This is a genomic window from Lactococcus protaetiae (genome assembly GCF_006965445.1).
In the GTDB taxonomy this organism is placed as follows: domain Bacteria; phylum Bacillota; class Bacilli; order Lactobacillales; family Streptococcaceae; genus Lactococcus; species Lactococcus protaetiae.
In genome coordinates, this window is the sequence record NZ_CP041356.1 from 1,671,029 (window position 1) to 2,132,401 (window position 461,373).

General features: G+C 37.3%; 387 protein-coding genes, 35 pseudogenes, 1 CRISPR repeat array, 3 riboswitches and 2 other annotated features (2 of these 428 only partly in view). Of the genes and pseudogenes, 140 read left to right on the forward strand and 282 right to left on the reverse strand.

Annotated features, from left to right (window positions below; all coding sequences use genetic code 11):
- Both FLP15_RS08125 and FLP15_RS08130 read left to right on the forward strand, forming a co-directional pair.
- A protein-coding gene (locus FLP15_RS08125; RefSeq protein WP_142766687.1) for a 3-phosphoglycerate dehydrogenase family protein crosses the window boundary here: on the forward strand, positions 1 to 447 show its end. Its footprint begins 747 nt before the window's first position; the window shows 447 of its 1,194 coding nt (coding positions 748-1,194); its start codon lies off the left edge, out of view; its stop codon occupies positions 445 to 447.
- Positions 435 to 1,658, forward strand: coding sequence for a DUF1015 domain-containing protein (locus tag FLP15_RS08130; RefSeq protein WP_142766688.1), 1,224 nt, complete (start codon positions 435 to 437; stop codon positions 1,656 to 1,658). The genes FLP15_RS08125 and FLP15_RS08130 overlap by 13 nt, the downstream gene beginning before the upstream one ends.
- A gap of 554 nt (positions 1,659 to 2,212) precedes the next feature.
- Here FLP15_RS08130 and rsmG read toward each other — a convergent pair.
- From rsmG to FLP15_RS08160, 6 genes are all read right to left on the reverse strand, one after another.
- Entirely contained in the window at positions 2,213 to 2,926 is a 714-nt protein-coding gene (gene rsmG / locus FLP15_RS08135; protein ID WP_142766689.1) for a 16S rRNA (guanine(527)-N(7))-methyltransferase RsmG, read from the reverse strand.
- Positions 2,923 to 3,882: a polyprenyl synthetase family protein gene (locus FLP15_RS08140; RefSeq protein ID WP_142766690.1), complete on the reverse strand. Its 960-nt coding sequence runs from the start codon at positions 3,880 to 3,882 to the stop codon at positions 2,923 to 2,925. The genes rsmG and FLP15_RS08140 overlap by 4 nt, the downstream gene beginning before the upstream one ends.
- Positions 3,873 to 4,403 carry a Gx transporter family protein gene (locus FLP15_RS08145; RefSeq protein ID WP_120771556.1) on the reverse strand — a complete coding sequence of 177 codons (531 nt, stop codon included), beginning with the start codon at positions 4,401 to 4,403 and terminating at the stop codon, positions 3,873 to 3,875. The genes FLP15_RS08140 and FLP15_RS08145 overlap by 10 nt, the downstream gene beginning before the upstream one ends.
- The gene (locus FLP15_RS08150; protein WP_142766691.1) at positions 4,400 to 4,807 is read right to left on the reverse strand and encodes a NusG domain II-containing protein; all 408 of its coding nucleotides are present in this window, start codon (positions 4,805 to 4,807) and stop codon (positions 4,400 to 4,402) included. The genes FLP15_RS08145 and FLP15_RS08150 overlap by 4 nt, the downstream gene beginning before the upstream one ends.
- Positions 4,808 to 4,883: 76 nt before the next feature.
- Entirely contained in the window at positions 4,884 to 5,822 is a 939-nt protein-coding gene (gene galU / locus FLP15_RS08155; RefSeq protein ID WP_142766692.1) for a UTP--glucose-1-phosphate uridylyltransferase GalU, read from the reverse strand.
- Between the two features lie 70 nt (positions 5,823 to 5,892).
- Positions 5,893 to 6,912: an NAD(P)H-dependent glycerol-3-phosphate dehydrogenase gene (locus FLP15_RS08160; RefSeq protein WP_142766693.1), complete on the reverse strand. Its 1,020-nt coding sequence runs from the start codon at positions 6,910 to 6,912 to the stop codon at positions 5,893 to 5,895.
- A gap of 609 nt (positions 6,913 to 7,521) precedes the next feature.
- Here FLP15_RS08160 and FLP15_RS08165 point away from each other — a divergent pair.
- From FLP15_RS08165 to FLP15_RS08250, 18 genes and pseudogenes are all read left to right on the forward strand, one after another.
- Entirely contained in the window at positions 7,522 to 8,145 is a 624-nt protein-coding gene (locus FLP15_RS08165; protein ID WP_142767472.1) for a 5-bromo-4-chloroindolyl phosphate hydrolysis family protein, read from the forward strand.
- 438 nt (positions 8,146 to 8,583) lie between these two features.
- Positions 8,584 to 9,753, forward strand: coding sequence for a toxic anion resistance protein (locus FLP15_RS08170; RefSeq protein WP_142766694.1), 1,170 nt, complete (start codon positions 8,584 to 8,586; stop codon positions 9,751 to 9,753).
- Positions 9,754 to 9,998: 245 nt separating this feature from the next.
- Complete coding sequence (gene nagA / locus FLP15_RS08175; protein ID WP_142766695.1) at positions 9,999 to 11,144, forward strand: N-acetylglucosamine-6-phosphate deacetylase; 1,146 nt, start codon at positions 9,999 to 10,001, stop codon at positions 11,142 to 11,144.
- A 467-nt stretch (positions 11,145 to 11,611) separates the two neighbouring features.
- Entirely contained in the window at positions 11,612 to 12,634 is a 1,023-nt protein-coding gene (pfkA, locus tag FLP15_RS08180) for a 6-phosphofructokinase (protein WP_120771563.1), read from the forward strand.
- 86 nt (positions 12,635 to 12,720) lie between these two features.
- Positions 12,721 to 14,223, forward strand: coding sequence for a pyruvate kinase (pyk, locus tag FLP15_RS08185; RefSeq protein ID WP_142766696.1), 1,503 nt, complete (start codon positions 12,721 to 12,723; stop codon positions 14,221 to 14,223).
- A gap of 186 nt (positions 14,224 to 14,409) precedes the next feature.
- A complete protein-coding gene (locus FLP15_RS08190; RefSeq protein ID WP_142766697.1) occupies positions 14,410 to 15,387 on the forward strand; it encodes an L-lactate dehydrogenase in 978 nt (325 codons plus the stop codon).
- A 254-nt stretch (positions 15,388 to 15,641) separates the two neighbouring features.
- Positions 15,642 to 16,388: a gamma-glutamyl-gamma-aminobutyrate hydrolase family protein gene (locus tag FLP15_RS08195; RefSeq protein WP_190288383.1), complete on the forward strand. Its 747-nt coding sequence runs from the start codon at positions 15,642 to 15,644 to the stop codon at positions 16,386 to 16,388.
- A gap of 685 nt (positions 16,389 to 17,073) precedes the next feature.
- Positions 17,074 to 18,361: pseudogene (locus FLP15_RS08200) on the forward strand (APC family permease).
- 481 nt (positions 18,362 to 18,842) lie between these two features.
- Complete coding sequence (locus tag FLP15_RS08205; protein WP_223804591.1) at positions 18,843 to 19,790, forward strand: pyridoxal phosphate-dependent aminotransferase; 948 nt, start codon at positions 18,843 to 18,845, stop codon at positions 19,788 to 19,790.
- A gap of 118 nt (positions 19,791 to 19,908) precedes the next feature.
- Entirely contained in the window at positions 19,909 to 20,877 is a 969-nt protein-coding gene (locus FLP15_RS08210; protein ID WP_142766699.1) for an ATP phosphoribosyltransferase regulatory subunit, read from the forward strand.
- Complete coding sequence (gene hisG / locus FLP15_RS08215; protein ID WP_142766700.1) at positions 20,870 to 21,499, forward strand: ATP phosphoribosyltransferase; 630 nt, start codon at positions 20,870 to 20,872, stop codon at positions 21,497 to 21,499. Before FLP15_RS08210 ends, hisG begins: the two co-directional genes overlap by 8 nt.
- On the forward strand, positions 21,496 to 22,797 hold the full coding sequence (hisD, locus tag FLP15_RS08220; RefSeq protein ID WP_142766701.1) for a histidinol dehydrogenase: 1,302 nt from the start codon (positions 21,496 to 21,498) through the stop codon (positions 22,795 to 22,797). Before hisG ends, hisD begins: the two co-directional genes overlap by 4 nt.
- A 146-nt stretch (positions 22,798 to 22,943) precedes the next feature.
- The gene (gene hisB, locus FLP15_RS08225; protein WP_142766702.1) at positions 22,944 to 23,543 is read left to right on the forward strand and encodes an imidazoleglycerol-phosphate dehydratase HisB; all 600 of its coding nucleotides are present in this window, start codon (positions 22,944 to 22,946) and stop codon (positions 23,541 to 23,543) included.
- A 34-nt stretch (positions 23,544 to 23,577) separates the two neighbouring features.
- A complete protein-coding gene (hisH, locus tag FLP15_RS08230) occupies positions 23,578 to 24,186 on the forward strand; it encodes an imidazole glycerol phosphate synthase subunit HisH (protein WP_142766703.1) in 609 nt (202 codons plus the stop codon).
- On the forward strand, positions 24,180 to 24,899 hold the full coding sequence (hisA, locus tag FLP15_RS08235; RefSeq protein WP_142766704.1) for a 1-(5-phosphoribosyl)-5-[(5-phosphoribosylamino)methylideneamino]imidazole-4-carboxamide isomerase: 720 nt from the start codon (positions 24,180 to 24,182) through the stop codon (positions 24,897 to 24,899). The genes hisH and hisA overlap by 7 nt, the downstream gene beginning before the upstream one ends.
- Positions 24,889 to 25,662 carry an imidazole glycerol phosphate synthase subunit HisF gene (hisF, locus tag FLP15_RS08240; RefSeq protein ID WP_142766705.1) on the forward strand — a complete coding sequence of 258 codons (774 nt, stop codon included), beginning with the start codon at positions 24,889 to 24,891 and terminating at the stop codon, positions 25,660 to 25,662. The genes hisA and hisF overlap by 11 nt, the downstream gene beginning before the upstream one ends.
- A 22-nt stretch (positions 25,663 to 25,684) precedes the next feature.
- Positions 25,685 to 26,323 (forward strand): bifunctional phosphoribosyl-AMP cyclohydrolase/phosphoribosyl-ATP diphosphatase HisIE, encoded by a 639-nt coding sequence (gene hisIE, locus FLP15_RS08245; RefSeq protein WP_142766706.1) that lies wholly within the window; start codon positions 25,685 to 25,687, stop codon positions 26,321 to 26,323.
- Complete coding sequence (locus tag FLP15_RS08250; protein ID WP_142766707.1) at positions 26,323 to 27,111, forward strand: histidinol-phosphatase HisJ family protein; 789 nt, start codon at positions 26,323 to 26,325, stop codon at positions 27,109 to 27,111. Before hisIE ends, FLP15_RS08250 begins: the two co-directional genes overlap by 1 nt.
- Positions 27,112 to 27,151: 40 nt before the next feature.
- On the opposite strand, the gene FLP15_RS08255 is transcribed toward FLP15_RS08250, so the two are convergent.
- From FLP15_RS08255 to FLP15_RS08275, 5 genes are all read right to left on the reverse strand, one after another.
- A complete protein-coding gene (locus FLP15_RS08255) occupies positions 27,152 to 28,105 on the reverse strand; it encodes an ABC transporter permease (protein ID WP_142766709.1) in 954 nt (317 codons plus the stop codon).
- A complete protein-coding gene (locus tag FLP15_RS08260; RefSeq protein WP_142766710.1) occupies positions 28,105 to 29,199 on the reverse strand; it encodes an ABC transporter permease in 1,095 nt (364 codons plus the stop codon). The genes FLP15_RS08255 and FLP15_RS08260 overlap by 1 nt, the downstream gene beginning before the upstream one ends.
- The gene (locus tag FLP15_RS08265; protein WP_142766711.1) at positions 29,192 to 30,712 is read right to left on the reverse strand and encodes an ABC transporter ATP-binding protein; all 1,521 of its coding nucleotides are present in this window, start codon (positions 30,710 to 30,712) and stop codon (positions 29,192 to 29,194) included. The genes FLP15_RS08260 and FLP15_RS08265 overlap by 8 nt, the downstream gene beginning before the upstream one ends.
- A gap of 679 nt (positions 30,713 to 31,391) precedes the next feature.
- Positions 31,392 to 32,210, reverse strand: a complete 819-nt coding sequence (locus tag FLP15_RS08270) for a putative RNA methyltransferase (protein ID WP_142766712.1) — start codon at positions 32,208 to 32,210, stop codon at positions 31,392 to 31,394.
- A gap of 558 nt (positions 32,211 to 32,768) precedes the next feature.
- Positions 32,769 to 34,391 (reverse strand): Rqc2 family fibronectin-binding protein, encoded by a 1,623-nt coding sequence (locus FLP15_RS08275; RefSeq protein ID WP_142766713.1) that lies wholly within the window; start codon positions 34,389 to 34,391, stop codon positions 32,769 to 32,771.
- A gap of 987 nt (positions 34,392 to 35,378) precedes the next feature.
- Here FLP15_RS08275 and FLP15_RS08280 point away from each other — a divergent pair.
- The 12 genes and pseudogenes from FLP15_RS08280 (at position 35,379) to FLP15_RS08325 (ending at position 50,485) form a co-directional block, all read left to right on the forward strand.
- Complete coding sequence (locus FLP15_RS08280) at positions 35,379 to 35,822, forward strand: DUF3592 domain-containing protein (RefSeq protein ID WP_120771582.1); 444 nt, start codon at positions 35,379 to 35,381, stop codon at positions 35,820 to 35,822.
- A gap of 438 nt (positions 35,823 to 36,260) precedes the next feature.
- Positions 36,261 to 36,410 (forward strand): hypothetical protein, encoded by a 150-nt coding sequence (locus FLP15_RS12755; protein ID WP_162930824.1) that lies wholly within the window; start codon positions 36,261 to 36,263, stop codon positions 36,408 to 36,410.
- Positions 36,411 to 36,561: 151 nt separating this feature from the next.
- Positions 36,562 to 36,675: riboswitch (THF riboswitch) on the forward strand.
- Positions 36,676 to 36,877: 202 nt separating this feature from the next.
- The gene (locus FLP15_RS08285) at positions 36,878 to 37,438 is read left to right on the forward strand and encodes a folate family ECF transporter S component (protein WP_142766714.1); all 561 of its coding nucleotides are present in this window, start codon (positions 36,878 to 36,880) and stop codon (positions 37,436 to 37,438) included.
- A gap of 148 nt (positions 37,439 to 37,586) precedes the next feature.
- The gene (locus tag FLP15_RS08290) at positions 37,587 to 37,955 is read left to right on the forward strand and encodes a hypothetical protein (RefSeq protein WP_142766715.1); all 369 of its coding nucleotides are present in this window, start codon (positions 37,587 to 37,589) and stop codon (positions 37,953 to 37,955) included.
- A 164-nt stretch (positions 37,956 to 38,119) separates the two neighbouring features.
- Positions 38,120 to 38,545 (forward strand): Spx/MgsR family RNA polymerase-binding regulatory protein, encoded by a 426-nt coding sequence (locus tag FLP15_RS08295; protein WP_142766716.1) that lies wholly within the window; start codon positions 38,120 to 38,122, stop codon positions 38,543 to 38,545.
- Between the two features lie 186 nt (positions 38,546 to 38,731).
- Positions 38,732 to 40,525: a pyruvate oxidase gene (gene spxB / locus FLP15_RS08300; RefSeq protein ID WP_142766717.1), complete on the forward strand. Its 1,794-nt coding sequence runs from the start codon at positions 38,732 to 38,734 to the stop codon at positions 40,523 to 40,525.
- A gap of 110 nt (positions 40,526 to 40,635) precedes the next feature.
- Entirely contained in the window at positions 40,636 to 41,574 is a 939-nt protein-coding gene (locus FLP15_RS08305; RefSeq protein WP_142766718.1) for a 2-dehydropantoate 2-reductase, read from the forward strand.
- 396 nt (positions 41,575 to 41,970) lie between these two features.
- A complete protein-coding gene (locus FLP15_RS08310) occupies positions 41,971 to 42,711 on the forward strand; it encodes an epoxyqueuosine reductase QueH (RefSeq protein ID WP_142766719.1) in 741 nt (246 codons plus the stop codon).
- Between the two features lie 244 nt (positions 42,712 to 42,955).
- Positions 42,956 to 46,975: a vWA domain-containing protein gene (locus FLP15_RS08315; protein WP_142766721.1), complete on the forward strand. Its 4,020-nt coding sequence runs from the start codon at positions 42,956 to 42,958 to the stop codon at positions 46,973 to 46,975.
- Positions 46,976 to 47,206: 231 nt separating this feature from the next.
- Positions 47,207 to 48,051, forward strand: a pseudogene (locus tag FLP15_RS13740) (universal stress protein); the annotation flags it as partial.
- A gap of 237 nt (positions 48,052 to 48,288) precedes the next feature.
- Entirely contained in the window at positions 48,289 to 49,779 is a 1,491-nt protein-coding gene (locus FLP15_RS13745; protein ID WP_342588755.1) for a DUF4118 domain-containing protein, read from the forward strand.
- On the forward strand, positions 49,769 to 50,485 hold the full coding sequence (locus tag FLP15_RS08325) for a response regulator (protein WP_142766723.1): 717 nt from the start codon (positions 49,769 to 49,771) through the stop codon (positions 50,483 to 50,485). Before FLP15_RS13745 ends, FLP15_RS08325 begins: the two co-directional genes overlap by 11 nt.
- 148 nt (positions 50,486 to 50,633) lie before the next feature.
- Here the strand turns inward: FLP15_RS08325 and FLP15_RS12760 are convergent, their stop codons facing one another.
- A complete protein-coding gene (locus tag FLP15_RS12760; RefSeq protein ID WP_190288273.1) occupies positions 50,634 to 50,783 on the reverse strand; it encodes a hypothetical protein in 150 nt (49 codons plus the stop codon).
- Between the two features lie 402 nt (positions 50,784 to 51,185).
- Here FLP15_RS12760 and kdpF point away from each other — a divergent pair, with 402 nt between their 5' ends.
- Genes kdpF through FLP15_RS08345 form a run of 4 tightly spaced genes read left to right on the forward strand, consistent with a single transcriptional unit; the run spans position 51,186 to position 55,766 of the window.
- The gene (gene kdpF / locus FLP15_RS13855; protein ID WP_205570831.1) at positions 51,186 to 51,266 is read left to right on the forward strand and encodes a K(+)-transporting ATPase subunit F; all 81 of its coding nucleotides are present in this window, start codon (positions 51,186 to 51,188) and stop codon (positions 51,264 to 51,266) included.
- A gap of 12 nt (positions 51,267 to 51,278) precedes the next feature.
- Positions 51,279 to 53,024, forward strand: a complete 1,746-nt coding sequence (locus FLP15_RS08335) for a potassium-transporting ATPase subunit KdpA (protein ID WP_142766725.1) — start codon at positions 51,279 to 51,281, stop codon at positions 53,022 to 53,024.
- 9 nt (positions 53,025 to 53,033) lie between these two features.
- Complete coding sequence (gene kdpB, locus FLP15_RS08340; protein ID WP_142767473.1) at positions 53,034 to 55,100, forward strand: potassium-transporting ATPase subunit KdpB; 2,067 nt, start codon at positions 53,034 to 53,036, stop codon at positions 55,098 to 55,100.
- Between the two features lie 39 nt (positions 55,101 to 55,139).
- Positions 55,140 to 55,766 carry a K(+)-transporting ATPase subunit C gene (locus FLP15_RS08345; RefSeq protein WP_142766727.1) on the forward strand — a complete coding sequence of 209 codons (627 nt, stop codon included), beginning with the start codon at positions 55,140 to 55,142 and terminating at the stop codon, positions 55,764 to 55,766.
- A 101-nt stretch (positions 55,767 to 55,867) separates the two neighbouring features.
- Here the strand turns inward: FLP15_RS08345 and FLP15_RS13860 are convergent, their stop codons facing one another.
- Complete coding sequence (locus FLP15_RS13860) at positions 55,868 to 56,077, reverse strand: LPXTG cell wall anchor domain-containing protein (RefSeq protein WP_142767474.1); 210 nt, start codon at positions 56,075 to 56,077, stop codon at positions 55,868 to 55,870.
- On the reverse strand, positions 56,011 to 57,426 hold the full coding sequence (locus tag FLP15_RS08355; RefSeq protein ID WP_223804592.1) for a MucBP domain-containing protein: 1,416 nt from the start codon (positions 57,424 to 57,426) through the stop codon (positions 56,011 to 56,013). Before FLP15_RS08355 ends, FLP15_RS13860 begins: the two co-directional genes overlap by 67 nt.
- A gap of 564 nt (positions 57,427 to 57,990) precedes the next feature.
- Between FLP15_RS08355 and FLP15_RS08360 the strand changes: the two genes are divergently transcribed.
- The 8 genes from FLP15_RS08360 (at position 57,991) to FLP15_RS08395 (ending at position 67,992) form a co-directional block, all read left to right on the forward strand.
- Positions 57,991 to 58,311: an ArsC/Spx/MgsR family protein gene (locus FLP15_RS08360; protein WP_190288274.1), complete on the forward strand. Its 321-nt coding sequence runs from the start codon at positions 57,991 to 57,993 to the stop codon at positions 58,309 to 58,311.
- A gap of 54 nt (positions 58,312 to 58,365) precedes the next feature.
- Complete coding sequence (locus FLP15_RS08365) at positions 58,366 to 58,824, forward strand: hypothetical protein (protein WP_142766731.1); 459 nt, start codon at positions 58,366 to 58,368, stop codon at positions 58,822 to 58,824.
- Positions 58,825 to 59,402: 578 nt separating this feature from the next.
- Positions 59,403 to 60,695 (forward strand): SpaH/EbpB family LPXTG-anchored major pilin, encoded by a 1,293-nt coding sequence (locus FLP15_RS08370; protein WP_142766732.1) that lies wholly within the window; start codon positions 59,403 to 59,405, stop codon positions 60,693 to 60,695.
- A 28-nt stretch (positions 60,696 to 60,723) separates the two neighbouring features.
- Positions 60,724 to 61,344, forward strand: coding sequence for a SpaH/EbpB family LPXTG-anchored major pilin (locus FLP15_RS08375; protein WP_150136627.1), 621 nt, complete (start codon positions 60,724 to 60,726; stop codon positions 61,342 to 61,344).
- A 25-nt stretch (positions 61,345 to 61,369) separates the two neighbouring features.
- Positions 61,370 to 64,753 carry a SpaA isopeptide-forming pilin-related protein gene (locus tag FLP15_RS08380; RefSeq protein ID WP_142766736.1) on the forward strand — a complete coding sequence of 1,128 codons (3,384 nt, stop codon included), beginning with the start codon at positions 61,370 to 61,372 and terminating at the stop codon, positions 64,751 to 64,753.
- Positions 64,737 to 65,432, forward strand: a complete 696-nt coding sequence (locus FLP15_RS08385; protein ID WP_142766738.1) for a pilin N-terminal domain-containing protein — start codon at positions 64,737 to 64,739, stop codon at positions 65,430 to 65,432. The genes FLP15_RS08380 and FLP15_RS08385 overlap by 17 nt, the downstream gene beginning before the upstream one ends.
- Positions 65,433 to 65,662: 230 nt before the next feature.
- Positions 65,663 to 67,435, forward strand: a complete 1,773-nt coding sequence (locus tag FLP15_RS08390) for a sortase family protein (RefSeq protein ID WP_223804593.1) — start codon at positions 65,663 to 65,665, stop codon at positions 67,433 to 67,435.
- 50 nt (positions 67,436 to 67,485) lie between these two features.
- The gene (locus FLP15_RS08395) at positions 67,486 to 67,992 is read left to right on the forward strand and encodes a helix-turn-helix domain-containing protein (RefSeq protein ID WP_142766741.1); all 507 of its coding nucleotides are present in this window, start codon (positions 67,486 to 67,488) and stop codon (positions 67,990 to 67,992) included.
- Between the two features lie 192 nt (positions 67,993 to 68,184).
- On the opposite strand, the gene FLP15_RS08400 is transcribed toward FLP15_RS08395, so the two are convergent.
- The 4 genes from FLP15_RS08400 to FLP15_RS08415 all read right to left on the reverse strand — a co-directional run bounded on the left by FLP15_RS08400 (position 68,185) and on the right by FLP15_RS08415 (position 70,870).
- Positions 68,185 to 68,832: a redox-sensing transcriptional repressor Rex gene (locus tag FLP15_RS08400; RefSeq protein ID WP_142766742.1), complete on the reverse strand. Its 648-nt coding sequence runs from the start codon at positions 68,830 to 68,832 to the stop codon at positions 68,185 to 68,187.
- A gap of 238 nt (positions 68,833 to 69,070) precedes the next feature.
- Positions 69,071 to 69,946 carry a DUF4097 family beta strand repeat-containing protein gene (locus tag FLP15_RS08405; protein WP_142766743.1) on the reverse strand — a complete coding sequence of 292 codons (876 nt, stop codon included), beginning with the start codon at positions 69,944 to 69,946 and terminating at the stop codon, positions 69,071 to 69,073.
- Positions 69,946 to 70,563: a DUF1700 domain-containing protein gene (locus FLP15_RS08410; protein WP_142766744.1), complete on the reverse strand. Its 618-nt coding sequence runs from the start codon at positions 70,561 to 70,563 to the stop codon at positions 69,946 to 69,948. The genes FLP15_RS08405 and FLP15_RS08410 overlap by 1 nt, the downstream gene beginning before the upstream one ends.
- Entirely contained in the window at positions 70,556 to 70,870 is a 315-nt protein-coding gene (locus FLP15_RS08415) for a PadR family transcriptional regulator (protein WP_142766745.1), read from the reverse strand. The genes FLP15_RS08410 and FLP15_RS08415 overlap by 8 nt, the downstream gene beginning before the upstream one ends.
- A 172-nt stretch (positions 70,871 to 71,042) precedes the next feature.
- Here FLP15_RS08415 and FLP15_RS08420 point away from each other — a divergent pair, with 172 nt between their 5' ends.
- The 8 genes from FLP15_RS08420 to FLP15_RS08455 all read left to right on the forward strand — a co-directional run bounded on the left by FLP15_RS08420 (position 71,043) and on the right by FLP15_RS08455 (position 80,271).
- On the forward strand, positions 71,043 to 71,435 hold the full coding sequence (locus tag FLP15_RS08420) for a Spx/MgsR family RNA polymerase-binding regulatory protein (protein ID WP_142766746.1): 393 nt from the start codon (positions 71,043 to 71,045) through the stop codon (positions 71,433 to 71,435).
- Between the two features lie 907 nt (positions 71,436 to 72,342).
- Positions 72,343 to 74,253 carry an ABC-F family ATP-binding cassette domain-containing protein gene (locus tag FLP15_RS08425; RefSeq protein WP_142766747.1) on the forward strand — a complete coding sequence of 637 codons (1,911 nt, stop codon included), beginning with the start codon at positions 72,343 to 72,345 and terminating at the stop codon, positions 74,251 to 74,253.
- A gap of 466 nt (positions 74,254 to 74,719) precedes the next feature.
- On the forward strand, positions 74,720 to 75,358 hold the full coding sequence (pyrE, locus tag FLP15_RS08430; protein ID WP_142766748.1) for an orotate phosphoribosyltransferase: 639 nt from the start codon (positions 74,720 to 74,722) through the stop codon (positions 75,356 to 75,358).
- A 584-nt stretch (positions 75,359 to 75,942) separates the two neighbouring features.
- A complete protein-coding gene (locus FLP15_RS08435; protein WP_142766749.1) occupies positions 75,943 to 77,223 on the forward strand; it encodes a dihydroorotase in 1,281 nt (426 codons plus the stop codon).
- Positions 77,224 to 77,462: 239 nt separating this feature from the next.
- Positions 77,463 to 78,125, forward strand: a complete 663-nt coding sequence (locus FLP15_RS08440; RefSeq protein WP_142766750.1) for a DnaD domain-containing protein — start codon at positions 77,463 to 77,465, stop codon at positions 78,123 to 78,125.
- A gap of 16 nt (positions 78,126 to 78,141) precedes the next feature.
- Entirely contained in the window at positions 78,142 to 78,798 is a 657-nt protein-coding gene (gene nth, locus FLP15_RS08445; RefSeq protein WP_142766751.1) for an endonuclease III, read from the forward strand.
- Entirely contained in the window at positions 78,791 to 79,501 is a 711-nt protein-coding gene (locus FLP15_RS08450) for a tRNA (adenine(22)-N(1))-methyltransferase (RefSeq protein ID WP_142766752.1), read from the forward strand. Before nth ends, FLP15_RS08450 begins: the two co-directional genes overlap by 8 nt.
- The gene (locus FLP15_RS08455; protein WP_142766753.1) at positions 79,498 to 80,271 is read left to right on the forward strand and encodes a Nif3-like dinuclear metal center hexameric protein; all 774 of its coding nucleotides are present in this window, start codon (positions 79,498 to 79,500) and stop codon (positions 80,269 to 80,271) included. The genes FLP15_RS08450 and FLP15_RS08455 overlap by 4 nt, the downstream gene beginning before the upstream one ends.
- A 23-nt stretch (positions 80,272 to 80,294) precedes the next feature.
- On the opposite strand, the gene FLP15_RS08460 is transcribed toward FLP15_RS08455, so the two are convergent.
- From FLP15_RS08460 to FLP15_RS08470, 3 genes are all read right to left on the reverse strand, one after another.
- A complete protein-coding gene (locus tag FLP15_RS08460; protein WP_142766754.1) occupies positions 80,295 to 80,663 on the reverse strand; it encodes an iron-sulfur cluster biosynthesis family protein in 369 nt (122 codons plus the stop codon).
- Positions 80,664 to 80,753: 90 nt separating this feature from the next.
- Positions 80,754 to 81,566, reverse strand: a complete 813-nt coding sequence (yidA, locus tag FLP15_RS08465) for a sugar-phosphatase (RefSeq protein WP_142766755.1) — start codon at positions 81,564 to 81,566, stop codon at positions 80,754 to 80,756.
- A 44-nt stretch (positions 81,567 to 81,610) separates the two neighbouring features.
- Entirely contained in the window at positions 81,611 to 82,915 is a 1,305-nt protein-coding gene (locus FLP15_RS08470; protein ID WP_142766756.1) for an HD domain-containing protein, read from the reverse strand.
- A gap of 260 nt (positions 82,916 to 83,175) precedes the next feature.
- Here FLP15_RS08470 and FLP15_RS08475 point away from each other — a divergent pair, with 260 nt between their 5' ends.
- From FLP15_RS08475 to FLP15_RS08545, 15 genes are all read left to right on the forward strand, one after another.
- Positions 83,176 to 83,580, forward strand: coding sequence for a YwiB family protein (locus FLP15_RS08475; RefSeq protein WP_142766757.1), 405 nt, complete (start codon positions 83,176 to 83,178; stop codon positions 83,578 to 83,580).
- A 4-nt stretch (positions 83,581 to 83,584) separates the two neighbouring features.
- Complete coding sequence (locus FLP15_RS08480; protein WP_142766758.1) at positions 83,585 to 84,751, forward strand: DUF998 domain-containing protein; 1,167 nt, start codon at positions 83,585 to 83,587, stop codon at positions 84,749 to 84,751.
- 604 nt (positions 84,752 to 85,355) lie between these two features.
- Positions 85,356 to 85,430: a sequence feature (ribosomal protein L21 leader region), on the forward strand.
- 40 nt (positions 85,431 to 85,470) lie between these two features.
- Positions 85,471 to 85,785 (forward strand): 50S ribosomal protein L21, encoded by a 315-nt coding sequence (rplU, locus tag FLP15_RS08485; protein ID WP_142766759.1) that lies wholly within the window; start codon positions 85,471 to 85,473, stop codon positions 85,783 to 85,785.
- Positions 85,786 to 85,787: 2 nt separating this feature from the next.
- Positions 85,788 to 86,120, forward strand: a complete 333-nt coding sequence (locus FLP15_RS08490) for a ribosomal-processing cysteine protease Prp (RefSeq protein WP_142766760.1) — start codon at positions 85,788 to 85,790, stop codon at positions 86,118 to 86,120.
- Positions 86,121 to 86,132: 12 nt separating this feature from the next.
- The gene (gene rpmA, locus FLP15_RS08495; RefSeq protein ID WP_142766761.1) at positions 86,133 to 86,417 is read left to right on the forward strand and encodes a 50S ribosomal protein L27; all 285 of its coding nucleotides are present in this window, start codon (positions 86,133 to 86,135) and stop codon (positions 86,415 to 86,417) included.
- A 367-nt stretch (positions 86,418 to 86,784) separates the two neighbouring features.
- Positions 86,785 to 87,627 (forward strand): hypothetical protein, encoded by an 843-nt coding sequence (locus FLP15_RS08500; protein ID WP_142766762.1) that lies wholly within the window; start codon positions 86,785 to 86,787, stop codon positions 87,625 to 87,627.
- 272 nt (positions 87,628 to 87,899) lie between these two features.
- Complete coding sequence (locus tag FLP15_RS08505) at positions 87,900 to 91,658, forward strand: beta strand repeat-containing protein (RefSeq protein WP_142766763.1); 3,759 nt, start codon at positions 87,900 to 87,902, stop codon at positions 91,656 to 91,658.
- Positions 91,655 to 92,056, forward strand: coding sequence for an LPXTG cell wall anchor domain-containing protein (locus FLP15_RS08510; RefSeq protein ID WP_190288275.1), 402 nt, complete (start codon positions 91,655 to 91,657; stop codon positions 92,054 to 92,056). Before FLP15_RS08505 ends, FLP15_RS08510 begins: the two co-directional genes overlap by 4 nt.
- 113 nt (positions 92,057 to 92,169) lie before the next feature.
- On the forward strand, positions 92,170 to 93,123 hold the full coding sequence (locus tag FLP15_RS08515; RefSeq protein ID WP_142766765.1) for a PhoH family protein: 954 nt from the start codon (positions 92,170 to 92,172) through the stop codon (positions 93,121 to 93,123).
- A complete protein-coding gene (locus FLP15_RS08520; RefSeq protein WP_142766766.1) occupies positions 93,116 to 93,877 on the forward strand; it encodes an alpha/beta fold hydrolase in 762 nt (253 codons plus the stop codon). The genes FLP15_RS08515 and FLP15_RS08520 overlap by 8 nt, the downstream gene beginning before the upstream one ends.
- 1 nt (position 93,878) lies before the next feature.
- Positions 93,879 to 94,349, forward strand: a complete 471-nt coding sequence (locus FLP15_RS08525) for an NUDIX hydrolase (RefSeq protein ID WP_142766767.1) — start codon at positions 93,879 to 93,881, stop codon at positions 94,347 to 94,349.
- A gap of 50 nt (positions 94,350 to 94,399) precedes the next feature.
- Positions 94,400 to 95,137: an alpha/beta fold hydrolase gene (locus FLP15_RS08530; protein ID WP_142766768.1), complete on the forward strand. Its 738-nt coding sequence runs from the start codon at positions 94,400 to 94,402 to the stop codon at positions 95,135 to 95,137.
- A gap of 45 nt (positions 95,138 to 95,182) precedes the next feature.
- The gene (ybeY, locus tag FLP15_RS08535; protein ID WP_142766769.1) at positions 95,183 to 95,671 is read left to right on the forward strand and encodes an rRNA maturation RNase YbeY; all 489 of its coding nucleotides are present in this window, start codon (positions 95,183 to 95,185) and stop codon (positions 95,669 to 95,671) included.
- Complete coding sequence (locus FLP15_RS08540; protein ID WP_142766770.1) at positions 95,655 to 96,113, forward strand: diacylglycerol kinase family protein; 459 nt, start codon at positions 95,655 to 95,657, stop codon at positions 96,111 to 96,113. Before ybeY ends, FLP15_RS08540 begins: the two co-directional genes overlap by 17 nt.
- Complete coding sequence (locus FLP15_RS08545; protein ID WP_223804594.1) at positions 96,110 to 96,685, forward strand: nucleotidyltransferase family protein; 576 nt, start codon at positions 96,110 to 96,112, stop codon at positions 96,683 to 96,685. Before FLP15_RS08540 ends, FLP15_RS08545 begins: the two co-directional genes overlap by 4 nt.
- A gap of 105 nt (positions 96,686 to 96,790) precedes the next feature.
- Here FLP15_RS08545 and FLP15_RS08550 read toward each other — a convergent pair whose 3' ends face one another.
- Positions 96,791 to 97,669 carry an Rgg family transcriptional regulator gene (locus FLP15_RS08550; protein ID WP_142766771.1) on the reverse strand — a complete coding sequence of 293 codons (879 nt, stop codon included), beginning with the start codon at positions 97,667 to 97,669 and terminating at the stop codon, positions 96,791 to 96,793.
- Positions 97,670 to 97,893: 224 nt separating this feature from the next.
- On the opposite strand from FLP15_RS08550, the gene FLP15_RS08555 reads away from it, so the two are divergent.
- The 3 genes from FLP15_RS08555 (at position 97,894) to FLP15_RS08565 (ending at position 100,540) form a co-directional block, all read left to right on the forward strand.
- Positions 97,894 to 98,880, forward strand: coding sequence for an ABC transporter ATP-binding protein (locus tag FLP15_RS08555; protein ID WP_142767477.1), 987 nt, complete (start codon positions 97,894 to 97,896; stop codon positions 98,878 to 98,880).
- Between the two features lie 67 nt (positions 98,881 to 98,947).
- Positions 98,948 to 99,730, forward strand: coding sequence for an ABC transporter permease (locus FLP15_RS08560; RefSeq protein WP_425351494.1), 783 nt, complete (start codon positions 98,948 to 98,950; stop codon positions 99,728 to 99,730).
- Between the two features lie 24 nt (positions 99,731 to 99,754).
- Complete coding sequence (locus FLP15_RS08565) at positions 99,755 to 100,540, forward strand: ABC transporter permease (protein WP_142766772.1); 786 nt, start codon at positions 99,755 to 99,757, stop codon at positions 100,538 to 100,540.
- Between the two features lie 161 nt (positions 100,541 to 100,701).
- On the opposite strand, the gene FLP15_RS13165 is transcribed toward FLP15_RS08565, so the two are convergent.
- From FLP15_RS13165 to FLP15_RS08575, 3 genes are read right to left on the reverse strand one after another with little or no spacing between them, the layout of a single operon-like run.
- Positions 100,702 to 100,794 carry a hypothetical protein gene (locus tag FLP15_RS13165; protein WP_223804765.1) on the reverse strand — a complete coding sequence of 31 codons (93 nt, stop codon included), beginning with the start codon at positions 100,792 to 100,794 and terminating at the stop codon, positions 100,702 to 100,704.
- An 8-nt stretch (positions 100,795 to 100,802) separates the two neighbouring features.
- A complete protein-coding gene (locus tag FLP15_RS08570; protein ID WP_223804596.1) occupies positions 100,803 to 101,348 on the reverse strand; it encodes a ComF family protein in 546 nt (181 codons plus the stop codon).
- Entirely contained in the window at positions 101,345 to 102,616 is a 1,272-nt protein-coding gene (locus tag FLP15_RS08575; protein WP_142766773.1) for an ATP-dependent helicase ComFA, read from the reverse strand. Before FLP15_RS08575 ends, FLP15_RS08570 begins: the two co-directional genes overlap by 4 nt.
- A 132-nt stretch (positions 102,617 to 102,748) precedes the next feature.
- Between FLP15_RS08575 and FLP15_RS12765 the strand changes: the two genes are divergently transcribed.
- The 16 genes from FLP15_RS12765 to FLP15_RS08655 all read left to right on the forward strand — a co-directional run bounded on the left by FLP15_RS12765 (position 102,749) and on the right by FLP15_RS08655 (position 124,752).
- Positions 102,749 to 104,485 (forward strand): hypothetical protein, encoded by a 1,737-nt coding sequence (locus tag FLP15_RS12765; RefSeq protein ID WP_190288277.1) that lies wholly within the window; start codon positions 102,749 to 102,751, stop codon positions 104,483 to 104,485.
- 358 nt (positions 104,486 to 104,843) lie between these two features.
- Positions 104,844 to 105,479 carry a YigZ family protein gene (locus FLP15_RS08585; RefSeq protein WP_142766774.1) on the forward strand — a complete coding sequence of 212 codons (636 nt, stop codon included), beginning with the start codon at positions 104,844 to 104,846 and terminating at the stop codon, positions 105,477 to 105,479.
- 26 nt (positions 105,480 to 105,505) lie between these two features.
- Positions 105,506 to 105,997, forward strand: coding sequence for a VanZ family protein (locus FLP15_RS08590; protein ID WP_142766775.1), 492 nt, complete (start codon positions 105,506 to 105,508; stop codon positions 105,995 to 105,997).
- A gap of 77 nt (positions 105,998 to 106,074) precedes the next feature.
- Positions 106,075 to 107,100, forward strand: coding sequence for a DUF475 domain-containing protein (locus tag FLP15_RS08595; protein WP_142766776.1), 1,026 nt, complete (start codon positions 106,075 to 106,077; stop codon positions 107,098 to 107,100).
- Between the two features lie 130 nt (positions 107,101 to 107,230).
- Positions 107,231 to 110,746: a type II CRISPR RNA-guided endonuclease Cas9 gene (gene cas9, locus FLP15_RS08600; RefSeq protein ID WP_142766777.1), complete on the forward strand. Its 3,516-nt coding sequence runs from the start codon at positions 107,231 to 107,233 to the stop codon at positions 110,744 to 110,746.
- Positions 110,747 to 111,081: 335 nt separating this feature from the next.
- The gene (gene cas1, locus FLP15_RS08605) at positions 111,082 to 111,870 is read left to right on the forward strand and encodes a type II CRISPR-associated endonuclease Cas1 (protein ID WP_223804597.1); all 789 of its coding nucleotides are present in this window, start codon (positions 111,082 to 111,084) and stop codon (positions 111,868 to 111,870) included.
- Positions 111,871 to 111,981: 111 nt separating this feature from the next.
- Positions 111,982 to 112,281, forward strand: a complete 300-nt coding sequence (gene cas2, locus FLP15_RS08610) for a CRISPR-associated endonuclease Cas2 (RefSeq protein ID WP_190288384.1) — start codon at positions 111,982 to 111,984, stop codon at positions 112,279 to 112,281.
- Positions 112,278 to 113,309, forward strand: coding sequence for a P-loop NTPase family protein (locus FLP15_RS08615; RefSeq protein WP_142766778.1), 1,032 nt, complete (start codon positions 112,278 to 112,280; stop codon positions 113,307 to 113,309). Before cas2 ends, FLP15_RS08615 begins: the two co-directional genes overlap by 4 nt.
- 66 nt (positions 113,310 to 113,375) lie before the next feature.
- Positions 113,376 to 116,054: direct repeats of the CRISPR family, unit length 36 nt; unit sequence GTTTTTGTACTCTCAACATTTTCCTATCAATAAAAC.
- 100 nt (positions 116,055 to 116,154) lie between these two features.
- Positions 116,155 to 117,135: a GIY-YIG nuclease family protein gene (locus FLP15_RS08620; protein WP_142766779.1), complete on the forward strand. Its 981-nt coding sequence runs from the start codon at positions 116,155 to 116,157 to the stop codon at positions 117,133 to 117,135.
- Between the two features lies 1 nt (position 117,136).
- Positions 117,137 to 118,090, forward strand: coding sequence for a glycine--tRNA ligase subunit alpha (glyQ, locus tag FLP15_RS08625; protein ID WP_142766780.1), 954 nt, complete (start codon positions 117,137 to 117,139; stop codon positions 118,088 to 118,090).
- A 1-nt stretch (position 118,091) separates the two neighbouring features.
- On the forward strand, positions 118,092 to 120,113 hold the full coding sequence (gene glyS / locus FLP15_RS08630; RefSeq protein ID WP_142766781.1) for a glycine--tRNA ligase subunit beta: 2,022 nt from the start codon (positions 118,092 to 118,094) through the stop codon (positions 120,111 to 120,113).
- Positions 120,114 to 120,857: 744 nt separating this feature from the next.
- Positions 120,858 to 121,100, forward strand: a complete 243-nt coding sequence (locus tag FLP15_RS08635) for a DUF896 domain-containing protein (RefSeq protein ID WP_142766782.1) — start codon at positions 120,858 to 120,860, stop codon at positions 121,098 to 121,100.
- Positions 121,101 to 121,665: 565 nt separating this feature from the next.
- Entirely contained in the window at positions 121,666 to 122,937 is a 1,272-nt protein-coding gene (eno, locus tag FLP15_RS08640; RefSeq protein WP_142766783.1) for a phosphopyruvate hydratase, read from the forward strand.
- Positions 122,938 to 123,072: 135 nt separating this feature from the next.
- Positions 123,073 to 123,486 carry an EamA family transporter gene (locus FLP15_RS08645; RefSeq protein WP_142766784.1) on the forward strand — a complete coding sequence of 138 codons (414 nt, stop codon included), beginning with the start codon at positions 123,073 to 123,075 and terminating at the stop codon, positions 123,484 to 123,486.
- A gap of 481 nt (positions 123,487 to 123,967) precedes the next feature.
- A complete protein-coding gene (locus tag FLP15_RS08650) occupies positions 123,968 to 124,396 on the forward strand; it encodes a fluoride efflux transporter FluC (RefSeq protein ID WP_142766785.1) in 429 nt (142 codons plus the stop codon).
- Positions 124,396 to 124,752 (forward strand): fluoride efflux transporter FluC, encoded by a 357-nt coding sequence (locus FLP15_RS08655; RefSeq protein ID WP_142766786.1) that lies wholly within the window; start codon positions 124,396 to 124,398, stop codon positions 124,750 to 124,752. Before FLP15_RS08650 ends, FLP15_RS08655 begins: the two co-directional genes overlap by 1 nt.
- Positions 124,753 to 124,795: 43 nt before the next feature.
- Here FLP15_RS08655 and FLP15_RS08660 read toward each other — a convergent pair.
- A pseudogene (locus tag FLP15_RS08660) lies at positions 124,796 to 125,382 on the reverse strand (nicotinate-nucleotide adenylyltransferase).
- 1,048 nt (positions 125,383 to 126,430) lie between these two features.
- Between FLP15_RS08660 and FLP15_RS08665 the strand changes: the two are divergent.
- From FLP15_RS08665 to FLP15_RS08685, 5 genes are all read left to right on the forward strand, one after another.
- The gene (locus FLP15_RS08665; protein WP_190288279.1) at positions 126,431 to 127,903 is read left to right on the forward strand and encodes a nicotinate phosphoribosyltransferase; all 1,473 of its coding nucleotides are present in this window, start codon (positions 126,431 to 126,433) and stop codon (positions 127,901 to 127,903) included.
- The gene (locus tag FLP15_RS08670) at positions 127,900 to 128,385 is read left to right on the forward strand and encodes a GNAT family N-acetyltransferase (RefSeq protein ID WP_142766788.1); all 486 of its coding nucleotides are present in this window, start codon (positions 127,900 to 127,902) and stop codon (positions 128,383 to 128,385) included. The genes FLP15_RS08665 and FLP15_RS08670 overlap by 4 nt, the downstream gene beginning before the upstream one ends.
- A gap of 421 nt (positions 128,386 to 128,806) precedes the next feature.
- On the forward strand, positions 128,807 to 129,631 hold the full coding sequence (gene nadE, locus FLP15_RS08675; RefSeq protein WP_142766789.1) for an ammonia-dependent NAD(+) synthetase: 825 nt from the start codon (positions 128,807 to 128,809) through the stop codon (positions 129,629 to 129,631).
- A 175-nt stretch (positions 129,632 to 129,806) separates the two neighbouring features.
- Positions 129,807 to 130,508: an ABC transporter ATP-binding protein gene (locus FLP15_RS08680; protein WP_142766790.1), complete on the forward strand. Its 702-nt coding sequence runs from the start codon at positions 129,807 to 129,809 to the stop codon at positions 130,506 to 130,508.
- A 3-nt stretch (positions 130,509 to 130,511) separates the two neighbouring features.
- The gene (locus FLP15_RS08685) at positions 130,512 to 133,208 is read left to right on the forward strand and encodes an ABC transporter permease (protein WP_142766791.1); all 2,697 of its coding nucleotides are present in this window, start codon (positions 130,512 to 130,514) and stop codon (positions 133,206 to 133,208) included.
- 90 nt (positions 133,209 to 133,298) lie between these two features.
- Here the strand turns inward: FLP15_RS08685 and gatD are convergent, their stop codons facing one another.
- Genes gatD through murT form a run of 3 tightly spaced genes read right to left on the reverse strand, consistent with a single transcriptional unit; the run spans position 133,299 to position 135,900 of the window.
- On the reverse strand, positions 133,299 to 134,084 hold the full coding sequence (gene gatD / locus FLP15_RS08690; RefSeq protein ID WP_142766792.1) for a lipid II isoglutaminyl synthase subunit GatD: 786 nt from the start codon (positions 134,082 to 134,084) through the stop codon (positions 133,299 to 133,301).
- Positions 134,081 to 134,551 carry a DivIVA domain-containing protein gene (locus tag FLP15_RS08695; protein ID WP_142767480.1) on the reverse strand — a complete coding sequence of 157 codons (471 nt, stop codon included), beginning with the start codon at positions 134,549 to 134,551 and terminating at the stop codon, positions 134,081 to 134,083. Before FLP15_RS08695 ends, gatD begins: the two co-directional genes overlap by 4 nt.
- Positions 134,551 to 135,900 carry a lipid II isoglutaminyl synthase subunit MurT gene (murT, locus tag FLP15_RS08700; RefSeq protein ID WP_142766793.1) on the reverse strand — a complete coding sequence of 450 codons (1,350 nt, stop codon included), beginning with the start codon at positions 135,898 to 135,900 and terminating at the stop codon, positions 134,551 to 134,553. The genes FLP15_RS08695 and murT overlap by 1 nt, the downstream gene beginning before the upstream one ends.
- Before the next feature lie 349 nt (positions 135,901 to 136,249).
- Between murT and mgtA (FLP15_RS08705) the strand changes: the two are divergent.
- The 20 genes and pseudogenes from mgtA (FLP15_RS08705) (at position 136,250) to xerS (ending at position 162,630) form a co-directional block, all read left to right on the forward strand.
- Positions 136,250 to 138,849, forward strand: a pseudogene (mgtA, locus tag FLP15_RS08705) (magnesium-translocating P-type ATPase).
- A 71-nt stretch (positions 138,850 to 138,920) separates the two neighbouring features.
- On the forward strand, positions 138,921 to 139,586 hold the full coding sequence (locus tag FLP15_RS08710) for an acetolactate decarboxylase (RefSeq protein WP_142766794.1): 666 nt from the start codon (positions 138,921 to 138,923) through the stop codon (positions 139,584 to 139,586).
- Between the two features lie 269 nt (positions 139,587 to 139,855).
- Positions 139,856 to 141,679, forward strand: a complete 1,824-nt coding sequence (gene lepA, locus FLP15_RS08715) for a translation elongation factor 4 (RefSeq protein ID WP_142766795.1) — start codon at positions 139,856 to 139,858, stop codon at positions 141,677 to 141,679.
- 406 nt (positions 141,680 to 142,085) lie between these two features.
- Entirely contained in the window at positions 142,086 to 142,721 is a 636-nt protein-coding gene (locus FLP15_RS08720) for an SDR family oxidoreductase (protein ID WP_142766796.1), read from the forward strand.
- A 146-nt stretch (positions 142,722 to 142,867) separates the two neighbouring features.
- Entirely contained in the window at positions 142,868 to 143,890 is a 1,023-nt protein-coding gene (gene argC, locus FLP15_RS08725) for an N-acetyl-gamma-glutamyl-phosphate reductase (RefSeq protein WP_142766797.1), read from the forward strand.
- Positions 143,891 to 143,904: 14 nt separating this feature from the next.
- On the forward strand, positions 143,905 to 145,092 hold the full coding sequence (gene argJ, locus FLP15_RS08730) for a bifunctional glutamate N-acetyltransferase/amino-acid acetyltransferase ArgJ (RefSeq protein ID WP_142767481.1): 1,188 nt from the start codon (positions 143,905 to 143,907) through the stop codon (positions 145,090 to 145,092).
- Between the two features lie 33 nt (positions 145,093 to 145,125).
- Positions 145,126 to 146,258 (forward strand): annotated as a pseudogene (locus FLP15_RS08735) (acetylornithine transaminase).
- Positions 146,255 to 147,106 carry an acetylglutamate kinase gene (argB, locus tag FLP15_RS08740; RefSeq protein ID WP_142766798.1) on the forward strand — a complete coding sequence of 284 codons (852 nt, stop codon included), beginning with the start codon at positions 146,255 to 146,257 and terminating at the stop codon, positions 147,104 to 147,106. The pseudogene FLP15_RS08735 and the gene argB overlap by 4 nt, the downstream one beginning before the upstream one ends.
- A gap of 150 nt (positions 147,107 to 147,256) precedes the next feature.
- A complete protein-coding gene (gene argF, locus FLP15_RS08745; RefSeq protein WP_142766799.1) occupies positions 147,257 to 148,258 on the forward strand; it encodes an ornithine carbamoyltransferase in 1,002 nt (333 codons plus the stop codon).
- A gap of 165 nt (positions 148,259 to 148,423) precedes the next feature.
- Positions 148,424 to 150,952 (forward strand): DNA gyrase subunit A, encoded by a 2,529-nt coding sequence (gene gyrA / locus FLP15_RS08750; RefSeq protein WP_142766800.1) that lies wholly within the window; start codon positions 148,424 to 148,426, stop codon positions 150,950 to 150,952.
- Between the two features lie 761 nt (positions 150,953 to 151,713).
- The gene (locus FLP15_RS08755) at positions 151,714 to 152,796 is read left to right on the forward strand and encodes an FAD:protein FMN transferase (RefSeq protein ID WP_142766801.1); all 1,083 of its coding nucleotides are present in this window, start codon (positions 151,714 to 151,716) and stop codon (positions 152,794 to 152,796) included.
- A 142-nt stretch (positions 152,797 to 152,938) separates the two neighbouring features.
- Entirely contained in the window at positions 152,939 to 153,685 is a 747-nt protein-coding gene (locus FLP15_RS08760) for a class A sortase (RefSeq protein WP_142766802.1), read from the forward strand.
- A gap of 391 nt (positions 153,686 to 154,076) precedes the next feature.
- Positions 154,077 to 156,362, forward strand: a complete 2,286-nt coding sequence (gene pcrA, locus FLP15_RS08765; RefSeq protein ID WP_142766803.1) for a DNA helicase PcrA — start codon at positions 154,077 to 154,079, stop codon at positions 156,360 to 156,362.
- A 5-nt stretch (positions 156,363 to 156,367) separates the two neighbouring features.
- The gene (locus FLP15_RS08770) at positions 156,368 to 156,835 is read left to right on the forward strand and encodes an 8-oxo-dGTP diphosphatase (protein WP_142767482.1); all 468 of its coding nucleotides are present in this window, start codon (positions 156,368 to 156,370) and stop codon (positions 156,833 to 156,835) included.
- A 52-nt stretch (positions 156,836 to 156,887) separates the two neighbouring features.
- Positions 156,888 to 157,460, forward strand: a complete 573-nt coding sequence (locus FLP15_RS08775) for a DNA-3-methyladenine glycosylase I (protein ID WP_142766804.1) — start codon at positions 156,888 to 156,890, stop codon at positions 157,458 to 157,460.
- Between the two features lie 90 nt (positions 157,461 to 157,550).
- On the forward strand, positions 157,551 to 158,024 hold the full coding sequence (locus FLP15_RS08780) for a VOC family protein (protein WP_142766805.1): 474 nt from the start codon (positions 157,551 to 157,553) through the stop codon (positions 158,022 to 158,024).
- 801 nt (positions 158,025 to 158,825) lie between these two features.
- Positions 158,826 to 158,981: a hypothetical protein gene (locus FLP15_RS13170; RefSeq protein WP_223804599.1), complete on the forward strand. Its 156-nt coding sequence runs from the start codon at positions 158,826 to 158,828 to the stop codon at positions 158,979 to 158,981.
- Positions 158,982 to 159,133: 152 nt separating this feature from the next.
- Positions 159,134 to 160,066, forward strand: coding sequence for a tRNA pseudouridine(55) synthase TruB (truB, locus tag FLP15_RS08790; RefSeq protein ID WP_142766806.1), 933 nt, complete (start codon positions 159,134 to 159,136; stop codon positions 160,064 to 160,066).
- Between the two features lie 203 nt (positions 160,067 to 160,269).
- Positions 160,270 to 161,178 (forward strand): bifunctional riboflavin kinase/FAD synthetase, encoded by a 909-nt coding sequence (locus FLP15_RS08795; RefSeq protein ID WP_142767483.1) that lies wholly within the window; start codon positions 160,270 to 160,272, stop codon positions 161,176 to 161,178.
- 381 nt (positions 161,179 to 161,559) lie between these two features.
- The gene (gene xerS / locus FLP15_RS08800; RefSeq protein WP_142766807.1) at positions 161,560 to 162,630 is read left to right on the forward strand and encodes a tyrosine recombinase XerS; all 1,071 of its coding nucleotides are present in this window, start codon (positions 161,560 to 161,562) and stop codon (positions 162,628 to 162,630) included.
- 39 nt (positions 162,631 to 162,669) lie between these two features.
- Here the strand turns inward: xerS and FLP15_RS08805 are convergent, their stop codons facing one another.
- The 16 genes and pseudogenes from FLP15_RS08805 to dprA all read right to left on the reverse strand — a co-directional run bounded on the left by FLP15_RS08805 (position 162,670) and on the right by dprA (position 183,118).
- A complete protein-coding gene (locus tag FLP15_RS08805) occupies positions 162,670 to 163,344 on the reverse strand; it encodes a TMEM175 family protein (RefSeq protein ID WP_142766808.1) in 675 nt (224 codons plus the stop codon).
- A complete protein-coding gene (locus FLP15_RS08810) occupies positions 163,328 to 163,705 on the reverse strand; it encodes a RidA family protein (protein WP_142766809.1) in 378 nt (125 codons plus the stop codon). The genes FLP15_RS08805 and FLP15_RS08810 overlap by 17 nt, the downstream gene beginning before the upstream one ends.
- Before the next feature lie 36 nt (positions 163,706 to 163,741).
- Complete coding sequence (gene budA, locus FLP15_RS08815) at positions 163,742 to 164,455, reverse strand: acetolactate decarboxylase (RefSeq protein WP_142766810.1); 714 nt, start codon at positions 164,453 to 164,455, stop codon at positions 163,742 to 163,744.
- 422 nt (positions 164,456 to 164,877) lie between these two features.
- A complete protein-coding gene (ilvA, locus tag FLP15_RS08820; protein ID WP_142767484.1) occupies positions 164,878 to 166,128 on the reverse strand; it encodes a threonine ammonia-lyase IlvA in 1,251 nt (416 codons plus the stop codon).
- Positions 166,129 to 166,229: 101 nt separating this feature from the next.
- Positions 166,230 to 167,252, reverse strand: coding sequence for a ketol-acid reductoisomerase (gene ilvC, locus FLP15_RS08825; protein ID WP_142766811.1), 1,023 nt, complete (start codon positions 167,250 to 167,252; stop codon positions 166,230 to 166,232).
- 238 nt (positions 167,253 to 167,490) lie between these two features.
- Positions 167,491 to 167,967 carry an acetolactate synthase small subunit gene (gene ilvN / locus FLP15_RS08830; RefSeq protein ID WP_142766812.1) on the reverse strand — a complete coding sequence of 159 codons (477 nt, stop codon included), beginning with the start codon at positions 167,965 to 167,967 and terminating at the stop codon, positions 167,491 to 167,493.
- Entirely contained in the window at positions 167,960 to 169,708 is a 1,749-nt protein-coding gene (locus FLP15_RS08835; protein WP_142766813.1) for an acetolactate synthase large subunit, read from the reverse strand. Before FLP15_RS08835 ends, ilvN begins: the two co-directional genes overlap by 8 nt.
- A gap of 240 nt (positions 169,709 to 169,948) precedes the next feature.
- Positions 169,949 to 171,661: a dihydroxy-acid dehydratase gene (gene ilvD, locus FLP15_RS08840; protein WP_142766814.1), complete on the reverse strand. Its 1,713-nt coding sequence runs from the start codon at positions 171,659 to 171,661 to the stop codon at positions 169,949 to 169,951.
- Between the two features lie 481 nt (positions 171,662 to 172,142).
- Complete coding sequence (locus tag FLP15_RS08845; RefSeq protein WP_142766815.1) at positions 172,143 to 172,952, reverse strand: ABC transporter ATP-binding protein; 810 nt, start codon at positions 172,950 to 172,952, stop codon at positions 172,143 to 172,145.
- Positions 172,953 to 173,091: 139 nt separating this feature from the next.
- The gene (gene leuD / locus FLP15_RS08850) at positions 173,092 to 173,667 is read right to left on the reverse strand and encodes a 3-isopropylmalate dehydratase small subunit (RefSeq protein ID WP_142766816.1); all 576 of its coding nucleotides are present in this window, start codon (positions 173,665 to 173,667) and stop codon (positions 173,092 to 173,094) included.
- Between the two features lie 249 nt (positions 173,668 to 173,916).
- On the reverse strand, positions 173,917 to 175,299 hold the full coding sequence (gene leuC, locus FLP15_RS08855) for a 3-isopropylmalate dehydratase large subunit (RefSeq protein WP_142766817.1): 1,383 nt from the start codon (positions 175,297 to 175,299) through the stop codon (positions 173,917 to 173,919).
- Between the two features lie 201 nt (positions 175,300 to 175,500).
- Positions 175,501 to 176,531: pseudogene (gene leuB, locus FLP15_RS08860) on the reverse strand (3-isopropylmalate dehydrogenase).
- 22 nt (positions 176,532 to 176,553) lie between these two features.
- Positions 176,554 to 178,074 carry a 2-isopropylmalate synthase gene (locus tag FLP15_RS08865; RefSeq protein WP_142766818.1) on the reverse strand — a complete coding sequence of 507 codons (1,521 nt, stop codon included), beginning with the start codon at positions 178,072 to 178,074 and terminating at the stop codon, positions 176,554 to 176,556.
- A gap of 478 nt (positions 178,075 to 178,552) precedes the next feature.
- Positions 178,553 to 179,893: a methylenetetrahydrofolate--tRNA-(uracil(54)-C(5))-methyltransferase (FADH(2)-oxidizing) TrmFO gene (gene trmFO, locus FLP15_RS08870; RefSeq protein WP_142766819.1), complete on the reverse strand. Its 1,341-nt coding sequence runs from the start codon at positions 179,891 to 179,893 to the stop codon at positions 178,553 to 178,555.
- Between the two features lie 92 nt (positions 179,894 to 179,985).
- Positions 179,986 to 182,118 (reverse strand): type I DNA topoisomerase, encoded by a 2,133-nt coding sequence (topA, locus tag FLP15_RS08875; RefSeq protein WP_142766820.1) that lies wholly within the window; start codon positions 182,116 to 182,118, stop codon positions 179,986 to 179,988.
- A 157-nt stretch (positions 182,119 to 182,275) separates the two neighbouring features.
- A complete protein-coding gene (gene dprA / locus FLP15_RS08880) occupies positions 182,276 to 183,118 on the reverse strand; it encodes a DNA-processing protein DprA (protein WP_190288385.1) in 843 nt (280 codons plus the stop codon).
- Between the two features lie 299 nt (positions 183,119 to 183,417).
- Between dprA and trhO the strand changes: the two genes are divergently transcribed.
- Positions 183,418 to 184,371, forward strand: coding sequence for an oxygen-dependent tRNA uridine(34) hydroxylase TrhO (gene trhO / locus FLP15_RS08885; protein ID WP_142766822.1), 954 nt, complete (start codon positions 183,418 to 183,420; stop codon positions 184,369 to 184,371).
- Positions 184,372 to 184,479: 108 nt separating this feature from the next.
- Here the strand turns inward: trhO and alsS are convergent, their stop codons facing one another.
- The 27 genes and pseudogenes from alsS to FLP15_RS09025 all read right to left on the reverse strand — a co-directional run bounded on the left by alsS (position 184,480) and on the right by FLP15_RS09025 (position 215,852).
- Positions 184,480 to 186,144: an acetolactate synthase AlsS gene (alsS, locus tag FLP15_RS08890; RefSeq protein WP_142766823.1), complete on the reverse strand. Its 1,665-nt coding sequence runs from the start codon at positions 186,142 to 186,144 to the stop codon at positions 184,480 to 184,482.
- A 156-nt stretch (positions 186,145 to 186,300) separates the two neighbouring features.
- Positions 186,301 to 187,551, reverse strand: a complete 1,251-nt coding sequence (locus FLP15_RS08895; protein ID WP_142766824.1) for a tetratricopeptide repeat protein — start codon at positions 187,549 to 187,551, stop codon at positions 186,301 to 186,303.
- A 516-nt stretch (positions 187,552 to 188,067) separates the two neighbouring features.
- Entirely contained in the window at positions 188,068 to 189,240 is a 1,173-nt protein-coding gene (locus FLP15_RS08900) for an AI-2E family transporter (protein WP_142766825.1), read from the reverse strand.
- Between the two features lie 331 nt (positions 189,241 to 189,571).
- Positions 189,572 to 190,192 carry a class I SAM-dependent methyltransferase gene (locus FLP15_RS08905; RefSeq protein WP_142766826.1) on the reverse strand — a complete coding sequence of 207 codons (621 nt, stop codon included), beginning with the start codon at positions 190,190 to 190,192 and terminating at the stop codon, positions 189,572 to 189,574.
- A 189-nt stretch (positions 190,193 to 190,381) separates the two neighbouring features.
- Positions 190,382 to 191,982 (reverse strand): annotated as a pseudogene (locus FLP15_RS08910) (NAD(P)/FAD-dependent oxidoreductase).
- Between the two features lie 293 nt (positions 191,983 to 192,275).
- A complete protein-coding gene (gene rlmD / locus FLP15_RS08915) occupies positions 192,276 to 193,655 on the reverse strand; it encodes a 23S rRNA (uracil(1939)-C(5))-methyltransferase RlmD (protein ID WP_142766827.1) in 1,380 nt (459 codons plus the stop codon).
- A gap of 202 nt (positions 193,656 to 193,857) precedes the next feature.
- Positions 193,858 to 194,190, reverse strand: coding sequence for an arsenic metallochaperone ArsD family protein (locus FLP15_RS08920; protein WP_142766828.1), 333 nt, complete (start codon positions 194,188 to 194,190; stop codon positions 193,858 to 193,860).
- A 196-nt stretch (positions 194,191 to 194,386) separates the two neighbouring features.
- Positions 194,387 to 195,157 carry a nicotinamide riboside transporter PnuC gene (gene pnuC / locus FLP15_RS08925; protein ID WP_142766829.1) on the reverse strand — a complete coding sequence of 257 codons (771 nt, stop codon included), beginning with the start codon at positions 195,155 to 195,157 and terminating at the stop codon, positions 194,387 to 194,389.
- 18 nt (positions 195,158 to 195,175) lie between these two features.
- Positions 195,176 to 196,306 (reverse strand): nicotinamide-nucleotide adenylyltransferase, encoded by a 1,131-nt coding sequence (locus tag FLP15_RS08930; protein ID WP_142766830.1) that lies wholly within the window; start codon positions 196,304 to 196,306, stop codon positions 195,176 to 195,178.
- Positions 196,307 to 196,381: 75 nt separating this feature from the next.
- Positions 196,382 to 196,951, reverse strand: coding sequence for an NUDIX domain-containing protein (locus FLP15_RS08935; RefSeq protein ID WP_142766831.1), 570 nt, complete (start codon positions 196,949 to 196,951; stop codon positions 196,382 to 196,384).
- Positions 196,952 to 197,309: 358 nt separating this feature from the next.
- A complete protein-coding gene (locus FLP15_RS08940; RefSeq protein ID WP_142766832.1) occupies positions 197,310 to 198,377 on the reverse strand; it encodes an ABC transporter substrate-binding protein in 1,068 nt (355 codons plus the stop codon).
- 20 nt (positions 198,378 to 198,397) lie between these two features.
- Positions 198,398 to 199,197: pseudogene (locus tag FLP15_RS08945) on the reverse strand (ABC transporter permease).
- A gap of 67 nt (positions 199,198 to 199,264) precedes the next feature.
- A pseudogene (locus FLP15_RS08950) lies at positions 199,265 to 200,047 on the reverse strand (ABC transporter permease); the annotation flags it as partial.
- Entirely contained in the window at positions 200,044 to 201,378 is a 1,335-nt protein-coding gene (locus tag FLP15_RS08955) for an ABC transporter ATP-binding protein (protein WP_142766834.1), read from the reverse strand. The gene FLP15_RS08955 and the pseudogene FLP15_RS08950, both read right to left, overlap by 4 nt.
- A 630-nt stretch (positions 201,379 to 202,008) precedes the next feature.
- Positions 202,009 to 202,908: a UDP-N-acetylmuramate dehydrogenase gene (gene murB / locus FLP15_RS08960; RefSeq protein ID WP_142766835.1), complete on the reverse strand. Its 900-nt coding sequence runs from the start codon at positions 202,906 to 202,908 to the stop codon at positions 202,009 to 202,011.
- Positions 202,909 to 202,980: 72 nt separating this feature from the next.
- A complete protein-coding gene (locus tag FLP15_RS08965; RefSeq protein WP_142766836.1) occupies positions 202,981 to 203,580 on the reverse strand; it encodes a hypothetical protein in 600 nt (199 codons plus the stop codon).
- Positions 203,581 to 204,347: 767 nt separating this feature from the next.
- The gene (gene thrB, locus FLP15_RS08970) at positions 204,348 to 205,232 is read right to left on the reverse strand and encodes a homoserine kinase (protein WP_142766837.1); all 885 of its coding nucleotides are present in this window, start codon (positions 205,230 to 205,232) and stop codon (positions 204,348 to 204,350) included.
- Positions 205,233 to 205,761: 529 nt separating this feature from the next.
- The gene (locus FLP15_RS08975; protein WP_142766838.1) at positions 205,762 to 207,045 is read right to left on the reverse strand and encodes a homoserine dehydrogenase; all 1,284 of its coding nucleotides are present in this window, start codon (positions 207,043 to 207,045) and stop codon (positions 205,762 to 205,764) included.
- A 307-nt stretch (positions 207,046 to 207,352) separates the two neighbouring features.
- The gene (locus tag FLP15_RS08980; protein ID WP_142766839.1) at positions 207,353 to 207,994 is read right to left on the reverse strand and encodes a deoxynucleoside kinase; all 642 of its coding nucleotides are present in this window, start codon (positions 207,992 to 207,994) and stop codon (positions 207,353 to 207,355) included.
- Positions 207,995 to 208,490: 496 nt separating this feature from the next.
- Positions 208,491 to 209,771, reverse strand: a complete 1,281-nt coding sequence (locus FLP15_RS08985; protein WP_142766840.1) for a bifunctional folylpolyglutamate synthase/dihydrofolate synthase — start codon at positions 209,769 to 209,771, stop codon at positions 208,491 to 208,493.
- Between the two features lie 239 nt (positions 209,772 to 210,010).
- On the reverse strand, positions 210,011 to 210,523 hold the full coding sequence (locus FLP15_RS08990) for an NUDIX domain-containing protein (RefSeq protein WP_142766841.1): 513 nt from the start codon (positions 210,521 to 210,523) through the stop codon (positions 210,011 to 210,013).
- On the reverse strand, positions 210,523 to 211,596 hold the full coding sequence (folP, locus tag FLP15_RS08995; RefSeq protein WP_142766842.1) for a dihydropteroate synthase: 1,074 nt from the start codon (positions 211,594 to 211,596) through the stop codon (positions 210,523 to 210,525). The genes FLP15_RS08990 and folP overlap by 1 nt, the downstream gene beginning before the upstream one ends.
- Positions 211,597 to 211,602: 6 nt before the next feature.
- Positions 211,603 to 212,652, reverse strand: coding sequence for a GTP cyclohydrolase I FolE (gene folE, locus FLP15_RS09000; protein WP_142766843.1), 1,050 nt, complete (start codon positions 212,650 to 212,652; stop codon positions 211,603 to 211,605).
- A 19-nt stretch (positions 212,653 to 212,671) separates the two neighbouring features.
- Entirely contained in the window at positions 212,672 to 213,022 is a 351-nt protein-coding gene (gene folB, locus FLP15_RS09005; RefSeq protein ID WP_142766844.1) for a dihydroneopterin aldolase, read from the reverse strand.
- Between the two features lie 118 nt (positions 213,023 to 213,140).
- Positions 213,141 to 213,728, reverse strand: a complete 588-nt coding sequence (yihA, locus tag FLP15_RS09010; protein ID WP_142766845.1) for a ribosome biogenesis GTP-binding protein YihA/YsxC — start codon at positions 213,726 to 213,728, stop codon at positions 213,141 to 213,143.
- A pseudogene (clpX, locus tag FLP15_RS09015) lies at positions 213,728 to 214,959 on the reverse strand (ATP-dependent Clp protease ATP-binding subunit ClpX). Before clpX ends, yihA begins: the two are co-directional and overlap by 1 nt.
- Before the next feature lie 392 nt (positions 214,960 to 215,351).
- A complete protein-coding gene (locus tag FLP15_RS09025) occupies positions 215,352 to 215,852 on the reverse strand; it encodes a dihydrofolate reductase (RefSeq protein ID WP_142766846.1) in 501 nt (166 codons plus the stop codon).
- 359 nt (positions 215,853 to 216,211) lie between these two features.
- On the opposite strand from FLP15_RS09025, the gene FLP15_RS09030 reads away from it, so the two are divergent.
- On the forward strand, positions 216,212 to 216,721 hold the full coding sequence (locus FLP15_RS09030; protein WP_142767485.1) for a tRNA (cytidine(34)-2'-O)-methyltransferase: 510 nt from the start codon (positions 216,212 to 216,214) through the stop codon (positions 216,719 to 216,721).
- A gap of 51 nt (positions 216,722 to 216,772) precedes the next feature.
- On the opposite strand, the gene FLP15_RS09035 is transcribed toward FLP15_RS09030, so the two are convergent.
- From FLP15_RS09035 to FLP15_RS09360, 70 genes and pseudogenes are all read right to left on the reverse strand, one after another.
- The gene (locus tag FLP15_RS09035) at positions 216,773 to 218,083 is read right to left on the reverse strand and encodes a nucleobase:cation symporter-2 family protein (RefSeq protein WP_142766847.1); all 1,311 of its coding nucleotides are present in this window, start codon (positions 218,081 to 218,083) and stop codon (positions 216,773 to 216,775) included.
- Between the two features lie 71 nt (positions 218,084 to 218,154).
- Entirely contained in the window at positions 218,155 to 218,751 is a 597-nt protein-coding gene (locus FLP15_RS09040) for a xanthine phosphoribosyltransferase (protein WP_142766848.1), read from the reverse strand.
- A 261-nt stretch (positions 218,752 to 219,012) separates the two neighbouring features.
- Positions 219,013 to 219,110: riboswitch (purine riboswitch) on the reverse strand.
- Positions 219,111 to 219,599: 489 nt separating this feature from the next.
- Positions 219,600 to 220,465: pseudogene (locus FLP15_RS13865) on the reverse strand (Rgg/GadR/MutR family transcriptional regulator).
- A gap of 311 nt (positions 220,466 to 220,776) precedes the next feature.
- The gene (locus FLP15_RS09055; RefSeq protein ID WP_190288282.1) at positions 220,777 to 221,298 is read right to left on the reverse strand and encodes a helix-turn-helix domain-containing protein; all 522 of its coding nucleotides are present in this window, start codon (positions 221,296 to 221,298) and stop codon (positions 220,777 to 220,779) included.
- 51 nt (positions 221,299 to 221,349) lie between these two features.
- Positions 221,350 to 222,339 carry a hypothetical protein gene (locus FLP15_RS09060; protein WP_142766851.1) on the reverse strand — a complete coding sequence of 330 codons (990 nt, stop codon included), beginning with the start codon at positions 222,337 to 222,339 and terminating at the stop codon, positions 221,350 to 221,352.
- A gap of 44 nt (positions 222,340 to 222,383) precedes the next feature.
- Positions 222,384 to 223,022: a hypothetical protein gene (locus FLP15_RS09065; RefSeq protein ID WP_142766852.1), complete on the reverse strand. Its 639-nt coding sequence runs from the start codon at positions 223,020 to 223,022 to the stop codon at positions 222,384 to 222,386.
- Positions 223,023 to 223,027: 5 nt separating this feature from the next.
- Positions 223,028 to 223,603, reverse strand: a complete 576-nt coding sequence (locus tag FLP15_RS13180) for an Alp7A family actin-like protein (RefSeq protein ID WP_223804600.1) — start codon at positions 223,601 to 223,603, stop codon at positions 223,028 to 223,030.
- A 32-nt stretch (positions 223,604 to 223,635) separates the two neighbouring features.
- Entirely contained in the window at positions 223,636 to 224,247 is a 612-nt protein-coding gene (locus tag FLP15_RS13185) for a ParM/StbA family protein (RefSeq protein WP_223804601.1), read from the reverse strand.
- 65 nt (positions 224,248 to 224,312) lie between these two features.
- Positions 224,313 to 225,128, reverse strand: coding sequence for a coiled-coil domain-containing protein (locus FLP15_RS09075; RefSeq protein ID WP_142766853.1), 816 nt, complete (start codon positions 225,126 to 225,128; stop codon positions 224,313 to 224,315).
- 80 nt (positions 225,129 to 225,208) lie between these two features.
- The gene (locus tag FLP15_RS09080; protein ID WP_142766854.1) at positions 225,209 to 226,390 is read right to left on the reverse strand and encodes a WxLIP family cell surface protein; all 1,182 of its coding nucleotides are present in this window, start codon (positions 226,388 to 226,390) and stop codon (positions 225,209 to 225,211) included.
- A gap of 138 nt (positions 226,391 to 226,528) precedes the next feature.
- Entirely contained in the window at positions 226,529 to 231,484 is a 4,956-nt protein-coding gene (locus tag FLP15_RS09085) for a beta strand repeat-containing protein (RefSeq protein WP_142766855.1), read from the reverse strand.
- 47 nt (positions 231,485 to 231,531) lie between these two features.
- Entirely contained in the window at positions 231,532 to 232,287 is a 756-nt protein-coding gene (locus tag FLP15_RS09090) for a WxL domain-containing protein (RefSeq protein WP_142766856.1), read from the reverse strand.
- Positions 232,288 to 232,344: 57 nt separating this feature from the next.
- Positions 232,345 to 233,103: a WxL domain-containing protein gene (locus tag FLP15_RS09095; protein WP_142766857.1), complete on the reverse strand. Its 759-nt coding sequence runs from the start codon at positions 233,101 to 233,103 to the stop codon at positions 232,345 to 232,347.
- 40 nt (positions 233,104 to 233,143) lie between these two features.
- On the reverse strand, positions 233,144 to 233,935 hold the full coding sequence (locus FLP15_RS09100) for a WxL domain-containing protein (protein WP_142766858.1): 792 nt from the start codon (positions 233,933 to 233,935) through the stop codon (positions 233,144 to 233,146).
- A gap of 45 nt (positions 233,936 to 233,980) precedes the next feature.
- Positions 233,981 to 234,823, reverse strand: a complete 843-nt coding sequence (locus FLP15_RS09105; protein ID WP_142766859.1) for a WxL domain-containing protein — start codon at positions 234,821 to 234,823, stop codon at positions 233,981 to 233,983.
- A gap of 85 nt (positions 234,824 to 234,908) precedes the next feature.
- Positions 234,909 to 235,220: an EF2685/EF0750 family sortase-dependent surface protein gene (locus FLP15_RS09110; protein WP_142766860.1), complete on the reverse strand. Its 312-nt coding sequence runs from the start codon at positions 235,218 to 235,220 to the stop codon at positions 234,909 to 234,911.
- Positions 235,221 to 236,360: 1,140 nt separating this feature from the next.
- Positions 236,361 to 237,653: a hypothetical protein gene (locus FLP15_RS09115; protein ID WP_142766861.1), complete on the reverse strand. Its 1,293-nt coding sequence runs from the start codon at positions 237,651 to 237,653 to the stop codon at positions 236,361 to 236,363.
- Positions 237,650 to 239,173: a hypothetical protein gene (locus FLP15_RS09120; RefSeq protein WP_142766862.1), complete on the reverse strand. Its 1,524-nt coding sequence runs from the start codon at positions 239,171 to 239,173 to the stop codon at positions 237,650 to 237,652. The genes FLP15_RS09115 and FLP15_RS09120 overlap by 4 nt, the downstream gene beginning before the upstream one ends.
- Before the next feature lie 212 nt (positions 239,174 to 239,385).
- Entirely contained in the window at positions 239,386 to 240,102 is a 717-nt protein-coding gene (locus FLP15_RS09125) for a MurR/RpiR family transcriptional regulator (RefSeq protein WP_142766863.1), read from the reverse strand.
- A 216-nt stretch (positions 240,103 to 240,318) separates the two neighbouring features.
- Complete coding sequence (locus FLP15_RS12770) at positions 240,319 to 240,456, reverse strand: hypothetical protein (RefSeq protein ID WP_190288283.1); 138 nt, start codon at positions 240,454 to 240,456, stop codon at positions 240,319 to 240,321.
- Positions 240,453 to 240,662: a hypothetical protein gene (locus tag FLP15_RS09130; RefSeq protein ID WP_142766864.1), complete on the reverse strand. Its 210-nt coding sequence runs from the start codon at positions 240,660 to 240,662 to the stop codon at positions 240,453 to 240,455. The genes FLP15_RS12770 and FLP15_RS09130 overlap by 4 nt, the downstream gene beginning before the upstream one ends.
- A gap of 174 nt (positions 240,663 to 240,836) precedes the next feature.
- On the reverse strand, positions 240,837 to 240,965 hold the full coding sequence (locus FLP15_RS13620) for a hypothetical protein (RefSeq protein ID WP_280954066.1): 129 nt from the start codon (positions 240,963 to 240,965) through the stop codon (positions 240,837 to 240,839).
- A gap of 358 nt (positions 240,966 to 241,323) precedes the next feature.
- Positions 241,324 to 242,313 (reverse strand): GMP reductase, encoded by a 990-nt coding sequence (locus FLP15_RS09135; RefSeq protein WP_142766865.1) that lies wholly within the window; start codon positions 242,311 to 242,313, stop codon positions 241,324 to 241,326.
- Positions 242,314 to 242,828: 515 nt separating this feature from the next.
- The gene (locus FLP15_RS09140) at positions 242,829 to 243,440 is read right to left on the reverse strand and encodes a TIGR01906 family membrane protein (RefSeq protein ID WP_142766866.1); all 612 of its coding nucleotides are present in this window, start codon (positions 243,438 to 243,440) and stop codon (positions 242,829 to 242,831) included.
- Positions 243,441 to 243,570: 130 nt separating this feature from the next.
- Positions 243,571 to 244,344 (reverse strand): TIGR01457 family HAD-type hydrolase, encoded by a 774-nt coding sequence (locus FLP15_RS09145; RefSeq protein WP_142766867.1) that lies wholly within the window; start codon positions 244,342 to 244,344, stop codon positions 243,571 to 243,573.
- Positions 244,345 to 244,404: 60 nt separating this feature from the next.
- The gene (locus tag FLP15_RS09150; protein WP_142766868.1) at positions 244,405 to 245,163 is read right to left on the reverse strand and encodes an acyl-ACP thioesterase domain-containing protein; all 759 of its coding nucleotides are present in this window, start codon (positions 245,161 to 245,163) and stop codon (positions 244,405 to 244,407) included.
- 295 nt (positions 245,164 to 245,458) lie between these two features.
- Complete coding sequence (locus FLP15_RS09155) at positions 245,459 to 245,899, reverse strand: deoxycytidylate deaminase (RefSeq protein ID WP_162930829.1); 441 nt, start codon at positions 245,897 to 245,899, stop codon at positions 245,459 to 245,461.
- Positions 245,900 to 246,501: 602 nt separating this feature from the next.
- The gene (locus FLP15_RS09160; protein ID WP_142766869.1) at positions 246,502 to 247,452 is read right to left on the reverse strand and encodes an ABC transporter ATP-binding protein; all 951 of its coding nucleotides are present in this window, start codon (positions 247,450 to 247,452) and stop codon (positions 246,502 to 246,504) included.
- Entirely contained in the window at positions 247,452 to 248,996 is a 1,545-nt protein-coding gene (locus FLP15_RS09165) for an ABC transporter permease/substrate-binding protein (RefSeq protein WP_142766870.1), read from the reverse strand. The genes FLP15_RS09160 and FLP15_RS09165 overlap by 1 nt, the downstream gene beginning before the upstream one ends.
- Before the next feature lie 237 nt (positions 248,997 to 249,233).
- The gene (locus FLP15_RS09170) at positions 249,234 to 250,754 is read right to left on the reverse strand and encodes an HAL/PAL/TAL family ammonia-lyase (protein ID WP_142766871.1); all 1,521 of its coding nucleotides are present in this window, start codon (positions 250,752 to 250,754) and stop codon (positions 249,234 to 249,236) included.
- A gap of 11 nt (positions 250,755 to 250,765) precedes the next feature.
- Positions 250,766 to 251,869: a thiohydantoin desulfurase gene (locus FLP15_RS09175; RefSeq protein WP_142766872.1), complete on the reverse strand. Its 1,104-nt coding sequence runs from the start codon at positions 251,867 to 251,869 to the stop codon at positions 250,766 to 250,768.
- Complete coding sequence (locus FLP15_RS09180; protein WP_142766873.1) at positions 251,869 to 253,503, reverse strand: thiourocanate hydratase; 1,635 nt, start codon at positions 253,501 to 253,503, stop codon at positions 251,869 to 251,871. Before FLP15_RS09180 ends, FLP15_RS09175 begins: the two co-directional genes overlap by 1 nt.
- A 194-nt stretch (positions 253,504 to 253,697) precedes the next feature.
- Positions 253,698 to 254,498 carry a glycoside hydrolase family 25 protein gene (locus FLP15_RS09185; protein ID WP_280954067.1) on the reverse strand — a complete coding sequence of 267 codons (801 nt, stop codon included), beginning with the start codon at positions 254,496 to 254,498 and terminating at the stop codon, positions 253,698 to 253,700.
- 47 nt (positions 254,499 to 254,545) lie between these two features.
- A pseudogene (gene hemW / locus FLP15_RS09190) lies at positions 254,546 to 255,678 on the reverse strand (radical SAM family heme chaperone HemW).
- Positions 255,671 to 256,096, reverse strand: a complete 426-nt coding sequence (locus tag FLP15_RS09195; RefSeq protein WP_223804602.1) for a hypothetical protein — start codon at positions 256,094 to 256,096, stop codon at positions 255,671 to 255,673. Before FLP15_RS09195 ends, hemW begins: the two are co-directional and overlap by 8 nt.
- Complete coding sequence (locus FLP15_RS13190; RefSeq protein WP_223804603.1) at positions 256,069 to 256,254, reverse strand: hypothetical protein; 186 nt, start codon at positions 256,252 to 256,254, stop codon at positions 256,069 to 256,071. Before FLP15_RS13190 ends, FLP15_RS09195 begins: the two co-directional genes overlap by 28 nt.
- A gap of 531 nt (positions 256,255 to 256,785) precedes the next feature.
- Positions 256,786 to 258,174: an APC family permease gene (locus FLP15_RS09200; RefSeq protein WP_142766875.1), complete on the reverse strand. Its 1,389-nt coding sequence runs from the start codon at positions 258,172 to 258,174 to the stop codon at positions 256,786 to 256,788.
- A gap of 86 nt (positions 258,175 to 258,260) precedes the next feature.
- Positions 258,261 to 258,851 carry a hypothetical protein gene (locus FLP15_RS09205; RefSeq protein ID WP_142766876.1) on the reverse strand — a complete coding sequence of 197 codons (591 nt, stop codon included), beginning with the start codon at positions 258,849 to 258,851 and terminating at the stop codon, positions 258,261 to 258,263.
- Between the two features lie 698 nt (positions 258,852 to 259,549).
- On the reverse strand, positions 259,550 to 260,443 hold the full coding sequence (locus FLP15_RS09210) for a choloylglycine hydrolase family protein (RefSeq protein ID WP_142766877.1): 894 nt from the start codon (positions 260,441 to 260,443) through the stop codon (positions 259,550 to 259,552).
- A 245-nt stretch (positions 260,444 to 260,688) separates the two neighbouring features.
- A complete protein-coding gene (gene tpiA / locus FLP15_RS09215; protein ID WP_142766878.1) occupies positions 260,689 to 261,447 on the reverse strand; it encodes a triose-phosphate isomerase in 759 nt (252 codons plus the stop codon).
- A gap of 190 nt (positions 261,448 to 261,637) precedes the next feature.
- Positions 261,638 to 264,274, reverse strand: coding sequence for an HAD-IC family P-type ATPase (locus FLP15_RS09220; RefSeq protein ID WP_142766879.1), 2,637 nt, complete (start codon positions 264,272 to 264,274; stop codon positions 261,638 to 261,640).
- Positions 264,275 to 264,621: 347 nt separating this feature from the next.
- Positions 264,622 to 265,485: a methylenetetrahydrofolate reductase [NAD(P)H] gene (gene metF / locus FLP15_RS09225; protein WP_142766880.1), complete on the reverse strand. Its 864-nt coding sequence runs from the start codon at positions 265,483 to 265,485 to the stop codon at positions 264,622 to 264,624.
- Positions 265,451 to 267,748 carry a 5-methyltetrahydropteroyltriglutamate--homocysteine S-methyltransferase gene (metE, locus tag FLP15_RS09230; RefSeq protein WP_142766881.1) on the reverse strand — a complete coding sequence of 766 codons (2,298 nt, stop codon included), beginning with the start codon at positions 267,746 to 267,748 and terminating at the stop codon, positions 265,451 to 265,453. Before metE ends, metF begins: the two co-directional genes overlap by 35 nt.
- Before the next feature lie 174 nt (positions 267,749 to 267,922).
- Positions 267,923 to 269,194: a D-alanyl-lipoteichoic acid biosynthesis protein DltD gene (dltD, locus tag FLP15_RS09235; RefSeq protein WP_142766882.1), complete on the reverse strand. Its 1,272-nt coding sequence runs from the start codon at positions 269,192 to 269,194 to the stop codon at positions 267,923 to 267,925.
- A complete protein-coding gene (dltC, locus tag FLP15_RS09240) occupies positions 269,184 to 269,423 on the reverse strand; it encodes a D-alanine--poly(phosphoribitol) ligase subunit DltC (protein ID WP_142766883.1) in 240 nt (79 codons plus the stop codon). Before dltC ends, dltD begins: the two co-directional genes overlap by 11 nt.
- 403 nt (positions 269,424 to 269,826) lie before the next feature.
- A complete protein-coding gene (dltB, locus tag FLP15_RS09245) occupies positions 269,827 to 271,044 on the reverse strand; it encodes a D-alanyl-lipoteichoic acid biosynthesis protein DltB (protein ID WP_142766884.1) in 1,218 nt (405 codons plus the stop codon).
- A 2-nt stretch (positions 271,045 to 271,046) separates the two neighbouring features.
- Positions 271,047 to 272,576, reverse strand: a complete 1,530-nt coding sequence (gene dltA / locus FLP15_RS09250) for a D-alanine--poly(phosphoribitol) ligase subunit DltA (RefSeq protein ID WP_142766885.1) — start codon at positions 272,574 to 272,576, stop codon at positions 271,047 to 271,049.
- A gap of 11 nt (positions 272,577 to 272,587) precedes the next feature.
- Positions 272,588 to 272,716, reverse strand: coding sequence for a teichoic acid D-Ala incorporation-associated protein DltX (dltX, locus tag FLP15_RS09255; RefSeq protein ID WP_142766886.1), 129 nt, complete (start codon positions 272,714 to 272,716; stop codon positions 272,588 to 272,590).
- A 243-nt stretch (positions 272,717 to 272,959) separates the two neighbouring features.
- A complete protein-coding gene (gene rplL / locus FLP15_RS09260; RefSeq protein ID WP_120771758.1) occupies positions 272,960 to 273,325 on the reverse strand; it encodes a 50S ribosomal protein L7/L12 in 366 nt (121 codons plus the stop codon).
- Between the two features lie 81 nt (positions 273,326 to 273,406).
- Complete coding sequence (gene rplJ, locus FLP15_RS09265) at positions 273,407 to 273,922, reverse strand: 50S ribosomal protein L10 (RefSeq protein ID WP_120771759.1); 516 nt, start codon at positions 273,920 to 273,922, stop codon at positions 273,407 to 273,409.
- A 23-nt stretch (positions 273,923 to 273,945) separates the two neighbouring features.
- Positions 273,946 to 274,076 (reverse strand) — a sequence feature (ribosomal protein L10 leader region).
- A 69-nt stretch (positions 274,077 to 274,145) separates the two neighbouring features.
- Complete coding sequence (locus FLP15_RS09270) at positions 274,146 to 274,337, reverse strand: hypothetical protein (protein WP_223804605.1); 192 nt, start codon at positions 274,335 to 274,337, stop codon at positions 274,146 to 274,148.
- Between the two features lie 6 nt (positions 274,338 to 274,343).
- Positions 274,344 to 274,618, reverse strand: a pseudogene (locus FLP15_RS13195) (S24 family peptidase).
- Positions 274,501 to 275,097: a helix-turn-helix domain-containing protein gene (locus FLP15_RS13870; RefSeq protein WP_223804606.1), complete on the reverse strand. Its 597-nt coding sequence runs from the start codon at positions 275,095 to 275,097 to the stop codon at positions 274,501 to 274,503. The pseudogene FLP15_RS13195 and the gene FLP15_RS13870 overlap by 118 nt, the downstream one beginning before the upstream one ends.
- Positions 275,098 to 275,211: 114 nt before the next feature.
- A complete protein-coding gene (locus tag FLP15_RS09280; RefSeq protein WP_142766887.1) occupies positions 275,212 to 276,999 on the reverse strand; it encodes an ABC transporter ATP-binding protein in 1,788 nt (595 codons plus the stop codon).
- Positions 276,983 to 278,826: pseudogene (locus FLP15_RS09285) on the reverse strand (ABC transporter ATP-binding protein). Before FLP15_RS09285 ends, FLP15_RS09280 begins: the two are co-directional and overlap by 17 nt.
- Before the next feature lie 96 nt (positions 278,827 to 278,922).
- Positions 278,923 to 279,543 carry an ECF transporter S component gene (locus FLP15_RS09290; protein WP_142766888.1) on the reverse strand — a complete coding sequence of 207 codons (621 nt, stop codon included), beginning with the start codon at positions 279,541 to 279,543 and terminating at the stop codon, positions 278,923 to 278,925.
- 623 nt (positions 279,544 to 280,166) lie between these two features.
- Positions 280,167 to 280,883 (reverse strand): pseudouridine synthase, encoded by a 717-nt coding sequence (locus tag FLP15_RS09295; RefSeq protein WP_142766889.1) that lies wholly within the window; start codon positions 280,881 to 280,883, stop codon positions 280,167 to 280,169.
- Positions 280,873 to 281,436, reverse strand: a complete 564-nt coding sequence (scpB, locus tag FLP15_RS09300) for an SMC-Scp complex subunit ScpB (protein WP_142766890.1) — start codon at positions 281,434 to 281,436, stop codon at positions 280,873 to 280,875. The genes FLP15_RS09295 and scpB overlap by 11 nt, the downstream gene beginning before the upstream one ends.
- A complete protein-coding gene (locus FLP15_RS09305; RefSeq protein WP_142766891.1) occupies positions 281,433 to 282,164 on the reverse strand; it encodes a segregation/condensation protein A in 732 nt (243 codons plus the stop codon). Before FLP15_RS09305 ends, scpB begins: the two co-directional genes overlap by 4 nt.
- A gap of 29 nt (positions 282,165 to 282,193) precedes the next feature.
- Positions 282,194 to 282,910: a site-specific tyrosine recombinase XerD gene (gene xerD, locus FLP15_RS09310; RefSeq protein ID WP_142766892.1), complete on the reverse strand. Its 717-nt coding sequence runs from the start codon at positions 282,908 to 282,910 to the stop codon at positions 282,194 to 282,196.
- Positions 282,888 to 283,349, reverse strand: coding sequence for a cyclic-di-AMP-binding protein CbpB (cbpB, locus tag FLP15_RS09315; protein ID WP_142766893.1), 462 nt, complete (start codon positions 283,347 to 283,349; stop codon positions 282,888 to 282,890). Before cbpB ends, xerD begins: the two co-directional genes overlap by 23 nt.
- Positions 283,350 to 283,370: 21 nt before the next feature.
- Positions 283,371 to 283,874, reverse strand: coding sequence for a metallophosphoesterase (locus FLP15_RS09320; protein ID WP_142766894.1), 504 nt, complete (start codon positions 283,872 to 283,874; stop codon positions 283,371 to 283,373).
- A gap of 225 nt (positions 283,875 to 284,099) precedes the next feature.
- Positions 284,100 to 284,693, reverse strand: a pseudogene (locus FLP15_RS09325) (nucleoside-triphosphate diphosphatase); the annotation flags it as partial.
- 12 nt (positions 284,694 to 284,705) lie between these two features.
- The gene (racE, locus tag FLP15_RS09330) at positions 284,706 to 285,518 is read right to left on the reverse strand and encodes a glutamate racemase (protein ID WP_142766896.1); all 813 of its coding nucleotides are present in this window, start codon (positions 285,516 to 285,518) and stop codon (positions 284,706 to 284,708) included.
- Between the two features lie 131 nt (positions 285,519 to 285,649).
- Positions 285,650 to 285,888 (reverse strand): annotated as a pseudogene (locus FLP15_RS09335) (YneF family protein).
- 116 nt (positions 285,889 to 286,004) lie between these two features.
- The gene (locus FLP15_RS09340) at positions 286,005 to 286,517 is read right to left on the reverse strand and encodes a helix-turn-helix domain-containing protein (protein WP_142766897.1); all 513 of its coding nucleotides are present in this window, start codon (positions 286,515 to 286,517) and stop codon (positions 286,005 to 286,007) included.
- 493 nt (positions 286,518 to 287,010) lie between these two features.
- Positions 287,011 to 288,263: pseudogene (locus FLP15_RS13625) on the reverse strand (diaminopimelate decarboxylase).
- Positions 288,264 to 288,541: 278 nt separating this feature from the next.
- Positions 288,542 to 289,984: a glutamate synthase subunit beta gene (locus tag FLP15_RS09350; protein ID WP_142766898.1), complete on the reverse strand. Its 1,443-nt coding sequence runs from the start codon at positions 289,982 to 289,984 to the stop codon at positions 288,542 to 288,544.
- Positions 289,984 to 294,437 (reverse strand): annotated as a pseudogene (gltB, locus tag FLP15_RS09355) (glutamate synthase large subunit). Before gltB ends, FLP15_RS09350 begins: the two are co-directional and overlap by 1 nt.
- 112 nt (positions 294,438 to 294,549) lie before the next feature.
- Positions 294,550 to 295,572 (reverse strand): branched-chain amino acid aminotransferase, encoded by a 1,023-nt coding sequence (locus FLP15_RS09360; protein WP_120771774.1) that lies wholly within the window; start codon positions 295,570 to 295,572, stop codon positions 294,550 to 294,552.
- Positions 295,573 to 295,747: 175 nt separating this feature from the next.
- Here FLP15_RS09360 and FLP15_RS09365 point away from each other — a divergent pair, with 175 nt between their 5' ends.
- A complete protein-coding gene (locus FLP15_RS09365) occupies positions 295,748 to 296,500 on the forward strand; it encodes a mechanosensitive ion channel family protein (RefSeq protein WP_142766899.1) in 753 nt (250 codons plus the stop codon).
- A 526-nt stretch (positions 296,501 to 297,026) separates the two neighbouring features.
- On the opposite strand, the gene FLP15_RS09370 is transcribed toward FLP15_RS09365, so the two are convergent.
- From FLP15_RS09370 to ylqF, 3 genes are all read right to left on the reverse strand, one after another.
- Positions 297,027 to 297,269, reverse strand: a complete 243-nt coding sequence (locus FLP15_RS09370) for a hypothetical protein (protein ID WP_142766900.1) — start codon at positions 297,267 to 297,269, stop codon at positions 297,027 to 297,029.
- 369 nt (positions 297,270 to 297,638) lie between these two features.
- Entirely contained in the window at positions 297,639 to 298,415 is a 777-nt protein-coding gene (locus FLP15_RS09375) for a ribonuclease HII (protein WP_142766901.1), read from the reverse strand.
- 308 nt (positions 298,416 to 298,723) lie between these two features.
- Positions 298,724 to 299,575: a ribosome biogenesis GTPase YlqF gene (gene ylqF / locus FLP15_RS09380; protein WP_142766902.1), complete on the reverse strand. Its 852-nt coding sequence runs from the start codon at positions 299,573 to 299,575 to the stop codon at positions 298,724 to 298,726.
- A 322-nt stretch (positions 299,576 to 299,897) separates the two neighbouring features.
- On the opposite strand from ylqF, the gene FLP15_RS09385 reads away from it, so the two are divergent.
- The 3 genes and pseudogenes from FLP15_RS09385 to FLP15_RS09400 all read left to right on the forward strand — a co-directional run bounded on the left by FLP15_RS09385 (position 299,898) and on the right by FLP15_RS09400 (position 302,181).
- Positions 299,898 to 300,713 carry an Rgg/GadR/MutR family transcriptional regulator gene (locus FLP15_RS09385; RefSeq protein WP_142766903.1) on the forward strand — a complete coding sequence of 272 codons (816 nt, stop codon included), beginning with the start codon at positions 299,898 to 299,900 and terminating at the stop codon, positions 300,711 to 300,713.
- Positions 300,714 to 301,209: 496 nt separating this feature from the next.
- Positions 301,210 to 301,817: pseudogene (locus FLP15_RS13875) on the forward strand (YitT family protein).
- A gap of 25 nt (positions 301,818 to 301,842) precedes the next feature.
- Positions 301,843 to 302,181, forward strand: coding sequence for a hypothetical protein (locus FLP15_RS09400; protein WP_142766905.1), 339 nt, complete (start codon positions 301,843 to 301,845; stop codon positions 302,179 to 302,181).
- Between the two features lie 89 nt (positions 302,182 to 302,270).
- On the opposite strand, the gene FLP15_RS09405 is transcribed toward FLP15_RS09400, so the two are convergent.
- The 8 genes and pseudogenes from FLP15_RS09405 to FLP15_RS09440 all read right to left on the reverse strand — a co-directional run bounded on the left by FLP15_RS09405 (position 302,271) and on the right by FLP15_RS09440 (position 308,520).
- Complete coding sequence (locus tag FLP15_RS09405) at positions 302,271 to 302,786, reverse strand: D-lyxose/D-mannose family sugar isomerase (protein WP_142766906.1); 516 nt, start codon at positions 302,784 to 302,786, stop codon at positions 302,271 to 302,273.
- A gap of 13 nt (positions 302,787 to 302,799) precedes the next feature.
- Positions 302,800 to 303,902, reverse strand: a pseudogene (locus FLP15_RS09410) (PTS fructose transporter subunit IIC).
- 2 nt (positions 303,903 to 303,904) lie between these two features.
- On the reverse strand, positions 303,905 to 304,219 hold the full coding sequence (locus FLP15_RS09415; protein WP_142766907.1) for a PTS fructose transporter subunit IIB: 315 nt from the start codon (positions 304,217 to 304,219) through the stop codon (positions 303,905 to 303,907).
- A 101-nt stretch (positions 304,220 to 304,320) separates the two neighbouring features.
- A complete protein-coding gene (locus tag FLP15_RS09420) occupies positions 304,321 to 305,196 on the reverse strand; it encodes a ketose-bisphosphate aldolase (RefSeq protein WP_142766908.1) in 876 nt (291 codons plus the stop codon).
- A gap of 54 nt (positions 305,197 to 305,250) precedes the next feature.
- The gene (locus FLP15_RS09425; RefSeq protein WP_142766909.1) at positions 305,251 to 305,715 is read right to left on the reverse strand and encodes a PTS sugar transporter subunit IIA; all 465 of its coding nucleotides are present in this window, start codon (positions 305,713 to 305,715) and stop codon (positions 305,251 to 305,253) included.
- Positions 305,702 to 307,195: a BglG family transcription antiterminator gene (locus FLP15_RS09430; protein ID WP_142766910.1), complete on the reverse strand. Its 1,494-nt coding sequence runs from the start codon at positions 307,193 to 307,195 to the stop codon at positions 305,702 to 305,704. The genes FLP15_RS09425 and FLP15_RS09430 overlap by 14 nt, the downstream gene beginning before the upstream one ends.
- Before the next feature lie 595 nt (positions 307,196 to 307,790).
- Positions 307,791 to 308,215: pseudogene (locus tag FLP15_RS09435) on the reverse strand (universal stress protein).
- A gap of 107 nt (positions 308,216 to 308,322) precedes the next feature.
- Positions 308,323 to 308,520: a hypothetical protein gene (locus tag FLP15_RS09440; protein WP_142766911.1), complete on the reverse strand. Its 198-nt coding sequence runs from the start codon at positions 308,518 to 308,520 to the stop codon at positions 308,323 to 308,325.
- A 111-nt stretch (positions 308,521 to 308,631) separates the two neighbouring features.
- Here FLP15_RS09440 and FLP15_RS09445 point away from each other — a divergent pair, with 111 nt between their 5' ends.
- Positions 308,632 to 309,171, forward strand: a complete 540-nt coding sequence (locus FLP15_RS09445; RefSeq protein WP_142766912.1) for a GNAT family N-acetyltransferase — start codon at positions 308,632 to 308,634, stop codon at positions 309,169 to 309,171.
- A gap of 177 nt (positions 309,172 to 309,348) precedes the next feature.
- Here the strand turns inward: FLP15_RS09445 and radC are convergent, their stop codons facing one another.
- Positions 309,349 to 310,023 (reverse strand): RadC family protein, encoded by a 675-nt coding sequence (radC, locus tag FLP15_RS09450; protein ID WP_142766913.1) that lies wholly within the window; start codon positions 310,021 to 310,023, stop codon positions 309,349 to 309,351.
- 20 nt (positions 310,024 to 310,043) lie between these two features.
- Between radC and FLP15_RS12775 the strand changes: the two genes are divergently transcribed.
- On the forward strand, positions 310,044 to 310,205 hold the full coding sequence (locus FLP15_RS12775) for a hypothetical protein (RefSeq protein WP_190288284.1): 162 nt from the start codon (positions 310,044 to 310,046) through the stop codon (positions 310,203 to 310,205).
- A 57-nt stretch (positions 310,206 to 310,262) separates the two neighbouring features.
- Here FLP15_RS12775 and glmS read toward each other — a convergent pair whose 3' ends face one another.
- The 13 genes from glmS to lspA all read right to left on the reverse strand — a co-directional run bounded on the left by glmS (position 310,263) and on the right by lspA (position 325,177).
- Entirely contained in the window at positions 310,263 to 312,077 is a 1,815-nt protein-coding gene (gene glmS, locus FLP15_RS09455) for a glutamine--fructose-6-phosphate transaminase (isomerizing) (protein WP_142766914.1), read from the reverse strand.
- A 291-nt stretch (positions 312,078 to 312,368) separates the two neighbouring features.
- On the reverse strand, positions 312,369 to 312,959 hold the full coding sequence (locus FLP15_RS09460; protein ID WP_223804607.1) for a phosphatase PAP2 family protein: 591 nt from the start codon (positions 312,957 to 312,959) through the stop codon (positions 312,369 to 312,371).
- Positions 312,960 to 313,224: 265 nt separating this feature from the next.
- A complete protein-coding gene (locus tag FLP15_RS09465) occupies positions 313,225 to 314,679 on the reverse strand; it encodes a glycosyltransferase family protein (protein WP_223804609.1) in 1,455 nt (484 codons plus the stop codon).
- 159 nt (positions 314,680 to 314,838) lie between these two features.
- Positions 314,839 to 316,170 (reverse strand): sensor histidine kinase, encoded by a 1,332-nt coding sequence (locus FLP15_RS09470; RefSeq protein WP_223804610.1) that lies wholly within the window; start codon positions 316,168 to 316,170, stop codon positions 314,839 to 314,841.
- Between the two features lie 10 nt (positions 316,171 to 316,180).
- Entirely contained in the window at positions 316,181 to 316,780 is a 600-nt protein-coding gene (locus FLP15_RS09475; RefSeq protein ID WP_142766915.1) for a DUF2127 domain-containing protein, read from the reverse strand.
- 581 nt (positions 316,781 to 317,361) lie between these two features.
- On the reverse strand, positions 317,362 to 318,057 hold the full coding sequence (locus tag FLP15_RS09480) for a response regulator transcription factor (RefSeq protein WP_142766916.1): 696 nt from the start codon (positions 318,055 to 318,057) through the stop codon (positions 317,362 to 317,364).
- A 217-nt stretch (positions 318,058 to 318,274) separates the two neighbouring features.
- Positions 318,275 to 319,099, reverse strand: a complete 825-nt coding sequence (locus tag FLP15_RS09485; protein WP_142766917.1) for a COG4705 family protein — start codon at positions 319,097 to 319,099, stop codon at positions 318,275 to 318,277.
- A gap of 230 nt (positions 319,100 to 319,329) precedes the next feature.
- Positions 319,330 to 319,665, reverse strand: a complete 336-nt coding sequence (locus FLP15_RS13205; RefSeq protein ID WP_223804611.1) for a COG4705 family protein — start codon at positions 319,663 to 319,665, stop codon at positions 319,330 to 319,332.
- Positions 319,638 to 319,940, reverse strand: coding sequence for a COG4705 family protein (locus tag FLP15_RS13210; protein WP_223804612.1), 303 nt, complete (start codon positions 319,938 to 319,940; stop codon positions 319,638 to 319,640). Before FLP15_RS13210 ends, FLP15_RS13205 begins: the two co-directional genes overlap by 28 nt.
- Positions 319,941 to 320,297: 357 nt before the next feature.
- The gene (locus FLP15_RS09495; protein WP_142766918.1) at positions 320,298 to 321,269 is read right to left on the reverse strand and encodes a glycosyltransferase family 2 protein; all 972 of its coding nucleotides are present in this window, start codon (positions 321,267 to 321,269) and stop codon (positions 320,298 to 320,300) included.
- 43 nt (positions 321,270 to 321,312) lie between these two features.
- Positions 321,313 to 323,109, reverse strand: a complete 1,797-nt coding sequence (locus tag FLP15_RS09500; RefSeq protein ID WP_223804613.1) for a glycosyltransferase family 39 protein — start codon at positions 323,107 to 323,109, stop codon at positions 321,313 to 321,315.
- A 569-nt stretch (positions 323,110 to 323,678) separates the two neighbouring features.
- Complete coding sequence (locus FLP15_RS09505) at positions 323,679 to 324,584, reverse strand: RluA family pseudouridine synthase (RefSeq protein WP_142767492.1); 906 nt, start codon at positions 324,582 to 324,584, stop codon at positions 323,679 to 323,681.
- A 131-nt stretch (positions 324,585 to 324,715) separates the two neighbouring features.
- Positions 324,716 to 325,177 carry a signal peptidase II gene (gene lspA / locus FLP15_RS09510; protein WP_142766919.1) on the reverse strand — a complete coding sequence of 154 codons (462 nt, stop codon included), beginning with the start codon at positions 325,175 to 325,177 and terminating at the stop codon, positions 324,716 to 324,718.
- An 8-nt stretch (positions 325,178 to 325,185) separates the two neighbouring features.
- On the opposite strand from lspA, the gene FLP15_RS12780 reads away from it, so the two are divergent.
- Positions 325,186 to 325,341 carry a hypothetical protein gene (locus FLP15_RS12780; RefSeq protein WP_190288285.1) on the forward strand — a complete coding sequence of 52 codons (156 nt, stop codon included), beginning with the start codon at positions 325,186 to 325,188 and terminating at the stop codon, positions 325,339 to 325,341.
- Here the strand turns inward: FLP15_RS12780 and FLP15_RS09515 are convergent.
- The 12 genes and pseudogenes from FLP15_RS09515 to parE form a co-directional block, all read right to left on the reverse strand.
- Complete coding sequence (locus FLP15_RS09515) at positions 325,333 to 325,785, reverse strand: methylated-DNA--[protein]-cysteine S-methyltransferase (RefSeq protein ID WP_142766920.1); 453 nt, start codon at positions 325,783 to 325,785, stop codon at positions 325,333 to 325,335. The two genes, FLP15_RS12780 and FLP15_RS09515, sit on opposite strands and share 9 nt — an antisense overlap.
- Positions 325,769 to 326,296: a methylated-DNA--[protein]-cysteine S-methyltransferase gene (locus tag FLP15_RS09520; RefSeq protein WP_190288286.1), complete on the reverse strand. Its 528-nt coding sequence runs from the start codon at positions 326,294 to 326,296 to the stop codon at positions 325,769 to 325,771. Before FLP15_RS09520 ends, FLP15_RS09515 begins: the two co-directional genes overlap by 17 nt.
- Positions 326,297 to 326,439: 143 nt before the next feature.
- The gene (locus FLP15_RS09525) at positions 326,440 to 327,309 is read right to left on the reverse strand and encodes a C40 family peptidase (RefSeq protein ID WP_142766922.1); all 870 of its coding nucleotides are present in this window, start codon (positions 327,307 to 327,309) and stop codon (positions 326,440 to 326,442) included.
- Positions 327,310 to 327,592: 283 nt separating this feature from the next.
- The gene (locus tag FLP15_RS09530) at positions 327,593 to 327,898 is read right to left on the reverse strand and encodes a CHY zinc finger protein (RefSeq protein ID WP_142766923.1); all 306 of its coding nucleotides are present in this window, start codon (positions 327,896 to 327,898) and stop codon (positions 327,593 to 327,595) included.
- A 174-nt stretch (positions 327,899 to 328,072) separates the two neighbouring features.
- Positions 328,073 to 329,046 (reverse strand): annotated as a pseudogene (locus tag FLP15_RS09535) (biotin--[acetyl-CoA-carboxylase] ligase).
- A 233-nt stretch (positions 329,047 to 329,279) separates the two neighbouring features.
- Positions 329,280 to 329,857, reverse strand: a pseudogene (locus FLP15_RS09540) (biotin transporter BioY).
- Between the two features lie 608 nt (positions 329,858 to 330,465).
- A complete protein-coding gene (parC, locus tag FLP15_RS09545; RefSeq protein WP_142766924.1) occupies positions 330,466 to 332,934 on the reverse strand; it encodes a DNA topoisomerase IV subunit A in 2,469 nt (822 codons plus the stop codon).
- Positions 332,935 to 334,023: 1,089 nt separating this feature from the next.
- Entirely contained in the window at positions 334,024 to 334,467 is a 444-nt protein-coding gene (locus tag FLP15_RS09550) for a GNAT family N-acetyltransferase (protein WP_142767493.1), read from the reverse strand.
- Between the two features lie 624 nt (positions 334,468 to 335,091).
- A complete protein-coding gene (locus tag FLP15_RS09555) occupies positions 335,092 to 335,937 on the reverse strand; it encodes a 3'-5' exonuclease (protein ID WP_142766925.1) in 846 nt (281 codons plus the stop codon).
- A 131-nt stretch (positions 335,938 to 336,068) separates the two neighbouring features.
- The gene (locus tag FLP15_RS09560; protein ID WP_223804614.1) at positions 336,069 to 336,353 is read right to left on the reverse strand and encodes a hypothetical protein; all 285 of its coding nucleotides are present in this window, start codon (positions 336,351 to 336,353) and stop codon (positions 336,069 to 336,071) included.
- Between the two features lie 98 nt (positions 336,354 to 336,451).
- Positions 336,452 to 336,691, reverse strand: coding sequence for a hypothetical protein (locus FLP15_RS09565; protein WP_142766927.1), 240 nt, complete (start codon positions 336,689 to 336,691; stop codon positions 336,452 to 336,454).
- A gap of 108 nt (positions 336,692 to 336,799) precedes the next feature.
- Positions 336,800 to 338,732 (reverse strand): annotated as a pseudogene (gene parE, locus FLP15_RS13215) (DNA topoisomerase IV subunit B).
- A 511-nt stretch (positions 338,733 to 339,243) separates the two neighbouring features.
- Here parE and plsY point away from each other — a divergent pair.
- The 4 genes from plsY to nrdE all read left to right on the forward strand — a co-directional run bounded on the left by plsY (position 339,244) and on the right by nrdE (position 343,254).
- Complete coding sequence (gene plsY / locus FLP15_RS09585; RefSeq protein WP_142766929.1) at positions 339,244 to 339,882, forward strand: glycerol-3-phosphate 1-O-acyltransferase PlsY; 639 nt, start codon at positions 339,244 to 339,246, stop codon at positions 339,880 to 339,882.
- A gap of 155 nt (positions 339,883 to 340,037) precedes the next feature.
- Positions 340,038 to 340,256 carry a redoxin NrdH gene (locus FLP15_RS09590; RefSeq protein WP_142766930.1) on the forward strand — a complete coding sequence of 73 codons (219 nt, stop codon included), beginning with the start codon at positions 340,038 to 340,040 and terminating at the stop codon, positions 340,254 to 340,256.
- A gap of 1 nt (position 340,257) precedes the next feature.
- The gene (gene nrdI, locus FLP15_RS09595; RefSeq protein WP_142766931.1) at positions 340,258 to 340,680 is read left to right on the forward strand and encodes a class Ib ribonucleoside-diphosphate reductase assembly flavoprotein NrdI; all 423 of its coding nucleotides are present in this window, start codon (positions 340,258 to 340,260) and stop codon (positions 340,678 to 340,680) included.
- Between the two features lie 405 nt (positions 340,681 to 341,085).
- Positions 341,086 to 343,254: a class 1b ribonucleoside-diphosphate reductase subunit alpha gene (nrdE, locus tag FLP15_RS09600; RefSeq protein WP_142766932.1), complete on the forward strand. Its 2,169-nt coding sequence runs from the start codon at positions 341,086 to 341,088 to the stop codon at positions 343,252 to 343,254.
- 214 nt (positions 343,255 to 343,468) lie between these two features.
- On the opposite strand, the gene FLP15_RS13220 is transcribed toward nrdE, so the two are convergent.
- On the reverse strand, positions 343,469 to 343,609 hold the full coding sequence (locus tag FLP15_RS13220; RefSeq protein WP_223804615.1) for a hypothetical protein: 141 nt from the start codon (positions 343,607 to 343,609) through the stop codon (positions 343,469 to 343,471).
- 179 nt (positions 343,610 to 343,788) lie between these two features.
- Between FLP15_RS13220 and nrdF the strand changes: the two genes are divergently transcribed.
- Positions 343,789 to 344,766 (forward strand): class 1b ribonucleoside-diphosphate reductase subunit beta, encoded by a 978-nt coding sequence (nrdF, locus tag FLP15_RS09605; RefSeq protein ID WP_142766933.1) that lies wholly within the window; start codon positions 343,789 to 343,791, stop codon positions 344,764 to 344,766.
- A gap of 63 nt (positions 344,767 to 344,829) precedes the next feature.
- Here nrdF and FLP15_RS09610 read toward each other — a convergent pair whose 3' ends face one another.
- From FLP15_RS09610 to FLP15_RS09770, 34 genes and pseudogenes are all read right to left on the reverse strand, one after another.
- Positions 344,830 to 346,065 (reverse strand): glycosyltransferase family 2 protein, encoded by a 1,236-nt coding sequence (locus FLP15_RS09610; protein ID WP_142767494.1) that lies wholly within the window; start codon positions 346,063 to 346,065, stop codon positions 344,830 to 344,832.
- 54 nt (positions 346,066 to 346,119) lie between these two features.
- On the reverse strand, positions 346,120 to 346,641 hold the full coding sequence (locus tag FLP15_RS09615; protein ID WP_142766934.1) for a hypothetical protein: 522 nt from the start codon (positions 346,639 to 346,641) through the stop codon (positions 346,120 to 346,122).
- 189 nt (positions 346,642 to 346,830) lie between these two features.
- A pseudogene (gene ftsX / locus FLP15_RS09620) lies at positions 346,831 to 347,765 on the reverse strand (permease-like cell division protein FtsX).
- On the reverse strand, positions 347,758 to 348,450 hold the full coding sequence (gene ftsE, locus FLP15_RS09625; RefSeq protein ID WP_120771838.1) for a cell division ATP-binding protein FtsE: 693 nt from the start codon (positions 348,448 to 348,450) through the stop codon (positions 347,758 to 347,760). Before ftsE ends, ftsX begins: the two are co-directional and overlap by 8 nt.
- A gap of 233 nt (positions 348,451 to 348,683) precedes the next feature.
- Positions 348,684 to 349,781, reverse strand: coding sequence for a peptide chain release factor 2 (gene prfB, locus FLP15_RS09630; RefSeq protein ID WP_142766935.1), 1,098 nt, complete (start codon positions 349,779 to 349,781; stop codon positions 348,684 to 348,686).
- A 54-nt stretch (positions 349,782 to 349,835) separates the two neighbouring features.
- Positions 349,836 to 351,956 carry a polyphosphate kinase 1 gene (gene ppk1 / locus FLP15_RS09635; RefSeq protein ID WP_142766936.1) on the reverse strand — a complete coding sequence of 707 codons (2,121 nt, stop codon included), beginning with the start codon at positions 351,954 to 351,956 and terminating at the stop codon, positions 349,836 to 349,838.
- A 12-nt stretch (positions 351,957 to 351,968) separates the two neighbouring features.
- Entirely contained in the window at positions 351,969 to 353,501 is a 1,533-nt protein-coding gene (locus tag FLP15_RS09640; protein ID WP_142766937.1) for a Ppx/GppA family phosphatase, read from the reverse strand.
- Between the two features lie 162 nt (positions 353,502 to 353,663).
- Positions 353,664 to 354,670 (reverse strand): annotated as a pseudogene (gene queG / locus FLP15_RS09645) (tRNA epoxyqueuosine(34) reductase QueG); the annotation flags it as partial.
- A gap of 128 nt (positions 354,671 to 354,798) precedes the next feature.
- Positions 354,799 to 356,931 carry a hypothetical protein gene (locus tag FLP15_RS09650; protein ID WP_142766938.1) on the reverse strand — a complete coding sequence of 711 codons (2,133 nt, stop codon included), beginning with the start codon at positions 356,929 to 356,931 and terminating at the stop codon, positions 354,799 to 354,801.
- A complete protein-coding gene (gene esaA / locus FLP15_RS09655) occupies positions 356,904 to 357,617 on the reverse strand; it encodes a type VII secretion protein EsaA (RefSeq protein WP_142766939.1) in 714 nt (237 codons plus the stop codon). The genes FLP15_RS09650 and esaA overlap by 28 nt, the downstream gene beginning before the upstream one ends.
- 23 nt (positions 357,618 to 357,640) lie before the next feature.
- Complete coding sequence (locus FLP15_RS09660; protein ID WP_142766940.1) at positions 357,641 to 357,976, reverse strand: hypothetical protein; 336 nt, start codon at positions 357,974 to 357,976, stop codon at positions 357,641 to 357,643.
- 27 nt (positions 357,977 to 358,003) lie between these two features.
- The gene (locus tag FLP15_RS09665) at positions 358,004 to 358,285 is read right to left on the reverse strand and encodes a hypothetical protein (protein WP_142766941.1); all 282 of its coding nucleotides are present in this window, start codon (positions 358,283 to 358,285) and stop codon (positions 358,004 to 358,006) included.
- A 7-nt stretch (positions 358,286 to 358,292) separates the two neighbouring features.
- Positions 358,293 to 358,445: a hypothetical protein gene (locus tag FLP15_RS12785; protein ID WP_190288287.1), complete on the reverse strand. Its 153-nt coding sequence runs from the start codon at positions 358,443 to 358,445 to the stop codon at positions 358,293 to 358,295.
- The gene (locus FLP15_RS09670) at positions 358,442 to 358,630 is read right to left on the reverse strand and encodes a hypothetical protein (RefSeq protein ID WP_142766942.1); all 189 of its coding nucleotides are present in this window, start codon (positions 358,628 to 358,630) and stop codon (positions 358,442 to 358,444) included. Before FLP15_RS09670 ends, FLP15_RS12785 begins: the two co-directional genes overlap by 4 nt.
- 82 nt (positions 358,631 to 358,712) lie before the next feature.
- Positions 358,713 to 359,099 (reverse strand): glycosyltransferase, encoded by a 387-nt coding sequence (locus tag FLP15_RS09675; protein WP_342588721.1) that lies wholly within the window; start codon positions 359,097 to 359,099, stop codon positions 358,713 to 358,715.
- 30 nt (positions 359,100 to 359,129) lie between these two features.
- On the reverse strand, positions 359,130 to 359,585 hold the full coding sequence (locus tag FLP15_RS09680; RefSeq protein WP_142766944.1) for a hypothetical protein: 456 nt from the start codon (positions 359,583 to 359,585) through the stop codon (positions 359,130 to 359,132).
- Complete coding sequence (locus FLP15_RS09685; protein ID WP_142766945.1) at positions 359,582 to 360,136, reverse strand: hypothetical protein; 555 nt, start codon at positions 360,134 to 360,136, stop codon at positions 359,582 to 359,584. The genes FLP15_RS09680 and FLP15_RS09685 overlap by 4 nt, the downstream gene beginning before the upstream one ends.
- Positions 360,137 to 360,151: 15 nt before the next feature.
- Entirely contained in the window at positions 360,152 to 360,451 is a 300-nt protein-coding gene (locus tag FLP15_RS09690) for a hypothetical protein (RefSeq protein WP_142766946.1), read from the reverse strand.
- 341 nt (positions 360,452 to 360,792) lie between these two features.
- Positions 360,793 to 361,677 (reverse strand): T7SS effector LXG polymorphic toxin, encoded by an 885-nt coding sequence (locus FLP15_RS09695; protein ID WP_190288288.1) that lies wholly within the window; start codon positions 361,675 to 361,677, stop codon positions 360,793 to 360,795.
- Between the two features lie 317 nt (positions 361,678 to 361,994).
- Positions 361,995 to 362,290: pseudogene (locus tag FLP15_RS09700) on the reverse strand (DUF4176 domain-containing protein).
- Positions 362,290 to 362,952 carry a hypothetical protein gene (locus FLP15_RS09705; protein ID WP_142766948.1) on the reverse strand — a complete coding sequence of 221 codons (663 nt, stop codon included), beginning with the start codon at positions 362,950 to 362,952 and terminating at the stop codon, positions 362,290 to 362,292. Before FLP15_RS09705 ends, FLP15_RS09700 begins: the two are co-directional and overlap by 1 nt.
- Positions 362,946 to 363,398, reverse strand: coding sequence for a hypothetical protein (locus FLP15_RS09710; protein WP_142766949.1), 453 nt, complete (start codon positions 363,396 to 363,398; stop codon positions 362,946 to 362,948). Before FLP15_RS09710 ends, FLP15_RS09705 begins: the two co-directional genes overlap by 7 nt.
- Positions 363,350 to 364,294: a T7SS effector LXG polymorphic toxin gene (locus FLP15_RS09715; RefSeq protein ID WP_142766950.1), complete on the reverse strand. Its 945-nt coding sequence runs from the start codon at positions 364,292 to 364,294 to the stop codon at positions 363,350 to 363,352. The genes FLP15_RS09710 and FLP15_RS09715 overlap by 49 nt, the downstream gene beginning before the upstream one ends.
- A gap of 144 nt (positions 364,295 to 364,438) precedes the next feature.
- Positions 364,439 to 364,783, reverse strand: a complete 345-nt coding sequence (locus tag FLP15_RS09720) for a DUF4176 domain-containing protein (protein ID WP_142766951.1) — start codon at positions 364,781 to 364,783, stop codon at positions 364,439 to 364,441.
- Positions 364,780 to 365,499, reverse strand: coding sequence for a hypothetical protein (locus FLP15_RS09725; RefSeq protein WP_142766952.1), 720 nt, complete (start codon positions 365,497 to 365,499; stop codon positions 364,780 to 364,782). The genes FLP15_RS09720 and FLP15_RS09725 overlap by 4 nt, the downstream gene beginning before the upstream one ends.
- Positions 365,492 to 366,760, reverse strand: coding sequence for a T7SS effector LXG polymorphic toxin (locus FLP15_RS09730; RefSeq protein ID WP_142766953.1), 1,269 nt, complete (start codon positions 366,758 to 366,760; stop codon positions 365,492 to 365,494). The genes FLP15_RS09725 and FLP15_RS09730 overlap by 8 nt, the downstream gene beginning before the upstream one ends.
- Positions 366,751 to 367,113 (reverse strand): hypothetical protein, encoded by a 363-nt coding sequence (locus FLP15_RS09735; protein WP_142766954.1) that lies wholly within the window; start codon positions 367,111 to 367,113, stop codon positions 366,751 to 366,753. Before FLP15_RS09735 ends, FLP15_RS09730 begins: the two co-directional genes overlap by 10 nt.
- Before the next feature lie 7 nt (positions 367,114 to 367,120).
- Complete coding sequence (locus tag FLP15_RS09740) at positions 367,121 to 367,387, reverse strand: hypothetical protein (RefSeq protein ID WP_142766955.1); 267 nt, start codon at positions 367,385 to 367,387, stop codon at positions 367,121 to 367,123.
- A gap of 11 nt (positions 367,388 to 367,398) precedes the next feature.
- The gene (locus FLP15_RS09745; protein ID WP_142766956.1) at positions 367,399 to 367,800 is read right to left on the reverse strand and encodes a DUF4176 domain-containing protein; all 402 of its coding nucleotides are present in this window, start codon (positions 367,798 to 367,800) and stop codon (positions 367,399 to 367,401) included.
- Entirely contained in the window at positions 367,800 to 372,272 is a 4,473-nt protein-coding gene (gene essC, locus FLP15_RS09750; RefSeq protein ID WP_142766957.1) for a type VII secretion protein EssC, read from the reverse strand. The genes FLP15_RS09745 and essC overlap by 1 nt, the downstream gene beginning before the upstream one ends.
- A 9-nt stretch (positions 372,273 to 372,281) precedes the next feature.
- Positions 372,282 to 373,397 (reverse strand): type VII secretion protein EssB, encoded by a 1,116-nt coding sequence (gene essB, locus FLP15_RS09755; RefSeq protein WP_142766958.1) that lies wholly within the window; start codon positions 373,395 to 373,397, stop codon positions 372,282 to 372,284.
- Positions 373,384 to 373,656, reverse strand: a complete 273-nt coding sequence (locus FLP15_RS09760) for an EsaB/YukD family protein (RefSeq protein ID WP_142766959.1) — start codon at positions 373,654 to 373,656, stop codon at positions 373,384 to 373,386. The genes essB and FLP15_RS09760 overlap by 14 nt, the downstream gene beginning before the upstream one ends.
- Positions 373,653 to 374,123 (reverse strand): type VII secretion protein EssA, encoded by a 471-nt coding sequence (gene essA, locus FLP15_RS09765; protein WP_142766960.1) that lies wholly within the window; start codon positions 374,121 to 374,123, stop codon positions 373,653 to 373,655. The genes FLP15_RS09760 and essA overlap by 4 nt, the downstream gene beginning before the upstream one ends.
- A gap of 51 nt (positions 374,124 to 374,174) precedes the next feature.
- Complete coding sequence (locus FLP15_RS09770) at positions 374,175 to 374,465, reverse strand: WXG100 family type VII secretion target (RefSeq protein WP_120771862.1); 291 nt, start codon at positions 374,463 to 374,465, stop codon at positions 374,175 to 374,177.
- A 483-nt stretch (positions 374,466 to 374,948) separates the two neighbouring features.
- Here FLP15_RS09770 and FLP15_RS09775 point away from each other — a divergent pair, with 483 nt between their 5' ends.
- From FLP15_RS09775 to ntdP, 3 genes are all read left to right on the forward strand, one after another.
- On the forward strand, positions 374,949 to 375,848 hold the full coding sequence (locus tag FLP15_RS09775; protein WP_142766961.1) for a metallophosphoesterase: 900 nt from the start codon (positions 374,949 to 374,951) through the stop codon (positions 375,846 to 375,848).
- 397 nt (positions 375,849 to 376,245) lie between these two features.
- Entirely contained in the window at positions 376,246 to 376,494 is a 249-nt protein-coding gene (locus FLP15_RS09780; protein WP_142766962.1) for a hypothetical protein, read from the forward strand.
- Positions 376,495 to 376,608: 114 nt separating this feature from the next.
- Positions 376,609 to 377,139: a nucleoside tri-diphosphate phosphatase gene (gene ntdP / locus FLP15_RS09785; RefSeq protein WP_120771865.1), complete on the forward strand. Its 531-nt coding sequence runs from the start codon at positions 376,609 to 376,611 to the stop codon at positions 377,137 to 377,139.
- A gap of 145 nt (positions 377,140 to 377,284) precedes the next feature.
- On the opposite strand, the gene FLP15_RS09790 is transcribed toward ntdP, so the two are convergent.
- The 3 genes from FLP15_RS09790 to FLP15_RS09800 form a co-directional block, all read right to left on the reverse strand.
- Complete coding sequence (locus tag FLP15_RS09790) at positions 377,285 to 378,073, reverse strand: formate/nitrite transporter family protein (protein ID WP_142766963.1); 789 nt, start codon at positions 378,071 to 378,073, stop codon at positions 377,285 to 377,287.
- A gap of 231 nt (positions 378,074 to 378,304) precedes the next feature.
- Positions 378,305 to 379,840, reverse strand: coding sequence for an ABC transporter permease (locus FLP15_RS09795; RefSeq protein ID WP_223804617.1), 1,536 nt, complete (start codon positions 379,838 to 379,840; stop codon positions 378,305 to 378,307).
- Between the two features lie 106 nt (positions 379,841 to 379,946).
- On the reverse strand, positions 379,947 to 380,825 hold the full coding sequence (locus FLP15_RS09800; protein ID WP_142766964.1) for an ABC transporter ATP-binding protein: 879 nt from the start codon (positions 380,823 to 380,825) through the stop codon (positions 379,947 to 379,949).
- A 185-nt stretch (positions 380,826 to 381,010) separates the two neighbouring features.
- Here FLP15_RS09800 and FLP15_RS09805 point away from each other — a divergent pair, with 185 nt between their 5' ends.
- Positions 381,011 to 381,568 carry a TetR/AcrR family transcriptional regulator gene (locus FLP15_RS09805; protein ID WP_142766965.1) on the forward strand — a complete coding sequence of 186 codons (558 nt, stop codon included), beginning with the start codon at positions 381,011 to 381,013 and terminating at the stop codon, positions 381,566 to 381,568.
- A 317-nt stretch (positions 381,569 to 381,885) separates the two neighbouring features.
- On the opposite strand, the gene whiA is transcribed toward FLP15_RS09805, so the two are convergent.
- The 5 genes and pseudogenes from whiA to cls all read right to left on the reverse strand — a co-directional run bounded on the left by whiA (position 381,886) and on the right by cls (position 387,952).
- Entirely contained in the window at positions 381,886 to 382,812 is a 927-nt protein-coding gene (whiA, locus tag FLP15_RS09810) for a DNA-binding protein WhiA (RefSeq protein WP_142766966.1), read from the reverse strand.
- Positions 382,813 to 383,065: 253 nt separating this feature from the next.
- Positions 383,066 to 384,046 (reverse strand): gluconeogenesis factor YvcK family protein, encoded by a 981-nt coding sequence (locus FLP15_RS09815; RefSeq protein ID WP_142766967.1) that lies wholly within the window; start codon positions 384,044 to 384,046, stop codon positions 383,066 to 383,068.
- Entirely contained in the window at positions 384,043 to 384,930 is an 888-nt protein-coding gene (gene rapZ, locus FLP15_RS09820) for an RNase adapter RapZ (protein ID WP_142766968.1), read from the reverse strand. The genes FLP15_RS09815 and rapZ overlap by 4 nt, the downstream gene beginning before the upstream one ends.
- 143 nt (positions 384,931 to 385,073) lie before the next feature.
- A pseudogene (locus FLP15_RS09825) lies at positions 385,074 to 386,401 on the reverse strand (RsmF rRNA methyltransferase first C-terminal domain-containing protein).
- A gap of 105 nt (positions 386,402 to 386,506) precedes the next feature.
- Positions 386,507 to 387,952: a cardiolipin synthase gene (gene cls, locus FLP15_RS09830; RefSeq protein WP_142766969.1), complete on the reverse strand. Its 1,446-nt coding sequence runs from the start codon at positions 387,950 to 387,952 to the stop codon at positions 386,507 to 386,509.
- 273 nt (positions 387,953 to 388,225) lie between these two features.
- Between cls and FLP15_RS09835 the strand changes: the two genes are divergently transcribed.
- Positions 388,226 to 388,579, forward strand: a complete 354-nt coding sequence (locus FLP15_RS09835; RefSeq protein ID WP_142766970.1) for a YxeA family protein — start codon at positions 388,226 to 388,228, stop codon at positions 388,577 to 388,579.
- A gap of 249 nt (positions 388,580 to 388,828) precedes the next feature.
- A complete protein-coding gene (locus FLP15_RS09840) occupies positions 388,829 to 391,363 on the forward strand; it encodes an HAD-IC family P-type ATPase (protein WP_142766971.1) in 2,535 nt (844 codons plus the stop codon).
- 70 nt (positions 391,364 to 391,433) lie between these two features.
- Here FLP15_RS09840 and mgtA (FLP15_RS09845) read toward each other — a convergent pair whose 3' ends face one another.
- The 19 genes and pseudogenes from mgtA (FLP15_RS09845) to FLP15_RS09930 all read right to left on the reverse strand — a co-directional run bounded on the left by mgtA (FLP15_RS09845) (position 391,434) and on the right by FLP15_RS09930 (position 414,325).
- The gene (gene mgtA, locus FLP15_RS09845) at positions 391,434 to 394,118 is read right to left on the reverse strand and encodes a magnesium-translocating P-type ATPase (RefSeq protein ID WP_245392074.1); all 2,685 of its coding nucleotides are present in this window, start codon (positions 394,116 to 394,118) and stop codon (positions 391,434 to 391,436) included.
- Between the two features lie 321 nt (positions 394,119 to 394,439).
- A riboswitch (M-box (ykoK) riboswitch) is annotated at positions 394,440 to 394,599 on the reverse strand.
- A gap of 166 nt (positions 394,600 to 394,765) precedes the next feature.
- A pseudogene (locus tag FLP15_RS09850) lies at positions 394,766 to 396,671 on the reverse strand (PTS fructose transporter subunit IIABC).
- On the reverse strand, positions 396,661 to 396,900 hold the full coding sequence (locus FLP15_RS13225) for a PfkB family carbohydrate kinase (RefSeq protein ID WP_245392054.1): 240 nt from the start codon (positions 396,898 to 396,900) through the stop codon (positions 396,661 to 396,663). Before FLP15_RS13225 ends, FLP15_RS09850 begins: the two are co-directional and overlap by 11 nt.
- A 180-nt stretch (positions 396,901 to 397,080) precedes the next feature.
- A complete protein-coding gene (locus FLP15_RS13230; RefSeq protein ID WP_223804619.1) occupies positions 397,081 to 397,587 on the reverse strand; it encodes a PfkB family carbohydrate kinase in 507 nt (168 codons plus the stop codon).
- Between the two features lie 103 nt (positions 397,588 to 397,690).
- Positions 397,691 to 398,386, reverse strand: a complete 696-nt coding sequence (locus FLP15_RS09860) for a DeoR/GlpR family DNA-binding transcription regulator (protein WP_142766973.1) — start codon at positions 398,384 to 398,386, stop codon at positions 397,691 to 397,693.
- A gap of 794 nt (positions 398,387 to 399,180) precedes the next feature.
- Positions 399,181 to 400,334: pseudogene (locus FLP15_RS09865) on the reverse strand (amidohydrolase).
- Between the two features lie 66 nt (positions 400,335 to 400,400).
- Positions 400,401 to 402,164 carry an oleate hydratase gene (locus FLP15_RS09870; RefSeq protein ID WP_142766974.1) on the reverse strand — a complete coding sequence of 588 codons (1,764 nt, stop codon included), beginning with the start codon at positions 402,162 to 402,164 and terminating at the stop codon, positions 400,401 to 400,403.
- A 240-nt stretch (positions 402,165 to 402,404) separates the two neighbouring features.
- On the reverse strand, positions 402,405 to 402,746 hold the full coding sequence (locus FLP15_RS09875; protein ID WP_142766975.1) for a hypothetical protein: 342 nt from the start codon (positions 402,744 to 402,746) through the stop codon (positions 402,405 to 402,407).
- A complete protein-coding gene (dnaK, locus tag FLP15_RS09880; RefSeq protein WP_142766976.1) occupies positions 402,746 to 404,569 on the reverse strand; it encodes a molecular chaperone DnaK in 1,824 nt (607 codons plus the stop codon). The genes FLP15_RS09875 and dnaK overlap by 1 nt, the downstream gene beginning before the upstream one ends.
- 81 nt (positions 404,570 to 404,650) lie before the next feature.
- Positions 404,651 to 405,196 carry a nucleotide exchange factor GrpE gene (grpE, locus tag FLP15_RS09885; RefSeq protein ID WP_142766977.1) on the reverse strand — a complete coding sequence of 182 codons (546 nt, stop codon included), beginning with the start codon at positions 405,194 to 405,196 and terminating at the stop codon, positions 404,651 to 404,653.
- A gap of 138 nt (positions 405,197 to 405,334) precedes the next feature.
- On the reverse strand, positions 405,335 to 406,378 hold the full coding sequence (hrcA, locus tag FLP15_RS09890) for a heat-inducible transcriptional repressor HrcA (RefSeq protein ID WP_142766978.1): 1,044 nt from the start codon (positions 406,376 to 406,378) through the stop codon (positions 405,335 to 405,337).
- A gap of 216 nt (positions 406,379 to 406,594) precedes the next feature.
- Entirely contained in the window at positions 406,595 to 406,999 is a 405-nt protein-coding gene (locus tag FLP15_RS09895) for a hypothetical protein (protein WP_142766979.1), read from the reverse strand.
- Between the two features lie 458 nt (positions 407,000 to 407,457).
- Complete coding sequence (locus tag FLP15_RS09900) at positions 407,458 to 408,267, reverse strand: M15 family metallopeptidase (RefSeq protein WP_142766980.1); 810 nt, start codon at positions 408,265 to 408,267, stop codon at positions 407,458 to 407,460.
- Entirely contained in the window at positions 408,251 to 408,949 is a 699-nt protein-coding gene (locus FLP15_RS09905) for a histidine phosphatase family protein (RefSeq protein ID WP_142766981.1), read from the reverse strand. The genes FLP15_RS09900 and FLP15_RS09905 overlap by 17 nt, the downstream gene beginning before the upstream one ends.
- Before the next feature lie 514 nt (positions 408,950 to 409,463).
- A complete protein-coding gene (locus FLP15_RS09910; protein ID WP_142766982.1) occupies positions 409,464 to 410,006 on the reverse strand; it encodes an IbrB-like domain-containing protein in 543 nt (180 codons plus the stop codon).
- A complete protein-coding gene (locus tag FLP15_RS09915) occupies positions 409,988 to 411,331 on the reverse strand; it encodes a DUF3440 domain-containing protein (RefSeq protein WP_280954068.1) in 1,344 nt (447 codons plus the stop codon). Before FLP15_RS09915 ends, FLP15_RS09910 begins: the two co-directional genes overlap by 19 nt.
- Positions 411,332 to 411,644: 313 nt before the next feature.
- Positions 411,645 to 411,923, reverse strand: a complete 279-nt coding sequence (locus tag FLP15_RS09920) for a hypothetical protein (RefSeq protein ID WP_142766983.1) — start codon at positions 411,921 to 411,923, stop codon at positions 411,645 to 411,647.
- 691 nt (positions 411,924 to 412,614) lie between these two features.
- Positions 412,615 to 413,952 carry a PFL family protein gene (locus FLP15_RS09925; protein ID WP_142766984.1) on the reverse strand — a complete coding sequence of 446 codons (1,338 nt, stop codon included), beginning with the start codon at positions 413,950 to 413,952 and terminating at the stop codon, positions 412,615 to 412,617.
- A gap of 109 nt (positions 413,953 to 414,061) precedes the next feature.
- On the reverse strand, positions 414,062 to 414,325 hold the full coding sequence (locus FLP15_RS09930; RefSeq protein ID WP_142767496.1) for an ACT domain-containing protein: 264 nt from the start codon (positions 414,323 to 414,325) through the stop codon (positions 414,062 to 414,064).
- A 422-nt stretch (positions 414,326 to 414,747) separates the two neighbouring features.
- Here FLP15_RS09930 and FLP15_RS09935 point away from each other — a divergent pair, with 422 nt between their 5' ends.
- Positions 414,748 to 415,686 carry a UbiA family prenyltransferase gene (locus FLP15_RS09935; protein ID WP_142766985.1) on the forward strand — a complete coding sequence of 313 codons (939 nt, stop codon included), beginning with the start codon at positions 414,748 to 414,750 and terminating at the stop codon, positions 415,684 to 415,686.
- A 464-nt stretch (positions 415,687 to 416,150) separates the two neighbouring features.
- Here FLP15_RS09935 and FLP15_RS09940 read toward each other — a convergent pair whose 3' ends face one another.
- From FLP15_RS09940 to rnr, 4 genes and pseudogenes are all read right to left on the reverse strand, one after another.
- Positions 416,151 to 416,345 carry a hypothetical protein gene (locus tag FLP15_RS09940; RefSeq protein ID WP_223804620.1) on the reverse strand — a complete coding sequence of 65 codons (195 nt, stop codon included), beginning with the start codon at positions 416,343 to 416,345 and terminating at the stop codon, positions 416,151 to 416,153.
- Between the two features lie 88 nt (positions 416,346 to 416,433).
- Complete coding sequence (locus tag FLP15_RS09945) at positions 416,434 to 417,492, reverse strand: exonuclease/endonuclease/phosphatase family protein (protein WP_142766987.1); 1,059 nt, start codon at positions 417,490 to 417,492, stop codon at positions 416,434 to 416,436.
- 162 nt (positions 417,493 to 417,654) lie between these two features.
- On the reverse strand, positions 417,655 to 418,242 hold the full coding sequence (locus FLP15_RS09950; protein ID WP_142766988.1) for an isochorismatase family protein: 588 nt from the start codon (positions 418,240 to 418,242) through the stop codon (positions 417,655 to 417,657).
- A 902-nt stretch (positions 418,243 to 419,144) separates the two neighbouring features.
- Positions 419,145 to 421,576 (reverse strand): annotated as a pseudogene (rnr, locus tag FLP15_RS09955) (ribonuclease R).
- 562 nt (positions 421,577 to 422,138) lie between these two features.
- Between rnr and FLP15_RS13235 the strand changes: the two are divergent.
- Positions 422,139 to 422,276, forward strand: a complete 138-nt coding sequence (locus tag FLP15_RS13235; RefSeq protein WP_223804621.1) for a hypothetical protein — start codon at positions 422,139 to 422,141, stop codon at positions 422,274 to 422,276.
- Between the two features lie 134 nt (positions 422,277 to 422,410).
- Here the strand turns inward: FLP15_RS13235 and secG are convergent, their stop codons facing one another.
- The 18 genes and pseudogenes from secG to FLP15_RS10050 all read right to left on the reverse strand — a co-directional run bounded on the left by secG (position 422,411) and on the right by FLP15_RS10050 (position 440,025).
- Complete coding sequence (secG, locus tag FLP15_RS09965) at positions 422,411 to 422,659, reverse strand: preprotein translocase subunit SecG (protein WP_120771898.1); 249 nt, start codon at positions 422,657 to 422,659, stop codon at positions 422,411 to 422,413.
- 249 nt (positions 422,660 to 422,908) lie between these two features.
- Positions 422,909 to 423,838 carry a thioredoxin-disulfide reductase gene (gene trxB / locus FLP15_RS09970; protein WP_142766990.1) on the reverse strand — a complete coding sequence of 310 codons (930 nt, stop codon included), beginning with the start codon at positions 423,836 to 423,838 and terminating at the stop codon, positions 422,909 to 422,911.
- A gap of 204 nt (positions 423,839 to 424,042) precedes the next feature.
- Positions 424,043 to 424,270, reverse strand: a complete 228-nt coding sequence (locus FLP15_RS09975) for a DUF4059 family protein (RefSeq protein ID WP_190288290.1) — start codon at positions 424,268 to 424,270, stop codon at positions 424,043 to 424,045.
- A 1-nt stretch (position 424,271) separates the two neighbouring features.
- Positions 424,272 to 425,024, reverse strand: coding sequence for an amino acid ABC transporter ATP-binding protein (locus FLP15_RS09980; protein ID WP_142766991.1), 753 nt, complete (start codon positions 425,022 to 425,024; stop codon positions 424,272 to 424,274).
- Entirely contained in the window at positions 425,024 to 425,947 is a 924-nt protein-coding gene (locus tag FLP15_RS09985; RefSeq protein WP_142766992.1) for an amino acid ABC transporter permease, read from the reverse strand. The genes FLP15_RS09980 and FLP15_RS09985 overlap by 1 nt, the downstream gene beginning before the upstream one ends.
- A 270-nt stretch (positions 425,948 to 426,217) precedes the next feature.
- Positions 426,218 to 427,063, reverse strand: a complete 846-nt coding sequence (locus tag FLP15_RS09990) for an amino acid ABC transporter substrate-binding protein (protein WP_142766993.1) — start codon at positions 427,061 to 427,063, stop codon at positions 426,218 to 426,220.
- A 1,282-nt stretch (positions 427,064 to 428,345) separates the two neighbouring features.
- Positions 428,346 to 428,924, reverse strand: a complete 579-nt coding sequence (locus FLP15_RS09995) for a C40 family peptidase (protein ID WP_142766994.1) — start codon at positions 428,922 to 428,924, stop codon at positions 428,346 to 428,348.
- A 126-nt stretch (positions 428,925 to 429,050) separates the two neighbouring features.
- Positions 429,051 to 430,718 (reverse strand): formate--tetrahydrofolate ligase, encoded by a 1,668-nt coding sequence (locus FLP15_RS10000; RefSeq protein ID WP_142766995.1) that lies wholly within the window; start codon positions 430,716 to 430,718, stop codon positions 429,051 to 429,053.
- A gap of 260 nt (positions 430,719 to 430,978) precedes the next feature.
- Positions 430,979 to 431,419, reverse strand: coding sequence for an ASCH domain-containing protein (locus FLP15_RS10005; protein ID WP_142766996.1), 441 nt, complete (start codon positions 431,417 to 431,419; stop codon positions 430,979 to 430,981).
- An 18-nt stretch (positions 431,420 to 431,437) separates the two neighbouring features.
- A complete protein-coding gene (locus tag FLP15_RS10010; protein ID WP_142766997.1) occupies positions 431,438 to 431,884 on the reverse strand; it encodes an ASCH domain-containing protein in 447 nt (148 codons plus the stop codon).
- Positions 431,885 to 432,006: 122 nt separating this feature from the next.
- Positions 432,007 to 432,711 (reverse strand): purine-nucleoside phosphorylase, encoded by a 705-nt coding sequence (deoD, locus tag FLP15_RS10015; protein ID WP_142766998.1) that lies wholly within the window; start codon positions 432,709 to 432,711, stop codon positions 432,007 to 432,009.
- A gap of 264 nt (positions 432,712 to 432,975) precedes the next feature.
- Positions 432,976 to 433,212, reverse strand: a complete 237-nt coding sequence (locus tag FLP15_RS10020) for a zinc ribbon domain-containing protein (protein WP_142766999.1) — start codon at positions 433,210 to 433,212, stop codon at positions 432,976 to 432,978.
- A 26-nt stretch (positions 433,213 to 433,238) separates the two neighbouring features.
- Positions 433,239 to 433,643, reverse strand: coding sequence for an arsenate reductase (thioredoxin) (gene arsC / locus FLP15_RS10025; protein WP_142767000.1), 405 nt, complete (start codon positions 433,641 to 433,643; stop codon positions 433,239 to 433,241).
- A gap of 54 nt (positions 433,644 to 433,697) precedes the next feature.
- Complete coding sequence (locus tag FLP15_RS10030; RefSeq protein ID WP_142767001.1) at positions 433,698 to 434,906, reverse strand: phosphopentomutase; 1,209 nt, start codon at positions 434,904 to 434,906, stop codon at positions 433,698 to 433,700.
- An 815-nt stretch (positions 434,907 to 435,721) separates the two neighbouring features.
- Positions 435,722 to 436,477, reverse strand: coding sequence for a MurR/RpiR family transcriptional regulator (locus FLP15_RS10035; protein ID WP_142767002.1), 756 nt, complete (start codon positions 436,475 to 436,477; stop codon positions 435,722 to 435,724).
- A gap of 825 nt (positions 436,478 to 437,302) precedes the next feature.
- Positions 437,303 to 438,022 carry a DUF4811 domain-containing protein gene (locus tag FLP15_RS10040; RefSeq protein WP_142767003.1) on the reverse strand — a complete coding sequence of 240 codons (720 nt, stop codon included), beginning with the start codon at positions 438,020 to 438,022 and terminating at the stop codon, positions 437,303 to 437,305.
- Positions 438,022 to 439,576 (reverse strand): annotated as a pseudogene (locus FLP15_RS10045) (MDR family MFS transporter). Before FLP15_RS10045 ends, FLP15_RS10040 begins: the two are co-directional and overlap by 1 nt.
- Complete coding sequence (locus tag FLP15_RS10050; protein WP_142767004.1) at positions 439,573 to 440,025, reverse strand: MarR family winged helix-turn-helix transcriptional regulator; 453 nt, start codon at positions 440,023 to 440,025, stop codon at positions 439,573 to 439,575. The pseudogene FLP15_RS10045 and the gene FLP15_RS10050 overlap by 4 nt, the downstream one beginning before the upstream one ends.
- A gap of 995 nt (positions 440,026 to 441,020) precedes the next feature.
- On the opposite strand from FLP15_RS10050, the gene FLP15_RS10055 reads away from it, so the two are divergent.
- From FLP15_RS10055 to FLP15_RS10075, 7 genes and pseudogenes are all read left to right on the forward strand, one after another.
- Positions 441,021 to 443,021: a KxYKxGKxW signal peptide domain-containing protein gene (locus FLP15_RS10055; RefSeq protein ID WP_142767005.1), complete on the forward strand. Its 2,001-nt coding sequence runs from the start codon at positions 441,021 to 441,023 to the stop codon at positions 443,019 to 443,021.
- 317 nt (positions 443,022 to 443,338) lie between these two features.
- Complete coding sequence (locus FLP15_RS10060; RefSeq protein ID WP_142767006.1) at positions 443,339 to 444,280, forward strand: hypothetical protein; 942 nt, start codon at positions 443,339 to 443,341, stop codon at positions 444,278 to 444,280.
- Between the two features lie 63 nt (positions 444,281 to 444,343).
- Positions 444,344 to 445,317, forward strand: a pseudogene (locus FLP15_RS10065) (FAD:protein FMN transferase).
- A complete protein-coding gene (locus tag FLP15_RS13630) occupies positions 445,274 to 445,405 on the forward strand; it encodes a hypothetical protein (RefSeq protein ID WP_280954069.1) in 132 nt (43 codons plus the stop codon). The pseudogene FLP15_RS10065 and the gene FLP15_RS13630 overlap by 44 nt, the downstream one beginning before the upstream one ends.
- Positions 445,402 to 446,472 carry a glycosyltransferase family protein gene (locus FLP15_RS10070; protein WP_223804623.1) on the forward strand — a complete coding sequence of 357 codons (1,071 nt, stop codon included), beginning with the start codon at positions 445,402 to 445,404 and terminating at the stop codon, positions 446,470 to 446,472. The genes FLP15_RS13630 and FLP15_RS10070 overlap by 4 nt, the downstream gene beginning before the upstream one ends.
- Positions 446,426 to 446,956 (forward strand): glycosyltransferase, encoded by a 531-nt coding sequence (locus tag FLP15_RS13240; RefSeq protein WP_223804624.1) that lies wholly within the window; start codon positions 446,426 to 446,428, stop codon positions 446,954 to 446,956. Before FLP15_RS10070 ends, FLP15_RS13240 begins: the two co-directional genes overlap by 47 nt.
- Positions 446,953 to 448,560 (forward strand): accessory Sec system glycosyltransferase Asp1, encoded by a 1,608-nt coding sequence (locus FLP15_RS10075; protein WP_142767007.1) that lies wholly within the window; start codon positions 446,953 to 446,955, stop codon positions 448,558 to 448,560. Before FLP15_RS13240 ends, FLP15_RS10075 begins: the two co-directional genes overlap by 4 nt.
- A gap of 314 nt (positions 448,561 to 448,874) precedes the next feature.
- Here the strand turns inward: FLP15_RS10075 and FLP15_RS10080 are convergent, their stop codons facing one another.
- The 19 genes and pseudogenes from FLP15_RS10080 to FLP15_RS10170 all read right to left on the reverse strand — a co-directional run.
- Entirely contained in the window at positions 448,875 to 449,054 is a 180-nt protein-coding gene (locus tag FLP15_RS10080) for a helix-turn-helix domain-containing protein (RefSeq protein WP_142767008.1), read from the reverse strand.
- Positions 449,055 to 449,321: 267 nt separating this feature from the next.
- A complete protein-coding gene (gene arr / locus FLP15_RS10085) occupies positions 449,322 to 449,720 on the reverse strand; it encodes an NAD(+)--rifampin ADP-ribosyltransferase (protein WP_142767009.1) in 399 nt (132 codons plus the stop codon).
- Positions 449,721 to 450,030: 310 nt separating this feature from the next.
- Positions 450,031 to 450,363 carry a hypothetical protein gene (locus FLP15_RS10090; RefSeq protein ID WP_142767010.1) on the reverse strand — a complete coding sequence of 111 codons (333 nt, stop codon included), beginning with the start codon at positions 450,361 to 450,363 and terminating at the stop codon, positions 450,031 to 450,033.
- Positions 450,360 to 450,548 carry a hypothetical protein gene (locus tag FLP15_RS10095; RefSeq protein WP_142767011.1) on the reverse strand — a complete coding sequence of 63 codons (189 nt, stop codon included), beginning with the start codon at positions 450,546 to 450,548 and terminating at the stop codon, positions 450,360 to 450,362. The genes FLP15_RS10090 and FLP15_RS10095 overlap by 4 nt, the downstream gene beginning before the upstream one ends.
- A gap of 62 nt (positions 450,549 to 450,610) precedes the next feature.
- On the reverse strand, positions 450,611 to 450,790 hold the full coding sequence (locus tag FLP15_RS10100) for a hypothetical protein (protein ID WP_142767012.1): 180 nt from the start codon (positions 450,788 to 450,790) through the stop codon (positions 450,611 to 450,613).
- 16 nt (positions 450,791 to 450,806) lie between these two features.
- Positions 450,807 to 451,145, reverse strand: coding sequence for a hypothetical protein (locus FLP15_RS10105; protein WP_142767013.1), 339 nt, complete (start codon positions 451,143 to 451,145; stop codon positions 450,807 to 450,809).
- 239 nt (positions 451,146 to 451,384) lie between these two features.
- Complete coding sequence (locus FLP15_RS10110) at positions 451,385 to 451,903, reverse strand: hypothetical protein (protein WP_142767014.1); 519 nt, start codon at positions 451,901 to 451,903, stop codon at positions 451,385 to 451,387.
- 137 nt (positions 451,904 to 452,040) lie between these two features.
- The gene (locus FLP15_RS10115) at positions 452,041 to 452,535 is read right to left on the reverse strand and encodes a hypothetical protein (RefSeq protein ID WP_142767015.1); all 495 of its coding nucleotides are present in this window, start codon (positions 452,533 to 452,535) and stop codon (positions 452,041 to 452,043) included.
- A 101-nt stretch (positions 452,536 to 452,636) separates the two neighbouring features.
- A pseudogene (locus FLP15_RS10120) lies at positions 452,637 to 453,418 on the reverse strand (peptidoglycan amidohydrolase family protein).
- A gap of 1 nt (position 453,419) precedes the next feature.
- Positions 453,420 to 453,650: a holin gene (locus FLP15_RS10125; protein WP_142765971.1), complete on the reverse strand. Its 231-nt coding sequence runs from the start codon at positions 453,648 to 453,650 to the stop codon at positions 453,420 to 453,422.
- Between the two features lies 1 nt (position 453,651).
- Positions 453,652 to 454,011 (reverse strand): hypothetical protein, encoded by a 360-nt coding sequence (locus FLP15_RS10130; RefSeq protein WP_142765970.1) that lies wholly within the window; start codon positions 454,009 to 454,011, stop codon positions 453,652 to 453,654.
- 77 nt (positions 454,012 to 454,088) lie between these two features.
- Entirely contained in the window at positions 454,089 to 455,153 is a 1,065-nt protein-coding gene (locus tag FLP15_RS10135) for a hypothetical protein (RefSeq protein ID WP_142767016.1), read from the reverse strand.
- Positions 455,150 to 456,322: a siphovirus ReqiPepy6 Gp37-like family protein gene (locus FLP15_RS10140; RefSeq protein WP_142767017.1), complete on the reverse strand. Its 1,173-nt coding sequence runs from the start codon at positions 456,320 to 456,322 to the stop codon at positions 455,150 to 455,152. The genes FLP15_RS10135 and FLP15_RS10140 overlap by 4 nt, the downstream gene beginning before the upstream one ends.
- Positions 456,323 to 456,326: 4 nt before the next feature.
- The gene (locus FLP15_RS10145) at positions 456,327 to 457,223 is read right to left on the reverse strand and encodes a phage tail domain-containing protein (protein WP_142767018.1); all 897 of its coding nucleotides are present in this window, start codon (positions 457,221 to 457,223) and stop codon (positions 456,327 to 456,329) included.
- Between the two features lie 21 nt (positions 457,224 to 457,244).
- Positions 457,245 to 459,935, reverse strand: a complete 2,691-nt coding sequence (locus tag FLP15_RS10150) for a phage tail protein (protein ID WP_142767019.1) — start codon at positions 459,933 to 459,935, stop codon at positions 457,245 to 457,247.
- Positions 459,935 to 460,311 (reverse strand): annotated as a pseudogene (locus FLP15_RS10155) (DUF5361 domain-containing protein). The gene FLP15_RS10150 and the pseudogene FLP15_RS10155 overlap by 1 nt, the downstream one beginning before the upstream one ends.
- An 11-nt stretch (positions 460,312 to 460,322) precedes the next feature.
- Positions 460,323 to 460,586, reverse strand: coding sequence for a hypothetical protein (locus tag FLP15_RS10160; RefSeq protein WP_142767020.1), 264 nt, complete (start codon positions 460,584 to 460,586; stop codon positions 460,323 to 460,325).
- Positions 460,586 to 461,173 (reverse strand): phage tail tube protein, encoded by a 588-nt coding sequence (locus FLP15_RS10165; protein ID WP_142767021.1) that lies wholly within the window; start codon positions 461,171 to 461,173, stop codon positions 460,586 to 460,588. The genes FLP15_RS10160 and FLP15_RS10165 overlap by 1 nt, the downstream gene beginning before the upstream one ends.
- A gap of 12 nt (positions 461,174 to 461,185) precedes the next feature.
- Positions 461,186 to 461,373: the 3' portion of a hypothetical protein gene (locus tag FLP15_RS10170; protein WP_142767022.1), read on the reverse strand. 148 nt of this gene lie beyond the right edge of the window; only the last 188 of its 336 coding nucleotides appear in the window; its start codon lies beyond the right edge, outside the window; the stop codon is at positions 461,186 to 461,188.

Genomic DNA, 461,373 nt, shown 5'->3' on the forward strand with positions numbered 1-461,373 from the left:
ACGATTCAATTTTTTGCAACGGATTTTGGCTCAGAGCAATTTTATCATCAAGAACACATTTTTGTGAGCCCACATTTGGGAGGTTCAACTCAGGAAGCGAGTTTGAATTGCACAAGAATGGCCGCGAGGTCAATTCAGGCTTATCTTCAGACAGGTGAAATCATTAATTCTGTGAATTTTCCAAATGTACGGCAAGAGCTAAAAGTTCCTTATCGAATTACATTGATTAATAAAAATGTCCCAAATGTAGTGGCGCAAATTTCGGTGGCTGTTTCGGATAAAAATATTAATATCAGCAATATTATTAATCGTTCAAAAGGTGATTTTGCTTATACTTTGATTGATTTGGATGAACAAAATGAATCTAAAATTCAAGCTTTAGTTGAGCATTTTGAAAATAGCGAAAATATTGTGAGGGTAAGAGTGATTAAAAAATGGTCGTTGTGAAGGCTTTTAAAGCGATTAGGCCACGAGAGGATTTGGTTGAAAAAGTAGCGACTTTGCCTTATGATGTCCTATCTAGCAGTGAAGCGAGGGTGCTTTCGGCTGATAATCCTTACTCCTATTTGCATATTGATAAAGCTGAGGTTGATTTGCCGGTGGATATTGATTCGCACAGTGAAGCGGTTTATCAGCAGGCTGCGACTGCCTTAAAAGATTTTTTAGAGGCAGGCTGGTTGAAAAAAGAAGATGAAAATAGACTTTATTTGTATGAGTTGACGATGAATGGACGGACTCAAACGGGAATCGTTGGCTGTACTTCAATTTCAGATTATGAAAATGGCAAAATTAAACGTCATGAGTTGACTTTACCTGAAAAAGAGCAAGATAGAATTAATCATTTCGAGGCAACAAACTGCAATACTAGTCCTATTTTCCTTGCTTACCATGAAAAACACGAAATTCAAGCTTTGGTTTCAGGATGGAAACAGAGTCATGAGCCGATTTATGATTTTACGAGTTTTTATGGTGTTGCACATCGTGTTTATCTTGTTGATGATAACGATGTTGTGGAGCAGCTTGAGCATTATTTTTCTCAAGTTTCTGCGCTATATATTGCAGACGGCCACCATCGGAGTGCGAGTGCATTCAAAGTAGGAGCAAAGCGTAGAGCTGCTGAAAATGATGATGAAAATGCGGAATATAACTACTTTTTATCTGTTATTTTCCCGGATAATGAATTAAAAATTTTGGATTATAATCGAGTGATTAAAACAGCTCTACCGCAAGATTTCTGGGAGAAGGTTGCTGAAAAATTTGATGTTGAAAAAATTGAACCTTCAAGTCCGCAGAAAACACGTGAAATTCATGCATTTTCGAATCATCAATGGTTTAGGTTAACACCTAAAAATGAAATCATTCCAACGGATGAAGTAGAGGCTTTGGATGTAGCAATTTTACAAAATGAAATCTTGGCACCATTGCTAGAGATAGACAATCCAAAGACAAATCCTAATATTAAATTTGTCGGTGGTATTCGTGGACTTTCAGCACTTGAAGACGAAGTGAATGCTGGTTACGGAATTGCTTTTGCGCTCTATCCTCCGACAATGGCAGAACTTCTCGCCGTTGCAGATGCAGGAAAAATTATGCCTCCAAAATCAACATGGTTTGAGCCAAAGCTTTTATCAGGGCTATTTTTGCATGAATTAAGCTGATGAATTCTCTGTTAGTGCTGATGGAAAGCCAAAATTGATTTGAAGTGATAACTTCATTTGTAGGGGATTTTCCCCCCTTTACTTATAATGTTAGGGGAGGAACAACTAAGACCTGTGCGCAGTTAAAGATTGCATCAATGATATGAAATCCGCTTCATTATCCATTCGCTCTATCTCTGCAACTTCGTTGCTCCGCTGTCGATTAAAGCAAAGCAAGCTCGAAATGAAAGCGTCATCTATCTTGTCCACACTACAGTATCCATGCTCGCTACGGAGTCGTAAAGTGTTAAGAGCCTAGGGCAGTAAAACGAAAGTAGCACTTGCTAAGTTAAAGTAGTTACTTCATTGGTGGGAGATTCTTTCCCCCACCAATGTTAGGTCACAACCTCTAGGTGTAACAACTAAGCGACCTGTACGCAGCTAAAGCTGCAACAGTCTGCTTAACATCAAAGATATGAGGTTACCCTTGATACAAAAAACTCTGTCAGCACGCTGACAGAGTTTTTTGTAGATCATCATTACTTAAATTAACCATTATTATAAACTAACAGTAATTAAAGTGGTTTTTTAGCTGGCAACCCAGCTTTTCTAGGATATTTTTTCGGTGTTTCTTTTTTCTTTTCAATGATAGCAATATGCCGTTCATCACCATTTGGCAATTCATAAGCGATTTCATTGATGAATTTACTTCCGAGGATGGCTATGGCATTTTTTGCTTCTGATAACTCTTCTGTAAATTGGCTTGCTTTCAGCGATAGAAGACGACCACCTTTCTTTAAAAATGGAATGGTAAATTCTGATAAGACCGAAAGTCTTGCCACAGCGCGAGCTGTAACTAAGTCAAACTGTCCACGATAGTGCGGATTTTGACCAAAATCTTCCGCCCGTCCATGAAGTAGAGTCACATCGACAAGTCCTAGCTCATCTGTCAGTACTGACAGAAAATTGATACGCTTTTGTAAGCTATCAATGATTGTTACTTTTAATGACGGAAAAATAATTTTCATCGGTAAGCTAGGGAAACCAGCTCCAGCGCCAATATCAAGAAGAGTAATCGCATCGTCAGCAATGACACCATATAAAATTGGCGCAATAGAATCATAAAAATGTTTTAAATAAACATCTGATTGCTCAGTAATTGCAGTCAGATTGATTTTCTCATTCCACTCAACAAGTAACTCAAAATAGCGTTGGAACTGCTCTTTTTGGTGTTCAGAAAGTTTAATATTAAATTCTGTAAGTAGCGACAAAAATTCATCAGGGGTCATAGAGTCCGCTCCAAAAGTTTTCTAGTAATTTCTTTAATCATTTCTCTATTCTCGCTTTTTGGTAACTTTTCAATAAGCTCCAGAGCAGCGGTAGTGTAAGATTTTGCAAGATTTTTTGTTTCGATTAATGCTTGTGAATTTTTGATAAATTTATCCACAGCTTCAAAATTTTCATCTTTAATCCAGACGGATACCTGATTAAAATCTTCACGCAAAGCAAAAAGAACAGGTGCAGAATAAATGCCTTGTCTAATGTCCTCAAGCACAGGTTTACCCAAAACACCACTTGTAGAAGCATAATCAAGGTAATCATCCATAATCTGAAAGGCAATGCCGATGTTCATCCCAATCTTATAAGACAAATTAGAAAGACGATTTTTTTTGGCAATTAAAGGTGCGATAGAAGCAGACATCGCAAAGAGTTCACCTGTTTTCCCAGAAATATTTTCGATGTAATCTTCAAGCGATTGTTCAAGGTCAAAATGTTTGTTTAACTGACCTAACTCACCACCTAGTAATCGCTCAATTGAACCAAGATTTTTTGTCAAATTTGTTAATTCTAAAGAATACTCAGACATCAATTTAAAAACAGCAACAAAAAGATAGTCACCTGCATAAACGGCAACTTCAGAGCCATATTTTGCGGAAATTGTTGCAACTCCTCGTCTAGTCGTTGCTTTATCAACAACATCATCATGAACCAAAGTTGCAGTGTGCAACATCTCCACGCTTGCTGCTAAAGCTAATTTCTCCTTTTCATCTAACTCTGTAAAGTCAGCAAAAAGCAGCAAATAAGCGGGACGAAGCATTTTACCTCCCGCATCAAAAATATCAAAAATCGCCGACTTAATCGACTCATTTTTGATTGAAATCTGACTTTTCATCAATTTCTGCACTTTTGAAAGTTGCTTTCCAAGTACTGGATAATCTTTCCAAATTGTGTTTTTTACGTCCATTGTTTACTTTCTTTGATAAATAATTCCTGTATTGGCTTGACTCGTGTAATTAATTGATTACCGCCAATTCCTATTGCAAAACCAGCTAACATCCCAAAAAAAGCCAGCCAAGGTAAATATAGCATGACAGAAGCAGCCTTTGCTAGAAAAGCCGCAACGACAAGTTGACCAAAATTATGAAAAAAGCCGCCAACAACTGATATTCCAATTAATGAAACCAACTTGGGTCCAAATTGTTTCATGAGGTACATTGCAAGAAGAGATAATATTCCTCCAGCAAAAGAATAAAGAAACACAGAAAATCCTGTGAACAGCGCAGTAATAAGTAAACGAAGAATTTCCATTACCCAAACTTTACGCCAATTCAAAGTGAAAATAGCAATAATCATCACTAAATTGGCAAGACCAATTTTGGCTCCAGGAGCAAATGCAAAAAAAGGCGGAAACATATTTTCGATGATTCCCATGACAACAGCGACAGCTGTCAATAGGGAAACGTAGACATATTCTTTAATATTCATGCTGTGTAATCCACCTGATTATCTTTTTTACCACTCATCACTTCAATGACAAGGTTATGAGGAAGACAAACAGCAGTTTCTCCCACATTTGAAATCCAACCTCGATGAACAGCAATTTGGTCAGGAGAATTATCGGCCTTATCTCGAATTTTTCCATCAAGGACTTGGATTGTATTCCAATTACCATTTTTTGCCCGATAAGTCCAAGTTTGATTTTTTGTTAAATCAAAAGTTTTGATTACCTTTCCATTCACACGTACCTGTGCTTCAGCTCCAGCTTGATGACTGGTTAGGAAAAAAAGAGTAGAAAAAGAAGCGATAAACAATACGAAAATAATGACAAAATCCAGAGGTTTAATCTTTATATTTTTAAAAAACAGTATCGTATTTTTAAGGAATTTCATTATTGGACTATTATAGCAAAATTGATGAAATTTTTCACGAAATCTGCAAAAAGAAAGCGCCTTGACGGCAACTTTCTTATTTTTTATTGGTCAATGGAGCCTTAGCATTTGATTGTTTAGTGAGTTCTTGAGCTTTAGCAATAATATAAGCTTTCAAATCTTCGCTAATTTGAGGGTGTTCAAGTCCATATTCAATAGTTGTTTCAACAAAACCAAACTTGTCTCCAACATCATAACGTTTTCCAGTAAATTCATGTGCAAAAACACGTTGAGTTTTATTCAGGCGCTCAATGGCATCAGTTAATTGAATTTCGTTACCTGCACCTGGAGCTTGTGACTCTAAGACATCAAAAATCTCAGGTGTTAAGAGATAGCGACCAATGATTGCTAAGTCAGAAGGCGCTTCTTCAACTTTTGGCTTTTCAACGAAATGATTGACATTATAAAGTCCTTTAGATACTTCCCCATCAGGTGCAATAACACCATATTTATCAACATCTTCATGAGGGACTTTCATTACAGCAATAGTGGAAGCATGAGTTTTTTCGTAATCGGAGATAAGCTCTTTAGTAAGTGGAGTACCTTCACCATTAATATTCATCAAATCATCTCCAAGCATGACGACAAAAGGTTCATTTCCGACAAAAGCCTTAGCCTGAAGTACAGCATGTCCTAAACCTTTTGGATGAGATTGACGAATAAAGTGAAGATTAATGTCTGTGGTTTCTTCAACAAGTTTTAATAATTCAGTTTTACCTTTTTCCAGTAAATTTTGCTCAAGTTCAAGATTAGAGTCAAAATGGTCTTCAATAGGACGTTTTGCTTTACCTGTAACAATCAAAATATCTTCTATGCCTGATTTTAAGGCTTCTTCAACAATAAATTGGATTGTGGGTTTGTCAACGATTGGAAGCATTTCTTTTGCCATTGCTTTTGTTGCAGGCAAGAAACGAGTACCCAAACCTGCCGCAGGAATAACAGCCTTACGGACTTTTCTAGCTTTAGTTTGATTCATAAGATATCGAAGCTCCTTTTTTGTAAACAGTTACAAATATAACATATTTCTTTTGTATTCACAAGGTATGTCAGTTGGTGAATTCATTTTCTGCTCGTGTTTCTCGGCGCATAATATCAAGAATACCAACTTTAGCATCAAGTCCTTCGTATAGGACCTTATAAATAGTTTCAGTGATTGGCATATCAATATTAAGTTGTTGTGCTAATTCATAAGCGGCTTTTGTTGTTGAAACACCTTCAATAATCATGCCCATATTACGCTCAACATCTTCAAGTTTTTCTCCACGACCAAGTGCATCTCCGGCACGCCAATTTCGCGAGTGAACGGAAGTTCCTGTGACAATGAGGTCACCAACCCCAGAAAGTCCACTATAAGTTAGAGGTTCAGCACCCATTGCTACACCGAGACGTGTAATCTCGGTAAGACCACGTGTGATGATTGCGGCTTTTGCATTATCTCCAAATCCAAGACCGTGAAGTGCACCAGCACCAACGGCAATGATATTTTTAAGCGCACCCGCTGTTTCCACTCCGACTACATCGGTATTGGTATAAAGACGGAAGTAGTCATTACTAAAAATATTTTGTGCATATTTTGCTTCGTCATGATTTTTAGAAGCAGCAGAGATTAAAGTAATATCTCGAACGATTGTTTCTTCGGCATGGGAAGGACCAGATACAACTACAATTTCTCCACGGTACTCAGAAGGAATTTCTTCTTCGAGAATACTTGAGATGCGGGCGTGTGTCCCTTGCTCAAGTCCTTTTGAGGCATGAAGGATATGGACTTTATGCCTCAAAACTTCGGCAAGTTGTTTTGCAACAAGACGAGTAACTTTTGTAGGAACAACAAAGAGAACAGCATCAACTCCCTCAATAGCTTCACTTAAATCTGTAAATGCCTTAATTTTTTTATCTAAAATGATGTCTTTAAAATAACGTTGATTCGTATGTTGTTCATTAATTTCCGTAATTTGCTCTGGATTATTTCCCCAGATACGTACTTCATGACCATTATCATTTAGGACTTGTGAAAGGGCAGTACCCCATGACCCTGGGCCTAGGACCGCGATTTTTTGTGGTTTCATATGAATGAGCCTCTCTCATAAGATATGAAATAGCCGGTTTTATTTACTATTACTTATTTATACTCGTTCACATCTAAATCTGTATGAGCAGATTCAGTAGTTGAGCTACAGTTATACTGCCTTTGCTCTTACCATTTCGTCTTGCTGCTTTAGCAGATTGCGATTTGAACTTGCCACTTTAGTGGCTTAGTGAAATCGACAGCGGAGGGAAGCGGAGGTAGAGCGAATGGATACCCGTGGTGTATCAACAATGTAGCGGAGTAATTTCTAAAAAGAACTTTTAGAAATTAAACAGTATTAGTGAAAAAACAGACGCTTTCATGTATTTCTATTTCTCTTTCATTTTATCATAAGCAAGATTAAAAATCAGCCCTAAGTATGATTTCACTATTCAAAAATGTGATAAAATATAGATATAGCCTGATAGGGCTAGTTTTCGTTGCTACTTCATCTTTTTGAAAAGATGATTAGTAGTAACGAAAGCAGAGCTTAGTGCTGTTTGTTTTGCCACCATAGATAGATGGAAAAATTAGCAGGTGTTTGCTAAACTAAAAATGAATTTGAAATTAGAAACTTGTGATAACAGGACGCAAGCAGGAGGAAAAAAATATGCCAGTCAGTTTGTTTATGAATCATCAGGGAATGATGGCAGGTAGTGGACATTGGGGAATTGTGAACATGATTTTTGGTTTGATTCTCTTTTTCTTGATTGTAAAAATGATTATTGGTATTGGCTTTATGCGCAAGAATCGTCGTGAGGAACGTGGAGGTTATAAGGATAAATCAATGAGTTTGAAAGAAAATATGGAACGTTACCATGAAGCAGGACTTTCTGACAGTGACATCAAGATTTTACGTGAAAATCTGGCTGAAGCAAAAGCAAATATTGAAACTTGGGAAGCCCATCAAAAGAAAGATGATGATTTACAAGTTGTTGAGTCTGTAACAGGTGGACTTGACTCAAGTAAACAAACTTTCAGATATATTGTGCAAAATCCTCAAGAGCTGACGAAGCAAAATGAGTTTCTATACAAAAACTTACCAAATATGGTCAAACTGACAGAAAAGTTCATTGAGATGAAAAAGCAGTCTGTAAGAACTGATGATATTAAACGTGATTTGGATGAAACATTATTACTGATTAAAACTTTGTCAGGAGCAATTTCAAAAAATTATCATGAAATTCTTATGGACGATGTCAATGTGATTAAGCATCAAGTGAATTTTGACTGATAGCACAACCGATGAGCGTGTACCATAAGTATTTGTCAGCGAATTCAGTCGGACGAAATTCGAAACATAGTGCTGCTTTATCCCCTACCTAAGAGGTGGGGGATTGCGACTAGGTGCTTTGCCTTTTGCTCTTGCTTTTAGCAGCTAAGCAAACGGATAGCGTAGCAGACCGTTCGTAGAACGGCATGCGAAACACGTAGCGCCTTAGCGAGCATTGACAGCCTTTTTATCAGACGCTTTAACGGCTAGATAAAACGGACAAATGTTTATCGCGTAGCCGCAAGGCGGAGATCGCACGCATTTGCTTTGATAAAAGAGTTGTCAGTACAGCTAAAAAGTCTGTCATTATACTGACAGAAATAAATAATTAAAAAATTCCTGTCATTTTTGGCAGGAATCGTTTATAATTAAGAAAAACAGATAAAGGACAAAAAATTCATGGAGAATCCGATTTTAGATGATTTACTAAATAATGATAAGGTCATCAAAGATGCCGAACAACTTGATGAACAGCAAAAGTCAGAGATTGTAGAAATGCATAAAAATGCTGCTTTAGCAGCCGTTGACGCACTCTCGCCTGAGGAGTTGGAAAAAGCAAAAGAACTTTCAAAGCAGCTTGATGAAAACAGCGCACAGTCTGTCATTGCTTATGGAGCAAATGCGCAAGATAAAATTTCGGCTTTTTCGCAAAGTGTTTTAAATAAAGTACAGGCTCAGGACTTAGGAGAAGTAGGGACATCGCTGACAGACCTGATGTTTAACTTACAGCAAGCTAATCCTAATGAGTTGGTTGCGGAGAACAAGGGTTTGTTCACTAAGATGTTTGGAAAAGTTAAAAAATCAATTTTTGAAGTGACTCAAAAGTATCAAAAAATTGGGGCGGGAATTGATAAAATTTCAGCAAAGCTGAACAATGAGCAACAAGGATTGCTACAAGATAATGAAACTTTGGACAAACTTTACGATGAAAATTTGAATTATTTTAAAGCGCTCAATGTTTTTATCGCAGGAGCGGAATTAAAAGTTCAGGAATTGGATAATGAAACGTTGCCTAAGGCTCGCCTTGAAGCACAGCAATCAACAGATAATGCTCTTGTTGTCCAAAAAGTGAACGATTTGGAATCTTACAAAAATCGTTTGGAAAAACGTGCTCACGATTTACGTCTCGCGCGTCAGCTGACAATTCAACAAGCGCCTCAGATTAGACTTATTCAAAATACCAATCAAGAATTAGCAGAAAAGATTCAGACGTCAATTAATACAGCAATTCCGCTTTGGAAAAATCAAGTTGCTATTGCATTGACATTGTTGAAACAAAAAGATGCATTGACGAGTCAACGAATTGTTTCTGAAACAACAAATGATTTATTGAAGAAAAATTCGGAAATGCTTAAAAACTCAACTATTGAAGCAGCTATTGAGAATGAACGTGGACTGGTTGATATTGAAACGTTGAAATTAACTCAACAAAATTTGGTAGATACGATTCAAGAAACTATGCGTATCCAAGCTGACGGTCGTCAAAAACGTCAACAAGGTGAGATTGAAATGGCAAAAATGGAAGAAGAAATCAAAACAAAGCTTCTACAACTTTCTAATAAGCAATGACAAAAAGTCTGTCAGTATACTGACAGACTTTTCAGTACAACAGGTGACTTCTGATAGTTCAATTGGTATATACTTCTTGTTGACAGAAAGTATGAATCGTGATAAAATGAAGCAAAGGCTTATTCAGTAGGAACCGAATTTAGTCGGGCGAAATTCAATGCTTAGAGTTGCTTCATCTCTGAACAGCAGAGGTGGAGAATCACTTCAATCATGCATTGTTTACGTTTTAAATTTAGGAGGATTTTATGACTTACTACATCAGAGCTGACCAATTTTTCTATCCTTATGAAATTAAAAAAGGTGGTTTTCTTGAGATTGTTGATGGAAAATTTGGTGAGTGGACAGAGGAAATACCAACTTCCGCTGAAGTTTTGGATTATTCTGGAAAATCTATTGCACCAGGACTTGTGGAAACACATATTCACGGATTTGGTGGGGCTGATGCACAAGATGCCGAAATTGAGGGAATCATGGGCACCATGTCTGAAGGACTATTATCGGCTGGAGTTACTTCATTTCTACCCAGTCCATTGACAGATGACCATGAGGGATTAAAAGCAGTCTGTAGCGTTGTTGGTGAGCACTATCAAGAAGCGCGTGGAGCCAAGATACGCGGGATTTTCTTTGAAGGACCATTTTTCACAGAAGAACACAAAGGAGCGCAAAATCCTAAATATATGCGTGATGCGAAAATGTGGGAACTTGAAGATTGGCAAAATGCAGCACATGGGATGTTAAAAAAAGTCGGACTGGCACCTGAACGTGAAGGTTCAGAGGAGTTCATCAGAAAAGCTACTGAATCAGGTGTAATCATTGCTCTCGGTCACTCTAATGCGACTTATAAACAAGCTGTAGCAGGAGTTCAAGCAGGTGCAACGATGTGGATTCATACATTCAATGGGATGTCAGGAATGACTCATCAAGAACCAGGGATGGTAGGCGCGATTTTAAACACGCCAAATACTTATGCTGAACTCATTTGTGATGGTCATCATGTTCGCCCTGAAGCAGCAGAAATTGTGATGAAGATGAGGGGTGCTGATCATGTTGTTTTAATTACAGACTCGATGCGTGCAGCAGGACTGCCAGATGGCCCATATATGCTTGGTGAGTACGAAGTTGAAGTGCGTGATGGTGCAGCATGGCTTCCAACAGGTCGCCCTGCAGCTTCTATTTTGACACTGAAAACAGCTGTAAAAAATGTTGTTGATTGGGGAATCGCAACTCCTGCCCAAGCGATTATGATGGCATCTTTAACACCAGCTAAGTCAGTTAATATTGACGATGTCTGTGGTCAGATTAAAACAGGATTGGATGCAGATTTCATTGTCCTTGATAGCGAAATGAACCTTGTTGCAACTTATCTCGATGGCAAAAAGCGATTTGGTTAAGAGCAAGTAATACTAATTAAAAGTCGAATATCATAACGATATTCGGCTTTTGAATTTAGCTTATCAAAATAAAGTCAATATTTAAAACTATAGACAAAATGGAAGCAGTTGATAAGTTAAAAAAATGATTTATACTCGTGTATTTAAGACATAAAATTGTAAAAAATATTTTACTTTTTTATGCTATACTGTCGTAGATGAGAACAAAAAACTTGTGGTAATAATAAGCCTGAAAAGTTTGAATTGACAGAAAAATTTCATTAAAAAATACGAGAAAACCTTTGCAAATTAAGGGTTCAAAAATTTTTTGTAATGTAAACGGTTTACACAGTTTATTAGAAGATTTTTTTGAAAATACGTGATATAATGAACTAGATAATAAATGAGCATGATTTATAAAGTCACTGATAAATCCTTGTCAGTGCTGATGGAATTATGTATCTTATAATTCGGAGGACAAATCTCTAATGAAACGCATTGCAGTTTTGACTTCTGGTGGTGATGCACCAGGAATGAACGCGGCTATTCGTGCCGTTGTTCGTAAAGCGATTTCTGAAGGTATCGAAGTTTACGGTATTAATCACGGATATGCTGGTATGGTTGCAGGAGATATTTTCCCGCTCACTTCAGCATCAGTTGGTGATAAAATTGGACGTGGTGGGACTTTCTTGTATTCAGCACGCTATCCAGAATTTGCTCAAATTGAAGGGCAACTTGCTGGGATTGAGCAACTTAAAAAACACGGCATTGAAGGTGTAGTAGTTATCGGTGGTGATGGTTCTTACCATGGTGCAATGCGCCTAACTGAACATGGTTTCCCAGCAGTCGGTCTTCCAGGTACTATTGACAATGACATCGTGGGAACTGACTTCACGATTGGTTTTGACACTGCTGTTTCAACGGTTGTTGATGCTCTTGACAAAATTCGCGATACATCATCATCACACAACCGCACATTTGTTGTTGAAGTAATGGGACGTAATGCTGGAGATATCGCTCTTTGGTCAGGTATTGCGGCTGGAGCAGATGATATCTGCATTCCAGAAAAGAGTTTCAAATTTGAAAACGTTGTTAATAATATCAACAAAGGCTATGAAAAAGGTAAAAACCACCACATCATCGTTCTCGCTGAAGGCGTAATGTCAGGTGAAGAATTTGCCTCAAAACTCAAAGAAGCTGGCTATAAAGGTGACTTGCGTGTATCTGTTCTTGGACACATCCAACGTGGTGGTTCTCCAACAGCGCGTGACCGCGTTCTTGCATCACGTATGGGGGCTCGTGCCGTTGAATTACTCCGTGATGGTATCGGAGGTGTAGCAGTTGGTATTCATAATGAAGAACTTGTGGAAAGTCCAATCTTAGGTAGCGCTGAAGAACATGCTTTATTCAGTTTGACTGAAGACGGTGGTATCAAAGTGAATAACCCACACAAAGCTGGTCTTGAACTCTACCGTCTGAATTCAGACCTGAACAATCTCAACCTTAATTAAGTTACTGCATTCTAGTTTCTAGTTAAGTGTTGAAGTACGCACAGCTAGAGACAGATAATAAAATCTTTTATAGGAGAAAACACATAATGAATAAACGTGTAAAAATCGTCTCAACTCTTGGCCCTGCCGTTGAAACTCGCGGTGGTAAAAAATTTGGTGAAAAAGGTTATTGGGGAGAAGAACTTGATGTTGAAACTTCAGCAAAAACAATTGCATCTCTAATTCAGGAAGGTGCTGACGTTTTCCGTTTCAACTTCTCACACGGTGATCACCCAGAACAAGGCGCACGTATGGCAACTGTACGTCGTGCTGAAGAAATCGCTGGACGTAAAGTTGGTTTCTTGCTTGACACTAAAGGTCCTGAAATGCGTACTGAAGTCTATGAAGATGGCGCAGACGAATATAAATTCCTTACAGGCGATAAATTCCGCGTGGCAACTAAGCAAGGTTTGACTTCAACTGTTGAAAAAATTGCTTTGAATGTCGCTGGTGGACTTGATATTTTTGACGATGTTGAAATCGGTCAGACTATCTTGATTGATGATGGGAAATTGGGCTTAACTGTTCTTGAAAAAGACGCTGCAACTCGTGAATTTGTTGTTGAAGCTCAAAACGATGGCTATGTGGGCAAACAAAAAGGTGTCAATATCCCTAACACCAAAATCCCTTTCCCAGCACTTGCTGAGCGTGATAATGCGGACATCCGTTTTGGTCTTGAACAAGGTTTGAACTTTATTGCTATCTCATTTGTACGTTCTGCTAAAGATGTTAATGAAGTACGTGCAATTTGTGAAGAAACTGGTAATGCACATGTTCAACTTCTTGCGAAAATCGAAAACCAACAAGGGATTGATAACCTTGATGAAATCATTGAAGCAGCAGATGGTATCATGATTGCTCGTGGGGACATGGGGATTGAAGTACCTTTTGAAATGGTACCAGTTTACCAAAAATTGATTATTCGTAAAGTTAATAAAGCTGGTAAGATGGTTGTTACCGCAACAAATATGCTTGAATCAATGACTGAAAAACCACGTGCAACTCGTTCAGAAATTTCTGACGTGTTCAACGCAGTTATTGATGGCACTGATGCTACAATGCTTTCAGGTGAGTCTGCTAATGGTAAATACCCACGCGAATCAGTTCGTACAATGGCTACTGTTAACAAAAATGCTCAAACAATGTTGAAAGAATATGGTCGTCTTCATCCAGAAAAATATGATAAAGCAACTGTAACAGAAGTTGTTGCATCATCAGTTAAAAATGCTGCTGAAGCAATGGATATCAAGTTGATTGTTGCTTTGACTGAGTCAGGTAACACAGCACGTTTGATTTCTAAACATCGTCCAGATGCTGATATTTTGGCTGTTACATTTGACGAAAAAGTTGAACGTGGCTTGATGATTAACTGGGGAGTTATTCCATTGTTGACTGAAAAACCTGCTTCAACTGATGATATGTTTGAAGTAGCTGAAAAAGCAGCTTTGGCTTCTGGTTTAGTTGAATCTGGTGATAATATTATCATCGTTGCTGGTGTACCAGTTGGTTCAGGACGCACAAATACAATGCGTATTCGTACAGTTAAATAAACCTAAAGAAAAAAGAATATGACAAATGAGTCTGTCAATATTGGCAGACTTTATTTCCTGATACTATGTCAAATATTTTTGACAAAAATAACTCAATCTGTTCTTTAAGCAACGCTAAATAAGAGTAGATATTCACTAAATTAAAAACATAAACTCATTCGTAATTTGAAAGGAATCAAAGAAATCATGGCTGAAAAACAACGTAAAAAAGTAATCCTCGTTGGTGATGGTGCAGTAGGTTCATCATACGCTTTTGCGCTCGTAAACCAAGGAATTGCCCAAGAATTGGGAATCGTTGATATTTTTAAAGAAAAAACCCAAGGAGATGCAGAGGATCTTTCTCATGCATTGGCATTTACTTCGCCTAAAAAAATCTATTCTGCAGATTACTCTGATGCTCATGATGCTGACCTTGTTGTCTTGACTTCTGGAGCACCACAAAAACCAGGTGAAACTCGTCTTGATTTAGTTGAAAAAAATCTCCGTATTACTAAAGATGTTGTTACTAAAATTGTTGAATCAGGATTTAAAGGAATTTTTCTCGTTGCTGCTAATCCAGTAGATATTTTGACTTATGCAACATGGAAATTCTCTGGTTTCCCTAAAAACCGCGTTGTAGGTTCAGGAACTTCACTTGATACTGCTCGTTTCCGTCAAGCTTTGGGAGAAAAAGTTGGTGTTGATGCTCGTTCAATTCATGCTTATATCATGGGTGAACACGGAGATTCAGAATTTGCTGTTTGGTCGCACGCGAATGTTGCAGGTGTTAAATTGGAACAATGGTTCCAAGAAAACAAATATCTCAATGAAGAAGAAATTGTTGAATTGTTTGAATCTGTTCGTGATGCTGCTTATTCAATTATTGCTAAGAAAGGTGCAACTTTCTATGGTGTAGCAGTGGCTCTTGCTCGTATTACTAAAGCAATTCTTGATGATGAACATGCTGTTCTTCCAGTGTCTGTTTTCCAAGATGGTCAATATGGTATTAGCGATTGCTACTTGGGTCAGCCAGCAGTTGTCGGAGCTGAAGGAGTTGTTAATCCAATCCATATTCCATTGAATGATGCTGAAATGCAAAAAATGCAAGCTTCTGGTACACAATTAAAATCAATTATTGAAGAAGCTTTCCAAAAAGAAGAGTTTGCTTCAGCAATAAAAAACTAATTTTTGATAACTATTAACTTTACAAGAGTTTGTGGCGGAATTATTTTCTGCCATGAACTTTTTTTATTTACAAAAATATATTCTGATTAATATCATTGATAAATTATTGCAATTGTATATAAAAAGGAATATAATTATGAATGCTTTGATATATACTTTATAATAGTGATTTCAGAGTAAAGAAACTGGATGATTGACTGAAAATAAATATATCAGGCTTTTGTTAAGTTAAATTTTTAGTGGGGAAAAATATGATGAAAGTAATTATTGCTATAACAGCGGATAGTATGGTCGAGCCTTCTAGAGTTATCAATCAAAATTCCGCTGATTTTGCTCCAAGAGACTTGAAAGAAGCGATTATTGAAGCAGGAGGGATTCCAATTATATTACCGTTTCCTGATAACGTGAGTCTTGCTGATGAGTTCGCCAGGGAAGCTGTGAGATTATTTGATGGGGTGATTATTCCAGGCGGTCCAGATATTGATCCAACTTTTTTTGGTGAGGAGCCAATTCGTGAAATAGGTCGCACAGCCTATCAACGTGATTGTTACGAAATTGCTCTAGTGAAAGCTGCAAGGGAAGCAAATAAACCAATATTTGGAATTTGTCGTGGTTTACAACTTATTAATGTGGCATTTGGAGGGACACTCTATCAAGATTTGGTCGCACAAAATCCGAGGAGCAATCTCAAACACAGTCAATCTGCACCAGGTGGTTTCCCAACACATCATGTAAAAATTAGTGAGTTAAGTTATTTGTATGAAATATTTAGGGCTGAGGCTTATGTTAACTCGCGTCATCATCAAGCTGTTAAAGATTTAGCGAAAGGTTTTAACGTGACTGCAACAGCTTATGATGGAGTTGTTGAGGCGATTGAGTCAAAGGAAGAAGAGATTTTAGCGGTTCAGTGGCATCCAGAGAATATGTGGCGTTCAGATAAGTTGCAACTAGAGATTTTTGAGCATTTTATAGAGCGTTGTGAGAAATCAAAAATAAACTAGAATAAGCAGGAACAAGGAATTTAGATTGTAATCTGATTGCATGAAGTAACTGGGTATTATGATACATCAATTGTAATCATTACTATTCTTACCAGTTTTAAAGTTCTATTGTTGGCTTTAGAGTTTAAATAGATTGCACCGTGTGTATCTACAATTTGAAGATAAGTTAGAAGCATGTGATAAGGAGATGGCGTGGATAGCGTAGCGATAAATTTGCTGAGATAGAACGAAGGGACAGTTATAGTATGAAAGTTCTGCGAGATTTTAACCAAGCAAGTGTCTGCTAAATCCCCCACGGAGGGATAAGCAGCACTATCTCCGCTTCGCTACGCTGTCCATTCGCTCTAAATCGCTACGTGCTTCGCCTGCCGTTCTACGAACGGTCTACGCAACTTCGTTGCTCCGCTGTCCGTTTGCTTAACTGCTAAAGCAGTAAGAGCAAAAGGCAAAGCGATAAGGCGAAATGGCAAGCTTTGCTTTCGTTCTACTAACATCAGTGGGAGAGAAAGAATCTCCCACTGATGAAGTAATCACTTCAAAGTGAAACTAATAACGGTTAATCTAAAAATGACTTGGATTGTTTGTCTAGATTAACTGTTCTATACTTTGATGAGTGTATCAGGTATAAGAAAATTGTTTATGTGAAATAATATTAAATCATTAATTTAAGAATTCAGGTAAAAAAATGGATAAAAAAGTAGTAAAGCCAATGGGATTTTGGAGTATGATATTGCTTGGAATCACTGGTATTATAGGTTCAGGAATATTTTTACTTCCGAGTGCAGGAACACAATTAATCGGTGTGGCATCAATTTTTGTTCTTGTTTTTGATGCCCTTCTTGTGATTAGTATTGCGCTTTGCTTTGCGCAGGCAGCAAATTATTTTGATACAGATGGTGGACCTTATTTATACGCTAAGGAAGCTTTTGGTGGTTTTGTTGGATTTGAAGTCGGCTTTGTAACTTGGGCAATTCGTATTATTGCTGAGGCTACGATGGCGGTTGCCTTTACAACCTTCTATTTTTCCTTATTTTGCTACAGAAGCTGGAAAAATGCTTGCGGTTACTTCAGTTGTTGTTATTCTTGCTATTATTAATATTGCTGGAGTTAGGCTTTCTAAGGTGATTATTAACACGGTTACGATATCAAAACTTATCCCACTTATTTTGTTTGTGGCAATTGGCATTTTCTTTATTCATGGCACACATTTTACGCCACTTTTTCCTGAAGGTCATTATGTTGCTGGCTCATTCGGGAAAGCTACGGTTACTCTATTTTATGCTTTTACAGGCTTTGAGGGGCTAGTTGTCGCAGCTGGTGATATGGAAAATCCAAAGAAAAATTTGCCTCGTGCTCTCATATTGACAACACTTGCTGTCGCGGTATTCTATGTTTTAATACAGGTAGTGGCAATTGGTATTCTGGGAAGTCATTCGTTATCAGCAAGTTCAGTGCCTATTCAAGATGCTTTTGAAAAAGTTGCTGGAGCTTTTGGTAGGGATTTAATTGCAGCTGGAACATTGCTTTCAACAGGAGGATTACTTATTGCCTCAACGTATTTGACTCCGCGTTCAGGCGTTGCTTTAGCCGAAAATAAAATGCTACCTAAGGTGGTTGCGAGAAGAAATAGATTTAATGCACCTTATATTTCTATTGTTATTTCTGGTATTGTTGTTCTCGTAATCGCGTGGTCAGGTACCTTTTCTCAGCTTGCTCTTATTTCAGCAATTTCGCGCTTTGCTCAATATATCCCGACTTGTCTCGCTGTTTTAGTCTTTGCAAAAACTAAGAAAGAGGTTAAACAGTCCTTTAGATTGCCGTTTGGTTGGGTTATTCCTAGCGTGGCTATTTTAGTCAGTGTCTGGTTACTCACGCAGGTTGAAGTCGAACAATTGCTTTGGGGGCTTGGAGCATTGGTTGTTGCTATTCCTTTTTATTTTATCACTGGGTCATATAAACTAAAAAAAGAATAAATTTATTCTTGACATAAAATAATGTTTGTGCTAAAATTCAGATAATTTAAAATAATTTAAAAATAGAGATGAAAGAGTAATTTGTTTGTAGCAGAAAAGAGAGCCTCGTTGCTGAGAAAGAGGTCTGTTATGACAAATGAACCACACTCATCGCAATCTTTTTTCTGTCAGTACTGACAGAAGACGTTTGTCTCGTTATAGCTTGAGTTTATACTTACTGAGGTACTTTTTGTGAAAAGAGTACGAAAAAAGGTGGAACCACGATTGATATGCCGTCCTTTAAGCCTCGCGCTTTTAGGCGGTTTTTTTATATCAATTTCTGTCAGCATACTGACAGAAAAAAGGAACTTATGAAAGGAATTTTTATGTCTTGGAAAGATAATCTACGCAAAGTTCACCCTTATGTTGCGGGTGAGCAACCTGATTTTATGGATATGATAAAGCTTAATACGAATGAGAACCCTATCCTCCTAGTCCATTAGTGACGAAGCAGCTTCGTCAGTTTGACAGTAAACATTTGCGACTTTATCCGCAAGCTGATGTCGATCGGCTTCGTGCAGAATTGGCTCAATATTACAGGTTATCTGAGCAACAAATATTCATTGGCAATGGTTCTGACGAGGTGCTTGCTCTTTCGTTTTTGACTTTTTTTAATAGTGATAAGCCATTGTTAATGCCGGATATTAGTTATTCCTTTTATCCTGTTTACTGTGATTTGTACGATATTGAGTATAAAAATGTAGCTCTTGCTGAGGATTTTCGTTTAGTTGTTGCAGATTATTGTCAGCCAAATGGTGGAATTGTCTTTGCTAATCCTAATGCTCCGACTGGTTTGGCGATAAATCTACGCGAAATTGAGTATATTTTGCACAAAAATCCAGATTCTCTTGTTTTAATTGATGAGGCGTACGTTGATTTTGGTGGACAATCGGCGATCTCTCTTTTGGATAAGTATGAAAATTTATTGATTACACGAACTTTTTCAAAATCACGGGCTCTTGCTGGTATTCGTTTAGGCGTAGCTTTGGGCAATGAGTTTGCGATTAGTAAACTATATGATGTGAAAAATTCGTTTAATTCGTATCCTGTGGATAGTTTGGCACAAGAAATCGGGATTGCTAGTGTTTTAGACCAGAAATATTTTGATCATACTGTTCAAAAAATTATTTCTACGCGGGAATGGTTCAAATCATCACTGACAACGCTTGGTTTTGAACTGACAGACTCCAAAGCCAATTTTGTATTTGTTAAACATCCTAAAATTTCGGGGAAAGAGTTATTTAATGCACTTTATGATGAAAAAATTATTGTGCGACATTGGCAAAAACCGCGTCTTAACGATTGGTTGCGCATCACAATCGGCACTGATGACCAAATGAAAAGAGTTGCACACTTTTTAAAACAATATCTTGAAGAAAGAAAAAAATAAAGGTGTTCTAATAAAAAATTTATATTTTTATTTTGTACATTTCATTGAGGGACTTCAACAGCATTCAAATAAAATAAATCAAAAGCTTTCAGAACACTCTAACTATAAGGAATTATAAATGAACAACTATCACTATCTGCTTCCAGAAGAGTCGGCAGAAATGTCGCTTATACAAGTTGCTAATCTGAGAAAAATCGAAAAAAACTTGCGTGAGATTTTTATCAACGAGAACTATCAAGAAGTAATGCCACCTAACTTTGAATACGTTGAACTTTACACCCAGCTTGGTTCAGATTTTAAACCAGAGAAACTTTTTCAGATGATTAATCACGAAGGAAAACCGATCGCTTTGCGTTACGATTTCACCATTCCCTTAGCGCGAACTTACGCCTATACAAGAAATTCAGAAATTGAGCGCTATGTCTATTTTGGCAAGGTTTTTAGAAAAGAAAAACGACACAAAGGTCGCCGCACAGAGTCTTATCAGATTGGCATTGAATTATTGGGAGCGCAAGAACAACTTGCAGATAAGGAAATTATTACATTGAGTCTTGCGGCACTAGAACAAATCCCTCTCAAACACTCCCTCCTTGAAATTGGCTCAGCAAAATTTTACAAACGTCTTTGCGAATTAGTTGGGCAAGAAAAATCAAAAGAGCTGACAGAGCATCTCAAAAAAAGAAATATCAGCGGTATTGAGCAATTTGTAAGTAGTCATCAATTTCCGTCAGTATTCAAAAATTTACTGACAGAGTTGTTAGTGCTGACAGACCCGCTGTCATTACTGAGATTAGTTACAGCTACCCAAGATGAAATACTGATTGAAGCTGTCAGTACACTTACTCAACTCTGTCAGCAATTTTCTGGCAACCATCAGATTGTCATTGATTTGGCAATGGTTCCAGCCATGAGTTATTACACGGGATTGATGCTGACAGCTTACAGCGATGTTGTCAGTCAACCCATTATCTCAGGTGGACGCTATGACGAACTTTTATCAAGGTTTGAACTCAAAACCACTGCTATTGGTTTTTGTTGTCATATGGACAATATCCTAAAAGCAATAGAGGAGGAAACAAATGCTTAAAATCGCCGTTACAAAAGGCCGTATTCAAGAACAACTTATCCTTTTACTTCAAAAATCAGGCTATGATACAAGACCAATCATCAATATGGGACGAAGTTTGGAAGTGACCACAACAGATGATTTACAGTTTATTTTTGGCAAGGCAAATGACGTTGTCACCTTTCTTGAACATGGTGTTGTTGACATTGGCTTTGTTGGTAAAGACACCTTGCAGGAGAGTGATTTTGATGATTACTATGAGTTGTTCGATTTGCGAGTTGGTCAATGTTACTTTGCATTAGCTGCCTACCCAGATTTTAAAAACAAAGCATTCCACCGCCGAAAAAGGATTGCCTCCAAATATCCCAAAGTAGCAAAAGCATACTTTTCCAACCAAAAAGAAGATGTTGAAATCATCAAACTAGAAGGCTCTGTTGAATTAGGACCCGTCGTAGGACTATCAGATGCCATCATTGATATCGTGGAAACAGGAAATACTTTGGCGGCAAACGGTCTTGAAATTATTGAAAAAATCAGTGATATCTCGACACGAATGATTGTAAACAAAGCCAGCTTTAAATTTAAACAGCAAAATATTTTACAAATGGTAACGAAATTTGAGAAAGTAGGAAAAATAAAATGACGCTCTTAGAAATCATAGAAAACACAGAAAATCTAGCAGATTTAACTACGAAATTTCAAGGAAGAAAATCCCAAGTTTCTAAAGAAATCACCGACATTGTTGAAAAAATTATTGAAAATATTAAAACAAAAGGAGATGAAGCACTCTTTAATTATGCGAAACAATTCGATGGAGCAACACTCACACCGAAAAATCTGATAGTCACATCAGAAGAATTTGAAGAAGGACTTTCGCAAATAGACGAAGATTATATCCGTATTTTAGAACGTACAAAAACTCAAATTGAGGAATTCCACAAACATCAGTTAAGCAACTCATGGTCTATCTACAAAGATGAAGGAATCATCATGGGGCAAATCGTTCGTCCACTTGAGCGGGTGGCGCTCTACGTTCCAGGAGGAACAGCGGCTTATCCCTCTACTGTCATGATGAATGCTGTGCCAGCCAAACTTGCTGGGGTTAAAGAGCTTGTAATCATTACTCCAACCAAAGCAGGAGGTAAGGTCAGCCCTGTGATTCTTGCAGCAGCCAAAGTTGTAGGAGTAGACAGAATTTATAAAGTAGGTGGTGCTCAAGGGATTGCAGCCCTTGCCTACGGCACAAACTCTATACCAAAAGTTGACAAGATTGTAGGACCAGGAAACATCTTCGTTGCGACTGCAAAAAAACTTTGCTACGGTAGCGTTGATATTGATATGATTGCAGGCCCATCCGAAGTGCTTATTATTGCCGATGAAAATGCTAATCCTAAATATGTTGCAGCAGACCTGATGGCACAAGCAGAGCATGACAAACTTGCTTCAGCGATACTCGTCACCACTTCAGCACCACTTATAGCAGCAGTCAATCAGGAACTTGAACGACAGATTCAACAACTTGAACGACGTGAAATTATCGAAAGTTCGCTCAAAAATTATGGTGGAGCAATTCTTGTTCGGACGATTGAGGAAGCTTTTGAGGTTTCCAATCAACTCGCGCCAGAGCATCTAGAGGTTCTAACTTTAGAACCGCTCAATAAACTTCCTTTGATAAAAAACGCTGGTAGTATATTTCTTGGAGAGCATACTCCAGAACCATTAGGTGATTACATGAGTGGTACCAATCACGTCCTTCCAACAGGAGGTACAGCAAAATTTTATTCTGCGTTGGGAGTATATGATTTTGTAAAATACAGTTCATACAGCTACTATCCACGGGAAAGTCTAGCAAAGTTTAAAGAGGATGTAGAAAAGTTCGCAAAATCAGAAGGTCTGAGTGCTCATGCGAATTCCATAACAGTAAGATTTGACAAAGAGTAAATTATACTAAAATTTACGCTTGACACACCGTGTTGAGCCTATGGCTATTTTACCGATCATCGCAAGAGTTCGTCTAATCATTTTTCTTAGAAAAACGAAAGATGAACTCGTGTAAAATCCCATATCTAAACCTCAAAGGAGAAAAAATGCGAGCAGCACAAATTACGCGTAATACAAAAGAAACTCAAATTACAATCACCATTGACCTTGATGGAACAGGGCAAAGTAACATAACTACAGGAGTTGGATTTTTTGACCATATGCTCACACTTTTAGCTTATCACGGAGATTTTGACCTAACCCTAAAAGCTCACGGCGATAATGAAAATCTAGGAATGGATGCTCACCACCTGATTGAGGATGTTGCGATTGTTCTTGGGAAGTGTATCAACCAAGCATTAGATGATAAACGAGGGATTCAACGTTATGGGAGCTTCACGATACCAATGGATGAATCACTTATTACTTGTGACCTCGATATTAGTGGTCGGCCTTATCTCGTCTTTAATGCTGATTTATCAGCTAATAACAAACTTGGTGATTATGATACTGAGATGACAGAAGAATTTTTCCGAGCTTTATCCTTTAATGCAGGAATTACTCTACATATCAATGAACATTACGGAAAAAATACACATCATATTATCGAGGCAATATTTAAGGCTACCGCACGTGCACTTAAACAAGCAGTTGCTATAGACAGTAAAAAAATAGATGAAATTCCATCTTCAAAAGGTATTTTATAAACTCAGTATCCATAAGAAAGATAATAGGCGGAAAATGATTGTTATTATTGACTACAATGTGGGGAATCTTCAAAGTGTCCAAGGAGCAATAGAGCGACTAGGAATGGAGTGTATTATTTCAAGAGATTCCGAACAAATTAATAAAGCCCAAGCTCTGATTTTACCAGGAGTAGGAGCTTTCCCAACAGCAATGAAACAGCTTACGCAGTACAATCTAGTTGAACTAATAAAAACACGTGCAGCAGCAGGAGTTCCAATCTTAGGAATTTGTCTTGGAATGCAAATACTTTTTGAAAAAGGTACAGAAAAAGAAAAAACAAATGGGCTTGGCTTATTGAAAGGAAGTGTCAACTTGATACAAACGACGCAGAAACTCCCACACATGGGCTGGAATCAACTTCATTTTACACAAAATCATCCACTACTTAGATATTTGAAAGAAAATGATGAAACTTATTTTGTGCATAGCTACGCAGTGAAATGTCCAAAAGACGAACTTATTGCTTACACAGAATATGGCGATGTCAAAATCCCAGCTATCGTAGCTTCTGGTAATGTGATGGGCTGCCAATTTCATCCTGAAAAATCAGCTCAAATAGGTCAACTAATACTTAAAGCTTTTAAGGAGATGATACTATGTTAATAATTCCAGCGATTGATTTAAAAGACGGAAAGGTGGTTCGCCTTTATCATGGCGATTATTCAAATCAAACGACCTACAGTGAATTTCCTGAACAAATTGCTCAGAATTTTGAGAAAATGGGAGCAAAATATCTCCATATTGTAGATCTTGACGGTGCAAAAGAAGGTAAAACGACTAACATAGAAATAATCCAAAAAATAAAAGCAACAACTCAACTTCAACTTCAAGTTGGAGGGGGGATAAGAACTCCTGAAGTTCTCGCTCTCTATCTAGAAAAACTAGGAATAAATCGTGTTATTTTGGGAACTGCAGCGTTAGAACATCCTGATTTTCTCAAAACAGCTTTAAAAAACTATGGAGCAGAGAAAATAGTGGTGGGTGTAGATATAAAAGAGGGATACGTATCAACAAGTGGCTGGTTAAAGACAAGCGATGTTCCTTATCTCATATTTCTAAAAAAACTAGAAAAAATGGGTGTTGGCTATGTTGTAATTACAGATATTTCTAGAGATGGGACATTGGCAGGACCTAATTTTTCATTATATGAAGAAATAGCTCAAAAAACGAGCCTTAAATTTGTAGTTTCGGGTGGCGTGAAAGATAGAGAAGATATTATACAAGCCAGGCAAAAGGATTATTATGCGATTATCATTGGTAAAGCCTACTACGAAGGAAAGATAAATCTTGCGGAGGTACTGAGAAATGCTGAGTAAACGTATTATTCCTTGTCTAGATATTAAAGACGGTAAAGTAGTAAAAGGAACAAATTTTATTGGCTTAAAAGAACTGGGTGAACCTGTAGAATTTGCCAAAGAATATGAAAAACAGTGTGCAGACGAGATTGTTTTTCTTGATATCACAGCGACTTATGAAAATCGTGAAATTATTGGAGATATTATTTCACGTGCGGCGCGTGTTTTATCAATTCCACTCACAGTAGGTGGTGGAATCCATACGATTGATGATTTTCAGAAAATATTAGCGAAAGGAGCAGATAAAGTATCTATTAATTCTGCAGCAGTTAAAAATCCACAACTTATTGCGCAAGCAGCAGAAAAATTCGGCAATCAATGTGTTGTGGTTGCTATTGATGCCAAAATAAACTCTACAGGTTCTTACGACGTTTATATCAAGGGTGGACGAGAAAATACAGGCTTAGACCTTGTCCAGTGGGTTAAACAGTGTGAACAGCTTGGAGCGGGTGAGATATTATTGACATCTATGGATAAGGATGGGACTAAATCAGGTTATGATATTAATATGCTCAATAAAGTTTGCGAATCAGTAAATATCCCTGTGATTGCAAGTGGAGGTTGTGGAGGTGTCGAAGATATTGTCAATGTTTTCAAAGAAACTCGCTCAGACGCGGCGCTTGTAGCTAGTTTATTTCATTATAAAGAAATAACTATTGATGAGGTAAAAGAAACTTTAATCAAAAATAACGTTCCAGCTCGCCGTTTGAGCATGAGAACTTGAAATAATAGGAGAAAAAAGGAAAATGAAACCAGACTTTAAAAAACAAAGTTTGATACCAGTAATTGTCCAAGATTATCAAAGTAAGCAAATTTTGATGCTCGCTTATACAAATGAAGAAGCCTATGAAAAAATGCTTGATACGGGAGAAACGTGGTTTTATTCACGTTCACGACAGAAGCTTTGGCATAAAGGTGAAGAATCTGGACATATCCAAAAAATTAAAGGGATAATGCTTGATTGTGATGAAGATACGTTGTTAGTCTATGTCGAGCAAGTTGGAGCAGCTTGTCATACAGGAAATTATTCTTGCTTTTTCAATGAAGTTAAAGCTTTTGATGATAGAAATATTTTTTTAGAACTTGAACGTTTGATTGAAGAACGTAAATCAAGTCCAATTGAGCAGTCATATACCAATTATCTTCTTGAACAAGGAATAGATAAAGTGTTAAAAAAAGTTGGTGAGGAAGCAAGTGAAGTCATTATCGCCAGTAAAAATCCAGATAAAGCAGAATTAGTTGGAGAAATCTGTGACTTATTCTACCATCTTTTTGTATTGATGAATCAGAGAGAAGTTACTTTTTCTGATGTAGAGGATAAACTAAAAGTACGTCATCAAAAAGAGCAAAACAAAAAAATATTTCATCAGAAAGGAAGTTATTGATGCGAAAAGTTGACTATCATCTCCATTCTTACTTCTCTGCAGATAGTGAAGAAAATCCAAGAAATCAAGTTTTAGAGGCGATAAAATACGGACTAGAGGAGATATGTTTTACTGAACATCATGAATTTCATTTCCCAGGCCTAAGTTTTGATTTGGATGTTTCTTCTTATTTTGATGAGATACAAAGTCTCCAAAAAGAATTTAAAGGAAAAATCAAAATAAAAAAAGGACTGGAAATAGGCTTAGACAGCCGATTTAAAGAAGAAATAGATTTATTTGTCAAGGAACATGATTTTGACTTTATTATTGGTTCAATTCATGAAATTGATGATGTTGAAGTTTATGAAGATACAAGTTATTATAAGAACAAATCCAAAATAACTGCACATAGAGAGTATTTTGAACATTTATTAGAGTGCATTGACACATTTACATGCTTTGATAGTTTAGGGCATTTGGATTATGTAGCGCGTTACGGACCGTATCGAGATAAACTGATTGATTATGATAAGTTTGAAGTGATTATTCATCAGATTATCAAAAAATTAGTTGAAAGGGGTAAGGGGATTGAAGTAAATACTCGGTTATTCCAGTTTCCAAAAGCAAAAATATTTTATCAATATTTGCTTACGGAGTATGCGAAGACAGGTGGCAAAATTGTAACTTTGGGTACAGATAATCATAAAGCTAATAGAACTTTTGATAGGATTGCAGAAGCTCAACATTTGATTCAGAATGCGGGATTTTCAGATATATCAACATTTAGTCAAAGGATGCTAGATAAATAAATGTATAGAAAAAAGTCAGCTGTTAAACTGACTTTTTTTGCTATTTAGACTTGATGTAGTTGACACCGTCTGCTTTTGGAGCAACTGCTTTTCCTAAGAAGAGTGCAAGGACGATAATCGTAAAGACGTAAGGAGCCATTTGCAAGAAAGCAGATGGAATTTCTTTAATTCCTGGAATTTGGCCACCAACAACAGCAAGTGAAGTAGAAAGTCCAAAGAGGAGTGAAGCAAGCATAGCTCCGATTGGATTCCATTTACCAAAAATCATTGCTGCAAGTGAGATAAACCCTTGACCAACGATGGTTGACACGGCGAAGTTACCAGAAATCGCTTGGGCATAGATTGCACCACCGATACCACCAAGTACACCAGAGAGAAGAACACCGGCCCAACGATAAGCATAAACGTTGATACCAAGTGTATCTGCTGCTTGAGGGTTTTCGCCAACAGAACGAAGACGTAGGCCAAAGCGAGTTTTAAAGAGGACATACCAAGCAATAAATGCAACAACAATTGCGAGAAAGCCAGGTAGCGAAGTTTGGCTAAAGAATATTTGACCAATTACAGGAATTTTTGAGAGAAGTGGAAAATCCCAATAACCAATTTGTTCGTTGATGTTGATTTGACCTTGGTTGTAGAGAACTTGGAGGAGAAAAACGCCAAGTGCTGGTGCCATCAAGTTGAGTACAGTACCAGATACAATGTGGTCTGCGCGGAAATTAACTGTTGCAACTGCATGGAGCGAAGCGAACACTGCCCCAACTAAAGCACCAAATAGGATGGAAATCCAAGGAGTCATGCTTCCAAAGATACTTGCTGTTGTCAGGTTAAATACAACAGAGCTGAAAGCTCCCATAGTCATGATTCCTTCAAGACCAACGTTTACGATACCGCCTCGTTCTGAGAATACACCACCAATACTTGTGAAGATTAGAGGTGTTGAGTAAATAAGCATATTTGCAACGATAATTTGCAAAGTGTTAACGAGATTCATTAGGCCTTTTCTCCTTTCTTCTTAGCATTTTCAGCAGCTTTTATTTCCTTTGCTTTTGGCAGCATTACTTCAATGATGAATTTCACTGCAATAAAGAAGATGATTGAAGCTGTAACGACCTGTACGATTTGTGGTGGGATAGCATCGTTCATCATACCAGGAGCGCCTGTCTGAAGGATAGAGAAGAGTAGACCGGCAAAGAGGATACCGACTGGACTATTGCCTCCTAATAAAGCTACCGCCATGCCGTTAAATCCAATGTCAAGAGAAGCAGATTGTGAAACAAAGTTTTGCATATAACCAAAGCCATAAACGACACCACCAAGACCTGCAAGAGCACCTGCAACAAGCATTGACATAATGATTGTACGTTTTGCAGAAATCCCTGCATATTCAGAAGCATCTGGATTTAATCCTACGGCTTTGATTTCAAAGCCAAGCGTTGTTTTTGAAAATACGATAGCCATAATTACCAAGGCGATTAAAGCAATAATTAACCCAATATTTAGTGTGGAATTATCTGTAAGAGAAGACATCCAACCTGTTCTGAAAGAAGCGTTTGCACTGATAAGTTTTGTTTGGTCTGTTGTATTGTCCATCAAAATATTCTTTTGGAACATATCATGAATCATGTAGGTCGAGAAGAATAAAATAATATAGTTGAGCATGATGGTGGTAATGACTTCCGAGGTTCCAAGTAATGCTCGAAGTATCCCAGGAATGAAGCCCATCAAAGCTCCGAAAATCATCCCAATAATCACAACAAGTGGAATCATAAGTACACGAGGGATATCTGGAAAACTGAGTGCAAACCACATAGAAGTAATCCAACCTGCCAGTGCTTGACCAGACATCCCAATATTGAATAGACCTGCTTTCATTGCTACTGCAAAGGAAAGGGCAGTTAGGATAAGCGGACCAGTAGTTTGTAGTGTTTCGCCAATTGAGCGGGCACTACCTAATGCGGAGATGAAGAGGTCTTCATAGCCCCAAAGCGGGTTGTACCCGAAAATGAGCATGATAATCGCACCTAGTACAAAGCCAGCAAGAACGGCGATGATTGGTACGAGAATTTTTTTCGTTTTACTATTCATTGATATTACCTCCGACCATCAAAATACCGAGTTCTTGTTTTGTGGTTGTTTCAGGAGAAACGATACCCTGAATATGACCATCATGGATAACAGCGATTCGGTCAGAGACATTGAGAATTTCATCAAGTTCGAAAGAAACAACTAGTACAGCTTTACCTTCATCTCGTGCTTGAATTAAACGTTTGTGGATGTATTCAATTGCCCCGACATCAAGTCCACGTGTCGGCTGTGAAACAATGAGGAGGTCTGGGTTACGGTCAACTTCGCGTGCGATGATTGCTTTTTGTTGATTACCACCAGAGAGAGAACCAGCTGGAACCCATTCCCCAGCACCACGAACATCAAATTCATGCATTAAATCACGAGCGTAGCTATTGATTTTGTTGTAGTCAAGGAATCCATATTTGCTCATTGGAGCTTTGTAGTAGGTTTGAAGAGCAATGTTTTCAGCAACGGTCATTTGGAGAACTAAGCCATCACGATGGCGGTCTTCTGGAACATGCCCGACAGATTGTTCGGTAATTTTACGAGGGCGTTGATTTGTAATGTCTTTACCGTGTAATTTTACTGTACCTGAATCAACTTTCATCAATCCAGTAATCGCTTTGATCAGCTCAGTTTGACCATTTCCATCAATCCCTGCGAGTCCAACGATTTCACCTGCATGAACGTCAAGTGAAAGTCCTTTAACTGCAAGAGAACCACGATTTTCTCTGACTTGTAGATTCTCTACTTGGAGAACGACATCAGTAGGATGTGCGGGGCCTTTTTCTGTAACGAAAGAAACGGCGTGTCCAACCATCATTTCCGCGAGTTCTTGGTTTGTTTTGTCTCCAAGCTCAACGGTTTCAATAGACTTACCACGACGGATAACGGTAATACGGTCAGCAACTGCACGAATTTCATCAAGTTTGTGTGTGATGAGGATGATAGATTTACCTTCTTTAATGAGATTTTTTAATATCTGCATTAATTCAGTAATTTCGGCAGGAGTCAGAACGGCTGTTGGTTCATCAAAGATTAAAATATCTGCTCCACGATAGAGTGTTTTTAGTATCTCAACACGTTGCTGTTGTCCGACAGAGATATCTCGCACAAGGGCGTCAGGTTCTACGGTGAGACCATAACGATTAGAAAGTTCAAGGATTTTCTTTTTCGCTGTTTTAAGGTCGAGATTTAGTCCTTTTGTGATTTCATTACCGAGAATGATATTTTCCGCGACTGTAAAAGCGTCAACTAGCATGAAATGCTGGTGAACCATACCAATTCCGAGGTTGGCTGCTTTAGATGGAGAATCGATATTTTCGAGTTTTCCGTTGACGTGAACTTCGCCAGAAGTGGGTTCAAGGAGTCCTGAAAGGATATTCATTAGTGTTGATTTACCGGCACCATTTTCACCGAGCAACGCATGAATTTCCCCTTTCTTCAACTCAAGATTGATTTTGTCGTTAGCGACAAATTCACCAAATCGTTTGGTCACATCAATCATTTGAATGACATTTTCGTTGGCCATAGTGGCTCCTTCTATAAAATAATTACAGCTAATTATAGCAAATTTTGAACATTTATGAAAGTGTTTTTCCAGGCAGAAAGGAGGCGCTTACACGAAAGAAAAAATTTTCAAGACCTTTTGTTCATTTTGAAAAAAATAACGCTTTCAGAATTTAGTGGAAAAAAACTTATATTGAAGTGATTACTTCATTGGTGGGGGAAAAAGAATCCCCACTAATGTTAGGGCATAACCTCATATCAAAGATATGAGGTCACACCTCCGCTTCGCTTCGTTATCCATTCGCTCTATCTCCGTTTCGCTGCGCTGTCGATTCTCGCTACGTGCTTCGCACGCCGTTCTATGAACGGTCTACGCAACTTCGTTACTACGCTATCCGTTTGATTGCTATTTGGTGTTGCCTCTATTCTTGTCACTTTAGTGCCTTACAGCCAATGCCTTTTGCCCCTAACGGACAAATGTCCTATGGTCAGCGAAGCTAACTGTTAAGCAGTAAGAGCAAAAGGCAAAGCGATAAGGTAAAATGGACAGCGTAGCGAAGCGGAGATAGTGCTGCTTATCTCGCCACCTTATAGAGGTGGGGAGTTGCCATTCCGACTAGGTGCTTCAGCACCGTAGCGAGGATGGACAGGTAGACCAAAGGCGGAGATAGCACGCATTTGCTAAGTTAAATTTCACGAAGCTAATGAGATTGACGTGTCAAACGGTCAATTTCGATGCTGACAGTAATTTCTAATTCTGTATATGTTTTGAGTTTGTCAATACCGTCAGGTTTGATTTTCCAGTAGTGAGGTGTCATTAAAAGTAAGCTGAGTAAGTCTTCAGTGGATTTAATCGTTGTTTTGTAGTGATAATTTTCACGTTCAACGTGAAAGTCTGGAAAGTTTTTGATGCTAGCTGCCTTAACTTTTTCGTGAATTTCAGGGTAAATAATATTTTTTAATTCTAAGAGATGATCATTTGCAGCTCTGACAATAATGACAGTGCCTTTGTCAGTAAGGACACGATTGATTTCTTTGACAGAGTATTCGGCGAACATGGACAAAACGGTGCTGACAGAATGGTCAGTAAAGGGAAGCTTAGCAAAGTTGGCCACAAGCCAATGAATGTCAGGAGTTTTCTTTGCCGCCATGCGAATACCAAGCTTTGAAATATCAAGACCATAGAATTGGTCTGCATGAGGAGCTATTTGGCGTTGAAAGCGTGAGAGGTAGTAACCTTCGCCGCAGCCGATATCAATGACAGGACTTTTGTCAGTACTTACAGCTTGTAAGTGAGTGTTGATACGGTCTGACAATTTCTCATAGTAGCCTTTAGCGAGAAAGTTTCGTCTGGCAGCCATCATTTCTTTGGAATCACCTGCCGTCTTTTTGGCATTAAGTAAAAGGTTGAGATAGCCTTCTTTAGCACAATCGAAACTGTGATGATTGCTACATTCATAAGTTTTTTCGTGTGGAGTTAATACTTGGTCGCAAACAGGACATTTTAGTATTTCGTTCATTATCGTTCTTTCTAGTGCTGTTTAATCTCTAAAAGTGTTTTAACCAAGCAAGTGCATGCTATCTTCGCCCTTTGGGCTACGCTGTCCATCCTCGCTACGGTGCTACGTGCTTCGCACGCCGTTCTGCGAACGGTCTACGCAACTTCGTTGCTCCGCTGTCCGTTTGCTTAGCTGCTAAAGCAGCAAGAGCAAAAGGCAAAGCACCTAGTCGGAATGGCAACTCCCCCACTTCTTTAGGCGGAGGGATAAGCAGCACTATCTCCGCTTCGCTCCGCTGTCCATTCGCTCTAAATCGCTAAAGCGATAAGGCGAAATGGCAAGCTTTGCTTTCGTTCTACTAACATCAGTGGGAGAGAAAGAATCTCCCACTGATGAAGTAATCACTTCAAAAGTCACTCCGTTGCGTTACGTTGTCGATTTGTTCTAAATTATCAAGACTATCAAGACGAAAGAAGAGGAACAAAAAGCAGGTGCAAGGTAGTAGAGTTGTAGAGTTGTAGAGTTCGTCTGATTAAACAACTAAAGTCATTTAGAAATGAGCTAGTATGAGAAATCAGCCTATCTCGAAATCTTTCTAGCCTTAATGATTTCTTCATCTGGTGTGACGCGAATCGTTTTTTCACGATCATAAGTAACAAATCCAGGCGCTGTGCCAGTAGGTTTGTGTAATTTTTTAGCTTCTAAAACGTCGACTTGAACAAGGTTGGAGTGACGTGCTTTGCTGAAATAAGCAGCGAGTTCTCCAGCAAATGTAATCGTTTCATCAGAAGGAGTAGGATTTCCTGTAATAAGTACGTGACTTCCAGGAATGTCTTTGACATGAAACCACAAATCTCCACGTCTTGAGAGTTTGAAGGTGACTTGTTCATTTTGTAGATTATTTTTGCCGACGAGAATAATTGTGCCATCAGGTGCCTGATATTTTTCGGGTGGTAGCATTTTTTGTTTCTTGTTACGATATTTTTGCTTGATATATCCGGTCTGAATAAGTTCTTCACGAATATCTGCAATTTCGGGAACATCAGCATTTGAAAGATTTGATTCAACAGATTCAAGATAAGCGATGGCTTGTTTGGTTTGTTCAATTTGTTCGCCCAAGAATTTGACCGCTTGTTTTAATTTTTGATAGCGATGGAAGTAGCGTTGAGCATTTTGCGCAGGCGTTCTGGATAAATCTAAAGCGATTTCAATCGGTTTGTCAGTATAATAATTTTCTAATGTTACTGACGGTTTATCATTTGGCACTTGCTGGAGGAAGGTGTTGAGGAGTTCGCCCTTTTGACGAAAAATTTCAGCTTTGTCAGTTGCTGACAACTCTGTTTCTTGTTTTTTAAGTTTGTCACGATTCTTTTTAAGCTCATTTTGAACTTTTTTGATGACGCTACTTGCAACTTGTTTGACACGGTCTCGCTCCGCCTTATCGGCATAATAGATATCCAGCATTTCTGATAAATTATCAAATTTGACAAAATCATCTATCAGTTGAATACTTGAAAAACGGTCATCAGGATAAATTGATGGTACAACGTTAGTCAACTTTTGCTTAAAATCATTGACTGACAGACCTGAAAGCGCATCTCGACTATCACGTCCGATACCTTGAAAAACTTTTGAGAGGCTGTCAGTTTGAAGCGCATCAAAAATTTTTTCGTTAGTAGCGACAAAAGGGTCGCAAGCAGCTGTCAGTGGTGGTGCGATGTAAGTCGAACCTGGTAAAATCGTTCGATATTGATTTTGTGAAAATCCAATGTGTTTGATGCTCTCAATAATTTTACCAGAAGTTCTTTCAAGTAAGATAATGTTGCTGTGTTTGCCCATGATTTCTGCAATTAGCGCAATTTTCATCATGTCACCAATTTCATCTTTGGTGGAAATATAGAAAATAATTTGTCGGTCATTGCCGACTTGTTCAATTTTTTCAATGAAACTGCCAGCCAAATACTTGCGCAGAATCATGACAAAATTAGTTGGATTTTGTGGATTTTGAAAGTCTGTTTTCGTTAATTGAACACGCCCAAATACAGGATGAGCGGATAGCAAAAGTTTATGTGATTTACCATTTGCACGCACGGTCAATACAAGTTCCTGCTCGAAAGGTTGATTGATTTTTTGAATACGGCCGCCGACAAGGAGCTGCAATTCAGTGGTCATGTGGTGTAGAAAAATACCATCAAAAGACATTTTTCACCTCTTTTCATTTCTATAAGTGCTGACAGAAAATTGTCAGTGATTTGTTTAATGAAGTCAAGACTTATTCAGTGGGAGTTTCGACTCACCACTGAATTTAAGGTACAACCTCACATCTTCGATATGAGGTCACACCTCCGCTTCACTTCGTTATCCATTCGCTCTATCTACGCTTTGCTACGTTGTCGATTTCACTAACCGACTAAAGTCGGAAGTTCAAATCGCAATCGACTAAAGTCGCAAGGCGAAGTGGTCTTTTCCAAGAAGCCTAGGCGCTAAAAGCGCCAACGCCCTATGGCAGTCGGACGAAATTCAAGGCTTGCCATTACGACTAGGTGCTTTGCCTTTTGCTCTTGCTGCTTTAGCAGCTAAGCAAACGGACAGCGGAGCAACGAAGTTGCGTAGACCGTTCGCAGAACGGCGTGCGAAGCACGTAGCACCGTAGCGAGCATCGACAGCCTTTTTATCAGATGCTTCAGCGGCTAGATAAAACGGACAAATGTTTATCGCGTAGCCGTAAGGTGGAGATAGCACGCACTTGTTTTGATAAAGATGTGAAAGCAATTTGTTTTACTTATGAACCAAGAGCAATCATGGTGTTGCGAAATGACGTTTGTATCATGCAAAAGGACCGTTTGACAAAAAGCGGAGTTGCTTTCACACATCTAGTGAAATTTAAAAATTCTTAGACCATTTTATCAAAAAAAAGCGTTTTTTTCTTGTCTTTCCAAATGTGTCAATGAAATTTTGCTAGTTTATACAAATCCATCCTTATTAGATTTTTATAAAACAATAAACATATCAAGGATTCGACTTTTATTAACAAAAAATGGTAGAATAATAAGAGGCTACTCTCTGAATAAATGATTTGTAATTACATTTGTATGTAATATAAAACGCTATCGGATTTTGGAGCAAAACCAGTTAAAATATTGTATTTTTAGTAAATTCGACATAGAAGATGTTTAATAGGAATAATTAATGAGTAAAACGATTACAATTATCCAGCGAATTCTGCGCATTATTACGTTAATAGTCGCAATAGCAATGCTTGGTGGCGCATCATTTTTGATAGGAGTTCATCAGGCAAACAAAAATTTAGAAAAAACGCCCGTTTCAGGAAAAATTGTCTATGGTGATGATGTCAAGGCGATTCATGAGGTTTCTTACGAGTTTGAAGGTAAACACTTCGTTCGTCGCCCATTAGATGTATACTTTAGAAAACTTGGCGATGAAGGAGATAAAATCACGGTTTACGTTGTTAATGACCATCCTTCAAGAGTGTTTACAAGTCAACGCGGCGACGATTTACAGGATTCAGCAGCTTTATTGGGCGGTTGGAGTTTAGTGCTATTTCTTATTTTGTTTGGAGAGCATCAGCTCATTAAACGAATGAAAATTCTTGAAGAAAAAACGAAAAAATAAATTTTCTTCAATTCATCTTGCCCCAAAAATCTTCTGTCAGTGCTGACAGAAACAAAAATCATTACCAAATAAATTTGTAAGCAAATTTTTAGTAAATATCAAAAGAATACGATAGAATAATAAAGTCAAAGCCTATCCAACTTTGGCATCTCTGAAATTCTTTTCAAATTACAAACATTGAGCAAGCTCCTTTTATATGAGGAGCTTGCTTTTTTGCATTCTGTCAGTACTGACAGAGCTGAATTAACAAGGAATAATAAAGAAGAAGTGCTTTAATTTTAATAAATCGTAATTTTTTGATATAATTTATTGCAGAGGTATCAAAAGATATCTCCAGAGTGTTATGTTTAGATTTTGAAGAGCCGCAAAGGGGTGGCTTCTTGAGAAAACCAGTTTAAGAGGGTCAGCTATTACTGACCACTGACAGGAGGAAATCAAATGTCTAAAAAAGCTTCAATAAAAGTCGTAAAAAATAGCAAGAATCATAATGATAGAAATGCAATCCTTGCTGATACTTTTGAAAACCGATGGTTCCAAAATGAATGGAAGCATAAACTGGAGATACTTACCGCAGAAAATAGAAAATAAAAGGATATCGTCAGTGATTGCTGGCGATTTTTTATATAAAATATACCAATCAAATTATAATGTGATATCCGAACTTTCAGAGTTATTTTTGATGAATCAACACCTTTACTGAAAGTCGAAGAAAACAAATATGTTATAATGAAAAATGTCACACAGAGTAGGGGAAGTGCGTTAAGTACTGCAAGACGGGATGTTGCTTGCAGGCGAAGTACAGATTTGTTGAAATTACAAATACTGTACGCGGTACAACTCCGCATCCGCTGGTTTTTTTGTGTCTTGCACAATAATCAGTGTTACTCTACCTTAAATTTATGGGAACTTTACCCAACGGAATTTGGCGTGATTGAAGTTGTGAAACTAACTAACTATTCATTTATTTGCGTAAGCAAACAAATTTATAAGCAAGGTAGGTGATAGATTTATGACTCTAAAATAGCCAAATTCATATCTTATTCAAGGAGAATAACATGAAAAACTTTACAACAAAAAATGAGCTGCAACGCTTAGTCCTTTTGGCCTTTCTATTGGCATTACAGTTAGTACTATCAAGACTAGCTATTGGCAATAGTTTTTTTAGACTTAGTCCAGTCTTTATTGCTAATGCACTAATTGGAATGATTGCAGGGCCATTATGGGGAGGCGTTCTCCTAATGATAGGTGATATTCTAGGAGCTATCTTATCAGGAGTTACATATTTCCCAGGATTTACGATTTCTGCATTTTTTGTAGGGATACTTTATGGCGTGTTTTTCTATAAAAAGCGTTTAGATATAAAAAATAAAAAACATTGGTTCTTCGTATTCATGGCGATTGCGACAATCATGCTCATAGATTCAACTTTTTTTAATACATTATGGATAACGTTGATGATACCAAATTCGAATTTTTCAACTTTTATGACCTTACTTAGCGGTCGAGTCCTATTGTTACTCCAAGTTCCACTTGAAACTTGTATTCTAATGTTTATTATCCCAACCCTTCAATCAATAAAACCTATTGGAACATTCATAACAGAACATTCAAAATGAAGTCAAGACTTAGCACGCACTGGTTTTGATAAAAAAAACAAAGTGATTATCGAAACTTTAGATAATCACTTTTTTAAATATATCTCATTTTGTTCTAATGAAAGCGTTTGTTATAATAGAAGTATAAAAAATATAGGAGATTGCCGATATGGAGCAAAACAAAGTAGGAGCAGCAAAGATAAAAAGAGCAACAATCAAACAGTTTGTTGACATTGACACAGTCATCGAAAGCGAAATGATGAAACTTGTGATTGATAGTTACCTTCAAGGAAATCAAAGTAGAATATTTTCTAATGGCACAGAAGTAGAGGTAAGTATTCATCAAGGAAATAAGGAGCATGTGCATCTTTTTATTGAAGAAAGTCATAAAAGTACGGTAGAGATTTATCGAGGAAAAGGAAAAATCACAATTCTCAAAAATATTGAGCGTGAAGATATCGGCTATCTACTCCCCTTTATTAAATGTTTGGGAATATCAGATACCAGCCCTCTCCAAGAATACTTACAAGAAATCTAAGAATAAAAAAACCAGCAAATTAGTGTTGGTTTTTCTTATGAAGAAAAATAATAAGAAAAAAATTAAAAAAATATGATAAAAGTATTGACATAAACTTTTAATTTTATTATAATATAATTATATAAATGAGAAAAACATTATAATAATAAAAGGATATGAAATCAATGATAAAACTATTTTACTTCCCAGGATGCTCATCAAGCCAAAAAGCTAAACAATGGTTGATTAAAAATGAATTAAACTTTGAAGAAGTTAATTTGATAGAAGATGAGTTAGAAAAAAGTGATATTTTAAGAATACTCTCATTAACAGAATTGGGTGCAGAAGAAATTCTTTCAAAGAGAAGTCATATTTATAAGGCATTGGATTTGGACTTTGATACGCTCAGTCTGAGTGAACTGGTAAAATTAATTAGCAAAAATAGAGGACTTCTAAGACGTCCACTGCTTGTAGATGAATACAGATTGCAAGTGGGTTATAATGAAGATGATATTCGGCAATTTCTCCCTCGTTCCGTACGAAAAATAGAAATCGCGTGTGCGATTGACAATGTTAGAATGTGGGATAAAGAAAGAGCTACTTACAATTGAGGGGTATAAAACCTACAAATATTTATGAAAATCAAGAGAAATATTATTTTTCTTGATTTTTTTAAATTACGGAGTTGTTTTTTATAGGAAATAGGCATATAATATAAATGTGGTTTACAATTGTAAACGAAAGGAAAAACCAAGCAATACTACTTGGCTGTATGATTAAACACTGGAGGGATTATTATGAAAAACACCGTAAAAGCAGGCGTTGCTGCAGTTAAAGTTCTTGAAAATTGGGGAGTAAAAAACATCTATGGTCTTCCCGGAGGCTCTATTAACTCTTTGATGGATGCACTTTTAGAAGAAAAAGAAAACATTCATTATGTTCAAGTTCGTCACGAAGAAGTAGGGGCAATGGCAGCAAGTATGCACGCTAAATTCACAGGACATATTGGTGTAGCTTTTGGTTCTGCCGGGCCTGGTGGGACTCACTTGCTCAATGGACTCTATGATGCTAGAGAAGACCATGTCCCAGTCTTAGCTATCATTGGCCAGTTTGGAACAAGTGGGATGAATATGGATACTTTTCAAGAAATGAATGAAGACCCAATTTATGCTGATGTTGCTGTTTATCATCGAGTGGTCATGACTGCTCAATCTTTACCTCATGTGATAGATGAAGCGATTAGACAAGCTTATAGTCAAAGAGGAGTCGCAGTCGTCCAACTTCCAGTTAATCTTGGCTGGGAGGAAATTCCTTCAGACAGTTGGTTTGACGCAAGTCAAGTTTATGCCCAACCAAAACTAGCTAATCCAGACGCAAAACAAATAGAAAAAGCAGCTGAAATTCTAGAAAATGCTGAACGTCCTTTAATCTTTGCAGGGATTGGAATGCGTGGAGCAGGCGATGAATTAATTACTCTATCGAAAAAACTTAAAGCCCCTATCATGATTTCAGCCTTAGCAATAGATATTGTTGACCATGATTACGAAGCATTTTTAGGTTCAGCTATTCGTGTATCAAGAAAGCCAGCAAATGAAGCTGTCGCAAATGCAGATGCTGTTTTAATGCTTGGTACCAACCAACCTTTTATTGATGTGACCAATATGTTTGAACATGTGAATCATGTCATACAAGTTGATATTGACCCAGCAAAACTTGGAAAAAGACAAAAAACAGAATTAGCAATCTTAGCCGATGCCAAAAAGGTTGTTCATTCGCTCAATGAAAATATTAACGAAAAATCAGAAACAGCGTGGTGGCGTGCTAACATAAAAAATGTTGCTAACTGGAAGGCATATACAGATTCTCTTGAGCAAGATACTCATTCTCCGTTAAATATGTATCAAGTTTATCACGCAATTAATAAAGTAACGACTCCCAATGCTTTATTTTCAACTGATGTAGGTGATGTTACAATGACCTCAGTGCGTCACTTGAAGATGAGTAAAGGACAAATGTGGCGTACATCAGGACTTTTTGCAACAATGGGTGTTGGACTTCCGGGAGCTATTACGGCAAAACTAGATTATCCTGAACGACAAGTTTGGTCATTGTCAGGTGATGGTGCATTCTCCATGGTGATGCAAGACCTAGTTACCCAAGTACAAGAAAAGCTAGGAATACTTAATGTTGTCTTTTCAAATGAACAATTTGGTTTTATAAAAGATGAACAAGAAGCTACAAACAAAGGGTATCTTGGTGTTGAATTTACAGGGATCGATTTTGCAAAAATAGCAGAAGCTATGGGAGCTAAAGGATATACTGCTCGAAAAGTTGAAGAGTTAGATCATATTTTTGAACAAGCTTTGGATGATATCGAAAAAAATATTCCTGTATTGATTGATGCGAAAATAACTGGAGAAAGTCCTATTCCTGCTGAAGCTTTAAAATTAGATTCAGAACATTTCTCAAAAGAAGAAATCAATAAATTTAAAACTAGATTTCATGCTGAAACTCTTGAACCGTTTTCTAAATATATGAAAGAAGAAGGAATAAGTGAAGCTGGGAAAGCGACAGCTCAAGGTGGTTTCTAATCATAAAAATAGAGCAAGAATTTGATTTTTCTGTCATAAAAAGATACAATTTTTCTCGTATGCTTTAATTTTATATCAAGCAGAAAAACAATCTTGGAGGCTATAGATAAATGAAAATTACAATCGCAGGAGCTGGTGCAATGGGGAGTCGCTTCGGTTTAATGCTACATCAAGGCGGCAATGATGTTACTCTAGTTGATGGCTGGGCTGACCATGTGAATGCAATTAAAGAAAATGGCTTACAAGCTAATTTTAATGGGGAAGAGATTGTAGCTCATTTGCCAATAGAACTTCAATCAAATATTTCTTCTGAAGAGAAAACAGACTTAATTGTTTTATTTACTAAAGCGATGCAATTAGATAAAATGCTTCAAGATATCAAACCACTAATTGATAAACACACGAAAGTTTTGTGTTTACTTAATGGGATTGGACATGAAGATATTGTGGAGAAATATGTTCCAGTAGAGAATATTTTCATTGGAAATACAATATGGACTGCAGGATTAGAAGCGCCTGGTAGAGTAAAGTTATTTGGAGATGGCTCAGTCGAGTTACAGAACTTGGCAGTGGGGCAAGAAATTGCTGCTAGAGAACTTGCCAAAGTTTTGTTTGAATCTGGTTTAAATGCTAAATATTCAGAGAATATTCGTTATTCAATTTATCGTAAAGCTTGTGTAAATGGCACAGTGAATGGTCTGTGTACGATTTTAGACACTAATATGTATGGGCTTGGAATTACACAATTTGCTCATGATATGGTTGTTACTATTGTCAATGAATTCGCTGCTGTAGCCAAGTATGAAGGGGTAGATTTAGATATATCTGAGGTTGTTGAGCATGTCGAAACTTGTTTTAATCTCGATACTATCGGCATGCATTATCCCTCAATGTATCAAGATTTAATAAAAAATAATCGTTTAACAGAAATCGATTATATCAATGGTGCAGTATCAAGAAAAGGGATAAAATATCATGTGGCAACACCCTATTGTGATTTTTTGACACAACTGATTCACAGTAAAGAAGAAATCTTAAAAGCAAAATAGTGGTTTAACCAAGCAAGTGCGCTCTATCTTCGCCCTTTGGGCCCCGCTGTCCATCTTCGCTACGGCTCTACGTGCTTTGCACGCCGTTCTGCGAACGGTCTACGCAACTTCGTTGCTCTCCGCTGTCCATTCGCTCTATCTCCGTTTCACTGCGCTGTCGATTCTCGCTACGGCACGGACGTGCCTAGTCGAAGTCGCAACTCGCTAAAGCGATAAGGCGAAATGGCAAGCTTTGCTTTCGTTCTACTAACATCAGTAGGAGAGAAAGAATCTCCCACTGATGAAGTAAGCACTTCAACTTATGGTGAACTAATCATATAAAAAATACCTTGATAAGATTATTAGGGTGTTTTTTTATGATATAATTATTTTCTAAGACTGAGGGAAGAATAAAATATGAAAAATGCATCAGAAATTTTAGAAAAAATGAATAAAAATCAAAAAGTTAATTATGATAGAGTTTTTCAAAAAGTACAAGAGGATTGGATTGAGCAAGGGATTCGTCCTCAAATTTTGCTGCATAGTTGTTGCGCACCATGTAGCACTTATTCACTTGAATATCTTACTCGTACAGCTGATGTAACGATTTATTTTGCAAATTCAAACATTCATCCCGCTAGTGAATATGAAAGACGAAAAATTGTTCAACAGCAGTTTATTGAAGAGTTCAATCAACGAACAGGTAATGAAGTTAAATTTATTGCCGCTGCTTATGAACCCAATCTTTTCATAAAAATGATACAAGAAAATCATCTTGCTGGTGAACCTGAGGGTGGAAAAAGATGTACGGCTTGTTTTCAAATGAGATTGGATCTTGTGGCTGAGAAAGCTAAGGAACTAGGATTTGACTATTTTGGTAGCGCTCTGACGCTTTCTCCAAAGAAAAATAGCCAACTTATCAATGAGATTGGTCTTGATATTCAGAAAATATATAGTGTAAATTATCTTCCAAGTGATTTTAAGAAAAATAATGGCTATAAACGTTCTATTGAGCTTTGTAAAGAATATGATGTTTATCGTCAATGTTATTGTGGATGTGTTTATGCTGCTAAAGCGCAAGGTGTGGACTTGAAGAGTCAGAATAGGGAAGCTATTGCTTTTATAAATAATCAAAAAAGGTTTGATAGTCATATTTAATGTAGATTTTATAAAAAGAGAGCATCTGGCTCTCTTTTTTTTTGACTAAAATAGATAAAATCTTTAAAAAGTCAGTAAAATTAAGCTTTTATCCATTATCGATATTTGCATATCATTAGGTAAATTAAATTTTATATGAGATAATTCTAATTATAAGTTAATAAAATGTATTCATTAGATGACGAAAATATTAGAGAAAGGAAGAATTAGTGTTTAATTTAAACATTAATTCAAGTAAAAATCTATGAGTAAAAAAAGATTCAAAAAGTTGATAAAGCTTTTTGCGATTCTGGCTCTTGTTCTCCCCTTATTTAGCGGATTTGGTGCAATCAGAACATCAGGAGAAACATCTGGTGTGATTAATCCGAATTATCAAGAACAAGATTCTGATATTGGAGGAAGTGGACGTCCTCTGGCAGCTAACACTTGGAAAGTTGCTGGTCATGAACGGGTTCTGAATCATACAGGAAATACTGTAAGAGGAATAAATAATTTTATAACAGATGCACCTGAAGCTTCAGAAAGTGATTTTCCAGACATAGGCTCAAGTAATACATTAGATAATACATGGATTCAATATGGCACAATGTCACAACCAGAATTTGATATTACTCAATTTGCTAAAGAAACTAAAACTCCTGGTCTATATGATGTCTTCACTCATGTAAAAGGTTATCGGCATGTTTTAACCAAACCGCTTGATGTTATTTTAGTATCAGATTTTTCAGCGTCTATGGATAGTCAATCGCGTATGAATTATTGGCGAGGTGCTGTCAACGAATTTTCGAATTTACTAACCAATTATGAGGGAGTAAGAGCAGATGATGTTCGAGTGGGACACGTTGCTTTCGGGTCAAAAGTATATAATACAGGAAACGATGCAAATACTGCGACCTACTTTAGTTTGAAAAATTATGGTCAGGCTGCGGAAGATTTGAAAAGAATTGCTAATCCTCAGCAAACACCGATTTCGCTCTCCTCTAATTATACATTCACTCAAGCTGGACTTCGTGCAGCTCAAAATATGTTTGACGTGAATGATGGAAGTCGCGAAAGGATTGTTATCTTACTGACAGATGGAATTCCGACTTTTTCTAATTCAATAACAGGGTTTGATAATAAAAATTCTAATAATACTATAGATATTGGTGAAGTTACAGAAACGACTGGTGAGGGGAACTCACCAATACGTGATGGCGTTCCAGCGGCACAGACTCCATCTGGTGCTAATACTACTGTTGCAGGTAATGGTAATGGATATAACGGTTCTGCACGTATTATTGATTGGTCTCAAGGAGTTAATGGTGGTCTTCGTCCCAGAAATGCTGTAGGTTCTAGTTCAAGTAACCCTCAGTATGATAATGTTTTTCCAGCGACAATCTTTCAGGCAGATAAGATGCAGCAAGATGGAATACAACTTTATGGTATTGGGATGAACATTGCTGCAACGAATACTAGTGGAACAGAACGTGGTTTTAATATTGAAGAGGTAAAAAAGAATTTTGAACGTCTAGTTGACGGAGAAAATTATGATTACGAAAGCAGTGAATCAAAATTTACCAATTTTCCTGGTGGAGATTTTCATCTTATTTCTCAAAAATTGTCAGGTATACTTCAAGATCATTTGAATACTGTTAACAACGGACAAATTAATATTAAAATTGGCGAACAATTTAATCTTGAATCCAGCAGTGTTAAGGCCAACTTAGTGGGAACAGGAGGAAATATTGGTGCTATAGATAGCTCTGCTAATGATTCTATAGTATTATCTGATATTAGCTTAGGGGCTAATCAGGAAGTTCAAATTTATCATCAGGTACGAATTAAGACTGAGGATACAAACTTTGTTCCAGAGCAATGGTATCATATCTCTGATCCTGTAGCTACTCAATTTGTAAACAATACCGGCTCTGTGAATAGTAGGACTGAAGCGCTATTTGCAGTACCATCAGGTAATGCTCCTGGTGTGGATTTGGATTTTGCTAAACATTGGGTTGCTAATCTTGAAAGTATTCCTAAACAATTAGAACTAGTGCTTGGTCGTTCTACAGAAAATGGAATTTCTGACTGGGAGAAATCAGTTCTATTAAGTAGTGAGGGAGATTGGAAAGCTTCACTTTCTAAACTTCCGAAATTTAGTAATCTTGGACTAGATTTTAATTACAAAGTTAATAATGAAATATTTTCTGATGAAGATAAGAACCTGTCTAAGGTTTACCAGTGGGATGTAACTGGTACTACAGATATGACCGTTGTCAATACAGAACGTTTCCGCTTACAATTGATTAAAACTTCTAATCATACTAATAAGCCATTAGCAGGGGTAGAGTTTATCCTGAAAAATAGTGAAGGGAAAGAGGTTGCACGTGATAGGACGGGTGAATCTGGAGAGATTATTTTTGAAGATTTCCGTTTGAACTATGGAGAAGAATATAGCTTATCTGAAACAACACCAGCGGGTCATAAACCAACAGAACCGTGGACAATAAAAGCAGAGATTAAGGAAGGAAAACCTGTAGTATTTGTTGAGGGTGAAAAGGTAGAGTTGGATGCCGAGAATAATCGATTTGTTCTTACACTTAATATCACAAATGAGATTAATGTTGAAGCATTTAAAAATTCTGTAAAAGTTGATAAACGGGATGCAGTAACTGGGCAATCAATCTCAGGAGCACACTTTAACCTATATCATCTAAATGCGCTTAGTGATGATTTAGCGGATTTGACAGCTTTGGAGAGTTTTGATAACTTGTTACCTGGATTGTATGCTTTGCAAGAAGTTGCAGCACCAAATGGATATTTCCGTAATGATGAGGTTCAATATTTCAGAATTGATTTTGAGGGTGGATTTACCGCAATAAATGCTGAAGGTGAAGAAATACCATTTTTAGAAGAAGCAGAAATTGGACAAAATGGTTTTATCTTTGAAAAAGATGAAGAAAATAATCCTAGGCTTACTCTCATCTTCCATAATAGAGCTGCTCCTCCACTCTATCTTGACGTAACAAAAAGGGATGCTGACTTTACTTCTCCATTGGCAGGGGTGACTTTTGAACTGACAAAAGTTGGAAGAATTAATGGAGAGGATGGAAATGCAGGTGAAGCTACTTCTCCTTTGAGACTTTTCAGACTTTTTGATAGTGTAGCTTTGGATAGTACTGTTTTATTAAAATCAAATGATTCTGGACGTTTATCTCCTCTGGATGATGATGGAAATCTGATAGAAAATGCAGACCCTATTGAATTAGATTATGATACAGAGTATCAATTATTTAAAAAAGATGCTGTTGGTCTATTCCCAAATTTTGGAGAATTGAGCCAATGGACAATTAAAACACCGACTGCTGCAAAAGTACAGGAACACGCTAATGTAAATAGTGCTATAACTATCTCAGGAGATGACCTAATTGAAACACCAGATGAAGCTATTTCTGGTTCTGTTGTTCATCCACCTTCTCCTGTAGGTTATGTTTCACTTATCACAACACAAAATGCAGATTTCAAACCGATAGTAAATCTAGAATCCAGCACAAGAGCTGCTCTAAAGATGGCGCGCGATAATGAAGTATCAGCCTATGTTATTTCGTTTGAAGTTCATTCAAATATTACTCATCCATTTACGATTGAGAAAGTTGATGCGAGAAATAATACTCCTATGGATACACAATTTATCTTACGATGGGTACAGAGATTTGTTCCTACGACAGATTTTGATTCACTGAAGACTTTGAATCTTGAAGATTTAGAACTTTCTGGAGGAGAAGACGAAGATAGTGATGCGGTGGTAGATGTATCAACAGGTGCTACACTTTCAACGGTTAATGGTTCTAAAACGCTCAATCATATGTCTCGTGGAAATCTTTATATTATTAGTGAAGATACTCCACCTGCTGGCTACCAGCCAACTAATACAGTGATTGTTGCTTATATGGATGAAGCACAAGGTTATAGTGATGTAGCAGATATTCATATCCGTTTGGCTCGTCGCTCGGCTAATAATCCTAATCTTTTAGAATTTGGTGCATTGGAAGAATTTCCTGAATATCGTGGAACTCTTGATGATAAGATAGGATTGGTTTTTGCCAACTTTGAACTTGGAGAGCCCAACAATGGTAATGGAGATAATGGTGGTAATGATGAAGATGTTAAGGATGAAGGAAGTTCAAAATTACCTAGTTTGGGAGTAGTTAGTGCTGGTATTGCTGGTATAGGTACCTTGGTATTAATTGCTGCTTATCTGATGAAGAAATATCTGAAGAAGTAATTTAGTATTTTGACTTCATAAATTTTAAAAAGTTTGCATAATAATTATTATGCAGGCTTTTCTTTTATAGGTGATGTTATGAGGGGTGTATTATAAAAAATAGATTTATAGGTTAACTCTTTGAAAATAAATGCTATAATATGAGCAACTAAATATCAGGGGCAAATGATGAAAAAAGGAAAATTGCGAATTTATTTCGGTTATGCGGCTGGTGTTGGGAAAACTTACGCTATGCTTGAAGGGGCGCATGAAGCCCAAAAAGATGGAATTGATGTGGTGGCAGGTTATATTGAACCTCATGCGCGACCTGAAACCATGCGATTACTGGATGGGTTGGAGAAGCTGCCAACTAAGCGTTTGATTTACAAGGGAATTAAACTTCAAGAATTTGATATTGATGCTGCGATTGTAAGGAAACCTCAAATTATACTAGTTGATGAGTTGGCACATACTAATAGTTATGGGTCACGGAATAAGAAAAGATTTCAGGATATTGAGGAATTGCTTCGGGCAGGAATTGATGTCTATACAACGGTGAATGTTCAGCATATTGAGAGCTTGAATGATGTTATTGAGAAGATAACAGGGATTCGTGTGAATGAGAGAATTCCTGATGATGTTTTTGATGAGGCTGATCAAATAGAATTGGTTGATATTGAACCGTTGGATTTGCTTGAACGTCTTGACAAGGGAAGATTTATCAAAAAGCTCAAGCCTATCGCGCAATGCAAAATTTCTTTACAGAGGAGAAGTTGATTGCTCTTCGTGAGATCGCATTGCGCAAAACCGCTGACCAAGTGAACCATAGTGCGGTTCGCATGGATAAAAATAGAAATAGCGCTTATACGAAAGAGCATGTTTTGGTCTGTGTTTCTCCTTCACCATCAGCATTGCATGTGATTCGAGCAGCAGCACGTTTGGCGATGGCTTTTAAAGCGGAATTTACGGCACTTTATGTGGGAAATGTGGAAGCTGAATCTTCAAGTGATGAAGATAAAATGAGATTACGTCAGAGCTTACAGTTAGCTGAACAGCTAGGAGCAAAGGTTTCGGTTGTTTATGGGGATGACCTCCCTCAACAAATTGCAGAGTATGCCAAGGTGAGTCATGTGTCAAAACTGGTGATAGGTAAAAGTGCAGAACAACCATTTTGGCGAAGGGTGAATATTGTTGATTTTTTAAGTCAGGCGGCTCCTAATCTAGATATTTATGTTATTCCAAATGGGAGAGCACTGGAGGAAACATCACATCGAAAGTTTTATCAACTGACAAAACTACATTTTTCTGTCAGTGATTTATTTAAAACTTTGCTGATGCTTGTCGTTGTGACGGTAGTTGGTCTGGCTTTTCGATATTGGAATTTCAGTGTTGCAAATATTATTACAATCTATATTTTGGGGGTTCAGATTAATGCTGTGCTGACGAAGGGGCGAATTTTTAGTGTTATTTCGTCAGTGCTTTCTGTGCTTTGTTTTAACTATTTTTTTACTGCTCCTTATTTTACTTTCGTGGCATTTAGTCCGAATTATCCAGTAACTTTCTTTATTATGCTTGCTGCAGGGTTAATTACGGCAACATTGATTAAGAGAATTCAGGAGCAAGTGAGAGCCTCTGCTGAGAAGTCTTATCGTACGGAAATTTTGCTTCAAACAAATAAGGAATTGGCACAATCTGATTCGGTAGTAGATATTTTAGAGGCTACAGCTTACCAAGTCGAAAAATTGTTGGAGCGTGATATTGTTGTCTATCCTGTTGAAGAAGGTGTACTTAGCGAACCACATTATTTTGCTACGGAACGGTCTAATCGTACGTTAGCTACTTATGAATCATATAAGGAAAACGGCGTAGCTGAGTGGGTGATGCATAATAACAAGCGAGCGGGAGCGACAACGAGTACTTTATCAGCTTCAAAATATTTGTATCTTTCTATTCGAGGTAAAAATCAGGTTTTTGCTGTGATTGGGATATTAATGACTGAAAAATCTGAACTTGAAGTTTTTGAAAAATCAGTTGTTTTTGCGATTTTAGGTGAGGCTGCGTTAGCTTTGGAGAAAGAAATTTTACGTGAGGAGCAGCAGAAAACAGAACTCAAGATGCAGCAAGAGCAGCTTCGTGCTAATCTACTTCGTGCAATTTCTCATGATTTGCGAACACCACTGACAAGTATTTCGGGTCATGCAAAATTACTGATGGAATCTGGTCAAAGTCTGGACGAGCTTCAAAAAAATGAACTTTCAGCGTATATTTATGATGATGCGATGTGGCTGATTAACTTAGTCGAAAATCTGCTCTCTATCACAAAATTGGATGGTGATGTGGAGTTGCAGCTAACAACAAATATCATTGACGAAGTGATTGAAGAGGCTTTGAAACATGTGGACAGGCATTTGAGTCAATATCGATTTAGTTTGGAATTATCAGCTGAGGTATTGACCGCAAAAATGGATGCTCCTTTGATGATTCAGGTGTTGATTAATATTATTAATAATGCTGTAAAATACACGCCTGTTGGCTCAACGATTGTACTAAGTACACAGCGTTTGGACGGAAAAATAGTGGTAGAAGTTGCTGATGATGGGGTTGGGATTAGAGATGAAGCAAAGTTGAAAATTTTTGATTTATTTTATACGACAGGAAATCGTCAGGTGGATTCAAAACGTGGTTTGGGTCTTGGACTGTCCTTGTGTAAGAGTATTATCGTGGCGCACGGTGGTGAGATTTATGCACGAGATAATTATCCAAAAGGCGCAATTATTGGTTTTACATTACCTTTAGTGGAGGTTGTTTTAACGGATGGAGAATGAAGTGATTAAAATTTTGATTTGTGAGGATGATCCGTCAGTCAATAAATTATTGTCGTTAACGATGGAAGTTGAAGAATATGATTATACTGCGGTTCAGACGGGCAAAGCTGCTTTACGTGAGTTGGTAACGCACCGCCCAGATGTATTGATTTTGGATTTGGGACTGCCTGATATGGATGGTCGTGAAATCATTGAAAAGGTGCGCGGTTTCTCACAACTACCGATTATTGTAGTGAGTGCGCGCGGTGAAGAAACGGATAAAATCGGTGCGTTAGACGCGGGTGCGGATGACTATTTGACGAAGCCTTTTAGCACTGATGAGTTGTTAGCGCGTCTGCGTGTGAGCTTACGGCGAGCAAAATTTGCTGACAAAAATCTGTCAGCACTGACAGAAAAAACAGAATTTATTAATGGCTGGCTGCGAATAGATTTTTTGTCCAAATGCGTATTTGTCAGTGATGAAGAGATTCATCTGACTCCAATTGAATACAAGTTGCTTTGTCTTTTGTCTGAAAATCTTGATCGTGTTTTGACTTATCATTTCATTGTCAAGGAAATTTGGGGTTATTATGAGGAGGATTTTTCGGCTTTGCGTGTCTTTGCCAATACATTACGCAAGAAAATTGAGCTTAATCCGACTCACCCTAAAATCATCCAAACACATATTGGGGTAGGTTATCGAATGGTTAAAATTGATGAAAAATGAAGTCAAGACGAAATATGAAGCCTGCCATTTCGATTAGCATCAAGGTGGACGGAGATGGTGCTACTTTATCCGCAGAGAACGGGAATTAGCATACACTTGCTTCGATAAAATAAAAACTTACTGATGGACTTTTTGTCAGTAAGTTTTTTTAGTCTGTCAGTGCTGACAGGCTTTTTTTATCAAAACAAGTGTGTGCTCCGCTGTCCATCCTCGCTACGTGCTTCGCACGCCGTTCTGCGAATGGTCTACGCAACTTCGTTGCTCCGCTGTCCGTTTGCTTAACTGCTAAAGCTTGCATTTTCGCTTCGCTCCGCTATCCATTCGTTCTATCTCCGCTTCGCTCCGCTGTCGATTTCACTAACCGACTAAAAGTCGGAAGTTCAAATCGCAATCCAGCAAAGCTGGCAGGACGAAATGGTAAGAGCAAAAGGCAATGCGACTGATAAAAGGGCAACTCTCACTGAATAAGGCTTGACTTCATCTCAAAAATAAAATCTTTATATCATCTTTATATGACTTGGCTAATCTTTATACCAGCTTAATTTTTAAAATGTTAGAATGATTTCGATATCAAAGAGGAGGACAATGTTTTGATGGATTTATTGATGCTTGTAATATTTGTAGTGCTTTTTGCACTGATTTTTGGATTGATTGCTTGGTGTAATCATCAAATGAAGAGAAATTAGAAAGAGGTGTTGAAGTGTTCATTGTTTTAGGGATTATTATTATTTTGTTGGCTTTTTATCTCTTTTACGCGCTGATTCATCCAGAGCGATTTTAGGAGGAAAATGAGATGTTACAAAGTGTTTTTATTTTAGTAATTGGGGTTTGCTTAATGCTCCCGACAGGAAAATATCTTTATCATATTGCAACGGGACAACACACCTTCGCTGATTCAGTGATGAACCGTGTGGATTCTTTGATTTACAAGTGCATCAGGGTAAAAAAACAAAGGATGACTTGGAAAAAATATGCAATTGCATTAGTCTTAACCAATGCGGTAATGGTTTTTTGGGGCTACTTGATTTTACGGGTGCAGACTTTGCCTATTTTTAATCCAAATGGAATTTCAGCGATGGAGCAAAGTTTGAGCTTTAATACTGTAATTTCTTTTATCACCAATACTAACTTGCAAGACTACGCTGGAGAGACAGCTTTGTCTTATCTAAGCCAGATGGTTGTGATTACTTTTATGATGTTTACATCAGCTGCATCAGGTTTTGCGGCTGCAATGGCATTTATTCGTGGTTTATCGGGTAAGTTTCAAGATATGGGAAATTTCTATGTTGATTTTGTTCGGATTATCACTCGTGTACTTTTACCTCTTTCCATCATTGGTGCATTGATTCTTATCTCACAAGGAGTTCCTCAAACGCTCATGCACACTTTGACAGTGACAACTTTGGAAGGAAAGTTTCAAGATATTGCATTGGGACCTGTTGCAGCGCTTGAAATAATCAAGCATTTGGGTACAAATGGTGATGGATTCTTTGGGGCAAATTCAGCCATGCCTTTTGAAAATCCAAATGTGCTTACTAATCTTGTTGAAATGCTGTCAATGATGCTTTTACCTGGCTCAATCCTTGTTGCTTTCGGACATATGGTGGCGGATAATCATTCTGTGCTGACAGAACGTTCTGAAAAGCTGTCAGTAAATGACAAAGCTCAAAAAATTAAAAAAGTTTGGCTCGGAAGACAAGCACGTCCAATTTTTATTGTCATGAGTGTATTGTTTATCGCTGGTCTTATCGTTATTCTTTGGGTAGAGTCTAAAGGAAATCCTATTTTACAGCATATTGGTCTTAGTCAGTCTATGGGCAATATGGAAGGAAAAGAAACACGATTTGGTGTGACAATGTCTGGGCTTTTTACTGAAATTACAACAGCATTTACCACAGGGTCAGTCAATAATATGCATGATACACTGATGCCATTGAGTGGTGGTGTTGCTCTAGTAAATATGATGCTCAATGTCATTTTCGGAGGCAAAGGTGTTGGATTGATGAACATGATTTTATACGTTATCTTGGCTGTCTTTATCTGCGGGTTGATGATTGGGCGCACACCTGTATATCTTGGGAAAAAAATTGAGGGAACAGAGATGAAACTGACTGCAATGGGAATCATTGTGCATCCATTTCTCATTTTAAGTTTTTCGGCACTGGCTGTTTCACTTGCTGCAGGTGTTGCGGGAGTGAGCAATCCAGGCTTTCATGGTTTGTCACAAATTATCTATCAATATACTTCATCATCAGCTAATAATGGTTCAGGTTTTGAAGGTCTAAAGGATAATACCGCCTTTTGGAATATCACAACAGGGTTTGCTATGTTCTTTGGACGGTATGTGACCATGATTATTCAACTTGCAATTGCTGGTTCATTGATGATGAAAAAACCAGTCAATGAATCACAAGGAACGTTAAAAACAGATACAGGCACTTTTACTATCGTGCTGTTTGTCATTGTCATTGTCATTTCAGCTTTAACTTTTTTACCAACTTTGGTTCTAGGACCGATTGCTGAATCTTTAACTTTGTGAGGTGTTATGATGGTTTCAAAAAATAAAAAATTATTAAATCAGGAAATATTGACAAGCTCTGTCAAAGGAGCATTTGTCAAACTTAATCCGATGTATATGATAAAAAATCCAGTGATGTTTGTGGTTGAAATTGGTTTTGTGATTACGTTGATTTTATCTATTTTCCCTGATTTGTTTGGCACAGTGAGCCGTTCAACACAGATTTACAATAGTATTGTGGCTCTGATTTTGCTACTGACAATTCTTTTTGCTAATTTTGCTGAATCTGTTGCCGAAGGGCGAGGTAAAGCACAGGCTGAGAGTCTGAAAAAAACGCAACAAAATATGAAAGCACGACTTATTGGTACTGACAGAAATTCTGTCAGTACTGACGAGAAAATAATTGATGCTACTGAACTGAAAAAAGGCAATATTATTCTTGTCAAAGCAGGCGAGCTTATTGCAAATGATGGAGAAGTCATTGAAGGAATAGCCTCTGTTGATGAATCAGCAATTACGGGTGAGTCAGCGCCTGTCGTCAAAGAATCAGGGGGTGATTTTGCTTCTGTCACAGGAGGAACAACGGTTTCAAGTGATTGGCTCAAAATCGAGATAACATCAAATGCAGGCGAGTCCTTTATTGATAAGATGATTGCTTTGGTTGAAGGAGCATCGCGCAAAAAAACACCCAATGAAATTGCTTTGAATACGCTCCTTGTCAGTTTAACGATTGTTTTCTTGATTGTCATTGTGACACTTTATCCTATCGCAAATTTTGTCCATGTGAAGCTTGCTGTACCTACTTTAATTGCATTGACCGTTTGTTTGATTCCAACAACAATTGGTGGATTATTGTCCGCTATCGGAATTGCTGGTATGGATCGTGTGACACGTTTTAATGTGATTGCCATGTCAGGAAAAGCTGTCGAAGCGAGTGGAGATGTTGACACTATGATTTTGGATAAAACAGGGACGATTACTTTTGGTAATCGAATGGCAGCTAAATTTATACCCGTTGCTGGAGTAACGCTGTCAGCACTGACAGAAAGTGCGGTACTGACATCATTACAAGATGAAACGCCAGAAGGAAAATCTATTGTCAAACTGGCTGAGGAGCAAGAAGATAAAGAATTTATGACACCTGCTGATATGACTTTTGTAGCATTTACAGCTCAAACTCGAATGAGTGGGGTGGATTTTCCGATAGGACGGACGATTAGAAAAGGTGCGACAGATGCGATTATCGCTCAGGTCACAAAACGTGGGGGTAGAATTCCCACAGACTTGAAAATAATCACTGACGAAATTTCATCAGCAGGTGGCACACCATTGGCCGTTGCTGAAAATGATAAAATTCTTGGTGTCATTTATCTAAAAGATACAATTAAGCCAGGTCTAGTTGAGCGATTCGCGCGTTTACGTAAGATGGGCATAAAAACGATTATGTGCACAGGCGATAACCCATTGACTGCTGCAACCATTGCTCAAGAAGCAGGTGTAGATAGTTTCATCGCCGAATGTAAACCTGAAGATAAAATTGAAGCTATCAAAGCAGAACAAAATAAAGGAAAAATTGTTGCGATGACAGGTGATGGCACAAATGATGCACCAGCATTGGCTCAAGCCGATGTAGGAATTGCTATGAATTCAGGAACTAGTGCTGCCAAAGAAGCAGCAAATATGGTTGACCTTGATAGTGATCCTACCAAAATTCTTGACATTGTTGAAATCGGAAAACAATTACTGATTACACGCGGAGCATTGACCACTTTCTCCATTGCTAACGATATTGCCAAATATTTCGCCATCATTCCAGCGATGTTTATGATAGCAATTCCAGCAATGCGCGTGCTCAATGTCATGGGGCTTGCGACTCCGTCAAGTGCAATTTTATCGGCTCTGATTTTTAACGCCATCATTATTCCTATTTTGATTCCGCTTGCGATGAAGGGGGTCAAGTACAAGCCTCAACGATCAGAAAAAATGCTGACACATAATATGTTGATTTATGGTCTAGGAGGAGTAATTGCACCGTTTATTGGCATTAAAATCATTGATTTTATCATTGCACCACTTTTGCATATGATAGGACTTTAAAAGCATAGACTGTCAGCATGCTGACAAAAAGGAGAAATTATGAAAAAAGCACTTACAGAAATAAAAACACCATTCCTAATTACGCTTGTGTTCATTGTTATTTGTGGTCTATTCTATCCATTACTTATGACAGGATTAGGCCAAACACTCTTTCCCCACCAAGCTAATGGCAGTCAAGTTATTGCTGACGGAAAAGTTATAGGTTCGTCATTAATCGGTCAAGAATTTACGACGCCACAATACATGAAAGGACGCCCTTCTGCTGTAAATTACAATACCTATACCACCAAAGAGAAAGAAGAGGGAATCTACACAGGAGTGTCATCTGGCTCTCAAAATCTTGCACCAAGCAATCCAGCACTTCAACATCGTGTTGAAAAAGCTCAGGTTGCGTTTCTCAAAGCAAATCCCACAATAACAAAATCACAAATTCCAACAGACTTACTGACCGCCTCTGGTTCAGGTTTAGATCCAGATATTAGTCCAGAAAGTGCACTTGTTCAAGTACCAGAACTATCAAAAACAACAGGATTAAGTGAAAGTAAATTAAAAGAGATTGTCAGAAAAAATACTCAAAATAAGTTACTCGGATTTCTTGGCGAAAAAACAGTAAATGTTCTATCTGTCAACATTGATATAGCAAAGTTCTTATCCCAAAATAAATAAAATATAAAAAAATCACTAAGTACTCTTAGTGATTTTATCTCGTCGTCTTCTCCCAAGAGAAAAACAGAAATTTAACCTATTGCATATAAGCTTTGTTTAGTTTATTTATTAATAAATCGTGCCTGTATTTTTCTAAATAACAATACCCCTAAACTAATAACTATCAAAGCACCACCAAAGACCAAAAGAAATTCAGAAGGAGAATCTCCAGTAGTAGGTAATTTTTTATTTTCAACTTTTTTATCTATGCTTTTGTTTTCATGAGTCCCTTTTTTGAGGTAGATGTAGGGATAGCTGGCTTGGGAGCAGATGGCAAAACAGTATCTTTTTTATAGATATAAGTTATGTTTTGAGTTTGATGAGTGAATTGTCCATTAGCATTTCCGTAAATTTCTTTAAAAGTGTATCCGTTGATACGTTTTTGCTCTGAAGAGTAGCTTTCACCAACATCACCAGATAGGACTATGGATTTTGAGAGCGTCTTTCCAGCTTCATCCACATAGTTAATGATGACATTTCCCTTGTCTGGCAATTTGTCACTAACTTTTATCGTAGCTATAGCACTATATATCCCATGATTTTCCGAATCCGAGAAGAAATTAGGAACACCTCTTGTATAGGTCACCTTATATATTCCAGCTTTACTGGTATCTACATCACCACTAACAATAATATTTGAAAAATCTACAGGATTTCCCCAATAATCTGTTGCAGAATCAAAATTATCTTGAGCATCCCAATGCTCCCCAACGGTTAAGTTTGAATCATGAACAATAATACTAGAAAAATCTTGATTCATACGATAAACATAAATTACTGTCTGTGCTTGATCAGTAAAAGTTCCATTTGCATTTCCTTGCACCTCTTTAAAAGTATAACCAGAAATACTCTTTTGTTCAGCTGTATAAGCATCTCCAATATTTCCGTTTAAAGTTTCAGGAGTTGCAATTTCCTTGCCATTCTCATCTTGGTACAAAACAGTAACAGCCTTACCAGGTAAAGCAGGATTTAAAAATTGAAATTGTCCCATAATCATTGATGAATTTAACTCATAAAACCAGTCTTGAATACTCCAATCATAAAAAATAGAATATTGCCCCGTAACAGGGAACATCGGTTGATTTAACATATTATTGTTTATAATATCATCTTTTTTAGGAATCAATGGAGCAGTAATACTAACAAATGGATTGCTACCATCAGACTCAGGACTGGTGAGTGTTCCATTTAGAGTCACCTTAACACCCTTCAATTCACTTAATGGAGGCTTTGTATCTGTATAGTTAATGCCGTCAGTCGTATAAATCATCTTTACTAAAGGTAAAAAATTGCTACTTCCAGACAAGGTAGGATAATCTGCAAATGTAAACCATTCATTTCCAGATGCATCAGCATTAGTGAAGCTACTCCATAGTTTATTAGTCAGTGTTCCATTACTTATCGCAATAAGTTCCTCCTGAATATAAACGGTAGAAGTTGTTTTGAGATTAATATCTGAAACTTGATTCCAAGAGATATTTCGATAATTATCACCATCAAAAGAGTAAAAAAGTGCAGCACCGAAATTTGGTGTACCCGCCTGTACTTTTGGACTCCTCCAACCTATGCATGCTGCTAATAGAAGCAATACAGCTAAAGACAAAATGTGTTTTCTTTTCAATTTTATAAGACTCCTTTATTTAACTTGTTGGTCTTTTTTGTGACTAACATTAATACATGATTAAATTTTATCATTTGAAGTAAATTAAAAAATATCTTTTTGTTAAAATTGGTTTTATTTAATTAATTTTTATTATGTATTTTATTGATTGCATTATTTTGTTTTTGTATTGAAATGTTTTTTTAAAACATAAGCCCACAAAAAGAAATATAAATGATTTGTACTATTTCAAATAAAAATGTCAAGATTCTATAAAAAGTTTATAAAATAAAAATAGCAGAAGTCGTTACAACATCACTTTAAGGACGGGTATTATACGCTTTTATAGTAAAAACAGCTTAAGTTCTGTCAGAATTAACATATAAAAAACTTGCAAAAATGATAAGAAATATGTAAAATTAACGTAATCATAAGATAACGTATTGTTAAAAATGGAGAATATGAATCACCTATAGAAGAGTGAGTAGTTAATATATGAGCGACGAAGTGATAAAAGTCTATTATTCAGTAGGAAGAAAAAGCGCCACTGTCAGAAAATTAGAAAAGTGGTTTCAGATGCATCAAATGGAATATCAGCTATTAACCTTTGGCTCTCTGACCCAAAAAGAATTGCTTAATATTTTATATCTAACAGATCAAGGATTTTCAGATATTATAAGAACAAAAATAAAAAATCCAAGCCTTAATAAACTTTTGAATCAAGCAATTGACAAATATACTGTGCCAGAAATGCTTGACTTTTTGTTGGAACATCATTATTTATTAAAAAGTCCAATTGCAATCAAAGACCACAAACTCCAAATAGGATATAACGAGGAAGAATTGCGACAATTCATTCATCGAGAACGGAGAATAGTGGAACAACGCTATCATTTCAGTCAGTAAATAAATGACCTAGCTTTTGTTGAGTTAGGTCACTAATTGTGGAGAAAATAAAATATGGAAACAACTAAAACATCCAAGCAACGATACAAAGTACAAATTGCTCCTTATCAGTCATGGATAAATAGCATTATCATTCCTTCAACATTAATCGCACTCTATCTCTTTACTCTGATAGGAATTAAGATAAATGTTGTGGGGACGCTTATATTTATTTTTGCGATAATCACACATCTTAACTATAAGCGAGCAGAAGTACCAAAAATCTGTTACACTGCACCCATTCTATATTATGTCTATAATGTTGTATCTATTCCGCTCATGATTTTACTTTTTATATCTCCAAATGAAATTATTTTATCTACGCTTTTATCTTTGATAACTATCATTTTATTGATTTTGGTCATCGTTTTCTATTATATTTCGGCAAGTGTGATTAAAAAGCAGTACCCAAATCTAAAAGATGACTTTAGAAAAGCCAATATTGAGTACAAATCAAGTAAAAAATCATTATAAAAATAAAAACCAATAAAAAAACTCTCGTATCCGCGGGAGTTTTTTTATTGATGAAATGAAAGTTATTTAATGTACGAAAAATAATAAAAAAATCTAATTAATTAGATTTTTATCTTAAATATTTATACGAAAAGCCATAATTTTTCTGAAAGAAAATATAAAAACATAAGATAAAAACAGTAATGCTTATTACTACCTTACAAATACATTATATAATAATTTATAAATATGTCAACAGTTTTGCAAAAGATATATAAGAAATCAATAATTAAAATTGTGAAAAAATTAGAATTCAAAGATTCGGAATTTATGACGATTATTTATTTTCAAATGGTTTTTAAGACTAACTCTATTATACTATAGAGTTTTTGCTTTCAGAAAAATTATGGTTTTCTTGAAAGAGCGATTAAAAAAGAAGAAGAAAGACAAATGTCTACTACACAAGGAATAGAAAGGAGAAATAGGCAGAGAAATAAAAAATATACAAAATGAGTGAAAAAAATATTTCACAAAAACAATTCATTGCTAAAATCAAATTTTGATTAAATTTTGATTAATTATTTATTGGAGAAAATTAAATGAAAAAAACACTTAAGCAAGCAATTTTTTCAAGAATGATGGCTAGTTCCACAATTCTTATTCTTGCGAGCGGAGCTGCAGTACCAGCATTTCAGGCATATGCTACGACGGATAGTGCTTCAAATCTTTCCACTAATCCTGTCGCAGATTCTACAAGCGACCGTTCATTGACTATTACCAAATATCAAATTACGGAAGCTAACCAATCTGGCACTAATGGAGATGGGACTGGCGGTACAGTAAATCTTCCATTACTTCAAGGAGTTGAGTTTAAAATTCAACGTGTTTTGCCAGTAAAAGACGGTGCACAATTAGTTAATCCTGCGCTTCAACATGAAGGAACAGACTACACGATTGATTCTAACTTTACAGCACAGACAGGGACAACAGGTTCAGACGGTAAAGTCAAATTTGATTTAGGAACAGGCACTGACAATGATGGAGTCTATCTTGTGACAGAGGTTGATGATTCAGGAGCTATTGATCCTACAACAGGAAAACCTGTTACAGTTGTGAGTCCAGCTGCACCTTTCTTTGCTTATATTCCACAAACAAATCGTGGAACACAGTCAGGGCTTATTTATGATGTACAAGCTCAACCCAAAAACCAAATTATTGACGATATTCATCCCGTCAAAAATGTTGGAACAGAGGATGGCAAAACAGATTCATTAGTAGCAGGAAATAACTTTAATTGGTATCTCAAAACAGATATTCCTGCAGGTCTTTATTCGACAGCAACGAAAGATACTTCTTTGCAAGTACGAGATAAAGCTGGGAATGCTGTTTACTACGCGGATGGTACTCCTGTAACGGTTGCAATCAAAGCTGGAGATCCACTTTACTATTCAGCATCGGATGCTTTTGCAGCGGCAGGTGGTGTGCCTATTTACTCAAATGGTTCAAGCACAGCTCTTAAAGCAGCTGATTTAGCTCCTTCAAGCCTATATACGATTACTGACCAAATGTCCAATCAACTCACGGTCAACTCACAAAAAATGCAATATCAGGATGCCTCTGGAGCATGGGTGGATTTAGATTCTAGCGACTATACTTATACCGCCACAGGTAAAACAACCCTTACATTCGAATTAACAGAATCAGGACTTGCCAAAGTAGCAGCTTCAAAAACAGCAGGTGGTACACCTCAAATTCGTGCGGTTGTTAACACTAAGGTTGATGCAAATTGGGATGGGGTTATTGAAAATAACTTCACAGCAACTTATCAAACTCCTACAGAAGCAGCAACTCCAACAACACCACCAGTTAATCCCCCAGTAACACCCCAGTAACACCCCAGTAACACCCCCAGTTCCACCTATTGACGTTACTCCACCACCAGGAGAAACACCTAAATATTTTGATGGCGGTTTTGATATTGTAAAAGAAGATGCTTCCACTAAAACTGAACTTGCTGGCGCTGAATTTATGATTGCCACGAGTGAAGATAATGCAAATGCAGGAAAATATCTTGCATCTGATGGTAATTCTTATACAACAGCAGATACATTACCAAGTGGTGTAAGTTTCTTGACCTCTACATCTGATGGTAACGGACATGCAACTTTTGATGGACTACCTTTGGCATTTAATGACGGTAATGGTAATGGTATTCTTGACTGGACAGACAGCAATAGCAATGGAATCATTGACCCAGGAGAACTTTCAGACGGAGACACCGTTCAATCTGATTACTGGGTTGTTGAAACAAAAGCTCCAGCAGGATATGAACTTTTAAAAACTCCACAAAAAGTAACAGTTAATGACACAACATCGAATGATTCAACAATAGAATTAACAGTAGCAGACCAAAAATCAACAGATTTGCCATTTACAGGTGGAGCAGGACAAGTATTACTCGTAACCCTTGCACTTGGTTCAATTGGTATTGGTACAGCAATCATTGTAGCGCGTAAAAAACGTCAATCAAAGGAAGTATAATTTTTAGAGAAAGGAGACAGCAGAAGTGAAGAAAAAAGTAGGTACTTTTGTAGGAATGTTGATACTTCTTTTTACAGCACTGTTTCCAGCCGCTAATGTATTTGCTGTAGGAACATTGAACGTAGATGTTAATGTCTCGAATATGATGAGTTCCACATTATCTGGACAAGATGCCTTGTATCGTATGGATTTCAAAGTAACAGGGATTAATACGACGTATAATAATGCTAAATTAACAGTCAGTGTTCCAACAGGGTTTAGTTTAGATACTGCCAATATGCCTTTAAATAGTATTGCGATTAATGGAATAACACCTGTTTATGATACTACAGCTAATACTTTAACCTATAATTTAGGGACAGTTAGTTCTGGATTAGATTATTCTCTAGTCCTGAAAGTAGCAACGACTAATGGCTCTACTCCGAATGGAACGACACTAACATTAGCTGCTAAGTTTACTGCAGATAATTTTGATGGAAATGCAGCCGACAATGCATCGGTGACAGTCAATGCATCTAATACAATTAGTACATCTAAAACAGCGGCTTCAATTACAGATTCAAGTGGCAAAACTATCTCACGTCCTCCTGCAACGAATGATATCATCAATTGGCAAATTAAAGTTGCAGATATTAATAAAACAACGGGTTTATTGTATCTTAAAGAAGGATCTAATATTGTAGTGGTAGATACTCTTCCAGATGGATTGTCTTATGTTAGTGATGATTCTGGTGGTGTATATAATGCTTCAAATAATACAGTTACTTGGACTTTTGGAGCACCAACTATGGCTCAACAACAAGCAGCAACAGGAGATTTATATAATAAGACAATCAATGTAAAAACGACGATAACCAGCACAACTAATTTTTCAAAATTGACTAATAGTGTGAAAGCAACTGCGACAGACTTGAATGGAAACCCTGTGACAAATACTTCATCAGCATCGGTTAGTATGGGTTTAAGTGATCCTTCTGCTCCAGAATTACCTTCAGGAAATATTTGGGTATTGCAACATGGTGCAAATGCGGCGGCTGGTTTTTATCAATCACAGTGGACTCAAGGCTCAAATCCAGATCCAACGCTTTATAATGACCAAACTTGGGCGACAGCCTTTAATATTCGAGATAATGCAGCTAATAGTCAAACCAAAGATATGACTTCATATGTGGCTTACTATTCAATCGACCCACATTTGAATTTAAGTTCTTTGTATGTTCCAAGTTATGTCTTAGCTTATGATGCGGCTAACAACCCGAGCACGGCTATGGTTGGTGCGCAACATCCTAATATGGATATTTATATTACAGTAAATGGGACAGAATATAAAGCAGTCACTAATGCGACAGACCTAACAACTTATCAGATGAGTGCAATCTTTACTCAATTGGGATTACCTCAAGATAGTCATGTTTCTAATGTGAGATATAATTACACCTATGCTCCCGCAGGAATGTATGCGAGTAATATGGCGTTAAATTTCACGATACAAAGTGGTTATGTGGGGAAAGTCACGAATACTGTGGTTTATAAAATATCTGGTTATAATGCAGCGGGTCAACCAGTAACCATTGATACTACATCTAATTCTACAAACCCTAGTAACGTTGTTGGAGCAAGAACAGCAGAAATAGTTGCTCGTCCAGTACCGAGTCCTCCAGTTGCAACTTCCAAGATTAGTTTTGACACAAATAATAATGGAGTTGTAAATTTGGGAGCTAATCGTGTGACAGGTAACTTTGGAAATATCAACACATCAACCTCAAATATGAACGGTCCATTTACAGCAGTGGTTATCTTACCTAAGGGTGTAACAGTTAATACAGTAAATCCCAGCTATCAGCTAAGGAGTGCGATTGGTAACTCATGGGATAGCGCAACGACAGATGGAAATAATGCTAATGGTACTGTTAAGATACTTTCTACAAATTATAATGGTACAGGGCAGGAACAAGTTTTAATTAGTTGGACAAGTGATAGTATTTTACAACCAGGCCAAGCTCTATGGTACGGTTTTAATGTAAACATCGACAGTACAGCTTCCTCCCCTATCCAACTCTATACTTTTGGGGCATCAAGTGATACAAACCTCACAGTTCCTACTGCTCCAAGTAAAATAACGGATTCGTTCTTGTTGACAGATAACGGTTCAGATGATATTGCAAAAACAGCAGATATCAATAACAATGGTAGCAGTACAGATAAGTTGGTTAAATCAGGCAATCAATATACGGTATTGAGTAACTATGGTTTAAATGTTCAAAAGCAAGTACAGGGGAATTTGGATTCAGGATACTCTACCTTTGGTCATGTTTCACCTGGTGGGACAATTGATTATAAAATAGCCTTGACTACACGTAATCCAAATCAGACACTTACTAACTTTGTCTTTGTAGATGTACTTCCATCTGTGGGAGATTTAGGGATTACGGACAATACTGCTAGAGGTTCTCAATTTACTCCTATTTTGACGGGACCTATTAGTTTACCTAGTTCTTGGAATAGTCATGTTACAGTTTATTATTCTACAGCTAAAAATCCCTCTCGTTCAGATTTAACAGCTAATGTGGCTTATCCTAATACAACGACTCAATTGACAGACCCGAGTGGAGTTCAGACCGCCAATTGGCAAAGTGCTAGTCAAGTAACGGATTGGTCTCAAATTCATAGCTATATGATTAAACAAAACGCTGGAGATACGTGGAGTAATATTTCTAATTTGATTTATACTTTCACGATGCAAGCTCCAACGGTAGCTCAACTTATCTCAGCAGGAGAAACAAGCGCCCTTGCAACTAATGTTTCAGGAGACCCTACAAGTAATCCAACAAATCGGGCAGCTTGGAATTCCTTTGCTTATCAGGAAAATACTTCCCAAGTTATTGAACCAATCAAAGTTGGGGTTGCAATGGAAAACTATACAGGTGATGTATACTTGCTTAAATTTGAAACAGGTACAACTGTGGATACGGATAGTGATGGAAAACCAGATATTGACTCTAATTATCATTTGACTAAGGGAAATCCTTTGTCTGGTGCAGTCTTTGATTTGGTTGATGCGAGCGGGAAAACAGTAGGAACTGCAACAACAGACCAATACGGTCAAATTCATTTTAGTAATGTTTGGTATGGAGATTATACTCTTGTAGAAACAAAAGCTCCTGCAGGGTATGAACTGTTGAAAAAACCAATTCCTGTCACGGTTTCATCGTCAAATAATGGTGTTACAGTAGCATTTGCAGGTGATAGTCCACAAACTGTTCTTCCTAGCACAGGAGGTGATGGATCAAACCAAGTGCCACTAATTGTAGCAAGTAGTTTAGGACTTGTAGGACTAATTACACTAGGTGCAGGATACCTCATCCAAAACAAGAGAAAGAAAGGAGAGGAAAATGATGTTATTGAATAAAATAAAAATTTCAACTGCTTTTAAAATACTTTTGTTCATTTCATTTCTCTTTTTCAGTTTTGTTTCTAAAAACTTGACCTTTGCAGATACATCAACTCCTGATACTTCGTTGACAATTGTGAAATATAAACTTTCTGAATCGCAGCTTCAAAATTCTAATTTACCGAAGCATCCAACAGGGTCGATTTTGGGAGCTAATGAAGCTAAAGACTCATCGGGAAATGATTTAACAATAATGTCAGGGGTTCAGTATAAGATTGATGAGGTCATACCAAGTAATGATGAGAATGTACCGTTTGAAATTGCTCCTAACAATCATTCTCAAGTGATTACTACAGATGGTGAGGGACAAGCAACGATTACGCTTCCAGCAGGAATATATAGAGTAACAGAACTTCAAGGAGCGGGGATTCAGAATCCCGCGGCACCTGTTATCGTTCAACTTCCAATGACTTTACAAAACGGTCAGATTTTGAATCACGTTTATCTCTATCCAAAATCTAGTGTCATATCTCCTCAAAAAGAAACAACATCTTCAAGAGCTAAGGAAATAAGTAACATTCCGCAAACTTCTGGAAGTGAAAGTTCTTTATATCCTATTTATATCGCTTTATTCATAGTGATTTGTGCAGGATTATATGGTCTGTTTATCATCAAGTCTAAGCACTATACTAAATAATGATAAAAAGGAGGAAGAGTAGAGCAGGTGTCATGATTAATTTGAAAAATTTGCATGCTCTGATGATAATACTCTTACTATTTCTTTCTCCTTTTTATCTATCTTTTTTAACAAGTTTTTATTGTTAGATTCTATATTAATGATTATCACAGGAAGAAATTCTTCTTGTGGTAATGAATGGAATAATATCAGTAATTATTTTATTCATTACCACAAGAAAAGGGGAAACGATGAGAAAGAAAAAAATTCCAGTATTGCTAGTTGCCGCAATTATCTTTATTTTTGTTGGTATTGGTGCATTAGTGTACCCTATTGTAGGAGATTATTTTGCAAATCAACAGCGCTCAACAGCTGTTGCTCATTATGATAATCGATTAGAAAAAATTTCTAAATCAGATATTGAACAAAAATTAAAGGATGCTCAGGAATATAATGATAATATTTTTGCTCAACAGCAAGGAGAAGTCGCACCTTATCCTAATATCAAGTATAAAAACACAATTAATGTTGGTGGAGTTATGGCAACGCTAGATATTCCAGCGATTGATATTAAAAATATGCCTGTTTTTCATGGCACGAATGAATTGACTTTGAATGACGGATTGGGGCATTTTCAGCCTTCATCAGTTCCGATTGGAGGAAAAAATACTCGTGCTGTTATTGCAGGACATTCTGGACTACAAAATCAGGTATTGTTCACAAATGTGCGGAATCTTCAGGTAGGAGATATTTTCTACATTAATGTTTTAAAGAAAAAATTGGCTTATCAGATTCAATCTATGGACGAAGTTCTACCTTCTCAGGTAGATAAAGTTAAGATTATTCCTGGTAAAGATATGGTTACTTTGGTTACTTGCACTCCGCCAGGAATCAATACTTATCGTCTTTTGGTAAATGGGGTTCGTATCCCGTATAGTAAAGCTCAAAAAGAAAAAGTAACTCATCGAGATATGTTCAGCTATACTAAGGTGGTTATTGCTTCATTGAGTCTTTGTATTCTTTTATTTATTATTATCTTGATTTTATACCGTATATTAAAAGGTCAATATAATCAAGCGGTTAAAATGATGAATGAAGGGAATCGAGAAACTTCAGAAAAAAGGCTGCGCAGGTTATTTAAAGCAGTCAAAATCCTTTTTATCACGCTAATTATCGTGATGGTTGCAGTTTTAGGATTTACTATTTATGGCTACACACAGATTCAACATCAGAGGCAGATGAATAGTATTGAGGTAGGGAAGACAGAACAGCTCTCAAATTATAATTTAGATAAGATTAATCGTGCTAATTATACAGAGTCAGATGTCACATCTGTTGGGATTGGAAATTATGCTGAGGCTAAGATAAATTTTAATCAAACAGTCAATGATTGGGGTGTTGGGAAAATAGTAATCCCTAGTCAACAAATTAATCTTCCAATATTGGCTGGGATGAATAATGATAATTTATTGAATGGTGCAGCTACGTATAGTGTTCAGCAGCAGTTGGGAAAGGGAAATTATGTTTTGCTTGCACACAATATTCCTAATAACAAAGGAGAGTCAAGTCCAGTTCTTTTGGGAAAAATCAATAAGTTAAAAAAGGGAGATGTGATTTATGCCTCAGATTTCAAAAATGTTTATGTTTATAAAGTTACGACAAATCAGGTCGTTAAGGAAACTGAGACACAATATATTGAACAGCCACAAGATAGGAGAAGTGGGGCAATGATTACTCTTATTCGTTGTGAAGGTGGAATGGGAACTCAATTTCGTCGTGTTGTACAGGGAGATTTGGTGAAAAAAGAGTCATTAAATCAACTAGATAACGAACGTTTAAAGGATTTGGGGATGAGCAGAACGGCATCTAAGTTATCTAGCGAAATATATACTGGCTCTAGTTATTCGTCAATTACTGTTTTAGGGATGAGGATTGCAGCGGCTATTATTAATAATCCGATGCAAACTCTTATTCCTATTGTGTTACTTTTGATGGTTCCTATTCTTTTTTTAAATTTACTTTGAGTTTTGCGCTAGAGAAGAAGTGATAGGAGTGATAAAGGAGTCAGAGATTTATGGGCAATCTTGAAAAACAAAAAGAAATCAATGAACGAATAAAAGCGATTAAGAAAGTCATTCAGCGTTATAGAATCCCAATTTTAAGGCTTTCAGAAAAAATAGATTATCCGGGAACGATAGTGGCTGATGTTTTGTTTTTTAGAAAAAAAGCTGGGGATGATTTTTTGGAAAAGGTTGAAAAAGGATTGGAGGGGATTATTAGAGAAAACAGAAACTTGAATGTGATGACGAAGCAACATGATAGAGAAGAAAAAACTAAGGATTCATTTGAAAATTTAGGTTTTTTAGATTCAAAAGTTCCAGTAAAGTTTGGTGTAAAAATAAGGCGTATTCGCTATACGTTGAAATATTCAAAGGAGGAATTTGGTGAAAAACTTTCTCCAAGTTTATCAGTTCGTATTATCGATGAAATGGAAAATAACCAATTTGTTCCATCGCTAAGTTACCTTATCCAAATTGCAGATATGGGAAATGTGACATTAGACTGGCTTTTAAGAGATTAATGGCTTAAAGGAAGTATTTTAGGAGAGAGTGTGTGAATTCTGTCAGCACTTTTAAGTTAAAAAATAGTTCAATTATGAAAATTATGGAATTTAGACATCTCTGTAATTAGATTTATGTCTATGTTTTTTAATTGGTTTAACAAAAAAAGAATCACTTTATTGGCGATTCTTTTTATTACGGCTTGTCTATTTTTATTTATTGTCATTCATGAAGAAAAGCAATGTTTGAAGCTCTTTAGTGAGATCAATAGATTGAACAACAACATCTGATGGGACACGAAGGCGAATAGGCGCGAAATTTAGAATTCCTTTGATACCAGCTTTAATCAAAATATCAACGACTTCCTGAGCGTCTTCTTTTCTAACAGAAAGAATAGCAGTTTTAATATCTGATTTTTTTACATTTTTCTCTAAATCAGAAATATTAAAGATTGGGATACCATCGTCTGTCTGTGTACCCACTAATGGATTTCCAGAAATGTCATAGGCTTGAGTAATTCTCATTTTATTGCGTTCTTGGAAGTGGTAGTGAAGCAATGCTCGCCCGAGATTTCCCACCCCAATCAGTGCCAAATGTGTTTCTTGGTCTTGACCAAGTAATTCGCCGAAAAAGTCGCGTAATGCTTGTGTTTCATAACCATAACCACGGCGCCCAAGTTCACCGAAAAGAGAGAAGTCTCGACGGATTGTTGCAGCATCTACACCAATTTTTTCAGAAATCAATTGCGAATTGGTCCGTGTGATATTTTCCTCAACCAGATTTTTAAATAAACGATAATACTGAGGAAGACGTTTTGCGGTTGCTTTTGGTAAAGTTTTATTTAATTTAGTGTCAGTCATTTTTTTCTCCGTATAAAATGTGTATTTTAGCACATTTCATCTTAAATTTTTATTTCAAGAGTTAAATCTGTTTCTTTTGTGATAATTTTACCAAAAGTTTGTGAAATTATCAACCAAAAATAACGGAAGTGAATTATGACCGTTATTGTCAGCGCTGACAATGTGTTGTCAGACGAATAAATAATATAAATGAAGCATAAAAAAACTGTCAGCATACTGACAGTTTTTCTGTAATTAATTAGTGATTCAAATTAACCTGACTATCACTGACAGAAATTTTAAGGGCTTGATTCAAATTACCATCAGTAAAGGGAAAGCTTTGGCGCTGATGACTCACATGGAGTGCGCTATCTTGTCCATCAATCATCAGACCAGCTACCTTAGGATAATTTAATGTGAGTCGGCTATCATTAAGTGTCCACGTGCCAGATTTTTTGACAGTAAGTGCGCTTGTATCAAAAGCAGAATCATTGGCACTGACATTAAAGAGATTGGTCTGTAAGTTGGTCAGCATGAGGTGCGAGTCTGTCCCTTTAGAAATAAGGGTTGAAAATTGACTGTCTGAAATCTCAAGATGACTATCTGAGAAGTTAAGTACTGCCGGAGAAGCTACGGATAAATGACGAGCAGTCAACCTGGTATCACGAAACTGACCTGAAAAATTTTTCAAAGAAAAATGTTCTAGTGTTATTGTTGTATCAGAAAGTTGTAATTGTAAAGATTTAATCTGATTTTTGTCAGGAAGTGTGATGATTAACGACTCTTTTTGAGCAGAAGCAAAAGATAAAGTTGGACCTTTAAAACCAGTTGATTTTGTCTGAATGATTGCATTTTTTCCTTGAGAAGTAATCATTGTATTACGGTCAAGTAGGCGTGACTCAACTTTAAACTCAGAACCTTCTTTAAACGATACATTGACATCTGACGCATTAATTTTAAGATTTTCTACAGAGGAATTGAGAGTTTGATGAGCGACAATCATCTTGCTAAGTTGTGGATGACCATTTTTCCAGATGATACTTCTATGCGCTCCCATCCCGAATCCGATGAGTCCGAGTGCGCAACCTAAAACCAAAAGCACAGCACCAGCTATCATAAGATTTTTAAATTTCATCAAATTGCTCCCCTCACCTTAATATTCGATTTTTTTGTTAATTTGTAACCGATCCATTTGATAAATTTCATAAATAAATTAAACAAAATATGGGTAAATTCGAGTGTTAACGGAGTAAAAATAAATCCAAGACCGATAGCAACAAAAGCAATCCCTGTGAAGAAGATGAAAGTTATCAAACTCTGTGCGAGAATTCCAAAAGCAGAAATCAGAGTAAAAAATCCACTAAAAATCAGAGCAATTACTGTAATATAGCAAGAGAATAATAAGGCGAAAAGCACAATGCAGCAAGCAAATAAAACAAGAAAAAGACTTAAAGCGACAGGAAGCAACAAGGGAGAGGCAAAGAGTCCGAGAACAATCAACCAAACCAATTGCAATCTGTGTTTGGGGTTTTGAGGCTGAACAGCTGTACTATTTTCATCATCATGTTCTAAGAAATAGGTCATTTTGAGTGCTTGAGCAAATTTTTTTGGTGTTCCATATTTTTCTATAATTTGTTCTAAAGTGAGGTTTGCATCAAGAAAATATTCTTCATAGTATTCCAAAAGTTCAATGGTTTCTTTTTGAGGAATACCCGACAGGTGTTTTTGAACCTCATTAAGATAGTTATTCATCTGTTTCTCCTAACATTTCATCAATAATTTGTCGAAAGTTCTTCCAATCTTCTGTAATTTTTTTGAGTTCATCTTTTCCATCGGAAGTGATTCTGTAATAACGTCTCATTCTTCCTTCAAAAGGAACATCATAGGTTTCAAGTAATTCATTTTTTTTGAGACGACGGAGTACAGGATACATTGTTGATTCGCTTATAGGAAGCCGTTCTTGGACATTTTTTGTGATAATGTACCCATAAAGGTCTTCTTGATTAAGTAAGGCTAAAACGGTGCCGTCAAGTAAAAGACTTGGGATTTGAATTTCCATAGATTTCCTTTCTATATCGTTTATAATACTATATTATATGAAATATAGTATAAAGTCAAATTATTATGTGATACTTAAAACGTTTTCAAATGTATTCTTTTAATGATAAAATAGAATTACGATAGAAACAAAGATTTTCAGGAATCAGTGATCATTTAGTTAAGGAGAAAATATGATTAAACTTTATCTTAGTAGTTCTTGCACATCGTGTAGAAAAGCGAGAAAATGGTTACAAACTCATGGTATCGCGTTTAGAGAAATTAAATTATCACCAAATTTGCTGAGTAAGGAGGATTTAATCGGGATGTTATCCTTATCAGAAAATGGTTTTGAAGATATTATTTCTAGTCGAAGCAAGAAATACTTGGAAGTTGTTTATGATTTTGGAAATTTACACCTCGATGAAGCTATCGCTTTAATCCAAAGAGAGCCAAGATTTTTGAAGAGACCACTTATTTTAGATGAAAGACAATTACTGATTGGTTATAATAAAGAAAAAATTCGTAGTTTTATTCCTACGGAAGCACGTAGAGTTGCCTTGAAATCAAGAATGGTTCTAGCTTAAGCGTGGGGAAATGAGCAAATAGACTTACCAATATGAGTAAGTCTATTTTAATTTCGCAAAAATCTAGCTTTGTCTTTGCTTATATCTCCATATCGAAAAGAAAGAGAATCATAATTACTGATTAAATAATTGCTTCTTCAATGATGAGTTAGAAAAAGAGTACCAAAAGCCGATTTGAAATGATATAATTAATACGAGTGCCTGACAGCTAAAAATAGAAGTAAAGCTAATCCGTCGTGGATAAACGCCAATAAATGAGTCCTGTGGTATGAAGTCAAGACTTATTCAGTGGGAGTTTCGTAAAACATTTGTCCATTTTCTCTAGTCGCTATCTTCGCTGCGCTACGCTGTCCGTTTGCTTAGCTGTTAAAGCAGCAAGAGCAAAAGGCAATGCGACTGATAAAAGGGCAACTCACCACTGAATTTAAGATACAACCTCTAGGTGTAACAACTCAGCGACCTGTACGCAGCTAAAGCTGCAACAGTCTGCTTAACATCTTCGATATGGGGTCACACCGTAGCGAAGCTTCGTTATCCATTCGCTCTATCTCCACTTTGCTTCGCTGTCGATTTCACTAAGCCACTAAAGTGGCAAGTTCAAATCGCAATCAACTAAAGTCGCAAGGCGAAGTGGTCTTGTCCCTGAAGCCTAAGTGCTAAAGCACTAACGCCCTAGGGCAGTCGGACGAAATTCAAAGTTGGTGCTGCTTCATCCCCTACATAAGAGGTAGGGGTGTTGCGATTGCGACTGGGTGCTTCAGCGCCTTAGCGAGCATCGACAGCGTAGCCCAAAAGGGCGGAGATAGCACGCATTTACTTCGATAATATCCTACTGGATATTAAAATGAAACTAGCATACTTCAAAAAGTTAAAGGACATCGTTTTATGAAGAGGTTTAAATAGAATTATGATTTTACTACAAGGAAATGGCATCGCTCGTACTTTTGGTGGCGATGTTTTATTTAAAGATATTAATTTTAGTTTGCAAGATAAGTCGCGTATGGCTTTGGTTGGACGAAATGGTGCTGGAAAATCCACCTTATTAAAAATTATTGCTGGAGTTGAGGAGCCAAGTGCAGGAACGATTTCAAAAGTTAGAGATTTGTCAATGAACTATCTTGCACAGGATACGGGGTTAAACTCGGATTTAACGATTTTTGATGAGATGCTAACAGTTTTTGAAAAACTACGTCAGATGGAAAAACAGCTTCGTCAGATGGAAATGCAGATGGGAGAACTAGAGTCTAATGATTTAGCGGTTCTCATGGCACGATATGACTATCTCTCAGAAGAGTTTCGAATCTTAAATGGTTTTACCTATGAGGCAGAGATAAAGGCAGTATTGAATGGTTTTCGCTTTGATGAATTGATGTGGGATAGAAAAATTTCAAGCTTATCTGGGGGACAAAAAACACGACTTGCTTTAGCAAAAATGCTTTTGGAAAAGCCACAGTTGTTAATTTTAGATGAACCAACGAACCATTTGGATATTGAAACGCTGGCTTGGCTGGAAAATTATTTAAAAAATTATGACGGAAGTCTTTTGATTGTTAGTCACGATCGATATTTTTTGGATAAGGTTGTGAATGAGGTTTTAGAACTATCCAGAGGTGAATTGACGCGCTTTGTTGGAAATTATTCAAAATATGTTGAACTTCGTGAAGAAAAGTTACTTTCTGAAATTAAAAATTTTGAAAAACAACAAAAAGAAATTGCGAAATTAGAGGATTATGTAGCACGCAATCTTGCACGTGCTTCAACGACAAAAATGGCGCAATCTCGTCGGAAAAGGTTGGAAAAAATGGAGCGTCTGGACTCTCCTTCTGGAGATGAAAAGTCTGCACATGTTACTTTTATTCCCGAAAAATCTTCAGGTAATGTAGTTCTGACAGTGACAAATGCTGCGATTGGTTATCCTGATAAGGTGCTTTCAAAATCAATTAACCTTGATGAACGTAAAGGAGAAGCGATTGCTATTGTTGGCCCAAATGGGATTGGGAAAACAACACTTATTAAATCCATTATTGGTCAAATTCCTTTTATTTCGGGTGAGGCCAAGCTTGGTGCAAATGTGCTACTGGGTTACTACGATCAAGAGCAAGGACGTTTAACTCCATCTAATACTGTGCTTGACGAGTTATGGAATGAGCATCGGCTTCTTAATGAGGTCGAGATTCGCAATATGTTAGGAAATTTTTTATTCTCTGGTGAAGATGTGAAAAAGACGGTAGGAATGTTGTCCGGAGGTGAAAAAGCACGTTTATTATTAGCTAAATTGGCGATGAACCATGATAATTTTTTGATTTTGGATGAACCAACGAACCACTTGGATATTGATTCACGTGAGGTGCTTGAAAATGCTTTGATTGACTTTGCAGGAACGATTTTATTTGTCTCGCATGACCGTTATTTTATTAATCGCGTGGCAACAAAAGTGATTGAACTCTCAGCCAAGGGCAGTATGGAGTTTCTGGGCGACTATGATTATTACTTGGAAAAGAAAGAAGAAATTGAGTTTGCAAAGGAAGCGCTAGAAGGGCGAGAGTTTGTTGAATCAGCGAGTCAACAAGACTTTGCAGCACAAAAAGAAGCGCAAAAAAACCGACGCAAAATTGAGCGTGATGTTGCAAGTGCGGAAGAAACTTTGGAAAAAATAGAGTCTACAATAAAAGAGTTACTGGTGCAGATGCATGAAAATCCGGAAGATTTTGTAAAGCTTGGAGAACTTCAGGCGAGTATTGATATATTGACTGAGCAAAAAAATGAAACTGAGCTTGTACTTCTTGAAGCGATGGAACTACTAGAAGAGTTAGAGTAAGACTTGCAAATTTGTCTAATCTTTGATAGAATCATTCTAATAAAACTTTTAATTTAGGGTTGGATTTTGCAGATTGCTGTGAAACTGCCCTGTTCTGGTGACGGAAGTCCTAGGATAGTCCAGAGAGACTAGCAAGGTTGAGAACAGGTGTAAAATAATCATCTGTCAGTACTGACAAGAAGTCTGTCCGTTCAATATGGCTTGATTTGTATTGAACGTGCGCTTTATCGGCTTATACAATAAGCTGTCAGTATACTGACAGAAAACTTTTACAAAATTTTTCAAAACTTGCAGTGTTTCTGCAAGTTTTTTTGTTATAACACTACACAATTAATTGAGTTCATTTTTATTCGTTATGCTTTAAACACCAACTTTTATGCGCTGTGTCAAGGACTCTTGTATTAATGCAAAAGAAGTATAACAGTATGAAATATTCTCATCTCTTACTACAAGGAGTTCATTTTCTATGTCATTGTCAAAGAATATTGCAGCTGATTTATTAAAAATCAAGGCCGTTAGTTTGTCACCAAGCCAACCTTTTACTTGGGCTTCTGGTATTCAATCGCCAATTTATACGGACAATCGTGTCACACTTGCTTATCCAGAGGTACGGACGCAGATTGAAAAAGGCTTTGCGGATTTGATAAAATCGGAATTTCCAGAAGTTGAAGTCATTGCAGGTACAGCGACAGCTGGCATTCCGCATGGGGCAATTATTGCGGATTATTTGAAACTTCCTTTTGCTTATATCCGAAGCAAACCTAAAGACCACGGCGCAGGTCATCAAGTTGAAGGACGTGTGGCTAAAGGGCAAAAAATGGTTGTTGTTGAAGATTTGATTTCTACTGGTGGCTCAGTCTTAGAAGCAGTTGTTGCGGCTGAACGAGAAGGAGCAGATGTTCTCGGAGTAGTTGCAATTTTTACCTATGAATTGGAAAAAGCAAGCATAAAATTTGCCGAAGCTGGTGTTAAATTAGCAACACTTACCAACTACTCTGAACTGATTGAAATTGCTCAAGAGACGGGCTATGTTACTTCTCAGGAACTTGCCTTGCTCAAAAAGTTTAAAGAAAACCAAGAAACTTGGTTGGATGTGAGCAAATAATCGTTTTGTAGACTTATTTTTAATGTTTATCAAATAGGGCGTTGGCGCTTTTAGCGCCTAGGCTTCTTGGACAAGACCACTTCGCCTTGCGACTTTAGTTGATTGCGATTTGAACTTCCGACTTTAGTCGGTTAGTGAAATCGACAGCGAAGCAAAGTGGAGATAGAGCGAATGGATAACGAAGCTTCGCTACGGTGTGACCTCATATCGAAGATGTTAAGCAGACTGTTGCAGCTTTAGCTGCGTACAGGTCGCTTAGTTGTTACACCTAGAGGTTACCTTAAATTCAGTAGTGAGTTGCCCTTTTATCAGTCGCATTGCCTTTTGCTCTTGCTGCTTTAGCAGCTAAGCAAACGGACAGCGTAGCGCAGCGAAGATAGCGACTAGAGAAAATGGACAAATGTTTTACGGCACTCCCATTGAATAAGTCTTGACTTCATTAGAAAATAATTAGATTAACTATAAGAGATTGTTTTACTTTTGAGCAAAGAAGTAGATGCGTAAAGTCGAATGGGATGAGATGACGCAAAAAATACTGACAGTATTTCTGTCAGTACTGACAGAAAAGAGTAAGAGGAGAAGTCATGTATTTGTTGGTTAAAAATGGGCGTGTCATTGACCCAAAAACTGGACTGGATTGTGTTTGTGATGTTTTAATTCAGGATGAAAAAATTGTCAAAATCGGGAAAAGTCTGTCAGTTGAAGGGATTAAAATTGATGAGATTATTGATGCAACAGGATTGGTTGTGTCGCCGGGGCTGATTGATATTCATGTTCATTTTAGAGAACCTGGACAAACGCATAAGGAAACGATTCATACAGGTGCCAAATCCGCTGCGGCTGGAGGTTTTACCACAGTTGTCATGATGGCAAACACAAAACCTGTGCTTTCAACGGCTGAAATTCTCCGTGAAACATTAGAAATTGCTGCTCAAGAACCCATTCATATCAAAGCGCTTGGATCGATTACACAGGATTTTGACGGTCAGCAGCTGACAGACTTTGACCAACTTCTGTCAGTAGGTGCTGTTGGTTTTTCGGATGACGGTATTCCTTTGACAAACGCTGGTATATTGCGATTAGCACTGACAAAAGTTTTGGAAACTGACAGTTTAATTTCCATTCATGAAGAAGATCCAAATCTTATCGGAACTTTGGGAGTAAACGATGGTGCAGTCGCTCATCAATGCGGTTTTACGGGTGCACCTGCAGTTTCTGAATACAGTATGGTGGCGCGTGATGTCATGATTGCTTATGATACTAATGGTCGCCTCCACGTTCAACATTTATCAACAGCCGAATCTGTCGAAGTTGTTCGTTTTGCTAAAATGTTGGGGGCGAGAGTGACTGCAGAAGTGACACCACAGCATTTCTCAATCACAGAGCAGGCGGTACTAGAGCAAGGAACAAATGCTAAGCTCAATCCACCTCTGCGTCGGGACAAAGATATTGCAAAAATCATTGAAGGCTTGCAAGATGGTACTATTGATGTCATTGCAACCGATCATGCGCCACACACTCATGAGGAAAAAAACGTCGAACTAGCAAAAGCACCGAGTGGAATGATTGGTTTAGAAACATCATTACAGCTTGGTTTGACTCATCTAGTAGCATCTGGTCATCTTAGCTTATCTGATTTACTTGCAAAAATGACAATCAATCCAGCGCAACTCTATCATTTTGATGCAGGTTATCTAGCAGAAAATGGTCCAGCTGACCTAACAATTTTTGACGCTCATCATGACTTTACAGTGCCAGAACACTTTGATTCTAAAGCGACAAACTCACCTTTCAGCAATCAAAAAGTTAAAGGGCAAGTAAAATTTACGATTTGCTCAGGAAAAGTTGTCTATCAACAACACTAAAACATCAGAAAACTCTGATGTTTTTTTATTATATTATGAAGTACAAAAAATTCCTCTGAAATGCTATAATAGAGTTGTTCCAAAACTTAATTAATTGGCTTGCATCCCAGTAGTATAACAATTAGCAGTTTGCTATGTGCTAAAGATAGCGATTAAGATTTATTAAATAAAAGTAAAAAATTGGAATATACCAAGTGATTAAAGTAACTTATGAGCGAAGAGGAGCATAACAATATAAAATGAATTATTATGAAGAATATAGCAAAGGACACTTGGTTTTGCCGAGCGCACTCTTGACACATTTCAATAAGCTTTTTCCTTCCAGTTCTGATTTTTTGGTTTGGCTTTATTTTTTTGAAAATAGTGATGTTGCTCCAAGCGAAATTGCTTCAAAAATTGGGAGTACACCTGCAGAAATTAATCGCGCGATTGACCGTTTGGCAAAATTTGGAGCTATGAAAGTAACTTTGATAGAGATTGATGGTGAGATGGAGACATTTTTTGATGTCAGCCCAGCCTTTAAACATTTGGATGAACTCCTTAACTCAGACAGTGGTAGCGGTACAAATATTAATGAAGAAAATGAAGGAACACTCAAAGAGCTGGTCAGTCTATTTGAAGCTGAAATGGGAGTTATTTCTCCAGTCCAGATGGAAGAATTACGAGCGTGGCTATTTGAGGATGATTATGAATTTGCTTTGATTAAACAAGCACTTCGTGAAGCAGTCTTAAATCGTAAAGTTTCGTTGAACTACATTAAAGCGATTCTTCGAAATTGGAAAAATGAGGGAATTCACTCTATTCAAGCAGTAGAAAATCGCCAGATTGAACGTCAAGAATCTAGAAAAACGATACCACAAAAGGATTTTTATATTCCAATGGATGGTCCTTGGAATAATTAATTACGGAATAAAAATTATGTTAAGTAAGAAAAAATATTTAGAAGCTTTAGAAATCATTGAAAATATGTTTCCAGATGCACATGGAGAGTTAGTTTGGGAAACCCCTTTTCAATTACTTATTGCAACAATCCTGTCTGCCCAAGCAACAGATAAAGGAGTGAATAAGGCCACTCCTGCACTTTTTACAGCTTATCCAGATGCTCAATCAATGGCACAAGCGGATATTTCTGATATTGAGTCCCATATCAGAACCATTGGGCTTTATAAAACAAAGGCTAAAAATATCTTAAAAACTGCCCAGATGTTGACAGAAGAGTTTGGTGATTTATTACCAAATCTTCCAAAAGATAAAAAAATTCTGCAAACTTTACCAGGTGTTGGGCGCAAGACTGCTAATGTTGTTCTTGCAGAAGCTTATGGTGTGCCTGGGATTGCGGTTGATACTCATGTTGAGCGTGTGTCTAAAAGATTAGATATTGTTCCCCAAAAAGCGACAGTAGTAGAAGTTGAAGAAAAGTTAATGAAGTTTATCCCAGAAGAGAAATGGGTTCAAGCACATCATCATCTTATATTTTTTGGTCGCTATCACTGCACAGCTAAAAAACCGAAGTGTTCAGAATGTCCAGTGTTAGAATATTGTAAGTTTGGAAAGAAGTATTTAGAGAATGAATGAAATCAGATTATCACAGCGACTTCAATCAGTCGCTGATTTTGTATCAAAAGGGGCGAGAGTTGCAGATATTGGTTCTGACCACGCTTATCTACCTGCTTATTTGGTACAAGAGGGAACAATTGATTTTGCAGTCGCCGGAGAAGTTGTTGAAGGACCTTTCAACATCGCCAAGAATCATATTAATGATATAAATTTACATAATAAAATAGATGTAAGATTAGCAAATGGACTTGCTGCAATAGAAAAAGATGACCAAATTGATAACATTGTCATCGCAGGGATGGGGGGGATTTTAATTTCTGAAATTTTGGATGCTGATATAAAAAAATTAAAACAAGTAAAACGATTAATTTTACAGCCCAATAATCATGAAGATACCTTGCGCCAATGGCTTGATAATCAGGGTTTTAGGATAGTTGATGAAAAGATTTTGCTAGAAGCGGGTAAATTTTATGAGATTATTGTAGCAGAACCTACTGATTGTTTTACTGAAAATTCTGTCAGTACTGACAGAAAACTGTCAGTAAAGGAATTGATTTTTGGTCCTAAATTACTACTTGATAAATCAGATATTTTTTGTAAAAAATGGGAAAAAGAACGAGATACTTTAAACAAAATACTAAAAAGATTACCTGAAGAACAAGTTGCAAAACGTGTCGAGCTCCAAGCCAAAAAACAAAAAATTGAGGAGATACTCAAATGAAATTAGTAGATTTTATAGCAAAATATGAGTTGTTTTGCCCGAAAGAACTTGCAGTGGAGGGTGACCCCGTAGGGTTACAAGTGGGCAATCCTGATAAAGAGATCAAAAAAGTTCTTGTAACATTAGATATTAGAGAGCAAACTGTTCAAGAAGCGATTGATTTAGGAGTCGATGTGATTTTTGCGAAGCATCCATTGATTTTTAGACCTTTGGAAGCTTTGACTACGCTTGATGAACAGCAAAAACTTGTTTTAGATTTGGCAAGTTCAGGGATTGCAGTCTATACAAGTCACACTAATATTGATGTTGTTGAAGGTGGATTGAACGATTATTTTTGTGAACTTTTAGGGATGACAGATATTGAAGTTCTAGATGATGAGGAAGGCGTTGGACGCATTGGAAATCTTCCGTTGACAACTCTATCAGCGCTGACAGAAAAAGTAAAAACAGTCTTCAATCTTGAACGGCTGAGGATAGTAACTTATCATCATGAGATGCTGGAAAAAATTACTCGCCTTGCGCTATGTGGAGGCTCTGGCGGTAAATTTTGGCCAATTGCAAAAGAAAAGGGAGCTGATGTGTATTTGACAGGGGATATTTATTACCATGCGGGTCATGACATGCTTTCTAGAGGACTTCTAGGTATCGATCCTGGTCATTATATTGAAAAAGCTTTTATTCCATTAGTTGCGGAAAAAATGCGTAGTTTTGAGACAGATGTTGAAATAATTGAAAGCAAAGTGAACACCAATCCCTTTTATGATATATAAAAAAAAGACCTTGCGGTCTTTTTTTAATAAGTAACACTTGTTTTACCACGAAAATCAACAATCAAAAGATTGGGACTAAGTAATTCTGCAGGGCTTTTAAGCTCAATAAGATTATAAGAAGTGTTGATACTCGTTGTCATATTATCATGGAAGAAGTAAGAACCATATCCTTTGTAGTAGATAGGACCAAACTCTGAATCGATGTGTGCATCAAATTCTTTAGGGACCTTTCCTTTTTCGACGGCAACAATGCGATAGCGTGAAATACCGCCAGCACAAGCATCAACTTCCGTATTTTTTTCACTCAAAGTATGGTCGAAATCAAAAACAAGTTCAACATCTCCAAGTGCTCTAATTTTATCAGCTGTTTTTTCATCAAATGTAATTTTCATTTTACACCTCCAGATTTATATGTATCAGATTATCCTGTATACCTCTATTATAGAATTTTTTGAGAGGAGGGTCATACTTTTTGTTTACGATTAGTTATAATCTTTAAGCACCCATTCATTGATAGCGTGAGCTACCCCAGATTCTTCATTTGACTTAGTAATATGTTTTGCAATTTTTTTGAGTTCAGCTTTACCATTTTCCATGACCACTGGATGTCCAGCAACTTCAAGCATAGAACGGTCATTTTCCTCATCACCAATTGCCATAATTTCATCCAAATCAAGATAAAGTTTCTCAGCTAAATGTTTCACAGCAGATCCTTTGCTTGCTTTTTTATTCATAAATTCAAGATAATAAGGCGTTGATTTTACCATATTGTAACGTTCAAAGAATTCAAATGGGAGGTAGGCGATACCGTCGTCCAGAGCTTCTGGTTCATCAACCATCATAACTTTTGCGATTTCTAGTGCCGCAATTTCTTCTGGTTGACGGAAATAAAGAGGCATATTAACCATTTGAGCTTCATGAACAGTGTACTTTCCAAGGTCTCGATTAGGTGTATAGATTCCTTTTCGGGTGATAGCATGAATTGGTAATCCAATTTTTCTAGCAGCAGCATCAAGGTCAAGCCAATCCTCAGCAGACAATGTTTCTTTGATAAATTCCTCACCAGTTGCTCTCTGCACTAGAGCACCATTGTATGTGATAACATAGTCACTTTGTTCAGTCAAATCTAAAGTTTTGAGAATATCAGTAACACCAGGTAAAGGACGCCCAGTTGTAATAACAATTTTGACACCGACTTCTTTTGCTTTAGCAACAGCTAATTTCACTTTATCAGTAATTTGCCGATTAGGATTAAGGAGAGTTCCGTCAAGGTCAATTGCTACAAGTTTAATCATAATTTATCTCTTTCTGTATTTTACATAATTTTAATGATGTATTTTTAATCTAAAATGGTACTAATCACACCATCAGTACTAATAAAAGTATCATTTTTGATATATTTTGTGAATTCGGGATTTTCCAGCATAACTTTCGGGAAGTAGAAGCGACTATTTCCATGAATTGTTCCAGTTAAGCTTTGGATTAGTGGAGAAAGCATGGAAAGTTCCGTTAATTCTCCATCTTTTTGCAAAATCTCAATTTGTGTACGAGGTTTGCTTGAACTTGGACGATAAAAATCATAAGGTAAGTCATAATTACTATGGATACCTGTATAGTAAACTGGATCAAAACCTGCTTCACTGACAAGTTGACTTAGAACATCAAGCTCATTTTCTTTAATAGAGTTGCGATCAAATTTGATAGATTTCAGTAGATGACGATTGATGTAAGCTGTTGCCAAATCTGATAAAATCTTATCATCGTGCTCCATCCAAGTTTGGAAATAAGTATTCATCACACCATCATCAAGGCGAAGATAATTTTTCAGATTATGATTTTTTTCAAAGAAGGGAACAAGACAAGGACTACTTGTTGCAAAATAGTCGGGACATTGCGCATACAAAAATTTTGCTCGTGCTAACATTTTTTGGAGTAAAACCTCCATTGAGCGCGAAGCAGCGTGAAAATAAACTTGCATATACATTTGATAGCGACTGACAATGTAGTCCTCTACAGCGTGCATTCCAGAATACTTAAAAGCAATGCCGTTTTCGGTAGGTACCATAACTCGTAGAATACGGGTTAAGTCAAATTGTCCATAAACCGCACCAGTATAATAAGCATCACGCAAAAGATAATCCATTCGGTCAGCATCAATCTGACTGGAAATAAGTTGAACAACTTGAGGATTAGCGTATTCGTGAGAGATTACAGAAGCTACTTTTTCAGGAAAATCGGGTGAAACTTGTCGTAAGATAGCATTGACTTCTGTTTCTTCAGAAGTAATAATCTCACGTGTCACAGCTTCATGGTCAGTTCCAAACAAACCCTCAAAAGTATGAGAATATGCGCCATGACCCACATCATGTAAAAGTGCAGCACACTGAGTCAATAAATTTTCATCAGGATTCCATTCAAGAGGAAAATTCATACTGAAATAATCAGTGATTTTTTTAGCAATGTGGTAAACGCCTAAACAATGGGAAAAACGAGTATGTTCAGCACCATGAAATGTAAAACTCGATGTACCAAGTTGTTTAATTCGACGTAACCGTTGAAATTCTGCAGTATCAATTAAAGCAGAAATAATCGAACTATTTACATTAATATAATTATGTACAGGGTCACGAAAAACCTTTTCCAAAACAGACCTCCTATTATTGTGATGAGTTGAATTGTCTACTATATCATTACTGACAAATTTGAAAGAGAGCCAAGAGGAACAAATTTTATAATCTGTCAATACAAAAATTTACTGACAGAAAGCAATCTCTTTGACAGCTCATTTTCTCTAATTATAACCCATTTTAAATTAAAATACCATTTCTTACAGACACATCAAGAGCATCATAAGTAAAAATGAACAGCTATGATTATGGAGTAAATTATAGTAAAATATAAGTTATGAAAATCACAATAAGAAGTCAGATAAAAATTGATAAACACGAAGAAATAATCAAAGAAACTTATGATGGCGAACTAAAAAGAATTGCAGGAAAAACAGTATTAATTTACAAGAATGAAGCAGAAGAAAAGGTACTTCTCAAATTTGATGAACAAGAACTTACAATGACAAGATTTACTGACAAGCCTGTAACCATGCGCTTTCATGAAGAATTTCGTAGTGAAATGACTTACGAAGGCTTGGGAAATCTGTCAGTACTGACAGAAAAATTGTCAGTAAATATTCAAGAAAAATTAGTAAAAATCAACTATCAACTTGCACAAAATGACTTGAAAATCGGAGATTATAGACTTCACATCACCTGGTTAGATGAAGAAGAACAAGCGAAAAAAGGAGTAAAATAAACTGATGAAAAAAATTCATCTTCCACAAGAACTTTATGACAAACTTGATTTATCAATTGACGAGGAAATTGAAGTGATTGATATAGCAGCAGACAGTTTCACCGTCAGGCGATTAACTAGTAAAAAATCAGACTATGCACCTACTTGGTTTATTGTACCTACGATTTTTGCAACATTGATTTTTATTGCGCTTGCTTTCTTTTTTAACCACCCTCATGTGATTCCTTTGTCAGGAAATGAATCTATTGCGACAGCAGTGATTGTAATAGCGAATGCCCTAGCGATTTTTACTTTTATCTCTGCCTATTTCAGTCGTAGAAAAAGTTTTTATCGTCAAATGACCAAACGGATTTATTGGAGAACTTTTGTAACAGTGACAGTCTCAATATTAATCATCGTAACACTAGCTCTGATGGCATTATTTTGGTTTTTAGGACAAATTTTTTACGGCGTAAATTTTGGTCTATTTACCTCAACATTAATCTTTACTATTTTTTCAGGAATCCTTAACTACGTGATGATTTTTGTTGTTGACACTTTTTCAATTAATATGATGGTTAATATGTTATTGATGGTTTCTGTGGGTGGCTTAGTGTCAAGCATGGCAACAAATGGTAATCAATACTGGTGGCAGCGGAATTTTAGTTTATTAGGAACAGAGGCCTCACACTCTAGTTGGCAATTTAACTTGACATTGATTGTATCTGCTGCATTATTTATCGCTCTGGTAGATTATATTTTTGTCTCTATTCGAGAAAAATATGGCACACATCTTAGACAGACAATTCTTCAGGTTTTGCTTACTTTATGCGCATTTTCGATTGCCTTAGTTGGATTGATACCAAATAATGCAGGATGGATGCACATTGCTCATGATGTGGCTGCTCAACTTATCGTATTTTTTATGGCACTGTCTATTTTAGGGATTCAATGGTTTTTACCTAAAGCCGGAAAGAGCCTTTATCAAATGTCTTATATCATTGTTGGCCTTATCTTATTTTCATATTTTCTTTGGCATCCTGTTCATTATTTAACCCTAACAGCTTTTGAAATTCTTTCATTCAGCCTAAGTTTTGCTTGGCTTCTCCTTTTAGTCAATACATTGATTAATATGTTATGGAACGACCGAAAAATATACAAAGTTACTGTTTCTAAAGAAAATGAAGAATGAAGTCAAGACTTATTCAGTGAGAGTGTCGTAAAACATTTGTCCATTTTCTCTAGTCGCTATCTTCGCTGCGCTACGCTGTCCGTTTGCTTAGCTGCTAAAGCAGCAAGAGCAAAAGGCAATGCGACTGATAAAAGGGCAACTCACCACTGAATTTAAGGTACAATCTCTAGGTGTAACAACTAAGCGACCTGTACGCAGCTAAAGCTGCAACAGTCTGCTTAACATCTTCGATATGAGGTCACACCGTAGCGAAGCTTCGTTATCCATTCGCTCTATCTCCACTTTGCTTCGCTGTCGATTTCACTAACCGATAAAGTCGGAAGTTCAAATCGCAATCAACTAAAGTCGCAAGGCGAAGTGGTCTTGTTCCAGAAGCCTAAGTGCTATCTCCGTTTCACTGCACTGTCCACACCACGGGTATCCATGCTCGCTACGGTGCTGAAGCGCGAGTCGCAATGGTTCTCGCTAAGTGGCTAAAGCCACAAGTCGAGTCGCAAAGCACTAACGCCCTAGGGCAGTCGGACTAAATTCAAGTTTTTTGAAAAAAATTCTTGAAAAACAATAAAAGAAGTAGTATAATGATATAGTTGTCTTTGTGGAATCTCATGAAGTACAACCGCACGAAGTTTCGTTTAAAGTGGCAAAAAGCCCACGAACAAAGGCGAGTCTGACAGTCGCTTGACTAAAAAAGCGACCAAATCTAATAAGGAGGAATCACAATGTCAAACTATGCAATCATCAAAACTGGTGGTAAACAAGTTAAAGTTGAAGAAGGTTCAGTAATCTACGTTGAAAAACTTAACGTTGAAGCTGGTCAAAACGTAACTTTCGATGAAGTTATCTTTGTCGGAGGAGAAACAACTAAAGTTGGTGCACCACTCGTTGAAGGCGCTACTGTTGTTGGTGAAGTTGAAAAACATGGTAAACAAAAGAAAGTTGTTACTTTCCAATACAAACCTAAAAAACACTCACACCGTAAACAAGGTCACCGTCAACCTTACACTAAAGTTGTTATCAAATCAGTTAACGCTTAATTATGATTGAAGCAGTAATTAGAAAGAAGCGTGACCGCTTTGTTTCTTATGAAATCTCAGGTCATGCCTCATCAGGTACAGGTGAATTTGAGTTCGATGTTGTTTGTGCAGATGTGAGCGTTTTGTCGATTACAACTGCCAATAATATTGATTCAATGGCTAAGGTCAGACCCATTACCAAAATGGAAGAGGGCTACCTTTACGTCGAAGTACCGATAAGTATCCCGAACAAACAAGAAGAAGTTGTTCAAATTCTTCTCCAAGCATTTGCAAATGCTATGGAAGATGTAGCTGAAGAATTTCCACAGTATGTTCATTTAACTATTGAAAATTAGAGGGCAAATATTATGTTAAAACTTAATTCACAACTCTTCGCCCACAAAAAAGGTGGAGGTTCTACTTCCAATGGACGTGACTCACAAGCAAAACGTCTTGGTGCTAAGGCATCTGACGGTGAACTTGTAAGTGGCGGTTCAATCCTTTTCCGCCAACGTGGTACACATATCCATCCAGGTACTAATGTTGGCCGTGGTGGCGATGATACTCTTTTCGCTAAAATCGAAGGAACTGTTAAATTCGAAATGAAACGTGGTAAAAAACACGTATCAGTTTATCCAGTGGTTGCTAAATAATCACTGATGAGGTAATCACTTCAAACTCTGTCTTAGGACAGAGTTTTTTTGTAGATTTGTAATGTTACATAAAAATTACATTAAATTAATCGATATATTACCAAAAAATAGTGGAAACAGTAATATATAAAAGACATTTACATAATAACGCTTTAAATTGAAAACACAACTAAAGAAACAAAAGATATGAAATTGTAATTATAAACATAAAGTGATAAAATAGTTTTAGACTTAGTGTATAAATAAGAAAACCTACAAAATCTAAAGATATTTAACTAAAAACATAGATGATGAAAATCGCAGGTTATCTATATAAAAGTCCAAATATTGAAGGTTTTTTGGTATAAAAACAAAAAAGAGTAGTGTTATGCGACAAAATAAAAAGAAACAATCATCTATCAAACTTTCCCAGCGTCCAAAAGTATTTCGCTTTAGTGCATCATTTATCATGCTTTGCACTTTGACTGGTTGGTTAGTCTATCAAGCAAATCAAAATACATTAAAAGTTTACGCTGTTTCTGGTAATGATGGTACTGGTACATTGAATACCGTTGGAGCAAATGACTTTCTGTACTACTTTACAGACTTAGGATTCGTGACATCAGGGGATGCAAGTACATTGCCTGCACAACGACTTGAAACGGCTGGAGATTTGACAGATAGCACAAGCTATACAAATGGTATTTCCAATGATTTAATCAATGGTACAGGAAACTTTACCATCAATCCCGAAGGTTCGCTGGGTGCAGGAGGGACAGGCTTACCCCTGATTAACTCTTTCTTCTCAGAATGGCCACAAAATACTTATGGTATTCCTTATCTTTATACTCTAGGAAATAAATCGGGAGCAACAAATAATAGCACGCAGCCAACAACACCAACAACTGGAACTTATACCACTCCACAAACTTCTAATGTGACAAGTACCACAGCTCCAGTTAATACAGGTAAATCAGTAACATCTACAGCAGGCTCATTTGTTTATACTCCAGGTAGTGTTGATAGTACAAATCAAATCGCAACTGTTTATACAATGAAGCCTGCGGATGGGAGCAGTACCGTGCTTGGGCCAGACCCTAAAGATAGTACAGTTCTTGCTGGAAACTCAGGAAAACAATATACCAAAACTTCCTCAGCTACAACAATCACATTGGATAATCCAGATGGAACAAAGACAGGAGGAACAGGGGGACACCTGGGACGATTGTAGGTTCAACGACAGGTGCGACTTCCTTTAACCCTCCTGTAGGATTTACAACAAAAATTCTTTACCAAAGTGACCTAAGTTCAGCTAAAACGGGCTACATCCAGCCAGACCAAGACCCGAGCACACAAGCAACTTACCCGATTCAAGCAGTCAACCCAGGGGATAATGCTATTGCAACACAAGTAGAAGATGTCTCTTACTTTGATGCTTATAATGGTTCATCTTTTGCAGGGTCAGGTTCAATCACGAGCATAATCACTTATGTCGGTGCTACAGTGTCAGGTAAAGATGCGAATGGAAATACTGTGACAGGGACAACGGTTACTTATTCAGGACAACAAGACCCTAACGGCACAACTTATACAGGAGATTACGCGGAAATCTCGAATGGTAAAGGAACAACATTAACTCCAGTAGTGGCAGGAAAGATAGTTGCTAATGATTCAAAAGGAAATCCTATCCAACTTTCTGGAATTACTGTGACAGGTGGTAAGGAAACAGGGATTACTTGCACGATTACCTATTCAGAAGATGCTTCAAAAAATATGACAATTGTCTGGGATGGCGCAGCAACTACAATCACAGAACCCGTCATTAATCAAACCTCTACAGACAGCTCAGGGACAAATGCTATTAGTGCGACAGGAACGCCAAATAAATCGGGAAGCTTCTACTCAAATTTTGCAAATGACCAAGAAGTGATCTCGATAGGTCCTAATCTAACGACAGCTTCAAAAGGTATCTTAACACTCACTCCAGCCTCAGGTAATCAAATCGGCGCAGCTGAGTTGACCTCTTACAAACTTGACATGACGAAGACTTGGAATTTTGGGGGTCAAGTAGCAATTGGTGGTACTGGAGGAGCTGATGGTGTTGGTTTTGCGCTCTATCCAGGTAATGTCGGACAAATCGGTAAAAAAGGATTAGACCTCGGTGTAGGAGGATTGTCTGGAGCTTTTGGGTGGACGGCAGATACCTATGCTAACGGGGCAGGAGCCACAACAGATCCAGCCTATCTGCTACAAGGTTCAGATAGTACATCAACAGGAACTAATGGAACATATAAAGGATCAGACGGACCATCGAATTATACTTTACCAACTTCTGGTGCCACAGTATCCAATAGTGGAACGAATACTACAACGCAAAATCTAGCACTTAACTTCACTACAGGTGGGGGAACTAATACTGCAAGAGGTGGCTGGGCATTTTCAAGACCTTCAGGTGGTTCAGCAACAAATGCGTACTCTGTCTTTGACTTAACGGACTGTCCTACAGCTGATATTTCAGGTTTCTTGGATAACAGTTTTCATGATTTTACTCTCCAATACACACCAGGAACAAAATCCACCAAAGCCTCTGACCTTGCTCAGGGGACAATTGCAGTAGAGTATGGTGCAGACTTAACCTCCGCCTCAGCTCCGAGTGTTACAACATCTGGAAATGCAACAACAAGTGGTACGACAACAATACTTCCTAATGGTTCAACTTGGGCAATTCAAGGCAATGGTAATTCTACAAATGCAGTTGCTTTTAGCTCAGAAAGCAGCGCAAGTAGTAATTCAAACTATAAAATCACAATAGCTAATAATATGGCAGCATCAACTACACCAACAGCAACTTATGGTTCAGCTTTGACTGGGATGAAACTTGCTCTAAAGAGTTTTAGCTATAAAGGAACACCATACCCAATTGGCACCACATTCTCATATACTCAGCAAGGAACTTCATCGTCATTTACAAGTGGTTATGGTACTGTTTCTTATTCAACACCTACAATCACGTATTCTAATGTGATTGTAGCAAAATCAAGCACCACAACAAGTACAAGCACCTCTGTTACTTACTATTATGCTAGCTTCGCTACGTATTCTGCAAACTCTGTTGATGGAAGTAGTGATTTCAAATGGTCTATTCCTGTCGCAGAGTTAGAGTATAATGCTGGTGGTGCTTCAGAAGTTGGAATAACCAAAATGTCTTTTGCGTTTCTTGGATCGACGGGTGGTGCAATGAATCTGCAACAAGTGGAATTTCAAGGAGATGCAACAGCTAATGCAATGCAGTCTAATCAAGGCTTTGGTTTTTCTCCTTCACCAGGTTATGTGACAGTAGGCTATGTTGACTTTACCAAAAATACCGTAGTCAACTTATCGGGACAACAACTCGTCAATAATGCTGGAAATCCAATCTCGCAAATCAAATCTAAAAATGCATCAGGAGTGGATGTTTCACCACCAACAGCGAAGTCAGTGACGACAATGATTACACCTGATGGAAAAAATCAAAACAATATCGGAAACGAATTTACCGACCAAGTGAGTCGGATGTATCAGACTCTTGCTCCTGATGTAGGTGGAAGTGGAGGAGGTTTTGATCCAGGAGATGGTACAGCAGTTCCATCTGAAATATTTAACAAAAGTACCACACCTTTTAGTCCGACTAATCCATTTAGTGTATCTCCTGATTATACTTATGCAGGAATTTATGGTACGGCATTGGGTAGTATCACTTCACTATCTGGGGATAGTTCAGGAAATATTTATATTAATGGAAGTACAACAGCAGCAGTAAACTTGGATACAACAGCAGGAAGTTATGATGGTACATCAATGTCTGGAAAATATACAGGAACTTTCTCTGCGAATGATACCTATTTGTACTATATCTATAAACCTGCAACAGAATATGCTAATGTCACTTATGTTGATTTGAATGGTGGGAGCGATGGCAAAACCCCAACCTATGTTGACCCAAGTATTACAGGCGCCAATAAGGATACGTCTACACAAATTTCAATTGCCTATAAAGGTACAGTTGGAGCAACGTTGTCAGCCGTTAGTTATGCTGCCAGCAATTATACTAATGCTAAAACAACGGGGACAAATCTTGTTACAGCAAATGCTAGTAGTAATTTTGCTATTCCGGCGGGTTACCAGTTAAGTTATGCAATCAACACGACAGGCCAATCTGGAGCTGGTACAAATAAGATTATGACTGGCTCGTCGCCAAGTGATTCGTCAACACCAACAATCCCTAATTCTTCAGGAACAAATGCGGCAACGGATGTATCAACAAGTGGTTTAACATTTGACTGGTCACTGGCAGAAAATACTCCTGAGACAATTACGATTTATTTAACGCATATAGCGGCTTCTAGTATCAATGGTACGGCCTTGACTCCTATATTACAAGCGGAGACGATAAATTATTATACTAATACTGGTTCGGCTACTGTACCAGCTGGTACTACAACTGTGGCGACTGCGGTAACAAATTATATTGGCTTTAGTAATGTTTATGACCAAGTCAATGGAAATCTTCTTTATACGGACTGGTATAATTATGGAACAAGTAAACCTACTCTAACAGCAAGTAGTGCTCCAGCACTTAACAATGATGGAAGTTTAGCATCTTCAGCGACAGGATGGAGTACCTATAATTCAAGTAGTCCACCTCAGTTTTTATCTTCTTCATTTCCTACGGTTTCTGGGAAATATATCAATGCGGTAACTAATGCTGGAGTGGTGGTTACGCCTGTACCAACACAAGTGCCAGCAGTAACGGCAACTGGTGGTACACAGTTTGCTGGATACACGACATCAAGTAGTTACCCAACAACTAATAGCTATACTCCTACAATTTCGAGTATTACTTTGAATGTTTATTATAATACGTCAACGAGTATTGCGATGTCTAACAGTCCTACTTATACGACAGAGCACGTGAACTATGTTGCTCAAACTGATCCAACACATCAGGTGGCGACAACATCTCAGCAGACGATTACCTTTATCACTGTGAATGCAATGAGTGGAACGAGTGGTTCGGGAACAACAACAGGTGTCTATGCCACTTACTGGTATGATGGTATCCCTACAACTTATCCTACAGTGTCTTACACATCATCCAATACGGTTGGGACAGTAAGTGCGCCTACTGGCTGGACATTACTTTCTACGGATCCTAGCTTCGACTCAATTACAAATATTGCAGGTAAAATCGCAGCACCCCACTCTCCGAGTATGATATTGTGACAACCGCAGTTGAAAATGACTATACAACTGGTGGTACTAATAAGTCAATCTCATTAACTCCAACAACTGGAAACTCCAATACTTATACGCTGAAGGGACAGGTGGCAAAAGCTGGTTCAAATACGATAGTACCTACATCGACCACTACAAGTTTAAGCTCTAGTGCAACTATTGGTGCTTTGGGTAAATTATTTGAAACGGGCGTTTCTGCGGATACAACAACAACTGGAAATACGGATTTGAGTTTTACAATTTACTATACGAAAACGACATGGTCACTGCCGTATACGGGTGGAATTGGTATCTTGCTCATCGTTATTCTAGGGGTTGGAATCAGTAGTCTTGCAATCATTCTACGAAAACGTAAAAATCGGCAAGCTGAAGAAATTCAAAGTTAACAAAAAACTTCGAGATTGATCTATTATCTCGGAGTTTTTTGGACAAATTGAAATTTATATTAAAAAATGAAATATGCTATAATATAAGAAAACGATTAAATGGAGATTGTTTATTGAATAAAAATTCTATTGAATTTAAGCTTAAAAATCCAGAAGATGCAAGTCTGATTTTTGGTGTGCAAGATAAGTATTTGAAATTGATTGAGGCTCAACTAGGTGTTGAGGTGAATTATCGTGGCGAGATGGTACAAATTTTGTCTGATGATGAGGGTTCGTGCGAGCGAGCGCGAAAGGCGCTTCAAGCTCTTCAGGTCTTGGTTTCAAGAGGAGTTCCTGTGCATACCTCAGATGTGGTCATCGCTGTAAAAATGGTTTTGAATGATGATATTGAGAACTTTACAACGCTTTATGAAGTTGAGCTAACTAAAGATGCAAATAATAAACCAATTAGGCTCAAAAATCTGGGTCAGAAGACTTATGTAGATTCGGTCAAACATCATGATATTGTTTTTGGGATTGGACCTGCTGGAACAGGGAAAACATTTCTTGCTGTGGTAATGGCAGTTCAAGCCTTACGTAATGGTGCTGTGAAGCGTATTATATTGACAAGACCTGCGGTTGAAGCTGGCGAAAGTTTAGGATTTTTGCCCGGAGATTTACAGGAGAAAGTTGACCCTTATCTTCGCCCTGTATATGATGCTTTATTTACTATTTTGGGAAAAACGGCTACTGAGCGTATGATGGAGCGTGGTATTATTGAGATTGCGCCGCTTGCTTATATGCGTGGTCGGACATTAGATGATGCATTTGTTATCTTGGATGAAGCACAAAATACAACAACAATGCAGATGAAGATGTTTTTGACGCGTCTTGGCTTTAATTCGAAGATGATTGTTAACGGAGATACTTCGCAAATTGATTTGCCTCTGAAAGTTAAATCAGGCTTGATTGATGCTAAGGATAAGTTGAGTCGTGTTGATGCGATTGATTTTGTATATTTTACTTCCAAAGATGTGGTACGTCATCCAGTAGTGGCTGAAATCATCAAGGCTTACGGTGATGAATGAGGGAAGAACAATGATTTTTCAAGTCAATAATCTAAAGTTACACTATGAAGTTTTGGGTAAAGGAAAGCCACTCGTGATTTTGCATGGCTTAGCAGGAAATTTGGAGACAATGGAAGCTGTATTTGAGCCGGTTTTTAATGAAAAATCTGGTTTCCAGCGTTTATATGTTGATTTGCCTGGAATGGGGAAAACGAATGCTCCGCTAGAATTTGCTTCATCCGATGCTATTTTGGAAGTATTGTTATCTTTTGTAAAAGAAGTCGTTGGTTCTCCCTTTTTATTAGCTGGTTATTCTTATGGGGGCTATCTCGCTCGTGCAATGGCAGTAAAAGATGCAGCTGTTAATGGGTTGTTGTTGCTTGCGCCTGTGATTGTACCTGAGCATGACAAGAGAGCGTTACCTGAGACAGATTGGTTTTATGAAACGCAGATTTGCAAAATGGCTCAAGTGAGATATGATGCGGTTTCTAAGCAGGCGAATGAAGATTTTTTAGAGAAGTTGGATGATAAATATGCGTTGAGTTGGGATGTCTCAGCTGCTCATCGCTATAGTCAACCTGCGTTGATTTTATTGGGACAGCAGGATGGTACAGTCGGTTTTGAGAATCAATTATCTTTGATTTTAGATTATCCTAGAGCCACCGTTGCAATTTTAGATTTAGCAGGACACAATTTGCAAATGGAGCAAAGAGAAGTTTTTGAAGAACTTGTAAAAAATTGGATAGAGCGCTGTGAAATGACAGAGGTAAATTAAAATGGCTGAAGGATATATCATGGATTTGCGCGAGAAAGTTGGACATATTCCGATGGTAATTGCGTGTGCGAGTGTGATTATCTATGATGAAACACGGGGCATTCTTTTGCAAAAACGCAAGGATAATGGTCAGTGGTGTTATCATGGAGGTTCTGTGGAACCTGATGAAACAGTGGAAGAAGCAGCAAAGCGCGAGCTTTTCGAAGAAACAGGACTCTCTGCTTTGGAGATGGAGCTTTATACAGTAGCATCAGGGAAAGAACAACACTTCTTTTATCCTAATGGGGACGAGGTTCACATTGTGGATACTGTTTTTATTTGCAAAAATTTTTCGGGTGATATTGTCATGGAAGAGTCAGAAGTGACGGATTGTAGATGGTTTGCTTTTAGTCAACTTCCAGATGATATTACACGAGCTACCAAAACTCCGATTTTGCGCTTTGCAAAGGAAATGCTCACAAGGAGTTTTTGAGCAGTCTGTCAGAAATGGCAGAAATAAAAAATGAATAAAAAGAGGATAAAATGTTTTTCCAAATCGATGATTTTAAGCTACATTATGAAGTAATGGGTGAAGGAAAGCCGATATTGATTTTGCATGGCTGGGCAGCTCATTTAGCAACGATGGCTGAAGTTTTTGAGCCAATTTTCAATGAGAAAATAGGATATAAACGGATTTACGTTGATTTACCAGGAATGGGAGATTCATCTGTTCATGATGATTTTTCCTCGTCGGATATGATTTTATCTACTTTGATGAGCTTTGCAAAAGAAGTTATTGGTGAGCCTTTTTTGTTAGCTGGATATTCATATGGTGGATATTTGGCAAGAGCAATGGTAGCAAAAGGTGCTCAGGTATCAGGTTTGTTGCTCCTAGAACCTATGGTCATTCCAGATACAGAGGCTAGAAATTTGCCTGATGTCGAATGGTTTTATGACACTGAGATTTGTCAGCAAGCGAGTGTCCGCTCAGACAAGCTTTGGCGAGATGCTAATTCAGAATTTTTGGCACGTTTGCGTGAGTCTTATGCGCTTAGTTTTGATACGAGCCATGTCAAAGCTTTCGATGCTCCGACTTTGATTTTGTTGGGACATCAAGATGGAACGGTGGGCTTTGTTGACCAACTTAGTTTGTTAAAAGATTATCCACGTACCACTTTTGCGATTTTGGATTTAGCAGGACACAATTTACAAATGGAACAGCCAGAAGTATTTGAATTCTTGGTAAAAAATTGGCTCTTACGAATCGAGAATGGTATTTGATAATATTATAAAGCTTGTCAGTAACAAAAAATAAGGAAATATAAAATGTACGTAGAAATGACAGATGAAACAGGAAAGGTTCCTGCAAACATCATTGAGCAAACTGAAAAAATCTTGGCATTTGCTGCTGAAAAATTGAAGTTGAAAGATGCAACGGAGATGGCAGTCACATTTGTTGATAATGCTCGCTCTCATGAATTGAATTTGGAATATCGTGATACAGACCGTCCAACAGATGTGATTTCGCTAGAGTACAAACCTGATGAAAGTGAATTTTTTTTTGATGAGGAAATGGAAATTCCTGAGGAATTGCTCAATGAGATGGATCCTTTTATTGGTGAATTATTTATTTCGATTGATAAAGCAGCAGAGCAAGCAGCAGGTTATGGACATTCGATTGAACGTGAGTATGGCTGGCTTGCAGTACATGGTTTCTTGCATATCAATGGCTATGACCACTATACGCCTGAGGAAGAGGCAGAGATGTTTGGACTTCAAGAGGAGATTTTGACTGCCTATGGACTCACACGATAAAGATTTTAAAGTTTATGACAAGAAGGATTTCAAAAATCCGAATGACAAAAATGCTAATTCGCGCGATAAGTGGAAAAATAGAGATGTTTTTTCAAGTTTGAATTTTGCTTTGACAGGAATTTTGACTGCTTTTCGTTATGAGCGAAATATGAGAAAACACGCTCTGTCAGCGATTGTAGCAATTGCTTTTGGGATATTTTTCAAAATTTCAGAGTTTGAGTGGTTATTTCTACTTTTATCTATTTTCCTTGTTTTTATGGCGGAACTTTTTAATTCAGCGATTGAAAATGTGGTTGATTTGGCCTCTGATTATCAGTTTCATATGCGGGCAAAACGTGCAAAAGATATGGCAGCTGGAGCGGTTCTTGTGATTTCAGGGTTTGCGATTGTGGTTGGTTTGATTGTTTTTCTCCCTAAAATTTGGAGCTTAATTTTTAAATGATAGATAAAGAAACAGAATTTTTAAATATTTTGCAGCAAAATACAGAACTGATGATGATTGTTGAGGAAGTGTCAAAACTAAATTTACCTCATTGGTATATCGCTGCTGGAAGTGTTTTTCAAACGGTGTGGAATGCTCAAGAGGGCAAGCCATTGATGAATGAGGTTCATGATATAGATCTTGTTTATTTTGATTCTCATTTGTCAGCTGATGAATCTAAAATTGCTGACAAAGCTTTGGAAAATTTTTTGTCAGTAAAATTTGGTTATCAATTTGATGTACACAATGAAGCTCAAATGCATCTTTGGCATGGTACTGACAGACTACCTTATACGAGCTGTGAAAATGCAATTGAACGCTGGATTGCAACGGTTCACGCTATCGGCATCACTCAGACACAGACGGGGCTTCGTTATTTTGCACCCTATGGTTTAGATGATATTTTTTCAAGAACAATTCGTCCATTGGTGCATGACGATATCACACGTGAGATGTATCTTGCTAAAGCAAAAAAATGGCAAGAAAGATTTCAGGGCTTGACTGTGCTTCCTTGGCCTGATGATAAAGACTAAAAATACTGACAGAAATTCTGTCAGTATTCTCGACAAATCTGTCATTAAAAAAGTGTACTGACAACTTTCTGTCAGTACACTTTTTATTAAATGTAATAAAATTTCTCAAATATGCGATTCTTTTTTGTAACGTTCAAGTTCTTCAGTTGCTAAATTTGCAAGTCCGAAACATTCTAACAATTTGAAAGCCTCAATACAGGATTCAACAGCTAATAAACTTTCTTTCGAAGGATTTTTGCGAAAGCGATAAAGGACCTTAAAATAAGCAAACATCGCTCGTTCATACATATTATAATCTGGTAAAATATGCGCATCTAAATAATCAAAAATCTCTCGCAGGGGTTCAAAATGTTTGTTTGCAATCAGTACACGAATGCTGGAAAGTAAAGCAGCATTGATATGTGACTGAAGTGCATCAGGATTGCGATATTGGACGCCAGGATTAATCATTTTGTGGACCAATTCCCGAAGTTGATGGTCAGAAAAAATACTTGCACAATTCATTAAAATTTCACATTCTAGCATCCACCATTGTGAAACGCCCATGAGATAGTCGTAAATTTTCAGAATGCCAGCATCAGAAATCTTGAAATCTTTATCAACTTGTGCCAGAAAACTCTCCGCCTGTACGAGATAGATAAAATATCTAGGATCATCAGGATATTTCGCTAAGTCATCTTTTAATTCGTTCACTAATTTTTGTAATTTAGATGAATTTCGTTCCCAATAAGTTCGAAAAATAGCACCACCGATTTGCAAGGGAAGATAATCGGCTTGCTCGTAATAAAGATATTCAAAATCTCCAAGTGTACTGCCAATTTGAGTGAGGGCATACATCAGCTTTTCAATCGTCAAGCTTGTTTTTCCTTGCTCAAATTTTAAAAGTTGTGAATAGGAAAGCTGCTCACTCGCCACGGCCTTTGCTTCAATTTTTTTTAGTAAACGCAAGGATTTATAAGTCTTCCCAATTAATTTATCAACCATTTTTTCCTCTCATATCTGCGAAATTTCACTTTAAAAAATATTGATTTCGCTTTCAAGTCATTATACAATAAAAACATAAAATTTGATAGCGCCGTTTCCTCCTAAAAAAATTTGAAACTGCTATCAAATTTTTTGTGCAAAGTTTGATATACTACGTATATCAGGTTTTGACAGTTCTGTCAAAACCCTTATTATCAGCAGAAATCAGGAAAATTATGGAAAAAATGATAGAGGTTAATGAACTCAGTAAAAGCTTCAAAAAAACAATTAAGCAATCTGGTTTAAAAGGAGCTGTTAAATCTCTTTTCAATCCAGAGTATGAAACCTTTGAAGCAGTAAAAAATCTAACTTTTGATGTAAAAAAGGGGGAGATTCTTGGCTTTATTGGTGCAAATGGTGCAGGTAAATCTACAACAATTAAGATGTTAACAGGGATATTAACTCCAACAAGCGGGACTTGTAGGATTAATGGAAAAATTCCGCAAGAAAATCGCACCGAATATGTCAAAGAAATCGGTGTTGTATTTGGTCAACGTACGCAACTTTGGTGGGATTTGGCACTACAAGAAACATATAGTGTGCTTAAAGAAATTTATGAAGTACCCGACAAACAATTTCAAAAACGCATGGATTTTCTCAATGAAGTGCTTGAATTACATGAGTTTATCAAAGACCCCGTCCGTACACTTTCACTTGGTCAACGGATGCGAGCAGATATTGCTGCAAGTCTTTTACATAGTCCCAAAGTGTTATTTTTGGATGAGCCAACTATAGGACTTGATGTTGCAGTCAAGGATAATATTAGAAAAGCGATTATGCAAATTAATCAAGAAGAAAAAACAACGATTATCCTGACGACGCATGACCTTGCGGATATTGAACTGCTTTGCAATCGAATTTATATGATTGATAAAGGAGAAGCAATGTTTGATGGTTCTGTCAGCCAATTAAAATCGACATTTGGTAAGATTCATGAAGTTGATTTTGAATTGTTCAGCGAAGAAGAGGTGAAAAAGATTAATTTTGCTAGCTTTTCAGACGTTGAAATCGAACAAGTGGGGCGACAGGTAAAAGTTCGATTTGATGCGACAAAAATTACAGTGCCACAACTTTTGCACTCTGTGATGAGTCAAGCTCAAGTGCTGGATGTTTCGGTTAAAGATGCTGACATTGAGGAAATTATTCGTAGATTTTTTAGAAAGGAGATTTAGAGTGAGAGGACTTTATTCTAATTTTAAAAAATATCGCCCATTCCTACGTGCGGGAGTTCAAGGTCTGATGGCATATCGGATGGATTTTTTGATTTACAGGTTGGGTGATATTATGGGGGCCATTGTTACTTTCTTTCTATGGCAAGCTGTTTTTCTGAGTTCACCACGGACTAATCTTAACGGTTTTACCGTTCAAGAAATGACGCTTTATGTTTTTTTGAGTTTTTTCACCTCCCAACTTTCTTATTCAGACGGCGCTTGGGCGCTTGGCGATGAAGTGAAAGACGGTTCAGTTGCGATGCGTCTTTTGAAACCAGTTAACTTTAATGCAACTTTTTTGTTCAACGAATTAGGCGGAAAATCTGTTGCAATTGGAATGCTTAGTGTACCGATTTTTGGCGGTGTTTTACTCTATCAATTTTTGCATCCTGCAACAGTAAGTTTTAGTTTCATTAATTTTGCTCTATTTCTTTTGAGCTCGATATTTGCCTATTTTATCAATTTTTATTTTAATCTTTGCTATGGTTTCACAGCATTTGTGTTCCAAAATTTGTGGGGAGCCAATGTTTTGAAAAGTGCAGTCGTTGCTTTTATGTCGGGTTCGTTGATTCCGTTGAGCTTTTTTCCACCAGCTATTGGACATCTATTGAGCTTATTGCCTTTTTCTAGCTTGATCTATACACCAGTGATGATTTATTTAGGGAAAGAAAATACGAGCCAAATTTTAATTGCTTTTGCTATTCAAGTTGTTTGGCTTTTAATTTTCATGGGGTTATCAAAGTTAATTTGGCGTTATACAATCACACGCCTCAATGTGCAAGGGGTTAAAAAAGTTGGAACGACTATTTAAGCAGAGTAAAATATTGGGGGAACTATGAAAAGAATTTTAAGATTAGAAAAAATCTTTGCCGCACAATATCTCAAACAATTGATGGAATACAAAGCAGATTTTTTGGTGGGAATTATTGGTGTTTTTTTGACACAAGGGCTAAATATTTTGCTGATTGGAATTATTTTTACACAGATTCCAAGTTTACGTGGCTGGAGTTTACCTGAGATTATTTTTATTTATGGCTATGGCTCGCTTCCTAAAGGCATTGACCACGTCTTAACAGATAATCTTTGGGCGGTTGGACAGCGACTGGTCCGTAGGGGAGATTTTGACAAATATATGACGCGTCCGATTAGTCCATTGATTTACTGTGCGCTCGAAATGTTTCAAGTTGATGGTTTTGGTGAGATGTTAATCGGGATATTATTAATGGCAAGTACATGGCAGACGGTTGCTTGGACTCCACTCAAAGCTTTTGCTTTTATTGTAAGTATTCCTTTTGCGACATTGATCTATACAGCACTGAAAATAATACTTTCAAGTTTAGCATTTTGGATGAAACAAAGCGGAAGTTTGCTATATGTTTTTTATCAGGTCAATGGATTTTCAAAATATCCTGTCACGATTTATAATTTTCCAGTTCGTTTTTTGATTAGTTTTATAGTGCCGTTTGCCTTTACGGCTTATTACCCAGCAAGTTTCTTACTGAAAGGGCAAAATTTTGTTTTAAATATTGGGGGGACAATACTTGTTTCTGTCCTGTTTATGACTTTTGCACTCTGGATTTGGAATAAGGGAATTGCGGCATACGAGTCCGCAGGCTCTTGAGATAACGATTGAAAAAGCTTTGATAGACAATTCTTATACTAGTTCACCTCTAAATCCGCATAAGCAGATTTGGTAGTTGGATTGCAAATATACCGTCTTTTGCTCTTAACATTTCGTCTTGCCAGCTTTGCTGGATTGCGATTTGAACTTCCAACTTAGATTTAGCGACATAACGAAAAAGTCTTGATTTCTCTAACACCTGAATCTTTAAGAAGATGAGTAGCGTGCTGTAAGGTTGCTCCTGTGGTATAAATATCATCGACTAAGAGGACTTTTGGGGAAGGATTGCGTTTTCTATTATAGAAAACGCATTTTTTGAGTTTAAGCGATCTTTTCTGTCAAGAGAACTTTGAGTTGATGTGTCAGATTTAACAAGCAACTCTGTAAAAGAATGCTCTTTTAGAAAGGCAGAAACTTGATTAAATCCACGCTCTTGATAGCGTTCTGGACTGATTGGGATAGGAACGACCGTAAAGTTTTTGTCAAATTTTTGGAAAAATGATTTAAAAATTTTATGAAGTTGGTAATCCCCAAGAAATTTATAACGACTGAAATAGTCGTGCATTGCGCCATTGTACTGGAAAATAGCTTGGTGGTTAATCAAGATACCTTTACTTTCCCATTCTTGACAATCTTTGCAAATCTGTGAATCCCCTGACTTATAGCAACGTGGGCAGTGTTCTGTTGGGATTTTTATAAAATCTTGCTGACAATCTGGACAGATAAATTGCTCAGAAGTTTTGAGAAGAAACAAATCTGAAAAGCGATAATGAATATGAAATTTAGCGTGACAGAGCAGGCAGGTCATAAAACTCCTCCTCTACGATTTGATTTTTTTATTTCCTGAACAGCTTTAAGCATGGCTTTAGTTCGTCCTTCGTGAAAAAAGTAGACTAATCCACTAGGGCGCGTGATTGAGCGCCCAACTCGCCCTGACATTTGGATAAGGGCTGATTTTGTAAAATTAGTGTGATGAGCGAGGAGAACAAAGACGTCTATTTCTGGAAAAGTGACTCCACGCTCTAAAATACTTGTGGTGACAAGGATGGAGTAGTTTCCTGAACGAAAGTCTTCAACGATATTTAAGCGCTGCTTGCTTTTGGAGGATACAAATGCAATTTTTTCTTCTGGAAATTTTTGCTTTAACTTTTTTGTAAAAGATTCACCAAACTTAATTTCGGGGACAAAAATAAGAAGCGGGAAACGGCTTATTCTCTGCTTTTTTAAACATTGGATAAATTTTGTATGCCATAAAAGTTTTGGAACAGTAAGCTTGCCTCCATGAAAACGTTGAGTTAGCTCAAGTTGATGGAGAGCTCCGATTTTGATTTGATGATCTAAAAAATCAGTGGTTGTGGCAGTCAGATAAATTAAACAAGAATCAGGTTTTCTGGCAGTGCAAGCAGCAAAATAAAGCATTGGATTGTCTGCAAAAGGAAAGGCATCAACTTCGTCAACAATCAATAAGTCAAAGGCATCACGAAATCGTAAGAGTTGATGCGTAGTCGCAATCACAAGTGGGGCACGAAAATAAGGCTGACCTTCGCCATGCAAGAGTGGTATTTTACAAGAAAAATCACGAGAAAGTCGTTGATGTAGCTCGATACAGACATCAATTCGAGGACTGACAACTGCAACACTTTTTCCATCTCTCAAATATTGATTGATGATTGGGTAAATCATCTCGGTCTTTCCTGCACCTGTGACAGCTCTGACAAGAATCTGTGAGTGCTGACGGCAATCTGTGACAAGGCTGTCAGCGATTTTTTGCTGTTCTGAGGTTAGTTTTCCTGACCAACGAAGATAAGAATGTGCTATAAAATTTTGCTGAGGGAAGTGATAGAGTGACTCATCAGAGCGCACCCTTCCCAGATTAATACAAGTCGGGCAATAAAAACATCCTAGAGGAAGTCGAACCATAACTTTTTTGTGGATGCTGCCACATCGCAAACATTTGATGCTGTCAGTGCTGACAGAAATCATAGCAGGAGATTGGTTAAAATCAGCTTTGCTGACAGAATGTCTGATGCGATTAAAATCTGTTGTCAGTAATAATCGTCCGTATAAATCTTTCATAAATAGTTATACGTAAAACTTTGCTTGATGTAACGCGTATTTTAAATATTACGAATATTAAATTATTATGTGTTTTTGTTAAAATTTGTTTAAATAGAGTTAATAGGAAATACTAAAAATGGAGGGAAAGCTATGAAATCAAATCAAATTAAATCTAGGATGCTTAGACTTCTGCTTATCGCAACAGGAATAGTTGCAGGCTCTTCTGTTGTTGTGGCGACAGCAACACCAGCAGAAGTTGCTGCTGCGAAATCTTTCATCAAGTCAGTAATGATTAAAAAAGATACGAAAAGTAAGAAAAAGAAAGGGGATAGCTCAAGTATTGAGGCGGCAATTGCAGGACTTCTTGGAGCTGCAGGAAGTCCATTTCCAGAAGAAATTCCTTCGATAGAGTTTCTCACAACAACTTTGTCCAAAGTATCACCTTTGACCGCACGTTTGGCACAAATTTCTCGAAATCTTTCAAAAGAAATAACAGAAGTAGTACTAGGGGAAACTGCCGCTGCGGAGGAAGTGGATGCTGAAAGTCTTACAAAAGTTGACTTCACAAGTTTGTGGGAAAGTGAAGACATTAACTACTTAATCACTCTTTTTGGTGATATCACGAAGATTAAGACTGATGTCAATGTCAAGGATATTCTTAATAAATTTGGAATTAAGAATTTTACAGGTTATGAATTTGACCGAACGGAAAATGAAGCAACGCTCTTTTTTGGAGTAGATGATTTATCTAAAGTTCCAGATTTCACAGCTGAGGAAAAAGAGATGTACCATTTTGCAGAAGAATCTGCAAGTTTTGAAACGACTATTGGTCCTGTGGGACAACTTCCTGTCGGAGTAGTTCCAGCTGCGTGGGAATATGTCACTCAAGAGGGGAAAATATTATTTGAACATGGTGTTGATGGAGATTTTGCACATGGGACGTATCATGAAGGACTTGATGCGATGATGTTTTTAGATGGCTCAACAGTGCTTCCACCTGAGCTTGACTCGATTAATGGTTCAACTGCGACTTTCTTAGAAGGGGTGCATAATTATAATCCGAAAAGTTCGGGAGCATGGACAACGAATGCTACAATGGCTATATCGAACTGGGTGTTGAATTTTGGTTTTAATCAACAAGTTGTGAGTCCAGAAGATCATGCTACGATTGGTGGTATACTAAACGCAGCTTCGTTCAAAGATTTGTTGTATTCTCTTGAGGTTGGACAATCCGTAACACTGAGAAGTCCACTTGAAACATACGCCAATCAATCACGAACTCCTGCTCTAAAGAGTTTGGTAGGGACAGATAATTATGTATATATTGTATTGACAAGGACTGCGGATGGCACAGCAGAGAATCCAGCCTTTCATTGGTTGAAATCAACTTTCCATCCAGAAGCTACTGGTGGAAGCGAGTGGTATCGAGGGTTGAGGTACTATTACACTGAAGTTGAAAGTTTGTATTCAGCAAGTTGGAAAACAACAGTGAGATTGGTTTTACCAGAAAGTGTACCTGAACCAGAACCAACACCTGAGCCAATTCCAGAGCCAGAACCAGAACCAGAAATCATCGAAGAAGAGAAGAACCCAGAGACACAGATTGAGGAAAAAACAGAGCTAGAAAAAGAGGAGCAGGCCGAGAGTATTCCAGAGCCGATGATTACTTTGACACCAACTTATAGCTTTACCTCTGATGAACCAGCACCGGTACCAATGGATGACGGGTTCGTTGTAGGTGGTGAAGAAATGGATATGCCAAAAACAGGGGATAAAACTGATGAGCTTCTAGAAATAGAAGGTGGCGCTATTGCACTTGGAGCCGCAGCTGTCGCGCTTGAAGAAGGGCTTAAAAAACATAAAAAATCCGCTAAAAAGGAAAAATGAAGTCAAGACTTATTCAGTGAGAGTTTCGTAAAATATTTGTCCGTTTTCTCTACTCGCTATCTTCGCTACGCTGCGCTGTCCACACCACGGGTATTCAGGCTCGCTACACCAAGTCACAATGGTTCTCGCTAAGTGGCTAAAGTCACAAGTCGAGTCGCAAAGCACTAACACCCTAGGACAGCGTAGCCCGAAAGGGCGGAGATAGCACGCACTTGTTTTGATGGAAGATGAAATAGAGAAATGCAAAGCCGTAGAACTTTGCATTTTCTATATGTAAAAATGCTATAATTGAGCTAAGACTTTTCGTTCGTGAGGGTGAAAATATTGAGGTCACCTAAAGAATAATGAGGAGAAATAGATGACAATCACGATAAAAAAAGACGGCATTTATGGAGAAGAAATCAAAAAATCACGTTTCATCTGTCAGCTCGCTCGTGTCAAATCAGAAGAGGAAGCGCAAAACTTTATTGCACAGGTCAAAAAAGCCAATCCTCGTGCCAATCATAACTGCTGGGCTTATACAATCGGCGATCGGCAGGAAATCCAGCGGATGAGTGATGATGGAGAGCCGTCAGGTACAGCAGGCGTTCCCATGCTTGAAATCTTAAAAAAGAAGGAAATCACTAATAGCTGTGGCGTTGTCACGCGCTATTTTGGCGGCATTAAGCTAGGCGCAGGCGGACTCATTCGTGCTTATGCAGGTGCTGTCAATCATGCGATTGAAGCCGTCGGGCTGGTGAAGTTAGTTGAGCAGCAAGAAATGATTTTGCGCCTTGATTACAGTCTTTATGACAGCTTACAGCGTTTTTTGACACAAGAAAATCTTGTCATCGTAGAAGCCGAATTTTTGACAGAAATCAAAGTGAGTGCATACATTGACAAAAACCGCGCTGACAGCTTTCTGTCAGCACTGACAGAGCATTTTAATGGAAAAATCATCGCTGACAAAGGACAAATCAAACTGACAGAAGTCGATTTTGCACAAATTAAGTAAACTTTATTTGGCCACGAAAGGATTCAATGACTAAAACACTAGCTAAAATTTTATTTACCATATATAGCCTTATTCTAATCTGGATTATTTTATTTAAACTTTCTTTTCATCCGATTAACTTTTTAATAAACGTGAACACACGAAGTCTCAATTTGGTTCCATTTGCTCTTTCAGGAGGACGGAGAGAAGTTTTACTCAATGTTCTTATTTTTGTTCCTTTTGGTGTGCTCTTGAATATGGTGGGAAGGAAAATTCCATTTTTATTAAAAATTTTAATCATCTGTGCGATCAGTTTCTTATTTGAAAGTTTGCAATATCTATTGTCTATTGGTGCGAGTGATGTGACGGACCTTATCACTAATAGTTTAGGAGGACTTATTGGTTTGAGTCTATATAGTATTGCTAGGAAATTAGGACAAGAGCGCAAAGTTGATAGAAATATTGTTGTTTTGGGATTCATTATGATAGTTTTAATCTTAATCTGGATTGGGAGACTTTTCTTTAGACGAATCATGTAAGTAAATATGATATTTATGTTAAAATGATAAAAGTCATTTTATTTTAGAAAAGATAAATATAGAAGAAAAGGAACCCCATGAAAATTTTCAGAGGCTCAATTATTGTTAGTATCATTGCACTCATCGTTGCTTTTATTTATGGTGGCTGGGATGCACTTTTTATCACAGCGATTCTTGCTGTTCTTGAAATCTCGCTTTCGATTGATAATGCGATTGTCAATGCGAGGATTCTTGAACGCATGAGTCCAACTTGGCAAAAAGTCTTTTTAACCGTTGGAATATTGATTGCCGTAGTAGGAATGCGCTTGATTTTTCCCCTGCTCATTGTGAGTGTTTCAGCGCAGATGGGTCCTGTGCGTGCTTTGCGTTTAGCACTTGAAAAAGGTAATCCCCATCAGGCAGGCACTTATGGCTACATTCTTCATCATGCACATCCGCAGATTGCGGCTTTCGGTGGAATGTTTCTGCTCATGTTAGCCCTTAGCTTTTTCTTTGACAAACGTGCGCACACTTGGCTCAAACTTCCAGAGAAAGTTCTTCAAAAAATCGGACATTTCCCTGCAGCAAATGCGATTATTTCGCTGGCCTTACTCTTAGTTGCTTCAATGACCTTGACAGAAAATGCACAGACGATTCTTTTTGCGGGACTCCTTGGTATCTTGACTTTCATGCTTGTTGACGGCTTTGGTGAGATGATGAGCCACAGCAAGGCGGCTTCAAGCTCTGCGACCAACTTTGTGATTGCCACGGGGAAAGCAGGACTCGCTCTCTTTCTCTATCTGGAAGTGATTGATGCATCATTTAGTTTTGATGGTGTGATTGGCGCTTTTGCGATTACCTCTGACCCTATCATCATCCTTTTAGGTCTCGGTGTGATTGGGGCAATGTTTGTGCGCTCGCTGACCCTTTACCTTGTCAAAAAAGGCACGCTCAACGAACTCGTCTATCTGGAACACGGCGCACATTGGGCAATCTTAACCCTCGCCCTCCTCATTTTAGGCAGTATCAAATGGGACATCGGAGAAGCCATCACAGGCCTCTTAGGCGGTGTGATTATTGTCGTTTCATTTATCTCTAGTGTTTTGTATAATCGGAAACATTGAGGGCTGATTGATAGTATTCCAAAACTGTAAATATTTAAAAATCTCAGTGCAATTTAACTGGGGTTTTTCATTTTCATTTTTTCGAAGGAAAATATGATAAAATTAAAGAAAACGTATACAGGAGAGATTTATGACAAAGTATAGTGTCGGTTTAGACATCGGTATTGCCTCGGTTGGCTGGAGCATTGTGGATATTGAGAAAAAGAAAATTGTTGACTTAGGCAGTCGGATTTTTCCATCTGGAAATGCTGCTGGAAATCAAGAAAGACGTGGTTTTCGTGGGACAAGACGGCTGATTAGACGGCGAAAAAATCGTTTGTCAGATTTGACAAAGTTATTGACAAAAAATGGCTTTACTGTCAACACTGACAAAAATCAAAATCCTTATGCACTTCGTGTCAGTGGGCTGACGGAGCAATTGTCAAAAGAAGAATTGGCGGCTGCGCTTTATCATATTGTCAATCGGCGCGGGATTTCCTATGATTTGGGAGATTTGGAAGACGATGGGAAAAGTGGAGTTAGCGATTACAAATCTTCGATTAACATCAATCGTCAGCTTTTGCGTGAAAAGACGGTCGGCCAAATTCAGCTTGAGCGGTTGAATGAATATAGTCAAGTTCGCGGTCAGGTCAAAGCAGATGATGAAAAAACGCTGCTTAATGTTTTTCCGTCATCCGCCTATGCTGACGAAGCAAAGCGGATTTTAGAGAAACAGGCTGAATTTTATCCAGAGATCACAGATGAATTTATTGAAAAATTAATCGGACTTGTTACTCGCAAAAGGGAATATTTTCATGGTCCAGGTAGTGAAAAATGGCCAACGCCTTATGGCCGCTATAGATTAGAACAAGGGAAACTAATTTTTGTTGGAGAAAATCTTTATGAGTATTTAATTGGTGAAGATAACATTGGTACAAAAATAGCTGGAGGAATAAAGCAAAAACGAGCTTCAGCTTCAAGTTTGACCGCTCAGATTTACAATTTGCTGAATGACTTGAACAATCTGACGGTGCCAAATGCTGAAGATGGAAAACTGACCACTGAAACGAAAAAAGAAATTCTGTCAGCTGCGAAATCGGCTGATGGTCAGTTTGGGAAAGTTCAGATTTGTAAGTTAATTGGAGTAAAATTTGATGAACTTAAAACCAAAAAAGGTGGTGAAATTGAATTTAAGCATACACTTTTTGCTTACAGAAAATTCCGCAAAGCGCTCGCAGAAATTAATATTGAAGCCAATGATTTGCCCACTGAATTTTTCGACAAAATTGCGGACATCCTTACACTGAATAATGAAAAAGCAGAAATCCGCAAACAGTTAGATAAAGCTGATTTTGCTATTTCTGACGAAGTCAAAGAACTTATTGTCAACAAAAACAAGGAATTCCTCGTTGACGGACGTGCGACTTGGCACAGTTTTTCTTACAAAACGTTGAATTTGTTGATTCCTGAGCTGCTCAATACGCATGACGAGCAGATGACGATTTTGACACGTTTGGGATTGATGAAGCCTGATAATGAGAAATATAAAGGGCTGAAAAATATCCCTGCACTTCAAATCACAGAAGAAATTTATAATCCTGTCGTTGCCAAATCTACGCGTGAATCGATTAATGTTTTCAATGCAATTGCAAAGCGTGTCGGGCGTGAAAACATTGAGCACGTTGTCATTGAGCTGCCGCGTGAGGATAATGAAGAAGAAGCACGCAAAAATATTGTCAAAATGCAAAAGCAAAATGAATCAGAGAAAGCTGAAGCTGACAACGAGATTTTGCAGCAACTGCCTAGTTCTGTTTCTAATAGTGAGCTTCTCCTGAAATATCGGCAAATTCGCGGACTTTCGCAAAAAGTACGTTATTGGTATCAGCAGGAAAATATTTGCCCCTATTGTGGCAAGAAAATCAAAGCAATAGACCTCATCGACAACAATGAAAGTTTTGAAATTGACCACATCATTCCGATTTCTGTCAGCTATGACGATGCGCAAAATAACAAAGTGCTCGTCCACAGCCAGTGTAATCAGGAAAAAGCGCAACAAACACCGCTTGGTTGGATTAATAACGGTGGTGGATTTGGACAATCAAAAGCTGAATACATTGCCAAAGTTAAAGCGAACAAACGTTATAGCAAAAATAAAAGGGATAATTTGCTCAATGACGCAGATTTGAACGACATTATCACGCGCCGCAGCTTCATTCAGCGTAATCTCAATGATACGCGCTATGCTTCGCGCGTGGTACTAGACGAGTTTTATAGCTTTTTCAAGTCGAATAATCTGCCAACCAAAGTCAAAGTCGTCCGTGGCAAATGGACGAGCCAAATGCGCAAAAAGTGGAACGGCGTCGGTGGACTTGCCAAAACGCGTGACACACACCATCACCATGCGATTGACGCCAGTATTATCGCTAGTTTTCCGCTGCTCAAGGCGTTTGACAAAGCGGTCAAATTGATTGATATTGACAAGGAAACGGGAGAAATTTTACAAGATAGAGAAGCAGTCAAAAAAGCGCGCGAAGCCGAAGTTTTGAAGCAATGGGCGGTAATTAAAAACAAAGATTTTGAACGCTTGGTTGATGAACTTTATGATTTTCCTTTGTTCAAAGATGTTGAACTGGCAAATGATATAGATAATCCAGAAAATCCCGTCAAATTTAGTCATCGTGTGGATAAGAAAGCTAATCGCGCAGTTGCTAATCAGACGATTTATGGAACGCGGCAGAAGCAATCGGTGCAAATCCAAGGCAGAGGCAAAAATAAGCGCGAAGTTGAGATTTCTGAGGAATATATTTTTGGCACGATAAAAAATATCTACAATGTTGAAGATTTTGCGAAATTCAAAAAGTTATACGACGAGGCAAATAAAAAAGGCGATACCAAGTTTTTAATGCAAGAAAAAGACCCAAGAACTTGGGAAAAATTGATTGAAATTATGAAAGATTACCCTGACTTTGAAGAGAAAACGCAAGTGGACGGAAAAGTCAAAGTAATGCCCATCTCTCCGTTTGAATTTTATCGCCGTGATAATGGCTTTATCACAAAGTACGCGAAGCATAATAATGGTCCAAAAGTCGTGAGCTTGAAATATTATGATAGCAAAGTCGGCAGCCACATCGACATCACACCGCGAAATGCTAAAAACAAAGTGGTCTTACAGAGTTTGAAGCCTTGGCGAACAGATGTCTATTTCAATCCTGATACCGAGCAATATGAGCTTCTTGGGTTGAAATACTCGGATTTGAAATTTACTCAAGGTGTTTATGGGATTATTGCTGACGCCTATGAAAGACTCAAACATGGCGTTGAAGCAGACGGCACGATATTGTGGAAACCAATTGGGCAGAAGAGTGAATTTTGTTTCAGTTTGTATCGGAATGACCGTGTGAAAATTGTGGATGATAAAGGTGAAGAAATTGAGCTATTGTTTGGATCACGAGCAGGAAATAATGAGGGTTATGTAGAGATGAAACCTGTTCATAAGGCACGTTTTGAAGGAACGGAAGAAGTAAGTTTTTATGGGAAAACGTCTTCTGGCAGATTTTTAAAACCACTTGCGAAAAAAGGCTACAAACTTTACAAAGTCAACACCGACATCCTAGGAACTCCCCACTATACCGAAAAAGAATCAGACCAACCAAAATTAAATTTATAAAATTAAGAAAAGGCTTACGTGACGCTTGCAGGAAATCAAAATTTTTGCTAAAATAAAAGGGTAGTTGACGAACTACTGCGCTCGACGGAGCGTATTTCAATCTTTTTATTGATAGGAAAATGATTGAGAATCTACAAAGATAAGGCTTTATGCCGAAATCATTAACTCGCCTTTGGGCGAGTTTTTTTCATAGAAAGGAGAACTGAGTTCGACCTCTTTGATGGTTGGGAAAAAGAAAAATTGAAATCTGACACAAGTGTCAGAACCACAATTTTCTATTTTTCAATCCATCAGAGCAATCGGTCTCACATCTTATAATGACTTGGAGAAATGTGATGATTAAGGACGGAGACTATCTCCGTCTAAAATTAGATAACTTAGAAATTGAAAAAAGCGGACAAAAATTTAGTATTCCACTCTCGGATATTGCGACGATTACCTTGGAAGGCAATATTTTGACGCTAACGACTAAGTTGCTGGCGAAGTTAGCACAACATAATATCGCCGTGATTGTTTGTGATAATAAATATGTGCCTTGCGGAATTTTCACGGGTTTTGGGCAGTATCACAGGACGGCAAAGCGAAATTTGGAGCAGATTGCTTGGAGTGAAAAGTTGCGAGATGAAGTCTGGACAGCAATTATTCGTCAGAAGTTGAGCAATCAAAAATCAGTGCTTTTGGCAGTTGATGCAGAGGAGGAGCGTGTAGAAAAGCTTCAGGAGCTGATTGATAATATTCAACTGGCTGATGCGACAAACCGTGAAGGACATGCTGCAAAGGTTTATTTTAACAGTCTATATGGCATGAAATTCACACGAGAGCAGGATTCTTTGGAAAATGGTGCGATGAATTATGGCTACACGATTATCAGAGCTTACATGGCAAGGTTAGTCACGAGTCTGGGCTTGATTCCGACACTTGGTGTTTTTCATCGCAATGAGTTTAATTCGTTTAATTTGGTGGATGATTTGATGGAACCTTTTCGTCCTTTGATGGATTGGTATATTTTGGAGAAAATTTTACCGAAATATCCAAAGTATCTGACTTGGGAAGCGCGCTGTCAGTTGATTGATTTCTTGAATCAACCTTATTTTTACAGGGGAAGAAGACAACGATTGATTTAGTGATGTTGGATTATGTCAATTCTTTTATTAAGGTAATGAAAGAAGAGCATCTGTCAGCACTGACAGAAATTACTTTAGGAGGATTGCGAGGTGTATGAGAAATTGAGATTGATGTGTTTTTTTGATTTGCCAATGGAGACGAAGCAGGAACAGAAATATTATCGTGTTTTCAGAAAAAAGCTGATTGAGCTTGGCTTTGTGATGGTACAAGAATCAGTCTATGTCAGAACATTGCCTAATCGGAGCCAGCTCACAAAATATGAGGAACAGCTCAAAAGAGTAACCCCTTATAATGGTTTGGTTGAGCTCATGTATGTTTCTGAAAAACAGTTTAATGACCGACGGTTTTTGACAGGTGAAAAAGCACCGCAAGAAGTGGCAGTTGGCAATAATAAAATGGTAATCATATGAAAATAGAAATTGAGAATAACACCTTTATTGAATTTGACGAAATGTCGCGTCTGTTTTTTTATGGTCAAAATCAAAAAGTGGCACAAGAACTGGTCCGCAGCCTGAAAAGATTTGCGAATAAAAAAGCTTTGAATGACTTGGAAGAATTGGTTTATGGTGAAAATGGGATTGAGATTTACCGAGAGAAAGAACGCCTCAATGAAAAAAATATTGACCTTCATTTTTTGCAGGACAACGCTTCCCTTTACCAAGAAGTCAGTTTTGACAGAAAGAGTTTGATGACTGATTTTCTGTCAGCGCTGACGGAAAATGTGGCGATTACCACGGAACTTGAGGAAATCAAAAACCATTTACTGAAGATTGAGCTGCTCTTCAATGAACAGCTTCGTCAAATCTCGAATAACATTTCGTCAAATTTGACAGATTTGTCATTTGATGATTTATTGAAAAATCATCTGTTTTTGTCCTATGCGGCTGATAATCACGATTTCCCTTTAGAAATGATGGATGCCAATGAATTTGTGGATGAATATTTGACACTGCTCGGTAAGAAATTGGAACATCAGCCTAAAGAAACATGGATTATTTTGATTAATCCAGCAAGTTTTTTAATGACAGAAAAGATACAAAACTTGCTAGAGGGGCTGTCAGTGCTGACAGAAAAAACGGGACTTATTCATACCTTTGTCATTAGCCAGCAAGCGCTTGAGCTAGCTTATTCTCCAAATGATGTGCCGAGTACGATTGTTTTGGCAGAGGATGTTTATCAAATGCCAGATTTTGACACTTTTAGAAAAAGCATTGAAAATCATTATCCGATAAGTTTAAAAATGTCAGATGAAGCGCTCTGTCAAAATTTTTATGAAATCGTCTCAAGCATTGGTGGTAAGGCAAAAATCGCTGGAAAATCTTATCAAAATATGATATTATTAAAAGTGATAAATGAGATTTTAGGTCTTGAAAGTGCATCATTTTCTATCAATTTTGATGAACTTTCCGAGCTAGAACGTACTTATCTTAGTTCTTGAGCATTGACGAATTTTCAAGAACAGTTGGAATTGTAGAAGCAAAAACCAAAAAGTTTTTAATTTGAGGTTTTTGTACTCTCAACATTTTCCTATCAATAAAACGATTTCTCCCTACGGGATCAATGGGAAACAGTTTTTGTACTCTCAACATTTTCCTATCAATAAAACGAGAAGGTGAGCCTTTACAAATTGGCGATAGTTTTTGTACTCTCAACATTTTCCTATCAATAAAACGAGTTAATGAACAAAAAATTAAGCAAGTTTGTTTTTGTACTCTCAACATTTTCCTATCAATAAAACAAAGCCTTACAACAGATGTTGTCGGAGGCTGTTTTTGTACTCTCAACATTTTCCTATCAATAAAACAAATGGGCTTGGGGGTTCATCATTACCCTAGGTTTTTGTACTCTCAACATTTTCCTATCAATAAAACTAAAACCACGTTTCTCCCGTATCAAGCATTGTTTTTGTACTCTCAACATTTTCCTATCAATAAAACTGACTAATTTTATATAGGGGAGGGTAAATCAGTTTTTGTACTCTCAACATTTTCCTATCAATAAAACTTTTGAGCGCTGAGTACATCTCACTTGCTGGTTTTTGTACTCTCAACATTTTCCTATCAATAAAACTTTCTTTTCTTCTATCAGTGGAATCCATTCGTTTTTGTACTCTCAACATTTTCCTATCAATAAAACCAGCTTCTTTAGGTATTGTTTGCTCACTATGTTTTTGTACTCTCAACATTTTCCTATCAATAAAACTCATGGTTTCATTTTGCTTATACATCCCCTGTTTTTGTACTCTCAACATTTTCCTATCAATAAAACAGGAGTTGCAGCTGGCACGACAACAATCACGTTTTTGTACTCTCAACATTTTCCTATCAATAAAACGAGGAGGGTAAAGATTTCTTTACTTACACAGTTTTTGTACTCTCAACATTTTCCTATCAATAAAACTTAGAACTCGCCACTACAACGGAAGCTATCGTTTTTGTACTCTCAACATTTTCCTATCAATAAAACAATAAATTATCTTCGGTTTGTTCAAATTTAGTTTTTGTACTCTCAACATTTTCCTATCAATAAAACTAGTTTTTTATGCCAACATTTGCCAACAATGTTTTTGTACTCTCAACATTTTCCTATCAATAAAACCAGATTTTCAGTTTGATTAACATACCAATATGTTTTTGTACTCTCAACATTTTCCTATCAATAAAACCAGTCTCTAGGATTTAGTGCAAGTGATTCCGTTTTTGTACTCTCAACATTTTCCTATCAATAAAACAGTTTGAAGAACTTTCTGAAAGCTTTAATGGTTTTTGTACTCTCAACATTTTCCTATCAATAAAACATTCCATCGTAGCACTAGATGTAGAAGCAGGTTTTTGTACTCTCAACATTTTCCTATCAATAAAACTAAGATTAGAAATAGTTGTAGCGTCAGATAGTTTTTGTACTCTCAACATTTTCCTATCAATAAAACAACTTATCAGATTTCAAGTGTTAAATTGTAGTTTTTGTACTCTCAACATTTTCCTATCAATAAAACAGACTCAGTACTTTATATAAACGCTGTTGAGTTTTTGTACTCTCAACATTTTCCTATCAATAAAACTTAAAGATATTATTATCTTGACTACTAATAGTTTTTGTACTCTCAACATTTTCCTATCAATAAAACCAAGCGACTGATATTGTAGAGGTTGCCTCTGTTTTTGTACTCTCAACATTTTCCTATCAATAAAACTACATGCCTTATATAATACACGCAATTAGAGTTTTTGTACTCTCAACATTTTCCTATCAATAAAACCGCTAAAGGTTTTGAAAAGTTCACACAGCTGTTTTTGTACTCTCAACATTTTCCTATCAATAAAACTGACAAAAGCACGTACTCAAGCTCAGAACTGTTTTTGTACTCTCAACATTTTCCTATCAATAAAACGCTTGCAGTCTTACTCTCCGCCAAGCTCCCGTTTTTGTACTCTCAACATTTTCCTATCAATAAAACACCATGAGATTCAGGATATTTCTAAAATATGTTTTTGTACTCTCAACATTTTCCTATCAATAAAACTCTTGAAGCTGATAAAGCGGGTACAGGATTGTTTTTGTACTCTCAACATTTTCCTATCAATAAAACGAAAAATATGCAGAATGCAGTGGGAGATTTGTTTTTGTACTCTCAACATTTTCCTATCAATAAAACCCGCACCATTTCTAATAGTTCCCTTATCATGTTTTTGTACTCTCAACATTTTCCTATCAATAAAACTTCTTTTCTTTGCTTCGATTGTGACGCTTGGTTTTTGTACTCTCAACATTTTCCTATCAATAAAACAGCGGCTCGCTTAGCTCTATTCTGGGCAATGTTTTTGTACTCTCAACATTTTCCTATCAATAAAACCTGTACCGTCCTTGAACCACTGATAGCTGTGTTTTTGTACTCTCAACATTTTCCTATCAATAAAACAATCAGCACATTTAGGTCATCAAGGATTCAGTTTTTGTACTCTCAACATTTTCCTATCAATAAAACGAAAGTTTATGAAAATTTAAGGTTGAATATGTTTTTGTACTCTCAACATTTTCCTATCAATAAAACTTTTTCATCGGTACGCTCTCGCATAAATTTGTTTTTGTACTCTCAACATTTTCCTATCAATAAAACGGCATTAATGTTGACTCCTACTGTTAATGTGTTTTTGTACTCTCAACATTTTCCTATCAAAGATTTGGACATATATCTTCTTGACAAATCCAAATAATAAGGCTAAAATCTAAATATAGCGAGTTGAGGATAGTGCAAGCTCAAGATAAAGAATGGCTTAAATAATGTGAATATTAAAGTAAAAAATAAAGGTGGAACCGCGCATTTGCGCCCTTTGTCGGAGTTTCCATACCACTCGCAGCCTTGGTTGCTTAGTGAGTATGGAGCTATAGCGACGGGGTGTGATGTGCGGTTTTTGTTTTTGGAAAGGAGAGTTATGAAGGTCATAAAAATCTCAGATAATCATCAAGAAAAAGATAATATTGTTTACTACCAGAAAGATGGACATTTTTTAGTTTATTTTCCTAAGGCAGAGTATGAAATAGCCAAAGTTAAGTTCAGGGAACAGTTTGAAAAAGCTGGAATTTATATTTTCTTTGATACGGATAATGATTACCGTTATATCGGTCAAGCTGTTAATATCAGTAACCGCTATCGTAAGCATGAGCATTGGAATGATAATTTTAAATTTATTCTCATATTTGGCATTGAAAATGGGAACTTAAATAAAGGACAGTTGGACAAGCTTGAAAAGGATTTGATCCAGCAATTTCCTGATTGGAAACATGATACTCAAAATAAAACTGGAGGAAATAGCTCCTTTCTTGAACCGTCAGGCGAAATTGATGCGGAGAATCTAAGAGCGGATGTTGATGAAATTCTTGAAATTTCAGGCTTAGATATTTTTAATAGCACTCTAGCAGAAAATGATGTGGAAGAAGCTTTAGAAGAAAAATCAGGCAAAACTTATGTCGTAACAGATGGAACTTTCAAAGGGAAAAGCGATAAAAGTTTTCGCTCTGCCTATTTGGACTACATTACGGAAATCTTGAAAAAGAGTCCAAAATTATTAGCCAATAGTATCTTTGACGGTAATGCCTCATGGTCAAATACCTTGGCAAGAAAGGCTCCCATAAGACCTGACCGAATTTTTTCAGAAATAAATGGTATTTATTTTTATAAGCACTATGACGCAAAAGTAGCCATCCGTAAAGTTAAAAAGATTGCCGAAAAAATGGGAAAACAATTAATAGAAAAGGAAAATTAAAATGAATCAAAAATTATCATTCCAAGACATCATCTTAACCCTGCAAGGCTTCTGGGCAAAACAAGGGGCAAACCTCATGCAAGCCTACGACAATGAAGTCGGCGCTGGCACCATGTCGCCTTACACTTTTTTGCGCTCAAACGGTCCTGAGCCTTGGGGAGCAGCCTATGTGCAACCTTCGCGCCGTCCTGCTGACGGACGTTATGGCGAAAATCCTAATCGTCTTTTTCAACATCACCAGTTTCAAGTGGTGCTGAAACCCTCGCCAAAAAATATTCAAGAATTGTACTTGCAAAGTTTGGCTGCGCTTGGTATTGACGCGCTAGAGCACGACATCCGCTTTGTCGAGGACAACTGGGAAAATCCGTCCATGGGCTGTGCCGGAATCGGATGGGAAGTCTGGATTGACGGGCAAGAATGTACGCAATTTACTTATTTCCAGCAGGTCGGCGGGATTGAGGTTGATAGCGTGACGAGCGAGATTACTTATGGCTTGGAGCGCGTGGCAACGGTGATTCAAGAGGTTGACAGCGTTTATGACTTGGAGTGGGGCAACGGCGTGGCTTACGGCGATATTTTCAAAGAGCCTGAGTACGAACATTCAAAGTTTGCCTTTGAGGAAAGCAATCAAGAGCTTTTGCTCCAGCTTTTCGGCGAGTACGAGGCTGAGGCGCTGCGTTTGCTGGATGAAGGCCTGGTTCACCCTGCCTATGACTACATTTTGAAATCGTCTCACACTTTCAACTTACTGGACGCGCGTGGCGCGGTATCTGTCACAGAGCGCGCAGGCTATATGCATCGTGTGCGGACGATGGCGCGCAAAGTCGCGAAAACTTTTATTGAGGAGCGCGCGAAGCTTGGCTTTCCGCTGTTGAAAGATGAGGTGCTTAGAGAAAAATATCTGGGTGTGAATGGGAAATATACACCAGCTATCGCTGAAAAGGAGGCAAAATAAAATGAGTAGTTATTTATTAGAAATCGGTCTGGAAGAAGTTCCAGCACACTTGGTGACGCCTTCGATTAATCAGTTGGCAGAGCGTACCCAGCAGTTTTTGCTTGAAAATCGTGTTCAATTTGACAAAATTGTCAAATATTCAACACCGCGCCGCCTGGCTATTTTGGTGGAAAATATTGCTGAAACTTCAGAAAGCAAGGACGAGGAGGTCAAAGGACCTTCTGCCAAAATTGCTAAAGATACAGAGGGAAATTGGTCAAAGGCCATTCAAGGTTTCTCACGTGGTCAAGGCATTTCTCCTTCTGAGTTAGTTTTGCGTGGTGATTATTATTATGCAAACAAGCATATTGAGGGAGTTGCGACGAGTGATATTCTCACAAAAATCGGTGATGAAGTGATTGGCAAGATGACGTTTTCAACCTATATGAAGTGGGGTAACAACGATTTTCTCTTTGTTCGTCCGATTCAGTGGATTGTGTCCTTGCTGGACAGCGAGGTGGTGCCTTTTGACCTGCTTGATGTGACTGCTGGACGAACTTCACATGGACATCGTTTTCTATCAAATGTTGAGGTGGTGCTTAACAATGCAAATGAATATTCTGTCAAATTGCCAGAACATTTTGTTATCGTAGATAGCGAGCATCGTAAAGCAGAAATCTCAGCACAAATTCTGGCTTTGGCCGCAGAACATGGCTGGAAAGTGACTTTGCACAAAGATTTGCTGGAAGAAGTCAATAATATTGTGGAGTATCCAACAGCTTTTGTGGGGAGCTTTGATGAGAAATATTTGGATATTCCAGCAGAAGTGTTGGTGACTTCAATGCGTGATAATCAACGTTATTTTGAAGTTTATACTGCAGATGGTAGTTTAGCTCCAAATTTCATTTCGGTAAGAAATGGAAATAGTGAATATATCGAAAATGTCATTTCAGGTAATGAAAAAGTTTTGGTGGCACGTCTTGAAGATGCAGAGTTTTTCTGGAAGGAAGACCAAAAACTCAAAATTGATGATTTGGTTAAAAAACTGGCGAAAGTAACTTTCCATGCCAAAATTGGTACGCTGACAGAACATATGGCACGTACAAAAGTGATTGGTGAAAAGCTGTCAGTGCTGACAGAATTGTCATCAGACGAGAAAGAATCAGTCCTTAGAGCTGCCGATATTTATAAGTTTGATTTACTGACAGGAATGGTTGGTGAATTTGACGAATTGCAAGGTGTTATGGGTGAAAAATATGCCCTGTTATCAGGTGAAAATACAGCTGTTGCTATGGCGATTCGTGAGCATTATTTGCCAACATCAGCAGATGGTGTTCTTCCGGAAAGCAAAGTTGGTGCAGTATTAGCTATTGCTGACAAGCTTGATAGTATTTTGTCATTTTTCAGTGTTGGGTTGATACCGTCAGGGTCAAATGACCCTTATGCTTTGCGCCGTGCGGCTCAAGGATTGATTCGTATCATTGAAAAATTTGATTGGCGTTTTGATTTAGCAGCGTTTATTGCTCAGTTTTCAGGTGAAAATCATGCTGAAGTTTTAGAGTTTATCCGTGCACGCGTGCAAAAACTATTGCTTGAAAGACTTGACCGTTATGATATTGTGGAAGCAGCGATTAACAGTAGTATTTTCGATATTGCTGGGATGATGGAAAGTGCTTATGTCATCGATAGTCACAAGCTTCACGGACCGTTTAAACCCGCAATTGAGAACATCTCGCGTAGTATCAATCTTGTGAAAAAAGCTGAGATTATTAGAGAAGCTGACCCTGTTTTCTTTGAAAATGAAGCCGAGCAAAAACTTTATGATACTGTTTGTGACCTCAAAGAACAATGGGATGAAATGCTAACGGAATATAAGTTCCGTGCAATTGTTCATGCTTTAGCTCCTGCAGTTGAGCTGTTCTTTGACAATGTTATGGTTATGGCAGATGATGAACGCATTCGTGATAATCGTTTAGCTTTACTTGGTCAAGTGGTGGATTTGACAAACAGTATTGCAGATTTTAGCTTGATTAACACAAAATAATTTGATAAATTAATCTAATACTGTTTCATTTAGAAGTATGCTGTTGATGCTTGCTATGGTGCTACGTGCTTCGCCCGCCGTTCTATGAACGGTCTTCGCAACTTCGTTGCTCCGCTGTCCGTTTGCATAGCTACTAAAGTGGCAAGAGTAAGGCGGTATATCTGCAGTTCATCTAATAATTTTACTGCGTAAAATTAAAGATGAGCTAGTATAAGAATTACTGACAGAAGTTTGTCAGTGCATAAGCTCTAGGTTGTAACTATTTGGCAAACTATAAGCGATAGCTTTCTGAATATCAGAACTATGATAAATGCTTACAGAAATCTAGAGCTTTTGTCAGTATGCTGACAAAAGAAAAATGAAGTCAAGATTTTATTCAGTGGGAGTTTGTCCATTTTCTCCAGTCGCTATCTTCGCTGCGCTACGCTGTCCGTTTGCTTAGCTGCTAAAGCAGCAAGAGCAAAAGGCGATTCGACTGATAAAAGGGCAACTTGCCACTGAATCTAGGTCTAGGGTACAACCTCACATCTTCGATATGAGGTCACCCTGTCCCAGAAGCCTAAGTGCTAAAGCACTAACGCCCTAGGGCAGTCGGACGAAATTCAAAGATTGCCATTCCGACTAGGTGCTTCAGCACCTTAGCGAGGATGGACAGCGTAGCGAAGCGGAGATAGTGCTGCTAATACTCCGACCTTATGTCGGAGTATTAGCACGCACTTGCTTTGATAAAATATTGGAGGTAAAATGTCCATTACAAATGAACAAATTGAGCGTATCAATGCATTGGCGCGCAAGAAGAAGCAAGAGGGATTGACAGATAAAGAGCTTGAAGAACAAGCTATTTTGCGTCGAGCTTATCTTGACAGTGTCAAGGCAAATTTTCGCTCTCAAGTTGAAACGATTAAAGTTATAGATGAAAATACGGGAGAGGACGTTACTCCTGAGAAGCTTAAAAATATTCAGCGTGAAAAAGGAATGCGTGATTAACGCAGAATTCTGAGAAGATGAAGAGAGCTATTTCTTGAATTTTTGAGAAAAAATGGTAAAATAAGTTTAAACAATAACGAATGGGTATGGTGCACACCCGATAACCGTTTTAAGATAACTGAGTTCGTCTTTCTAGAAACGAGTGAAAATAGATAAAAGCTAGAATCTGCGTAAACGCAGAAGCGTTTGGTTGCTCATTGTTTTTAGGCGACCAACCTTAAAATGTCCATAAGACAGTTTAAGTCCTAATTTTCGTCGTTTTGAGCAGTCGTGCTCACATCTTAAATCTGATGGCGCCTACAATGCAAAAAGGTCTTTTCGCCTTGCGTTGTAGCGCCTTTTTGTATGCAAAAATATACTTCAAAGTTTCCTTCTTTTCATCCGAAAATAATAACCAAACTCATAAATAGAAGGAACTTTGAAGAAAATCAAACTCAGATATGCTATGTAAACTGAGTTTGCGTTTTAGACACTAGAGTTCATTTTTTTGAGGTCAAAGAAAGCTATATCTTCTAATTTATGATTTCATAAAGTTGGACTCGCATCTTTAGAAAGGACATACAAAATGTCAAAAGCACTTATCGAAAACATTCACGCGCGCGAAATCTTTGATTCTCGTGGCAATCCAACCGTCGAAGTTGATGTTGTCTTGAATGATGGCACACTTGGACGTGCAGCTGTACCATCTGGCGCTTCCACAGGAGATAGAGAAGCGGTTGAACTTCGGGATGGCGGCACACGTTTACAAGGAAAAGGTGTCGCAAATGCTGTCAACAATGTCAATGGTGAGATTGCGTCAGCGCTGACAGGGAAATCACCATTTAACCAAGCTGAAATCGACCAACTCTTGATTAAGCTTGACGGTACGCCAAATAAAGCAAGATTGGGTGCCAATGCGATTTTAGGTGTATCGATGGCTGTTGCAAGAGCAGCAGCGAATAGTGAAAAAATCCCACTCTATCGCTATCTCGGAGGTGTTGACCTTGAGCTTCCTCAACCTTTCTTTAATGTCATCAATGGTGGTGTTCATGCAGATTCTGGTATTGATGTGCAAGAGTTCATGATTACGCCTGTCAAACGCGAAAGTTTCTGCGACGGTGTCGAAAAAGTGGCGAATGTTTATCATACCTTGAAGAAAATCTTGGCAGAGCAAGGGCTGGAAACGGCTGTTGGTGATGAAGGCGGCTTTGCTCCAAAACTTGGCTCGACTGAACACGCGATTGAAACACTTTACAAAGCCATAGAGACCGCAGGCTACACAGCAGGTAGTGAAATTGCCATCGCGCTTGACCCCGCGTCTAGCGAATTTTATGACAATGAAACACAGCTTTATCATTTTGAAGGTCAAAAGTTGACAAGTCATGATTTGCTCGCTTATTATGAAAATTTGGTGGCGAAATTCCCTGCGATTATCTCGATTGAAGATGGATTTTCTGAACATGATTGGGACGGTTTCGCCGCTCAAACAAAAGCTCAGGGAGACAAGATTCAACTTGTTGGCGATGATATCTTTGTGACCAATCCTGCGATTTTCGCCGAAGGAATTGAAAAAGGTGTGGCAAATGCGATTTTGATTAAATTGAATCAAATCGGAACTGTCACAGAATCCATCGAAGCCATAAAAATGGCGCGGAAAGCAGGTTATAACACGATGATTTCGCATCGTTCAGGCGAAACGGTTGATAGTTTCATCGCTGACTTTGCTGTTGCCATGCACGCAGGTCAGATTAAGACAGGTTCAATGGCACGCAGTGAGCGGATTGAGAAATATAATCAATTTTTGCGAATTGAAGAAGAGTTAGGAGCTGCAGCAAGGCTTGCAAAGTTCCCTGAATAAACCCATGTGGATTTTGCTTGCAGTTGTAGCTTCAGTATCAGCAGGTTTTACTTCCGTCTTATCTAAATTGGGCGGAAGTAAAATTGGATCAAATATGCTAACTTTGCTACGGACAATTGTCGTTGTGATGATGTCATGGTTGATTGTCGCTCTTTTTGGGTCTTGGGGAAATGTCGGCGGCATAGCCTGCTATTCCTGATTTTGTCGGGTTTGGCAACTGGGGCTTCGTGGCTTTGTTATTATCGCGCCTTGCAGATTGGTAAGGTAGCTGGTGTTGTCGCAGTTGATCAAAGTAGTGTGCTGTTTTCAGTCATATTAGCGATTATTTTCTTGGGAGAACGTTCTAAGTTTGAAATAACGCTCATTGGTTTGCTCATCATAGCTTTAGGAATGTTCTTTATTGTCTTAGAGAGCAATAAAAATATTGATAAAACGTCAATTGCTGTGGCAACTTTTCTCGCTTTTCTATTTTTAAGAGAGAAACCAAGCAAGTTAACGATTTTGGGATTAGGATTCATTGTTTTCGGTAGGATTGTCATTGCTTTTTAACTTGAAAATCAGATGAAAACACGCTAGAATAATGAAGTCAAGCCTTATTTAGCGGGATGTTTACCTCTTGCTAAATGTAGTCGGACGAAATTCAAAGTTGCCATTTCACTTTAGCAAGTTGCGACTTCGACTAGGCACTTTCGTGCCGTAGCGAACCATTTCCCCTTACGACTTTATAGGATAGCCGTTTGCACGGATATGCTAGTTGTTTCATCTAGCCGATTGCGATTTGAACTTGCCACTTTAGTGGCTTAGTGAAATCGACGGCGTAGCAAAGCGAAGATAGAGCGAATGCTTCTATCGTTGTCGGCTCTGCTGATTTACGAATAGAGGACAAATGTTCTATGGATAACTGTGGTGAATCGACAGCGTAGCCCAAAGAGCGGAGATAGCACGCACTTGTTTTGATAAAAAACAAAGTCAAAGCTTGTAAAAAATTGCATTTTGGCAAGCTTTGACTTTTTTGTGAGGAATTATTGAGATGAACATTATTATTGTATTTATTTTTGGTATTTTAGGTGGGCTTTCTCGCTATGAAATTAATACCTATCTTCCGAAAGTGGGGACTTTTCCACTTGCGACTTTATTGATTAATCTTGTCGGCTGCTATCTTTTCACTTTCTTGATAAAAAATTATCTAGGTGCTAAAAACGTTCATGAACGTTGGGTTTTGGGCTTGGGGACAGGTTTTATTGGGGCTTTTACCACATTTAGCTCTTTCATGATGGATAGCGATAATTTGCTCGTTGCTGGTCATTATGGTCAGTTAATCTTTTATGTTTTGCTCACGATTTTTGGTGGTTTGCTTATGGCGATGCTTGGGATGTATCATGGAAGACTTGCAGTGACTTATCCGACAGCTACAGAGCTTGAAGATGAAGCAGAGGAAGAAAGAGAGGAAGAAAAATAATGCTTGAATTTACGCTTATTGGTATTTCAGCTGGACTTGGTGCAGTTGTCCGCTATCTCTTTAGTAATCTCAATGTTATTTTCAAAAAAATTGGTTTTCCACTTGGTACTTATCTGGTTAATATTGGTGGGACGCTTTTTATCGGCTATCTTTTTGGCAAATTTGGCAATCAGGCAGAGGCTTATAAAATCTTCGCTACAGGTTTCTGTGGTGGTCTGACGACTTTTTCAACTTATAATTTTGAACTTTTTGATTTACTTGAAAACCATGATTATAAACATTTTGCAGAGTACTTTTTGCTTTCTTATGGCTTAGGATTTGTAGCGGTTTTGCTAGGACTTTGGTTAGCAAAATAATTTCTGCGACATATTGTTACAAATAGAGCAGAAAAAGCATGGTTTAGTCATGCTTTTTTTGATAGAGTTTCTGAATTTTGATATAGTCTATCACAGATTTTGGTAAGAGATAGGTGGGTTCAATGTCAGCTGCAATCAGTTCTCGAATTTGGGTGCTTGAAATAGGAAGCAGTGGAACATCAATCCATCTTACAGGATAAGGGTGGGATTAATGGTCTCAGAGCGCTTGATTGCAACAAAAGTAACAAGATGAATTAATTCATCAATCTTATACCATTTTGGAAGGTAGTCAACCATGTCGCTGCCAATAATAAAATAAAAATCGCACTCAGGATGAAGCTTTGTCAGTGCTGACAGAGTATCATAAGTGTAAGATTTTCCGCCACGTTCGATTTCGCAAAGCTCCAACCCTAGACGCTGGTTGTCTTTAACAGCGAGTTCAAGCATTTTTACACGATGGACTGCGTCAATTGTTTCTTTTACATCAACATGAGGTGGAATATTTTCAGGCATGAGCAATACTATGTCAAGATTTAGCCGTTGAGCGACTTGGTCGGCAATCATCAAATGGGCGTGATGAATAGGATTAAAATTTCCACCCAAAAGTCCTACTTTTTTTCTTTTTTCCATGAGTAGATTATATCAAGATGTGAGGCTGCTTGTCCAGAACTCATGAAAATTGCCACTTGGTTTATGTGCTCCAGCACATAGCTTCGCATGACCATTGGCTGTAAGCTGCTAAAGCAGCAACGCCAAATCAATGGACAGCGTAGTGCTGAAAGCACGTAGATAGGGAAAGACGGAGATGAGCAACGCTCATTGGAGACTTTTATCTATTTTCCTGAGTTCTAAGTAGCCGAACTCAATTACAAGAGGTGAGCAACAGCGTCAAGAGTAGGAGAATTGCAATTGAGACTAGGTGCTTTGCCTTTTGTTCTTACCATTTCGTCTTGCCAGCTTTGCTGGATTGCGACTTGAACTTGCCACTTTAGTGGCTTAGTGAAATCGACAGTGTAGCGAAGCGAAAATAGAACGAATGGATAGCGGAGCGAAGCGAAGATGCAGGCTTTAGTAGCTAGCTTCGCATGACCATAGGACATTTGTCCTCTATCTCTAGGTCACTAAAGTCCAATGCCAAATGACAATCAAACGGATAGCGGAGCAACGAAGTTTTGCATAGACCATTCACAGAACGGAGTGCGAAGCACGTAGCACTGTAGTGAGCATCGACAGTGTAACCCAAATACGCATTTGCTAAGTTAAAAATTTCGTCAGTACACTGACAATGTCGAAAATTTATTGAATACTCATCAAGGAACTTTTGGAGAGTTATGGATGGGTTATTATTTTGTCAGTATACTGACGAATTAATGTAAGTTATTGATAGCTCTGTAAGTACAAATTTACTGATAATTTTGATAAAATAGACATTAGAAATGACTCAGCAAGCACGATGATTTATCAATTATTGTCGCTAGTAATGAAATTTTTGCGGGATTTCAAAATGGAACTAGTGCATACTGAACTTAAAAAAATTAGTTTAGGTCAGTTCTTACTAAATCCTACGCAGTACATCAAGCACGGAAGGCAATCATAAACAGTATTAAATACTGTAATTGGAACGGAATTATCTGGATTTTTATTCTGTCAAACAGCAGTAATCGAAAGGAAAGTAAATATGCCACAGCTTTATCAAGATGACAGCCTCGCGCTGCACACCGATTTGTACCAACTTAATATGATGCAAACCTATTTTGAACTTGGACGTCACAAGCGTCATGCAGTTTTTGAGGTTTTTTTCCGCCAAATGCCTTTTGAGAATGGCTATGCAGTCTTTGCTGGACTTGAGCGTATGGTTGATTATCTGAAAAACTTATCTTTTTCTGATACGGATATCGCTTATTTGCGAGAACTTGATTATCCAGAAAGCTTTCTTGATTATTTGAAAAATCTCAAATTTACTGGAAATGTGCGTGCGATGCAAGAAGGTCAGCTTGTATTTGCAAATGAACCTATCGTTCAAGTGGAAGGTTCGCTTGCGGAGTGCCAACTGGTTGAAACAGCAATTTTAAATATTATTAATTTCCAAACTTTGATTGCAACAAAAGCGGCTCGGATAAAATCGGTTATTGGTGATGATCCTTTGCTTGAATTCGGAACAAGGCGTGCACAGGAAATGGATGCTGCGATTTGGGGAACACGTGCAGCGGTCATTGGTGGAGCTGATGCGACTTCTAATGTTCGGGCAGCGAAAATTTTTGGATTGACGGCAAGCGGAACCCATGCTCATGCACTTGTTCAAAGTTATGGAAATGACTACGATGCTTTTAAAGCTTATGCCATGACCCATCATGATTGTGTTTTCCTCGTGGATACATACGATACATTGAGAGTCGGCGTGCCTAGTGCGATAAGAGTTGCGCGTGAATTTGGCGACAAAATAAATTTTCAAGGGGTGCGTATTGACTCTGGGGATATGGCTTATATTTCCAAAAAAGTTCGTCAACAATTGGATGAAGCAGGTTTTACAGAAGCAAAGATTTACGCATCAAATGATCTTGACGAATCAACCATTTTGAGCTTAAAGATGCAAAAAGCAAAAATTGATGTTTGGGGTGTTGGGACAAAATTAATCACAGCCTATGACCAGCCTGCATTAGGCGCTGTTTATAAGTTGGTATCAATGGAAGATGAACAAGGCGAGATGAAAGACACGATTAAGCTTTCAAGCAATGCTGAAAAAGTGTCTACACCAGGTAAGAAGCAAGTGTGGCGTATTACCAAAAAAGCGGATGGAAAATCTGAAGGGGATTATATCACATTTAGTGATGAGCGCCCTGATCAAGATGAGGAAATCTATATGTTCCACCCGCTCTATACCTATATCAACAAAAACATTCGTGATTTTAATGCGAAGCCGTTGTTAAAGCCAATATTTGTTGATGGAGAACTTGTCTATGATTTGCCAAGCCTTCCTGAAATCAAAACTTTTGCGCGTGAAAATCTTGATGAACTTTGGGATGAATACAAGCGAGATTTGAATCCTCAGCCTTATCCTGTTGACTTGTCACAAGAATTGTGGAATCATAAAATGCGCTTGATTTCTGAAGTACGTACAATCGTTTCAATGATGAAGTTGGATGAAAAATGAGAATAAGAGCGATAGATATATCTGACGCCCAAATTTTTTGGGAGTTAAAAAAGCAACTAGACACAGAAACAAAGTTTATGATGTTAGAGCCAGATGAACGGAAGTTTGTTTTTGGTGAAACAATTGGTCAGATTGCAAGAATGGATTATTTGATTGGGGCTGAGGTTGATGGAAAACTTGTCGGCTATTTATCAGCAAAGTGTGGAAAGGCAAATCGGATTAAGCAGACGGCTTATATTGTAGTTGGAGTTTTAGAAGATTTTCAACATCAAGGCTTGGGAGGACGGTTTTTCGACGAACTTGACGAGTGGGCAAAAGAAAAGAAGCTCAAACGCTTGGAACTCACGGTCATGTCAAGAAACACGACAGCAATTGCACTTTACCAAAAACACGGTTTTGCCATTGAAGGCGTGCGTCGTCAATCAATGTGTGTTGATGATGAATTTATTGATGAGTTTTACATGAGTAAAATCTTTGAATAATTCTGTCAGTATGCTGACAGAATCATCAGTAAAACTGATGATTTCTCCATTCTGCCAGTTCAATAATCGGGTTAATCGTATTGAACTTACAGAGTAAATACTTACTGACAGTTTTGTCAGTATATGATACTAAGAGAAAGGAGCTGAGTTCATCTCCTGAGCGTAGCGATTAGATAAGATGGAATCTTGACTGTGCCAAGAACTTCCACTTTCTAATACTGTTTAATTTCTAAAAGGAACTTTTAGAAATTAAAGTTTGCCATAAACGTAATGTGTTAAGCTGGCAGATAAGAAAAGCAAGGCTTTTCCCAATCGTCGCAAGGCAGCATATTTACAGTTCAACTACCAAATCTGCGTAAGCAGATTTAGAGATGAACTAGTATAAAAAACTACGTCCCTGAGAAGTCGGACTCATCTTATTATGACATTACAAAATGAAATTATCGCATTACTTGGTGTAAAAGCTGAGATTGATGTAAAAGCAGAAATTCGTGTATCTATTGATTTTCTAAAAAATTATTTGAAGAAATATCCTTTCATCAAATCCTTTGTACTGGGTATTTCTGGAGGTCAAGACTCAAGTTTAGCCGGACGTTTGGCACAAGTTGCTATTGAAGAAATGCGACTGGAAACTGGTGATGACAGTTATCAATTTATTGCAATTCGTTTGCCTTACGGAGTGCAGGCTGATGAAGCCGATGCACAACGTGCGTTGAAGTTTATCAAACCTGATATAAGTCTTGCGGTCAATATCAAATCAGCTGTTGACGGACAGCTGTCAGCACTGACAGAAGCTGGTGTCAGCGTTTCAGACTTTAACAAGGGAAATATTAAAGCTCGTCAACGTATGATTACACAATATGCAGTAGCAGGTGAATACAAAGGAGCGGTTCTCGGTACTGACCATGCGGCCGAAAATATCACAGGATTCTTTACAAAATTTGGTGATGGTGGCGCAGATTTATTACCAATTTTTCGCCTAAATAAGCGTCAAGGTAAACAACTTTTAGCAGAACTTGGCGCAGACCCTGCTATTTACGAAAAGATACCTACCGCAGACCTTGAGGATGGAAAACCAGGGCTTGCTGACGAGGTAGCACTTGGTGTTACTTATGACAATATTGATGATTATTTGGAAGGCAAAACGATTCCTAAAGAGGCTGCAGACAAGATAGAAGCATGGTGGAATAAAACTCAACATAAGCGCCACCTGCCAATTACCGTATTTGACGATTTTTGGAAATAAAAAAATGATACCTTTCTCGTCAGAAAGGTATTTTTGCATTATACTTGAAGTAGTCACTTCAAAACGGATGAAGCATAGTTTTTTCGATTTCACTAAGACTTAGGCTACAAGTATGTTATAATCTAGAGTAAAAGGCTTACAAGATGGGCTCAATTTGAAAGAAAAGAGGTAAAAGATGTCGTTCATAGAAATCATCAATGAATCAAAAAAATATCAAACGGGTTCAGAAGTTATCTTTGCCAATGACCATGTTAATTTTGAAATTGAAAAAGGTGAGCTGGCAGTTATTTTAGGTTCGTCAGGGGCAGGAAAATCTACCGTACTCAATATTCTAGGTGGGATGGATACCTGTGATGAGGGCGAGTTATTTATAGATGGAGAAAACATTGCTCATTTTTCAGAAAAAGAATTGATTAAATATCGCAGGTATGCTGTGGGATTTGTTTTTCAATTTTATAACTTGGTGAACAATTTGACAGCAAAAGAAAATGTAGAATTAGCTTCAGAAATTGTGGACACAGCACTAGACCCAGAAACTGTACTGCAAGACGTAGGACTTGCTCATCGGATTCATAATTTTCCTTCACAACTTTCAGGCGGAGAGCAGCAGCGAGTTGCAATTGCACGGGCAATTGCCAAAAATCCAAAGATTTTGCTGTGTGATGAGCCGACAGGGGCATTAGATTATCAAACAGGAAAACAGATTTTAAAACTTTTGCAGGATCGGACAAGAAAACAAGGAACTACGGTCATTATTGTTACTCACAATGCTGCAATTGCGAGAATTGCCAATCGTGTCATTCAGATGCATGATGGAAAAATCAAGACTATCGCAATCAACCAATATCCAGAAGACATAGAGGGAATTGAGTGGTAAGTTATGGCGAAAAAGACAATAAATAAGGATGTCAGACGTTCTATTACTGGTTCTTTGGGACGTTTTCTTTCTATTTTTTCTTTGATGGTGCTGGGTGTTTTTGCATTTGTGGGATTGAAAGTTTCAGGACCGAATATGCGTGCAACAGCAGAACACTTTTATACACAACATAGGTTGGCAGATTTGACAGTGACTTCAACTTTAGGATTAGATGATAGCGATCAAAAGTTGATCAAAGCAACTTCAGGTGTGAAGCAGGTAGAGTTTGGTTATTTTCGTGATGTGTTACTCAAAGGTACACATACAAGTTTGCGCTTATTTTCTCCTCCTCAAGATTTGTCAACCTATGCACTGCAGGCAGGGAGGATGCCAACACAGATGGGTGAGATTGCACTAGATTATCTTTATGAAGGACAGTTTCGCTTGGGTGACACCATTGATTTTACGGAAGAAAAATCAGATGGAAATTATATTTTGCGCCAACATTCATTTAAAATTGTTGGATTTGTTAAATCAAGTGAGTATGTAGATAAAAATGATTTTGGCCGGACAACAATTGGTACCGGACAACTCAATGGTTATGGGGTGGTTCCTAAAAATACTTTTGATTCTCCCGTCTATATGATTGCGAGGATGACGTTTACTCGAATGCAAGGCTTATCAATCTATGACGTGCGCTATAATGATTTGGCAAGTCATTATCAAACAAAAGTTGAAAATCAACTCAAAAATCAGCCTGAAAATCGTTTGAAAGCATTAAAAACTAAACCACAGCAACAGATTGATTCAGCAAAAATTGAGTTAAAGCAAAAAGAGCAACAGATTGCCCAGCAAAAATCACAGTTAGAGACACAACAGCAGCAACTCACAGCTGCCGAGGCCACAGGATTACCTGTGAGTCCTGAGATGCAAGCTGAAATTGATGATGGACAGCAGCAAATAAAACAAGCACAAGCAAAAATCACGACTGCTCAATCTGACTTGCAGACAAAACAAGAGGCGCTCAATCGTTTAGTTGCACCGGTCTATACTGTTAATAATCGTAAAGATGGGAATCCAGGTTATCAGAGCTTTCTTGATGATTCTACACGAATCGATACATTATCTAATGTTTTTCCAGTTGTGCTTTTTGCGATTGCACTCTTGGTGAGTTTGACGACAATGACTCGTTTTGTTGAGGAGGAACGAAGTAATCTTGGTTTACTCAAGGCTTTAGGCTATTCTAATCGACAAATTCATCAGAAATTTATCATTTATGGCTTAGTATCCAGTGGAAGTGGGGCAGTGGTTGGAACAATTTTGGGGCATACTTTTTTACCGATTGCGGTATTTAATGCTTACACTGCCTCGTCAACATTCTCTAATTTGCGGTTGACTTTTTCTGTTTTTTGGACAATCGTAGCATTTTTGATTGCGATTGCTTGTAGTGTGCTACCTGCATATTGGGTGGTTTATCAGGAGTTACGTGCGGCACCTGCTCAACTATTTTTGGCGAAAGCTCCGAAGGCAGGCTCACGGATTTTATTGGAAAAAATTGGTTTTATATGGCGGCGGATGAGTTTCACTTATAAAGTAACTGCTCGTAATCTATTTCGCTATAAAAAACGGATGCTGATGACAATTTTCGGAGTGGCAGGTTGTACGGCACTGCTTGTGATGGGATTTGGGATTCGTGATTCGATTTCGGGTCTTGCGAGTCGGCAATTTGGTGACATTTTGCACTATGACATGATTGCAGTAGAGCAGGAGAAGATGTCAAACAGCGAGCGTGATGAATTAGATAAAAAATTGAATTCGGACACGATTGCTTCACATTTGTCGGTGCATTTTGAACAATTGACTAAAAAGACGGATGATAACGAAACACAACAAATTAGTATGATTGTGCCAAATCAAACGAATCATTTTTCACAATATGTTACTTTAAGAAATCGCATTTCACAAAAAAAGTTACCCTTAACAGATTCAGGCGCGATTATTTCCGAAAAGCTTTCTGATTTGCTGAATGCTAAAGTAGGTGATTATTTCACAGTTGAAAATGCTGACCATAAACAGTTTAAAATTCGCATTTCTGGCATTACTGAGATGTATATGGGACATTATCTGTTCATGAGTCCAATAGAATACCAGCACGTTTTTGGTAAGAGCTTTGCAGCAAATGCTCAATTGATTAAACTTACAGATTCTAAAGAGAGTAACGTTCGGGAGCAGTCAGCTAAGTTGATGAGTTTACCTGCTGTGGCAGCTATTTCACAGAATATTGATATGCGCAATACAATTGATGCGTTTATGCAAGGAATGAATAGTGTCATGTTCGTCTTGATTATATGTGCGATTTTACTTGCGGTGGTAGTGATTTATAATCTGACAAACATCAATGTTTCTGAGCGAATTCGTGAGCTTTCAACGATTAAAGTCCTTGGATTTTATGACCGAGAAGTGACAATGTATATTTATCGTGAAACGATTTTATTGAGTTTCATTGGTATATTTTGTGGTTTTGGATTGGGTGCTTTCTTCCATCGATTTATTATTGAGCAGGTCGCTCCTGATTTAGTCATGTTCAATCCAGCATTATTGTGGACAAATTTACTCTTGTCTGCAACGATTACGATGGCAACAACGCTTGCTCTGAGTCTATTTGTTCATTTTAAATTAAAACGTGTAGATATGTTGGGTGCTTTGAAATCAATTGATTGAAAATAAGATAAAAAAATTACTGACAGCACTGTGTCAGTAATTTTTACTTTCTGTCAGTATGCTGACAGATTTTTTATCATCAGAATCAATCTATTTTTCGGATTTGCGTTTAATATCAGTGATGTTTTGTCCTTTTTCTTCATCTGACAAAATTTCTTCAAAGCTTGGAAGTGAAATGGATTGACCATATTTTTGACGCAAAGCAGTAGTGACAAGTCTGTAAGCAAGTCGGCTATTTCTTGATAAGATAGGTCCATGAAAGTAAGTACCGAAGGTGTTTTTATAAATCAATCCTTCGGTATTATCATCTGGATTGTTGCCACCGCCATAGACAACACGCCCCAACGGTTTTTCATCTTCCGATAAATAAGTGATGCCAGAATGATTTTCAAAGCCATAATAGGTTTCGCCAAATTCGTCATTGTGTGTTTCAATATCACCGATAAAACGGTCAGTGCGCAGGTTTTCTGTGTAATGTCCAAGAATCCCAGTTCCTGCGATTTTATGACCTGAAGCGTTGACATAATATTGTCCGAGCATTTGATAGCCACCGCAGATGGCAAGCAGAGGTTTGTCAGCTTCAATATAGGATTTTAGAGGTTCTGTCAGTGCTGACAGACTTCCATCAGCGATAATTTCTTGCTCGTAATCTTGTCCACCACCCCAAAAAACGAGGTCGTAGCGCTCTTTATCGAAACTGTCGCCAAGGGACACAATCTCAAAGGTCATCTCGCAACCAAGCTTTTCGCCAACATACTTGAGCATGAGAATATTGCCATTATCGCCATAAGTATTCATTAAATCACCATAAAGATGGGCGATGGTCAATTCAAATTTTGGATGTTCAAGATTGGATTTTAGTGAAATATAAGTCATAAATTTCCTTTCAGTTTTTGAATCCATGCGTCAAGATAAAAGTCAACTTGATAAGTGTTATAGCCCCGGAACTGCTTGGTAAAATGAGCTTCATAAATTTCTTTTGGCGTATGTGTTTTCTGGATAAACTCATCAATTTCGCAAGGATTATAGCCTCGAAATACCACTTTGAAATCAGGATGAGCAAGGTCAACTTTTGCTAGAGATTCAAGACGTTTGCGCTCTTGCTCATCTGCGTGTTCAATGTTGTAGCGGTAAGCAGCGAGTTCTTGAAGATAGAACTTAACATCTTGTTTATCATAACCCATAGCGCTGCTTGAAAAACTCTTGTTCTTGATTTGTTCAGGAGGTAAGGGATTTTCAGCCAGCTGGCGTAAGAATAAATCGACTTCACCACGATTATAGCCAAGTGCAGATTTTATGAAATGCTTTTTATTGGGATATTCGTACTCGTCAATTTTTTTCATTACTTCATTTCTCCGTCAATCAGATGTTCTTTTGAAAGAAGTTCACGCATAGCAAGCATTGCTGTGTAAGTTGCAAGGATATAGACATGGCTGGTTTTGGCTGATTTTATGTCTCTCAAAACGCTGGCTAGATTGTCACGTTCAGAAATCTTGTCGGCATCAAAACCAGTGACGCGCATCCGACGTGCCATTTCGCTTGCTCTAGCACCACCTGTAACAATCTGGTCAATTTCCATTTCTCGGAGTAATTCAAAATTAGCATCCCAAATCCAACTCGTGTCAATTCCGTCAGCATAATTTGCATTCAAAAGGCTGATTAAGGTAAAGGGATAGTTTGCCAATTTCATCATTTCTAAGGCTTGATTGGCACCAACGGGGTTTTTAATCAATACGATTGTGACTTTTTTGCCATCAATTTCAAGTGTTTCCTGACGACCAAAGACAGCTTTTGACTCATTGAAACCAGCAGCGATTTTTTCTGCAGGAACATCAAAATATTCGGCAACAGAAACTGCAGCTAGTGCATTGTAAATATTGTAAAGCCCGCCGACATTGATTTTATAAGAATTTCCGTCAATGACAAAACGTGATGAAGTATTTGTGATTTCTGTCAGTTCTGACAGCTTATAGTCAAGTGATGGGCGAGCGAATCCGCAATTTACACAGATATAATTTCCAAGATTAGCATAAGTATTCATTTTGTAAGCAAGAATGTGATGACATCTAGGACAAACAATTCCCTCGGTATTGTAGTGAGCGTGAGTTGGAGTGTGTTCCTCATGGTCGAAACCGTAATATTTGACTTTGTTCACCAATTTTTTAGAATTAAATAATGGACTATCGCCATTGAGCAGAACTGTCGCAGTAGGTAAGTTCTCAGCTCCTTTTACAATGAAATCATAAGTCGTATAAATTTCACCATAACGATCCATTTGGTCACGAAAAATATTGGTAAATACAAAAAGTGAGGGTTTGATATACTCTGTAATTTTTGGCAGACTTGCTTCGTCAATCTCTAATACTGCAAATTTTTTCTGAGGATTCCTTGTTTTTGGTGCTTTCAAAAAAGTCGAGACGATTCCAGTAATCATATTGGCACCAGAAGGATTAGTCACGACAGGGCCAAAAGCCTTCTCCAAAATCCCTACCGTCAGAGCTGTTGTCAGTGTCTTACCGTTGGTTCCAGTAATGACAATAATTTCATAATTTTTTGTCATTACTGACAGAATATTTGGATCAATTTTTAACGCAAGTTTGCCGGGTAAAGTTGAGCCACGTCTAAAAAATTTCTCCAAGACAAAAGCTGATGATTTCCCAACAAAACTCGCAAATGAAGTTTTTATAGTCATATGCAATATTCTACCATATAATCTTATTTTTTGGCAAAAATCATTTTCCATACAACCAAAGGAAAGTCAATCTAGTGAAATTAGGAGAATACAGTAAAGTATAGTACAATAAAAATAGGAATTTTACAGCATAAAATACAGTCAAGACACATTCATTAACCTAGCTATACCCCTAGAATAATCAATGAAACAATCAGTTCATTTGAAACAGTAAAATGTAAAAGGGTATGCGAATTCAAACTATAACTGCTAAAGTGAGGAGTTGGACAGAAATTGGGAACGAGTGTCGCCTTATCTCTGATCTAAGTGAGAAAGAGGTTTTGATAAAAATTTAGGTGGATTATATATCATGCAAAAAATGAAAAACACAACAAAAAACGATGAACTAAAGCAGCTCGCACAGTTTGAGCGTGAAAAACTATTTGCTCAACTCGGAACAAGTTTTACAGGTTTAGATACGGATATAGCTCAGGAACGTTTGGACGAATATGGTTACAATATTGTGGCGACAGCACAGGAGACTCCGTGGTATATTATTATTTGGCATGCGATTCGTAACCCATTTATTTTTGTTCTGGCTTTTTTAGCTCTTGTATCTTTTGTTACAGGTGATGCGCAAGCTGGTTTTTATATGTGCCTGATGATTACACTCTCTGCGGTGGTTAGCTTTACACAGGAGTTCAAATCTCAAAAAGCTTCGATTGCGCTACGAGAAATGATTGAAAATACGACGAATGTTAAGCGAGATGGTGAACACCGAGAAATCCCGATGGATGAAGTAGTTCCAGGAGATATTATTAAATTGCGCACAGGAGATATGATTCCTGCTGATTCAATTCTATTATCAAGTAAAGACTTGTTTATCAATCAGGCGTCATTGACCGGTGAGTCGTTTCCTGTTGAGAAAAAACTTCCAGAAGAACTTGACGAAGATGAGCAAGTGGAATGGAAAAATATTTCCTCTTTAGATGCGCCCAATATTCTCTTTATGGGGACGGATGTCCTATCGGGTACAGGAGAGATTTTGATTGTCAAGACGGGTAGAACTACCATGTTTGGCGGTATTGCTCAAAAAGCAACAACGAATAAAACGACATCGGCTTTTCAAATGGGTCTAACACGTGTAAGTAAGTTATTGTTGATATTGGTTGCAATCATGTTTCCTATCGTTTTTGCGATAAACTGGTGGACGAAAGGCCAACCTCTGGATGCTTTCTTTTTTGCAGTAGCAGTGGCAGTCGGTTTAACACCAGAAATGTTGCCAATGATTGTAAATACAAATCTTGCCAAAGGAGCGGTCGCACTTTCTAAAGAAAAAGTGATTGTTAAAGAACTTGCAGCCATACAAAATCTTGGTGCAATGGATATTCTTTGTACGGATAAAACAGGGACAATCACTGAAGACCGTGTTGTTATGGTGGAACACGTCAATGCACAAGGTTTTAAAGCGGATGAGGTCTTGGACGCAGCATTCATCAATTCAGAGTACCAAACTGGATGGCAAAATTTGATGGATATTGCAGTCATTCAATATTTTAAAAAGAAAAAACATCAATTGCCTTACGAAAAAATTGTAAAAGTTGATGAGATTCCTTTTGATTTCTCAAGACGTTTGCTTTCAGTGGTGGTTGAAGTGGATGGTGTCAATCTTCAAGTAACAAAAGGTGCTGTTGAGGAAATGCAAGCTATTTGCACACACGTGCTGGAAAATGGTGTTCGTGTGCCGATTACAGAAGAAAAACTTGCTGAAATGAGGAAAGTTAACATCGAAATGAATATGAATGGTATGCGCGTCTTAACCGTTGCCGAACGTATTTTATCTGATGAAGAACTTGAAGATTTTGATAAAACAAGCGAACGTGATATGACTCTGATAGGTTTTGTGGGATTTCTTGACCCTGCGAAAAAATCAGCGGCCAAAGCAATTGAAAGCCTTCATGACTATGGTGTAACCGTTAAGGTGTTAACAGGAGATAATGCCATTGTTGCTCAGAAAGTTTGTGAAGATGTTGGAATTAATGCTAACCACTATTTGTTAGGAGCGGATATTGATCTTTTGAGTGATGAAGAATTGTTCAATCAGGCGCAAGATACTCATCTTTTTGCTAAGCTTAATCCTATGCAAAAAGCGCGGATTATTGAACTTTTGCGTAAAGTGCATACCGTTGGCTTTATGGGTGATGGGATTAATGATGCACCAAGTTTGCGTGCTGCAGATGTGGGAATTTCTGTTGATACAGCAGCAGATATCACAAAGGATGCAAGTACAATTATTCTTCTTGAAAAATCACTTCAAGTTTTGGAAACAGGGGTTGTTGAAGGGAGAAAAATTTTCTCAAACATGATGAAATACATTCGGATTACTCTTTCATCTAATTTTGGTAATGTTTTTTCTGTGCTTATTGCTTCGGCTTTTCTTCCTTTTTTGCCGATGCTGTCTATTCAACTTTTGACTTTAAATCTAATTTATGATATTTCACAACTTGTTATTCCGTGGGACAATGTAGATACTGAAGAGATTGCACAGCCTGTCAAATGGGGAACGCGGGGCTTGCTAAGTTCGCTTTGATTGTTGGACCTGTTTCGTCAATCTTTGATATTACGACATTTATCGTACTTTGGTTTGTCTTTAATTTTAGCACACTTTCTTATGCTCCATTCTTCCAAGCGGGTTGGTTTGCAGTGAGTTTGGGAACACAAGCCTTAGCTTTCCATGTTTTGCGGACACAGAAAATACCATTTATTCAAAGTTGCGCATCTCTTCCAGTTATCTTATCAACGCTAGGTGCTTTTGCAGCAGGCGCGCTGATTGTCTTTAGTCCTATTGGGAAAATTATTTCTATGAGCCATTTGCCAGAGTATTTTTGGATATGGTGGCTTGGGATTATTGTCTGTTATATTTTATTATTACAGCTTGTCAAAAAAATCTACTATAAAAAATTCGCTTGAGGTTAAAAATAAAGAAAATTTTTAAGACTTAATAATAATCGCTCATTCCATTTTTTTGATATAATATGCTCATGACAAACAGTAAAATATTTCAACATAATACATATAATACACTTTACGGCGGTTTTTATGAGGGGACCATCACGCTTGAAGAAGCATTGAAACATGGAAGTGCCGGAATTGGTACACTTGACACAGCAAATGGTGAAGTCACTATTTTGGACGGTGTGGCTTATCATGGATCTTCTGAAAATAAAGTCCGCATTGTAGAAAAAGATGAAACGCTTCCTTATGTTGCTGTTGTTGACCATCAACCGTTGACGAGTTTCACTGACGCTTCTTGCAGTAGCGCTTCTGAATTTCTGTCAGCACTGACAGAAAAATTACCAACAAAAAGTGCGGCTTACAGCATTGTTATTGCAGGTTTTTTTAAAACGATGACGATTAGTAGCAAGCCAGCAGGGAATACTGAACCTTATCTGGATATTCTTGCTAAACAGCCTCATTTTACAAGAGAAAATGCTTGCGGGACAATCGTTGGAATTTGGTCTCCGAAACATTTGGCAGACCTCTTTGGTGATGGTTTCCATTTGCATTTTATAAGTAGTGACAAGACTTTTAGCGCCCACGTTCAGGATTTTGTCATTGATAAAGTGACAGTGGAGTTTGGCAAAATCGATAGCATCCAACAAGTGTTTCCCGTAGATAATGAAAATTTTGAAAAACATCAGTTCTAACTTATCGTAATTGTTTTTGTCAGCATACTGACAGCATTTTTCACTTAATTCATCACTTATTTTAATCATGTATAACTGTCAGTACGCTGACAGAAGTAAAAGATGGTTTGAAGAAGCCGCGTCTCACAAAGAGAAGCGGTTTTTCAGTTGCTTTTATGGTATAATTAGCTTAATTAAACTTAGAGTGTTTAACTTTCAAACACTCTACAGAACTTTTGTAAGTTCAGCAAAGTATAAAAAATAATTCTTTGATTAGTATAGGAATAAATATGAACATCTCAGAAATGAACGCGCGTAAGGAAAAAATTCGTAATTTTAGTATTATTGCGCATATTGACCACGGAAAATCAACACTTGCCGACCGTATTCTTGAACAAACTGAAACAGTTTCAAAAAGGGAACTTCAAGCTCAAATGCTAGATTCAATGGATTTGGAGCGTGAGCGTGGAATTACGATTAAACTCAATGCTATTGAACTCAATTACACTGCAAAAGATGGCGAAACGTACATTTTCCATTTGATTGACACGCCGGGCCACGTTGACTTTACTTATGAAGTTTCTAGAAGCCTTGCAGCCTGTGAAGGAGCGATTCTCGTTGTGGATGCGGCACAAGGAATTGAAGCACAGACACTTGCCAACGTTTATCTGGCTCTGGATAATAATCTTGAAATTCTTCCTGTCATCAATAAAATTGACCTTCCTGCTGCTGACCCAGAAAGAGTGCGTCAAGAGATTGAAGACGTTATTGGGCTTGATGCCTCAGAAGCTGTACTTGCTTCTGCAAAATCAGGGATTGGTATTGAAGAAATTCTTGAGCAGATTGTTGAGAAAGTACCAGCACCCAGTGGTGAAGTAGATGCGCCTCTAAAAGCGCTGATTTTTGACTCCGTTTATGATGCTTATCGTGGTGTTATTTTACAAGTTCGTGTGGTTGATGGATCGGTTAAAGTTGGTGATCGTATTCAACTGATGAGCAATGGAAAAGAATTTGATGTGACAGAAGTTGGGATTTTCACACCAAAAGCAGTGAGTAGAGACTTTCTGATGGCGGGAGATGTTGGCTATATTGCAGCAAGTATCAAAACGGTTGCCGATACTCGAGTTGGTGATACAGTAACACTCGCAAACAATCCAGCAAAAGAAGCACTTGGTGGCTATAAGCAAATGAATCCAATGGTATTTGCAGGGATTTATCCGATTGAGTCTAATAAATTCAATGATTTGCGTGAAGCTTTAGAAAAACTTCAACTTAATGATGCCAGTCTTCAGTTTGAGCCAGAAACCTCGCAAGCGCTTGGATTTGGCTTTCGCTGTGGTTTTCTTGGACTTCTGCATATGGATGTCGTCCAAGAACGTTTAGAGCGTGAGTTTGGTATTGATTTGATTATGACAGCGCCATCTGTCGTGTACCATATCAATACAACTGATGGTGAATTACTTGAAGTTGCCAATCCTTCTGAATTTCCAGACCCAACACGAATTGAAAACATCGAAGAACCGTATGTTAAAGCGCAAATCATGGTACCCAATGAATTTGTAGGAAGTGTCATGGAGCTTGCTCAACGCAAACGTGGTGTTTTTGAGACAATGGATTACCTTGATGCCAATCGAGTTAATATCAGTTATCATATTCCATTAAGTGAGATTGTATTTGATTTCTTTGATAAATTAAAATCATCAACCAAAGGCTATGCAAGCTTTGACTATGAAATCAGTGACTATCGTGTGTCTAATCTGCAGAAAATGGATATTCTGCTGAATGGTGATAAAGTTGATGCACTAAGCTTTATTGTTCACAAAGAGTTTGCCTATGAGCGCGGTAAAATCATCGTTGAAAAGTTGAAAAAACTCATTCCGCGCCAACAGTTTGAAGTGCCTATTCAGGCTGCTATTGGTCAAAAAATTGTGGCACGGAGTGACATTAAAGCACTTCGTAAAAACGTCCTTGCTAAATGTTACGGTGGTGATATTTCGCGTAAGCGTAAACTACTTGAGAAGCAAAAAGCAGGTAAAAAACGAATGAAGTCAATTGGTTCGGTAGAAGTACCACAAGAAGCCTTCCTATCAGTACTTTCAATGGATGAAGAATAGATTATAGAATTTTTAAAAACCGCATCATGCGGTTTTTTTGCTAAAATGTAAAGATTAGACGAACTATAGATACCTGAAAAATATTGTGCGGTTTTGTGTTGATATATTAAATCTAAGTAAAACTTCAAATGAAGTTAAGACTAAATTCGAAGCTTGCTATTCCGACTAGGTGCTTTGCCATTTGCTCTTGCTGCTTTAGCAGCTAGCTTCGCATGACCATTGGCTGTAAGGCACTAAAGTGCCAACGCCAAATGGCAATCAAACGGACAGCGGAGCAACAAAGTTGCGTAGACCGTTCGTAGAACGGCGTGCGAAGCACGTAGCACCGTAACGAGCATCGACAACGTAGCCCAAAAGGTGGAGATAGCACGCACTTGCTTTGATAAAATATAGAAAAGAGAATGATATGAAAATATTTATTGCTGGCTCCACTGGTCGTGTGGGGTTGACTTTACTTGATAAAATGTCACAAACGGGACATCAGATATTTGCTGGTGCTCGTCAAAAAGATAAAGTGCCTACTATTCGAAATGTGACTCCTGTAAGCTTCGACTTGGATTGGACACCTGATCAAATGATTGAAGTCATAAAGGAAATGGATATTATCATTGATGTGGCGGGTTCATCTGGGGGAAGTTTACTTCAAGTAGATTTGTTTGGAGCGGTGAAATTGATGCAAGCTACAGAGAGCGCTGGGATTAAACGTTTTATTTTGTTAAGCACTATTTTTGCTTTGCAGCCTGAAAAATGGACAACACCAGGATTTATCGCGCTGAAAGATTATTATATCGCAAAGCATTTTGCAGATTTGTATTTGATTAATAATACAAGTTTAGATTATACAATTTTGCAGCCAGGTTATTTGACTGAAGAGAAAGAAAGCGGATTGATTGATATCAATGATGAGATTTCCGCTCCTAATACTATTGAAGATGTGGCGCAAACTCTGAAAGAACTCGTGAATACCAAACATTCAATCGGTAAAGTTATTACAATGCATAATGGAGCAACGCCAATTGCTGCCGCACTTAACACACTTTAATCTAATCTAAAAGATAGAAAGTTTTATAAATAAAGCATAAAAATACAGAAATATATTTATTTCTGTATTTTTTTACATTTAATTCTTGACAATTAAAATCAAGAGTAGTATCATGTATAAATATACAAAAAGAAGTGAGTAAATATATGAAAAAAATAGCAATAGTCGGTATTACTGGATATAGTGGATTAGAGTGTTTTAGATTGCTTTATTATCATCCAGAAGTAGAGGTTGCAAAGGTGTATGCGACTTCACACTGTGGTGAAAAATTAGCAGATGTTTTTCCTCAGTTTGATGGGTTGACAGATCTGGTTATTGAAAACTTTGATAGACAAGAAGTGACTGAACAATGCGATGCAATATTTTTTGCAACTTCTTCTGGAGTAAGTAAAGAACTGGCTTTATCTTTTATTGAACAAAATTTTCCTGTTATTGATTTATCTGGTGATTTTAGAATAAAAAATCCTGAAACATACAAAAAGTGGTATAAAAATGCAAGTGTAAATATAGAATATTTATTCAAGGTGCAGTATAATTTAGCTGATTTAGGGAAAGCTACGAAGCCTTATATTGCGAACCCTGGCTGCTATGCGACAGCTACGTTATTAGCTCTAGCACCTTTGGTACAGCAAAATTTGATTGAGTTGGACAGTATTATTGTGGATGCTAAATCAGGACTTTCAGGTGCTGGAAAAAGTTTGAGCGAAGCAAGTCATTTTGTAAACGTTTCAGACAATATGAGTATGTATAAAGTAAATATGCATCAGCATATTCCAGAGATTGCTCAACAATTAAAGGTTTGGAATTCTGATTTTCATGCTCTGCAATTTACGACGAGCTTAATCCCTGTGACACGAGGTATTTTTGTAAGCAGTTATGCAAAATTATCAACGGGAGTGAGATTTGAACAGGTTTGTGAAGCTTATAAAAAATGCTTTGCTAATAAAACTTTTGTCAGAATTCGACGACAAATGCCGCAATTGTCAGATGTAATAGGTACAAATTTTTGTGATATTGGTTTGGCTTATAATTCAGTGACAAATGTTTTGACGGTTGTTTCTGTGATTGATAATTTGATGAAAGGTGCTGCAGGGCAGGCAGTACAAAATTTCAATCAGTTATTTGGTTATGATGATTGTTTAGGGCTTAAGTTTATGCCACAAATCTAGAAAATGAGGATATGATGAAAGAAGTAGAAGGAACGATTGCGAGTCCAAAAGGATTTTCAGCGGATGCAGTACATGCACAGTTAAAATACAAGAATTTAGATTTAGGAATTATTTTGAGCGAGGTTCCCACTGCTATCGCAGGAGTCTTTACAACGAATAAAGTATGTGCGGCACCTGTGAAATTGAATCGAGAAATTATAAAAAATGGGAAAGCACAAGCAATTGTTTGTAACTCAGCAGTGGCTAATGCTGTAACAGGAGATGAGGGTTGGCAAAATGCATTAAAAACTCAAAAAATGATTGCCGATAAATTTAATTTGGTACAAGAGCAAGTTGCAGTTTGCTCAACTGGGGTTATCGGTGTCCAGTTACCTATGGAGAAAATGGCTACTGGAATATCAAAATTATCTAAAGTGGGCAATCCAGCGGGCTTTGCTCAGGCAATATTGACTACAGATACAAAAACAAAAACGATAAACTTGGAAGAAGAAATCGGTGGAAAAATTGTAAAAATGAGTGGAGTGTGTAAAGGTTCTGGTATGATTCATCCTAATATGGCGACCATGCTTGCTTTTATCACAACTGATGCAAAAATTGCACAGTCATTGCTTCAAAAAACTTTGTCAGTACTGACAGAAACAACTTTTAATCAAATTACAGTAGATGGAGATACTTCAACGAATGATACCGTTCTTATCTTGGCAAATGGTATGGCCGCCAATGAAGAAATCATAGAGGGCACCAAAGATTATCTTGTATTCAAACAAATGTTGGAAAAAGTTTGCCAAGTTCTTGCTCAAAAAATTGCTGCTGATGGTGAAGGAGCCACCAAACTTATTGAGGTAACGGTGAAAGGAGCATTTGATAATCTTTCTGCAAGATTAATTGCTAAAAAAATCGTTGGTTCAAGTCTAGTCAAAACAGCTATTTTTGGTGCAGATCCTAATTGGGGGAGGATTGTATCAAGCATTGGTCAAGCTGCTGACTTTGAAGTGGATGATATTGAGCTTAAAATTCAGGATGAGCTTGTACTTTATCATTCTACTCCTGTTCAGTTTGAAGCGGCGTTCCTTTCTGAAAAATTAAAAGAAAATATGATTTCAATTGTAGTTGATTTGAATTGTGGTACGGGCAATGGGCAGGCTTGGGGCTGTGATTTGACCTACAAATATGTCGAAATCAATGCATTATATACGAGCTAATTTCATAAAAAAGAATATTTTGAAGGTATTGTTATGACGGATTTATTAGAAAATTATGGTCGTTTTCCTTTCAGTCTAATTAAAGGCGAAGAGGTCTATTTATTTGATGAGAATGGGAAACGTTATTTGGATTTTACAAGTGGAATTGGTGTGATGAATATGGGTTATAGTTTTGAAGCAGGGAAATCTGCTGTAAAAACTCAGATTGACGCACTTTCTCACCTTTCAAATCTTTATCAAAATCCATTGCAGGAGAAAGTGGCTGAAAAATTAAGTCAAAATCATGAATATAAAGCATTTTTTTGTAATAGTGGAACCGAAGCAAATGAAGCGGCTTTAAAACTGACTCGTTTGATAAAAAGTGGACAAAAAGTTCTAGCGTTTAATCATGGTTTTCATGGTCGGACTTTTGGGGCGATGAGTGCAACGATGCAAGAAAAAATTCAATCTGGATTTTCGCCTTTGTTGCCTGATTTTGTATGTAGCGACTATAACGATGTAGAGGGTTTTCAGCAGGTACTTTCTAATCAGAATATTGGGGCGATAATTCTAGAAATGGTGCAGGGAGAAGGGGTGTGATACCTATTATCCCTGAGTTTGTCCAAGTGTTGAAAGAGGCACAAAAAGTGGGGATATTATTGATTATTGACGAGGTTCAGACAGGCATTGGGCGTACAGGAAAACTTTTCAGTTTTGAACATTTTGACTTGAAGCCTGATATTTTTACAGTTGCAAAAGCTTTGGCGAACGGTATTCCAACAGGGGCAATGCTCTGTAAAAATGAATACGCTGATTACTTTTCAAAAGGAAAACATGGTTCAACTTTTGGTGGAAATCCATTAGCGATGGCAAGCGCTAATGAAGTCTTGACTGCCATGACACCTGATTTTTTGTCAGAAGTTACTGATAAGTCGGAATTTTTCTTGTCAGTACTGACAGAAAAGTTGTCAGTAAAATCACAAGTAAAAGCGATTCGTTCAGTAGGTTTAATGCTTGGTATCCAACTGACAGATGGACAAAAAATTACAGAAATTTTAGGAATGCTTCGAGATGAGGGCTTGCTTGCACTTTCCGCAGGAGAGGATGTCATTCGCCTTTTACCTCCACTTATTATGAACAAAGCAGAATTGGTAAAAGGAGCGGAAATACTGGGGAAAGTGTTATGACAGATTCACAAACAATTGCAAAAATACTGACAGAAAGTTTAACTTATCTGCTTAAATATCGAAATCAAACAGTTGTCATCAAATATGGTGGGAATGCAATGACCAATGATAAAGTTAAAGAAAGTATTCTAAAGGATATTTTATTACTTAAAACAGTGGGAATCAAAGTAGTGCTTGTCCACGGTGGCGGTCCTGCAATTGCAGAGTTACTTGATAAATATCAGGTGGAAAGTCAATTTATCAAAGGGTTACGCTACACCGATGAGCAAACAGCTCACCTAGCTCTGACTGCTTTAGCTGGTGCAGTTAATAAAACACTTGTGCAAGATTTAATACAACTTGGTGGGAATGCTGTCGGAATTTCTGGCATTGATGGAAAGATGATTGAAGCTCAACAATTGTCGGATGAACTTGGCTATGTTGGTAAAATTACAAACATCAATCCAGCTTTGATTGAACAAATTGTCAGCACTGATGCCATTCCTGTCATTGCATCAGCAGGGATTGGTAGAGATGGGCAAATCTATAACATCAACGCAGACACTGCTGCAAGTCGAATTGCTGGCAGTTTGAAAGCTGAACAATTCATTGTGCTGAGTGATGTGCGAGGACTCTACGCTGACTATCCTGATGAAGAAAGTTTTATCGAAAAGATAGCACTGACAGAACTTTCAAAACTTGTCAGTAATGGGAAAATCACTGATGGCATGATTCCTAAAATTGAAGCTATCAAATATGCGATGGAAGAAGGACTTGGTCGAGCAGTTTTGTTGGATGGTCGAGTTCCTAATGCTCTGTTATTAGAATTATTTACTGACAAAGGGCAAGGCACACTGATAACATCCTGATACTGTTTCTCTTTCACAGCTGCCACGGGCAGTGAATAATCCGTCAGTTCATGCGTCCAAAGTAAGCAGTGAATCTGCAGATAGAGAACCTTATCAGCAAGGTTGATAAATCTGTCAGTATACTGACAGAATGATAAAAAAGGAGAAAAGATGTTTCAAGGAAGAAATTTTTTAAAAGAGATTGACTACAATAAAAATGAATTACTCTATTTGATTGATTTTGCTATTCATCTTAAAAAATTGAAAAAGCAACACATTCCGCATAAGTATTTACAAGATAAAAACATTGCACTTATTTTTGAAAAAACATCAACACGAACACGTGCTGCATTTACGACTGCTGCAGTTGACCTCGGTGCACATCCAGAGTTCCTCGGACCAAACGATATTCAATTGGGAAAGAAAGAATCAATCACTGATACTGCAAAGGTGCTTGGTTCAATGTTTGATGGCATTGAATTTCGAGGTTTTAAACAGAGTGATGTAGAAACGCTTGCAAAAGCATCTGGCGTTCCAGTTTGGAATGGTCTGACTGATGAATGGCATCCCACGCAAATGCTTGCTGATTTTATGACAATTAAAGAACATTTTGGAACACTAGATAAGCTCACTCTAGCTTATGTTGGTGATGGACGAAATAATGTCGCTAATTCGTTGCTTATGACAGCCGCGATATTGGGAGTAGATGTTACTATTGTTGCGCCAGAATCTTTGCAACCAACTCACGCGATTCAGCAACTTGCTCGTAAATATGCGATGAAGACCCAAAGTAAAATAACGATTCGTTCAGACATCAATGGAGTGGAAAATGCTGATATTATCTACACTGATGTCTGGGTCAGCATGGGTGAAGAAGCACAAACAGAAAATAGAATAAAATTATTGCGTCCGTATCAAATTAACAAAACACTTACAGATAAGATTCTTAACAAAAACTTTATCTTTATGCACTGTCTTCCAAGTTTTCATGACTTGAATACAGAGATAATGAAAGAAATAAAGTGGAAATATAACATTGATGAATTGGAAGTGACCGACGAAGTTTTTCAATCAAAAAATGCTGTAGTTTTTGAACAAGCCGAAAACCGTATGCATACTATTAAAGCCGTTATGGCGGCAACCCTTGGGAATTTATTTGTTCCTAAAATTTGAATTTTTTGCTTATATCTACCAACATGATTTCAGCTTTGAACTTCCTTGAGTAATATCGTTAAAAGTCAGCAAAATATTGGCTTTTTTGGTATAATTAAAACAAGTATGTTTACTAATGAACGAAAGTTCATGTTCGTGAATTTTAACTTGTGAAAGTGAGAATCAATGCAAGATAAAAATGTTGTAAATGTTAATCTAGCTGAGGAAATGAAGACCTCTTTTCGTGACTATGCCATGTCGGTTATTGTTGCGCGTGCGCTTCCAGATGTGCGTGATGGATTGAAACCAGTCCATCGTCGGATTTTGTACGGTATGAACGAGCTAGGTAACACACCAGATAAACCGCACAAAAAATCCGCACGTATCACAGGGGATGTTATGGGTAAATATCACCCACATGGTGATAGCTCAATTTATGAAGCGATGGTGCGCATGGCGCAATGGTGGTCTTATCGTCACATGCTGGTCGATGGGCATGGAAACTTTGGCTCAATGGACGGTGACGGTGCGGCGGCGCAACGTTATACAGAAGCACGGATGAGCAAAATTGCGCTTGAAATGCTTCGTGATATCAATAAAAATACAGTTGATTTCGTAGATAACTACGATGGTACAGAGCGTGAGCCAGAAGTTCTTCCCGCGCGTTTCCCCAATTTACTCGTAAACGGAACAACTGGGATTGCAGTTGGGATGGCGACTAATATTCCACCACACAACTTGGGTGAGACGATTGCCGCAGTTGACATGATTATGGAAAACCCTGATGCAACAACGGCAGATTTGATGCGTGTTATGCCTGGGCCAGACTTTCCTACCGGTGCTTTGGTTATGGGAAAAGCGGGAATTCGCAGAGCCTATGAAACTGGAAAAGGATCAATCACGCTACGTGCCAAAACACACATTGAAGAAATGCCGGGAGGGAAAGAACGTATCGTTGTTACTGAACTTCCTTACATGGTTAATAAAGCAAAATTGGTTGAACATATTGTTCGTTTAAACCATGAAAAACGGATTGAAGGTTTAACAGCTGTTCGAGATGAATCTAACCGCGAAGGAATTCGTGTCGTTATTGAGGTACGCCGAGATTTATCTGCTCATGTTATTTTAAATAATTTGTTTAAACTGACTTCACTACAGACATCATTTGGTTTCAATATGTTGGCAATTGAGAAAGGAATTCCAAAGATTCTTTCGCTCAAACAAATTTTGGTAGACTATATTGAACACCAGATTGAAGTAGTTGAACGTCGTACCGCCTTTGATAAGGCTCGTGCGGAAGCTCGCGCCCACATTTTGGAAGGTTTGCGAATTGCTTTAGACAATATTGACCGCATTATTTCGATCATCCGTGAATCACAGACAGATAGCATTGCTCAAAAAACAATGATGGATGAGTTCGCGCTTTCCGAAAAACAATCGCAAGCCATTCTTGATATGCGCCTGCGTCGTTTGACTGGTTTGGAACGTGATAAGATTGAGGCAGAATATCAAGATTTGGTTAGCTTGATTGCTGATTTAACAGATATTTTGGCAAAACCTGAGCGTGTTAAAAAAATTATTCGTGAAGAACTTGAAGAAGTTAAACGGAAATTTGCTGATACCAAAGAAGGCGCACGTCGTACAGAGCTTCTTGTTGGTGAAGTGTTGAATCTTGAAGATGAAGACTTAATTGAAGAAGAAGATGTTTTAATTACATTGTCCAATAAAGGATATATCAAACGTCTTGCAAGTGATGAATTCCGAGCGCAAAATCGTGGCGGCCGTGGTGTGCAAGGTATGGGAATGTCAGATGATGATTTTGTCCAACATTTAGTGTCAACTTCTACACATGACCACTTACTTTTCTTTACTAACCGTGGCCGTGTCTATCGGATGAAAGGTTATGAAATTCCAGAGTACGGACGTACTGCCAAAGGATTGCCGATTGTTAATCTATTGAAGTTAGATGATGGTGAACGTATTGCGACAGTGATTAATGTAGATAGAGAGCAAGCTGCAAAATATCTCTTCTTTACGACACGTAATGGTTTAGTCAAACGTACTTCAACAGAACAATTTGCCAATATTCGTACAAATGGTCTGAAAGCTTTGAATTTACGTGACGGCGATGAGCTGATTAATGTTTTGCGTACTTCAGGTGAAGACGAGGTGATTATTGGGACTCACAATGGTTATTCTGTTCGTTTTAAAGGAGCAGTTGTTCGTGACATGGGACGTAGTGCCACTGGTGTAAAAGGGGTTAATTTGCGCGATGGTGACTTCGTTGTAGGAACTTCAGTCATCAATAATGATGAAGAAGTGCTAGTTATCTCAGAAAATGGTCTCGGAAAACGTACCCGTGCTTCCGAATATCCAACAAAAGGTCGTGGCGGTAAAGGGATTAAGGTCATGAATGTGACAGAACGTACTGGTAAATTAGCAGGGCTTGCGGCGGTAAATGGTGATGAGGATATCATGGTCATTACTGATACTGGCGTTATCATTCGTACAAATGTTCAAAATATTTCTCAAACAGGTCGTAGCGCTCAAGGTGTGAAAGTGATGAGATTGGACGATGCGGCACATATTGTAACCTTTGCACTCGTAGAAGCTGAAAGTGAGGAAGAAGTCATTGACGAAACTTCTGTCAGTACGGATATAACTGTACCAGATCGTTCTGACAGTGTTGAAAATTCTGAACAACTTGAAGAATAAATTTATAAGACAAATTAGTATCTATCAGTAAGTGACTAAGCATAAAAGGGGTCTTGTCAGTACACTGACAGACTTTCCTACTGATAAAATGGTGCTGACAGCTTTTCTGTAAGTTTATCAAAACAAGTGCTGCTAATACTCCGACCTTTTAGGTCGGAGTATTAGCAGCACTAAGCTTTAAATTTCGTCCGACTGCCCTAGGGCGTTAGTGCTTTGCAACTCGACTTGGTGCTTCAGCACCGTAGCGAGCATGGATATCCGTGGTGTGGACAGCGCAGCGAAGCGGAGATAGCACTTAGGCTTCTGGGACAAGACCACTTCGCCTTGCGACTTTAGTTGATTGCGATTTGAACTTGCCACTTTATAGGATAGCCGTTTGCGCTTTAGCGCTTACGGATATGCTAGTTGTTACACCTAGTGGCTTAGTGAAATCGACAGCGGAGCAAAGCGGGAGATAGAGCGAATGGATAACGAAGCTTTGCTACGGTGTGACCTCATATCAAAGATGTTAAGCAGACTGTTGCAGCTTTAGCTGCGTACAGGTCGCTTAGTTGTTACAACCTAGAGGTTGTACCCTAAATTCAGTGATGAGTGAGTTGCCCTTTTATCAGTCGCATTGTTTAGCAGCTAAGCAAACGGACAGCGTAGCGAAGATAGCGGCCAGATAAAATGGACAAATGTTTTATGACACTCTCACTGAATAAGTCTTGACTTCATTTGCTGAGTTAAAAATTTCCGAAAGAAATGAAATATAGAGAAACATGAAAAAAATAACATTACTTTTTGTGGCTGGTTTGAGTCTGTTTGCTTTAGCTGCATGCTCTAGCAAAGATGCGACAAAAGATACACGTCACTTGTTGAAAACACCAATAAATAAAGACGTTACAACGATGGGTACTTTTGTTCAAGTGACTGTTTATGACAAAGGAAAAGAGCAGGCAGTCGCGAATGCACTCAAGATTCCTGTTGAATACAATAAGCTAACAACAGTAAATCAAGCAGGTTCTTTAGTTGATACGATTAATCAAAATGCAGGGATTAAACCAATCAAGGTTGATGCAGGCGTTTATAATTTGATTAAAGCGGGCTATAACTATTCTGCTAAAAATCTGGGTTACGATATTACCATTGGTCCACTGACTAGTCTTTGGAATATTGGAATGCCAAATGCGAGAAAGCCTTCCCAGTCTGAAATCGACCACGTTTTACCATTGATTAATTATAAATACATTGAGTTTGACAATAAAGCGCAAACGATTTACTTGACACAAAAAGGGGCAAAATTGGACTTGGGTTCGATTGTTAAAGGTTTTGTGGCGATGAAAATGGTAGATTTGCTCAAAAAAGAAGGAGTTACAACTGGGATTGTGAACCTCGGTTCAAGCTCGATTTATGTGATGGGACATTCACCAAGAGGAGTTGAAAGTCCCTGGAGCATTGGCATCAAAGACCCTAACGACCCTACGGCAAAACAAATGGGTATACTCTATGCCGCAAACCAGCACGTCAATACATCTGGGATTTATGAACGTTATCTGGAAGTAGATGGTCACAAATATAGTCATATTTTAAACCCTAAAACAGGCTATCCATTTGACAATGATATTGCAAGTATTACGCTTTTGATTTCAGGAAAAGATGAAACAAATGGCGATGGGCTTTCAACTTTGATTTATGCAATGGGAACCAAAAAAGGCTATGAATATATTGAAAAGCTAAAAAATGTGCAGGCGGTCTTTGTTGATAAAGACAACAAAGTTTACATTACACCAGGCTTAAAAGATAAATTCAAATTGACTGAAACAAAAACTTTTAAACTAGGAAATATCAATGATTTGAAGTAAAATCTTGCTTTATCAGCAAGATTTTTCTGCTAATTCTAATATGATGTGGTACGGTTTTTGACTTAAAGTTGAAAGCATGGTAAAATTAAAGTAAGATAAGAGTTAAATAAAATACATATTACTCATAGACAAAGGAGAAAAAATGAAACGACAAGAAAAGGGAAAAAAGAAAAAACGTCGTTGGATTGTTAATACCCTTATCGTTCTGCTCTTTTTAGTCGGCCTAGCATTAGTTTTTAATAAGCCTATTCGAAATATGCTGATTGCTATGAATAGCAATCGTTACCAACTTAATAATATTTCACGTGAAAAGATTAAGAAAAACCAAAAAGCAGATGTTAGCTTTGACTTTGATGCCGTTCGTTCAGTAGATTTTCAAGCCGTATTAGCGAATCAGTTTAATCGTCAACCTTTACCAGTTATTGGTGGGATTGCCATTCCAGATTTGGGAATTAATTTGCCTATTTTCCGCGGTGTCGGAAATACCTCTCTTCTATACGGCGCAGGGACAATGAAACCTGAACAAGTCATGGGACAAGGGAATTACACATTAGCAGGTCATAACATGACAGGATTTAGCTCAGATTTGTCAATTTTATTCACACCATTGACACATGCTAAGGACGGGATGACAATTTATATTACAGATAAGAATAATATTTATCAGTATAAAATTACTAAAATTAATGTCGTAACACCAGATCATGTCGAAGTGTTAAACGATACGCCTGGTAAAACAGAAATTACATTAGTCACTTGTGCGGATGTTGAAGCTACTCATCGTATCATTGTTCATGGTATATTTGAAAATAAAACACCATTCACAAAAGCTACAGATTCAATGGTTAGTGCTTTTTCAAAACGATACAATCAAATCCGAAACTTTTAAGTCTTCAAGTCATCAAAAAAACTCACTGAATTCAGTGAGTTTTTTAGCAACGGAAAATCTATAAGCGATTAATTGCGGAGTAGAACGTTCGTAGAACGGCGTGCGAAGCACGTAGCGAGTTGCGACTTCGACTAGGCACGTTCTGCCGTAGCGAAGCGGAGATAGTGCTGCTTATCCGCCGGTGGAGAATTGGCACACACTTGCTAAGTTAAACTCAATCCATTTGCTTTCCAAAAATATGCTATAATAGTAAGTGATTTTTACAAAGATGAATGAAAATAATCAACTTTATACTTATTGTCTTTTAAAGCATTATAATGTTAGTGTTTTAGGATAGTTAAATGTTTTAATATTGAACAGTTATTTTTATATTTTAAGGAAACGAGAAAAAATGAACCCATTACTTCAAGGAATGAATGATAAGCAGGCAGAAGCTGTGCAAACAACAGAAGGTCCTCTCTTAATTATGGCGGGTGCTGGTTCGGGTAAGACACGTGTTTTGACTCACCGCATTGCTTATTTAATTGATGAAAAAATGATTAATCCATGGAATATTCTCGCGATTACCTTTACCAATAAAGCAGCAAAGGAAATGCGTGAACGTGCACTTTCTTTGACACCTATGGCACAAGACACGTTGATTGCAACTTTTCACTCGATGTGTGTGCGTATTTTGAGACGTGACGCGGATCATATTGGTTACAATCGGAATTTCACCATTATAGATCCAGGTGAGCAAAAATCGTTGATGAAACGTATTTTGAAAGAAGCAAATTTAGATTCTAAAAAATGGGAACCTAAAGCACTTTTGGGTACAATTTCAAGTGCCAAGAATGATTTGCTTGATGCAGATGCCTATGAGGCGCAAGCTACTTCTCGCAATCCTTATGAAATGGTTGTTGCACGTGTTTATAAAATTTATCAAAATGAATTACGCAAAGCAGAGTCAATGGATTTTGATGATTTAATCATGCAAACTTTGCGATTGTTTGATCAAAATCCTGATGTTTTGGCTTATTATCAAGGAAAATTTCAATATATTCACGTGGATGAATATCAGGATACTAACCACGCACAGTATCAACTTGTAAAGCTTCTTGCCAGTCGTTTTAAGAACATTTGCGTGGTTGGAGACGCTGACCAATCCATCTATGGTTGGCGTGGTGCAGATATGCAAAATATTCTTGACTTTGAAAAAGATTATCCCAATGCGAAAGTAGTGCTGCTTGAAGAAAACTATCGTTCTACCAAGACGATTTTGCAGGCGGCGAACAATGTCATTAAAAATAATGTTAAGCGTCGTCCTAAAAAACTCTGGACTCAAAATGATGATGGTGAAAATATCATTTATTTCCGTGCAGGTAACGAACAAGAAGAAGCGAATAAGGTTTCAGAAGTTATCTCAGAAGGATTACGCTCAGGACGTAAGTATGCTGATTATGCAGTACTGTATCGAACGAACGCCCAGTCACGCACGATTGAAGATTCTTTTGTGAAATCAAATATCCCTTATACGATGGTCGCAGGAACAAAATTTTACTCACGTAAAGAAATTCGTGATGTCATTGCTTATCTAAATGTTGTTGCAAATCCTGCGGATAATATGAGTTTTGAGCGAATTATTAATGAACCTAAACGCGGGGTTGGACCAGGGACTTTGGACAAACTGCGTCATTTTGCTGACAGCCGTGGTGTGTCATTAGCCAATAGTTTACTTGATATTACGATTTCAGATATCAGAGGAAAAGCTGCTGGTGAAATTTACGACCTTGGTCTTGTATTTGATTTCTTACGAGCGCGTACAGAAAACTCAACAATTACAGAGTTGGTCGAAGAGATGTTAGAACGCACAGGCTATCTGAAAGCTTTGCAAATGATACCGAGCATTGAGAATCAGGCTCGTATTGAAAACATTGAAGAATTTCTTTCTGTGACTAAAGGATTTGATGAAAAATCAGAAGTTCCTTTGGATGAAGAAACGGGCGAACCTTTGATTGAAACAGGTTTGGATAAATTAAGTCGTTTTCTTAATGAAGTAAGTCTGCTATCTGAAACGGATGCCTATGAAGAAGATTCTGACCAAGTTACGATGATGACGTTGCACGCTGCAAAGGGACTTGAATTTCCTGTTGTCTTTCTGATTGGAATGGAAGAAAATATTTTTCCTCTTTCGCGTGCAAATGAAGATATGGATGAGCTTGAGGAAGAACGTCGTTTGGCTTATGTTGGGATTACCCGTGCAGAACAAACACTTTACTTAATGAATGCCAATCAGCGTGTGCTTTATGGTAAAACAAACTATAATCGTCCAAGTCGATTTATTTCAGAAATTGATGCAGAATTATTAGATTATACGGGGATTGCTCGCAAGGCAAATACCAGTTTTAATGCAAGTTATAAATCTGGTGGTTTCAGCTCAGGAACATCAATGTCAGACGCTTTGCATCAACGTAAAGCAATCATTAATCCTGCGGTAACTCATAATACAACGACTACCGCTCAGACAGCAACAGCAGATTGGAAAATTGGCGACACTGCAATCCACCGTAAGTGGGGTGAAGGTATGGTGCTAGGTGTAAGTGGTACAGGCAAAAATATGGAACTGAAAATCAATTTTCCAGAAGTTGGGATGAAACGTCTCCTTGCTGCGATGGCACCGATTGAGAAGAAAGCATAAATGTGATGGGTAAGCACGAGCTTGAACAGGTTGAATTGACTAATATGTGTGCCATTATTGATGAAAAAAATCAGAAAGTTGTGGTGCAAAAACGGATAAAATCTTGGAAAGGCATTTCTTTTCCAGGGGGACACGTTGAAAAAGGAGAGGCACTCGTTCCTTCAACGATACGAGAGATTAAAGAAGAAACCGGTCTTGATATTTGTCATTTGAAGTTTTGTGGTGTGAAAGATTGGTTTGAAGTTGAGAAAAATAAGCGCTATATGGTTTTTCTTTTTGCGACAACTGAATTTTCCGGTGAACTTATCGGAAAAACAGACGAGGGAGCGGTTTATTGGGAAACGATTCAGCGCTTGCCTGAGTTGGATTTATCCTCTGGTTTTATTGAAATGGCAGAGATGATGTTGAAACAATCTTTTGCTGAATTTTGGTATGAAATCAATGATGACGATTGGATAAAGAAATTTTATTGATTTTACAGGAAAAATCAAATTACATAATAAAAATGATGTAAAGAGGTAGAGAATGACGGAAAAATCAAGATGTAACTGGTGCTTATCCTCTGACAAAATGATTCATTATCATGATACGTTTTGGGGAACGCCACTTCATGATGAACGAGAATTATTTGCCAAATTGGTCTTAGATATGAATCAGGCAGGGCTTTCTTGGAATACGATTTTGAATAAACAGGAAAATTTTTATGCGGCTTTTGATGATTTTGAGATTGAAAAAGTGGCGCAATATGACGAAGCGAAATTTGATGAACTCATGCAGAATGCAGGAATTATCCGAAATAAACTTAAAGTGCGGGCAGCGATTAATAATGCTCAGAGGGTACTTGAGATTCAGCAAGAATTTGGCGCTTTTGAAACTTATATCTGGTCTTTTACTGACGGAAAAGTCTGTCAGCACCACATTACTGACGAAAGTGAAGTTCCAGCTACTGACAGTTTATCAGACCGTGTCAGTAAGGATATGAAAAAGCGAGGTTTCAAATTTGTTGGCTCAACTGTGGTTTATGCCTATCTTCAGGCGATTGGGGTGATTAATGACCATGCGGAGTATTGCTTTAGGCAAAGAGAATTATTGGACTGAAACGCTTTCTTATGTTAGAATTAAAAGTGTCAGAATGACTAAATTTTCTGACTAAAATAAATATTTTCGTAAGAAAAGAAAGAGGTTACCATGGCAACTATCCATCCGTATCTCACCTTTAATAACACTAAGGAAACACTTGAATACTATAAAGAAGTTCTTGGTGCAACCAATGTTTCTCGTATGCCTGTGGCTCCTGCCCAAGCAGAGCAGTTTGGCGTACCAGCTGACAAAGCAGCTGACTTAACAATGCATTCACAATTTGATATTCTAGGTTCAACAGTAATGGCTGCTGACAACTTCATGCAGATGGAACCTTTAGTATATGATGCTGTTTCGATCCTCATTGACTTAAATTCAGAAGATGAAGCTGAAATGGAGAAAGCTGATGCATTCTGGAAAAAAGTTATAGACTCTGGTACTGTAAAAGTTAATCTTGCTTATGAAGAACAGTTTTGGGGTGGAAAAATGGGAGATTTTACTGACAAATATGGTGTTCGTTGGATGCTTCATGCTCAACCTTACTCAAAAATTGAGGCAATGTTAAGTGCTTCAGAACATTAATTTCATATACTATGAAAATTGAACCTGTCAGTGTACTGACAGGTTTTTTCGTTATTTTCTAGTTATTTTCTATGGGAAAAAAGGGACTGACAAAACTTGTTTTTTTGAAATAATGGTTAAAATTAAGTATAATACACTTATAGATGACATAGAAACAAGAATAATATTGACGATTAAAGGTTGAAAAGAGCGTAAGCTCTAAATGATTAATTTTTAGGCTACTCTACGAGTTTCATTTAAAAAGGGAAAGATAAATAATAAGGAGAAACTTTATGGCAAAACATATAAAGAAAAAGGAAAGTAAAAAGACAATAGGTCTAATAATCCTAGGGCATTACTTGTCATTGCAGTTGGTATTATTGCTTATCAGCTTTTTTACCCTCAAAATGTAGGCCCAAAAAGGAAGCTTCCTTCGCTCAAAGTAGCAAGAGCACAAATAAAAGTGAGAAAAAATCAAGTACAAAGCAAACTTCTGAATCTACAAGTTCACAAACTACTAATTCGTCATCAGAAGGCACCACATCTCCATCAAGCAGTCAGACAACGACACCTGCAAGTTGGAATGCACTTTCTGATGCGCAGCACGATGCGGTTTATGCGCAATGGGTTAATAATGCTCAAGGAAAATATGATATTTTTACAGGTGAAGCTTACCGAATTTATATTGTCAATGTTGGTTCAAACGGTGTTTCTGGTTATAGCGACCCTGTTAATGTTATTCAAAATACAGCTCGTGTTCAGGTCAATGCTGATGGAACCTACTATCTGCAAGTCGCTGATCCCACGCAGACAGGGCTTAGAATGATGCAAAATCCTTGGCCAGTCGTCAATTGGAAAACCAAAGAAACGTTGACTGGAGCGCAATTGTTTGCCAAATATGGAGCGAAAGCTTCACTTGCTACAGGCGCGGCGCAAATTCAGTCCGTAAAAAATACAACTGTTCCAACTGGTCAGTAATATGTGTCGCTGTCCAATCTGTGATATGATTTATTTTGAAAGTCTGAGATTCCCTCAGACTTTTTCTTTTCAGAAAATCTTCTGTCAGTGCTGACAGAAGATTTATAAGCCAAAAAGTGATTTTTCACACAAAAAATGCTATAATTTGCAAGATGAATGAAAATTTAAACGGTATTTTAAATATTTATAAAGAGGCGGGTTGGACATCTTTTGATGTTGTAGCAAAACTTCGTGGAATTTTAAAGATAAAAAAAATTGGGCACGGAGGAACACTCGATCCATCAGTAACGGGAGTTTTGCCAGTAGCTGTCGGACGTGCAACGCGATTGTTAGAATATATGGAAGCCGCAGGAAAAGTTTATGAAGGTGAAGTTACGATTGGATGGTCAACTGAAACCGAAGATGCTGACGGACAAATTGTCAGTAGAACGCCTGTTCTGTCAGCACTGACAGAAGACGAAATTGACGATGCGATGGCGACATTTGTTGGAAATATCCAGCAAATTCCACCGATGTACTCCGCTGTGAAGATCAATGGAAAAAAGTTGTACGAATATGCACGTAGCGGTCAGACAATTGAGCGTCCTGCACGCGAGATTACGATTTATGAATTCGTAAGAACATCCGCTCCCATTTTTGATGAAAAACAAGCGACAGTAAAGTTTAATTTTCGAGTGGCTTGTAGCAAAGGAACTTATATACGAACTTTAGCCGTAGATTTAGCCGAAAAATTAGGTTACGCGGGCCATATGTCACAACTGCAGCGTACAGCAGCAAATGGATTAAAAATTGAAAACGCAGTTACTCTAACTGAAATAGAGCAGGCAAAAGCAAATGATAATCTGTCAGCATTTCTCTTCCCTATTGAATATGCGGTGACAGATTTGACAAAAATTGAACTTACTGATGAGCAATTTGAAATGGCAATTGTTGGGAAAAAATTTGATGAAAGTCAATTTTCAACTCTGTCAGTGCTGACAGAACCAAGATTTGCGGCATTTTACAATGGTAAGTTAGTAGCGGTATATATGAAACACCCCGATAAAGAAGGGATTTGGAAGCCAAATAAAGTCTTATACAAGTGAGCTTATACTAGACTAGTTAAACTACACCAGATACACTTACTGTCCGTAAGCAAACAGACTAGAGCGAATAGATATGGAGTGTACTGATTCAGGCGATGTAGAGCAGAGTAAATGGACACTTAGTCGAACCTTGAGTTTGAGTATTCAGGGAATTTTTTTATGTAAAACTAAAAGATATTAGATAGCTATAAAAAGTGAGAATGATGAAAATATTAGAATTTGATGAAAATCTGAAATTTGACGAAGACCTTGTCTTAGTTTTAGGATATTTTGATGGCCTACATCGAGGACATCAAGCCCTTTTTAATGAAGCGCGAAAAGTGGCTACAGTGCTTAATTTAAAGATTGCAGTGCTAACTTTTCCTGAAAAACCTACATTAACTTTCGAAAAATTTGAACCAGAAATGCTTTTAAAATTGACTTCTGACAAGAAACGAGCAGAACTTTTTGCTGAGAATGGTGTAGATTACTTAATCTTCCAAGATTTTACTTCAAAATTTGCACATCAGACAGCCAATGAATTTTCAGAAAATGTTGTGATGAAGTTCAGGCCAAAAGTTGTAATCACTGGATTTGATTATACAACTGGTTCAGACATGAAAAATCTGAAAAGTACAGAGAATTATCGAGTGATTATTATTCCTGAGATTACGGATAACCAAGGGAAGATATCTTCTACCAGAATCCGAAAAGCAGTAGAAAACGGAGATATCGCTCAGGCTAATTCGCTTTTAGGCTATCCATACGAAACCTCAGGACTTGTTGTTCACGGATTTGCGCGCGGGCGTCAGCTTGGCTATCCCACTGCCAATTTGGTGATTAAAGATTATGTTCATATTCCAGCTGTAGGTGTCTATACCTGTGATGTCATTTTTGATGGTGAACGTCATCGTGGCTTTGCCTCGATTGGATATAACGACACTTTCAATGGTACAGAAAAAACGGTTGAAGTTCATATTTTTGATTTTAATGGAGAGATTTATGGAGAAAATTTGACCGTGCTTTGGCTGGATAAAATTCGAGATATGGTTAAATTTGACGATATTGACCATCTCATCGAACAAATGAAGGATGACGAGAATATCGCACGAAATTATAAAACCAAAAAGTAAATGTATGCTTGAGGTAAGATTGAGAGCGGCATAAAATATATTTATAAAATGTTCTAGAAGTAAAATGATATTAAATAGAGGTAAAAACCAAGCGATTAACTTGGTTTTTATTTTTAAAATAAATTAGAAATTTTGCTGATTAATCATTAGAAAAATAACAAATAAATTTAAAATTTAGAAACTAAAAAGATATTTATCATGATTGTATGAAGGAAGCAGGTGTAATTGTCATATCAAACAATAATTAATGAAAAAATGCTCAGTGTTTCAATAAAGGTTTGGTATATATCATTTGTGACATTTCGGCTCGTTTTATAACATCTTTCCGAAAAACTAAGATTTTCTTGACAAATATTCATTGCTTCTGATATACTTAAGGTTATGAAGCGTGAACAATTAGTACAAAATATTGAAAAATTAAAAAAGGTTATGCCTGACTATGTCCTAGAATATTATCAATCTAAGCTCGCAGTTCCTTATAGTCTTAATACTCTCTACGAATATCTCAAAGAATACGAACGTTTTTTTACTTGGTTAGTTGACTCCAATATTATTGACAATGATAAAGTTAGCGATATTCCTCTATCTGTCTTGGAAAATATTACTAAACGGGATATGGAATCTTTTATTCTATATCTTCGAGAACGGCCACGTTTGAATACTCACTCAACACAATACGGTGTCAGCCAAACGACGATTAACCGAACTTTATCAGCCTTATCGAGTCTTTACAAATATCTGACTGAGGAAGTCGAAAATGAGCATGGTGAACCCTACTTCTATCGTAATGTAATGAAAAAAGTGCAAACGAAGAAAAAACCTGAGACCTTATCAGCTCGTGCAGAAAACATTAAAGGCAAGCTTTTCTTAGGAGATGAAACACAAGGTTTTCTTGACTATATTGATATGGAATATGAAAAAACACTCTCTAATCGAGCGTTATCAAGTTTTCAGAAGAATAAAGAACGTGATTTAGGAATTATTGCATTGATTTTAGCTTCAGGTATTCGACTTTCTGAGGCAGTTAATGTTGATTTGAGAGATTTACATCTTAACAATATGGTGATTGAAGTTACGCGCAAAGGGGGAAAGCGGGATGCAGTAAATGTTGCACCTTTTGCAAAGAGTTACTTGGAGAGATATTTAGAAATTAGAGAAAAACGATACAAAACAATGAAAAAGGATCTTGCATTATTTGTTACATTATATCGAGGAATGCCAAGTAGAATTGACGCTTCAAGCGTTGAAAAATTAGTTGCTAAATATTCTCAGGCCTTTAAAATTCGAGTCACACCACATAAACTCAGACATACTCTCGCCACACGCTTATATGCTCAAACAAACTCGCAAGTTCTTGTTAGTCATCAATTAGGTCATGCTTCTACTCAGGTCACTGACCTTTACACGCATATCATTGATGAGGAACAGAAAAATGCCTTAGATAGTCTTTGAGAAATGATAATAAAAACTCTGTCAACAATGACAGAGTTTTTATTGATTGACTCCTTTTTCGATTTGACGGTCAGGGACCGCCCACGGTAATAAACTAGCTATAACTCCTGCTATTACGATAAAAGGAATTGAAAAGACAAGACAGATAGCTAAACTAATCATAAGTATTCCAATTGACCAAACAGCTTTCCAAAACCAACGTGCATCTCGCATTCGATTGAACAAACCTTGCTGCTTATAAACTCCAATCGCTAAGATATTAAAAGCGATATCCACTAATAAACAGTTTAGTCCATAAAGTATTTCGGGCATTTGTTCTGCAGGATATTGAGAAAGCCAAGCTGTCGAAAAAGGAAGAAAACTTGTAAAAAATAGCAAAGCCATATTCCACCACAATATTCGTCCAGAAACACGTTCTAATAAATAGAAAATATGATGATGGTTGTTCCAATAAATTGCGATAGTTATGAAGCTGACAAAATAAGTAAAAAAGACAAATTTCAAATCCATCAGCGCTGACAAAGAGGGACCAGAGGGAGTTTTAAGCTCCAAAACCATGATTGTAATTAGAATTGCAAACACACCATCAGAGAAGGCGTTAATCCGCTCATTTGACATACTAATCGTTCCTTTCGTTTGGAAATAGAGTTCTGACAAGTTTCTGTCAGTACTGACAGCGTGTTTGTAAGTTCTATTTTTACCGAATTTCAGCAATTATTTCAATTTCGACAAGTGCTTCTTTGGGCAAACCAGCTACACCAACAGCTGAACGTGCTGGAAACATACTTCCAAAGGCTTGGGCATAGACGGTATTGAATTTAGCAAAGTCATTAATATTTTTTAAAAAACAAGTCGTTTTGACTACATGGTCAAAATCTGACCCAGCAGCTTCTAAAAGCGCACTAATATTTTTCATCACTTGTTCGGTTTGAAGTTCGATGGTATCACCAACGATTTCTCCAGTGGTAGGGCTCAATGCAATTTGTCCAGAGGCAAAGAGCAAACCATTGACAATCTTCCCTTGAACATAAGGTCCGATTGCGGCAGGTGCATGAGGTGTAGAAATAGTATCCATAATATCTTCTTCTTCTTTAGTTTCTAGGAACTGAGTTTATCCTTCAGCAACATCAATATCTTTTTTGAGTGACTCAATGTCAAGATTGGCAAATAAGAACTTACGGTCTTGTACTGGAAATGATTGATTCAATTGGTCAATCGCACCAATTTCAACCGTACCGTTTTCTATCACAAAGTCCAAAACATGACCTCCAAATGCAAAATCATCACTAATAAAATGTAAATGATATCCTGCTACACTAACACCATGAAACATTTCAGGTGTCCAAATGCCGACAATCGTCCCTTTAACGTTTTCTTCAAAGTATTCAGGCTGATGTTGTGAAACTTCAACAAATTTTGTTCCTTCTTTAGCACGAGGAATCATCCGCACGTGCATTTTAGAAAACTCTCCTTTAATTTTAATTGAACGAAATAAATTTTGTCCATCAAAATAACTTTCGATTCTTTCTTCTAGTTCTTTGTCTGTAGCAGTGAAGCGTTGTTTAAAAATAACTTCCGCTTGATGAGGAACAACAGCTGCATAAGGAACAGTTACATCATCTCCCAACTCCACAATGGTCTTATCTCCTTTAGCCTGATAAGCTTTCCCATCAAGAACAATCAGCTCACCATCAATTGAATCCAATGTTCCAACTCCCAAATTACCATGCTTGAGTAATTCACCAATGGTCATTGTGCCTTCATAAAGGCCTGCCATTAAGGCGCCAAGTGTGTTATATTGAAAAAGTTGTGTGATTTCTGTCATTATTTTATTTCCTCATTTTTTAATTAAATTTCAATTCTTGTTTAGTAGCATAGCCCAAAGACTTGCTAAGTTAAAGTGAACTATTATCACTTAAATTATACCAAATTTTTAGTGATTTGAAAGAATTGGAAATTTTTCATAAAACAAATGAAGTCAAGACTTATTCAGTGGGAGTTTCGTAAAACATTTGTCCATTTTCTCTAGTCGCTGAAGCGACTGATAAAAGGGCAACTCCCCACTGAATTTAAGGTACAACCTCACATCTTCGATATGAGGTCACCTTGTCCAAGAAGCCTAGGCGCTAAAAGCGCCAACGCCCTATGGCAGTCGGACGAAATTCAAAGCTTAGTGCTGCTTTATCCTCTACCTAAGAGGGAGGGGGATTAGCACGCACTTGCTTTGATAAACAACAGATATGTCTCTCAGACTAATAATTCATACAGGCTCTCATTTCCGTGTAAATTAACGTAACGACTATCAAATTGTTCGATTCTCTCGATGAGTGAATCATAGTCGTCTGGGTGAGCGAGTAAAATACCAACAAGACAAGGCCCTTTTCCTTTATCTGCTCGTTTGATGTATTCAAAACGCGTGATATCATCGTTTGGTCCTAAAATATCACTTACAAAAGTACGCAAAGCACCAGGTCTTTGAGGAAAATTAATCACAAAATAATGTTTTAAACCTTCATAAACCAATGCTCTTTCTTCAATTTCTTGCATACGGCTAATATCGTTGTTTCCGCCACTGATAATGCAAACGACGTTTTTACCTTTTATCTCATCTTTAATCAATTCTAAAGCAGCGACAGATGTCGCTCCAGCAGGTTCTGCGACAATACCTAATTTAGAATAAAGCTCTAAAATCGTTTGTGAAATTAATCCTTCATCAACAGCAAGGAGTTGTTTTACTTTGTCTTTGATGGCGTCATAGGTTTTTTCACCAACGGTAGCAACGGCAATCCCATCAGCAAATTTATCAATGTGTTCCAAAGTTATTGGTCTTCCAGAGTTAAAAGCAGCTTTCATACTCATTGCTCCTTTTGCTTCTACACCAATTATCTCTACTTCTGGATGAACCTCATTAGCATATGTCGTAATCCCTGCAATTAATCCTCCTCCGCCAATCTGCACCAAAATTTTATCAAACTTAACCTTAAGCTCTTGAGCTTGAGAAAAAATTTCTAATGCCACCGTTCCTTGACCTGCAATAACATTTTCATCATTAAAAGGGTCAATGAAAGGTTTTTCTTGATTTTGAGAAAAAAGTTTTGCGGCTTTAGCAGATTCATCAAAAGTATCACCAATCAAGCGAATATCAACATGATTTCCTCCAAAAAACTTGACCTGAGAAATTTTTTGATTAGGTGTTGTTACTGGCATAAAAATAATTGCGTCAATATTTAGTTGATTCGCAGCAAAGGCAACACCTTGTGCATGATTTCCTGCACTAGCGCATACTACACCTCGTGAACGTTGCTCGTCACTTAATTTACTGATTGAATAATAAGCACCTCGTAATTTAAAAGAACGTACTTTTTGTAAATTTTCTTCTTTTAGATAAATATTTGCTTGGTATTTATCGGATAAGTATGGGTCCAATTGTAGCGGAGTCTTGGTAACAATTGGTTTTAACACCTCATATGCAGATTCAACTTCTTTAGCACTTAACATCTTTGTCATTCCTCCACAAAAGCGGCGCATAATGCACCGCTGGTTATTTCTTGTCTTTTATTAGCCGTTCTAGCATAGTTGAACTTTAAATCGGAACAAGACTATTGATAAATCTTGAACGCGTCATCATCTCCTGATTGGGTAAATGGCATTGCTTTGCGGAGTTCAGCACCGATTTTTTCAATTTCAAGATTTTTGGCAGCTTCACGATAGGCTGTCAATTTTGGACGACCAGCTTTGAAATCATCTACGAAATCTTGTGCAAATTTTCCAGACTGAATATCAGCGAGGACGAGCTTCATATTTGCTTTGACTTCATCAGTGATGATACGTGGTCCTGTCACATAGTCACCAAATTCAGCGGTGTTAGAGATGGATTGACGCATTTTTGTAAATCCACCTTCATACATAAGGTCGACAATCAATTTCATTTCATGTAAAACTTCAAAATAAGCTAATTCACCAGCGTAGCCAGCTTCAGTCAATGTTTCAAAGCCAGCTTCAACAAGTGCTGTCAACCCACCACAAAGGACAGCTTGTTCACCAAAAAGGTCTTCCTCAGTTTCCTCTTTGAATGTTGTTTCAATAATTCCAACGCGTGCACAACCAATTCCTTTTGCCCAATCCATTGCAATGTCACGAGCATGACCTGTTGCATCTTGATGAGAAACGAACAAAGCAGGTGTACCGAAGCCTTCAGTATAAGTCCGTCGAACAAGATGGCCAGGTGCTTTAGGTGCAACCATGAATACATCTACATTTTCTGGTACTTTGATATAACCAAAATGAATATTAAAACCATGTGCAAATCCAAGTGCTGAACCAGCTTTTAAATTGGGTTTAATGTCATTTTCATAAATAGATTGTTGAAGCTCATCAGGCGCAAGAACCATGATAACATCAGCTTTTTTGACAGCTTCTCCCACTTCATAAGTATTAAAACCATCTTCTTTTGCTTTATCAAAGGATTTACCATGACGAACCCCGATAATTACATCATGACCGCTATCACGTAAATTTTGTGCATGAGCGTGTCCCTGTGAACCGTAGCCAACAATTGCAATTTTTTTACCTGCAAGTGCTGCAACTTCTACATCTTCTTCATAATACATTGTAACTGCCATTTTAATTTCCTCTTTTTCTTTTCATACTTCGTCATATAAGGTCAACTCTATCTTTTGTTTAACAGCTTTTGAAATTTGAAAGCAGAGTTGCTTTTGTGACTTTATTTTATTTTTCTGTCAGTATACTGACAGAAATATTAGCTTAGCTAATATTTCCTTTATCTGATTGATTCAATGCTCGCGTTAGTCGCATTGAACTGACAGAAATTTTTAACTTTGACAGAACTGTCAAAATGCTCTATCCTCTTTCAAAGCCTGCTGAACCTGTTCTTGCCATCCTTATAATACCGTAAGGAATCAAGATGTCTATTAAAGCATCAATTTTATCCGAATCACCTGTGAGTTGAATTGTGACATTTTCACGATTCACATCAACAACATTAACTCGAAAAGGATCTATCATGGTGAAGATTTCAGCTCGTCTTTCGGGAGGAGCTGAAACTTTTATGAGGACTACTTCGCGTGCTACGTGTGGTAAATCAGTAATATCAGCAACTTCAATCACATCAATTAACCGATTGAGCTGTTTGATAATTTGCTCTATTTCTCCAAGTGAGTCTACTTCAACAACAAAAGTTGTATGTGTGAGTTCTTGATTTTCTGTAACACCAGCAGAAATACTGATGATGTTGACCTGTCTGCGATTTAAAACCGCAGTAAATCGATTCAAAATTCCCGTCACATTATGAAGTCTGGCAATAATCATTCTACGCATGATTTACCTCCTCTGAAGCTCCAGTGATTGCATCAGTTCCATCAGTGAAATACACTCCTAAAATTTCATCATTATGGGCTCCAGCAGGTACCATTGGTAGAACTTGCTCCGCTTGTGAAATATTAATTTCAATCAACATCGGCACATCTTCGGATAGAACCTTGAGTTCCTCAGACAAAGTTGTAGGATCCTCCAATTTTAAATGCTTGATTCCATAGGCTTCAGCAAGTAATTGAAAGTTAGGTTCTGCATCAAAAACAGACTGGCTTCGTCGTTCATCATAAAAGGACTCTTGCCATTGACGTACCATTCCTAGCGAATGATTATTCACTAAGACAACTTTGATTGGGATATGATAACCATTGAGTAAGGCAAGTTCTTGATTCGTCATCTGAAAACCACCGTCGCCGACAAAAAGAATAACATTTTTTTCGGGATGTGCCAATTTTGCACCAATAGCAGCGGGAACACCAAATCCCATCGTTCCCATCCCACCTGATGTAATCAGTTGACGTGGATTTTTATAGGGATAATACTGAGCAGCCCACATTTGATGCTGACCGACATCTGTCACAATGATTGCATCACCGTCAGTGTACTGACCAATCCATTCAATCGCTTGTTGTGGACGTATGAAATCGTTAACTTTACCATAACTAAATGGCGCACGATGTTTATTTTCAAGAACATGTGCTGTCCATTCATCAAAATCTGTGGCTACTCTGTCAGCACTGACAAGAATTTGTAGCGCCTCCTTCAAATCACTGACAATGGGGATCTGAGTTTTGACGATTTTTCCAAGCTCTGCTGGGTCAATATCAATATGTGCAACAACAGCATTTTCAGCAAAACGAGTAGGATTTGACACCAAACGGTCATCAAAACGCGAACCAAAATTAATGATATAGTCTGCCTCGACCAACGCCATATTGGAGGCATAAGAACCATGCATTCCACCCATCCCTAATTGCAGAGGATTCTCAATCGGCACCGTTCCAAGTCCAAGTAAAGTCGACACCACAGGGATACGATATTTATCAATAAAAGCGCGTAATTCCTCTGTTGCCTCAGCATAATTTATCCCACCACCAGCAATGACAAGTGGTTTTTTACTGACAGAAAGTTGTGTCAGCAGTTTTGATAGCTGATTTTTGTCAGCGTGTTCTGTCGCATGATAATTTGGTAAATTAATTTTAGGATCGTTAATTTCAGTGACTTCGATTGTTGAAACATCTTTTGGCAAATCAATCTCAACAGGCCCAGGACGACCTGTATGCGCTAAATAATAAGCCTCTGTTACAATTCTTGGAATATCAGCTGTATCTCGGATTTGGTAACTATACTTAGTAATTGGTGCAGTGATACCAACGGTATCAGCCTCTTGAAAGGCGTCTTTACCAATTGAAGCACGTCCCACCTGACCTGTAAAAACAAGTAGTGGCACTGAATCCAAGTAGGCATCCGCAATACCAGTCACAGTATTTGTTGCACCAGGACCACTCGTTACGACCACAACACCAACCTTTCCAGAAGATTTAGCATAACCCTCTGCCTCATGAACGGCACCTTGCTCATGGCGAGCCAGAATATGCTGGATGCCCTCAAAGCCATGAATTGCATCATATAAAGGAAGCATTGCACCACCAGGATATCCAAATATGATATCTACTCCAAGGTCTTTTAGAGTTTCAAGGACTAATTGAGAGCCAGATTTAGCAGTTTTTAACTTTATTTTTTTCATTCAATCCTTCCTAATGAAGTCAAGACTTATTCAGTGGGAGTTTCGTAAAACATTTGTCCATTTTCTCTAGTCGCTGAAGCGACTGATAAAAGGGCAACTCGCCGCTGAATTTAGTCGGACGAAATTCAAAGCTTAGTGCTGCTTTATCTCCGACCTAAGAGGTCGGAGTATTAGCACGCACTTGTTTTGATAAACTAATTGTAGCTCAGATTAATAATATCACTGGTCTGAACTGTATTTTCATAAATCCGTCACACAGCCCTCACTAGCAGGTCGTGTCAGTTTTGCAAATTTTGCGAGTACACCGCGTCTTGCTTTGGGTAATGGACGCACGTATGCTGCGCGGCGTCGTGCGATTTCCTCATCATCCACTTTCAATGTGATTGTGTTGTGAGTAGCATCAATTTCGATGATATCATCGTCTTCGACTAAACCAATCAATCCACCTTCAACGGCTTCAGGAACGATGTGTCCAACGACAAATCCGTGTGTTCCACCAGAGAAGCGTCCGTCAGTAATGAGCGCGCAAGATTTACCTAAACCAGCTCCTATCAGCGCTGACGTTGGTTTGAGCATTTCAGGCATTCCTGGCCCACCGACAGGACCAATATTGCGAATGACCGCAACATCGCCTGCGTGCAACCGTCCAGACTCAATCCCGTCAATGAAATGTTGCTCACCATCAAAGACACGTGCCGTTCCTTTGAAAAACTCGCCTTCTTTACCAGAAATTTTCGCGACAGAACCGCCTTCGGCGAGGTTGCCATATAAAATTTGCAAATGTCCTGTTGCTTTGATTGGGTCAGAGAGCGGGTGCATGATATCTTGATTTTCAAAGTCCAAATCAAGCGCATTTTCTACATTTTCAGCTAAAGTTTTACCTGTAACTGTCAAACACTCTCCGTGAAGTTTACCTTCTTTGAGCAAATATTTGAGAACGGCAGGCACACCACCAATCTTGTGCAAGTCTTCCATCATGTATTTTCCACTTGGCTTAAAATCACCAAGAACAGGGGTCACATCCGAAATTCTCTGGAAATCGTCTTGCGTAATTTCAACACCGATTGCATTTGCCATTGCAATGATATGCAGTACCGCATTAGTCGAGCCACCAAGCACCATGACAATCGTAATCGCGTTTTCAAAGGCTTCTTTAGTCATGATATCGCTTGGTTTAATATCTTTTTCAAGCAAATTTTTGATGGCCGCACCGATTTCATCACACTCTTCTTGTTTCTCTGGGCTGATTGCGGGATTTGATGCAGAATATGGCAAGCTCATGCCGAGTGTCTCAATCGCTGATGCCAATGTATTTGCCGTGTACATTCCACCGCAAGCTCCGGCTCCCGGAATTGCATTTTTGATACAGCCATGATAGTCTTCCTCAGAGATATTGCCTGTAATTTTTTGTCCCAAAGCTTCAAAAGCTGAAACAATGTTTAGCTTTTCGCCTTTGTATTCACCGTGTTCTATCGTTCCACCGTAAACCATGATCGATGGACGGTTAAGCCGTGCCATGCCAATAATCGAACCTGGCATATTTTTGTCACAGCCTGGTACAGCAATAATCGCATCATAGTATTCAGCACCAGCATTGGTCTCAATACTGTCAGCGATGACTTCACGACTGACGAGGCTGTATCTCATTCCGAGTTTACCATTGGCAATCCCGTCAGAGACACCGATTGTATGAAATTGCAAACCGATTAGTCCCTCTGTTTGATTGACAGAGGCTTTGATTTTCCCGCCCAGTGTGCCAAGGTGCATGTTACAAGGATTTCCGTCCCAATCCATGCTGACAATGCCGACTTGAGCTTTCTTGAAATCTTCGTCTTTAAAACCGATACCGTAGTACATGGCTTGAGTTGCTGGTTGAGTAGGATCTTGGGTTAGTGTTTTTGAGTATTTGTTGAGTTCGATAGTCTCTGTTTTACCATTGTATTTGAATTCCACTGATTATCTACCTTCTTAGAAATTTTTAATAGAGCTATTTTATCATTAAAATATAGAAAATTCAATAATTTATCAGAAAATTCGATATAATACATAAAATAAAATTTTATCGAAGCAAGTGCGTGCTATCTCCGCCCTTTGGGCTACGCTGTCGATGCTCGCTAAGGCGCTGAAGCGCCTAGTCGCAATCGCAACACCCTACCTAGGTGTAACAACTAGCATATCCGTAAGTTGCTAAAGCAACAACGGCTATCCTATCTTAGGTAGGGGATGAAGCAGCACTAACTTTGAATTTCGTCCGACTGCCATAGGGCGTTGGCGCTTTTAGCGCCTAGGATTCTTGGACAAGGTGACCTCATATCGAAGATGTGAGGTTGTACCTTAAATTCAGTGGGGAGTTGCCCTTTTATCAGTCGCTTCAGCGACTAGAGAAAAGGGACAAATGTTTTACGAAACTCCCACTGAATAAGTCTTGACTTTATTATTCGCTATTTATCTTAAAATTATAGTTTGTTGGCTTAGGAATAACAAAATATTTATGATGAATCTGGTGAATTTCTATATTTTCTTGATAAAAATCTGAGAGTATCTTTTCGTTGAGCAAGTCTTTTTTCACTCCAGCTTGAATAACCTGCCCTTCTCTTAGGAGAAGCAAATGGGTAAAATCTTCGCTAATCTCATCAGGATGGTGGGTGATATAAATCATTGTTGGAGACTTGTCTAAATTTTTTATTTGATGAAGTTGAAGTTGTAATTTCTCTTTAGCGAACAGGTCTAATCCATTCGTCGCTTCATCTAAAATTAAAATTTCAGGGTTTAAAATCAAACTTCTGGCGATCAATAACAACTGCTTTTCACCTTGGGAAAGCGTTCCGTAAGTGCGACCAATAAGATGTTCTGCACCAATTGATTTGAGTAAATCGCGCCCCTCATCTAGCTCCTGATTGGTATAAGGTTTATACAGCATACTAGAGTTAAATTTCCCTGTATAAACTAAGTTCTCTGCTTTTATTGTTGAGCTAAATCGCTCTGCAATAAAAGAACCAACAACACTGACTCGTTTTCTAAGACGTGGGATTTCATCGACACCAAACTTGATACCCAATACAGAAATATCACCCGATGTTTTCCATTCTTCAGCTAAAATGAGCTTGAGTAAACTTGATTTCCCTGAGCCATTTAAACCCAGTATTGACCAATTCTCGCCTTGATTGACCTGCCAGTTGATATTTCTTAGAATTTGCTTTTTTCCACGAACGAGATTAACGTTCTTGAAGTTAATAATTGTCATATAAACTCCGCTTTATCGAAGCAAGTGAGTGCTATCTCCACCTTGTGGTTCCGCTGTCCGTTTGCTTAGCTGCTAAAGCGGCAAGAGCAAAAGGCAAAGCGCCTAGTCGGAATAGCAAGCTTCGAATTTAGTCTTGATTTCATTTATGCTGTTGTTCGTATTGTTGAATCTCTTTCTCATACTGCAGTGTAATTCCAATATCATCTAATCCATTGATGAGTTTGTCTTTCCAAATCGGATCAATATCAAAATGAAATTCTCCAACGCTTGTCTGAATGAATTGATGAGGCAAATCAATACTAATTTGCTCTTGACTGGAAAGTCCTGCAAGTTGTTCTAAGACATTTCTTGGTTGTGTAATCGGTAAGAGTCCATTTTTCAAGCTATTATTATAAAAAATATCAGAATAAGAGCCTGCGATAATTGCTCTAAAACCATAATCTGATAAAGCCCATGCAGCGTGTTCACGACTTGAACCCGAACCAAAATTATCGCCTGAGATGAGAAGGCTTGCTGTTTGGTATTCTGGATAATTCAGGATAAAGTCAGGATTTTCATCATAGTCTTTTTGATATCGCCATTCGTAAAATAAATTTTTACCAAAACCTTTTTTATCAATTGATTTTAAAAATTGCTTTGGAATGATTTGGTCTGTGTCTATATTATCATTCATCAAAGGGACAGTTGTTCCCTTATAGACAGTAAATTTTTCCATTTTTTCTTCTTTCTTTGTTTTGAAGCTTGCTGACAACTCTGTCAGTTCAATATGACTAGCCTGATACTTCTGTCAGTATACTGACAGAAGTTTATTCCTATAACCAAGCAAGTGCGTGCTACCTTCGCCTCTACGGTGCTACGTGCTTCGCACGCCGTTCTGCGAACGGTCCATGCAACTTCGTTGCTCCGCTGTCCGTTTGCTTAGCTGCTAAAGCAGTAAGAGCAAAAGGCAAAGCATCTAGTCGAATTAGTCAGTAACTAGATTTCTTACATCAACGAATTTTCCAGCAATTGCTGCTGCTGCTGCCATCGCTGGGCTACATAGATGAGTACGCGCATTATGCCCTTGGCGTCCTTCAAAATTACGGTTGCTAGTTGATGCGCAATGAACATACTCAGGGATTTGGTCAGGATTCATACCAAGACAAGCCGAGCAACCAGGTTCACGCCATTCAAAACCAGCTTCTATGAAAATCTTATCCAGACCTTCTGTTTCTGCAGCAGTTTTGACAGGACGACTGCCAGGAACAACGATTGCTGTCAGTCCGTCAGCAACGTGTTTTCCTTTGACAAACTTGGCAGCTTCTTGTAAATCACCAAGTCTAGCATTAGTACAACTTCCGATGAATACATAACCTAATTCAATATCAGAGGCGACTTGTCCTGGTTTCAAATCCATATAATTATAGGCTCTTTCGTAATTGATATTATCTTTAATCTCTGGGAAAGTTTCACCAAATTCTAGCCCCATTCCTGGATTTGTTCCCCAAGTCACCATGGGTTTCAGTTGGTTCACATCAAGTGTTAAAACTTTGTCATAAGTGGCATCAGGGTCACTGACAAGATTTTTCCAGTTACTGACAGCTTTGTCAAAGTCTTTTGGCGCATAGTCACGTCCTTTGACATAGTCATAAGTTTTTTCATCAGGATTCATTAGACCGATTTTTGCACCAAATTCGATAGACATATTACAAATTGTCATCCTTTCTTCCATGCTTAAGTCATCAACCGCTTCACCAGTATACTCAACAGCGTAACCCACACCTGCATCAACCCCGTATTTCGCAATCAAAGCAAGGATAAAGTCTTTACTATAGACCCCTTTTTGTGGATGACCTATAAACTCAATTTTCATTCGCTTCGGTTTGACCTGCCAAAGCGTTTGAGTTGCAAGCACGTGCTCTACTTCACTTGTCCCTATCCCAAAAGCAATGGCACCAAAAGCTCCATTTGTCGCAGTATGGCTGTCGCCACAGACAATCGTTTTTCCTGGTTGCGTACGTCCTGACTCTGGAGCAACCATATGGACAATTCCTTGTCCCTTGCCACCATGTGTTTCCGCAGGAACACCAAATTCTTTGACATTTTTAGTAAAAGTATCAATCTGCTTTTTAGAAATCAAATCCTGAATATTAAAAATATCTTTTGTTGGTACATTATGGTCAAGAGTTCCATAAGTCAAGTCAACACGGCGAACGCGACGGCCTGCATCCCGCAGACCTTGGAAAGCCTGCGGACTCGTTACCTCATGAATCACATGAAGGTCAATATAAAGCAATTGAGGTTCACCTTCATTTCCCGCTACGACATGCTGTTCCCAAAGCTTGTCAAATATTGTTTTTGCTGTCATTTTTCTCTCCTTATATCAAAAATTGTTCCATCAGCACTGACAGAAATTCTGTCAGTTCAGTGCGACTAATGTGAGCATTAAATCGGCGGAATAAATCAAATCTGAGCCTAGCTGATATTTCTGTCAGTATCTTTTATACTTTGTCAGCACTGACAAAGTATTGTAAATCAAAATTTGCATCCAAATGGTTTTCGTTATACATTACAAACGGTCTATGATTGCCGTTGTCATTTTATCAGTAGTAGCGCTACCGCCTAAATCATTTGTCAAAATGCCATCAGTAAAAGTTTGTGTCACGGCATTTTCAATCATTGCGGCACCAACTTCTTCTCCAAAAGATTCTCGCAACATCATGGCCACAGATAAAATCATACTGACAGGATTTGCAATCCCTCGCCCTGCAATATCTGGTGCTGAACCATGAATAGGCTCATAAAGTGCAAGACCATTAACACTATGCGAACTCGAAGGCATCACCCCCAAAGTTCCCGCCAAACTACTTGCTTCATCACTCAAAATATCACCAAAAAGATTTTCTGTCACAATCACATCAAATTTTTGAGGATGAGTAATCAAAAACATCGCACAACTATCAACAAGCTGATGCTCCAAAGTAACATCTGGATATTCAGTCGAAACCTCATCAGCAATGCGCCGCCAAAGTTTACTTGTGGCAAGGACATTTTGCTTGTCTACTGAAGTCACCAACTTGCGCGGCCGTGTGCGTGCCACCTCAAAAGCAAAACGCATAATCCTCCTAATTTCCTCCGCAGTATAATCATTAATATCACGCGCCCATTCCATCTCAAGCATGTGTTCGCCAAAGTAAACCCCGCCCGTAAGCTCACGAATAACCACAAAATCCACATCCTTTACATTTCTGATTGGAGATAATTTCGCTAAAGCTGGATAAATTTTCAAAGGACGCACATTTGCATAAAGTCCCAATGCCTTACGCAATGCCAGCAAACCTTGTTCAGGTCTGATTTCTTTATTGTTATATTGAGGTGCTCCAATTGCAGCAAGTAAGACAGCATCCGCGCTTTTGCTCGCCTCTAGAGTATCCTCAGGTAATGGAAGCCCATATTTATCAATTGCCACACCCCAAAATCTTTTTCCTCAATCTCATAATTAAAATTAATTTTATCTGCCACATGAGTGAGAACTCTTAAACCCGCCTTCATGATTTCTGGGCCAATCCCATCACCTGATAATGTAACAATTTTTTTCATTATCTTTTCTCCCTCATCTTTTCTAAGCATTATTTTCTTTTTGTATCAATACATTAGCATTCATGTAAGCCATTGCCCCACCTTTAAGCACATCATAATCAATCCCTTTTGCATTAAAAATTGTACCAGTACTAATATTTTCTATAGAAACAACCGTTGTTGCTTGGGCATCCACACCATCAGTTACGGCCTCAACCGAATAGCTGAGAAGACGCGATTCATGATTAAACACTTGGTCAATTGCTTTGAAAATAGCATCAATTGAACCCGAACCATCAGCAGTAGTCTCAAATTCCTCAGCTTCTTGATTTCTTAAAGTTACTGTCGCAGTATGTTTACCATGAATAGTATTATCAAATTTAACGCTATAAAACTCAAAGCCTTCAAGATTTTTAATAGTATGACCAGATACCAGCGCACGTATATCAGCATCAGTGATATCTTTCTTCTTATCTGCTAATGCTTTAAATCTGGCAAACAGTTCATTTACCTCACTATCATCATAAGGAATTCCAAGGGTTGACAATTTATTCATAAAAGCATGACGTCCAGATAACTTCCCTAAAGGTAGTGAATTGTGGAAGGCACCAACTAGTTCAGGTGTGATAATTTCATAAGTTTGAGCATTTTTTAGTACACCATCTTGATGAATACCCGATTCATGTGCAAAAGCATTCTTGCCTACCACAGCTTTATTTTTAGGAATCGCAATACCTGAAAATTGGCTAACGAGTGCAGCAGTATTAATCGTTTCCGAAAGTTGTAAAGGAGAATTTGCTTCATAAAAATCTTCACGAATATGTAAAGCAACAGCAATTTCTTCCAGGGCAGCATTTCCAGCACGTTCGCCAATTCCATTCACAGTTCCCTCAACACGTCCAGCTCCAGCTTTAATCGCTGCCAGAGAATTAGCAACTGCCATCCCTAAATCATCATGACAGTGAGGACTAAAAATAATTTCACGCTCAGATTTCACATTTTCAATGAGCATTTTAAAAATTTTTGCATATTCTTCTGGTGTTGTATAACCCACCGTATCAGGAATGTTGATGTATGTCGCCCCAGCATCCACTGCAGTTTGCACAGCTTTCAAAAGGAAGTCAGGTTCTGTACGTGTTGCATCTTCAGGAGAGAACTCAACAATTTCGATACGCTCCCGAGCATATTTTACACATTTCTTGATTGTTGCTAAAACTTCATCCGGAGTCATCTTCAGTTTATATTCCATATGAATAGGACTTGTTGCAATAAAGACGTGAATTTGTGGATGTTTAGCCGTTTTAACTGCCTCTACTGCACGATCTATATCCGAAATCACACAACGAGCAAGTCCCGTAACTGCTGTTTGTTGCAATGCTTCTGAGATTTGCTTTACAGCTTCAAAACTATCTGGACTTGCTGCGGGGAAGCCTGCTTCAATAACAGAAATTCCCCATTTTTCTAGCTGTTTAGCAATGGCTACTTTTTCTGTAATCGAGAAGCTAACTCCCGGTGTTTGCTCTCCATCTCTGAGCGTAGTGTCAAAAAATTCAATTTTCCTCATGTTCTTTTCTTCCTTTTTTAAAATATTAAAAACAAAAAAGACGTCCTTGAGGACGTCTCTCTGGTCCTCGAAATGACTATCGCCAAACAGGACCTACACATTTTAGCCAAATTGATAGCTAATGTAGGCCCACCTTGATCAACAACAATGAAAATTGTTTGTATGTCATTTCAAGTTCCTCTTTTGTTAATTTATATTATAATACTCTTAATATTTTAAATTGTCAACAAAATACTGTATTTTACCTCAAAAAAAGTCTATTAGCATTATCTAATAGACTTTTGTGTTCACATTATTCTGTTCAAAATCGAAATAGAACACTTTTTTAACTCAGCAAGTGCTGCTATCTCTGCCCTTTGGGCCACGCTGTCCATCCTTGCTATGGTGCTAAAGAACCTAGTCGGAGTGGCAATTCCCCCACCTCTATTTGGTAGGGGAGAAAGAATTCCCCACCAATGAGTAGTCACTTCAATCAAGTTTACTTACTTAATGAGATTGTTTTTTCTAAATCTCTTAGCGCCCTTTCAGCTACTTTTGCATACCGTTCCTTTTTGTCACGAATGCGCGGTCCATCTAGCTCTTCAACAATTCCGAAAGTGACATTCATCGGCTGAAAATGTTTACTATCAGCATGAGTGATATAATAAGGTAAACTTCCGATTGCGGTTGTTTGTGGGAAAATAATTGTTTCTTCACCTTTAAATAAACGAGCAGCATTTATTCCAGCTACCAAACCAGAGGCTGCAGACTCAACATAACCTTCAACGCCTGTCATTTGACCAGCAAAAAAAATATTTTCTTGTTTTCGTGATTGAAAAGTTTGTTCAAGTAAATGAGGTGAATCCATATATGAGTTTCTGTGCATCACACCAAAACGTACAAATTCAGCATTTTCAAGACCTGGAATCATACGAAAAACGCGCTTTTGTTCACCCCATTTAAGATGAGTTTGAAAACCAACGATATTATAAAGTGAAGCGCTAGCATTATCTTGACGAAGTTGTACTACTGCATAAGGTGTCTTAAATTCTCCATCACGAGGTCCCATATAATCCTCTGGATACTCAAGGCCAACCGGTTTCATAGGACCAAAAAGCATGGTTTTATATCCACGTTTTGCCATTTCTTCGATAGGCATACATCCCTCAAAAACCTTCATATCTTCAAAAGAATTTAATGGTGCTTCTTCTGCTGTAATTAATGCTTCTTGAAAAGCTTGAAATTCTTCCTTAGTCATAGGACAGTTGATATAATCAGCCTCTCCCTTATCGTATCGAGATTTTTTGTAGACTTTGTTAAAATCAATCGAATTTGCATCAATAATTGGAGCAGCAGCATCATAAAAATAAAAACCATCACCACCATTAAGTTCATGAATTTTTGCGGCTAAGCAATCTGAAGTCAAGGGACCTGTTGCAATAATTGTTATCTCATCTTCTGGAAGTTCAGTGATTTCTTCACGGAATACTTCAATTAAAGGATGCTCAGAAACATGAGAGGTAACAAAGTTAGAAAAAGCATCACGGTCTACAGCTAATGCACCACCTGCAGGTACTTGTGTCGCCTGCGCTCCCTGCATGATTACTGAATCAAGTCTTCTCATTTCTTCTTTTAATAATCCTACTGCATTTGTGATTGATGCACCACGAAAAGAATTAGAACAGACAAGTTCTGCAAATTTATCAGTTTTATGCTGAGGGGTAGGCTTCACTCCACGCATTTCATAAAGTTTAACTGGGATACCACGTTTAGCAATTTGGTAAGCCGCCTCAGAGCCTGCGAGACCCGCTCCAATAACATTGATATGTGTTTTTTTCATTCCTTTATTGTAGCAAAAAAAGCTAAAATTTTCAGCTTTTTCAACCTTCTAAGAGTTCTCACTAAAAGCTAAGTTGTAAAAAACTAGCTTTTTTATTTTTGTTTTTCTTCTTGATAATCACACTCAGTATTGGAACATACAACTTGTTTACCGCCACCTCGTACTTTTTTCTCAACAAGAAAATCACCAGATTTAGGGCAATCCCGACCAATAGGCTTATCCCAACTTGTAAAATCGCAATCTGGATACCGGTCGCAACCATAGAAAAGGCGATTTTTCTTAGTTTTACGCTCAATGATATTTCCCTCATGACATATAGGACATTTCACACCAATATCTTTGACGATTGCTTTTGTGTTACGACAATCTGGAAAATTACTACAAGCATAGAACTTACCAAAACGCCCGAGCTTGATTACCATTGGGCTACCACAAACATCACAGTTGAATCCAGCAGGTTCATCCTTGATTTGAATTTTTTCCATACCTTCTTCTGCATTGTTAAGCTCCTTAGCAAATGGCTTATAAAATTGGTCAACAACTTCAACCCATTTACGTTTACCTTCCTCAACTTCATCAAGGTCTTTTTCCATTTCAGCAGTAAACTCAGTATTTACAATATTAGGGAAAAATTCAACAATAAGTTTATTTACAATTTCTCCCAATTCGGTAGGTTCAAAACGTTTTGTAACCAACCTTACGTAATACCGTTTCTGTATTGTTTCTAATGTTGGAGCATACGTCGATGGACGTCCAACCCCATTTTCTTCTAATGTCTTAATTAAAGTAGCTTCAGAATATCGTGCAGGGGGTTGCGTAAAGTGTTGTTCAGGTTTTGTAGAAACTTTCTTAACGGTTTCATTTTCTTCCATTTCAGGAAGCATATTTGACTTATCAGAGTCATTATAAATAGTGAGGTAACCGTCAAATTTCACTTGCGAACCATTAGCGACAAAGGTAACACCGTTTTGTGATAAATTCACTTTCATAGTATCAAAAACGGCGGCGGTCATTTGACTAGCAACAAAACGATTCCAAATAAGTGTATAAAGTTTGAGCTGATCTTTATCTAAATATTTAGCGATGAGTTCTGGTGTATTAAAGACATTTGACGGACGAATTGCCTCATGAGCATCTTGTGCACTTGCAGCGTTTTTAACTTTTGAACCATGCTTACTATATTTTTCGCCGAATTTGTCAGCAATATAATTATGGGCAGCATTCTGAGCCACAGGAGAAATCCGAGTAGAGTCCGTACGCATATAGGTAATCAGCCCTTGATGTCCTTGACTTCCTAGTGTGAGACCTTCATAGAGTTGTTGAGCAACCATCATTGTTTTTCGTGTTCGAAAATTAATTTTATTTGCTGCATCTTGTTGCATAGACGAAGTTGTATAAGGAAGAGGTGCGTTTCTTCTACGTTCTTTTCTCTCTACTTTATCGACATTAAAGTCTGGGCCATCCAAACGTTGCATCACTTCTATGACGTCTTCATTGTTATCAAGCGCACGTTTTTTACCATCAATTCCCCAAAATGATGCTTTAAATTTTTTAGTTCCTTTTTTAAATTCACCATCAATTGTCCAGTATTCTTGAGGAATAAAAGCATTGATTTCATTTTCTCGGTCTACAATAAGTTTTAGTGCAATGGATTGGACACGTCCTGCAGATAACCCTTTTTTAACTTTTTTCCATAAGATTGGACTGATTGAATAACCAACCAGACGGTCAAGTACGCGGCGTGCTTGCTGGGCATCAACAAGATCTACGTCAATTTGGCGTGGTTCTTTGAAAGCATTTTTCACGGCATCTTTTGTAATTTCATTAAAGACGACACGATTTTTTTCCTCAAGTGGTAAGTCAAGAATATGTGCTAAATGCCATGAAATTGCCTCACCTTCACGGTCCGGGTCACTCGCGAGATAAACAGCTTTAGCCGCTTTAGCTTCTTTTTTTAGTGAATTTATTAGAGGAGCTTTCCCTCTGATATTGATATATTGTGGTTCATAGTCGTGTTCAATATCAACAGACATTGAAGACTTTTTGAGGTCACGAATATGTCCCACACTGGCTACAACTTTATAATTGCGACCAAGATATTTTTCAATTGTTTTAGCTTTGGCAGGGGACTCTACAATAACGAGATTTTTCCCTGGGGTAACTTTTTTTCTAGTTACCTTTTTCTTAGATGTAGTTTTTGTTTTATTTTTAATTGCTGTTGGCATATATTTATTCCTAATGAAAATTTGATACTTCCACCATAATAAAGTGTTTTTTTCAATATGTCAAGTTATTTCATTTTCTTATAGGAAAACTCATTATATTTTTTATTTTAAAAAAAGGTGTAATCCTTTGATATATAAATGTTTTAACGTTTTTTTATTAATACGTATACTCTCCTAAAATATCTTGTCCTTTAAAAACTAATTTAGCCCCCTGTTGAATAAGATAATTACAGCCGTCAGAAAAACCATCAGCGATATTTCCAGGTACAGCAAAGACATCCCTTCCCTCTTCCAAAGCTCGCTCACACGTAATTAAGCTACCACTTCTTAATTTTGCTTCAACAACCACGACACCTCTTGATAGACCTGCGATAATACGATTACGTTCGGGAAAATGATATTTGAGAGGTTTTTCTCCAGGTGCATATTCAGAAAGAATAAGCTGTTTTTTTGAGAGATATTCTTGTATTTTTCGGTTCTCAGTAGGGTAAAAAATATCCAATCCTGTTCCTATAACAGCAATAGTTGATGTTTGATTTTTAATAGCAGAAATATGACTTGCAGCATCAATTCCTTTTGCTAATCCACTGACAATCGTGAAACTCTGATTGAGTTCCTTGATTAATTTTTGAACAGCTTTAACACCGTTTGGTGTTGATTCGCGACTTCCGACAAACGCAACTTTAGGTGTTTTAAGTAATTCTATATTTCCCTGATAAAAAATTAAAACAGGAGGATTATAGATTTCTTTTAACCTTTCTGGGTAATTTTCATCAAGAATGGAAAAAGATGAAAATTTCTTGTACTTCTCTCTCAGTTCTTTAACATTCTGATTTTTATAGGATTCAATGAAATTTGAGATAGATTTGATTTGTGCAACTTGCGCCATTTGACGTAAACTCATCTTCATTTCACATTTTCTATAAAATTTTAGTAGTTTATTCACTCCTAAATTGGTCATTCCAGCATTTTTCCAACGAAATAAATCGAAATTTGTTATCATAGTTCCTCCGAATTTTTTATTAACTAATTATAATTAACACCAGTCCTATTGGTTGATATAAACTCCCCACGAATTGTGAAGTGAGACTCGTATATTATTATTTACGAAAAAATACTGATGTTGTCACAATAAAAATTAATAATATGAGAATATTATCTGAAAACGAAGGATAATGCTACTAAATCAAAAACTTTGTTAGCAAAGGCACAAGCATTTTCTTTGCTTTGGATTAAAGAAAAATGGTTAAATTGTATCTGGATTATATTGTAATCAATAAACCCCTAAGGAGAATAATAATGACTCAAGATTATCGAGTACTACTATATTATAAATACGTTCCAATTGAAGATGGTGCAGCTTTTGCTGAACACCATCTATTAGAGTGTAAGAAAATCGGTCTCAAAGGAAGAATTCTTGTTGCTGATGAAGGAATCAATGGGACAGTTTCAGGAACAGTTGAACAAACTGATGCTTATATGAAACTTATGAACGCTGACTCTCGTTTTTCTAAAATGGTATTCAAAATTGACGAAACTGAAGAACATGCCTTTAAGAAAATGCACGTCCGTTATAGACCAGAACTTGTGAATTTAAGCCTTGATGATGATATCAATCCTCTGGACCTGACTGGTGACTATCTTACTCCAAAAGAGTTTCGTGAAGCGATGTTAGATGAAGATACAGTAGTCATTGATGCTAGAAATGATTATGAGTTTGACCTCGGACATTTCCGAGGTGCCATTCGTCCTGAAATTCGTAATTTTCGCGAACTTCCTCAATGGATTCGTGATAATAAAGAACAATTTATGGAAAAACGTATTTTAACTTATTGTACAGGTGGAATTCGATGTGAAAAGTTTTCTGGATGGCTCGTTCGAGAGGGTTTTAAGGATGTAGGGCAACTTCATGGTGGAATTGCTACTTACGGTAAAGACCCTGAAGTTCAAGGAGACTTGTGGGATGGTCAGATGTATGTATTTGACAGTCGTATCGCTGTATCTATCAATCAAAAAGAACATATTATCGTTGGACGTGACTGGTTTGATGGTAGCCCTTGTGAACGTTATATCAATTGTGCCAATCCAGAGTGTAATCGCCGTATTCTTTCATCTGAAGAAAACGAAATAAAATACTTAGGAAGCTGTTCTCATGAGTGTCGTATTCACCCTAATAACCGTTACATCACTTCTCATCACTTATCAGAAGATGAAGTAAACGATGCGCTTGCTTTAATTGAAAAAGTTTCCTGATTGAGATTACCCCTCTTGAATATTCAAGAGGGGTTTAATATAAAAAAGTTCTGGATGAACAGAACTTTTAATTTAGTAGTTTGACATTTTTTATTATTTTTGGATGGATCAATAGAATTCTTCTGGTAGCAATTTTTCAGCTAATTTGCTGTTATCTGAATAGTCAAGTGGAACATCAATTACAACAGGTCCAGTTGTATCAGGAATTGATTTAAGGATTTCAGTCAGTTCTTCTTTTGTATGCGCACGATACCCTTTGGCTCCCATAGATTCTGCATATTTTACATAGTCAACGAAACCAAAATCAACTGCGGCTGAACGTCCATATTTCATTTCTTCTTGGAATTTAACCATGTCATAGTGACCATCATTCCAAATAATTTGAATGATTGGAAGGTTTAAACGAACTGCTGTTTCAAGTTCTTGCCCCGTGAAAAGGAACCCACCATCACCTGAGTGCGAATAAACTTTTTTCCCAGGACGAAGAAGAGCTGCAGTAATAGCCCACGGAAGTGCTACTCCAAGAGTCTGCATCCCATTTGAGAAGAGCAAATGACGTGGTTCATAGGATTTGAAATGACGCGCCATCCAGATATAGAGAGAACCTACATCAACAGTGACAGTTTCGTCATCTTTTACAATCTCTTGAAATGTTGTTACGAGGTCAAGTGGATGCATACGACCTTCAACTGTATTTTCGGTATCAAACTCATGTTGTTCTGCTACTTCATGTAGTCCATCAAGATATTCTTTCGTTCCTTCAGGAATTTGATAGCCACGTACAGCTGGCAAAAGGTTATCAAGTGTTGCTGCAATGTCACCAATGAGTTCACGCTCTGGTTGGTAATAAGTATCAATCTCAGCAATGGCATTATCAATAACAATGATACGGCTATCAATCTCGGCATTCCAGTTACGAGCCTCATACTCAATTGGGTCATAGCCTACTGCAATGACTAAGTCTGAGCGTTTCAAAAGCATATCTCCTGGTTGATTGCGGAAAAGTCCAATCCGACCATAGAATGTATGCTCTAAGTCACGCGAAATGACACCAGCCCCTTGGAAAGTTTCAACAACAGGAATATTTACATGAGTAAGTAAGTTACGTAATGATAAAGCTACTTTTGCATCTGAGGCACCAGCACCAACAAGAATAACAGGTAAAACAGCATTTTTAATTGCTTGTGCAAGGTAATTAATATCATCAATTGAAGCATTTCCCATTTTGGGGTCAGATAATGGTTTAATCGCTTTAAGTGTAACTTCCGAGTCTGTCACATCTTGTGGAATAGACAAGAATGTTGCACCTGGACGACCAGTTTTTGCAATCCGATAGGCATTTGCAATTGTTTCAGAGAGTGTCGTAGGATCAAGAACTTCTGCCGAATACTTAGTGGCAGCTTGCATCATAGCCGCATTATCCATTGATTGATGAGCGCGCTTCAGTCTATCACTACGTTTAACTTGACCGCCAATAGCAAGGATTGCGTCTCCTTCAGATGTAGCAGTCAGTAGCGGAGTAGCAAGGTTTGAAACTCCTGGTCCACTGGTTACAACAGCTACTCCAGGCTCACCTGTAAGACGTCCTACAGCTTGTGCCATAAAAGCTGCTCCTTGTTCGTGACGAGTCACGACAAGTTTTGGTCCTTTTTCATTTTCTAAAAGGTCAAAAACACGGTCAATTTTTGCTCCTGGAATACCAAAAACATATTTTACATTATGATTAATTAGACTATCTACAATTAAATCTGCGCCAAATTTTTTATCAGACATGACTTCTCTCATTCTTTATAAGTTTATATTATAATCATCAAATAATTTCAGACTACTTCATTTCAATTCTATCAGAACTTTTATGCTTTTACAATTAATCGCAATTTAGATAAAACCTGTCAGTACGCTGACAGGTTATTATTATACTGCTTCCTTTTATTCTTGGTATTCAGAAAGTAATATTCTCATTTCTTCATCATCTGGAACTAAATCTAAGTATTGCGCAATGAGTGATTTGGCTTTATCTGCTTGACCGATTTCACGCAAAAATTCGATATAGTCTGACAAAAATTCAGGATTCTCTGACAGGCTCGTCAGCATTAATTCTTCGTATAATTTACTTGCTTCTAGGTCTTTTTCAAGCGCTTTATAACTACTTGCAAAGAGCCATTGAGCAAGTGGATGTTCTTCCTCTAATAGAGATTGTAAATTTATAACGGCTTCGAAATCATCTTCGTTAAAATATAGATTTGCGAGTAAAAAGACCGTTTCATCATGTAATTCAGGAAAGTTTAACGCTTCCATAAGATAATGCTCAGCTGCTTCAGCATTTTTTAATTTAAAGCTTATCTTTGAAGCGAAATGTAAGAGTGGAACAGAATTAGGATTTTTTTGCAACCCTTTTTCTGCCATATTTAACGATTCTTCAAACTGTTGATTTTCTTCCAAAGTTTGAGCATAAGCAAGCTCGTAACTCAAAAAATCAACGTCCATTTTCTCTAATTTTTTAAACGCAGAAATTGCGCGTGATTCGTTATGAATTTCTCCGTATAAAAGTGCAATCTCGTATAGCGTTTCTGCTTTTTTATCAAATTCAAATGATTTTTCTAAGAAAGAAATGGCATTTTCAAAATTACCTAATTGGGCATAAGAATCGCCTATTCTTTGGTAAATTGAAATTTTTGTATCATGTAAAATTTTACGTTCAGAAAGTTTAGCATATTCAGTGATTGCAGCTTGATAGTCTCCTTGAGCATAGTAAGATTCAGCAAGAGCAAAAGTAATCAGCGGGGAATCTGAATATTCACGAGCTTCTTCTAGCTTAGAGATTGCTGTCTCAAAGTCTCCATCAAATTGGTATAAATCAGCAATCTTGACAAGAGCAGCAACATAGTTTTCATCCTGTGAGGGAATTTGATAGAGATAATTTAGAGCCTCGTCTAAGTTACCATTATCCTCAGCGATTTCAGCGAGATTAATCAGATAGTCTGTTGACTCTGGATGATTTTGCATGATTTTATCATAAATTTGCTGACTTTCATCAATGAATCCCATCATCTGTAAATATTCTGCAAGGTCTGAGAGTAGCTCATCATCATCGTTTTTTAGTGCTTTAGCAAGCGAATTTTGCATTCCAATCAAATCGCCTTGGTGTAAAAAATCAATCGTATCTTCTGAATAAGACATTTGAATTCCTTTCTTTTGAAGTGATTACTTCATTGGTGGGGGATTCTTTCGCCCCACCAATGTTAGGATACAACCTCTAGGTGTAACAACTAAGCGACCTGTACGCAGCTAAAGCTGCAACAGTCTGACATCAAAGATATGAGGTCACACCTCCGCTTCGCTGTCGATTTCACTAAGCCACTAAAGTGGCAAGTTCAAATCGCAATCGACTAAAGTCGCAAGGCGAAGTGGTCTTGCGACTTTAGTCGATTGCGCTAAGTAGAACAAAAGCAGAGCTCGTCACTTCGCCTTATCGCTTTGCCTTTTGCTCTTACTGCTTTAGCAGTTAAGCAAAAGGACAGCGGAGCAACGAAGTTGCATAGAGAGTTCGTAGAACGGCGTGCGAAGCATGTAGCGAGTTGCGACTTCGACTAGGCACGTTCGTGCCGTAGCGAGAATCGACAGCGAAGCGGAGATAGTGCGTGCTAAGTTAAATCTGTATTTCTCAAGCTCCAAAAGTGGTTGACTTGAATCATATTAGTCTTCAAACTCTTCTTGACCGACCTCTTCTCTATAAAGCACTGAAATTTCTCGATACCACCAATAAAAATGAACGACAATAACTTTTATTGCTGCGTAAAATGGGATTCCGAGTAAAACACCCCAAACCCCGAAAATTTTCCCTGCTGTAAGCAAGACAAATAAAATCGTAATAGGGTGGACAGCTAGTTGTTTTCCAAGAATAAGTGGTGAAACAAAACGTCCTTCAATTGTTTGCTCAATAACGATAACAATCAATACTTTCACTAACATGAAAGGTCCACCAATGGCTAAACCAACAATGAGCATTGGAATTGCTGCAAGAAATGACCCTAAAAACGGAACTAGATTTAGGAAACCTGCAGTGATAGCAAGTGGAATAGCATAGCGCAAACCTACGATAGGTAGACCAATCATAAACATAATCGCTACAACAATCGCAACCAAAATTTGTCCGCGGACATAATTTGACAATTGACTATTGATTTCGTGTAATACTTTTGAAGTATCTTTACGCCAATTATTAGGTAGAAGGTGAGTGACAAAGTGATTTAAGTTTTTCCCATCTCGAAGGAGATAAAAGAGAACAAATGGGAAAATAATTAAAGAAATCAAAACACTTGTCGTTTTTCCAATGATACTTGTCAGCGAAGTTACAGCTGTTGCAGAAAATGTTTTAGACCAGTCAATAAGCTGATTACCGATAGAATCTGCAAACTGGTCTGCTTGTGGGCGGAACTGTTTGAATCGTGGATTACGAAGTAAATTATTAACTTCATCTTGCGCAATGTTGACATAGTGAGGCACCGAAGAAGCAAATTTTTCTACGCCATCAATAATGTTGGGGATTGCTACAATTAATCCCCAGACAATTAGCGCAATAATAATCACAAAAAGCACGACAATACTTGCTAAACGTGGAATTTTCCGTTTTTCAAAAAAATCAACAATAGGATTGAGAAGATAATAGAATACTGCTGCGAGAACTAAAGGAAGTGAGATAATCGTGATGAAATCTCCAATAGGTCTAAACAGGAATCCAACTTTGTTAAGCAAAAATATATTTAATAGCAGGAGTAAAAAAATAGATAGTCCTGCAACAACTTTATTATTGATAAACCACTTAAAAAACCAAGAGGCTTTGATATTTCTATGTTGTTCTTGTTCCATAATTCTTCCTAAATTTCTCTTTTTCTATACTGGAATAACTGCTCGTTTTATTAGTTGTTCTGCAATTAATCTCCCCTTTTATCAGTCGTTTCGTCGTTTGCTCTTGGCTAAGCAAACGGACAGCGTGGTAGGGCAGTATGTGTTTTTTCAATAGTTTAGATATAGCGTTATTGCTTACAAAAATCACTGATGAACTTTTGAATTGCTGACAGATTTTTGTCAGTATTTTGAAGTGACTACTTCATCGTTGGGGATTCTTTTTCCCCCAACGATATTAGCAGAACGAAAGCACTCACTCACTTGCTAAGTTAAACATAATCGTCCAGTTCTGTCAGTGAATTTTTTCTAATTCATAATATTGAATTTGGAAGAAAATTTTCTTCCTATTGATTTTCCAGCCGTTATTCTCAAAAAGTTTTGCTAATTCTTTTGGAGTATAAACTTTCACATCTCCCTCAGTGGAAAAACGATTCAGTCGCCAATTGTAAATTTTAGTGACAACAGGAATATGAATTTCTGCAATGACGAGACGTCCGTCAGCTGTCAGTAAACGTTTTGCTTCTGACAAAAAGCGCTTAGGGTTTGGAAAATGATGAAAACTTGCCGAACAAATGAGTAAATCAAACGATGTACTTTCAAATGGAATTTCCTCTGCAGTTCCTCGTTTAAAAGTAAATTCTGGATGAAGTTTTGTCGCTACTTTTACCATTTCGGATGAGATATCTAAACCATTTCCTAAAATAGTGTGTTTTTCATTCAACATACCAAGAAGAGTGCCATTCGCACAACCCACATCTAAAATGCGACTTTGCTCAGGAAATTCTAGATTCTTTTTGATAAATTTTTTAAAAAAACGAGCTAAAAAACCATCAAAAGTGTGGTCAAAATTATTCGCAATATGATCATAAAATTGCTCGGATTCACTTTCATAATCATGATGTTTATGTGCCAAAAAATATTCCTCCATTGAGATATGAACTTTATAGATGCAGAGATACGATAGCACAGAGAGCATTCATAGAGCTATGCTGCTAGAATGCAACGTCAATCCGTCATTGGTTTCACAACAGATTAATCGTGCTTATATTAGTTCACATTTAATTTTACGTAGTAAAACTATTAGATGAAAAGTTAAACAGTATTAGATTTCAGGAGGGACAAATTCTGAAATGAGTGCCTCTGCACATTTTAGACCATCAATTGCGGCCGAAACAATGCCACCTGCAAATCCTGCTCCTTCACCAGAAGGATAAATTCCTTTGGTGGACACAGATTGAAAACTTTCTTCATCGCGATTGATACGAACAGGCGAGGAAGAACGTGACTCTACTCCAGTCAACACAGCATCTGATAAAGCAAAGCCGTGTAATTTTTTATCTAAACCGATAATTGCTTCTTTCATTGGAGTAGTGATATATTCTGGAAAAAGTTGCTCCAAATCACTAGGAGTAACTCCTAGTGCGTAACTCGGTTCCACCGTTCCCATAGCCGTTGAAGCTTTACCATCAAGAAAGTCACCAACAAGTTGGGCAGGCGCTTTATAAGAAGAACCTCCCAGTTCAAAAGCTTTCGCTTCTAATTTTCGTTGAAACTCTACACCAGCCAAAGGATGAGTTGTCGGAAAGTCTTCTGGAAAAACCTGAACAAGCAGTCCAGAATTTGCATTTTTTTGATTGCGCGCGTGTTCTGACATTCCATTTGTAACTAATCGACCTGTTTCAGAAGCAGCAGGAACAACGAGACCTCCTGGGCACATACAAAAAGTATAGACCCCGCGACCAGAAGAAGATTTATAAGTGAGGCGGTATTCAGCAGCACCCAGCCTTTTATTTTCGGCAAATTCTTTATATTGTGCTTTATTAATTAGCTTTTGAGGATGTTCAATGCGCACACCAACGGCAAAAGGTTTTGCTGTGATTTGAATTCCTTTGTCATAAAGTTCTGAAAAAGTATCACGCGCCGAATGTCCAATAGCTAATATGGCTTGATGAGCATTAATTACTGTTCCATCAACAAGCTTCACAGCGCTAAGTGCTTGATTTTCAATGATGAACTGCTCAACTTGCGCTTCAAAATGAACTTCTCCTCCAAGAGCAATAATTTGTTCACGGATTTTTTTGACAATATCTCGGAGTAAGTCTGTGCCGACATGAGGATGCGCTTTATATAAAATATCTTCTGGTGCACCAGCAAGGACAAATTCTTCTAGGACTTTACGACCACGTAAATCTCGCACACGGCTGGTTAATTTTCCATCAGAAAAAGTTCCTGCACCCCTTCGCCAAATTGGACATTAGATTTTGGATTTAATTTTCCTTTTTTCCAAAATTCGTCGATGGATTTTACACGTTCATCAACTGCTTCTCCACGTTCTAAAACAATGGGTTTGTAACCATTTTGCGCTAAAAGTAGGGCGGCAAACATCCCAGCAGGTCCAAAGCCAATAACAAGTGGACGATGTTGCATTTTTTTGATGCCATGCTCAGGATTTTTATAATCAAGCTTGGGAGCCAATGAAACATTTTTTAGCTTTTTAGCCAATATTTTGCCCTCATTTTGAGTAGCAACATCAACAGTATAGATAAAATCAATTTCACCATGATGTCTAGCATCAATGGATTCTTTATAAATTCGATAATTTAGGAGTTCATGCTCAGAAATTTTGAGTTTTTTCAAAATGAGCGCTTTAATTTTTGACACAGGCTCATCAATTGAAAGTTTAATTTGTGTAATACGAATCATGAATTACTTTCTAATATAGTCAAGACTTGTTTAGCGGGAGATAAATCTCGCTGAACTTATGTCGGGCGAAATTCAAAACGTGCCATTTCGCCTTATCGCTTTGCCTCTATCGTTGCAAGCTATGCTTGCATACGAATATAGAGGACAGCGGACCAACGAAGTTGCGGAGACCGTTCGTAGAACGGCGTGCGAAGCACGTAGCGAGTTGCGACTTCGACTAGGCACTTTTTTTGTGCCGTAGCGAGAATGGATAGCGGAGCGCAGTGAAGATAGTGCTGCTTTATCCTTTGATACTAGCACGCACTTGTTTTAATAAAATTTGCTACTAGTTCAATATGATGAGTTTGCGGGAAGAGGTCAACAGGCTGAACTTTGTCTAATTGATAGCCTTGTTCCTCAAAACGAACAACATCACGCGCAAAGGTGGCAGGGTTACAAGAAATATATATAATTGCTCGTGCTTGAGTCTCAGAAGCCGCTCTTATAAAAGTTTCATCAAGTCCTTTTCTAGGTGGGTCAACAAAGACAATATCGGGTTTAATCCCCGCTTTGAGCCATTTTGGAAGAATTGCTTCTGCCGTTCCTACTTCATAATGAGTATTACTCAGATTGTTGAGTCTAGCATTATGTTTTGCATCACTCACAGCCTCTGGAATCACTTCCATTCCATAAATCTGGTGGACTTTATCTGCCATTCCAATCCCAATTGTTCCAATCCCTGAATAAGCATCAATAACAACATCCGTCGCTTTCAAGTCAGCAAAATCATAGGCAATTTGATACAGCTTTTCTGCTTGTTCCGTATTGACCTGATAAAAAGCTGGCGCTGAAATCTGAAAAGTTTTGCCAAGCATTGTATCAGTGATATATCCTTGACCATAAAGCACTTTGAATTTTTTGCCTAAAATGAAAGAGCCTGTGTCAGCATTTATATTAAGTTGGACAGATTTGATATTAGGAAATTTTTCTGTCAGTGCTGACAGAAGTCGGTCAGTCCCTTTTGGTAACTTGTCAGCGGTTACGACAAGTGTAATCATTATCTCAGAGCTATAATACGCCTTTCTGACGACTATATTGCGTAGCCAGCCCTGACGTGTTTTTTCATCATAACTGCTGACAGTAATCTTGCGAAATTCATCACGTAGAAATAAAATGACAGCATCAATCTCAGGCGCTTGAATGTAAAAATTTTCAACTGGAATCAGTGTATGTGAATTTTTTCTGAAAAATCCTGTGGTCAAAAGACCATCAATATCGCGAACGGGCACTTGAGCTTTGTTACGATAAGCGAGTGTTCTGTCAGCAGGAATAACGTTGCTGACAGGAAATTTTTCTTTGTGCGCTGTTTTTGTCAGTAACTGACAGACTTGTTTTTGTTTAAATTTAAGTTGTTCTTCGTACGAAAGATGACCAAAATCAGCAATTCCTGTCCGCAAATAATCCAAATTAACACCGTTCACACGATGCTCACTTTGTGTTAAAAATTGCTCTACACGTCCGAAACCAAAAGATTTTCCGACTTTTAAGACACGCATCATAATGCGCTCACCAGGAAGTGCGTTATCTACAAAAAAAGGAAAATGCTCAATCTTAACTACACCCTGTCCTTCGTGAGTTAAGTCAATCACATCCGCCTCAAATATTTCATTTTTTTTGAAATTTATCATGTCCATATTATAACATAAAGCCCTTTGAATTTCTGCCCCAGAACCGCTTATTTACTTGTAAATAAAACAATATTTTTATAGCTGATTCTTGTAATACTATTCGACTAGATTTCTTACCTTACAGCCTTAAAGTAAGTCTAGTACCGTACTGACAAACAAAAAACATTGCTGACAGAAATTTGTCAGTAATGTTTTTATTTGCGACCAATCAATGACCACCACATGAACAATTTTCACAATTATCACCACAACCGCCAACGTTTTGAAAACTGATTCCTGTAATTTCCGTCAAATCATCAATTGTTGGATACTCACCAATCAGCACAACCTCTCCATCAACAAGCGTAAGTGGGAGCGTATCCTCTTTTTGCAACATTTGCATGACTTGCGGATAACGAGTAAATGCTTCTGGCTGATTCATCAAATTATAACGTTTCATCGTTAGCCCATCACCATTTTGAAATGCAGCGAGAATTTGTGTCAACTCCATCATTTCCATGTTAAAATCGGGGATTTTTGCTTCGAATAATTCTATTAACATCTATTTTTTCCTAATCTTTTAGATAAAAAACGCTATCCCCAACCGAAGAGATAACGTTGTGAAACCGTTTAAAATTTCTACAAATAGATTGTATCACTATTTTACGAGCTTTGCAAGATAAAAAAATAAAGCAAAAAACTTGGTCAGTATACTGACAATAATTCTGTCAGTGCTGACCAAGTTATAAAAAGCCCTCTTATATCTTTTGAGCTTCCACTTCTTGCATCGCATCCTTTGTAAACCAAAGATACGCACCATAAAAGGCATTAATAAGCATTGCAATTTGAAGAATGAACATTCCCAAAAAAGAATTTCCCGAACTTTGCCAAGTATTAAACCAAATCGTTACATTAATCACATCAATCAAAATCCAGCCAATCCACTGACTACGATAACCATAAGTCATGAGAAGTTGACTAATAATCGCTAAAGGAAGCAAGGTAGCATCCAAGAAGATTTGTTGCCCTCCCAAATGATGGCTTGTCAAAAGAACAATACCATAAATTACCGCAAAACCACCAATAGCCAAAAGTGCCTTACCTATAGTGATTTTTTTAGGAGTGACTTCTGTTCCATGCGTTTCAGATAAATCTTTTTGCCAAGCATAGATGCCAATAAACTGCATCACCAGATAATAGCTTTGGGAAAACATATCTCCAACAAGATGTGCATGCGCAGCAACAATAAACCAAAAAATCGTAGAAATTAATCCAAAAGTATAATTTGTCAAACGACCTCGATTGACCAAAATCAAATTGACAATGGTAAACAGTTCAACAATAAGTATAAGATTACTCATCATATCAAAAGTTCCAGAAAAAAGATAAGCGATAATCTGTGAAAAGAGTAAAATTGCCAATAAGATATAATCTCTGATAGAGAGGGTGGTCAACTCTTTTATTATCACTTTAGGGTTAAAGCTATTGCTCATTCCTTGAGATAAAATCTTTAATTTTGTATTCATCATATTTTCCTCTAAAATTTTCTATTTTAAATGTTCAATCTTTATATTTAAACGGACTTCTATTGCTTTAATCGCTTGCTGGTAACGAAGATAAAATCCTTCCTGAGAGTTTTTACCTTGTTTGTCTAGTAAAACAATCTTATCCTCAAAACCATACTGTTTGAAATACCATAACAGCTTATTGTGATATTCCATCCGACTTGTTTGCCACTCCATATTCCTAAAACCATCATCTACATAATCTGTTATAGGTGGGATAATCAAAATTAAATCAAAATTCTCTTTAGCAATTATAATATCAAATAAATCTTTCAGCCGCTCATTTTCTTCTTTTGAAAGATAAAGATCCGCATAAGTCTGTGTAACAATTGCATCTGTATCAAAGAAAGTAATACCATTATTTGACGGACTGCAAATTTCCTTATAATTTGCCGCACTCTGTCCCAATATAAAATTAGCATAACCGGTTGCTTTCAGTTCTTCATCAGTAATATTCGCCTCTTCTTCATAAAATCTAGCATATTCCTCCGAAAAGGGCGCATTGATGGAGCGTGCTAAACGCCGAGTTAGCGTTGATTTTCCTGTACTCGCAGAGCCAGCAATCAATACTTTTTTAGTAAAATGACGGCGAAAAGCACGATTAATTTTGTCCCAATGTTTCATAGGATCTTCCCTAATCTCTGCGGCCGATATCTCAATCATTTGTCGATTTTGCATTTCCACAGTAAAGTTTGACGGAAGACGTTTTTTAAAATCATCAATATACTCAGTTTCGCTCACATAAAGTGTGAAGTTGACAGATTCAAAATCTTCTACAATGCTTTCTTTAACAATCGTTATCAAAGCTTTGCTCCACTCTTCCCAACCCTTTGGATATTCTGATATCCCATTTTCATTTAGCATGGCCACGCGTAGATTTAGTTCATCATTATAAGCTTCACGAAGATAACGGAAACGCTTCTCCAATGAAAGACCTATTTTATCACCTCTATCTCCATCATAGCCTGTTACAATGACAAGTCCAGCATCGTTATTCATTAAAGTCTTATAAATCAATTGCTGATGTCCAACATGAAGTGGAGCAAACGCTCCAAATGTTAATCCAATCTGTTTTCCTTTCAGTTTTTGTTTATTAATATTTTTAGTTTCCAATATTCATTTCTCCTTTTAGGTATTTTATACTTTTATTATTTCAAAGACGAAACGAGCGCAGCGCACTCGCCATTCTTATTTCCTAAAACTTAAAATCTTTTTAGGTCTTCCTGGACTCTTAGGCTTTTTACCAAATCGACCTGTATCCATAAGAATAGGATTATTTTTCACGTAAATCTTCACAAAATTCCCCGTCGAATAACTTTCAAATTTTTCATCGAAGTACTTTAAAACTTTTAAAGCATCCGTGGAAAGAAATTCCTCTCCTAAAACATGCAAAATATCAGGAGTGACATCTAAACTTTCTTTGATGCGTTTGAAAGTAGTTAAAATAATATCTTTATGGTCAAAGGCTAAATCATCGAGAGAGACGTACGCTTGGGGATGAAGAAACTCCAACTCTCCATCTTTATTCCTATTTATTGTAAACCAACGTGCACTCCTTGCGTCATCACCAGCGATTGGAGTCACAAAAGGATATAGAAAAGTCGCATGAGCAACAGAGATTATCCATTGTCGCGGATCACGGTTGGGGTCAGTAAACGCTCCAATCTGCCACATTTGATTATCCTGAGTAAGTTCAACCCCTGTTTCTTCTTTGGTTTCACGTAAAGCTGCTTCTTTCGCAGATTCACTAGCATCCACAAATCCCCTACCAAAGCGAACTTTCCTTTGAAAGGGTGTGCTTTACGCTCAATTAACAAAATTTTTAATTGATTATCACTAGGATCAAAACCAAAAATAACATTATCAATCGTCATGGCTGGTTTCTCGTAACTTTTCCAGTCCTGACTTTTATACCAGGCAAGATATTCTTTTTCACTTGCCTTTGTCTCATAGTATTTTTTTTCTTCTTCCATGATAAAAGTATATCATACCTATATCTTGTTGTCAATAATTAAGTATGTTATACTTTTATATATTAGTAAAAAAGTCCAACTATCTCTTGATAAAATTGGACTCATTCACTATTTTTATAATAAAATGTTGTATCTCAAGTTTTTTATTTATGCATCTTAAATTCCAAATACAAATCATTGTAAAAACCTGTCCAATAAGGACTTAAATTTTTATAGGCTTCATCATCTTTAATGACAGATTCATCAGGGTAAAATTCTTTGTCATTACGCACATCCTTTGGCAATAGGGCTTTAGCCTTCATATTTGGTGTAGAGTAACCCACCCATTCCGCATTTTGAGCTGCATTTTTAGGCTCCTGCATAAAATTGATAAAGGCATAGGCTCCTTTAACATTTTTAGCAGTTTTAGGAATAGCCAGATTATCATACCAAATATTTGTTCGCTCTGGAATGACATAATGCAAATGACTGTTCTCTGAAGTCATTTCAGCTGCTTGCCCACTGTAGACTACTGCCATAGGCGTCTCATTGTTAACCATATAATTCATGATTTCATCGCCTAAAATTGCTTTTACATTCGGTGTTAATTTAAGTAAATCTTGATAGGCAATATCAAGTTCCTTTTTATTAGTTGTATTGAGCGAGTAGCCTTGTTTACTCAAAACCATTGCCATGACATCACGGACACTATCAGTCAGCAAAATAGAGTTTTTATAAGCAGGTGACCAAATATCATTCCAGACTTTTGGTGGATTTTTCACTGTTTTATCATTATAAACAATCCCTAAAGTTCCCCAAAAATAAGGCACAGAATATTGGTTGTCAGGGTCAAATGCAGGATTGAGTAACTTAGGGTCGTCATCATTCAAGCCGTTGATTTTTTTATGGTCAAGCTTCATGAGCAGATGTTCTTTTGCCATTTTCTCAATCATATAGTCAGAAGGCACAACAATATCATAAGCTGTTCCGCCTTGTTTCACTTTCGCGTACATCGCCTCATTTGAGTCAAAGGTCATGTAGTTCACTTTATACCCTGTTTGCTTTTCAAACTTTGTAATCAAAGCAGGATCAATATATTCGCCCCAGTTAAAAATAGTTAGACTATTATTGGCTGTTTTTAATCCATCTGCAGCTTTCATACGATTGGTTGCAAAACCAAGTAGCACTGTAATTGCCACAATTCCTAAAAAGAAATAAAGTAATTTTTTCAATTGATTCTCCAATCTATCTTTTAAGTCAAATTCGGAGATTTTCCGACCGTATCAGAGTCCCTCATAATAAAATAATACCCTATTACTAGTACAATTGAAAAGAGAAATACAATCGCAGATAAAGCATTGATTTCTAACGATATTCCTGCGCGTGCACGAGAATAGATTTCAACAGACAAAGTTGTAAAATCATTCCCAGTTACGAAGAATGTAACTGCAAAATCATCAAGCGAGTAAGTAAAGGCCATGAAGAATCCTGCAATAATCCCTGGTGTCAAATAAGGAAGCACAATTTCACGCAAAGTCTGTGAAGGGGTCGCCCCAAATCATTAGCCGCATCAACCAGTGATTTGTCCATTTCTTGATAGAGTGGCATTACCATTAACACGACAATCGGAATAGAAAAGGCAATATGACTTAAAAGGACTGAAACAAAACCAAGTTGCATTCCAATCATTGTGAAGAGAATTAAGAAAGAGGCACCAATAACAACATCTGGTGAAACCATCAAAACATTGTTTAAACCTAATAAAACATCACGTCCTCTATCCTTTAGTCTAACAATATACATTGCTCCAAATGTTCCAATCAAGGTAGCAATAAGCGAACTTAAAAAAGCCAGAAAGAAAGTCTGAACAACAATCAAAATTAAACGTTGGTCCGCAAACAACTCTTTAAAATTATCTAATGTAAAACCTGTAAATTTACTCATATCACCGCCGGCATTGAAAGCATAGAAAATAAGATAAAAAATGGGAGCATACAAAAGGACGAGTACAAAAGCAAGGTAGATTTTTCCAACAGGACGTTTATTTTGCATGAGTTTCCTCCGTTTCTTTTATTGATTTAGCACTCCATTTCTTCTTTGACGGAGACGATGTATGAATTCTTTTTTCTTTAGTCAGTCGCATGACAAGCAACATGGCAATAACAAGGACAACAGCAATGGTTGAACCCATTCCCCAATTTTGCGTTGTCAAAAAATGCTCTTCTACCGCTGTACCCAGTGTAATCACTTTATTACCACCAATCAGACGTGTTAACATGAAGAGTGAAAGACTGGGAATAAACACAGCCTGAACTCCAGCACGTACCCCATTGAGCGAAAGCGGCCAAATAATCTGAGTAAAGGTTTGTAACTTTGAAGCTCCTAAATCACTGCCGGCTTTTACCAGATTTTCATCTAGGTCATTAAGTGCATTAAAAATAGGTAAAACCATGAAGGGAATTGAAATATAGCTTGCAACAAGAATGAAACTTGCATCCGTAAATAGAAGCTGCGGACGTCCAAGACCAATAAAACTCAAAAATCCATCAACAGAGCCATATTTACCAAAAATTCCAATGAAGGCATAAGCTTTAAGCAAAAGGTTAACCCACGTAGGTAATATAATCAGCATCAACCAAAATTGCTTCATTTTAAGTTTTGTCAATACATAGGCAGCGGGATAACTAATCACTAGTGTTACGACAGTGATGATCAAAGCATAAATGACTGAATTCCAAGTCATCATCAGATAAGTTCCACTCGTGAAATACAAGATATAGTTTGCTAAAGTAAAATGACCATTCAAATCAAACAAAGACTGCCAAAATAGCATCACAAGAGGAACGATAACAAAGAGGAAAATCCAGAGAAAATAAGGAATAGAGTAGATACGCTTGGTCATCGTGGCAACACCCCGCTGTCTTCTACTCTATCATCATTTGGGATTTGCGAGTTCTTATTTCCTGTTTGTTCTTGTTCATTTTCTGCTTCTTGCTTATGCAGAATTTCATTGACCGTTTCAGCAAGTTCTGTGAGTTCCATCGTATTCTCTAATGCTTCTTTAACAGCTTCTTGAATAGCTGCTTCTTCCTCGGCATTCTCCTCTTCGACGGCATTGGCAAGTCCAATCGTTTGTTCTTCTTCCTCTACGTATTCTTCAATACGAGCATCAAATTCTTCTTCCGTCTCGTTGAGACGCATGATATGGATTGCTTCAGGTTCGAAATCAACACCAACAGTTTCACCCACAATGGCACGGTGTGTGGAATGGATAAGCCATTCATTGCCAAATGAATCATAGGCAACAATTTCGTAGTGAACACCGCGGAAGAGCTGTGTATCAACTTTGACATTAAATTTACCTTCGTCTGGCAGAGTAAACCAGATGTCTTCTGGACGAATGACGACTTCAATCGCTTCATTTTTGCGCATCCCACCATCAACAGCTTCAAACTGTTGTCCGTTAAACTCAACAAGGTAGTCTTTAATCATCTTACCATTTAAGATGTTGGACTCTCCAATAAAATCTGCAACGAAGTGATTGATTGGTTCATCATAAATATCCGTTGGTGTACCAGATTGGACGATTTCTCCCTCATTCATGATAAAAATCCAATCTGACATGGCGAGGGCTTCTTCTTGGTCATGAGTAACGAAGATGAAAGTAATGCCCAAAGATTGCTGAAGTTCTCGCAGTTCATATTGCATATCTTTTCTGAGCTTCATGTCAAGTGCTGACAAGCTTTCATCAAGCAAGAGAACTTTGGGACGGTCGATAATAGCGCGTGCAATGGCGACACGTTGTTTTTGACCACCAGAGAGTTTTGCAATAGAACGATTTTCGTAGCCTTCTAGTCGTACCATTTTAAGAGCTTGCGAAACACGTGTCGCAATTTCTTTTTTATCTACACTTTTTATTTTGAGTGCAAAAGCAACATTGTCAAAAACATTCATATTTGGGAAGAGCGCATAACTTTGGAATATTGTATGAACATCTCGTTTGTTCGCTGGCAAATCGTTGATTCGTTTACCATCAAGAATGATGTCACCGGAAGTAGCATCCAAAAGTCCTGCAATAATATTGAGGATGGTTGATTTTCCAGAACCAGATGCACCCAAAAGAGTGTAGAATTTACCTTCTTCAATCTCAAAAGAAACGTTTTTTAGCACGGTAGTATTACTATCTGCATAAGTCTTTGTGACTTCTTTAAATTCGATGATGTTTTTTGTCATTTTATTAAATATTCCTTTGAAAATAATAAAAACCAAGTGCAATACACACTTGGTTAACATTCAATATTTAATAGCCAAAAAGGCATAAATTCCGAGTAGAATCTGTTTTGCAGAAGAACCTGAAATACTTTATTGATGCGCACAAGCGTGTTTTTCTTGGGTGAGGCTTTTCATCCTCATAACTGAGTTTACAGTTAATCAATAAGGCAACAAAAGTCGCCAATTTCGGCTTTTGACCCGGCTGTCCGTCTGGCCTTGGCTCAAATTTACTGACAGACTATTGTGTCAGTAAATTTTATTTCTGTCAGTATACTGACAACTCTGTCATTCGCTGATTCAATACCCGTTTTAATTGTATTGAACTGACAAAGTTTTATGAGCGGTCAAATCTTCTGTTTACACAGAACAGAATTAATTATAGCTTAAAATTTATAATTTATCAAGTTGAAAAATGAAGTCAAGACTTATTCAGTGGGAGTTTCGTAAAACATTTGTCCATTTTCTCTAGTCGCTGAAGCGACTGATAAAAGAGCAACTCACCACTGAATTTAGTCGAACGAAATTCGAAGCATAGTGCTGCTTTTCCCTACCTAAGAGGTAGGGGTATTAGCACGCACTGCTTTGATGAACTTATTTTTCCCCAATAATACGTACTTCTGGCTCAAGTATAATTCCTGAATGAGCATGAACTTTTTCAATCACATCTGCAATCAATTGCTCGTAGTCTGTTGCTGTACCAGAGTTTACATTTACCATGAAGCCAGCGTGTTTTGTGCTGACTTCTACACCCCCTATACGTGTTCCTTGCAACTTAGCTTCTTGAATCAATTGACCGGCAAAATGTCCTTCTGGTCGCTTAAAAACAGAACCACAGCTTGGATATTCAAGCGGTTGTTTGCTTTCACGAAGGAAATTCAAACGATTCATCTCATTTTGTATCTGAATAGGGTCTCCTGCTTGAAGTTCAAACTTGGCAGAAAGCACAATGAGATTTTCATCTCGAATAATCGAATGACGATAACCAAACTTCATTTCATCAGCTGTCAGTACTGACAGATTTCCGTCAATATCAATCACTTTGCAGCTGACAAGAACTTGTGAAATTTCACCACCATAAGCACCAGCATTCATAAATACTGCACCACCGATTGAGCCAGGAATACCACAAGCAAACTCAAAGCCTGAAAGTGCATTTTGTTGTGCAATTTGAGTGACTTCTTTTAGCGTACTGCCAGCTTGTGCCTCAATTGTAAAACCTGCAACATTCACGCGTTTTAGCTTTTCAAGTAAGATGACGATTCCACGAATTCCACCATCTCGGACAATGAGATTAGAAGCATTTCCAAGCACAGTGATTGGCACACTCATCTGCTTTGCCAGTTGTAGCAATGTTGTCAGAGCCTCAATGCTAGAAGGGAAAACTAAAATATCGGCTGGTCCTCCCACTTTAGTATAAGTATATTTTGACAGGGGTTCATCAAATTTAACCAGTAAATCTGGAATTTTTTCAAATTCTATTTGTTTTAACATAGCATTATTTTATCATTTTCTTGCGACATTGACAATTTGTCTTATGCTATGACCCATTCTTTATAGTATGGCTTAACTTTTTGCCTTGATTTTATTTTTCAGTAAAAATGGTTTTGCTCGATCAAAAACATCAATTGGAAACGCTTTGCTCAGCACATTACACAAGCCCAAAGCTAGATTGAAATCAATAAAACTATGAACTAATCCACCAAAACCGATCAATAGTAAAAAGTTGAAAAGCGCATGTTGGTCAAGTGTTGCAAAACCAAAAGCATAGAAAACATAGACAATAAATGCTTCTAACCCTGCATGAAAAATACCTAGGATAACATTAAAAACTTGAATTTTGACCTTCTGATGAATAATTTCTGGATGTTTTTTCAAGAAATATGCACCTGCCGTCATTACGATGATATGCATTGCAGCACGCAACCAAATCGTTGGTACAGGTGTGCTAATCATGAATCCAATCGTTGTTCCAATGGCAACAAACGCTGTCATCACAGGGCTGAAAAACATTGCAGCCATAACAGGAACGTGTGACGCGAGTGTAAATGAAGCGGGGCCGATGATGATTTTTGCAGGCATTATTGCAGGGATTAAGATACCCAGAGCAGTAAGCATTGCGGCAATAACCAGATTTCTTACTTTGACTTTACTTGTTTGATTCATTAGTAAGCTCCTTTAAGATATGAGTTCGACTGCTCTGAAAGGTTGAAAAATAGGAAAGATGGAGATGGACACATTCCATTGGAACATTTTATCTATTTTCACTAATTTCAAGCGCACCGAACTCAATTAAATAAGATGCGAGGGGCGCTCGTCCTGAAATTAGGGAAATTAGGAAATTACAGGTTCGTGTGGAAGCACGGTTCTGGAATTTATCTATTTTCGCTAATTTCAAGCGCACCGAACTCAATTAAATAAGATGTGATTTAGCACAACTTTTTGCACCAAATGATATACGACTAATTTTTTATCTCAATACAAAATTTAACTTAGCAGCACTAAGCTCCGCTTTCGTTCTACTTCCTTAAGGTCTTAGCGAAATCGACAGCGTAGGAAAGCGGAGATAGAGCGAATGGATAACGAAGCGAAGCGGAGATGTGAGGTTGTGTCCTAACATTGGTGGGGGAGAAAGAATCCCCACCAATGAAGTAATCACTTCAAAATTTCAATCTAATGATAATATAGAAGGTGCTGAGATAAAAAATTATGAGGACGACAAAAGTTTCTCATTTAATGCTCATAATTATAAAATAATATAAAATGCTTTGTTATTACTTTTTAATCATTTAAAAATTACAATGCGAAACCGTATATATAACAGAATAGAACAAAAGTTAGTGATATACTTCTCATTCTTTTTCCTTTAATGATTATATCATTTTATTTATAAAATAATCAAAAAAATCTGTAAAAGAATACAGATTTTTAATTCAATGTTCAGTTTTTAAGCCCATTTTATCAATTTCAAGTGAATAAAGCTGTCCAGTTAATTGCTTGTCCTGATGAATTTGTTCTGTCAGTACTGACAGAACTTTGTCAGCACATAACATCATGATTGTCGGCCCAGCACCGCTCAAATAAGTACCATAAGCACCGTATGCTCTTCCGATTTTTCTTAAAATATCTAACTCTGGGACAAGATTAGCACGATAAGGTTCATGAAAACGGTCACGCTCCATTATTTTCCCTGCTGACAATAAATCTCCTGTCAAAAGATTTGCTGTCAGCACATTAGCAATTGAGCTTGCACTTACAGCTTCTTTATAGCTCAATTGTTTAGGTAGAACCTTGCGACTATCCATTGTCTTCAATTCATAATTTGGCACAAAAGCCAAAAGTTTACAGACTGGAAATTCTGCACATACCGCATCAGTATGATGATTACTCGTTGTCGCAATGACAAGATTTCCCAAAAGTGCTGGTGCCACATTATCAGGATGACCTTCAATCTGAGTGGCAAGTTCTAGCTTCTCATCAATCGTCAGATTGAGTTGCGCCAATTGATTTGCCAATTCGATACCTGCAATGATTACTGAACTTGAAGAACCTAAACCTCGAGCTAGTGGAATCTCAGACGTCATTTTTAAATGATATTTCTCTGATAAAACAACATTTTTTACTGACAGAACTTCTGTCAAAGTTGTCAGCAATAAATTTCGTTCGTCAGTTGGAATATTTTCACCTAAATCATGCTCAATATACCAAGAATTAGAAATACCAAGAATCTCAACAGTAAGATACAAATTTACTGCAATCCCGATAGAATCAAAACCGGCACCCAAATTTGCTGAAGTTGCTGGAACAATAATTTTCATCTCAATTTCCTATCTATTTTAACCATGTAAAAACCACTCTACTTTCTCGTATTTCTAGAAGTATTCTATTAAAGCTGTGAATTCAACTCGTCCTGCTTTTGACGACGCCCCAGCTTTGCATTCATTTAATTGCCACTTCGCCTTGCGATTTTATCAAAACAAGTGCGTGCTAACTCCCCTACCTCTTAGGTAGGGGATGAAGCAGCACTAACTTTGAATTTCGTCCGACTAAATTCAGTGGGGAGTTGCCCTTTTATCAGTCGCTTCAGCGACTAGAGAAAATGGACAAATGTTTTACGAAACTCCCACTGAATAAGTCTTGACTTCATAAGATAGCCGTTTGCACTAAAGCAGCAACGGATATGCTAGCTGTTTCACCTAGCGGCTTAGTAAAATCAACAGCGTAACGAAGCGGAGCAACGTAAATGGTCAAGCGCTTGACAGTGTGAGTGAGGGGACACTGTCAAGGTTGTGTATGAAGCAAGCAGAGTTTGTCTCAAAGCGTAGTTCGACAAAAAAGCAACGTCTATTAATAAATCACTTTGAAAGAATTAAGTAGAGAAAAATCTACTTCACGATTTAATTTCTCCCGTATATTTTTTAGCTGCACTTGATTAAGCGAATGACAAATAATAGCAACAATGGCACGTTTACCATCACCTTTTTGCTGTAATACTTGTTCAAAAGAAGCATCTTCACTTGTAAAAATTTTAACTAATCTTAAAAATTGCCCTGTAGAATCGGGTGTTTCAATTGAAAAATAATATTTATTTTTAACATTCTCAGGTTTAGCAAGTTTTGTTTTTCGTGAATATTCATTAAAACTTTTCCCAATTGTTCCATCATTCATCCGTTTTACCACTCGGATAATATCTGCTAAAACACTCGTAATCGTTGGCTTTTGCCCAGCACCTGGACCATAAAACATTGACTCACCAATCCCTAAAGATTCAATGAATACAGCATTCATCACTCCACTAACACTTGAAAGCGGATGAGTTTTTGGAATAAACGTTGGGCTCACTTCTGCAAAAATCCCTGATTCAACTTCGACAATTTCACCTACAAGTTTAATGACATAACCTAATTGCTGTGCAATTTCTACATCGCTCTTATCAATCTCACGAATCCCACTATGTTGAACTTCTGATGCCGAAAGCGACATTCCAAAAGCAAATTCACTCAAAATCGCTAATTTATAGCCAGCATCTATACCATCCACGTCATTCGTTGGATCTGACTCAGCATAACCCAATTCTTGTGCCACTTGCAACGCTTCATCATAAGACCATGCCTCTTCTACCATTTTACTCATCATGAAATTACTCGTTCCATTGACAACGCCTAAAAGTCGAGTAATTTTGTCAGAAGCATATGAATTAGCAAGAGTCCGCAAGATTGGAATACCACCAGCAACAGCCGCCTCATAGTATAGCGCAACATGATTTTCTTTCGCCAAAGCTCTTAATTCTGTCCCATGAATCGCAAGTAAATCCTTGTTTGCTGTCACTACATTTTTTCCAGCAGAAAGTGCTTGTGAGATATAAGTTCTCGCAGGCTCCAAACGTCCCATCAACTCAACGACAATAGAAATACTGTCATCTTGTAAAATTTCATTCATGGACAAAACAAAAGGATAATCAAAACCATTTGCTCTTGCCTGTTCAATCGCTTCTTGATTTCTCAATAAAACCTTGGAAATCACAATCTTTTTTTCTAAAATCATCTCCAATTTTTGTTGATTTTCCAAAAGTAGTTCAGGAAGTCCAGACCCCACTGTTCCAAATCCTAGTAATGCTATATTTATCGTCATATCATTTCTCCATAAAACATAAGATTTCTAAATATTATATCATTTTATCAATAAATTTACTGATTATTCTATAACTAATTTGTTATAAAAGATAACAACGAATTAACATTGCCCTCTAATTTCATAACACAAAAACAATATCATAACAGCCATTTACCTTTGTCACGCTCACTATTTCCACACGTCGATGTAAACACCTTTTATCCAGCCGCTAAAGCTAAAACGTCTGAAAATAGGCACACTAGTTGCAGTTAGCACTAACCAACCATATAAATCATGCAAAAAAATCTGTCAGTATACTGACAGATTATAGTAAATCCAATTTTTTCAACTCATTATCGATTTGAGATAAAACAGCATCCAAATCTTTAGGATTATTCACAAAATCAATTCGATCACCATCAATTCGTAATTTAGGAGATACATCATATTGATTGAACCAATCTGGATATTCTCCATGAACTTGATGATAATATTCCTTCAAAGCAGGTTGTCCATCAATTTGTTCAAAAGAACGACCTCGCTGCGAAATACGTGACAGCATTGTATCAAATGATACGTCAATATAAACGAGCAAATCAGGACGTTTTTTAGGCATTCCCTCTAGCTCTTCAAGCATATTGGCAAGCAGTTCTTTATAAATATCAAGCTCAGTCTTCGTCACATTTCCATTTTTATAATTCAAAGTCAAAAATAACTCATCTTCAAAAATCGAACGATCCAGAACATTATTATCCTCACGATAAGCCATTTTAATTGACTCAAATCGCTTATTTAAAAAGTAAATTTGCAACAAAAAAGCATACTTTTTAGGGTCTTGGTAGTAAAGGTCAAGCACAGGATTATTATCAACCGCTTCATAGAAAACATCCGTTTGTAAATGTTCTCCCAAAGCCTTTGCAAGACTTGATTTACCCGCTCCAATAGTACCTGCTAATACGATCAAAATTCTATTTTCCTCCTCTTATGATTCATTAAATGAAAAATCAATCTCTTGAAAACAAAAGATACAAGAATCATATTTTATCCTTATTCAAAAATCATTTTACTGACTCACTCATCTCATTGAAGTGATTACTTCATCAGTGAGATTCTTTCTCTCCCACTGATGTTAGGGTACAACCTCACATCAAAGATATGAGGTCACCCTGTCCCTGAAGTCTAAGCGCTAAAGCGCTAAGACCCTAGGGCAGTAGAACGAAAGCAAAGCTTGCCATTTCGCCTTATCGCTTCAGCGAGTTGCGACTTCGACTAGGCACGTTCGTGCCGTAGCGAGAATCGACAGCGAAGCAAAGCGGAGATAGAGCGAATGGACAGCGTAGCGAAGCGGAGATAGTGCTGCTTATCCCTCCACCTAAAAGAGGTGGGGATTTAGCAGACACTTGCTTAGTTAAAGTCAGCCTAATATATTATAGCTCAAAATTCAAATTTTATGCCATTCAAAGTTATCCATTCAATAAAAATTCTCGCACTTGTGATGAAAAGTAGAGAGAACCTGTAATAAGCAGCACCTCATCCTCTTTTAACATCTTTTTCATTCTCACCAAAGCAAGTTGCCAGCTTGGAGCCAACTCCACATCATCATCCTCAAGATAGCGAAAATCTTCTAAATGTAGTGCCTTTGGATAATCAAAAGTCGTCAAAATTAACCGAGAATTTTCAACCGTTTGAAGCATCTTAACCATTTGTGCAATATCCTTTGTATTAATTGCAGAAAAGATAATGGTAATCTTCTTACCACAAAATTCAGTTTTCAAATTTTGTAACAACCGTTCCATTGCATGGACATTATGTGCACCATCTAGCAAAACAAGAGGCTTTTCACCTAATTTTTCCATACGAGCAGGCCAATATGCCTTCTTTATTCCTTCTCTGATTTGTTGCACCGTTAACGAAATTCCCACTTTATCAGCATAAACAAGTGATAATTCAATTGCCATCGCCGCGTTCTCAATCTGATGTAAACCAGTCAACGATTTTTCAATATCCTCAATAATCTGTCCTGCCGAACAGAAATCAAAATGCTCATTTTTTTCTAATTCTACTCGATAGTCATATTTAAACTGATAAAGTCTAGCAACGTTTTTCCTAGCCGTTTCTAAAATAACCTGTAAAGCTTCATGAACGATATTACCAGTAACTACAGGAATACCAGGTTTGATGATTCCTGCTTTTTGCGCAGCAATCTCTTCTAAAGTTGAGCCTAGAATATCAATATGATCTAACCCAATCGTCGTGATACCAGAAACCACAGGTGTAATCACATTTGTACTATCTAACAAGCCACCCAAACCGACTTCAATAACTGCAATATCTACACTCTCATCAGCAAAGTATTTAAAGGCCATTGCTGTAATAATTTCAAACTCTGTAATTCCAGACAATTGCTCATCAACATCTAATTGCTCCACCAACGGCTTAATCAACTTCACATAATAAACTAATTTATCATCAGGGATAGGTTGGGCATTTATGCTCATCCGCTCACCAAAAGTTTCTATAAAAGGGCTAGTAAAAGACGCGACTTTAAATCCTGCTTGCATGAAAATAGAGCGCGTAAATGCAACCGTAGATCCTTTCCCATTAGTTCCTGCAATATGAATCATTGATAATTCATTTTCAGGATTTCCAAGGAGTTTGAGTAATGCCGCAACCCTACTTAAACCTGGTCGAATATTAAATTTCAAACGGGAATGAATCCATTCCACTGCTTCTTCAACAATCATTTTAATCCTCTAAGTTGTAAAACACCCGTGCATACTGAAAATAGGGTTTTCTATTCATTTTTATCAAAGCAAGTGCGTGCTATCTCCGCTTTGCTCCGCTGTCCATTTGATTGCCATTTGGCGTTGGCACTTTAGTGCCTTACAGTCAATGGTCATGCGAAGCTAGCTGCTAAAGCAGCAAGAGCAAATGGCAAAGCGCCTAGTCGGAATAGCAAGCTTCGAATTTAGTCTTGATTTCATCAAGACAAGTCCATTTTACTATATTGATAATACTTTCTAAATTCTTCTGGAGCATCTTGCTGAGCAAGTAGAAATACTGGTAACTCCGCTCTACTTGCTTGTTTAATACTTTTCTTCAAAAGATATCTAAAATCAATATGCAAATGAGCTTTTTCATTTTTTATTTCATTGAATGGTATCTTAATAAGATTAACATCAACGAGAATACCACCCATTTCAGCATAAAATCCTGTTTCTTCATGAAATTCACGGGCTGCTGTCTCTAGCGGAAATTCGCCTAGTTCTACGTGTCCAGCTGGAAGCAAAAGCTCTTTTTGATAAGGATGCTCAATAAAATATAATTGCTCAGCTTGAAAAACAAGGCTACTCGCAGAAAGTTGCAAGTCAGGATTTTTTCTTCCTCGAAGCTCTCCGTGTGCCGCTCTTAATAATTCAATAATTTCATCTATTTTTTTTGTATCTTCAAACTCTCGTAGTTTCTTAAGAGGTGAAATTAATTTTTCCTTATTCATCAAAAAGTTTTATAAAGTTCCACAGCATCAATTAAACGTTTTGTTTCCGCTACATCGTGTACCCGTAAAATCCTGCCACCTTCTAACATCATTTTTGCTTCAAACATTAAAGTAGAAAATAAACGTTCATCCACATCCACACCAAAAATATTACCCATAAAAGATTTTCTTGAGATAGCAATCATGACAGGTAAACCTAAACGTGTTAGAATCTCAGTTGTATTAATGCGTTGAACACTATCTGAACCAGATGGTCCAGTAAAAAATCCAACACCAGGATCAATACAAATCTGCTCTCTTTTGAGTCCCAGTCGAGAAAGTTCCCCTGATTTCTTCAAGAAAAACTGAGAAAGCTCTTCATAAACATTGTCGGCATAAGAAAATCCAGCCCGTCCATTATTCATTGCTACCACAGCAGGATGGTAATTTTCGACAACTTTAAGTTTATCAACGGTATCAAAACCATCAATATCATTAATAATGTCAACTCCCATATCCAAAGCACGTTCCATAACATAAGCTTCATCTGTATCAACAGCAAGGATAGCTTGAGGAAAGTTTCTTCTAATTTCCTTCAAAGGAGTTTCCAATCTCAACCATTCTTCCTCTGGGGTAATGTCTGAATATCCTGGACGAGAAGATTTACCTCCCAATTCAAGAACAGCAGCCCCATGATTAATGTCTGACTCAGCTCGTTTTAAAATATGGCTTAAAGTCAGATTTTCAGGGGCACCATCATAAAACGAATCTGGTGTAATGTTCAAGATAGAATAAACAATTGACTTTTTAGTCAAATCAAAACTAAAATTATTTCCTGACCAAATTAATTGATGGCGATGTAGAATGTTTTGAAGTTCTTGTTTATCAGAACTCGTCTGTAATGACTCTACAAATAATGAAAGCTCAAAAATATCAAAAGTTACAAGAATAGAGCGCTCTGTAAGCTGCACTTTATTGCCATTTCTATGTAACCTTTTCATCAATTCAGCTGCTTTTTTAGAACTTTCACATTCAAATTGTATCATGATATTTTTTAAAGAAAACTGGTCTTGATTTAATTCTATAATTTTCATAAATTTTTAAGATAAACTTTCTAAGAATTCCATTCTTTTTTCGACACTCTCATTAAACTCTCCAAGAAAATAAGAGGTTCTAGTAATAGCGTTCTCTTTTTTAACACCACGCATTTCGACACACATATGTTGCGCCTCAACTACTACTGCTACACCTTTAGGAGCCAAAATTTTCTCAAGGATTTCTGCAATGTCACGTGTTATATTTTCTTGGACAGATAATTTTCGCGAAACATAATTAACTAGTCTAGGAATTTTTGAAAGTCCAATAATGTTTCCATCTTTAGGAATATAAGCAACGTGTGCTTTTCCAAAAAACGGGAGCATATGATGTTCACACATCGAATAAAAAGAAATATCTTTGACCGTTACTATCGAGTCTACTTTACTAGGGTCAATCTTAAAAAGCTTATATTCATCAAATTCGTTCAAACGTTGAGATGAAAGAATCTCTTTATACATCTTCGCCACACGTTTTGGTGTTTCAACCAGTCCTTCCCGTTCTGGATTCTCGCCAACTGCAAAAAGAATTTCACGGATAGCTCGCTCAATTCGAGTTTGTGGAGATTGTTCCTCATCAACCACTTTTACTTCCTGCTCAGTCTTATTGAGAAGATTTATTGCATTTTTGATTTTTTCATTATACTTAAAACTTTTATCCGTCAATTCTGACAATGGGATGAGGGCAAAAAGACGGTTGAAAACTTCTAGATGTGGAATAGTGAGCTGTGGCTCATCGATTTGCTGTTCCCCATAAAATAAGATATCTATATCTATCGTTCGAGGCCCCCAATGTACTTTACGCTCACGATCTAATTTCTCTTCAATTTCATGGATAAAATCTAACAAATCATTAGGAGAAAGCAACGTTGAAATTTTTGCCACAAGATTGATGAAAGAATTCTGTTCCACTCCTCCAACAGGAGAGGTTTCATAAAATTTTGAATGATGTTCAAGCAAAACTTGTGGATGCTCACCCAACAAGCTTAATGCCTCATGTAAATAGTATTGACGGTCACCAATATTGCTTCCTAAACTTAAATAAACAGTTTGCATAAAACCTCCATATTATTTTCTAACCTCTCATCTCAATTTCAACTGAATCAAAAATCCCCTCAATGGGAACAGCCAATTTTCTAAGATGAACTTCAACCGCAGTAATTTTTGATGTTGTCGCTTTGATACTTTTGATAATATCAAATGCTAAACTTTCAATCAAGTCAGCTTTAGATTGACTAATAATATTCTTAATAAGTTCATAAAAATCAACATAAGATAAAGTTTCAGCCAGCTCATCCTTACCTGAAAAATCAAAATTAGTTTCTACAATAATGTCTATCTCAAGATTTTGACCCAAAATTTTTTCTTCAGAGAGAACCCCGATATGAGCTCTAAATTTCATATTATTTATTTTAATTTTATACATTCTAACCCCATATCTTTCATTTTTGAAAAATTTTAACATAAACTGCACAAGTTAAAAATTCGTTATGATATTAATTTAATTGCCAGAAAATGCTATGAATCTCTTCATAGCATTTTTTTCAGAGATATTTTAAAATAGCTTGCCAAGCTTCCTCAAACCCTGTTTTATCGGCTGATGAAAAAATAACGAAGTCATCTGTACTATCAAACTTGATTGATTTTTTTATGACAGATTCATGCTTATTCCATTTTCCACGAGGGATTTTATCGGCTTTTGTCGCAACCAGTATAACGGGAATATGATAATATTTCAAAAATTCGTACATCATAATATCATCTTCAGACGGTTCATGTCGAATATCAACAAGACTCACTACCGCACGAAGATTTTCACGAGTTGTCAAATATTCTTCAATCATTTTGCCCCATTTTTCACGCTCTTTTTTAGATACTCTAGCATAGCCATATCCTGGAACATCGACAAAATGAACTTGGTCGTCAATATTGTAAAAATTTAAAAGCTGTGTTTTACCTGGTTGTCCAGAAGTCCTGGCAAAATTTTTACGGTTAAGTAAAGTATTGATAAAACTTGATTTTCCCACATTGGAACGACCTGCAAGAGCTATTTCAGGCCAATCATTTTCTGGATATTGCTTTTTCGAAGCAGCAGAGATTGTTAGTTTTAGGTTATTTGTATTAATCGCCATTATTCACCAGTTTCTCTTATCATTTTAGGTTCTTGTGTTCCTTCAACGACTGCTTGATTGATGACTACCTTTTTAATATCCTCATGGCTTGGAACTTCAAACATAACATCCATCATTACTTCTTCAATAATAGAACGTAAACCACGTGCTCCGGTTTTACGTTCTATCGCTTTTTGAGCAATCGCACGAAGCGCATCTTCTTCAAATTTTAACTTGACATCATCAAAGGACAACAATCGTTTGTATTGTTTAATCAAAGCGTTCTTTGGCTCAGTTAAAATACGAATTAAATCATCTTCTGTCAAACGCTCCAGAGCTGCAACAATAGGAAGACGTCCAATAAATTCTGGAATTAGTCCAAATTTTTGGATATCCTCTGCTATAATTTCCTGCATATAAGAATCTCCTTCGTCGAGTTTCTTATTATTTGCCCCAAAACCAATAATTTTTTCACCTAGTCTTTGTTTAACGATTTCTTCAATACCATCAAAAGCTCCACCTACGATGAAGAGAATATTTTTAGTATCAATTTGAATCATTTCTTGGTTAGGGTGCTTGCGTCCACCTTGTGGGGGACACTTGCGACAGTCCCTTCAATGATTTTCAAAAGAGCCTGTTGTACCCCTTCCCCTGATACATCGCGCGTTATGGAAACATTTTCTGATTTTTTGGCAATTTTATCGATTTCATCAATGTAAATAATTCCTCGTTGAGCGCGTTCAATATTGAAATCGCTAGCTTGGAGAAGTTTTAATAGAATATTTTCTACATCTTCTCCAACATAGCCTGCTTCAGTTAGGCTTGTTGCATCTGCGATAGCAAAAGGTACGTTGAGTGATTTTGCTAATGTTTGGGCAAGAAAGGTTTTACCTGAACCTGTAGGGCCAATAAGAAGAATATTTGACTTTTGGAGTTCAATGTCATCATTCTCTTTACTGCCTGCAAAGTTAATTCGTTTGTAATGATTATATACGGCTACAGCAAGCGCACGTTTTGCTCGTTCTTGTCCGATGACGTATGCGTTCAATTGTTCCAACATTTGCTGCGGTGTTTTAACTTCAAGCATTTCAGAGGCAAGTTCTTCACGTGTTTCTTCTTCCAGAATACGTGTTGATAACTCAATACATTCATTGCAGATATAAACATCTGAGCCTGCAATCATCTTTTTTACATCATCTTGGTTTTTCCCACAAAATGAACAATAAATATTTGGAGTTTGTGTATTTGACATGGTGTTATTCGTTTCTATAGCTGTTTGTTATACTTTCCAGTAAAGTAAAATAATATTAGTATGGAATTCCTATTTCTTAAAATAGAGTCCCAAAAAAAGCATGGATAGAATTCACTAAATTAGTGAAAGCATTAAGGAGAAAGAGTGTTCCTAACCCCAGCGCTTTTTTCTAAAACATTGGATGGAAATGACGACACAGATCCAACAGAGGATAGCTGTGAAGAGTCCAAAGATTGATTTTGTCATATTTGAGCTCACTTTTTTATACTATGGCCAATTTATCGCAAGAAGTGATGATATATTGGCGCTATTATGAAACTTTGTGATGCATCTGATATTTTTCCCAAAGTCGCATAACATTGTTTTAAGAGTAAATTTTAGATTAATTGCTCTTAATTTACTTTTTCATATTTTTTGATTATAAAGTCATAGGGATTTTTGGCATCTTTCTCATACATTTTCTTTGATATTTCAGTAAATTTGCTAAAATCAAAACTGTTCGGAAAGTAAGCATCACCCTCAAATACACCTTGGACAATTGTACGATAGAGCTGTTCAAGGTCTAATTCAAAGAGTTTTAAAATTTCCGCTCCGCCAGTAATAAATAAAGATTTATTTTGTGCTTTATACCACTTGAGAACTTCTTCTTTACTGTGCATGATGATTACATTTGGATTTTCTGATACATAGCTTTTGTCGCGAGTAAGAACGATACTAATCCGACCTGGTAAAACACGCTTTTTCATACCATCAAAGGTTTTACGCCCCATCAGGATAACCTGTCCCATCGTAGTCGCTTTAAAATGTTGCTGCTCTGCGGGTAAATGCCAAGGCATTTTTTCTTCTTTTCCAATGAGACCGTGTTCGTCTTCTGCCCATATTCCAATAATCATAGCATACCCTTTCTCTAAAAATTCGCTCCTATCATTATAGCAAAAATTTGCTATTTTCGCTGAATATAATGCTAAGTGTATAAAATTATAATATTAGTTTTTATTTTAATTCACTAGTATTTTTTGCTGACGAATAGATACCTTTTTTGTTAAAAATATGTGTTTTTTCTTTACAAATTAAAAGATAAATGTTATCATAATAGACATATTAATTTGTTTCAATCTTGCCTGTTATGATTAAAGCAAATTAGTCCCCCAACTAGACCTCTTGCTGAGATTGACTCCGAGGGGCCTAGTTTTTTTATTTTTGTAATAAAAATTTCTGTCAGTACTGACAAACTATGAGAAAGCGTAACTTTATGAATCATATTGCTCTTTTTGAACCTCGTATTCATTTTAACACAGGTAATATTGCAAGAACTTGTGCAGCCACAAATACAGTGCTTCATTTGATTGAACCATTTGGATTTGAAATTTCAGACAAGCATTTAAAACGAGCTGGTTTAGATTACTGGGACAAGGTAAATATTGTTTACCATGAAAGTTTGGAAGCGTTTATGTCTTCTATTACTGACGGAAGTCAACTGTATCTTGTCAGTAAATTTGCAGAACACGTTTATTCCGATGTTGATTATTCTGATGATAATCTTGACCATTATTTTCTATTTGGTCGTGAGGACACAGGATTACCAGAAGCATTTATGCATGAACATCGTGATGAATGTATCCGAATTCCAATGAATGATGAACATGTCCGTTCTTTGAACTTATCAAATTGTGCCTGCATGATTGTCTATGAAGCGCTAAGACAGCAGGCTTTCCGTGGTTTGGAACTCGTCCACACGTATGAAAAAGATAAGTTAAAATAACTATCAGTAAAGCAAATAAATAAAAAAATTCTGTCAGTACTGACAGAATTTTTATTTTGCAAGTTTAACTTCTTTCTGTATTTTTGAAGAAGACGTTTCTGATTTTTTATGATTAAAAACAAGATTTAAGATAATCGCTGAAGCAGTACTCATTACAATCCCATTTGATACGAACGGTTGGATAAAATTCGGAAGAGTGGAAAATAAATTAGTTGAGTTGAAGCCTACACCCATTGCCACTGATACCGCTGCAATAAGAAGATTTTGGTTCCCATCAAAATTGACCTTGCCAAGCATTCGCACACCTTGAGTAGCAACCATACCAAACATCACAAGCATTGCGCCACCTAATACTGGATTAGGAATTAATTGGGCAATTGCTGCAAACTTTGGAATTAAGCCAAGAATTACTAAAAACGTTGCTGTAAAGTAAAGAGGTTTACGAGTTTTTATTCCTGATAATTGAACTAAGCCAACATTTTGGGAAAATCCAGTATAAGGAAAAGTATTGAAAATACCTCCCAAAAATACTGCGAATCCTTCGGCACGATATCCGTTACGAAGACGTTTTTCATCAAGATTTTCCCCTGTAATATCTGCTAATGCAAGATATACACCAGTTGATTCAACAAGTGAGACAACAGCAATAATCATCATCATTAAACAATCTCCCAAATAAAATTTAGGAGCCGCAAAAAAGAAAGGTTGGGGTAGATGGGCCCAAGGTGCTTGAGCAACAGCGTTGACATCAACTAATCCCATTGCTGAAGCAAGTAATGTACCAGCCACTAACCCAATTAAAATCGCAATAGAACGAATGAAACCTGTCGAAAAAATATTAATAAGTAAGATAACAATAATAGTAAAAACAGCAAGAATCAAGCTTTGCATTGTTGGCTTTGCCACATTATTTCCCATATTTCCAATAGCGACAGGAATCAGGCTCAAGCCAATTGTTGTGATGACCGACCCAGTAACAATTGGTGGAAATAATTTCCGAATCTTTGAAAATATGCCAGAAATCAAAATAACAAAAATTCCAGAAACCATCAGTGATCCAAACATAGCACCAGGACCATGATTATGCCCAATAATAATCAACGGAGCAACCGACTGAAAAGCAACGCCTAAAACAACTGGCAACCCTACACCAAATTGTTTACGAAGCTGAAGTTGCAGGAAAGTGGCCAGACCACACATGAAAATATCTGTAGAAATAAGATAAGTAAGTTGAGCTGCAGAATAATGCAAAGCTCCTGCAATCATGATAGGAACCAAAATAGAACCTGAATACATTGCCAAAAGATGTTGAAGCCCTAATACTGCGGCTTTAGAATTGTTTTGTTCATTTTTTTGAAACATTTGTTTGATTATCCCTTTGTGGTTTCGATCATACCTGATTTTACAACAGTAAAACTAGATTATTATCCATGCTATTCGTCGAATGATGAGTCATCTGCTTTAGCAAAAACTACTTCATCATTTTCGAATTTCTCAATACGAGCAAGACTAACTAACTTCAGCCCCTTATCAAGAAGCTGTTTACGTCCGTCTTGAAAAGATTTTTCGATGACCATTCCTAATCCAACAACTTCTGAATTAGCTTGCTCCATGAGTTTTATCAAGCCTAAGGCCGCTTGCCCATTAGCTAAAAAATCGTCAATAATAAGAACTTTCTCATTTTCTTCAATAAATTTTTTAGAAATCTGTACTGTTGAAGTCATTTTTTTAGTAAATGAATAAACTTCTGTAGTTAAAAGCTCATCATTCATCGTGACATTTTTGGCTTTCTTAGCAAAAACCATTGGTACATCAAGTTCTTCTGCTACATAGATTGCTGGAGCGATTCCGCTAGCTTCAATTGTTACAACTTTTGTTACTCCTGAATTGGCAAATACATCTGCAAACCTTTTTCCGATTGCTTTCATTAACTTGTAATCAACTTGATGGGTCAAAAAGCGATCAACTTTAAGAATATCATTCCCCAATACATGACCGTCTAAATGAATGCGGTCTTCTAATAATTTCATTATCTCCCCCTTGTACTTAGCCACTTCTAAATGAATATATCATCAAATCCAGTGGACTGCGACTATATTATTTTACATTTATACCTCATACAACCTACATCAGCTGAGAATTTTTATTTCTAAAACCATCTGTTTCATACAAACTTTATCAGAGTTAAAATTGACTCGGAACATTGAAAATAAGATAAATTTTCAAAAAATAAAAAACACCCTATCAGCTAATAGAGCGTTTCAAACATGCAAAAAAGAATCAAATTTAATTAAAAAATTGAGTTCTCTTATTGTCTCGCATTTACGGTACGAGGTAGAAACGCCCAGCCATATTCTAGGTATAAATAAGATTATATTTTTGAGTTGTTTAAACTCAATATGAGTTATATTCTAACATAAAAACGATAAAGAATCTATCAAAAATAAAATGATTTTTGATTCTTCATGTAAGTAAGCGTAACAAATGTTTTTTCATTACTGATGTGCCTTGCCATTGTTGAGCTATTTCTCAATTGCATAGCACCCCTCTTCTAAGATTTTGTGATTTCATATAATCCAGTAACAAAAATGTATCATAGCATATAAGGTACTTTGAAAACTTCCATATCTTTAATGACAACCCTCTCCACATTGTCTGATATCTGTTTAGCAATTAATTATTCAAGATATAAAACTATTTCCATTTTTTAACTTTTAATAGTTCATCTGTTAGTTTTTGTTGGAAAAAATTTAAATTTTTTCCAACAAAAAGAAATTGATTATAAATATATCTACCAAAGCAAACAGGAACAATCATTCCTCCTTCTCTTGTCAACACTCAAGTAACCTTTTTTAATACCTCCTTTTTACTTAATTCTCTAATTCTCTAATTTTCTAATTTTTCGAAGATATCTAATGAAAAAATTTCGATAATGAACAGCATCAATATCTTCCAGTATTTTAATGACTTGCTTCATGATTTTATTTCCTAGAATTTCATTACCATACTCATAAAACCAATACCCTTCTGCAAATCTTATCAAAATTGCACACGTAAAATCATCTTCTGGAATTAGTACCCTACTTTGCTCAATTATACTTTGAGAGTTGTTCTTCATGTTTACTTCTATATATCTTAAACTTGTTCGAAATACAACTCGTACAATCAATAATCTGAATTCTGCATTAGTCCATATGTACTGATACTCTTCATCATGTATCAACTTTTTTATCAATTTAAACAGCAATTCAAGGGTAATTGTTCTACTGAGTTAAGTAATATGTTTAGTTCATATAAACTCCATACAATCACTCTTTCTAAATAACTTCCAATTTCCTCTAGTTCATCGTCTTTCAAGGGTGAAAAATGGGCTTTTGCAGAAAGTGCAATAGCATAATTTTCTATCCCAAAATTTCCTTCTTTGGGATTATAATATTGGATGTGTTCTTCATATATCTCTTTCAATTTTTTTGTATTTCCATTCCAATATGCCGTGTCAATGGCTCTAAACTTTGTTTCGACATAATCTGGAACTTTATTATTAAGAAACACTAAAAAAGTTTGAAGAGACATATTCATTTCTTGGAGTGCCAAAATTAATTTGTCGAAAGATAACATTGATTTACCATTTTCAAATCGTGAGAGCATTCCTTTTGAAATACCAACTGATTCAAAATATGACAGAGCAAACCTATGTTGTTGACGTATAGTTTTAAATACCTCTCCATACTTTTTATAAATCATACACTCCTCTTCTCATGATACATACTGTCAAGTCTAATTTTTTAATTATTATCTGACTCTCTATCTCTTTTGATTCAAACCCTTTTACAATATAATCACAAAATTTAAAATTAACAATTGTCAAAAATGAGTTTTATTTAATACAAATCTTATATTTATTTTAAAATAAAATCTTCAGTATTCAAAAAGATTTAAATATCTGACATAAATAAAGAATAGAAAAAAATAATTTCACAACATATTTATAGGAGTTTTACCCCACGTTTCCATGCTAAACTTTCATCATGTTTCACTTCCCCATGGTCTCCCGCCTAACCTCTTAACAACCAATCTAAAGTCACCTCTCCTAAATCCGCAATCTGGATAAGGTGTTCCAACGAAGGGACAAATTGATTCCCCTCTATCTCTCTAATAAATCGAGGAGAAACAACGGGCGATAAGGCCACTCCAAACGCAACCTCCGAGAGATTAAGGCGAGTTCTTATCCCCTTAATCTTCCCGCCCAGTTCATTCAAAAGCTCAGGATGTGCACAACTTAAAGAAGGATAGGATTGACTCAACGTTTCCAAAGGTAAGGTCGAGCCAGTCCCTCTCGGTTTAGCCGTTCTGACCTCCTCCTTATCCTGAATGGAACCGTTCAAAGCTTCCTCTATCTTCCTTAACAACATAATATCTGGTTTCTTTCTCAAGAATAAAATATCCGATAATAATGCTGCTGGATAACCTATCTCCTCTGAAAGCTTCAAGATAGGAATTCTATAACGACGCATCTCTGCTTTAAAATTCTTTATTCGTTCATTAACTTCTGTTTGTTCCATTATAGTTCCACTCATAACTATCCTTTCTAACGCCCTCTCCTGATCAACACAGCCTTCTCAACTTTTCTACTTCACTGAGTCGGACAACATTTCCTCATAAACGCTTTGAGCAATTTCTTTTGCTTGCTCAAGTCGAGCCAGTGCTTCAAACTGATTTTTCTCCGCAAAGTCCAGAGCGTACTCACTCTTCTTCTTTTCTTCTGACCAACGTTCGATTTTTTCAGCGATAATGACGTAATTTTCTCTATATTCCCTTAGTGCTGCCCTCTTTTGAACCTCCATTTGTTCAAGTTGTTTTATTCTCACCTGCCACTTTTTCATTCCTTCACTAAGATTAGTAGTTTCAGCTTTCAGGTAGACCAGTTCTTTTTGGAGTCCTGGTTGACTATTACTACATTTTTCTTGAAGAAGCGCTTTTTTCTGTAATAGCTTCACATTATGATCTTTTAAGTGTCCATTTTCCTCTTTTAGCTGACCAAGAAGCACTTTTTGATGGCCAAGCTCCTTCTTTGCTTGATTTAAAGCCAAATGCAAGGAAGAGGTCATTTTTTGATAGCCTTCCAGTGTCGCCCTTGCTTCAACCTTTAGCTGACTTCCGCTCCGTCCACTAAAAATAAGTAGACCTAAAAAGACAAAGAGGACAATAACAAAATCAAAAACAAAAATAAAATCTCCAACATGAAGCATCGCGAAAAAATTGTGTTGTCCCTCACTTACGCTACCCGCAGTCGCAATCTTTCTCGGAAAAAAGATAAAATGTGTCTGAAGCCGATAATACATTAACCCCATAAAGAGCAAGCTACTTCCAATCAGGCTAATACCCGTAGAAATACAGTAGTAAAGCCATTGTTTACGGATAAATGAAGCAAATCCCATCAATATTGCAGTAAATAATGCAGGAGTTAAAATTGTTAGCACAAAGCCTTGTAACACATAGTCCAAGTAAAAAATACTTTTTATTTCCAGATAGATATAAATGACTTTCAAAAAGAGAGCAACAATCAATAGCCAGTAAAATAAGCCTCTAGATTTTAGAACATTCTTATTTTTCCTCAATACCTCACTCCTCATCTATTTATTCTTTTACTCCCTTCGCATGCTTAGGGCGTTCTTCTCGCTGCTTTCATTCTTTTTGCATGACGAAACAAATCCGCAAGCTGTGCTTTCTCTTCCAGCGCTGACTCTGTAAGACGATCATATTCTTTCTCAATTTGAGTTTTTTCTCTTATGAGTTGCTCTAAAACCTGCTCTTGTTTTTTTCTGTCCTGTTTTAATTTTTGGATTTCTCGCTCAAGCGCAGATACCACTGTCGTTTTTACGCTTGTTTCTTCTTTTACCTTTTTGAAATTATCGACTAACACTGCTTTTTCTTCTGACAGTCGTTTAAGCTCAAGCTCCGTTTCTTGCTTATTTTTAGCAAAATTTTGAGTATTTACAGCGATTTTCGACTCTAATCCTTTATTCGTTGCCTTTAAAAGAGCATTTTCCTTCTCAATTTTATCCAACACCCTAGTATTAGCGATTACTGCCTCTGTTGAAAGCAGATATTCTTTTTCAAGTTGCGCCAATCCCTCCCGCAAAGAAGTATAATCCCCGTTCTTCCTAGCAAGTTGTTGAGCAAAAACTTTATTAAAGTTTAAAGTAACCTTTTTTACTTCCATTAATAAGCTTTCTCGCTCAGTTTCCATTCTTGCAGGCATAGAATTATCCTTTGATTCCTCAACTAATTTATCATCCATAGCAACTAAATCTCTTGTTCAATTTCTTCTCTTAAGCGATTTAACTTTGTTTGCACTTGTTTTAATTGCTCAGAATAGACTGGGTGAGGAGTTTCTTCAGCAGTAGACACGCTAGAAATTGTTCTCACTTCTTCCATTTTCTCTGGTTCTCGAACCTCTCTTGAGCCATTCCAAATGAGAAAAGCATATTTATAAAATCCTCGAACATTCGCTAACTCGGAAGCTTCAATAAAAATTAAACGATTAAAGTATTCCTGACCAATTTCATCCAGTAGAGCCGTTTTATCTACAATATTTGCCCCACCCCCAGTCATGATAATGAAGTCAATGTCTTCAATATCAGGGAAATTTTCTGTTACCAAAGGGGCTACAGTAAATCGGGTATAATCCTCTATTGATTTTTTTACAATAAAGGAGATATCTTTTGAATCGGAGACATTACGATTTGGGCGATAAATATAAGTTCCACTAGAGCTTCCCTCACGAAGGAGTTGCTCAATCGTAAACAGCTTCGTTGAATTAATTTTTCCAGCAATTATTTTAATTAATGTCTGAATCCCCTCAAAGCGTTCAGCCCCCATTGGTGCTGGGTTCAGGCGATTTGATGTATTAATCAGTATAGTGCCGCCCCGATATCTAAAACACCCATACGTCCGTTGACATATTCATCTACAGGATGCATTCCTTCATCATAAGCCAATTCAAACGCAGTTCCCATGTATTGAGGAATAACCAAGATAGAGTCCTCAGAAGGAATTTCAATGATTAACTCTTCCCCATCCACCCGAATATAGTGTCGTCCAATCATCAACTCTTTCAAAATTTGAATTGTTCTACTCTCTTCATGCAGATCTGTAATCGGTACGCCCAATACCAGCTGGACAACAAGTGGCTTAGTACGGGCTTCTTTGTAATCTAAAGCTAGACGTCCCAAAGCAAATTCTAAAATACGCTGTGTTTTTTTCTGTTCAATCCGACCCGAACGAGCATAAGTATCAATCATTTTTTCAGAGAGATGATAAGCCTCTAACTCTGTTCCCCAAACAAATCGATTTTCTCCTGTTTTATCTATAGAATAAACTTGATTTCCTTTTAGTTTCCAGCCTCCCAGTACACCTCGGGTTACATTTTCTGCTGTCAAATAAGAGGCAGGATAGACATATTCCCCTCGGTCACTTTTCATCTTAATTCGTTTATTTCCTAAATCAATAGCAAAAATATTCATCCTTTTTCTCCTTTAGTTCTGAGTCCTTTTCAAAGACTCAAAACTCCTTTACCTGATACAAATTTTTATAAATGACTGACACTTCTCAAGAGAAGATCAATGGTTTGAGCTGCTTCATTGATTTGAGCCGAATAATACTCTATCCGCTCTTTAAGTTGGCTAAGTTTCACTCTAGATTGGGCTTCCTGAGTAGCCGCTTCCTCTTCTGCTTTACTAATCATCTGTAAGGCTTCTGCCTTTGCTTCTTCTAGTAGCTTATCCGCTTCATTTTGAGTTGTAAGTGTGATTTTTTCCCATTCTTCAAGCTGCTTGTTTCTCTGTAATTCCTGCTTATTTTTTTCTTGAGCTATTAATTCACGTTCACTTTCTAGCAAAGCCGTCTTGTAAGCAAAGTGTTCTTGGAGTTCTAATAAAACGTCCGAAACTTCTGATTTAATCTCTAGTTTTTCTCTTGTTAACCGCCTAATCTCAGAGTCTTTTTCTGCAATTTTCTCATCAAAAGTCTTAGAAAGATTGACTTGCTCATCTTTTTCTGCAAGAACCTTTGTTTCAAGGGTTTCTATTTGCTTCTTTTTACCTGTTAATTCATGCTCTAGAGAGGCAACTTGCTGTTTATATTTTAGAAGCTGCTCATTTAAAACTTTTTCAGACTGCGTGTTCTTTTGAGACTGCATTGATTTATTATCTTGCAATTTCACTTGCTTCAATGTTTCATATTGGACCTTAATATCTTCTTTTTCTTGTTCAACTCTTTTTATTTTTTGTTTTAAGGATGTTACCTGTTGAGCAATTTCAGAAATTTGTTGAGTAGTAACTGATGTCCCTCCCTCTGAAGCTTTAGATCCTATCTTTCTTTGAAAAAAACCTTTTTTCTCCACCATTCTCTCCTCTGATATCCATCGTTTTAACCCTAGTAAACTCAAGACTGTGTTCCACAGTCTTGGTTTTTCAAGTTAGTTCATCACTCATCTTTTTCAGAAGCTTCTTTGCTTTCTTCATTCAATTGTGCTTTAATCGCTTCAAGTTGAGCTTGGAGTTCTTCTTTTTCGGAGGGGTGTTCTTCATCGTCTTCATCATCTTTACGGCGTTTCCATAAGAGGAAGAATAGGAAAAGTAGTGCCAAAAGAATCAGGAGAATTCCCAGCCAAATCAACCAGTTTTTATACCAAGGTTCTGGTTTAACCGTGACATCCTTAGCATTTAATTTTCTTGCCGTTTCTCCAGAAATTGTAAAGTCTCGCGTAAATTGCCAGCGATAATCAAATTTCTGCGCTTTACCCGCCGCATCTTTATATGAATATTTTCCATTCGCATCTTTTTGACCATAGACCGTCATGGTTAAACGATACTTCCCTGCCTCAAGACGCTTTCCTTCGCCAATCGCAATAGGATAATCAAAATTAGTATTAGGAGCCATCTGCATCATTTCTTTATTTGCAGTATAGGACAAACTCGTATTACTCAATCCCTTAATCGTTGCTTGCGCATACATTTGATTAAGGTATCCTGCATTTGGATTTTGTAGATTAGCATTAATGACATTTCTATAGTTCACTTGGCCTGGAGCCACAGCGTTCATTTTTAAATCTGGTGCAACCCCTGTTTTATCTTGTTGCATCAAAAGTGCAACGACATACGCATATTTATTTTGAATACTCAAACCTTTAGATTTGGAGTCTGTTGTGCCAGAATCTTTTTCTTTAAACGTAATCCCACCTGCGATAACCCCTTTAAAAGTTTCATCAGGCATCTTAACATTAATTTTTACCTGTTGTGATGATTTTGGAGTAAGGGTAATTTCTTTGGGCATCGTCGCATAGTCTGCAAGATTGTACTTTAAAGTGCGATCTGGCTTAATCTTATTTGGAGAATATTCGATGACGCCATTAATATTCGTTGTGGCACTTGCGATTGCTTCTTCAACAATTACCGTTTTCTCTGTTGAGTTTTTGAGTGTAACGGTCAAAGTCTGAGATTGACCAGGGGTCATTTCTAAATTGAAATACCCACTTTGACCGATTTGATTTTCTGGGAGAACGGGGTTCACCGAGAAGTTAAACTCGTTGGCATAAGCCACTTTACTAATTGCTCCAAGAGTAAAGATTGTCGCAATTAATAACAAAATTTTTCTATAATTTTTCATTATTCCCTCTTTCTAAAAATGTAGCGATACATTCTATTAGTCAATCGTTGTCTTACTATAAATATAAAATAAGTCCGTTGTTCTAAATGGAAATTGCTTTCCATTTAGAACAAAAATACAAATTAACCAATCCTTCTATTAATTGGTGGGTACATCATTGAGAGACCAAGTCAATTGTCCTTCGTAAGTTCCTTTTTCTTGACTCTGTACAGGGATATTCAGTTGAATACCTTGTCCAGTGCCTGAATTCCAATTTTGATTCAAATTGAATGTACCGGTTGTTGGTGCTGTATTTGCGTAAATTTGCATAGCAGCACTTGTAATTTGTTGGCTTCCTGTTCCATTCTTGAAGATAAGATATGGAGCAAGATTATTTCCATTTGTGACCCCTTGCAAATCTTGGGTTTGTGCAACAGTAACGTCCCAAGGTTTAAGCCCTGTTCCTGTGCGAGTATCTGTGACGGTCACATCACTTGAAGGACTTTGTGCCCAAGCAACCAAAGGTTTTGGACTAACATTTAATGTTCCAAAGTCATACATCGTAGGAGTGGTTAAACTAATTGATCCAAAGCTTAAATTAATAGTGATCTCTTTTGATACACCATTGTAAGTATAAGTTACAGGATGGATATTTCCATTTTCATCAATGATTGGATTATCAGCCGTAATGGTTTGTAAAGTACCGACTAAACCTACCGGAGTAGAAATTGTCGGATCTTCTATTGTGCCATCTGCTTTGAAGCCCAAAGCATAAGTCCAATTTCCATCTAAATCGGCTTGATTTTTAAGCGCATTAGCCTCATCCCCTGTCATACTTGTATCATAAGCATTCACAGCAGTCTGATGGTCTGATGAAATAACCGCAGCTTGTGGAACAACAACAATATTACTTTTAGCCGTACTACTGCCCAGTGTCCAAGTCATTGGAACTTCTGCATAAGACTGACCTTGAGCATTTGTCCCTGAGGAAGTAGGGTCTTGAATCGTCGTACCTGCATTGTTAATTGTCGATAAAGTCCCATCACTCACAGTAATATCGGACATTACTCCTACCCCTTTCAAACCAACAATTTGTTGGAGTTGAGTCTGAGTTAATGAGGAGGCATTTGTTCCTGAACTGGTATTAGGTAGGATATAATTTCCTGCACTCAACGAAGTTGTATTATCTGTGACCACATTTTGAATAATATAACTCCCAAAAGTGGTTTGGTCATTCGAGCCGTTTTGTTGGTTCCCTGTGAAGTAATCTCCCGTAGCAAAATTACGTGTGGCTCCTGTGGTCCCCGCACTGACATCGAAATTAGGATTTGTTTGGGGGTAGTTGTTCAAAACTCGTCCATCAAATCCAGATGCTGTTCTAGATTTGATGTAGTATGGCGATTGACTTGTGAACGTAAAAGGATTACTTGTACTATCACTATATCCCATGACATACATTACTTTCATAGAGCTAGCATTTGTATCAGCTGCAACTGAAGCCCATGCTTGCATTGCCTGTCCAGCGACGGGTGTACCTGTTGTAATATTTGATTTCAGATGATGTTGCCAGTAACCAGAGCCAGCATCTCCTGTCATATTATATACACGAATTTGTCCAGGAATCACATAGCCAATCCATGTGGGATTGCTAGGTGATGAGAGTGAATTCATTGTATAATCTCCTAGAAAAGCGTAATTCCTTGTTATATCAACACCTGAGAAGTTATCTGGTGTAATATTCGCCGCACCAGATTTTGTGGAAGTATCTCCACCATTGAAAGTTAACACAGGAAATCCTGATTGTTGTCCCCAATAAGCTCCACCGTAACTATTGCTAATGTTTGTAGGAGGAGTGCCTGTAGGATCCCAGAATAAATTCCCATTATTAGTTGACATATCCAAATCTGAAAGGTTAATTAATCCCGATGTTTGAACATAAGGCGTAGATAATGTGGCATTTGGATAAACGATTAATTTACTACCAGATACAACAGATGATGTGGAAGTAATTCCAAGCGTGGAATTGCTATCCATTTGAATCGTTCCGTGCTTCGAGTATGTCGCTGCATGATTCGCAGCTGTAGCTCCACCCCCATTTTTAAAGGAACCTGCCACATTAACTGTAGCTTGTGAGGTCAGTTCTGCACTATTGAAATTAATCAACGAACCATTAATTGTGATTGGATTGTGAGAAGTATTATTTCCCAGTGTGACTATTGATTTATTGGTATTAGCCGATGCAATCGCATCTGTCAAATTATCACTACTTCCACCTGAAGAGACCGTTCCTGAGATAGTTGTCCCATCTCCGACTTCAATATTGGTATTATAGAGCTGACCAGATGAGGGCATAGCAACGTAATTTGTTGCATAGAGGGAATCTACTGTGTTTCCGTCTGCATTAATATTCATATTGATTGTTCCAATATTAGTATATGTGCTACTTGAACCATTAGATTGACCATCACCATAAATGACAGCTCCATTCAAAACATTACCAGAAGAAGAATTTGCAGAGATATTAACAGTGATACTATTATTTACTCCCGAACCGACATGGGTTGCTGTATTATTATATCCAGCGCCTCCTGATAGATAGGTTCCTGAAGGTAATTTAAAAGTTGAACCAGTTGCTCCTGTTAAATCCAAATTAAGTGTTGTACTACCTAGAATAGATGAGCTTCCATTAAAGAATGGCCCACCACATAGTTGCTTAGTTCCTGTACGCGGACTGCCTGAGAAGTCACCACCGTAAACATTTACAGTAGAGTCACCTGCAATTGTTTCTGTTCCAGCTTGCCCGTAGTTACCACCAGCTATAGCGTTGATTGACCCATTATAAACATTAACCGTTGCATTATTAGTATTGTACAAATCGCCCCATGAACCACCTGATAGAAACCAGTTTACTTGTCCCATATTAACTTGAGCTGTAGTAGATCCCCATCTAGTTGTTCCTGTGTAGCCCCCTCCTTCAAGGGTATCAACAATACCACCATTCAAAATGTTATAGGAATTACCGACTTGGCTACCGTTAGATTGTCCACCGTAAGTCCAACGTGAAATATCATTATTATGAATTAAATAACAATCTCCATTTTGTAAAAATGCTTGACGATAGGTCCAAACGGTACCACCTCCACCCCAAAGGTCCCAACCTGAATTATAGGCAGAGTTGATGTCGGTCTTACCATAGGCTACTGTTCCCTGAGAAGCAAGGGTTGTTTCTGCTGTGCCCCCCATCGCTGTACAATATACAACTCCTGCTCCTCCAACGGAGTTGTCAGGATTAGATGTTCCTGCTTCAAGAACAGATTGACCTTGAAGATATCCATTAGAACTTGCACCATAAGAATATCCCGTCCAGTCATTGTTACCTCCACCAGAAGTGGTAGACATAACCCCTGATTGTTCCCATGTATAGATATTTCCATAAATGGCATTACTTGTTATTTTCTGAGCATTAGCAATAACTGTACTTGTAGGAATTTGTGCATAGGCCTTTGCATCAGTGACTGTAACAGCACTATCTAAGCCTGTTTGACTCCCCAATCCCCATTGCGCTGGAGAAATTTTTAATGAGTCATGTCCATTCCCGCCAACAACACCATACACAGCTCCTGCTGTACCTGTAGAAAAGGCTGATTTTATGTAATTTGTAATATTGGCATAAATAAGCCCCTGTGCTGCACTTGTCGTACTGGTAGCTGCACCATACGTATTTGCAGTTCCAGAATTAGCACCTGTAAAAAGCGCCTGTCCAGTAGTAAATAGTGATGTATCATAGCTATTAGATATGACATTCCCCGCACCTAATGTTCCGATATTACCTTGAAAAGAGCCACCGTTATAATCAGAAAAAGGAGAGGTACCATTAATATTACTTGAAGTGCTTGTCCAGCCTCCAACACCAGTTAGTGTATTATAAATAGAGCCCAAGATATTACCGTAGCAAGCACCTCCTTGATAGAGTTGATAGCGTGCGTTAGCGCTTGTCGATTTAACATAGGTTGTAACAGTCCCATTTACTTTTACTGGAGAAGCAGATGTACCAATGCCTCCTCCGTAAATATTTGTTACTTGAGCAGCAATTGCACCATTTATATCCAGGTTAGTATTTCCATTAATGGTACTACCTGCCGCACTCCCCCCTGTTACATTATTGAGGGTTGACGATGCCTGAGCAATCGTAACATGAGTATCTCCGGAAATTGTTCCACCAGATGAATTACCTCCATAGATGTTCCAGCCTGCAGTATTTCCTGTTGCTCCAATATAAATGTTAGTATCACCAGAAATATTTGTACTATCTGTACCTCCATAAATATTCGGAGCACCTGTAATCCAAGAGCCATTAGTTGTCGCAAAAGCATTCCCTTGAGCATAAATATTATCACCGCTAGCAGCGACAGTCACATTACGGAATATCGTAGGTACTCCAAAATAAACATTGGTCGGTAGTGTTACAGTGTAATTTGTACCCGGTGCTTGAGAAGTGTTTGAATTCGTCAAAGAATCTGCTGAGTTAGATACCCATGTTAAGCTTTTAGCATGACCAACAAGTGTACTAAACGTCATACTGGTTGCACTTGGTGCAGAAACAGGAGTCTTGACTACTGAGTTATTTAAAGTTGTATTACTACCAAAATAAAGTACAAAATCTGAAGTACTCGCATTAGAGGCGCTATACATCATATATAATGCTTGTTGAACACCTGCATCCGTTGCGGGAAAACTACCGAGAAGCGTACCATTCTGAACAGCAGTAACCTGATTTGCTGGTAAAGTTAATCCACCTATACTTTGCTGCCATCCAAAACTATTGGGAGCAATTGCATCACTAACTGTGTTTTGAGGAAGGGGTGTACGACTAGGTTGTGAAACCGATTTACCATTAAAAGTACTACTAGTGGGAACAACGCTTTTAAGCATGGTACTCATACTAGTATTTGACGTTGTCGCTCCTACTTCTTGAGGTGATAACATCTTCCCAAGAGATGTTGGCGTAACACGTCCGCTACTAAAAGCTTGAGGAATTGCCCCCAAGTTCATAGATGGGACCAATGCCAGCAACATTGCAAAAGTCACAAGTTTAAATTTGTTTTTTCTTTGCATGAAATCTCCCTTACTTGTTTCTCACCACTAAACATATTATTAAAAAATTAGTTAGCAGGTGTGTCATCAAGGGTCCATGTAAGGTCTGCTGTATATTTAGCTGCACCCGCTACACCTGCAGGAACTGCGAGTGTTACGGCTGTATCTTTGGTTGCACCATCTTTGCCACCAAAGTCAAGCAAGCTGTTACCTGAACCATGTCCTGCTGTTGCTCCAAGGATTGTGTCTGATTGAACACCTGGTGTCAATACTGTTGACGCTGCTGAAATATCAGCTGGATTTGCTGTACCAGCACCTTGAATTTCTGCATCTCCAAGTGTAACTGTTGCGCCTGTAAGTGTTCCATGACCATTAGCAACAAGTCCTGCATCTGAAGTAGTGAAGTCAGTCATTTGAACTTTTAAGTTCCATCCAGAGAAGGTCCCACGGTTATCCGCTACTTGAACATAGTTTGTACGTGTGGTATCATCATCCAATTTTTGTGCTGCTGCGTTATAAACTTCTGCTTTATTGCTTACTGGATGACTACCAAAATCAAAGCTTGAGGCATAAACAATCGTCAAACCGCTATCTGGCATTGTTGGCCCTCCAGGGTTAACACCATCTGGTTCTGTAGGATTTACAGGAACAGTTGGGTCTTGTGGGTCAACTGGTCCTGTTGTATCAGTACCAGGTGTGAATGTGACTTCACCTTGTGAATTGTAGACTTGTGTTGTTGCAGCACTAGCAATTTGTGGCGCAATAGAAGCTGCCAAAAGTCCAAGTGTGGCTAATGAAATATATTTTACTGCTGATTTAGACATGAAATTGTCCTGCCTTTCTGATATATAAATAAGTTTTTATAGCTTACTCCTCTTGTATTAAGTGGGAGTATTAGTTGGTAAATCAGATAAAATCCAATTTAGTGTTGTTGTATAAGCTGCTGCATCTTTTGGTGTCGTACCGGGGACAAATAGTGTTACATCTGGAGTGAGTCCATCCTTCGTAATACTGGTTTGACTTCCCCAACGAATCACCCAAGTCCCTGCACCTTCACCAGATGTAGCAAGTGCGACTTGCGTTTCTACACCTGGAATTAAGCGGAGTACTTCTTGAGCTTTGGGAGCAGATGTTCCATTTGTAGATGCTGGAACTGGATTTCTCAAAGAAATCGCAGAGCCGTTAAGCGTTTTATATTTCTGAGGACCTGTAGCAACTTGCGTAAATTGAGAAGTTTCTACAACTTTTAAAGCCCAACCCGAAAATGTGCCACGTCTATCTGTTACTTGGACGTAATTGGGCGTTAAAGTATCTGAATTAAAATACTTTTGAGCTTTCGCAAGGTAAGTTTGGTCTTCATTTGAGATATCGTGAGTTCCAAAATCAAAGCTTGATGCAAAATCGATTGTAAGTGGGCCATCACCGCCAGGAGTAGGTTTTGAACCGTCTGGATTCTGTGGATCTACAGGAAGTGTAGGATCAGGTGTATTAGGATCTACAGGAGGTTGAACCCCACTTCCTGTACTAAATCCAACAATTCCTTGTGAATCATAGGTCTGAGTTGTGGCGGCGTAAGCTTTATGAGCTAAACCCAATGAAATCAGGATGAGAGGCACGCTTAACAATGTTATTTTTTTCACAGTACCCTCCTTTTCATGTTATTAAGGTTAAGCAAATGGCTTAGTTCCCTGGAGCATTTGTTAATGACCAATTAAGTTGAGTTGTGTAAGCTGTTGCTTTATTGGTTCCTGCAATAACTTTAAGAGTAATTGGTGATGCTGTTGATACTGCATCATTATCAAGATGTGGTCCTCCGTTTTCTTGGTAGTCTGCGTTGCCACCAAGACCATAAACCCAAGTTCCCATTCCTTGATTAGTGCCTGCACCTAAAATCTTAGTTGCTGCTGTCCCTACTGTAAAGCTGTCGGTATTAACATAACCTGGTGTTGCTGCTGTGGTACCATCCGTATAGCCTTTGCTGAAAGATAGTTCTGCTCCAGTCAACTTATCTCCATCTGAATTTTGGAATTGGTCACTTTCGGCAACAGTTAGAGTCCAACCATCCCATGTTCCGCGTGTGTCTGTTACTTGGACATAGTTAGGACGGGTAATATCAACATCGTTTCCATCTTTATCTTTGCTAATCCATTGAGCATGGGCATAATAAGTTGCATCATTAGATGAAATCTTCTGTGTACCAAAGCTCAAACTTGAGGCAAAGTCAATAGAAAGTGCGCCACCTGTCCCTGGTGCTGGGTCTGTACCATCAGGATTTGTTGGTCCTACTGGAACTGTCGGATTTAATGGGTCAACTGGGCTAATCCCTGTATTATCCCCTTCTTCAAAATTAACATAGCCATTAGACGTGTAATCTCCGCCTGTACTTGCAGCACTTACAGTACCAGCAATCATAGGTCCCACTACAAGACATGTGGTCAATACTGAAGCTGATTTCAGTAACATTTTATTCATTAGTTGTCTCCTTTTAAATAATCATATTTTTAATACAGTATGATTTTATTGAGTTACTGCAGATGTGTTACCTGACCAATCATTGCCTGGTACTGCTTGGAGACTCCAATATAAATCTGTTGTATAAGGCGCTGCTTTTTCTACCAAACCTGCTGGAACTGTTAAACTAATTGCTGATTTTGTCGCAACTTTAGATTGATCTGACGTGTTTGCAGTATCTACTGATGCTGCATCATATGCATCTACATCACCAAAGTTGTAAAGCCAGGTTCCTGCCCCTTCATTTTCAGCTGCTGAAACAAGTTTAGTCGCTACACCTGGTGTGAGTGAGCCTGAGCTTACAACATCACTTGGTGTACCTGCGGTAATTCCATTCCCACCTACAATTGTTCCACCGTTGAAGTTAATTTGTGCTCCAGTAAGTGCATAGCCTGCATCTGAAGAACTACCAGATGTCAAGTGAAGATCTGAGGCTTGAGTCAAGGTCAGAGTCCATCCAGCCAAATCTCCTGATTGGTCAGTCACTTGCGCATAGTTGGGTACAATTTTAGTAACGTCGTCTTTATCTACTACCATGTCAGGGTGAGCATAATAAGTTTGTGCTTGTGTAGAGATTGATTGTGTACCGAAGTAAAGGGTTGAACCATAGTCAACTGTCAAGTTACCTGATGCTCCTGGGGTTCCTGGATCTACGGGAGTCACTGGATTGGTTGGATCAGTGGGATCAAGAGGGTCTACTGGACCTGTTCCTGCTTGCAAAGTAAGGTTGGCACTAGAAGTATAGTCACCACCAGTAGTCGTTGCTGCACCTGCGGTAGAAATAAGCACTGGTCCTGCAATTAAAAGTGTTGCTAATAGTGCTGAAGATTTTAATACTAATTTGTTCATTAAATGTTTCTCCTTAAATGTTAATCCATTAGAAATAAACTATTTTTCAAATGGTGAGTAATAAAACTTTGGGTTTAGTATTTTCCTATATGGCTTCCCTCCTTCTATACTTTTTATAAACTGTAATGAGGAATAAAAGAATCATTCCTGCAAAACTCGTTATAACTGAAGAATTTGTTGCATCTCCCGTTTTTGGAAGAATACTTTGCTCCTTAGGAAGAGTGGGTTTAGATTCCGCAGGAGGAACATTCTCACCACTAGATGACGGGGGCGTTTTCCAAACACCTGTAAACCCTACACGGCCTTGCGTGTTATACTTTGTTTCGGCTGCGTGAGCGTAAACTGTAGGCATCATTAAAAGCAACACAAGCAAAGCAAATAAATTTTTTTTGTTCATGGTTTCTCCTAATTTTTCTCTAGATTGAGAAAGTGATACTCATGATAAGCGACTTAAGTGTAAACGATGTTTCTCCTTATATAATATATTTAAGATTTTTCTCTAAGGAGGAAATCTCATAAACCTAAATATTAGTTTTTGTCCTTTTATAAGGAAACTAACGTATAAAGTTAGAGAAGGAATAGTAATTTCTGAATTTTAGAACTCATAAACAGAATAAGTCAATTATTATAAATATTAAAAATGATATATGTTAGAAAGATAGTTTTTTCTAATCCTTTAGGATATAATAGACTTCATTTATATCGCTTTCCTATTCAAACTTATATATTATGAAGAAGAGAAGCAAAATTCAAAATATAAAAATTGAATTCTCTATTTACTTTTTGAATTCATTCATTATTTTTAAAGTAATATTTATGTTACAATCTAATCTTTATTTTAATTTTAATGCAAAATAGATTTTATCACAAGGTAAATGGGAGTTTATTATTACAAAAAAGTTAAATATAACAATTGTCGTTTTTTTAAAACCTTAATATTACAATATTCAAAACATAGTTTTTAGTAAATAAAGGTTTACTATATTGAACGATTTTTATATTGGTGCAATGACAAAAACTCAAGTAACTATACTTGAGCATTATCTAGCTTATTAAAAAGTTTTGCCATAGTAATATTAATGGTAAAACCCTACTTGTTTTTCGATTATTTTAAAATAGGAAGGAGTGTTCTTCTTTCCTATTTTCTATATATTTCAATCGTACATCATAATAAGTTTTCAATATTCATATCTCTTTCCTTGAAAAAATTGCTAATAAGTATTAGTTACATCCCAAGTTCCCTGATAACCTTATGAAAGTTTTCAATTCTTTTCAGCTAATTATATTTAATTTCCTTTCTGTTTTCTAGCATCTAACTAATATACAATTTAACTTTAGTGTAAGTACAAATTCAACGTTCAACACAAAATCTGTGTTTCACGATAACATAGGAAAATTTAATTTTTAATATTTTACATAAAAAATATTATGCATTTCTCGCTCGATTTTCTTAAATGTTTCAGTTATAGCCCAAAATGAGTTTGCTATTTAAAAAAAAGAATGAAAAACCCAATATTAGTTTTTCATTCTTTTTTTATTATTTATATTTTTTAAACCATCCTACTAATACCATAAGTAAAACTCCTACTAAACCAAACCCAGCAGCTGAGTCTCCCAAATTACCAATGATTCCTTTGGTTTCTTTATGGTTGGGTGAAAATAGAGCCACTTGTTGTTTTTGCTTGTTCCTTCCATGCTCTGATGAATCATTTGCTTCACTTTTCAAAGTATGAACAGGAAGAATCGTTGGACTTCCCTCAAGAAAGTTTCGACTTTCCATGACATAAGAATAAATGTAATATCTGCTATTAGGATTCAACTTTGTAAAATTTGGTGTCTTTTGCCAAGTTAATTGATGATATGACAAATCAGATTCTGTACTGATTGCATAAATTGCTGTATGAGGACCATCTATGGTTCGTAAAAGTGGTCGGAACCAATCATGTTTATCAATGATAGTTGAATCAATACTTAGAGTTGTTGCTGTAATTTTATTAATTGTCAACTCTACAATAGGTCCTGAAGCTTTAGTAATTTCACTATTTACCAGTAAATTTTCTGCTAAATAATAATTATCAGCTTGGGCTCCTTCAAATTTCGCAACATAATTATCGTCAACAAGAAGTATCCCAGAACCTGAGTTTCCTGATATCTTGGCATCTTCATCGCTCAGGTGTTCTCCTTTTATATGAGCAACTGTTTGAATCAACTCATCACCTGGCAACACACCAGTAAAATTTGATTCATCGCCTTCCTTAATAGAGAAAATATGTTTCTCATTTTGCTCATCAAAACTAGATATACCATCAAATACTTTTTTTGCAGTAATTTCGGAAGCGAAAGTCACAGGTAATGGTAAGATTTTTGCTTCTTCAAAGCTTGGTTGAAATTCAGTTGGTTTTCCATCAATTATACGAGTTCCTTCAGTATCACTGGTATTCGAATCTACAAGAAGATAGTTACTGATGACATTCTTATCTTTTTCACTGATTCCCCAACCTGTGACGGAAATTTGTTGAGTAAGAATTTCTTGATTAGCACCTCTAGAAACGTTGCTACTCGCAAACTCAAGTGTTCCTTTATTTATACTAAGGTATGCTTTATCATCTGAAATTATGTTATCAAGCTCTGGATACTCAATAATGGTATTCATATCAACATTTTTACTTTGGTTATAGAGTTTGTCGTCAATCTTCCCCTTAGTCCAGGTTACTTTACGTGGAAGGATTGTACCAGAAAATAGTAAGGATAGGAACTCTCCTTTGTCTTCTTCTCTTAGTGTATATTGATTTTCATTTTCATCTTCAAGATGGACACTATTTATTGTCAAAGGAACATTATCAATAGCCCTCCTGAATCCCAGTTGACATTAATATCATTGAAATTCCATTCCCCATCATCGACACTTATTTTGAGAACAATTGGAGAAACGGAGTTGACTGTAATTTGAGGTGCTTTTGTAATATTAGCATTTTCTCTTGTTAAGCTTTTTGTCCCATCGTAAACTTTCTCTACATGACCTGCTATAACATCAATATCTTCGAGCCAAAGTTCCTCTGGGTTAAATTCTATAATTTCAGCTGCTTTAAAACTTGGCTGACTACTTACAGAATAGTTACTATTTTCAGGTGGGGATTGATTAGAAGTTGATTCAAACAACCAATCAGCCTCAATTGACCAAACACCCACTGAAGAATTTGCAAACTGGTGATTAGAAAAACGAGTCGTCAAATTAGTATTTTCTTGGTTTTCCCCTTCAACAAATCCTGTCAATATTGGATTTTGAATCACTTCCTTTACCCCTGTCGTCCCATCGTATCTCTTATCCTTTACCTCTCCTGTTGTCCAATTCAAGGCACGTTTTAAAATACTCGCTGGTCTTACCCGATGAGTAGCCATATAACTTTCAAGTGGTTCCCAATCATAGTTGTAATATGAATCTCCCTGCCTATTCATCGCACCTTCAAAATCTGTGCCTGATCCTGAATAATAAGGAGTGAGTTTAATGCTATCTACATGAACTTCTAAACCATTCCCCACATCTTTCTGGAGAAATCTTGAACCGACGACATCCTTTGAGTAGATATACATACTGAACATATAGAACTGTATAGTAAAAGGAGTATTGTCTAAATTCATACTAACATTTGCCACTGTGGTAGAAGAGTTTGCAGAGTAATTTCCATCGTAATATTTACTACCAGGTCTCACATATAGGCTTCCAAGGTTAATATGCTCTTCTGTAATCTTAAAGGGGTTGATTCTTCCAGTATAAAGCTCTGTGATTATTTTTTCTCTTTCTTCTGAAGTAAGCTCGATACCTGTATCCACTAATTTAAAATTTGTAACATTGACTGGTTTATCAACGACATTTCCTAAACTATCACGTTCAACACTTTGATCAGAGAAAGTGACAGTAGCTGAGTAATTCACTGGCACGCCATCAATTGTAATTTGCGCTGGGGTATGATTTGCGGAAGTTGTTGAATTACTCCTATCAAAAACCTTTTCTATTCTCCCAGATTGAATAAAGAGACGTTCTGTATCTAATAGTATAGGATTTTTTTGTTCAGAAACAAATTCTGGTACTTGAAGTGGCATCCGAATTTGAGAGAAACTAATCTCTGGTCTTACATCAGTTGTTGTTTGCTTTTCCTCCTCAAATTGATTATTAGACTGCTCATTGGGTATGACTGTTTCTGGTATTGATTCATTTGCTACTGTTTCTGCTATCTGGGGATTTCGTAGCGTTTCAGTCTTAACGGTTCCAATCACATTTGAAGTTTCTGCTGTGAGTAATATTGTAAGCATTAATAATACTTTTGCAGATTTTCTATTAAAATTATTCATATTTTCTCCTTCCTTTTATATCGTTAATTGATACCGGCTTCAATTATTCTTTTTGATTTAGTAGTTTAGGAATCTTATAAAGCAAGACATTGGAAGTAAACATTTTTTGTTTAAAATATATGAATTTGTACTTTAAATATATCATAAAGAAATCTATTTCCTTTAAAATCATAAAAAAAAACCAAATCTTTTATATTCAGTTTTTTTATGTGTTATATTTTACAAAAAGTTAAAAAGAGAGAATACATAATAATCATAATTGGGGTTTTATCTGTTACATCATAATCATTTATCTTATGATTTTTCGTATAACAGTATAGGGAAACATCTGAAATTTTAGATAAAGTATTATCAGATAAATCTGTCAAACTTATAACCTTGTGATTGTTGTTTTTTGCATGTTTAGCAAGTTCAATAATATATTGATTTTCACCTGTAAGTGATACGAAAAAAAATATTTCATCAGAGTTCAACTTTATTCGTGTTTCGATTTCATTTTGATATTCAAAAATTTGAAATTTACTTTCCCAAACATAAAAATTGTTTACACTGACCTTCAGTAGTAGTCCAGTTTGTTCTAAGGCATAAAAGTTGACTGCCCGTGCTTTTGCCATCATATCCGCAACTTTCTTTTCTCGAACTGTGTCAATCAAATCAAAATTTTTGTTTAAGATATACCTTTGTCCCTTTGATATATTATCCTCTGTTTCATATTTCAGACATAATTTTAATTCTGAAAAATTTTCATAACCTAGTTTAGTACAAAATCTGGTAATTGTATTTGGAGCGATGCATAATTCATTTGCTAGTGTAACGATCTTCATTTGAGAAACAGATTGTATATTCTTTTTTATATAGTCTGTTAGTTCTTCTTCGTTAAGCGTCATTTTGTATTTTATGTTTTGTACTCTATCATCGAAATTAAGCATTACTCCACCTCCTATGAAATTATGTAAAACTAAATACTAGTATGCACTCACTCCTCTTTTCGTTGATTATAACATAATCTCAGTTTCTAGCAAAAAGAAATGCAAAATAAAAGTTTTACTGTCTTCCCTAAAGGAGCTTAAAACGATACAATGATATAATTGACAAATATTCTTTAACAACTTTAAAAATTACTAAATAAAATCAAAATTAATTATCTAACTTACGGCTAAAATCTCAAAATTTCCGTCATAGTATACCCAGTCATTAAGATTTTCAACACTTATGGCATTACTATCACGGATGGCAAGATAGGCTTGCTCCGTTTCTGGATTTACAGTTGACGTATCAGTCAAGAAATAAACATTGAACCCAGCTTTTTCATACGTAAGTAACCTTTTTTGATAGGTGCTCGTAGTATAACTTTCGGTATGATATTTGGAATGCTTAGATGTGAAGTATCTTTATTACTTTTCGGAAGAAAATTATTAGGTCTATTACCTATATATGCAGATTTAGCAGAATCTGCATAAATATTATTAAAATTTTCTAAATTACTCATACCTTTCTGACCTCCATCTACTCTAAAATATTGAGATAAATCAACAGCTTTTATACTAGGTATGTCATTAGTGTTGTCTAAAGTGAAATCTAATGAAAAGTTTGAATCCTTTATATGATTGAATCCTCCAGAAATTGTTAACCACGTGCTAGAATCAATAGGATCTCCTCCTTCTTATACTTGAATAGGGTTCCAATCCCACTGAATACTTTTAATTTGATGTTCAAAACTTTGAGTCTTGTTTTGACTCATGACAAATTCTATCATTTCTTTTTCATATTTTTTGAGAAAGTCGATTTGCATTTGTCGAGTGCTTTCTTTTGATTGTGCTGTAAAATTTTTTTGTTAAAAAAGGTCGAAAGATGTTTGTGTCATGATGATTCCTCCTGCAATTAGAATGACTGGGATGGCAACTCCTAATATTATTTTATTTCGTTTTGTATTGTTTTTTTGATTTTTCAATCAATAGTGGCAGATTAACTAACCTAAATTGAGATATAAAAAAGTTACTCCTAGTTGAGAGTAACTTTTTATTTTGATATTTAAAATTTAACTACCTATACTTAATCTCTTTTGTATCATAATTATTCATCAAAAGATATTTCAAAGTCGACATAATTTAATTTTCAAGGATAAATTTAAAAAGCTTTAAATACTGATTTTAAATCGTATCACCATTCCAAATCGAATTTTTGACTACAACATAATCCACTTTTGTAAGCGCCGACAAATCTCGTCCACCAGCATAAGAAATCGAACTTTGTAAGTCTTCTTGCATTTCTTTCAGAGTAGCTGTGAGCGAACCTTTGTGTGGCAACAAAATTTTCTTTCCTTCAACATTTTTGTGTTTGCCTTTTTGATATTCAGAAGCTGAACCAAAGTATTCTTTGAAAAGCTGACCATCTTTTTCTACTGTTTTTCCTGGAGACTCTTCATGAGCGGCAAAGAGAGAACCAATCATCACCATCGTTGCTCCCATACGAACTGATTTTGCAATATCTCCATTTGTGCGAATTCCTCCATCTGCAATAATTGGCTTGCTTGCAGCTTTTGCACACCATCTTACCGCAGCAAGTTGCCAGCCTCCTGTACCAAAACCTGTTTTGACTTTTGTGATACAAACTTTACCTGGGCCAATTCCAACTTTGGTCGCATCTGCCCCTGCATTTTCGAGTTCACGTACAGCCTCTGGTGTACCAACATTTCCAGCAATGACAAAAGATTGAGGCATCAGGCGTTTAATGAGTTGAATTGTTTTGATGACACTCTCGGCATGACCATGCGCAATATCAATCGTGATGTATTCTGGAATCACTGCTTGTGCTGACATTTCACGAATAAATGCGTGTTCTTCTGCTTTCACACCAACTGAAATTGAGGCAATGAGCCCTTGTCCATGCATTTTTTTGATGAATGCTAAACGATTTTCTGCTTCAAAACGGTGCATGATGTAAAAATAGCCCTCTTTTGCTAACATTTCCGCTATTTTATCATCAATAATTGTTTGCATATTCGCAGGTACTACAGGAAGTTTGAAAGTAAATTTACCAAGAGTTACAGATGTATCAGCTTCTGAACGACTGTTGATGACACATTTGTTCGGAATAAGCTGAATATCTTCGTAATCAAATACTGAATTTAAACTATTCATATTTTGTTCTCCATAAATGAAAGATTTACAGAAATACCGACCAAGCCTATGGCTCCGCTAGCTGAGTGATTTTATTTTGACTTAATGAAGTTAAGACTAAATTCAAAGTTGCCACTTCGCCTTATCGCTTTGCCGTTTGCTCTTGCTACTTTAGCAGTTAAGTAAACGTACAGCGATAGTGCTGCTTCAACCCCTACCTAAGAGGGTGGGGGTCTTGCGATTGCGACTAGGCGCCGAGCATCGACGACCTTTTCATCAGACGCTTTAGCGGCTAGATAAAACGGACAAATGTTTATCGCATAACCCAAAGAGCGGAGATAGCACGCACTTACTTCGATGAATTTTTCAAGCTCAAAAGTATAGAAATAAAATCTCTGCGACTCAACTTTCCTTATTCATTTTACCTTAAACAATCGGTTTTTTCTATTGATTTTATTATTCTTATTATATATTGGAAAAAATAATTCGTCATTTCCGAACTTTTTATAAAAAATACTGACAGAAAGCTGTCAGTGCTATTTTTTTCTGAAATTAAATCCTCGTCGATAGATAATAAAGAATAAAAGTTCATAAATAAGAATGAAAATCAAAAAAGTATGCATAAAAAATTGTTCTGGCAAAACATTGATAATCGGGTCAGTTGAGGGATCAAATAACCAACTATTATCACGAAATAGGACTTCGTGAAAAATGACAAAAAACTGGTCAAAACCAATGAGCAGAGCAAATAGTCCAGCAACAATAGGTAAGCCCATGACAATTCTCAAACCATTGTGGAAAAAGAGTGAGAGATTTTCTTTTACAAAAATGATAAAAGCTGGAATCAATACAATTGTCAAACCTAGCGTCAGCATAAACAACATTTTGACTTCTGCAAAATGCTCAAGACCGCTTGCTGATGAAGGAAAATCGGGCATATGGAGCTGACCAATAAATGGATTGAGTAGATAATTCATCAGCACAAGAAAATTATGCCACAAGCGCATGGCCGACATTTGCGCCAAATCAGCAAGGTGATACCATGACATTTCTAAGGCAAATAACGGAATTGAGAGGATAATCGTTAATGTAACTGACAGGGCAATAATCCATAACACACTTAGCCCAAAAATAAATTTATCTCGCATATATTTCTTATATTTTCTTCTAACTTATCTTGTCAGTATGCTGACAGAAGTTCATTTTCTTCTAATTAATCTTGTCAGTACGCTGACAGAAATTCATGATTACATTTAGACTGATGGAAGTGATTTTAGCTCAAACGTCCCATTCATCAAGACTTGAAACAACATAGGTTGGCGCAATTGGAAGTTCTGGCACTTCTTTAGCTTTTGTAAAACCTGTCGTAACAAGCAAACTATCAATACCATTGTTAATCCCTGTCCGAATATCTGTCAAATAATTATCGCCCACCATCAGAATATCTGATTTTTCAAATCCTAATTTGCTGACCGCTTTTTCGGTAATGATTGCTTCTGGTTTTCCGATAATAGTTGCTTTAACACGTGTGGCAGCTTCAATCATCTTAATCAAAGCTCCTGCTCCAGGCGTCAAACCTCGCTCACTTGGCAAATTCAAGTCAGGATTTGTCCCGATAAATGTCGCTCCATTATGAATGGCAAGCGTTGCTAAAACCAACATCTCATAGGTCAAATCTGTATCAAGCGCAACAACGACATAGGCAGGATTTTCACGTTCTTTTTTATATCCCGCCTCATAAATTGCTTCTTTTAAACCATCTTCACCAATGATATAAACCGTTTTTTCCAGTCCCAAATCATTCATGTAATCAACCGTTGCAAGACTTGCTGTATAAATACTTGAAAGAGCTGTGTCAATATTAAACTTATCATGCAGTCGTTTTTGAACAACTCGAGGTGTTTTTGTCGTGTTATTTGTCAACAGAAGATAAGGAATTTCCGCCGCTTGCAAACGATGAATAAAATTTTCACCAGCAGGAATTCGTTCATTACCAAGATAAATTGTGCCATCAAGGTCGATCAAATAACCTTTATACTTTTTATTTGTCATTTTAACTTCTTTCTCATTTTTCACTTACCTACAGGAGAATCCGTACTGACAGAATCTTTGTCAGTAACTTCTGACCAATGAATCTTTGTCAGTAACTTCTGACCAATGAATCTCGATTTGCGTGCTCCCACCATTAAAATTATGGTGACTTACTAATCCCTCCCAGCTCATCAGTGCTTGAATTTTCTCACCATAGAGTACCTCATGATTATATTTAATAAATAATTTTGCTGGCTGGTGTGATTTCCGAAAATCAAAATCAACCATATCCGCCGCCCAATCATAATATTTAGCATTATTGACATGGCCATTCATATCAAGAGCGGAAAATCGTACAGGGTAAACTACCTGCTCGTATTGCTCAAAATGCTCCAGCTTGTTAAACTTATGAGGACGTAAAATTTTAGAAATCTTCTCCGAGTCATACGGAGCAACGATTTCATCTAACACCCTTTCAATTTTGCGGGAATTTTTACTCATCAAAACCCATGTTGAATGAATCTCAACTAGTTGATTACCTGCTTCATCTTTAAAATAAAAATTTCGATAGCAAAAAAACTTATTGTAACTTGTAGCTTCTGTTTCAATTATGATTTGCTCATTGAACTCTGGTAGCCTTGTAATCTCGACTTCATATTCAATCACAGCCCAAAAAAGATTGAATCGTTCACTCACCCAAACGTCCGAACGTCCAAGCAATGTCGATTGCTCACCAGAAATTTGTAAAGCTACGGCAAGAATGCTTGAAATTCTCATTTTCTTAAAAGCATCACTTTCATAGAAAGGGACGCGATAGTTTTGTTGATATTTTAAACCCATTATTGATAACCTCATGAAGTCAAGACTTATTCAGTGGGAGTTTTAACTCGCCACTGAATTTAGTCGGACGAAATTCAAGGCTTAGTGCTGCTTTATCTCCGACCTAAGAGGTCGGAGTATTAGCCACGCACTTGCTTTGATAAAGTATAGAGCATCATTTTGCTCAAACGTTGCAAATCATTATATCTTTTACGACAAAATCAGCCTCAGTGAAATATGAAGTGCGACCACATCTATTTTAACAAAAAAATGAGTAACTTTCATAAAGTCGCTCATCTTTTATACATATACTCTTTCAAATTTGTTGACATTCAATTGACAAAGTGTCAAGTAAAAATTCTTCGTAAGGGTCCTTGGCATGATATTCTTCAATATATTTGATTTCCTTTACACCAGCCGCAACCACGAGTTTTAAACAGGCCAGACAAGGAAAAAGTGTAGTATACAAAATTGCTCCTTCGGGTGAAACACCATGCTTTGCCGCTTGTGCAATTGCATTTTGCTCTGCATGAACTGTCGCAACACAATGTCCATATTTATCTTCTGTGCAACCAACATCTGTGCAGTGTGGCATCCCAGACACCGCACCATTGTACCCTGTTGAAAGCAACTGCCCACTCGGACTCACCAAAAGCGCCCCAACTTGCGCATGAGTACAAGTCGAACGTTTAGCAACAACTTGCACGATTTCCTTAAAATACTCGTCTTTACTTGGTCTAGTAAATTTTTCAGTCATGATTAATCATCCTTCAAGTTTTAGATTTATTATATCAAGATGTGAGTACGATTGGCAAGAAATGATGAAAAATGCCAGTTGACTCTTTGCGCTTCAGCGCATAAGCCAGCGTAGTGCTGAAAGCACGGAGATAAAAAATCTTGGAGAGAAACGGAGTTTCTTGGACAAATTTATCTTTTTTCACTCATTTCTAATCGTACGAACTCAGTTATATCAAGATGTGAGGCTGATTGTCCAGAACTCATGAAAATTAGGAAAAGACGGAGATGAGCTTTGCTCATTGGAGACTTTTATCTATTTTCCTGAGTTCCAAGCAGCCGAACTCAATTATATCAAGATGTGAGCAATACCCTCAAGAAGCGGAGAGAAATGCCAGTTGGCTCTTTGTGCTTTAGCACCTAAGCCAATGGACAGCGGAGTGCTGAAAGCACGGAGATAGAAAAATGTGGTTGCCTTTTTCAGCTCCTAAGCAAACAGACAGAGGAGCGACAAGGTCGCGTAGATCTGCTCACAGAGCAGATTCCATTCTTCCTTTTCCTCTAGTTCCTTGTGTTGTAGACTCAGTTACAGCATAACTCAAGAAAAGCGACTAACTGTCAGCACTATTGTGTCACTGACAGAAATTCAAAAACCTTCTCACGTGTCAAATTTCCAAGAAATTGCTCATTTTCGTCAAAAATGGCGATGCTGTCAGTTCTGACAAGAGGTTCATAAGCCGCTGACAACTCTGTCAATACTGACAGAGTTACTTTTGCAGGTTGGTCAGTACTGACAAGATGGATTTTGCTCAATACATCACGCAGAGTGTGCTTTTGAGTCAAATTCGCTGCCCCAAAGAATGATTTGACAAAGTCTGTCGCTGGATTATTTTTGATGGCTTCGGGTGTGTCGAGCTGGGCAATCGTGCCGTCTGTGACCACAGCAATCCGTGTGCCAACTTTTAGCGCTTCATTCATGTCGTGTGTCACAAAGACAATCGTGGTACCAAGCTCTCTGTGAATATCAAGAATTAAATCCTGCAATGCCGTCCTCGAAATCGGATCAAGCGCTGAAAAAGGCTCGTCCATCAAAATCAAATCAGGCTCCGCTGCAATCGCACGCAGAATGCCAATCCGCTGCTGCTCACCACCAGAAAGCTCATGCGGATAACGTCCTCGATATTTATCCGCCTCTAAGCCGACTTTATCAAGCAAATAATCGGCCCGCTCGTGACGTTTTGCCTTGTCCCAACCGCGTAACTCTGGAATCAGCTCAATATTTTGCTGCACCGTCATATTGGGAAATAAAGCGATTTGTTGCAAGACATAACCAATCTTCAGACGCAAATTTTGCAAATCATAATCTTTGATACGTTTCCCTGAAAAATAAATATTTCCATCTGTCGGAACGACCAGCGCGTTAATCATTTTGAGCGTGCTGGTCTTCCCACCACCTGATGGCCCTACGAGGACAAAAATTTCGCCATTTTCAATCTTAAAATCAAGCCCTTGTACGACTTTTTTGTCGCCATAAGAAAGCCCAACACCTTTAAATTCGATAATTGCTTCTGTCATTATTTCACCAATCCTTCCGATTTCAAAAATTGCCTGGCAACTTCTTGCGCTGTCTTGTGCTGAACATCGACCTGATAATTCATCGTTCTCATTTGTTCATCGGTCAATTTTCCATTCAACTTATTTAAAATATTGACAATCTCTGGGTTTTTATCCGCAAAACTCGTTTTCATGAGTGGTGCAGCCTGATATTTTGGAAAGAGATGTTTGCTATCTGTCAGCACAGTCAAGCCATAACGCTTAATCCCTGAATCCGTTGAATAGACATCAATAATATCTGCCTTACCAGAATTTATCGCAGGATAGGCAAGCGAATTATCCACCGTTGAAACTTTGCTAAAATCTAAGCCATAAGTTGATTTTAGACCGGCAAATCCATCAGTTCGTGCCATAAATTCTGCATCAAAAGCGACTTTTGCTGTATCTTCAACCTTTGCCAAATCGGCAATCGTTTTGAGATGATATTTTTTGGCAAATGATGTTTTGACAGCAATCGCATAAGTATCTTGAAATTCTGACGGTTTTGAATAAGTCATATCAAACTGCTCTGACAGTAACTTTTTACCATTTTCATAAGTTTCATTTGCTGACAGATCTTTGTCAGCGATTGATTTTGGTGTTTTGACCAAAGATTCAAGCACCGTTCCTGTAAATTCAGGATAAATATCAACTTTTCCGTCTTTTAAAGCACTAAACAGGAAAGTCGTATTTCCCAAATTTTCTTTCAAAGTGACCTTGACATTAGGGTCATATTCCTTAATCAAACCAGCGTAAATATTATCTAAAATATTAGGTTCTGTTCCTAATTTTCCAGAAATCACGATGTTTTCTTTCGACTTTGAAGAAGAATCAAATAGACCTGATTGTGCCAAATTAACCCCGCCAATCACCAAAGCAAGCAAGACTAAAATTCCAATCGCAACACGCGGACGACGCTTCGACAAATAGCCTAAAAGGCTGGAAAATACAATCGCCAAAAGCGCAGAGCCAAGCGCTCCAATCAAAACAAGATTATAATTATAATTGGTCAGCCCAGACATGATAAAAGTTCCAAGGCCGCCAGCGCCAATCAAACCCCCAAGTGTGGCAGTACCTATGATAAAGACAAGTGCCGTGCGAATACCAGAAATAATCACTGGCAAGGCCAGAGGCAGCTCAACACGAATCAAGCGCTGATAACGCTTCATACCAAAAGCATCTGCCGCCTCCAGAAGCGCTGGATCAATCTCCGCCAGCCCAACATAAGTATTTTGAAAAATAGGCAAGAGCGCATAAACAATCAGCGCAATAATCGTAGGCACTGTCCCAATCCCCACAAAAGGAATCAAAAGTCCCAAAATAGCAAGTGAAGGAATGGTCTGAAAAACACCCGTCACCTGAAGTAAAATCCCAGCCGCGCGTCGCCTATGCGCCACTAAAATCGCCAAAGGAATAGCAATAAATACAGCAATCAATAAGGCAAGTAAAGACATTGACAAATGCTCAAAAATGGCCTGTAAAATCTCCCCTTTTTGCTGTGATATTGTTTGTAAAAATTGATTCATAAATTCTCCTATCAATAAATTCAAGACTTATTTGTTAAACTACAACACCCCACCTCACAATCATAACGCTATAAACATCAAGTACAAAACGCAGTTTAAGAAAGTTAAGTAGCATCAACAAGTCAAAAAACTATATGTAAATTTCAAACCACTATTTTTATAAAATAAGGTATATTAAGTGTATGTTTTAAAATTAAAAATATCAAGAAAAAGCATCTTTTTCTTTAAAATAATATCCTATAATTGCGCTGCACCAAATGAAGCCGCAATTCCCAAAGTATTTTCAATCAACTCCGAAGCAATTTTCTCAACCAACTCTGATAAATTATAATCTTGATCAAGAAATGGAACGAGTGTTCTAAATTTACTGTAAAGCTGTTGACTCGCAACACCGAGCCGTTTGACATGGCGCAAATCTATCGCTTGCGCTGCTGAAAGCCCCTCAATCGCTAAAATATAATTAAAATAAGAAAGAATTTGCGCATTTTTGGACAAAATTAAAAGTAAATTTGTCGCATAATCCTCAATCCCAGAAGAAATCGGATAAAAATTGTTAATCGTTGTGTTCGTTAAATCATTGATTTGTACTTCCAATCGTACAGCCGTTTTTTGCAAAGTTTGAAAACCTAACATCTGCTCATTTGCCGTCAAAAATCGTGGCAAATCCGTGAAACTTGAATCCCCTAATTTGATGATTCTAAAAACGCTCATTCGTGCAAGCTGTGACAGTGCAGTATTTACCATTTCGAGAGCTAGTGCGACTGATGTCGTATCATAATTACTCGTTGATAAGATTTCCTCACGTTCCAAATCCACATAAGGATTTTCATCAGAAACTGTCAAATTTGACGCAACGATTTTTGACAAATAAGTCAAAGAATCATAAAGACTCGCGACAACACTAGGAAAATTTCTAAAAGAAAGTGGGTCTTGCATTGACTTACGCTGATGATTTTCAAGCAAATAAGAATCTGTCAAATTTGTCAAAATTTTCTCAGCGGCAAGCCGATAACCACTTCCCTCAGGAGCCGTCTTACGATAATACAAAAAAGGCGTAATATTTCCATCAACAGCTTCCAAAGTCAGCGAATAAATCAATTCCATATTTGATAAAAGTCGCCTCATCTCATCAATCGCAAAAATAGATAAAGCTTGCGAATAAGCGTTAGAAGAGACAATAGATAAGCCATCTTTTACACCCAGCACCACGGCTTTTAGTCCCTCTTTCTCAAAGACTTCTGCCGTTTTCAAAACTCTCCCTTGATAATAAACTTCTCCTTCTCCCATCAAAACGAGACCAAGAAAAGCCAGCGTTCCCAAATCCGCCTCTCCAATTGACGATGTTGCTTTCATCACAGGAGTAATATGGCGGTTAAGCAATTCTTTCAAAAGAAAGATAATTTCCTCGCCGACACCAGCATTACCACGTAAAAATGAATGAAGCTTTATCAAAACAACAGCACGGGCCTGAACTTCTGGAACCAACTCGCCAATCGCCACCAAGTGAGAATAAATCAAGTTCCGATTGAAGTTTTCAAAAGAATCCAAGGCAATGAGCTGGTCTTTGTTTTGCCCGACACCCGTATTTAAGCCATAAATTCTTTCTGTTCCATTGGCTTTTTTAAGCACAATTTGCCGCGCTTTTCGGACATTTTGCATCGCTCTTGAATCAAGTTCAATCACATAATCTTCGCGCGCAATTCTTAACACATCAACGATTTGAAGGTCAAATCCTGTCAAAATAATTTTATGTGCCATCAAAATCCTCTCTATTTTTCAGGAAATGAATAGCGGTAAAGCTCAATTCCCAGCGCCTTTTCTACATCTGGATATACCCCAGGGTCTTTTGCGCCAGTTGAAAGCTGAAAATGAGATTGATTAATCTTAAAGACGACAACTTCCTGTCCTTTTTTTATCTCATTGGTAGAAAGTGGGAAAGCATCTTCTGCTCTGAAAACAGTCTGAACATCAGGATAAGTCGAAATTCTTTCGCCTTTTTCATTTTCAATCGCCATAAATTCATTTTGCGCATAGAGTGTGAAGCGTTGTCCTTTCTCATCTTCAACAACAATCGTTCCAATATCAAACGCTTGATGAGTATATCGCATACGCTTTGACACCACACGCCCTCGCGCCACAATCTCGCCTTTTGTTTCCTTCACGATTTCATCAATCACATGAGCGCCACCTTTTTTCTCCGCCTTGATGATGGTGTGACCCAGATGAATCGCCTGAGATAAACCACCGATGACTGCATTTTCTTTGACATATTTCACAGGCAAAGGATGTCTCGCTGTCGCAATGAAGCCGCCGCCTTGATCAGAAGCTGCACGCAATATCTTTGAAGTCGTTTTTGAAGCACCTTTGACTACGACTTCAACATATTTCCCTGTTTCATGCTTTCCTCCAACCGCCGCCTGAGTTGTGATATATTCTGCTCTGGAATTTACCCCAATATCTCCCATTTCTCCAGTAGGATGAGCGCGAATATCTCCCGTCACATCAACAATATATAGACCCAGAGCAGCGGCTGTTATCCAGCCATTCGTTGATGAAGACTTCCCATTTTGTGGCGTCCATAAACCAACAATTTTCTCTGAAATTTGTTCCTGTACGAGCTGAACAGCCTTGATATAGTCTTTCCCCTGCATTTGCCAGTCTGTCGTGCCAGCAGGTGCTCCAATCGCCGTTTGAGTCAATAAAGTTGCATCATCAGGCAACTCATCAATCGAGATGAGATGAACATCGCCTAGTGACAAAGCAGCATAGCCCATCTCAAGTCCATGCTCATAAAAAGCACCACCGCCAGAAGCAAAGACTGCTCCACCTTTTACCGCTGCCAATACATCTGTTTTCGTTAATTTTCTCACCATTAGAGTTTCACCCTCCGAATTCCTTTTTTCTCTATCTCATCTAGTGAACGCTCATAGCCTGCATCCGCATAGCGCAAGACACCAAGACTCGTATCATTATCTAAAGCCAACTTCAAACGCTCAGCCGCCTCTGCTGTGCCATCTGCAACAAGCGTTAATCCTGCAGACTGCATATAACCAGCGTAGCCGCCACCTCCAGCATGAATGGCAACCAAATCTGCTTTTGAGCTACTTGCCACCATTGCATTGATTAAAGGCCAATCAGAAATGGCATCTGAACCATCCTTGAGATGTTCGGTCATAATATTGGGATGGGTCATTGCTCCCGCATCCAAGTGATCTCTCGTAAAAGCCACAGGTGCTTTTAATTTTCCTTCTGCGACAAGTTGATTGACCGCTAAGGCTAACTTCGTGCGCTCTCCGTGTCCTAGCCAGCTGATTCTAGCAGGCAAGCCTTGCACGGGAACATATTTTCCAGCGAGTTTTATCCAATTTGTCACGATTTCATTATCTGAGAAATTTTTGAGCAAATAGTCATCAATCAACTCAATATCCTCTACTTCACCTGATAAAGCAATCCAGCGGAATGGACCGATTGCTCGCTCAAACAGTGGACGTAAGAAGGCTTCTGTAAAAATAGGAATCTCAAAAGCATTTTCTACACCATAAGCCTTAGCTTGAGTTCGGATATTATTTCCATTATCAAAGACGATAGCACCCTGCTCCTTAAACTCTAAAATCGCACGGACTTCTTTAGCCAGACTCTTTCCTGCCTTATCAATCACTTCGTCCGGATTGGCTTTGCGTAACGCTGCAAGATCCGATAATGCAATGCCCTCTGGAACATAGCCATAGAGCAAATCATGTGCTGCTGTTTGGTCACTGACAATATCAGGGATAATCCCACGATTGAGCAGTTCAGGATAGATTGTTGCTGCATTAGCAATTAAACCAATAGAAAGTGGCTTTTTAGCGCTCAGAGCTTCATCAATCCAAGTCAAAGCTTCCTCCAAATCATGCATCTTTCTTTGTAAAAAGCCTGTCGCAATCCTCTTATCCGCCTTGCTCTCATCCACATCGACATCTAATATCACGGCGCCAGCCATCACACCAGCCAAAGGTTGTGAGCCTGACATCCCACCCAAACCTGCTGTCAATATAAATCTTCCTGCAAGATTACCCTCAAAATGCGCTCTAGCAATGGCTTGAAAGATTTCGTAAGTCCCCTGAATCACTCCCTGAGAACCAATGTATTGCCAATCTCCTGCGGTCAAACCTCCCCACATCGTCAGATTTTGGTCATAAAGCTTATAAAACTCCTCGCTATTCGCCCAATGACCCACTAAATTACTGGTCGCCATGATGACAAGTGGGGCGTCTTTATGTGTTTTTAGTAGACCAATTGGCTTGCCAGATTGAATAATCAATGTTTCATCTTCTTCAATCTGCTTTAAAATATCTACAATCGCATGATAGCTTGGCCAATCACGCGCTACCTTACCAATTGAACCATAAACCACCAAATTTTCTGGGTCTTCAGCATTTTCAAGATTATTTTCCAATAATCTAAGAAGTGCTTCTTGTCGCCAACCCTTTGCGCGAAGTTTATTTCCGCGTTGTGCAGTAATAGTCATATCTTTACCTAATTTCCATTGATTTAATCAGTGCTACTAACATTTCTGGCACAAAACATTCCCGATGATGAAAGTAATCACATTAATTTTTTGTATATGTTCAAAATTTTAACATGAAAAAAATGTCTAAGACATCAGATTTTTTGAAACTTGTGATAATTTTTAACTATTGAGAAAATAAAAAAAACAAGAAGTTATTTCTTGTTTTTAAAAAGTTTATTATAACTTTCCTGATTAAGCACCATGTTCAAATCAAGATTTCCATTGTAACCGGGTAAACTTCCCTTATCAGTATACTGCTGTATACCATAACCTAAACTTGTTTCTGGCGATGCATCCCATACACCGGTATTACGTCCATAAGCTGCAATCCAAATTGCATCAAACTTGTCTACATTTATTTGGTTTGCTTTTAAAAACCAATCTTGAGCGTAAATTCCAATGTTTTTTGCCCCTTGTTTTTGCAATTCTGAACGAAAGGCTTCAATTCCTTCATTCATATTTTTCATATTCGTAACTTCAACATCAAGCCAGTAATAAGTTGGATGATAAACACTTGCCCTTTGATAAAAATCTTTCGCTTGCTTTTTCATCTCAGCTTCTGTTTTTCCTGTAACAAATGCATATACTGCCACAGGAATTCCTCGCTCTTGAAGTTGTTTAATATGGGTTCTGTATGCAGTATCTTCTCCATGTTTATTTGCAGAATTATCCGCCTGCCCATAAGAACCATTAACACGAATAATTGCACCAATAATGTGCTGACTCAGTGTATTATAATCAATTTCATTAGGAGGTTGCCAGCCCGATAAATCAACCACTGGTTTGTTCAAATCTAGAATTTTTTCGTTTAGAATATCGCTCATCACAATTTTAGGCTCGGACAACTTGGAAATAGAAATAGGACGTATCCTCACTAAACCAAGTAATCCAATAACTCCAACCATGATTACTAAGAAAAAAACTGCTCCTAATGCTTTCAGTTTACGTCTCATTTTAGGTTTCATTAACTATATTGTAACAAAAGTTTCATCAAATGTCATCAAAACTCTCCAGATTCAAGAAGGAACGTCTCAAAGACATTATTCCCTAATTCAAAACCTTTATCTGTCATACGAATTTGTTCGTGGTCATCATAAAGAAGACCTTGAGCGATTAATGTTTGCACTTGCTTACCATAGAGTTTTTCAAAAGATAAAGAAAACTTTGATTCAAATTTCATTACAGAAACACCTGATTTTTTTCGCAACCCAAGGAACATTTCTTCTTCAATCTTTGATTTTTTTGACAAAACTTCTTCATTAACTCTCTTATTAGTCGCTTCAAGATAATGGTGAACAGGTCCATGATTTTTGTAGCGAATCCCTCTAAATATCCTGAAGCACCAGCACCGACACCATAATATTCAGCATTATCCCAATAAGTAAGATTATGCTGACTTTCAAAACCAGACTTTCCAAAATTAGACACTTCATAATGATTGTAGCCATTTTGCGCCAAGATATCCATGATATATTCATACATATCGGCATTTTTATCTTCATTTGGTAATCGCAAAAGTCCTCTACGCTGTCTATTCATAAACACCGTGTGGTCTTCTAGGATTAAACTGTAGAGTGCAACATGCGGTAACTTTAACGCAAGAAATTTTTTAACATCAGTTTTAACCATATCCATTGTCTGATTTGGAAGCGCATAAATCAAATCAATTGTGATATTTTCAAAACCAGCCTCTCTCAACTTTTTTATAGATTCATAAACTTGTGCTTCAGTATGGGTTCTTCCAATTTTTTTGAGTAGTTGATTATCAAAAGTTTGAACACCCAACGAAATTCGATTAACTTTTGATTGAGCAAGAACCTCAATAATTTCATCGGATAAATCACCAGGATTAGCTTCCACAGTGAACTCTTCTAAGACTTCAAGATTTAGATGTTCCGTAAGTTTTGAGAGAAGTTTACCTAATTGTTGTGCCGAAAGAACTGTTGGAGTTCCTCCACCAATATATAGTGTTTTTAATTCTTTGATATCATAAGCTTGATATTCTGCAATAAGTGCATCAATATAATCATCAACAGGTTGTCCTTCCATCAACACTTTTGCGAAATCACAGTAATAACAAATATGTGAGCAAAACGGGATATGAACATAAGCAGCTAGAGGTTTTTCAGACATTTGCTTTTCCTTTCCAAATTTTCTTCCGTAAAATGATTAACGCAAGTATTCCGTTAATGATAACTAAATAAATTGGAAATGCCAAACTTGTAAAAGTCCAAATTGTCATCGCAAAAAATCCCGTCCCTGCATTAAATACTCCTGCAGCGAAGGGTTCCCACGTTTCTGTTTCAGGATAACGCCATGCTTTTATCGCTGTAGGAATCGCCGCCATTATATCTGACAAAATTGCAAAACAAATTGCAAGATTAGGATTGCTTGTCAGTCCCCATACTAATAAAGCCAAAACTGACACAGCACCACACATAATGTCAAAACGTTCAATCGCCCAGTAAGATTTTCGATTAATAAAAGAACATATAAAAATTAATGCCGTTGTTGAGAAAGAAATTAAGACAGGAAATTGCCCCAAGTCCACCCTTTTGAAAGTGCAGCAAAAAAGCCGATTGCAGGTGCAATCGTCCATAAGAGCCAAGACACTTTATTGGGTCTTACACGACCAGTAATAGTTGCCCAAGCATAAGGGATGTTAAAAACCAGCGATACAGCTGCTCCAATAAATATCAAAAATTGCATAAGTTCATTATAACAGAAAATCATGTTTAAGGGATTCTTTAGAAATTTAGTAATACTGTTTAATTTCTTGGAAAAATCGTTCTCAAACAGGTCCTAGATAGTGGGGTTATCAAAGCAAGTACGTGCTATCTCCGCCTTACGGCTACGCTGTCCATCCTCACTACGGTGCTGAAGCACCTAGTCGGAATGGCAAGCCTTAAATTTCGTCCGACTGCCCTAGGGCGTTAGTGCTTTAGCACTTAGGCTTCTGGGACAAGACCACTTCGCCTTGCGACTTTAGTCGATTGCGATTTGAACTTGCCACTTTAGTGGCTTAGTGAAATCGACAGCGCAGCAAAGCGGAGATAGAGCAAATGGATAACGAAGCGAAGCGGAGGTGTGACCTCATATCGAAGATGTTAAGCAGACTGTTGCAGCTTTAGCTGCGTACAGATCGCTTAGTTGTTATACCTAGAGGTTGTGTCCTAAATTCAGTGGTGAATCGAAACTCCCACTGAATAAGTATTGACTTCATTTTTTTATTGAACACTGTTACTTTGCCATCTTGCTTAATTTTGAATGTTTATAGCCATATAGAAAATAGATGATACTGATTATAGCTAATAAAATGAGCAATGTTAGCCAAGTTGTCCAGTGATACTGGATGATTAAAATTAAACTTATCAGAAAAGATAGGGCAGGGAGTATCGGAACAAAAGGAACTTTAAATTCTCCTTTATCAGGTGTGCCAAAATCGCGCCGTAGCTTAATAATTCCTAAAGAAAGCATCATCAAATAAATGAGGGTACTTAAATTTAGAAATTCTGATAGTTTATCGATTGGGAAAAGACCCGAACCTAGCATTGCTCCTATCCCCATTAGTAAAGTCGCATTTTTGGGAACTTTATACTTTCCAGATATTTTACTTAAACGCTTTGGCAAAAGACCATCTCGACTAATACTATAGATTATCCGTACCAAAGCATACGCCATCGAAATTCCTACAGTAATCAAAGTAAGCATAACAACAACAGAGATAAGATTTGCCACCCATGTTAATCCCACCGAACGCAAAGCAAAAGCTAAGACATCTGGAACATCTAACTTAGTGTAATTTACCATACCCGTCAACACTACTGTAACCAAAATATATAAAATTGCTGTAACAAATAAGGCACCCAGTATTCCTTGGGGCATCGTTTTTTTCGGATATCGTGCTTCATCGGCTGAGGCAGATACTGTTTCAAAACCGAGAAATGCCATAAACATTAAAGCTGCACCTGCTGTTACACCGTTACCACTAAGAGGATCTAACCAACCAAAAGGTGCAAAATTATTCCAATTATCCAGATTCAAATGGAAAACTCCAATAACAATAAAAACAATCAACGCGGTCAATTTTAAAATCACTAGAACATTATTAAAACGTAACATTGCTCTAGCACTTAGAAATCCCAAAGCTGTTATTATTGCAATGACCAACATTGGAATCAAATCAATTGAAAAATGCTGACTTGACCCTAACGGACCATTAAAAACTGTTGGTAATTTCAAACCAAACAAGCTTTTAATATATCCTCCCCATCCACTGGCTGTAATCGAAATAGCTGTGAAAAATTCTCCAATTAATAAGCAGCCTGCAATCCAAGCAGGAAATTCTCCAAACACAACATAAAGATAGCCATAAGGACCGCCTTGAGTTGGAATTCGCGATGAAAATTCTGAGAAAATCAAGGCAGATAACGCTACTGCAATTGCTGCAATAACAATCGAAATCATCAAAGCAGGTCCTGCAACTTTAGCAATGGTAGGGCCTACTATGGTAAAAATACCCGTCCCTACCATACTTCCGAGTCCTAATAGAACCAAGTCCATGCTATTTAAACTACGTTCAAGTTCGGTTTTTTCTAGCCCAATTCTCTTTTTTCTAAATAAATCCATAGCACCTCTATATCAATGACATTAAATTTCAATCATGTTACTTTTCAATGTTATTGTATCATATTATTCGCTTTTCTCAAAGGTATTCATTGTGCACCACGGTGGTTTTTTAGATATCTTCTTCTACCCTCTATGATGATAAAAAAGCTTAAACTAAGTAGGATAAGATAAGTTGGGAAAGCAACTTCTGCTAAATTCCAATTTTGGATTTCAGTAAAAGTTGTGCTTGCTGAAAAAAGTGTCCCTAGATAAAGAAAACCATTTTCTGTTTCTGGATAGCGCCAACCTTTAAACAAAGTTGGTAACCCTGCTAACACATCAGATAAGATAGCCAATATAATTGCTACGCTAGGGTCTTTCGTGAGGTACCAAGCAATTAATGCCAAAATCGAAACGAAACCGCAAATATAGTCAAAACGTTCAATTCCCCAATAAGCTTCTTTTTTTAAAAAAGAGGCTGTAAAAACAAGTGTAGGACCAAAACCTGACATAAAAACGGGTAAAACTGCCCAAGTCACACCGCTAGAAATAGCTGCAGCAGCACTAATGAGAGGAGCAATCGCCCAAATAAGCCACGTTACCCGATTGGGTTTCACTCTTCCTCGTATAATGGCAATAACTGTTGAAATTGAAAAGGATAGCGAAATAAACGCCCCTAAAATTACAAATAAATGCATGATAAATCCTAATTTTCTATTTTAACCAAGCAAGTGCGTGCTATCTTCGCCCTTTGGGCTACGCTGTCCATCCTCACTACGGCGCTACGTGCTTCGCACACCGTTCTGCGAACGGTCTACGTAACTTCGTTGCGCCGCTGTCCGTTTGATTGCCATTTGGCGTTGCCTCTATTCTTGTCACTTTAGTGACTTAGAGATAGAGGACAAATGTTCATCGGCACTTTAGTGTCTTACAGCCAATGGTCATGCGAAGCTAACTGCTAAGCAAAAGGCAAGGCGATAAGGCGAAATGGCAAGCTTTGCTTTCGTTCTACTGCCCTAGGGTCTTAGCGCTTTGCGACTCGACTTGTGGCTTTATCCACTTAGCGAGAACCATTACGACTCGGTGCTTCAGCACCGTAGCGAGCATGGATACCCGTGGTGTGGACAGCGCGGAGATAGCGCTTAAACTTCAGGGACAAGACCACTTCGCCTTGCAACTTTAGTCGATTGCGATTTGAACTTGCCACTTTAGTGGCTTAGTGAAATCGACAGCATAGCAAAGCGAAGATAGAGCGAATGGATAACGAAGCTTCGCTACGGTGTGACCTCATATCTTTGATGTGAGATTGTGCCCAACATCAGTAGGGGAGAAAGAATCTCCTACTGATGAAGTAATCACTTTAAAACTCTAGGTTTTCTGATTAGCTTTAGTTCAGCTATTCTGGAAAACGATAACTTGTGATGCTCAAATCATTATAACGTTGCAAATAAAGCCTACGGCTTGTGACATCTACTGCACTTCGATAAACAGTATAGGTATCTGAGCGGCCATCTGATTTTGGTACAGTCACACCATTCAAAATATGCCAAGTTTCAATAACATTTTCTTGTTCATTTATAGGTAATATCGCTCTTTCTTTAAAAATAGCAGCACGAATAAATCGAGAAGTTGGTGTGAATCCTCCTGGAAATACTGGTTTACCACTGAAATTTCCTGTAGAAATATGATTTAGACCGACAGCCTGCTCTGATAAGTCCATATAGGTAGCCAATTTTTCAACTTCGCGCTCAAACTTTGGAGCATTAGTTACCACACCGATTGGATTATCAATAATCACCAGCTTTCCTTCTCTCGGTTCAATATTTATCATTTGTCCAGTTGGATCGGTCGCCGAAAAATGCAGGTCATTACGCCCATACTTCATTTTTGCATGGTCATCTGTCATAAGTTGTACCTTTTTAATTTTTTCTCTAATGTCAGCTACTGACCGACAATTTCCCAATATCCACATGACAAATTCAAAAGCTGCAAGTTGAATTTTATTTCTGTCAGCACTGACAGAATACTCCGAATGATTAGAGAATGTTAATTTTTGTGCTGCTAAACCAAATTCATTGACCCCATCAGAAATATCCGCATGATGCTCTGGTGAATCACGACCCACACCTAAAATCGTATACAAATTTGTAATCAGATTTCCATCATACACCGCTCTCCATGTATAGTTTTTAGGTAAAACAAGCGGTTCAGCACTAAAAGTATGCCAATCCATAGTTCTTGCAAAAAGTAAGCTTCCATCACTTGATTTCATTTGAAAACTAGTACACATGATTGATCTCCCCATATCATTTCTATTTTTGCCCTGTATCTTCCATACTATCAAAAAACTTCACTTTTTGCTTACTGACAGATTTCTGTCAGCACCCTAGTTTTAGGATAATGATGCAATTCAAATTTACAGCACACAATCACTTTCACGAATCACTAATTCAACTGCTGATAGGGCAGAATTAATATAAAAAAGTCTGTCAGTATGCTGACAGACTTGACTAATCTTGAAATGAGACTTCCAGATTACATATACATTTTAAGCAAAGCAAGGAATGAATCGGCTTCAAGTGATGCACCACCTACAAGTGCTCCGTCAATATTTTCTTTACCCATCAGTTCTTCAACTGTTTCTGGTTTTACAGAGCCACCATATTGAATGCGAACAGCTTCTGAAACTTCTTTACCATAAAGCTTTTCAACTGTTGAACGTACAACACCACAAGTTTCATCAGCAATTTCAGCCGTTGCAGTTTTACCTGTACCAATTGCCCAAATTGGTTCGTAAGCGATAACCATGTTAGCAACATCTTTACCGTCAATGCCAGCAAGACCAGCTTCGATTTGACCTGAAACCCATTCAGCTGTTTTCCCAGCTTCAAATGTTTCCAAAGTTTCACCACAGCAAAGAATTGGTGTCACACCTGCAGCAATAAGAGCCTTGGCTTTTTTGTTGATATCTTCATCAGTTTCATGGAAATATTCACGACGTTCTGAGTGACCGATAATCGCATATTCAATCCCTTCAGCAGCAAGCATTGCAGGTGAGATTTCGCCTGTAAATGCACCTGAATTTTCAAAGTAAACATTTTCAGCTGAAACTTTAAGTGGATTTTTTCCACGATGATGAACAAGTGGTACAAGGTACATTGCAGGAGCAGCCACAGCTACTTCTACTTTATCTTCTGATGGTAATTTGCCATCAATATTAGCCATGAATGCAAAAACTTCTTTAAGGTTTTTGTTCATTTTCCAGTTACCAGCGATAATTGGTTTACGTGACATTTTATTTCTCCTTTGAGGCTCTGTTTCATTTATCACAGATGCCTTAAATTTTGAACTATACAGTTCATCTTTACATGATTAATTTTATCACAAAGTTAAATTTTTTGCAGAAATCAACTCAGAATGGAATACTTCTATTTTTCATAAAATACTCATCAGCATTTTCAAATATAATCTCCTGTATTATCTCTTAACTCTTGATAAATTGCCGAGAAATTAACTTTTCTACTTCAACAAGCACAAACAAGATAAGACCAGCTAAGAAAGCATAATTCAAATTATGCAAGCCAATATTCATCGTTCCTAGTGCATTGCTAACTACTGGGACGTAAATAATCATCAGCTGTAAAACTGCCAATATTATCAAAGATATCCAAAGAACATGATTTTTCAACATATCTTTATCAATAGAGAACTTGTGAATACTACGACAATTTATCATATAAAATACTTGACCAAACACAATGGTCATCAATAGTGTCGTCTGAGCTACCGCAGTGGGAACACCTTCAGATATTACTATATTGTTTACTAAAAAGCCTAAGAAAGCTAATACAATTGATACATAAATAGTTCTAAAAATCGCATACCTATCTAAAATATTTTCATTTGGATTACGTGGTGAACGCTGCATCACATCTTTTGCCTCATGTTCAAAACCTAAGGCAAAAGATAATGTAATTGTTGTTACCATGTTTAACCACAAAATCTGAACTGACGTCAGTGGGAGAGGTCTATCAATCAATATTGACACTACAACTAGCAGCCCTTGAGCAAAAGCAGTTGGCAGTGAAAAATAAATCGTTTTTTTCAAATTATCATAGACACGACGCCCCTCACGTACAGCCTCTGCAATGGTTGCAAAATTATCATCTGCTAACACCATATCTGCTGCATCTTTTGTGACTTGTGTCCCCTTTTGTCCCATCGCAATCCCAATGTCAGCTTTTTTCAATGCTGGAGCATCATTGACACCATCTCCAGTCATTCCCACAATTTGTCCATTGGACTTAATAGCACTCACCAAACGTAATTTATGCTCAGGGGTTGTTCGTGCAAAAACATCATGGCTCATCACAATATTCGATAATTCTGTATCAGACATCATCTCAATTTCTTGTCCAGTCACAGCTCTATCAGTATTTTTTAAACCAATTTCTTTGGCGATAGCGACAGCTGTATCCTTATGATCTCCTGTAATCATTTTCACAGATATACCTGCCTGATGACTTTCACGAACGGCTTCAATTGCCGCTGGTTTTGGTGGGTCAATAATACCATACATTCCAACCAAAATCATATCATTAAACAACTCTTCATGGCTGATCGTTTCTTGATTTAAAGGAACTTCCTTAAATGCTGTTGCCAATATACGTTGTCCCTTTTTGGCTTGTTTTGAAATCATTGCTTCCCATAAATTAAAATCAATTTTCTCTACAGCATCATTTCCAAACTGGTAGTCCACCATGTTAAGTAAAACATCTGGCGCACCTTTTAGGTAGATGAAACGTTGATGATTCACTTCAACTAAAGTTGCCATATATTTATAACTTGAATCAAAAGGAATTTTATACAACACTTTCTCATCCTGAATAAATTCCATATGGTAAGCCCAATCCAATAGAGCACCCTCGGTCGGATTTCCAATCACTTCTCTCTGACCATTGTGATAATCAATCTTTGTATCATTACAATAAAGCGCTGTTTCCACTAAGCGTTTCAATTGCGCATCATGATTGAACACATTGATTTCATCTTTCCATTGGTTCGTTTGACTTTTCTCAAATACTTGCTGCTTGGTTAAAATAGCAAGCACAGACATTTCATTTTTTGTAAGTGTTCCTGTTTTATCCGAACAGATTACTCCCATACTTCCCAAGGTTTCAACGGCCGGCATTTTTTTGATAATGGCTTGTTTTGTAGCCATTCTTGTCACACCAACAGATAAAATGATTGACAGTACTGCCGGTAATCCTTCTGGAACAGCAGAAACAGCTAAAACGATCATCCAAGACACCATTTCTTCAAATGAAAAATCACGATGGAATTGGCTAAAAATAATTAATCCAATCACTAATATCAGTAAGATAATGAAAATTTGTTTATTCAAATGTTTCATTTTCTTGATTAGTGGTGTTTCAGTCACACCCACCTCTTTCAAGTGAGTACTGATTTTTCCTATCTCAGTGTTATCTCCGACTCCCACAACAACAGCTTTTCCGCTACCACTATTGACTAAAGAGCCCGAGTATCCCATATTAATCCGATCTCCTAGATCAACCTCGTCTTCAATAGCAATTGCATTCTTTTGTACTGGTGTTGACTCACCTGTGAGCATTGCTTCATCCACCACTAAATTATAAGCTTCCAAGATTCGGACATCTGCTGGGATAATATCACCTGAGTTAAGTAAAACGATATCGCCTTTTACTAACGTATCTGCTGGAACCACTTGTTTTTCGCCACCAATCAAGAGTGTAGCATCAGCTCCCATCATGCTTTTTAAGCCATCCAACGAGTTGTTTGCCTTAGCTTCTTGAATAAAGCCAATCAGTGCATTGATAATAACAACTGCAAAAATAATACTCATATCAATGTAATCACCGCTGATTCCTTTTAAGATTCCTGCCACAATCAACACATATATGAGTAAATCATTGAAATGCTTAAAAAATTTCTTTATTGAACCTTCAACTTTCTCGCCAGTTAGCAAATTGGGACCGTCTTCAGTTAAACGTTGTTCACGTTCCTCTTTTCTTAGTCCCTGTTCTTCTATTACTTGCAAGTCATTTAAGACTTGTTCCTTGGGTAATTGATACCATTTCATTGGTGTCCTCCTTATGAACATATCGTCATGTTTCCTATTTCTATATCGTTGCTTGTAGTCCTTCCTCCATTACCTATTTTAAGCAGACAACATTGTCTGTTTTTTATTACATCGTTTGATTTAATTATATACAACAGCTCTGTTTTTTTCAAATCTTCCTTTTTAGAAAATGTAAAATTTCTAATTTATCTGATTTCAATTAGAAAAATACAGACTAATAAAAAATCTCTCGAGATGAGAGAATTTCCTATTATCAATATTTATCAGTATAAGAAATATACCTTATATTCTATCTTTAAAATCATAAATAAAAAGCCCATCACTGAGCTTTTTATTTATGGTATATTTTAAGATAATTCTTGATAGAATAACGACGAGGTTGCATGATGAATAGACTTCGCGGTCTCAGCATTATTCATTGTATATAGATGAATACCGTCTACATCTTCTGTTGTTAAATCTATGATTTGGTCAATTGCAAACGCAATTCCTGCATCTTTCAAAGCAAGAGGATTATGCTCATACTTTTCTAAAATTCTAACGAATTTCTTTGGCAATGGGGTATTACAGGTTTTTAAAAGTCTAATCGCTTGATTTCGATTAACAATGGGCATAATTCCTGCAAGAATAGGAACCTCTATCCCCGCAATAGCACATCTTTCTTGAAAATCATAGAAAGTATTATTATCAAAAAACAGTTGCGTGATTAATTTATCACATCCTGAGTCAACTTTTTCTTTTAGATAATGAAAGTCTGTCACGCGGTTCTGAGATTCAGGATGAATGTCTGGATAACACGCTCCTAATATTTCAAAAGTTTCATCATACGCTCTGATAAAACGGACTAAGTCACTTGCAAAATGAAAATCATTTTTGGTCGGTAAAGTTGTAATATCTCCTCTAAGCGCTAATATTTGGTGGATCCCCTTAGTTTTTAACTGCTCCAAAATCTCTTTCACTTGATTTTTATCTAAATAGGCAGCAGATAAGTGAGCCACCGCAGGAATATTTAAAGTATTATTGACATAATCTGCTACTCTAATCGTAGTATGACCTATATCTGTACGATTATTATTACTACACGTTACACTTATAAAGTCTGGTGATAATTCTTTTAACTCATCAAGTGTCTTAAACAATTTTGATGTGCCTACCTCAGTATTTGGTGGAAACACCTCAAACGAAAGCATTTTCTTTGGATTGTTCACCATGCTCGTTAACCCCACTTCTAATTAAATTCGTTGCTTCGACTAAATGTTCAAGACTTAAAATGGTCTCTTCATTTCCACGCGTCTTTAATCCACAATCTGGATTAATCCATACCTGTTCTAGAGGAAGTTTGTCTAAGATTCGCGAAATTTGCGTTTTGATTTCATTGGTGCTAGGAACTCTTGGAGAATGAATGTCATAAACCCCAGGTCCTACAAGCGTTTGGAAATGATGGGTCTTTAGTGCATCAATAATAGATAGTTCGCTACGACTTGCTTCAAAAGAAATAACATCGGCGTCCATTGCATCAATAGATGAAATAATATCTTCAAACTCTGAGTAACACATATGAGTATGAATCTGTGTTTCTGGTCTTACTTTTGAATGAACAAGTCTAAACGCTGGAATAGCCCAATCTAAATATTCACTATACCAATCACTTTTTCGTAGAGGTAGTTTCTCTCTCAAAGCCGCTTCATCAATTTGAATGATTTTAATTCCTGCTTTTTCTAAATCTAAGACCTCTGCCTGAACAGCCAAAGCCAATTGCAAGGTACTTTCACGTAAGCTTATATCTTCTCTTGGAAAACTCCAATTTAAGATGGTAACAGGCCCTGTAAGCATTCCCTTAACAGGTTTAGCAGTCTGCTCTTGAGCAAAAGTTGACCAACGAACAGTCATCGAATGTGGTCTAGTAATATCTCCCCAGACAATAGGCGGTTTAACGCAACGTGTACCATAGGATTGTACCCAAGCTTTTTGAGTAAATACGTATCCGTCGAGTTGTTCTCCAAAATATTCCACCATGTCATTTCTTTCAAATTCACCATGAACCAAAACATCTAAACCTATTTTCTCTTGAAGTTCAATGCATTCACGGATTTTTTCTTCCAGAAATGTATCATAGGCTTCATTGCTCAATTCACCTTTTTTATGATTCAGCCGTGCTCGCCGAACTTCTACGGTTTGGGGAAATGAACCGATTGTTGTCGTAGGTAAAAGTGGCAAATGTAATGCTTCATTTTGAAGAGTACGACGTCTTTCCAAACTGGGTTGACGGATAAAATCTTTCTCAGCTAAATGATCAATCGCTTGTTTCAATTGCAAATTTTCTTGTATTCGTTTTTCATTAAACAATGCTTCATTTTGATGGAGTAATTGTTCATTTCCTGTGAAATAGATGTCAGCAAGCTGGCTAATTTCTTCTAGTTTTTCATTTGCGAATGAAAAATGTTTTAAAATATTCTTTTCTAGCTTATCTTCATTTTTGGTCGTTACCGGCACGTGTTGTAGAGAACAACTTGTATTGACAATGATCTGCGCTTCTGTTTTTATAGCATTTAAAACTTCAAGTGATTGTTGATAATTATTACGCCAAATATTTTTTCCATTAACAACTCCCGCAAATAACAACTTATCCTTAGGAAAACCATATTTCTGAATGAGTGCTGCGGTTTCTCTTCCTTCGACAAAATCAAGTCCGATGCCATCAAAATCGAGTTCACATACGCTGGTATAACTATCACGGATGTCACCAAAATAGGTTTGTAGTTGTACTTTAACTTTATTTTTGTGCTTTAACAGTTCTTGATAGATTTTTTCAAATAAGACAATTTCTTCTTTGCTTTGATCCAAAACAAGAGCAGGTTCTTCAATTTGTAACCACTTTACATTTTCTTGATTAAGAGATACTAGGAGTTGCTGATAGGCATTAATGATTTCCGATAAAACAGTTTCTACTGTGGTATCTTCTAGATACTCAGCTAAAGTTAAAAAAGTATAAGGACCAATAACAGTTGGTTTAGTTTCAATGCCACTCTCTTTTGCTTCTCTATATTCGTCAATAAGTTTAGAGAAGTTCGCTTTGATTGTTGTTTCACGATTTATTTCTGGGACTAAATAGTGATAATTTGTGTTAAACCATTTTTTCATCGGTCTAGCCGTTACATCGTGTGCTTCGTCTTGAAAACCACGCGCAAGGGCGAATAAGGTGTCAAGCTTGTTTAAATTTAATTCGTTGTAACGCTCAGGAATAGCGTTGAGGGCAATAGACAAATCTAACGTTTGGTCGTAAAATGAAAAATCGTTAGAAATTGGGAAATCAATCCCGGCATTTTTTTGCCGTTGCCAGTTTGTTAAACGAATAGCCTTGGCGACTTGTTGTAGTTCTTTTTCTGATATTTCTTTACGAAAATATTTTTCAAGGGCAAATTTTAATTCACGATTTTCACCGATACGTGGGAAAGCAATAATTGATTTTTTCATAGTTAAACGCTCCAAAATTCTAATGAGTCTATCTTATCAAATTCGCTTGATCATTAATAATACTTTTATAATATGCTTTTGTATAGTTAAAAACTATATTATCTACTACCTATTCCTAAATATTGGATAAATAAAAAAATAATACTCCCAAGGTTGGATGTATTATTTCTATGATTAGTTTTCTTCATTCATTGCCCACTCTTGAGATAAAAATCGTGAATTATCAAGATGATAGTCTACTTTTCTTGGCTGTTTCATAAATTTCTTTATAGATTGGTCTACGGCTAACCAACCTCTATATCCAAAGTGAATCGTATCACCAACAGCATATGGTGTATTATACATTCCTGTGAAATCTGCCACTTGATTAAAACCTTGAGTATTCAATTGCTGACGAATCTTGACACTAAAGTCTTGTAGTGCTTTTTCAGATAGTCCTGAGTAGCGATACCAATTACCATTCACGGGTTGAATAACAAAGAGAACATCATCATGATTCGCCGCAAATGTATTTAACAATTGTTGGAAATCTGTATACTCTGGACTTTTTAGATAGTTTACCCTTCCCATCCGATTTTTACGACTTTTATAAATTGCTTTCATCTTGTTTTTCCATATCGTATTGTTAATACAGAATGGATTATTGTCGGCGGCTTTTCTTCCTTTTAGATATGCTAATCGGTCTAATTTTTCAAAATTCCATATCTGAGGAAGATGGTGTGATAAATTCCGTATTTTTGGAGATAGGCCAATGTGATTTGCTGTAAGCTGTGATATTCCTGAAAATAGTAAATCTTCTTTACGCCAAAATTGTAGTGACATTGAAACTAAAAGATGTTGCCAGCTTGTCATGTCTTTACCAGCAGCTAGTCGTTCAAGCACTGAATGAATCGTTTTTTCAGCTTCAAGTGATTTAAAGCTTAGTAAACGTTGTGCCATTTTTTGAGTCGATATTGATTTTGAATTTGCATTTTTTATCCAAGAATAAATTTCCCCCTTGGAGATAAAATTTTCAAATTCTGACTCTGTAATTCCCCGCTTGGAGAACCACTGAGGGCTTATAATGAAGACTATTTTCCGATTTTTTAATTGTTCGGCTACTGAATTCACATAGAAAAAATGTGTCAGCGTTGTTGTGCCTGGTTGCCCTGCTAGATATGGAGTAAAGCCCGCTGGATATTTCGAAAAATAAGCACTGGGGTGAAAAGGATCAATGTGTCCTAGCTCTGATGATCCTAGAAGGGGTAAAAAATTGGGATTTGAAAATGCCTGTTTTTTTACTGAGTAGCCTGTGAAACTTGGTGTATTGTAGGGAGCTTGGGCAAATTTTGTAAGTTGTTTTTGTGAGTATCTTGTTCCGACATTGAGGGGAATAAATATCAAAATACCTGTCAAAACGAGCGCTACGAAAAAAGGGCCCAAAGCTTTAATAATTTTAGTTTTCATTGACTTTTTCCTGAACACGTTTAACAATTTTATTCGCTGTATTCCAGTCTTCCCTGTCCATTTCAGATGGTGGTAAGCTGATATTGAAATTTCCCTCTAGATCGACAATGAGCATAATTGCTTTCATTGAATCAAGAATTCCCTCTTCAAATAGGTCCATATCTAAATCTTCTCTAAATTCATCTGTAGCTGCAATTGTTTCAATAATGTCAAAAATTTGTTCTTTCATTTGATTTCTCCTTGTGTACTTTATCAAAGCAAGTGCGTGCTATCTCCGCCTTACGGCTACGCTGTCGATGCTCGCTACACCACCAAAGTGGCTAGTCGCAATCGCAATACCTCTACCTCTTAGATAGGAGATAAAGCAGCACTAAGCCTTGAATTTCGTTCGACTGCCATAGGGCGTTGGCGCTTTTAGCACCTAAGCTTCTTGGACAAGGTGACCTCATATCGAAGATGTTAAGCAGACTGTTGCAGCTTTAGCTGCGTACAGGTCGCTTAGTTGTTACACCTAGAGGTTGTACCTTAAATTCAGTGGTGAATCGCCCTTTTATCAGTCGCTTCAGCGACTAGAGAAAATGGACAAATGTTTTATGAAACTCCCACTGAATAAGTCTTGACTTCATTTAGAATTAAAAATTAGGTAGTGGATTAAATGGATTGAGATAATGCATGAGAATGTAATTTGGAATTCCTGAAAAAATCAAAAAACCGATAAATACAAGATTAAATGTGATAAAAATGCTAATTGCCCTTGTCCATCTGGTGTTTGGAATTACCCAGTTGCGACGTTTTTTCAAACGATTCCATGCATCATACAGAATCATTAGAAACGCATGATATAGTCCATAAAGCACATAATACCATGTCAGACCATGCCAAAATCCCATAAGCAACATATTCGTTAGGTAACCGATATTAGAAATGGTTACCATGTTTTTTGACCATTTTTTTACCATGAATGTTTTCACTAAACGCATAAACACAAAATCTCTAAACCAAAAACTTAAAGTCATGTGCCATCGTTGCCAAAACTCATGGATATTCTTGGCTAAAAAGGGTTTATTAAAGTTATGAGGAAGGTCATATCCCATCAAATTACTTACACCAATCGCAAATAGAGAATAACCAGCAAAGTCGAAAAAGAGATAAAGACCATAGGCATACATGGACTGAGTAATTGTCCAAAAATTAGGATGAAGTGTTGCTGCGATTGCTATTCCATGAAGCCAATATTGGTCAATGAGATACCCAATGATAAATTTATAGAGAAATCCCTGAAAAATTCGGAAAATTCCCTGATTTAGTAGTTCTAGATATTTTTGAGAAACGGGTGCTTTCAGTTCTTTGCTAAATCTTCTAAATCGGTCAATTGGTCCTGATGAAATTGTTGGATAAAAATAGAAAAAGTATAGGAAATCTTTGAGTGGAACCGACTTTATCAATCCATCACGGATTTCCATAATCATTGCGACACTTTTAAAAGTAATATAAGATATTCCTAAGAAACCAATAATTGATGCTGGATGATTGGGAGATATGAGCGGAGTTGCTTTAACAACAACAAGAGGAGAAATAGCCAAAATAATCGCTAGATAAAAAATAGTGGTCCAATTCTTTTGTTGTTTAATCCGATAGTATTCATAGCCCTTGATAAGTAGGGTTTGAAAAATTCCAAAGCCAATCAACGCCAAGAAAGTGGTGCTTCCTGAAAAAGTTAACCAAAGAAAACCAAGAGTAAATACGAACTGATACCACATCATTTTTTTGCCAAAAATTTGGGCAATAACAAGCGGTGACAAAGCTACACTAAGAATTACAAAATAAAAGGGAGTTGAATATGGTTGCACGTTCACTCTCCTGACATTTTAAGAGCAAGCGCCTTTCGGTCAACTTTTCCATTTTGATTAAGGGGGAATTCTTCCAAATAGATAAATTGTGTTGGCATCATATAATCCATAATTGTTTTGGACAATTCTGCTCTGAGCTGTTTTGTAAATGCACGCATTGCTGATTTATCAACTAGATGAGATAGACGTTGATTCATTTTTACAAAAGCAACAAGCGCTGTAACTTTATGCTGTGTATTAAATTTTGGTAAAACAATTGCTTTCTCAATTTGTTCTATTTCTTGCATATTTGCTTCAATGTCTTGGAGTTCAATTCGAAAACCATTGAATTTAACCTGAAAATCTATTCGTCCTTGATAATATAACATTCCGTCAGCACTGACAGAACCTGCATCCCCTGTATGATAGGCTTTTTCCCCATCAATGGTAAAAAAACTTTGAGCAGTTTTTTCTGGATTTTCATAATAACCTTTTGCAACGGAATCACCAATAATAATGATTTCTCCACCTATTATTCTTACTTCTACACCAGGTTTTGCATAACCGATAGGCAAACGTGCGTGATTTTTCAGTAATTCTTGAGTAATCTTTACTGACGAAATAGCTCCAGTTGCTTCTGTAGGTCCGTAAGTATTAAAAATGCTCGCTGACGGAAAAGCTGTCAGTAATTTTTCTGCCGTTTTTACTGTCAGTTCCTCACCACAAAAAATAAATTGTTGTAAATGAGGAAGATTTTTCTCTATAAATGAAGAATCAAGCAGGCAAATATCGACAAATGATGGAGTTGAGATCCATGTATTGATTACAGTTGAATTCAATCGTTCAAAGAGAAGTTTGAAATTTGTTGTTTCTTTTCTTGATAAAGAAACCAAGTTTCCTCCTGTAGTCAGACTTGGATAGATACTAAAAATGGATAAGTCGAAGCTATATAAAGCTTGAGATAAAATTTGATTATTTATAATATGTAAAAAATCATGATTCATCCAGTTTGTAAAACTAACAAGATTATCATGGCTGACTTCAACCCCTTTGGGAATCCCTGTCGTACCTGAAGTGTAGATAATATATGCACTATCATCGCCTGATATCGCATCATCTAAATTGATTGCTGGAAATTTTTTACTGACAGAAAGTTGTTCAATGCTGTCAGTGCTGATAGAAATTCTGTCAGCAAAAAGTTTCTTAAAATCTTCTGACAGCTCCGTCGTTGTGATTACCATTGTGACTTTTGATGCTGACCAAATCATTTCAGTTCGTTCAAAAGGCGTATGCGCATCTACTGGAATATAGGCATGACCTGTCAAATTTGCTGCCAGCATTGAAGTTAATGTTATAAAATCATTTTTACCAAAAATCAAAATCGGACACATCTGCTCTTCCTCATTTGCAGGTCGCTTTTGTTTAATTTTATCTGCAATTAATGACATCATATAAATCAATTCACGGTAAGTATATGAGCGTTCAGCTTCAGAGAAAGCTACCTTGTCAGGAAATTCCTGAGCAATTTTTAAAATACGTTCTAATAATTTCATTCATCTCTCCTCTAAAACTCATCATAAATAAAATGTACTCCTCCCGTATGGCTATACGAGTACAGATAAAGCAGTATGATGATTATAATAAAATAAAATATTGTCTTGCTAAAAAATACAACTATTTCTTTTTTATTCATCCTCCACCTCCTTTTACAATCAAATAAAGTTTATTTAATCATATTTAGATAAACGAATAGATAAATTTCACTTTATTGAATACATTTTATCATCCTGACAGAGAACCAAACTTACATTTATGTAAGAAAAATGTAGTATATACCAAAAAGTATACAAAATAAAAGTAGCTTCTATGGAAAGCTACTTTATTATTTATTAATCAAAAAAAGCCCTTAACAGGCTTTTTATCATACTCATAATGATTATTTAAGGTTAACTGAAGCACCAGCTGCTTCAAGTTTTTCTTTGATTTCGTTAGCTTCTGCTTCAGAAACACCTTCTTTAACAAGCGCAGGCGCACCGTCAACAAGTTCTTTAGCTTCTTTAAGACCAAGACCTGTGATACCACGAACTTCTTTGATAACTGCAACTTTCTTATCGCCTGCTCCAGTCAATTCAACGTCAAATGAATCTTTAGTAGCTGCTGCTTCACCAGCACCTGCTACTGCTGCTACAGGAGCTGCTGCAGTTACGTCAAATTTTTCTTCAATTGCTTTTACGAGTTCTGAAAGTTCAAGGATTGTAGCTGTTTCAAGTTCAGCAACGATGTTTTCAATGTTCAATGCCATTTTAATATTCTCCTATTAATTTTTTATTTTGTTGCGTAAATCCGCCGATTGTTTGTTGCTCAAGCAACAAGTAACCTGTCATTAAGCTGCCGACTCTTCTTTTTCTGCAACTGCTTTGACTGCAAGAGCCACGTTGCGAACTGGTGCTTGAAGCACTGAGAGAAGCATTGAAAGAAGACCTTCGCGACTTGGAAGAGACGCAATAGCTTGAATTTCTTCTTTTGAAGAAACTTTACCTTCAATTACACCAGCTTTGATTTCAAGATTTTCAGCTTCTTTTGCGAAGTCAGCCAAAACTTTTGCAGGTGCTACAACATCTTCGTTAGAAAATGCTACTGCTGATGGACCTGAGAAAGCTTCTGATAAACCTTCAAGACCAGCTTTTTCAGCTGCACGACGCAAGATTGAGTTTTTAACCACTTTGAATTCAACGCCAGCTTCACGGAGTTGTTTACGAAGTTGAGTATCTTGATCAACTGTCAAACCACGTGAATCTGCAACAACGATAGATGCTGCATCAGCCATTTTCTTTGTGTAAACATCAACCAATTCTGCTTTTTTAGCAATTGTTGCTTCATTTACTTTGTAATCGCTCATTTTTTTACCTCCATATTTTATTGTCGGGCATAAAAAAACTATGCCGACCATAGACATAGAGAGTTCAATTATCATTTTTTACTGTGATATTTGTCCTCGGTAGGAATATTATGACATACGTCCCTACTGTCTTCGGTCAGTTCTTTTAGAACCTTTAACAGTATAACAAAGTTTTCATAGATTTGCAAGAGAAAATTTAAGAAATTTTATTTCTTAAATTTATTCATGCAATACTTTTTTCCTTTTTGAAGAAATGTAAATTTTTTATTTTACTTATTTCTTGCTCCTGCTTTTTTGTTTTTTTTATCTCTTTTTCATCAAGTTTTACGGAAATCCATAGGACTAATTCATACAACAGTGCAAAAATTACCCCAATTCCTACAATCGGTAAAATATCTTTTATCCAAGCTATCATTTACTCTTAGTCCTCAATCTGTGCTTCTTCAATTTCTTCAAAATGATCTACAACTGGCCCAATAATACGAAAATTATCTTCCTGTCCTAGATAAAAATCTTTATATTGTGGTTCTGGATTGAGTGAATGAATTCTAAAGCAATCTTTTTCTTCAAAAACCTGTTTAATGTAAAGCTGCTCTTCTCCCAAATCCCTTCGGCGATTGCATAGATATCACCGCTACGACCAAAACCAGTATGTAAAAATGTTGCGATAGAGAAATTAGGAAACTCAGGTTCCATAGATTCTCCTTTAACTCGTGCAGCACCATCATAACGAGAAAGGGCATAGTGGTATAAGCCTTATAGTATCCTCCAGTGTTGCTGACAGAGTTTCCCAATCCTGCTGACAACTCTTCATCTTCGACTATGGCATAATAAAGTGAATTCCGAGAATAAGTTTGTAACTCAATAATATTTGATTTATTTTGCTCAATCAAAAAGTCAGTAAAATTAATGACAGATTCCTGTTGTTCCTCTGTCAGCAAACGATAATTTTCTAATAGCTGTTTTTCGGTAGAATAATCAGTTTTTTTGATGAGTTCTTCAATGGATAACCCATAAATTTCTGACAATTTTTCCAACAATTCCAGTGTTGGATTGCTCTCTTTTTGTTCCCAAAGGACATAGGCACTTTGTTTCATACCAAGTTGTTCAGCAAGCTGGCTCTGAGTGAGCTTTGCATTTATTCGAAGTTGTTTAAGATTTTTCCCAAAGTTCATTACTCAGCTCCTTTTATCAGTTTTTCTTATATTATATTCTAATATTTCTACTTTGTCAATATAAAATATCAGTTTTTCTGATAAAAAAATTTCTGTCAGTACTGACAGAAATCATTAAAGTTCATTTTGTAAGGTTTGAATCCGGTACATATCTGCATAATAACCATTTTGCTCAAGAAGTTCATCATGATTGCCACGTTCAATGATTTCTCCTTTATCAAGTACAAGAATCTGGTTGGCATCTTTAATCGTTGATAACCGGTGAGCAATCGCCATTGTTGTACGGTTTTGACGCATATTGGTCAGTCCTGCCTGAATCAGTGCTTCTGTTTCTGTATCAATATTTGCCGTTGCTTCATCTAGGAGAAGAATTTTAGGATTTCTGACAATCGTTCTAGCAAAATTAATCAACTGTCGTTCACCTGCTGAAAAAGCTGCCCCACCTTCAATGACACGCGTATCATAGCCGTTTTCTAATTGTTGAATGAATCGGTCAGCTTGTACAAATTTTGCAGCCTCTTTAGCAGCTTTGTCAGTAATGACAGGGTTCATCATTTTAATATTGTCAGTAACTGATGCAACAAACATGAACGAATCTTGCAAAACTAGACCTAATTTCTCTCTTAATTCTTCTTTCGAATAGCTGCGAATATCTCGGTCATCAATCAAAACTTGTCCTTCTGAAAATTCATAAAAACGCATAAAAACGTTGATAATACTTGATTTTCCAGAGCCCGTATGTCCGACAAAAGCCACAGTTTCCCCAGGATTTACAACAAATGAAATGTGTTTAAGCACTTGATGCTCTCCATCATAAGAAAAACTTACATCTCGAAATTCAATTTTTCCTTGTGTAATCGTTGGTAAATTGATACCAGAACTGTCAGTAGCCTGTTTCGGTACAAATTCTGTTTCTTCCATGATAGATTTGATTCGACTTGAGGCCACTAAACCATTTGAAAAATTTGATAAAGAATCCATCAGCCCAGAAATCGGATTAAAATAAATCTGCACATTGCTGATAAAAGCATAGACCAAGCCAGCTGCGACAACGGTATGCATGCTTCTATCAGAATACATAACCAAAACGACAATAATCGATATTGCCATCAAGAAATTAACTAATGGACTGAGTAACATTCCATTAATTTGAATGACTCGTCGTCTGAAACCATAGTATTCATCGTTTGTTTCTTCAAATTCCTTGCCCAATCGAGACTCCTGACGAAACTGTTGAATAATACGCATCCCAGAAATGTACTCATTTAACTTTGTATTTAATTCCGATCGTTTTGCCAACATTGCGCGATAAACACGTGTACTAACACGCTGATAAAGCATCACTGACAACAACAAAATCGGCAAGAAAATTAGCATCACTAAGGCAATTTGATGATCAATCAAAAACAGTGCAATGAAAGCAATGATAATAGACAACACACTTGTTAACGCATTAAACAACATCTGCCAAAAGTCAAACAAATCCGTATCATTCGTGATTCGCGTAATTAACCATCCTGTTGGTTTTTGGTCAAAGTAGCGCATACCCAAAGTGTGAATTTTTGCATAAACCTTTTTGCGAATATACTGGTTAACAAAAATCGAGCCATTTTGTAGATAGTTCCATTTGAAGAAAAAAGCAATTGAATTAATAATTGCAAGCACCAAATAAAGCCCTGCAAAGTAAAAAATAATTTGGTCCGTTGCTCTCATCGGTGTCAAATAAGAATCCATAAAAGCAGAAAGAACGAAAGGCATAATCGAAGCCAATGCCGTTGTTATCACGCTAAATACAAACGCCCAAACAAAATACCGCTTGAAAGGAAGCAAAAATTTGAAAATAAATTTAAAAACTTGCCAACTCTCACTGACAGACATTTTGTCATCACGATTCTCCGTCATTGTTGCCTCCCTTCGTTTTTGTCAGCATACTGACAGATTCATCATCCTCGCTCTGCTTTTCTGTCAGTGAATATGGAGAATTTCGACTTTCAAGATGACTCTCGATCTGTTGCATTTGCCACATTTGTGCATACCAACCCTCTGCTTTTATCAGATTTCCATGCAAGCCTCGCTCAGCAATTTTACCAGCTTCTAAAACCAAAATTTCATCAGCATCCATTACTGACGAAAGCCTGTGACTGACAATCAAAGTCGAACTTTCATGACGAAGTGCCTTTAAATTAGATAAAATCAACTGTTCAGTCTTTGCATCTACTGCAGATAATGCATCATCTAAGATTAAAATTTTAGGTTGAATCAGTAAAGCACGAGCAATAGACAAGCGTTGCTTTTGACCACCAGAAAGTGAAACACCACGTTCTCCAACCAACGTATCGTAGCCTGCAGGGAAAGCAACAATATCCTCATGAATTCCTGCAGCTCTGGCAGCAAGCTCAACCTCTTCTTGAGAAGCCGTCATTCGCGCAAAACGGATATTATCTCTCACTGACATTGAAAACAGGAAATGTTCCTGCGGCACATAACCAATCGCAGGCAAATATTCATCAAGCTGGTAATCCATAATATCTCGACCAGCAAAATCAATTTCACCTTCATAATGATCAAATTCACGCATTAATAACTTGATAATCGTCGATTTCCCAGAACCCGTCCGTCCAACCAGACCAAGTACCTTCCCCTTTTTCAAATCAAATTGAACATTCTGTAGATTACGCCCTTCATGCTCATTTGGATAAGTAAAATCCTGAACATTAAAAGTCAAATCTCCCGAATCAGGCATCAATAACTTTCCTTCAGAAACTTTTGATTCAGCCTCTTGAGCCAATAATTTATCCACACGTGAATACGATGCACGCCCCGTTCAATCACATTAAATAACACACCAATTGCAAACATTGGCCAAACCAAGTTACCTATATAAGTCATAAATGCAACCAATTGCCCTAAGCTTAATACATGGTGTACCACATAATAACCTCCAAGTGCAATTGTCAAAGTATAAGACACACCAACAATTAATGTAATTAAAGGATCATACATCGAATCAATTCGATTGACCTTGACAAAGGCTTCATCAATGTTATCTAATTTTTGCTGGAAGTCCGCCATATCTTGCGTTTCTTCTCCGAAAGATTTAATCGCTTTCATTCCAGTAATTGACTCTTGTACCTTATCGTTCATCTCAGAAAACGTCTCTTGAGCGTGTTCAAAACTCACATGAATTTTATCACCCAAAATCTTTGAAACCAATGCCAAAAAAGGTAAAGGAAGAACAGCAATAATTGTCAAACGCCAATCAATAAACAAAAGCATCGCGATAATCGTTGTCCCACCTGTCATCAATGAATCTGCCCACGTTAAAACGCCACGACCAGCTACTTCCTGAATCGCTTGTAAATCATTAGTGGCATGGGCCATCAAATCCCCTGTACGATTTCGCTGGTAAAAAAGTGTATCCATCCGCAAAAAATGCCGAAAAAGGCGCGCCCGCATAATTTTTTCTAGCTTAAAGGCCTCGCCCCAAATATTTGTTGACCAAAGATAGCGAAAACCATATTCAAAAGCGGCAGTTGCCAATAAAATTCCAGAAAATTCTAGAACTAAAGTTAAAGTCAACGTATGCTTCACAATATGGTCGATAATTTCTCCAATTACTAACGGTGGAATAAGATGCGTCATTGACACCATAAAAAGTGCAAATAGACCTACTCCATATCCTTTCTTCTCTGATTTAAAAAACCACCAGAGGTCTCTAAAAATTCCCATAAAGTTTATTCCAATTTATTTTATAATATTCTAAAGATTAGTATAGCATAAAAACTCAAAATAAAACAAAAAAGGCTGATAAATCAACCTTTTATCTTAAACATTATAAAATTTAACCACCTTATTTTTTCGGAAAACAGCGACAATTAAACCAAAGACAAGCGCAAAAATTAAGTTTTCAATCGTGTTAAAAGGAAGAACGACACTCATCAAGTAGTTAGGATTGAACGTTACCGCCAAAGACCCCATATCAAAAAGATGAACTGCCCCAGGGAAAATCTTGTCAACATCAAATCCCGCTGCCAAACGATATAGTGGAAGGGCATAGAATACATTCAAAATCATCATGACCACTACTGCTGAGATTGTTGCAAAAACAACACCAACAATGTAATTTTTAATCGAAAACTTCTTCTTAGTAAAGAGCCACACCATTGTCATAAAAAGTCCAAGCGCAATAAAATTCATTGGAACACCAATCCAAGTCGAGGGACCCTGATTAAATAAGATATACCACAGGACTGAACGGATAAACAGGATAATAAATCCATCTCCGAGCCCCAAAGTAAATACCCCTACTAATACAGGAATAATCGAAAGTTCAACCTTCATGAAATCAATTCCTGGTAAAAGCGGAAATTGCAAAATAGGCAATAATAAAATTGTAGAAAGTGCAGCAAGCATAGCAATAAGCACCATTCGACGTGTTTTAGACATAAAAAAACCTCCAAATATGAGAAAATAATTCTTCAAATTTCGAGGAAGTTGATAGACATTTTTTTGTTTGGCCAAAAACATAATCATAGCGAAAAAGCAGTGATTACATCACAAAAATTGTTCATCTTCTTCCATCCAGACTATCAAACCAATAAACTTTGTTAAACAAAAGCTATTGATTAAATGCTCCCATTTGGTCACATTTAACTGTCGCTAGCAGGTTCTCACTGCTTCAATCGCCATTGCGAATCGCGGAGTCATAAGGTCAAAGCCCTATTTACCGCCGGTCCCGAATCTCACGGTGCCCTGAAGATAAGTTTATTATAGCACAAGTAGATTCTTCTTTTCAAGACCTAAGTTTTCATACCAGATTACTATAATTTTTTCTACCGAACAAATATTCCAAAAAAGAGATGAAGTCAAGACTTATTCAGTGGGAGTTTCGTAAAACATTTGTCCATTTTCTCTAGTCGCTGAAGCGCCTGATAAAAGGGCAACTCCCCACTGAATTTAGTCGGACGAAATTCAAAGTTAGTGCTGCTTCATCCCCTACCTAAGAGTTAGGAGTATTGGCACGCACTTACTTCGAAAATAATAAAAAGCACCTTATCAGATGCTCTTTATCAAGCTTGTGCCGCATTAATTAATTGTGAAACTTCTTTCTTATTCAAACGACGATATTGTCCAGTAGGAACTCCATCCAAAACCAAGGTTCCATATTGAACACGACTTAATTTTTGGACTGGGAGCCCTACTGCCGCAAACATATTTTTAACTTGATGATTTTGTCCTTCATGAATTGTGAGACTAACAATAGAGTGATTTTTGACTTTATCCTGCTTGATAATTTCATAGCGTGCGGGACTCATCTTTTTCCCATCAATCTTAATTCCTAAAGTCAATGGACGTAAATTTTCTTTATTCGCCTGTCCTTCAACTTTGGCAATATAAACCTTGTCTACACCGTGTCTTGGATGTGTCATTAAGTTAGTGAACTCACCATCATTAGTTAATAAAAGTAGACCACTTGTATCCCAATCCAGACGTCCCACAGGATAAATTCTTTCCTTTACTTGAGGCATTAAATCCATTACTGTTTGTCGTCCTTTATCATCACTTACAGAAGAAATGTACCCACGTGGTTTGTTCAATAAATAGTAAACCGGTTCTTCATTATAAACCGCTACACCATTTACTTCAACCACATCTCCTGAGGAAACTTGATAACCTAGATTCGTCATAGGAACATTGTTAACTACAACCTTTCCTGCTAAGATTAATTCTTCTGCTTTGCGGCGACTTGCCACACCAGCGTGTGCCAAATATTTGTTAATTCGCATCTTCATCACTTTCATTAAATAAAATTTGTTTCTCTGCTATAAATTGTTCTTCATCAACTTCTGGAAGTTCCGCAAGTTGATTAATCCCAATATAATCTAGGAAAAACTCTGTTGTTGCATAAAGACTAGGACGCCCTGGAGCTTCAAGTTCTCCTACTTTTTCCACCAAATCAAAAGCACGCAGAGTAGCAATAACTCCAGATGAATTAACACCACGCAATTGTTCAATTTCTAATCGAGTTAAAGGCTGCTTATAGGCAATGATAGATAATACTTCTAACGCTGACTTCGATAGAGACTGATTAAGCGGTGTTTTCGCATAAGTGCTAAGCAAATCAGAAAATTCCTCTTTTGTTGCCATTCTATACTTTCCCGCAGTTTCAATAATTGTTAAAGCAGACTCCTCATCAGCATGATATTTTTCTCGAAGATAAACAATTTGCTGTTGACAGGCTTGTTTAGAAAGTTCAGCCAGTGATGACAACTCGGTAAGAGTCAAGCCCGATTCACCAGAAACAAAAAGTAAGAGCTCACAAGTAGCAGTCTTATTCAATATTTCAGCTCTCCTTTTCTTTCTAATATAATTTCCCCAAAAAGCTCTTCTTGAGAAAAAGAAATTTGTTGATTTTTAATCAATTCTAGTAATGCCATAAAAGTTGTGACAAGTTCTTCTTTTTTAGCATCTTTAGAAAACAGGCTAGAAAACTTACATATTTTTTGTTTGGTAAATTTTTTAGTAAGTTCCAAAATTTTATCAGCTATCGTATACTTCTCAGCTTCTATCGTTGTGTTTTCATCCTCTATCTGTTGCCGTTGAAGTTCGAGAATTTTATTAAAAGCCAAAAACAAATCTATTGCGTTTTTATCTTTGATAAGGCTAGTTTCATCTGTAATGATTTCTGTCTTGGACTTTGAATAATAATGACTTCGCACTGTATGTAGATTATTAAGGCTTTGAGATAACATCTTATATTTTCGATACTCATCAATTTGTGCAAGCAAGTCATATTCTAACTGTTCCGTATCTTCTATAAAATCATCAGAAATCGTTGGTAGAAGTCTTCGAGATTTGATAAGCATAAGTTGACTAGCCATAAGCATATACTCACCGGCAATCTCTAACTCAAGAGTTTGCATTTTTCTAATATAATTAAGATATTGTTCTATAACTGGTACTAATGGAACTTGAAATATATCCATTTGATATTGACTAACAAGGTGCAAAAGGAGATCCAGTGGACCTTCAAAGTTGTCAATCTTTATATTTATTTCTTCTATCATGTTTACATATTTTTAATAATGTAATTCCTCTATCTATAATATTTCTCAAGTGTAGTAATCGTTGATAATCCTAATAATCCTGCAACTTCGTAAATTGTTTTTCCATTTTTTACCTGATGCAAAATATATTGTTCTCTAATTTCTTTTGAAGAATATGGAGTAAATTTCTTTAGTTCAGTATAGAGAAATTGCCTTGATTTTGCAAATAGCTCATCGGCATTTTTGATTGCTTTAACACGCATTGAAAATTTCTCTCTAATAGGAAGTACACGTTTAATCCCAGATTTTTCAACTGTCAAATACTTAAATTTCCAATTAAAATTTTCCCACTTTAACTTCTGAATCTCTGAAAAATTTAAACCAAACTCCAAAATCAACAAGGCCAAAAATTGTCCTGGTCCAGTAAGTGGACCATAAAATTCTGGAAATTCTTTTATTTTCGGATGATAACTATGAGTTTTATCTATTTTCTTTTGAGAAATCTGTTCTAATTTATAGTAACGATTTATTTTTTTATTTTGGTAAAGATATAAAAGATACTGATTTGCGCTCGAAATCTTTCTCCGTTGAGCAGATGGAGAAAGCGCCGAAAGATATAATTTGTAAAGTTCCAATGCTTCGTCTGATATTGTTCTTTCTTCAAAAAAATCGTGAAAAGAAGCTAAATCATAGTAGTAGTTCGAACGAGTATTTGCTGAAAAATCCTTACTACTCAAATACCCATTAATTTCGTTTGGTAATTTCATAATATTTTGTAAAGTCATGAGAAAAAGCGTTGTATGCTTTTAATATTTCTTGTCGAACAATAATTCCAATAAATTCTTGTCCTTTAACAACAGGCAAAAAAGGCTCTTTAATGAGTTTATTCATAATTTCTTCAAGAGTAACTGAAGGTCTCAAAGTCGGCACTTCTTTATTTACAATCTCTGAGATTGTTGTATTTTGCGATTTTTCATAAAAGAAATCATGTTCCATTTCAAACTCAACGATTTCTGTCAAGCCAAGTACACCTATATATTCTTTTTGAGTGTTCAATACTGGAACTCGTGAATACTTGTATTGACTGAGTAACAATTTCGCATGTGCGATATTATGCTCTGCGTACAGAACGGCAACATTTTTTGCGGGCACAATGAAAGTATCACTTCTACTTAAAATAAACTCTTCTATATTTTTATCAATCACTTACTCCCCTCAAAATATGATTCATAGTTTAAACTGTAATTCTGGGATTGGTTCATGCTGAAGATTATGATAAGAGATATTATATTGTCCTTCCTCGATTTCAATCACAGCATACATTTTAATGTCATATTCTCCTCTTGGTTGTGCAACAGAACCTGGATTCACATAAACAATATTGTTGATTTTTTGAACAACGGGTCTATGAATATGTCCAAATAAAGCAATATCTGCTTCTTTTTCCTCAGCAAAGTATGAATAATGTTCCAATCCCAAGCCAACATAAAATAAATGACCGTGGGTAATCAACACTTTTTTTCCTTCAACTTCTTTGAGAACATACTCAGGATATCCATCATCATAATCACAGTTGCCAGCAACTACTGTAATTCCATTCCAAATTTCATCTGAGCTGGGAAGTTCTGAATCTCCACAATGAAAAATGTGACTTGCAGTATTTTGATACTTCTCTTTAATTGATTTTATGACCTCACGATCATAATGTGAATCTGACATTACTACAAACATAGATACCTTCTTAAATGAAGTCAAGACTTATTCTGTGGGAGTTTCGTAAAACATTTGTCCATTTTCTCTAGTCGCTGAAGCGACTGATAAAAGGGCAACTCACCACTGAATTTAGTCGGACGAAATTCAAAGTTAGTGCTGCTTCATCCCCTACCTAAGAGGTAGGGGGTGTTAGCACGCACTTACTTCGATAAATTTTATATTACATAAATAGCATTATGAAAATCAATTATTCAACCACTCTGGAAGTTCTTTCATCAACTTTCGGAGTGCTTGCCCTCTATGAGAGACTTTATTCTTCTCTTCATCTGATAATTGAGCTGCTGTCCGAAACGCATCCACTAGAAAAATAGGATCATATCCAAAACCATTCTCTCCTTTTGGCGTTAATCCAATATAACCATTCCAATCTGCCTCAACAACTAAACTTTCATGATTGGGTCTGGCAGCAACTAGCGTCGTATGAAAATGTGCACTTCTTTTTTCTGGTGTAATTGCTGTTGGAGCAAGTTCATGCAAAAGCTTGGTAATGTTTTTTTCGTCAGTAGGATTTGGTGCGGAGAACCGATGTGACCAAATTCCAGGTAAACCTCCTAGTGCATCTACACAGAGTCCTGAATCATCACCAATCACTACTTTACCAGTGAGTTCTGCAATTTGCTCAGCTTTTAAACGTGCATTTTCTTCGAAAGTTGTTCCAGTTTCCTCAATTTCAGGAAGTTCTGGATAGTCTGTCAAATCTTTGATTTCATAGCCAAAGTCGCCAAGCAAACTCTCGAACTCTTTAGTTTTTCCTTTGTTCCCTGTGGCAATAATCAACGTATTTTCCATTTAAAGTTCCTTGCCCTCTTCTATTTCAGCGTGCATAACATTTATGTGTCCAATATTTAGCCATTTTTCTGCGATAATTTGAAATGACTCAACACCCGCCGTTGTATAAAATTGATGATTAATTTGTTCACGTTCCGTTCCATTTAGCATGAAATAATTAAGTAAAACTGAAATATCACGTACGGTTTCAGCTCCTGAATCAATCAATTTAACATTTTCTCCCATTGTTTTTTGTATTAAAGTACGTAACAATGGGTAATGAGTACATCCCAAAATAAGTGTATCAACTTTTCCTATAAGAGGTTTTAAGCTCTCTTTAACAACCTTTTCAGCAATTGTTGAATCCATCTCATTTGACTCAACAATTGGAACAAATTTAGGACAGGCTAAACTGGTTACTTCGATTGATGGTGATTTGAAATGTATGGCTTTTGGATATTCACCCGATCTTACAGAAGCTTGTGTGGCGATGACACCAATTTTTTTACCTGTTGTTTGTTGAATTGCTGAAGAAGCTCCAGGTAATATAACTCCAATAACGGGAATATCAAGTTTAGTTTTTACATTTTCGAGTGCCACCGCTGTTGCTGTGTTGCAAGCCATAACAATCATTTTTACATTCTTTGAAAGCAAAAAATTGACCATATCCCAAGTGAAAGCAAGAATCTGCTCACTGCTACGAGGGCCGTAAGGCGCGCGACGCGTATCTCCGATATAGACAATTTCTTCGTTAGGGAGCTGTCTGAGGAGCTCACGAGCAACGGTCAGTCCGCCGACACCTGAATCTAATAGGCCTATTGGTCGGTTGTCCATTTTTCTTCTCCTTCAAGAGTTAAAGAAGCTGTAGATGTTTATCCAGCGCTCTTTTTTGCTACCGATAAAAGTAAACGCTGAGAGAGCTTGGTACAATGTCCCTGCTACTTGCTCAGCGTATACACTTTTACTTATTTTTTCTTTGTGTCAGCTTGTTTTGCTGCAGCACGAATTTGACGAAGAACTTGTTGAACTTGTACTTCGCTTGGCTTACGTCCCATTGAACCCATCATAAGACGCACAGCATCTTCGTTAAGTGGTGGGTTATCCATGAGCATTTTTTTAGTTTGTCGTTGTGAGAACCATGTTCCCCAAAGAAACCAGCCAGAAGGCAGACAACCATAAGCAAGATAGCTAACAATAAGTTCATTTTGAATCTCCTAAATTTGGCGAAACGCTTTCGCCATTGATGACACTTTATTATATCAAAATTTATGTATTTTGTCAGTAGTTTTTGTAATGAAATTTATGTTGCTGAGGCCTTTTCTAATCTCTGAGTAACCAGTCCAGTGTGGTTTCTCCCAAATCTGCGATTTCAATGAGATGCTCTATTGATGGAATGAATTGATTATTCTCCATCTCCTCAATAAAATTTGCAGGAACACTTGGTGAAAGAGTAGCCCCAAGTTCCAATTCAGAAAAATTGAGTTCAGTACGAATTTTTTTAATTTTTTCTCCTAATTTATTGGGAATATTTGAGTGAGAAAAATCTAAAGATTGATAAGATTTATTTGATATTTCCATGGGATTATCTGGAAAGCTGCGTACTCTCTGTAATCCTTTTCTATTTTTTGAGGAATTCGTTATTTCATTTTCTATCTTATCCAACAAATCCATATCAGGTTTTTTTCTTAAAAAAAGGATATCAGCTATTATTGTGGCGGGATAGTTTAAATCTTCCGAGAGTTTTAAAATGGAAAGACGATTATGTCGCATCTCTGTTTTTAACTGTTTTATGCGTGTACTGATACTTACCTGTTCTTTCGTCGTAGTCATCATAGTCAGCTCTCTTCCACATTTGAATTCGTCAATATTAACTTATTTTCTCTTTTAATACAGTTTAAATTCTCACAAAGTATTAGTTTAAACCCCACGTTACTCTTCTTCTCGTTCATAAAACTCTCCTCAATTTTATGATTTCTACGAAAAACTACAATTTTTCGTAAGAAATCAGTAATAAAATTAATAATTTATTTAATACATTAGCTATATTAATAGTATACAAACATATATAGTATGTCAAGCTTTTTTTAGTATTTCTTAATAAATATTAAAAAATTATGATAAATATCAAATGAATCGTGATAAAACATGATAACGCTACAGATCTCTTCTACAATATTACATTTAATATCTGATATTTCTACGAAAAATTGTAGTTTTTTGACCTCTTCGTTTTTATGCGAATGTTTTAGAAAAAAATTGTCATTCTATTACTTTTATTTATAAAAAAAACATGCATTTATCTATAAAATGTATGTTTTTTTCTTTATTAAAATTCAAAACCTTGAAGTGTGGCGAAATAATCTTCTGGTCGCTCCGCTCTGCGAATCATTCGACTTTTTCCATCTTCTTGGAGCAAAATCTCACTACTTCTGAGCTTAGCATTATACTGATAACCCATTGAAAAACCATGAGCACCTGTGTCATGGATAACAAGCAAATCTCCAATTTCTATTTTAGGAAGTAAGCGTTGTTTAGCAAATTTATCATTATTCTCACAAAGGGAACCTGTAACATCATAAGTTTCTGTTGCTATATCATTTTCCTTGCCTGACACGCTAATGTGATGGTAGGCATTATAAAATGCTGGACGCATCAGGTTTACGGCACTTGCATCTACGCCAACATAGCTTCGATATGTTTCTTTCAAGTGAAGTACTTTTGTGATCAAGACACCATGTGGAGCAAGCATAAATCTTCCAAGTTCTGTGAAAATCTTAATATCACCTAAACCATTTTGTGTTAAAACTTCATCATAAACTTGATGAACACCTTCACCAATAATGGAGATATCGTTTGCCTTTTCCTCTGGTCGATAGTTCACTCCAATCCCACCTGATAAATTAATAAAATCAAGCGTTACACCTGTTTTTTCACGAATTTCAAGAGCAAGTTCAAATAACTGACGAGCGAGTTCTGGATAATATTCATTCGTTACAGTGTTTGAAGCAAGGAAACTGTGCATTCCAAATTTTTTCACACCGAGTTGTTGCAAGTCTTTAATCCCCTGAAATAGTTGAGCTTTTGTCATACCAAACTTGGATTCTTCTGGGTTATCCATAATTTTTGTTCCCATCGAAAATACGCCCCTGGATTATAGCGTAAGCTCATTGTTTCAGGAAATTCAAAGTCTGTCAGTGCTGACAGAAATTTAATATGTTCATAAGCATCAAGGTTAATCGTTGCACCAATTTTTTTGGCAAATTTAAACTCTTCAGCTGGTGTGTCATTAGATGAAAACATGATTTCGGAACCAGAAAATCCACATTTTTGTGACATTAGCAGCTCGACATAACTTGCACAGTCTACTCCGCAACCTTCTTCGTGTAATATTTTTAAAATTGCTGGTGTGGGTGTCGCTTTTACAGCAAAAAATTCTTTAAAACCTTTATTCCACGCAAAAGCAGTATGAAGTGCGCGTGCTTTTTCACGGATTCCTTTTTCATCATATAAATGAAAAGGCGTTGGATATTTAGCAGTGAGCTGTTCAAGTTGTGTTTTTGTTACAAAAGGGTTCTTCATAGTATTCTCCATGTTTTTTCTTTGCTCTATTATATCAAGATGTAAGGCTGCTTGTCCAGAACTCTGTTATACCAAGAGGTGAACAATGCCGTCAAGAAATGGAGAGATTGGAAAATGCCACTATTACCTTCTCTTTTGATTCTCAATGGACTTAATTACAAGCTATGAACCATAATGAGCTTAGTTCTTACAACGTTATCACTGAAAAAGCTCAAAATGTCTTGCTGACAAATTGAGCTTTTACTGACAGAATGTTCTAGATTACTGACAGACTTTAATCAGTAACTCGTCACCATTTTTATCAGTTGTTCATCAACGACCTCGGCTGCTTTTCTCCCTTCACGAATTGCCCAAATAACGAGAGAGGGGCCACGCCTTGCGTCTCCAGCGACCAGAACCTTGTCATTATTAGTTGTGTAATTATCATAAATTTCTTTTACCCCAAAATTGCTCAGTAAATCTTTGTCAGTACTGACAAAACCCATCGCAAGCAATACAAGATCAGCTTCTAGTAATTTTTCAGTGCCTGCAACGGATTTAAAATCTGGACCAACTTCGGCAACTTGTAATGCTTTGATTTGCCCTTGATTATCACTGATAAACTGTGTTGCGGTCATTTTATAAGCAGTCAAATCAATATTTCCCGCAAACTGTGCTTCTTCCTGTCCATAGCCTTGTTTTAGAACCATCGGCCACTCTGGCCAAGGATTATTTTCTGTCCGCTCAAAAGGCAAAGGAGGCGTAATTTCAAGTTGTTGAACACTAGTTGCTCCGAGACGAACGGCTGTCCCGATGCAGTCATTTCCTGTATCTCCACCTCCGATAACAATTACTTTTTTTCCTTCAAGTGATTTTGGAACATTATTTTCACCAACAGCGAGTACAGTTTTTGTTGTTTCAGTTAAAAAATCCACTGCAAAACGAATCCCTGATAATTCACGACCAGCGATAGGTAAATCTCTTGGTATCCCAGCTCCAATTGCCAATATTATTTTATCAAATCGGCTCTCTAAATCATCATAACTCAAATCACGTCCAATCTCAGTATTCGCTACAAACTGGACACCAAGTTTTTCCATTAAATCAATTCGTGTCTGAACAACGTTCTTATCAAGTTTCATGTTGGGAATGCCATACATCAGCAAACCACCAAAACGGTCTGATTTTTCAAATACCGTGACAGTATGACCAAGCTGATTAAGCCTCCAAGCTGCAGCTAGGCCTGCAGGACCTGAACCAATCACTGCAATTTCAAAACCTGTTGGTTCTGCTGCTTGCCCAGCTTCAAATACCCAACCTGAATCATTGGCTAAATCTCCAAGGAAACGTTCGTTATCCTTAATGGTTATCCCTTCACCATGAAGTGCTTCAGCACAAGATTTTTCACAAGGTGCAGGACAAACTCGTCCTGTAAATTCTGGAAATGGGTTAGTCAATACTAGACGTTCGTAAGCCTTTTTCTGAACCCCTCTATAAATCAAATCATTCCACTCTGGAATATGATTATCATTTGGACAACCAGAAACTGCTCGTTTGCCTCCATAAAAGATTCCTTGGTGACAGAATGGCACATCACAATGCATACAGCGCGCTGCTTGTCTTTTTCGTTCTTCTACGGATAAAGGAACTTGCAATTCTGCAAAATCGCGTACACGCTCTGCAACTTCTCTATAAGGATTATTTACTTTTTGATATTTTAAAAATCCATTTGGATCTGCCATTAGATTACCTCCGATACTTTCTCAAAGGTTGCCATCGTAAGCTTTTCGCCTGACAAACCTGTTTTGGCAAGTGTTTCTTCTACATCTTTGATATGATGATATTCTCTCGGATAAACTTTAATAAATTTTTGATGTTCTGTTTCCCAATTTTCCAAGATATATCGTGCTTTTGCAGAGTTTGTATATTGTAAATGCTTCTTCAACAACACTTGTAATTTATCGTCGCCTGTTGTTTCTCCAAGATGATAAAGTTCTACCATTTCATGATTAACTTTTCCTGCAAAGTTTCCTGCAACATCATATACATAAGCGACACCGCCAGACATCCCTGCTGCGAAATTACGACCAGTTGTGCCCAAAATCACTGCAACCCCACCTGTCATATATTCGCAACCATGATCGCCTACACCCTCAACAACAAACTCTGCACCAGAATTTCGGACACCACAGCGTTCACCCGCTCTGCCTCGGAAATAAGCTTCTCCACCGATTGCTCCAAAAAGGGCGACATTCCCAATGATAGAGGTGTTTTCTATGTTATATGCCGCATCAACAGGCGGCTTGATAATCAGTCGTCCTCCAGATAGAGATTTGCCAATATAGTCATTTGCCTCGCCAACAAGGGTTAACTCCATGCCAGCTGTTGCGTAAGCTCCAAAAGATTGTCCAGCAACACCATCATAGCTGTAACGTACTATAGCATCTTTCAGTCCAAAATTACCATAACGTTCTGCAATCCATCCCGCCATTCTCGCTGTAGCTGTCCGATTAATATTCTTAATTTCTTCATGAACGCTAGAGAAAGCGCCTGAGTTGATTGCTGATTCTAATGTTGCATCAAGCTCACGCCAAGGACGACTCTCATCAAATGGATTTTCGTGTTTGACAGCGATAGGTAAAGTGTGACCAATCATTCGCTCAAAGTCTAAACCTTGCATCTTATCTGGAAGCTGTTCTTTTTTATGAAGCAACTCTGCATGACCAACAAGCTCATCAATCGTTCGGAAACCAAGTTCTGCAAGAATTTCTCGCAGTTCTTCTGCCATAAAATGCATCAGACGCACAATATGCTCAGGTTTTCCCATGAAATTTGCACGTAATTTTGGATTTTGTGTCGCAATCCCTACTGGGCAGGTATTCAAATGACAATTTCTTGTCATAATACAACCAATAGCGACTAAAGCAAGACTACCAAATGAATACTCCTCGGCGCCTAACATTGCCGCAACTGCAACATCACGACCTGTCACAACCTTGCCATCAGTTTCTAAAATCATGCGGTCACGCAAATTATTCATTGTCAATGTTTGGTGTGCTTCAGCTAGTCCCATTTCCCATGGAAGCCCTGCATCACGTGTAGAATTTCTTGGACTTGCCCCAGTACCACCATCATATCCAGAAATAACAACTTTATCAGCACCAGCTTTGACACAGCCTGTAGCGATTGTTCCTACTCCAGTGGACGAAACTAATTTCACATCAATTTGAGCATAGGGATTAACTTTTTTAAGGTCAAAGATAAGTTGAGACAAATCTTCGATTGAATAAATATCATGATGAGGTGGAGGGGAAATCAAGCTCACACCAGGTGTAGAATTTCTTACTTCTGCAACCCACGGGAATGCTTTTTTACCTGGCAATTGTCCGCCTTCACCTGGTTTTGCTCCTTGTGAAATCTTAATCTGAATTTCTTCGGCAGACATCAAGTAAGCTGCTGATACACCAAAGCGGCCTGAGGCAACTTGTTTGATTTTAGAATTAAATGCAGTACCATAACGTTTAGCATTTTCTCCGCCTTCTCCAGAGTTGGACTTGGCACCAATGGAATTCATTGCTTCAGCTAGGCATTCATGTGCTTCTTTGGATAGTGAGCCGAAACTCATCGCACCGATTTTAAATCGTTTGACAATGTTTGAGGCAGGTTCAACTTCCGCTAACGTTATTGGTTTACGATCGGATTTGATTTCCCAGATATGACGTAAACTAGTTGGGTGTTGTTTCGCTTCGTCAGTCAAATATCCTGTGTATTTTTTAAACTTTTGATAATCATTTTGACGGACAGCATTTTGGATTTCATAAATCATGATTGGGTCATAAATATGATGTTCTCCACCATCTTCAAGCGAACGATATTGAAAGCTTCCGCCTGTTTCAAGTAAGTCATTTGCCAGGTGACCATAAGCTTTTTCATATCTTGCACGATATTCATCTTCTATTTGTGCCAATGAAAGTCCACCGATTCTTGTGCTCGTCCCTGTGAAATATTTGTCAACAACTTCTTTTGATAAACCAATGGCCTCAAAAAGCTGTGCGCCTTTATAGCCGACAATGGTTGAAATTCCCATACGACTCATGACTTTCACAATTCCTTTTTCGGCAGCATGACGATAATTTTCAAGTTGTTCAGGTGAGCCCATTTCCCAATCTGATAGTGTTGCATAAGCACCATAAGGATGGATTGCAGATGCGCCGTAACCCACAAGTGTTGCAAAGTGATGGACTTCGGAAACCTCTGCTGTATCTAAAACAATCGCAAATTTTGATGCTGCACGTCTTCCAAGCATGTAGTGATATAAGCCTGATAAAGCAAGCAAAATGGGCATCGGCACTTTTCCTTTTTCAAAGGCTCTATCACTCAGAACAATGATTGTCGCACCCGCATTGATGAGTCCTTCGACTTTATAGAACAATTTATTTAACGCATTTTCTAAAATGTCATTTTCATCATACAATGTAGAAACAACTTCTGTGTGATACTGAGGTTCTTTTAGTGCTAAAATCTTTTCAAAATCTGTTGTTGAAAGGACTGGACTTGTTAATTTGAGCTTACGAACGTTGTCAGCACTTACAGAAGCCGGATTTCCATCTTCACCAAGATAAGTTTCTGTGCCAATAACAATCTGCTCTCTAATTGCATCAATAGGTGGGTTGGTGACTTGAGCAAACTGTTGTTTGAAGAAGTTGTAAAGTGATTGCGCTTGTTCTGACAAAACAGCTAGTGGCGCGTCAAATCCCATTGATATTGTAGGTTCTGCTGCATTTTCCGCCATTGGCAACATAACTGTACGAATCATTTCGTCATTATAGCCAAAAAGCTTCCACATTGCTTTAATGTTTGCTGACGGAATCTTGTCAGTAGATATTTTTTCTGTCAGTGCTGACAGATTTTTTAAACCTGCTGATAGCCAGTCTTGGTAAGGATATTTGCTCGCATAATATTTTTTGACTGCATCATTTCTTATCATTTCGCCTTTGTCAGTGTTGACCAAAATCATATTACCTGGACCAAGTACTGATTTTTCAACGATTTGATTGGCCGGAATATCCACAACACCTGACTCTGAAGACAGAATGATAAAATTATCTTTTGTAATAAGATAACGGCTTGGACGTAGTCCGTTTCTGTCAAGCCTAGCACCAACGGTCGTTCCATCAGTAAATACAAGTGCTGCTGGGCCATCCCAAGGTGCGATATGTGCAGTACTGTATTCGTAAAATGCTTTTAGTCCAGGAGCCAAACCTGTATTCTCTCCCCAAGCTTCTGGAATCATTGCAAGTAGACTCTCAGGCATTTCTCGTCCGTTTCTATAAAGATGCTCCATACAATTTTCCAATTTTGCTGAGTCAGAGTTCTCAGAGTTATACATCTCAATATCATGAACTTTCATCCAATTTTCAGCGCCACGTAATGTATTAATTTCGCCATTATGCGCCAAAAAACGGAAAGGCTGGGCCCGATTCCATGATGGAAAAGTATTCGTAGAAAATCGACTGTGTGTCAAAGCAATGTGGCTTTTAAAAGTTTCATCAGATAAATCTGGATAGAATAATTTGACCTGATAAGCGTGTAACATTCCTTTATAGACCACTGTCTTACTTGACAAAGAACAAATATACAAGTCATTTTCATCAAATCTTTTTTCAAGTGAACGACGAATATCAAATAAGTCACTTTCAAAATCTTTGTCAGCACTGACAGCTTTTTGTTCAATGAATACTTGCACAAAAGCAGGCATAATTTTTTGAGCAGTCAATCCACATGATTCATAGTGAAAAGGAACTGCACGCGTGAATAAAACTTCGTGTCCCTGCGCTTTTACTGCGGCAGTAATGGATTCCAATGCTTGCCTTTGCTTGTTTTCTTGACGCGAAAGAAAGAATTGCCCTACTGCGTAGTTTCCTTTCTCTGGAAGTTTCACATTATTTTCTTTGGCTATTTTTACAAAAAATTCATGAGGTAAAGCAAGTAAAATTCCCGCTCCATCTCCTGTTTCGGGTTCAGCACCAGTCCCCCTCTATGATTCATCCGTTTAAGCATCGTGAGTGCGTGTTCAACAAGTTGGTGACTTGCTCTGCCATCAATTTGAGCAATAAAGCCCATTCCACAAGCATCCGACTCAAAGTCTGGCTGCCACAAAGTTGTTTTCATTGCTTTTCTTGCTTCAGCTTTCATTTCTTTCCCTCTCAGTCATTAAATTTTGATAATTTATTATTTTCTGACTATTATCTGGTTTAAAAAAGCGGAAAACCGCTTTTGATTTTTACTCCTTTGATATGAATCACTCTTAATTTACTTTAACAATCCATCCATCAGGTGCTTCTACATCACCAAATTGAATGCCAACAAGTTCATCATATAAACGTTTAATCGTTGGCCCAACCTCTGTTTCCGAATGGAAAACATACTGTTTTTCTCCATCATCAATACGTCCAATAGGTGAAATAATAGCAGCTGTTCCACAAGCTCCAGCTTCAACAAATTGATTCAAATCACTCACAGGAACATCTGTTTCAATTGCTTTCAAACCCAGACGATGTTCCGCTAAATATAAGAGTGAATATTTAGTAATTGAAGGCAAAATAGACGGACTCAACGGCGTAATAAATTCATTTTCCGCCGTAATCCCGAAGAAATTTGCTGCTCCGACTTCTTCAATCTTTGTATGTGTTGCTGGATCAAGATAAATGGCATCAGCATAACCCGCTTTTTTAGCACCAACTTCTGCTTGAAGTGATGCAGCGTAATTTCCTCCAACTTTTGCACCGCCTGTCCCCAAAGGAGCAGCACGATCATAGTCGCGTGAAATAACAAAGTTTGATGGTGCCAAACCACCTTTAAAATAAGAACCTACAGGCATTGCAAAAACAGTAAAAAGATATTCATCCGCAGGTTTCACCCCAATAATATCCCCAATCCCAATAAGCAGCGGGCGAAGATAAAGCGTCCCACCTGTACCATAAGGAGGCACAAAATCTTCATTAGCTTTAACTACTTGCTTAACTGCATCAATAAACATTTCTGTTGGAACTTCTGCCATGCACAAGCGACGCGCCGTTTTTTGAAGTCGTGCTGCATTTTGGTCTGGGCGGAAAAGCTGAATTGAGCCATCTTTTGTGCGATAAGCTTTCAGTCCTTCAAAACCTTGTTGACCATAGTGTAGAGCAGGAGAAGACTCACTAATATGGAGTTGATTGTCTCCTGTTAGCTCCCCTGTACTCCATTGTCCATCTTTATAGCGGGCAATATAGCGAAATGGTAAGTTTGTATAGTTAAATCCTAGGTTTTCCCAGTCTAAATCAATCGTCATAACATCCTCCGAAAATTTTCTGTTATAATAGATTATATTATTTTCTGAAAAGGAAAACAAGAAAATATTCAGAATTTTTATTAAAAATTCAGTCAATGTTCGGTTTTGTTTTGATAAAACAGCATAATACCAAGCTTTCATAGCTTTTAATAAAAATATCAGCGATTGGAGAATTATGAACTTTTTAAAAATAAATTGGGAAGATTTAGGCACGCTTCTCCTTGACAAATTAATCACTATTATCCTTGTCAGCCTACTTTTCTTTATCCTTTATCAAGCTGGAACTCGAATTGTAAAGCGACTTTTTAAAAACTATAGCGAACAAAAATGGACGGATACTTCTCGAATTTTAACGCTCTCTAGACTTACAACCAGTGGCATCCATTACCTTACCGTTTTTCTATATATCTACACGGTTCTTGGCCTTATCGGTATTCCTGTAGGAAATGTTTTAGCTGGTGCTGGAATTATTGGTGTGGCCCTTGGCTTTGCGGGACGCGATTTAGTTGCTGATATTATCAATGGTTTTTTTATCATTGTTGAACATCAGATTAATGTTGGCGATACTGTGGCCTTTTCCGGTTTAGATATTGAAGGAATTGTCAAAACTGTAGGTATCCGCTCTATTACTGTCATTGGGACAGATGGTGCAACTACTTTTATCCCAAATCGTAACATTGCCGCACTAAAAAATTACTCTTATACAGCCCGCACAGTCAATCTTGATGTACCAGTAGACCTGTCAGTACTGACAGAAACAAAAGCACATATTTTATCAGTAAATGCTGATTATCCGCAAGTTAAATTCGCAGGAATTATTAACCATGAAGAAAAATTATTTATCCGTAGCACATTAACTGCTTCATCAGCCGAACTTCCAGCTTTAAAAATGGAAATTTTGGATAAATATTACGACACCCCATACTGACAGATTTTTACAACGAATTGATGTTACAATCTAACTTCATGGCGTAAAAACATTGCCATGACACACTAATTGCAGTTGCTATAGCTAAACCACTCTAAAATCCAACCAAGATTGCTCTAAATTAATTGAGTTCGGTGCGCTAGAAGCTAGGAAAATAGCTGCTCCGCTGTTCATTCGCTCTATGCGAGTAAACTCGCTAGGCGAAATGGCAACTTGGAACCTGTCCTTGCGGACAGAACCCCAATTTCCTATCTACGCAGCAAGCTGCTCCGCTGTCCACACCGCAGGTATCCATGCTCGCTACGGCACTAAAATGCCTAGTCGCACTGGTTCTCGCTAAGCGACTGAAGTCGCAAGTCAAGGACGACAACGAAAGACTGGCGGAAAATTTGAGGAAGATTGGGGGTTTTAGAGTGGCTTGGCTATAATTCCCCCACATCTATAAAGTGGAACGAAAGTAGCGGTTAGTATAACAGAACACTTGTCAGCTACTACAAAAAAAACGTGAAAATTACTTCACGTTTTTTCAATACTGTCCAGTCAAAAATTTCTCTAAGTTAGCAACTGTTTTGATTTGGTAGTCCGTTTTACTTGCATTATTTTCCAAGTAACCTTGCTCATAGCCTGTCACAATAAACTTCGCCATCTGCTTACCATTCATCAATAACTCATACGATTGGTCTAGTTTTTTCAAAACATAAGCTCGATACTTGGAAGAACCTGACTCTTCCGCTTTTTCGACCAATTTTCTAATCAATTCAGTATCCATTTCATCTCCTTTTCGAGGTTAAACTCAACTGCTTGAAACAAATGATAGCAATCTTGAAAGAAAAATCCCTCGTTAAATTCTTTAAAATATAATTACAAAGTCATTGTAGCAAAGCTAAAGCGATTTTTCAAGAACTTATAGGAAAATTCATCAAAGATATATTGCTTTGAATTTCGTCTGACATCTATAAAACACTAGTGCTTTGCGCCTCAACTTGTGGCTTCGGCTTTTGCTCTTGGGGCTTTAGGACAGCGGAGACAACACTTAGTTTTCTTGGATCAATCATTTTTTAGTCGCTTAGTTGTTGCCCCTAGAGAATGTAGCTTAATTCACCAGCGATTCAAAACTTTTCCTGAATAATTCTTGATTTCATTTTTCGGATTCAACCATAGACTTAATCGGTTCATAGGATTTTCGATGAATAGGTGTAATTCCCAACTCTGTCAGTGCTGACAGATGTTTTGCTGTACCGTAACCAACATTATTTTCAAAATCATAACCAGGAAATTCAAGAGCAAAACTTGCCATCATCTCATCACGGGTCACTTTTGCAATAATTGAAGCCGCGGCAATCGAAAGCGATGTTGCATCCCCATGAATAATCTTGGTCTGTGGTATCTCAATATCAAGCGCCATCGCATCAATCAACAGATGCTCAGGAACAACTTTCAAATTTTCTACTGCCTGTAACATTGCGATTTTTGTCGCTTCATAAATATTAACTTCATCAATTTTTTCGTGACTAACCACTCCAATTCCGACAGCAATAGCTTGTTTTTGGATTTCAGTAAATATCGCATGATGTTTTGATTTTGGCACTTTTTTACTATCATTCAATCCTCTAATTTTACAATTAGGAGGTAAAATCACCGCCGCTGTCACTACTGGTCCTGCAAGTGGTCCCCGTCCCACTTCGTCAATTCCAGCAATTAACTCAATGCCTTGCGCATATAAATTCCGCTCAAATTCAAGCATTTTCTCCAAGCGTTCATTTTCTACGGCTTCCACAAGAATTTGTTTTTTTCGAGCCTTGATTGCCAAATGAACACCTGAGCGTAAATCAGCTTCAAAAATCTCAAATTCAGGTGCTGACAAATCTGTCAGTTCTGACAATTGTTCTTTAATTTCTTTAATCGTTTGTCCCATTTTTATAAATTCCCATTTTCAAGAAAAAATTACTGACACTGTTTAACATTTATACCTATGGTTTACGTTTCACGCAAACCGCTTCTTGCAGTATCTTTGCAGCTGCCACTTAGTGTTAGATTGCGATTTGAACTTGCCACTTTATAGGATCTTCAGCGCTTACGGATATGCTAGTTGTTACATCTAGTGGCGTAGCGAGCATCGGCAGCCTTTTTATCAGACGCTTTAGCGGCTAGATAAAACGGACAAATGTTTATCGCGTAGCCGTAAGGCGGAGATAGCACGCACTTGCTTTGATAAAAACTCCATTAATTCTTGTAATCACCGACTCTATCCAAGCAGAAAAGCCCTAATTTCCCATCTCGAGCATCCTTTACAAATAGACTGTAAAATCGGTCATAATCATCTCGAAATCCAAAACGACGTGTCAATTCCATAATTAATTCAGGAACCTCTAAATCTAAATCTTCATCATTAATATGATAGCGTTTCTTTGTCAATTCAGGATAATGCTTCAAAAAATAATCCAAACCAAAAATTGTTACCTCATCCATCGGAAGCAAATCATCCTTGATCGCACCCGTCAAAGCTAATTTCAATCCCACAAGCTGATCTTCAAACTTAGGCCACAGAATCCCTGGAGTATCGAGTAATTCTAGTTCCTTATTTGTACGAATCCACTGCTGCCCTTTGGTAACACCAGGACGATTTCCCGTTACGGCTACCTTTTTACCAGCTAGACGATTCATCAATGTTGATTTTCCAGCATTTGGAATACCAATAATCATCGTTCGCAAAGTGGTATGGGCAATTCCTCGTTCGCTGTCACGCGCCATTTTAGCCGACATTAACTTTTTAGCAGCTATCGTCAAACGTTTTGCCGTGTATTCTTCCTTAGAATTTATCGCCAATGTTATAAAGTTTTGTTGCTCAAAATATTCAATCCAGTCCTTCACAGCACTAGAATCAGCCAAATCCGCCTTATTCAAAGCAATAATTCGCGGTTTATCACCAATAATTTGTCCCAGCATAGGGTTTCTTGAACTCATCGGTAACCTAGCATCTACCAGCTCAATCACAAAATCGACATACTTCAAGTTCTCTTGCACCTGTCGCCTTGCTTTTGACATATGTCCTGGGAACCATTGGATTGTACTCATCTATTTCTTTCCTTTCATACTCACAATTAAACTTCTTTCTAGTTTTTATCACTTCACTTTGTAAAATCAATTTTTCTCTTTTTCACGCAAAGTAATAAAGTGAGACAAAATAATAAATTATAATTTTATTCAGTACCCCATTTTAGCATTTTTTTGCCTTTATTTCTTGTCCTTAAAAAACCGTATTTTTCCAAAATAAAAAATTATCTCTTAAATTTTACCACTATGTATAAATAATCCCTTGACAAGCATTTAAAACAATTTTAAAATAAAGAGCGTATTTTTTTTAATATGGATTAATATGGCAGTGAAAGGAATTTAAATGATTTATAAAAAATATGGTGAGATTTTTAGAGCATTAAGACAACAAAAAAAGCTCTCTGTTTTGCACTTTGAAAGCATTGGTATCTCAAAAGCAACCTTAGCGAAATTTGAACGTGGAGAATCAATGATGGGATTTGACCGTGTCGTTCTAGCATTACAAGAGTTAGGCATCTCTCTTGAAGAATATGAACAAATTTTAAATAATTATACAAATAGTGACCAAGATGAATTAATTGAACGCGTCATCATCGCAGACCTCTATAGTGATAAAAATGAATTATTAAAACTTATAAATGACCTTGAACAATCCGGACATTATTCCCTCGCTCTTGCTGCCAAAAGTACCTTGTTTTCCTTGAATGACATAGAAAGTGAACAAATTATTGATTATTTATTTTCAATCAGTATCTGGGGCTATATGGAGCTAAGTATTTTTTATCTCTTTCTGCCAAATCTCAGCGCTCGAGAAACACAATTATTAATCAATTCTTTTTTGATTGAAAAACATCCTCTACTTTCTTCTTCCAAACATAGAAATAAGCTACTTCAGATTGCTTATAAATCTGCCATTCTTTTTTCATCACGTGGATACATCGATTCTGCAAAATACGTTATAAATTGTATTGATAATTATCATCTAGAACATGATATGTTCAATCAAAATTTGAGAAATTTGTCCGTAGGGTACTGGAATTTTTGTTTTAAAAACACCTCCGAAGGAAAACTACAAATACAAAAAGCAATTGATATTTTCAACAGTCTCAATCTCTCCGAAGTCTCGAAATATTATCAAAATATGCTCGATAGACTATAAATACCTAATCCCTCTTGCTTATTTCTAATTAAAAATCTCCCCTTTTCTAACAAAGAGGAGATTTTATATTCTATGTTTTTATATGCCAAAAATGAATTCACAGATAAAAATTATGATAAACGAAATAGAAACAATAAAAATAAAAATCATCATTAATAACGCAACAACAATTTCCATTTTTGATACATTTTTCAAATTTGTACCTCCTTATATTATTCTATGTTAACTTTATCATAAGCAAATACGATTTTTAGTCCCTTCTTTTATACGATAAATCTATCCCTTTCTTCTCTTTTCATATCGCTCTATAAAATCTTACCTATTTTATGACACATTCTGATTTTGGCCAATATATTTAGTGTATAGTAATTTATAATGATTATTCAAAAATACCAAATTATACGTTTTTCACTACTTTTCACAAGTGTTTTTGAGACTCTATAAATACCAATACCAAAGAAAGGACTTGCAAACTCAAAATTGCAAGTACATACTCATGAAAAACAATATCAAAGAATATATATTAATCATTATTGGCTCTCTATCAATTGCTTTTTCTGTAAATTGTTTAGCAATTCCAAACCTGCTAGGTGAAGGAGGAGTACCCGGACTAATCGCTATGGGCACTTATTTATTTGACATCCCCTCCTATCTTACCAACTTTTTTCTTAACGGTTTACTTATAATATTTAGCTATCGTTACTTTAATAAAACTCTAATTTTTCGGACAGTTTTTGTCGTAATCCTCTCCACTATCTTTTTGCATCTTACAGCACATCTCCCTCTCAGGCTTCCATATCCTATCCTTGCCGCTGTTTTAGCTGGTGCTTTCATGGGAGGGGGATTGGTCTCATTTATTTAGGAAAAGCAACGTCTGCAAGTGGTAGTCTAATTGCTAAAATACTGGAAAAAAAATTCAATATCCGAAAAAGTCTGGGCTTGCTTATATCTGACCTTTCTGTAATTCTTCCATCTAGTATTTTTTTAGGAATTGAGCGTTCACTTCTCACCATCATTTCTGTTTATGTGTCCTCTAAAGTATTATCTATCATTATCGAAACAGATTTATCCAAGTTCTTCAAAATTTCTAAGAGTTTTTCATAAAATATCATTCTACTAGGAAATAATTATGCTCATTATTGATATCTACACAATACCAAATACTCTCAAAAATAAAAAAAGCCTTGCAAAACTTGTGGCTCGTGTCGTTAAAAATATAAAAAAAGATAAAACTCACGGAAATGTCCTATGTCTCATTCATGAAACTGATGCTCTTTCCAACGACAATGGAGAAGACAATTATATTCACAGCCATATTATTCATAGCTCTGGAGAGCTTAATCGCTCTCAACAGTCAAAAATATTTGAAGAACTCACATATTTACTTCCGAGATTTTCTGAGCAAACCAATAGAATATCTATCTCTTTTAGCGAAACAACACCCACTTATTTTAGTAGTTTTTGGTAAAGTTATTGATTTGCACTATATCCAATACACGAAATTCAAATTACTAAAAAATGAGCTAGGATTAACGTCCTAGCTCTGCATAAACTCCATTAACGTTTAATATTAGGATTAGTGAAAATATCCGACGAATCATCACTAGGCGATGAAAACTCTGAAATAATCGCTCCCTCTTCTGCTGCTTGAAACCAATGCAAAGTATCAGGAATAATTGTATACTGTTCTCCTGCCTCAAGTACAATCTCATGTCGAATGGTATACCACTCTTTGCTCTTTTCTGGAATTTTAGCTGAGATTTCTTGCACATTTTCCTCGCCTTCCACATAAAGATAGACTTTACCATAACGAACTCGAAAAGTTTCTTCTTTTCCTTCAATTTCTAACTTTACTCCTCGCCGTGGATGGCGATGTTCTGGACAAGTTTGTCTAGGAAGTAAAACCATTTCTTTCGCACAATAGCGGTCATTATTCACATAAACAATGAGATTAAGTCCCTCTTCCTCAATGTTTTTCAACCCAAAATCAGCATACTCTATACCATCTAGTTCTTGTCTTGTAAAAGCAATACCTGAATTTTTAAATATTGCTCTAATTTTTTCTTGATACATTAATTTACACTCCTTAAGAAATTTTGAGATCTCCAAACTCAATATCTTCCTCTTCTTTTTCCTCAAACTCAGCCATTTCATTTGGATTAACGGGCTTCATTATAAATACAAAGACAATAGCTTGTGCTAATGAACCAATAATAAGAGCAACAACGAAGAGAAATCCACGATTACCCGTCATCGTTGGCACAGCAAACATCCCTGATGCTGGAATATGACTATCACAACCCCAAAACATTGACAATGCCCCAAATATACCACCACCAATGCCTGTTGCAATCATATTTTTTAACCAATTTTTGAAGATAATTGGAAAACACCCCTCGGTAATCTGACAAAATCCCATAGGAATAGCAGATTTTAATGTTTCAATATCCTGTTTATCAAAGACATTTTTCTTAAATATTTTCTGAAGGATTAAGGCAAGTCCGTAGCCAAATGGTGTAATCATGGAGGCACCAATCAAAACGGTAAGCGGTGCATAAATATTTTCTGAAAACATCGCAAACACCACTGCAAATACTGTTTTATTGATAGGTCCGCCATAATCAATAGAAGCAAGAACACCAATAATCAAACCATAAATCAAAAGTTGTGAAGAATCAAGATGATTTAAATAATTTGTCAGCAAACCGACCAGATAGTTGATTGGCGTACCAAGTATATAATACATCACCATTCCACCTAGAAAAGATGATACAAATGGCACAATTAAAGTTGGCATTAGACCTTCCATCCATTTTGGGACTTTAACATTAGCATAGAAAAGTAATGTAATAATCCCAACAACAAATCCTGATGCAATGCCACCGATAAACCCAGTATTAATCCCATGAGCAACGAATCCAACAATCAATCCTGGTGCAATACCTGGCTTATCTGCAATAGAGTAAGCAATCGCAGTAGAGACCACTATGGGAAGATAACCTAATCCATAGCCCCCATTGTTGTCATAGTGTCCGCAAAACTAAATCCTTTTGAAAAGTCAGCGATTGATGCTCCTCCCATAATATTACCAATAGCGAGCAAGAACCCTGCCGCACAAATGATTGGTAAAAAGAATGAGATTGCCGTCATTAAATGTCTTTTAAAACCTAAATCTTTTAAAACACCCATTATTATACTCCTTGATGTACTTCTTCGAGTTTTTCAACTAGTTTGTTTGGCGACTTGACAACAAGGCTAGTTGGTACTTCGACAACTTTTTTACCTTCAAAGCGATTACGACCATTAATTTTTATATCTGCCGCAATAATAACAATATCAGCTTCAGCGATTTCTTCTGGCGTCAGCTTATCCTGTTGCCCAGCAAGTCCTTGTGTTTCGATATGAATGGTATGCCCATGTTCAATACCTGCTTGTGTCAACTTCTCCTTAGCAATATAGGTATGAGCAATCCCCGCTGTGCATGCTGCAATTCCAACAATTTTCATAGTTCACCTCACAATTTTTATTTTTGTAACCGTTATCTTTTTCATTTTTTAAATTTCTCTTTGGATTTAACCAAAGAGAAATTTAGTCTATCAGTACCAAATTACTGAAAATAATACTTAGCTGTATTACTCGCGCCAAAAAGTTGATTCTTTTGATGAACTACTTTTTCGGTTTCTTTCATAGGTGCTGGGAAGAGTATATTCGGTTCGCGTTTTTCATTATTACCATCATTAAGCTCTTCTCTTAATCGTTCTGCAAAAACAATTTTAATATCTGATGAGATATTCACCTTATTGATTCCATGCGTAACTGCTGCTTTAATCTCAGAATCCAAGTTATTAGACGCCCCATGCAATACTAGCGGAATACCTGTTTCTTTAACAATTTCTTCCAAAACATTAATTGCTAATTTGGGCTGAAGCCCTTTTGGATAAAGACCATGAGAGGTCCCAATACCTACAGCAAGTGAGTCACACCCTGTCCGCTCAACAAATTCTTTAGCTTGTGCTGGATCAGTATAAATTCCTTGTTGATTACCTCCTTCCACATTATTACCAGTATTGCCAATTGTTCCAAGTTCAGCTTCAACGGACACCCCAACAGCATGTGCCGCTTCAACAACTTTTTTAGTAATTTCAATATTTTCTTCGAATGGAGCTAAAGATTTATCAATCATAACCGATGTCATCCCTAGTTGAATTGCATGAATGACTTGTTCATAACTTGCACCATGGTCCAGATGGATCGCGATTGGTAACTTGGTCTTATTTGCTGCATCAATACATGAAGCAACAAAATTATCTTCCAAGAAGCTCAATTCATCTGGATGAATTGCTATGATAAATGGTGCTTGATCTTCTTCGCATGCTTTCAAAGTGGCGTTTAAGAGTTGTCCTGACCCACAGTTATAAGCTGGAATTGCAAAGTTCTTTTCTTTTGCGACTGAGAGTAGCTCTTTACCTGTTACTAAAACCATTGTGGTTCTCCTTTATAAAATATAATTTTTTATGACAAAATTTGTCTTGCAGATTTAGTTAGCAGTCGTCATTAGCTGATATAACTCATCAACACTTGTAACTTCTTTGAGTTTATCAAGAAAATCACTATGTGCTAGTAACACAGCAATTTGCTGCAATAGTAGTATATGAGTTGTATTAGCATCTGTATCTTTGACAGCAAACATAATGACTACTTTGACAGGCTGTTCATCCAAAGTTTCCCACTCAATTTCTTCATCTAATACAGCAACTGCAATCGTGGTATCCTTAACGGCAATTGATTTTCCGTGTGGAATAGCAATACCTTGTCCTATCCCCGTCACTCCCTCTTTCTCTCTCAAATAAACATCATCAATAAATTCTTGAGCATCAAAGAGATATCCTTTGGTTGCAAGCAAGTGACCCAGTTCATTAATCACCTCATCTTTAGTTTTGGATTTTGATGGTACAACTATCAAATTCTTATGAACGACTTTACCTAAATCAATGTCTGTCATTCGTTTTCTCACTTTCTTCTAAAATATAATTTATTTTCTGAACGTCTTTCTCTGTTAAAAGTGGACTAATCGTCAGAATTGGAACTTTGCCAATTTTTGTAACGGATACATCAAGTGTTGATAAAATCAAGTCAATATTTTCTTCAATAAATCCTTGACTTTTTCGTGCCTGGCGATTGCTCATCGCTGCAATAACATTTAAGTTGGGAATTTTCTTTTGGAGCCGTGCTTTTAATAACTCGCTGGTACCAATACCTGTTGCACAAACTAATAATACTCGTTTGTCAGTTGTCACTTCTAAATGATATTTTTCAAAATAAAGTGATAAATATCCAATTTCTGCCTCATCTATTTTAGTTTCAAAGGCAAGTTCATGGTTGATTCCATCAATGATTTTTGACAATTTTTCAAAGGTTTTCGTGTACTTTAACTTCACTTCGTCTAGCAAATTGTTTTCAATCTTAATTCCTAATCGCAAACGAGAAAGCATGGGTAACACATGTTGGTATAAATCTTCATATAGTCTACGACTTTGTGGCAATAGAGTAACATTAGCTATTTCAAATACATTGATTATCAGTGTTTTGGTGACTTCTTCTGCCAAACATTCATCTATTGCTTGACTTTCTTGTCTACTTAAATTGATAGCATATAAGGTTTGAAACATTAATAACTGTTCTGCCTCTTTTAACTCAACATTGAGATAGTTTGAAAAGTTTTTCGTGATAATGCTTGCGAGATCTGCTAAAGACTTATTTTTCATCATAAGTTGTCTCTCTGATTCATTTATCTCATGGATAGATGTTTGAATACTCCCTTCTCTGACCCGCTTAACAAGAACAGATAGATGAAGTCTGACAGTCCAATCATAAGGATAGCTAAGATATTGTTGTGTTTTTTCTTCTATTAACTCTACTTGTTTATCAATAAATTGATTGTCCACTGAAAAGAGGTTAAGCCCAATTTGTTTGAGACTGTTATTTTTGTTAATCGTCATAATCAAATCGTTAATCGCTCGTCTAATTTGAATTTCATCTCCTTCAATCCAGACATAATACTGATTTGTCTTGAAAACAAGATGAAAATCTTTAAATGCTTGTTTGATTTTATTTAGGCGCGTGGTCTTTGCACTATTTGACAGATAATCTATTTTCAAAACATCATACTGCCTTTTATTAGGATGGCTGAATAAAATTGTCAACATAATATCATATAAGGCTTTATCATCTTGTTCATCAACTGATAATTCAGCGTAAACATCCTTATCTTTGAAGTAAGCTGATAGCCGAAATCCTTTTCCCGCCTGTGATAGAATTAGTGGTTCAGCATAATGTCCTGTATACCGTTCATTGATTTTTTTAATCATCCGTCGAATCGTTTTATCCGATACGAGTAACTGTTTTGCTAAACTTGCAGCTTCAACATAATACTCAAAATTTAGTAGGCTCATCACCTGTCGTTCATTAGCATTTAATTCCACAACTCCATCCTTTCTTTTTTTATTACGTTTCTATCTTTTTTTCTTCATAAGTCTATTTTATCTGTTTTCTATAGATTTACTCACTTTCCTGTGTCCACATATATGGACAATTTATAAAATGAAGTCAAGACTTATTCAGTGGGAGTTTCGTAAAATATTTGTCCATTTTATCAGTCGCTATCTTCGCTGCGCTACGCTGTCCGTTTGCTCTTGCTGCTTTAGCAGTTAAGCAAACGGACAGCGGACGGAGACCGTTCGTAGAACGGCGTGCGAAGCACGTAGCACCGTAGAGAGCATCGACAGCCTTTTTATCAGACGCTTTAGCGGCTAGATAAAACGGACAAATGTTTATCGCGTAGCCCGAAGGGCGGAGATAGCACGCACTTGTTTTGATAAAAATTTGTACGAAAAAGACCTCCATTTGCTTCTGGAAGTCTCACTTTAAGAATTTGCTACTAACGATGATTATCACGGATACATCTTTTCCATATTTTGAACGCGCATGGATTTATTCCTTGATACGTGAGATGCTGGATAGTAAAACACTTGATTTTATGTATGCCCGATGATTTATCGCGACTCATGACAGACTGACTTATTTTACAACCATGACATTACAAGGGGCATGACTTACTACATATGTTGTTGTAGAGCCACGAGCATACGATTTATCAGACCTTTGCTGTTGGAGCCGATGACGATTAAATCAACATTATTTTCCTTCGCAAATTTGACAATCTCTTTTTTGGGATTACCCATGAAGCTGTGAAGTTCAAACTTTACTTCTTCATTGATACTGTTTGATACATCTTCTGTAATTGTTCTTGATTTTTCTTCTAAATCTTCTAAACTAATTGTTAAGGCAAGTGGTGTCCCGCTAAGCATGGTTTCATCTTTAATATGCAGGACAAACAGCGACGATTTATTTCTTTTTGTAATCGCTACTGCTTCATGAACCGCCTGTTTTGCTTGTTCTGAATCATCTACTGCAACTAAAATTCTTTTATATTCGTCTCTCATTGTAAGCGTCTCCTTTATTCTATTTTATTATAAAATGTAGAAAAAGTCTATTTTTTAGAATATAAATTACACTGAACAAAAACAAGCAGTTAATCCTGCTTGTTTTTTTATTCTCTTTTTCTTCTTTTTCGCCGTAAATATTTGATGATTACCCCCGTCAAACCACAAGTCAACGCTCCTACTGCTCCAATGGCTCCTGTAACTTCTAAGATGGGCTGATAAAGATATCGTCCTAAGATAAAAATAATGACACTTGCTATGATAATAAATATCCAAGTTTTACTCATCGCAACCCTATCGTTCATAAATTATTTCCTTCTGAGCTTTTATTATAAATTATAGCACAAAGATATTCTTTAACGCACAGCTAAGAAACATGATATAATAAGCAAACTAAGTATTGAGAGGATTCGCAAATGTCTCATTTGGAAATTAGAAGATTAACTGAAAATGATGAACAAGCTTTTTTAAATTATGTTGAGGCTTGCAAAAATGATTTTACAACATTTGGTCATTTTGCAAGGCATCGTTATGCTAACTTTAAAGTGGGAAATTACAAACAACTGCTCGGAGAATTACAACAAGTTGAGATTTCTCCGAAAGATTGTAACCAGTCACGACAAATCAGTTATTTTGCTTTTAAAGCTGGAAAAATCGTTGGAAGTATTCGTTGTCGATTTGACTTGGAAAAAGATGACTTACTTTTGTATGGTGGACATATTGGTTACGATGTTCCTGAATTTGCTAGAGGACAACATATTGCTGAAGAAATGTGCCAATTCGCCTTTAAGCACTATCTTTCCGTTAATATCACCTCTATTTTAGTTACGGTTGATGAAAATAATTTTGCAAGTCGGCATATTATTGAGAAGTTGGGAGGTCAGTTAAATAACTGGGTCTATGATTCTGAAGACCAAGCCATTCTAGCACGATATTGGATTAATCTTTTAAAATAAAAAGCACCTTTTCAGGTGCAATGTAAAATTAGATGAGATATAGGTAAATTACCTACTATCATTTTACTTTTATATATGAAATAGGTCAAAAGAATTGTTTACAAAATTAAAATAAACTCTGTCAGTACGCTGACAGAGTTTTGTCAATTTCAATTTACTCCTTTGTCAGTAACTCTTTTATCTTTCGTGTTCGCGGAAACTAAAATAATTTCCACCACCGACAATGATATGGTCAATAAAAGAAATGCCTAAATTATCACAAGAAATTTTTATTTTGTCAGTAAAAGTTCGGTCTGCACTACTTGGTTGCAAACTTCCAGAAGGATGATTATGCGCGACAAGCAAACCAACTGCAAGATTTTTCACAGCATGATAAAGAATTTCTCTTGGGTTAGCCAAAGCATGATTTACAGCCCCTATAAAAATGGTTCGTTTCTCAATAATTTTGTTCTGGCCATCAAGATATATCGCAAGGAGATGCTCCTGTTCGTAGTCACGCATCTCAAATGCCAAACTCAAACCAAACTCTTGAGCGCTCATCACTTGTCCATGCCTATGGTGTTCTGCGGTCTGAATCCTTTTTCCAAGCTCCATCATCGCACGAATTTCGATTGCTTTAGCTTGACCAATTCCTGAAATTTCCTTCAACTCTAAAATAGAAGCATGGCAAAAACGCTCCATCGTCTGAAAATGTTGTAAAATTTTTGCGGCAAGTTCAAGCGCGGATAACTTTTTTGTTCCTGTCCGCAGCAAAATAGCAAGTAATTCACTATCCGATAACTTCTCTGACCCTAATAGTTCTAGTCTTTCTCTTGGTAACATGGGATAAGGATTCTCTTTTACTTCGTACATATCTATTTATACGAAAAATAATGTCTTTTGTCACTGACAGACTCAAAAATTTACTGACAAAAATCCTGTCAGCACATTCTGACAGGATTTTCTTACTAACAGAAAGTCTGTCAGTGATTTTTATCAAAGCAGCACTATCTCCGTTTCGCTGTCCATCCACCGCAGTCATCCATTCGCTCTAAGCGACTAGAGAAAATGGACAAATGTTTTACGAAACTCATACTGAATAAGTCTTGACTTCATTCTACTGTAACAGCCTTTGCGAGATTACGTGGTTTGTCAACATCAAGGCCACGTTGCATTGAAGCAAAATAAGCAATCAGTTGCGTAGGAATAACCATCGAAATAGCTGATAAGAATGGATGAACATTATTGACAACAATTGTATCATCTTCACGTGCTACGCCTTCTTCAACAATGGTAATTGCTGAAGCACCACGTGCTACCGTTTCCATCACATTTCCACGTGTATGCGCTGCAACTTCTTCATTATTAGAAATCAAAGCAAGAACTGGGGTATCTTTTTCAATCAGCGAAATAGTCCCATGCTTTAATTCACCAGCGGCGAAACCTTCACATTGGATATATGAGATTTCTTTAAGTTTAAGCGAAGCCTCCATCGCAACGAAATAATCTTGTTTACGTCCAATATAAAAAGCATTTCTTGTAGTTGGCAAGAGTTTCGCTACAACCTCAGCGATTTCTTCTTTTTCAGAAAGCGTAGACTCAATCGACTGAGCAACTAGAGAGAGCTCCTTAACAAGCTCAAAGTCGCTCGCAGCCGCATTTCCATCAGCTTCTCCAACTGCTTTAGCAAGAAAAGCGAGCGTTGCAATTTGTCCTGTGTAAGCTTTCGTTGACGCCACAGCAATTTCAGGACCTGCACCAATCAACATCGTATAGGTCGCTTCACGTGACAAAGTTGAACCTGGAACATTTGTCACGGTCAATGAAGGGAGACCAAGTTCATTGACTTTAACCAAAACTTGACGGCTGTCTGCTGTTTCTCCAGATTGAGATAAGAAGATAAAGAATGGTTTTTTAGAAAGCAATGGCATACCATAACCCCATTCACTAGCAACACCAAGCTCGACTGGGGTAGAAGTTAAAGATTCCAACATCATTTTTGCACCAAAACCTGCATTATACGATGTTCCAGCAGCAATGATATAAATACGGTCTGCTTCTTGCACAGCCTTAACGATATTTTCATCAACTTTCATTGCCCCGTTTTCATCGGCATAAGTCGCAATCAATTTGCGCATAACGGCAGGTTGTTCATCGATTTCTTTGAGCATGTAAAAAGGATAAGTCCCTTTACCAATATCAGAAAGGTCAAGCTCTGCTGTGTAGCTTTCACGTTCGACACGATTTCCATCGTAATCTGCAACTTCTACATTATCCTTAGTTAAGATAACCAGCTCTTTGTCGTGAATTTCCATGAATTCTGAAGTTTCGCGAATCATTGCCATCGCATCAGAGCAGACCATATTGTAGCCGTCACCCAAACCAATCAGGAGCGGTGATTTATTTTTGGCAACATAGATAACATCAGGTGTTTCAACATCCATTAGCGCAAAAGCGTAAGAACCTTTAATCACATTCAACGCTTTTTTAAAAGCTTCAAGCGTTGCAAGACCTTCTTCTTCAGCAAATTTTGCAATCAAATGTACTGCAATTTCTGTATCAGTTTGCCCCTTGAACACATCATCTGCCACATATTCTTCTTTTAACTCAACAAAATTTTCAATCACACCGTTGTGAACAAGGACAAAACGACCAGATGTTGAAGTATGAGGGTGTGCATTATCCTCCGTTGGTTTACCGTGTGTTGCCCAGCGTGTATGACCAATTCCTGATGTTCCAGCGACATCAATGCCGATTTTACTACGCAAATCTGCAATGCGTCCTACTGATTTCACAAGACTATTATTTTTGCTTCCTGTTACAAAAATTCCTGCTGAATCATAGCCACGATATTCCAGCTTTTCAAGTCCTTGCATCAAAATATCCGTTGCATTACGTGAACCCACAACACCTACGATACCACACATATTGTTTCTCCTTTAAATACCAAAATTATAAATTATATAAAATTGGTATATTCATTTTATTTATCGTTTTTTGAATTACAAATAGCATTATAATATAACTTTATCATCATGTCAAGAATTTATATATAAAATTGGTATAACCACAATAAAAGGATTGGTATAGTTGTTAATTTTATCACAATAAAACCTAGATTTCACAAGGAAACTAGGTACTTTTTTACTTCAATATTTTTAACGTATATTCTTTATTGTTCCATTTGACAAAACTAGGATAAGTCAACATTAAGAAAGTTAACCCTTCAAGAAATCCACCAATAGTATCACTTGGATAATGTACCCCACAAATACTCTTGAGAACATCACAAGAACAGTTAATAACAACACTAACCCTGCCAGACCAAGCTTTGCGCTTCTCGTTTTCAACTTAGTGAAATAAATCAAAAAAAGACTTCCAAATAAAATTGTCGCAAAAACAGAATGACCACTTGCAAAACTTTTCCCACTTTGGTGAGCAAAAGCTGCAAGACGATGGATATCTGGTCTGCTCCGACCAATCACATCTTTAACAAGTGTATTAAATCCTGTTCCAAGCACCGTCAATCCAGCAAACCACAAGCCACCTATTTTTTGTTTGAGCAAGAAAAATAAAAGTAAGGCTACAAGAGCAGCTGTGATAATCCCACCTGTATCACCAAATAAATTGGTATAAGCAGTAAAAAAATGTGTTAAAATTGACGAATTTTGGAGTTGAAAAGCAAGATTTTGTATTGGCCCATCAAAACTTAGCGGTATCTGTGTATAATCCAATTTGACCCAAACCATCAAAATTATGAATAAAATTCCGGATATTACCCCAATAGAATAAGATATTTTTTTGTTCATTTTTTTCTTTCTAATCTTGTTTAATTTATACTAGTTTCATTTTAAAATCAGGCAGGATTTTATACCACTTGTACTCCTGTTCAAATCGTAAGCGACTAAACGGCTACTTAGTGTAGCTGCTTTACAGCATGCCTGTGGCGTGAAATGAATAGACCGCGCAAACAGAGTGTATGCCATGGCATCATGAAGGTCAATTAGATTACTTTTTACTGTAGTAAGAGACTTCAATTCATAAGCATTGTATTTACAACTTAAATACTCTCATTTACTCAATATGAGAATTCACAACTGGCACTTTCTCAAAATGCTCAATCAATGAATAGACCCCTATAAAAAATAAAAGTCCAAAAGTCATAAATTGATAGCGCGTCTTTACTTCCCAAATCAATGTATGAAATAGACTTATACCAAATATAGTTAACAAAGCAAATAAGAAGGAATTTTTAGTTAGCTTTTTATTGCTCAAAAGTCTTAATGCCACGGCAAGAAGGAATAAAGCTACTAAGGCTTTTGAAAACACTTGAAAAATAAGTCTAATCGCACTGATGTGTTCCAAATAAAACTTTGGTGCAAAAATATAGGATTTTTGATAATCTGTCAATGTTTGAAAGGTTCCTTCTCGCCATAAAATACCGTATTTGACAAACAAATGAAAAATAAAAGTCTCTGGATTATAGCTTGCAAGTCGTGTTGCAATTCCTGAAATATCCGCACTCTGTGCAGAAGAAAAACCGATATGATGTAGTGTATAACTGCGATCAGCACGATTATACTCTCCAAATTTTTGTTGATTTAAACCCATATAAATCCAATGTGCTATAGGAAATTCGTCTAGATTTGCACTGTTATAGTGATAATTTGCATCAAGAACTTTCCCAGCACCTATCGCTAACAAAAGCCCTACAATAGATGCAATAAAAAGTTGAATAACTTTTCTATAGATATTTCTATGTGTTTTATAAGTGAATAGTCCAATTATCACTAAGGCGACAAGGGCAATAATAAGATTTGGCCTCATAAGATAACCATATGCAAAAACTAATGCAATAATCAATAACTTCCACCAGTTCAATCTCCTACATTCGAAGAAAAACAATAGAAGTGCTAGAGCAAAAATACTAGCTCCATCAGTATAACCAACTTGAATAATAAAACTATAAAATGCTGGGATAATGGTTGATAATAAAGCCGCAAAAGTCGCAGCACGTGGATTTTTATGCCATAAAGTCGAAATAATCAATATTACACTTCCCAAAAGTAAAGCAATATTGTAAGCAAGGAAAATCGGATTAAAACCTATATGTAAAAACTGTCCCACTCTCATGAAAACACTATACAAAATCGTTAATGGAACAAGATTTTTATATTGTAAAATCCATTCACTCCAGTTAAAATTACCTTGCACGAGCTGTCTAGCCATAGTTATACATATCTGGACATCTCCAAATAATTGAACTCTTATCAGGATGACATTCAATAGTGCGCTGACAGCGACACCTATTACTGACAGAGCAATGATTCCCCTTAACTGGCTTACTGACAGCTTTTGCAACCCTCTATCAATGGCTCGGAAGACTAAATATAATACGAACATTGTTAAAATAACATAAATCGGATTAACAAATCCTGTATCAGTATTTACAACGAAGACCATCATCAAGAGCGAAAGCAACACAAAACCTAGTAAAACATAACGAGTTACTCTTTCAAATTTAAACACATCTAATGCTGTTTCCCTTCTTTATCAAAACAAGTGCGTGCTAAGCTTTGAATTTCGTCCGACTAAATTCAGTGGCGAGTTGCCCTTTTATCAGTCGCTTTAGCGACTAGAAAAAATGGATAAATGTTTTACGAAACTCCCACTGAATAAGTCTTGACTTCATTTTGGTCCAAAAACAAGGTGAAAAACAGAACCCTGTGGTAAATTGTCAGACACAAAAATCCATGCTCCACAAGCCTCAGCATATTGTTTAGCAATCGCAAGTCCTAGACCAGTCCCAGGAATTTCACTTGACCTTGACTTATCAACGCGATAGAAACGTTCAAAAATCTTTTCTTTTTCTTCGTCAGCAATTCCTATCCCTTCATCAGCTACTGACAGATCGATACTATCGCCTTGTTCTCTCAATCGAACAATAATTTTACTGTCAGCGGATGAATATTTTCCTGCATTTTCCAAAAATGCAACGAGAATTTTTTGAATGGCTGCTCTGTCAGCACTGACAGAAAATGATAGATCATTTTCAAAAATAATTTTCTGTGTCAGCGCAGGTTGAATTTCTTTCACAGTTCTGTCAGTAAATTTGCTTAAATCAAATATTTCATTTTCCATACTAAAATGATTCCCTCGTGATATTGTCAATAATTCTTCAATCATTCGCTTCATCCGTAAAGATTCTTCATCAATATAATTCAGTGAATCTTCAACAATTTCTGGATGTTCACGCCAACGCCGTTTTAAAAGCGTGACATGACCACGAATCGCTGCAACTGGCGTCCTCAACTCATGTGAAGCATCTGATACAAATTGCTGCTCTTGCTCAATCTTTTGATTAAGTCTTCCTAAAAGTTGATTAAAACTCTTTGCTAGTCGCTCCACTTCCACTGGAAAATCAGGAACAATAAGTTCACTTTTTTCCATATCTGTTGCCTTAGCAAGCGCTTCAATAGGTTGACTAATTCGTTTTGCAGAGCGCTTCAAAGCAATCATTGCACCAAAATAGACAACAAGCATCGTGATAACAATTGCCACAATTGTCCGCAAAACCATATTCAACACAATAGTAATATCAAGCCACAACTCCGTTTTTATCCCATGAGAAGTGACCGAACTATACCAAAAAACATCGTCATCCGACAAACTAAAATAGCCCCAGCGCAAACTTCTGCTCTTTAAAAATTGAGTTGTACCATGACTTTCATCAACAGTTCCCGATGGACGAGTCACTCGAATAAAATCAGAGCGCTCTCCATCTTCTTCACCAAGCTCAAATTCTTTCCAGTTAATATTTCCGTTTTGAGCCGCTTCATGAACAGAGCTCAATATAGAAGCTCCCTCCGACTCACGAATTTGTAAACTGCTGAAAGCAACAACAGCAGAAATAACTAGCACATTTAAGAGAGTAAATATCAAGAAAATCCGAGTGGACACTTTAGTGATTAAACTAGCACTTGTCTTTGATTTATTATTAACTATTTTTTTTCTGTTCATTTTTAAATGATTAAACAACAAAACGCACACTCACAAACACTGCTACAAGAACAATAATATTAAACACTACAATAGCAAGGTTATAGTTTTCAATAGTTTTCTTCATTTGTGAAATCCTTTCATAAGACTTTTTCAAATTTTGAAAATTTCCACTCAACTTTTTATATTCGAGCAAGGTCAAAACCATCATAAGCAAATCAATCACAGTTAATGCAATCATTGACCACGCCCCAGTCTTAGAGAATTCAGCCATTTGATACCCAATGAAGCTAGAGAGTAAAACCAGTGACAAAGGATATGCCCAAAGCACTCTCTTCCACAACAAAGCCAAAGAAACTAATTTAAGCAAACCGTGAGCAAGTAAATAGATTACTGCAAATAATGTCATATCATTTGTCAAATTTTGTGCCGTATGATTAAATAACTGAACTAAAACTGGTAAAGGGGCTTCTTTTGCCAACTGATTAAGCAAGCTTCTAAGCACCGTCATTGGAACCAAAAACAAAGCTACTCCACCAATTACCTCCAATAAAGCAAACAGGCTTTTGAACAAAACTACAATATCAAAACTTGCATCAAGCCATCCAGCTCTCATATTTAATTTTCTCATCCATTTTCCTCTCGCTTCTCATCTTTTCCAGTTCTCACACTAGGACCAATTTGTTGTAACACTGTTTAACTTACCGCCCTTCGGGCTACGTTGTCGATGCACCACGGGTATCCATTCGCTCTAAGCTGCTAAAGCAGCAAGGCGAAATGGTTCGCTACGGTGCTACGTGTTTCACACGCCGTTCTACGAACGGTCTACGCAACTTCGGTTTGCTTAACTGCTAAAGCAGTAAGAGCAAAAGGCAAAGCGATAAGGCGAAATGGCAAGCTCTGCTTTCGTTCTACTGCCCTAGGGTCTCAGCGCTTTAGCGATTGCGATTTGAGCTTGTTGCTTTAGCAACTTAGCAAAATCGACAGCGGAGCAAAGCAAGATAGACTCCAGGGACAGGACCACTTCGCCTTGCGACTTTAGTCGCTTAGAGCGAATGGATAACGAAGCGAAGCGGAGGTGTGACCTCATATCTTTGATATTAAGCAGACTGTTTCAACTTTAGCTGCGTACAGGTCGCTTAGTTGTTACACCTAGAGGTCGTGCCCTGACATTGGTGGGGAGAAAGAATCCCCACCAATACAGTAATCACTTCAACTCTCAAACGTATCACTCCGAAGTCGATATCCCACACCACGCACCGTTTCGATTAATGACGGTTCATCATCCAAATCAATTTTTGACCTTAAATAGCGAACATAGGCATCTACTGTATTTTCCTGACCGTCAAAATCCATGCCCCAAACATCATCTAAAATATCTGCTCGACTTATTGCAACACCTTGATGTTCTAAAAAATACGTCAATAAAGCAAATTCGCGTTGTGTCAAATTAATAGACTCTCCTGATACCCAGGCAGTATGAGCCGAAGTATCTACTTTCAAATGTTCTACTGCATAAACTGTCGTTCTTACCGTTGACCATTTTCTAAAAATCAGCCTCAACCGAGCCAACAACTCCTCAATCTCAAAAGGTTTCGTGATATAGTCATCCGCACCAGCATCCAAGCCAGCAACTTTATCCCCAACATAATCACGCGCAGTAAGAAATATAACTGGTGTATTGGGCTGAATTTTTTTCATCCGTCTTAGAACGGTTAAACCATCTAATTTTGGAATCATCCAATCCAATAACACTACATCTATCGCTGGTTGAGCCTTCTCAAAAAGTTCAAGCGCTTCTTCACCATCAAAAGCTGCTGTTACTTGATAATCTTCAAAAGTCAATTCTTTTTTTACATAATCTGAAATACTTCTCTCATCTTCAACAACTAATACATGATACTTCATTAATACTTCCTCATTTGTTTTATTCCAAAGCTTATTTTATCAGAAGAGTATGCTACATACTACAAGATTTTCCTGAAAATTTTATGATAGATTCTCAGAAAGCTAATTCTTATTATCTATTTCCCCTTACTATGCATTCTAACATTTCAGCAACCAATTGTCCGCGTCAAAATAGAATAATTGAGTATTGTTCAATAAAAACGATAGTTCTCAACTCTCAATCTCCTTCTTCCACTCTCTCACGTTTCTTATGTTTAACGATTGTAATCACCATCAAAGTTATAAAAATTACCAACCAAATCCCCGACATTCCCTTATTTCCTAAAAATCCTCCACGCCAATCATATCCAAAATAATCCGCAAAACTAGCTCCAATAGGGCGGGTAAGGATATAAGCAATCCAGAATGTTAAAATTTCGCTAATAGAATTTTGTCTAGGTTGAGCAAAATAGCGATAGGCAATCACAATCAAAAATATAAGCCCAAGAATTAATCCCGTATTGAGTAACCCTAAACCAAGTCCAAATGGATCAGGATTATATCCCCCTTTTGTATCCGCAAACCAATCTCCCAAAGCAGTCCCCATCGCAAAGCTAAACATAACTGTTACCCAATAGCACAACTCTGCTTTAAGCGTCGTAATTTTATGAATTGATAAACTTTTTGTTAGAAAATACCAAACTAAAAACGAAAATACCATACCAGCAGCAAAGATTAATGTAGTAAAGAGATGAGAGATTCCTAAAACTCCTGACAGCCCATCCGCAAGAATCGTACCAAATACGGCAAGTAATGCAACAGAGAGCCAGTAAAATATTGGACGATATTTTTCTGAATGAATTTGCATATAAATAAAGACACCAAAAAGTATAAGCGACCACCCAACTGTGAAGGTTGCTCCGATTATCTGATTTTGTTGGCCAAAAAGCTGACTACTCCAGTCAGATATGGATTCTCCTTGCCCTGTTGAAACTAATTTTAGTAACCAAAAAAATAATCCAATCATCGGAACTTTGTTCCATTTAAAACTTTTATCAAGCATTTCTCTTGACCTCTTTCTTATTTGATAAATCAAATATACACCAGAGATTTTTTTGAAACTACACGCTTTCAATTGGATTTTTATGATATTTTTTCATAAATATTTCCATTGAAAAGGCTTGACAACTACTTATTAAATAAAAAGTCGAAGCAAGATTGCTCCGATTGAAAGCTTTAATTCAAATTGTGGCTATTTTGTTATAACTGAGTTCGGTTGCTTAGAAATAAATATCACTCTGTGGGATAAGCAAGAGCTACATATTTTTCACGGATATATTTTACAATAATCGCCACTAATACACTAGTAAATAAAACAATGAAAATCATTGACATCTCTCGATTACCTAATAACCCATTATCCCAACGATAACAGAAATAATCTGAGAAACTTGCTCCAATAGGGCGTGTCAAAACATAAGCTATCCAAAAGGTCAAAATTTCCATTACTCCATTTTCACGAGGATGTCCCATCAAGCGGTATGCTAATAACCCAAGAAAAATTGCACCTAAGACATAACCTGCATTCAGATAACCAAGACCTAAATCAAAAGTTGAATGGTCTCCCATCCAGTCCCCATCAAAGTTCCGAGTGCAAAACTCACTGCTACTGTTATCCAATAATAAGTTTCTCTTTTTGAATTTCTAATTTGATGAATGGATAAATTTTTGGTTGCACGATACCACAGAAAGAAACACAGCCCCATTAACACTGTCGTAATACCTACAAGATAAATGATTGGAACACCCAAAGCAGCTGTCAGAGAATCTGCAATTACTGTACCAAAAACTGCTAAAAGCGCAACGGCTCCCAGTAATAAATTGGACGATATCTTTTTGCGCATTTTTGCTTAAATAAGAATACTCCAAACAAACCTCCTGACCAAAGAATAGTCAATATGGCCCCAATCACTTGATTGCCTCCAAACATTCCTTTTAATATACTGTTGGACGCATCAGACACCGACTCCCCATACCTGTCGAAATAAGTTTTGCTATCCAGAAAAGTAGACCAACTGCTGGCACTTTATTCCACTCATAATTGCTTATATGTTTTTCTTGTATCATCTTTATTTTTCCCATCATATTATTTTTATCACTTTATTCTACCAGAAAAAAGAGACTTAAAAACAGGTTTTAAAGAGAATTTTATGATAAATTATCAGAGAAAAATGTAGGTTATTGAGCAAATTTAAGTAATACTAGTCTTTATTATTTTCTTCTTGATTAATAAATTCTTCAATGATGTAACGTGGACGATGTTTTACTTCAATGAATATTTTTCCGATGTATTCACCGATAATTCCAACTGCAAGGAGATTTAATCCACCAAATCCAATAATAGCAATCATGGTAGAGGCCCAGCCTGATACATCAGGCGCTCCGATAAAATGTCTACCAACAATGTAGATTGCTCCAATGATAGCAAAAATAAAGAAAAAGAAACCTATCCATAAAATAAATCGCATTGGTGTGGCCGATGTCGAAGTAATTCCATCTACTGCAAAGCTAAGCATTTTTTTAAGTGGATATTTACTCTCACCAGCAAAACGCTCACCACGTTTGTAATAAACAACAGCTGATTTATATCCCACTAATGGGACCAAACCTCGCAAAAAAAGATTTTCTTCTGGAAATTGTGATAATCCTTCTAAGGCTCGCCTAGACATCAACCTAAAGTCGGCATGGTTGGGAATACTTTGACTCCCTAAAAGTTCCATTGTCTTATAAAAAGCTCCTGCCGTTCTGCGTTTAAAAACGGTGTCAGTATCCCGATTATCTCGCACACCATAAACAATATCACAAGCTTCATCTTCAAACTTTTCAATCATTGCATCAATCGTGTCAATATCATCTTGAAGATCTGCATCCATTGAAATTGCACAGTCGCAGAATGCTTTAACTGTCATTAATCCCGCTAATAGAGCATTTTGATGGCCTCGATTTCTTGAAAGATTGATTCCACTAAATACCGAATCTTCATTATGCTTTTCTTGAATTTTTTCCCAAGTCTTATCTTTTGAGCCATCGTTAACGTACACAATACGGCTTTTGGGGCTAATTTTTTCATTTTCTATCAGTTGACTATATTTTTCTTTCAACCGTTTTGATGTTTCATCAATGACTAATTCTTCATTGTAACAAGGAATGACCATATATAAAATCGTTGTCATAACTGTTCCTTTCTTGAATGTTTGTGATTCTATTAATTTATCTTCAATTTTCCGTTGGAATATTATTATGAGTTTTGGATTTAGAAACTATTTTTACTAGATTTACCGTGGCTAAAGCAATCATGAGTGGAGCAAAGTGGTAGAGATAGCGTGAATTTGCTTCCCAAAGAATAAGAAAGATACTTAATCCTACAACAGATAAGGCTGGCACAAACCATGGATTTTTCCAATTTTTCTTGTGTGCAAGTAGAGACCAGATTTCTTTCCACATTAGAACGACTAGTGCAATCCAATACAATGTTTGAGCGGCTTTTAACATGAACCAACCTGTGACATTTCCTTCATGATTTGCTCCTATGTCAAGATAATCGAAGTAGCGATGAACAATCTGATTTTCATGATAATAAGTATAGTAAGAACTGTTCAAGTCACTGAAAGTCCAGGTGTAGCCAAGTTTTCTACCAATCTGTCTAATAATTCCTATCGGTCCCATTTTTTTGATATTGTTGAGAAAAAGCTGAGTATCCGCTTCTTTTTTTGCTTCATATGTGGGGAAAGATTCTGAGTAAAGACGGATTTTTTTATTAAATCCTCCTGTTTTATTGGTGGGTGACCATGACATCGCAATCCAATGCATCAATGGCAAATTATGTCGCTCATTGGCTTGTTCGGAAAATGCAGGCTCACTTGCAATTGTTGTTTTTACTAACTCATGTCCTCCTGCAAATAAAACAATAAATAGAGGTAAAACAATGAGAAGCTGCTTCCATTTTTTATTAACTGCAAGAAAGAAAAATCCAGCAATAATAACAATCACTGCAGTTGGCTTAAACTCATAGCCGATTACTCCGATTAAGCTTGCAAAAAAATACCATAAAATTTGTTTGGATAAGCGACTTGATTTTACCGCATAGATGAAAAATAGTGCTGCAAGTGCAACGAGAGGTAGTGTCAGTGTATCACTATAAAGCTGAGCTCCGTAAAAATAAAAAGGAATGAAACCAACAGCTACAAAATTGTAAAGAAGAGCTTGTCTTTTGCCACTTAAACTTTTGACCAGCAGAGAAGTACTGCTTATTCCCACTGATGTAAACAATGCTGATACAGCTGTCACTGCCCAAACTTTTAGTTGGAGATTGTCAGCAAAAGGTGCAAAAAAACGATTGAATAGAATTCCTAAAAACTGATTATTCGGATATCGTAAAAAATATCCTAATCTGGAAGCTGTGTTTGGCAGACTAGCAAAGGAATGACCTTGTAATTCTGTTGTTGAATTAAAAATTACAAAATAATCCCAAGCGTGCGGACTATCAGGTACATGAATCATAAACAGAAATGGAAGAGCAAAAGTAATGACAGCCAGCCCCCAAAAACTGATACGATAAAATTTATCTACTTTATTTTCTGTCAGTATACTGACAGAACTGTCTACGACAGTTCTTTTATCTACCGATTCAATGGCTTGCGTTGGGCGCATTGAACTGACAGAACTGTCTACGACAGTTCTTTTATCCACCGATTCAATGGCTCGCGTTGGGCGCATTGAACTGACAGAACTGTCTACGACAGTTCTTTTATCCACCGATTCAATGGCTTGCGTTGGGCGCATTGAACTGACAGAATAATCAGTGGAAAATAACCGCTTTGTCAGTTTAAAAATACCTACTAAATAAAAAACTGTAATTAAAAAAATAATATTTCCGAGTAATAACCCTCCCCATTGATTGGCTTCCCATTTTGTTGTTAAAGCAACTGCTATTCCATTTGCAACTAAAAAAGCTGCTCCAAAAACAATAAACCAGAGTTTTTTCTTGATAATATTCGTTTTTTTATTTTCCATATTTCCATTTTAACATATTAGCATACTAATTTTTGATGGAGGATTGGTGAAGATTTTATGAGAGTTTATCATAATTTTAACCAAGCAGGTGTCTGCTATCTTCGCCCTTTGGGCTACGCTGTCCATTCGCTCTATCTCCGTTTCACTGCGCTGTCGATTCTCGCTACGTGCTCTGCACGCCGTTCTACGAACGGTCTCCGCAACTTCGTTGCTCCGCTGTCCTTTTGCTTAACTGCTAAAGCAGCAAGAGCAAAAGGCAAAGCGATAAGGCGAAATGGCAAGCTTTGCTTTCGTTCTACTGCCCTAGGGTCTTGGCGCTTTAGCGCTTAGACTTCAGGGCAGGGTGACTTCGCCTTGCGACTTTAGTCGCTTAGAGCGAATGGATAACGAAGCGGAGCGGAGGTGTGACCTCATATCTTTGATGTTAAGCAGACTGTTGCAGCTTCAGCTGCGTACAGGTCGCTTAGTTGTTACACCTAGAGGTTGTACCCTAACATCAATGGGAGAGAAAGAATCTCCCATTGATGAAGTAATCACTTCAATTGTCAATGTCATAAAAAGAGAGCAAGTCAACCTTGCTCTCTTAATTTTTTAAGTTGTTTTTCAAATATCTCTGGTACCGCAACTTGAAATTCTAAATTTTCTCCTGTTGTCGGATGCTCAAATCCCAATGTTTCAGCATGGAGAAATTGACCGTGATTAGGTGTAAGTGTTTGTTTTGGACCGTATAAAGGATCCCCAGCAACAGGATGACCGATATAATTCATATGTACACGAATCTGATGTGTCCGCCCTGTTTCCAAACGCAATGCGACAAGTGTATATCCATGAAAACGTTCCAAAACTTCAAAATGAGTCACAGCTGGTTTGCCACCAGCAACTACCGCTTGTTTTTTCCTGTCTTTTGGATGACGTCCTATTGGTGCTTCAATTGTTCCACGATTATTATCAAACTCGCCATGAACAATTGCGAGATAACGCCGTTTACTTGACTTATCTTTCAATTGTTTGGCTAATGATTCATGAGCCTTGTCATTTTTAGCAATCATCAGAAGACCGCTTGTGTCTTTGTCAATGCGATGCACAATTCCTGGACGAATAACTCCATTAATACTCGATAGATCACGAATCCCATACATGATTGCATTGACAAGCGTCCCACTACTATGTCCAGCCGCCGGATGAACGACCATCCCTTGAGGTTTGTTTACAACTGCAACATCGCTGTCTTCATAAACAATTTCAAGTGGAATATCCTCAGCAACAATATCTAGCTCTTGTACAGGAGGAAGTTCAAACTCAACAATATCTCCTGTTTTTACTTTATATTTTGCCTTTGTTATCTTTCCATTGACTGTCATTTTTTCACTACGAATCATCTCCGTGACAAGCGTTCTTGAAAGCTCTGTTTGATGAGCGAGCGCTTTGTCAAGACGAAGCAGATTATTTTCTTCTTTGATAATTACTTTTGTCAAATTTTTCTCTTTCTTTTGGAAAATGAATCCTGTCAGTATACTGACAGAATGCTGAGCTACGCTCAGCATTCTTCTATCCGCCGATTTCACGCTCAATTCAATCACGTTCAACTGACAGGATTTTGTCAGTTCTATCGATTTGTTTTTTCATCTTTATCAAGCAAAATAGCGACAAACAAGATAACAAAACCTACTGACAAAAGACTGTCAGCAATATTAAAAATTGGAAAATTCATAAAATCTGTTTGAAACATATCTACGACAAATCCTTGGCGAACACGGTCAATGAAATTTCCTAAAGCACCTGAAATAATCAAAGTCAGACCAAAAAAGTACCAATTTTGCTCCATTTTTTTCCACAAAAAATAAGCAGCTACAATCAATACAAGTGGTGTCAAAATCAGAAAAAACCATTGCTGCCCCTCAAACGAAGACCAAGCTGCTCCATTATTCTGAAGATAAGTCAAACTCATAACTCCAGGTAAAAATTTTTTAACATGTCCCAAAGGAATATTCGTGACAACCCAGTGTTTAAAAAGTTGGTCCAACAAAATGCCAACCGCAATAATGACAAGTGAAAGTATTTTTTTCATAAGTTATATTGTACCATAACAACGCCCAATCTGTCAGTATACTGACAGAAATATCAGACCAGCTGATATTTCCTCTATCTGGTTTATTCAATGCTCAATTCAATCGCATTGAACTGACAGAATTTTCCGTCAAAAAAAATACTGACCGTTTTCTGTCAGTATGATTTTGTCAGTGATTTCTCATATTCCAAAATAGAAGCTTTAATATCTTGACGATTATCTTTTCCCATAAATCCCCCAAGCGTACCGTCTTTTCTTGTCACTCGATGACAAGGCAAAATCACAGGTAGCGGATTCCGCGCTAATGCCTGTCCAACAGCTTGTTGAGCGCCTTTTGACCCTACACGTTCAGCCATTTCCTGATAAGTAATTGTTGTTCCAGCTGGAATTTTGGGAAGTTCTAACCACACTTTTTGTTGAAATTCTGTTCCAAAAGTCAATCGAAAATCAGCATCATTTGTTTCGTCAGTGCTGACAGAATCCTTTAACTTTTCTGTCAGTGCTGACAACTGTTCGTAAGAAACAACTTCATGTTCATCATCAAAAAACACTTCGATAATTTTTCCATCAGTATCTCGTTCCACTGATAATTTAAATTTTTCTTTCATTTTTGAACTCACTTTCATGATTTAATAACCATCTTTTTTTATCAAGACCTCCAGCATATCCTGCTAACTCACCATCTGTTCTGACTAAACGATGACAAGGTACAATAAGTGCCAGTTGATTCGCACCATTTGCCGCACCCACGGCAAAACTCGCCTGTGGTTTATTGATTTTCTCCGCAATCGCTTTGTAAGTCCAGCGCTCACCACTAGGAATCTTTAAAACCTCCTGCCACACTAGCTTTTGAAACTCTGTTCCAACTAACTCAAAAGGAACCGTAAAAACTTCCAGTTTTCCTTGAAAATATCCATCCAACTCTCTTGCAAGCTGTTTAGAAATATTTGTCTCTCCATATTCAATTTTGGCAGAAAGTCGCTTTTTTAACCGTTCAATCTCTCTATCCAAAAACTTACGATGTTCAAATTCTAACAAATACAAAGCCCCATCATCTGACAAAGACAACATCCGTCCCAGAGGAGTATCATACCAAAACTCAAGCAAAATTTTATCCATGAGTATATTATACCAAGATGTGAGCAACACCGTCAAGAAGCATAGTGCTGAAAGCACGGAGATAGAAAATCTCGGAGAGACACGGAGTTTCATGGAGAGATTTATCTTTTTTCACTCACTTCTAATTGATAGCATCAATAACACTAAATTTCACGTCTTACTGTACCACTTTCAAAAAGTTCAGACCAAGTCATATCACCTAAAACTTTCTCATTTATTATCTCATTTAGTCGGCTCACAGCTACCCCATTTGTACTCGTTGAGTCATGCAAAATGAATCCATCTCCCAGATAAATCGCAACGTGCTGCTCATCTTCAGAAGCATTATTTGCCGTGACCAATAAATCTCCCCTACTCTTATTCGACCAGCCAATAGCTGTTCCAGTTTCAGCCAACAAAGTCGTTGAGGCTGCATATTGATAAACTAAAGGCAGTCCCGCCTTACGATACATATAAGCCACAAAACTTGAACAATCAAACTCATTTTTTGCGACACTAGCATCTGTCCGGCCTCCACCATAAACATAAGGACTATTTCCCACTAACTTTAACCCTTTACTTATCGCTCCCTCAATAGATGAATTACCACTATCAAGTGTTTTTGCCACTGCTTCGTAAGCCTTCAGCACATTATCCGTACCATCTGATTCAAAATAATAGTAATAACCGTTAATCTCATGCAGTCCAGTCTCCATCTTTCCAGTCGATAAGTCAAAATAAACAGTCTTTCCATTTACCGTTTGAAAACCAGTTTTCATCGCTCCTGTTTCCAAATCAAAATCATATTTTTCTCCCGAAATCGTCTGCATCCCTTTCAATTTTTCCTTACCAGAAATATAATAAGTCGCTCCATTCTCCTGAACAAATTTCCCATCACCTCTTTCTAACATCCCTGTGACCCGCGGAACAATCAAAAAACAAAGAATCACTCCTAAGACAACCAAACCAATAATGAACAAACTCAATTGATATTTTTTTAATTTTTTACGTCTAACACGCTTGCTTCTCTCCATAAAAGCTCCTCTAACATATGCGCTCAGCTGTTAAAATATGCGAACACAGTTAATTTTTCATATAGATTTATCTATAAAGAGTGTAGTCCTATCGGCTTATTTTCTGCTTATCTCAAACTTATTTGTTTCTTATCATGTTCCCACTTTGTATAATACTATTATTCATCTAGTTAATAAAATACCATGAGAAATCTTCTCATGGTATTCTTATCCACTTTTAACCAGGCAAATGCTTGTTAAATATCAATGGGAAAGTGTTCTCCCCACTGATGAAGTAATCGCTTCAATTTTCCGTAAAATAAATCTCCCAGTGTAAATGACAGTTAGGATTAAATACAGCCTGACACTGAAAACAATAACCTTTAGCATAATCATCAAAGTTACTTCTCGTCCCACACTGACCACAAATTACTGGATAACTGTTTTTATCACAAGCTGAAAAATTATGACTCATCAGCTCATCGTGACATTTATAACAAGCAAAATATTTTTGGCAAGTTGAACACTTTAGTCCAACAATGTCATTATCCTGATGGTAGTGATAACAGCGCCCGCTCTTATCTAATCCTTTTCCATAAATTTTATACAAATTTAGCCTCCCATTTGCAGTTACGACTAGCTCTTTCACATCAGTGCTTCAGCAGATTGAGATTGAGACTTAATACTTGGTCTTTTTGGTTCCTAACTACGCACCCAGCGGAGGAGAAAGAATCCCCTCCAATGAAGTTAATCACTTCAAAGTGAAACTCGTTATATCTAGTCGTTAATTCCAATCCACCTTAATTACTTCTCCACTCTTAAAAGTTCGTAATTTTCCTTGATTATCTTTAATGACCAAGCCTCCATCTTCTTCAATTTGTTGCGCTAATCCTTGAATAGAATTACTTCCCAACTGTAATGTGACCTGTCTTTCTAAAATAAGCGAACGTCTGCGATATTCATTGAGCAACTTCGGATTAGTGTAATCTGATGCATTTTCAATCACTTGTTGAATCAGTATCGCTGCTAATTGATTACGATTTATTTCAGTATTTGGTTCAATGCCTCGTGCCACAGTAGATAAATCTGTCGGAAATTTTTGAGTTGCCAAATTTATCCCTACACCCATGATAAAATTTGCTGCAGAATTTGATTCAAGGTCTAAGACCGCTTCAGTGATGATTCCCGCTACTTTATGGTTATCTAAATAAATGTCATTCACCCATTTTAGCTGAAATTCCTTATCAGGATAGAAGCTTTCAAGAACCTTAGCAATGACCACCGACATACTTGTAGTTAATAATCCAACCTGGAATAACTCGTTGGTAGGATTAGGCAGAATCACACTAAAATAAAGCCCTGTCTCTGGGGTGAGTAGAATGAACGACCACGACGGCCATATCCTTTTGTTTGATGATTTGCTATAAAAATCACAGGTTCAGTAACATGATGTGTACTTAAAAACTCTTTAGCAATATCTTGTGTAGATGTCGTTTCGCTGAATACATGAATATTCTCTTCAAACTGTTGGTTACTATAAAAGTTAATAGTGTCGGCATCCAAAAAAGAATTTCCAAGATATTTATATCCCAAATTTTTACGACTAATAATTTGATTACCATTACGCTTTAAAGTATTAATCGCTTTCCAAATACTTTCTCTACTCACTTCTAATTGACTAGCTAAATAGTCACCAGAAACCCAATTATCCTGCTTTCGGATAAGTTGTTGCAGCACATATTGTTTTGTTGAATTCATCGCTAATCACCTTCTAATACTGTTTAATTTCTGAAAGGAACTTTTAGAAATTAAAGTTTACGTAAACCGCCTTACTTAAGCGCAAAACAGTATACCCACAGTTCGTCTACTAAATCTACAATAGCAGATTTAGGGGTAAACTAGTATAACCATTATCTGTTCTTCAAATATTTCACTTAAAAATTGCTCTACTATAATTATCAAAAATATTTTTTTACTCTAAAATATTATAATTAAAACTTGGATAATATAAACATATCATCAAATCCTAGACTTCTTCTAAGACGCCGAGTAATCATTACTGACAACACCGCTTTGATAAAATCTCCAGGGATAAAAACTAAATTTGAACTCAAAGCTGTAAAAACTGGCAAATGTGATTGCCAAGAAAGCCATAATGCTCCAATAACATCCACAAAAATAATACCTGCTACAACAACTATAATGAGTTCCCACCACCAACTATTTAAATGCAGAGTCTGAAGTCTTCTCAACGACACCCCCATTAACAGCGGAGTAAATAACCATGCAATCAAATAACCCCAGTAGGTCCCATAAAGCTGGCTACACCACCATTACCTCCTGTTAATATTGGAAGCCCAATAAACGCTAATAATAGAAACAACCCTACTGAAATTGTCCCATATTTTGGTCCAAGTAATCCGCCAGACATCATCACTCCCATATTTTGCAAGACAATGGGAACTGGAATAAACCCCAAAGGAATGGCAGGAAAAAATCCTAAAACAATGATAAATGTTGTCATCATCGCTGAAAAAGTTATTACTTTAATTTTTTGATTATTAGTCACAAAAATTACTCCTAAAATATATTTTACAATAAAAAGTTTTTTATTGTACTAATAGAATACCAAATAGTAACCCCAAAATCAATAATAAGGTTACTATTATAGATTTTTATTGATAATCAAAGAAAAAACGCAGAGAATTTAAATATTCTTTGCGTTTTTATCAAAGCAATTGTGTGCTATCTCCGCCCTTTGGGCTCCGCGATAAACATTTGTCCGTTTTATCTAGCCGCTAAAGCGTCTGATAAAAAGGCTGTGGCGCTACGTGCTTCACACGCCGTTCTACGAACGGTCTACGCCGCTGTCCGTTTGATTGCCATTTGGCGTTGCCTTTATTCTTGTCACTTTAGTGACTTAGAGATAGAGGACAAATGTCCTATGGTCATGCGAAGCTAGCTGCTAAAGCTTGCATCTTCGCTCCGCTATCCATTCGTTCTATCTCCGCTTCGCTACACTGTCGATTTCACTAAGCCACTAAAGTGGCAAGTTCAAATCGCAATCCAGCAAAGCTGGCAAGACGAAATGGTAAGAACAAAAGGCAAAGCGCCTAGTCGCAATCGCAATACCCCTATCTAAAGCAGCACTATGCTCCGAATTTAGTCTTGACTTCATTATTTCAATTTCACACTGACGACTTGCGTAACATCTTCTGAAACTGGATGACCATTACTTGTACGTTCAGATAATGATAAATCGGTAAGCACTACTTCATAACTCTTATCACCAGTACTAATTTCTAAAATCTGTTTTTCGTTTTCATTATTTGTATCAAGAGGTGCACTAAATAAATCAAGTTCTTCTTTTGCAATCAATGCAGCATCACTTGCATACACTAGACCAGCAGCAAAAACAGTATGATTATTTGTTTTTAGTGTCCGCAACACTTGTAATCCGCGATTTGCACGACTTGTTGTTGGAATATCTTCGGTACGTACCCGCTTGATGAAAGCTCTTTGAGTCAACAGATACCAACTATTTGTTGTCACAAAGAAAGCCACTTTTATCTTATCCCCATCTTTAAGATTCATTGCCTTAACTCCAGCAGCTTTGGCTCCTAAAATCGGAACATCATCAAGATTAAATCGAAGGGCATATCCATGTTCAGAAATCAACATCATATCTGCAAACTCAACTGGTGCAATCAGGACAACTTCATCTTCTGTGCCTTTTAGTTTTGCGTAGGCTGTTGATTTTGAACGATAAGTTCTCCAAGGCATGAAAGCAGCAAGTTCAACCTGTTTGATTTGTCCATTTTTTGTCACGACGACAAAATTTTCTCCAGAAAATTCATCAACAATTTTTACAAAAATTACTTTTTCACTTGAAGCAAAATTGGATAGACTTTGTGACAAATGTTCTCCAATGTCTTTCCATCGAATATCAGAAAGCTCATGGACTGGACGATAAATCACATTGCCAAGATTGGTAAAAATCAAAAGATGCTGCGTTGTCTTTGCATTTGAGAAGAACAAAAGCTCATCATCATCACGTTTACCGACTTCTGAAATTTGTGAAGAAGCAAAAGAACGTGGTGATGTACGCTTAATATAGCCAGAGCGCGTCACTGAAACAACTGTTTCTTCTTCAACAATCAACTCATGGGCCTCAATCTCAATCGTCTGAACGTCAGCTTGTAACTCGCTTCTGCGAGCTTTCGAAAATTTCTTTTTAACCTCTCTCAATTCACGTTTCATGAGATTAAACAGTGTCCGTTCATCATTGATAATTGCCTTTAGTTCCAAAATCTTGGCTTGTAGGTCTGCTTGTTCATTTTGCAAAGTGACAATATCCGTGTTGGTCAGACGGTAAAGTTGTAAAGTGACAATCGCTTCGGCTTGTTCTTCACTAAATTGGTATGAAATCTTAAGATTTTCTTTTGCGTCTGCCTTATTTTCAGATGCACGAATCAACGCAACCACTTCGTCCAAAATTGAAACCATACGAATCAACCCTTCGACCAAATGCAACCGTTTCTCAGCTTTCGTCAGATCGAATTGTGAACGTTTGACAATAACTTCCTCTCGGTGTGCGATGTAAGCACGTAAAATCTGCAAGATTCCTACTTGTTGAGGTGTCATATTATCAATAGCAACCATATTGAAATTATAATTGACTTGCAAATCTGTATTTTTAAGCAAATAATTCAGAACAAGTTGACTATCAGCTTCTTTTTTTAATTCAATCGCGATGCGCAAGCCCTCTCGGTCAGATTCATCCCTTACTTCTGAAATTCCAGGCACTTTGCTATTCACACGTACATCATCAATTTTCTTGACAAGAGTTGCTTTGTTGATTTCGTAAGGAATTTCGCTGACAATCAAACTTTCTCTGCCACCTTTTAATTGTTCAACATCAACTTTTGAGCGAACAACAATGCGCCCTTTACCTGTTTCATAAGCTTTACGAATCTCTGATTTACCTTGAATAATCCCTCCTGTCGGGAAGTCTGGACCAGGTAAAAATTCCATCAATTTTAGCACATCAGCCGTTGGATGGTCAATCATATAGATTGTAGCATCAATGACTTCACTCAGATTATGAGGTGGAATATCTGTGGCATATCCTGCCGAAATCCCAGTTGAACCATTGACTAATAGATTAGGAAAACTTGCTGGAAGCACTGTTGGCTCTTTTTCTGTATCGTCAAAGTTCCATGCATGGGTCACGGTATTTTTTTCAATATCTGCAAGTAAAAATCCTGATATTTCTGATAGTCTTGCTTCTGTATAACGCATGGCTGCTGGTGGATCACCGTCCATAGAACCATTGTTTCCGTGCATTTCAATCAGAGGTTCGCCCATTTTCCAATCTTGCGAAAGACGAATCATAGCTTCATAAATTGAGCTATCACCATGTGGGTGAAAATTCCCCATGACATTACCGACGGATTTTGCTGATTTACGATAGGCTTTATCAAAAGTATTACCGTCTTTATTCATACTATAGAGGATACGGCGTTGCACAGGTTTTAGTCCATCGCGAATATCTGGGAGCGCTCTCTCCTGAATAATATATTTTGAATAGCGACCAAAGCGTTCACCCATAATATCTTCTAAGGGCAATTTTTGAATGTTTGACATTATTTTTTCTCTTTACTTGTAAATTTTCTGCTGACAGAACTGTCGTCAGTAGATTTTTTATCGAAGTAAGTGCGTGCTAACACCCCTACCTAGGTGTAACAACTAGCATATCCGTAAGTTGCCAAAGCAACAACAGCTACCCTATCTTAGGTAGGGGATGAAGCAGCACTAACTTTGAATTTCGTCCGACTAAATTCAGTGGGGAGTTGCCCTTTTATCAGTCGCTTCAGCGACTAGAGAAAATGGACAAATGTTTTACGAAACTCCCACTGAATAAGTCTTGACTTCATCCTTGATTTTGTGGTAAGTGTTAACAAAATCACTTTTCTATTCTATCACATTTTTCAACTTAAAAAAACCGTAAAAAATTACTGACAGATTGCTGTCAGTAACCTAAACATTATGATTCGGGCATAATATTGAAGTGATTACTTCATCAGTGGGAGATTCTTTCTCTCCCGCTGATGTTAGGGCACAACCTCTAGGTGTAACAACTAAGCGACCTGTACGCAGCTAAAGCTGCAACAGTCTGCTTAACATCAAAGATAGGAGGTCACACCTCCGCTTCGCTTCGTTATCCATTCGCTCTATCTACGCTTTGCTACGCTGTCGATTTCACTAAGCCACTAAAGTGGCAAGTTCAAATCGCAATCGACTAAAGTCACAAGGCAAAGTGGTCTTGTCCCTGAAGTCTAAGCGCTATCTCCGCCCTTTGGGCTACGCTGTCCACACCGCAGGTATCCATGCTCACTAAGGCGCTGAAGCGCCGAGTCGCAATGGTTCTCGCTAAGTAGCTAAAGTCACAAGTCGAGTCGCAAAGCGCCAAGACCCTAAGGCAGTAGAACGAAAGCAAAGTTTGCCATTTCGCCTTATCGCTTTGCCTTTTGCTCTTACTGCTTTAGCAGTTAAGCAAACGGACAGCGAAGCAAAGCGTAGATAGAGCGAATGGACAGCGGAGCGAAGCGGAGATAGTGCTGCTTATCCCCCACCTAAGAGGTGGGGGAGTTGCCATTCCGACTAGGTACTTCAGCACCGTAGCGAGGATGGACAGCGTAATCCCAAGGGCGAAGATAGCAGACACTTGCTTGGTTAAAACTTCAAAAGCATATTGATATGCTTTATCCCATCCTCATAGAAAGGTTCGGAATCTGCTACAAAGCCAAACGAAGCATAAAATTCTTTAAGATAATACTGTGCTTCAATTTTGACGGCGGACTTACCAACTTTCTGTAAGTAATCTAAAACTTCTGTCAGTAACTGACGTCCTAAATGCTGATGGCGAAACTCTGGATGGACAAGAACGCGTCCAATAGATGCCTCTGCAAATGAAACACCTTCGGGCAACAAACGACAAAGTGCTAAAATTTCCCCTGCTTCATTTTCAAGCCACAAATGTTTTGCAACCTGATCTTTTCCATCAAGCTCCTGATAAGGGCAATTTTGTTCAACCACAAAAACAGCCGTTCGCAGACTCAACAATTGATAAAGCTCTGTCGTTGACAATTCATCAAAAGTTTTTATTTTCCATTCCATCATTCTCCTCCAATTCTGTCAGTACTGACAGCGTGCAAAAACTTATACTGAGCTAATCCGTTGTAAAAACTGATAACAGATTGACGTTGCGTTCTAACTTTATGGCGCAAATTCGGCGCATAACTGCAACATTGCCTTGCGTTTAGATAAATATCACTTTTTGAAAGTTATCTGGTATTATAGCCAAGCTACTCTAAAATCGAACCAATCTTCCTCAAATTTTCCGCCGGTATTTCGTTGTCGCCTTTGACTTGCGCCAGCAAGCCTGCGTCCTTCCGCCTCAGTCTGACGAATGTAAGATGTGAGGTGCGCTTGGTCAGAAACGTAGAAAATTGCCACTCGACTTGCGACTTCAGTCGCTTAGCGATTTGAACTTGCCACTTTAGTGGCTTAGTGAAATCGACAGCGAAGTGAAACGTAGATAGCGAGAACCAGTGCGACTAGGCTCTTTGCCTTTTGCTCTTGGAGCTTTAGCTCCTAAGCAAACGGAAAAGGCCCGGAGATAGTGTCGTCGCGAACATGGATACCCGCGGTGTGGACAGCGGAGCAGCTATTTTCCTAGCTTCTAGCGCACGCACCGAACTCAATTAATTTTTGAGCAATTTTGGTCGGATTTAGAGTGGCTTAGCTATAGTTCTTACCATCCAACTGATTCCCATCCAAATCCGTCAGAAAATTTGCTTTTTGCATTTCCTTCAAAAAATCTGAATGAATCGCCAATTTTTCATCATTATGCAAAGTAATACTCAAACTTGACCCTGTTGAGTATTCGCGCTCTACCCGAATTCCTGAAATATCAAACTGCTGCCATATTCGTTTTGAATCTTGACGATAATAAACCAAATTTTTTGTAATTGGCAAATTCAATTTTCTACGAAGTGTGTCAGTGATTTCATCTGAAATATCACCAAATAAATCCATTTGCTCAGGTTCTGTCAGCGTACTGACAGGTTTAGGTTGTTCAATTTCTTGAAGATATTGATACAATTTTGCTGTCACTAAACAATCGTTTAAAGCATCGTGCGAACGTAAATCATTCATTTCTAAAAAGTCTTTAAAACTTTCCAGAGCATAACTTTTCATCTTAAGAAGTCGCTTGCTCTCAGCTAAAGTATCATAAACTCGAAATGCTTCAACATCAGTAATTGCGCAGTCAATAATCGCTTGATAGAGAAAGCTGATATCAAAAGGAGCGTTGTGTGCTACCAGTAGATGACCTTTGATGAAATCTAAAAACTCCGGCAAAACCTGTTCAATCACTGGTTGGCTCAACAAATCTGCTGGTCTGATTCCTGTCAGTTGTGTAATCTCTGACGATACATAAGAACGCTGATTTTTAACCAATTGATTGAAACGAGCTAACTCAACGTCATTTTCATCATATTTTACTGCGCCAATTTGAATAATCTCATTTTTTTGAGCAGAGAAACCCGTCGTTTCAAAGTCAAAAACAACATATTTTTCAGACATTTTTCTCCTTTAACTTAGCAAATGCGTGCTTTCGTTCTACTAATGGGGAGAAAGCCCCCCACCAATAAAGTAAGCACTTCAATTATTTTTTTACTTTTCTGTCAGTGCTGACAAAAATCTGTCAGTGTTTCTTATTTGAAAGCTCCTATTTTTTGATTGAGCGCAAGCTCCAAAGCGGATAGATTTACCTTGCAATCGTTCAATTTTTCAAGCGGCAGCACCGTGACAGGAATCACATAGTTTTTGTGTACTCTAAAATGTCGTCCCTGATAAGCTTCCAAATTTTTGATTTGAACCGTAAACACTGGACTTCTTGTACTTACAAGATTGAACATTTGAATGTCCTTATAAAAGACTACAATCTGTTCACTTGAAAATAGTCCTCTTCTGTCATAAATCAGCTGATCATCAAGCAAAGTAAGACAACTTTTATCAAAACAAGTGCGTGCTAATACTCCGACCTCTTAGGTCGGAGATAAAGCAGCACTAAGCTTTGAATTTCGTCCGACTAAATTCAGTGGCGAGTTGAAACTCCCACTGAATAAGTCTTGACTTCATCTTTTATGGCACGATAAAGCATCTCGTAATAACCGATGCCGAGCAAACAAACAAGCCAAGAAAGAATCAAAAGCGGCAAATGATTTCTAAAAAACAAAGATAATCCAATCGCCAATACAAAAATCCACAAACTTCGCCAGAAAGTCATGATTGAATAATTAATCGTATAAGGAAAAACAATTTCGTCTTTTTCCATCAGTTGTTTCACTTTCTTAGTTGCTGCACAACGCATTTTCTTGACCCAAAATAAGTCTGTCAGTGCTGACAGAAAGTCATCCGTGCTGATGACAGCTAAAAAATTCCCTTAAAACACTGTTTCTTCTTCCATAGTAAATTTAACATTGTTTTCAATCCATTTTCTACGTGGCTCGACTTTGTCACCCATCAAAACAGACACACGTTTCTCCGCTTGAGCCGCATCATCAATTGTCACTTGAATCAATGTTCTTGTATCAGGATTCATTGTCGTTTCCCAAAGCTGGTCTGCGTTCATTTCGCCCAACCCTTTATAACGCTGTAAGTTCGCGCCACGACCAAATTTAGCTCGAAGTTCTGCGAGTTCTCCATCTGTCCATGCATACTCTATTTTCTCTTTTTTACCTTTCCCTCACTCATTTTATAAAGTGGTGGAAGCGCAATATACACATGACCATTCTCCACCAAAGGTTTCATATAACGATAAAAGAAAGTCAATAGAAGTGTCTGAATATGAGCGCCATCAGTGTCCGCATCGGTCATAATAATAATTTTATCGTAGTTTCGGTCTTCAAGCTGAAAATCAGCACCAACACCTGCTCCAATAGTGTAAATCATCGTATTGATTTCCTCATTTTTGAGAATATCTTGCATTTTGGCCTTTTCAGTATTGATGACTTTACCACGCAAAGGTAAAATAGCTTGGAATTTACGGTCACGTCCCTGTTTAGCAGAACCACCAGCCGAATCTCCTTCGACAAGATAAAGTTCATTTTTATTAGGATTCTTCGTTTGGGCAGGTGTTAATTTCCCAGAAAGTAATCCCTTGTCTTTCTTTGTTTTCTTACCATTTCTTGAATCTTCGCGCGCTTTTCTGGCAGCTTCACGCGCTTCGCGCGCCTTAATCGCTTTACGAATCAGATTTTGAGCTAACTCTCCATTTTCCATCAGATAAAAGCTCAATTTTTCCGCCACAATATTATCCACAATGGGACGCGCTAAAGGCGATCCTAGTTTATCTTTGGTTTGTCCTTCAAACTGCAAATGCTCCTCTGGCACCAAAATAGACAAAACAGCCGTCAGTCCTTCACGATAATCTGAACCTTCAAGATTTTTGTCTTTCTCTTTTAGTAGATTCGTTTTTCTTGCATAGTCATTCATCGCTTTGGTTATCGCCGTTTTCAATCCAGACTCATGTGTTCCACCATCTTTCGTACGAACGTTATTAACAAACGATAAAATGTTTTCTGAGTATCCATCATTGTATTGCATAGCAACTTCAACCTGAAACTCATCTTGTTCTCCCGCAAAATAAAGTACAGGAGTCAGCGAATCCTTGTCTTCATTAAGGTAGGAAACAAAATCCTGTACTCCATTTTCATAATGAAACTCTGCTGATTCATCTGAACGCCTATCTTCAAGCGAAATCGTCACATCTTTCAACAAAAATGCTGATTCGTTTAATCTTTCCGAAATAATGCTATATTTGAATTCCGTTGTCGAAAAAATCGTTGAATCCGGCATAAATGTAACTTTTGTTCCCGTCTTCGACTTTGGAGCCTTACCTACTTTTTCCAATGTCGTAGCTGGATGGCCTCCATTTTCAAAACGTTGACGATAGACTATACCATCACGTGTAATCTCCACTTCAAGCCAGCTGGACAAGGCATTAACCACACTAGAGCCGACTCCGTGCAGACCACCAGAGGTTTTATAACCTCCTTGCCCAAACTTGCCCCTGCATGAAGAATTGTAAAAATAACTTCAACTGTAGGTATTCCCATGGCGTGCATCCCAACTGGCATTCCACGTCCTTCATCCTCAACAGTCATCGAACCATCTTTGTTAATGATGACAGAAATTTTATTACCAAATCCTGAAAGCGCCTCATCGACTGCATTATCTACAATTTCCCAAACCATGTGATGCAGTCCTGTACCATCAGTCGATCCAATATACATCCCTGGTCTTTTCCTTACCGCATCAAGCCCTTCTAAAACTTGAATTGCATCATCACCGTAATGATTAATATCTACAGTCATTCTTTCCTCTTATCCTTATCACATTTTTATCAATATTTTTGTTTATTTTATTGACTTTCAAAAGTCATTTTATTTTTCTATCACTTTTATAAACCCTATGTTGTTAACCAGCTTTTTAGTGCAATATCAGCAACATAACACACTTCGTACGTCATTCTTCAAAAGTCAATATATTTACAAGTTCAGAAAAATATTTACCTTGATTATTGTACCTTGTTCAGAAAGCTTTGTCAAAAGCCTATTATCAATTAATCCACATCTCTCCATTTTATATTATATCGAACTCAGTCAATAAACGCTCCATTTTATCAAACAATATGAGAAACTCTAAAAATTGAATTACACAAAGTTGCAATATGAAATACATAAAATCGCAGTAAAAGCTTCGTTCTTAATAGCAGCATTGTCATTATTCTTTACCAAAAATATGATATAATTATACAGTTAAAAGAGTTAGTATCTGATTTGAAATCAATCATACATTTTAAACGAAATAAACTTTGGAGAACTTATGCTTATTTTTATTCTTCTCATTGTCAGTTATCTTTTGGGAGCTATTCCTGCTGGTCTATGGGTCGGAAAGATTTTCTTTAAAAAAAATCTCCACGACTACGGTTCTGGAAATACAGGAACAACTAATACTTTTCGGATATTAGGCATTAAAGCTGGAATTGCAGTCTTTATGTTCGATTTACTCAAAGGTACTTTAGCCACTTTATTACCATTATTCTTTCATGTTCACGGCATATCCCCTCTAATTTTTGGACTTATCGCTGTTTTAGGACACACTTTTTCTATCTTTGACCACTTCAAAGGCGGAAAGGCTGTTGCAACTTCTGGAGGTGTTGTTCTCGGGTTTAGCCCGCTATTTCTTCTCTATCTCCTCCTTGTTTTTCTTATTGTTCTCTTCTTATTTAGTATGATTAGTCTATCAAGCATTGCAGCAGCGATTGCAGCAATTATTGGTATCCTCATTTTTCCTAGTATTAGTTTTATTCTGCCAAATTATGATTTATTATTTTCAATAATAATTTTTGTCCTCGCAATAATAATTATTGTTAGGCATAAATCTAATATAAAGCGAATTAAAAATCATACAGAATCCCTTGTCCCCTTTGGTTTTAACTTATCCAAGCAAATAAAAAAATAGGACTATATCTTGTGTCTATCTAATATTTTTTACATAATTCAACACAATATCTAGTAGTAATCATTTGACTAGATATTTTTTTTACGCTAAAATAAGACTATAAAAAATAACGAGAAAAGTAAAATAACTTTTACTCACATAAATGGGGGACTATAATGGTTACAGTATATTCAAAAAATAACTGCATGCAATGCAAAATGGTCAAAAAATGGCTTGGAGAACACGACATTTCTTTCAACGAAATAAATATTGATGAACAGCCTGAATTTGTAGAAAAAGTTATTGAAATGGGTTTTCGTGCCGCACCTGTTATCACCAAAGGTGAATTAGCTTTCTCAGGATTTCGTCCATCAGAATTAGCAAAGTTGGCTTAATATGAAACTTGTTTACTTCAGCTTGACGGGTCAAACCCGTCGCTTCGTGAGCAAAACAGACTTACCTCACGAAGAAATATTGGCAGATAGTGACTTAGAAATGAATGAAGATTTTATTCTTATCACACCAAGTTATGCCGAAGAATCACCGACTGTATCAAAATCAATTGAAGTCATGGATCCAGTATTTGATTTCATGGCCTACAATGATAATTATAAATTCTGCCGTGGAATCATCGGTACAGGCAATCGTAATTTTGCTGGAATTTATATTTTTACTGCAAAGGAAATTTCTGCCAAGTATCAAATTCCTATTTTGTACGATTTTGAGTTCAACGGAACGCCTTCTGATGTTGAAATGGTTGAAAAATTAGCTAAAAAACTTGATCAAGGAGCAAGTGTTACTTACAAAAAGCCCTTTTGATTAACTTTATTCTTCCGCTTCACATTTGTGAAGCTCCTTTAATTTTTATCTAAAACTTACAAGTCTTTTATTATGTAATTAATTTTATAATTCAGCGAGTTTGTTTTTTATTTTAAAGGAAAGCGCTTCCTGATATAGCGATTAGTTTGTTGTTACCCAACTTCATCCCCATTGGGATTGCTTCACAATCGCCTTTTGCAGACTAACTAATAAAATATATTATTTTAAAGTTAGTTTAGTAAATAACTCACTTCTATAGTTAATCCGTTGTAAAAATCCACAATGAACTAATGTCATGGTCTAACTTCATGGCGCAAAAATGGCGTTATGACATGCCAATTACAATCACCATTAATAAAATTCGATTGGATTTTAAGGTGGAACTAGTGTATTAAAAGGAGTAATATGTCTCTTAAAAATCTCAAAGATGTTACTTATTTCAAGCTCAATAATGAAATCAATATTCCTGTTAATGGTGCGATTCCATTAGCAAAAGATAAAGAAGCGATTGCTGCTTTCTTCAAAGAAAACGTTGAGCCCAATCGCTTTATTGCCGAAACTTACACGGATAAGCTCAACTGGCTTGTCCAAGAAGAATATCTAGAATCTGATTTTTTATCAAAATATGATTCAACATTTATTACAACACTTCGAAAAGAATTGACTGATTTTGGTTTCCATTTTGATTCGTTCATGGCAGCATATAAATTCTATAATCAATATGCTATGAAAAATAATGATGGTTCTCTTTATCTTGAAGACTTTGAAGACCGTGTATTGATGAATGCCCTTTACATGGGAGCTGGTGATGAAAGTTTAGCACGAAATCTCGCCTTCTCAATGATTAATCGGAGATACCAACCAGCTACACCAACATTTCTTAATGCTGGTCGCAAACGTCGCGGAGAGTTTGTTTCTTGCTTCTTATTGCAATTGACAGACGATATGAATTCTATCGGACGAACGATTAATTCTGCCTTACAACTTTCTAAAAATGGTGGTGGTGTTGGTCTTAATTTGACGAATCTACGTGCTGCTGGTGCCCCAATCAAGGGATATGATGGTGTTGCAGCAGGTGTTGTGCCTGTCATGAAACTTTTTGAAGATTCTTTCTCATATGCTAACCAATTGGGACAACGTCAAGGTGCAGGAGTCGTTTATCTTTCCATCTTTCACCCAGATATTATGGAATTCCTTTCAACCAAAAAAGAGAACGCTGACGAAAAAATCCGTGTAAAAACCTTATCTTTAGGTGTAACTGTTCCTGATAAATTTTATGAATTAGTCAAAAAGGGTGAAACAATGTATCTTTTCGAACCTTATTTTGTCGAAAAATATTATGGTAAACCTTTCGCTGAAGTTGACATCACTGCGGAATATAACAATATGGTTGCAAATCCAGAAATTCGTAAAACACCGATAAGTGCGCGTGAGCTTGAACAAGAACTTTCTAAACTTCAACAAGAATCTGGCTATCCTTATATTGTCAATGTTGATACTGTTAATCGGGCTAACCCTGTTGATGGTGTGATTTCAATGTCAAATCTTTGTTCTGAAATTCTCCAAGTGCAAACTGCATCAGTTTTGAACGATGACCAAACTTACAAGGTCGTGGGAACAGATGTTGCCTGCAACTTAGGTTCTACGAATATTATCAATATGATGACCTCAGGTAAAGAGTTCGGAACTTCTGTCGAGGCGATGGTTCGTGCTTTGACTTATATTTCTGAAACAACAAATTTAGATACTGTTCCTACTGTTCGTAAAGGGAACGATGAGATGCACGCAATTGGGCTGGGAGCAATGGGATTGCATAGTTTCCTTGCTGGTCAGCATATTCATTATGATAGCAAAGAGGCTGTTGAATTTACGAGTGTCTATTTCATGTTGATTAATTATTACACACTGCTTGCTTCAAATAAACTTGCTGTTGAAAAAGGAACTTCTTTCAAGACTTTTGAAAAATCTGCTTATGCTGACGGAAGCTATTTTGACAAGTATCTAAACCATGATTTCTTTGGTGGGGTTAGTAGCAAAGTTCAGTCATTGTTTGATGGTATCGAAGTTCCTTCACTTGAAGATTGGTCAGCATTAAAAGATGCAGTCATGACTTCAGGATTATACAATTCTTACCGCATGGCAGTGGCGCCAAATGGCTCAATTTCTTATATTAATGACTGTTCTTCTTCCATTCATCCAATTGTAAATCGAATTGAAGAGCGTCAAGAAAAGAAAGTAGGTAAGATTTATTATCCAGCCGCTGGACTTTCAACAGATACGATTCCATTTTATAAGTCTGCTTATGATACTGATATGCGTGCTGTCATTGATGTTTATGCTGCAGCAACTGAACACGTTGACCAAGGGTTGTCACTAACACTATTTATGCGTTCAACATTGCCAGAAGGACTCTATGAATGGAAATCTACGACAAGCAAGATGACCACCCGAGATCTTAGCATTTTGCGAAATTATGCTTACAAAAAGGGAATAAAAACAATTTATTACATTCGTACTTTCACAGATGATGAAGAGGAAGTCGGAGCAAACCAATGTGAAAGCTGTGTCATATGAAGTCAAGACTTATTCAGTGGGAGTTTCAACTTCCCACTGAATTTAGTCGGACGAAATTCAAAGTTAGTGCTGCTTCATCCCCTGCCTAAGAGGTAGGGGTGTTAGCACGCACTTACTTCGATAAAATAAGTTCTGTCAGTAAATATTTACTGACAAAACTTAAATCTTTTACTGACAGAATTAGCATCTAGCCAAGTAAGTGTTGCTTATCCTTCTACTCATGATAGGTAAGAGATAAACGTACACTTGCTTTGATAAAAATTACTGACAGAATTCCTGTCAGTGAAAAAAAGAGAAAGGAACTAAGTTCGCAAACTCGCTCAAAGGAATAATCATGGCATCGTCTTTGTGCCATGAAGTTAGACTACAACGAAGTAGCTATAGTAACTGTAATTGCTGTATCTTTATCACCAATTAACAAAAATCCTATGAGAAAGAGTAACCTGAATCGTTAGAAATCAGGTTGTACTCTGAAGTTCAAAATATCATGTAAAATTTTTTTAACTTCAGAAAAGTCGAACTTACATTTTCATTATGTCTGAAACTGAAAATCTTATTGTACCTACTTATTACAGTGCAATTGACTGGAATTCCATTGAGGATTCTATTGACAAATATACTTGGGAAAAACTGACAAGCCAATTTTGGTTGGACACACGCGTTCCTGTTTCCAATGACCTAGATGACTGGCGTAAACTTCCTCAGGTTGAACGTGATACATTTGCAAAAGCTTTTGCTGGACTTACTCTACTAGACACTTTACAGTCTGTAGATGGTGCCGAAGTCCTCAAGCATGACTCACGCACACCACAGGAAATTGCTTGTTTCAATAATATCCAATTTATGGAGTCTGTCCATGCAAAATCCTACTCAACCATTTTTTCAACCTTAAACACCAAAAAAGAAATCACTGAATTGTTTGATTGGGTTGATACAAATGTTTATATGCAAAAAAAAGCTGAAATCATCAATGGTATTTATGAAAATGGTACTCCTCTCCAAAAGAAAGTAGCCTCTGTATTTCTCGAAACTTGCCTCTTCTACTCTGGTTTCTATACACCATTACGCTATTTAGGTAACAACAAAATGATAAATTCTGCGGAAATTATCAAATTGATTATTCGTGACGAGAGTGTTCACGGAACTTATATCGGTTATAAGTTCCAACTCGGCTTTAACGAACTTTCAGAAGAAGAACAAAGTGAGTTTCGTGAGTGGATGTACGAACTCCTCTATCAACTCTATGAAAATGAAGAAAAATACTCTGCTCTTCTCTACGACAAGATTGGATGGACTGATGAAGTTTTAACTTTTGTTCGCTACAACGCAAACAAAGCTCTGATGAATCTCGGTCAAGACCCACTATTTCCAGATACTGCAGCAGATGTCAACCCAGTAGTAATGAATGGCATTTCAACTTCTTCATCAAACCATGATTTCTTCTCACAAGTCGGTAATTCTTATCTTCTTGGTGAAGTCGAAGCCATGTCTGACGATGATTACAATATCTAAAAGATCCTCATGATAATATAAAAAAACTTACCCTAGAGTAAGTTTTTTATATTATCATCTTCTTCAATCTTTTTTCATTTTTGTTCGCTCAGGACTTACCCATGTCCCTGAAGCTTCACCTTTAACGACTCCTTGAATCGCTGCTTTAAAGCTAGTAATAACTGTAATAGGTCCAACGATCCAATACCATAACAAGTAAAGTGGAGAAAAAATAATATATTTCATCTTAGATTCATGGCTTTCCAAAGCAAGTGAAGAAAAAAGTTGAAAAAAACCAACAACACTTACATAAGAGTAAAAAATAAAAAATCGTTCCAAATGAATATTCAAATCCAAATAATTATTTGTTAAAACATCAATAATAAATTGTCCTATCATAATAATCGTCCCTATAACATAGTAAAAAGCCCAGACAATACTCAGAGTCTGATCAATAAGAAGGACAACCTTAGGCAAATAATGCAACGGATGTTTAAAAATACGTCCAAAATTAGTAAACCATGACTCTGTTCCACCCTTAGCCCATCTTTTACGCTGTTTATACAATGCATCAAACGTATTCGGAACATTCATATAAGCAATAATATCTGGAGTATAAACTGCCTGCCACCCATGAAATTGTTGGTCCCAAGCAATGGAAATATCCTCAGTCGCTCTATCCTGCCTAAAAATTCCTACATCAAACAAAGCTTTCTTACGATACATGGTATTTGCTCCACTGTAAGCATAAATTGCCCCTAAAACTCCCATCTGTGTTCGTTTGATAATTCCAGCAATACTTGAAAACTCCACAGTTTGTGATTTTTCAACTAAAAGAGAGCGATTTTGAACCGTCATATTGACTGTGACAGCCCCAGTATTTTGAAACTTATCTCCAATAAAATAATTCATATACCGCCAAAGCGCATCACGTTCTGGCATAATGTCCGCATCATTGCTTAAAATAAATTCCCCCTTAGCAAATGAAATACCAATATTAAAAGCGTGTGCCTTTCCCTTATTTGCAGTAATTCGAACAACACGAAGTCTAGGATATTTGAGCATTAATCTTTGCAATATATTTGGTGTCAAATCTGTTGAGCCATCATCACAAACTAAAACCTCAAAATTATGATAATCTAATTCAGTAAATAGATATTCAATTGTATCTTCAATCACTAATTCCTCATTATGTGCTGGAATCATAATCGTAATCATTGGCTCAGCTTCAATAGCAACTCTTTGAAATGTTTTAAGCCTCCCTTTATATAAAAAACGATAAAAAATTCCTCCAAGAGTCCAAGCAAGTGCTCCAATCATCGGATAGTAAAATAATACTGAAGATAGGAATCCAAATATATTTGACAAATTAAATCAGCATCCTTTTTTCTTAAATTCGTCTTCTATCAAGTGATCTGGGAGATTTTGTTCTGATGCAACGATGTAATATTGTATGCTTTCACGAAATTCTTGTTTCCCAAAACGTGCTGTATAAATCTCATTCAACACTTTTGTACGATTTTCAGCCTGAAACTCGTTATATAATTTTTTCTTAGCAAAGACATGCTCTTCCATATAATTATTATGAATAAGAAACATTGTACTAATAAGAATAACTCCAATCCCACCTTTGAGCAGTACGGAAAATACAATGTGTTCAAATACACGTCCTTCCGCAAAACTCCAATGAAAAATAAAATCCCAAAAAGGCTTAGAAGTAGAGGAGTTTACTGCAACCAAGATAGGATAAATCAATATTATCCATGAAAAAAGAGCAGCCAGACTTTGTCGAATTTTCAAACTCCAGTTTCCTTTCTCAAAATACCTATCTTCAATCAATTCCATATTTAATATATCTTTTTTTGATTTATTTAGCATATTATGATTAACTTTCACTACACTTTTTATTCTACGACACTAGATCAATATCTATTTTTATTATTTTACAAAATAGTATTTTACAAATCTATTATACTTTTTTTGAAATCATTTTGCAATATTATAGCAAATAACATAATGTAAATACGGCATTTTAGACACAAAAAAACAGATAAGTCATTTGACTTTCTGTTTTCTTTATTTTTATTAGATTTTAAGGAAACGTCTCATTGACAAGAGCGCTCCGAATGACCCAATGAGTACGCCAATGACAACCATAATACCAACAATTTGTGGGATAAAAGTTGATGGTGGAAGCATTGACAAATCTTGTGTTTTAAGGCTCGGCGTGAAACTCACAAATGCGAGTCTATAAAGCCAAATAATTAAAACACTTGGTACGATTGAACCGAGTAACCCAACCCATGCTCCTTCTAAAAAGAAAGGCCAGCGAATATAGCCGTTTTTAGCTCCCACTAAACGCATAATCTGAATTTCTCTTTGACGCGACATAATCGTAATTCGAATCGTATTCGATATCAGGAATACAGCAACAAATAGCAAAAGCCCAGCAGCTGCAAGTCCCAAGTCCGAACGACTCCAGCAATGTCAAAAATACGATTTGTATTTGCACCACCGTAGGTTGCTTTTTCAATTCCTGAAATCTTCGATATTGATGCTGTCACAGATTTTACATGTGCAGGCTTATCTGCTTCAACAATATAAGCATCATACAATGGATTGGCATCACCTTGGAAAAGATTCCAAGTTTTACCGAGCGTCGCAGTAAGTTGTTTTAACTGCTCTTCTTTACTTGAAAAAGTAATTTTTTTAACATTTGGTACTTCTTTAATTGCGTTGTAAACCTTTAAATAAGCAGGATTTTCAATCATTTTCCCTTTATCTTTAGGGTCCTGAATCTTGGCTTCTTGGTCATGAACATCCAATTTCATATAAGCTACAACACGAACATTATTTTCAATATCCGAAGCTAATTTCGTCGTGTTCATAATCAATGAGAGGAAAAGTCCAACTAAAACAAGCGTAATCATAACTGATGATACCGCTGCAACGGTCATCCAACCATTACGCTTTAAATTTTTTAATGACTCACCAAGGTGCTTGAAGAAATTTCTAATCATCGTAGCCGTAAACTCCTTCCTCTTGGTCACGTACAATACGTCCGTTTTCAATCGCAATAACACGGTGTTTCAATGTATTAACGATTTGGCTATTGTGAGTTGCCATCAAAATGGTTGTCCCTTGAAGATTAATTTTTTCAAGCAAATTCATAATTTCCCAAGAATTTTCTGGGTCTAAGTTCCCCGTTGGTTCATCGGCAATCAATACTTTTGGTGCGTTAGCAATTGACCTTGCAATCGCAACACGTTGCTGTTCCCCACCAGAAAGTTCATTTGGAAATGAACGAATCTTATGTTTCAGTCCAACAAGATCAAGCACTTCATTGACACGTTTCTTGATTTCACGCGGACGTTTTCCGATAACTTCCATCGCATAGGCGATATTTTCATAAACAGTTTTCTTAGGCAAAAGTTTATAGTCTTGGAATACAACACCAACAGAACGACGCAACATTGGCACATCACGACGTCTTAATTTTGCTAAATCATATTGCGCAACTTTTCCAGAACCTCGGTCAATCTTCAACTCACGATAGAGGAGTTTGATAAATGTAGATTTCCCAGCTCCCGATGGTCCAACAATATAGGTAAATTCTCCTGGCTCGATTTCGAGAGAGATATTACGCAAAGCTGTTGTCCCATTAGAATATTTCTTGGAAACATTACTTAGTTTTATAATACTCATAGTACCTTTCCTGTATAAGATTTGATTGATTAGTTACCATCTCGTAAGAAAAATGCTTATCTTGCGATGCTATCAGTAACTGACAAACAAAAATATATTTTAATCACTATGGACGTTCTAATTATATCAAATAAAGAACGCTTTTGGTAGCTCTTTTTTTATCTAAAATTTACTTTGATAACAAAAAAGTTACTGACAGATTTCTGTCAGCACTTACAGAGCATTGTTCACTTTCATAAGTTCCATCTCAAGTATGCATTGATGAAACCATCAATATCTCCATCCATAACATTTGCAATTTGCCCTGTTTCATAACCTGTGCGAGTATCTTTGACTAATTGATAAGGCATGAAAACGTAAGAACGTATTTGACTTCCCCAAGAAATCTCAGACTGATCACCACGAAGTTCATCAGCCTCTGCTTGTTTTTTCTCCATTTCCATTTGATACAATTTTGATTTCAACATTGCCATTGCTTTATCTCGGTTACCATACTGCGTCCGGTCCATTGTAGATTGGACGACAATACCTGTTGGAATATGGGTTAAACGCACTCCTGTGCTGACCTTATTGACGTTTTGTCCACCAGCTCCACCAGAGCGGAAAGTATCCATCTTAATATCTGCATCGCGAACATCTACCTCAATCGTATCATCCAATTCTGGCATAACATCTACTGAAGTAAAGGAAGTATGGCGACGATTTGCCGAATCAAACGGAGAAATACGTACTAAACGATGCACACCTTTTTCACCTCGTAAAAATCCATAAGCATTACGCCCTACAAACCGAATCGTTACAGACTTCAAACCAGCGACATCACCATCTTGGTAGTCCAAAATTTCAACCTTAAAACCATGTGCTTCACCCCAACGCGTATACATCCGCATCAACATTGAACCCCAGTCTTGTGACTCAGTTCCACCAGATCCTGGGTGAATTTCAAGTACAGCATTCATGTGGTCATAGGGCTGGTTCAACATGATTTCTAACTCATAAGACTCTATTTTTTGACCTAATGCTATCGTCAGCTCTTCAAGTTCGACTTGCATTTCTTCATCAGCTTCTTCTTGCAGCATCTCCAGCATCATCTGAGCTTCTTCGAGCATGCTATTCATCGCCATGAAGTTATCATATTTTGCCTTTAGACCATTTGACTCATCAATTACTTTTTGCGCAGCCGCTTGGTCATTCCAAAAATCTGGCTGTGCCATATCATTGTCTAAAAGAGCTATTTCTTCTTCAAGGCGTTCAAGGTCCAATGAGCTTCTAAAATCCTCTATTTTCTCATTGTATCCTTCTAGTAAATTTCTAATTTCAGATAGTTCCATAACCTTTATTTTATCACATTTTTAGACAAATTAACATTTCTGTCAAGAAAAATACTATCTTCGATTAAATAATCGTTTAAAAAAACTCACTCTCTTTGCCGCATACACTTCTTTTTGCACTTCTACTGAACGTTTCTCCGCTTCTTTTACAAAATACGTTTGAGGGCTCAATTCGCTATGAATCAAGTGAGTCTGATAAAGCTCATTTGGATGTAAAAAGAAAGTTTTTTTATCATACTTGGTAAATGCTTGGATAATTTCACGCGCTTGATTTACAACTTGCTTGTCATACAAACGCGTTGCAATCTCGATACGGTTATCCATATTACGTGTCATCGTATCAGCTGACGAAATCCATATCTCCTGATGTTTTCCACTCCCAAAAGCATAAATCCGACTATGCTCTAAAAATCTTCCAACAATTGACCTTACCTCTATTGTTTCACTCTGCTCTTTATTTCCCACTTTCAAAACGCAAGCCCCACGAACAATAAGCTGAATTTTTACTCCCTTTTGTGAAGCCTCATAAAGTTTATCAATAATCAGCTTACTCGTAAGTGCATTAACCTTCAGAAAAATATAGCCATCCTGATGTGTCATTTGTCGCTCAATTTGTTCATCAATCTTTTTCACAATCATCATACTGATACCAAAAGGAGAAACGACAATTCGCTCATAATTTGGTAATTCAGAATAACCTGCAACAAAATTAAAGAAACTCACTAAATCACGACCATAGGCGGGATTGGCAGACAGTAAACTAATATCTGTATACATTTTTGAAGTGCTCTCATTATAGTTTCCTGTTCCGAGGTGAACATAAGATTTTGTTTCCTCACCAACTTTCTTTACAACAAGTAAAGCTTTTGAATGTGTTTTTAAATCTGGCACCCCATAAATGACATAAACACCTGCATCCTCAAGCACTTTCACCCACTTCAGATTATTTTCTTCATCAAATCTTGCCTTTAATTCTACAACTGCTGTAACCTGTTTACCAGCCTTACTCGCGGCACATAATGCCTCAATAACACGCGAATCCTCGGCAACACGGTACAATGTTTGCTTAATCGCAATAGTATCTGGACTTTTAGCAGCTGCAGATAAGAAATTAAGCACAGGTTGATAAGAATCATAAGGATGATGAAGCAAAATATCTCCCGAATCAATTGTAGAGAAAATATTGCTTTCTGACCAATCATCTGACTGATTAGGAACAAATGGGCTAAATAACCATTCCGAATGTTGTACTTTTACTTGTGAAATAAATCCAAAAAGTATTGTCAAATCTAATGGGCCTTTAATAAAATAAAAGTCTCTTTTTTTCAAACAAAGTTCATGCTCAAATTTTTCTAAGTCATGTTTAAATTCATCAAAGTTACCATCACGAATAGAAATTTCAATTCGTGATGGTAATCCACGTCTCCGTTCTATCAGATAATCTTCAATTTGTTCAATAATATCATCATCAGGATCTTCTTCAAAGTCAGGATTCTGATCTAAAGTCACTCTAAACGTAAAATAACGTTTTAGTTGCCATCCCAAAAATATCTTATCAAAATTCCCTTGAATAACTTCTTCTAAATTAATGAAAGTTTCTGTTCCCTCCAAAGCAACCAAACGATTAAGTTGCACAGGTAAAGGCAATATCACTCGTGTATCTTCTTTTCCTTCCTTTTGTAAATGCAAAAAGAGATGAATCAATTGATTTTCTATCTTTGGTGTTGCATGATAAGAATCTAAACCAATTGGTGTCAGGGCTGGTAAAATTATTCGCTCAAAATAATTATCAGCAAGTGGACGCTCTACTTCATTTAAGTCATCATAACGTTTAAAATAAACCTTTTTCTCTTTTAAATGCTCAAGAAGTTCCTGAAACCTAAGATATTGCAAATCAAGATTTTTTTGATTTCTCCGATTTAGCTCTTCTAATATTTCTTCATGATTCATTCCTGTTCCAGCAACTTGTTTATGTGCTTCACTTCTAAGACGCGCGTTAGATTGTATAGCAGGCACTCTGACCATAAAAAACTCATCTAAGTTATTAGAAGCAATCGCCAAAAATTTTAACTGCTCTAAAATTGGGTAATCCTCATCATAACTTTTTTCAATCACACGGCGATTAAACAAAAGCCAACTTAAATCTCTATGAAAATACTTTATTTCCTCACCCATTCTGATTTACCCCTAATTATAAAAATCTAAAATTACTTTTTTCCCTAAAATATATTCTATCTTTTTCTTCTGTCGTTCCGCACGTGAAAGTTCACCATAAGGTGGAAGACTCCATTTTATCCGAAGTCGATACTTCGCCCCTTCTTTAAGTAGTTCCGCTTTCTCTATTTTATTCATTGGGATTACATTTAACGCATCGCAAAAGCGGACAAGGTTTCCTGCTTTTAAGATTAATTCAATCTCTGAGTCTTCAAACCAATCATGAAAGGGCGTAAGGTACTGGTTAAACAAAGACTTGTTTTTATAAGAAGCAAGAAGTGCAATAATAACTCTATCTCGATGTTTAAAACCAGAAATATTACTGTTCGCTAGTAGATAAAAAGTGTGCATTGAACTGTCATCAGCTTCAATATAAGACCCTGCCAAATAAAGCATTGAAGCATAATATAAATAATCATTTAACTGCTCAGAGGGTATCACAAGACCTGCTCGAATCATCAAATCCTGAAAAAGCCGTACACGTTTCAAGCGTTGTTTTGCATTCGCTGGATCAATCCCATAATTAACAAGTAAACGCGCTATCGATGTTCTACGGATTCCCGACACTGGATAGGTTTCAGGTACCTCTGCATTAATCATATTAATAAGTAGTCCTTCACGTAATCCTTCCTTGACAAAATACATTCGCTCCGCAGAAGTCGTTTCTATTAAAGCTTGGAACGTTATTGTCGCGGGAATAATAATATCTGCTCGGTCACGTGAAAGACCATCTAAATCCCGAAGTTGTTTTAAAGATTTCGCAGCCAAGAAAAATTTCGTGCTCTTTATATTTTCAACAGTCATTGAGTAACCATGTAGTCCTGTAATTGGATAACTTACCATTCGTTGATGAATAGAAGCCATATTACGACTTGAGCCACCCATCGCTACAATAGGAACATTGCGAGCATGAATCCAATCCTGTGTCTTAAATTGAGATCTAACATAGCGCTCACACGCTGCCATTGCCTCCAAATCACCTGGTTCTTTACCTTGAAAAAACATTTCCATCAACCGAACTACTCCAAATGGGAAACTATGCGAATGTATAAGTTCGTTACCTCTATAATAAGTGACTTCTGTAGATCCTCCACCCATATCTACCGTATATGCTTCTTCAAAAGTAGTTAAATGACTTACCGCATATTGACCATAAGCCGCCTCTTCTTTTTCCGACAAAAGTCTAATTTTAAAGTTTGAACGTCGTTCCAGCTCCTTAAGAACATCCGAAGAATTCCTTGCTTGCCTTATGACAGCTGTAGCAGTCGTTATTGTTTTTTTAGGGTGATAAAGCTTGATAATATCTTCAAATATTCTCAAAGTTTTGATTAACTCATCTATTCCTATTTGCGAGAGATTACCATATTCATCCAAATACTGATAAAGGCGAATAGGCATTTTTATGTCTTGAATTTCTTTATAAGTATATTCTTTTTGAATATCATAGATAACCAGTCTAACGCTATTTGAACCTATATCTATAAGTGCTATTTTATGTCTTTTCATCCACGTTCTCCATTCTTAATTTTATCATGATTGATATTGATTGTTTGTAAATATTGCGTAAATATGTATTGATGATGGATAAATGTTCGGAAATAAAAGGAGCCAAATCTAGCTCCTTTATTTCCGAGGACGAATTCGTATCTTACCATTTTCCAAACGTTCAATCGCCCATTCAGCAGCATCAACCATATAATCTCGAACATCATTCGTCTTAATTTCGTGGAGTTTTGGAAGAGCTGTTTTATCATTGCTATTTGCTAAGGCATAGATAGCATTACGTTGCAAAGGATTTTTTCCCCGCCAAGAACCAGCCATTGAACCAAATTTATTGATAAATTGTTTATTAGAGAGATCAAGTAAGGGCAGGAGCTCAGGATTAGTTAGCTCAGGGTCTGGTTCCATTTCTGGATGAAAATGACTATTGATACCTTTATTATAAGGACAAACAACTTGGCAAATATCACAACCATAGATAACAGTTTTAATTTTTTCACGAAATTCTTCTGGCATTTTCCCTTTAGCTTGTGTCTGAAAGCTCAGACAACGAGGAGCATCAAGTCTACCGTCACCAAGAAGCGCTGAAGTTGGACAAAAATCTACACAACGCGTACAGTCACCACAACCATAATCAACAGGAAGATCAGGAGCAATTTCAAGATTAGTGACAAGTTCACCTAAAAACATCCATGAACCAAATTCTTTGTTAATCAATAAACCATTTTTTCCGATAAAACCGAGTCCTGCTCTAGCTGCAACTGCAACATCAACAAGCGCTCCTGTATCAACCATCGCTTTATAATGAAACTCACCTGCAAGTTGTTCAATCCCTTCGGCCAGAGATTTAAGTTTACGTTGCAAAACAAAATGATAATCTTCCCCCAAGAACCTCGTGAAAACTGACCACGTCTATATTCAGTTTTCTCAGGTTTCTCTTCAGCCCTATTAGGATAAGCAATACCAATAGAGATAATAGTTTTAGCATCTTCAACTGCTAGTCTGGGATACAGACGTTCCTCAAGATTTTGATGTTCAAAACCACTTGTATGTCCTGCTTCTTTTTGCTCAACAAGAGATTTTCTAAGATATTCAAAATTATCAGCTGTTGTAAAGCCGATTTTTTGAATGTTTAGGTCTGAGGCAAGTTGTTGTATAGCTAATTTCAGATTTATCATATCTCAATTATGGCACAAATATTTATTATATGTCAATTACTATTGCCAACTACTACAATAAAAAAGCATGAGAACCTCATCTCATACTTTTAACTTAGCATTTAAATTCTATCGATACTATCTTTTCAAGCTTTTCTACGAACAATATACATTCCTACTCCACCTATAATGATTCCTCCAAATAAAGCAGGAATCCAAATTAAATTAATCGTTTGCTTTTTTGTTTTTTCTGCCTTTGGAGTAATATTTTTTACAGTCAACGGCTGAGCAAAGAAATTATAAATTGGGATTGGATTAACTCCTGGAGCGCGAGTGTTGGCAAGAACCGTTGAGAAGTTTGTAGAATAGTCCTTACTCTTTTTCAAATCTTTAGTTCCTACGCTCAATATTTCTCCCGTTCCATCAAGTACTTTTTGTGCATTAGCCTTTGTCACATTGACCCCTTTGACCATTTCCTCAAATTGATTACTATTATCTTTGATTGCTTTGGCATTATTAGCCGTATCAGTTGCAGACTTACTTGTACTTGTCATCAAACTAGAAATCATTTTGTAGATGCTATCTCCACCATTAGGATCAATATAGAGATTGGGGTCTGTTTGATTATACTCGTTCCAATTTTTTACTGCAAGTAAATCAGCCTTGGAATCTTTCCACGATTTGTAACTTTCATCATTTGCTTTAGTTGCTGTATTATACCAATTTTGGAGAGCAGTCATTTGAGTAGCAAAATAAGAACTAGGAAGATTTTCTGATAGAGTATTCTCCGTTTGACTCAATGTATCTATGCGTTCTTGTAGTTCTGATAAAATTTGAATAATTTGTTTTAAGTTAGACTGTCCTAAGTCTTGATAATCTGTAACATCTTGATTCCCTAACCGTTCCTGAATAGTATTGATATCCATGTTACCATAACGATTATAAACAGAATTTTCATTATTGTCTTGGAAATCTTTTTCACTTGGTAATTGACCGTTTTCTGAGGCCACCATCAATGAGTCATCTTCAGGATTTCCATAAATAAAATTAATTAACTGTGTACTCGTATCAATTTTATTAAACATACTAGTCAGAGTTTCAAAATAAGTTTGACCAACTGCATTATTTACTGGTTGCTCTGGATTTAAAACAAATTGGATTGTCCCTGTTTTAGAACTACTTCCATCATAAGTCGTCAATGTTGCAGTGGAAATCTGTGTAGAACCAAAATCAACTGAGTAAGTCACTGTCAAAACCGCATCACCTGCACATGAATAGCTTTTTTCTACCATTTGGACCGTTCCGTCTGGGTTCATGATAGGTTTACCATTGGCATCCAATGCAGGTTCTTCTTTTATATAATTTTGATTGTTCAATGTGACGGTTGTATTATCACTGCTGACACTTGGATTGTTTTCTCCTGAGCCACTAACATTAGAAACACTGATTGTTGTACCTGGTGCGGTAAGCTTAACATAACCAATGTTCCCTTTCGGAATCTTTAAGGTTACGGTCTTCTCCATTGTTTGATGAGGTGTATTATCAGGCAATGTTATTTCATCCAATTCACCAGTCTGCACTCCGAAAGCTGAAGCATAATTTTTAAGGAAGTTAAGTTCTTTTTGATATTCATCAGCTTTCTCTTGCGTAAGTGAGTTATTTTCAACTAAACGGTTAAATAAATCAGTATAATCACTTGAGTTGACAGAAATATCTTCCAATAAAGAGGAGATTTGTGCTGAATAATTTTGCTTACTGTCCAATAGTGATTCTTGAGTGAAAGATTTCTCTAATTTCTCGGCTAATGCTTTACGCGCATAAGTTGAATCTGGGTCTTCAACAATACTTTGGAGATTGTCATACTTATAGTTAGAATCATTAATACTGATATCCGAAGCAAAAAACTGCTGTAAAACATCTTGTTCCAATCCAAATAACTCTGTTCTTTGTTGAGCAAGTTGAGTGATTTGATTCCCAATATCATCTCTTTTTTCCGTGATTAACGTATTATATTGAGCTATTTGATTTGTCAAATCAGGATAAACACCTTGTGAAGTTCCATCACTATTTTGAGATGAAAATTGATTGAAATTCGTCAGATTAGCAGTATAAAGTCCTTTAAATTGGTCAAAGTAGAATGCAGTATCTGAGGTAAATTGGTGAGTAATACCAGCATTAGCATGTTCTACATTGATTTGTGCAATTTTTTGATTATCTTTAAAGAAATTTTGTAGAGGAACCTGCTGACTATTCAATGTCTTACTTGTTGAATCCAGCATATTTTGCACACTACTAGTAAAGCTATTTTGAGATTGAATCCATGAACTATTCTGGACTTAAGAGAATTAGCTTGACTGATTGTAGAGGTATATGATTCAGCTGTCGTCTTGAACGGTGGAAGTACATTTGCACCTAATTGATTAAGTAAAGTACCTTGACTTCCAACGACATCCTGCATCGCCCCTTGAGCGCTCGAAACATTGTTAGCCACACTTGAATAATACATTTGAACAATACGCGTGTTAAAATCATAAAGCAATCCATTGATTTTATTATCTAATTGAACATTATTGACCTGATTTTGCCCCGTTTCAATTTTATAATTTACTTCCGCTTTTTCGGGTGCAAGTGCTTGAAGGGATAAAAGATTAGAAGTAAAATTTTGTGGAAGATAAATCACAGCATTTACAGAACCATCTTTATAAGCTCGCTCTGCCACACTTCGTGAAGCAACTTGCCAGTTATACTTATCGTCATTTGAAACCAAGTCTACAAAGCTTTTACCAAAATTGTAGCTCTTCCCCTCAAATTTACCACTTTCGTCCTCATTGACCAAAACAATCGTTGGTTTGGACACCGACTGTCCCGCTGCTTCCTTTGGACGACTTAACCACCAAAAAGAAACACCAAGTCCAATTATAGCAATTACTAGAATACCACCAGTTATTACCGTTTTTTTCTTCATATCTATTACCTTCTCCTTTAGCTTTATCCACCAATTGTTACTAATGAATTAAATTGAATTAAATCATCACTAATAATCAGTGGAATGATATTTAACACTCCACCTTTATTTATAATCCATCTAATTGAACGTACCTTTTTAGTCGCATCATCTATTTTTTCAAGAACATCTTTATCCTGTTTACTATCATGCATCTTAGTAAACCAAGCCTCACCAATACATTTGAGTAAGGTGTAACTATAAATATTTACAACTGTGCCACTTAGCAAAATAACATTTTGAACAATTTGTTTCAAATCATCATCATCAAAAGCAGAGGAAGCACGTGTAATAGTCGGAATGATAAGTGCAGAAAACAAATCTTTCCCTGCACCAATAGAAGCTGTCTAGGTCAGATTTTCTTGTTGCTGCGTGATAAAATTTTTAAGAAATTGAGATTTTCCCTGATTTTCTTCAAAATCCCACTGAGCTGAAAAACTCCCAGACTTCATCATTTCACTGTCAATTTCCAACAGGTTTCGAAATTCTTTTTCTGTTGTTTGTTCAAAATTTTCTAAAGTATTTTTAAGTTGAAATTGTTGAGCTTTCAAATCATCTAATGTTCGCTCTGTTTGAAGAATTTTTTGGTTATATTCATAACGCGCATCGGCACTTTTATCTTTTACCATTTTTCTCTCACTTCTTCTTAAAAATCGCTTGGTCTGCTGTGTCCATTTCCTCCCTGACAGCAGCGAGCTGTTTAAATTTCCCTGCCTGCATCTTCACGCAGTTCATCAGTTTTTCCAAATCTCCTAACATTTGATTGGCGACGTTCTTTCCCGCACTCATTCCTGAGATATTACTTTGGCTGAAATGGATCGTTTGTTTACTGCTTTTTTGCCAGAGCAAAGCACCGCATCATCCGCAAATTTGTCCCAAAAATTGATGCTGTCTAAATCATCAAGCTCTACATCATTATTTAGTGCGATCATCTGTTCTAAAACAAATGGTAATAGAAGTTTAGCTTGTTTCATGTTTTTCGAGAAAACGCCTAATGTTCATCTCTTGATTTGATAGTTCTTTCATCGCTGAACTTCTTATTTTAAATTAAACAATCTATTTCAGATACTTAGTTGCATAATCGTTATAACGAGGTTGAACAGTTTTATTCATTGCATATAACATTTTCCCTTTAAGGGAATCATCCGTTGAATTAGGTTTAATCATAATAGCGATATTCTTGTTCTTGACAGGGAAAATAATCGTATAGTTTTGACCATCTTGTTTTATACCATAATATTTAATCCCATTCTCAGTGCCAATTGCATTCTGTGTGTAATTGTATGTCTGACCATCTACAGTTACTTTCTTGTCGGTAAATATTATTGTAGAATTTTTACCCGCTCCGTCCTGAGCTTTCCAAGTTCCTTGTATTGATTTTGAACCACTACAACCAGCGAGAACAACTAGACTTACAACCAATCCCAACAGCAAAAAAACCATTTTATTCTTTTTCATTTACTTTGACACTCCTTAACATTTTTTGGATTTCTTCATAATTTTTATTTTTCTCTTCTTCTTCTTGAAGCTTAGTCGTCCCGTAACGCTAATCATAAACTTAGTATCATTACTCATAATGAAAGAAATAGCAACAAGTTGAGCTAATGCCCCTATATTTTGATTGATGTAAGCAAATTCTTCAACTTTCCACTGTTGATCATTTATTTCATACAATGAATTAGAAAAGATATTAAGTTTTTCAAAGTTTTGAATATACTTTTGAAGTTCGGCCGTATTGCTTGCAAAATCATAACTTTTTTCAACTTTCTTAATATCAATTAAGACATTTGAGAAAAAACTCGAACTGTCCTCTTTTGTCAAAGCAATAACAGAGTTAGGAAGACTTTGACTTTCCCATCCTTCCTGAACATCTATTTCAACACTTGGTAATTGTGGAAATTCCTGACTTGGAAATTTTTTAATTGTCATCTTAAATTCCTCATTTCTTTTAATTTTTCAATTCTCGGATGAATCATGTCCACCTCTAAGTTTCCTTGTACCACGCTGCACAAAGTAGTTCTTTCAAAAAAAACATTTTCTGGCAATGCTTTAGTAGGTTCTGTTTCACATTGAATCATCACAATGCCAAATATTCCACCTTTACCAGAACTATCGAGAGAACTTCCTGTAAAAATATAGGTAAATGCTCGAAACTTTGTTTCCTCGTAAATGCCAGAAATCACATAGGCAACCTTTATATTTGCTCCTCTACCGAAAGGATAAGTCTGATAATTCGCATATTTTTCAACAAAGGGATTTGTAAACAGCTTCAAATTAACAATCATTCCAGTTTTACTCGTTTTTGAACTTTCACGATAAGATAATTGTCCTTGAGCTTTATCAAACTGATAGCCATGTTCATTGGCAAACTGTTCATACTTTTTATTTTCACGCACAGCACGATAAATCGAAAAATAAACGATAAAACCTGTCATTGCAAAAATGATCACCAAAAATAATAGGATTAAAATTATTACCATTCAAAATTCTCCTCTCTAATCAAATGGATTTATAAAAGAGATAAAATTACCTAGGTCTTTTTCTGCCTGCCCATAGTCTATATCAAGGGAAACATTCACATTTACTCCAACCAGTACTGTCAGTCCCAAATCTAAATCAGCATTTACATGACCGTTCCCGCTTTCAAACTTAGGCCTCCCTCTGCTCCTGCTCCTGTTGATACTCCCGCTTTTATCCCTGCAGTAGTATAACCTGTTGTAACATCCCCTCAACTGAGGCCTTCGCTCCAGAAAATGCACTTGCTCCAACATCAAAACCAGTTTCTCCTTTGTCATTAGCAGTAACTCCTAAGCCTGCATGAGCTTCTGCACTTGCTCCCGCAAAAGCGTCTCCTTTGGCTCCAGCCCCACTTTCAGAGGACCTTCACCTGCTTGTATGTCCACATTTGCTGTTCCCTCAGCCCCTGCTTTCGCTTCCGCTGTTCCAAAAGCACTGATTCCATATTTTGAAATATCTATTTTACCATCAGCGTTCGCCCAAGCCCCTGCAATCGCTTCTGCCTTAGCATCCCCTTGTAATGAAAGAATATCTTTACCTACAATAAAACCACCACTTGCTCCAGCTTTTACACCAAGTAAAGCGTTGGCATTAGCTGAAACCTCAAGTCCGTTTTTTCCTAGCTGAGATTTAACATCAGCAGCAGCCTGGGCTCCTGCAAAAGCATGTCCTTCCCATTAAACTTAATCCCAGCAATTTCAAAATTTCCTTGTGTTTTTAAATTAGCTAAGTATGCACTCGCCTCCGCGCTACCATCACAATGAAGCTGACCAGCATTGTCAACCCATAAAGCTCCAGAAGCAAATAATTTATACCCCATTGTAGTTTGATCTTTGCTAGACATACCTGCGCTAATAGCATTATACTCTTCTGATTTTAAGCTACTAAACCAAGAAGTGTCTGTTCCCGCAGGTAGAGTATAACTTCCATTTTTGGTATTTACTACGGTTGCTTTTAACACACTTACGCTTTGCATTACAATCTTCAAGTTATTCAAATCATCATTAAATAAGCCATTTACCGCAGAGTTAAATTCATGAAGTTTTTGGAGTTTCTGATTGATTTTATCTATATCTTGTTGAAGACTGTCTGAATAATGCTCCAAGTTTTGTGCCGCATCATTGAGCATCGGTCCTACAATCGGAAGAGAGAGGCCATCTGCCGCAGAGGCGAGTGCTCGAAAGGCACTCGCTGTATTATCCGTTGCTGCTTTTATGGCTTGTGTCGAAGTTTTCTTGGCATTGAGTTTGTCTTCATTCAATACGCCCTCACCACTCACTTCGCTATTTGCGCTTTCATAACGGCTTAAATGATTTTTTGTATCATCAAAAGCAGAGGAAGCGCGTGTGATGGTCGGAATGATAAGTGCAGAAAACAAATCTTTCCCTGCACTAAAAGCTGCACCATCCAACAACTTCCCTGCACCAATAGAAGCTGTCAATGTGTGACTAGCACTCACAATATCCTGCACTACCGATTTTGCAATACTTAGATTTGTATTCATCCCTCTATCAAATCCTGTGAATCTGAACTCGAATAAATTAGTCCCATGGTAAATTATCCCTTTCTCTTTGAAACTGCTCATGCTGGTCTTCTAACTTTTGACTTTCTTGTGAAAAAGCGTAGGTCAGATTTTCTTGTTGCTGCGTGATAAAATTTTTAAGAAATTGAGATTTTCATTATCAACTAAAATCTTCAAAATCCAAAACTATATCCATCAGCAGAATTTTCTGATTTATTCCTAAAATTAAACACCTGTCATGAATAAACAAATAGAAAAAAACTAACTTTCTATTTGCTATCATAAATATTTAGTCATTATTATTTTAGATTGGAGTTACCTTTTTTCAAATTAGAATTCTTTTCTTTCCATTTCTTATAGAGTACAATAAATCTTTCTTCTTCTTCATCTTTATACCCTCAAACACTACTTCATCGATGTCTTCATCATTAAAATAATACACTTGTTCAGGGTCTAAGCCATTGGGATATATAGCTCCGGTATAATCAAAGATTACTTTTTCTTCATTTTGTTCTACCACAGCCCCTCGATTTAAAATCATTATTTTTTGATTTCCTTCTGACAAATAAACAATACTTCCAATTGGTAACATAATTATTTTTCCTCATTTTCTATAATTTGATATTTTATCCGTTTATCTGAATCTGGGATATAGTTTGAATCATTATAAATATTAAAAACTGTGATGGATAATGCTAAACAAAATAGCATCACTTTGATATTCGGATAAGAGAAGAAAAAAATCATGAGAAAAAATAATATTTCTACGATTTGTTTTACTCTTACTTTTATGGAAGAGGTATTCTTTTTATTTACAGCTTTTAAAATAAATGAAGGTTGATTGACTATATCAATTTGTTTCCACTTTTTTATATACAAAAAAATAAAATAAGTAATTAACGGTACCCCCACTAGAACAATTAACCCTGATAAAACTTTTCCTTCTGAAAATAAAGCACTAATAACAACCAAATACCATAAAAAAGTGACTAGTAAATACAGGCCGGACGGAGAAAATTCGACAGTGAAGAGCGCTCTGGCTGGGTATTTATTTTCCTTTTCCGTAACATCATAAATAACCCATTCCTGCTTACTAGAATTTTGGAAAAATACTCTAAACGGAAAATAATTCCTTAAATTGAAGCCATTAAAATAGTCAATAATCCACACTTTCCCATCAATCTTCAATAGATAGTAGCGACTATTAATTTTTTTTATATCCTCGATGAGATATTTGTTATATTTTACTTCTACCATCCAAAAGCTCCTTTAAAGGATTTCAACGGATTACTGAACGCTTTGCCAACATCGTTAATTTTATCTCCTACAAAGTTTATCGCATCCCTCGTTCCCAAAAAATTACTATCATAAGCTGCTTTAACTCCTATACCGACAGCAACTCCAACTACTACTGCTCCAACTACTGGCGCAGCAACTGTTGCAACGAATCCTGTAGCTGCCGCTCCTACCCCAAGTGCAATTGCTCCGCCAACAGCAGAACCTACTGTTCCTGCTGCAACTCCAATTGTGGTTGCAACTGCACTATAACTTATTGCTCTTCCTGTATTGTGATATTCCGCATTATACTCGTTGAAGTTCTCAATAGCTCCTAAAGCAATCAGACCTCTACCACCCCATTTTGCAACATTTCCAATTACGTCACTTGAGGGTTCGAAATACCTTTCAGTTTTCCACTCAACCATTTTCTTGGAGCGAAATCATCCGTCGCAAATTTCCCATTAACTCTTGGTTGTAATTTAGCACCCCACGATTTTCCAATATTTTTCCCTTCTTTAATTACCTTATCAGTAATTTTTTCAAAAACCTTTGCTGAAGATTCATTGAACCACTCTCTGACATCAGAAATTTTTGTTCCAAACTCCCCTGCTAAATCCTCTAAACGTTCCATATCTTCATTAGTTACCAATTTTGTAAACCAAGACCCATCAGTACCTTTGGGAAGAGTGTAACCACCAGTCTTGGTATTTATAACTGTGTCACTTAGCAAGGTAACATTTTGAACAATTTGTTTTAAGTTATTTAAATCATCATTAAATAAGCCATTTACCGCAGAGTTAAATTCATGAAGTTTTTGGAGTTTCTGATTGATTTTATCTATATCCTGTTGAAGACTGTCTGAATAATGCTCCAAGTTTTGTGCCGCATCATTGAGCATCGGTCCTACAATCGGAAGAGAGATACCATCTGCCGCGGAGGCGAGTGCTCGAAAGGTACTCGCTGTATTATCCGTTGCTACTTTTATGGCTTGTGTCGAAGTTTTCTTGGCATTGAGTTTGTCTTCATTCAATACGCCCTCACCACTCACTTCGCTATTCGCACTTTCATAACGGCTTAAATGATTTTTTGTATCATCAAAAGCAGAGGAAGCGCGTGTGATGGTCGGAATGATAAGTGCAGAAAACAAATCTTTCCCTACGCTAAAAGCTACACCATCCAACAACTTCCCTGCACCAATAGAAGCTGTCAATGTGTGGCTAGCACTCACCATATCTTGCACGGCTACTTTAGCAATACTTAGGTTTGTATTCATCCCCTCTATCAAATTCTGTGAATCTGAACTCGAATAAATCAGTCCCATGGTAAATTATCCCTTTCTCTTTGAAACTGCTCATGCTGGTCTTCTAACTTTTGACTTTCTTGTGAAAAAGCGTAGGTCAGATTTTCTTGTTGCTGCGTGATAAAATTTTTAAGAAATTGAGATTTTCATTATCACCTAAAATCTTCAAAATCCAAAACTATACCCATCAGCAGAATTTTCTGATTTATTCTTAGTTACAAGCCCTTTTTCTATATCTGTGTTTTCTCTCCAGTCCTTTAATGCTGCTAAAATTGTAGCTTCTTCGTCACCAATATACCCCTTTGCGACGACTTCACGGATATCTTCATTGTTGAAGTAAGCAATTTCATCTGCGTTTATTCCTGTTAATTGAGAAAAAGCGGCATAATCAAAGTAACATTTTTCAGTATCTAACTGTACAATAGGCTGTCTAATCCCAATCATTAATGGAATGATTCCCTCTTTTAGATACACAACGCTCCCCAATGGCAAGAGTTCTTCTTTATTCATCTGTTTTCTCTTTCTAAAATTTGAATTTCATATGTTGCTGTTTTTCCATCCGAAGCATAATTTCCATTGAATAAAACTAAGTATACCAATCCCACAATAAATATGCTAAATAATCTTAGCTGAACAAAAAACGGAAAAACAATCGTGGGTAATACGATGAAGACACTCAATGCTCCATAAGCTATTATTTTCATTCTCATTTCTGTTCCCTCAATCCCCGCCTTAGTGGTACCTAGTGGAATATCGGTAATGAATTGTCCAAATAACCTTAAGTCCCCTCCCATTTTTTTAATATTTTGTTGCAAAAATAATTTTCTTATATATGCGAGATATAGAAAACTAAAAAGTATAACCAGCCAAAGTAAAATAATATTTAGTATTCCTATTAACCAATTTATTGAATCATTGAACGAGCCAAAAAATATCCCTGAGGGCATAAATTTGTATAGCAAGGTTCCAAGTGGCATACCAACAAATACCCAATTGAAAGATACTTTTCTGGACTTTCTTGATTTTTCCAATATATATTTCTTCAAGTTTACATCAGCTTGATAGACCTTTCTTGGAAATCGATTACGAAAAAGAAAACTATTTTGCTTTACCAAAAATTCCTCATCTTTACTAACAAGTAATAACCATCCTTTAGCTGCTTTTTCTGAATTAAATGAAACTTGGTACATTTGTCCTTCAATAATAGTTGTTTTATTTTTATCCAAAGACACCTCCAAAGAAGCTACTTACTCCTTTCGCAACATGATTCCAACCTGAAACTACTGCATTCCCAACATTATCTTCAAACTTTTTCACCCCAGAAAAATGATCTCGTAAAGTATCATTAAGCATACTAACACCAACACCTATTGCGATTGTTCCTACAATGCCCAACCCTATCGGATTACTTATTAAGCCCACAGTAACAAGGGCTGATGATCCCAACTCAATAGCACCTCCAATGCTTGCAACTGTAACAGTTGTTGTAATTTCTTTTCCCCAAGCTTCTTGGGCGGAATCTCCTGTTGCCATATCGATACCAACTCCAGCCACCAGACCAAACGTTCCAGTAACTGCTTTTCCTCCGTACTTGGCTAGGCTCTTTGCCGAATCTTCTGCTCCAGTCATGGCTGCCTTAGTAGCTCCTGGTATCTTCCCAAGTATTTTTCCATCAGCAGTTGTTATGGAGTAGCGACTATCAAATATATCTGCTGCTTTACCAGCTCCATAGGCTGCTCCCTTTTCCATAATCTTTTCTTCAGCTTTTTTATTTATTCCTTCTATTATAGAAGTTTGAACACTAGTGGTAGCCAATTTTGTAAACCAAGACCCATCAGTACCTTTGGGAAGAGTGTAACCACCAGTCTTGGTATTTATAACTGTGTCACTTAGCAAGGTAACATTTTGAACAATTTGTTTTAAGTTATTTAAATCATCATTAAATAAGCCATTTACCGCAGAGTTAAATTCATGAAGTTTTTGGAGTTTCTGATTGATTTTATCTATATCCTGTTGAAGACTGTCTGAATAATGCTCCAAGTTTTGTGCCGCATCATTGAGCATCGGTCCTACAATCGGAAGAGAGATACCATCTGCCGCGGAGGCGAGTGCTCGAAAGGTACTCGCTGTATTATCCGTTGCTACTTTTATGGCTTGTGTCGAAGTTTTCTTGGCATTGAGTTTGTCTTCATTCAATACGCCCTCACCACTCACTTCGCTATTCGCACTTTCATAACGGCTTAAATGATTTTTTGTATCATCAAAAGCAGAGGAAGCGCGTGTGATGGTCGGAATGATAAGTGCAGAAAACAAATCTTTCCCTGCGCTAAAAGCTGCACCATCCAACAACTTCCCTGCACCAATAGAAGCTGTCAATGTGTGGCTAGCACTCACCATATCTTGCACTGCTGCTTTAGCAATACTTAGGTTTGTATTCATCCCCTCTATCAAATTCTGTGAATCTGAACTCGAATAAATCAGTCCCATGGTAAATTATCCCTTTCTCTTTGAAACTGCTCATGCTGGTCTTCTAACTTTTGACTTTCTTGTGAAAAAGCGTAGGTCAGATTTTCTTGTTGCTGCGTGATAAAATTTTTAAGAAATTGAGATTTTCCCTGATTTTCTTCAAAATCCCACTGAGCTGAAAAACTCCCAGACTTCATCATTTCACTGTCAATTTCCAACAGGTTTCGAAATTCTTTTTCTGTTGTTTGTTCAAAATTTTCTAAAGTATTTTTAAGTTGAAATTGTTGAGCTTTCAAATCATCTAATGTTCGCTCTGTTTGAAGAATTTTTTGGTTATATTCATAACGCGCATCGGCACTTTTATCTTTTACCATTTTTCTCTCACTTCTTCTTAAAAATCGCTTGGTCTGCTGCGTCCATTTCCTCCCTGACAGCAGCGAGCTGTTTAAATTTCCCTGCCTGCATCTTCACGCAGTTCATCAGTTTTTCCAAATCTCCTAACATTTGATTGGCGACGTTCTTTCCCGCACTCATTCCTGAGATATTACTTTGGCTGAAATGAATCGTTTGTTTACTGCTAATGTTAACCGCTTCTACGCCTGATGTAGCTGCCTGTGCTGCTCCCGAATCCGAACTTACTCTTGCCATGTTTTTTTCTCCTATCCTCTAAATTTATAAAATGGGTCATCATCCAGTAACTCTACTAACTCTTCTTGAGTTTGTGGAACTGATATCTTAAAACTCTCATCTTCGACCGTTTTTACTGCTGTTTTTTGGGGTACAATACCTTTTTCTATCATATCTATTAAGCCATCCAAGAATGCTTGGTCAGCTTCACTTGAATATCCCTTAAACACCACTTTTTGTATTTGTTCAGCCTCAATGGAATAAACAAGTGTATTGGGTGTATCTCCCTCTGGATAGGGAGCTACTCGGTAACGATCTCTGAGCGATTCCTTTTCTTTTTTAATTGCCCTTGCAACAATAATATGTGGCTTAGATTCTTCTTTTATTTCTACAATAGACCCCAACGGGAGAAGTCTTACCTCATGTTCCGTCATCAATCTTTCTCCTTTTGTAATTCTGTTGGGATAACGATATTGAAGAACTCATCATCTTTGAACGAATGAATCACATTTCGTGCTATCACTTCTTTTTTAATTTCTTGTGGAAGATTTTCTACAAAATGTTGCTGATTCAAATCTCCACCGAACAAAATTTGGTAGGCATTTTCTTTTACAGCATTTGTTGTTCCACCATAGCTATTCCCTACACGCGTCATCACATCTGCTACGATAATCTGGATATTTTCCTTATTTAAAGCTAATAGAGAAATAATCTCATCAGGCTTCAAAGCTACTTTTTCAACAATATCTGCTAACCCGTTGATGAACACAATCAATTTTTTTCCTGTTTTTCCAGAGGATAAAGACTGAAGGGCTTCTTTAATATCTGACGACCGTTTGCTCAGTACTTCTTTGTCAAAGTAAAGCACTGCATCATCCGCAGATTTTTCCAAAAGGTTTGTGCTGTCTAAAATATCAAGCTCTATATCATTATTTAGCGGAATCACCTGTTCTAAAACAAATGGTACTAGAAGTTTGGCTTGTTTCACATTTTCTGAGAAAATGCCCAATGTTCGTCCCTTGAAAAGTTCAAAATCTTCAAGTTTTGATGTCCCTTTGTTTAATCCCAGATAGATTCTATTTTGTCTGTCTTTTGGCAGATAAGTTTCGAATACTTCTTGCGTCAATTCCTCTGGCACCATCGGAATTGCATCAGGACGATTTCCTTTCCAATTCTGATTAAGCGTATCAATTTCTTGTGACATAGCCTCCAACACTTCCATGTCACTCCTACCAGTTGCAGGAAGATAGATTTGAAGTGCCACAGGAAAGTCAAGTTTCATTTGTCCACGTCCGATAACCTCAGTCTGATCCAGACGATCCCGCCCGAAAAGATTAGAAATTTCATTTTCATCATTCATGAAGAGCGCAATTTTCGTTTGGATATTGCTCATCATATTCATCCGAATCGCATTGAATCGCCCTGCGGTCAAAATCAGATAAACACCGACTGCTGCTCCATCTCGCAAGACTTGGATTAGAATTTCGTCTATTTTATCCCGCCGTTTACTCTGTGCGAGTGCATCATAATTGTCTAACAGATTGACAATAATCGGAAGTTTTTGCTTGGTCTTTTGTTGGTATTGACTAAGTGTCGCTACACCTTCTTTTTTAAAGGTTTGTTTTCGTTCAGAAAGAATCTTTCGCATTCGATCCAACATTTTAGTAAGTTTTTCGTTTTCTTCAATTGTTACAAGATCTGCTACATGTGGTAAATCTTTAAGTGGTAACAAGCCGTTATTACCAAAATCTAGTAAGTTGAATTGAATGTGTTCTGGGGTATTTTGACGTGCCAAATTCATTACAATTGTTTGGAGTGTTGTTGATTTACCATAACCTGGACTAGAGAAAATCACAGTGTGACTCGCCTCTATAATATCATAAATATAAACTTCTTGGGACTGCCGACTTGGAACATCTAGCAAACCAAGAGGAATTTTTGTATTTCTTTCACTACTTGTCGTAATTTTGGGAGTTACAAGTTGTGTTTCCAAATTAGGTAACCATGGTTTTGCAGGAAGTGTTAGGCTTGAATCTTCAAATATTTGTTGAATTCCTTCAATTACTGCTTCTAGTTGCGTAGGTAAGTCACTCGTATCTTGACCTTGAATAACTTCTTCTCCTGGGTCATAGGCTATTTCTGTTTGCCCTAATTCTGTTACTCTATTGATACGCTCATCAACTGTTTCTGATTTTATAGCATTTGGATCATAAGGAATTCCTGCATAACCGCTTTGGAAAAGTTCATAAACTTCATTTTGTCCGACTTTAAGGTAACCACGTCCTGGTTGCGTGATATGTGCTGCATCATGTGTTTTAAGGAGTTCGTTAGAATCTTGCTCACTTGCCATTTTAAGAGCAATTTTACTGGTTGAGTTTGCTTCAATCTGGTCGTTAACGACACCTGATGGTTTTTGGGTAGCAAGGATTAGATGAACACCTAATGACCGACCGATACGGGCGACAGAGGTTAACTCATCTAGAAATTCTGGAACATTTGATTTTAATTCTGCGAATTCATCAGAAACTAAAATCAGATGTGGAATTGGCTGTTCTGGGTACTTCACATCAGGTTTTGGGTTTAAACGACTCTTATAGAGACTCATATAACCGTTGATATTATTTACACCAAACTTTGCAAATTCCTTCATACGTTTGTCGAGTTCTGCCTTGATTGAAGCAAGCGCACGCGCTGTTCCTGCACCGTCTAAATTAGTAATTGAGCCCATGAAATGAGGCAAACCTGCTAGTGTATTTGCAATCCCTCCACCTTTCCAGTCAATGATAAGCATACCAATATCTTCTGGAGAAAAATTGATTGCAAGTCCAATCAAATATGTGGTTAGAAATTCTGATTTACCAGAACCTGTAGTCCCACCTACTAACGCATGGGGACCATGAACCCGTTCATGCAAATCCCAATACATATATTCTTTTTTTCCACGCCAACCAATTAATGATTTAATGGATTTATTTGGTTCTGCTTTTTCCCAACGTTCGTTGATTGACAAGTCTTCAATTGTCTTAACTTCGTATTGTTCAAGCAATGAGAGGCTTTCAGGAATCGCATTTTTTTCAACTTCGACGTGTTCTAGATTTGAAAGGAGACGTAGACTCTTTTCAATATTTGAGAGGGAATCATAGGGTTCAAATGATTTAGCAACATGGACATTATTGTCATTGATGATTTCACCTGCACTTTGATTTTTATATTCAACAAGTGCTGTAACTGTTTCGGGAAGAAGTTTTTGATCTTCTTTTGCCCAAATAACAGTCACTCCCAAGTTACTCATATCTTCTGCGAGAAATTCATTAATTCCATGTCCAGCAAGATAGGAATCATCAAAAATAGTCAGTATATAATGTGGACTGAATTGAGGTTTTTCTTTTCCCGCATCTTGTAGAACTTGTTTGCGCTTATTTAAGAGTTGATAAAAGCTACTTAGCACGATATCGCGTGTTTTGGCATTATGAATAAGACCACGCATTCCTAATTCTTGTAACTTAAAGTGTGGAAGAACTCTCCATGAACCCCAATCTTTTTTATAATTTTTTTCTGGAACAAGGCTGATAAAGTTAACATCACGATAAGAATGGAAGAAAGCGACTTGAAGCAATAGGTTAGAAACAGCTGTTTTGAGAACAGGGTAAGTCCCAACTAATCCTAGCGTTTGTGTCGCTAAATTTAATGTGGTAGGAACATCACGCTGAGTAGAATAATACTCTATAAGTTTCTTTACTCGAAGTGTATTCTCATCTGTGTCACGTTCATTCAAATCTGAATCAATCTTTAGGTAAGAGGGTTGGTTGCCCTCTCCCAAAGAGATTTCTAAGAAATCTTTATTATTTGCCATACGTTCATAGATGCGAGAATTATAGGTACTAATCATTTCGGTTAAAGCTTCTGGTGAAGGATTTCTGAAGTTTAAAACTTTTGTTTCTTCGGTATATTTTCTCGAAATCTCCGCATTAGTATTTGTCAGATAGAAATCATAATTTTCTTTGCCATTTTTCTCTTCGATTTTTCTTTCTTTTTTCTCATTGATGTATTGAGAAACTGTAAAAGTCGCTGTGATGATGCTCATGAACCCCATTCCTAGCATCATAAGTGGATTTCTTCCTGAGAGTACACTCGTTATACCTGTAACTGCAAGCATTCCAATGGGAGGGAGAATAGCTTTTAATATTCCATTTTTATTAGCTTTTTGTGGTGCCTCAATTTTTTGAATTTTGAATTTGTCTTCTGGTGGTTCTAAATGAACTCTGGGACTTCTTCTATATTTCGGAAAGTCCTCTGGAAATTCCATAGCTTGTGACTGTCTCAAAAAATGGCGCTTTGCAAAAGTCACATGATTTGAGAAGTTGGTAATTTTCCACTGTGTCGGGCGTTTTTCAAGCAAAAAATCAGGAGTTAAAATCTGAAAGCCTGCTTGTATTCCCTTGATGTAATGATGCCCTTTCAATAGGACATTATTGAAGTAGAGAAAATCTTCCTTTGCATCCACACTAAAACTATCTTTGTGAATAACAACTTGGTTGTTTCCTTGTGTTTTGAAACTTGCAATCTCATCTGAACCAATAACGAAGTGTTCTTCTTCATTAATAATAAAGAAAGTTGTTTCTGAATTTTGTGGGGAAATCACGAAAACTTCAAGATCATCTAGATTTTCTAACTTGGAGTACCCTGTAGGGATTGTGTTTCCATTAATAAATAATTCATCGTTAAAGCTACTAAAAACTTTGTCTTGATGAGTTACAGATGGTCGATGTTCTGATAAAGTAATGGTGTGGAGCTGGTTGCTTAAAAGATAAATCACAAAAAGAGTATCGCTTGCGTCTAAGCGATTGTCTAGAAAAAGCTGCTGTTCTTTTGCTTCTTCTATAATTTCAAATCCTATATCACTCATAAACTCCCCTTATTTTCCAAGGTCTTTGGTTAGCTCTTGAATTTGTTTGTTGTATTTATCTAAGAGCTGTTGTTTTTTGGCACCGTTCATTGTTGTGTTCAATTTTGTTGCTTCATAAAGATTGGTGTAAGCCAACAAGGTTAACTGTTTATCACCCAAATTTTGCGCCAGATTAAGTGCTTGGTTAAAGTCACCTCGTCCTGTATAAACCCAATAGTTCAATGTGTTATTGTCTGATTTTGTTGAAACATTATTCAAGATTGACTGCTTTTGACTCATTGATAAATCTGATAAGTTAACTGAACTGACTGCCAAAATGTAACGTGCTGATTTTGGTAATTGGCTTGGCGAATAGCTTTGTAAATCTGTTTGAGTTTGGGCATAATTATTTGTCAAAAAATCAGTTTGCGCTGTAATAACCGCATTCTGCTTTTGATTATTACTGTAGTATGAATAAGTGAACCAGCCTAATACAAGCGCTAAAATGATGGCAAAAATTCCAAAATATTTAAAGAAACGATAGCGTCCTTTGGAGACAAAAGTCAATTTTTGATTAACTTTTACCGTTTCTTTTTCTACTTCTTGGTTAATGAAGCTCGTAATCTCTGAGATGGTATTAAAATCATTGATTGTCTGAGTAAATTTATCGTTCACCGAACGGGTACTTGCGACAAATGCTTCAAAAGAGCTTTTGGAATTGAAGATATTAAAAATAAGAGCTTTATAAGAATTTATAAATTCAATTGAAGTCATTTCGTTTGGTACAATTAAACCTTTTAAACCGAAGTGAACTACAAAAAGTGTCTCACCTTCAAGCATTATATTCTTAGGATGAATGAAAGGAATATCAAATTGATTTACCAAATCTGCCAAAGATGAAAGTTTTTGTGCAAGTTTTAGTTTTTCAAGACGTGATTTTGTATTTTGGATGGCAGTTGCCAAACTTTTTGCATTTTCAGGAATGGAATAAGAAAGCACCCATGATTCATTTTCTTCTTTAACATTGACATTGTCGGGAAGTTCTTTAAGAGCTTCTTCTTTAAATTGTGTGCTTGTTAATCGAACTTGAAGAATATTTTTGTTTCTTTCAAGTTCAAAATGTTCACTACCATTAGATACTTTCATTCATATACTCCTGTTTTTCTTGGATAGGAATAAGGCAAAATATGTCACCATTTCCTATGGGTAAATCTTTGATGAGATCTGTGTCATCTATTTTTATTGGTTTATCTTTTAATTCAAGCGTCCAGTGCTTAGGAAGTCGTGCTCCTTCTAATGCTTTATGCATTAATTCTACAAACCGGCCGAAAGTTACTTCCGTAGGAATTTGGAAGTCTACTTGTTGCTCCATAAATTCAATACTGATATCAATCCGCATACTCATCGTTTTCTCCTTATACTCCTTTTTGCATTTTTTCGTCCTAATAAAACTGCTAAAAATATTAGTGGAAAAGCAATAATAAATATTATCCAATAAGCAATCGTTGTCTTGGAATGATTATCGTTCTTATTTGATGAAATCACTTGTGGTTGATAATCAACAAAAAGCTGCTTTACTATCTTGGTTGTATTGGTATTATAAAGAATATTATTGGACGTATCCGAGAAGTTAAGGAACTCCTTTTGTTTAGAGATATCATCTTTTTCTTGTGCTTTAGCAACTTTTTCTATTTCTGGGGTAAAGAGTTGGCTGCGTATTGGAAAATCGCTCGCTGTTCCACCGCCATCTGAGTTTGTAATGACATTAGGATTAAGTTGAAGGCTGCCGTTATCATCCGCAAAGCTTTGAGCACTTCCTGCTAAAAGGGAGCTAAATGCAATACCAAGTATTATTAATTGTCTTTTTTTCATAGGCCTTTTAACCAAAAAGACGCCACAAAAAGTAGCGTCTAAATTGATGAATTAGAAACCGAAGCTTTGAGCGTCTTGTGCATCACGTTCGGCAACAGTATCTGCATATTTATTCAATTGTTGATTGACGCTTTCCAAAAGATTTTCGAATTGAACAACGCTTTGATGGAGTTGGTTGTATTGTTCCAAGTATGCTTGGAAAGCTTGACCTTTCCATTCTTCAGCGATTGTATTATTCATTGAATTTACTTTTTGAATCGCTTGTTCAATTTCTTCTTTAGCTTGCACATAGACTTGTGCTTGGCTCTTTAGCTCTTCTGGGGTTACTGAAATTTGTGCCATAATAATTTCTCCTTTTGGATGATATATATTTATATTGTGTTACCATTATTACTGCGTCCACGTGAGTTTGTGGACAATTCCCTATGTTTGGGATGATAAATTAACTTTCAATGATTAGAAGATTAGAAAGTACTTATCTTATATTTTCAATTTTATCATCTTTAGAATACGCTGTCAAGAAATTGTAGACATTATTTAATCTATGAAACACAAAAATTGAGATTTAGTTGTCTTTTTATATGATTTTCACGGTTTTAATGTAGTGTAGCTGACATTTTAGGTTTTCATTCTCATAATTTTCTTGTTTGTTAAGCGATGTAATAAAAGAAAAGACCCGATACGTTTTTGTGCATTTAGAAACAAATCATTAATGAATCACGTTGTGTTTTTTGCCGATAAATTCAGAGCAGAGGGTTGTTCTGCTCTTCTAATAAAGGAGTGTAGAAGAAATTGTTTTAGTGATATTCGTGCTATAATTGGAGAATGAATTTAGATAAAAGATTAGCTGTTATATCAGATTTTCACATGGATATTAATCAATTCTCAAGGGATGAGCTAGATATTTTTCTGTCAGTGCTGACAGAACTCGCTATTACTGATATACATTTTGCTGGAGATATTTCTAATACGTTTCGTTCGTTGACTGTTCCTTTTTTGCAACAATTGGCTACTGACAGGAATCTGTCAGTGACTTATAATCTTGGAAATCATGATATGGTTGGTTTGTCAGAAAAAGAAATTTCCGAGCATGATTTTCAGGTAAAAATGTTTGGTAAAACTGCTTTTGTAAGTTTTCACGGATGGTATGATTATTCATTTCTTAGAGGCAATTTTGATGTCAAAAAGGTGGTTGCTTTTAAAAATTCTTTTTATTTTGACCGAAAGATTAAACGAGCATTTGATGATGTAAAAACAACTGAACTGATACTGACAAAACTCGAAAATTTGCTGACAGAACTGTCAGTGCAAGCTGATGTGGAGAGAATTATTGTCAGTACACACTTTGTTCCTCATCAGCATTTTATTATCAACACACGTTATGAAAAATTTGCCAGATTCAATGCTTATCTGGGTTCACAGCATTTTCATGAGATTTTTTTGAAATTTCCTAAAGTGTCTGATGTCATCTTTGGACATATTCATCATCGAATGATGGTTGTCAGTACTGACAAAATCAATTATCATGCACGTCCGCTTGGGTATACTTATGAATGGGAAATGGTCAGTCAATTTTTGGAGCTTTACCCACAGTACAAAATTCCTGAAATTTGGCATTTGCGTAAGCGTTATCAGGAAATTAAAGATTTACCTGAATGGAAAGAATTTCGTAAGCAACATCTTGCTGACGAATTTTTGTCAGCACTGACCATATTTGATTTTTGATTGAAGTGATTATTTCATTGGTGGACCCACCAATGATAGGGCACAACCTCACATCAAAGATATGAGGTCCTTCGTTATCCATTCGCTCTATCTCCGCTTCGCTACACTGTCGATTTCACTAAGCCACTAAAGTGGCAAGTTCAAATCGCAATCAACTAAAGTCGCAGGGCGAAGCAGAGCTTGCTATTTCGCCTTATCACTTTGCCTTTTGCTCTTACTGCTTTAGGCAGGACAGCGTAGACCGTTCGTAGAACGGCGTGCGGAGCACGTAGCGAGTTGCGACAGCGCAGTGAAACGGAGATAGAGCGAATGAACAGCGTATCCCAAAGGGCAGAGATCGCACGCACTTGCTAGGTTAAATGCTTGACAATTTTATTCAAAAATTTATAATAGCAGAATGAAATACTTTATTGGTGGTTTAACTTGGCGCCTTATTGCCTTTTGTCTTGCAACGTATGTTCTTTTGCATCCTACTTTGATTGCTTTTCTTTATGCAAATAATCCTCATTTCGATGTTCAGCGCGGTGGAAAATTAGGAGTTTTTATCACTTTTTTACTTGTCGCTACTTATTTTGGGCGTGATATTATCCTCATGATTCATGATAAATTTTTGGAAAGTCGTAAAAATTCTTCTGATAAGCAGTGATGTCAGGTTTTACAAGCGGAAGATTTTTCTGTGACATTCTGAACTTACAATTTTCTCAAAAATATGATAAAATAATAAACGAGAACTTTGAATTGAGAAAGTTGGTACAGCTCCTTGAAAATACCAAAAGAAGGCGACTTTATCACGATTCAAAGCTATAAACATGATGGGAGCCTGCATCGCACTTGGCGCGATACAATGGTTCTGAAAACAAATGAAAATTCAATTATTGGGGTGAATGACCACACGCTCGTGACCGAGAGCGACGACCGCCGTTGGGTGACACGTGAGCCTGCGATTGTTTATTTCCACAAAAAGTTTTGGTTTAACATCATTGCTATGATTCGTGAGGAAGGCGTCAGCTACTACTGCAATCTAGCGAGTCCCTTCGTCCTTGATAACGAAGCGCTGAAATACATTGATTACGACCTTGATGTGAAAGTCTTCAAAGACGGTGAAAAAAAGCTGCTTGACGTTGAAGAATATGAACGTCACCGTCGTCAAATGCGCTATCCAAAGGAAATTGATTATGTTTTAAAAGAAAATGTGAAAATTCTTGTTGACTGGATTAACAATGAAAAAGGACCATTTTCTAAGGAATATGTTGAGATTTGGTATGATCGTTATCATCAGTTAAAAAAATAACTCTGTCAGTACTGACAGAGTTATTTTTATCAAAACAAGTGTATGCTAACATCTCCTTAGGCGATGAAGCAACACTATGTTTTGAATTTCATCCAACATAAATTCAACAAGAGTGTTTGCTCTCGTTGGATAAGTCTTGACTTCATTAACTTTTTTGTTCTATCTGCTCTCTTGCTTGCCTGCGATAACCTAAAGTATAAAAGCCTGCAACAAAAATTGCTCCTCCGATAATATTACCAGCATAAACAAAGATAAAATTACGACCAAAATCAAGCCAAGTCGCCCCATGTTCAAAAATAGCTGCTGGAATAACAAACGCATTTGCTACGCTATGCTGAAAACCAATTGCGACAAAAGCCATAATCGGAAACCAAACTGCCAAAAGTTTTCCTGCTGCATCTTTTGCACCATAGCACATCCACATTGCAATGCCGACAAACCAATTACAACCTATGCCAGAGAGGATTTCTTGATACCAGCTTGCACCAATTTTTCCTTGTGCCAGACTAAAAAGTTCTTCGCGAAAAACTCCGCTACTTGTCAATCCAACCAAGTGTCCGAAAACGAAAGCAACAAAAATTGCCCCAAGTACATTAAAAATTGTGATGACCACCCAATTTTTTATTAAATCAGCAAATTTGACCTTTTTAGCGAAAAATGATGTTGAAACCGCAGTCATATTTGACGTAATCAATTCTCCACCACCCAACAAGATGACAATCAATCCAATGGGGAAAACACTTGCTCCAATTAGGCTTGCAAGGCTACCCAAAGGTTCCGCTACACTCGCCACAGCCCGAATGTAAAGCAAATAACCAAAGGAAATCATTGCTCCACCAATAAAACCAAGCACTGCTTTTTCTAAAAACGGTCGCTTCACTTTTTCCTGTCCGTGGTGAATAGTTGCTGACAGAATTTCTGCCGGATTCATCATGATAAAATTTCTCCTGAAAATATAATTTATAAAAACAACTTGTTTATTCTATCACAAAATTTAGCGAAATGCTTAGAAATACTGTAAAAACGCGATTATACAACGCTTCGTCGCTTATGATACTCCTTCTCTATCCTTACTTTACAAAATCACAAGTGGATAAAAAATCAAAAAGCTGTCAGAGTACTGACAGCTTTTTATTCCATATCTCATTTCAGAATCTTGGTACTACTAACCACCAATCAAATCACGTCTGCGATAACCGACAAAACCAATCACAATCATCAGTACTGACAGAATCAAAATTACTGACACACTGCCCCAATCCATCTTATCAACAGGAAGTTTTGGGATATAATCGTAAATACTCAATTTTTCAATCCATTGAGGTAAATCAAGAATATGTCCAAGATAACTCATAAAGAGTAAGAAACCAAGATAGACCCAAATTGCGCCTGAAGCTCGTGGAATAAAAGCCACAAGTAAACTTAGAAGTGCAACAACAAATACAATTCCGACTATCCAAATCATCCCAGGTTTCATTACATCAGCAAAACTTAAAGCATTTTTATTTCCTAACTGTTCAACATAAATACCAAGCACAGCCAGAAATTGTGCGACAACACTTCCAATAATTGCAGTCAACACATAGGTCAGATAAACTTTCAACCTAGAAATCGGCAAAGCATAAAGTTGTTCTTGACGATTCTTCCGTTCCTCGGCAGTCATCCGAGAGAGTAAAATCACTGCAAAAGCAGATACTAAAATGGACAAAATAGAAAACAAAGTAACCATAAAGTTTCCAGTAATCGCATCTGTCGCTGTTGCATTTCCTATAAAAATCTGCTTAACCAGCTCATTGCCACTGATAAATTGATCCATTTGTCCAAACATTGAGCCATAAACCAAGCCCAAGACAAAGACAGCCAATAGCCAACCAATAATCATCTTTTTTTGCAAGCTTAGCACCAAACCAGGTAAACTGAGCAGCGTTCTTTTAGCATGAGCACGTCCACGTCCTTCAGGCAAATAACCAGCGTTCACATCGCGTTTAATTTCGAGCATATAGGCAAGTGCCAACATCAGTATCGAAAAGATAAGCGTTAGCCCAACACCTAGCCAAGATTCATGACCTGTTGCATAAGGAAATCCAAGATAGCCCCATGAAAGTGGATTGAACCATCCTGCTTGAGGTGCACCTACATCTGTTCCCATTCGTATCACATAAAGAAGTCCTAGAAGACCAAAAGTTGTTCCTTTAGCTCCACCAGCATCTGGAAAAATCTGAGCAAAGAACAGTGCAACCATTCCCCACATTAATCCTTGTGCTGAAGTGCTACTCGCAAACAACAAATTACTAGAAAGATTATTCAAACCGTCAACATTTTGCGCTTGAATAGAGAATGCGAGCAAAAGTGCCATCACAATGTGCAACAACACAAGCTCAATCACAACTGCTGTTGTATTTGATAATTTACCAATAGAAAATGAGCGAAAAAGCTCTGCTATCCCATCATCTTCTTCCTTACGCGTTCGATTAACCACATAGATAATTGAGATAATGGCAAAAGTAATCGCCGTAATCAAAGTCATCGTTTGTCCAAAGATAGGTCCTAAAGTGTACGCACTTGGATTTTTAATTGGTGTTGCACCGAAAAGTCCCAACATCGCTGGATTTTTTACAAACATGGTATACATTGTTGCTGCTGTTGCTGGGCTTGAAGCAACTTCCATCTTGCCTGCACCAGATGCTGCAAATGCTAACATCCCTAGCACCCAAAATATTAATTTTAGCCAATCACGTTTTAGGAGTGATTTGAACAGCGCCCCGTTTTATAAAGCGGTTTATTCATTATTTTCATCTCCCAACTTTTTATTCATAGTGACGCATAAATAAATCTTCAAGCGTTGGTGGCATAGATTCAAGTTTTTTCACACCATATTGTGTAATCGTTGATAATATTTCATCTACTTTATCACTATCAGCTTGGAAGCTTGCTTTTGTGCCATCAATTTTTAAGTCATGAACAGAGCTAAGGGTTTCAAGACCTGTCGGAACTTGCCCTGTTTCAATCTTATATTGATAACGCGTTAAATGTCGCAAATCCTCAAGACTACCAGTTTCTACGATTTCACCTTTACGGATGACTGCAACACGGTCTGCCAGCTTTTCAACTTCAGACAAGATATGACTTGATAAAAGAATCGCTTTCCCTGCAGCTTTAAGCCTTCCAACTTCTTCCTGAAAAATCGCCTCCATCAATGGGTCAAGTCCAGAAGTTGGTTCGTCAAAAATATATAGTTCAGCATCGCTTGATAGCGCTGCAATAAGTGCAATCTTTTGTCGATTTCCTTTAGAATAAGACCGAGCTTTTTTCTTTGGGTCTAACTCGAATTTTTTAATTAATTCATCTCGTTTAGCCGCATTTCCTTTACCATGAAGCTTCAAAAAAAGATCAATAATCTCTCCTCCTGATAGATTGGGCCAGAGATAAACATCACCTGGAACATAGGCAATTTGCTTATGAATCTCAATGGCATCTGTCCAGACATCTTTTCCAAATATTTTGGCTGAGCCACCATTTGCACGGATAATACCAAGCAAAGTCCTAATCGTTGTTGATTTACCAGCACCGTTAGGTCCGATGTAGCCGAGCACCTCTCCAGCATTGACATCAAAACTTACATCTTTGAGCGCTTGAAACTTACCAAAGTTTTTTTGAAGCCCTTTTACTTCGACTACTTTTACCATAATTAAGTCCTCCATAAGGATAATTTCATTGTTTATAAAGTAATTTATGAACTAAACTTAACTTTATAGTTCATATTGTACTCTTTTCCTTGAATTAGTTCAACAAAAAAGCTATAATTTTTTATAGAAAATAGATTTGTCAGTACTGACAGTTTTTTGTCAGTAAGATTGGAAAGGTTTTCCTCATGAATCAAACAGAAAAAAAGAAAAAAGCCATTTTAGACACGACTTTTACATTGTTGAATGAAAAAGAAATTAAAGAAATCACTGTTGATGAAATTGCTCAAAAAGCAGTAGTGTCAAAGGTTACATTATTTAAGTATTATAAAAATAAAAATCATTTAATGAACATTGTCATTATGCACGCCTTTGAAAATATGGCAGCACAAGTTGAAGAAATCATTCAAAGCGATCTGAACTTTGAAGAAACTTATGAGGGAATCACCCAAATGAAGCTAAAACAGCTTGAGCATTATTCTCCGATATTTTCTCAAAATTTGATGACACAATACTCTGAAAGTCCTGATTTTTTCGATACCGATGCTGTCACGGTGCAGATGAAAATTTATGATAAACTTTTTCAAAAAGGACAGGATGAAGGTAAAATTTCAAAAGACTTCACCAAAGATGACTTCCTATTTCTTGTCAATATCTTCATCTCAGGAATGAAAGGTTTATCCGCAGATTACCTATTTCAAAAAACTGGGATACTTACCCGCTTTTTCATTAATGGACTAAAATAGTTCTCCATTAATAAAACTTGATAAATCAAAATAAAAAAATGGGATTTTCCCATTTTTTTATATCTGTCAGTACTGACAAAAACCAATCAGTATGCTGACAGTCTCAATTTTATCAAAGCAAGTGCGTGGCGCAGCGAAGATAGCGACTAGAGAAAATGGACAAATGTTTTATGAAACTCCTACTGATACTGTTTAATTTCTAAATGTTCCATTTAGAAATTAAAGTTTGCGTTACACGCAAACCACTTCTTGCGCGAGCGCAAGGCAGTATCTTTGCAGTTCATCGCATTGTTATACATATATCATAGACGCAGCATTTAGCCCGTATAAACACCTGAGTTTTTAAGTTCTTTTGCAACTTCAACAAGTTTGCGTAGACGATGATTGACCCCCGATTTTCCAAGTGGTGGATCTAAAAGTTCTCCCAACTCTTTAAGCGTAGCTTCTGGATTTTCAAGACGTAATTTAGCAACTACGGTAAGTTGCGTGGGAAGTTGTTCAAGTTCTTTTTTTTCGTTTAAAAAATGAATGGCTTCAATCACTTCTTGGCTTGCTGCAACTGACTTAGCAATATTTGCATTTTCAAAATTAGACTGACGATTCGCAAGACCTCGCATTTCTCGAATCATCTTAGCATCCTCAAATTTAAGGCGTGCCTGCATTGCTCCGATTAATGTTAAAAAATCCATGATTTCTTCTGCTTTAGAAAGGTATAAAATCCAGCGATTTTTTCGTTCAATGACTCTAGCATTTAGCTCAAATTTTCTAAAAATCTCCTGCAGGTCTTCTGCGTGTTCTTGATAAACATTAGCAATAGAGAGTTGGTATTCGCCTTTTTCTGGATTATGAAGACTTCCAGAAGATAAAAAAGCTCCTCGTAGATAATCACGGCTCATCAGATTATCATTTTTTACAAAATCAGGAACACCATTATCCAGCATCAACGCATCTGCAAGACTCAATTCATCAAGAAGCTCCGTAGCACCATCTTCAATAAATACAGTATAAACTCTATTTTTTGACAAGGTTGTTTTTTGGTGGACACGAATTTCTGCACGAATTTCATAAAGTTCAAGCAACATTTGATAGATATATTTGGCAGTCCCCGCATTTTCAGTTGCAATAGATAAGGTCAAACCACCAGAAATACCAACCGAACCATTCATTCGGACAAGAGCTAAAAGGGTGCCAGTCGTTGCAAGATTACGGGTTAACTCTTTTTTGACATCACTTGTAAAACTCATTTTTTAACTCTTTTCATTCATTTTTGTTATTGGAGCTGTGAAATCAACTCGCTTTACCTTTGATGCCGAGCATGAACAGCCTGCCTCTCCACTTTGCTACACCATCTATTGCAGAGGAAGCAATCGCAGCTTATATCAGCGTAGTTCGACAAAAAAGCAGAGTAGAGTTGTCCTCATTGTCACTGACAGAAGTTTTTGAAAGCATTATCAATTCTGTCAGCACGCTGACAGAAAAAATTCTACTTACAGTTCATCAATCTTTTATCTGTTGCTGAGAAATAGCAATAATCTCTTGCGCTACCGCTTCACCATCATGAAACGCTCCACCATCACGAAGCTCCAAAAAATTATTTGATACAATATTAACTTTTTCAGCTTTGAGTGCTTCAAAATCATGTTCAACCTGAACAAGATACTCATCAAATTTATTAGTATTCATATACTCTTCTGGTACTTTTTCAATATTTACAAGTACAGTATCAATGACATTTGTTCCTAAATGTTCATGCAACACGCGCACATGGTCTGCATCAGTAAAATACTCCGTTTCACCACGTTGTGTCATAATATTGCATACATAAATGATTTTTGCTTTCGTTTTCCAAAGCGCTTCACAGATTTCGGGAATTACAATATTTGGCAAGATAGACGTAAAAAGTGAACCAGGTCCCAGTACGATTGTATCTGCTTCCATGATAGACTTTACAACATTTCTTGAAGCAACAGGTGTATTCCCCGTTGCCGTTTCAGTTAGATAAACATGGTCAATCAATCCTTTATGACCGGCAATATGACTCTCACCAGCCACTTCATAACCATCCTTAAAAACAGCGTGCAAAGTCAGTGCAGCATCTGATGAGGGGTAGATTTTACCATCAACATGAAAAAATTTCGCTAATGATTGAATGGCTCGATAAGTTGAGCCTTGCATTTCAGAAATAGCAGCAATAATCAAATTTCCCAACGGATGTCCAGCAAGCTCCCCATCTGCCTCATCAAAGCGATATTGTAAAATATCGGCATAAAATTTTGGCATATCAGACATTGCAATCAAAACATTTCGTAAATCGCCCGGTGGTGCAATACTTACAGCCGAGCGAATTCGTCCAGATGAGCCTCCATCATCTGCCACTGTCACAATCGCTGTTAAATCAACTTTTTCTTTTCTCAATGCTCTCAGAACGACAGGAATACCAGTGCCGCCTCCAATTACAACTATTTTGGGCTTACTCATGAACGATTTACCGTTTCCTTCCTACGGTCTTTGTCACGATGGCTTGTATTCAAATGCCAATGTTCTTGAAGGGTTTTTGATACCCGCTCTGCAAAAGCTACAGAGCGATGTTGACCGCCCGTACATCCAAATGCAATTGTTAGAACAGATTTTCCTTCTTTTTGGTAAGCAGGCAAGATTGGAACTAACATTTTCATAAGATTTTGATAAAATTCCTCAGATTGCGGATGGTTCATGACATAGTCATAAACCTCTTCATCCGTTCCATTTTTATCACGAAGTGTTGGAATATAATGAGGATTAGGTAAGAAGCGAACATCAAAAACCAAATCTGCATCTAATGGAAGACCATATTTAAAGCCAAAAGACATCACTTCAATCCGAAAAGTTGAAGCAACACTCATTGAAAATTGTTGCAAAATTTTAGAACGCAAATTACGAGGGGTCAATTCACTCGTATCAATAACCACTTCCGCTAAATTTTTCAAATCACTCAAAATTTCGCGTTCTTTGGTAATTCCATCCAAAGTTCTACCGTCAATAGCCAGCGGATGACTCCGTCTGGTTTCTTTGTAGCGCGAAACAAGTTCTGAATCATTTGCATCCAAAAACAATAGTTTAAAATTAATTTGTGAATTGTCTGAAAGCTCTGTCACGATACTATATAAATGGTCAAAAAAGCTTCTCGAACGCATATCAACAACCATTGCAACTTTGTCAATTTTATTGTCAGGCATATTCAATAATTCAACAAATTTCTCAATCAAGGTCGGCGGCATATTATCAACTGTAAAATATCCCATGTCCTCAAACGACTGGATTGCCACAGTTTTACCAGCTCCTGACATCCCTGTAATGATAACAACATTAAGTTCTTTACTCATTTGTTAGGTTCCTCTCATTTTTGTCTTTGAAATGACTATCCCTCATCTTGAAAAACATCATCTCTCTTTTTTACTCACTGACAGATTTCTGTCAGTACTGACAACATTCTATTCATTCACTTATGACTCAATATCATTCAAGTCTAATATGAAAAACGCAAACCCTTTGGAAAATAATTTTTAACGACACCATTAACAAATTTGGCAAAACCCAAACCATTTCCGTTAATAACAAGCTGCACCCATCCGTTACTGATCGTTTCATTAATCGCTAGAGTCTCTCCAGCAACATATTTTCTAAATTGTTCTTCATTAATTTCTAATGTTCGCACCACTTCTTCTGGTCTCAACGCCAAACCTAGAGCAAAAGAAGGTTCAAAACGATTTTTCTTAAAAACTCCCAAATGCAAACCATTACGAGCAATCTTTAACTTAGATAAATCAGGCAAAGCCTCTGGTAAAAAATATAAATTATCACCAAAAACCTGTAAAATACCCGCTGACAAAAAATCTGTCAGTAAGCTTTTCTTATAAAACTCATCCATAATTTCTTTTGTTCATTGGTCAGTTTAGATTTACCAACTTTAACTTTTTTGTCAGTAACTTTATCACGTCTGTCATTAAATTTAGCAATAAATTGTCCTTCTCCTAGAAAATGATGAGGCCAACAACGCACAACCTCTGGCATATCAATTCCCTCTGATTGTCCATTTATTTTCGGAATATTCGTCAGTGTCATGGTAGGATAATTTTCTAATACCCATCTCACAATATCCTCATTTTCTTCCTCAGACCATGTGCACGTTGAGTAAATTAATGCCCCACCAGGAGCTAGCATTTGCATGGCTTCCCCAACGATTTCGCGCTGTAAATTCGCACATTTCTGAGGATAATCACTAGACCAATACTGTATTGCATCAGAATCTTTACGAAACATTCCTTCACCAGAACACGGAGCATCTAGTATAATAGCATCAAAATATTGCGTAAAAACCTTAGCTAGTCTCTTGGGACTTTCATTAAGAACAACTACATTTCTAGCACCAAATCTTTCAATATTTTCCACCAAAATTTTACTTCGTTTATGAGAAATCTCATTTGAAACTAATAATCCTTCATTTCCCAAAAAACTAAGTAAATGGGTGGATTTACCTCCCGGTGCTGCACACAAATCAAGCACTTTCATCCCTGGCTGAATCCCAGCACTTTCAACAACCACCTGTGCCGCAGGTTCTTGAGAATAGACGAGACCGCATACGTGTTCAACTGACTTACCAGAGACTTTCCCATAATATCCAAAAGAACTTTCAGAAATAGCTTCATAGTCTCTACTTTCAATACTACTCAAGTTTTTTAAAGGGTTTATCCGAAAGCCACTCACTGCTTCTCTATCAAAACTTTTTAAAAACGCTTCAAAGTCATTTCCAAGAATATTCTTATATTTATCTAAAAATTCTACAGGTAAATCCATTTTAACCTCATTGAAATCATTATTTTCTCATAAAATATCTATGTCTGATTCAATACATTCATTGACATACAAATCACTAACTACTGTAGAGCCAGTCTGGTATAACTACAGCATTGGGGAAATAAGCCGTGCCAATCCTTCTTTAAATCGAATCCAATTTGAACGTTGTTCATAAAGCTCAAGCGTCAATCCTTGACTCAACTGCAAGTCTTTCATAAAATCACTTCTCAATTTTTGGGCAATATCATAATCATATATTACCACATTTGCCTCAAAACAAAGTTGAAGACTCCGATAATCCAAATTCGCTGAACCAACTGAAGCGTACTCTCCATCAATAATTAACGTCTTAGAATGGACAAAACCATTTTCGTAAGTATAGACTTTCGCACCATATTTAACCAAATCTGCTGCATGAAAATAAGTCGCCCAATAAACTAAAGGATGGTCTGGCTTATTCGGAATCATCATCCTTACCTGAACACCAGATAAAAGTGCCAATTTCAATGATTCATGCAGAGCATCTGAAGGAATATAATAGGGCGTTTGAATCACAATTTCACGTTCAGCACCAGAAATCATTTTCATATAAGTTAACTTAATCTGTTCCTTATCCTCATCTGGCCCAGAAGTAACCAACTGTGTCGCAACATGCCCAATTGCAATAGAATCAGGAAAGTAAGGCTCACCCTCTGTAATCTCAAACTTATGTTGTGAATTCCAATCTAAAATAAAACGATGTTGCAAACTATAGACAATATCCCCTGTTAAACGCAAATGATTATCTCGCCAATAACCAAATTTTTTCGTGACCGAAGCATACTCATCTCCAACATTAAAACCACCAGTATAACCAATCACACCATCAATGACCACAATCTTACGGTGCAGACGATAGTTTGTTCTAGGATTAATCAAAGGCATAATTAAAGGGAAAAACTGTGCAACTTGCCCTCCAAGTTCAGTCAATTCCTTAAATTCCTTTAGCTTCGTCTTATTAGAGCCCCATGCATCCATCAACAAGCGAACCTCAACCCCACGCCGACGCGCAGCAAGCAAAGCATCATAAATTTCGTGACCAAGATGGTCCATTCTAAAAATATAATATTCCATATGAACATGATGTTTTGCCTTATTAATGTCCTCGATTAGAGCATCAAATTTTTCTCTACCGTCATTAAAAATTTTAACATCAGTATTTGTTGAAATAATTGATTTTTCTTCAACATACAACATATTGATGAGCTGTCCAATCACATGATTCTTTCGCATCTTATTAACAAAAGCACGATCTGAAAAAGCTTTTTCAGCGTGACCAAGTTGCTTTTCAAAACCAATATGAAATCTTTTTCTATCTTTAAAAATACGATAATGTGAAATCCCACGCCCAATCAAAAGATACAAAATAAATCCTAAAACAGGTAAAACATTAATCACAAAAAGCCACGACCAAGTCGATGCAGTTGATTTTCTCTCCCTAAAGATAATGATTAAGGATAAGAGAAAGTTTAAAAAAAACACAAACAACTCAAAAAGTGCAATAAAATTCATGTTACTCCTTCCAATAAACCCCTATTTATTCTTCTATTATATCATACCCCCTAACCTGATATTTACTCAGAACATTCTTTACACTGTCAAATCCTAATAAACCAATAAATAAAGTTAATTTTCTAATCAAACATTTATTCAAAACTTACAAATTTGTAAGTTTTAGAATACTTTCCCGTGATACTATGGATGAAGAAACAAAAAAAGTTAAAACTAAAGAGATAATTTTCTTAGTCTACTTTTAACTTTTAATATAACTTATTGAGGTGAAAAATGAAAAAAATAATTTTATCCATTCCTTTAATCATTATTGCATTATTGTCACTAACCGCATGCAGTAAAGAATTTGATGATAGCTTCAAACAATCTGTATACTACACAAAAATAGAAACCAGTCCAGATCAAAGCAAAGACAGCGAAAACAAACCATACTATCTCTATCATCAAACATTTGTAAACGACAAAGGAGAAACTGTTAAATTTGACATGAAAGAATATCGTAGCGAACCTTTAAAATTAGACAGCTATTTGAAAGTCATGATTAACAAAAAAGATGGCGTAAAAAGTTGGGAAGAAATATCCAAAAACGCTATTCCTAACACTGCTCTAGACAAACTAAATAAATAATACTCACTATACTCAATCACACCATGACTGCTATTTCTTAACCGAAACAAAGCAGTTATTTTTTTATTTTTCCCCCTTTGTAGTCTGTCTTATAAATTTCTTACAATATTGTAAGCTTTAATCGTCATATCTTTGTTAAAATAATAGTATATAATCAAAAAATATACTCTAACCTACTAGATATACCTTCAAGTTTTCTCTTTAAACAAGATGAGAAAATATAAATTAAAGATACGATAGGAGAAATATATGAACAAAAATATAACAGAAATGCGAGGACTTTCTAAACCAGAAGTTGAACAACAAATAAAGTTAGGCAACATCAATACAATAACTGTAAACGCAGGGCAATCAGTGAAGGAAATCATTATTAGAAATACAATGACGCTCTTTAACCTTCTGAATCTAACCTTAGCAGTTGTGGTCATTGCAATCGGTTCTTATAAAAATACTCTATTTATACTGTCAGTTATTATCAATACAGGGGTAGGAATTTATCAAGAAATCAAGGCAAAACGAATAATCGAGAAACTTTCCATCCTTACTCAAAACAAAGTAGAAGTTATCCGAGATGGTCAAAAAATTACCATCAATAAAGAAAAAATTGTTGTAAATGACCTCTTGTGCCTAACCAAAGGTATGCAAGTTCCTGTTGATACAATTAGCCTAGAAAATGGACTTTACGTTGACGAATCAATGATTACTGGAGAATCAGATATCGTCGAAAAAAAGGTTGGAGATTTGATTTATTCAGGTTGCCTCGTTTTACAAGGACAAATTAAAACACAAGTACAATCAGTGGGAAACAATACATTCGTCAGTAAATTAACTAGTGAAGCAAAAAGTTTTAAAGATACAAAGTCTAAAATACAGCAATACATTGATAAAATTTTAAAAATCATCATGATTGCTATTCTACCAGTGACAGCCCTCGTTTTACTTAATCAATTCTTTCTTACACACCTAGATTTGTCAATAATTTCGCAACGTGAAATTGCCATTTTGGGAAGTGCCGCAGTTATATCAAGTCTAATTCCTGAAGGTCTAGTCCTTCTGACATCCGTTGCCTTAGCTGCTGGTGTCATAAAACTTTCAAAAAAACAAGTTTTAGCCCAAAATTTATCAGCCATCGAAACACTCGCACGAGTTGATGTGCTTTGTCTTGATAAAACTGGAACAATCACAGAAGGCAAGATGAATGTCGAAGAAGTTCTCTACTATACCGACAATAAGGAAGAAATCAATAATGTCCTTTCTTTTATCGTTGAACATGACACCGAACAAAATGCATCAATAGAAGCTCTCAAAAACAAATTTGGAGGTTTACAATCTAGACTTGATTTAGTTCAATATATTCCTTTTTCATCAGAGATTAAACAGCAGGCTATTGAAATTAAAGACAAGGGCGTCTATACTCTTGGGGCTTTTGATATGATTTCAAACAAACTAGAAAATCAACAAAAACAAGATATTGAATTTGCTTTAAAGAGAGGCTATCGAATCCTCGGACTTGCACATAGTTGGTCGCCACTAAAAGATAAAACAATCCCTAAAGATACTAAGATTATTTGCCTCATTTTTTTGAAAGATAAACCTAAAAAAGAAGCCAAAAAAATATTAGAATACTTTGAAAGACAAGGAACAGAAATCAAGATTATATCAGGAGATCATCCAGAAACTGTTCTAAATATTGCTCATGATGTTGGTATAAAAGGAAGTGCACGTAATCTCAACGAACTTCCTAAAGATGCAGAAAGCTTACAAAAAATCGCAGAAGAAACCACCGTTTTTGGACGAATTACACCTGAGCGTAAACGAGATTTGATTACCGCTTTACAATCAAACGGGCACACAGTAGCCATGATTGGCGATGGTATAAATGATATTCTAGCATTAAAAAAATCAGATTGTGCTATTGCGCTAGGTTCAGGAAACGAAGCCACAAAATCTGTTGCCCAATTTGTCCTATTAGAAAATGACTTCTCTGTTCTTCCTTCTGTAGTACAAGAAGGCAGGAAAGTCATCAACAATATTAAACGAGTCGCAGGGATGAATCTTCTGCGAGTAATTTACACATTTGTTTTAATCATCCTACTAGTTATTACCCGAAAAATCTTTCCACTTGAATCAATTAACCTAATGCTCATGGGAATCTTTACTGTTGGAGTTCCTAGTGCTTTGTTAATTTTAGAAAAAGATGAAAAACCAAGCACAGACGATTTTTTCAAAAGAATAATAGTAAATATAGTTCCAGCAGGAATATTAATTGGGATTACCATTTTTACTATGCTAATCCTTCCTTACAAATTTCCGCTCTATTCCATAGCAGCTGAGGGACATTTAGCTACCAATTATGGCGCTTATTTGAGTGATGTTACTCTGATTATTGGTTCAGTTCAGCTGTTCGCCTTATATTTATTATGCCGTCCTTTAAGTAGATATAGGGCTAGTGTCATTGTTGGTATGACTTTAGTTTTCTACACAACTTACTTCATTCCACCTATCACAAAATTTTTAGGGATTGCTCCTCTACAAAGCTCTCGCTTTATCATCCCAACATTGATTTGTATTGCTTTGTTGCTTATCGTTCGTATGCTTATTTTAGATGGTAAAAAAGTAAACAAGCTAAAACTTTCATTACTTTGCCTAAGTTTAATGATTCTTCTCATTTTTGCTTCAGCAAAACTGCGACAATTTCAAAAAAGGATGGCCTATGAAAATGATAAATACATCCAAGTTTTACCAGATGACTGGTATCATGCTCAACGTGACAGAAACTCTTGATTAAATTATTTATAGTGAAGTTACAACAAAAAAGAGTCCTCATTTCGAGAAGACTCTTTTTTTGTTGTAGCTAAAGCAACTCACCATATTTAGCAATAAATATTTTCTTGAAAACTGTGACTAGTAGCATATACATCGTCACCGTCAGTAAAAGCCAAGGGAAAAAGCTAGCAGGTAAAGCTTCCAAACCTATTGAAGCACCAAAAGTTGTGAAGGGAATAATAGTAAGACCAATAATTCCCAAAAAAGTTAATAATGTAAGAGAAAGTGAAGCATGGCTCTTTAAAAATGGTATTTTTGGAGTACGAATCATATGAATCACAAGAGTTTGTGTCCACATAGATTCTACAAACCATCCTGAATGAAAAAGAGCAATAAATCCAACATAAGCCGCACTTCCCGGTGTAAGTGTACTAAATTCTCCAAATGTCGCAGGACATATCACAAAAAACATCAGTAGATAAGTTGTGATATCAAAGACAGAACTTGTCGGACCAATCCATAACATAAACTTGCTGATAGAACTTGCTTCCCATTTCCTAGGTACTGTCAAATAGTCTTCATCAACATTGTCCCACGGTATTGCAGTACATGACAAATCATAGATTAAATTAAGCAAGAGAATATGAATAGACAACATCGGAATAAAAGGTAAGAATGCACTTGCCACTAATACAGAAAACATATTACCAAAGTTAGAGCTTGCGGTCATCTTAATGTATTTAATCATATTTGCATATGTTTTACGTCCTTCAATAATTCCTTTTTCAAGAACTGTCAAATCTTTTTCTAGCAAGATAACGTCCGCTGATTCTTTCGCTATATCGACAGCTGTATCAACAGAAATACCAACATCCGATGACTTCATTGCTGCTGCATCGTTGATACCATCTCCCATATATCCAACACTATTTCCATTGTTTCTCAATGCTGTCACAATTCGCACCTTTTGTTGTGGGGATAATTTAGCGAATACACTCATTTTTTCTACATCTTTTGCCAGCTGCTCATCATCCAATTTATCTATATCAGAGCCTAGTAAAATATGGTCAACGGGTAATCCAACTTGACTACAAATCGAACGTGTTACCTTATCGTTATCACCTGTTAGTATTTTTACTCCAACACCGTATTTATTAAGTGCTTTAATCGCTCTCTTTGTAGATTCTTTGGGTGGGTCTAGAAAAGCAAGGTAGCCCATTAAAACCATCTCTGACTCATCTTGCACAGAGAATATTTCGATTGGAGAGGGATTGGTTTTTTGAGCTACCGCAATCACTCGCATTCCCTTTTCATTAAGTTCATCAACTTTTTCTAAAATATACTTTCTAACCTCATCTGTCAATCGTACGATATCGCCCTTATATTCAGCGAATTGACAAATATCCAGCATTTCTTCAACAGCCCCTTTAGTAATGAGTTGCGTTTTTTTGCCTAGCTCTTCTGTATTACTTTGCACAACAACACTCATTCGACGTCTCTCAAAATCAAATGGTATCTCATCAATCTTTGTATATCTACTACTAAGCCCGCTTAATTCTGAGAATTTTGTTTGATTATTCTCAGTAGCTTGGATAATTGCAAGATCCATTAAATTTTTGAGACCAGTTTGGTAGTAGCTATTTAGAAAAGCGTGTCTGAGTACACGAGTATCTTCTTGTCCCTGTATATCAAGATAATGCATCAAAACAACTTTATCTTGAGTCAAAGTTCCTGTTTTATCCGTACAGAGAATATTCATTGACCCTAAATTTTGAATAGAATTCAGATTTTTAATAATTGTTTTTTCTTTTGACATCGTTACAGCACCTTTTGCTAAACAAGTCGTTACAATCATTGGTAGCATCTCTGGAGTTAAACCTACCGCTACGGCAAGAGCAAATAAGGTTGCCTCCATCCAATCCCCTTTAGTGAAACCATTGATAAATAAAACAAAGGGTACCATAACAAGCATAAATCTAATGAGAACCCATGAAACTGAATTTACCCCTTTTTCAAAGGTGGTCTTAACAGAATCTTCATCAACACTTTTTGCCATTTCTCCAAATATTGTATCATCACCAGTAGCAATAGCCACTCCAAATGCAGTTCCACTAATAATATTTGAGCCCATAAATGCAAGATTTGTAGCTTCAGTTAATGTATCATATTTATCATTCTTCAAACTCGCTAATTTTTCTACGGGCTCACTCTCTCCAGTAAGAGAAGATTGACTGATAAATAAATCTTTTGCTTCTATAATTCTCAAATCGGCCGGAATCATGTCGCCTGCTGATAAGTGAATAATATCTCCAACCAACACTTCTTCAATCGGAATTTCTTGACTTCCGATTCCTTTTCGATACACATTTGTTGTAGTTCTAATCATCTTCAGAAGATTTTCAGCAGCATTCCCACTTCTAGTCTCTTGAACAAAACGTAGTATCCCAGAAATTAAAACCATTGTTGTAATAATGAGTAATCCTGTCGGGTCCTCTTCTCCAGGTGTTGCTAAAATAATATCAGTAAATGCCGATATTAAAGCTAAAATAAATAATATTATTGTAAATGGATTAATAAATGCTTGGTATATACGCTTTACAAACGAAGTTTTTTTACCTCGCGTAATTTTGTTATCTCCATAAAGACTGCGAGAAACTTCCATTTGTTTCTCATTCAATCCTTCTACTGTTGTACCTAATTTTTTAAATATTTCTTCCTTGTTTGCTTTTGTTGCGAATTCTAATCTTCTTTGAATTGCTTCACGGTGCATCATATTTGCATTTGCTTTATTCGTTACACCTGAGCTTCTAGTTAATCTTTTTTTCATTGGTCTGTACCTCAATTTCATAATAATAATAATAATAGATTTTGATTATACAGCTCCTAGACTTTGGGCTACATTAAATAAGACGATGAAAACGAACAGTTGTTTTCATCATTTTGTTCTGCTGTGGCCTATCAGGGTCAGAGCTGCTGATACTTTGTTCTTCCATTCGTTTTCACCTCCTTTTCAACACAAAAAAACCTTGCCTACGTAACTTGAACATAGACAAGGGAATAATTCCAAAAAAAGCTAACACCACACAGTGAAACCAATTCATGTCATCGTTCAAGCTTTAGCTCCACAGGGCGATGTTGTTGCACTATTTCATGCCTTGTTTTTCGACATGAACTGTTGGCCCTCTCATCGTGTCTCCACGACTCTGCGGCAGCAACCCGTATCCCTGTGGTAGCCTCACCTACCGATAGTTAGCTTTAAAAACTAACCACGATTATTATATATTTTTATCTCACTATTGTCAAATCTTTTTCTAATAATCTTTAAGATTAATGATTTTGATTATTCAAGAGAACACTAACAAAAAGCGGTAGTTAGCCGCTTTAATTAATTTTTAAACCAAAATTGTGCTTATTTCAAACTTATTTTACTTTCTTCAACGCTCCAAATAAAACTCCTGAAATTACAGCTCCAATCAAGATAAATAAAAGATAAAGTAACGGATTGTTTGTTAGCGCTAAGACAAAGATTCCTCCATGAGGTGCCATTAATTTAATATTGGCGAGCCCTGTCAATCCTCCAGCCACAGCTGCACCTACGAAAAATGACGGAATAGCTCTAGCAGGGTCAGAAGCCGCAAAAGGAATAGAGCCCTCTGTAATGAAAGATAAGCCCATCACAATATTAGTTAAACCAGAATTGCGTTCTTCTTTAGTAAATTTGTTTTTGAATAAAAGCACTGCTACTGTTGTTGCAAGTGGAGGAACCATACCACCCGCCATTACAGCTGCCATTACAACTGAACCACCATCAGCTACTGTCGCAGCCAAAGTTCCGGTTGCAAAAATATAGGCTGCTTTATTGATCGGACCTCCGAGGTCAATTGCCATCATTCCCCTACAACCAAGCCGAGTACCAATGCAGATGCACCAGATAAACTATTCAAAAAGCTTGATAAACCTGTGTTGATAGCAGCCATTGGTATATTGACAAATAGCATCAAAAATCCAGTAATAAATGTACCGACTAACGGATAAATTAATATCGCTTTAATTCCATCCAAAGATTTTGGTAAAGCTTTCGTCCACTTACGAAGTAAAAGAATAACGCCACCAGCTAAGAATCCACCGACCAAAGCACCAAGAAATCCTGAAGGAATCATCTTTGCAGGGTCAAGGTGACCAAATGCCAATCCTGAAGAAGCCATTGAGCCAGCAACGAACCCGGCTACTAAGCCTGGTTTATCCGCAATTGAATTTGCAATAAACCCAGCTAATACAGGGAGCATAAATGCAAATGCTGCTCCTCCTACATTTTTGAAATAAGCTGCAATTGGATGATAAACACCCAAGTTTGCAAGTTGATCATGAGGTACTCCCATTGCTTGGTCAATTAAGAAAGCCAAAGCGATTAAAATCCCGCCTCCAACAACAAAAGGAAGCATTGCGGATACCCCACCCATTAAATGTTTATAAAATGCTTTCCCAAGCCCCGTCGCAGTTTCTGAGCTTTCTTCCTCTGTATTTTCCCTTCAAATACTGGAGCCTTACCAGAAAGTGCTGTTTCAATCAGAATTTTTGGATTACGAATTGCTTCTGCAACTGGTTTATTTACAAGTTCTTTGCCAGAAAAACGATTCATTTCTACCTTTTTATCTGCTGCAACGATGACTGCATCTGCTTTTTTAATGTCTTCAGTGGTTAATTTATGATCAATACCGCGTGCACCATTAGTTTCGACTTTAATTGCAACATTCATTTGAGCGGCTTGTTTTTTGAGCGCTTCTTCTGCCATGTAAGTATGTGCAATCCCTGTTGTGCAAGCTGTCACTGCAACTATATAGTGTTCTGCATTTTTTACTGTTTCTATCTCTTCTGCTTCATTTGATGAAAAAAGTTCTAAAACTTCACGCGGATAGTTAACCGCTTTCAATTTACTGTTAAAACCATCTTTGAGCAAGAATTTTGAAAGTTGCGCCAATGCTTCTAAATGAGTATCATTAGCACCTTCTGGTGCTGCAATCATGAAAAATAGATGGACAGGTTGATGGTCAAGCGCTTCATAATCTACCCCTATTTTTGACTTTGCAAAAAGTACAACAGGCTGAGTGACAGCACTGTTCTTACTGTGTGGCATAGCAATACCCTCACCAAGTCCTGTTGAAGTCTGATGTTCGCGAGCTAGAATCCCTGTTTTAAATGTTTCAAAATCGTTGACATAGCCTTCATCAACAAGTTTTTGAACCATTTCATCAATAGCAGCAAGTTTGCTTTGCGCTTTAAGGTCAAGAATCATGACCTCAGATTTTAGTAAATCTTTAATTTCCATTGATTGAAATCTCCTTTATTTCAACTTTTTTATAAATTTCATTAACAAATTCTCGGGTAGGCATATCTTTTGAGAATGCCTTCGCTGTACCACAGGCTATAGCTTGCCTGAAAGCTCTCAATAAATCTTTTGTTTCATGATATTCCGCTAAAAATCCTGCAACGGTAGAATCCCCTGCACCAATTGAATTTTTCAATTCTCCTTTGATTCCTTTGGCAAAATATACCACATCACGACTAAAAAGAAGTGCACCATCCCTGCCATCGAAACAATAGCATGCTGTGCCCCATATCTAACAACTTTTTACCAAATGGTATAATTTCTTCATTTGTTTTCAAAGATGTATTAAATATAGCTTCAAGTTCTTCACGATTGGGTTTGATAAGCAATGGATGATTTTTAAGAGATTTTAATAATTTTTGACCATCAATATCCAGAACAAAAGAAGCCCTCTGGTCTTTACTCTTTCAATTAATCGTTCATAAAAGTCTTCTCCTAGTGCTTTTGGAATTGTTCCTGCAAATACAACAATATCATCTGCTTTTAAGTTTTCAAATTTTTGAACGAAAGCTTGTATCTCGCTCTCTTTTAGGGTTGGTCCAGCAGCATCTAAACTGGTTTCTTCATCTTCTGTTTTGAGCTTCACGTTAATTCTTGTTAAGGAATCAATCGGAGTAAAATCTGATAAAACACCATGTTCATTCAGAAATGCTCTAATATACTCTCCTGAAAAACCTCCCAGAAAGCCTAAAGCTGTAGTTGGGCTTTCCATTAAACTCAACATTCGGCTTTCCATAATTCCTTTGCCTCCAGCCGATACTTGTGTTTGAGAGGTACGGTTAACCTCGCCAAGCGATATTTTTTCATAATTCATAAAATAATCTAAGGCAGGGTTTAATGTTACTGTGTAAATCATATTTTTCTTTCTAAAGTACTGCTATCGTTTTCTTGTTATAAAATCAATCGTGTGTCTTGCCAGTTATAGTTAATTATTGACAGTGCATAATTTTAAAGCAAAATTAGTCTGTCAGCAATTCAAATTCATCTGGCTGTGCAAATTTAATAAAACTCATTTGACCGTTTTTGGATGAATCTGCCAAAACATAAGATTTTTGGCTTTGCTTAATGGCTAGAGATTTAACGGCAGCTTCTTCATGGTCTGGTGTCATCGCTCCATGAATTTCATCTATCGCGTTTGCTCCTATAAACGCAAGGTTAAATTGATAATTTGAAAGCTGAGCTAAAGTTTGGCTGCCGACAATTGCGTCTGTCACTTTTTTTACACGTCCTCCTAACAGATAAACAATTAGTCTTTCATCTGTTAGTTTGGAAAGATGTGTGACAGAATTTGTCACAACTGTCAAATATTTTTGAGAATGATTGATTAAGTCAGCCAAAATGCCCGTTGTAGTCCCTGCATCTAAAAAGATAATATCTCCATCTTTTATTTTTAGAAGTGCTTTTGCAGCGATTTTCTCTTTTTCTTGAATGTTTTTGGAAGTTTTTTCGAAAACACTCAATTCTTCTGTGAGATCTTGTAGAAGTTCTGCTCCTCCGTGTACTCTACGAAGTATTTTCTCTTTTTCTAACTCATTCAAATCTCTACGGAGAGTTGAAATTGAGCCTTCAATCACAGGAAGTAATTCTTCAATCGTTGCTCGTTTCCTATTTTTTAAATAATCAGTAATATTTTTCTTGCGTTCATTCGCTAACATTCTTTACCTCCCTCACTTATACTGGAATTAAAATATTGTGGTATAGTCCTACTATAGAGCGGTTTTACATAACTTATAGTTTTTGTTTTAATGTGTTTAAATATCAAGTTAAAAAATAACTATTTCCTCATGAATTCGTTTACAGAAATAGTATATCATCATTTTCTTTCAAAATCAACCTAAAACTTCCAAAAACTATCATTTTTATTAAATAAAAAAAAGAAATACAAGATAAAGATGTATTTCTTTTTTACTGAGCTTTCATTTTAAAAATATTTTTTAATTTTTATCTCTTGATAGTTGAAGTGATTACTTCATCAGTAGGAGCTTCTTTCTCTCCTACTGATGTTAGTAGAACGAAAGCAAAGCTTGCCATTTCGCCTTATCGCTTTGCCCTTTGCTCTTACTGCTTTAGCAGTTAGCTTCGGATGACCATAGGACATTTGTCCGTTTGCTTAGGGCTAAAGCCCCAAGAGCAAAAGGCATTGGCTGTAAGGCACTAGGTGAAACAACTAGCATATCCGTTGCTGCTTTAGCGCAAACGGCTATCCTATAAAGTGCCGATGAACATTTGTCCTCTATCTCTAAGTCACTAAAGTGACAAGAATAGAGGCAACGCCAAATGGCAATCAAACGGACAGCGGAGCAACGAAGGTGCGTAGACCGTTCGTAGAACGGCGTGCGAAGTACGTAGCGAGAATCGACAGCGCAGTGAAATGGAGATAGAGCGAATGGACAGCGGAGCGAAGCGGAGATAGTGCTGCTTATCCCTCCACCTTATAGAGGTGGGGGATTTAGCAGGCACTTGCTTGGTTAAAATATTCTAGTAGGCTTTGAGCAGATTGAATATAGTATTCGACTGCCACAGGGATAACCTCATCTTTAACAATCATATCCGAAAAGTGAAGTCCTGAACTACCCGATTGATTAGAGCCAATAAAAGCAAATACACTTGGAGCTTGCTGCCTATAGTTAGCAAAATCCTCCCAGCACTTGAAGGTTCTGGAACAACAAATGATTGATGCCAGTGCCGAGTGGCTTCGCTCAAAACTCTTGTTAATTCTGGGTCATTATAAGTTAGATCAGCCTCCATTTTCCAATTGATTTTTGCTGAAACAGCATAAGCTGCCGCTGTGGACCCTATAATTTCTGTAAATCTCTTTTTGGCGTGTTGACGTGTTTCATCGGAGAATGTACGAATGGTTCCTTCAAACATAGCTTTATCTGGAATAACATTCCATGTGTTTCCAGATTCAATATGAGTCACCGATACTACCGCTGCTTTGAGTGGCGAAATATTTCTTGAAACAATCTGCTGTAGATTTTGAATAATTGCACTTGTTGCTAAAATAGGGTCTATGCCTTCGTGAGGATATGCGGCATGACTGCCACTCCCTACAACATTTACTTCAAACTGCTCAACTGCAGCCATAACTCCTTCTTCACGTAATCCAATAATTCCTGTACCAAGTGTTGGAATATTATGATAACCAATAAAAGCCTGCACATCAGAAACAAGACCACTTTCAAGGACTTGTCTGGCTCCTAGCCCGATTTCTTCTGCAGGCTGGAAAATTAATTTGACTGTTCCTTTAAGTTCTTTTTCGTGTTCTTTTAAAATCTTTGCTGCACCCAAAAGACTTGTCATGTGTAAATCATGACCACAAGCGTGCATTAATCCTTCATTTTTTGATGTGAAAGGTAAATCGGTCTGTTCATTGATTGGAAGTGCATCAATATCGGCACGTAGAGCAATGACTGGATTGCCGTTTCCAACTTTTGCAACTAGGCCTGTTTTTAAATTTCCATCTAGAATTTCGATATTCCAATCCGTCAATTTTTGTTGGATGAAGGCGGTAGTTTTAAGTTCGTGTTCCGAACGCTCTGGATGGGCATGAAGATAATGTCTGATTTCTTCCAGTTCTTTATTAAATTTTTCTTCAATCATAACATTTATTTTAACAAAAATAGTGAAGCATTTAACTTCACTATTTTCAATGATTAGATTTAATTTTTAAATCAAGCCAGCATCTTTTAAGACTTCTTCTATGTATGTGCCTTTGAGTTTTTTCAATCCTAACTTCAGTGCTTGTTTTTTAATAAGTGGCAAATCCATTTCTTCTAGTTTTTTCTTATCTGAGAGATAATATACTGAACCTGCGAGTGCCCGTAAATCATAGGCTGATGCATAAACTTCCGGTACTCCTCGGTCAACATCAAGAAGTTGATAGGCGGCTTCCATCGCTGTACGGACAGAATATTCTGTAGTAAATACTGTATCTCTTTTAGTTTCTGCAAAATTTCCTAGAAAGGCAAGATTGACAGAGTCTTTTGGTACTACAAGTGGACGGTCTCCAGGTTCACGAAGCATAAAGTACGATGTGATGAAAGGCATATAAACGGGAATTGTATTCGTATTTTCATGTACAAAATCAGCGATTTCATCAATAGGCATCCCCAGATGATAGAGTAATTCTTGCGTGATTTCTTCACCTGTGCATTCTTCAATCGGTTTTTTGATGAAATTTCCTTCGATATTGGAGAGTAAACCGTAAACCCAGGTCACAGTTTCTTGGTCTTTTTGTTCTTTAAAATGTGGCTGACGGTGGGTTGTAAATGATAGCAGCCAATTGGAATCTTTCACTGTGATGATTCCACCTGTGACTACTTTTCCTGAGCGAAGTTCACGATGAGTGAGTTTTTCAAAATAAGGTTGGATTTTCAAATTTTTCCATGTGACTGTTGCTGACACAAACCAACTTTCTTTTGGTAAGTTCTGACAGAAAACGTCTGGATGACCAAATTCTTGTGACTGTGCTGACAGATTTTTCCAAAGTTTCCATGATCCTCCAAGTTCGTGAGTAATGGGTGCTGGCTCAAGTGGTGAGCCCTGAGTGGAGCTTTCAGTGATTGAGCCATTAGTGACAAAGACCAAATCATTTTCTGTCAGTGCTGACGAACTTCCGTCAGCAAATTTGATTGTTTTTGCAACTTTTTTATTTTCTGAAAAGTCAACTTCGATATTTTCTACTTGTGAACCGTAGCGGAAATCAACACCTTGACTTTGTAAATAAGTGATGAGGGGTTTGACCAACGATTCATATTGATTATACTTGGTAAATTTTAGTGCTGTGAAATCTGGTAAGCCTTTGATATGGTGAATGAAACGCATAATATAACGGCGCATTTCAATTGCTGAGTGCCATTTTTCAAAAGCAAACATGGAACACCAGTAGAGCCAGAAATTTGATTCAAAAAATTCTTCTGTAAAGCAATCCTCGATTTTCTTGCCGACAAGTAGCTCTTCTTTCGTCATAAATAATTTGACAATTTCATCTTGAGCTTTTGGGCTTAATGTAAATTGTCCATCATCGGAAACACGGTGTCCACGTTTATGAATTATTCGACAATTTGACGAATTAGGATCTTCTCTGTCTAGATAATAAAATTCATCCAAAACGGACGCATTGTCCATTTCGAGTGATGGAACTGACCTAAAAAGATCCCAAAGGCATTCAAAATGATTTTCCATTTCACGACCACCACGCACAACAAAACCATCGTGAGGAATAAATGAGCCATCTAATGAACCACCAGATAACGTAAGCTCTTCCAAGATATGAATGTTCGATCCAGACATTTGTCCATCACGAATGAGAAACACCGCAGCTGCAAGACCCGCAAGACCTGCTCCCACAATATAGGCTGATTTTTCTTCGACATTTGCCGGCTTTTTAGGATGCACAAAAGCCTCATAATTTCCATTAGTATAACGCATATTATCCTCCAAATACTCTGATTAACAAAGTATCTATTCTTGATTATGATCTACCATTTGGTAACTCATCATCTTTATTCTGTTGTTATTTTTATCATAATACAATAGGAAAACGATTGCAAGAGATAATTTTATTTTTTGGACGGTGTGTCTATTTTTGTCTAATGTAAAAAAAATACTGACAGATTTTCTGTCAGTAAGTTTTCTTCAGATTTTAGATTTACAAAAAGAAGTCAAGAGTTATTCAGTGAGAGTTTCGTAAAACATTTGTCCATTTTCTCTAGTCGCTATCTCCGCCCTTTGGGCTACACTGTCCACACCACGGGTATCCATGCTCACTACGGTGCTGAAGCGCCGAGTCGCAATGGTTCTCGCTAGGTGGCTTAAAGCCACAAGTCGAGTCGCAAAGCGCTTAGACCCTATGGCAGTCGGACGAAATTCAAGAATTGCCATTTCGCCTTGCTGCTTTAGCAGCTTAGAGCGAATGGATACCCGTGGTGCATCAACAGCATGAGATAGCCCCCACTTGTTTTGAAAAAAAGAAGCACTGACAGACTTATCAGCACTTCTTTTTTCAATCATTATTTACTTTCTTCAAAGTCACCATCAAATGTATTGTCATCTTTTGGAGCTTCTTGAGTAGTATCAGCTTCTCCAGCTGCTTGCCCAGCCGCATTTGCTTGTTCGTAAAGTTTTACAGCCAAGTTTTGTGCAATTTCAGAGAGCGCTTCTGATTTAGCTTTGATATCAGCAATATCATCGCCTTCAAGAGCTTTCTTGAGTGCTTCTTTAGCATCTTCAGCCTTCTTGACTTCGGCTTCATCTACTTTTCCTTCAAGGTCTTTCAAAGTCTTTTCAGTTTGGAAGACAAGCGCATCAGCTTCGTTACGCGTATCGACTTCTTCCTTACGTTTAGCATCTGCATCTGCATTTGCTTCAGCATCTTTCATCATCTTGTCAATTTCTTCGTCAGAAAGACCAGAGTTTGATTTGATGACAATCGTTTGTTCTTTTTGAGTACCAAGGTCTTTCGCTTTTACAGAAACGATACCATTTTTATCAATATCAAATGTCACTTCGATTTGAGGAATTCCACGAGGTGCGGCAGGGATATCTGTCAGTTGGAAACGACCCAAAGTCTTGTTGTCAGCGGCCATTGGACGTTCACCTTGCAGCACATGAATATCAACAGCAGGTTGATTATCAGCAGCAGTTGAGAAGACTTGTGATTTAGAAGTTGGAATCGTTGTATTGCGGTCAATCAATTTTGTGAAGACACCACCCATTGTTTCGATACCAAGTGACAATGGTGTAACATCAAGAAGAACAACATCTTTAACATCACCAGTGATGACTCCACCTTGAATTGCTGCACCCATTGCAACCACTTCGTCAGGGTTGACAGATTTGTTAGGTTCTTTACCTGTTTCTTTGCGCACAAGTTCAACAACGGCTGGGATACGCGTTGATCCACCGACCAAGAGTACTTCATCAATATCAGAAGTTGACAATCCAGCGTCAGAAAGCGCTTGACGGACAGGTTGGCGTGTTGCTTCAACTAAATCATGAGTCAATTCGTCAAATTTTGCACGAGTCAAAGTCATTTCCAAGTGAAGCGGACCAGCAGCTCCTGCGGTGATAAATGGTAATGAAATATTAGTTGATGATACACCAGAAAGGTCCTTTTTCGCTTTTTCAGCAGCATCTTTCAAACGTTGCAAAGCCATTTTGTCTTGTGCAAGGTCAATGGCGTTTTCTTTCTTAAATTCAGCAACCATCCAGTCAATAATTTTTTGGTCAAAGTCATCCCCACCGAGTTTGTTGTTCCCTGCAGTTGCCAAAACATCGAAGACACCATCGCCAAGTTCAAGGATTGAGACGTCAAATGTACCACCACCAAGGTCAAAAACAAGAATCTTTTCATCTTTATCTGTCTTATCAAGACCATAAGCAAGTGCTGCTGCTGTTGGTTCGTTGACGATACGTTCAACTTCAAGACCTGCAATCTTACCTGCATCTTTTGTCGCTTGACGTTGTGCGTCATTGAAGTAAGCAGGTACTGTGATAACCGCTTTTTCTACTTTTTCACCAAGATAAGCTTCCGCTGTGGCTTTCAAGTTTTGCAAAATCATGGCTGAAATTTCTTGTGGTGTATATTCTTTACCATTTGCAGAAACTTTTTCATTCGTTCCCATTTTTGACTTGATTGAGAGGATTGTATCTGGATTTGTCACTGCTTGACGTTTTGCAGCATCACCAACTTGAATTTCACCATTTTTGAAAGCGACAACAGATGGTGTTGTGCGGTTTCCTTCTGGATTTGGAATGATTTTTGATTCTGTTCCTTCAAGGACTGCTACTGCTGAGTTTGTTGTACCAAGGTCAATACCGATAATTTTTGCCATTTTTATTTTACCTTCTTCTTTTTATTTTTTAACTATTTTTGTATTTCATAGTTTAGTGTCGTCTCGGACAATTTATATTGCTTATTGCGCCACGACGACCATTGCTGGACGAAGAATACGGTCATGGAGTTTATAGCCTTTTTGGAAAACTTGTGCTACTGTATCCGTTGGATGTTCTTCATCCGCTTCAACGGTTTGAACTGCCATATGAAAGTTAGGATCAAAAGGTACACCCTCAGCCGCAACTTCTTCAACACCTTCTTCTTTAAGCGCTGCTTTCAGGCTTTCTTGTACCATTTCAAGTCCTTTTTTAACATCTTCTGTAAGGCCTTCAACAGCAAGGGCACGTTCAAGATTATCAAGTGAAGGCAAGATTTTCTTAGCCAAATCTTGCGAGCGATATTTAACAAGTTGAAGACGTTCTTCATTGCCTCGGCGTTGAACATTTTGCATTTCAGCTGACACACGTAAGAATTTATTTTCCCACTCTGAAGCCAACTGTTGTGCTTCTTCAACTTCGTTGATTTCTTCCTCGACAATATCCTCAAGCGCTTCTTCTGTCAAGCTTTCCTCAACTTGCTCGTTTTCGACTATTTCTTTATTCTCGTCTTTAATTTCTTCGGACATATGCCCTCCTTTATGGTGTGAGATTGACTGTTTAGAAAGAATGAAAATTAGAAATATTTATGGTCTCGCACAAGGTACGGATTCCAGATTATATTTATTTTCACTTCCTTCTAGGTGGTTAAACTCAAATATTTTTTATCATTTTCTAATTTCATAATGATTACCATCAAGATAGCGGTAGTAATCTGTAAGTTTCATCGTCAGCACTTTGGCTACTAAATCCAAGATGGACATAATCCGTTGATAATCCATCTCAACTGGGCCAACCACTGTTAAAGTACCTAGACCACGATAAGGAATAACAAATTTTTGTGAAATAATCGTTAGATTTTTCATATATTTTTCATCATTATCAAATTTTACTGCACGCATTTCATCATTATTCGTGATTTCACGAATCTCATGAAGCATTCTTTCATCATCACTGAATAATTTGTAAAGTTCTGATAGATTTTCTGTTGCATAATCAAAAATATTTTTGCGACCTGCAACGGTCAAACGTTCCACAAATAAGTCATTAAAAATTGACTCAAAAAGTTGTAACACCTCACTTGTTACTTTGAAATAGCGTTGAACAATTTGCGGAATCTCAGTTCTTAATGTGTAATGAATATCAATCACTTTCTTTCCTACTAATCGTTCTTTGACGAGTTGAGTAAAGACTTGCAAATCTGCTTCTGTCATGGATTTTGGCAGGATAAATTGATTGGTTCTAACTTCTCCTGTTCCTAACGTAATCACTGATAGTACCGAATGATTATCTAGCATCACCATTTCAAAAGAAGCTAGGTTTTGTTCACGTTGTGGAACATTCAAAACAAAACTCGTCAATCCTGTCAGTACTGACAAAGTATGCGCTGCTGTTTCAAAAAGGTCAGATAAGCGATAAAATTCACCATCAAAAGCTTTCATTACTTTAAAAAGGTCATTTTGACTAAATTCTTCAAGCTGAATGACATTTTCAACAAAGTATTTATAGCCAGAGATACTTGGAATCCGACCGCTTGATGTGTGTTCTTTTTGGATTAATCCAAGATTTTCAAGCACTTTCATATCATTTCTGATGGTTGCACTTGATGCTTGAATACTATCGAGAAGAGCTTTTGAACCAATCGGCGTATGCTCTTTCGCATAGAGTGAAACAATCAGATTTAAGATTTGTCTTTGACGTTCTGTAATCATACTGCTCCTTTCTGTCGCAGTGAAGACATTTTGCTAGGTGCTTAGTGTCTCTTTCACTTGCAGAGCATCGTCATTTTCTGATTTAGCACTCTAACCCCTCAAGTGCTAACAAAGCTATTATAACCCTTTGTTTATTGCTTGTCAAGAAAAAAGACGTAAAAATTAGCACTCTTTTTACTAGAGTGCTAATTTGTTATTTATATGCTTTATTCTTTGCTACATCAGGCGAAGTTCTCTTGATGTCTGCCAAATATTCATTAGCGTAATGATGATGACAGCAATAACAAAAGCATTCTCAAATCTAATCTCATGACTGACAAACAATATGACGTAATCCAAAAGCAAGAAAGCTGTGATAATTTCTAACAAAACAAAAGTCACGCGCCAAAATTTAATCAGAAGAAAAATTAAAAGTGCAAAAAGTGCAAGATAAAGCAAATTTTGCCAGGCTGTCAGTGCTGACAGAATCTGGTCAGTAAGTAATTTAACATTTACAAAAATATTATTTAAAAAATGAGTGAAAAAATTGTCGTGTTTTACTAATATTTTAATCATTTCGACAGTAGCATAGATGAAAAGTGCCACATTAGCGTAGAGTAACAACCATACTTTACTGAACATCTCCAGTCCTTTCAAAATTTAACTTAGCAAGTGCGTGCTATCTCCGCCCTTCGGGCTACGCTGTCGATGCACCACGGTTATCCATTCGCTCTATCTTCGTTTCACTGCGCTGTCGATTCTCGCTACGCACCGAATATGCTTAGTCGAAGTCGCAACTCGCTACGTGCTTCGCACGCCGTTCTACGAGTCAATTGCGATTTGAACTTGCCACTTTATAGGATAGCCGTTTGCGCTTTAGCGCTTACGGATATGCTAGTTGTTACACCTAGTGGCTTAGTGAAATCGACAGCGTAGCAAAGCGGAGATGGAGCGAATGGATAACGAAGTGAAACGGAGCTGTGACCTCATATCTTTGATGTTAAGCAGACTGTTGATACAGGTCGCTTAGTTGTTACACCTAGAGGTTGTACCCTAACATTGGTGGGAGAAAAGGATCTCTCACCTATGAAGTAATCACTTCAAGCTGGAAGTAACTTGAGATATTCTTCCAGAGTCAAATGGTGCTCCGTCATATATTTAGCATTTTCAACGCCCACATAGCGAAAATGCCAATCCTCATAATGCACCCCTGTCGATGCTTCTCCACCTTTGAAAAAACGAAGGACAAATCCATAAGTTGGTGCAAGTGCTTGAACTTTTGCTGCAATATCTGCGGGTTCAGCATTCAGACTGTCCACAGTGCTCATATCAATCGCAAGTCCTGTCTGATGCTCTGATGAACCTGGTGGTTGAGAATAAGTCTGAACATCTTTAATGGCTTCTTCTTTAGAAATCTGTTGCCCCGTTTGATTTACTGTTCCATATCCAGCCATTTCCTGTGAAATATACATATTGTAAAGCTCTTCCTGATAAGCAACCGAGCGATAACCTGAAATCAAATGTTCTGCTGGAGAGATTTGTTTAGCCGCCGCTAAAAAGTCTTGAGTTGCTTTTTCAATTCTAGCATCAACTTGCTTGCCATCAACTGTTGCAAGCACTGGATTCATCTCAGCTTTTATATTTTCTCGATTAACAAGAACTAAATCCCAATCTGATTGGTGAGCATTTGGCAAATCTGTTTTTTTACTTTCAGATATTTTTGAAGTTGATGATGAACTGACAGAACTTTTGTCAGTACTGACAGCCTGTAAGCTCGATTTTTCTGGCTTTTGTAAGCTCTTAAAAATGATAAATGCTGACAAAAGAACAATCATCAACAATACTAAAAGGATCAATACCGTTTTTTTACTTTTTGTTCTTAATTTTTCTCGTCTAGTTCTGTAAGGCATTTAATTTTTGATTTCCTAAAGTTCTATAGCTCATATCGCCAACAAGTCCAACGGTAAATTTATCCTTTTCAAAAGTCAAATGTGTCACCGACCCATTGTCTAATCCGCGAGGTCGTGGCATATCTGGATTAATAAGCTTAACAAAGCTGCCAATCGTCATCCCATGACTAACAATGACGATATTTTTACTTCCAGTGGCTTCTGCTTCACGCGCAATATCAGTGAAACCCTCAATAATACGCCCAGAGAGCTTTTCCCAAGACTCTGCCCAACCTGCAGTATCCACTGCAAAAATAGCATTAGCAATTTTTTCATCATCTGGAAATGTGCCATTAAATGAGCCGTTTTCTGCAAAAATCCGTGGTAGGACACCATCAAACAGTTCTCCATCATAGCCACCATCAAATGACCCAAAACACCACTCACGAATGCGTTTATCAAACTTGTAAGGAATTCCCTCATTGTCAGAACGACTCAAAATAAACCCCATGGTTTGAATTGTTCTTCCAGAATCTGAAGAATAAGCTCGGTCAAACTTAATTCCTTTTTCTTTAAATCCTAATCCTAACTCTATGATTCCAAGCTCTCCAGCCTCCGTCAATGGCGTATCAGACCAACCTTGCGCACGTCCAATTGTATTGAACATTGTTTTACCATGTCTTACTAAATAAATATTTACCATTTTAAGTGAACGTCAAGTTCTTTAAACTCACTATACTAGTTACCCACGTCTATCCGTCCAACTTTTGAAAGTGGTAAGACGAAGTAAATTACTCTATGGTACTAAAATGTTAAGAATCTATTGAAGCAACAAGTGAGTAGCTCGTCACTTACACTTTTGCACTATGAAATTATAAAGCAACGTTAACGTATTATCGCTTTCATACGGGTTTATCTTTCCCGTCCTAAAAACAATTACGATTAAAGTTAAACAGTATTTCAACAAATTAGCCACAGATTGTGAGTCTTAAGAGTACTTTCAGTATCCTCCTTTTCCCCTTTTCGACATTTGTAATCGTTTAACCTAATTATACCAAGATGTGAAGCTATTTGTCCAGAACTCACAAAAATATAGGACAAACTAGACTCTCTTTTGATTTATCCTTGTTTTTTTTATGACACTCTGGTAAGCTTCGTAGCATTTTTAGGCAAAACAAAAACCAAGAAGATTAACTTCTTGGTTTAAGAAAATAATTTCAATATTCTTCGTCTTCATCCTCATCTTCGCTTTCCCAAGCGCGTGAAAATTCCGCATTACCAAACAATGAGGCAAGTCCGCTGACCTGCTTTAGACGTAACAGTTCTTCTTTATCCATACCAATATGAGTCATAATCCAACGATCACTCATACCTGACTCCACCAATTGTCGTACAATATCTGTCATCAGTTCGATAGAATGTGTCCCGCGTGCTCGGTTGTGGCGAATAGTACTTGCAATACGATCGGTCAATGGGCGGTCAATGACCGAAACAGGAAGACACCCCTGTTCACGCTCCGCAATGACTTTGGAATTTTTCATCACAAGATAACGGTGAAATCCATCAACAATTTCGTAGATATCTTCTTCTTTTTTATAGTAGCACACGATTGGCATCGTATATCCATCTTCCAAAATTGAGCGTTCCAATAGTTGCATCTCAGGTAGAGCCGTTACGTTAGGATTGTATGCATTCGCTCGGATTTTTTCAAAAGGAACTCTGATGATTTGATAAGCCGGACTTATAAAATTGCTCCCCATTTCTCCATTGCCTCCTGTTTCTTTTGTAATTCATCTTTTGTTTGACCAAAACCCATATATTGACAAGAAGTATCATTTTTCAAAATCGTGATACACATCCTCTTATAAGAGGGAACAAGTCGAAAACTTTGGATTGGAACGTCATCTGGATAAGCTTTAAATCGGATTACTTCATAATCTTGTTTATACTTTCGATTGTTTTTGGGTGCACCAAGTCGCTCAAATTGTAGTGATGTTTTTGCGAGCTCATCTATAATTGTCGTTGGTAGTGCACCACCTTTTTTAGTCCAATAATGAATAGATGAACAAAATTTTTTCAGATAAATTTTCCGAGTTTCTGGTGGTAGGGTCATTAGCAGAAAATCAACATAACTTTCCCAATTATGCCCTTTAGGAAGGGTGACACCGCGATAACCCATCGCCGAGGTTCCACCGTACAAGGAAGCAAAATTTGCTCCATTAACACGTCCTACTAATTTCCCCCAAGTTTCTGGCTCGATTGCCTTGTATAATTTTAAAGATTGAACACCACATTGATGAAAAGGATTAGCAACACGCATTGATTTAAAAGGTACACCTGCTTGCAAGTATAAATCGTATAAATGGTTATAATCAAATCCAAATTTTTTATTGGCAATCCAGACATCCTCAAAAAGCCAGTCATAAAGAGGATAGAAATTAAACACATTATGAGCGATACGTCGGCTATAAGAGATGGTACCAAATCTTGAAAATGTTTCTTTCCGAGTCACAGCATTGTAGCGATTAAGGCTTTCTTGCGCTCTAATCCCGACCAAAACAGCAGTTCTTTTGGCACCAGATTTTTGATGCACCCATTGACAAAACTTACTTTGAAAATCATAGTCTGACATTCCGACTTCAAAGAAGGGAAATTCTTGATTTTCTAATGAAATTGCACCTTTAGGAATTGAGCTGACCCAAATTTCTTCGTGTTCAGGATCCCAAGGAAGCCACGTGGATTGATACATTGAAATACCACAAGAAGCCGAAACTGGAAGACAAATATGGTAATAATCAAAATTTGGAAATTTTCCAATGCACCGATGGACGTAATCTTTAGTTTGTTGATAATTTCCTTCATAATCTAAATAGAAAACTGAAACTTTGATTTGTTTTTCTGCTAGATGATGCGTTTCATAATACTGATGGACAAGTTCCAACATTACTCCTGAATCTTTCCCACCTGAAAAAGAGACCACAATATGTTCAAAATGTTTAAAAATATATTCTAGTCGTTGGTTAAATGCTTCATAAACATTTTCTTTCTGGTAAACTTTCGCCACAATCCACCCTTTCTTCATCATTTCATCAAGATAAAACAAATATCAGCAACGAATATTTTTGCTGACAGACTAACTTTGCTTTATTTACAAGAACATTCATTTTAGACATCTTATTGTTACTTTTATAATTTAATTATACACTTTTTATGCGCATAATCAACCGTTTATCCTGTTATCTATTGATTACTTGCAAAAAAGACTAGATTTCAAAAGATTAAAACGAATAAGTTAGCAACTCATCCGTTTCATTGTCATTAATTATTTTTTCAAAAAGTAATCTATAAAATACTTTTGAATCTTTTTTACTGACAAATTTTCTGTCAGTACTGATGATTCACAAAATCCTGTATTCTTTCTTAAATTTTTTTTCAGAAATCACTTTGATGTCGCTCTTTCCCATATAAATTAAGTAGTCTCCCGTACTCGCCATACCACCAAACATCATATTAAAACGTAATTGGTCAGGATTTTTGGGATGCCAAAAGCAGATTTGTTTATCAAATAAATTTTGTACCCATTCTTCAAGTTGTGTATCCTCAGCATCTACACGCCACGCTTCTACAACTGTTTCTCCGATTTGTACTTGCATATTTCTCTTTTCAATTTTTTGCAAAAATATTTTCTATCATTATACTGACAGGACTTTAACGATTTTCTGTCAGTATTTCTTAACTTAGCAGCACTATCTCCACTTTGCTACGCTGTCCATTCTCGCTACGGCACGAAAGTCGCAACTCGTTACGTGCTTCGCACGCCGTTCTACGAACGGTCTACACAACTTTGTTGCTCCGTGCCTCTATTCTTGCCACTTTAGTGACTTAGAGATAGAGGACAAATGCTCATCGAAACTTTAGTGCTTTACAGTCAATGCCGTTTGCTCCTGGGACTTTAGCCCCTCCCTAAGCAAGCGGACAAATGTCCTATGGTCATGCGAAGCTAACTGCTAAAGTAGTAAGAGCAAAAGGCAAAGCGATAAGGCGAAATTTCGTTCCACTGCCCTATGGTCTTAGCGCTTACGGATATGCTAGTTGTTACACCTAGTGGGTTGCCACTGCGACTAGGTGCTTCAACACCATAGCGAGCATGGACAGCGAAGCAACGAAGTTGCGGAGATAGTGAAATCGGAAGCAGAGCAAAGTGGAGGTAGAGCGAATGGATAACGAAGCTTTGCTACGGTGTGACCTCATATCTTTGATGTTAAGCAGACTGTTGCAGCTTTAGCTGCGTACAGGTCGCTTAGTTGTTACACCTAGAGGTTGTGCCCTAACATTGGTGGGAAAAAACCCACCAATGAAGTAATCACTTCAATTTTTAAACGAATGGATAGGCGCTGGAATTTGCCCTCCGCGTGCAATAAAGTCTGCTGACGATGCTTGATTGACACGCATGACAGGAGCTGTGCCAAAAAGTCCACCAAATTCGACATTATCACCTTCCTTACCAATAGGTAAGATCCGTACTGCTGTCGTTTTTTGATTAATGACACCAATCGCTGCTTCATCAGCAATCATTGCTGCAATCGTCGTAGCAGGCGTTGACTCAGGAATAGCAATCATATCAAGACCAACCGAGCAAACACAAGTCATTGCTTCCAATTTTTCAATGTTTAAAGCACCACTTTGTACTGCCGCAATCATTCCTTCATCTTCAGACACGGGAATAAAAGCACCAGAAAGTCCACCTACGCGCTGCGCTGCCATGACGCCACCTTTTTTGACCGCATCATTTAGCATAGCAAGAGCTGCTGTTGTTCCATGTGTTCCGACTGTTTCAAGTCCCATTTCCTCAAGAACACGAGCTACAGAATCCCCTATTGCAGGTGTTGGAGCAAGTGATAAATCAACAATCCCAAACTCAACATCCAAGCGTTCGGCTGCCATTTGCCCGACCAATTGACCGATACGTGTAATCTTAAAGGCTGTCTTTTTAATCGTTTCAGCTAAGACATCAAAACTTTCACCACGTACTTTTTCTAGCGCACGCTTGACAACACCTGGCCCCGACACACCGACATTGATAATCGTATCTGCTTCTCCAACACCATGAAAAGCCCCTGCCATAAAAGGATTATCTTCAACGGCATTTGCAAAAACAACCAATTTTGCATTCAGCCATTTATCACCTTTTGCCATTTCTTTGATTGTTTCGCCCATATCACGCACGGCAGTCATATTAATCCCCGTCTTCGTTGAGCCGACATTGACTGATGCACACACACGTTCCGTTGCAGCTAGTGCTTTTGGCATTGATTTAATCAGGATTTCATCGCCTTTTTGGTAACCTTTTTGCACCAATGCCGAATAACCACCAATAAAATCAATTCCGATTTTCTTTGCAGCCTGATCCATCGCAAGCGCTATTTTTGTGTAGTCCGTCGCATCCGTTGCAGCACCTATAATCGCAATAGGAGTGACGGATACTCGTTTGTTAACAATTTTAATTCCTAATTCTCGACCGATTTCATTACCGACTGTAACAAGCTGTCCTGCTTTGCTCACAATCTTGTGATAAATTTTTTCGCTTGCTTTGTCAATATCTGGGTCAATACAGTCAAGCAATGAAATTCCCATTGTAATTGTGCGAATATCGAAATTTTGTTCTTCAATCATCGCAATTGTTTCTTTAATGTTTTGAATGTCCATAAAAATCCTTATTTTCGTGAAAATCTGTAATCAGTAAATTTCAACAATTTTTGCTGCCTTTTTACTGATAAAAGTTACTGACAGCATTTCTGTCAGTAACTTTCAGTGCTTACAGCTTGTGCATCGCATTGAAAATCGCTTCATTTTGCACATGAATACTGACTCCAAGCGCCTTGCCTTTTTCTCCCAATGCCTCTTGAAAGACTTGAAAATCAATTTCTTTAGTTTCGACAAGCATCATCATCGTAAACGCTCCACTCATCAATGTTTGAGAAATTTCAAGAATATTAGCTTCTAATTCAGCAAGTGTTGCTGTTACACCAGCTACAATCCCAATCTTATCTGCTCCTACTACTGTTACAACTGCACGCATCATTTTCTCCATTCAAAATAAGAGCCAAAAATTCATTTTCAAGAATCCAAACTCAATTTATTATCAATTATTATAACATTTTGTTTTCATTTTTTCTGTCAGCACTGACAGAATGAAGGCAAATTTGATTTATCGTTCGGTTTTTACTGACAGCTTTCTGTCAGTAAATTTCACAAGATATTTTGTTATAACTGAGTTCGCAACACCAGAAGCTAGGAGAAAAGATAGCTCCGCTGTCCGTTTGATTGCCCTTTGGCGTTACCTCTATTCTTGTCACTTTAGTGACCTAGAGATAGAGGACAAATGTCCTAGGATCATGCGAAGCTAGGAGCCGAAGCTCCAAGAGTAAAAGACAGCCACATTTTTCTTTTTCTCTACGCTTCTTGACGGTGTTACTCACATCTTGTTATAATAAAGCTATCATGAATTTTAAAACCTTCCTTAATTTCACGCGTATTCAAACGCTCCCAGCTGCGCTTCTCTCTCCTATTGCTGGCTTACTGTTCTCAATCTGGTATTTCAGAGATTTCCATTTACTCCCAACTATTCTCTTTTTCATTGGTCTCGCCGCTATCAATCTTTTTGTTAGTGCTTGGAATAATCTGATGGATTACTACAAGGCGGTGGACCCTGAATATAAAAAATGGAATATCATCGTTGCCAAACAGATTAATCCAAAGCTCGCCTTAAAAATTTGCTTGAGCTTTCTTGTAATTGATGTTCTTGTTGGGCTAGCTGTACTTTTTCTGACCAATCTTGCCATTCTTCCCATCGGCGGTTTTGCTTTTCTTGTTGCTATTTTTTATACCTACGGTCCTTTTGCTTTCAGTCGCTTTCCTTTGGGTGAATTGTTAGCTGGACTTTGCGAAGGTTTCATTGGATTTTTCCTTGCTGTTTATATCAACTCTTTTGATAAAGGTTATTTTTTCATTAGTTTTGATGGTTGGAAAATGAACTGGACTTGGGACTTCGGTATTCTGCTTCCCCTTTTGCTCGTTGGGCTGGCTTGTTTTGTGCAAAATTTTAATATTATGCTCTCGGATAACATCTGTGACCTCGAACAAGATGTAAAAAATCAACGTTTTACCTTACCTTATTATCTAAAAACACCATTAAGCTTGAAACTTTATACTTTTATGTATCTGTTTGCGGCATTCTGCATTTTGTTTGCTATAATTTTGGGAATACTTCCACTTTGGTCATTTTTGATGCTTGTTATTTTGATTAAATTCATTCCAAATATGAAAAGATTTCTCAGAAAACAAGTCAAATCGGAAACTTTCCACTTCCAAATTGACAATTTGATTTTGTTCAATGGTGCGCTTGCTTTTACACTTCTGCTCGGTATTCTTTTCAGATAAATGCAGAAATTAAAATCATTATAATGAGGTCAAGACTTATTCAGTGGGAGTTTCGACTCACTACTGAATTTAGCTGGACGAAATTCAAGAGAATCTCTTGAATTTTTTATAACTGAGTTTGGTGCTCCCCAAAATGATGCTTCGCTGTCCTTTCACTCTAAAGGAAAAATGGCAACTTCCAGAACGAGCGCCCCCTCATATCCTATATTTATAAGTAAACACTTTCATATTAAGTTTTTTCATGATAAAATGGCACTATGGTTAAATGGTTTAAGCTCACGAAACATCACTACTTTGGATTTTTTCCACTTGGAATCTTATTTGTTGCACTGCAAGAGCTCCCGTATTTTCTCTTGCCACTTTTTCACATCTCACTTACCCTTTAACAACTCTTCCTACCACATTTTTTTGGCTTGATTTCCTTGAAAAATGCTTTGGCATTGGAACAATTCTTAGTTTGATTTTTATTCTCCGTCTTCCCTTATATCCGCAGAACCTCTTTCTGAGGGCGGCAGTTGTCCCATTGGCAAACTATTATATTGGTTGGGGAATTTATAGCTTGGGATTTTGGAATCTGCCATTTTTTCTCTTTTTTCTTGTCGCGATGCCTCCACTCTATTATTTTTTTCTCGGACTTTGGCAGAAAAATCGATTGACAATACTTCTTTCTCTCCTTTTTCTAATCGCACATTTAGCTAATTCTTCACTTAATTTCATAAAATAAAAACGCATAAAAACGCGTTTTTATTATTTTATCAACTCAAAATTCATAACAACTGGCTCATGGTCTGACGATTTGAATTGATTATCAATTGTCTTGACATCTAGACTCTTAATATTATCTGATACGAGAAATCCATCAATTGTGCCAAAGATATTTTTGGGATTTTTAGCATCATAAGGAACATCAAGAGAGCGTACGGTTGGCGCATTTGTTGGAGCGACAACTCGCATTCCTTTGGTCAAGTTTTCAGTAGGAAATTCCTTCATCCACGTGAGTTCTGGATGAGCTTTTCCTGCTAAAGCGTGATTATAGTCTGCTCCACAAATCACATAATCACCTGCATCGACATATTTTTGCATACTGTCAAAGAGCGTTAATAGCTGCTGCTTTTGAATTTTTTGGTCTTTGATAAATGCGGATAAGTGAGTATTGAAAATCACAAATTTTTTGTCTGAATTTTTGATGGGCAAAATATTGACATCAAAAGCTCTGTCCAAATCAAAGAATTTGTTAAAATTCGTTTCAATTGGTAATTTATATCGAGTAGAACTTTCAATTTTGTATTTTGAATAAGTCATGATACCTGATTTTGCCTTACCAATCGGTTTCGTAACTGGGTAAAAAAGATAAGCAGAATCATAGTTTTGTGTCAGTACTGACGAATAATCTGTCAGTGCATCACGCACCATTTTCGGCTCATCAACGTGCTGACTACGGTCACCTTGCCAATCAATCTCCTGAATATTTCCAAAATCTGGGTTTTGTGTCTTGATTAGACGAATATCCTCATTAATTGCATCTTTCACCGCTTGTTTGCTATAAGCTCTGACATCTGGGCCGCCATCCATGAAAAAGCTAAATGATGGTGGATAAGAGCCATAACCAATGTTGAAAGTCATCATTTTATATGTTTTACCAAGCTCAACTTGTTCAACTTTTGGACGGTTTATTGTTTCTTTGATATCGTTAGGAAGCCTATGATATTGGGCATAAGCATAGATAAAATAACCACCAACGATAACAATCAGAAGACCTAAAATTCCTCCTAAAATCTTCAAAGTCATTTTTAAATATTTATTCATTTTATTCCAAAGTTTTTCTAATTTTTACTCATAAAAATACAAATGTCACTGACAAGTTTTCTGTCAGTGACAATTTTTTAACTTGTCATGTTTATACAAGTAGTTTCGCTCATTATCTCTGCACCTGCGCTATCAGTGCACTGACAAGCTCTCGTAAGACAATTATTTACTCTCAGCAATCATTTCCAATACTTGTGCAGTACTTCTCACACGTCCAAGACGAGTGAAAATGCCTTCAACAATACCTTTATGCAATATTTCGTTGAAATCGGTCATGGCATCTTCAACTGAAATCACCTGATAACCATGTTGAAAAGCCTCTCTGGCTGTTGTATCACAACCAATCGTTGTCGCAATCCCAGTTAGAATAATCTCTTCTATGCCACGACGACGAAGTTGCACATCAAGATCTGTCCCATAAAACGCTCCCCAATTATGCTTCGTCACATGGATAACATTTTTCACATTTTTATCATAAGCAATGGGTGACACAAAGTCTGAGTAGTCATCTGGGATTTGTCCTGCTACTTGTAAAGGTGTGTCCAATTTTGGATGTAGTGTCTCACCACCGTAATTTTTTACATGGACAAAAACAATTAGTGCTTCTGTATTGGTAAGTGCTTTAAGGAGTTGATCATTTTTTTCAAGTACTTCTTCAGCACTATAAGGCGCAAGTCCTGTTCTTTGTGCTATTCCTTTTTGTAGGTCAATCAAAACCAGTGCTGTTTTATTTAATTTAAGTATTGACATTTTTTCACTTTCATTTATTTTATCGAAGCAAGTGCGTGCTATCTCCGCCTTGCGGCTACGCTGTCTATTCGCTCTATCTCTGCTTTGCTCCTCTGTCGATTCTCGCTACGGCACGGAAAGTAGCTCGTCGAAGTCGCAACTCGCTACGTGCTTCGCACGCCGTTCTACGAACGGTCTACGCAACTTCGTTGCTCTGCTTGTCCGTTTGATTGCCATTTGGTGTTGCCTCTATTCTTGCCACTTTAGCGACTTAGAGATAGAGGACAAATGTTTTACAAAACTCCCACTGAATAAGTCTTAACTTTATCATTGATTGTATTCAAAAGAACTCTAGGCATTTTCTGCCCACGACTAACTTTCAACCCAGTTTATTGTAACTTATTTCCTGATAAATTTCATCAACTCGAAATCTATCCAGTTTTTAAACATCACCAACAGACGATGATTTCATTGTTCTATCCTTGTTCACCACTAAATCTGCAAGTACACTGCCTTATAAGTTTCTTTTAGAAATTGAAGTGATTACTTCATCAATGGGAGATTCTTTCTCTCCCACTGATGTTAGTAGAACAAAAGCAAAGCTTAGTGTTGCTTATCCCGCCACCTAAAAGAGGTGGGGGATTTAGCAGACACTTGCTTGGTTAAACAGTAGACGTGTGAAGTCAATTCTGCTTTTTTGTCGAACTAAGCTTTGATATAAGCTCAGCTTGCTTCATACACAACCTTTAAAGTAACCCACACTGTTAAGGTCCCAGTGTAAACACCATTTTCGCTACAATGTCCGTTCGCTCCAAGCGCCTAGACGCATATCCGTAAATCTTAAGGCACAAGGCAAAGTCGCAATTAAAATGAAGCTAAGTTCACCGGCAAAAGCAAAACGAATTGATTTCACAACTTTAATATCAATACTTTTTGTGTGCTTTTTTGCGTCCTTCAGCAAAACGACCACTGACCGTTTTTTTGTCAGTAAATTTTCCCTTGGCTGCTTTTGTGTAAAAAGGTTTTTTCTTTGATTTTTTCTTTTTATTTTCACTAACCGTTTTATCAGTACTGACAGGAGTCTTAGATTTACTGACAGCTTTCTTGTCAGCCACATTTTTAACTCTAAGTGCTTTTCCAGTAGATTTTTTCCGTTTATTTTCTGGTTTTTTCTTGATTTTTACATTTTTATCAATCGTGTCAAACTCAGACGGAAGATAAGCAAAATCTATTTCGCCTGTCATTTTGTCAGCTTTGACAACTTCAATTTTAATGAGCTGTCCAATTTTGAAAATTTGCCCCGTCCGCTCTCCTACCAAAGCCAACATCCGCTCATGATAATTAAAATAATCTCCCTTTAATGTCGAGATATGAATCAAGCCTTCTATTGTATTTGGCAATTCCACAAACATCCCAAAACGTGTCACACTTGAAATCACACCCTCAAAATGCTCACCGATATGTTCTTCCATAAACTCTGCTTTTTTCATCTTCTCAACTTCACGTTCAGCATCAACCGCACGACGCTCTCTATGACTTGAATGTTCAGCAATTTCAGGAATTTTATCTTCCCATTTTTGTAAAAGCTTATCATTTACTTTTTCAAAACCTATTTCTCGAATCAAGCGATGCACCAAAAGGTCAGGATAACGGCGAATAGGTGATGTAAAATGCGTATAATTCTCCGCAGCTAATCCAAAATGTCCGGCATTGTTTTCAGAATAACGGGCTTGTTGCATACTGCGAAGCAACATTGTTGACAAAACCATCTCACCGGGTTGACCTTTTACTTTCCGCAAAAAATCCTGTAGTGCTTTTTGATTGATTGTGCCAGCAGTTGTATCCACCTGCATTCCAAAAGTCGCAGCAAAGTCAATAAAACGCTGCAGACGATCAGCCTTAGGCTGCTCATGAATCCGATAAATGAAAGGTAAACCATGTGTTTCAAAATGCGTTGCAACCGTTTCATTCGCCTCCAACATAAAGGACTCAATCATTCGCTCTGCAACACCACGGCTACGTTTTTTAATCTCAACAGGCAAACCTTTTTCATCAACAATAATCTTTGCTTCAACTGTTTCAAAATCAATAGCACCACGTTTTTTACGCATATTTTCCAAAACATGATGTAAATCAGTCATAATCTCAACAGATGGAGCAATATCAGCGTATTTTTTAAGCGCTTCTTTATCCCCTGCAATCATCAAATTGACCTCATCATAAGTCATACGTTCACTCGTTTTGATTATTGATTGCGAAATTTGATAATTGACAACCTGTCCGTCTGGAGTAATCTCCATGACACAAGATTGCGTCAAACGATTCACCCGTGGATTGAGTGAGCAAATTCCATTGGACAAACGTTCAGGGAGCATTGGCACGACACGGTCGGTCACATATACAGAAGTGCCGCGCTCAAATGCCTCTTTATCAAGTGGCGAATTTTCCGTAACATAGTGAGAAACATCAGCAATATGAACACCAAGTTCAAAATTTCCATTCTCCAACCGTTTAGCGTGTACCGCATCATCAAGGTCTTTAGCGTCTGCTCCATCAATTGTGAATGTAATCTCCTCACGGTAATCTACCCGCCCCACAATTTCACTCTTTGGCACTTCAGCTGGAATACTCTCAGCTTGTGCTAATACGTCCGCTGGAAATTCAGACACGATGTCCATTGAAGCCAGAACTTCCAATACATCAATTCCTGTATCGCCTGATTGCCCAACGATTTCTGTAACAACACCTTGCATAGATTGTGGAAATTCAGCATCTGGATAATGAGTAATTTCTGCCCGAATAATCGCCTTGTTTTCAGGAATAAGTCCCTCATCCGTCAAATAAACGCGGTAAGGTATTTTTTTATTACGTGATTTGACATAACCAATCAATCCTGTATCTTGCTTTTCTTTTTCATCAAAGGCAACATAAGTTCCAACAATCTGGTGCAGCTCATGTCGGACAATTTCGACAATATGCCCTCTGCTGCGCTTCCTTTGAGTAGATTTGCATTTTTATCAAGCTCAATAAAAACCTCATCTCCGTCTAATGCAAAGGCTGTTTGACCTTTTCCAATAAAGACATCTGGCTCATCCACATCAATTGTAACAAACCCAAAACCTGCAGCATTCGCCCTGAAAATCCCATTAATCAAGGCCTTCGCTTCTTCAAGTTCTACTTTCCCTTTACTTGTAAAATGAAGCAAATGCTCTGATTCCAGCGAAGCCAATGTTTTAACAAAAAGCTTGAAATCTCCAGATTTATTCAAATGTAATGCAATGGCAAGTTCTTCAACTGACAAAGCCGTTTTTGAACTATTTTGTAAATAGTCCATAATTAATTCTCTAATATTCATAATTTTTTTCTAAGAACCAATAATCATAAAAATATTTTTAATAACTTATCACTCACTCATTCGTTATAAAAAGCAATAGCAATCAATTTTGAAGTGATTACTTCATCAGTCGAGGATTCTTTTCCTCTACTGATGTTAGGACACAACCTCTAGGTGTAACAACTAAGTGATCTGTACGCATCTAAAGCTGCAACAGTCTGTTTAACATCAAAGATATGAGGTCACACCTCCGCTTCGCTACACTGTCCACACCACGGGTATCCATGCTCGCTACGGTGCTGTGTGCTGTAGCACCGAGTCGCAGCTAAGACCCTAGGGCAGTAGAACGAAAGCAAAGCTTGCCATTTCACCTTATCGCTTTGCTTTTTGCTCTTGCTGCTTTAGCAGTTAAGCAAACGGACAGCGGAGCAAATCGGAGATAGTGCTGCTTATCCTTTCACCTAAGAGGTGAGGGATTTAGCAGACCTTACTTGGTTAAAGTTAGTCTATATATTTTCAAAACTACTGATTCGTATCCAAACTTTCAAAAAGTTTGGATACATCCTTTCTTATCTCAGTTCGTATGAACTCATTTCTCATTCTGTCAGTAGCATTAATCATTTTATCATTACTGATAGAATCAATTCTGCTACTGACAGAAAATATTTTACTGACAAAAGTCAATAAATTTTATGGCACAAGGTCATTCTTTAACTTTTAGGCCGTAGGTTTAAAAGTTATTAAACGCGCCTATCAAGCAGACCTTGTCCCGTAAAATAAAAAGATATAGACAAAACGCAACGATTGTCTAATATCATTATAAACAAAATACGGACTGATTTCAGTCCGCAAGTTTCAACGTGTTGACAAAACAACAAGAGCAAAGCCAATAACTAACCAAAGCCCAATCATTACCGCCGTAAAGCGTTGCATCACAGCCTCAAAGCCTCTCGCCTTGCGCCGTTCAAACAACTCCCCTGTACCACCAGAAAAAGCATCTGCTGCTCCATCTTGTTTTGAGGGTTGCATGAAAATCGCTACAATGATGAACACCGACACAATCAGCATCACAACGAGCAAAACATCATAAATCACTTTTTCCATAGTTTATTAATACTTAGGCAAAATCGCCCAATCTCCTCTTTTAAAATTGCGTTACTCTTATTATAACATATTTTTTTTACATTTGTGGTTAGCCGTCATTATTACTACGATTTAATTTCTAAAAGTCCTTTTTAGAAATCAAAGAAACTGTATTGACAAATATAAAATATCTGTCAGTATACTGACAGACATTTTTTGATGGGCTGACCTGAACCCGTTTCATCATGGGTCAGCTGTCGGCAAGTTTTACTAATTATCTAATTCAGTGACAAACTTATAAGCCTCTTGAGCCGCTTGCGCACCATCGCCCACAGCAGTTGTAATCTGACGGAAGTCTTTTTGTCGTACATCACCGACAGCAAAAACACCAGAAATGCTTGTTTTCATATGGTCATCTGTAACAATCCATCCTGCTTCATCTGTGATTCCCAAACTTTGAGCAAATTCAGCAACAGGGTCAAGACCTACATAGATAAACACACCACCAAAGGCTTTTTCAGTAATCTCACCAGTTTTTACATTTTTGTAGACAACGCTTTGAACTTTTTTGTCGTCTCCTTTAATCTCTTCAACAACTGAATCCCAAATAAAATTCACTTTTTCATTATCAAAAGCTCGTTGTTGAATAATTTCTTGTGCACGTAATTGGTCACGACGATGTATAATCGTCACAGTTTGTCCAAAGCGTGTAAGGTAGAGTGCTTCTTCCACTGCAGAATCTCCACCTCCGACAACCAAGATATCTTGATTACGGAAAAAAGCGCCGTCACATACCGCACAGTAAGAAACACCACGCGCACCAAATTCTTCTTCTCCAGGTACACCCAGCTTACGATGATTTGCTCCAGTTGCAATAATCAATGACTTTGCAAAGAACTCATCATCTTCTGTGATAATTTTCTTGTAATTACCATAATCTTCAATGGAAGTCACAAAACCATAAGCATTTTCAACACCTAAACCTTCAAGAGGTTCAGCCATCTTCATTGAAAGCTCTGGTCCCATAATTGTTCCATAACCAGGATAATTTTCAATTTCAGCCGTATTATTCATTTGACCACCAGGTACGCCACGTTCAAGAAGCAGAGTTTTCATCTCTGAACGCGCAGTATACATCGCTGCAGTCATTCCTGCAGGACCTGAGCCGACAATGATTACGTCATACATATTTTCTGTCATTATTTCATTACCTTTATCTAATAAACAAAATCTTATAGAACTATTCTACATTGTCCTGCGAAAATTTTCCATTATTTGAATTTGTTTCAGTTCTTTTTACAACTTATAGCAAGATAATTTCACATTAAATGTTAGCAAACTGTTGCGGATTTGTCTGCCTTAGCTGTTGCGCCTAGAGCTTAATATATCTTGACTTCATAGTTATTATAAGCCACGAATATTTAAAATAACAAGAACTCCAAGTACTGCAAAGCTCAATATTGGAGTTGTTAAAATCGCAATCAGAATTAAGTCAAAAATCCGATTACGTCGTACTGACCAAGGCTTATCTGCATTTCTTACCAAATAAGTAAATGCGTAAAGTGCGCTAAATATCAAAACGAGAAACAACGAGATAATCAGTCCTTTGATATAAAATTGTAAAATCATCATCTTAGTTTTTCACCTCTAAATTCTTAATGTGACGCGATAAAAATTCACGTGTCCGCGGATTTTTTGGTGCATAAAATACTTCTTTTGGCGTACCAGATTCAATAATTTTCCCTTTTTCTAGAAAAAGAACTTTCGTAGCTACATTAAAAACAAAATCCATTTCATGACTCACTAACACCATCGTTTGCTTATTTTTAGCTGCTTGAATAATGACTTCCTGAACTTCACCGACCAACTCTGGATCGAGAGCTGATGTTGGTTCATCAAGAAGTAACAATTTGGGTTTCATTGCCATCGCACGAGCGATACCTACCCGTTGTTTTTGTCCACCAGAGAGAAATTTAGGATAATAACTTTGTCTGTCAGTCAATCCAACTTTATTGAGTTCATCTTCCGCAATTTTTTGTGCTTCAGGTTTGGACATCTTCTTGACTTGGATCAATCCTTCCATCACATTTTCAAGTGCCGTACGACGTTCAAATAAATTAAATTGCTGAAAAACCATCCCCGTTTGTCTGCGTAACTCAAGGATTTCTTGCTTGGTAATATTAGAAAAATCCACTTTAAAATCATCAATTTCAAGCTGCCCACGATCTGCCGTTTCAAGATAATTAATACTACGCAAAAATGTGGATTTTCCTGCACCAGATGCACCAATCAAAGCGACAACATCTCCTTCATTAATCTCCAAATCAAGATGTTCAAGGACCTTAACACCTGAGAATTCTTTACTCAAATCCGTAATTTTAATCATTATGATACTTGTCCTCCACTACTTGTTCCATCTCCAATTCCAACGTCAAATGGATTCTTTGACAGAGAAATACCTGCACGATTTTTTCGCTTGTCTCCTGGCATTTTAACATCTAATTTATTTTCAAGCAAGCGAATCAAAATTTCGATAACAATACAGATTGGCCAATAAACAAAGGCAAGCGCCAAATAAGTTTCAAACAAACGGAAGGTAGAGCCACCAATAATCTGAGCCTGTGCCGTCATTTCTACTACTCCTGCAACAAAAGCAAGTGAAGTTGACTTGAGCAAACCAATCAAGGCGTTACCTAAAGGTGCCGTAGCTACTGTTGCTGCTTCTGGTAGTGTTACACGCATAAAAACTTGTAAATTCGTCATTCCCAAAGACTTAGCTGCCTCAATCTGTCCTTTATCCACTGATTGAATGGCTGCACGGATGGTTTCTGAATTATAAGCTCCTTCATTAAGCGCAAAAGCAACAATAACAAACAACATCGCAGGAATAGTATTAACATTATAGTTTGTACCATAATTCATATTGATTGCTTTTAAAATCAAAGGAATACCAGTATAGGTCAGATAAAGTTGTACCAAAATAGGGGTGCCACGGATAAAACTAACAAAAAGCGCTCTTAATTGATTTAAAATTGGAATTTTATTAATCCGAACCAAAGCAAGCAAAAGTCCCAGAACAAGTCCTAAAATCATTGCAATAACTGTCATTTCAAGAGATTTTGGAATGAGTTTAATAATTGGTACAAAAGCTCCAATAAAAGCAGACCAGTTAAAGATTTTTGTAAAAAACATTGCCCAAAAATCGTGAAAACTGTACTGACCTCGAATAAGGAGAAAAGGAATCATCGGCAAGATAATCAGGGCAAGTAGTACAACTAAACCAATAATGATTTTTTTATTTTTTTTCATGTGTTCTATATTATTCTAATACGGAAAACTCTGTCATTTATAACTGACAGAGTCTATTTTTTATGATTCTTGTCTCGTACACTAGCTCATTTGTTGCAGACTGCAAGCTCCACAACTTCATGGCACCAAAAACATGGCCATGACACGCTAATTGCAACCTTCACAATAAAATTTTTGTAGAATTCTAAAGTGGAACTAAGTATATTATACAAGATTTTTATCTTTTTTTCTTCTTTTTTTGAATGAAAAATTAAGCTTTTATATATCTTTTCATTTGAACATTTCTGCTTTTGGCACAAAATCACCACCAAGATACTTTTTAGAAATTTTACTCAAAGTCCCATCTGCTTGGAGCTCTGCCAAAGCTTTATTTACTTGCTTTTGAAGTTTTTGACCTTGTTCATCTTTAGCAAAAAGGAAATATTCATAACCATCATGCTCTGGGTCTCCCGCATCCATATTGATATCTTCAACTTTTAAATCTTCAAAACCTGTATCTTTGATTGCAGATTTGAGTGAGATTTTATCATAAAGCATGAAGTCAATCTTCCCTGATTCTACTTGCTCAAATCTTGTATTAATTGAAGTGCTGTCTGCCGAATAGCTCAATTTAATTTGTTTATCTGGATTTGCTTTATTCCAATCTTGTATAGACTTAGTATAATTTGATGCAGGATTACCAATTGTTGATTTACCAGCTAAATCTCCTAAATTTTTATAGCTTCCAGATTTCACTAAGACCGCATTATTTGATTTTGATAACGGATATGAAAATTCATAACTCTTTGCACGTGTTTCATTCCAACCAAAGTCATTAGCACCCATTTGATAACGTCCAGAGTCTATCCCTGGTGTAATTCCTGAGAAGTCCGTCACTTGAAATTTCGCTTTATACTGAGGTAATTTTTTGAAAACTGCACGCGCTACTTCAATATCATAGCCAGTTAATTTACCTTGTGAGTCTGAATAATCAAACGGTTTAGTTGCTCCATCTGTCGCAATTGTGATTGTTGTTTTCTTTGCCGAAGCATCTGAACTTGAATTTGAGCATCCAGCTAAAGTTCCAGCAGCGATGAGTGCGAGGGCAGCGAAAGTAAGCTTCAGTGATATTCTCATATAAGGTTCTCCTGTATGTAAGATAATTTCCGAATAAACTTGTCTTTTAATAGACAGTTCATCATAAATTTAGAACTATGCTGACTTTAAAATTTTATCGGTCGTGAATCCAAGCAGCATACCACTAATTTTACGACGAATTTAATGGGAATATAAATGTTAAAAATGAAGTTAAGACTTATTCAGTGGGAGTTTCGTAAAACATTTGTCCATTTTCTCTAGTCGCTATCTTTGCTACGCTACGCTGTCCGTTTGATTGCCATTTGGCGTTGGCACTTTAGTGCCTTACAACCAATGGTCATGCGAAGCTAGCTGCTAAAGCAGCAAGAGCAAAAGGCAATGCGACTGATAAAAGGGCAACTCGTCACTGAATTTAGGGCACAACCTCTAGGTGTAACAACTAAGCGACCTGTACGCAGCTAAAGCTGCAACAGTCTGCTTAACATCTTCGATATGAGGTCACCCTGTCCCAGAAGCCTAAGTGCTAAAGCACTAACGCCCTAGGGTAGTCGGACGAAATTCAAAGATTGCCATTTCGCCTTATCGCTTTAGCGATTTAGAGCGAATGGACAGCGTAGCGAAGCGGAGATAGTGTTGCTTCATCCCCTATCTAAGAGGTAGGGGAGTTGCCACTCCGACTAGGTGCTTTAGCACCGTAGCGAGGATGGACAGCGTAGCCCAAAGGGCTAAGATAGCACGCACTTACTTCGATAAATTTCTACACTCGATTTACTAAAGAGCAACGAAGTTGGAAAGATAAAACAAATGGACATTTGTGATATAAAATGCACCCTTTTAAAGTAAGTCTTGTATATTCACTTAAAAATTCGATAAAACTATCTTAACATAGACTTAAAAGTCCAGCCATAAATTTTTCTTATACCCAAGCCTAATTTCATTTATAACCACAAAAAAAAATAGCGATTTTTCGCTACTTCCTTTCATTATCTTTATTCTTACTTATACTAGCTCATCTTTAAGTTTACGCAGTAAAATTATTAGATGAACTGCAGATATACTGCCTTGCGCTTGCGCAAGAAGTGGTTTGCCTGAAACGCAAACTTTGACTTTTAAGCCGTAGGTTTAAAAATTAAACAGTATTACAAATCTCCGACTATGGTTAATTCGTTACAATAGACCATTTTTCATTACGCAGAGATTGCCAATTGCAGCTGTCCAGTTCATCTTGGTTCGTTAGTCCCTCAGAATAAATGGACAACTGGTGTATAAAATCTTTTTAGATTTTTTATGTGGAACGAGCAGAACTTGAAGAAAAGGCAATTTAAAATTGTAGGGCATAATCTGCTGACATCTCTGAAATTGAACTAATCTTTACACTTTGTCCTGGTTCTGGTGCATGAATAATTTGACCATTTCCTAAATAAAGCCCAACATGACTTCCACCATAAAAAATGATTAAATCACCTATTTTAGCTTGATTTAAAGGAACTTTTTTCCCATTTGAAATCTGATTCCAAGTCGTGCGCCCAATTTCTTTTCCAAGCGCATTACGATAAACGTAACTTGTAAATCCTGAACAATCAAATCCTGCTGGAGTCGTTCCTCCCCAAACATATGGAACACCTATATATTTTTTTGCTGTATTTACTAGCTTATCTGCATCACTCTGCCCCTTTGCACTAGCAGGGATTGACTGATTCTCTTTTGCTTTAGAAACTGCGCTCACGGTTTGATTCATTGTTGTTGACAGCAACTCTAAAGAATCTGATACAGCTGCGATTGAACTTATAGAAGTTTCATCAGTACTGACAAAAATAGTATCAGCTTTGACAGATTTTGCAGTTGTTACAGCAGCTATACTTATTATAACTACCGCTGAAAATATTAATTTTTTTAACATCGTGAATCAGTATATCACAAAAAAGCCGCACTACAAGCGGCTTTACAGTTTTTTAATCTTTTGTAAGTTTGTTACTTAATTATTTTACATTTAATTTTTTTGTAACTTCGTAACTTATAAGCATTCTTAAAATAATCCTGAGATTTTTCCATCGTTAGATACATCCATATTAAGTGCTGCTGGACGTTTAGGAAGCCCTGGCATTGTCATTATATCCCCCAATAATGCAACGATAAATCCTGCACCAATTTTTGGAATTAGCTCTCTTACTGTGATTTCAAAGCCTTCTGGTGCTGCAAGAAGATTCGGATTATCTGAAAATGAATACTGAGTTTTTGCCATACAAATGGGAAGATTAGTCCAACCATTTTCTTCAATTTCTCTCATTTGCCTCTTAGCTTTTGCAGAAAAATTCACTTTGTAACCGCCATAAATTTCTGTCACTATTTTGTTAATTTTTTCAGAGATAGGGCTTTCAAGAGCATAAAGATAACTAAAATTAGATTTTTCTTGTAATAATTTTTTGAGTTGACGAGCAAGGTCAAGACCACCTTCCCCACCTTTCTCAAAAACTTGTGTCAGCGAAATCGGTACTGACAAACTTTCTGTCAGTGCTGATAGCATTTCAATTTCAGCTTCTGTATCTGCTGCAAATTGATTAATTGCCACGATTACTGGCAAACCATAAGATTGCATATTTTCAATATGACGTTTAAGATTGGCAAAACCAATTTTTACTGCCTCAACATTCTCCTTGGTTAACTCTTTCTTATCAACACCACCATGCATTTTAAGTGCCCTAATCGTTGCTACAATAACAACGGCATCAGGAGTCTTCCCAAGCTGGCGTGTCTTAATATCTAGGAATTTTTCACCGCCAAGGTCTGCTCCAAAACCAGCTTCCGTAATCACTATATCTGACAGTTGTAAAGCTGTTTTTGTCGCCAAAACAGAGTTACATCCATGCGCAATATTAGCAAATGGACCACCATGAATAAGCGCTGGTGTTCCCTCAATTGTCTGTACCAAATTAGGTTTCAATGCATCTTTTAAGAGCATCGCAATACTTCCTGCAACCCCTAATTCCCCAACTGTGACAGGCTTACGATCATAATTTTGTGCTACAACAATTTTTGAAATACGATACTTCAAATCTTCCAATGATGTTGCAAGGCAGAGCACTGCCATGATTTCACTAGCTACCGTAATATCAAAACCATCTTCACGTGGAACACCATTCAAAGGTCCTCCAAGACCAATGGTTATATGACGAAGCGCACGGTCATTCAAATCCAAAACTCGTTTCCAAATCACTCGACGTGGATCAATATTCAAAGGATTTCCCTGATGAAGCGAGTTATCAAGAAAAGCTGCAATCGCATTATTTGCTGTTGTAATCGCGTGAATATCGCCAGTAAAATGCAAATTAATGTCTTCCATCGGCAAAACCTGAGCGTAACCGCCACCTGCCGCTCCACCTTTAACTCCCATTACAGGACCAAGAGACGGCTCACGAAGTGCAACCATTACTGATTCACCAAGACGCGAAAAAGCATCCGCAAGACCAACTGTCACGGTAGATTTCCCTTCCCCTGCAGGGGTTGGATTGATTGATGTTACAAGCACCAATTTTCCTTCTTGATTTTTTTCAAATTTTTCTAATGTTTCAAGTGGTATTTTCGCCTTATATTTTCCATAAAGTTCAATATCATCAAAGTTTAAGCCAATTTTTTCAGCAATTGAAGTAATCGGTTGGATGGTTGTTGCTTGAGCAATTTCAATATCAGATTTCATTATTCCCCTTTAAAGTGTAAGCTCACCTATCAATCAAATTGAATAGGATAGAAAGATTGTTCTATGATAATTTTAATATTATTCTAACAAAAAAACACTGATTTTACTGTTAATAGTCCCACAATCAATTGTTTTAGGTCAAAAATGTTCGGAAATACAAAAAGAGCATTGGCGCTCTTATCATTTTTTATTTTCAGATTAGTATGAAGTCAAGACTTATTCAGTAAGAGTTTCGGCTCACAACTGAATAAGTCTTGACTTCATTTTTTGTATAGAACTTCAAATTCTTCACATACAACATCCATCTCTGGCGAAAACAAATCATATTGCCGCCAAAACTTCTCATGCGCTTGTCTCCAATATTCCAAAGTTCTGTCTCCTTCACCTTCTTTGTAAGCGTGTTCTGCACTGACATTTGCAAACTTTTCAACATAAACTTTGGTTGTTTGGATTGCTGCTACTGGTTCACCTTTGCCATCTAAGATAAGCTCAAACTTACCATCAACTTGAGGTAAGTCTTCATTTTCTTCATAACCTGCAAGTGCGCTAGCCGTTGCTGTTTTTTTACCTGCCAACACCAATGAAGCAAGTTCATCTGCTATTTCAGGGTTTTCGATAATCTCATCATTTGCAAAAGCCCAAGCCATCCGAAAATCATCAATACTCAGCCCAGCTTCCCTTATAAATTTTTCATATTTCATTTAAAAACTTTACTCCCATCAATTTTCTGGATATATTTTCTTAAATTCAAGGCAAATAATATCCATTTCAGGAAAATATTGCTCCCGTTCTTCAAGCATCGTACGAATCAACCGTCGCCACTGCTCAAGGCTGTCACTTTCTCCATCTTTCTTAGCAAATTCTTCTGGCACCTCTGAAAATTTAAGTTTCTCAATTTTGATAAATTGAATCGCTGCTACTGGCTTACCTTCACCATCTAATACAATATCATATTTTCCATCCACAGCTAATTTGGGTTGCATTGCTTCAAAATCTGGCACAGAACTTGTCGTTGTCGTCTTCCAGCCCTTTAATACAAGGTAGGCATTAAAATTTGCTGCTTCTTTGTCTTCGATTTTATTATTAAATTCATTCTCGAAAGCAAAAGCCATGCGAAATTTCTTTGGATTTAGTTGCGCTTCTCTGATAAACTCTTCGTATTTCATGCTAAGCTTCCCTTCTACCTCTCTCTATTTTATCAAAAAAAACACTCAATCAGTATTTAAAAGGGCTCTCCTTGTATAATAAAAAACACCAACTTTATTCAAGTTGATGAATTAAATCTTACTTATTCTGCAATCAATGTTTCAAGACCGACTTTCATCATATCAGTAAAAGTCAATTGACGTTCTTCTGAAGTTGTTGCTTCCCCAGTCAAAATATGGTCAGAAATTGTCATAATTCCTAAAGTTTGAACTTTATGTTTTGCACCAAGATAGTATAAGCCCGCAGCTTCCATTTCGACCGCTTTAACACCGAGTTTACCCACTTTTACTGCATCTGGACCACCATAAAATAAATCGGAACTCAAGATATTTCCGACATGAGTCGTAATTCCCAAATCTTTTGCGATATGATAGGCTTTATCAAGCAAGTCAAAATCTGCAATTTGTGGCAAATCAAAATCTGGAAAATCATTGCGAACAATCGCTGAAGTCGTAGCAGCCGCTTGACCGATGACAAGGTCACGAATGTGAACATCTTCATTAATTGACCCAGCAGTTCCCACACGGATTAATTTTTTAACACCATATTCAGTGATTAATTCATTAGCATAAATTGAGATGGATGGAATTCCCATTCCAGTACCCATGACAGATACGCGATGACCTTTATAAGTTCCTGTAAAACCGAGCATTCCACGCACTTGGTTAAATTGCACAGCATCTTCAAGGAAGTTTTCAGCGATAAATTTCGCACGAAGTGGATCTCCTGGTAAAAGGATTTTGTCTGCGATTTCGCCTTTTTGAGCTTCAATATGTGGTGTTGGCATAATTTTTTTCCTTTTCTTACTTCAATCTATGTCGTCCGATAAACAATCCGAACATTCTTATTTCTGTCAGTACTGACGAAAAAGTTGTCAGCATTTATTTTTTTAATTTAATAAGCGCTAACTCATTCTCCCACAAACCTTATATGGTCAGTGTTAGCAGCACCTGCATCAGCAGAGAAAAATCTCCACTACTGATACAATGTTTGTTTAATTCTGGTAAATTATGACATAAATTTCTGTCAGTATACTGACAAAAATTTTAAATCACTTTTTCCAGCGTTTTAATCCTTTGAGTTGCATTGGATAGAGCTTTTTGAAAATCCATTTTTGAAATTTAGGCATTGCGCTTGCTTCCAGACCTTTTTGTCCTATTTTGACCATCTCATCAAAACTGATATTAGGTTGCATAAAGCGTCCTTGCATATAACAATAGATGCAATAATCTACTGAAAAGCTACCGTCAGCCTCTGTTCCCTTATAAGAAGAGTCATTAATTGGCATTCCACAGGATTGGCAAAACTGTTTTTTCACTTCATCAAACCTTTCACACGTTGTTCAATATCATCACGTACTTGACGAAAAACACTCAAAATTTCTTCTTCTGTGCCAAGAGCTTGTGCAGGATCTGGTAAATCCCAATGTTCATGTACTATTCCATGAGGAATCATTGGACATTTATCACGCGCATCTCCACAAAGCGTGATAATCAAATCACAAGCGTTAAAATAACCAAGGTCAATTAAATCTGAAGTATGGTCTGAAATATCCAAACCACTCTCTGCCATAACCTGTACTGCGCGTGGATTTAGACCATGCTGTTCAACGCCAGCCGATTTAATTTCATAATCATCAGTCAAATACTTTTTTGCAAACCCTTCTGCCATTTGGCTGCGACAAGAGTTGCCTGTGCATAAGAAATATATTTTTTTCATTTTATTTATTATTTGGGTGTTCTGTCAGAACTGACAGAAATTCATCAGTGACTTTTAGACCAATTCGTCTAAGAAACTTTCACCAATTTCACCTTTTTGGACACCAAAATTCTCAGCAATTGTTGCTGAAATATCAGCAAAATGACCAATAGACAATGGTTTAGGTGTCTTAAATGATTTCGAGAAAGTGACAAGTGGAATATATTCACGTGTATGATCTGTTCCGACAAAAGTAGGGTCATTACCGTGGTCAGCCGTAATCATCAAGAGATCATCTTCACGCATCGCTTCCATAATCTCTGGAAGGCGTCCATCTAGATCTTGAATCGCATCACGATATCCTTCTGGATTTCGTCTGTGTCCATATTTTGCATCAAAATCAACTAAGTTTACAAAAAGAAGACCTTCGTTGAAGTCAGGTAGAGCCATTGCTTTAAGCATACGGTCCACACCATCCATATCGTTCAGGTTATGTCCCATATCTTTGTTAATGCCTTGACCATCGTAAATATCGTGAATTTTCCCCACAGAAATCACTGGAAATCCAGCTTCATCAAGATAATTCAATACCGTTTTCCCAAATGGTGCCAAAGCAAAATCACGACGATTAGCCGTCCGCTCAAAATGTCCAGGAGTTCCCACATAAGGACGTGCAATAATCCGTCCCACCATCCATTGCGAACCAACAAGTGTGATTGAACGTACATATTCACAAATTTTCATCAATTCATCAACCGGAATAACATCTTCATGAGCAGCGATTTGTAACACTGGGTCAGCTGATGTGTAGATGATTAACTCACCTGTTTCCATCTGACGTGGTCCAAAATCTTCAATAACTGCAGTACCTGAATATGGTTTATTTGCTTCACGAATGACTTTACGCCCTGAAAATTCTTCAATTTTTACAAGAAGCTCTTCTGGATAGCCTTCTGGATAAACAGGGAATGGATTTGTAATATCAAGCCCCATGATTTCCCAGTGCCCTGTCATCGTATCTTTTCCTTCACTCACCTCTTGAAGTTTTGTTGTATAACCTTTCGGTGAGTCTGTTGGTGCAACTGTTTTTAGTGGCGTTATATTTCCAAGTCCAAGTTTTTGGAAATTAGGCACCTCAAGTCCGACTTGTTCTGAAATATGGCCAATAGTGTTTGAACCAGTATCAGGTGTTTTTTGATTAAAAAATCGATTAGCATCAGGTGCTTCACCAATTCCAGCTGAATCCATGACAATCACATGAACACGACCAAATTTTTTCGACATTATTTTCTCCTTTAAGATATATAGAAGTCAACTGTTCAGAATATAATACTATACAAATCCTATTAGACTTTATCAAAACAAGTATGTGCTATCTCCGCCTTACGGCTATGCTGTTGATGCTCGCTACGCCACTAGATGTAACAACTAGCAGCGCTGAAGCGCAAACGGCTATCCTATAAAGTGGCTAGTCGCAATACTCCGACCTCTTAGGTCGGAGATAAAGCAGCACTATCTCCGCTTCGCTACGCTGTCCATTCGCTCTAAATCGCTAAAGCGATAAGGCGAAATGGCAAGCCTTGAATTTCGTCCGACTGCCATAGGGCGTTGGCGCTTTTAGCGCCTAGGCTTCTTGGACAAGACCACTTCGCCTTGCGACTTTAGTCGATTGCGATTTGAACTTCCGACTTTAGTCGGTTAGTGAAATCGACAACGTAGCAAAGCGTAGATAGAGCGAATGGATAACGAAGCGAAGCGGAGGTGTGACCTCATATCGAAGATGTTAAGCAGACTGTTGCAGCTTTAGCTGCGTACAGGTCGCTTAGTTGTTACACCTAGAGGTTGTACCTTAAATTCAGTGGTGAGTCGAAACTCCCACTGAATAAGTCTTAACTTCATTGTAGAACTCACACATTATTAATATTATGAACAAGAAGATACATTGCAACTACTTATTATTATAGCGTTTTTTTAGCTAAAAAGCTTTTCAGATTCTATGATTAAGATTAGAAAATCTTTACAAGCTTAACTTGTTTTTCTCGCCATGATTAATTCGTGAAATCAATCTCTCAAAAATAGAATCATATAAGAGATACCTATTATTCCCGAATCGTACCTTTTTCTTGATAAATGGCGACTAAATCTAGCAATATACGACAAATAAGCTCCAATGGCATTCGACTTGAAGCATCACCAAGAAGTCTACTCTTCTCAATTTTAGATTTATAAGAGCGCAATACAAAGTCACTCAAAGTCGTCAAAGTACTTTGATAATTACAAGTTAAAAGAACGGTCTTAACTCCATTTTTCTTAGCTTTTTTAACTGCTGAGATAATCATCTGTGTTTCACCAGCACTACTTACTGCGATAACAAGGTCATTTGCTGTCAAACTTTCAGCATAAAGTACCATATTATCATAATAACGACTTACAGCATTTTTACCCAAAGTTTGAAGACGATGTGTAAGATCATCTGCAACACTTGCTGATGGACCACGTGCCACTATCATAATACTATGGGCCTCATTTATGGCGGAAACAATCTTAGCAAGTTCATCAGCATCTAAAAGGTTAATCGTCCTTTGTACTTCATCAATATTCTTATTAATAAATACACTCGCTTCTTCTGAAAGTCCTTTTATTCTCTCATTTCTCTCATTATTTTTACCGCGCTTCAATGTATTTTTATAATCTGAATAACCTTCAAAACCACGTTTTTTTAATGTTCGAACCACAGTAGCTGTACTGACGTGCGCAAGCTCTGCTATTTGCGTTATCGAGGAAAGTTGTACTTTTGCACCATTTTCCTCCAAAAATTCCCAAGTATAAAGCTCTGCATCAGATAGCTTATCCATGATTCCTCCTATAATTTTAACTTAATAAGTGCGTGCTATCTCCGCCTTGTCGATGCTCGCTATGCCACTAGGTACAACAACTAGCATATCCGTTGCTACTTTAGCGCCAACGGATATCCTATAAAGTGGTTAGCCACAATCGCAATTCCCCCACCTCTTAAAGGTGGCGAGATAAGCAGCACTATTTCCGCTTCGCTACGCTGTCCATTCGCTCTATCTCCGTTTCACTGCGCTGTCGATTCTCGCTACGGCACGAACGACCTAGTCGAAGTCGCAACTCGCTACGTGCTTCGCACGCCGTTCTACGAACGGTCTCCGCAACTTCGTGCTCCGCTGTCCGTTTGATTGCCATTTGGCGTTGCCTCTATTCTTGTCACTTTAGTGACCTAGAGATAGAGGACAAATGTTCTGGGGTCATGCGGAGCTAGCTGCTAAAGCAGTAAGAGCTAAAGGCAAAGCGATAAGACAAAATGGCAAGCTTTGCTTTCATTCTACTTCAAAGCGGGATTAATAATATTAGTTTTCCCCTATTATAACATGAATAAAGTAAAAAACCTTCTAAATTTTTAGTTTACTTCTTGACCAAAAATATTTTTTATTACATCGGTAGTAAAAAAACACCAACAATTATTGCTGGTATTTTTTCAATTTTATCAAAACAAGTGCGTGCTAATACTCCGACCTCTTAGGTCGGAGATAAAGCAGCACTAAGCTTTGAATTTCGTCCGACTAAATTCATTGGGAGTTTCAGCTCCCAATGAATAGCCTTGACTTCATAATTGATAACAGACTAACCTATTAAGTTATTCTACATTAAAGACTTGACTATTCTTTAATTCCTAGTAATTGTTTGATTTGTTGGACTTGTAATTTTGCATATTCTTGTGGATTTGTTTTTTGGAGTTCTGCAAGTTGTACTGCTTTAGCTGGATTTGCCTTTAATTCAGCTTCCATTTGTTTTTGCATTGCTGGAGCTTCTTTTGTCAACTTTTCAACTTGTTCTTGTGTCAAAACAAGCCAAGTATCACGTGGTACAGAAACAACTGAATGTTGTTTGACTAGCTCATTTTGTTCTCCTCCAAGAGAAAACATCATTTTCATGAAGTTTGATGAAAATTTACGACGTGTTGTCGTGGTTGTTACTTTGGCAGTATCAATATCTGCTAATTTATAAGTTGCTGTTTTTTTAACGGCTTCAACAATATGTTTTTCATCAGGTTTGAAATTAGTATCTGGTTTTGTTTGATTTGCTTCATTGCGGAAAATCAAGACATAGTTATTTGTATTTTTACCGATTTCAGCTTTAATCATCATACCATAAGGTGCATTTTTATCACCTGCAGTATAGATTTGATGGCTGGTCACATTTGTTACTTCTTTCATACCAAAATTATCTTTGATATGTAGTGTCAAAAGTCCTACAGAAGCTGCAAGAAGGAGAATTGAGATTCCACCAACTGTCCATCGTACTGTACGCTTTTTAAGAAACATGAAACCGTAGAAAGTTAAAACCGCAAATGCGATAATTGCTATAAAGATGAGCATTATTTCATTTCTCCTTTCATTTCTTCAGTCTTTACTTCTGTTGCAGTTCTTCCACCTGCAAGCACTTTTCCGCTACGCAAGAAGAATGAAACGATGAAACCGATAATGGCAAAAGCAAAGCCAATTGCAAATGACGCATGATACCCTGTTAGCATCGCATTAATTGCTTTATCTGCGTAGGCAAGAGGATTTGTCACTTTAAGATGTGCTGCTGGCATATGGTTAGTGATTACATTTTGCGCAACTGATGAAAGTAGGGCGACAACGACAGATGAAGCAACTTGACGTGCCGTATTATTTGAAGCTGTCCCTTGTGCTACTTCTTGGACAGGCAAGGCATTCATTGCTGAAGTCATCACAGGCATCATAACCATCCCTACACCAAACATACGTAAGCCATAAAGCAGAGTTACAAAATGATCTGGTGTTGTGGCTGTAAAGAAGAGGAAGGGTAAGGTACCAATTGCCAAAATAGCGAAACCAATTTGTGCTAGACGTTTGGCACCAATTTTATCATAAATTCCACCTGCAAGAGGGGCAACTACAGCCATCATCAATGAACCAGGTAATAAGACCAGACCAGAATCAAGCGCTGATAAACCGTGCACTTCTTGCATATAGAGTGGCAACATCATTTCAACACCCATCATTGCCATTGTGACTAAGGCAGCCGCAATAACAGTAAGTGTAAACTGTTTAACTTTAAACACTCGAAGGTCAAGGAATGGGTCAGACATTCGAAGTTGTTTCCAAGAGAAAATACCAATGATGATAATCCCAGCAGCAATTGGCAAGATGACATTTGTGAAATCTCCCCAACCATCAGTAGCAACATTGGTAAATCCAAGAAGGAAAATACCAAAACCGATTACTGAGAGGACAACTGAAATGAAATCAAGTTTCATTGGACGGTTTGGAATGACATCACGCATAATAAATATTGATAGTACAGCTGTAATCCCTACGATAATCATTGGAATCAGGAAGATTGTTCTCCAGCTCGCTGCAAATGTCAAACCAAAGAAACTAAGTTTATGGACGATGAGCCATCCAGCATAAGTTGGTCCAATCGCTGGAGCAAGCATAATAACGATACCACCTGCACCCATGACCGCCCCATTTGTTTAGGGTTAAACATATTAACTAAGGCAACTTGCATTAATGGCATTGTCACACCAACGGCACAAGCCTGAAGGATACGTCCTATAAGGAAAATTGACCAGCTTGATGTCGGAGCACTATAAGATAAGAACATTCCACCAAAAAGTACGATATATGCCGCAACATAAAGCCAGCGTGTTGGAAATTTTGTAGCTAGATAAGCCGATAATGGTACCATAATCCATTTGCAAGCAAAAACCAAGTCGTTGATTGTTGAGCGGTTGACATTGAAATGCTAAAATCTTTCATCAACGTAGGGATAGCCGTTCCGAGTGATGTTTGCATTAACATCCCTCCGAAAGTACCGATAAAAATTAAGATAACCATAGCAATTCTACTGAATTTTTTACCATGAATATCAACTGTGTAATCTTTTTCCATTACATCGGTCATTTATTTTTCTCCTTTTCTTCTTGAGCATACTTCATCCCAATTTCAATAAATAATTGGAAATTTTCGATGAAGTTCTGTGTTCGTTCTTCACCCATTTCTTCAAAGATTCTCGCAATATTTTGGATAAATCGACAACGTGAAGCATCTGCTTTGTCACGTCCCTTGCCAGTAATACTTACCAAAATCTTACGACGGTCTTCACGAGAGATTTCTCGCGTAACCAATCCTTTTTCTTCAAGGTTGTTCAAAATGGTTGCAACACGCGCAGTACTTGTTCCTGTATATTTTGCAATATCACTCGGCAAAATATCTTTCCCTGCATTTTTATAAAGATAAAATAGAACTTGATGCTCTCCTTGTGTGTAACCATTCATTCGGCCCCACATTTTCACCTGCTCTTTACTTTTTAGGGCTTTAAAGAAATTTTCAGCCAATTGATTATAATCCATTTTTCACTCCTCTCTAATGGCGATATTTATTAACGACGTTAATCATTATAGTCTGTTTACTTTTTTTTGTCAAGAATAAATGTTGCCTTTTTTAACCAAGCAAGTGCCTGCTATCTCCGCCCTTTGGACTGCGCTGTCCATTCTCGCTACGGCACGGACGTGTCTAGTCAAAGTCGCAACTCGCTACGTGCTTCGCACACCGTTCTACGAATGGTCTCCGCAACTTCATTGCTCCGCCGTCCGTTTGATTGCCAGTTGGCGTTGCCTCTATTCTTGTCACTTTAGTGACCTAGAGATAGAGGACAAACGTTCATCCGCACTTTATAGGATAGCCGTTGGCGCTAAAGCAGCAAGAGATATGCTAGTTGTTTCACCTAGTGCCTTACAGCCAATGCTTTTTGCTCTTGGGGCTTTAGTTCCTAAGCAAACGGACAAATATGGTCATGCGAAGCTAACTGCTAAAGCAGTAAGAGCAAAAAGCAAAGCGATAAGGCGAAATGGAAATCTCTGCTTTCGTTCTACTGCCCTAGGATCTTAGCACTTTTCGACTCGCCTTGTGGCTTTAGCCACTTAGCGAGAACCATTGCGACTCGGCGCTTCAGCACCGTAGCGAGCATGGATACCCGTGGTGTGGACAGCGTAGCAAAGCGGAGATAGAGCGAATGTATAACGAAGCGAAGCGGAGGTGTGACCTCATATCTTTGATATAAGATTGTACCCTAACATCAGTGGGAGAGAAAGAATCTCCCACTGATGAAGTAATCACTTCAAAGAAAGCTATGTATTCTTTAAGCTTAATTTAGAGCCTTTTTGACGTATTCCAACTGTTAATATTGTTATCTTTGTGAAAAAATAGGCAAATGTTTGACATTGTTCCAAATAAGGTATATAACTATTCTGAGAATATTTCTCAATTTAATGTCAAGATGTTTTAGGACAAGTCTGACATGACAATTGAATCAATATTTTTATGAAAAAAGGAGACCTTAAACCTTATGGAAAATTCAACTCGTCAAAGCCATTTCCGTACTTGGAAATCTGGTAAGTCTTGGCTTTATGCTGCTACGGCATTGACCGTACTCGCTGGCGTCGCTGTTGCTGCTCCTACAGTCACAGCACACGCTTCTACACCTGATGTTGTGGCTGGCGCAACTAGTGACTCTTCATCAAGTAGCAGTAGCACATCAACGACTACCACTACTTCGACTGCAACGACTAAACCTGCCACTACTCCTAGTGCTTCTACTTCAAGTGCTACGAATACCTCATCGAATACAGCAACTGCAAATGCTGCGGCTCAGCAAGCTGCCGCTGCTCAGGCTGCCGCCCAAGCCGCTGCCCAAGCTTCTGCTGCTAGTTCTGCTGCAAAAAGTGCTGCGGCTCGTGCGGCAAGTTTGAACGCTGCAAATGCTGCGGTGAATAAATCAATCGCTAGTGCGGTATCCGTTGCTACAAGTGAAGCTAACGCTACAACTTCTGCGGCAAAACTTGCTTCTAGCTATATCGCTGCGGCTTCAAGTCTTCATGCTACTGGTCAAGCCTTAGCTGCCTCTTATGCTACTGCTGAAAGTGCTGCGACTAAAGCTGCAACTACTGCGTCTGCCGCTGCGGCTTTGGTAACTGCTATCGGAAACCAAATCTATAATGATGCAACAAAAGCTACTGATGGTAAAATCGGGACAAAAGCTGCTGACTTAACAATCATTGCTGATGCAAATACCGGTGCTTCTCAACAAAAATTAGCTGCTCAAGATTTGGTAAACAATGCTGCTTCATACGGTTTGAGCGAAGACGAAGTGGCAACTTATACCGCTGATGTTGCTTCATTTGCTGCCATCTCAGCTCCTCTCGAAGCACGTTATACTGCTGCTCAATCCGCTGCAGCTGCGGCTTCAACGGCTGCTGTAAATGCTGCGGCCTCTGCGGTTGCTATTGGTAATAAAATCCAAAATGACGCAGACAATGCTCTCGTAACCTCTAATCCTGCTAAAGCTTATGCTGACGCGACTACTGGTGCTTCACTCCAAGCTGAAGCTGCAATGATTCTTGCTTCTAGTGCAGCCGTTGTTGCTCAACAAGATGCGGCTAAAGCAATCGCAGCTGGTTCTACTGCTGTAAAATTGGTTAACTCTGCTACTGCGGCTGGATTGACTCCTTCGTACTCCGCTAATGCAAGCATGGTTTCTGCTGCATCTAGTGCTTATAAAGCTGGTCAAAGTCTTGTAGCTGCTGAAAACAAAGCCATTGCTGCTGCTTCATCTACTGCAGCTTCACAAAAGGCGGCAAATAAAGCGGCTGAAGCAGCTTATGTTGCGGCAAACTCGGCTGCTTACGCTGCAGCTTCACTTGCTGCTGAACAAGCTGGAGATGCCTTGTACAACGACGCAACCAAAGCTGTTGATGGAAAAGTTGGTTCAAAGGCTGCTGACTTTGCTATCCTTGCTGATACATTGACTGGTGCTTCTCAACAACGTGAAGCGGCTGAAGATTTGATGACCAATGCTGATTCATATGGTCTTACTACCGACCAACTGAACTCTGTTACTGCTGTTGCACAATCTCTTGAAGCTTCTTCTTTGAATGGCTCTATCGCTGCTCTTGAAGCAACCTATGCTGCTGCAAATGCGTTCTTGACAAGCTACAATGCTAAAATTGCTTCATTCTCTGCAAACCAAAATGCAATTGAAGCGACTGGCTCAGCTGCTATATCAGCTGCTTATCAAAGTCTTGCTGCTGCGGCTACTGGATTCTCAGACCCTGCTGGATTTGCTCCTGCTGCTAGCTATGCTGCCAAAGATGTGAAGAAAGTTAGTGTACCGCTTGCTACGGCTGCTGATTTCTTAAGTTCTTCTAAGGGAGTTGTCGCTGGTGCTGCTAGTGCTGGTCTTCCTAAGACTGGCGAAGCTTCAAACGCTGGTTTGTTCTTTGTGGGTGCTGTCTTACTTAGTTCTTCATTAAGCCTTGCTGGTGTTGAAATTCGTCGTCGTCACAATTAGTCAAAATGTGCGCTTTAAATCATCCATCTCTTGGGATGGGTGGTTTTTTTATCAAAGCAAGTACGTGCTTTATCCCCAACTAGGCGTAATAACTAGCATATCCGTAAGGTGCTAAAGTAACAACGTCTATCCTATAAAGTGCCGATGAACATTTGTCCTCTATCTCTAGGTCACTAAAGTGACAAGAATAGAGGCAAACGCCAAATGGCAATCAAACAGACAGCGTAGTGCAGCTAAGATAGTGACTAGAGAAAATGAACAAATATTTTACAAAACTCTCACTGAATAAGTCTTAGCTTCTTAAAGAGTATCAATAAATGAAGATGAGAAAATATCGTTGGTTAATTGTACTTTTTATCCTTGTTTTTGCCTGTGCTGTGGCGCTTGGAAAGTTCTCTTTTAAAGCGGAACAGCAGTTAAGGGTTCAGCAGGATAAAATAAAAAAACAAGAGTTAAAAGTCTTACATGAAAAACAAGAACAAGCTGCAAAGAAACGACTTTTAGATCAAAAATTACTGACTAATGCAAAAAATTTACTGACAGAATACGAAAAAAATCCTGTCAGTGCTGACAAAATGGCTGACACCTTGTCAGCATTGCCAAAATCAGAAGAACGAACAAAATTGCAGGCAAAATTTGCAGAAGTGATGTCTGTCAGTAACTGGACAGCTTTAGTTGAGACTGATGCTGCGCAGATTATCCTGTCAGCAAATGCTGCGGCGAATAATGGACAAGCAAATTTTTATAGAAGTACTGTTTCAAAGGAAATTGAGGATGCACGCACAGAATGTCTGTACAACAATAGTATTTCTGAAAAGGGAGTGCTCAGACAGGCGCATAATTACATTCCCAATCCCGGAATGCAAAATATTGCTGCCGAAAATGGGCAAACTTATCTGTTCACTAAAGCTGGGGCAAAGCAGTTGGCCGAGGATTTGACCAACAGTTACCTCGCAGAAAAAACAGGCTACGATGCGCTCATTAAGGCGGGATACACTACGGCGCAAATTCAATATGATGATGCGAAAGTGACCGTCGGAAAAATCACTTATAGTTTTAAAGGGATGGATGGCTCTGGTTTTGAGCATTCTGCTGACGGTGGTGTCGTGGGACATTATCTTGCTCTGGTCAATCAAAATCCAGCCCAACGGATGAATCGCTTCTCTGTGGGAATTTATTATAATATTGCACATGAACAGGCTTTTGAAACAGTTGATTTTTATCTCCCTCAGACGACAAAAGTTGATAGCTGGCACTGAAAATATCGCTGACCACCTGATGAAAATTTCTGTCAGTCTTATTGATTATAGAAAGATGAATTTATGATTCCAAATTTTTCAGAATACAACATTTCCAAGCGTCATTTCGCTCTAGGAACAAATATTGATTTGACGATTTTTGGCACAACTGATGAAAATATTCTTGATGAGAGCTGTCAGTTGATTGACGATTTCGAGGACAAATTGACTGTCAATCGTGCGGAGTCTGAAGTGATGGACATCAATCATGCGGCTGGAATTCGCCCTACCCAAGTTTCTGTCAGTACTTATGATTTGGTCAAAATTGCCGTTTTGAAAAGTCAGGAACATTTCGGCTTCAATGTGGCAATCGGCCCTTTGGTCAAATTGTGGCACATTGGATTTTCTGACGCACGAGTCCCTACTGACAGCGAAATTCAAGCACGCAAAGCTCTTATCAGTGCTGACGATATTATTTTTGATGACAAAGCACTGACTGTTTTTCTTCCACAAAAGGGTATGGAGCTTGATTTAGGTGGGATTGGCAAAGGTTATATCGCCGACCGTGTGCAAGACTATTGGCGAAGTCGTGGTATTGCTTCGGGAATTATCAATCTTGGTGGAAATCTTATCACAATGGGAAATGCTCCTCAGCACACTGACGGACTCTGGCGAGTCGGCGTGCGCAATCCTCTAATTGCTGACAACACTCCGATTGCCGTGGTCAGCGTTCCTGCTTGCTCTGCCGTAACTTCTGGCATTGCTGAACGACATCTTGAAATTGACGGCAAAAGTTATCATCATATCATCGATCCTGAGACGGGCTACCCCACGACAATCAGCTTGCAAGCATTACCGTCTTCTCGAAATATTCAATAGATGGTGAGATTGAAACCACACGTTTATTCTTTGCGAATGGTGCATTACCAAATTGGGAAACACAAAATGATATTCTCTACGGCGCTTTATTTGCCTATCGTGATAAGACCTTAGAAATTGTCGGATTGTCAAAAAATGACGTTCAAATCATTGATTCAAGCTATCAGTGGAAATCATGAATTTCTGTCAGTATTATCCACGCTTGTAAGCACACTGACAGAAATTCTGTCAGTAAAAATTGACCCAAAATTAAGGAAAAACAAATGAAAAAGAATATGAATTATTTCGTGAATGAAAATATTTTCACACTTAATTCTGGAACTGAGTTCTCAGCCGCAAAACGACTTCAGCTCTTTAAGAATCACGGCCTGCCTGCAAAGTTACTCACTAAAAATTACAATTCGCAACTTGCCCAAGACGCTGCCCGACTTAACATTGAAATGTCTGATATCCTCAATATGTATAATTATTTTCAAGAAACGCTAGATGTTCCAAGTCAAGATATTGATGTGCGCTACATTGAGGCGATTGACAAGAGCTATTATCATATCGAAAGTCTAAATCCTAATGAATCCGTCATAAAATACCACGGAAAAATTATTGGAAAAGTCCTGATAGCCCCTGCAACCGTTGGCTTAGTAGGTGCAATAGAATACTATACAGACCATCTCGAAATCATGTCAAAAGACCTCTGGGATAGACGCGGTTTCAAATCTTGCACTCAATATTTCCTCCCTGATGGCAACCTAGGAACAGAGGTTTTTTATGATTTACAGGGGCAACCTAAACTCGAAATCAGTCACATGAACATCAACAATGAGCTTCACCCTACACTCTATAGACTTATAGACTACAAAGGAAAATCTTATGTGTTCAGTACTGAAGAAGAACTTTTTCTCTTTTTCTTAAATGAAGTTGCCGCTCAAGAAAATGCTGTGTTCATCAATGACCGCATTTCTCTTGCACCAACCCTCATTCAAGTTCAGGGTGCAGTTGGTAAATGGCAGTATCTCCACGAATCCCATTCGCCCAACCAAATTCCTGGTACACCTGTGCAAGTCCAAGATTATCTTCGTCCACTTTTCACAAGTTTTATCCCTTTTCTTGACGGCATCATCGTCCCACGCAACAACAAAAAACAGAAATCAATAAAGCGTTCCGTTTCAAGCGTGTGCTTGCCTTACCAGACACTTTTTCCGAATATATTGATAAGATTCCACACCAACTCTCCGAACGGAAACGCAATGAAATCATCGTCCTTGGTCGACTCGCTGAAGAACGAGGGTCATGGATTTAGTCGAAATTTTCACACAAATCAAGCTTCAAAAACCTGAAGCTGAACTTGTTTTTTATGGCTATCCTTCACCCGCAAACATGGAAAATCTACTCAAAGAAGCGTTCAAACAAGCAGGTATGTCTCAGTTTGATGTCCATTTCAAAGGTTATCAATCCAGCTCAGAACTAGCTGAACTTCTAAAACAAGCAGCGCTAGTCATCAACCCAGCTCATGCTGAAAGCTTTGGTATCGCCACACTACAAGCTATGAGTTACGGAGTTCCAGTCGTTGCCTATAAGGTAAAATACGGCACGCGTGAGCTCATTGAACACAAGAAAAACGGCTGGATTATTCCACTCGGCGAAGTCGAACAATTTGCGGATGCTGTGGTCACTCTCCTATCAGATGATGAACAATGGACAGCTTACTCCCAAGCAGCTTATGAGAAAGCCCAAACATTTAACGAAGAACAAGCGTGGCAAAAATGGGAAGAAACACAGATTACAGCTGAAAATCTCTTTGTCAAGGAGGTCAATCTATGAAATTCTTTATCAACTCAAGTTTCAACGAACAAAATTCAGGCATTGAACACGCCCAAATCAAGCGTGCCAAGCTTTTTAGAGACCATAAAGAAGCCTTCAAACTTGTTTTTCGTGACTGGAATCCACGACTCCACTACTACCTCAATAGTGTTGGTATCAGCGACGCCGAAACACTCAATATGTTTGACTATTTCCAAAAGTCAGAGTCCATTACCGATCAAATATTACAAGCCAAAGATTTAGACTTTGGACTTCAAAACTTAACCTACACCAAAGATGATAATCTACCACTTTACTTGGTTTTTCAAGGTGAGAGTCTTCTTGCACGTGTGCGCTATTTTCTTGAAGATAGCAATGAAAGAGTAAGCATGACTGAGCTTTTTGATGGCTTTGGCAATCTTTATCGTGTCAATCATTATGATTTCCGAGGTTTCTTAAGCCTCAGTCAATGGTATACTCCTGATAATAAAGTCGGAACTGAAATCTGGTATGATTACTCTGGAAAGCCTGTTCTAGAGGCATTCAATCGCTATAATGGTCAGGGTGAATTTTTGCAAGCTGGCTGGCGTTTAACTGCTGCCACTTCTCCTGCAATCTACAATTTTTCAACTCTTGATGAACTCACACAACATTTCTTCAATTTAATCAATGCCGATTATTGGTCCGAGGTTGAGCCAAATATTTTTGTACTTGATCGCACACATTTGGGAGACTGGAGTCTGTTATCCCTAGAGCGCCCTGCTTACACCGCTTTACATTTGCACAATTCTCACGCAGGTGATGCTCAAAATCCTATGCACTCCGTCCTCAATAATTTTTATGAATACAGTCTAAGCAATGCTAACCAATATGATGCCATCATTTCAGCTACTGAAAAGCAAAGTCATGATGTCGCAGAACGCTTTGCACCAACCTGCAAACTCTTTACAATTCCTGTCGGTATGGTAGATAAAGCAATTCTAAATAGCCCACACGTCCCTATCTCTGAGCGATCTATGAACATTCTAATGACTTGTCGCATTGCACCTGAAAAGCGTATTGATCATGTGATTCGTGCGATAGGACTAGCTCAAGACTCCGTTCCCAATCTTACCCTTGATGTCTATGGCTATGTTGACCACCGAGATGATGATGAAGCACTGAAAGCCATCAATGCCGCCATCTCTGAGTTCAATCTACAAGATAAAGTCAAACTCCATGACTATGTTGACAACGTAACTGCTGTGCAAAAAGATGCGCAGGTCTACGCTTTAACCTCTGTCATGGAAGGTTTTAACCTCTCACTTTTGGAAGCCTTAAGTAACGGAATGGTCGGTGTTACTTATGATGTAAACTATGGTCCAAATGAACTTGTTGTTGATGGAGAAAACGGCTTTGTTATCCCATTTGATGACATTCAAGGGATAGCAAATAAATTCATCACATTGTTCAATGACCCAGCACTTTTACAAACCATGAGTGAGCATTCCTATAAACTTTCCGAGCGTTACTCCGAAGAAAATGTTTGGAAAGCTTGGCAAGCTTTGATTGAAGATGCCAAACATAAAGACTTGAACTTTACTCATAAGGTAACGAAAGGACTTGGAAATCAACTACTCTCTTGAACAAACTGACTAAAGAAAAAATCATAGCCTTAAAATATTGAGGTTATGATTTTTTTTACATTTTTATCGAAGTAAGTGCGTGCTATCTCCACCCTTTGGGCTACGCTGTCGATGCTCGCTAAGGCGCTGAAGCGCCTAGTCGCAATCGCAACACCCTACCCTCTTAGGTAGGGGATGAAGCAGCACTAACTTTGAATTTCGTCCGACTAAATTCAGTGGGAAGTTGCCCTTTTATCAGTCGCTTCAGCGACTAGAGAAAATGGACAAGTGTTTTACGAAACCCCCACTGAATAAGTCTTGATTTTATCTTGTAATTACTTTACCATTTCATAAAAACAGCGTTTTGGTGAAGTAAGCACACCTTCTTTTTTTAGCTTAACAATAACTTTTGAAACTTCTGATTTTTCGATACCTGTGATTTCTGCCACAGCTTTCGCATCCAGCATTTCCGCTGAGTTTTGGAAAGCTTCAAGTACAACTTCTGTATTATCCATGCTTGTCTCCTTTAGACTAAGTTTGTTTTAGAGTTAGGTTTATCAAATCGAGTGCTGCTTCGCTACGGTATACGTGCTTCGCACACCGTTCTACGAACGGTCTTCACAACTTCGTTGCTCCGCTGTCCGTTTGATTGCCATTTGAACTTGCCTCTATTCTTGTCACTTTAGTGACTTAGAGATAGAGGACAAATGTTTTACGAAATTTACACTGAATAAGTCTTGACTTCATTTTACCAAAATTTCATATTTTTTATAAACTACAAGTTAATTAAGGATTTTTCCTTTTGTTTTGGCCATTTTTTCACGCCATTTATTTATTGTTTCTGGATTTTGCCGTTTCCAATCATGAATTTCATCGATAATCTTTAAAGGTTGGTCACTCCGATAAGAGCGGGTTGGATTTCCTGGAAATTTTTTATCTGTCACATTTGGATCATTTTCAAAATCACCCGTTGGCTCAACTTGATAAACTCTAGGCTTTCCTTGTCCTCGTGCTAACTCTGCTGCAAATCCTGCGCCATCTACCAGCGCTGTAAAATAAATATGATTCATGATGACTTCCGACTGATAATTTGATTGAAACCCTGCTGTCAGCAAATCCCCAATCTGTAAGTCAGCTTTTGTCCCATGATAAAAAGGACCAGCATCCAATATTTCTGTCATTTTATCTCCAAATTTCCTGTCAGTAATCTCTCACTGATACTGTAATATCAAAAACAATCCTATATCATTTAAAAAGCTGTCAGCGTACTGACAGACTTTTATATACAAAGTTTTAAGCATCAATTGTTGAATATTATATTAGTGGTATAAAGTTCAATAAATATCTCTAAAAACCTGTAAAATAAAGCATTTTGGGGAAATAAAAAGCAGATAAAAATAGATAAAAAAATACACTTTTTTATACTTTTTGCCCCTTGTTTGCCCCTTGTTTAAAATGGTTTTTGCTGGACTCGAACCAACGACCGAACGGTTACATAATCTCATTCTGCTTCACAAGCTTAATGAGTAATTCAACAAGTGTCATCTCCTCATGCTTAGTCTGCTTCAAACTCTCGATGTTATGCTCAAAGTCTGATATGGCTTTCTGATAAAGCTTTTCGTCTTCCTCGTCAAATAGTTCAGGCTCTGCGATTTCGTCACGTGTGGGCTTTTCTGCGTCCACGTATGAGCTAATCCACTCGAAGTCTTGACCGTTAACTAAAGCGTAGGAATAAATCGCAAAGACTTTGAAACTTTCGCCGAACAGCTCAATATCTTCCTTCACATCTGCGATTAGTTCTTCGCTCTCAACGCTATTTTTCATTTGATTTCTTCTCCGTTTCGTCGCTGATTTATCCATTTTTCTACCAGTTCTATATCTTCATCTGTCGCATTTTTGATGAAATTCTTAGTTGTGGAACGCTTAGCAAGATAGTTCGTCCTTGCCTTATTCTTTTTTCGATATTCATCTGTTGCTCGCTTTTGAGATTCTGTATATTCACTACCCATATATCCTCTATTCTATCACAAATGAAAGGGCTTTTCAGCCCTTATTTTTATTTTCTTCTTTTCTATTTTTCCTCAAAATATACATAATATCTATCTTCAGATTTAAAAACTAAGTTTTTCTTAAATTTAAGTCTCGCTTCAAATTCCAAAGAATTTAGTGATGTTCCATTTTTTCCGCCTAGCTCTTTCCAACTCATTCTATATTCTTGATGTTTTATAATATTTTCATTTTTTTCAGCCATTTTATTTGTCCTCTTTCTATTTGTGATTCCCGTAATTCAATCCCCATTTTTCAATGTAACGTGCTTCATCTAACGCTCTTTGACCGCCTGCAGCTTCAAATGCTTCAAAATCACGTTCATGTTGAGCATTAAGCTTTGCTTGACGTTCTTCTAAGTTCCAACCTTCTTTAACAGCTTTAGCGCCTTTGAAATAGTCAGATTTATCAAAGCTGTAAACTGCTTTTACATTTTCGGCAGTCACTTCAAAGCCGATTGTTTTCTCAGCCCAAACGATTGCTTTTGTCAAAGATTTAAGTTCGCTATTTGAACAGCGTTGTAAGTTGTAAATTCTTTCTTGTGCTTTAGTCATTTTCATTTTATTTTTCCTCGTTCCTTAACTCTATGTATATATTATAATATATATTATAACTTTTGTCAACAAGAAAACTCGCTTTTATTATTAAAGTTTCGTTACAAAATAAAAAAGCACCCGAAGCAGGGGTGAATTTTATACTCTAAGTCTTATCATCTTCATAATTTAACAATATAATTAGTAAGGGGCGTATATCTCATTGCTATTTAATAATTTTTCCACTTCACTTTCGTCAAGTTTTTTTAATAACCCTCTCGTAGTTCTATACCACAAATTACCCATAGCATCTCTAAAAAGAAGGGCGATAGCTGGTCTATCGCCTGCTCCAGATCCTCCTGTGTATACCCTACTTCTTTTTCTCCTGGTGGAATAACATCAAAATAAACATAGTGTGTTATCGATTCTTCAAGTGGAATATTGTTAGCACGTATATGACTTGATAAAACAAAAGCCTCGTATATAGGTAATTCTGATTTATTATTAAAAATAACACGAGATGCTACACCGTTAATGTCAGTTAAAGGACTGCCGTTTTTATCTTTCGCTGTACCTTCTATGAACCAAGCTGAAATTTTAGAAGCTTGCTCTTTCTCTAAATCACTATTCCTCTCGTCAGTTTGTTTTTTGATTTGCCAATAGGCTACTGCAACAGCTGATACGGTACCAATTGCACTAAATGCTGACCAAAATATACCCCAATCAATATTTCCAAAAATAAAACATAATATAAACGATAATTCAACCACCATATAAACAAACATTTTTTCTCCTTAATTAATTAAATTTTATCATAAGAATCAATAAAAACCCTGACCGAAGTCAGGGAGCAATTTAATATTTAAGCGTTTGTCCAACATATAATCAAGTATAAATACTAAGCTTCTTTTTCCTATATACCTTAAATATCTCTAAACTTTTTTAACTTTTTTGTATCATTTGATAAAATGTAGGACTTATCTTCAAAATAATAAGTAGGCAATTTATGTTTATCAGATATTTTAATTGGTATTTGTAATTCTGCGATATCTCCGCGACCTTTTTCTATTTTATAAATCTGATGATAATACTTTCCGTTTAGACTAAGAAACTGCAAAATATAGTAGTCAAAGTGTCCATTGGGTTGAAATTTTTCACTAAGAGACAATTCTTCACCCTTTTTTAACACGAGATAATTTGTAAGTAAAGTAATTTTTACATTCTTATCTAACTCAGGTCTAACCCTATATAAAGAAATATTCAAAGCTGTATAATCACCTATATTTACAATTTTTGTATACTCACCTTCAAAAGATAAAAATGCCATTCTTTCATCTCGTAATTGAATTTTTAAAACAAAAATTGATATGACGGAAGCAATTGAAACACTAATTAACGCAGATACTATTTCTGTCAATCTCTTCTTCTCCTTAAAATATATTAATCACTATTTAAAAATACTTCATATTATTATACAACAAATAAAATAAAAAATCCCTGCAATCTGCAGGGATAATTTTAGAGTTTATTCGCATTTAATCGTTTTTGTAGAGCTTTCACAGTATCAGAAACTGGACTAATCACACCATCTTGCGTTGTGCCAAGATGTTTCTGTAAGGCTTTAATCGTGACTTGACCGCACAGTCCATCTTGAGCAATCCCAAGAATTTCTGTAAAGCTTTGATAACATTTGAACCTGTCAGTGAGGAATCAAACTGAGCAGCGTAAATATTTTGGTTAAAGGACTGTTTATATTGATGACTGATGAGTCCATCTTTTCCATCGGTATCAAAATATTCTTGAAGACGTCTTGCTGTCGCATTTCCCCACTGACCATCAAGAACTAACTGAATCATCTGAGGTTTGTTGTCAGTACTGACAGAATTGTTTGCATCTACTAGTCGATAAAAATTGTGCGGAAGACTAGTCGCCATGTACGCATCATTCGTATTTTCTGCAATGCCGTTGTTGACGTAGGAACAATGGATAAATGCCCCATTACTCAAAAAGAGTCCTGTATGTCCTGCGGAACCATTAGAACCTCCTGGAGTACCAGAGATAAAAATATCCCCTCTCTGAACTTCTGAACGACTAATTTTTTTCAATTGCTTCCCAACCATACCGAACAATGTTTCAGTATTTCCCATTGAACCTGCAGGGAGAAATCCACCAGCAATCAAGGAAAAGAAGACAGATGAACTACAATCATAACTATTTGGTCCTAATCGAGAAGTCATCGAGTAAGTAACTTTCCCTTTTCGCGCTTCCATCCAAGCAATCATTTTTTCAATATTTCCCATGTTATTTATCCTCCGTTGAGTTAGTCTTAACAAGACTTGCTGTATTATCGCCAATGTTCAAGCTTGCGATTGATGTCAAAATAGAAATCAATGTCGCAAAGCCTGCAATTGATAAGATATTTGCCCAATCAATACCAATCAAGCCTGTCGCTCCTGCTCCAAGTGCTCCGATTGCTGCTTGCGCAAACGTTTTGATAGCACGTTCCGACATATCTTTAAAAAATGTTTTCATGTTATTTTCCTCCGTTGAGTTTTTCAAGGTACTCATGAACCTTTTCAGATACAAAGCTGTTTCCGCCTAAAGCGACATAACGGTCATAAAAATATGCAACCTCACTCGCTGAAAGTCGCTCACTATTAATCCCCTCTAAGAGTTGCAAACGTAAAACTTCTTTTTCAAGCTCTTTATGTGCAATTGCAGCACTACTTTCAATTGCAGCAATTCTTTTCTCCATGTCATCTAACTTATCATTAATGTTTTCGGTTAATCGTGAAAACCACCGTTTAAAAATTTTTCCACCCAAACCCAAAATGAGGACAATCGTTGGCAAATTAATCATAAAATCAATTGCCATCTGTCCCGCATCCCTCATTAATTGCTCCAAATCATATACTCCTCCTAAAAAACTCTGCCACTACTGACAGAGTTTATTTTTGTTCCATTCTTTCATCAGCTTGTTGGGAAATCATCATTGGTAGGATAGGTCGTTGTTGCCCACAAACCTGTACCAACTCCACCTGACGCCCGAGGTTGCCATGTCGCGTTTGAACTTCTCAAAATGGCAGTAGCTCCTGAAGAAAACACTTGTTCATAAATTGGGTTTCCTCCATTATTGTAAGGGCGAAATCCAGTCGGAATATTATATGTAGTAGCTTGAGCAATCCCAACAAGAGTATGTGTCGTCATTGTCACCATATTCCCAACTCGGAAATATTGAAATTCAATTGAAGGCGTAGAATTTTTTGCTTCAAATATCTTACTTGATATTCCACCAGTTGATGTGAGACTCCCCGTTTCAAGTGATGTCATAGTGGTAGGGTCAGTAAATGTTTTCTTGCCTGCAATGGTCTCATCACCTGTATTATGAACAACTTCGCTCTTATCAGCTTTACTTGTTTGTAACTGATTGATTTGATTTTGTAAATTTGTAGCTTGATTATCATCAAGTTGATTTTGCAAATTTGTAAACCAATCCTGAAACTCAATATCCGCTTGCGAGAAAATGCTTCTATACTGATCCACAAGACCGTCAACATTGATATTATCAAAAGGTGTCGCCCAACCACAAACATCAGAATTACTACGTGTATCAGTGATATCTGCATCTGTAATCTGAGTAGCATTCATTTTTACTGAGAGTGTCGCAAGTTGCAATTCAAACATGATGTCATTTCTAACCACCGTTGTATCACTTGGCTTGTAAAAAAGATAAGTGTCTCTAGCATTTTTATCCATGCGCAAGACAATTGAATCTGTTCTATCTTGAATTGATGAAGCAACATTAACCTGAATCGCAATGGCTTCATCATTCATGTAAGAACTCCCTGCAAGTACTCCAGAACCAGCTCCTACTTGAATATTCATCCCATTTTGAGACGAACGCACACGTAATCCATCTTTGAATGACATGACAACCCCTGTTTTCAGAAAAGCCGCAAAGAATCGCATAAAATCTTCTGCATCATAGAGACGGTCACCGTTCACGTCATTCCACGGAAAACTATATTGTGTCATTGTTTTAATCTCCTTTTTATAATATCAAATACCGTGGGGCTTTCTTTATCCCAAAGTGGTGATAAATGATGTCCTGTACTATCCCACGTTTCATCAAGCCCTGCAAGTACAGAAGTTTTAGTTAAATTAAAAAGTTGGCTAGTAAATCTCACTCTATCTCCCAATTGATAGTCTTTTTGATATTCAAATAAACTGCTTTCCAAATCAATATCTCCATTTAATGTGAGAATCGCTTGTTGTTCTGCCAAGCTGGAAATACCACGACTAGTTAAAGCCGCAAGATATTGAGCATCTGTCAAAGTAATATCATTGCCATTGCCATCTTGTGTTTTTTGTTGAATATCCCTTGCATCGACATAGATTTCCATTCGCTCAAGTCCAGCAAGATTATCATTGAGTTTTACATTTTTACGTGCTGTACCCTCTCCCTCTCCGAAAACCCAAGCCATTGTCGCTTCGTCAAAATTAGAAGATTCGTAGCTTTCTGAAAGTAAATTATCAAAATCAACATTAAATTCAACGACATTTGATAAGTCTCTTCCCTTAACAATTTCAAGCTGATTATGGGGATTTTGCAAGTTAGTTGCCGTTTCATTGATTCCAATATCATAAGTAGAACAGAGACCATCTATTTCATTTGAAACCACTCCATAAGAGTTTTGATAATCAATTGTTGCTGCCGTTAATTGATTAGGAGAAATAACTGATAAATACTCAATCTTTCTACTTGTTTGACTAGGGTTAATTACTTCATTGTTCAAATGGTCATAAATGATTTGTTCAGGCCGTTTGGTTTGATGATAAATACGATAGACAATCCGTTTAAGTGCTTTTGCACGCAATGATTTACCTGCAACGACTAACTCACCATTGGTTGAATCATCACAAGTGACCTTGTCAATGTAAAAATAAACATCATTGATATTTAGAATATTGTCCGCAACAAATAGCGAAGAAATCAGATTCCTTTTTCTTTCATTTTCACTATCACTATCACTATCACTACTCACTATTAAATCTTTGACATCATCTAACAAAATGACAAGCGAAAATTGAGAGTAAGTATAATATCGCCAATTTGCTGTCAAAGATTTAAAACTATCTAAAATACCAGCAGATTCAAAAATGAATCCACTCGTCCCTACTCTTTTAAAAACTTCAATATCCATAGCATCACACTCCAATCACGAGTGGTGTATATGAAATCGTTGCAAGAATATTTTCCTCACCTACATCCGCTTGTATGACAAGATTATTTGGCTCAATATTATCCAACGCAAAGAATGACGAACCACTCATCCGAATTCCCATTGCATTTGTTGCTTCGGGGTCTGTGTCGTCTTGATACCATGTTTTTTTCTCTCCGTGAATTGTTGACAGAAAAATGACAGTTCCTGCATCAAATGTTCCATTCCAACCAAAAAATTCTTGAGTGATAACATTATAGATTCTGGGATTTTTCACTTCTGCATTGCATTGTATGGTTAACTCAAAGCCGACCGCAAAATCGCCCTTATTGAGTATTTTTACAATTTGCCCTGGTGCAATGGTCGCAAAAGCAAAATCTGTTGTAATCGCTAATGGAAATTTCATCTTGTTATCATTTGACGAAAGCGGAATAGATTTATTTCTTACATTCTCGTCACGCCATTCAGGGTCTAAAGCTCTAAATTGCAAGGTTGAGCTAGAAGTTGATGAACTGCTGTCTTTGCTTCCCTCATAACCTTTCAATAACTCTGCATCAATGCTGTAAAGATTTTCAGAAACCCGAATAAATAAAGTTCCTGCAAGCTCTGGATTGATAATCGCCATCACTTGATGCTCTTTGGATTTCAGAGATTCATAGGTTGCTTCTTTAATTGCAAGACCTATTGTCATATCACGATAAGTAAGAGAGCTAGATGTTTTTCTTTGTCCTGTTCTACCAAAGATTTTCTGAGAATTAATTTCATTATCTGGCGAACCAAATCCCTCATAACTTTGTAGATAAAAAGGACCGAAGCGGTCCATTTTGATTTCTTGATTCAAAGTGTTTTTGTAAGAAATTTCAACATTAGGTAATGATGCCATTGATTACTCCTTTCTTATTTCTTAAAAGTTATCGTAAGCAGCCTTTTGCCATTGCAACTGTTGCTGACGTGCAATTTCACGCTCTGACGGATTTTCACGAACAACAACCGTCATTGGCGCATGGATTTCCGTTTTACCTTGAGTACCTTCTGAGACATCAGAAGGAATACTGCTCATTATTTTTTGAGCTTGCATCACACTATTATTATCAAAATTAAAATCAGAATCCCATGTATCAGTTGGGAAAAATGTTGAGCTAATCCCGTCAGTAATTGTTGTTTGAATCTGTTCAGCCATTCCTGACACATTTTTCTTAACTTCCTTAAAATTTTCCATTAAGCTGTCATTAAATCCGCCCATAATGGCTTGACCTGCTGGAATTAATAATTTCCTATCATAAGAGAGTGGTCCTTTATGTTCCTTAATCCAGTCACCAATGCCACTGACAAACTTTTTGCCGTTTTCCCAAGTTGATTTTAAACCACCCAAGAATCCGTCAATAATTGCTTTTCCTGCTCCTGCTAGGTCAATGTTTTTTAAACTATTGAACACATCTTTAATTCCCCCAACCACTTTCTTGATAGGTGCAGCTGCAGTATCAACTGCATTTTTAATTCCTGTCCACGCAGTAGACATTGTTGATTTCAATACACTACCAGAACTACCAAAAGCACTAAAAACACTCTTGATACCGTTGACAATACTATTAATTACCCCACCAACACTTGAAATTGCCGACTTAATGCCATTCCAAGCGGTACTAAGGATATTTTTAAGCGCTCCGCCTGCAGAACCTAATCCGCTAAATATAGTCTTGATAACATTAATCACACCGTTGATGCCAGAGGCTGCCGTTGAAATCACTGCTTTAATGTTTGTCCACGCACTCGTCATGAGCGTTTTCAAAGTGTTACCAGCTCCTCCAAAGCTTCCAAACAGACCAATAGCTGTACCAATCCATTGCGCAAGCGTAGACAAGACTGGCGCAAATGAGCGGAATACATTGACAATGACATTAACAACTGGGGTTAAAATCCCTATTGCAATGCGAATCACATCAAATGTTCCAGACAAGCCCATCATTGCACCTTTCAAGACCCCTCCAATAAAAGCGCCTAACACTTGGAAAACGGGCATCAATGCACCTGACAAAATAGAAACTAACGGTTGCGCCGCATTCCACATTTTGACAAATGAGTTGATAAGTATATCAAGAGCTGGTCCTACAACAGACATCATTGTGCTAAATCCTGTTTGTAAAGCTGGAATAATCGAAGTAATAAGAGATTGAATACCACTAAAATTTAACTTTGAAATTCCATCAGAGATTTTTTGAATCACTGGTGCAACTGTTGACGTAATTGTTTCAAATAGTTTTGGAATATCTCCAAATGCAACTGCCAATGCTCCAGCAATCGGTAGTATTGCAGTAACAACATTATCAATCAGTGGTGGTATTTTTTTAAATACTTCACTTAAAGAATCAGCCATTGGTGCAATATCATTGATTATGTTTGTAATGATTGGTGTAATTCCAGAAAAAAGTTTATTTAATGTTCCGCCAAGAGGGGCGATACTTTTCATCACATTCTGAAAAATTGGAATCAAACTATCAAAAGTTACTGACATAGCAGCACTAATTGGCGCTAAAGTCGTTTTTAGATTTGAAACAACACCAGATAATCCTGAACCAATACCAATTCCAAGTTTTTCAGATAACGTTTTTCCTGCTAATGAGGCAAGAGTGGATAATGCTCCAGGCAATGCTTTAAAAATGTTTCCAACCATCGGAACAAAGTTATCAAATAAGAATGTTGAGGCTGTGCTTACTAAAGCTTTTAAAGGACCTTGAATATCTCGTCCTAAAGATAAATTACCAAGAACATTAGAGAGCGATGCCTTCATGGATGCAAAAGAACCACTAAAGGTTGTTGCAGCTTCCTTTGCAGTTGTTCCTGTGATATCTAACTCTCCTTGAATAACATGAATCGCATTATAGACATCACTTAGGTTTGAAATATCATATTTTTGTCCAGAAATTTTTCCAGCTTCAACCAAAAGCCGTTGCATTTCTTCTTTTGTTCCACCAAATCCAAGCTTCAGATTATCCAACATCGTATAGTTTTGCTTTGCAAACCCTTGATAAGCGTTTTGGATGTCTCCTATATTCGTACCCATTTTATTGGCATTGTCTGACATATCTATCATTGCCATATTAGCTATATCTGCCGCTTTCATAGTATTTCCACCCACTGAATTTAAAAGACTTGCAGAAAAACTAGTTACATTTGTCATATAATCGTTGGCTGATAGACCTGCTGTTTTATAGGCAATATCCGCATTATCCAATACCTTTTTTTGAGACTTCATTAAGTCTGAATATTTGCCCTTAACCTCGCTAACTGATTTTCCAACTGATTTTGCATACTCGTTGACGGAACGCCCACCTGCACCGAATAGCGTTTCAATCCCACCAATTGATTGCTGAAGGTCTGCTCCTGCTGTCAGTGATGATGAGATTAATTTTCCAAGTGCTGCGCCTGTGGCGACAACGCCAGCAATTGCTGCAATTTTTAAAGCAGTACCAATCTTTGACCCTGCGCTTTTCCCTGCAGAATCTGCTTCGGGGTCTAACTGTTTTGACATCGAACCAGAGATACCTTTGGCAGAAGGCATAATTTGCACATAAGCTTGTCCAAGTTCTGTTGACATTAATTTTTACCTCCTGTTTTCCCTTTAATCAAGGTTTGACGTGCTTTTTCAAATTCCTCACCAGAATTAAATACGAGTTCTTTTTTCTCTTGGGTTTTTGGGAAAGAGTATCAAGGACAAGCTTAGGTTTATTTTTTCCTTTTTGTCCATCTTTTGTTTTAAACCAAATACCAATACTTAATCGGTCTTGAATCCCTGCTAAAATCAATGTTTCAAGTGGTAAAGATTGCCCACTCATTTTCATTTTGATTCGTGAGTTATCCCTCAAACCGCAAGAAAAAACAGCCACCTTTGAAAGAGGCAACTGTTTATAGTCGTAAATATGATAAGTTTCTGCAAGGTCACAGATGAGTGCTTCTTCATCGAAACCTATCATCCTAGCGAGGACTAGGAGTTTTTTAATACAGGTTGATGAGTGAAAATCTCAATAATCTCTTTACCCATTTTTTCTGTGGAGACATAGCCATCACGTTTTTTCAAAAACTTTTCAAGATTATCTGCTTGTTTACCTCCAAGCACCTTGCTCACTAAATCGACAATTAATGTGCCATCATTTTCAACGCCTTTGATAAGTTTAAGAACTTCATAATCATCTCCAATGTTTTCACTAATTTCATAACGAAATCCTGATTTTGTTGTTCCCTTTAGCATTATTTACCCCCTTCACTTTCTCCATCGCTTGTACTTGCTTTTTGAATATACTCATAGTGAGTATTAGCTGCACTATCAGGCATACCAGTCAATGTTGTTTCATAACCTACAGCATCCGAATCAGTGTATGAGATATCCCCAACTTCAGATACTTTACCTGCTGGTACAACAACACGTTTCAAAATTCCACCATTCATAATCATGTCTACAACAATAACGTGTTCTTGAAGTTCTTTTGAATTTGCTTTGATAACAATGGCGGTGTCCAAACTACCTGAAACATTATCAGGTCCATAAACTTCTTTCAAAACATCTGGATTCAAAGCTTCAATGAGTGTGTATTTGAATGTATCTTCCTTTTCTGTTTGCACTGTTGCAACTGTGTCGCCACCCCAAGCTTTGAGGCTATCAGATTTTGGAGAATTGGCATTTACCAAGCCATCCTCTGAGATATAACCCAAACTTTTAAAGTCCACACTTAATGTTGTAATTGCATCCGTTGGCAGGGTTGTACCAAGCGGTGCTGAGTAAATTGCACCCCCAATTTTAGGCTTTGCCGTTGACACATTTTGTGTATTTGCTACCATTTTTTAATCCTCCTAGTAATGTTTAATGTCAAACACCGCTTGATAGCGGTATTGTTTTGTTTCTGTATCAGTGAAATTGTAGTCGCTGTTGAGCGAAACGGCACTTATTTCATCTAATGTAATGAGCTGCTCTACAACGTTTTTCAATTCTTCGTTGAGCGTTGCAGCTTCATACATTGATGGTGCGATACTCTGAAATG

Coding starts and splice junctions, on each gene's coding strand:
- FLP15_RS08130 (WP_142766688.1), top strand. CDS start 435: ATGGTCGTTGTGAAGGCTTTTAAAGCGATTAGGCCACGAGAGGATTTG.
- rsmG (WP_142766689.1), bottom strand. CDS start 2,926: ATGACCCCTGATGAATTTTTGTCGCTACTTACAGAATTTAATATTAAA.
- FLP15_RS08140 (WP_142766690.1), bottom strand. CDS start 3,882: ATGGACGTAAAAAACACAATTTGGAAAGATTATCCAGTACTTGGAAAG.
- FLP15_RS08145 (WP_120771556.1), bottom strand. CDS start 4,403: ATGAATATTAAAGAATATGTCTACGTTTCCCTATTGACAGCTGTCGCT.
- FLP15_RS08150 (WP_142766691.1), bottom strand. CDS start 4,807: ATGAAATTCCTTAAAAATACGATACTGTTTTTTAAAAATATAAAGATT.
- galU (WP_142766692.1), bottom strand. CDS start 5,822: ATGAATCAAACTAAAGCTAGAAAAGTCCGTAAGGCTGTTATTCCTGCG.
- FLP15_RS08160 (WP_142766693.1), bottom strand. CDS start 6,912: ATGAAACCACAAAAAATCGCGGTCCTAGGCCCAGGGTCATGGGGTACT.
- FLP15_RS08165 (WP_142767472.1), top strand. CDS start 7,522: ATGCCAGTCAGTTTGTTTATGAATCATCAGGGAATGATGGCAGGTAGT.
- FLP15_RS08170 (WP_142766694.1), top strand. CDS start 8,584: ATGGAGAATCCGATTTTAGATGATTTACTAAATAATGATAAGGTCATC.
- nagA (WP_142766695.1), top strand. CDS start 9,999: ATGACTTACTACATCAGAGCTGACCAATTTTTCTATCCTTATGAAATT.
- pfkA (WP_120771563.1), top strand. CDS start 11,612: ATGAAACGCATTGCAGTTTTGACTTCTGGTGGTGATGCACCAGGAATG.
- pyk (WP_142766696.1), top strand. CDS start 12,721: ATGAATAAACGTGTAAAAATCGTCTCAACTCTTGGCCCTGCCGTTGAA.
- FLP15_RS08190 (WP_142766697.1), top strand. CDS start 14,410: ATGGCTGAAAAACAACGTAAAAAAGTAATCCTCGTTGGTGATGGTGCA.
- FLP15_RS08195 (WP_190288383.1), top strand. CDS start 15,642: ATGAAAGTAATTATTGCTATAACAGCGGATAGTATGGTCGAGCCTTCT.
- FLP15_RS08210 (WP_142766699.1), top strand. CDS start 19,909: ATGAACAACTATCACTATCTGCTTCCAGAAGAGTCGGCAGAAATGTCG.
- hisG (WP_142766700.1), top strand. CDS start 20,870: ATGCTTAAAATCGCCGTTACAAAAGGCCGTATTCAAGAACAACTTATC.
- hisD (WP_142766701.1), top strand. CDS start 21,496: ATGACGCTCTTAGAAATCATAGAAAACACAGAAAATCTAGCAGATTTA.
- hisB (WP_142766702.1), top strand. CDS start 22,944: ATGCGAGCAGCACAAATTACGCGTAATACAAAAGAAACTCAAATTACA.
- hisH (WP_142766703.1), top strand. CDS start 23,578: ATGATTGTTATTATTGACTACAATGTGGGGAATCTTCAAAGTGTCCAA.
- hisA (WP_142766704.1), top strand. CDS start 24,180: ATGTTAATAATTCCAGCGATTGATTTAAAAGACGGAAAGGTGGTTCGC.
- hisF (WP_142766705.1), top strand. CDS start 24,889: ATGCTGAGTAAACGTATTATTCCTTGTCTAGATATTAAAGACGGTAAA.
- hisIE (WP_142766706.1), top strand. CDS start 25,685: ATGAAACCAGACTTTAAAAAACAAAGTTTGATACCAGTAATTGTCCAA.
- FLP15_RS08250 (WP_142766707.1), top strand. CDS start 26,323: ATGCGAAAAGTTGACTATCATCTCCATTCTTACTTCTCTGCAGATAGT.
- FLP15_RS08255 (WP_142766709.1), bottom strand. CDS start 28,105: ATGAATCTCGTTAACACTTTGCAAATTATCGTTGCAAATATGCTTATT.
- FLP15_RS08260 (WP_142766710.1), bottom strand. CDS start 29,199: ATGAATAGTAAAACGAAAAAAATTCTCGTACCAATCATCGCCGTTCTT.
- FLP15_RS08265 (WP_142766711.1), bottom strand. CDS start 30,712: ATGGCCAACGAAAATGTCATTCAAATGATTGATGTGACCAAACGATTT.
- FLP15_RS08270 (WP_142766712.1), bottom strand. CDS start 32,210: ATGAACGAAATACTAAAATGTCCTGTTTGCGACCAAGTATTAACTCCA.
- FLP15_RS08275 (WP_142766713.1), bottom strand. CDS start 34,391: ATGTCTTTTGATGGTATTTTTCTACACCACATGACCACTGAATTGCAG.
- FLP15_RS08280 (WP_120771582.1), top strand. CDS start 35,379: ATGAGTAAAACGATTACAATTATCCAGCGAATTCTGCGCATTATTACG.
- FLP15_RS12755 (WP_162930824.1), top strand. CDS start 36,261: ATGTCTAAAAAAGCTTCAATAAAAGTCGTAAAAAATAGCAAGAATCAT.
- FLP15_RS08285 (WP_142766714.1), top strand. CDS start 36,878: ATGAAAAACTTTACAACAAAAAATGAGCTGCAACGCTTAGTCCTTTTG.
- FLP15_RS08290 (WP_142766715.1), top strand. CDS start 37,587: ATGGAGCAAAACAAAGTAGGAGCAGCAAAGATAAAAAGAGCAACAATC.
- FLP15_RS08295 (WP_142766716.1), top strand. CDS start 38,120: ATGATAAAACTATTTTACTTCCCAGGATGCTCATCAAGCCAAAAAGCT.
- spxB (WP_142766717.1), top strand. CDS start 38,732: ATGAAAAACACCGTAAAAGCAGGCGTTGCTGCAGTTAAAGTTCTTGAA.
- FLP15_RS08305 (WP_142766718.1), top strand. CDS start 40,636: ATGAAAATTACAATCGCAGGAGCTGGTGCAATGGGGAGTCGCTTCGGT.
- FLP15_RS08310 (WP_142766719.1), top strand. CDS start 41,971: ATGAAAAATGCATCAGAAATTTTAGAAAAAATGAATAAAAATCAAAAA.
- FLP15_RS08315 (WP_142766721.1), top strand. CDS start 42,956: ATGAGTAAAAAAAGATTCAAAAAGTTGATAAAGCTTTTTGCGATTCTG.
- FLP15_RS13745 (WP_342588755.1), top strand. CDS start 48,289: ATGCTTGTCGTTGTGACGGTAGTTGGTCTGGCTTTTCGATATTGGAAT.
- FLP15_RS08325 (WP_142766723.1), top strand. CDS start 49,769: ATGGAGAATGAAGTGATTAAAATTTTGATTTGTGAGGATGATCCGTCA.
- FLP15_RS12760 (WP_190288273.1), bottom strand. CDS start 50,783: ATGCAAGCTTTAGCAGTTAAGCAAACGGACAGCGGAGCAACGAAGTTG.
- FLP15_RS08335 (WP_142766725.1), top strand. CDS start 51,279: ATGTTACAAAGTGTTTTTATTTTAGTAATTGGGGTTTGCTTAATGCTC.
- kdpB (WP_142767473.1), top strand. CDS start 53,034: ATGGTTTCAAAAAATAAAAAATTATTAAATCAGGAAATATTGACAAGC.
- FLP15_RS08345 (WP_142766727.1), top strand. CDS start 55,140: ATGAAAAAAGCACTTACAGAAATAAAAACACCATTCCTAATTACGCTT.
- FLP15_RS08360 (WP_190288274.1), top strand. CDS start 57,991: ATGGAATATCAGCTATTAACCTTTGGCTCTCTGACCCAAAAAGAATTG.
- FLP15_RS08365 (WP_142766731.1), top strand. CDS start 58,366: ATGGAAACAACTAAAACATCCAAGCAACGATACAAAGTACAAATTGCT.
- FLP15_RS08370 (WP_142766732.1), top strand. CDS start 59,403: ATGAAAAAAACACTTAAGCAAGCAATTTTTTCAAGAATGATGGCTAGT.
- FLP15_RS08385 (WP_142766738.1), top strand. CDS start 64,737: ATGATGTTATTGAATAAAATAAAAATTTCAACTGCTTTTAAAATACTT.
- FLP15_RS08390 (WP_223804593.1), top strand. CDS start 65,663: ATGAGAAAGAAAAAAATTCCAGTATTGCTAGTTGCCGCAATTATCTTT.
- FLP15_RS08395 (WP_142766741.1), top strand. CDS start 67,486: ATGGGCAATCTTGAAAAACAAAAAGAAATCAATGAACGAATAAAAGCG.
- FLP15_RS08400 (WP_142766742.1), bottom strand. CDS start 68,832: ATGACTGACACTAAATTAAATAAAACTTTACCAAAAGCAACCGCAAAA.
- FLP15_RS08405 (WP_142766743.1), bottom strand. CDS start 69,946: ATGAAATTTAAAAATCTTATGATAGCTGGTGCTGTGCTTTTGGTTTTA.
- FLP15_RS08410 (WP_142766744.1), bottom strand. CDS start 70,563: ATGAATAACTATCTTAATGAGGTTCAAAAACACCTGTCGGGTATTCCT.
- FLP15_RS08415 (WP_142766745.1), bottom strand. CDS start 70,870: ATGGAAATTCAAATCCCAAGTCTTTTACTTGACGGCACCGTTTTAGCC.
- FLP15_RS08420 (WP_142766746.1), top strand. CDS start 71,043: ATGATTAAACTTTATCTTAGTAGTTCTTGCACATCGTGTAGAAAAGCG.
- FLP15_RS08425 (WP_142766747.1), top strand. CDS start 72,343: ATGATTTTACTACAAGGAAATGGCATCGCTCGTACTTTTGGTGGCGAT.
- pyrE (WP_142766748.1), top strand. CDS start 74,720: ATGTCATTGTCAAAGAATATTGCAGCTGATTTATTAAAAATCAAGGCC.
- FLP15_RS08435 (WP_142766749.1), top strand. CDS start 75,943: ATGTATTTGTTGGTTAAAAATGGGCGTGTCATTGACCCAAAAACTGGA.
- FLP15_RS08440 (WP_142766750.1), top strand. CDS start 77,463: ATGAATTATTATGAAGAATATAGCAAAGGACACTTGGTTTTGCCGAGC.
- nth (WP_142766751.1), top strand. CDS start 78,142: ATGTTAAGTAAGAAAAAATATTTAGAAGCTTTAGAAATCATTGAAAAT.
- FLP15_RS08450 (WP_142766752.1), top strand. CDS start 78,791: ATGAATGAAATCAGATTATCACAGCGACTTCAATCAGTCGCTGATTTT.
- FLP15_RS08455 (WP_142766753.1), top strand. CDS start 79,498: ATGAAATTAGTAGATTTTATAGCAAAATATGAGTTGTTTTGCCCGAAA.
- FLP15_RS08460 (WP_142766754.1), bottom strand. CDS start 80,663: ATGAAAATTACATTTGATGAAAAAACAGCTGATAAAATTAGAGCACTT.
- yidA (WP_142766755.1), bottom strand. CDS start 81,566: ATGATTAAACTTGTAGCAATTGACCTTGACGGAACTCTCCTTAATCCT.
- FLP15_RS08475 (WP_142766757.1), top strand. CDS start 83,176: ATGAAAATCACAATAAGAAGTCAGATAAAAATTGATAAACACGAAGAA.
- FLP15_RS08480 (WP_142766758.1), top strand. CDS start 83,585: ATGAAAAAAATTCATCTTCCACAAGAACTTTATGACAAACTTGATTTA.
- rplU (WP_142766759.1), top strand. CDS start 85,471: ATGTCAAACTATGCAATCATCAAAACTGGTGGTAAACAAGTTAAAGTT.
- FLP15_RS08490 (WP_142766760.1), top strand. CDS start 85,788: ATGATTGAAGCAGTAATTAGAAAGAAGCGTGACCGCTTTGTTTCTTAT.
- rpmA (WP_142766761.1), top strand. CDS start 86,133: ATGTTAAAACTTAATTCACAACTCTTCGCCCACAAAAAAGGTGGAGGT.
- FLP15_RS08500 (WP_142766762.1), top strand. CDS start 86,785: ATGCGACAAAATAAAAAGAAACAATCATCTATCAAACTTTCCCAGCGT.
- FLP15_RS08520 (WP_142766766.1), top strand. CDS start 93,116: ATGAATGAGGGAAGAACAATGATTTTTCAAGTCAATAATCTAAAGTTA.
- FLP15_RS08525 (WP_142766767.1), top strand. CDS start 93,879: ATGGCTGAAGGATATATCATGGATTTGCGCGAGAAAGTTGGACATATT.
- FLP15_RS08530 (WP_142766768.1), top strand. CDS start 94,400: ATGTTTTTCCAAATCGATGATTTTAAGCTACATTATGAAGTAATGGGT.
- ybeY (WP_142766769.1), top strand. CDS start 95,183: ATGTACGTAGAAATGACAGATGAAACAGGAAAGGTTCCTGCAAACATC.
- FLP15_RS08540 (WP_142766770.1), top strand. CDS start 95,655: ATGGACTCACACGATAAAGATTTTAAAGTTTATGACAAGAAGGATTTC.
- FLP15_RS08545 (WP_223804594.1), top strand. CDS start 96,110: ATGATAGATAAAGAAACAGAATTTTTAAATATTTTGCAGCAAAATACA.
- FLP15_RS08550 (WP_142766771.1), bottom strand. CDS start 97,669: ATGGTTGATAAATTAATTGGGAAGACTTATAAATCCTTGCGTTTACTA.
- FLP15_RS08555 (WP_142767477.1), top strand. CDS start 97,894: ATGATAGAGGTTAATGAACTCAGTAAAAGCTTCAAAAAAACAATTAAG.
- FLP15_RS08560 (WP_425351494.1), top strand. CDS start 98,948: ATGGCATATCGGATGGATTTTTTGATTTACAGGTTGGGTGATATTATG.
- FLP15_RS08565 (WP_142766772.1), top strand. CDS start 99,755: ATGAAAAGAATTTTAAGATTAGAAAAAATCTTTGCCGCACAATATCTC.
- FLP15_RS08570 (WP_223804596.1), bottom strand. CDS start 101,348: ATGACCTGCCTGCTCTGTCACGCTAAATTTCATATTCATTATCGCTTT.
- FLP15_RS08575 (WP_142766773.1), bottom strand. CDS start 102,616: ATGAAAGATTTATACGGACGATTATTACTGACAACAGATTTTAATCGC.
- FLP15_RS12765 (WP_190288277.1), top strand. CDS start 102,749: ATGAAATCAAATCAAATTAAATCTAGGATGCTTAGACTTCTGCTTATC.
- FLP15_RS08585 (WP_142766774.1), top strand. CDS start 104,844: ATGACAATCACGATAAAAAAAGACGGCATTTATGGAGAAGAAATCAAA.
- FLP15_RS08590 (WP_142766775.1), top strand. CDS start 105,506: ATGACTAAAACACTAGCTAAAATTTTATTTACCATATATAGCCTTATT.
- FLP15_RS08595 (WP_142766776.1), top strand. CDS start 106,075: ATGAAAATTTTCAGAGGCTCAATTATTGTTAGTATCATTGCACTCATC.
- cas9 (WP_142766777.1), top strand. CDS start 107,231: ATGACAAAGTATAGTGTCGGTTTAGACATCGGTATTGCCTCGGTTGGC.
- cas1 (WP_223804597.1), top strand. CDS start 111,082: ATGATTAAGGACGGAGACTATCTCCGTCTAAAATTAGATAACTTAGAA.
- cas2 (WP_190288384.1), top strand. CDS start 111,982: ATGTGTTTTTTTGATTTGCCAATGGAGACGAAGCAGGAACAGAAATAT.
- FLP15_RS08615 (WP_142766778.1), top strand. CDS start 112,278: ATGAAAATAGAAATTGAGAATAACACCTTTATTGAATTTGACGAAATG.
- glyQ (WP_142766780.1), top strand. CDS start 117,137: ATGAATCAAAAATTATCATTCCAAGACATCATCTTAACCCTGCAAGGC.
- glyS (WP_142766781.1), top strand. CDS start 118,092: ATGAGTAGTTATTTATTAGAAATCGGTCTGGAAGAAGTTCCAGCACAC.
- FLP15_RS08635 (WP_142766782.1), top strand. CDS start 120,858: ATGTCCATTACAAATGAACAAATTGAGCGTATCAATGCATTGGCGCGC.
- eno (WP_142766783.1), top strand. CDS start 121,666: ATGTCAAAAGCACTTATCGAAAACATTCACGCGCGCGAAATCTTTGAT.
- FLP15_RS08645 (WP_142766784.1), top strand. CDS start 123,073: ATGGTTGATTGTCGCTCTTTTTGGGTCTTGGGGAAATGTCGGCGGCAT.
- FLP15_RS08650 (WP_142766785.1), top strand. CDS start 123,968: ATGAACATTATTATTGTATTTATTTTTGGTATTTTAGGTGGGCTTTCT.
- FLP15_RS08655 (WP_142766786.1), top strand. CDS start 124,396: ATGCTTGAATTTACGCTTATTGGTATTTCAGCTGGACTTGGTGCAGTT.
- FLP15_RS08665 (WP_190288279.1), top strand. CDS start 126,431: ATGCCACAGCTTTATCAAGATGACAGCCTCGCGCTGCACACCGATTTG.
- FLP15_RS08670 (WP_142766788.1), top strand. CDS start 127,900: ATGAGAATAAGAGCGATAGATATATCTGACGCCCAAATTTTTTGGGAG.
- nadE (WP_142766789.1), top strand. CDS start 128,807: ATGACATTACAAAATGAAATTATCGCATTACTTGGTGTAAAAGCTGAG.
- FLP15_RS08680 (WP_142766790.1), top strand. CDS start 129,807: ATGTCGTTCATAGAAATCATCAATGAATCAAAAAAATATCAAACGGGT.
- FLP15_RS08685 (WP_142766791.1), top strand. CDS start 130,512: ATGGCGAAAAAGACAATAAATAAGGATGTCAGACGTTCTATTACTGGT.
- gatD (WP_142766792.1), bottom strand. CDS start 134,084: ATGACTTATATTTCACTAAAATCCAATCTTGAACATCCAAAATTTGAA.
- FLP15_RS08695 (WP_142767480.1), bottom strand. CDS start 134,551: ATGAAAAAAATTGACGAGTACGAATATCCCAATAAAAAGCATTTCATA.
- murT (WP_142766793.1), bottom strand. CDS start 135,900: ATGACTATAAAAACTTCATTTGCGAGTTTTGTTGGGAAATCATCAGCT.
- FLP15_RS08710 (WP_142766794.1), top strand. CDS start 138,921: ATGACAAACAGTAAAATATTTCAACATAATACATATAATACACTTTAC.
- lepA (WP_142766795.1), top strand. CDS start 139,856: ATGAACATCTCAGAAATGAACGCGCGTAAGGAAAAAATTCGTAATTTT.
- FLP15_RS08720 (WP_142766796.1), top strand. CDS start 142,086: ATGAAAATATTTATTGCTGGCTCCACTGGTCGTGTGGGGTTGACTTTA.
- argC (WP_142766797.1), top strand. CDS start 142,868: ATGAAAAAAATAGCAATAGTCGGTATTACTGGATATAGTGGATTAGAG.
- argJ (WP_142767481.1), top strand. CDS start 143,905: ATGAAAGAAGTAGAAGGAACGATTGCGAGTCCAAAAGGATTTTCAGCG.
- argB (WP_142766798.1), top strand. CDS start 146,255: ATGACAGATTCACAAACAATTGCAAAAATACTGACAGAAAGTTTAACT.
- argF (WP_142766799.1), top strand. CDS start 147,257: ATGTTTCAAGGAAGAAATTTTTTAAAAGAGATTGACTACAATAAAAAT.
- gyrA (WP_142766800.1), top strand. CDS start 148,424: ATGCAAGATAAAAATGTTGTAAATGTTAATCTAGCTGAGGAAATGAAG.
- FLP15_RS08755 (WP_142766801.1), top strand. CDS start 151,714: ATGAAAAAAATAACATTACTTTTTGTGGCTGGTTTGAGTCTGTTTGCT.
- FLP15_RS08760 (WP_142766802.1), top strand. CDS start 152,939: ATGAAACGACAAGAAAAGGGAAAAAAGAAAAAACGTCGTTGGATTGTT.
- pcrA (WP_142766803.1), top strand. CDS start 154,077: ATGAACCCATTACTTCAAGGAATGAATGATAAGCAGGCAGAAGCTGTG.
- FLP15_RS08770 (WP_142767482.1), top strand. CDS start 156,368: ATGGGTAAGCACGAGCTTGAACAGGTTGAATTGACTAATATGTGTGCC.
- FLP15_RS08775 (WP_142766804.1), top strand. CDS start 156,888: ATGACGGAAAAATCAAGATGTAACTGGTGCTTATCCTCTGACAAAATG.
- FLP15_RS08780 (WP_142766805.1), top strand. CDS start 157,551: ATGGCAACTATCCATCCGTATCTCACCTTTAATAACACTAAGGAAACA.
- FLP15_RS13170 (WP_223804599.1), top strand. CDS start 158,826: ATGATGCAAAATCCTTGGCCAGTCGTCAATTGGAAAACCAAAGAAACG.
- truB (WP_142766806.1), top strand. CDS start 159,134: ATGAATGAAAATTTAAACGGTATTTTAAATATTTATAAAGAGGCGGGT.
- FLP15_RS08795 (WP_142767483.1), top strand. CDS start 160,270: ATGAAAATATTAGAATTTGATGAAAATCTGAAATTTGACGAAGACCTT.
- xerS (WP_142766807.1), top strand. CDS start 161,560: ATGAAGCGTGAACAATTAGTACAAAATATTGAAAAATTAAAAAAGGTT.
- FLP15_RS08810 (WP_142766809.1), bottom strand. CDS start 163,705: ATGGATACTATTTCTACACCTCATGCACCTGCCGCAATCGGACCTTAT.
- budA (WP_142766810.1), bottom strand. CDS start 164,455: ATGACAGAAATCACACAACTTTTTCAATATAACACACTTGGCGCCTTA.
- ilvA (WP_142767484.1), bottom strand. CDS start 166,128: ATGTTAAGTGCTAAAGAAGTTGAATCTGCATATGAGGTGTTAAAACCA.
- ilvC (WP_142766811.1), bottom strand. CDS start 167,252: ATGGCAGTTACAATGTATTATGAAGAAGATGTAGAAGTTGCAGCACTT.
- ilvN (WP_142766812.1), bottom strand. CDS start 167,967: ATGCGTAGAATGATTATTGCCAGACTTCATAATGTGACGGGAATTTTG.
- FLP15_RS08835 (WP_142766813.1), bottom strand. CDS start 169,708: ATGAAAAAAATAAAGTTAAAAACTGCTAAATCTGGCTCTCAATTAGTC.
- FLP15_RS08845 (WP_142766815.1), bottom strand. CDS start 172,952: ATGACAATTATTAACTTCAAGAACGTTAATCTCGTTCGTGGAAAAAAG.
- leuD (WP_142766816.1), bottom strand. CDS start 173,667: ATGGAAAAATTTACTGTCTATAAGGGAACAACTGTCCCTTTGATGAAT.
- leuC (WP_142766817.1), bottom strand. CDS start 175,299: ATGACAGCAAAAACAATATTTGACAAGCTTTGGGAACAGCATGTCGTA.
- FLP15_RS08865 (WP_142766818.1), bottom strand. CDS start 178,074: ATGAGGAAAATTGAATTTTTTGACACTACGCTCAGAGATGGAGAGCAA.
- trmFO (WP_142766819.1), bottom strand. CDS start 179,893: ATGAAAAAAACACATATCAATGTTATTGGAGCGGGTCTCGCAGGCTCT.
- topA (WP_142766820.1), bottom strand. CDS start 182,118: ATGCCAACAGCAATTAAAAATAAAACAAAAACTACATCTAAGAAAAAG.
- trhO (WP_142766822.1), top strand. CDS start 183,418: ATGACTCAAGATTATCGAGTACTACTATATTATAAATACGTTCCAATT.
- alsS (WP_142766823.1), bottom strand. CDS start 186,144: ATGTCTGATAAAAAATTTGGCGCAGATTTAATTGTAGATAGTCTAATT.
- FLP15_RS08895 (WP_142766824.1), bottom strand. CDS start 187,551: ATGTCTTATTCAGAAGATACGATTGATTTTTTACACCAAGGCGATTTG.
- FLP15_RS08900 (WP_142766825.1), bottom strand. CDS start 189,240: ATGGAACAAGAACAACATAGAAATATCAAAGCCTCTTGGTTTTTTAAG.
- rlmD (WP_142766827.1), bottom strand. CDS start 193,655: ATGGACATGATAAATTTCAAAAAAAATGAAATATTTGAGGCGGATGTG.
- FLP15_RS08920 (WP_142766828.1), bottom strand. CDS start 194,190: ATGTTAATAGAATTATTCGAAGCAAAAATCCCCGATTTTAACATGGAA.
- pnuC (WP_142766829.1), bottom strand. CDS start 195,157: ATGATGAATACAAAATTAAAGATTTTATCTCAAGGAATGAGCAATAGC.
- FLP15_RS08955 (WP_142766834.1), bottom strand. CDS start 201,378: ATGACAAAAAACATCATCGAATTTAAAGAAGTCACAAAGACTTATGCA.
- murB (WP_142766835.1), bottom strand. CDS start 202,908: ATGTTAAAACAAATAGAATTTGAAAAAATTCCAGATTTACTGGTTAAA.
- FLP15_RS08965 (WP_142766836.1), bottom strand. CDS start 203,580: ATGAATCAAACAAGTAAAGTCAAAGTAAGAAATCTGGTTATTGCCGCA.
- thrB (WP_142766837.1), bottom strand. CDS start 205,232: ATGAAAATTATTGTTCCAGCAACTTCAGCAAATTTGGGTGCCGGTTTT.
- FLP15_RS08975 (WP_142766838.1), bottom strand. CDS start 207,045: ATGACGATAAATATAGCATTACTAGGATTTGGAACAGTGGGGTCTGGA.
- FLP15_RS08985 (WP_142766840.1), bottom strand. CDS start 209,771: ATGATTGTTGAAGAAGCAGTGGAATGGATTCATTCCCGTTTGAAATTT.
- FLP15_RS08990 (WP_142766841.1), bottom strand. CDS start 210,523: ATGAATAAGGAAAAATTAATTTCACCTCTTAAGAAACTACGAGAGTTT.
- folP (WP_142766842.1), bottom strand. CDS start 211,596: ATGAAAATTATAGAATTAAATCAAGACCAGTTTTCTTTAAAAAATATC.
- folE (WP_142766843.1), bottom strand. CDS start 212,652: ATGCAAACTGTTTATTTAAGTTTAGGAAGCAATATTGGTGACCGTCAA.
- folB (WP_142766844.1), bottom strand. CDS start 213,022: ATGTATAAAATTAAAATAAATAATATGAAATTTAGAGCTCATATCGGG.
- yihA (WP_142766845.1), bottom strand. CDS start 213,728: ATGGCGATTAATACAAATAACCTAAAACTAACAATCTCTGCTGCTTCG.
- FLP15_RS09025 (WP_142766846.1), bottom strand. CDS start 215,852: ATGATTATTGGAATATGGGCAGAAGACGAACACGGTCTCATTGGAAAA.
- FLP15_RS09030 (WP_142767485.1), top strand. CDS start 216,212: ATGAATCATATTGCTCTTTTTGAACCTCGTATTCATTTTAACACAGGT.
- FLP15_RS09035 (WP_142766847.1), bottom strand. CDS start 218,083: ATGTTTCAAAAAAATGAACAAAACAATTCTAAAGCCGCAGTATTAGGG.
- FLP15_RS09040 (WP_142766848.1), bottom strand. CDS start 218,751: ATGAAATTATTAGAAGACCGCATTCATTTAGACGGTCATGTATTGGGG.
- FLP15_RS09055 (WP_190288282.1), bottom strand. CDS start 221,298: ATGAGTGGAACTATAATGGAACAAACAGAAGTTAATGAACGAATAAAG.
- FLP15_RS09065 (WP_142766852.1), bottom strand. CDS start 223,022: ATGGATGATAAATTAGTTGAGGAATCAAAGGATAATTCTATGCCTGCA.
- FLP15_RS13180 (WP_223804600.1), bottom strand. CDS start 223,603: ATGGGGGCTGAACGCTTTGAGGGGATTCAGACATTAATTAAAATAATT.
- FLP15_RS13185 (WP_223804601.1), bottom strand. CDS start 224,247: ATGAATATTTTTGCTATTGATTTAGGAAATAAACGAATTAAGATGAAA.
- FLP15_RS09075 (WP_142766853.1), bottom strand. CDS start 225,128: ATGGTGGAGAAAAAAGGTTTTTTTCAAAGAAAGATAGGATCTAAAGCT.
- FLP15_RS09080 (WP_142766854.1), bottom strand. CDS start 226,390: ATGAAAAATTATAGAAAAATTTTGTTATTAATTGCGACAATCTTTACT.
- FLP15_RS09085 (WP_142766855.1), bottom strand. CDS start 231,484: ATGCAAAGAAAAAACAAATTTAAACTTGTGACTTTTGCAATGTTGCTG.
- FLP15_RS09090 (WP_142766856.1), bottom strand. CDS start 232,287: ATGTCTAAATCAGCAGTAAAATATATTTCATTAGCCACACTTGGACTT.
- FLP15_RS09100 (WP_142766858.1), bottom strand. CDS start 233,935: ATGAATAAAATGTTACTGAAATCAGCTTCAGTATTGACCACATGTCTT.
- FLP15_RS09105 (WP_142766859.1), bottom strand. CDS start 234,823: ATGAACAAATTAGTATTAAAATCTTCAGCACTATTAGCAACACTTTTA.
- FLP15_RS09110 (WP_142766860.1), bottom strand. CDS start 235,220: ATGAACAAAAAAAATTTATTTGCTTTGCTTGTGTTGCTTTTAATGATG.
- FLP15_RS09120 (WP_142766862.1), bottom strand. CDS start 239,173: ATGAATAATTTTAATAGAAAATCTGCAAAAGTATTATTAATGCTTACA.
- FLP15_RS09125 (WP_142766863.1), bottom strand. CDS start 240,102: ATGCTTAATTTCGATGATAGAGTACAAAACATAAAATACAAAATGACG.
- FLP15_RS09130 (WP_142766864.1), bottom strand. CDS start 240,662: ATGAGTAATTTAGAAAATTTTAATAATATTTATGCAGATTCTGCTAAA.
- FLP15_RS13620 (WP_280954066.1), bottom strand. CDS start 240,965: ATGCAAATCGACTTTCTCAAAAAATATGAAAAAGAAATGATAGAATTT.
- FLP15_RS09135 (WP_142766865.1), bottom strand. CDS start 242,313: ATGAATAGTTTAAATTCAGTATTTGATTACGAAGATATTCAGCTTATT.
- FLP15_RS09140 (WP_142766866.1), bottom strand. CDS start 243,440: ATGCGAGATAAATTTATTTTTGGGCTAAGTGTGTTATGGATTATTGCC.
- FLP15_RS09145 (WP_142766867.1), bottom strand. CDS start 244,344: ATGACAAATAAAAAGTATAAAGGTTATTTGATCGACCTTGATGGCACA.
- FLP15_RS09150 (WP_142766868.1), bottom strand. CDS start 245,163: ATGGGTTTAAAATATCAACAAAACTATCGCGTCCCTTTCTATGAAAGT.
- FLP15_RS09155 (WP_162930829.1), bottom strand. CDS start 245,899: ATGACTGAAAAATTTACTAGACCAAGTAAAGACGAGTATTTTAAGGAA.
- FLP15_RS09160 (WP_142766869.1), bottom strand. CDS start 247,452: ATGACAGAAGCAATTATCGAATTTAAAGGTGTTGGGCTTTCTTATGGC.
- FLP15_RS09165 (WP_142766870.1), bottom strand. CDS start 248,996: ATGAATCAATTTTTACAAACAATATCACAGCAAAAAGGGGAGATTTTA.
- FLP15_RS09170 (WP_142766871.1), bottom strand. CDS start 250,754: ATGGCACATAAAATTATTTTGACAGGATTTGACCTTCAAATCGTTGAT.
- FLP15_RS09175 (WP_142766872.1), bottom strand. CDS start 251,869: ATGGTGAGAAAATTAACGAAAACAGATGTATTGGCAGCGGTAAAAGGT.
- FLP15_RS09180 (WP_142766873.1), bottom strand. CDS start 253,503: ATGACTATTACTGCACAACGCGGAAATAAACTTCGCGCAAAGGGTTGG.
- FLP15_RS09185 (WP_280954067.1), bottom strand. CDS start 254,498: ATGAGACGTAAACTGAAAGCATTAGGAGCAGTTTTTTTCTTAGTAATC.
- FLP15_RS13190 (WP_223804603.1), bottom strand. CDS start 256,254: ATGCAATTTTTGATATTTATTGGAGCAGCTGTATCGCTGGTTTTTAAC.
- FLP15_RS09200 (WP_142766875.1), bottom strand. CDS start 258,174: ATGGATTTATTTAGAAAAAAGAGAATTGGGCTAGAAAAAACCGAACTT.
- FLP15_RS09205 (WP_142766876.1), bottom strand. CDS start 258,851: ATGCATTTATTTGTAATTTTAGGGGCGTTTATTTCGCTATCCTTTTCA.
- FLP15_RS09210 (WP_142766877.1), bottom strand. CDS start 260,443: ATGTGTACTAGTTTTCAAATGAAATCAAGTGATGGAAGCTTACTTTTT.
- tpiA (WP_142766878.1), bottom strand. CDS start 261,447: ATGTCACGTAAACCAATTATCGCTGGTAACTGGAAAATGAACAAAAAC.
- FLP15_RS09220 (WP_142766879.1), bottom strand. CDS start 264,274: ATGAAATGGTATCAATTACCCAAGGAACAAGTCTTAAATGACTTGCAA.
- metF (WP_142766880.1), bottom strand. CDS start 265,485: ATGGTGAACAATCCAAAGAAAATGCTTTCGTTTGAGGTGTTTCCACCA.
- metE (WP_142766881.1), bottom strand. CDS start 267,748: ATGAAAAAATCAATTATTGCTTTCCCACGTATCGGTGAAAATCGTGAA.
- dltD (WP_142766882.1), bottom strand. CDS start 269,194: ATGAAAACTAAAATTATTAAAGCTTTGGGCCCTTTTTTCGTAGCGCTC.
- dltC (WP_142766883.1), bottom strand. CDS start 269,423: ATGAAAGAACAAATTTTTGACATTATTGAAACAATTGCAGCTACAGAT.
- dltA (WP_142766885.1), bottom strand. CDS start 272,576: ATGAAATTATTAGAACGTATTTTAAAAATTGCTCAGGAATTTCCTGAC.
- dltX (WP_142766886.1), bottom strand. CDS start 272,716: ATGAATAAAAAAGAAATAGTTGTATTTTTTAGCAAGACAATATTTTAT.
- rplL (WP_120771758.1), bottom strand. CDS start 273,325: ATGGCATTGAACATTGAAAACATCGTTGCTGAACTTGAAACAGCTACA.
- rplJ (WP_120771759.1), bottom strand. CDS start 273,922: ATGAGCGATTACAAAGTAAATGAAGCAACAATTGCTAAAAAAGCAGAA.
- FLP15_RS09270 (WP_223804605.1), bottom strand. CDS start 274,337: ATGATAGCTTGGATAAAAGATATTTTACCGATTGTAGGAATTGGGGTA.
- FLP15_RS13870 (WP_223804606.1), bottom strand. CDS start 275,097: ATGAACTTTGGGAAAAATCTTAAACAACTTCGAATAAATGCAAAGCTC.
- FLP15_RS09280 (WP_142766887.1), bottom strand. CDS start 276,999: ATGACGGAGAATCGTGATGACAAAATGTCTGTCAGTGAGAGTTGGCAA.
- FLP15_RS09290 (WP_142766888.1), bottom strand. CDS start 279,543: ATGTCTAAAACACGTCGAATGGTGCTTATTGCTATGCTTGCTGCACTT.
- FLP15_RS09295 (WP_142766889.1), bottom strand. CDS start 280,883: ATGCGAATTAACAAATATTTGGCACACGCTGGTGTGGCAAGTCGCCGC.
- FLP15_RS09305 (WP_142766891.1), bottom strand. CDS start 282,164: ATGATAGAAGAAATAAATATAAAGATTGACAACTTTGAAGGTCCACTG.
- xerD (WP_142766892.1), bottom strand. CDS start 282,910: ATGAAATTACCAAACGAAATTAATGGGTATTTGAGTAGTAAGGATTTT.
- FLP15_RS09320 (WP_142766894.1), bottom strand. CDS start 283,874: ATGTTTGTAGTAATGTCAGATTCACATTATGATCGTGAGGTCATAAAA.
- racE (WP_142766896.1), bottom strand. CDS start 285,518: ATGGACAACCGACCAATAGGCCTATTAGATTCAGGTGTCGGCGGACTG.
- FLP15_RS09340 (WP_142766897.1), bottom strand. CDS start 286,517: ATGATGACTACGACGAAAGAACAGGTAAGTATCAGTACACGCATAAAA.
- FLP15_RS09350 (WP_142766898.1), bottom strand. CDS start 289,984: ATGGCAGATCCAAATGGATTTTTAAAATATCAAAAAGTAAATAATCCT.
- FLP15_RS09360 (WP_120771774.1), bottom strand. CDS start 295,572: ATGACGATTGATTTAGACTGGGAAAACCTAGGATTTAACTATACAAAC.
- FLP15_RS09365 (WP_142766899.1), top strand. CDS start 295,748: ATGAACTTTTTAAAAATAAATTGGGAAGATTTAGGCACGCTTCTCCTT.
- FLP15_RS09370 (WP_142766900.1), bottom strand. CDS start 297,269: ATGGATACTGAATTGATTAGAAAATTGGTCGAAAAAGCGGAAGAGTCA.
- FLP15_RS09375 (WP_142766901.1), bottom strand. CDS start 298,415: ATGGGACAAACGATTAAAGAAATTAAAGAACAATTGTCAGAACTGACA.
- ylqF (WP_142766902.1), bottom strand. CDS start 299,575: ATGAGTACAATCCAATGGTTCCCAGGACATATGTCAAAAGCAAGGCGA.
- FLP15_RS09385 (WP_142766903.1), top strand. CDS start 299,898: ATGATTTATAAAAAATATGGTGAGATTTTTAGAGCATTAAGACAACAA.
- FLP15_RS09400 (WP_142766905.1), top strand. CDS start 301,843: ATGCTCATTATTGATATCTACACAATACCAAATACTCTCAAAAATAAA.
- FLP15_RS09405 (WP_142766906.1), bottom strand. CDS start 302,786: ATGTATCAAGAAAAAATTAGAGCAATATTTAAAAATTCAGGTATTGCT.
- FLP15_RS09415 (WP_142766907.1), bottom strand. CDS start 304,219: ATGAAAATTGTTGGAATTGCAGCATGCACAGCGGGGATTGCTCATACC.
- FLP15_RS09420 (WP_142766908.1), bottom strand. CDS start 305,196: ATGGTTTTAGTAACAGGTAAAGAGCTACTCTCAGTCGCAAAAGAAAAG.
- FLP15_RS09425 (WP_142766909.1), bottom strand. CDS start 305,715: ATGACAGACATTGATTTAGGTAAAGTCGTTCATAAGAATTTGATAGTT.
- FLP15_RS09440 (WP_142766911.1), bottom strand. CDS start 308,520: ATGAACGATAGGGTTGCGATGAGTAAAACTTGGATATTTATTATCATA.
- FLP15_RS09445 (WP_142766912.1), top strand. CDS start 308,632: ATGTCTCATTTGGAAATTAGAAGATTAACTGAAAATGATGAACAAGCT.
- radC (WP_142766913.1), bottom strand. CDS start 310,023: ATGTACGAAGTAAAAGAGAATCCTTATCCCATGTTACCAAGAGAAAGA.
- FLP15_RS12775 (WP_190288284.1), top strand. CDS start 310,044: ATGTCTTTTGTCACTGACAGACTCAAAAATTTACTGACAAAAATCCTG.
- glmS (WP_142766914.1), bottom strand. CDS start 312,077: ATGTGTGGTATCGTAGGTGTTGTGGGTTCACGTAATGCAACGGATATT.
- FLP15_RS09460 (WP_223804607.1), bottom strand. CDS start 312,959: ATGAACAAAAAAATATCTTATTCTATTGGGGTAATATCCGGAATTTTA.
- FLP15_RS09470 (WP_223804610.1), bottom strand. CDS start 316,170: ATGAACAGAAAAAAAATAGTTAATAATAAATCAAAGACAAGTGCTAGT.
- FLP15_RS09475 (WP_142766915.1), bottom strand. CDS start 316,780: ATGAGAAAATTAAATATGAGAGCTGGATGGCTTGATGCAAGTTTTGAT.
- FLP15_RS09480 (WP_142766916.1), bottom strand. CDS start 318,057: ATGAAGTATCATGTATTAGTTGTTGAAGATGAGAGAAGTATTTCAGAT.
- FLP15_RS09485 (WP_142766917.1), bottom strand. CDS start 319,099: ATGCTTGATAAAAGTTTTAAATGGAACAAAGTTCCGATGATTGGATTA.
- FLP15_RS13205 (WP_223804611.1), bottom strand. CDS start 319,665: ATGGGAGACCATTCAACTTTTGATTTAGGTCTTGGTTATCTGAATGCA.
- FLP15_RS13210 (WP_223804612.1), bottom strand. CDS start 319,940: ATGCGCAAAAAGATATCGTCCAATTTATTACTGGGAGCCGTTGCGCTT.
- FLP15_RS09495 (WP_142766918.1), bottom strand. CDS start 321,269: ATGACAACGATTTTATATATGGTCATTCCTTGTTACAATGAAGAATTA.
- FLP15_RS09500 (WP_223804613.1), bottom strand. CDS start 323,109: ATGGAAAATAAAAAAACGAATATTATCAAGAAAAAACTCTGGTTTATT.
- lspA (WP_142766919.1), bottom strand. CDS start 325,177: ATGAAAAAAATACTTTCACTTGTCATTATTGCGGTTGGCATTTTGTTG.
- FLP15_RS09515 (WP_142766920.1), bottom strand. CDS start 325,785: ATGAAAGAAAAATTTAAATTATCAGTGGAACGAGATACTGATGGAAAA.
- FLP15_RS09520 (WP_190288286.1), bottom strand. CDS start 326,296: ATGGATAAAATTTTGCTTGAGTTTTGGTATGATACTCCTCTGGGACGG.
- FLP15_RS09525 (WP_142766922.1), bottom strand. CDS start 327,309: ATGGAGAGAAGCAAGCGTGTTAGACGTAAAAAATTAAAAAAATATCAA.
- parC (WP_142766924.1), bottom strand. CDS start 332,934: ATGTCAAACATTCAAAAATTGCCCTTAGAAGATATTATGGGTGAACGC.
- FLP15_RS09550 (WP_142767493.1), bottom strand. CDS start 334,467: ATGGAATGGAAAATAAAAACTTTTGATGAATTGTCAACGACAGAGCTT.
- FLP15_RS09555 (WP_142766925.1), bottom strand. CDS start 335,937: ATGTCTGAAAAATATGTTGTTTTTGACTTTGAAACGACGGGTTTCTCT.
- FLP15_RS09565 (WP_142766927.1), bottom strand. CDS start 336,691: ATGGAAAAAGACGAAATTGTTTTTCCTTATACGATTAATTATTCAATC.
- plsY (WP_142766929.1), top strand. CDS start 339,244: ATGCTTATTTTTATTCTTCTCATTGTCAGTTATCTTTTGGGAGCTATT.
- FLP15_RS09590 (WP_142766930.1), top strand. CDS start 340,038: ATGGTTACAGTATATTCAAAAAATAACTGCATGCAATGCAAAATGGTC.
- nrdI (WP_142766931.1), top strand. CDS start 340,258: ATGAAACTTGTTTACTTCAGCTTGACGGGTCAAACCCGTCGCTTCGTG.
- nrdE (WP_142766932.1), top strand. CDS start 341,086: ATGTCTCTTAAAAATCTCAAAGATGTTACTTATTTCAAGCTCAATAAT.
- FLP15_RS13220 (WP_223804615.1), bottom strand. CDS start 343,609: ATGGCACAAAGACGATGCCATGATTATTCCTTTGAGCGAGTTTGCGAA.
- nrdF (WP_142766933.1), top strand. CDS start 343,789: ATGTCTGAAACTGAAAATCTTATTGTACCTACTTATTACAGTGCAATT.
- FLP15_RS09610 (WP_142767494.1), bottom strand. CDS start 346,065: ATGATTGGAGCACTTGCTTGGACTCTTGGAGGAATTTTTTATCGTTTT.
- ftsE (WP_120771838.1), bottom strand. CDS start 348,450: ATGAGTATTATAAAACTAAGTAATGTTTCCAAGAAATATTCTAATGGG.
- prfB (WP_142766935.1), bottom strand. CDS start 349,781: ATGGAACTATCTGAAATTAGAAATTTACTAGAAGGATACAATGAGAAA.
- ppk1 (WP_142766936.1), bottom strand. CDS start 351,956: ATGGGTGAGGAAATAAAGTATTTTCATAGAGATTTAAGTTGGCTTTTG.
- FLP15_RS09640 (WP_142766937.1), bottom strand. CDS start 353,501: ATGAAAAGACATAAAATAGCACTTATAGATATAGGTTCAAATAGCGTT.
- FLP15_RS09650 (WP_142766938.1), bottom strand. CDS start 356,931: ATGCTGGATTCAACAAGTAAGACATTGAATAGTCAGCAGGTTCCTCTA.
- esaA (WP_142766939.1), bottom strand. CDS start 357,617: ATGAAGAAAAAAACGGTAATAACTGGTGGTATTCTAGTAATTGCTATA.
- FLP15_RS09665 (WP_142766941.1), bottom strand. CDS start 358,285: ATGGTAAAAGATAAAAGTGCCGATGCGCGTTATGAATATAACCAAAAA.
- FLP15_RS12785 (WP_190288287.1), bottom strand. CDS start 358,445: ATGAGTGCGGGAAAGAACGTCGCCAATCAAATGTTAGGAGATTTGGAA.
- FLP15_RS09670 (WP_142766942.1), bottom strand. CDS start 358,630: ATGAAACAAGCTAAACTTCTATTACCATTTGTTTTAGAACAGATGATC.
- FLP15_RS09675 (WP_342588721.1), bottom strand. CDS start 359,099: ATGGTTTTTTTGCTGTTGGGATTGGTTGTAAGTCTAGTTGTTCTCGCT.
- FLP15_RS09680 (WP_142766944.1), bottom strand. CDS start 359,585: ATGACAATTAAAAAATTTCCAAGTCAGGAATTTCCACAATTACCAAGT.
- FLP15_RS09685 (WP_142766945.1), bottom strand. CDS start 360,136: ATGGTAATAATTTTAATCCTATTATTTTTGGTGATCATTTTTGCAATG.
- FLP15_RS09690 (WP_142766946.1), bottom strand. CDS start 360,451: ATGACAAAGGAGAAACTGGTTTTGATGTTGGAGCAAGTGCATTTTCTG.
- FLP15_RS09695 (WP_190288288.1), bottom strand. CDS start 361,677: ATGAATACAAATCTAAGTATTGCAAAATCGGTAGTGCAGGATATTGTG.
- FLP15_RS09705 (WP_142766948.1), bottom strand. CDS start 362,952: ATGGTAGAAGTAAAATATAACAAATATCTCATCGAGGATATAAAAAAA.
- FLP15_RS09710 (WP_142766949.1), bottom strand. CDS start 363,398: ATGGTTGAGTGGAAAACTGAAAGGTATTTCGAACCCTCAAGTGACGTA.
- FLP15_RS09715 (WP_142766950.1), bottom strand. CDS start 364,294: ATGGGACTGATTTATTCGAGTTCAGATTCACAGAATTTGATAGAGGGG.
- FLP15_RS09720 (WP_142766951.1), bottom strand. CDS start 364,783: ATGAATAAAGAAGAACTCTTGCCATTGGGGAGCGTTGTGTATCTAAAA.
- FLP15_RS09730 (WP_142766953.1), bottom strand. CDS start 366,760: ATGGGACTGATTTATTCGAGTTCAGATTCACAGAATTTGATAGAGGGG.
- FLP15_RS09735 (WP_142766954.1), bottom strand. CDS start 367,113: ATGGTAAAAGATAAAAGTGCCGATGCGCGTTATGAATATAACCAAAAA.
- FLP15_RS09740 (WP_142766955.1), bottom strand. CDS start 367,387: ATGGCAAGAGTAAGTTCGGATTCGGGAGCAGCACAGGCAGCTACATCA.
- FLP15_RS09745 (WP_142766956.1), bottom strand. CDS start 367,800: ATGACGGAACATGAGGTAAGACTTCTCCCGTTGGGGTCTATTGTAGAA.
- essC (WP_142766957.1), bottom strand. CDS start 372,272: ATGAGTGATATAGGATTTGAAATTATAGAAGAAGCAAAAGAACAGCAG.
- essB (WP_142766958.1), bottom strand. CDS start 373,397: ATGAAAGTATCTAATGGTAGTGAACATTTTGAACTTGAAAGAAACAAA.
- FLP15_RS09760 (WP_142766959.1), bottom strand. CDS start 373,656: ATGAGTATGCGGATTGATATCAGTATTGAATTTATGGAGCAACAAGTA.
- essA (WP_142766960.1), bottom strand. CDS start 374,123: ATGAAAAAAAGACAATTAATAATACTTGGTATTGCATTTAGCTCCCTT.
- FLP15_RS09770 (WP_120771862.1), bottom strand. CDS start 374,465: ATGGCACAAATTTCAGTAACCCCAGAAGAGCTAAAGAGCCAAGCACAA.
- FLP15_RS09775 (WP_142766961.1), top strand. CDS start 374,949: ATGAATTTAGATAAAAGATTAGCTGTTATATCAGATTTTCACATGGAT.
- FLP15_RS09780 (WP_142766962.1), top strand. CDS start 376,246: ATGAAATACTTTATTGGTGGTTTAACTTGGCGCCTTATTGCCTTTTGT.
- FLP15_RS09790 (WP_142766963.1), bottom strand. CDS start 378,073: ATGATGAATCCGGCAGAAATTCTGTCAGCAACTATTCACCACGGACAG.
- FLP15_RS09795 (WP_223804617.1), bottom strand. CDS start 379,840: ATGTTAGCATTTGCAGCATCTGGTGCAGGCAAGATGGAAGTTGCTTCA.
- FLP15_RS09800 (WP_142766964.1), bottom strand. CDS start 380,825: ATGGTAAAAGTAGTCGAAGTAAAAGGGCTTCAAAAAAACTTTGGTAAG.
- FLP15_RS09805 (WP_142766965.1), top strand. CDS start 381,011: ATGAATCAAACAGAAAAAAAGAAAAAAGCCATTTTAGACACGACTTTT.
- whiA (WP_142766966.1), bottom strand. CDS start 382,812: ATGAGTTTTACAAGTGATGTCAAAAAAGAGTTAACCCGTAATCTTGCA.
- FLP15_RS09815 (WP_142766967.1), bottom strand. CDS start 384,046: ATGAGTAAGCCCAAAATAGTTGTAATTGGAGGCGGCACTGGTATTCCT.
- rapZ (WP_142766968.1), bottom strand. CDS start 384,930: ATGAGTAAAGAACTTAATGTTGTTATCATTACAGGGATGTCAGGAGCT.
- cls (WP_142766969.1), bottom strand. CDS start 387,952: ATGAATTTTATTGCACTTTTTGAGTTGTTTGTGTTTTTTTTAAACTTT.
- FLP15_RS09835 (WP_142766970.1), top strand. CDS start 388,226: ATGAAAAAAATAATTTTATCCATTCCTTTAATCATTATTGCATTATTG.
- FLP15_RS09840 (WP_142766971.1), top strand. CDS start 388,829: ATGAACAAAAATATAACAGAAATGCGAGGACTTTCTAAACCAGAAGTT.
- mgtA (WP_245392074.1), bottom strand. CDS start 394,118: ATGATGCACCGTGAAGCAATTCAAAGAAGATTAGAATTCGCAACAAAA.
- FLP15_RS13230 (WP_223804619.1), bottom strand. CDS start 397,587: ATGATTTACACAGTAACATTAAACCCTGCCTTAGATTATTTTATGAAT.
- FLP15_RS09860 (WP_142766973.1), bottom strand. CDS start 398,386: ATGTTAGCGAATGAACGCAAGAAAAATATTACTGATTATTTAAAAAAT.
- FLP15_RS09870 (WP_142766974.1), bottom strand. CDS start 402,164: ATGCGTTATACTAATGGAAATTATGAGGCTTTTGTGCATCCTAAAAAG.
- FLP15_RS09875 (WP_142766975.1), bottom strand. CDS start 402,746: ATGATTGAAAAAAGAAGTGCTGATAAGTCTGTCAGTGCTTCTTTTTTT.
- dnaK (WP_142766976.1), bottom strand. CDS start 404,569: ATGGCAAAAATTATCGGTATTGACCTTGGTACAACAAACTCAGCAGTA.
- grpE (WP_142766977.1), bottom strand. CDS start 405,196: ATGTCCGAAGAAATTAAAGACGAGAATAAAGAAATAGTCGAAAACGAG.
- hrcA (WP_142766978.1), bottom strand. CDS start 406,378: ATGATTACAGAACGTCAAAGACAAATCTTAAATCTGATTGTTTCACTC.
- FLP15_RS09895 (WP_142766979.1), bottom strand. CDS start 406,999: ATGTTCAGTAAAGTATGGTTGTTACTCTACGCTAATGTGGCACTTTTC.
- FLP15_RS09900 (WP_142766980.1), bottom strand. CDS start 408,267: ATGCCTTACAGAACTAGACGAGAAAAATTAAGAACAAAAAGTAAAAAA.
- FLP15_RS09905 (WP_142766981.1), bottom strand. CDS start 408,949: ATGGTAAATATTTATTTAGTAAGACATGGTAAAACAATGTTCAATACA.
- FLP15_RS09910 (WP_142766982.1), bottom strand. CDS start 410,006: ATGGGGAGCAATTTTATAAGTCCGGCTTATCAAATCATCAGAGTTCCT.
- FLP15_RS09915 (WP_280954068.1), bottom strand. CDS start 411,331: ATGATGAAGAAAGGGTGGATTGTGGCGAAAGTTTACCAGAAAGAAAAT.
- FLP15_RS09925 (WP_142766984.1), bottom strand. CDS start 413,952: ATGGACATTCAAAACATTAAAGAAACAATTGCGATGATTGAAGAACAA.
- FLP15_RS09930 (WP_142767496.1), bottom strand. CDS start 414,325: ATGCGTGCAGTTGTAACAGTAGTAGGAGCAGATAAGATTGGGATTGTA.
- FLP15_RS09935 (WP_142766985.1), top strand. CDS start 414,748: ATGAATTTTAAAACCTTCCTTAATTTCACGCGTATTCAAACGCTCCCA.
- FLP15_RS09945 (WP_142766987.1), bottom strand. CDS start 417,492: ATGAATAAATATTTAAAAATGACTTTGAAGATTTTAGGAGGAATTTTA.
- FLP15_RS09950 (WP_142766988.1), bottom strand. CDS start 418,242: ATGTCAATACTTAAATTAAATAAAACAGCACTGGTTTTGATTGACCTA.
- FLP15_RS13235 (WP_223804621.1), top strand. CDS start 422,139: ATGAACTCATTTCTCATTCTGTCAGTAGCATTAATCATTTTATCATTA.
- secG (WP_120771898.1), bottom strand. CDS start 422,659: ATGGAAAAAGTGATTTATGATGTTTTGCTCGTTGTGATGCTGATTGTG.
- trxB (WP_142766990.1), bottom strand. CDS start 423,838: ATGACAGAAAATATGTATGACGTAATCATTGTCGGCTCAGGTCCTGCA.
- FLP15_RS09975 (WP_190288290.1), bottom strand. CDS start 424,270: ATGATGATTTTACAATTTTATATCAAAGGACTGATTATCTCGTTGTTT.
- FLP15_RS09980 (WP_142766991.1), bottom strand. CDS start 425,024: ATGATTAAAATTACGGATTTGAGTAAAGAATTCTCAGGTGTTAAGGTC.
- FLP15_RS09985 (WP_142766992.1), bottom strand. CDS start 425,947: ATGAAAAAAAATAAAAAAATCATTATTGGTTTAGTTGTACTACTTGCC.
- FLP15_RS09990 (WP_142766993.1), bottom strand. CDS start 427,063: ATGAGAATATCACTGAAGCTTACTTTCGCTGCCCTCGCACTCATCGCT.
- FLP15_RS09995 (WP_142766994.1), bottom strand. CDS start 428,924: ATGTTAAAAAAATTAATATTTTCAGCGGTAGTTATAATAAGTATAGCT.
- FLP15_RS10000 (WP_142766995.1), bottom strand. CDS start 430,718: ATGAAATCTGATATTGAAATTGCTCAAGCAACAACCATCCAACCGATT.
- FLP15_RS10005 (WP_142766996.1), bottom strand. CDS start 431,419: ATGAAATATGAAAAATTTATAAGGGAAGCTGGGCTGAGTATTGATGAT.
- FLP15_RS10010 (WP_142766997.1), bottom strand. CDS start 431,884: ATGAAATACGAAGAGTTTATCAGAGAAGCGCAACTAAATCCAAAGAAA.
- deoD (WP_142766998.1), bottom strand. CDS start 432,711: ATGCCAACACCACATATTGAAGCTCAAAAAGGCGAAATCGCAGACAAA.
- FLP15_RS10020 (WP_142766999.1), bottom strand. CDS start 433,212: ATGCCAATTAATGACTCTTCTTATAAGGGAACAGAGGCTGACGGTAGC.
- arsC (WP_142767000.1), bottom strand. CDS start 433,643: ATGAAAAAAATATATTTCTTATGCACAGGCAACTCTTGTCGCAGCCAA.
- FLP15_RS10030 (WP_142767001.1), bottom strand. CDS start 434,906: ATGTCGAAAAAATTTGGTCGTGTTCATGTGATTGTCATGGATTCAGCT.
- FLP15_RS10035 (WP_142767002.1), bottom strand. CDS start 436,477: ATGGATAAGCTATCTGATGCAGAGCTTTATACTTGGGAATTTTTGGAG.
- FLP15_RS10040 (WP_142767003.1), bottom strand. CDS start 438,022: ATGCTCATCTTTATAGCAATTATCGCATTTGCGGTTTTAACTTTCTAC.
- FLP15_RS10050 (WP_142767004.1), bottom strand. CDS start 440,025: ATGGATTATAATCAATTGGCTGAAAATTTCTTTAAAGCCCTAAAAAGT.
- FLP15_RS10055 (WP_142767005.1), top strand. CDS start 441,021: ATGGAAAATTCAACTCGTCAAAGCCATTTCCGTACTTGGAAATCTGGT.
- FLP15_RS10060 (WP_142767006.1), top strand. CDS start 443,339: ATGAAGATGAGAAAATATCGTTGGTTAATTGTACTTTTTATCCTTGTT.
- FLP15_RS13630 (WP_280954069.1), top strand. CDS start 445,274: ATGACGTTCAAATCATTGATTCAAGCTATCAGTGGAAATCATGAATTT.
- FLP15_RS10070 (WP_223804623.1), top strand. CDS start 445,402: ATGAAAAAGAATATGAATTATTTCGTGAATGAAAATATTTTCACACTT.
- FLP15_RS13240 (WP_223804624.1), top strand. CDS start 446,426: ATGGATTTAGTCGAAATTTTCACACAAATCAAGCTTCAAAAACCTGAA.
- FLP15_RS10075 (WP_142767007.1), top strand. CDS start 446,953: ATGAAATTCTTTATCAACTCAAGTTTCAACGAACAAAATTCAGGCATT.
- FLP15_RS10080 (WP_142767008.1), bottom strand. CDS start 449,054: ATGGATAATACAGAAGTTGTACTTGAAGCTTTCCAAAACTCAGCGGAA.
- arr (WP_142767009.1), bottom strand. CDS start 449,720: ATGACAGAAATATTGGATGCTGGTCCTTTTTATCATGGGACAAAAGCT.
- FLP15_RS10090 (WP_142767010.1), bottom strand. CDS start 450,363: ATGAAAAATAGCGTTGAGAGCGAAGAACTAATCGCAGATGTGAAGGAA.
- FLP15_RS10095 (WP_142767011.1), bottom strand. CDS start 450,548: ATGGGTAGTGAATATACAGAATCTCAAAAGCGAGCAACAGATGAATAT.
- FLP15_RS10100 (WP_142767012.1), bottom strand. CDS start 450,790: ATGGCTGAAAAAAATGAAAATATTATAAAACATCAAGAATATAGAATG.
- FLP15_RS10105 (WP_142767013.1), bottom strand. CDS start 451,145: ATGAAAATGACTAAAGCACAAGAAAGAATTTACAACTTACAACGCTGT.
- FLP15_RS10110 (WP_142767014.1), bottom strand. CDS start 451,903: ATGTTTGTTTATATGGTGGTTGAATTATCGTTTATATTATGTTTTATT.
- FLP15_RS10125 (WP_142765971.1), bottom strand. CDS start 453,650: ATGAAAACATTTTTTAAAGATATGTCGGAACGTGCTATCAAAACGTTT.
- FLP15_RS10130 (WP_142765970.1), bottom strand. CDS start 454,011: ATGAGGGATGCGGGACAGATGGCAATTGATTTTATGATTAATTTGCCA.
- FLP15_RS10135 (WP_142767016.1), bottom strand. CDS start 455,153: ATGACACAATATAGTTTTCCGTGGAATGACGTGAACGGTGACCGTCTC.
- FLP15_RS10140 (WP_142767017.1), bottom strand. CDS start 456,322: ATGGATATTGAAGTTTTTAAAAGAGTAGGGACGAGTGGATTCATTTTT.
- FLP15_RS10145 (WP_142767018.1), bottom strand. CDS start 457,223: ATGGCATCATTACCTAATGTTGAAATTTCTTACAAAAACACTTTGAAT.
- FLP15_RS10150 (WP_142767019.1), bottom strand. CDS start 459,935: ATGTCAACAGAACTTGGACAAGCTTATGTGCAAATTATGCCTTCTGCC.
- FLP15_RS10160 (WP_142767020.1), bottom strand. CDS start 460,586: ATGCTAAAGGGAACAACAAAATCAGGATTTCGTTATGAAATTAGTGAA.
- FLP15_RS10165 (WP_142767021.1), bottom strand. CDS start 461,173: ATGGTAGCAAATACACAAAATGTGTCAACGGCAAAGCCTAAAATTGGG.